Source organism: Brachyspira alvinipulli ATCC 51933, assembly GCF_000518245.1.
In the GTDB taxonomy this organism is placed as follows: domain Bacteria; phylum Spirochaetota; class Brachyspiria; order Brachyspirales; family Brachyspiraceae; genus Brachyspira; species Brachyspira alvinipulli.
Genome location: NZ_KI912402.1, coordinates 54,544 through 515,916, shown reverse-complemented (window position 1 = coordinate 515,916; position 461,373 = coordinate 54,544). Strand labels below are relative to the sequence as shown.

Genomic DNA, 461,373 nt, shown 5'->3' with positions numbered 1-461,373 from the left:
ATTCATAATATTCTCATAACCTTCAGGTATAACTAAATCTGTAGCTTCTGTTTTTATTCTCCAAGTTTGAGGCAATTTAACAAAATCAACTCTGTCATAAATACCTAATTGTTTTAATATAGGATACTTTCCATCTCTGCTTTTTTTAGCCATATCCATCTCATGTAATCCAACTTCAAATTTAACATTTTTTCTTTTATATACTGTAGCACATCCGCCAACTATATTATGGCTTTCTAAAACCAATACTTTTTTTCCCTTTTTTGCCAAGTAAGCTCCTGAAGTTAATCCCCCTAATCCTGAACCTATTATTACTATATCATATTTATTATTATTAGTCATATTTATATCCCCTTTAATAAATCGCTTATATTTCATAAGCGTTTTTATTTGTTTTTGCTTATATATAATATAACAAATACGAGAATAAATACAAGCGTTTTTTATAAAAAATGCGTATATATAGTTCCTTTTTTTAAAAAAATTTACAATTTCATATATATTTGTATTAAATGTATTGTAAAATTATATAAATATTTAATTTTCTATAAGTATTTTTACATTATAATTACATTGAACAATAATATATATGTTAAAAATTCTAATATTTGATATGATTTGTTTAAAATAATTAATATAAAACATTAATTATTTTAAATAAAAGAATTTAATTATTTATGTCAGATTAATATTCATATATAAAAATAATTATTGAAAATATTTCATTAAAAAATTTAATTAGATTTAAATAAAAATATTATTTATTTTGAAGTTCTTTATTTTTGTTTTTTATATCTAAAACTATTTCTTCAACAGAAGTTTTATTAGTAAAATCTATTTTCTTACCATAATTTTCTAATAATGCTTTTTCATCTTCTGTTTTAACTGTTTTAGCAGATATTATTCTTTTAAGCATAAGCATCATCAAAGCATGATGAAGTTTCAATTTATCAAAATCTATGCATCCTCTTAAAAAATAGAATTTCATATTTTCTTTTTCATCTGAATTGAAATTTTTATTAACATAATTATTATATAATTCTTTATCTGCAGTATCTCCAAGACCTACTATAACACAATATAAATTTTTTCTGCCCTTTAATTTTTTATAGAATTTCTTTATGCCTTTAGCTGATGAAAGCTTACCAGCATATAAGGCGCCAGCAAAAACTATAAAATCATAAGTATCTAAATTTTGAAAAGTTACATTATCAATTCCATAAAGATCACCATGAAGTTTATCGGCTATCCATTTAGCATAAGTTCTTGTAGTTCCATATTTGCTTTTATAAAGTACTGCAATTTTGTTTGACATAAAAATAATCCTATAAAAATTTAATAGTATAATTTAAAATTATAATAAAAATAAATAATTTTGTCAAAAAGTATTTTTACAAATTAAATATTAACAGCATAAGATAATACGCCATTAACTATTTCTTCCCTAACCTTTCCGTTTTCAACTAATTTTTTTAATAATTCAGAAACTCTACTTTCATCTTCATTAAAACTTATAGCTATCATATGAACTGTATCAGGCTGTCTTATCAAGAAATTTACTATATCTTCTTCAGTAATTTTTTTAGTATTTCCTTTCGCCTTATCAGATACACTAGGAACATCTATTTCAATATCACAATGAGCATTAAAATATTTTTTAGCATTTTCCATTTCTTCATCGCTCAATGCTTTAGCATTTTCATTAGCTGTTCTTCTAGTAGCTGTAACAAGCTGTACCTTATCAGGCTTTATTTTATTTACCATTTTTATTATATCATCAAGTTCTTCTTCGCTGTCATTGATGCCCTTAAGTAAAAATACTTCAAGCCAATACTCACCTTTAAAAACTCTCCTAAACTCTATAAGGCCATTAACCATTTTATCAAAATCTATTTCTTTATTAGGCTGATCTATTAGTTTAAAAGTATCAATATTTCCAGCATCAAGTGAAGGTATAACCAAATCTGCCATAAGCAAATCGGAACGCATTTCTTGTTTATATAAAAGAGAACCATTTGTAATAATACATACTGGAATATCTGTTATTTGTTTAATTTCATAAATTAACTTTTTTAAATCTTTATATAATGTAGGCTCGCCGGAACCAGCAAAAGTTATATAATCAATATTTTTATTATTAAGCAAAGCTTCTTTTAATTCATATATTATTTCATCAACTGAATAATAACTTGCAAGATTAGTCTTCGTATTTTCTTCAGAACCCAATTGACAATATATACAATTATAACTGCAAGTCTTATGAGGTATAACATCTATACCCAAAGAATTGCCAAGTCTTTTAGATACTACTGGCCCGAATACTCTTTTAGTCTTTAATTTTGATTTATTTTTATTTTGATTAAGTAAAAGAGGTTCTCTAGTTTCTTTTTTAGTATTATCATATCTTTCTTCATTTGCTTTATAAAATGCATTTATTACATCATCTAATAATTCACCGTCTAAACTGAATACTGATAAAGCAAATATTTCAGGTTCTTCATAATGTGTTTCTTTATTGTTTTTATATTCTTTTTTTACCGCCTTTTCTATAGCTTTTACTTTTTCTTTTATCTCATCTTTTTCAAGCATGTCAGTTTTATTTAATACTATTATAGATTTTTTCTTTATCAATTCTTTACTATATTGCTTTAATTCATTTCTAAGTTTTTTATAAGTATCTACAACATCTTTATCGGTTAAATCTATAACAAAGCATAATGCTCCAGTTCTTTCAATATGTCTTAAAAAAGTAAGACCAAGTCCTGCACCTTCGCTTGCACCTTCTATAATTCCCGGTATATCGGCAATAACAAAACTTCTTTCATAATCTAAATAACAAACACCCAAATTTGGAGTTAATGTAGTGAATGGATATGATGCAATTTTTGGATTAGCTCTTGTAAGTCTTGCAAGCAAACTTGATTTACCAGCATTAGGCATACCTACAAGCCCAATATCTGCTATAAGTTTAACTTCAAGTCTTATATTTAATTTCTCGCCTTCTAAGCCATGCTGTGCATAGTCTGGTGCCTGATTTGTAGCTGTAGCATAGAATTTATTGCCTTTTCCGCCTTTTCCTCCTCTAGCAACAGTATAGCTTTGTCCGTCCTCAAGCAAATCTGCTAGTATATTTTCTGTATCTTCATTATAAATTACTGTGCCAATAGGAACTCTTATAACAACATCATCTCCTCTCTTTCCATCACTTAATCTAGCTCTTCCAGGTTCTCCGTCTCTTGCTCTGAATCTTTTTCTGCTTTTTATCTTACCGAAACTATTTATTCTAGCATCTACTCTTACAATAACATCTCCACCATCGCCCCCATTTCCGCCGTCAGGGCCTCCCATAGGTACATGTGCTTCTCTTCTGAAACTTACGCTGCCAGCTCCTCCATGTCCTGCTTCTATCTCAAAACTTACTACATCTATAAATTGATCCATTTTATTATTACCTTGAATTTATTTTATTATTTTGTATTGCATAAGAATTATTTATTATATTATAAAACTATATTTTATCAATAATTTTTTAATTTTGAAATAAATGAAATAGGTGAATTTATCATGATGTAAATCATAAATTATCTTAACTTAATTATAATATCTACTCTTCTATTTTTTCTTCTTCCGTCTGGAGTATCATTAGAAGCTATAGGCTCATCATCAGCAAGACCTTTATAAGATAATTTATCATGATCAAGATTAGGCAAGATGTAATCTGCTACAGTTTTTGCTCTCTTCTCTGATAATTCCTGATTATATTCTTTTCTGCCTGTATTATCAGTATGACCTTCTACTATAATTTCTCTGTCAGGATAAGTTTCCTTAATTGCCTTGATAATATTGTCTATTGTATTTTTAGCATCTGGTTTTAGATTATAAGAATCTGTATCAAAAAGTATCTCTCCAAGTCTTAATACTAATCCTTCAGGTACAGTATCTATTGTAACATCATCATCATTATTAAGATTATCTTCTAATTTTTTTCTGTTATAATCTTCTTCTTCTTTTGTAATTGTATCATAAATTTTATATGTACTTATAATATTCATTTTGTACTGTAAACTAGCATAAGACAATTCCCTTCCATAACCGAATAATATTTGATATCTTTCCTGCTGAGATACTGGAATATTTTTTTCCATGTCCCAAAGAAAAGTACCATAATTAAATCCGTATATTCTTTCAGGATAGCCTTTTCTTGAAAGTCCTGCTTGATATAAATCTTTATCTGTCATAATATGATATTGTATAACAGCATTCTTACTGCCGTCATCATTAGTTTCTATATTAGTAAATAAATAATCAGCTGATAATGCCATTGTCAAATTAGGAGCATTGTTTACTTTTATAATTTCAATAGATTCTCTATTCCAAGATTCTGTAAGTTTAACTTCATTATCAGGAAATGTAGGTACATGTCTTACATTAGGCATAAAATAATGAGAAGGAACTTCAAATTTTCCATTAGTATGTATTATAAAATCGCTTGTGTATTCTTCATCAAAATGAAAAACTTTATCACCTTCCATCATCCTAAATATCTTGAATACTCCGCTCATCCTATATCCGCCGTTAGGAGCAATTGCAATAACAGTTAAATCTATAATATTTCTTTCTTTATATGTCCTCTTTAGTATACCATTCTCATAATATTCAACATCAGCAGTTTTTACTGATTCTATTCTCTTACCCTTCTCTAAATTCCAAAAAAATTTATGACTAATATTAGAATATGAAATACTAAAAAGCAATACCTCAAATATAAAAATAAAAATATAAACTCTTCTCATAATAAAAACTAATTTTTATAAATATTATTTTCTTTCTTTGATAGATTCTTTTTTCAATTCTTTTAATCTTCTCTTCTCTTCTTTAAGTCTCAATTTTTCTGCCTTACGTTCTAATCTTAATTTAACCTTATCTACTACAGCATTTTTAGCTTTCTCTTTTGCAAGTTCTTCCTCTGTTTTCTCTGTCTTAAAGGATATTACTAATTTATATAACTGTAAGAAGATATATTGTAATTCCTTAATCCTCTTATCCATCGTCTCCATATTATTGCTGCTGGTATTAGAAAGATTAGACACATTCTCTATAGAACTAACTAATTCTTTCATGTCTGCCTCTGTAGAATTTACTACATTAACTACATCTTCTGCTAATTTATCTACACTAGATATATTCTGACTAACTGCTGAACTCATCTGCATTTGTTTCAAAGAAAGCTCTTGTACATCCTCTGTAATATTATTCAAATTACTAATATTCATCAATATTTCTCTTCTACCTATATCAAGCTCATCATTAGCTCCAGATATTGTAGAAATAAGTTCTGCAAGTGTATTAGAACCTTCTAGTATCTTCTCCATAGACTCTGAACTCTTAAACGCTAAAGATACTGTATGATCTATTGCCTGTGTTGTTTCTTCTATGATTTCATTAATTATTTTAGAGTTCTCTCCTGTATCTTCTGCTAACTTTCTAATCTTATCTGCTACTACTGTAAATCCTCTACCATGTTCCCCAGCATGTGCTGCCTCTATAGCGGCATTCATCGCTAATAGATTTGTCTGCTCAGCTATATTATGTATTACCTGAGTGATATTTGTTATCTGTTTAGAATACTCTTTAATACTTTGTATAGAATCTACTACTGATTCACCTATATTACTTCCATCTTGAGCTTCTGTATAAAGAATCTTAGCATAATCATTCGCTTTATTTGCTCCATGGCTTACTGTTACTATATTTGCCATCATTTGCTGTACAGAAGAACTAGTTCTAGTTACAGCTTCTGATTGAAGCTTCATTTTATTATTAATATCATTAATATTCTCTAAAAGAAGCTGAACTGTCTCATTTACTGCTGTAAATCTAGTACGCTGCATAAAACTTACTCTAGCAGCATTTGCGGAAGATTCTGCTATTTTTGTAGAGTTTAGCAATTCTGTTTCAAACTCTTTATATATGGTATTAAAATCACTCATGCTTATACTTATAGAAGCACGCATGTTTTGGATATTACCTGTAAGTGTGTAAGCATTGTTTTTTACACTTACTATAATATTTTTTACCTTATCTAAAAACTTATTAAAAGAATGTACTAATTCTCCTGATTCATTATTACTAATAACAGGAAGTCTTATTGTTAAATCTCCTTCACCTTCACTTAAAGATTCTGAAACATTTTTAGCAAATACTAAAGTCTTTCTTAACGACAATATCAAAAGTAATATTACTAATAAAAATGCCAATAAACCTAAATAAATACTGATAGAAGATTTTACAACTGTATTTCTAAAGATTGTGTCTTCTTTATAAGCCTCACCATAACGCCAAACATTCATTATATATATACTGTCAAATAATAAATATTTAATAGCATAAGTATTAGACTCTCTAAGATAAATAACTTTAACAGTCCTTATAGAATTTATAAAACTGTCATTCTTAGAATCTTTCAAATAACTGGCTGAAACTTTATTATCTAACTCCCTTTGCATATCTGGTATAGCTGTAGGATTATTAGAAAGTTTAATAGAATATAATGAATCTGCTATAAAAATATTAATATTATTTTTCACTCCAAACTTATCTAATATCTCCATATAAACTGAACTTCTAACCTCTAAAGTTGTATAGCCCACATTGTTGCCATTAAATACAATAGGTGTATGTATATAAAATGTTTCATTATTTTGATTTATATCTACAATAGAATTTGTATTTGCCAATAATTTACTAGTATTATTAGCAGATACATTAGGTCTGAAATTAGTAATTATTGTTATTAAATTATCAATGTTATACTGCCAATTTAAAAAGACATTTTCCATATTTTCACCAGCAATATTAACATTAATATTTTCTTTATCATTTAAAAATACAGAAAAAGATACTATATTATGATCATTAGCATATCTTGTACTTAAATATCTGGACACTATATTTACATAATCATCTAATCCGTATCTATTTCCAGATATTAAATTCATATATGAAACTATATCCTCTGATACATTAACATATTTGTCAACACTATTATAAAAACTATTAACAAAATCATTAGCATACTCTTTTTTTAATATAATATCATGAGTTTTATCATAAGCCAATTCAGATCTGTAATGCATACCATTAACTAAAGTAACAACAAATATCATTGTAGCCATAGAAATAGGTAGGAAATTATACATCATAGGAAGATAATATTCTTTCTGACCTGTCTTTTTATATAAAGGACCAACTAATATATTAAAAATTATAGAAGATACTGACATAGCTATAGTTATTAAAAATATAACCATTATAAGACGTATATTAAGTATCTCAAATAAAGTAACATTTCCATTAAGTATATGTGTAGCATATGATACAATAGCAACTATAACTACAGCAATTCCTGACTTCACAACATATACTTTTCCTATAGCAACATATTTACCTTTTTCTGCTTTAACACAATCAAAAAAAAGACTTGCTGAAACTGCTAAAGCTAACATAAAAATAAATATATATATATAACCAATTAAAGAACTAGATATTTGATAAACTGTTTTCAATAAAAGAGAATATGAACCTACTGAAACTGCTGAGGTTATAAGAAAACCTATTGGTATATAAAATTTTAATCTTTTTTTCAATATATTATCATTAACATTAAAAATCATATTCGCAACCTGAAAAAATTATATTCTGTTTCAATCATCGGTATAATATCGTTATTTATTAATATAATAATTTAACTTGCCATAGTCTTAGCTTTAGAAACAGCCTCTTCTATAGAACCTACAAATCTAAATGCCTGATCTGGTAAATCATCATAATCACCATTGAAAATTCCCTTAAAGCTTCTTATAGTGTCTTCTAATTTTACATATCTTCCTTGAAGGCCTGTAAATTGTTCTCCTACAAAAAATGGCTGGCTTAAAAACTGCTCTATTTTTCTTGCGCGTGCTACAACTAATTTATCATCTTCAGAAAGCTCATCTGCTCCAAGTATTGCAATGATATCCTGTAAATCTTTATATCTTTGAAGTATATGTTGAACTTTTCTAGCAACATCATAATGCTCTTGACCTAAAATATTAGGATCCAATATTCTGCTTGTTGAAGCCAAAGGATCTACTGCAGGATATATACCTTTTTCACTAACTTCTCTTGATAATACAGTAGTAGCATCAAGGTGTGTAAATGCTGTAGCCGGAGCTGGGTCTGTAAGGTCGTCAGCAGGTACATAAACCGCTTGTATTGAAGTAATAGAACCATTTTTAGTGGATGTTATCCTCTCCTGCAATCCTCCCATCTCTGTTGCCAAAGTAGGCTGATAACCTACAGCTGAAGGCATACGTCCAAGCAATGCTGATACTTCACTTCCAGCTTGAGTAAATCTAAAAATGTTATCAATAAATAATAATACATCCAAACCAGCTGAATCTCTAAAATATTCTGCCATAGTTAATGCTGATAATGCTACTCTTAGTCTTGCTCCAGGTGGTTCATTCATCTGTCCATAAACTAAGCAAGTTTTATTTATAACACCAGACTCTTTCATCTCGCACCATAAATCATTTCCTTCCCTAGTTCTCTCTCCAACACCAGCAAATACTGAATATCCACCATGTTCGCTTGCTATATTGTGTATAAGCTCCATTATAAGAACTGTCTTTCCTACCCCAGCACCACCGAATAAACCTGTTTTTCCGCCTTTAATATAAGGAGCTAATAAGTCTATTACCTTGATGCCTGTTTCAAAAATTTCCAATTTAGGTTCTAATGTTTCAAACTTTGGAGGAGCAGCATGTATAGATCTATATTCTTTAGCAACTATAGGTTCTCCTTTATCAACTGTTTGACCTAATACATTGAATATTCTACCGATAGTTTCATTTCCAACCGGAACCATTATATGATTTCCGCTATCAAATATATCGTCTCCTCTTGATAAACCATCTGTAGATTCTAAAGCTATAGCTCTTACTCTTCCGCCGCCCAAATGCTGCTGAACTTCACAAACTATATGTCTTTGAATTCCTTCTACTTCTTTATCTATATAAAGTGCATTTAATATAGGAGGAAGATGACCTTCTTCAAATTCAGCATCTAGGGTAGAACCTACAACCTGAATAATTTTTCCTCTTTTTCCCTCTACCATAAAATATTCCTTTAAATTATTAAAATTATTGAGTTAATATATTTTATATTTATTGCAAACTTATTCAAGTACATTTATCATTTCTTTGTGAATTTTTTTATTGCTTGCTATATATTGTTTTTTTGAAAAGATATTATATTCATTCATTTTTATATTACTTACCATTCCACCAGCTTGCTTTAATATTATAGTTCCTGCACATACATCCCAAGGAGATAATCCATACTCAAAAAAACCATCAGCAGCACCCTCTGCCACCATACATATATCTAATGCCGCCGAACCGTCTCTTCTTAAGGCTAAAGTTCTTTTAACCATATTAGCAAAATCTATCATCCTGTCATGCAAAAAATCATCATCAACACTTGCATTATAATAAAAACCAGTTATTACAACAGATTCTATTAATTTATTATTATTACTAACTCTAATTACATTATTATTCTTATATGCTTTTGATTTTATATGTGCTTTATAAACAGAATCGGTTAAAGGGGCATATATAACACCAACTATAGGTATTCCCTTATAAGCTAAGCCTATTGATACACAATAAAAAGGGTATCCATGTATAAAATTACTTGTTCCATCAATAGGGTCTACTATCCAAAGAAAATCTTTATTATCCGGATTATTAGATTCTTCGCCAAAAAATCCAAAATCGGGGTATTTTTTCATCAAATATTCTCTTATTATAGCTTCATTTTTAACATCTATTTCTGTAAATAAATCTGTCTTTCCTTTTTTTGAAACCTTTTTTGGGCATCCAAAGTATTTTAAAGAAAATTTACCAGCTTTAATTGCTATTTTTTCAGCATCTTTTAAACATCTATTTAACTTACTCTTAGAAAATTTTTTTATTTCATCCTGTATCTTTATATACTCTATTTCCTTATCTGACAATTTATTTTTTTTAACTTTATTTCCTGAAACACCTTTCATTATTAAAGTCATAAGATCATCTATCATGTATCCTCCATAAACAAAAACTATTATTTCTTCTCTGTTTCTCTAAAAAGAAGAACAGAAGGATTATCTCTTAATTTCTCGCTAAATATTCTCAAATTAGTAATTATTGCTGAAATATTAGTCTTCATTGCATCATCTTTAAATAAAGCTCCTGCAGTTCCATTTCCTTTTTCAACATCATTGATAACAGATGCTAAATCTTTTGTAATGCTATTAATATGTGATAAACTGTCATTAACATTTGAAATAGACTTTGTAATATTTTCTTCATTAGTACCTATAACATCTGAAATCATATTAATAGTTTGTGCGAGGTTAGTAATTATTGATGAAAACTCTTGAAAATTTAAATCTTTCCCTATATCACCTATAGAACCCAAAGTAGTTTCTATACTAAAAGGCTCAACACCTTTAACTACACTTTCAGGTGCTATACTTTTCATACCTGTAGTATCAATAGCTGGAGGAGACACCATTATATATTTTTCACCCAATCCTAAACCAACTGTTTGTATAGAAAATTTTGTACCTTCTGGTATAATAACAGTTTTATCTGTTATAAACAAAGTTACTCTTATTGTACCATCTGCATTAATGCTTATCTTTTCAATAAAACCTATCTGTATTCCGCCACCTCTGTATGAAACTTTACCATTTTCTTGCAAATCACCGATAAATACATAGTCTACATATATTCTATATCCATCACCTTTCAACTTGAAATTACCTAGCAATACTATTGCACATACAAATATTACAAAAGTAATGATAAAAAATATACCTAATTTTACTTTATTTTTCATATGCTGTCCTTATCCTAAAAATTATATATAAAAATAATATTAATCTTTTGGTCTTATACTTTCTATATCTTCACCTTTTTTAGCTATACTACTCATAAAAAAGAACTTTAAATGAGGATTCTCTATCTCATGCAAATGATCAGGATCCCCTCCTTCTATAATCTGTCCTTTATGCAGCATAACAACTCTATCTGACATTCTAAATACACTAGTCATATCATGTGTAATAACTATACTTGTAACATTAAGAATAGACTGCATTTTTACTATCAAATCGTCTATAACCCTGGACATAACAGGATCTAAACCTGTTGTAGGTTCATCATAAAGCAATATTTCAGGGTCCATAGCTATAGCACGTGCTAATCCCACACGCTTTTTCATACCTCCGGAAAGCTCTGAAGGCATTTTATGTTCTATATTAGGCATACCTACCATCTCCAATACTTCTGCAACTTTTACTTTTATTCTATCCTCAGGCATACCTTTTTTTATTCTTCTTAATCCAAAACTTACATTTTCATAAACGTTTAATGAATCGAATAAAGCTGCACCTTGAAAAACCATGGCAAATTTTTTACGTACTTCTGTTAATTCATTATCTGAAATCTGATTGATATCATGTCCATCTATTATTATTGTACCTGAATCCGGCTGAAGAAGTCCTATTAAATGTTTTATAAGAACACTTTTACCGCATCCTGAATTACCTATTACAGATAATGTTTCACCTTTATTTACTTTAAGATTAACACCATTTAATACTTTTTGCGGTCCAAAAGTTTTATAAACATCTTTTAATTCTATAATATAGCTCATATTATAAAGTTATCCTCAAAAATTTTATACTATTATCAGTATTTATTATATATTCACCTAAACTGGCTGGTATTAAAACAGTTTTTCCAGAATAGAGATTAACAATATTATTATCTATATTAGATTTTATTATTCCATTACCATCTATAACAATAATTATTTCAAAACTTTCATCATTAGTTTTTGAAGAGAAACTATCTTTAACAATATATTCCTCAGCTGTAAAATATTCATTTGAAAACACTGTATTAATTTCCAATGAGGCATCTTTAAATTTATTTTTTTTATCAGATTTCAAACTGTAAGCATTTATATCTTTGATAACATTAAATGAATCTTCTATATGAAGTTCTCTTGATTTTCCATTTTTATCAACTCTGTTCCAATCATAAAGCCTATATGTAACATCGCTTGGCGTTTGTATCTCAGCTATAACAGAATTACCAAGTATGGCATGTATGCATCCGTTAGGAATATAGAAAGCATCTCCTGCTTTAATATCAAAATAATTAAACATATCTTCTATGTTTTTTTTATCATTCAAAGCATTTTTTAAATCTTCTTTAGTAAAATTTTCTTTTAATCCTATAAGAAGTTTTGCATTGCCATCTGTATTCATAACATACCACATTTCATTTTTACCATGTTTATTATGTCTTTTATTGGCATATTCTTCATCTGGATGAACTTGTATTGACAGCTTATCTCTAGCATCTATAAGTTTTATAAGAAGAGGAAAATAATCTTCTTTAAATTTTGTTCCTAAAAGTTTAGTACCATATTCTTTTACTAAAGATGATAAAGTTCTTCCTTTGAGTTCTCCATTAAGCACAACATTATTATCATTAGGCAGATCACAAATTTCCCAACTCTCACCTATAGTTTTATTCTTATCAAAAGACTTTGAATATAATGAAGCAAGTACATTTCCACCCCAAATAACTTCTTTTGATATTTCTTTAAATTCTAATAAATACATAGTTTAATTATATAAGATAAAATAAATAATTCAATATACTATAATTCAAAATTAATTTTTATTTTATTAAAAACAATTTAGAATGCATTGAATTTATATAATATTTAATTAAATTTAGAAATTATAAGATATAATATTAATAATTTTCCTATTTTTCAGTTTATTTTACAAAAACTTATTTTTAATCTAAAAAATACATATAAACTTATATAAAGAATTAACTTGACAATAGTATTATATTAAATTATAATCTATTAAAATAAATATTATTTAGAATTAAAGAGGTTTTATCTATGTCAAAAGAATCGTATAAAGATAGAATGGAAAAGGCTATTTCAAGTTTGCAAAATGATTTAAAAGGTATAAGAACAGGAAGAGCCAATGCTTCAATATTGGACGGAGTTAAAGTAGAAGCTTATGGAAGTAATATGCCACTAAAACAAGTAGGTAATATTTCAACTCCGGATTCAAGAACTATTATGATACAGCCATTTGACAAAGGTTTAGTTAGTGACATAGAAAAAGCTATATTGAAAGCTGATTTAGGTTTTAACCCTTTCAATGATGGTGGAAATATTAGAATAGTTGTACCCGAACTTACAAAAGAAAGAAGAGAAGAATTAAAAAAAGGTGTAAGACATAGAGGAGAAGATGCTAAAATAGCTGTTCGTAATATAAGAAGAGATGAAAATGATAAAATAAAAAAAGAATTAAAAGATAAAACAATTACTGAAGATGAATCAAAGTCTCAAGAGAAAAAAATACAAAATGATACAGATTTATATATTAAAAAGATTGATGAACTAATCTCAGCAAAAGAAAAAGAATTAGATACTATATGATTACTGATGAGTCGAAAATTCCTACACATGTGGCTATAATCATGGATGGCAATGGCAGATGGGCTAATGCTCATAATAAAAGCAGAAGTTATGGTCATAGAGCAGGAAGTGAAAATGTAATCAATATAGTAGAAGCATGCTGTGAGATTAATATAAAATATTTGACCCTATATGCTTTTTCTACAGAAAATTGGAAAAGACCTGAGGAAGAAAAGAAGGCTCTATTTCAATTATTAAAAGAATTTTATAAAAAAGAGATTAAAAGATTAATTTCAAATAATATATTAGTAAAACATATAGGTGATATTACAGCATTTCCAAAAGATACTATAAAAACAATAGAAGAAACAGAAAAAGAAACATTAGAGAAATGTAAAAATCCGATATTAACTGTGATATTAGCTTTGAATTATGGATTTAGAGACGAATTAAAAAATGCTATCAAAAATATATGTTATGATGTAAAAGATAATAAAATAGATATAGAAAACATAGATGAAAATTTTATTAAAAATTACTTATATACAAAAGATACACCAGATCCTGACCTTATAATTAGAACATCTGGAGAATCAAGATTAAGTAATTTTCTTATGTATCAGGCATCATATAGTGAATTATATTTTACTGATATATTATGGCCTGATTTCTCTAAAGACAATTTCAAAAAAGCTATAGATGAATACTCTAATAGAAATAGAAGATATGGAGGTCTTTGATTTATCATGAAAAAAAGGTTAATATCTGTAGCAATTACTCTTCCATTATTTACCATAATAATGTTTTATGATAAAGTTATATATTTATTTCATCTTCTTATATTGTCCATATCTATTCTTAGTGCATTAGAAATATTTTACATGGCAAAAGTTCATAGACAGAAAAATTTAAGAACAGTAATAGCATCAATGATAGCTATGGTTTTAGGATATGTAATAACTATATGCGGACTTAATGTATTCAAAGGCGATTTTTCAAATCTTTATAAAATAATAGAAACAAAAAATCCTTCAATGGATTTATCTTTAGTAATGGTTTTTGCTTTAATAGCAGTATTATTCATAATAAATATTTTTAAAGTAAATGTTTCTACTTTTGAAGAAAAAGGAAGGGCTATATTAACTGCTGTATTTTGCTTCATATATGTTGGTTTGGGAGTATGGCATATATCTCTTATGCGTTTTATGCCTAGTGGAAAATATTATATAGTATTTATTTTATTATGTGCTTGGCTTAGCGATACAGGAGGATATGTTGTTGGAAGAAAAATAGGAAAACATAAACTTTCTAATAGTGCTTCACCAAATAAAAGCTATGAAGGATTAGTTGGAATGTTTTTATTTACAATACCCATTGGAATTTTATACTATTATCTATATTCTAAAGGATATTTAACTATTTTTCTAGGTAAAAATATACCAAATTTTACTCTTCCGCAAATAATATTATTAACCTCAATATTTACAATAACAGGCTTTCTTGGAGATATGGGTGAAAGTCTTATAAAAAGAATGTATGATACCAAAGATTCAAGCAAACTATTTCCAGGTCATGGAGGAGTATTTGACATATTTGACAGTGTAATATTAACTGCTCCTATATCATATTATATTTTACTAATATTACAATAAGTTTCAATCTATTTTCTATCAAAATAAAAAAGGATCTGGGAAAATCCAAATCCTTTATTATATACAAAATTATATCAAATAATTATTAGGCACTATAAACTATATCTCCATCAATTATAGTCTTTAATACTTTAATATCTTTTATCTCTTTAGTATCAACTTCAAATATATCTCTATTCAAAACTATAAAGTCAGCAAGTTTATCTTCTTCAATGCTTCCTTTTACACTGTCTTCAAAAGACATATAAGCACTTCCCATAGTATATAAATAAACAGCTTCTTTCACTGTAAGTTTTTCCTGAGGCATCCATCCGCCATGAGGCCATCCTTCCAAGTCTTCCCTATTAACTGCACAATGTATACCTTCCATAACATTAATACTATCAATAGGTCCAGCTGAACCAAAACCAATATTAACTCCTATATCCATAGCTGTTTTATAAGCATAACTTGTAGCAGCCTTTTCATGTCCTACTCTATCTTCAACAACATGCATATCATAATTTAAAAATACAGGCTGATAATATATTCCAACATTCAATTCTTTCATTCTTTCAAACAACTCTTTGTCTGTAATCTGACAATGCACTAAACCATTTCTTCTATATTTGAAATCTTTAGTATCCTTTATTTTATCTATTGCATTTAAAGCCATCTCAATAGCTCCGTCCCCTGTAGCCTGTATAGCAAGAGAATAATCTAAACTATTTGCATATTCAACTAATTCATCAAGTTCATCCTGCTTATACTGAGTAACACCTCTGAATCCTTTAGAATCTTTATAATCTTCTTTCAAAAGTGCAGTTCTTGAACCTATACCTCCATCTATTATAAATTTAATATGCCCTACTTTAAATCTGTCATCATCTATATATTGATAATAATAATACTGTCTAAAATCATCAATATCTTCTTTATTAACAAACTGAGCCTGTTCACAAACTCTTATTTTTAATTTCTTTTCTCTATGTAATTTTTGATAAGCATCTATAATTTTTCTGTAATCTAAATCCGGCAAACTTCTCAAATCATCTGCCTGAACAGAAGTAATACCCATTTTGAAAAAAACTTCCTGAGTATCTAATATTAAAGATTTTAATGTATCAATTTCAAATGATTTAATCTTAGCCAAAATCAAAGCCATAGCTTTTGAACTTATCAAACCATTCTCAAAATCTATAGTATCGCTTTGCATATCTCTTGTAATTCCGCATATTTCAAGAGCTTTACTATTTGCAGCTATCATCTCCCCGCAGCATCTTCTAAAAGCAACAGGATATTCATTAGAAATATTATCCAAATCATATTTATTAAGCATTCTCTTTTCTTCAAAATAATCCTGATTCCAACCTCTTCCTATAACCCAATCATTATATCTTTCTGCTTCTTTGGAAATTTCTATTACCTCTCTTATAGATCTGCATTCGCTTAAATCAAGCATAGTATTAAAACGTGCATAAGAAACAAAATTAACATTGCTGTCATTAAATCCCGGTATAACTGTTCTGCCTTCTAAATCTATTATTTCCTCTGCTTCAGGATATTTTTTTAATACCTCTTCATTAGTTCCTGCAAAAGATATCCTTCCATTATCAACTGCAACAGCTTCATAAACATTATCATTTTTATCCATAGAATAAATTTTAGCATTTTTAAAAATTCTCATTTACTTTTCTCCCTTATAATAAAAGTATTTATAATGCAGACTTTATATTATCTATTTCTTCATTAGTTAAAAGCCATTCATTTTCTGTTTCTTCTATTAATTTTTTTACTTCCATAAGTCTCCTGCTTTTTTCATCATCATATCCTAATGAAGTTTCAAAAAATTTTAATATTTCAGCCTCTTCCTTCTTATAATCCTCTATCTGTTTCTCATGTTTTTTAAGCAAAGATTCATATTTAGAAAGTTTATTTCTTATTTTCTTTCTTTCTTCATAACTATTTTTTTCATCGCCATTTGAACTATTATTATCTTTACTTAAAACTTCTTTATTATTCTCCTGATATTTTAATTCCCTTTCTTCCTCTTCCAAAGCATCAAGTCTTACTCTATAAACATAAGCCTCATAATTTGAAGGATAAAGAGAAAGTTTTTTATCCTTTACCTCTATAATAGTATCAGCAAGCAAACTTGCAAAAGTTCTGTCATGCGAAGTAAAAAATATTGTTCCTCCGTAATCTCTTAATGAAGATGCTAATGCCTCAACAGTTTCAAAATCCAAATGATTTGTAGGCTCATCTAATATAAGCACATCAGCACATTGAGTAATAGCTGAAAGAAGAGAAAGTCTTGCCATCTCGCCCCCGCTTAAAACTTTAACATCTTTATTAACATCATCCCCAGAAAATAAGAAACTACCTAAAAGAGTTAATAACTCCTGACTAAGAAGTCCTTGTTTGGCATTCTTTTTCAAATATGACAAAACTGTATCATTTGCTGTAACATTTTTATACGTATCCTCTCCAAAATATGCTATCTTTATACCATAAGAATAATTATAGCTTCCAGAAATAGGATTAAGCCTTCCTGCTATAGTTCTTAAAAACGTAGTTTTACCTTCTCCATTCTGTCCAAGAACAGCAACCCTGCTTCCTCTAGGGATCTCAATACGTCCGCTCTCAGCAACTATGTTATCTCCATACCCTATTACAAGATCATCAGAAATCAATGCAAAACCTTTTTTTTCAGGAACTTCAGGCAATTTGATTTTTACATTTTTAGCAGGATGAGTTATCTCTATAGTCTTTAATTTTTCTATCTGCTTTATGCGTGATTGAACAGCCTTAGCCTTTGTAGCTTTGTATCTAAACCTTTCTACAAATCTTTCTAAATGTGCTTTTCTCTCTTCGATATTTTTATTATACTTTTTTATTGTATATTCTTTTTCTTCTTTATATTCAAAATAATCTTCTATATCTCCTGGAAAATATGTAATTTTTCCATTTTCCATTTCTATGGTTTTTTCACAAGTAGTTTTTAAAAATTCCCTATCATGCGAAACTATTAAAAATCCACCATTATAATCCATTAAAAAATTTTCTAAATCTATTAATGTATTCAAATCCAAAAAGTTTGAAGGTTCGTCAAGTATTAAAAAATTAGGTTCATAAAGCATCATCTCAGAAAGTTTAACTCTCATTCTATAGCCGCTCGATAAATTGCCTAAATTATAATTAACTTTTATATGATCTATACCAAATCTGCTTGCTATTTTAGAACATTTCCAAGATTCTTTTCCTGTAATTCTTACAAGATAATCTATAACCTTTTCATTTTCATCAAAATCCCCCTGCTGACGTAAATAACCTATTCTTACATCATCAGAAAGTATTATTTCTCCGTCATCAGGCTCTTCAATTCCCATAAGAATTTTCAAAAGAGTAGTTTTACCCGCTCCGTTTCTTCCAATCATGCCTATTTTAGATTTCTCTTCTATAAGCAAATTAACATTATCAAGCAAAACCTTATGAACAAATCTTTTAGATATATTTACTATGTTTATAATACTTCTAGCCATATTCTATTTTCAAATTAAATATTTTTTATTTTTATTAGTCAATAATTCTATAACAATTTTAAAAAATATTCAAATACAAAAAATATAATAATTGTTATATTATTCTTCCGAAATATTACCAAGTTTATATACTAAATTTTTAAAACATTTACCTCTCTCCTCATAGCTTTTAAACATATCAAAGCTAGCACATCCCGGAGAAAGAAGTACTGTATCTCCATCTATAGATATGGCAGAAGCATAATTAAATGCATCTGTAAAATCTTTTATTATAATCTTGTTTTCAAAATGAAGCATAGAGTTAAGTGCTTCAGCAGCTTCTCCTATAAGTATAAGTTTCTTAAGCCTATTTTCCAAAAGACTATTTAAAGGAGTGAAATCTATATTTTTATTACGTCCGCCCATTATTAATATGATATTTCTATCAAAAGATTTCAAAGCACTTGTTACAGCATTCATAGATGTAGCTTTTGAATCATTAATATATCGAACCCCATTGATTATAGCAACTACTTCTAATCTATGTTCTATACCTTTGAAATTATTAACAACATTCTCTATATGATCAACAGGTATATTATCTTTCAAACATACTAATACTGCTGCCAATATATTTGCTACATTATGTCTTCCTAATATTTTTCTGTCTTTTATAGAAAAGAGTTTTTCATTATTATAATATATACATTCATCTTCTTCATTATAATAAATATCAGCAAATTTACTTTTTAAAGAAAATGTTAAAAGTTTCATCTTACAATTATTAAGAAGTTCGTTATAATATATATTACTGTATATATTATCATAATTTAGTATAAGAAAATCATTTTTGTTTTGATTAATACTTATATTTTTTTTGGCATTGAAATAATCTTCTATATTGCTGTATCTATCAAGATGATCTTCTGCTATATTTAATATAACACCTATATGTGCATGAAATTTTTCAACGGTTTCTAATTGAAAACTTGAAAGCTCTAATACAACATCTTCATCTTCTTCTATATTTTCAATCTCTTTAGAAAATGTATTTCCTACGTTACCCAAAAGTTTAGCCTTTTTATAAGAGCTGATTATTTTGTGAATAAGAGTAACTGTTGTCGTTTTTCCATCAGTACCTGTTACAGCAATATAATTTCTATTAGGTAAAAGATTATATGCAAATTCTACTTCACCTATAACTTTAATTCCGCGTCTCTCAGCCTCAGCAACTATAGGAATAGTACGAGGCACTCCAGGAGAAATTATTATAAGAGTAATATTATCTAAAATAGATAATTCCTGATTTCCAAAAAAAATTTTTGCTTCTTTATCTTTTAAAGCATTGATACTCTCCTGAAGTTCATTTTCACTTTTACTATCGCTTAATGCATATTTGATATTAAGATTCATAGAAGTATTAATATCATATAAAATATTAGCAATACTAACTCCGCTTCTTGGAGTAGCTCCAAGTATTAAAATATTTTGTTTTTTTAAGACTTTTATATATGTTTTGTTTAAATCTAAAATCATTTCACAACACCAAATAAATAATTATTCTTAATATCACTTAATTACCTCTGTATGCGTCCGGAAGCATCTCCATTATAAACAGTCATAACCTCATCAACCGTTACAACATTAAAATCACCTTCTATGGAATGCTTTAAACAGCTGGATGCTGTAGCAAACTCTAATGCTTCTCTGTCATCTTTACCATTCAAGAATGAATATATAAGTCCTGCAGCAAAACTATCTCCTCCACCTACTCTATCAACGATCTTTATTAAATACTCTTTTGAAAAGAAATATTCACTGCCATTATAAAGCATACAAGACCATAAATTCTCACTTGCTGAAATAGAGCCTCTTAAAGTAATACCAACCTTTTTTACATTAAATCTATCTACTATTTCCTTTGCAACATCTTTATATCCTTCATGTGATAACTTACCTTCTATAACATTTGAATCCTTTGCTTTTATGCCAAAAACTTTTTCAGCATCTTCTTCATTAGCAACACATATATCGACATAAGGCATTAATTTACTCATAGTCTCATTAGCTTCTTTAGATGTCCATAATTTCTTTCTAAAATTAAAATCTAAACTTATAGTTAAGCCTTTCTCTTTGGCCTTCTTACAAGCTTCAATACATATTTCAGCAACATTTTTTCCAAGTGCTGGAGTTATACCAGTTAAATGAAACCATTTAGCATTATTAAAAATCTTATCCCAATTAAAATCTTCTTTACAGGATTTTGATATAGAAGAATTAGCTCTGTCGTATATAACTTTTGATCCTCTCTGACTTGCACCTTTCTCAAAAAAATATATACCTATTCTATCTCCTCCCAAAACTATATTTGAAACTTCAACTCCATATCTTCTTAATTCATTGATGCAAGCCTGACCTATATCATTATTCGGCAGTTTTGTTACAAATGAAGTATCAACTCCAAAATTTGATAATGCAAAAGATACATTAGCTTCTCCCCCTCCGAATCTTGCATCATAAGAATCCGTTTGAACGAATCTTAAATTTGACGGAGGAGATAATCTTAGCATTATTTCACCAAATGTTATAACTGAAGCCATATAAAAATCCTTTATTTAATTTAAAGTACATTATTAACATAACTTTATTAACATAATAATATATTATGTTAATAATTATTTCAATTGCATAAACTATATTTATTATAAAATTAATACATAAAGAACAAAAAAAGAGAAGCAAATACTGCTTCCCTCTCTTTAATTAAAACATTTTTAATTATAAAGTTACTTTTTTATTTTCTTCAACTGATTCTAAAACAATGCAGTTAGCTCCAATAATAGCATTCTCCCCTATAACTGTATTTCCTCCAAATATTGAAGCGTTAGCATATATAGTAACATAATCGCAAACCGTAGGATGTCTTTTCTTACCTTCCAGACTTCTGCCATTAGTCAAAGATAAAGCACCTAATGTAACACCTTGATAGATTTTAACATGGTGTCCTATTATTGTAGTTTCACCTATAACAATACCTGTTCCGTGATCTATGAAAAAATAGTCTCCTATAGATGCGCCAGGATGAATATCTATACCTGTTTTGGAATGTGCAAATTCAGATATAGTTCTTGCTATTAAATATTCTTTTTGATTATAAAATATATGTGCTATTCTATAATGAAATATAGCCCTAAAACCTGGATATGTTAATACTATTTCATCATAAGATTTTGACGCAGGATCTGATTGAAAAAAGAACTCTAAATCTCTTTCTAAACTTAATGTAATATCATCTAATTGTTCTATGAAATCAAGTAATGCTGAATCATCTGTAACTATTTTCATATAAAGTTTTGCTATGCTTTTTTTTACCATATCTCTATTTTCTGATTCTCTAAAAAAATTTGGAAAAGCATAATCTCTTACAAGTTTAATCATTTCTTTAATATATTTTTGATTTGGTAATTCGCTAAAAGTTTTTAATTTCATAATCGTATCCAATAATAAATTAATTCCAAGAGTATCTTTCCCCTGTATCAGGTAAAATACAAAGGAACTTAATAGGTTTTTCTTCCCTTTTTAATTTTTTAGAAAAGTCAATTGCAGCATATACACATGCCCCTGATGATACTCCAACAAACAAACCTTCATTAAAACATATATCTTTTGCTGTATTAATGGCATTATCATCTGACACATCTACTATTTCATTTACAACATTCAAATCTAAAATTTTAGGTACAAAATTAGGACCTATACCTTGTATTTTATGAGAACCTGTTTTTCCTTTTGTAAGTATAGGTGATGATTCAGGCTGAACTCCTATAACTTGTGTTTTTTTATTATTATCTCTTACATATTGCCCTATTCCTGTAATAGTACCGCCTGTACCTATACCTGCAAAAATATAGTCCACATTTGAAATATCTTTAAATATCTCTACAGCTGTTGTAATATAATGCGCCATAACATTAGATTCATTTACAAATTGTCCAGGAATAATAGAATTTGGAATTTTTCTATTTAATTGCTCAGCTCTTTCTACAGCAGCATCCATTCCTCCATCAACTAATTCTAATTTGGCGCCATAATCTCTTATTAATTTTCTTCTCTCTTCAGACATAGAAGAAGGCATAACTATTATAACATTTAATTTTAAATATCTTCCTATAGCTGCCATAGCTATGCCTGTATTGCCTGATGTAGGCTCTATTATAGTATCTCCAGATTTTAATTTACCATCTTTGAGTAAATCCGTTATTATTTGCTTAACTGCTCTATCTTTTATAGAACCAGCAGGATTGCCTTTTTCTACTTTTCCATAAAGTTCTATTTTACTTCCTAAATTAAATTTTGATTCTATATTTTTTAATCTTACAATAGGAGTGTTACCTATTAAATCAAGAATACTGTTATATACCATATAAAAATCTCCAAAAAATATGTCCCTACAAATATATATTAATATTATAATAAAAACAACATATAAAAAATAAAAATATGAATATTACTTGTAAAGCTAATAATTAATATTATATTTATACATATATTTTTAAAAAAGTGCTCAAATTTAATTGAATTATTAATTTAGTTTTCAATAAGCAATTAATAGTAACAAAACTATATTATTCATATTGATTATCTCTTGATTTTTTCACAGTATACAAATACATAAATACTGCAAATAAAATATACATTATAAATGATAACGAACTTCCAAAATCAAATATTTTTTCTCCAAAATTAATCTTTATATTAAATGCAGTTATTAAAGCAATTATTACGCCTGTTATAGAATCACCAGCAACTAAACCAGATGATAATAATATTCCTTTCTTTATAGCCTTTTCATTTGAATTATTATCATTTCTAAATTTATATTCTACCAATTTTCTAATTAAAGCACCTATAAATATAGAAGCAGTTAAACTTATATTCAAATATAATCCCAAAGCAATTGCAAGAACTGGTAAATCTGTCATAGAACAAAATACAGCTATAAAAGCACCTATTACAACTAAAGTCCAAGGAAGCTGTGATGACATTATACCTTCAACTATAAGTTTCATTAATACGCCCTGAGGTGCTGGTACTGAGTCAGTTCCAAGCCCATAAACATTCTGCATAAGAATAAGAGTTGCTCCGGAAGCAAATGATGCCGCAATCAAAGATATAACTACACCTAATTGAATATTCTTTGGAGTACCGCCTATTATAAATGCAGATTTTAATGATTGGGTTGTACCTCCTGATGCTGAAGTTGAAATTGATACAACACCGCAAACTAAAAGTGCTGCTTTAATTCCAGATTCTCCTATATATCCTGTAAGTTTAAATATTGAAGCAACTATTAGAAGTGCAGCTATAGTCATTCCTGAAACGGGATTATTGCTTGCCCCAACAATGCCTACTATGCTGGCAGATACAACTGCAAAAAAGAAAGAAAATAATACGGCTGACAACCCTCCCAATACACCGCCTTTTATAGTTGGAAGAAAACAAGTTCCTACAAAACCAATTACAGCTGCTAATAAAATCATTCTAATAGGGGCATCTCTATTTATTCTGTCAATATTGTATGAATTATTATTAATATTTTTTATGGACTTAGCTAATGAACTTATTATGGTTGGAACAGATTTACCTAAAGATATGAAGCCTCCCATAGCTAAAGCACCAGCACCTATATAAACAATATAGCTGCTCCAAATTTCTTGTGCAGTCATATTAGATATTAAAGATTTTGATGGAAATATAACTACATCAAGATTAGAACCAAAATATTTTATTAGCGGTATAAATACAAGCCATGACATGACACCTCCTGCAAACATTATGGCAGAACTTCTTATACCAATAATAAAGCCAAGACCAAGCAATGAAACTAATGTATCAACTCCTATCATAGTATTTTGATACGAATGTATTACATAAGATGCTTTTTCTTTCCAAAAACCAAAGCCTCCTGAAAGCAGCTTATATACAAAACCAGAAAATAATCCTGTTAAAACATATTTTAATCCTTTACCGCCCTCTGTTCCTATAACCAAAACCTCAGATTGAGCCATAGCTTCCGGATATATTAATTTTCCATGCTCTTCTACAATTAAATATCTTCTTATAGGTGTAATAAAATAGCATCCCATCAAAGCTGCCAATGCTGTAATAGTAACTATGGTCAATACGGAAAGATCCATTCCGAATAAAATTACTGCTGGAAGTATAAATATAACACCTGCTGCTATTGACTGTCCTGATGCAGAAAGTGCTGATGTTAAATTTGATTCTAATATATTATTTCTTTTAAATAAATTTTTGAATATAGCTATAGAAAGTATGGCACCAGGAATACCTGAAGATATTGTAAGACCTACTTTAAGACCTAAATATGTATTAGCAGAAGCAAATATAATTGCAAAAACGACACCCAAAATAATAGAATATACTGTCATCTCAGGCATATTAATATTTGATGGTACAAACGGCATATAATCCTCGCCTTTTATACCACCATAAGCATATTTTGATAATTTCTTTTCTTTTCCTGCCAAAGAAGTTTCATCTCTATTATTTAATTTGCTTTTTTCACTCATAATAATTCTCTCCCTATTGTATAATTATACACAAAAAAGAAACTAATTAAATATGACTTTTTAATTAATATTATAATTTCTTATTTTTTTGAATAAAAATAAAGTTATGAACATAAGTATAGGAAAAAATATTGAAAAGAAAAGACCTACCTTAATTGATAACTGAATATTATTATTATTTAGTATAATATTACTAAATTTTTCAATTATAAGATTGTTATTTGAAACAATACCTACTATACCAGGACCAATAGAGCATCCTATATCTCCTGCCAAAGCAAGCATAGCAAACATAGCTGTACCGCCTTTATTATAAGTCTTTGCTGCAAGGCTAAATACAGAAGGCCACATTATAGCAACTGATAAACCTGATATCCCGCATCCTATTAAAGATAAAAAAGGATATGTACTAAATACTGTTAGAATATAACCAAAAACACAAAATAAAGATGATATTATCAATGCTTTTTCTATATTGATACTTTCAGATTTCATCCCATAAATAAGTCTTACTATACCCATACAGAATGCAAACATACAAGCACCAAATATATCACCAACTGTTTTATTAACATTAAGACCAACTTCTGCAAATAATGATACCCATTGAGCAATAGATTGTTCGCTAGCACCGGCACATATCATAAGTACAACAAATACTAAAACTATTTTCACAGATAATAATTTTCTAATAGAAACTGTATTATCACTTTTCATATTATCTTCATGAGTTTTCAAAAGATTAAGCGGTACATTAGCAAAAAGAAATATATTAGCAAATGGTATAATAGCCCAAATCATTGACATATATTTCCAATTTTCAATACCGAATATATTAAAATATAATGTTGAAGCTATAACCACAAGCATTGAACCCCAACAATAAAATGAATGAAGTATATTCATAGCTTTAGTTTTTTGTTTATCTGGAAGTGCTTCTACTATAGGACTTACCAAAACTTCTATTAATCCTCCGCTTACAGCATTAATAAAGAAGCATATAAGTATACCCAAATAAGGCTCTATATAAAAAGGTAATATCCCAAGTAAAAATAATCCTAAAGCAGAAAATATATGTGCTGCAACTATAGGAATTCTGTATCCTATTTTATCTATAAATTTTATTGCTAATAAATCTACAATTATCTGTACAGCAAAGTTAAAAGATGCAAGCAATCCTATTTGGGTTAATGATATATTAAAATCTTTTTGAAACATTATAAAAATAAGAGGTGGAAATATATTGATTATTGACTGATTAATATATCCTATATAGCTTGCACATAAAGTATGAGTATAATTTAATTTCATATAGCAGTTTAATAATATTATTTAGAAATGACTTTTCCGTCTATTAATGAAAAATGAACATTACCAAAATCTCTGCTATCATAACCATAATCTCTGTTATCAGATAAAACAAAATATTCATTATAACCTATAATATAAGGACCGAAATTATCTCTTGATGAAACTTCTTTATCTAATATTCTATTATCACTTCCTATATTGGCCCAAGGTTCATTTAATATCTCTCCATTAATATATACAGCTTTATCTCTAATTTCTATAGTTTCATTTGGAAGCCCTATAACCCGTTTTATTAAATATCTGGTTTTTGATATATTTACATTTCCAAAAGTTACAAAATATACAAAATATGAAGCAAATCTCTTCAAAAAAAATTCTCTTTCAGTTCTAGGGTCTACCATAAATACAATATCACCTCTTTTAGGCCTTGAAAATATAAATGTTTTACCCGTAAGCTGTGATACAAAAGGTCTTAATGCAACTGCATACTTAAATTTTGAAGTAATCAATATCTCATTAGGTTCAATAGTATTCATCATCGTTGAACTTTTCATTCTATCAAACCTTACGAATAAAGTAACAATACCAAAAATAATAAAAGCTAATATAAAACCTAATATAAATCTGGCAACAGCTCTGTACAGAAGACTATTGCTCCTATAATATATAAAGATAAAAGGTTTTAAAATAGCCTTGATGGTATTCCTTTTTTCTTTTTTTATTTCTTCTTTATCATAAGAATAATTCATCTATTAATTGATGACCTCTGTATTTTTTATATAATTTAAGATTTTTTAGCCTGATGTTCGCTGTTTTCTAAAGCTGCTGGTACGGCTGGAACTACTATATAACCATATTCACCGCTGCGGCATAGATCCATTATTACCTCATTATTTAATGTCTCTCCTGCAACATCTTCTCTCAAATATTCAGGTAAGTCAATAACATGATATAAAGGGGCAATATTATCAACATTAACTTCAAATAATTCTTCTATGAACTTTAAATCTTTATTTAATCTGTCTAAAACTTCATCTTTTTGATTTTCATCTATTCTTAATCTAGTTTGATATAAAAGTGCTTCTAATTCTTCTCTGTCTGTTGTCATTTTATTATATCCTTAAATATTATAGTATAAATATAATATACTAATATCAATAATTTTTCAATAGTATTCTTTATTTATAATAATTTAAAAAACTTATTATGAAATTATTTTATATTAATAATAAGCTCTTTTAAAAACTTCCACATTCTATCAACAGAAGATATGCTTAAATGTTCTTTAGGAGTATGTACATCATAAATATTAGGTCCCATACTTATCATATCAACATTTGGAAGAGGTTTCTTTAATATGCCGCATTCCAAACCTGCATGTATAGCTTTCATTTCAGCATCTTTACCTGTAACTTTTTTGTATACTTCAGCAGCTACATCTTTTATCTTTGAATTAGGATCATACTGCCAAGCAGGATATCCACTTGACGCCTTAAAATGGGCATTTGTTCTCAATGCTATATCCTCCACTCTCGCTACAATTTCCATAGATGAACTTTCAACACAGCTTCTTATTGATATAACTAAATTTAACTTTCCATTTTCCTCTTTTAATACACCATTATTGGCACTTGTTTGTACTAAACCTTCAATATCCCTGCTCATATAAAGAACTCCATCCGGTGTAAGCATAAGAAAATCTATAACATTATTTGTTAACTCTTTAGTAAAGCATTCTTTAATATTATCACATTTAGAAATTGATATTTTCATATCAGGATCTTCTATTTTATATTCATTTTTTATATTTTTAGAAATCTCTTCTATGCTGGATTTCACTTTATCTATATTGTTGGAAGTTATTATAGCCTCAGAATTCTTTGCTATAGCATTACGTTTAGAACCGCCGGATATAGAGTGAATATTAATATCATTTTTTACAGAATACAAAATCCTAGATAAAATCTTAATAGCATTAGCTCTTTGATTATGAATTTCCATACCGGAATGTCCGCCTTTAAGTCCGGAAATTTCTATTTTTAAAGCATCATTACTATTCGATTCTCTAACAATATCAAAATCGATTATTGTATTAATACCGCCTGCACAGCTGACAAAGAATACTCCCTCTTCCTCAGCATCTATATTTATAAGAGTCTTTCCTTGTAAATGCTCAGAAGTAACATAAAATGCCCCATGCATACTAGTTTCTTCTGCCGTTGTTATTAAAACTTCCAATGCCGGATGAGGTATATCGTTAGAATCAAGCAAAGCAAGAGCAAAAGCAACCGCAATACCATCATCAGCACCTAAAGTCGTATTATTAGCTCTTAAAATATCTCCCTCAAGTATTAATTCTATAGGATCTTTTCTAAAATCATGATTTGATTCTTTTGTTTTTTCACAAACCATATCCATATGTCCCTGTATTATAACAGGTTCTAAATTTTCATATCCTGAAAAAGCTTTTTTCTTTATAATTACATTATTTTCTTTATCCTGATAAACTTCTAAATTTCTATCTTTTGCAAAGTTTACTAAAAAATCGCTAATTTCTTTTTCATGGGCTGATTCTCTTGGAATCTTACTTATCTCAGCAAACCATCTAAAAACCTCTTTTGAATCAAGACTTTTTAAACTATCTAAACTCATACAAAACCCCTTTAAATATTCAGCATTTAATAAATACATAATTTTTTAATCCATATATTTTATCACGGTATTAAGCTATGTCAATAATAACTTCAACAATATTAAAAAATAAGTACAAAATGTTTTATAACAAAAATATTGATTATATTTACAATAAATAAAATTCCTTGACAAATATAAAAAATAAAATTAGAATAACTAATTAAATTCTAAAATACATAAAAATACATAGGAGATATAAATGAAAGTAATTGATATAGATAAAAAACCAGAAAATGAAAGAATATTTTTTGGAGATTTCGGTCACTATATAAGAATAGACTCTGTAAGTCATGAAATAGCTAGAAAATTAAAAGAAGCAAGTGAAGGAAATACATGGTTTTCTAAAGAAGTTGATTACAAATCTGATAAAACTAGATTTTCTTCACTTCCGGAAGATGCTCAAAGGGCTTTTAAATTAAACATAGCATATCAAACATTAATGGACAGCGGGGTTACAAGCGGATTTTCATCAATATTAAATAGAATTGTAACTAGTTCTATATGGTCTATTCTTTATGCCAGAATAGCAATAGAGGAAAATATACATGCTGAAAGCTACTCTTACGGACTTTCTGAGGTATTCGGACATGAAGCAACTGATACATTAGATTTGGTTTATAATGATGAGTTCGTAAAACATAGAATGGAGAAAGAAGTTGAACTGTTTGGAAATGTTGATGAATTATGCAATCTTGAAGGGTCAAATGCTTCATTAGATGAGAAAAAACAAGCTATCTTAAAATTATTAGTTGGAATATATTTGCTTGAAGGTATAAAATTTCCATTTTCATTTCTTGTAACTTTTACAATAAATAACAGTTATGATAATGCTATAGCCGGATTTACAAAAACTATTAAATTGATAGCACATGATGAATTAAATGTTCATGTACCTACTGGTAAAAATGTAATGACTATTCTTAGAAAAGAGGATAATCAAGGTTTTTCTCACCTATTTAAAAATGGTTGGTTTAATGATATGGCTAAAGCAATGACAGAATTTACTGTAAATGAAGAGATAAAATGGGCTAAATATCTATTTGATGATAAAGAAGTATTAGGTATCAACTCCTCTGTAAGCGAACATTTTATAAAATATTGGGCTGGAGTGAGATTAAAAGAGATAGGAGTTGAAACTGAATATTTATCTGAAAAGAAATCTGATATAATAGATTGGTTTAACAGCTATAGAGATATAAACAAACAAAATGCAGCCTTACAGGAAACTACTAATACATCTTATCAAAAAGGTGCATTAAAGAACGATTTATAATAACTGGGGTAAATTATGATAGAATTTGGAAAAGGTAAAAAGCATATTATAATAAAAAGAGATGGAAGAGAAGAGCCGTACAATGAGGAAAAACTGAGAAAGGTTATAAATTGGGCTACAGAAGGTAAAGAAGCATTCACCAATCAAATTCTGGAAGGATTAAATATAAAAATTAATGATAAAATGAAAATAGAAGTATTATATGATGAGCTCATAAATACCGCTGTTAATATGATAAGTCCTTTATACCCTATTTATGATACTATAGCAGAAAAACTTTATTTAATGAAGATATATAAAGAAACATGCGGACTTAAAAAAATAGGTTCATATCCGCATATAAAAAATTTCTTGAAAAAAGGAATAAAATATAAAATATACGACAAGGATATAATAAAATTATTTACAGATAAAGAACTAGATAAAATAAATTCTATGATAGAACCTGACAGAGATTTGCTTTTTACATATAAGGGACTTGCAATATTCTATAAAAAATACTGTAAAAACATAGGAAATAAAAAACTAGAGCTTCCTCAAATAACATATATGGTAGCTGCTATGTTCTCATTTTATGATGATTATTATAAAGGAAATAATAAAGACAAATTAGAAATAAGCAAAAATGAGAGATTAAAATATATAAAAAGAACTTATGATATGCTATCAAAACATGAAGTTACTTTTGCAACACCTAGAATAGCTAACAGTATGACAGTAAAGGCTCAGCTTGCAAGCTGTATATTAAATACCCCTGATGATGATACTTGGAGCTTGAATCAAACAGACAGCAATATGGCATTATATTCTAAATTTTCTGGAGGAATAGCTTATGATGCTTCATATATACGTGCTTCTGGCTCTACAATACAAACTAACAGAGGACGTTCTGACGGACCTATACCATTCATAAAAAGAGTAGAACAAACTATATCATCATTCAATCAAGGAGGAGTTAGAAAAGGTGCATGTGTTATTACTTTTCCTTGGTGGCATTTGGATGTACTTGATTTGATTATGCTAAAAGATGCAGGAGGAACTGAAGATACCAGAGCTAGAAAATTAGTTTACTCTATTAGAATAAGCAATATATTTAGAGAACGTGTAAATAAAGATGGATACATAACTTTATTTGATCCTAAGGAAACACCTCTCCTTAATGAAGAATATGGTGAAAAATTTAATGTTGCTTATATGTATTATGAAAGTAAATCTTCTATAAGAAAAAAGAAAATAAGGGCTAAAGATTTATTATTTCAAATATTAAAAGTAAGGCAGGAAACAGGAAATTTATATTTAACATTTGTTGATAATATAAATGAACAGAATATGGTTAATAAATTTGTAGGAGCTTCAAATCTTTGTCAGGAAATAGTTATACCTTCCTATCCTTCAAAACTTATAAAAGAAAAATATGTTATAAATGAAGACGGCGAATATGAAATTATACAAAGAAAAAAAAGCGGTGAAATTGGAATATGTAATTTAGTATCAGTTAATCTAATGTCATGGGTAGGTTTCACACCAGAAAAGAAAAAATCATTCTGTTATACGCTTTTAAGAGGATGCGATAATATAATAGATACACAATTTTATCCCGTAAAAGAAGGTGAAATTGCTAATAAAAAGAATAGGCCCATAGGAATAGGAGTTATTAATTATGCAAATCTTCTTGCTTTTAATAAATTGAAATATACAGATAAAGAGGCTTTAGAATTTACAAATCAAATTTTTGATGATTTATATTATCATATATATGAAGCTTCTAATATACTTTCAAAAGAGAGAGGGCCTTATAAAACATTTAATGAGTCAAAATGGAAAGAAGGATTAACTCCTTTTCATATATCATTATTAAATAAAAATAAGAATAATAAACTTGATGTAAAACTTGATAAAGAAAAATGGGATAAACTAGCAGAAGAAATAAAAACAAGCGGAGTTCGTTTTTCATTCCATGGTGCTATAGCTCCTACAGCTACATCAGGAAAAAGTGTATCTGCTACAGAAAGCATAGAACCTATTGTGGATTTATTTTTCGTAGAAGAAGGAATACAAACGCTTCCTAGTTTAGTACCTAATATAAAGAAAAACAGACAATATTATGAAAGATGCTGGGCTATACCTGCAAAAACAATAATAGAACTTGCTGCTGTAAGACAAAGATATATAGATCAGTCTCAGTCATTAAATTTATATTATGTTAAGCCGGATTCTGCTAAAGAGCTTTGGGAAGATATTCAATATGCCATGGATTTAGGACTTAAAACATTATACTATATGAAAACCCCTAAATCTAATTTTGAACTAGAAGAAGTTTGCGAATCTTGTACATGATAAAAAACAATTAGTATTTAATAAAAAATAAAAAGGCTTGAGTTAATTGTAAACTTAAGCCTTTTATTTTAAAACTACAAAAATATAATTAATAAAACAATTTTAAGTTGACTTTAAGTTCAAATTATAATATGATGTTTTTATATAAAAAAATAACAACGGAGTAAAATATGCATCGCATCGCATCGCATCGCATCGCATCGCATCGCATCGCATCGCATCGCATCGCATCGCATCGCAAATATTACCGTAAAATAATTTTTTTATTATGTAAACAATTTTTATCAACCTTGATAAATGTTAAATTGTATATTCTATGGGGGAATATATGATATTTTTTAATTTTAAAAAAGTCAAATTCCCTGATATGCCTATATCTGGAGAAAAATATACAAATTTTAAACATCTTGATGATTCAAAACTATATACAGACAATGAATATGCTATAGAATACCTAAAAAATAATTTAGAAAATAATAAAAAAGAAAATATTAACACAAATATATCATACCATTCATATTGGTATGGAAAAATAAATGAAAAACATGTACTTTCAATAAAGTCATTACTATGTACACAAAAAAATCCTAAAATATATTTATGGATTGATAGTAAAACAACAAAAGAAAATTTAAATAATAAATATATTAATGAATTGGAAAATCTTATTGAAATAAAAACATATAACCCTAAATTAGAAATAAAAAATACATGTTTTGAACAATTTGATTATATATTTAATCAAAAGAAAAAATTACCAGCAAGAGCAGATGCTTTTAGATTATTAATACCATATAAGTATTTAGTAGAAAATAAATATAATGGTATAGTATACTTTGATTTAGATGTAATGTTTTTAAGGGATTTTTCGGATATATTGGATAATAGTTTTTGTTACCAATGGGAAAAACAATCTTATGCTAATACTGCTATATTATATATCAATGATAAAAATATGATAGAAGAAACTGTTCAAATAATAGAAAAAGAGCAAACTGTTTTACCATGGATAATATTCAATTTTTCTAATGTGCAGCTAAAAAATTTAATGGTGTTCCCATGTGCTTTTTTTGATCCTCTTTGGAATATAACAGATAAAAATAGATATGATTATCCTGTAACATCACCTAATGATTTCTTTACAAATTATAATGGAAATATTACATCTTATAAAGAGTTTTTTACAGGATGCTATGCGTATCATTGGCATAATCAATGGAATACAGAAGCAAATGAAAATTCTTTATTTAATATGTTCTATAGAGAATTTAGCAATATATTAAAAAATAAGATATAATATCAATCAAATAAATTATCTATTTTCTCTTCAGCCTGTTCGCTTGCTTTTTCCATTTTTTCTTCAGCTCTTTCCATTGATTTTTCTATTTTGTCAGTTGCTTTGTCGATTCTATCTTCAACATTATCATCATCACATGATATGAAAATAAAAGAAGAAATAATACAAAAAATAAATATAAACTTTTTCATTAATTCCAGTCCTCAAATATATTACTCTGCTAATGAGCAATATATTATAGCCCAATATGTATTTTTAGCATTTTTATATATTCCAACTCCAATATGGGTATAATCTATATCCAATATAGAAGAAGAATCATCAGGATCTTTAAGCATAGCATTCAACATAGCACTTGCTGTTTCATAACCGGTTCTTATAGATTCTCCATAATACGCAACTTTTATACCATTTTCTGCATAAACCGTATAAATTTCACTTCCATCTGGTCTAACCGAATCAAAAACTTTAGAAATTTCCTCTGCCCTTGTGGCAGCTGCTTTCTCAATATTTTCATCTGTCTTGTATTCATATAGACCTGCTTTTTGCCTCTCCATATTTATTAATTCATAAAGTCTTTTGGACTCTTCTGCATCTTGAGCATAAACTGATAATGCAGATAATAGAAAAAATAATAAAAATAATGACTGTACTCTCATATAAAATTCCTTATAAATATTTTACCCTATATAATATATAATCCATTTTTTGTAATATAAGTAAAATATTTTTTGTAATTATTGATAATAAATTAATATAATATAAAATAAAATTATGAATAATAAATATAAATTTCTTAAATACAAAGTTATACTATTTTTTACAGCTTTTATGTTTTTAATTATGTCTGTTTTAATAATGTATTTAAACATAAAAAAAACTATAGACTATAAAAAAGGTAATATTATTAAAATAACAGCAAATATTGATGATATCACATATTATCAGTATGGAATAAAGAAAAGAGATATAAGCTATGTAATTTACAGCTTTGAAATAGATAATAATAAATACAGTACCACCAATATATATAACGGAATAATAAGCATGACCAATAAAAATACAAGAAAAGAAATATATTATGATAAAATAAATAATGAAATAACAGAATTACAAAATAAATCTAAAATATTTCTTTCCATATTCTTTTTTGTATTAGGTTCAATAATATTAATATGGGCTGTAAAATTAAAACAAAATAATATACATACATGGAATAAATTATAAAGTATGTATATTATTTTTTATCTTTATTTACATTAAATATCCGCCACTTTTTTCTAAAACTTCAGCGTATTTTTTTACTCCAGTATTAACATTCATAAAATCTTTATTATAACCAGCATTTTTTAATTTTTTCAAATTAGCCTGTGTAAATTTTTGATATTTTCCTTTTAAAGCATCCGGAAACTCTATATACTCTATCTCAGCAGAAGCATAAACCTCTTTCAAAGCCTTAGCTATCTCAACAAAACTTTCAGCTTTTCCAGTACCGCAGTTAAATATACCAGATTTATTTTCATTCTCAAAAAAGAAATTATTAACAGATACAACATCATCAATATGTATGAAATCTCTAAGGAAATTTTCACTTCCTTCAAATATTTTCATTTTTTCACCAGCCTTTATCTGATTAAATAAATGGAAAGCAACAGATGCCATTCTTCCTTTATGATTCTCCTGCGGCCCATATACATTAAAATATCTAAGTCCTACAACCTGACTGTTAATCTTATTTTCTTTGAATAATTTATTAACATATCTGTCAAATTGATATTTAGAAAAAGCATACACATTAAGAGGATACTCATTTTTTTCATTTTCCTCAAAACCATTTTCTCCGTTTCCATATACAGATGCACTTGAAGCGTATAAAAATCTTATTTTTTTATCCAAACAAACATGAAGAATATTTTTTGTATATTCATAATTATTTCTCATCATATATTTACCGTCTGTTTCCATAGTATCAGAACAAGCACCTTGATGAAATATTGCCTCAACTTTATTATTATTTACAAATGAAGTTAAATAATCTAAATTAAAATCTTCTTTATCTATATAATCTTTAAAATTAATTCTATTTAAATTTTTATGTTTAGAAGCGTTTTTTAAATTATCAACTATTAATATATCATCTATACCTAAATTATTTAATCCTCTAACTATATTAGAACCTATAAATCCAGCTCCTCCAGTTACAATAATCATATAAAACTCCTAAATTTTAATTATTTATCTTTTTTATTATATTAGTAGTAGAATACCCATTGACAAAATCAATTAATACTGTTTCTTTAGAGTACTCTCTTCCAACCACATCTTCTATCTTATAATCACCGCCCTTAACTAAAATATCGGGCTTAACTATCTTTATTAATTCAAGAGGAGTGTCTTCATCAAATATAGATATATAAGTAATGCATTCCAAAGCCGCCAGTACAATAGCCCTGTCATTTTCATTATTTATAGGTCTGCTCTCCCCTTTTAATCTTTTTACAGAAGAATCACTATTTAATCCTAGTACAAGCAAATCTCCAAGTTCTCTTGCTTTTTGCAAATACTCTACATGACCGCGATGAAGTATATCAAAACATCCGTTTGTAAATACTATTTTCTTATTATTTTTTCTGTAATCTTCTAATATAATATTTAATTCATTTCTATCTTTTAACTTTTTATTCATAAAAAACCCTGTTAAATTATATCATAACAATTTAATTTTAACAGCATCATTATATAATTTTTTTAATCTAACTAGAAAACATAGAAAATTTCAATGTTGCTGAGGCAATAGATTTTTATGATTTAATATATTATTATTTTGATAAAATATCAATGATTGTAAGGAGAATTAATGAAAAGAAGAATAATAAAAATAGATGAAGATAAATGTACAGGATGCGGCGTATGTATACCAGATTGTCCAGAAGGGGCATTGCAGATAATAGATGGTAAAGCAAGACTTATAAGTGATTTATTTTGCGACGGACTTGGTGCTTGTATAAAGGCTTGTCCTGAAAATGCTATGAAAATAGAAGAAAGAGAAGCTGAAGAATATAATGAAAGCAAAGTTATGGAAAATATTGTCAAAGGCGGAAAAAATGTTATAAAAGCTCATTTAAAACATTTAAAAGATCATGGAGAAGATAAACTCTTTAATGAAGCTGTGAAGTATTTAAAAGATAATAATATGGAGGTTCCAAATATGGAAGAACATAAACATTGCGGATGTCCAGGAAGCATGCATAAAGATATGAGAAATCAATTTAGAGGAGAAAATAATAACATACAAATAAATTCAGAATTAAGAAACTGGCCTATACAGCTAAAATTAATAAACCCTAACGCCAATTATTTTGATAATGCCGATTTATTAATAGCTGCTGACTGTGTTCCTTTTTCTTATCCTAATTTTCATTCAAGATTTTTAAAAGATAAAATACTTATAATGTTTTGTCCTAAACTAGATATGGATATAAATGGATACATAGAAAAATTAGCCAATATATTTATAAATAAAAATATTCACTCTATATCTATAGTAAGAATGGAAGTTCCTTGCTGCGGAGGAGTTGAAATGATAGTACAGAAGGCACTTGAAATTGCAAATAAGAATATAATAATAAAAGAATATATTATTTCTATAGACGGTAATATAATGTAATTATTCATAACCTATTATTATATAATTTTTCAATAATAAATTATGTAAATTTAATAAAAAACAAAAATTAAAAACTTATTTTTTATTTTTTGTTTTTTATTTTGGTTTTATATTTATATAATCTAACAATTGTTAAGATATTATAACAAATAAATTAAAGGAGTAAAAATATGTGTGAATTTATAAAAAATATAGAACCTAAAAAAGTTTTTAAACTTCAGGACTTAGTAGATTATAAAGAAAATGGAATAGATGCATTTTCTATAGTACAAAGAAAAAGTCTAATAATGAAAATTATGGTTATAGACTGCAATGTAACTGTGCCTAAACATCCAATAGGAGGAGATTCATTGTCTTATTTATTAGAAGGTAAGGCAGAAATTACACTTAATGATGATAATAAATATATACTATCAGTTGGGGATGCTCTTCTAATACCATCTAAAAGCGAACCTTTACTAAAAGGTATAGAAAAAACTAAAATTTTGATTATACAAGTAAGAGATGAATTAAAATAAATTTTATTTATAAAAATCATATTTTGTTGCTATAGCAACGGATTTTTATTTAATTATATTAGATAATACTAACAAAATAATGATATTGAGGAAATTGATGGAAAATTTTATCAATAATATTAATTATAAAAAAGTTGTATCATTAAATAATTTATTGGAAATCAAAAATAATTCTATATCAGCATTGACATTAGTTGATAGAAAAAGTCTTGGAATAAAAATAATATCTGTTGATAAAGGATCTGAAATATCTCCTCACACAAGTACAGGAGATGTTTTGGTTACTGTTATAGAAGGGAAAGCAGAAATAACAATTGACAATGATAAATTTGAAGTTTCAAGAGAAGAATCCATATTGATACCGGCTAATGCTGTGCATTCTTTAAAATCTATAGAAGCATTTAAAGTATTAGTATTACAAGTGAAATCCGAATAACCCTAAATAAATTCATAATTTGGCATGGGATACTCTCAGTCCCATGCCCTCTTTTTATTAAACAGAAGTAGTTTTTAATAAATATATAACATAGGCTACATAAATTACCAAAAAGAAACTTCCTTTTAATTTTCCTAAACTCTTGCCTTTCAAAGTAAATAGTAACAATAATATCCCAGCAAATACCATCATAAGAAAATCTATTAAATAATTCTGCTCAGGATTAAGAAGTATGCCTCCAAATTTGAATGAAGCTATTGATGATACTCCGAGCACACCGCCCACATTAAATATGTTGCTTCCCACTATATTACCTATAGATATATCAGATTCTTTTTTAATAGCTGCTATAACACTAGTAACAAGTTCAGGTATGCTTGTACCTACAGCAACTACTATAAATCCTATTATATGTTCGCTTAGGAAATTTCTAAATATTCCAGTAACACCTTTAATAAAAATATCAGAACCAAAAGCTAATGCTAATATTGCAACTATTATTTTAAATATGGCTCTAGCTATAGAATGAGTTTTTGTAGATGATGCTACTTCCTTCTCAAAAGAAGCCATTTCATCTTTATCTTTTGATATTACATTATATAAATAATAAACATATATACATAACAATATTAAAAGTATAGCACCCTCTATTACTGAAATTTTATCTCCGCTTAATGTTTTAGTATTCATATTGAAAAGCATTATACATAAAGCAATATACATAATAAACATTGAAAGCATTGATACATAATAAGATTTTTTACCGGCACACATATTCATAAATAAAGCAGAAATTCCAAGTACAAATACTATATTAAAAATATTACTGCCTATAACATTACCAACTGCAATAGCACTTTCTCCCCTAAGAGCACCAAATAAACTTACAAAAAGCTCAGGCATAGATGTACCCATAGCAACAACTGTTAATCCTATAACTATTGGAGGTATTTTAAGCTTATTGGCAACCATTACACTTCCATCTACAATATAAGTTCCGCCAAGATACAGCAATAATATTCCAGCTGCTGTAAAAACTATATTCAACAATATATTATCCATTTTGATTCCTCTGCTATTATTATATATTTAAATTAATTATTATCTTCTGTCTTTGTTTCTGTTTCATCAGTACTAGTTTTTTCTACATTATCAGAAGTATTTTCTATATTACTACTTTCTGCACTATTACCTGCCTCAGCATCAATACTTTTTTGTTTATTTTTCTTTGATATAGCAGAAATAATAGACACTATTATACATATAATAAGTATAGATATAGTTAATGCTGTTGAAAGCCATAATGGGGATAATACCCAAACCCAGCTCCATGTTACAGCTTTAAACAATTTCAATATTATAAATATAATACCTAAAAATATAAAGAAAACTGCTGCTATATTTAATACTGGTAATTTTTTTGGTTTTTCTACTACATTTGTATTTTCATTACTAGACTGACTTGAAGTATTATCTTTTTTGAAAAATAGAGAATAAAATACTATTGTAATTATTATAAGTATCACTTCTAATACTAATACAGCAATAATTAATCTCCAATCTAACTCAAATACTTTAGCTAATTTTAATAAAGTTATTGCTATTATAAAAACAGGCAATACCTTTGAAGAAAAATCTAGTAAAACTTTAATAAGATGCAAAGTTGCCATTGTAAAAATGCTTTTAACTTTTCCCATAATTAATATCCTATAATTATATTTGTTAATATATTATATTATTTTCATCAAATTTAAATAGCATACTCATATTTTTTATTAAATAAAAAAGGATTAAAGATATAGATTAATTTCCGAAAAACTAATTAACATAATATTTTAAATTATAAAAAGGAAATGACATGAGTTCAGATATCAAAATGTTTACAGTAAGTTATTTACCAAGCAATTATAATTATGAACCATTGGAATTAGTTAAAGGAAATGTATCTTTAGCTAAACATGTTGGAAAAGATTTACTTGCAGGGTTAAAAAACATAGTAGGCGGTGAGGTTGAAAGCTATACAGAAATGCTTAATGAAGCTAGAGAAATAGCGACTAAAAGAATGATTGAAGAAGCTAAAAAATTAGGTGCTAATGCTATTATAGGTATAAATTATTCATCATCCTCTGTATTACCTGGTACAGTAGAAGTTGTTGCTTATGGCACAGCTGTTATATTAAAATAACTGGAGATTTAAATGGATATAAAACTATACACAACAGATTATTTACCAAGCAGTTATAATTATGAATTATTAGGATTAGTTAAAGGAAATATTGCTCAGGCTAAACATATAGGAAAAGACTTGCTTGCAGGATTAAAAAACATAGTAGGCGGAGAAGTTGAAGGCTATACAGAAATGATAAATGAAGCCAGAGAAACAGCAACCAAAAGAATGATTGAAGAAGCCAAAAAATTAGGTGCTAATGCTATTATAGGAATACATTATTCATCATCATCTGTAATGGAAGGAACTACTGAAGTTATTGCTTATGGTACTGCTGTAATTATAAAATAATATAAAAGGATATAGTTAATGAGAAGAGAAACTTATGAATTGCAAAATTCTGATATGCCGAATGAATCCTGGCGTATATTTAGAATAATGGGCGAATTTGTAGAAGGATTTGAAACTATGTCTCACTACAAAAATGCTGTTACTATGTTTGGTAGTGCAAGAACTTCACCAGATCATCCTCATTATAAATTAGCTTATGAAACTGCAAAATTATTAGGTGAGAATAAATATGATATAATAACAGGAGGCGGCCCTGGTATTATGGAAGCTGGAAATAAAGGTGCTTTTGATGCTGATGCAGGTTCGATTGGATTATGTATAGAATTACCTTTTGAACAAAAAACAAATCCTTATGTCAAAGAAGAAATAAAATTTAGGTACTTCTTTGCTAGAAAGGTTATGTTCCTAAAATACGCCAAAGCTATTATAATATTTCCAGGCGGTTTTGGAACAATGGATGAAATGTTTGAAACTCTTACCCTAATACAAACTAAGGTTTTACAAAATATTCCAATGCTTGTAATGAATTATGATTATTATAATGATCTTATAAGCTGGATGAAAAAAGATATGATTAAAGAACAATATATAGATAAAGAGGATTTAGATTTAATACAATATGTTAAAACTCCTCAGGAAGCATTAGATATCATAAATAATTTTTATAAAAAATAATGAAATATATTTTAATAATTTTATTAATAAGTTTTAACACAATATTTGCTCAACTACCTGAGCTTTTTGATTTAGACGGATATAAAAATTTAAAGTTCGGGATGAGTATTGAAGAAGCAGATAATAAAATTACTAATTATAATTTAGATTTATATGCTGATTTTTCCGCATCATTTCAAGTAAAAAATAATACTATACTTAATATATATAAAAATGATAAAGAAAAATTAGCATATTATTTATATTTTTACAACAATGAACTTTATAGAATAGAAATTTGCAATCATATAGGTGATATTTACAAAAATCCTTCATTTTATGATCCTGCCACACTTGCTGTAATAGATGATATAAAAGAAAAATTAACTTTTAAATACGGCAGTATCACTAAAACAGATATTAAATATTTTACTTACTATAAAAAAACATTTGAAGAATATACTATTTGGTGGTCTTCAGATTTGGTAAGTGTATCATTATATGTTAAGCCTGATTTAGATAGCTTGGATAAGGTAATTAAACTTTACTCCTACAGAATATCTTTCTATGATGAAATAAGGCTAAAAAAAATATATTCTTCAGATTCTAAATAATTATATTCAAAATAAAATCATATATAAAATAATTTTTTTATTTTTGTAATTGTAAGTTTTAATAATTTACAATATATAGTATAATTCAAAAGTTGTTTATAACTATTCGGAGTATATAATAATGAAAGAGAGAGAAAAATTAGGAAGCAGATTTGGATTTATATTGGTATCAGCAGGCTGTGCTGTTGGAATGGGAAATGTTTGGAGATTTCCTTATATAACCGGACAATATGGAGGCGGTGCTTTTGTTGTATTATATATTATATCAATAATTATTTTAGGTGTCGCTCCAATGGTAATGGAATTTGCTGTAGGAAGAGCAGGAAGACATGATATAGCAACATCTTTTAAAAAATTAGAAAAAGAAGGACATCATTGGCATAAAATAGGATATGTTCAAATACTTGGAAATGTAATACTTATGCTTTTTTATACTACTATATGCGGATGGTGTTTATCATATTTTTATTTCATGATAACAGGTAAATTTTCAGGACTCAATGCCGCTGAAGTAGGTAATTTTTTTAATGGAGTATTAGGAAACGGAGCTACATTAACTTTATGGATGGGTATAAGCCTTCTTCTAGGCATACTGATTTGCTCTGCAGGATTGGAACAAGGTGTAGAAAGAGCAAGCAAATTTATGATGCTTTCATTATTTGGTTTGTTAATTCTTTTAATAATAAGAGCTTTAACATTGAAAGGTGCTATAGAAGGATTAAAATTCTATTTAGTACCTGATTTAAATAAATTATTCGGCAATGGTATTACAGGGTTCATAGCAATATTTTATGCGGCAATAGGTCAGGCTTTTTTCTCTTTAAGTGTAGGACAAGGAGGAATGGCTATATTTGGCAGTTATATAGATAAAAAACAATCTCTCACAGGTGAAGCATTAATAATAATAGCATTAGATACATTGGTTGCTTTATTTGCAGGACTTGTAGTATTTCCGGCATGTTTTGCTTTTAATGTTAATCCTGGTGAAGGAGCAGGACTTGCATTTGTAACTTTGCCTAATATATTTAATTCTATGCCTTTAGGAAGATTATGGGGGGCTTTATTCTTCTTATTTTTGGCAATGGCGGCACTTACTACTGTAATAGGTGTTTTAGAAAATATATATTCTTTTATTATGGACAGATTCAAAATTACAAGAAAAAAAACTTCCATAATACTATTTATATTATTATTCATATTCAGCCTACCTACAACATTAGGTTTTAATGTTTTGTCTTTTATAGCACCATTAGGAGAAGGTACAGTTATCATGGATTTACTTGATTTTATAGTAAGTAATAACATACTTCCATTAGGTGCTTTGGTAACATTATTCTTCTGTACAAGAGATTTCGGATGGGGATTTGATAATTTTATAAAAGAGGCTAATACAGGTGACGGGATAAAGTTTCCTGTACAATTAAGGTTTTATATAAGCTATATACTACCTTTTATAGTTTTAGCAATATTTCTTTATGAATATATAGCTAGATTTTTCTTAAAATAAGATATATTATATATACCAATCATTACAAATAAAAAAGGACATAAAAATGGAAGTAAAAGATTTTATAAGCAAATATGCTGTATCAAGAAAAAATACTAATTCTGTAAAATGGGATATTGAATCAGATCCAAGATTTGCCGAGGCTAATTTAACCCCTATGTGGGTAGCGGATATGGAGTTTAGAGTGCCAGATGAAGTTATAGAGGCACTACATAAAAGAGTTGATCATGGAGTATTCGGATACACTCATATATGGGATAGCTACTTTGATGCTTTTTCTGCTTGGCAAAAAAAGAGATACAATATAGATTTGGAAAGAGAATGGATGTCTTTTTCTCCAGGTGTTGTAACTGGTTTCTATTGGGCTGTTCAAGTTTTTACAGAAGTTAATGACAATATACTAATATTAAATCCTGTATATTATCCTTTTCATAGTGCAGTAAAAGATAATAACAGAAATCTTGTAACTTGCGAATTAAAAAATGATAATGGTATTTTTACAATAGACTATGACAAATTAGAAAATACTATAAAAGAAAATAATGTCAAATTAATAATATTCTGCAATCCTCATAATCCAGTAGGAAGAGTTTGGACTAATGATGAAATAGAAAATGTATTTGAAATTTGCAAAAGACATAATGTTTACATAATTTCAGATGAAATACATCAGGACATCAATTTAGGGATAAGACCTTTTATTTCAGCACTTTCTATAAAAAACAAAGATAAATATATTGACAGACTGATAGTTTTTACAGCTCCTTCTAAAACTTTTAATATGGCTTCGCTTTTAAATTCCCATGTTTTTATACCAAATGAAGAACTTAGAAAAAAATATAAAAAATTTGCCTCAGCAGCTCATAGAGCAGATTTTAATTTATTAGGACTGATAGCAGCAGAAGCAGCTTACAGACATGGAGAATATTGGCTTGAAGGATTGCTCAATGTTATTAAATATAATTTTGAATATATTAAAACACAATTAAATCAAAATGTTCCGGATATAATAATATCTCCTTTGGAAGGAACCTACTTACCATTTTTTGATTTGAGAAAAGTTGTTGATGTAAACCGTGTTAAAGAGTTTATACAAACAGATTGCCGTATAGCTGTTGATTTTGGAGAATGGTTCGGAGAGAATTCTAAAGGATTTATACGTCTTAACATAGCAACTGATACTAAATATGTTGAGTTTTTTACACAACAAGTTATTAATAATCTAAAAAATAAAAAATATAAATGATATAAAACATAACTATTTTAATATATTAAATTATTAAGGTTCTTTACTAGATAAAGAACCTTAATAAAAATATATGAATTATGAATTTATACTAATAAAGTTATATTTATTTTAGGGTTTATATCATAATGCTGTTCTATTTTTTTTCTTGTATCTTCTATAAGATTTATAACATCAATGGCTCTGCATAACTCATTATTATCTTCATTGCTGTTAATACAATTGTTGATAATATAATTTGGGAACCTTTTATGCCATATCATAGCACCGTATTTCATATCAAGTCCTCCTACACGCTCCACCATCTCATAAGCCTTTACATCTCCAAAATCTTCAAATACAGGACCTATATTTGCCTCCATAGGTGCAACAGAACCTCTTATATATCTGTACCAATCTATTCTATTGTCAATACTCTCAGGATTATCATTTTCCAATTTAAATATAATAGATAATATGACAATATTATTTTTATCCTCTTCATTCATAGATACATATTCATCGGCACTGATTTCTTTTACCTTTGCAGTCTTTTTATCTATAATTGTAACATTCTTTACTATATTCATTAATGACATACCGAATGATTCCAATTTTTCATAAATGGCAGACCCTACCCTACTATTAACTAATGCTAGAAATTCTAATCCGGATAAATTTCTTATTCTAGCTTCATGTGATAATCTTTCTAAAATAGCAGAAGCATTGGCTTTTAGAATTCCATTGTCTAAAAACTCGAAATTTTCAAATTCACCCTCTAGAGATATCATAATGCCGCGATACCCCTCATCTGATACCAAAACTCTGTTAGCATCTCTCATAACAAAATAGTCTATATTATTATTATATAAAAAAGAAACCAATTCTAAAAAAGATTTTATTTCTTTTACTATTATAAACAAATCAACATTTCCGCCTACACTGAAACTGCTGAATTTATTAAAAGGGTGATTAACATAATATTCTATATTATTATCATTGAGAAATTTCTCAACTGCTTGATAATTGTTTTGCATACTCATTACTAATCCTTACTATATTGCCAGCCCCCAAAGTTAATATTATATCTCCATCTTTTTTCATATCATTTAATACAGACAATACATCTTCTATATTTTTTACATATTTTACATTTTTATTCTGTCTTCTTACTATATCACATATAGTCTCACCGCTTATTCCCTGTATAGGAGCCTCGCCTGCAGCATATATATCCGTAATAATAACATTATCAACATCATTAAAAGCATATTCAAAATCATTCAGCAATAATTCTGTTCTAGTGTATCTATGCGGCTGAAATACTGCTATAATACGCCTATTAGGATAAGCCCCCCTTACTGATGATAATGTAGCCTTAATTTCTGTTGGATGATGAGCATAATCATCAAACAACATAATCTCCTTATCATAAAGTTTATTTAATCTCCTTCCTACACCTTCAAATGTTTTTAACCCTTCTTTTATGCTTTCAATATCTATACCTAAATGAAAAGCAACCCCAATAGAAGCTAATGAATTCAATACATTATGCATACCTATCAATGGAATATTAAACTCTCCAAGAATATCTCCATTATGATAAGCATTAAAATATGTTATAGGAGCTTCTACTCTAATAGAATTCTTATCAACATAAAAATCATGCTCATGTGAAAATCCGTAAGAATAATATTTTTTATTTGTACTTTTAGATAAATCCTTTACAACATCGTCTTCAAAACATAAAAAAGAACATCCGTAAAAAGGAACTTTATTAATAAATTCTAAAAAAGCAACTCTCAAAGCTTCAACATTTCCGTAATAATCCAAATGATCATTATCAATATTAGTAACAACATTAATTACAGGAGAAAGCCTTAAAAAACTTCCATCGCTTTCATCTGCTTCGCATACCATATATTCGCTTTTTAAATCATTACATGCTGCATTGCTTTTTAAATTAAAATGATTTCCCCCAATAATACATACCGGATTAAGTCCTGCATACATCATAATTTGAGTAATTAAGGAAGTTGTTGTAGTTTTTCCATGAGAACCAGATATTGCTATACCATACCTCAAACGCATAAGTTCGGCAAGCATTTCACCTCTAGATATCACAGTTATCTTTTTAGCTTTAGCTGTAAGTATCTCTTCATTAGTGGGGCTTATAGCAGAAGATGTTACAACAGCTGTTATATCATCCTCAATGTTATCTGCTTTATGTCCATAATAAACTTTTATTCCAGAAGCTTCCAAAGATTCAGTTTTAGCTGTTTTAGCTAAATCACTACCAGTTATAGTAAAACCTATAGCATTTAATACGCTTGCTATAGCACTCATACCTATTCCGCCGATTCCTATAAAATGTATCTTCTCTTTTCTTCTTGTAAACATTCACTTTCCTAATTTTTTATTTAAATATCAACCAAATTATTATTTATTTAAAGTGCTCATTATATCATCAACTATCATAGAAACAGCTCTGGAAGACCAACTATTTTTTATATTTTCTCTCATAGCCATTAATCTTTCATTATTATTCAAATTGTTAATTATAACATTCTCTAATTTTTCTACAGTCAAATCAGATTCCTCTATTAAATAGGCCATATCTTTATTTAATAAATCCAAAGCATTAAAATATTGATGATTATCAGTTGCATAAGGAAATGGTACCAAAAGTGATGGTACATTAACAGCTAATATCTCACTAATAGAACTGCTTCCAGCTCTTGATATAACAAAATCAGCCGCATGAAGTAATGTAGACATATCTTTATAATAACTATGAACTGTTACATTATCAAATTTTGCCTTGTTAACTCTTTCTATCATCTCAGTTCCCCATTTAGGACCTGCAAGCCATATTATATGTAAATTTTGAACCTTATCTTTTATATTTTTAATACATTCAAAAAATAATTCATTCAATTTTAAAGCACCTTGAGAACCGCCCATAACAACTAATAATTTATCATCATTACCTAATTTCATAACGGTTCTTGCACCTTCTCTATTTACAATGAAAAACTCTTCTCTTACAGGATTTCCAAATACTTTTCCATTAGGCATAAACTCTAATGTTTTAGAGAAAGTTAAATATGTATTTCTAGCATGCTTATAAAATATTTTATTAACTTTTCCAGGTATGGAATTTTGTTCGCATAAAAATATTGGTATATTTTTCCATTTCGCCATTTGCAGCATTGGTAATGATACAAATCCTCCCATTCCTATTACACAATCTGGTTTATGTTTATCAAGTATTCTACCAGCTTTAAGCAGAGATGGTATAAATTTCAATAAAAACAATATATTCTTTAACATATTTCCAGGAGGGTTAATATTAATAGTATTAAAATCATAATTATGAGGAATAAGATTATAATCTTTAGCTGCAACTACTAATCTAGGGTTATGACCTTGTTTTTTTACATAATCATATATTGAAACTGCAGGGGTAATATGTCCAGCTGTTCCTCCTCCGCATAAAATTATATTCATTGTTCTCTCCTTTGAGTTATTTTTAATAATATAGCAATCATAATCATGTTAATAACTAAAGCATTTCTTCCATAACTAATTATTGGAAGAGGCATACCTGTAGTTGGAATCATAAGTGTAGCAACCATTATATTCAGATATGCCTGCACACTAATAAACATTGTAATTGCAAATGAAAGATTCTTCAAAAATAAATCATTTGTCCGCGATGATATTATAAAACCTCTGATAGTAAAAGAAAGAAATAATAACAATATTATAATATTACCTATTAAACCATACCTTTGAGATACAGATGCATATATAAAATCAGTTAAAGCGGCTGGTAAATGAGTACTTACATCTCTTATTTCTTCATCAGGAATACCAGTTATTCCTCCATAATTAAATGCTAACTTAGCCCTTCTTATTTGATAAATATCCTCTTCTGATTGACTATGAGGATCAAGATAAGAATGAACTCTGCTTCTCATATATGGAACATTAAAAATAAATAAAGCAAAAACCACCATTAAAAACAATGCTGAAAGAAGCAATGATCTAAAAGGTATACCACCATAAAAAAATATGGAAAAACCAACCATAGCAAATAAAAGTGCCGTTCCTGAGTCCGGTTCTATTAATATTAATCCTGAAATTGCACATAAAACAGCAAACGGAGGTGCCAACCCTTTTTTTATATCAAATAATTTCTCACCTTTTTTACTTAATACACTAGCTAAATATATTGAAAATGTTATTTTTGCTATTTCTGAGGGCTGTATAGTAATTCCAGGAGCTATAAGAAGCCATCTTTTTGCAAGACTTCCTGCAACTGTAATACCAAAAAAATAAACCCATGCCAATAAAATAAGTGTTACTAACAACAATAAAGGAACCATCTTATCTATAATTTCAAAAAAGTCCGGTACTATAAGTAATATAATAGTGCCTGCTATCATAATAGATAATAATTTTACATGATTATTAAAATAACTCCCATTAGGTTCATGTATAGTTTGTGCTCCATATATAGCAACTAATCCTGCTATTAATAAAGCTACATATATGATTAACAAATATCTATCTGGAATTAATTTTCTTCTTACCATATATAAAAACTCTTTTAATTATTTCTATAATATTTTATAGGCTAAAGATAATTTAAGCTCTATAAAAGTTGTATTATTATAATTAGGAAGTCCTACATGCAATCCTGCAGTAGCCCCTATATTAAGCAGCAAAGTGTCTTTTAAAAAATTAAAATTAATAATACCAGCTATACCAAATTTATGCGAAAGATGTTTTGAATTAACAAGATATGTTAAACCATAATATCCGCCTATATAAAACGGATTTATATTACCCAGCAAATAAAAATCATTAATTAATTCAAATTCGCTTTTTTTATGCAATATTGCGGTTCTAGGATCATAATAATAGTTTTTATCCCCAACATTAATATAAGTCATGGTAAAATTATCTATTAATACAAAATGATTAAATTTAAAAACAAAATAAGGCGAAACATTAATCAAAAATCCAAATGCATTGCCTTTTTGCATTGCAAATAAAGTATTAAAAGAGTAATCAATATTATTATTATTATCAAAACCAGCATAGCCAAAATTCATGGCATTAAACATAAAATCTAAATAAGCACTTACTCTAATCCCTAAAAATGACAAAGGTTTAATATCAGCAAATATGCCTACCATATCAGAAGACAGAGAAAAATTATTTTCTATACCAAAATCTGCTTTTGTATTTTTAAATAAATTATTATCTGTCATTTTATACATATAAAGTCTATAGTATAATTTGGTTTCTAAATTAAATTTTATATAGTTGAATCCTCCCAAAACAGTTTGTTCTATAAAAAGTTCATTACTATAAACACCTGTATTTGTATTAACTGGTATATTTCTATCATATATATCTATATTAAAAAGTGTATTTACGTCTGCAAAAATAGTATTATAATATAAAAAAAATGATAAAACTATGATAAAAACATTTAATTTTTTCATTAAAATCTCAAACAATATAATAATGACTGTAATATGATACTTTATAAAATAAAAAAATCAAGATTATTGAACTACTATTTTTATAATTTTAATTTACAGTATATAAATTCACATTAGGAAATTCAATTAATAGCATTAACAACAATTAAAATAATATTGAAAAAAAAGAATATATATGTTAAACTCGTAATACAGCGGACTAATATGGTTAGGGTTTATAAATGTACAAAAGCATTATCAAATCAATAATGGAAAATCGTATAAATATAGTGAAAAAAAATTCAACTATATCAGAGTTAATTCCCATTATATGCAAAAAATCCAGCAAAATATTGGCAGTAACAAATGATTCTGATAAAATAATTGGTGTAGTTAATTATGATGAATTGTTAATTAATATCCTAAGCAAAATGTCTAGTAAAAAAAATCAGGATGTATTGAACAAAGAAATTTCAAATTTTATGAATAAAAACCCAATACTTGTTCATCCTGAAGATGATGCTCTTATTACTTTTGAAATAATGAAAGAAAATAAAATATATTATATTGTTGTAATTAATGCTGATAATTATCCAATAGGTATTTTAAGCATATATGATTTATTTGAAAATGTTATTAAAACAAAAGTACGAAACATGGATTATTCTGTTAATGAGATAGAAAAAAAATCCTCTATTCAAAAAGATAAAGTAATAAAAAAGTTAATGAAAAAGATAGATACTTTACATGCTCAATCTACAATAGATCCATTAACAGGATTATTTAATGTAAGATATTTTAATAAAATAATAGAAGAAGAGGTAGAAAGAGCTAGAAGATATAAATATAGTATATCAATTATATTTATGGATTTGGATCATTTCAAAGATATCAATGACATATATGGGCATGACTGCGGAAATATTGTACTTCATGAAATTGGAAAATTATTGAGCAATAACTCCAATAATATTAACATGCTTAGAAAAAGTGATGTGGCAATACGTTATGGAGGAGAAGAATTTATAGTTATATGCCCAAATACCAAAAAAGAACAAGCGTTAATACTTGGTGAAAGAATAAGAAAAACTATTGAAAAGAAAATATTTAATTATGAATCTACTATCATTAATATAACAGTAAGCGTAGGCATTGCCGAACACAAAGGCTCATCAAAGCAGCCTATAGCCGTAACTATAAAAAATGCTGATTCTGCAATGTATGAAGCAAAACATTTAGGAAGAAATAGAGTTATAGTACATTAAAGTTTATTATCAATATTATTTTATAAATTATGATACATAAACTTTTTCTTCATAAACTTCTTTAGCTTTAGAATACAATTCTGCTGCTTTTTCATAATTTTCATTAATAAATTCAATATTTCCAAGATGGAAGTAATCACTTGATTCTGGATTTTCTTTTATTTTTTTAGTATATTTAGCTTTACATTCTTCTAAATTTAGATAATTATCTCTTAAACTTTTACTTCTAAGATTTTTAAGAGCCAAAATTTCAGGAGTATCTGCTGGATACATAGCTAAGGCTTGTAAATACATATTTTCTGCTCTCTTATAATCCTTAATTTCATGCAAACAAACCCCATAATAATGATAATCATTATGGTCAGCCAAATTATTATCTACTAAAATTTTATAAAAATTCATAGCCTCTTTATAAAGTTCATTTCTAAAGAAGTAATTAGCCATATAAACTAAAGCAACCCTATCTTTATTATTAATTTTAAGAACATTTTTAGCTGCTTCTAACCCTTTATCTTCTTCCTTAAGTAAAGTACATAAGGATAAAAATTCATAATAAGGATTCAAATTAGAAGATGTATATAAAGTAATACCTTTTCTATAAAGCTCAAATGCTTCCTCTAATCTATATTCTTTTTTAGCAATAGCACCCAAAAGAAAATATGCCTCTGCAGCCATCCAATACTCTAAAAAAGTATTTAAAAATATTTTTGCATGTTCATAATTACCACTTTCAAATAAAGAAACGGCAACCTGTAAGTATGATTTCATATCATCACCGGAACTAAGTCTCATACTTCTTTTTAAAGCTTCAACGGCTTCCTCATTTACTCCTTTTTTCAATAATTCTTCCGCAAGATTGCTTAATTTCATTGCTTTAGTATTAGTAGTAGACACGTTAAATACTCCTTTTTATTTTAATGAACTGGTCTAGCATAAACTTCTTCAGAAAAACCACTTTCTATATTTCCGCCTTCACCGCCTATAGCTGTAACTCTGAAATAATAAACTTCTTCAGGATTTAATCCTTCTAATAAATATTCTGTTTGATTTCCAACTACTATAGGAGTATGTTCAGCATTGTTATAAACTCCTGATTTAGTTCCATAGTATATCTTATACCCTGAAACATTTTCATGTGAACCCTCCCATCTTAATATAATGGAATTATTATTTGCTGGTGCAGCAGTTAAATTTATCGGAACTAGAGGTAATCTGCCATTATGATAAACTATATCAATATTATTTAATATTGGTGTAATATTTCTATCAATATTACTTTTTAATACAGCTCTTATTTGTATATATCTAGCTCTATTAACAGTAGCAAATACATTATTATCATCTAATAATTGCCAAGTTATATTATTATCATCTGGAGCAAAATAGTAATCAGAAGTTCTATAATAAATATCTATATATGAACCATTAGTAAAACTACCGATATAATTTATAGAATCAATAAATGTATTTACATTTCCAAAATCTATAACTTTACTTATTATCTCCCCATTTGGTAAATATTTATATAAATTAAAACTCTGTTTATAATTAGGAGTGAAATGAAATGAATCTATACCTCCTATAAAACCCTGACCCAAATAAAGAGGATCTAAAGACATGTGAGAAAAATCCACATAATAAGGAGAACCTGTTCTATCACCTGTACTTGTCAAATATATAACCTGCTCTTCAAGGCCATCTATATATTTTACTAATTTTCCAGTAGATGCATCAAAACTTATACTATGATGTCTCCATTCATTTTCTTTCAAATATTCTCCATCTGATAAAGTAATATTTGTATATTCTCCATTATATATAAATAAATTATTAAATTGCCAAACTAATCTGCCATTTATAATATTAGCTCTTATACCTGAATATTTTGTTACTCCATTATCATTATATATAGCCATTTTAGATAAAACCTGAGAGTTCATTCTTATTTTATAAGGATTCAAATAAAACTCTATAGTAAAACTACTCATAACATCATTTAATTGTTTTTCATAATGTTCCATCTTTATAAATGATTCTATATTTGGAAGAAGTACTGCAGTACCTCCATTAGCTCCATCTATGTATTTTATGTCGCTGCTTTTAGTAACACCATGATGATACGATGCATCTAATAATACAGATCTTTCAAACAATGAAGATATATCAGATATAGACTCTTTAGTATCAGAAGCATTATCCAATATAAAACTATTTGTGACACTATTTAAAGTACTATAATAAATATTATTTGTGTTTGAAAATACATTGTAAACATCAGCATTTAAGCTAGCTGTAAAATATAAAATAAACGCTATAAAAAAACCTATATAACGCACAATAAATTCCTAATAACCATTAATTCTTTAGATAATTATTCGGATGTTTTTTTAATTCCATTATTAAAAATATAATAAAAACACTAATTTAAAACTGTATATTAATACATTGAGTAAAATTAAAATTATATTCATGTATGTAAAAAAATAAAAATATGTTATTATTAACTTCTATAGTTATATCAAATTAAGGCTTAATTATGAAAACATTATATAAATTTATAATTTTAACTTTAATAATATCAAATACATTACTATCTGCTGATATCAAAGGAGCTTTTTTTTCAGCTGTACATAGTGGTAATATTAATTTAGTAGAAGAGTATATAAAAATGGGAATAAATGTAAATATACAAGATGATATGAAAAGAACAGCCTTAATGATAGCAATGTATAAAAATGATATGAAAATAGCTAAACTACTAATTGATAATAATGCAAATATTAATATACAGGATAACAAATTCAATTCCCCATTTCTATATGCATGTGAAAAAGGCTACATAAATATATTAAAAACTATGCATATAAATACTGATGTTAAAAATACATTTAATATATATGGAGCTAATGCTTTGATGCTTGCATGTGAAAAAGGACATTGGGAAACTACAAAATTTTTACTTGAGAATACGGATATAGAAGTAAATCATATAGATAATTTATCAAGAACAGCTTTATTAGAAGTTGCAATATTTGGAAAGGATACTATTAATTATGTAGAAATAGTAAAATTATTACTGCGATATGGTGCAGACAAAAGTATAAAAGATAATAAAGGATATGATGCTTTATATTATGCTAAAGAAAGAAAATTAAACAATATAGAAAAATTATTAATTGATGAAAATACTAATGATATTGAATATAAAACAAAAGACAAGATTTAATATACTCTTGTCTTTTGCTTAATAATATTTTATTATTCTTTTTTTAATTCTGAACCAGTAGAAGCATATCTTTGTAATTGAACAGCAGCAGCTTTAGGATTTTTCACAACACAAGGACCTCCTACGCATCCGCCATTACAAGCCATAACCTCAATAAGATTAGGAGTGTCATCAGTAACAGGAGTTTCTCCAGATTGAACTTTTCCATAACCTTTTAACTGCTTCATACCTTCTTTATCAAGACCATTAATAATAGCAGCCTTTAATTTTTCAGGATGTTTTAATCTTATTTTAACAGCTTCAGATACTCCTCCGCTCATGGCATATTTTCTTCCGGAAGCAGTTGGTATAGCTCCTAAATCTAAATCAGGCTCTTTAGAAACTTCTGTACCAGTAGCAATAAATAATGCATCAAGTTCTTCCATAGATAAGCAATAATCTACCAAATCATCATCTATACTCTCTCTTCTCTTAGCAAGACAAGGTCCTATAAATACATTAATAGCATCAGGATCTTCAGCATGCATCATTTCAGCTGTATAATGCATAGGTGTTCTAGTCTCTGATACACAAGGAATTAATTCAGGAACATGTTTTCTAACAGCTTTAACATAAGCAGGACAGCATGATGTAGTCATTAATTTATCCCCTCTTTCCATTCTCTCTTCAAATTCTTCTGCCTCTTTATCAGAAGTAACATCAGCTCCTAAAGCTACTTCCCATACTTTATTAAATCCTATCTTTAACAAAGCACTTTTTAATTGACCCGGTTTAGCATTAAATTGAGAAGCTATTGCAGGTGCATACATAACATTAACTTTTTTATCATTTTTTAAATGCTTAAGTACATCTATAAGCTGTCCTTTATCCATCATAGCACTAAAAGGACATTCTCTCATACAGTTTCCGCAGAATATACATTTATGATAATCTATAACTTCTTTACCCTGTTCATTTTTATTAATAGCTCCTACCGGACATGACTCTTCACATGGAACTGGTATATAAATAATCGCATGATAAGGACAATTTTTCAAACATAATCCGCAGTTAATACATTTACTGCTGTCTATATATGCTCTTTTTTCATCCAAAATAGTTATTGCATTTTTAGGACAGTTCATCATACACGGTCTTGCCAAGCAAGCCTGACAAGCATTCGTAACCATAAAGTTAGCTTTTACACAAGCATTACATGCTTCATCAAGTACTGTGAGCATAGGCCAAGTTGGTTTTTCTCTCTCCAATGCCAATTTAGCATATTGAGATAAAGGAATACCGCTATCCTCTTTACCTTCAACACTTATGCCAAGCCTTGCCATAATTCTATTCTTTATTATTTCTCTGTCATGATAAATACAGCATCTTATTGATTTACTGTCTCTTGGTATAATATCTATAGGCAACTTGTCTATATCTTCTATTAATCTATCCTCAATAAACATTAAAGTAATTTGAACCAAAATTTCTTTTTTTAACTGTGAGGCATTATTATTAATATTCACTTTTATACTCCTAAAAATTAAGTGATGTAATTTAAACAATAAATACTTTTATGGTATTTATACGATAAAACATTATAAAATAAAAAATATTTTTTTCAAGTATAATATTCGTATATTATACAAAATTTTATTGTATATAGTATTCATATTAAATGTTTGATTAATAATTAAAAAAAATATTAAAAACAAAAAAATAGAAATAAAAATAAATATTATTTCTTGACAAATGCAAATAAAACAACTATATTGAATGCATATATAGTTTTATGTTCTAAATAATATACATCTATATATAGTAATTTTTATTTTAAGGAGTTTTTTTTATGCTTATAGGATGTCCAAAAGAAATCAAAAACCAAGAATACCGTGTAGGTTTAACACCAGCAAATGCTGCTGATTATATTGCAAAAGGTCATAAAGTAATCATGGAAAAAGGTGCTGGAGAAGGTTCTGGTTTCAGTGATGATGAATACAAAAAAGTTGGTGCAGAAATAGCTGATAAAAAAAGAGTATTTGAAGCTGATATGATTATTAAAGTAAAAGAACCTATTGAAGAAGAATATGAATGTTTCAGAGAAGGTCAAATCCTATATACTTATTTACACTTAGCTGCTGATAAGCCTTTAACAGATATGTTATTGAAGAAAAAGATAAAATCTATAGCTTATGAAACTATGAAAGATGAAATGAATCAATTACCATGTCTTGCTCCTATGAGCGGTATAGCTGGAAGATTATCTATTCAGCAAGCTGCTAAATATACAGAGAAAAAATTCGGCGGTCAAGGTATATTATTAGGTGGTGTACCTGGTGTACAAAAAGCTAATGTTGTTATACTTGGTGCTGGTGTTGTAGGATTTAATGCTGCACAAATGGCTATGGGTATGGGTGCTAATGTATCAATTACTGATGTTAATCTAAAAAGATTAGAGTATATTGACCATGTATTTAATATGAGAATCAACACATACTTCAGTGCTCCTGCTAAATTAGAGGAACTATACAGGACTGCAGATGTTGTTATCGGAAGTGTTTTAATACCTGGAGCAAAAACTCCTAAACTTCTAAGAAGAGAACATTTAAAAATTATGAAAAAAGGTGCTGTTATCGTCGATGTTGCTATTGACCAAGGCGGATGTTTTGAAACTTCTCATGCTACAACCCATGATGATCCTATCTATATTGAAGAAGGTATAGTACATTACTGTGTTGCTAATATGCCTGGTGCAGTTGCTAGAACTTCTACTATTGCTCTTACTAATGCTACTACTCATTATGGTGTAATGCTAGCTGATAAAGGTTTAGAAGAAATTTGTAAAACTAATAATACTATGCTTACTGGTCTTAACACTTATAATGGTAAATGTACATTCAAAGGTGTTGCTGATGCATTTGGTATTGAATACACTGATCCAAAAGTTGCTTTAGGATGCTAATTTAATTTTAGTATAAATTATATAATCTAAAATTATAATACCGCTATAAAATACATATTTTATAGCGGTATTTCATTAAATAAGAAAATTATATTTTAACATTTTAAACATATAGAATAATTCTTTATTCTCTATTATTAATAAATTCCTTAGGAGATAATTATGCTCGAAATAGAAAAGATAAATAATATAGTAAATAGTTTTGTATGGGGACCATATATGTTAGTACTTCTTGTAGGTACTGGAATATATATGAGCATACGAACTAGATTGTTTCAAATAACAAAAATTAATCTTTGGATGAAATCTACATATGGAAGTCTTCATGCTAAAGATAAAAATATAGACCATAATGTAACCCCATTTCAAGCTGTTAGTACATCTTTAGCAAGTACTATAGGAATAGGAAGCATAGCCGGTATAGCCACAGCTATTGTTGCGGGCGGACCAGGATCTTTATTTTGGATGTTAGTCTCGGCATTTTTCGGTATGATTACTAAATTTTCAGAAGTTGTATTAGCTGTATATTTCAGAGAAAAAGATAATAAAGGTGTACATTACGGCGGCCCTATGTACTATATAGAAAAGGGAATTAAACAAAAATGGCTAGCTATAATATTTTCTATTTTTGCCTCAATTGCTACATTTGGTGCAGGAAATATGACCCAATCAAATTCCATAGCAAATCTATTAAATGAGACTTTTAAAATACCTAATATTGTTTCCGGAATTATAGTTGCTGTAATAGTTGCTATAGTTATTATAGGAGGAATAAAAAGGGTATCAAGCATATCAGAAAAAATTGTTCCTTTTATGGCATTATTTTATTTTATTACATCAATAATTGTATTAATAATAAATGCTAAAAACATACCAAATGCTATAAATTTAATAATATCAAATGCATTTTCATTAAAGTCTGCAGGTGCTGGAATATCTGGATATGTTATAGTACTTGCTATGAGATATGGTATAGCAAGAGGAGTATTCTCAAATGAAGCCGGTATTGGTACTGCTCCTATAGTACATGCTGCAAGCAATAGTAATAACCCTGTAGAACAAGGTATGTGGGGAATATTTGAAGTGTTTAATACTTTAATAATATGTATATTAACTGGACTTATAATACTATCATCTAATATATATGGTAATACAAATGCTGATGGTGCTGTACTTACTTCTTTAGCTTTTAAAAGTGCATTAGGTTATAAAGGAGAGGTTATACTTACTTTAGCCAGCGTTTTATTTGCATTCTCTACTATAATAGGATGGTCATACTATGGAGAAAGCTGTTTAGGATACATAACAAAAAGAAGTAAGATAGTTATAATGTCATACAAATTAATATTTATAATAGCCATTGTAATCGGTTCTAGCATAGATTTAAAAATTGTATGGTCTATAGCAGATACTTTTAACGGACTTATGGCAATACCAAATTTAATAGCAATATTATTACTTTCACCTATAGTCATAACTTTAACAAAAAAATATATAATAGATCCTAAATCTATTGAAATAGAATAATTTAAATTATTAATAATACCTATTTTGTAATTTACATATTATGAAATGGGTATTATTTTTTTATCATTTTAGTATATCTTTAATCTTTTTCAATTCTTTTTGATACTCTTCTGATATTTTATTTTTTAATTTTTTATCTCTTACAATATCGCAGCATAATAATACTTTTTCATATAATTTCAAATAAAAAGAAGAATGTTTATATATAAAAGGCTCACTTATAAAATACCATATTTCTTTTTCTAATTTTTCATTATTAATATTAAGCATTATATCAGCTGCTCTTTCTATTATATATCTGCCTAAATTAATATTATAAAATTTATCATCTTGAATATTTTTTATATTGTACATATATTTTGATATTAATTGCCAAGCATAATCATATTTATTATTATCAATTAAAGATTTAAGATAACTATTTAAAGCAGAAACTATATCCCAATTACTTGCATTTTCTTTAACAGCCATTTCAAAAAGTTTATTATTAGTTTCCAGTAAAGATTCTTTATCTTCTATAAATGACGCATAATATTTTAATTTATCTAAATTCTTTTTATCCCATTCTTTTACTGTACCCTTCCATATATCAACAAGTTTTGAAAATAATTTTAATTCATAAATATCTATAGAGTATGATATTACAGCATCTATACTTAGTTCATCTAATCTTTCATTATAATAATTATAATCATCAATACCATAACCGCAATTACAATCAAAGTTTGCATTTTTTGCTTTATCAAATAAATCTTTATATCTAGAAAGCAATTTTTCTATATCATCATTATAAAGTTTAACAAATAAAAAACTCATAATTTCTAAAGAAGTACCTATACCCTGATAAGAATTAGTTTGTCTGTCTTTTATTTCTTCTTCAAACAGAAAAACAAGTAAATCTTCAAATTCTTTTTTATTCATTAATTCGTTTCTATTTTTATGATAAAGTATAGATAAAATTAATTTTAATCTTTCATTATAATTTTTATCTTTTGTATATTCTGACTCATTATCTTCTTTATATATAAATGGTTCAATATTTATTTGAAATTTTTCTTTATCATTATTTTCTAAACAATTTAATAATTCTTCAAGAGTCTTATAATATTCTTTTAAATAATCATTAAATAATTCTTGATAAAGTTCCATAATATATAAAAATCACTTATTAATCATTATGATCGTATATAGAAGTTACTCCCAATACCTTAGCAACCATATATGATATTATAGCCACAATAACAAGTGCCGAGAAATTGGAAATAGAGTTGGATATCTCAAGTATCAATATACATACCATTATAGGAGTTCTAGTAATTCCAGACATAAGAGAAGTTATACCCAAAAGTATAAATAAATCTCCATATACTGCATAATCTGGAAAATATGTTATAAGGAATATGTCATATAAAGAACCTATTGAAGCACCTAATATAAATGTAGGGAAAAATACTCCTCCTACGGCTCCTGATGTTGCACATACTGAAGTATAAAATAATTTAACAAATATAAGAATAAAAAGCATAGAAACAGAAAATTTATCTTTAACTATACTTCCTATAAGCAAATCACCGCTTCCAAGTACATAAGGGAAAAACATTATCATAAAACCAGCCATTAGGAAAGCAGGTACAGGTCTAAGTACATCATTTTCTATATTCTGATACATTTTAGAAAATAGATTCATAAGATAATTTAGAAGAGAAGCCAGCATTCCGCATATTATACCAAAAGGAAGAAGTGAAATATAATGTCTAACCTCTAATATTTTTGGTAAATTAAAATTAAGTATGAAAGCCTGCCCTACAAGATGCTCTACTACAAGTATTGAAGCTATAGAAGAAAAAACTATACATACAAAAACTATATGATTTTTATTTTCTCCAAGTTCCTCGAAAGAAAAAGCAATGCCAGTAAATGGAGCACTGAAAGTAGCTGTCATTCCGGCACAAGCACCAGAAACAAGTAAATATCTTCTATATTTTGCTAACTTTGAAAAATATTTATGGAAAAAAAGTCCTACAAGTGTACCAACATGCATAGAAGGACCTGCCCTTCCTAAAGAAATACCGCTTGCAAATGATATCATACTGCCAAATAATTTAAATAATATTTCTAATATGATATCTTTAGGTTCATGAAGAGATATATAATATTTTATTTGAGGTACTCCGGCTCCTCTTATCTGCGGATAGTACCTTAATATATATCCTATAGTGCATCCTGCAATTATAAGAAAAATAAAAAGAAGTACAGGATAATACCATCTGTCAAATATGAAATTAGATATATAAAATACATTAACGCTTAATTTATAAAGCATTATTCTATACAGAGAAATTATAAAGCCTACTGAAGCTCCTATACAAGCTGATAGCATGAAAAGCTTTACATATTTAATTTCAAAATTAATCTTCATAATTTAGTTTTCTAATCAGTGTTTTTTATTTTTTATCAATCATAATATATAGTATGTTAATTACACATTAAATCTAAATGTTACAACATCGCCTTCCTGCATAAGATATTGCTTACCCTCAAGTCTTATAGCCCCAGCCTCTTTAGCCTTAACAAAACTTCCAAGCTCTAAAAGTTTATCACAGTTTATAACTTCAGCACTGATAAAACCTCTTTCAAAATCACTGTGTATAACACCAGCAGCCTCCGGAGCATAAGCACCTTCTCTTACAGTCCAAGCTCTAGTTTCATCTTCACCAGAAGTTAAAAATGTTAATAATTTTAATAATCTGTGTCCTGCTTTTGTAAGTCTTGCAACTCCAGACTCTTTAACTCCCAAATCTTCTAAATAACTTAATCTCTCTTCTTCATCTAAATCCTGCAAATCTGCTTCTATTTTAGCACTGAAAGGTATTAATTCAATATTTCTTTCCTTTGCATAATTTTGCAATGTTACATAATTAGAATTTTTTTCAGGATTAGCGAGCTCATTTTCTGATAAATTAGCACCTATCATCATACTTTTGGCAGTTAATAAAAATAATGGTTTTAATATTTCTTTCTCTGTATCTGTTAAATCAAGACTAAATACAGGTTTAAAATTATTTAATTCAGGAAGTATTTTTTCAAGCAATGCTACCTCTTCTTCAGCAGCCTTTCCTTTTCCGCCTTTAGCAACCTTTTTTTGTCTTTCCATTCTAGCATTAATAGTATCAATATCTGCAAGCATAAGCTCTGTTAATATAATATCTAAATCTCTTAAAGGATCAACTTCTCCAATATGAGTAATATTTCCATCTTCAAATACTCTTACCACATGTAAAACTGCATTAACTTCTCTAATATGAGAAAGGAATTTATTACCTAAACCCTCCCCTTTTGAAGCCCCTTTAACAAGTCCAGCAATATCTACAAATGTTGTTGTATTATAAACTTTCTTTTTTGATTTAAAAAGTGCGGCTAATTTATCAACTCTTTCATCTTTTATTATAGCAGTAGCTTCATTTTTATCTATAGTACAAAATGGATAATTAGCTGCCTCAGCATGAGCATTGGTTAGTGCATTAAAAAGTGTTGATTTTCCTACATTCGGAAGTCCTACTATTCCTATAGATAAAGCCATATTTCTATTTCCTTAACTTAAATTATTTTATTTAGAAACATTATATATTAAAAAATATTAATAACAAGCATATTAAAAATTGATAATAAAAAAAATATTATAATTTTAAAATTATATATTTGTCTTTTTTAGTATTTAATTTTTATAAAAAAAATCATCTTATAAAATGTTTATTTATAAAAATAAAAAGATATAATTAATAGTATATAAAAACTTGAGGGTAAATCTATGATATATAATATGTGGTATGCCGTATTAGATTCAAAAGAAGTAAAACAAAACAAGCCTCTTTTTGCTAAAAGATTGAATAAGAATTTAGTATTTTGGAGAGATTCAAATAATAATATATGCTGTATAGATGATAAATGCTGTCATAGAGGAGCTTCATTATCTCATGGAAAAATATGCGGAAACAATGTAGCATGCCCATTTCATGGATTTCAATTTGATAAAAACGGAAAAACTGTAATGATACCAGCTAATGGAAAAAATACTGCAGTTGATGAAAGATTTTTTGTTGAAGGATATGAAGTAAAAGATTTGTATGGATTTATTTGGTTTTGGTATGGTGATAAAGATAAAATAAATGATAAAATAATGTTTCCTGATGATTTAAAAGATAAAAAATTTTCCTACTCTACTATAAGAGACGAATGGAATAATCATTATACAAGATGCATAGAAAATCAGCTTGATGTTGTGCATGTGTCTTTTGTACATTATAACACTATAGGAAGAGGAAACAAAACTATTGTTAATGGTCCTTTAGTAGAATTAGAAGATGATATTATAAAATTTTATGTTAATAATGTTATTGATAACGGACAAAAAGCATTAAGTTCATCCGAAATGAAAAAAGAAGATTTTAAATATTTTTTATATTTTTATTTCCCAAACACTTGGCAAAATTACATATTTGAAAAAATGAGAATATTTGGGGTATTCGCTCCTGTTGATGATGAAAATACAGTTGTATATATGAGATTCTATCAAAAAATAGTAAATATTCCTTTTATAAAATCTATAGTAAATCTTATTGGAAAAAAATATTCTGATATTGTATTAAAACAAGATAAGAATGTAGTAAAAACTCAATCAAGCAAAGAATCATATTTAGGCATTCCGGAAGAAAAATTAATAGCAGGAGATATGTCTATAATTGTATACAGAAGTACAAGAGATAAATTTAAAAAATCTAACAATAAAAACTAATTTATTTATTAAATTTATTGACTAAAAACGAAAAATTTGTTAAAGTACTAAATATGGCAAGTAAATCATTTGAAATTAGTTATTTTCTAAAAGATAATTCTGTTATTGTATTATCATTACAAAATAATATATATGATGAAAATTTACCTGAATTAAAAGAGTTATTTTCTGAATTTACCATAAAAAATATAAACAATATCATATTAGACTTATCAAAATGCATGTTTATAGAAAAAGAAATATGGGAATACTTTATTCAATTAAAGAAAGAGTTATCCCAAAATAAAGGCAACATAGTATTATCTAATATGTATGGTGTTGTAAAAAGCGACTATAATCTTATGGAACTATCCAGTTTTATAGATTCTTTTCAAGATATTAACGATGCATTATACAATTTTGGTATATTAACCGATATTAAATCAGCTTAATTTTATTTTTATACTTGAATTTTTATTCTTATAGATATAATATATAAACATGAAAATTGTAAAAAACTTAATAACATTAGCAATATTTTTTATAGTATTTTTTGTATTATATTTCTTTATATACTTCCTTAAAGTATTAGACACTAATAATATATACAGTAATTTAACTTTTGATTCTATTAAAAGTTTAATGGAACATTACTTTTTTGCTATTGTAATAGTTTCTGCTGTATCTACTATGATATTTACAGGAGCATTGAATAAATTTGTTGGTAATTTTTCAATTATATTAACAATAATAGTATTAGCTGCTTTTGTAACATTATATCCTGCATATATGATTGTTTTTAATAAAAATATTGATTATTTAAGAAATGAATTAACGGATAAAAGTTCATCATTTATAGATGATAATGGAAAATATTTTTCAAAAATTGATAATCACATAATAAGAGTAGGATATAAATTATTAGATAATACGTATAAAAATGCTTTATTTATAGATCCTGCTGCTAATGGTAAAGTCTATTTTGCAGATTATATATACTTTACTGATAAAGAAATAGCTTTGCATGAAGTAACAGAATTATATGGTACTCTAACTAGTAAGAAATCGTCTGTTGTTTTTGAAAGAAAATCTATATCAAAATATTTATTTAGTTTCACAACAGATGTAATATTTGGTTTTGAAGTATTTCCAATAATATCAACTTTATTAAAAGTACTAACTACAACAGATATACCTATATACAGTGTACCTATATTGTTTATTAATTTTATATTTTTATTATTTAGTTTCTATATGCTTGGATTATCTTTATTTTCAAAACAATATAAATATCATAATATATTAAATGCTTTTGTATTATATGGTGTAATAAAACTAGTGCTTGCTATATTAATAGAGCATTATAATTTATTAGAAATAATAATTCGTAAAATTACTTTCTGGAATATGTCATTGTCTTTATTTATATCATCAATAATCATTATAATAATATCATTGATTTTGAAAAAAATATTTAATAATGACAAAAGAATTAAAAAAGAAATATAATAAATAACAATTAAGGATATGAAATAAAATACTAAAATGAATCAGATTATCAATGATTTTTGCAAAATAGATTTAAAAAAAGATAGTATTATAACAATAGGTAAATTTGATAGTGTTCATAGGGGACATCAAAAACTTATAAAATATACCGTAGATTACGCAAAAAAAAATAATTTAATTTCTATAGCAATAGTAATAAAGAAAAAAAATATATCAATATATAATACAGAAGAAAATAATTCTTTTATAAAATCATTAGGTATTAACTATATAATTGTTATTGACTTTTTACCAGAATTTTATACAATGGAAGCTAAAGAGTTCTTTAATAAATTAATAGAATATTATCGTATGAAGCATATTGCAGTTGGTGTTGATTTTGCTTTTGGTAAAGATAGAATCGGAGATAGAGATTTTATAAAAAGATATTCCAAAGAGTGTGGTATAGGAGTAAGCTTTATAAAATTTCTTAATTATAAAGGAGATAAAGTATCAAGCTCTAATATAAGAGAATGTCTTTCAAATGGAAATATGTCAGATGTAAATAGAATGCTTGGAAGAGAATATTCTATGAGCGGATTGGTGGTTCATGGAAATGCTTTAGGAAGAAAAATAGGATATCCTACAGCTAATTTAGAGCTTCCTAAAAATATATTTATTCCTAAAATGGGAGTTTATAGCTCAACTGTTAGAATAGGTAATGGGGATAAAAATTATGAAGCTCTTACTTTTATTGGAATAAGTAATATTAATAAAGAGCTTAGAGTAGAAAGTCATATATTAGATTTTTCGAAAATGATATATGGTAAAAAAATAACTGTTATATTATTAAAATACATAAGAGATAATATAAAAGTTAATTCTATAGATGAAGTAAAAAAATTATTAGAAAATGATGAAAAAAAGATAAGAAAATATTTCAAAAGGAGAACAAAAAAATGTCTATCACAGCAGACGAAAAAGCAAAAATAATCAAAGAGTTTGGTAAAAATGAGAAGGATACAGGTTCTACAGAAGTACAAGTAGCACTTTTAACTAATCGCATAACTTATTTGAAAGGTCATTTTCAAACTCATACTAAGGATAATCATTCTAGAATGGGACTTTTAAAAATGGTCGCTAAAAGAAGAAAACTTCTTAACTATTTAAGAAAAACTGATATAGAAGCTTATAAAAATCTTATACAGAAATTAAAATTAAGAAAATAATAGTAAAAGTGACAAGCTATAAAATTTAATACCTTTCTTGGTATATTTTTTTCGGCTATAAAGGAGTATAATATGGTCACAGTTAAGAGTGTCTTTTGCGGAGAGGAATTAATATTAGAGACTGGACTTCTAGCTAAGCAAGCACATGGCTCTGTTACTTTAAGACTTGGAAACACTACAATACTTGCTACTGTAGTTGCTGCCAAAGAGCCTAATTTAGAATCAGATTTTTTTCCTCTAACAGTTAATTATAATGAAAAATATTATGCTGGAGGAAAAATTCCAGGAGGTTTCTTTAAAAGAGAAGCTAAACCTAGGGATAAAGAAATTCTTATATCACGTATAATAGACAGACCTCTAAGGCCTTTATTTCCAGAAGGTTTCAGAAATGAGGTTCAAATAATACCAACTGTTCTTTCAGTTGATGCCGACATGCCTACAGATGCTTTAGCTTTAATAGCTTCAAGTGCTGCACTTACTATATCTTGGATACCTTTCAGCGGTCCAGTTGCAGCTGTTAGAATTGGATATAAAAATGGAGAATATATAATAAATCCTAGAAACAGCGAGCTTATGTCCAGCGATTTAGATATTATTGTGGCAGGAAGTAAAGATGCTATTTTAATGATAGAAGGTGAAGCTAGAGAGGTTTCAGAAGAAGTATTTATAGGTGCTATAGAACTTGCCCATAAAGAAATGCAGAAATATATAGATATGCAAAATGAAATGGCTTCTCTTTGCGGTACTCAAAAAATAGAACAAGAATTATTTGAATATGATAAAGAATTAGTTGATATGGTTACAGAGTATGGTAAAGAAAAAATATCAAATGCCAACTATAACCCTGATAAAACTAAAAGAAATGAAAGTATGGACAATGCTTTCAATGAGATAGAAGAATATATAAAAACTAAAGTAGAAGATGAAAAACTAATAGCACAAGTTAAAGGTATATGTCATTCTATAGAGGAAGAAATAGTTAGAGAAGCTATAGTAGAAAAAGAAATGCGTCCAGACGGAAGAGCTTTAGATGAAATAAGGCCTATAAGTACAATGATTAATTTAATACCTAGAGTACACGGTTCAGGTCTTTTCACAAGAGGTCAAACTCAATGTTTATCTATAGTTACTTTAGGAAGCGAAAAAGATGCTCAATTAATGGATGATATATACGGCAAAGAAAATAAAACATTCATGCTTCATTATAATTTCCCTCCTTTTTCCGTAGGTGAAGTAGGACGCTATGGTGCCCCTGGAAGAAGAGAAATAGGACATGGTAATTTGGCAGAACGTTCTTTCAATGCTGTACTTCCTTCTAAAGAAAAATTCCCTTATACTATAAGAGTTGTAGCTGAAATATTAGAAAGTAATGGTTCATCATCAATGGCAACAATTTGTGCTTCTACTATGTCTTTACTTTCTGCAGGTGTTCCTCTTAATGCAAGTGTTGCTGGTATTGCTATGGGACTTGCCACATATAAAGATGGATATAAAATACTTACAGATATACAAGGGGTTGAAGATCATTTGGGAGATATGGATTTTAAAGTTGCAGGAACTCGTAAAGGTATTACCGCTTTCCAGCTTGATATTAAACTTACTGGTATATCTACTCAAATATTAAAAGAAGCATTAGAACAGGCTAAAAAAGCAAGATATTTTATACTTGATATAATAGATTCTACAATATCAAATGCTGGTGAAGTTTCAGAATTTGCTCCTAAATATAAAACTATGGATGTAAATCCAGAAAAAATTAGAATACTAATTGGTCCTGGAGGAAAAAATATTAAGGCTATTATAGAAGAAACAGGAAGTGATGTTGAAATACAAGATAGCGGTATTGTAAATATATTTGCTCCTGATACTCCTACATTAGATAAAACTATAAAACTTATAAACTCTTATGTTAAAGACCCTGAGGTTGGAGAGATTTATGACGGAGTAGTTAAAGATATTAAAGATTTCGGAGCCTTCATTGAGTTTTTACCTGGAATAGAAGGACTTTGCCATATATCAGAACTTGCTTATAAACATGTTATGAATGTGGAAGAAGTTTTGAAAATAGGAGATGAAGTTAAAGTAAAAATCATAGATGTTAAAGGCGGAAAATATTCACTAAGTAGAAAAGCATTACTCGAAAAACCTGCTGATTATGTTGAAGAAGAATATAATAAAAAAGAAAAAAGACATGACAGAAAGAAAAGATATTAAATAATAATTAATATTTTATAAAATAAAAACGAGTCTTTTATAAGACTCGTTTTTATTTGCTTTTTTTATATTAATTATTCTACTTCTTTTACATATACTTTATTCATTGTAGAATTTTCCATAGGATTATCATTATGGTCTCTTTTCAAGGATACTATTTTATCAGCAACATCCATTCCATTAACTACATTACCCCAAACAGTATATTCACCATCTAAATGAGGGGCATCTGCCACACAGATAAAAAACTGAGAACCAGCACTATCCGGATGCTGACTTCTAGCCATAGAACATATACCTCTTTTATGAGGAACATCATTAAATTCAGCAGGAATATTGAAGTCAGGACCGCCTGTTCCATGTAAATGCCTTTTAGTAGCATCTTTACTAATAGGGTCCCCACCCTGAATCATGAATCTAGGTATTACTCTATGAAATCTAACACCATCATAAAAGCCTTCATTAGCAAGTTTTTTTATAGCTTCAACATGCTTTGGTGCTTTATCAGGATAGAATTCTATTTCAATAGTACCATAATCTGTTTCAATAAATAAATGTTCTTTCATTATATCCAATCCTTATAAAATTAATTAACTGTTTTTACATAAACTCTGTTCATTTTAGCAGGTTCTAAAGGATTATCATTAGCATCTCTTTTTAATGCTACTATTTTATCAGCAACATCCATTCCATTAACAACCTCTCCCCAAACTGTATACTGACCATCTAAAAAAGTGGAGTCAGCTACACAAATAAAAAACTGTGAACCGGCACTGTTTATGCTTGCACCTCTAGCCATAGAACATATACCTCTTTTATGAGAAACATCATTAAACTCAGCAGGAATAACAAAACCAGGACCGCCTGTTCCATGTAAAGCTCTGTTAGGTTTTTTACTCTCAGGATCTCCTCCCTGAATCATGAATCCAGGTATAACTCTATGAAAACGAGTTCCGTTATAGAAACCTTGATTAGCTAACTTTTTAATTGCTTCAACATGTTTTGGTGCTTTTTCTGGAAAGAAAGCTATTTCTATAGTACCATAATCTGTTTCAATAAACAAATGCTCTTTAGAAGCCTTAGGTTTTTGTGCTATCAATACTGTAGCGAATACAACTATTGTTACAGCAGCTATTAAAATTATTTTTCCCTTTTTTAACATTTAATAATATACCACCTCTTAATTATTTTTTATAATATAACCATATAAATTATATATTCGTAATTGTTTTTATTAAATTTATTTATAATTTTTTTTAATAATAATTATTTAGCTTTATCAGATGCTGTATTTTCATCTTTTGCATTATCTTTTTTTACATCATCTTTTGCTGTTATATTGTTGATATTATCATATTTTTTGTTAGGATCATAAGTTCCTTCTCTAGTTTCGCCTTTAAGACTAGGTATAAGTAATATCTGTCCATCTGTTATAATATTAGGATCTTTTATTTGATCTTTATTAGCTTGATATATTTTTGTCCAAAAATTTCCATCACCATATATGAAATCATAAGAAGCTATAAGCCATAATGAGTCTGTATGCGTATCTCTTAATTGAACAACATAATATTGAGGGAAATTGCCATCATAAACATAATTAGTATCATCTGTGTTATTAGCATTATCTGTATTATTTTCAGCATTTTCAGTATTATTATCTGTGTTATTATTATCTGTATTTCCATTATTATTGTTCATAGCTAATGAATTATTTTCCATAAAATTAACTAAATCAAGAACATTTTTTGAGTGCATTAAAGAATCAGAATAATTATTTTCAGATAAACTTTTAGAAGCAGAAGCTAATGATGTAGAAATTTGATTATAAAGATTAGGGTCTTTTTCATTAACACCATCTTTTTTAGCCTGATCAACAGCTTTTTGAGCTTTTGCATAAGCTAAAGGAGCTTCTAACTTATCAAGAATACTAACAGCATCTCTAGAACTTGTTAAAGAATTAGTATAATCTCCATTAGAAAGTAATTTTTTAGCATCATCTCTTAAAGATGTAACCTTCAAATCATTATTATCTCCATTAGTCAATACAGATTCTTTAATTAAATATTCTCTTCTAGAATCTATTGATAAAATATTGTATCCCAATTCAGATTTATCTGCGGATTTATTGTATTCAAGCATTGTATTTGTATAATCATTTCCATTTGTAGCTGTACTAAACATAGTTTTAGCAGAATTAATATCATTTACTGATAAAGTGTACAAATTTGATGTCAATTCATTAGTATCTCCGCCTATTCCTTTAAATAAACTTAATCTTCTCTCAGCATTTTTTTGACTATTTAATACATATTGATAAACACCATATCCGGATATAATTTTATCAGAATACTCTTTACTCAATTTAGAATATTCTATACTTTTATCATAATCTCCAGCATCATGGGCTTCTATAGCCATTTCTCTATATTTTTGCGCTAATTTATAATCATCAGTCTCAGAAATATTATTAGTTTCCTGTCCATATAAAAAACATGATAAAGACAAAGTAATAAATAAAAATAAACCCTTTTTCATTTTATAAGCTCCAAATTTTCATAGAATCAATTTATTTAGAAGATGATTTTTTTAATTCTTCCAATTCTTTTATTTTAGCATCAGCTTCTTTTAAAGCGTTAGCGCTTTCATCATATCTTTTTTTAGTTGTAAAATATGCTTTATGATGATATTTTTTCACATTTAAGAAACAATTAACTGCCTCTTCATAATTATTTGTACCTAAAGCAGACAATGCATTTAAATAATTTAATTCAGCAAATTCATAATTATCTTTGTCTACCATATAAGCTTTTATTTCTTTTGAATACTCTCTTTCTAATGATGTTTCTTCTTTTAAAAGTTCAGCATATTGAGGAAGTCCTTCATTTAATACTGTTTGATAAGCATTTGATGCTGTTGTAAGCAATTCTTTTACTTTTTCAGGCTCTTTATTCTCATCCATAAGTATTGCAGCTTCAGAATAATTTGCTTCTGCTATATCAAATTGTTCCTTAGAATAGTTTTGTAGTTCATATTTGATTGTTTTATCTCTCAATGCGGTTGCATCTTTATATTCTTTGAAAGGCATTGATGAACCGGAACAGGATATTATAAAAATTAAACCTAATAATAATGTTGAAATATACTTAATTAACTGCATAATTACTCCAAATTATTTTATAAACATAATATGATAATAATATACCATAATATTATACTACTGAACATAAAAGTCAATAGTTGTAAAAAAAATTATACTCAAATAAAAAAACAAGATAATAGAAACATCTATTATCTTGTCTTAATGTACAACAATTTAATTAATATTAATTGTTAGTAGCAGCTGTTTCATTAGTAGCAGGAGCTTCAACTACACCTTTATAAGCAAATATTAAATTTGTACCTGAAGTTGTAGTTATAGTTAATACATCTCCCTCTAAAGAAATAGTATCAGCACCACCTAATATTTGTAAATATTCTGTTTCAACTGCCATATCTTCTTCTGGACCAGCCATTTTAGTAGAAGCTAATGCATTAAATGTTATTTTATCTCCATTTAATGAAAATTCGCTGAAATAGTTATTAACAGCTGATTTTCCGCCTACCATATTAGTTTCTGGAAAAGCTATAGTAACTTCTTTTCCTTCATACATATTAGTAAGTGCATATTCTTTACCTACTAAATCTGTAACCATAATAGTACCAGCTGCTGGTGCTATAGATACATTAGTGTCTGCAGCATTTGTATCAGTAGTAGCTGTTGATTGGCCACTATTGCTGCATGATACTGCAAATACTGTTCCCATAAGAACAATAACCAAAGACAATATTTTTTTCATAATTATTTTCCCCAAATAAAAATTTTGAAAAAATTATATTATAATTATGTTTTATTATCAATGTTATAAATAGTAAAATTATAAAAAAATTAATATTTTTTTATAATTTTTTTTATTTTTTTTGTAAAAATTATTTAGCACCTGCTTTTTTAAGTATTTCAATAATATCTTTATGACCTCTTTGAACAGCATAAGTCAAAGCTGTTTTACCATATTTATCTTTTATATTGACATCAGCACCTGCTTTTACTAATATGCGTACTATTTCTGTATGTCCTTTATGAGATGCTCTGCTCAAAGCTGTTCTGTTTCTAACATTGCCTGTATTTAAATTTACTTTTTTATCTACTAAAAGCTGAACAACTTCTGTAAGTCCTTCTTCAGATGCCTCTATTAATGGTGTTTCTCCCATCCTATCTTTAGTATTTATATCAACACCAGAATTAATAAGCTCTATTGCTCTTTTTATATCTCTTTTTTCTAAAGCATCCATTAAAGCTGTTCTTTTTTGCTGTGATAATAAACTTATACTAAAAATCATTAATAAAATTAAAATCTTTTTCATAAAATATATTTCCTTAAAAAATTATCTTTTATTTTGCTCCTGCATCTTTTAAAATCTTAACTATATTTTTATGACCTCTTTCACTAGCATAAATTAATGCCGTTTTACCATATTTATCCTTTATATTAATATTAGCCCCAGCATCAACTAATAATTTTACTATATCAGCATATCCTCTAGTTGCGGCCCTTATCAAAGCTGTCCTCTTATTATTATTTACATCATTCAAATTAACTTTTTTGCTTATTAATAATTTTACAACTTCAGGCAAACCTTCCTCTGCTGCTTCTATCAATGGTGTTTCTCCCCTTCTATCTCTTGTATTAAGATCTACTCCGGAATTTATTAATTCTATAGCTCTTTTAGTATCTTTATTTTCTAAAGCTTCCATTAAAGGAGTCATTTTTTGCTGAGGGAATAAAGATAAACTTAAAATCATCATAAAAATTAAGACTATAATTTTTTTCATAAAATGTATCTCCTGTATATTTAAATAAATTTTATTTTGCTCCAGCAGTTTTTAAAATCTGCACTATAGATTTATGTCCTCTTTGATTAGCATAAGTTAATGCTGTTCTTCCTCTATTGTCTTTTATATTTAAATCGGCTCCTGCATTTACAAGAACTTTTACTATATTAGCATAGCCTTTTGAAGAAGCTCTCATCAAAGCAGTTCTTCCCCATTTGCTTTTAAGATTTAAATTTACTTTATTTTCTATAAGTAATTTTACAATCTCTATATGTCCGCCTTCTGCAGCTTCTATTAATGCATTCTCCCCTATCCTATCCTGCTGATTAATATTAGCTCCTTCTTTTATAAGTGTTCTTACTTTATTTATATCACCCCTTCCAGCAGCATCAATAATAGCTATATCGCTTTTCGCAAACAAATTTATTGAAAATATTAATGCCAATATCAATATCTTATATTTCATAAAAACTCCTAATAAAGTATTCATTTTAATAAGAAGTATAATAAATATAATTGATATTGTCAATTTTTTGTAAATAAAATTTGTATAGAATTTACATTTTTTAAGAATATGTAAACTAATTTTATACTAATATATTTATAAATGTTATATATGTTTAATAATTATAAAAATACAAAATAAATATTCATATAATCAAATTAAATTATACAGATAATAAATATTAAAAAAATCAATTAAATAAAGCATAAAGTACAGGTATTATAAAACATACTATAAAAGCCCAAGCTCCATAAATATATATATAAAATACTGATTTAGTATCTCCTATAGTTATATCTTTTATATTTGGAATATTATCAGATTTTTTGAATATTATTAGTATAGACTTTATATTAAAAAATGTTATAAAAATTAAATTACCTAGCATAACTAAATTTGTACCTATCAATGTTATTTTATTTGGGCTTATACCATATTCTATTAATCTGTACAAAGAAGAAGTTAATACTAATATATCAAAAATAATGGCTATTATAGGAAGAACTAAATATACTGCTTTAGTGAATATACTTGATTTATAATCTATTCTTATAAAGAACATGTTTAATACAATTATAGCAAGCATAATGTTATAAAGTATAAAAGTAGCTCTGTTATCATAAGGTCTTATATCAGGCATTAATAAAAGAATCAAAAGTATAAATATAAATAATAAACTAAAAGGCATTAATATTCTTGATAAATATATAGAAATATTAGTTTTCATATTTTTATAAACTATATATACCAAAAAAGGAAATATTGAACTTAAGAATGATATTGATAATAATATTAATTTAAATATAATTTTTTCATCTAAGCTACTGATAATATCTTTTATTAAAAATATAACTATCGCTGCAAATATTCCAAATACTGTTGATACTATGCCTGCTATCAAGCCTGCAAATATTAATATATCTGCAGAAAATGTAAAAAACTCTGAAATAGTTTTAGAATTTAATACTTGAAATCCATTATATGATAAAGCTAATATTATAAAAAATATGATTACAGAAAATACATATTTAATATTATAAAACTGTGAATATAGCTCAATATTATCAATAGAAGCAATTGCAGTAAAAAAACTACTACTTAAATTTATAATCATCACAAATAAAAAAGATAAAAATATTATAATGATATTTCTTAAATTAAACTTTGAATTAATATTTAATATCAAACTAAAACAGAAAAAATAAAATATGTAAAAATAAAATATGTCTATAAAAAAATTATTAAAATTACTAGAAGAATAAATACCATCAATTAATTTAACAATACCTAAATAAGAATATATAGTCATTGCTAATGATGCAATAAAACCTATAGCAATAATAATCAAATTTGCTATTAAATTATTTTCTAATATTTTGCCTATTTTATTGTTTATATCATTTATTGTGTTTGTTTTTTCATTTGTATTGTTTGTATTATTATTTTTAATACTGTTTTCTTCCATAAACCAATATACCCTATCATAGTAAATAAGATTGAAATGATTATAAATGAATAAATATAAAAGTCAAGATATAAAACTAGCAATTATCAAAATATTAATTAATTACTAAAATAGTTAAATGGAAAAAAAAGTTTCTTTAAAATTTAATTTTTAGTATAATATATAATTAAAGAAAAAAAGTTATTTTTATTGAAAATTTATTATTTTTACTATATTATTAATACGTACTTTTTGTAACTAAAAAAGAATTTAAGGAGTAAAATATGGTTAAATTCTCAGATTTAGGACTTGTAAATAGTAGAGATTTATTTAAAAAAGCTATTACAGGCGGTTATGCAATACCTGCATTTAACTTTAATAATATGGAACAACTTCAAGCTATAATACAGGCATGTGTAGAAACTAAAAGCCCTGTTATAATTCAGGTATCTTCAGGTGCTAGAAAATATGCTAATCAAACTTTATTAAGATATATGGCACAAGGAGCTGTTGAATATGCTAAAGAATTAGGAGTTAATGTTCCTATAGTTTTACACTTAGACCATGGCGACAGCTTAGAACTTTGCAAAAGCTGTATTGAATATGGTTTTTCTTCTGTTATGATAGACGGAAGCCATTATGATTATGATAAAAACGTAGAAATTACTAAAAGCGTTGTTGAATATGCTCATAAATATGATGTTACAGTTGAGGGAGAATTAGGAGTACTTGCTGGTGTAGAAGATGATGTTGTTGCTGAAAGTCATACTTATACTAGACCTGAAGAAGTAGAGGATTTTGTTAAAAAAACAGGTGTTGATTCACTTGCTATTTCTATAGGTACTAGTCATGGTGCTTATAAATTTAAACCAGGTCAAAACCCTAAAATCAGATTGGATATACTTAAAGAAATTGAGAAAAAAATTCCAGGATTCCCTATTGTACTTCATGGTTCTTCAAGTGTACCTCAAGAGTATGTAAAAATGATCAATGAAAACGGCGGAAAATTAGATGATGCTATAGGTATTCCTGAAGAGCAATTAAGAGAAGCTTCTAAGAGTGCAGTTTGTAAAATCAACATTGACAGTGATTCAAGACTTGCTATGACTGCTGCCATTAGAAAAGTATTCCATGATGACCCTAAAGAATTCGATCCTAGAAAATATTTAGGACCTGCTCGTGATGAGATGAAAAAATTATACATGCATAAAATCAATAATGTATTAGGTTCTAATAATAAAATATAATAAAAACATAAAGGAGATAATGTGGGAAAACAGCACAGAAAAGTAGTTAAACGCAAAAGAGCTTTAAGAAGAATTAAAAGACAAAAAGAAGCTCTAAATGCTAAAACTAAATAATTAACTAAAAACTCAATACTTAAGGGCATAAGTTCATTCTTATGCCCTTAATTTTTTACAACCATACCAGCTTAAACTAAGGATATACCAATGAAAAAAATATTGTTAATCATATTGTTATTTTATACAATACTAATATCTTGCGATACTAGAACAGAGAAAGCAGCATTAGCAATACAAACAGATTTCGGAAGAAAAGATAATGCTGTTGCTAGTATGTACGGAGTGGCTTTAAGTGTAGATAAAGATTTAAAAATTTATGATCTTACCCATGAAATACCTGCATACAATATTTGGGAAGCTGCTTTGAGACTCGATCAAACAGCTAGATATTGGCCTGAAGGTACTGTATTTGTCAATGTTGTAGATCCTGGAGTTGGTACGGATAGGAAATCTGTTGTAATGAAAACCACTAATAATTATTATTTTGTAACTCCTGATAATGGGGCATTAACTTTTGTTGCTGAAAGTTTAGGTATAGAAGAGGTAAGAGAAATTGATGAGGCTGTAAACAGATTAAAAAATTCTGATGAATCATATACTTTTCATGGCAGAGATGTTTATGTTTATACCGCTGCTAAATTAGCATCTCAGCAAATTAGTTTTAAACAAGTTGGACAATCTTTAGGTACTAATATAACAAAAATAGATTATGAAAAAGCAAGATTTGAAAACGGTAAATTCTATGCTAATATTCCTATACTGGATATTCAATATGGAAATGTATGGACATTGCTTCCTCGTAAATTAATGCTTGATAATGGAGTTCAAATCGGAGATATTTTAAATGCATCAATATATAATGATGGTAATTTAGTATGGAATGGAGATATTAAACTTGTAAATACTTTCGGAGATGTTCCTGAAGGAGATAATATGGGTTATTTTAATTCTGAGCTTAATTTTTCTATTGCTGTTAATATGGGAAATTTTTCTGAAAAATATAAAGTTTACAGCGGTCCAAAATGGAGTATAGAAATCACTAAAAAGTAATTTTTATAAATTTTAAAGGCATATATAATATGTGTATGCCTTTAAAATTTAGGTCCAAGTCTATATCCTATTTGAACGCCTACATCAATATTACCGTAACTTTCACCTTTTACAACATTAATATCAGGCAAAGTATCAGACCAAGAAAATCCCCAGTCGTATCCTATGTAAAACCCAACATTAAAAGCCATATTATCCTTAAAAAATATTGAATAATTAAAAATACCTCTTATATATGTTCTAGGATTATCCATATAAGTTATTTCTTTTGAATAATTATCTCTTTTGTAATGTAATTTTGAAGGAAGTGTAAACTTAGCTCCTATATTAATACCTATAGAAAATCCTTTTATATTAAATTTTGGATAGAATCCTAAATATAAATCATTAACATACGCTTTGTAAATCTCGGATTCATTATTTTTTGAATAATTAAAACCACTGTAGCGATAGCCTAACGAACCTAATAAACTAACTCCCATATCATTTCTTATTTGAAACATATATCCAATATCAGCCTCTAATCCTATTTGAAAATTACCTCCTCCTTTAGGATTGCCGGAAACCGCAGGATTTTTTTCAACTAATGTAATACCTGCACCTATTGGAGAATTTATTATTAGTTCAAAACCTCCAAGCTCAGAATAAGCAGTACATTGTACCAATATCAGCAAAACGCATGATGCTATAATTTTTAATAACTTAAACATATTATATCTCCAAAACCTATTGCCTATATTTTATACCTGAATATAATAAACTCAACTACTTATAATTCTTTTTAAAACAGCATAAATACAATATTTTTCATAATTTCTTATATTATCATTTATCATTTTTATAATATTTATATCTATTCTCTTTATAACGTATTGATACATCTTTATTAAATATCGTAAATCTAATATAATTATATTTATATTTAATCTTACTATAATATTCTTTTATTGTATTAGATTCTATAAGAACAATAAACTCTTTTGAAAAGTATTTATTATAATCTTCTTTATTAATATTCTTTACAGCTTTATTCAAAGTATTTTTTATAATATCAACAATTTTTCTCTCATCATCAACAGTAAAATTTTTTGTTCTAAATGCTAAAAATGCTTCTCCTTCAATATATTTAGCAAATGATAAGGACTTGCTTTCCCAAAAATTATATTTACTGTAAAACTCTTCCAATAATTCAAACCATTTAGGTATAGCTGTTAATAATATTTTAGGCTCTTTAACAGCTCTTTGAGAATCCTGCCCTACTCTTTTTACATAATGATAATTTGTATTATATTCAAAACTGACATTATCAGTATACATTAAAAGTTCATGCGAAAATATACCATCTTCTCCAGGCTGAACATTTAAAGGATATCTTAAATATTTATGACTATCTAATATAGATTTTTTTATGAACATTGAACATGTAGGAAGTGCAGAATGATAATCTTTATTTACTCTTTTATCCAAATTCCAAAAAGTACTTAATACTACTAAATCACTATTATTTTTTTGGGCATTGTTATAAAAAACTTCAATAAAATCATTATCTATATAATCATCGCTGTCAATACAAAATAAATACTCTCCTGATGCTCTATCTATTCCGTCATTTCTTGCAGCAGATACTCCGGCATTTTTTTTATCTATTATTATTATTCTATTGTCTTTATTAGCATACTCTTTTAATATCTCAAGAGAATCATCAGTAGAGCCATCATTAATGCATATTATCTCTAAATCTTTATACGTTTGATTAATTACACTATCCAAACAAGCTCTCAAATATTTTGAAACATTATAAACAGGTATTATTATACTAACCATAATTTTTCATATCCATATAAACTACAATTTCATATTAACTTATTATATTATAACAAATTATTTTTTAAAGTATATCACATAAAAAAAGAGAGGCTAATAAAACCTCTCTTAAAAATTTATTTAACAGTAATTAATTATTTTCATTTATATATGATAATAAACTCTCATATTGAACTTTCATATTATCCGGTACTTTAGGATCATCAATCAATTTTTCTAAATATTTTTTAGGCTCATCTTTTTCACCTGACAATGTCATAATAACTGCTTTATAATAATGAGCCACATAAACTTCTTCAGAATTAGGGTAGTCTTTTATTATATCATCAAAATATTTATTAGCATTATCATAATCTCTTTTCTGTGCTTTTATCAAACCAAATCCAAGTAGATATTTAGCCATAGAGTCTTCAGGTATAGCTTTTTTAGCGATTAAAGCATCATATATTTTTTTAGATTCTGTTTCATTACCTGATTCTAAATATAAATCTAATTTTTCCAAAGTAGGTTCTTTATTTGCTAATACAGAATTAACTTTATCTAATTTTTCTATGGCATTTTTCATATAAGGAACAAATTGTTCACCTTCAACATATCCTCCTACATTTTCTAATACAAAACCATCAGCACTTATAAAAAGTATTGTAGGAAACCCTTGAACACCATATCTCTGTGCTATTTCTGCTCCCTCTTCAGAAGTTTCAGGATTCAATTTTACAGATACCATTTTTTTAGCAATATCTATAACTTCTTTATGAGAATAAGTATTTTTATCTAACTCTTTACACCAAGTACACCAATCAGTATAAACATCTATCATTATTGGTAAATTTTTCTCTTTGGCTTTTTTCTTTGCTGCAGCTAAATCTTTTTCCCATTTTATTTCAGCATCAACTTTATTACATGATATTATAGATAATACAATTATTAAAATTGTTAATATATTTTTATTCATATATCTATCTCCTTAATTTATTATTTTTTATTATAAAATATTTCTAACAAAAGACAATACAGCTAAAATTTAATTAGTACTGCCGAAATAATCAATGAAACTTGTATAAGCCTCTTTCAGCTCGTCAGGAACTGTATTAGTAAAACTTTCTATATATTTTAACCCTTCATTTGTCTGACCATTATTTACTATCATATCAAGTCCTTTATAATAATATGCTATATACACTTCATTATAATTAGTATATTTATCAATCATTTCATTAAAGTAGTTCATAGCTTTATCATTATCTTCAATATCCAAAAGCATAAGAGCTATTTTAGACATATATTTTGCTCTGCTGTCTTCTGGTATTTTATTTTCCAATACTAATGTATCATACGTTTCGGAAGCTTCTTTAGCATATCCTGAGTCTAAATATATATCTAATTTTTCTATACTAATAGAATCGTCTTTAAATACCCTTTTGATATTCTCTTCTTTTTCTTTAATACCGTTCATTTCATTTATCAATTCATCACTCTCAATATAACCAACTATTCTTCTTATAATAAATCCATCACTATTCATAAAAAGCATTGTAGGAAAACCTAATATACTGTATTTATTCAAAAAATCATTTCCATTACTCACCTTTTCAGGATTATATTTTAGCATTATAAAATTTGAAGAATTATTAATTACATCTTTATTTACAAATGTTGTTTTCTCCATTTCCTTACATGCACCGCACCAATCAGTATATACATCTATCATTATTGGTTTATTTTCTGATTTTGACATTTCTAATGCTTTATCAAAATCAGTTTCCCAATTCATTTTTTGATTTGAGCATGATACCAACAAAATAAAACTAAATAATATTATATATAATCTATTCATTATTTGTTCCTCAAAATATATTTCTATAATAAAACAATTTATGTGTAATAATGTAAATATTTAGAATTAATAAACTATTCCGCCGCATAATGTTATATCATCATTATAGCAAACGCATGATTGTCCTTTAGCAATTATTCCGGTAGGTTCAAGAAATTTTATATTTATAGTATTTTCATCTATAGGAATTACTCTAGCCATAGTACCTTTATGTGCACTTCTTGTTTTTACCAAAGCCTCAAATTCTTTCTGTATAGGATTTACTATCCAATTAATATCATGTATAACTGTTTCATTAATGAAAGTATAATCCTTTCCGCCCACATATACTGTATTAGTTGCACTATCCAATGATATTATAAATAAAGGTTCTTTATACGCTATACCCAAACCTTTTCTCTGCCCTATAGTATAATGCCATATACCTTTATGATGACCTAATACTTCATTTGTATCTATATGTATTATTTCACCTTCTTTATCTTCATCAAATAATCTGTGATACTCTCCAGCAAAAAAGTCCTGACTCTCGCTTTTTTCAGCAACTTCCAAATTATATTCTCTTGCAATTTTTCTAGTATCTTCTTTTGTATTCTCATGCATAGGAAACATTATTTTTGAAAGCTGATTTTGATTAAGTCTGTATAAAAAATATGATTGATCCTTTATACGGTTTTTGCCTCTTAATAATATATATCTTTTAGAATCTTCATCATATTTAACACCAGCATAATGACCAGTAGCAAACTTGTCAAATTCTAATCCTTGTTTTTCTATAGTTTCAAATAATGCCATAAATTTAATTTGACTATTGCACATAATACAAGGATTAGGGGTAAACCCACGCTTATACGACTCTGTAACATAATCTATGACTTTTTTTTGAAACATTTCGCTTACATCAAAAGCATAATAATCAATTCCTATTGCCTCAGCATATTTTTTACAATCTTCTACAACTTTATTTTGATAAGGACCATAACAAGAACCGCTTAAAGGTGCTCTATTATCTCCATTCCATAAAAGCATTGTAACACCAAATACTTCATTTCCTTGTTCTTTTAAAAGTTTTGCTGTAGTAGTAGAATCAACACCAGCACTCATTCCAACTGCTATTTTTAACATAAATCCGCTCCATATCTTATATCTTTTCTGCTGAACTCTTACTTATCCAACCCTTAAAATTTCCTTTTACATAATACCAATTAGTATATTCTTCTAATACCCTTAATTTTTCTCCCTCACGTATTATAGAAACTATATCAGATTTAGTACTGCTTCCATTATAAATATTTGCCTCTTCTATAGTTACAACATAATCATCTTTTATTAGTTTATTAGTTATAATAGTGGGTATTAAAAATATAATAAACAATATCAATAAAAATTTATTAGGCTTTCTTGATTTTATAAACAATACAATAAATACTGTAAAACTTATTAAAAATAATATTAGTAATATATACATAGTCACAATAATTTGTGAATCATAATTATCATTTCCTGTAATAGAGTTTATTGTATTTTTTATTTCTTTATCAAAAGGAGCAATATTCAAAGCTTTTTCGTAATAAAGAACAGCATATCCGTTACTTCCTATAGCAGCATAAGAAGACGCCAAATTATAATATAAATCTTTTGAAATTATATTTGATGAAACAATATCTCTATACAAATAATTAGCTTCTAAATATTTTCCTTCGTTATAAAATTTATTGGCATTTTCAAATAAATTATTTACTTTATCTAAATCAGCACAATATAAAAAACAAGACTGAAATATTAAAAACATCATTATCATTTTTTTTATATTCATTTATACAATTTCCATCTTTAATTATTTATTTTTAATTTTTAAGTTTTCTATATATTTCATTATTTCAATAGCTTTTGTATGATAATCTTCATTACTATATGATGTGCCAGAATATAATTCAAGATTGCATTTATCTATTATATACTTTATATCATTAACTTTTTCAATATCCATATAATCATTCAATTTATTAAATAAAATATTATCATTATGTATATTAAATTTATCTTTTATTTTTTTGATTAAAGCAGTTTCTATAGATTTGCAATACTCTTTTCTATTATTTTCATCATAATATTTTTTTATATTTTCAATATTAAAATCATTATTTTTATTAGCATTATTAAATAATAATTTTATATTTCCAATCTTTTTAGAATAAAATATTATTATAGATACAGCTACCAATATAATAATGTAAAAATAAATTATATTAATATTAAATACTTTAAACTCTTTATCTTCTTTTATAATTGTATTTTTTATAGGTATAACATTAATATTTTCATTATCATTATTAACAAAAGAATTAAAATTCTGCTTAATACCTGATACTGTTAAATTAAAAGCACTTGAATAAATATTAGTATAGCTTTTATTAGTAGGTGAAAAATAACAAAAAGCAATATTTGATATCATAGAATCCCCTTCATCTCTAGCAACTAATACATACTCTTTTATTTTTTTTCCTATCATTTTATTTCCATCAAACCAATTGGTTTCATAAGTTTTAGGTTTGTATACAGAGAAATAATTTGTTATATCATCATTAATATTAGGCATATTTATAATGGATGTATTTCCTTCTCCAACAACTTCCATAGTTATTAAAAGTTCTTCTCCTACAGCAAGATTAGTTTTGTTTAGTTTCACATCAAAATTAAAATCACCTACAGCTCCTGAAAAATTTTCAAATCCTTTTTTATCAGGAAGCGGCAATACATTTATAGTAAAATCTTCTTCTCCATATTCAACCCTATCATAAAACATACCTTCTTTCTCAAACACAAAAGGAGTAGTTAATATATCTTTTTGTCCAGGTTTTACAGGATACAATGCCTCTTTCTTTAAAGGCACAACACTTACCCTTTTGCCGTCTATTATTTCTGTAAATGAATTATATTCGGATGAATCAGCGTATGATATAAAATCTGTTCTAACTGGTATCTTTGAAAATCCCAAAACATTTATTGGTATATGAGAATATGCTTTCTGCTCTATATATATAGGTTCATATAAATATACTTCTTTTTTATTTATATTATTATCAACATAAATATCCTCTCCGTAATCCATAAACTCTTCAAATTTATTTCCATCCGGAGTACTATTATTTTCTCTGCTCCTTACGGGTGAATTCAAAACCTCTATTTCAACAGGATTAGCAACATAGGTATTATTATTTACTTTCACTTTAATATCATCTATTTTATATACGCCTTCTTTATTTGCTATATATGTAAAATTGTATGTTTGAATTGACTTGAATGTACCTGAAGAATACATCATATTTCTGCTTTGAGATGTACCCCTAAGCACAAAGCCGTCTACATCTGGAACTGTTACCCTGCCTGAACTGTTATTTATAGTTACAGATAAAGTAAATAATTCTCCAATGCCTATTCTTTTATCAGAAAACTCTGCTGTTATGCTTGTTTGTGCAAATAATGAACTATAAGCCATAAATAATACAAATAATACAGAGTTTTTTAAAATATTACCAATCCTTATCAATTCTTCCTCCGCCGTAATATTGATCTCCATTATCTTTATCTTTTCTAAACTGCCTCAAAGATTCTAATAATCTGTCAATATCTGATTTGCTGTCTTCATTATCATTATTGTTTTGGTCATTATTATTTTGATTATTGTTATTTTGATTATCCTGATTATCATTATTGCCATTGTTATTCTGATTATCTTGGTTATCCTGATTTTGGTTATCTTGATTATTTTGATTTTGATTATCCTGATTCTGATTGTCCTGATTTTGATTATTACTATCATTATTATTCTGATTATTCTCACCAGAATTTCCATTATTATCGCTTTGACCGTCTTGATTATCTTCGCTTTGCTGATTATTAAATCCGCTGTTATTTTGCTGATTCTTTTTCTGTTCTTCTAATTTTTTCTGTGCATATTCTAAAGCTCTTTTTGCATTTTCATCATCTGGGGTATTAACTAAAGACTCTACTAATTCATCTATAGCACCCTGATAATCCTGACCTTCTATTTTTGTTATACCTGCATTATAATGAATAGCACTTCTAGTCTTTTTGCTTGTATTTTCTGTAACACTTTTTTTTGCCATATCAAATAATTGTACTGCACTTTCAATATCTCCTATAGATGACATTGTTGTACCCATATTATAAAATATCTCAGGAGAATTAGGAACTTTACTTAAAGCCTTTTCATATAAAGTTATGGCACCATCATAATTACCTTTTTTCATTAATCTATTTGCTCTGTCTACATCAAGTTTTGCTGTAAATTCATTAAATGAAAATGCATATATGTTAAAAGATGTAATTATAAAAAATAATATTATTAATTTATATTTTTTCATTTTTGATTCCTATTAATACGATTTCGCTTTTTTATTAATTATTTTTTCTCTAGAAGTCTTTACTCTTATTTGAGTTAATATATTAAATATACATGCAATCATTATGAGTATAACGGAAGCTGCAAGAAATATTTGAAATCTCTCTTTATAGCTTCTATTATTTCTTACAGAAGATACGCTGTCCATATTTTTTTTCATATCATCAAATATGCTTTCCAATGAAACATTTTCAGCAATATAACTTTTTCCATGTGTAGAATCTGCTATCATTTTTAATGTATTATCATCTCTTTTCGAAACAACAGTTTTTTCTCTCACTCCTAAATCAGTGCTTATGCTTGCTCCTTCTAAAGTCCCTACACCTATTGTATATACACTCACATTCATATTATTTAATTCTTTTAAAACATCATCAAAATATCCGCCATGATCCTCACCGTCAGTTATCAGCACTATTGACTTTTTACTTACAGCATTAACATTAAAAGTGTTCTTGGCAGTTACAAGTGCATCAGCTATTCTTGTACCTTGCAATGTAACAGATTTTGTAGTCAAATTATTTAGTATATAATTAAAAGTTTCCATATCCTGAGTGAAAGGACTTGCTATAAAACTAGTTCCTGCAAAACCTACTAAAGCAACAGATAAATTGTCAGTGTTTTCAACAAATTTTTTTATTTCTAATTTTGCTCTTTCCAATCTTGAAGGCCATACATCATCTGCATCCATAGATCTGGACAAATCCAAGGCAATAGTTACCATATAATTATCTGTTTTAATTTTTTGTTCTATTATGCCCCATTTAGGCTGCATGAGTGCAAATATTAAACAAGCACTTGCCAATATCATAAATATAATAGAAAATACTCTCAAATTTGATATTCTTTTGTAATTCTTATCATTTTTGAAATTAGAATTTTTTGTAAATATTGACAATATCTTATGAACTTTTTTTCTAGACATAACAAATAAGGCAATAAGTACAGGAATTAATATATATAAAACTATAAATTTAAAATCACCAAAAAACATTATATTCCCAATCATTTTATAAAATATATCTAATTTATTATACTAATATTTAAATTTTAATCAATATGCATAATATTTATATAAATAACCATAATTTTTTAATAAAGTAAACATAATAGAAAAATATTTATTTAATATGATAATAAAAGAATTTAAATTTTAATATAAAAAACGGCAAGAAAAAATCGCTATGATTAAAGCCCTAACTGAATTAATCATAGCGATTACAAGTTTGATAACTGCTTTAGTAGCATTACTTAAACAGTAATTAAAAGAAAAAACGGGGTGGGACGGCAATCCTGCCCCTGTAAAAAATTATAACATATATAAAATGGAGGTCAATATATGAATAACAAAATAATTGAAAATATAAGATTTGCTAGTTTTATTATATTATCTTTATCTGTAATAATTTTATCTATATCTTTTATAATTAAAGGATAATATTGTGGCAAGAGAAGGAGCAAGGGAAGGGGCAGGACGTAAAAAAATAGCCCCTGAAAATAAAGCCAAACCAATATCAAAAGTAGTTTATGTAAGATTAGAAAATGAGTTATATGATAAATTAGAAAATATTGCTGAAAATAAAAATCAAACTATCAGTCAATATTTAAAGCAAATAATAATAAATAAGATAAACAGCACAAAATAAAAATATACAAGCCGATGTCATTAAAATGATGTCGGCTTATTCAAAATTAATTAAACTATTGTATAAATCTTTTTTACTTCTTTGATTTTATAATAAAACAAATGGCTAATAATAAGACTAGGGACAAATATCATATACCTTTTATGATTGAAAAGTTCAAAGAGTATGTAAATAAAAAGCATTCTAAATACCCTACTTTTGAACAGCTTTATTTAGAAAATAATTGGGTAAGACAAAGCGTACATCGAATATTAAAAAGTGAGGCAGGAAAAGAAATAACTGAAGAAACTCTCACTTTCTGGTATTCAAAATTAAAAGAAAAACAAAAAAAAATGCTTTTTGAAAAAATATATCTAAATAAATCAGTTCAAGGTCTTATTTTTTTAGCTAAATATTGCCACGGCATAGGAATTGACAAAGACAATGAAGAATCCGGCGGAGCTACTGAACTTGATTATAAATTAGAATTGTTGAGGCATGATATAGAATTATTCTTCCAATTAGCCAGAAAAGAAAATATTGATCCTACTAAAAAGTTTGTACATCTCGAAGGCGGGAGAGCGGGCGGAAAAAGTGAACAAGTAGCAAGATACGTGATATTAAAAGCACTTGAGAGAAAAACAAACGGTTCACTTCTTTGCGGTCGTGAGGTTCAAAAATCTATTGAAACATCAGTTAAACCGCTTCTTGAAAGAATTATAAAACTTTATCATTTAGAGAATTATTTTAATATCACAAAGCAGGAAATACTTTCAAAGCATAATAATGTACGCATAATTTTTATGGGATTAAAAGAGGCTTCTTCGGATGCTTCAGACACATTAAAATCTACAGACCTTTTATTTTTAGCTTGGATTGAAGAGGCACAAAGCATTTCAGAACTTTCACTTGAAAAATTAATACCAACTGCGGCAAGGGTTGAAGATTATCAAATAATATTTACTTATAACCGCCATAGACAAAACACTGTAATTTATGATTATTTTTTTAATGAAAATGTGACCCGAGAACGTCTCATTTTGACTCAGCATATAAATATAAATTATTATGACAATAAGTTTAATTCCCCAGAGCTTATTTCATTAGCCGAACTTGACAAAGCAACAAACTTAAAAAAATGGAAATATATCTGGAATGGTGAACCTCAGACAGAGTTTGACGGAGCTTTATGGACTTATGAAGAGATAAAAGACTTAAATCTTAATTTATCATATGACAAAGACAATTATGTACGCAGGATATTAGCAACCGACCCTGCCACAAGCAGTAAAGACTTCAATAACGAATACGGAATTACAGTACTCGGCATAACGCATGAGGGATATGTTCATTTAATAGCTGATGTTAGCGGACATTATACTGCTTCAGAATATGCGAAAGTGCTTGTAAAAACGTATTTTAATTATGAATGTGAGGCAGTAGTTTATGAAGAAAATCAAGGCGGCGACCATGTGGCAAATACAATATTAAGCGAAAGTAAAAGCGTTCGTTTAATACCTGTACGAGCAACGCAAAGTAAATATTTAAGGGCTTTACCTGTGGCAAACTTATGTTCACAAGGTAAAGTATATTTCTTAAAAAGTTTTCCAAAATTAGAAAATCAAATGCTTTTACTTACAATACAAGGCTATCAAGGAGAGCAAGGAGAAAGCCCTGACCGACTCGACAGTTTTGTTTGGGGCGTTTATGAGTTATTAGGCTTGAAAGATGTTAATTCAATTGATGTTTACTTTAAACGTGCTTGGTTTAAATGTATCGATGATATTGCCGCAGACTACAATATTACAAATAAAATTGCTTATTACAGCTTTAAAGGCAGTAAGAGCGTATTTATATTATTTGATTATTTCTACACTAGGGACGGATTAAAACAATTCCAGCACTTTTTAATTAAAGAAATAAAATCAGCTGATACAAACGAGATAGCAGAAAAGACAAAAGATTATTTAAACGATGTTAATTCAATAATAGCTTTTGACAATGAAAATATAGACTTCAGCTGTTTGAATATAAAAAATATAGAACGAATAGAGATAGAAAAACTAAAATTAATAGATTATGCAGCATACTCAATGCCTTATATACAAAACAAGCTTATTTATTTAGAAAAGAATCAGGAACTTGAAAGAACTATTATAGATAATGTGTGTCAATATATTCCTGAAGAAGTGAAAGAAAATATTATTTTAGAAACATTACTTGAACTTATTTATTATGAGTTTGAAGGAGAAAAAATACAATGAGTTTCTTTAAAGATGGTAAAAATCTAATATTAACTTACGATGAGTGTAAAAACATTTATAGAACTGCCACACTCGGTAAAAGAATTGTTGAAGGACTTGTAAACTTCGCTATGAGTGCTGAGCGTGAAATAGATATACATAAAGCACCACCCGAGGCAATAGAAAAGTTCAAAGAAACAGCCGACGAGATGAAACAAGATGAGGCAATAAAAAAAACTATATATAATTCACGTATTTACGGAACTGGGGTATTATATGTTGCTATGTACGATGAAGAAAAAGAAGAAGATGATTTTACTACAAAACCAACATTTGAAGATGCTCATAAATATAAAATGAAGTTTACAGTTATGGACCCACTAAATATAAGCGGTTCGAGGGTAGATTTAGATCCTCTTTCTTTTACTTTTTTACAAGTAATTGATATTCAAGTAAACTCAAAACAAATACCTAAAAAAAGAATAGCTATTTCTCATGCTTTAGAGCCTTTGTATTTAGACTCAAGAACTTCACTTATTCCGTTTTCTCCTCCTTCTGTTTTTTACAATATGGCAGCATTATTAAATCAATATGATGATGCCATAAAATCGATAGGAGATTTACTTTATAAAGCAGGGGCAATTATTTATAAATATCCTGCCAAAGCAAAATTAAACGGCGTTACAATATATGCTATAACTGCCTCAAAACAGATTTTAGAGCAAAAAAGAAGCGGAGAAGTTATTTCTATTTCAGCCGACAGCACAATCGAAGATTTTCCTATTTCTAATTTAAACGGACTTATTGACAGCATTAATAAACTTGAAGATGATATAACAAAAGCATTAAATGACACTCCTGCCTCAATACTATTCGATAAAAGCCTTTCAAATGGATTCAGCGAGGGAGATAAAGACAAAGAAACTGAAATATCAATAATAGAAAGTTTTAGAGAAAATAAACTCACTCCTTTATATAACCTTACTGACTATTATGTTATGCTCAAGGCTTGGGACAGTGCTTTTATTGATGATATGCGTTATAAATACAGCGAATATCAGGACAAAACAGACAGCGAAATATTTAGAAGCTGGGCTGAAAATTTCAAGTTTCAATACGGCAACTTATTTCCTGAACCTGAAAGCGTTACTCAAGACAATAATGCTAAAAAACTTGATAATTTACTCAAAGCCCAACAGTTGGGAGCTAATCCTGCGGACTTACAGGAAGAACTAAACGAAAGCGAAATATTTAAAAATGAAATGGAATTGGATTCACAGCCTCAAGGAATGGACGGTATGGGCGGAACAGATGCGGCAGATGATGAAGAAGTATTTGATTACACACAAAATGACAGCACTATAAAAGCAGATGCTAGTGATATACCTCCGGGCACAGAATGGAAAACTTTAGAAAATGGGGAACATATACTAGTTAATGAAAATGGCACTATTATTTCAGGAGCAGGCGGAAATTTAAAAGGTAAATATTTCAAAAATAAAAATACAGGAAAGTTTGAAAAATACACTTTTAATCAGCAAACCTTAGCAGCAGAGGCAGAGCGTGAGTACAACGAAAATAAACAAAAAGAACTTGAAGCACAAAATAATACATTTAGTGAAGTTAAAAATATATCAAAAACTGAATATACAAAAAACAGAAAAGATTTAGTTGATTTAAAAGATTTATTAGGTTTTTATCAAAGAGAATTAGAGCAAATACATGTAAATGATAAAAAGAATAGAGCAAAAAAAGAAGAACAAATAAACAGTGTACAGCAAAGTATTGAAAAAAAAGAGGCGGAAAATAAAAAATATGAAGAAACAAAGAAAAAAGTAAATAAAGGTGATAAGGAAAGTAAAGGACAAACATCAAAGGAAAAGAAAATCGGAAAAACTTATTCAATAGCTTACGACAATGATACTATAGAAAAATTAAAAAGTTTAGGTAAAACTTGGCAGGACAAAAGAATATATTTTAAAGATTTAAATAACTCTTATTACGATTTAGTTAGTGAAAAATGGGTAACAGACAGCCCAGAAACTACTAAAAAGGCTATGGAAATGGCTAGTGAAAGTCTTGATGACAGAGAAAATAGGCTTGCTAATGCTAAAAAAGAAGCAGAAGAAAAGAAAAAACGTGAATACGAAGAAAAAGAAGCAAGAGAAAAACCACTTAGAAATAATGTAGCTAATAAAATAAAAAACAAAGAAGAGTTTTCTAAACAAGTAATCGAAAAAATAAAAGAACATGGATACAATTCTATAGATAAAGGAAGTGTAAATAAAATAGCTAGCGAATTATTTACTGAAGATGAATTAAACGCTTGGAAAAATGCTAACCCTTACAGCAGTGAAATAAAAGATGTATTGAGGCAGGGAGATTATCAATATAATACTCATGACGAAATAGATATTACTCCAAAAAGTTTAATATATGACATAATGAAAAATCATTTCTATGCTAAAAAGCAAAATGATAAACCTCTTTCATTTTTTGATTTTATGGAAGTAACTAATGATACAGCATTCGATAACATGAGCAGAGATGAAGTATGGGAAATGTACGGAGATTTATATAAACAATATAAGAAAGAACATTATCAAAGAATTAAAGATGGTTCAAAAGATAATGAAATCTCTGAGCGGGGATTTTTAAACAGTGTTCATAGAACTCAAACAGATTCAAATTTTAATAAACCGCTAGGTATTGGCGGTATAAAAATAGATACTGATTTTAGAGAAGAAGATCATCCTAGAAAAGCAAATGGAGAGTTTAAAGAAAAAGGAGAAGAAAAAGAGATAAAAGAAAAAATTGAACAGCTTGAAAAAATCGACTGGACAAAAGATAATACTCTGCCTAACTTTCCTAAATCTTTTTTGAAAAAACAAGGTTTAGAAGATAAGCCTATTTTATTAAAAAAGAATATAATTGAAAAAAATAAGGCAAGCCACCCTGATATTACCGAAGAAGAAGCTAAAAGAATAATAGGAAATGCTTTATATAAACCAGAAGTTATATTAAAGGCAAATATTGATAAACCAGCATATCATAATTTTATATCAAGAACTGATGATAAACATAACGATCTAGTATTATTAGAATTATCTGATAAAAAAGAAAACTATGAAATAATAAATTATCATGTAATAAAAAATAGACAACGGGAACAAAAAGAAAAGCTGGATAAAACTATAAAAGAAAATAGCTAAGATGGGAGGACAGCCTGTCCATAACTAGTATGGGATTCCCTCCATCGTATCAATTTAGTAAATACTAAATATCACGGCAGGCGAGGCTGATTTTCTGCAGTTCATCCTAGCTATGATTATAGTTTAACAAAGTTTTTATGATAAGTCAATAGAAAAAGATAAAAAATCAGACATTATTTAAATAAAGTTTTATTTTATATTGAAGTTTTTTATATGCTATATTATACTATAAATAGGAGCAATTTTATGTATAATACAGAAGATAAACTTAAACAGTTAGAAGAAGATAATAAACTTTATAAAAATAGAATAAGTGAGCTAAATGAAATAATAGGGCATATTAATAAAGAAAATGAAAAATTAAAAATGGATTTAAATACTAAACAGCAAACTTTAGAAAAATATAAGAAATTTTATACTTGTAAATATACTCCATATATGGTAAGTGATGTTATATACGAGAATTTTTTTATAAAAATAAGCAGCAGAACTATAGTAAAAACAGCAGCAGAAAATAAATTATTTAATGATGAAGTTAAAGCTATTAGAGTTCCTAGAAAAAAAGGTTCAAATGAAAAATATGCTTCTACTGTATTATTTTCTATAACAGGAATAGCTCCGAGATTATCTTTTATTGCCTCAAGTGCCAAGTTGCCTGCTTTTGAATTTTTTTCAATATCTTTCGCGGCATCAGAAACTTTTTTAATTTCTTTTGCCGCGTCTTTTGCTTCATTAGAAATATCATCTAAAGCATTAGCTTCTTTATTCGTAGAAACAATACTGTCATCAAATGCTTTTGCTAAATTATTAATTGCTTTTGTTAAATCAGTATTTACTTTTGCTGTTTCTTTCATAAACTTTGAAACATCTTCTAAGCCTGCGGATAAATCATCATTATTTTTTGAAAGTTTTTCTACTGCCTTGCTTGAATTATTTATATTTGTTTCAAAACTGCTTGTATCAGCATTTAATGTAAAATCTATTTGATTTGTAGAAGTTGGCATATAATACCCTCATATAAAAATATAAGGATATTATAGTATAATTATAAAAATAAATCTTATACAAAAGTATAATATTTATAAAGTTTTTAAAAAAATACCAATTATTTTAAATATTTATTATATAGACTATATTTATTAAGTTTTTCATCAAAGAATTTTGCCATAGATATTAAATTAAAGATAGTATATCCCTCATTATTATTTAAAGTAGGTATCATTATAAAACCATTATTTTTTATTTTATTAAAATGTTCTTTTGGTAAAAGAAAAGCATACCCCTCTTTTTCATCTAAAACAGTACCTATCTTATATTTTTCTTTAGATAAAAAATAACTATTAGGTTTTGAATAAAAATAATTTTTATTACAAAAAATATAAATTCCATCATTTTTTAATAAAATAAGTATATTAGTATCATTAGTATTCATATCTTTCGCTAATATCTTGAATTACAATACTGCCCCAATATTTATGTATTATAGAAAATTTATTATCATATTCTTCTATTTTTATTCCTGTTTCTTCATCAAAATAACTATCAATCAATTTCTGCCCGTAAACTAAAAAACTAAAACTAAAAAGTAAAGTGAAAATTATTAAAATCTTTTTCATAAAAGACCCCCATACTTATTTTTTGTTAAAAATTCTAACATATAATACGTTTTTTAAAAGTGTTTAAATGTACAGTCTATACTTTTTTTTCGATTTTTAACCTCTTTATATGAGGCATTTGTTACTTTTTTTGCGTGAAGTTATGAATTATAGAAGGGTTATTTATTTTCTCTTTTCCCTATTGACTTTTTTATTTAAATTTTTGATTTTGTATTGCTTTTTCATAATATATGTTTTATATTATAGTTGCGGGAAAAGTTTATTATAATACATATACAAAATTATAAAGGTGGGTAGAAATTCGGTTATTAAGATTTAAGGCGGCGATAACCGATTTTTTATATTAAAACTAAAAAATAAAAAAGGAGTGAAAAAATGTTTTATCTTATAGAGGGCTTTTTAGTCTGATTCTTTTTTTAAATCAAATAATTTATAAAAAAATAAAAACTTTAGAGATTATAAAATAGTGCTTATTAGCAAAAGTTAATAATGTAAAGGGAGTATTTATGGTTATCAATAAAACAGAAATAGAAAATGAAATATATATGAAGTTTTATTTAGCAGACGATGAAAAAGTTATTGATAGATTACTAGAGGAATGCGGTAAAAAAACTTATAAAGAAAAATATATGTTCTTATACTCTTTAATGGGCATAAGTGAAGTATGTAATTATAATGATTCAGAAAATAAGATAGATGAGGAAAAAGCTGAATACGAGGATTGCCTAGCTATATTTTTGGAGGGTACATGGAGAACGATATAAATCAGCCCTCAGTAAATTGGGATATATATTGTCAAGATTTTCTTAATGAAGTAAAAAAGATTACTAATATTGATAAAACTATTATAAAAAAATTATCAGAAGAATATAAAACAATAATACAACCCGAAATGGACGAACATTATCTTTCTCATTTAATTTCATCTATAGAAAGTTTAATAAATGCTAATGAAAGAGAAAAATTTTTATGCCATATAAAAAAAGAAGTAGAAAATAAAAATTTAGATGAAGAAAAATACAATGAATTAATTAACTTAATAAAAAATGAAAAGATTAGGTATTATCCTATTTTATTAAGGAGACCAAAAAAACTACAAAGAAAAGCTAAAGTTACTTTTATGTATAATGGCGGGGCTATTATATATTATGACTCTGATGTTACAGAAACGAAACAAATTAGGAGATATATAGCTCATGAATTAGGACACATTTATTATAATAATATTACTAAAATTAATAAAACTTCTATTACAAAAGAAGAATTTTCAACTTTATTTGCTATTTTTTCTATAGCAGATAAGGATCATTTTTATAGCAAAATATGTCAAACTTTTTCAGATGAAAATATACTTTCCTCTATCAAAGAAACTTATAGTTTATTAACAAAATAAAAAAACATAAACTATTTAATGTAAAACTAAAAGCCGAAACCGTAAAAACGATGTCGGCTTTTTTAATGCCTCTAATTATAAATAAAAATACTATTTTTTTATATAAAATATAATTATTTAGCGATTTTTTTATTATTTTTCTTGAAAAACTATTGACATAAAATCAAGATATGCTATAATAATATCATAATCAATGAGGAGGTAAGCAAATGTTCAGAAAACGGCAAAAAAAAGCGACTGATTTGTATAAGTTAGTAGAGACAATAGCTAAACTTATCATTTCAATCGCAAGCCTTATAGGTGTATAGCAACCTTAATAAAAGCACTTAAATAAGGCGAAAACAACCCGAAGGGGAGCGGGTAATCTCCCCCACTAATTTTTTTTATAGTATAACATAATAACATATAGAGGTCAATTTTTTATGAAAGAAAAAACATTAAAAAAAATTAATAATTTATCTAAAATAATTTTTTCTATATCTTTATTTATATTTTCAATATCTATTTTAATATGGGTAATAAAATGGGTAATGAAGTAAAAAATACTCACGGCGGTGCTAGAGCTGGGGCAGGCAGGAAGAAAAAAGAAAATAAAAAAAATACTCATGTTATATTTTTTAGAATAAGCGATGAAGAAAATGAGCTTTTAAAAAAATATGCTGAGGAAAATGATATGAGTGTTGGATTATATTCAAAAAAAATAATATTTGATAAAATAATAGATATGGAAGAAAATAAATAACAGCAAATAAAAAATACAAGCCGATGCTATTAAAAATAATGTAGGCTTATTCAAAATTAATTAAACTATTGTATAAATCTTTTTTATACTATAGTTTAATGAGCAAAAATTTTTTTAAATTTTAACTTATTAAAAAATATAATTATCTATTTCTTAGTTCAATTTTTATATCATTTAAAATATTTCTTATATTCCTTAATTCATTTGCTATACTATTTAAAGCACTCGAATCTCTGCTGCTTAACTCTGAATAAAGTTTCGGCATAATATTATAACTAAAAATAGTTAATGCAATTCCAACAAATAAACCAACAAAAAATTTTTTCATAAATAAAAATCCTTTTTTATTTTAATTATTCAATATATGCATTTCTAAAATCATATATTGAAAAAATATCATATTTCACACCATGAAGTTTTTTACTCTGCATAATAGTAGCCTTGTCATAATATATAGGTATTATTGCCATATCTTCTTGTATGAGTATACGCTCTGCATCATAAGCTGCTTTTATTCTTATATCTTCATTTGCATTTGTTATGGCAATATCAACTAAATAATCATAAAGCGCATTTGTATATCCGCCGTCATTACCTAAGCCATCAAGCTGAAAAAGTCTTAAATATCCTGTAGCCTGATTATAAGCAACGCTAGTTCCAGCCTTGATCATTTGAAAACTTCCATCTTTTATAGACTGTAAATATGTTGTAGGTTCTTCATATCTAAGTTTTAAATCTATACCTAAATTATTTTTATACATACTTTGAATAGCTTCTGCAACAAATAATGACGAAGGATTTGTAGTTGTAATTAATTCTATTATAGGAAATTTTTTTATATCTGGGTAACCTGCTTCAGCAAGAAGTTTTTTAGCCTCTTCAATATTTTTCTGATAATTGCTCCCTTCCAAAGAAATATATTCCGGAGCATTATCCCTAAAATTATTAGTACCATTTTTTACATTTATAGGAACAAATCCGTCAGATGCTACCCTTCCCCCGCCTAAAACATTATTTACTATATAATTTCTGTCTATACCAAGTGCTAATGCTTTTCTTACCAAAGGGTTATTAAAAGGTTTTCTTTTTAAATTAACCATATAATAAGCAATAGATGTTATGTCAACTTCTCTTCCTATACCTTGCTCTATCAAAGATGCTCTCTCATTTTCTGGGGCTTCAGGATAAAATAATATACTGTCTCCATAAATTGCTGCAACTGCAGTATTAACATCTTCCAAAAATTCAAAAGTTATTTTTTCAGCTTTTACATTATCTTTATCCCAATAATAAGGATTTTTCTCCATTACTATTTTTACAGCCTCATCATATTCAGTCATTATATAAGGTCCATTTCCAATGTAATGATCTTTGCTCAATGCCCAATCCTCGCCATAAGTATTAATAATATCTTCTCTTACAGGCGAAGCAATATCGCTAGCCATAGCCTCTTCAAAATATGGAAGCGGTATATCAAGCTCAATTTTTAATGTATAATCATCTAAAGCATAAACTCCAAGTTCTTCTAATTTTTTATCACCTTTCATAATACTATGAGCATTCTTTATTATATCAAACCCCAAAGAAAAAGGAGATGCAACTTCAGGATCAATTAACCTTCTTAGAGTGTATACAAAATCATTAGCTGTTAAATCTTTCCCGTCTGACCATTTAGCGTTTTTTCTCAAATGAAATATATAAACTGTATTATTACTCATAGCCTCCCAGCTTTCAGCAAGTGCTGGAATTATAGTACCATCTTCATCTCTTTGAGTGAGTGTTTCAAATGCATGTGTTATGTAAACTGCTGTATTAATGCCTTTAGCAAATGCCGGATCCAAACTGCTTGGCATTCCTCCAACTGATACAACTATGCCTTCATTAGATGATTTATTATTTGAACAAGATAACAAAAATATATTAGCAATCAAAATTATTATAAAAATTAGTTTCTTCATAATAGATATTCTCTTTATAACATAATTATATATTTAAATATGATAACCAAATCTATAATTATGTCAACTATATTATGTTAATATAATTTACGCACGGTGAATAGATTAAAAAATATAAATACATTAACTTTATATTTAAATACAAAAATCAATAAAAATAAATCGTGCGTATAATAAAATTTTAAACTTAATAAAAACTTGGGCGGGTGCTGAAAATTCTAATAAAGCTTTAAAAATAATTTAAATTTTATTATCTAAATAAAGCTAGAAAATATAAAGGGCGGGGTATTTATTTAAAATTAAAAAATATTATGTTAATTCATTTATTAATATCAAAAATATATTTAGGATCAACATAATCGCATAGCCAAACTTTATTTTCGGATAAGTAAAATTTAATACCGTCTTCATGCATTTTCTTAGAATTAATTTTTATTATTGCAGGTTTACCATGACGCTCACCTACTTTTTTAGCTGTTTCTTCTGTTAATGATAAATGTACATGAAGTCTTCCCATTTTCTTTATACCTTCCTCTTTTATACTATCTATATTATTAATTGATGTTCCATGAAATAATATTTCCTGAGGTTCTTTCTCTTCAAATTGTAAATCTACGTCTATACTATGACCTTGATTTGCTCTTATTAAAGTATGATCTTCATTGAAGCTAAATCTCTTTTTATCATTATATAATACAACTCTTTCAAGTATATCTTTATTTATATTTCTTCCTGTAGCTTTTATTTTTTCTATTAATTCATAAACATTTGCCCAGCCGTCTTTTGATAATGTGATTCCTATATTTTCAGGTTTATGTCTTAATACTAAACTAACAAATTTACTTATTTTAACTTCATCTTTAGTTAATTTATCATCTTTCATCTTATTTCTCCTCAAAATACATAGTTAATAAAATAATATCATTTATTAATTATGTCAACTATATTATGTTAATACTATTATTTAATAGAATTTTATTTACCCCACCCACCCGCCCCTAATCTATTGTAAAAAAGTTATTTTACTTGTAAAATATATGCAAATTTTTATTTAAATAAAAAGGATATATTTATGTCTGTTATAGGTTTATCAGGAAATCTTTTATATGAAAATACTTCCATACCAAAAGCATTTGTTAATCGTTCTTATATTGATTCTGTGATAAGGTCAAAAGGAACACCTTTTATAATACCTATTATAGAGGATGAGGAAATAATAAAAAAAATGCTTGAAAATGTTGATGGAATTATTATGACAGGTGGAGTTGATGTTCATCCTTTTAGATTTAATGAAGAACCTATAGAAAAAATCGGCACTATATCTATAGAAAGAGATGATTTCGATTTTAAATTAATGAAATACGCAGTAGAAATGAATAAACCAATATTTGGAATATGCAGAGGAATACAGGTTATAAATGTATATTTCGGAGGCACTTTAATACAGGATATACCAACACAAAGAAGTACAAATATACTTCATAGTCAAACAGCAGAGTATCATGCTGCAACTCATAAAATACAAATAGTAAAAGACAGTATTATTTATGATATGTTGGGAGAAAGCTCTGAGGTTAATAGTTTTCACCATCAAGCCATAGATAAATTAGCTAAAGATTTCAAAGTTACAGCAGCTGCAAAAGATGGTATAGTAGAAGCTATAGAATATAAGAAAAAAGATTCTTTTATATTAGGTGTACAATGGCATCCTGAATTAATGAGTTCTAAAATAATAAAGATGCAGAATATTTTTGATATGTTTGTTGAAGTTTGCAAATCAAGAAAATAATCATTTAAAAATAATTTCTATACAAAAATATCTTTATTTTTTATTTTAGTATCTATAAGAATTAATTCTTTTAAGTTTTTTAATTCAGGAAGTTTTTTTATAGAACTTGAAAGAATATGTAATTCTTCTAAATTTTTTAATTTGCAAATAGAATCAGAAATTTCTTTTAAATTATTAGAACCTATTAAAAGTATTTGCAAATTTGTTAAATTAAATAATTCCTCAGGTAAAGTTTTATATTTATTATAGCTTATATTTAAATATTTAAGTTTTTTTAAATAAGCAATTTCTTTAGGTATAATTTCTATATTGTTGCTCGATAAATCAAGAGCTTCTATATTTTTTAAATTTGAAATTTTTAAATCAATATTAGTAATTTTATTTGCACTTAAATCTAAATTTTTTATATTCTCTAAATAAAAAATTTCTTCCTGAATATCATTTAAATTATTTCCGCTTATATTAAAAACTTCTAATTTTTTCAGATTGATAATTTCCCTTGATATACTGCTTATTTTATTCTCATAAATATTAAAGATTTTCAAGTTTTTCAAATTTGATATTCTGTCATCAATAAAACTAATATTATTTCCAGATAAATTTATTTCTTCAAGATTTTCCAAACTATAAATAAAATTCGGTATTTCATCAAAATCATTATACATAAACCAAATTCTTTTTAATGATTTTAATTTAGAAATTTCATCTAAAAATAAATTACAAGGCAAATCATATAAATCAAGCTCTTCAATATTCTCTAATTCTTCTTTACTTCTTGGAAAATTTTGTATTTCTAAATCCGAAGCCCAAGAAATAATTTTATTAAAATCTTTATCTGACAGCATAAAATAAACTATACTAAAAATTTTTAAGTTTGTCAACTGCGAGCTGCGGCACCTTCCCGCACGGTATTGCCTATTCTTATCAAAAGTCCTCTATACGTGAGGCTGATTACTTATTATTGTACAAATATAAGTTTTGATATTACATTTAAAAATATATTTTGCTACTATGTGCTAATATTTTATATTATTTATAAATTTTAATTACGTTTAAAAATAATCAAAAATTGACAAACTATAGTTGTTTAGGTATATACTAAAATAATTTTAAATTGTCAAAATAATATATATTTCTTAATTTAATTAATAAGATTCTTCACTTCGTCCCAGCTCAATTTATTGATGTCGCCCATAGAATCGCCAACTACAGTATCAATCAATAAACGCTTTTTGTTTTGAAGTTCCAATATCTTCTCTTCTATAGTACCTCTTGTTATTAGCTTATAATTAGTTACAACACGTTTCTGCCCTATTCTATAAGCTCTGTCAGTAGCCTGATCTTCAACAGCCGGATTCCACCATAAATCATAATGCATTACAGTGTCCGCCTGAGTTAAAGTAAGTCCTGTACCTGCTGCTTTAAGGCTAAGTAAGAATATAGGTGCTTCTCCAGCATTGAATCTATGAACTAAATCCATTCTGTCCTTTGTTGCTCCGTCCAAATAAAAATAATCTATTCCCAATTTCTTGAAAGCCGAACGCATAAGATTAAGCATTCTAGTAAATGAACTAAATACCAATACGCTATGACCGCCTGAAATGGCTTCTTTAATCATCTCTATAAACATATTAAACTTACCGCTTGTATGACTCTCGCCGCGTAAATCTTCATGCATTAATCTTGGGTGGCAGCATACCTGTCTTAATCTTGTTAATGCTGAAAATATTTCTATATGTGATTGAGCAAAACCTTTACGTTTAACTGTTTCAAATATTTCTATTCTAGCCGCTTCAAGTATTGACATATAAAGTTCTTTTTGATCTTTTGTTAAATCGCAGTAGCTTACAACAGTATGCTTTGGAGGTAAATCTTTTAAAACATCTGTTTTTAATCTTCTTAATATAAAAGGTGCTATTCTAGTTTTTAAATTATCCAATGCTTCGCTTGAACTATCTAAACCTGCAAGTATAGGAGCTTCATAATCTTCAACAAAGTCCTTATGCTTACCCAAAAATCCCGGCATAAGAAAATCAAACATTGACCACATCTCGCTTATGCTATTTTCTATAGGCGTACCGCTTAATGCTAATCTTTTTAATGATTTTAAACTCTTTACCATTTTAGCATTCTGAGTATTGGCATTCTTTATATGCTGTGCCTCATCAAGTATAAGATAGTTAAACTCATTTTCGCTTAATGCTTTTACATCGCGTCTTAATGTAGAATATGATATAACTGCAACATCATAATTACTTACTGCTTTAATCTTTTTCATTCTTGCTTTTAAATTACCTGATAAAACTATAACTTCAAGAGAAGGAGCAAATTTTTTAATCTCACATTCCCAGTTGGCAACGCATGAAGTAGGAGCAACAACTAATGAAGTGAGTTTATTACCATTTTCTTTTTCTTTTAATATTGTAGCTATAGTCTGAAAACTTTTACCAAGTCCCATATCATCGGCAAGTATACCATTCAATGACATATCAGCCAGTTTTCTAAGCCATTTATAACCTACTAATTGATAGCTTCTGAACTCGCCTACTATATCTTTAGGAGGTGTTTCATCATATTCAACACGCTTTATATTAGCTATAGTATCAACGGCATTATCATCTAAATCTAATTCTATACCGCTGTGTTTCTCAAGCATATCAGCGAAATAAGGAGCACTGAACATAGGAAGCAAATATCTGTTATCTTCTTTCTGTTCTATAGGATTTTCTTTAAACATTTTAGCTATATAATCAATTACTTCTAAATCTATAGGTACGAATGAACCGTTCTGAAGTCTTATATATTCTTTATTTTCAACCTTTACTGCTCTTACTATTTCTGATAAATCATGAAGTTCTTTAACCCCTTCAAAAGAAAAATTAATCTCAAAGAAATTAATATCTTTAGTTAAAGAAACTCTCATTTTAAGAGGCTTAACATTCAATTTCAATGATTTAAAAGATTCACTATAATAACAAGTCCAACCCCTATCCTGAAGTGCTGGAAGTATTTTATAGCATAAATAGAATATCTTCTCATCATCTGAAGTAGCAAAAGTATAATCTCCTACCTTCTCCAAATATTTTGATAAAGTTCTGCAGAAATATTCTTCTTTTTCAGTATCTCTGTAAATCTCTGTAACTTCATTATCAAACATATTGCTGCTTGTAAACTTTCCAGAATAAGGATCAACAGTGAAAGAACCATATTTAAACTTTACAGTAGAAAATACATTAGTTCCGTCATAATCCAAAAATACTAATGCCTGAGCAGGAAAAGCTAATATATCATTCTCTTTTATGTCTTCAGGAAGTCCTATATTATCAAAATCTTTCTTAAGATTAGGAAGAACCCTTGAACAGAAATCTTTTATATAGTCTTTCTTTACTATTATGCTGTCTTTAAAAATATTCTTTTTTATTCTAGGGTATGAAGGATTAGTTTCATAAAAAATATCTTTATAAAGCACAAAATCGCAGTTCTCTCCGAATGTATAAACTCTGTTTAAATCAACATCTTTAATGCTGAGATTAAGCACTAAATCCTTATTTTCATTATAATAACTTTCTAATTGTAAATTTAAAATTTCATCACTAAATGTAATTACTCTGCTTTCAAGTCTTATATTAGGTACATCTTTTAATAATAGCAAACATTGATATGCATTATAATCTTTAAACCATAATTTACCGTTTTCCTGTATCTGCTTAGCTTCTGCATATAAATTATTCAAGAATCTTATCAATTTTGCTTCAGCCTTACTAAAATCCTCAAGTTCTATTACTCTTTCATCATCTTCTATATTCTGCTTATCTCCAATAACACATGAAAATAAAAAGCTTTCAAGCTCTCCTACTCTGAATTCCTTTTTATTTTCTAAATCTATTAATTTTAAGGAAAGTCCTAAAGTTCTTTCATTATTGTTATCTCCTCTTAAAGATAATAATACAGATAAACTATAATACTCCCTATAAAGATTATCTCTGTAATTATCCATTAAAGGAGATCTAGTATAATAAAGCCAATCTCTGCGGGAAGGATCCATTATTTCAGATGATTCTTCTTTTTTATTTCTATCTATTCTTTTATTATCACTTTCTGTAATAACAACGCTGTTTGCTATAGTTTTAATTGATGCTTTTGCCAATTCATCATCATCTCTAGCATGAGCATTAAGATTTAAAAAAGGATTATCATTCTCTTTAATTTTCTTTTTAGACTTACCCCTAGTGTTCATTCTAATAACCTTACTATATTTTTACACATTATTTTAATGGCTTTTATAATAATAGAATTATAAATAAAAGTCAATATTATATATTGTATAAAAAAACATGATTTTTGTTAATATGTAAAAAGGAATAGTTTTTTATATATTATGATAACTAGATTATGTTAATATGGACTAAATTTGATACTATCTCTATAAAAATATGTTATACTATATAGTTATAAAAAGGAATGAACCATGAAAAAAATAATCATTTTTTTAACAATTTTTATTGTATGTATATTTTCATACAATATATACGGATATTCATATGATGAAAAAATACAAATGGCTAAAAATTTGATTGAAGAACAATTCTCTCAAAATAAAGATATTTCTGGATATGAAGTAAAACTTGCATATAAAGATTCAAAAATTTTTACTTTTAAAATAGAACTTTCAGGCTGGAACAGTGAAACCTCAAATATTGATATATATAAAAACTATATGACTTTTTCAGCAGATGACGGCAGGTATATTGCTATTAATGATATAGTGAACATAAATAATCAGAGTTTTATCAATTTATTCAGAGCAAAAGAAAAACAAGAACAGAAAAAATTAGAACAGAAAGAAAATGATGAAGGTATTTATTATATTATTGAAGATGTTAATATATCTGACTTTTCTTTCTATATAAAACCAAATGGCGGTATTGTATTCTCATATTATTTCAGCAGTACAATTTCTTTCACCAAAGAAAATATAGAAGGAAGTGAAATAATGAATGAATATTATGTTGATATTCCTTTCACATTAAATGAAATAAAACCATATATAAAAAAAGGCTCTATAATAGAATATTTATTTAAATAAAATATTTCATATATTGCAACAATACATTTAAAATACTATAACTAAAATATATTTAAATCTTTTAAATAAGTTTTTGCATCATTATATCCCTGCTGTATTCTTTTTGACGCACCTTCTGGAGAGAAGTCCAAAACACCTTGAAAAAAATTACCTAAATCTTTGGAAGGATAAATTTCATAAATATTAACATTATTCTTTATTTTAACAGGTTTCTTATAATCCAAATGAACAACTATTATATCTGTACAATATTCATAAAGATAAAGAGGCTCTATAGGACAATCATCTGTATAACATCCGTCAAGATAGAATTTATCATCAATTTTTTCTGTTGGAAATACAGCTATAAGTGCAGAAGTAGCTAAAAGTATTTTCTTTATTCTATCATTAGAATTACCATTTAATTTAAAATATTTAGGCTTTATAAAAAACGGTGCATTATACTCTGTACATGATGCGTATATATTAAAATGATAATTTGATAAAAGATTAAGATCAATATATTTATCTATAATTTCAATCAAACCTTCCCTTGAAAATATACCGAATATAGAAGATTTATTAATTTTCAAATAATCTTTAATTTTTTTTGGACTTAGAATTTTTGTTTCTATTTCTTGAGTCCAAACTTTTTGAGCATTATTATAATCATTCATAATCATAAGACAAGAATTCAAAGCCCCTACAGAATTACCGGAAATAGCAGAAACTTTATCATAAATACCAGACTCTTTTAAATATTTCCATACGCCTATATGATAAGCTCCTCTTCCTCCTCCGCCTCCTAATACAAGACCCAATTTTTTCATTTTATCTCCAGATATAATTAAATAAAAATTTCATTATTGTAAGTTATATCATATTTTATTATATCTAATATTTCAGAATTGAAAGGATAAATTTTTAAAAGTACATTATTAATTATCTTACTTTTAGCAAATAAACGTCTCTCATTTATTTTATCTTTTATCTTATTTGTACTATTATTTGTTTTAGAATAACTCTTAGAATTAATATTATTTTTATATACTAAATAAAACTTTATATTTTCTATATCATTAGAATAAGCAAGAAAAATAGCTCTTATTCTCAAATATGCACCTAAAAACTGTTGATGAATCCATTTCAAATCATCATCATGAATATCATTTTTTAATTCTATTATATGTAAATCAAATTTATTATTTTCATTTTTATTTATAATCACAGCATCAGCACATTTATTCATTCTTAAATGATTAAATTTTTTATCTCCTTCTATATCTGAACTGCAAATAGATTTAGAGCTTAATTTTACATGGCATTCCATTTCTGAGTTTTTATCTTTTATAGTAAAAATATCTTCTATCACATCAATTTTACACATTGTATTATCAAATAGATACTTTTTTTCACCTTTTTTATTAAGTATAAAAGCAGAATTATAAAGTTTATCAAAATCGTCCATAATCATTAATCTTCATTTATTGCATCATATTCTATAGAGGCATTATTTATGTATTTATGAAATGTTTCTATATAAAATCCTGTTTCTCTATCGCCTTTCAATTCTTTTATGGTTGTAATATCATTGTCATCAGTATCAAATTGATATATTCTAATTTTATCTATGTCTATGGTGTCATTTTCAGTATATGAATACTCTTTTAATATTTGATTCTTTTTATCCTCATCTTTCATGCTATGAAGAACAGCCATATTATTTATATGTTCTAATATAGTGTCGCTGTGAGTGGATATTATTATATTTCTTTTTTTATTAACTAGATTTATTAACACACGAGCTAATTGCTTCTGCAATTTTAAATGCAATGATAATTCAGGCTCCTCTATAAATAAATCACCAAACATACTATATTTCAAAAATAAATATAATGGAGCAACTTCTGTGATTACAGCAGAACATAAATGCATAGGTACTTTCAAATCTCTATTATTTGGCTGATAATACATAGCATTTGTTTCCCTATTAAGATTTATTTTACCTTTAAATATATTGTTTTCAAGTATTTCTATTATATCTTTATAATTATCATTTTCTTCATAATTATAAGATAAACCTATTAAACTATTAATAAAATCTATAATAGGTTTTTGAAATAAAGTTTTTTCTTTTTTCTCTCCAATACTAAATTGCTGCATATTAGATATTTTTGATAATTCTTTATATGTTAATAAAAAACCAGTTCTTGATGTAGGTAAAAATTTTAATTCTAAAGAATGAAAATTATTTTCTAACATACGAGAAAATATATTTCTCATTATAAAAATATAATCAATCTTGTCATCATTTCCTATGTCTGATATAGAAAAAGAATGTAATTTATGAATAAATAGAGATTCTTTAGTAATAAAAATATTAAATAAATAATTTGAATTATCAAAATATATACTTTCTAAATTTATTACATTATCATTATCATTAAAAATAAATTTCAAAATTTCTATTTTGTATTTATTTAATAATTTATTTAATAATTCATTAAATAAATTAATTTCATCATTCTTTAAAAGAGATAATTTTTTATCAGCATCTTTATTTATTAAAAAACTATCTATGACTACACTACCACTTTCTATATTCTCATTTATTTTTATGTATTTATCAACTATATTTTGAATTCTTTTATATTCTTCCAAACTGTAAATAAAATCCTTATTTTGAAACATAATATCTGCAATAGATCTACTATATTTCATCAAGCCATATATCAATGTCATCAAATAGCTTTTTCCGCTGTTATTATCACCTATAAACAATATAAGATTAGAAAGTTCTATTTCTGCCTCTTTAATCTTACCGAAATTTTTAATTATTAGCTTGGAATATGACATTTTAAAAATACCTTTTTTAATTTGTATTATTTTATAATAGAATTTTATCTTTAACAAGTATTTTACTTAAATCAGTATTTAAACAATTTAACATAATATATACAGCAGAAAATAGGCAATATTACAAATTTCAAAATGAGAATATAAAATATAGAAACGATACAATAATAGAAAATTTATTACACATATAAAAACTAAAGCTCATACAAAATAATTAATGTTATTTTATATGAGCTTTACTTATATAATTATGAATATTAATTAATTTGATTTATATATTCTGTCAATTTCTAAAAAGCATTGAATTCTTATTTTCTGTAATTCTGATGCTGATTTAGTTTTATCATCTATTGCCTTATCTATAATATTAATATCAGGTGTTTCTTTTGACATCTCAAATTTTATAGTTTGTATTTGATTATAAATATCTTTTCGCAAACTTTCTATTTGGCTGTAATATTTATTTTCTATGGATTGTATTTGCAATATTTGATCAGATGTAAGCTGTATATCTGGTAATTTTCTTCCGTAAACTCCATCTTTTCTGCTAAAATTGAAATCATCTGAATTATAACTTCTTGCAAATACGGACATAGATAACACAAATATTACTAATGCTGTAAATATAATTTTTTTATTGAATAATAACATTTTAAACATAATCATCCTCCTTAAAATAATTTATGTTTTATTATTTATATATGTTGTTAGACGTATAAAACTTTAAAAAGTTCCCGTTTTTTATTTTTTTAATTCTATAACTTAACATAATATTTTTTATATAAATTCTATAAAGCAATTTTTGTAATTACCGAAAATATAATATAATAAATTTATAAGATAATGGAGTGTATTATATGGTACGTTCTTTATGGACAGCTGCAAGCGGTATGAACGGTATGCAGTTCAAAACTGATACTATAGCAAATAACCTTGCAAATGTTAATACTATAGGATATAAAAAAGTTAGAGCTGATTTTGAAGATTTAATATATCAAAACTTAAAAATACAAGGAACTCCTGCTACAGAAGACACTGTAACACCTGTAGGACTTCAAACAGGACTAGGTGTAAAAAGTGCTGCTACTCAAAAAATGTTTGATCAAGGTTCTTTACAGGCAACTGGTAATAAACTTGATTTAGCATTAGAGGGAGAAGGATTTTTCCAAGTATTAATGCCTGACGGAAGCGTTTCATATACTAGAGACGGTTCTTTCAAAATTGATGCTAACGGACAAATGGTTACTTCTAATGGATACAGACTAGTTCCTGAAATAGTATTCCCTGAAAATTTCTTGGTAGAGCAGATAAGCATATCAAGAGAAGGTGTAGTTTCTGTAAAAATAGGTGATGAAAATGATCCTGTAGAAATAGGACAAATTACACTTCATAGATTTATCAATCAGCCTGGACTTTTATCTATAGGCGATAACTTATATAAAGAAACTATAGCAAGCGGACCAGCTTTTGAAGGCGAACCTGGTGCTAATGGTTTCCCTAGAATACATCAAGGCTTTGTAGAAATGTCAAACGTTAAAGTTGTTGATGAAATGGTTGATATGATAGTAGCACAAAGAGCTTATGAAATGAACTCTAAAGCAGTACAAACTAGTGATAACTTGCTTGCTACTGTTGTAAACTTAAAAAGATAATTAAAAGAATAATAAATAACTAGTAATAGATAAAGAGGCTTAAAATGCCTCTTTTTTTATTATAAAAAGAAAAATACTTTTAAAATACCTCTTTCCTATATATAGAGCCGTAAGAAGAATCTGATTTAACATAAAGTCTAACCATAGTATCATATTCATATCGTATACTGTCTGCATAGGATTCACCATATTCATTATAATTATTACCAGCATTATAATATCTTAGCGATTTTATAACATCACCCTCAAATCTAGTTAAAAGTTTATTAATAAATCTTACACCTAAAACAATATTATCTCTTGTATTATATCTGCTTAGAGTAGGATCAACATCTTGATTTGCAATAGGAGTTATTTGACAGTATCCATAAGCATTCTTTCTTGATAATGCTGTTGGTATAAAACTGCTTTCTACTTTAATTAAAGCAACCATTAAAAGAGGATCTACATCATAATTACCGCAAATATCAAAAACATCTTTAATAAACCAAAAATCCTGTTTATAATGATTAGAAACGTCTTTGATTAAAGTAACCCAGTCATTAGATGGAAAGGAATAATTATTAATATTAAAATTATGGGTTTCTAGTGTTATACTGCCCAAAAATAAAAACATTATTATAATAGTTCTTTTCATAAAACCTCTCTATTACTATAGATAGAATAACTAAATTAACTATATATATTTAAAAATAACAATTTATTTAAAAAAGTCATGTAAAATTTACAATTTAATTACACCTTCAAAAGAATATCTAGCCTCACCTTTCATAAAAATTTGATTATTTTCATATCTTAAAATCAAATCTCCTCCCAAAAGATGATTTAATATAGTATTATTTGTACGTCCACTTATAACACCGGCAGCACATACAGCCGAAGCACCAGTTCCGCATGCCAAAGTTTCACCGCTGCCTCTTTCCCAAGTTCTTTGCCTAACTTCTCCTCTGCTAATAATTTTAACAAATTCTACATTGGTTCTATTTGGAAATATATTATTATTTTCTATATAACTTCCAATATAGTTTATATCGATATTATCTATATCATCTAAAAATATAACAGCGTGAGGATTTCCCATAGAAACTGCAGTGAAATTATATATTTTTCCGTCTATATTTATGGGTTCATCTATTATATGGTTTTTATTTATAGTTGTTGGAATTTTAAGCCCCTCAAATATAGGACTGTCCATATTTATTTCAACACTATCAACTTCAGAATCTTTAATAAATAATTTTGCTTCTAGAATACCCCTTAAAGTTTCTATTTTCATAGGATTATTTTTAGATATACCTTTATCATAAGCATATTTTGCAACACATCTTACACCATTTCCGCACATTTCACTTTCACTTCCGTCAGCATTAAACATTCTCATTCTTACATCTGCCTTATCACTTGGCATTATTAAAATAATACCATCAGCACCTATTGAATAATGTCTATGACTAAGTATAGGAGAATATTTTTTGGCATCATCTTCTGTAAACTTTTCTTTAAAGCAATCTATATAAATATAATCATTGCCTATACCATGCATTTTGGTAAAAGATATTAACATAATATAAAACCTTAAATAATTTTGAAACAATATTTTATAATAAAATGATAATTATGTAAACACAAAAAAGGTGATATGATTTAACATATCACCTTAAATTCAAATGATATTAATTTCCTGTCTGATTTTGGAAAGAAGATTCAAGTCTCTTTCTCTCTCTCTCTGCCTGCTGCAATTCTGACTGCATTTTATAATATGAAGCAAGTCTCTGTTGTCTATATTCTTCTATTCTATCTTTTTCAGCATCCATACGCTTTTTATTATCTTCTAAACGGCTTCTTGTCATTGCTATACTATTTTCAACTATACCTCTAGTTTGAGAATAAGGAGTGATAAAGTCGCTCATAGTATAAGCAACTCCAGTATCAGGAAGATCATCTCCTGTTGTATCATTAGAGAATAATTCTTCTATACCATCCATTTGTGTGTCAAGCTTACTCATAAATTTCTCTTCATCAACTTGTAAGAAAGCTTTTTTTACTTTAGACCAATCCTCTCCAGCATTTCCTCTATTAATACCTATTTGGTCAAGCAAAGCTAATTCCTCTCCATACTCTGTTTCATAAGAATCTGCTACTATCATTTTTATTCTTTGAGATATTGTACTAACAAGGGCATTTCCGCTAAATACTCCTACATAATATAATTTCTTCTTCAATCCTGCATCAGATATTTCAGGATCAAACTCAACATTTAAAGTAGTAGCTAAATCTATTAAATCTGTTCTATTCATATTTTCTATGCCGTCTCTTATATCTTTGCTTAAAGGTCTTTGAGTAGTATCATTAAGCAAATCTGTAACTTCATTATAAGCCCTTATGAAATCAACTATAGCATTAACTACACCCTCTTTATCAACTTCAACTGTAGTAGCAAATGCCTCAGGTGTTACTTTTTTAGCTGTTATATTAAGTCCATTTACAACATCATTAAATTCATTACTTTCACTTAATACATCAACACCATCAATAGAAGCTCTAGCATCAGTTGCTTCAGATACTAAATAGTTAGGGGCATCCTCTTCCCTTCCCATATCTTCAACAAGCAAATCTTTATAAAATATGTTATAGCCTTCATTATTGTTTATAAGTACAACTTCAGTAATAACATCGCCTTCTTCAAATTGACTTCCTATAGGAATATTAAGTCTTTGCCATGAAGAACTTAAAGTAGGCAATGCAAAAAATTTTTCTACCTCATCTCCGGCCTTATTTATATATTTAACTCCTATAATTTCAAAATTAAATCCATCAGCATTTATTGCCTCAGGAGCTTCGGCCTCTAAACCTTCCTTTGCCTTTCTCTCTGCTTCTAAAGCCTCTTTATACTTTTTTATATCCTCAAATGTTCTAGAGCTATCAGCAGGAGATAATCCCTCACCATACAATTCTACATCTTTAAATATAACACTGTCTATCTTATTAAATGTCACCCCTGTATCAGGTATTGATAAATCAACTGTAGGAGGCATCATAGGTGCTTCTTCATCATCCAAAGTATCAGATGCTCTAGCCGTAACAGATATGGTTATATTTTCATTTGCTTCAGCTTCTCTATGAAGAGGCATTGATAATTTATTAATGCCTTTTAATACCATAAAGTCTTTTTTAACAAAATAATTAGTAGACAAATTTTCAGACTCATCTTCCCATTTATTTATAAGTTCTTGATTAAATATATGCCCAAGATATCTATAAGGTCTTCTTGTAAACATATTCAATTCTGTTAATATACCAGCATCATCGCTTACAACTTCTACTATATTTTTGGAACCGGTTTTTACCAAATCTATTGTAAGAACCTGTAAATTTCTAGATTTTTGAGTTATTGTAGTTTTTATTTCTTTACCGAATGCTTTATCAATGGCTTTCTGCAAACTAACCAAACTTCCGCCTGCAAATTCTATAGTCTTTTCCTCTTCTCCAACCTTTAATACTATAGTTCCTGCTGGTAATTGATCCGACATATTATATGCTTTAGAAGAAAATTTCTGACTTGAAGCTATATCTTTTATTGCTATATCATAAGTACCTGTACTCGCAAGCCTATTAGCTGTAACTGAAAAATAATCAGGTATTCCATCACCTGTTCCAACATAGTTTTTAAAAGGAGAACGAAATCCATATAATTGTTTTGAAGCCTCTGATAATGTATTCAATCTGGCTTTTAAATCTTCATAAGCAGAAATTTCTCTTTGATATTCTCTGGCATTATCCACTAAATTGGACAATGTAGTACTTCTTTTGTTTACCTCTGCTTCTACAGCATTTTGATAAACTTCGTCAAGAAAAGCTCCTGTTGTTGCCATAATAGACCTCTCCTAAAATTTGAACTATATTAATAAAAACTTCGATTTATATAGTTTTGTAAAAAAATATTATAAACCTATTTTTATATTGTCGGAATAGTTAAAAATCTATTAACAAATATATTTTTTATTAACATAATATTTTATTTATCTATTATATCTTCCAAATCATTAATAATAATATCTATATTAGAAAGCTGCAAAACAGAATAATTTTTAAGTTTATTTGCTATACATAACAGTTTTTTTGTCTTTTCTACATGATCATAACTAAAAAGTAATGCAATAGGAACCCCTAAACTCACAGCTATTTTGTTAAGATTTGTAATAGATATGTTTCTTTTACCTACCTCTACACTTTGCAGATATTTTGATGATATTCCGGATATTTCTGCTATTTCAGATATAGTTTTCATTTGAGATTTTCTTATAGCACGTATATTTTTACCAACAGATAATATAACCTCATTATCATCTCTTTTTGGAGGCAAGTCTTCTTGATTATTTTCTCCCTTACTGTCACTAAGAATATTATTATAATATGGTTTTTTCAAATTAGTAGTTAGCATAATTTATACCCTCCATATTATTTTTATACTTTTCAAACATGCCATTTTCTCTAAAGCTGTATACATTATTACCTGCAACTATAATATGGTCTATCATCCTTATTTCAACCATTAAAAAAGCCTTATATAAAACCTTTGTTATCTCTATATCCTCTTTAGAAGGCTTTGCTATTCCAGAAGGATGATTATGCGATATAATAACATAACTCGCACCAAGAGACAAAGATTTTTCCACCAAATCTCTAGGATATATTGTAGCCGAATCTATAGTACCCCTAAATATATTCTCCATAGATATAAATCTTTTATTTACATCCAAACAAACCATAGAAAATGCTTCAAACTTTAATTTACCCATTTTTACTATAAGATAATTTATTAAATCTTTTTTCTTAAAATGATTGCTGGAAAGTTTAATACTGCTTAATAGATAGCATTCCAAAAGAGAAGGTATATTTTTTAATAGTTCTATTTTTTTAATATTTAAGCCTTTAACTTTCAATAATTCTTCATTGGAAGCATTGACTATATTATATAAGTTATAAAACCTGTAATAAAGTTTTTCTACTATAGAGTTTGCCTTATCAAAGGATATGCCGTTTGACAAAATGGAGGCTAATATTTGTTTTTCATTAATAAAACTAGCGTCTAAGTTATCATTATTAAAATCATTAAACATATAATCTCCTTTTAATAAATAATACAGACTATAGTTAAACAAATGTTTTTAAAAAATAAGCCATTTATTAAAGAAAATAAACAATATATATATAACTTTTTCAAATTTTTTTAAAAAATAGAAATTTTTAAATATTTATAAGTTGGATTAAAATACAAATAACTAATATATAAAAAACCCTATTTCATAGGCAAATAAGGCGAACGTCCTGCAAAACCATAATCAGCAATTTTTCTAGTCAAATCAGAAACGCTTCCATTGAGTCTAGGGGCATATCTGTTATTATTTCCTATAGAATCCAAACACCATTGATATATCTCTATATCTCCGTTAGGCTTAACTATACCTACAGGATCATATTCATAAAAATATTTTAGTCCATCAACAGCGAATTTCACATGACTATTTAAATTATCAGTATCAGCATTAGCCTCCCATCCAAGCTCAACTGCTCCCCATTCTTCAGGAGCTGGTATTCCAAGAATAGCTTTCCATTTAGTAGGAACAGCAAAAGCAAATACAAGTTTAGAATAACTATCTATAGCGATTAAATAATTATCCGTATTTACACCTGCATTTCCTGTAAAACGGTAAAACCAAAACCTTTTTAGTCTAGAACTTTTATTATAGCTATTAGTTGCATTGAAAGTAGGATTCATGTTTTTATACATAAAATATTTTACTCTTCTAACAGGAAAACCAGCAGCTTTTGTATTAGTACCGTTATAATAATATTCATTTCTTAAAGAATCATTTAATTTCCAAGTATCATCTTTTATAAGCATATATCTAGGTTCATTTTTAAGTCCGAAAGAAGCGGCTATAACATAATCATTATCAAGATTAAGAGTAAAGCCTCTATAATTAGGATCATTCCATTCACCGGTTTTAAAAGGGTCATCTTCAGGATTCAAATTTCCCTCTCCCCCAATATCTGGTTCTTCAGTACCTGTGCCATTTTCTTTATTTTGCATTTGCTGATAATAATATCTAGGATCGAATTTGCTTGAACATGCTCTTGATATAACAAGAACCATAATAATAGTTAATATAGATAGAATAATAGTTTTCTTCTGAACTTTTTTTATTATATTTTTCATAAATAATTTCTCTTTATTAAATTAATAATAAAAGTATATATCAAAAGAAATATAAGTAAACAATATATAGTTTAAAATAAGAGATATAAAAAATATTATTTTAATATAGTAAGCTTTTCATTAAAAATAACATTTTGACCTTTATCATTTCTAACAGTTAAAAATAAATTTTGAACGTTATTACCTAAATTCAAAATATAAATATATCCATTATATTTTTCAGAATTAACTTTCAAGTACTGACTTGAAGAAGAAGAATTAATTGTTATAGTTTCATTTATAGTTTCGGAAGATACTGCATCTATAATTAAATTGTCTTTAGATTTGTCGGTAATTGTAACTGTAATACTTTTATCTTTATTTTGATAACTTCCAGCCCTATTGGAAAACTTTATTCCTGCTCCAGCAAAGGGAGAATTACATGAAATTATAAAAATAGAAATCAGTATTATAGAAAGTTTTTTTATCATAGTTTTAATCCATATTATTTTATATAAAATATTATATATCAAAATAAAATATTGTAAAGTGTTATTAATAAAATCAGATTTTTAATATCATCTGCTTTATTATTATAAATTAATAATTAGGTAAATGAACTATATCACAAAGATAAAGTTCATTTCCTATTATATTGAATATATTAGTATTTTAATCTATATATTAATTTCATTGTTCCTGTTTTTTTCTCTTCACCTATTTCAGTTGATTTAAATGTTATAGTAAAATCTTTACTGCTTCCTTTAGTAAGTTCAAATCCTGTTGTATATTCTATAATTCTATCAGCATTATCACCATATATACTGTCAAACACAAAGGCATCTTTTGATTTATCATACTTCAGTTTTACTATAGGTTTTTGAGTATCTATCATAGCACTAGGCCATTCAGAAGTCCAGACATTTCCGCTTGAGTAAACTGTAACATTAGCATCAAGCAATAAATAAATATCTTCTTTTTCAGTATATTCTATTTTCAATTCTTTAGGCGTTGAAGTTATAGTTTTAGTTTCCCCAACTTTGACACTGAATAAACTAGAAAACAAAGTAGTTTTATCAAATTTATTTATAGTTTCAAAATTATCCATAACTCCGGAAGAAGTATTGTATCCAAATCTTATATCATAAGATATGCCGGCTAAACCTTTTTTATAATCTATACCTCCAAAGAAATAATTAGCGCTTACAACATCAACATTCTGTATCTGAATTTGTTCTGCTGTTACAGTCATACTTAATTTTTCATCTACTTTAATAGGCATATAAGGAGAGCGTCCTTCTGTTTCTGTTGCTGAAGCTATTGGTCTTTTCAAATCTATAACATTATTTTTAACTCTTGGTGCATATCTGTTTTTAGCTATAGAATCTAAACACCAATCAAATATTTTAATAGTTTTATCAGAAAGAACTACACCTACAGGGTCATATTCATAAAAATATTTTACACCATATGTATTATTAAAGTATATAGGATTATTTGAACTAGAATCAGCCTCCCAACCCAATTCAACAGATCCCCAAGCTATAGGCATATCTTTTATAATAACACTTTTCCATTTTATAGGAACACCGAATGCAAATACAAGTTTAGAATAGCTGTCTATACATATTAAATAATTATCAACAACATTTCCAGCTGAAGATCCTATTAGATGATAAAAATAAAATCTTTTTAATCTATCACTTTTATTGTATGAACTATTAGGATCGAATGCAGGATTTTTTCCTTTATATAAATAATAAGTAACATCATTAATAGAAAAACTTCCTGCCTTACATGATAATTTTCCGCCATTTTTATAACTATTTTTGGCAGGATCATTTACCGCCCATGATCCTTCTTCAAATCTATAACTAGGCCTATTATTACCGTCAAAATCTGCTCTTATAACCAAATTATCAAGATTTAAATTAAATCCGCCGTAATTAGGATCATTCCAGTCCTTACCGCCGGAAGGGTCAAAAGGATCGTCTTCAGGTGATAAATTTTCACCGCCGCCGCCTATATCAGGATTATCAGGAATATCCCCAGCAACTGATGAACCTCTATTATTATAATAGTATCTTGGGTTAAAATAATTTCCGCATGAAATAATAAATGTAATTAATACAAAAAATATGATTAATAAAAAAATTATCTTTTTCATAAATTTACAAACCATTTTAATTTTTATTATATATAAGATATAGGCATCAGGATATTATCCAATGCCTATATTTATTTATCTTTACTCTACAGATTCAAATTTCAAAGTATAAGTAACCTCAACCTCTTCTCCGTTTGAAGCATCATTACCTTTCATCCATTTGTATCTTATAGTAAGATCTTTAGTCTCACCTCTCTTAAGAGTAAAATCAGGTGTATAATAACTTATAGTTGTAGAAAGTCCGTCATTATTCATAACAGAGTTTGCAATATCCACAACAAACTGCTCATTATCAGCATCATACTTTAACTTTAATTTAGGCATATCTTTAGAAGCAACCTCTCCGCTTCCTCCTTTTCCAAAGTTATCAGTATCTATGCAAGTTATACCAATAGCTTTAAGTGTATTATATTTAAATATACGCGAAGCTAAATCTATACATACATTTTCATTTATATTTTTAATCTCAAAAGATTTACTTGAATTAAAATTAATATAGTTATTTTTATCTATTTTCTTAACTTCATTTACATATATCATACCTGTAAGACTGCTATCTCTAGGATCTAAATGTTCTATATCAGTTAAAGTACCATCAGAAATTTCACTATTATAAGCAGAAGCAGATATAGTATATGTAAAGTATCCGTAATCTCTAATATCATCATATTGAGGTTCAAACCAGTCCAAATATCCTTCTGCACTTCTAGCACTTATATTTTTAAAGCTTTTAGCCATTATTGTTACATTATCTTTTACAGTTGCTTCAACTTTAATAGGCATATAAGGAGATCTTCCAGCAACACCTTTTGAAGCTATAGGTCTGTCTAAATCTATTTTATTTCCTTCTACTCTTGGTCCGTATAATTTATTATTTCCTATGGAGTCAGAACACCATTTATAAATTTCTATAGTACCGTCTTCATGAACAATACCTACAGGATCATATTCATAGAAATATTGTATGCCGTCTGTTTTATTGAAATATACTTCGCCTCCGGTTTCATAAATTTCATAACCTAATTCAACAGCTCCCCATGCTATAGGCATGTATTTTATCACAACACTTTCCCATGCCATAGGTACAGCAAAAGCAAATACCAATTTTGAATATTTATCTATACATATTAAATAATTATTTACATCTTTTCCAGCAGAACTTCCTTTTAATCTATAGAAATAAAATCTCTCTAATCTGCTGCTTTGATTATATTTACTATCAATACTATAATTTGGATTCTTTCCCTTATATAAATAATAAGTAACACTTCCTATACTAAAATTTCCTGCTTCACATGATAAATTTCCACCGTTTTTATAAGCATTACTAGCAGGATAAGGATCCCAAGTACCAGGTTCTAATCTATATGTAGGTCTGTTATTACCATCAAAATCTGCTCTTATTACAAGATTATCCAGATCCAAAGTAAATCCACCGTAATCAGGCTCATTCCATGGTTTATCACCTTTATCATTATTAAAAGGATCGTCTTCAGGTGCTAATCCTTCTCCTCCGCCTCCTAAATCTGGATTATCAGGAACATTACCGGCACCTGATGATCCCCTATTATTATAATAATATCTTGGATTAAAATAATTTCCACAGGAAATAATAAATACCAATGACACCAATAATAAAATTATCTTTCTCATAAAAATCTCCAAATTTTAATTTGGTTTTATATAAATAAAAAATATAGGCATTAGAGTATTTATCCAATGCCTATATTTATTTATCTTTACTGTACAGATTCAAATTTCAAACTATAGGTAATTTCGAATTCTTCACCGCTTGAAGTATCATTACCTTTCATCCATTTGTATCTTATAGTAATATCCTTAGTTTCACCTCGCTTAAGAGTAAAATCTGCAGGATAAGAACTTATAGTTGTAGAAAGATCATTATTACTCATAACAGAGTTTTCAGTATCCACAATAAACTGCTCATTATCAACATCATACTTTAATTTCAAAATAGGTGCTGAAACAGCTGCCATATTTCCGCTACCATGTTGTCCAAATTTGGCTGTATCAGCAAATCCTGTTTCTTTATTATATTTATCTACACGTGAAGCTAATTCTATAGTAGCACCTTTTTCTATACTCCTTACCTCAGCTACTATTTTTGAAGAGAAGTCAGCTTTACCTCCAACAGATATATCTTTTGTTTCACTTAAATATATCATGCCTGTAGTAGATTCAGATCTAGGATCCAAGTTCTCTATATTTTGAAGAACTCCGCTTCCCATTTCATTATTATAAGCTGTTCCTGCTATTGTGTAAGTAAACCATGCATTGTTTTTAGGAGAACCCATAATTCCAAATATAGCTTCTCTACTTTTTACGCTCACATTTTTCAAACTTTTAGCCATTATTGTTACATTGTCTTTAGTACCAGCTTCTACTTTAATAGGCATATAAGGAGATCTTCCCTCTGTTTCTGTTTCTGAAGCTATTGGTCTGTTTAAATCTATAATATCTCCTTTTACTCTTGGACCATATCTATTTCCAGCTATTGAGTTTTTACACCAATCAAATATCTTAATTGTATTATCAGGAAGAACTACACCTACAGGGTCATATTCATAAAAATATTGTATACCATCTGTTTTATTAAAATATACAGGATCATTAGAATAAGCATCAGCTTCCCAACCTAACTCAACTGCACCCCAAGCTATAGGCATCTGTTTTATTACAACCTTTGTCCACTTTGTAGGTACACCAAATGCAAATACTAATTTTGAATATTTATCTATACATATTAAATAATTATCAACCGTATTTCCTGCTGAGCTTCCTATTAAATGATAGAAATAAAATCTTTCCATTCTGCTGCTCTGATTATATGAACTATTAGGGTCATAATTTGGATTTTTTCCTTTATATAAATAATAAGTAACATTATCAATGCTAAAACTTCCAGCAGCAGATGATAAATTACCGCCATTTTTATAGCTGTTTTTGGCAGGATTATGTGAAGCCCAAGTACCTTTTTCTAATCTGTAAGTAGGTCTGTTATCACCATCAAAATCTGCTCTTATTACAAGATCATCAAGGTCTAAAGTAAATCCGCCGTAATTAGGATCATTCCATGGTTTATCGCCATTATCATTATTAAAAGGATCGTCTTCAGGAGATAAGCCCTCTCCTCCTCCGCCTATATCAGGGTTATCAGGAAGATTGCCTGCAATTGATGATCCTCTGCTATTATAATAATATCTTGGATTGAAATAATTTCCGCAAGACATTAAAAATATTGATATAATAGAAATAAATAGCAAATAATATATTTTCTTCATAATTTACCCCTCATTTATCCTTTAAATGCTAACCCCAAAGTTAATCCGAAATCTAATGAATTGATGAAATATGATGGTAAAGGGGTATCAGTAGTAAAATTAGGTCTTACCTGATGCATCAAATCAAGCAAGCTCTGAGGCATAGTTATGTAACCTGGGGCATATACATTAAATCTAGTATAAGCTCCCAATATTACCTCAACTCTGTCATTTACAGGCTGATTATATTCAAGCATAAATTTTATACTGAACATTACTGGATTCATATTCTTTATCATAAAATCAGTTACTATTATTTCACCTATTTCAGGAGCCAAAGCACTATTATCATCAGCATAAGCCAAATATTCAGGTGATAAATCAGCTATTAATTTTCCTCCCAAATGCAAGCCAACAGCAAGTCTGCTGTCAAAAAAATATGCTTTTGTACCTACTCCAAAACTTATTACAGGAGCATAGCTTACATTAATAAACATATTAACTGTAACGCCTTCAATAGTATTACCAGCGACCTGTCCAGCAAATCCGTTTCCAACACCTAAAGAAGCAAAAACACTCATTCCGCTAAATTTGGAAGTATCCATTCCAAACCATTTTTCTGAACCGAATAAATAACCAAGCTCAGCCTCTCCGTCCATGGTATATCCTACAGCTCCTTTCATATATGCAGCACCCAATTTATCCAAATCTGAGGCACTTATAGAAGGCAATGTAGCAGAACCATTAAAGTTTGCCTTTAATGCCCAAATAAAACCTTCGTCAAAACCGTAAGCCAGCGAAAAGCTTGCCGCCATAAAAATGTAAATTAATATCTTTTTCATTAAAATTTTTCTCCCACTAATAAAAATCGACATAATATATAATATGTTTATATATAAATTGTAACCTCTTTTAATTTTAAGTAAATAGATTTTTTTGTGAATTTACAACAAATTTATAATTATGTTTATTACAATATATTTATACTTTACATTTTATACATTATAGATAGACACTTTTTTAATTTTGTATTATTTTTAATAGACATTTTTGAGATAATGTTTATTTTATTATTGTTAATTCATACTATTTTTTATGGATTTATTTCTTTATAGTATCTTTATATTCTTTTATAGTTTTATAAGGAGTTTTTAATTGAAAATTAATTATGTTACTGTACCAGCTGAAATAATCAAAGCCTCTTACTTCTGACATTATAGAATGTTTTTCTTCTTCGTTTATATCATACTTTGGAAACATCATACCCATAGTTTGAACTATATAATATGAAAATATTTTTTTTATTGTTTCATTATCCATATTAGAATTCAAAAAGTTATATATACTTATTACAGCTACAGATTTGCACGGCTTTATATGATTATTTTCTATAACTATTCTATCAACAAAACCTCCGTCAGCAATGGATTTGGCAGACATACCTCTGTAATTTGCTGCTATAGGAATATTTACAAGAACAATAGCAGAATCTTCAAATTCCTCAGCAACTATTTTCCAATACAAAGCAGTATAAAGCATAAATCTATTTCCAACGAGTAATTCATTTCTATTCTTTACCGGACTATTCCATACGCTTAATATACTTTCTACGTATGATGGTGCTATATTTTTTGATATAACTTCTAAAGGTGTTCCGTAATCGTAACCAAATAATTTTTTTATATTAATACTGGTTTCATTAGACAATGAATTTATTATATCATTTTCTAATACATCATAATCTATATTTCTTATATCTATAAAATCTCTTTTAAATACATCAGCATTATCAAGTATTATTTTTCTATTAGCTCTATAAAAATAATTATCATCAGTTCCATTTTTAAGATTATATTTTATCTTATATCCAAGCAGCTCATAAGTTAATTTACTCAAATCATCATCAAAAATATCAATAAAATCTTTAGGCTCAAAAGAATTAATACCATCATCTTCTATATAAGTAATATTAACATTATAATTTTTTTCTTTATTAAGAGGTTCTGTACTTTTTGTACATGAAAACGCAATTACAGACAAAGCAATTAAATATATTACATTATTCAGGTATTTCACCGCTTACACCTGTGGCTTCAATTTTTTCAGTTTCTATATAATATTTTATTTCTCTAGCCCTTACAATACTTTCTTTTTGCTTTAAATAAGGACTTTCACCCCAAAGTCTTAAATATTTTTCTTCATCAAAATAAGTAGCCCAAGCACTTTGAGAATTCATATCTCTACCTTCTACATGTACATTTCCATTAGCTCTAAGTTTTTCTTCATCATTGAACATTTGCATAGTTACAGATGTAATCTTAATACTTCTATCTTCTACATAAGCCTTTGGGTTTCCGCTTACAGTAGCAACTTTTGTATCAGGGTCTAAATGAAGCAAATCTCCTTCCAATGATATGCTTTCATCATAATCAATCATTACAACATCATTATGGAATATTATATCTTTAAACTTATCATCTTTTTTATATTCTATCCATTCTCCAAAAGCTATAATTCCTCTGTCAGGTATTCTAACAGAAGGATCCTGATACATATAAACATGCTCATTATCTATTTCATATTCTATATATCCGCCCTTAAGTATCATATTCTCTTCATAAAAGAAAGCGGTAACATTTCCATAAGCATATAAAGTACGAGTATTATTATCTTTTCCGCCATATTCATTCAAAAATAATCTATCAGCAACTATAATATTATAATTACTAACATTACTGTTTTTTTTATTTGTTTCAGAACTATTTATCAAATTATTAGTTTGAAGAACATAAACTTTTCCTCTTCCCATAACATTTGCTGTAGCATTTTTCGCATTATACTCCAATATTTCACCTTCAAGCCTATCAGCACCTTGATATATTCTAGGATTTCCTGTTAATACAGATATTTGAGTATCCATATCATAAACTAAATTGTCTGCATATCCATCTGTTTGTCTTTTACTTTCTCTATCAACATGTGTGAGATGAACATTACTAATAGCTCTAGCAATAGGAGTATTAAAATCTCTCTCCATAAAAGAACTTCTTATAGTCATATTATTAGTAGGAGATCTTAATACCGGTTTATTTTTTACATAAGCGTATCTTGTTTTTCCATTATAGCTAGCATATCCGCCTGATATAGTAGAACCATTTGTTTTACTTAATAATCTTACACCTCCGCTGAAAGTTGCCAATTCTGTCTCTTGATAGAATGTCATAACATGGCTAGTAATAACGGCTGAAGAATCTTCCATTTTAGCATTGCCTGTATATTGAAATACTTTTGTTTTATTGTTATAAGTAAATTTATCCGCACTTCTTCTTGACTGCTGAGCTACTGAGCATAAAGCGAATATGAACAATATAGCAAATACAAAAAATAATCTATTATTCTGCAACTGGAACTCCTATAGCATCTCCCTGATCGGTTTCATTATAAACTGTTATATGCTCTAATCCCAAATCACCTTCCATACTGCTTCCTGTAAGCCAGCTTCCATCCTCATTCTCTATACGCATTGGTACTGGGCTTCTAACATACTGTTTTTCATTATCCCATTGTAAATGTTCTGTATAAAGAATTGTATTATTTGAAGATTTTGCTACTACATTTGTGTAAATTTGCACATAAAATGTATTTTGATCTATAGTTACAAATTGTCCTGATATGCTTGCTGCTATTGTACTGTTGGAATCATAAGTATATGTTCTGCTGTCAAAAAGCTCCACCATTCTTTTCTTGTTATAAAATTTAGCATTAGTTGCAAAAGAATCAAGCTGCTTAAAATTTGTATCATAACTCTCTCTTCTAAAACCATAAAATTCCATATCAGGTGGAGGAACAAAATTATCATCTACATTTTGATTCCCAAGATTATTAAAATTTGTACATGAAACAAAAAAAGATAATAATACAATAATACTAAAAATTTTTAATAACTTCATTATAGATACCCTTAGCATGCAATATCATATCAATAGCCACCCTAACAGCACCATGTCCACCTTTTCTATTAATCACTATAACAGCAGATTTTTTAGCTTCATCTACAGCATCTTTAGGAGCAAATGATACGCCTACATATTTCATAGGAGATAAATCTATCAAATCATCCCCAATATATGCCACTTCTTCTTTTTTTAAACCGTATTTATCCATTAATGTTAAAATAGAAGGCATTTTATTTTCTTCGCCTAGAATCAAATCCTCAAATCCATGTTTTTTAAATTTATCAAATCTTACTTTTATTGCATTAGAATTACTGCCTGATATTACAGCTACCTTAATATTGGATTTTAATGCCATAACAACCCCCATACCATCCTGAGTATGAAAAAACTTACTTTCTGCTCCATTATCATCAAATATAAGCCTTCCGTCTGTCATAACACCATCTATATCAGAAACTAATAATTTGATTTTTTTTAATTTGTTTATATTGAAAAGGTATGAAAAATAATCTTTTAGGTTCATTTATAAAGTCTTTTGATACATTTTTGGGGCTTACAGGACTCGAACCTGCCCACCCGGTTTAGGAAACCAGTGCTCTATCCAGATGAGCTAAAGCCCCATGCAATAAAAAATCGGAGAGTGTGGGACTCGAACCCACATGGGTGTTAGCCCGGCGGTTTTCAAGACCGCTGCTCTACCAATTGAACGAACTCTCCAAAACTAAATATGCTATAGATTATAACATATAAAAAATTAATTTCAAGTTTTTTTTTATACTTTAATCATCTTTAAAAAAGGCTCGTCTGAAATAAAGACCATGAGACGGTGCTGTTACAAAAGCATCTGCTCTATTTTCACTTCTTAAAATATCTTCTATAAAATTAATAGGCATTTTCTTTTTTTGTCCTTCAACCAAAGTACCTACTATTATTCTAACCATATTATGCAAAAAAGCATTGCCTCTAATTATAAAATATATAGTATCCCCTTTTCTTACAGCTTTAACTCTTTCTAAATATCTAAATTTAGAATCATTCTCATCTTCTGTAGAACAAAATGACGTAAAATTATGCTCGCCTATCAAATATTTAGCATATTCATTAATTAATTTCTCATCAATAATATTTTTCCTATAGAACCAAGCATATCGCTCATAAAAAGGAAAAGAAGTATCACCATTATAAACAATATATAAATACTCTCTAAATGTAGCAGAGGCTCTAGCATTAAATGAATCATGCATCTCTTCGGCTTTTATTATTCTTACATCTCTGTCCAAACATGAGTTTAAAGCTATATGCACTTTATGAATAGGAACAAGCATTTTAGGAACTCTAAAATTAGCAACCTGACCTAATGCATGAACTCCCGCATCTGTTCTTCCGCATCCATATATGGTTATTTTTTCACCATAAATTTTTTCAACTGCTTTATATATTTCGCCTTGAACGGTTCTCAAATTAGGCTGTATCTGCCATCCGTAAAAATCCGTTCCATCATATTGTATAGTTATTTTTATATTGTTCATTATAATATTTCACACTAATAATTAATTATTAGTTATATCCTCTGGTATAATTATTCCTAGCTTTTCAGCAGCATTTGTATTTATGCTTAATGTAGGAGTTTGTAAATATTCTATAGGCATATTTGCAGGTACAGCCTCACCTTTAAGTATTCTAACTGCTTGTTTAGAAGTTAATTTTCCAAGTTCATAATGACTTATACCGTAGGTAGCAAGTCCTCCTGATTTAAGCATATCAACTTCACCGCATATAACTGGTATTTTTGCAGGTTCTGTAACAGATATAACATTAGCCATACCAGATGCAAGCATATTATCTGTAGGTATATATACTGCCTCAGCTTTGCCTATTATACTTTGAACCACTTGCTGTATATCATTAGGATTAGTTATTGTTGCCTCTATATAAGATATTCCCATTTCATCTAATTTTCTTTTTGTCATATCTATTTGAAATTTTGAATTCTGCTCGCTTGAATTATACATAAGAGCAACTGTTTTAACATTAGGAACTAATTTTTTTAATAATTCCATCTGTTCATCTACAGGGGTTAGATTTGAAGTTCCTGATACATTCCCATTAGGTGCATCATTTTTTTCAACTAATTTTGCTGTTTCCGGATCTGTAACTGCTGTAACTAATATTGGTATATCCTTTATTAAATTTGCAACTGCCTGTGCTGCTGGTGTAGCTATTGCAAGTATCAAATTATTTTTATCATTTAAAAATTTTTGAGCTATTGTAATACAGTTTGCCTGTTCTCCCTGAGCATTCTGATAATCAAACACAACATTTTTACCTTCTTCATATCCAGCCTCTTTTAAACCGTCAATAAAACCTTGATGAGCTTGATCTAAAGCAGGATGCTCAACTAATTGTATTATACCTATCTTTATTAATTCATTAGAAGAAGATTTATTTTCTTTATTCTCTGAACAAGAAAAAATTATAAATAAAATAAAAAATATAAAAACATTTTTTTTCATGGCAATAACCTTAATAATATATTTTTTAATAAAAAAAGCCCATATAATTGTATATAGGCTTTTGTATAATCAAATTAAATAATTATCATAAATCAGCAGGTATTGTAACACCTAATTTTTGAGCTGCATTAGTATTAACTTCTAATACTGGATTTTGAATATATTCAATAGGCATATCTGCAGGCTTAGCTTCGCCTTTTAATATTTTTACAGCCTGATTAGCAGTTAATTTTCCTAATTCATAATAATCTATACCATAAGTAGCAAGCCCGCCTGCATTAAGCATAGCAGCTTCTCCGCATATTACAGGTATTTTTGCAGGTTCTGTAATAGCTATAACATTAGCCATGCCAGCAGAAACCATATTATCAGTAGGAACATATACAGCATCAACTTTTCCTACTAAACTTTGTACAACCTGCTGTATATCGTTAGGATTTGTAATAGTCGCATCTATATACGATAATCCTATTTCATCTGATTTAGCTTTAGCCATATCAACTTGGAATTTAGAGTTTTGTTCGCTTGAATTATATAAAAAAGCTATTTTCTGTGCTGTAGGAACTAATTTCTTTAATAAATCTATTTGTTCTTTTACTGGTGTTAAATCTGACGTACCTGTAACATTACCGCCTGGTACTGTATTATCAGCTACCAATTTAGCATCAGCAGGATCTGTTACAGCTGTAACTAATATTGGAATATCTTTAGTTGTATTTGCTACCGCCTGTGCTGCTGGTGTTGCTATAGCTAATATTAAATCAACTCTATCATTAACAAACTTTTGTGATATTGTTATACAATTAGCCTGCTCACCCTGTGCATTTTGATAATCTATAGTTATATTTTTTCCGTCTTCATAGCCTGCTTCTTTCAAACCGTCTACAAAACCTTTATTAGCCTGATCCAAAGCATTATGTTCTACTAACTGAATTATTCCTATTTTCTTTAATGCTCCGTCATCCTGTGAAGATGTGCTGGATGAATTATTTGAACAAGAAAGCATTAATATACCAGCCAAGAATATGATAAATAACTTTTTCATTTATATCTCCTTCAAATTTTATACATAATTACTATTATTAGTATTATATAATACCATAATAATAAAGTCAAATAAAATTATAAATTAAATAGTTATTTATTCTTTCTATTTTCCAAAAACTCAATTATATATTTTTTATGATATTCTGATGATCTTTTTTCAAATTTATTAATGTATCTATCAATGCTTCCAAACATAGCAATAGAATTTAATACTAAAAATGCAATTAAAACAGAAAATATTTTTTTATTATGAAGAATAAGATTTTCTTTTTGAACTAAAAATAATATTATAGGTATATAAGATATTGAAAAAAGCCCATACAAATAATGAAAATACCCTTCTCCAAATTTAAATATAAAAAAGCATAAAATAGTAGAAAATGCTGATAAAATAAAAAATTTAGATAACTTTATACACACAGTTTCATTAATTGTTTTTGCTTTATAATTAAACTTAAACAAAAAATAAAGCATATTTATTAAACAGTAAGCAGAAAATATAAGACTCAAAATTAAAAATATTAAACCATATATATAAGCCGGTTCTGAAGTCCAAAATCCTATAATATTATTAAAACCGCTTAAATAATGAGATGACATTTCATTTGTAGGGAATAAAAATAAAGCTTGTATTTTAGCAATTATGATTTTTCCTGTTTCTGAACTTTTTGAAAGCATTAATTCTGTATTATAAAAACCATTATTAATCTCTGCAATTAAATATGGTAAATATTCCAAAAATGATATAAAAACTCCTAAAATCCAATATTTTAAATATTTAATTGTATTTTTATAAGTTATAATTAAATAAAATATCATAGCAGCAATAACAGAAAAAAATGAAGCAAAATGTCCTTGTGCTACAATAGCTAATACTGGAAAAATAAAAACAGATGATATTACAGGATTTTTATTAGTATTTTCAGTTATAGCATATACATATTCAAATAATAATATAAAGAATATAAAACTAAATATTAATGCTATATTTGGATTCCAGAAATTAGTTACAGCTTTTACAAAATATCCATTAAGCAAAATAAGAGGAGATATTAAAGAACATACAAAAAGCCCTAATCTTTTATAAATCCAAAATATAAACATATATATTAATAAAATACAAAAAAAATAATTTATAATTTTAGCTGCATATAAATTTTCATTTGATAATTTATAACATAATATATAATATATATAATAAGCGCCTCCTGGCACTCTTGCAGTTTTAAATTCATCTTCATAAGTATCTGACAATTCAAACCTACTTCCAGTTAAAGGGAATTCTTTTTTCTCATACCATCTATACATATCATAAAAATGCTGAAAATCATCATAAGTAGATCTTATATTTAAAATACTAAAAGATAATACAATATTTAGTATGAATGAAAAAACAATTAAAGATAAAAGTATAATTTTTATATAATTTTTTTCAACAAAATAATTCATTCTTTTATTTTTCCATATAATTCAAGATATATTATTATACTAGTAATATTATAAAATACAATAAAAAATCATTTTTTATAATATACAATAAATATTGAAAATAATATATTTTATGATATCATCATTAACAATATTTAATTTATAATCATGGGGAATAAAATTGATTAGACATTCCAGACCTACTATAAGAAAAAAAGATTTAGAATCTGCTCTAAGAGTTATGATAAGCGATAATTTAGCCACAGGCGATGTCATATATGAGTTTGAAAGAAGTTTTGCAAATTATTTCGGCAAAGGTTTTACTGCAATATTTGTTAATAGCGGAACTACTGCATTAGAACTTATATTGAGACATTTAAATATAGGTGAGGGAGATGAAGTTATAATGTCATCTTTTTTAAATGCTTCCCCTCTTCAAGTGGTTACTAATTTAAAAGCAACCCCAGTTTTAATAGATATAGACGAAGACAGCTTTCAAATTTCTATGGACAATGTTATAGAAGCTATAAACGAAAAAACAAAAGCTATTATAATATCTCATATGTTTGGAAACTGTGCCTTAATAGATGAGCTTGCCGACATAAAAGTTCCTGTTATAGAAGATGCTTCACATAGTTTAGGTGGAAAATACAGAGATACTTTACTTGGAAGTTTCGGAGATTTTGCATATTTTTCACTTTCTGCAACTAGAATGATAACTTCAGGTGGTGCTGGCGGTATGATTCTTACAAAGAAAAAAGGAATGGATGCTATAAGAGATATAATTCACTATGACAAAAAAGAAAATTTTATTAAAAGATTCAATTATTGTGCTACAGATTTACAGGCTTCAATAGGTTTGGAAGAATTAAAGCATCTTGAAAGAATGGTTGAAGTTAGAGCTGATATTGCATCATTCTATGACAATGCTATATTAGAAAGTAATTTAATGAAATTATCTACACATGATAGTGAAAGTCCTTCATATTACAGATATGTATGCATGCTTAATGGTTCTATGAATATTTATGATGCTATAAAAATGTTTGAACGTCATAATGTAGAAGCGGCAAGACCGATATTTAAACCTCTTCATCAGTATTTGAATTTACCTAATGAAAATTTCCCTAATACTGAGAATGCATATTTAAAAAGTATATCATTGCCTATATATCCTACTTTACAAAAAAGCGAAGCTGAACTTATTTGCAAACTTATAAAACAGATTAGATAATATTATTTAATTAAATAATTAATATAGAAAAAATTACAGACTCATATTCGATAATATCAGTCTGTAATTTTTATATAAAATGATAAAATATTATTTAACAAATGAAGAAGCCCAATTCATTATTTGTGTTCCATCTGATGATTTAGGATTATTATTTAATGTAAATATCCAAGAAAAATGATCATTATATTTAACTGCTGTATATACACCATCTTGATCATAGTCTTCAGAAACTTCTAATTTTCCTGCAAATCTTTCAGCACCTAAAGAATCTTTTATTAATTCTTTATCAACTGTATCATATAAAGATAGCTTATATTTATTATCAGGAGTTTCATAAGTTGTATAATCAGCATTTATTTCCTGCTCTATTCTAGTAGTTGTTATATTTTGACCTTTTGATAAGGTATAAAACATACGCTTTGAACATTCTTCAGTATTTACAGTACCATCTGTTTCACTTTGAACAAGCCAAATAGATGTTCTACTATTTGTTATAGCATCTAATTCTTCGGCAGTAGGAGTTCTTCCGCCTCTTGCTGTAGCAACATCTAATGCAGGACAAATTATCATCGCAGACGCAAATAAATCAGGATATTTTATTATCATTCTAGTAGTCATATACCCTCCTGCAGAACATCCTGATACAACTATTTTATTTTTATCTATACCATATTTATCAACTATTGAATTTATTTCATTATAAACTAATTCTAAAATATTGTCTTTCTCAGCATAATACCAAGTATCTGGAACTTGAAAAGCCGCTACATGAGCCTTACCAAATATTTCCTGTGCTTCATCTGATACCCAAGCAACACCTCCTCTATTTGCTTTAATTTGTGCCACATTATTACCAGATTTATTAAAGTCACCTTCTCCGTTACCATGAAACCAAATTATAAGTTTATCTGATTCTCCTGCATTATAAAACTGATAATTTATCTTACCATCTTGAATTACGGATTCAAATTTAGCAAGTTCTTCATTAACTACTTTATTATCCCATACATATTTACCATTCTCTATAACGCTTTTTTTAGAACTTGAATTTTCAAGAGTAACAGGTTTATTTTGAGTAATGGTATATTCTAACTTAGCAGGAAAATTTCTTCCCTCATCCAGCCAAGTTAATGTACTTCCTTCTGACTCGTCAAAATATAAAATTACCTGATTATTTGTAATTTCTATTTTTACTATATTTCTGTTAGTATCATAATATAATTGATCTTTTTTGGCACCAGCCTGAATATATGATTTTGCATTTACAGTGTATGTATCTTTATCAACATCAACAGGCTTCATGTTATTCGGATAATTTATTATAGCCTTACTTACTACCTCTCCTGCATCTGTTACTTCACTAAAAAGCAAATAATCATAACTTTTATTAGAACTCTTAAAAAAATAAACTGCCGCTACTACTATTATTACAATTAAAACGGCAGATAATTTTATTAAATTATTCTTATTCATATAAATAACTCCTAAAATATAAATTTGATGCTAAATAATATAAATCAAAAAATATCATAATGCAATAATTTTAGTAATTATTTAACCGTAATAAAATATAGAATTCCAAAACTTATTATTTTTAAAAAGTATATACATAAATAATAAAATTTTAGATAATTCTATAGGTTATCATAGCGTTCATATCAAAATATAATGTTGCTTTGAATTGAGGATGAGTCATATACTGTCCTATTTTTAAATTTACTTCAGTATATATTCTGTTTAAAAATTCATATTGGAAATGTGCATAAGCTCCTATTGACTGCCAAAGCTGTTTAGTGTTATTCATATAAGCCAGCATATAATTAATACCTACAGATAACGGCATTAAATCAAAAAGAAGCATCGTGTCTAGTTTATATGATATATCATCTTGATCCCTTATTAAAAGTAAATCATAATCTAAATGGTATTTTCCATACTGATTATGTGCATATTTAAAAGTTACTCCCGCCTGCAATGTTAATCCCCTTCCTTCAAATAGAGATTTTAAAAAACTTACCCTAAATGTTGGAGTAATTTCTGCCTCAAGTGAAATGTTTGATGTTTTATGGGCATTTAATATTCCATTTGTTCCAAAATCAGAATCTGGACTATCAAAATTAACAAACCCTCTTTTAGCATACGAAAGATAATAATTGAGAAGAGATACTTTAGCATCTATAGTGAAATATGATGTTATAGAAATATTTAGGAAAACTGTAAACCTATTCATTTCAGCACTTATATGATCGCTTATTCCTATATCTGTTTTTATACCTTCCCAAATATATCCTGGAAAAACATCTGATATAAATCTGTAAAATAAAAAAATTCTTCCGCCGCCATCTAAATAAGGACTAAAACGACCATTTAAATCAGCACCAATATATAAACCTGACTGCATATTAGTTTGTGCTATCAACGGCTTAAATATTAGAAATATGTATATAGTCAAAATAAATACAAATTTTATCAACTTCATTTAAAATATTATATCATTTTATAAAAATATGTATATATTTTATTTTTAATAAACTAAAAGGGACTTTATAATGATAAAGTCCCATAATTCCCAAAATATTAATTTTTTACAGGAGTTATAATACTGTCGTCTTCAAACTCATTATCATTATAGGTTTCATCATCATCATCACTAGAATAAGCCTCTTCTGCACTCATTAGAAGATCAGAATCATCCGTATCTACTTTTTTAGAAGATTTTTTCTTTGTAACTGGAGTCTCTTCTTCATTACTAATAGATTTTTCTTTTGGTACTCCTCCATTCTTCTGTTCTTCCAAGTACTCAGCAAGTTTTTCTTTAACTTTATCAACACCGCCCATATTAAGTGTCTCTCTGATTTGTATTTCAAGCTCCATACGCATTTTAGGATCAGATGCTAATAAGTCTCTAACCTTTTCCTTACCTTGTGCGATTTGCTCTCCATTATAATAGAACCATGCCCCGCTTCTTGTAATGATTTTTGCCTCCATAGCTAAATCTATTAAAAGTCCCTCTGATGATATACCTTGTCCGAATATTATTTCCAAATTTACAACTTTAAATGGAGATGATAATTTATTTTTTACAACTTTTATTTTTACTTTATGACCTATAGTATCATCGCCTTTTTTAATCCATTCTGTTCTTCTAATATCAAGCCTTACAGAAGAATAAAATTTCAAAGCCTTACCGCCTGTAGTAGTTTCTGTAGGTCCAGCACCATAGCCAGTAGTGGCGATATTTTGTCTTAATTGGTTAATAAATATAACAGCAGTATTAGTATTGCTTATTATAGCAGTAAGTTTTCTCAAAGCATGACTCATAAGCCTTGCCTGCAAAGCTATATGAGCATCCCCTATATCTCCAGCAAGCTCTGCCTTAGAAACCAATGCGGCAACAGAGTCAACAACAACTATATCAAAAGCAGTAGAAGAAACAACTTTTTCTAATATTTCAAGTGCTTCTTCACCACTGTTAGGCTGAGAAATATATAAATTATCTATATCTACACCCAAAGCACTCGCATACACTGGGTCTAAAGCATGTTCAGCATCTATAAAAGCAGCATATCCTCCAGCCTTTTGAGCTTCTGCTATGATATGTAAAGTCAATGTAGTTTTACCGGAAGCCTCATGTCCGTAAATTTCTATGATTCTTCCGCGAGGAATTCCTCCTACTCCTAAGGCATGGTCAAGAGTTAAAGCACCTGTAGAAATAACATCAACATTAACAGTTTTATTGCTTCCAAGTCTCATAAAAGAACCCGGACCGTATTTTTTATTTATCTGATCGGTAATAGCTTCAATAGCTTCGCTTTTACCATCTTTTTTCACTTCAGCAGTTTCTTTCTTTTTAGTAGCCATTTATATTTTCTCCTAAAAATTAATATTTATATAATAATACATTGTATAAAAATACATTATTTTTGTCAAGTTATTTATGAATAAAAAAAGATAAAAAATTATGAAAATATAATTATAAAGAGGTTTGAAAAAAGGCCCCTTATAACAGGAGAACTAGCACCCAGTTGGGTTGACTTACCGTTGCTTCCTTCCGAACCTGGCGGATTCATCATCAACTGCCGTAGAACCCCGCTATAAGAGATGTACAAAACTAGCTTACGGAGAGAGTGGGATTCGAACCCACGGTACTGTTACGTACACACGACTTCCAATCGTGCTCCTTCAACCAGCTCGGACATCTCTCCAATTTGTGCCTGAGAAGATTTGAACTTCCAACCTTCAGAACCGCAATCTGATGCTCTATCCAATTGAGCTACAGGCACTTAAATACTTTTGAGTGTAAGAATTATATCATAGTTAATATTTTTTTGCAAATATTAATTATAATTTTTAATCAAATATACCTTGTCCGAATTTCACACCTAATTGTACGCCTAAATCGAATGAAGCTAAATCTCTGCTTTCTACCATAACTACCTCAGCACCGCGTAAATCTAATCCGAAATCTGTACCTAAATAAGCTCCTAATAAAAGTGCTATATCATCAGCAACATAGAAAGAATAATCAAATGTAAGCTTAACATAAGTAATTACAGAATTTTTTATAACATCATCTATCTTTGAAGCATTATAATATCCGTAAGTTTTTGTACTTGTGTTATCTATTTTTGACTCAGTAGAGTGAGTTAAATATAAAGGTATTTTTACTCCTAATCCTAAACCAATTCCAAAATTTTTATAATGAAATTTAGGAAGTATTCCTACAGATAAGTTTTCAAATGTATAATATTCTTTAACATCTACTTTTTTTCCTGCAGTATTTTGATAAGAACTTGTCAAACCAAATGAATCATGAGAGTACCCTAAATCTGCCAATAAGCTGATACCTATATCTCCGTCTGATACTAAATATCCGCCTTGTAAATTTACTCCTATATCAAAGCCTATTGTACCTGTGCTTTTTTTATAATTGTTCATATAGTCAGATGTAGCTTGAGAACTAAAATTAACATTATAAAAGCTAAAACTTGCTCCTATTGGAATCATTACTCCGAACTGCCATCCGCTCTCTGCAAAAGAGAATTTAGAAAATAATAAGGCACATATTAGTACCGCAAATATTCTTATCTTTTTCATATCAATTTCCTTAACAAATTTTATTTACATTCATATTGTAATACTTTACAAAAAAATTATCAATAATTTAATTCTATTTTTTTAGCTTCATGCCATAACTTATCCAAATCATAATACTCTCTGCCCTCTTCAGTAAATATATGTATTACCAAAAAACCATAATCAGTTAAATACCAAAGAGCCTCAGGATCATTATCATTTTCAGCATAAGGCAAAATGCCATCTTCTTTTAACTCTTTATATACAGCATCAGAACCAGCTTTCATCTGAGGAGATGAAGAAGCAGTAGCTAATATAAAATAATCAGATAATGTTGTAACTCCTTCTAAATCTAATACAACAATATTTTCTAATTTTTTATCATCTAAGGCTTTTGCAGCTCTTAATGTTAATTCTTTAGCTGTTTCTTTATCTATAAATTTCTTTTTAGGTTTTGAATTTTCTTCATTATTGTGTAATTTCATAATAGTCTTTCCCCAAAATTAATACTGCATTATTTAATACTCTTCTGTCCGTGCTAGCATATACTCTTGTAACCCTGCCCTCATTAGCAACCATAAATGCTTTTTCTATTTGTCCGTCTCTAACGAGAACAACACTTTCATTTAAATTAGTGGTAAAGTTTCCATATTCTCCAGCAGCAAAACCTCTGTAACGCATCCTAATATTTATTCTATCAGCAAGTCCTGCAACATCCGTAGCATTTAATACACTTAAATTTACATCCTCATTATTTAATTCGCTCTTTTGTGTTTTAAGTTCAACATAAGCTGTTAAATCTTCCATCTGTTTCACAAAAGCACTTCCTTCAAATATAGGGGTTAAAATGCCATTATCATCGAATCTTGCATCTATATTGTTTATAATTAATGTTCTTTCATTGCTGTTAGCTAATATATTACAAAATGCTTTCACATCAGGAGGTCTTAAATTACTTTTCATATGAGATGCTATTGCGTCTCTCATATCTTTAGAGTGTATTATAGTTCTAAGTTCAGGATTTTGAATTAATCCTATCATAGAATTAACTATAATATCTTCTAATCTATATAAAGTTTCTATATCCTCATATCCTTTCATACGAAGGTAATGTAAATATGCTATAACTTTATTACCAGTAAATAGCCACTCACCTATTCCAAATGAAAGATTATATCCTTTCTCCTCATCTTTAAATTCTATAGGCTCTTCAATATACATTTTGACTCCGCCTATTAAATCTATAATATCAGAAATTGCATTATTATCAATAGTGATCCTATAAGTTATGCGTTTATCAACGGAATTTTCTATAGCTCTAAAAACAGAACTTTCACCTCCGTTTTTATACAAATTTATTAAAGGAACACTTCTAGGCGAATTCTTATTTTCCCATAAAGAAATATTTCTAGGAAGTCCTATTAATCCTATTCTATTATGAAGGCTTGATACGATACCTACATAAGCACCATAAGGCTCATTTTTTTCATCTAAAAATAATAAAGAAAAGTAAACAGGCTCATCTTTCTTTTTAGCTATATCAAGACTGCTTACGAAAAAATAATAAAGTATAAAAACTAATAAACAGCTAACAGATATTATAGATACAGTAATCAATATAGTAGCTCTTTTATTAGCATGACTTATGGTTTTTAATGCTTTATCATCATTATTATTCTTTTTATTAATCCTATTCATATACTATATAATATATTATGTTAAGTGAGTTGTCAAATAACTTAATGCTAATTTTTCCATTAACCTATTGAAATTGTTATACTTTAGTACTATAATAAAAATAGTGTAATTTTTATGGATGTATTTATGAAAATTTTTAGAAAAATGATTTTTATTTTAGGAATTATTATGGCATTCATATCTATGCATGCAATAATTTCCTACAAAGAACCTAATAAGAAAAAAGATATAAGCAAAGATTATTAAAATATGTTTTTAAATCTGAATAAAAAATTATTATTTTTATTAATACTCTCGATTGGTATTAATGCATATTCTATAACATTTACTATTTTACCTTTTTCAAGTGCAAATGAAGAATGGATAACTGAGTATAAAGTAGATGATGGAATGCCTAGAGTATTAGAAGAATCAATAATCAATACTAAAATGTTTGATGTCACAGATTATGACCTCTTAATATCATATTTCACATCATATGATATTGTAATGTCATATAAAAGCCTAATAACTAATTTGCAAATAGCATCAAATTTTATAAAAGAAACATTTAATTCAGATTATATTATCACTGGAGAAGTATTAAATTTTGATTTAAAAAAAGGCGGTAAATATACAGCTAATGTAGAGTTTAAAGTCAATTTAATGGATATTAACTCTTTAAAAATAGTAAAGTCATTTATTGAAAAAGGAAGCTACACCTTGCCGAGCAACAGTCAAATATATTCATCCGAAGATGCCTTATTCAATGAAACTGCATTAGGACAGGCATCTACAACAGCATTCAATAAAATAGCTAATAGTATTGCTGATTATTTTAACAATCCTCCTCTATCAGGAGTTATAACAAGAGTAGAAGATAAAAAATTATATATAAATCTTGGTAAAAAAAATAATATTAAAAATGGAGATGAATTTAATATATACAAAATAGATAAAGTATTAGAAATGCCTACAAATGAAGTATCTCCTTCAACAAATATAAGTAATATACCTAAAGCATATTTTGAAACTAATAATACAAAAGCATATGTTGGAATTAGAAGCAATGAAAAAGGAGATGTTTGGTATACAAGTGAGATGCTATATAAATACAGATATTATAAAAATATTGAAAGTTTTGTAGGATCTGCAAAAGTAATAGAATTATATGAGAATTATGCAGTACTGGAAAATAATAGCGGACAAAATATCGAAGTAATGATGAAAGTGAAAATCAAGGAGTAATAATTTATATGATAGCAAAACAAAATGTAATATACAATGAAATAGAAAAAGATGATTACTTTATTTATATAGATCAAAAAACTAATAAAGGAATATTTACACCTTATTATAAAGGAAGCAGAAACAGTTTTTTATACGATTTTAAATTAGATATATGCAGAACATTCCATAAAAATCCTAGAACTTATTCTATTATAGATTTATCATTAGACGGAACAAAAATAATGACTATATCTGTTACGTCAAACGATTCAAAAAATAATGTATTTAAAATAATAGAAATTGGAACTAATAAAGTATTATTAGAAATCTCTACTATGTATGTATATGAAGCGTACTTCACTTCAAATCCTAGATATATATTTATTAGAGCAAGTGAATTTAATAAAATCAGTGTTTTTGTATATGATATAGAAACAAAAAAAATTGTTTATTTATTAAAAGAAAACATTTTTATAAAAAATGGATGTTTCAATGAAAATAGAAGTATATTTACATATGCTTATACTTCAGAAAACAAAACAATTAGTCATTTAAACTTTGGCTCTCTAACAGATACAAAAGAAGAAATAGGATACTCTGATATTAAAATATCCCAAATTTTCAAAGCAGCTGATAAAGATTTGCTTTTATTAGATAACAATGAGTCCGTATCTTTATACGGCAGCAAAAAAATTATATGGAAAATACAGTTTCTTTCATTTTTAAACCATTATAAGGGTGGTTTTTTCTATATGAAGGATGATAATAAAATATATTTAGATACTCCTGCAATAATACAGGAAAAATTATCTGATATAAAAAATGATGATATGGTATTATACAGTATAGATGCATATTCTGGAAATATTAATACTATACCGCTTCCTGCAAAAATAAAATATAAAAAATTTACTAAAATGTTTGATTATAGAATAATAGATGCTTCTGGAAATATATTTGATGTAAAAACAAGAACAGCATATTCATTTCCGCTTCAATCATATAAATAATTAACATAATTATTGATTTAAAAAATAATTGTTATATAATATTATTATTATGAAAAATTATATTATATTATTAATTGTGATAAGCTTCATGGTTCTAATATCTTGCGATGAATCAGAAGTGAAAAGTGAAAAGAGGAGTGTTGCTTATACAAATAATAATGATAACGCAGCATATCAAACTAGAGAGCTTACAGAAAGGGAATATCATGTACTTATAAATAAAGGTACTGAAATACCATTTACTGGAGACCTTTTAAATGTGAAAGAAGATGGTATATACACATGTAAAATATGTGATACGCCTTTATTCCATTCTGAAGCTAAATTTAACTCTGGTACGGGATGGCCTAGTTTTGATGAAGCTATAATAGAAAACATCAAACTAGTAAAGGATGGAAGTAGAGTTGAAGTGATATGTGCCAATTGTGGGGGACATATGGGGCATGTATTCTATAATGAAGGATTTACTGAAAAACAGACAAGATATTGTATAAACTCTGTTTCTCTAAACTTTGTTAATAAATTTACAAACGAAAACTCTACAAACCAAAAATAAATGTATTTATAAAAGGAGTCATATGGTAAAAAAAATAACAATAATTACTCTGTCTTTACTATCAATTATATCTTGTTCTAAAAAATTAAATAGTCAAAATATTAACACAAAGGATAATGATGTGAAAGATGAAATATCAGAAATACCAGAAAATGCAAAATATGCTTATTTTTCTTCCGGATGTTTTTGGGGAACTGAATATTGGTTTGAAAAATCTAAAGGTGTATTTTCTGTTGTAAGCGGATATGCAGGAGGACATAAAGCTAATCCTACATATCAAGAAGTTTGCACTGGACTTACAGGACATTTAGAAACTGTTAAAGTTGGTTATGATCCTGAAAAAACTACTTATGAAGAATTAGTAAAACTATTCTTTGAAACCCATGACTTCACTCAAAAGAATGGGCAGGGTCCTGATATAGGTTCACAGTATTTATCAGCAATTTTTTATCAAAATGATGAAGAAAAAGAAATAGCTGAAAAATATGTTGCAATGCTTAGAGAAAGAAATTATGATGTGGCTACTACAATAAGAGAATATAAAAACTTTTATGAGGCAGAAGATTATCATCAAAATTACTATGCTAAAAAAGGTGCTATGCCATATTGTCATTTCTATACAAAACTATTTTAAAATTTAATTAAAGGATGAAAAGGAAGAGGCTCAATAAAATGAGTCTCTTTTTTATTTCTAATTTTTTCTTTTTAAAGTTATTATCACAACTTCAGGATATGCAAACAATCTAAGAGGAAATAAAACAGCACCTATACCTGATGTAACATAAACTTTCATTGCACCGTAATTCATAATACCATAAATAGCAGGGAAATGAGGATATTCTCTATTCTTATTAAGACCTTCCCAAACCCACATAGGAAGAAAACTTATTTGAAGTCCATGAGTATGACCTGCCAAAAAGAAGTCTATAAACTCGCTGTATCCTCCTTCTCTAGCACGTTTTAATGGAATATTAGGTTCATGCGATAAAAGTATATGAAAATCATTAGAAGAAACATTGCTCGTTGCTATATCAAATCTTACATCATCAGTTAAATAATCACCAACTCCTCCTATTGATATATACTCTCCGCTTTCATTTGTAATAAATAAAATACTATTATCCATTACTTTAAATCCATTATTATATAATGAATTCGAAACATCTTCTGTACTTTCCCAATTATCATGATTTCCTAAAACAGCATACTTTCCATATTTAGCTTCCAAATCTTTTATACCATTATTGAATTTCTCACTATTTTCTTTTTTATAAGCATGAAACCAGCGTGGAGAAGTGTATATATAATCGCCTGCAAATAATATCATATCAGGTTTTGATTCCATTATCATATCAGACATCTTTCTTACATAACTTTCTGGTATATAAAGTCCAGCATGCATATCGGCAGCGAAGGCTACTTTTATATTATCAAAACTTTCAGGTAAATCCTCAAATTCCAATGTTATATATCTAAATCTTATAGAATGTGCAGTATTATACATATATATATTAATAAGAACAAGAATTATAATCACTGCTAAAAATATTATTTTATTTCTCTTAGATATCTTTTTAAAAAATTTCATTTTAGATTATCCTTAAATATTATCATTATAATTTGATATTAAAAGCGACAATATAAATGATAATAATATTATAGAAATTGTAAATACTAAAAATTTAAAACTAAATAACATGAAAAAGTATATTATTAACATTGATATTATTATAGAAATTAATAAAGATATTATAAATGAAGTATACAATATACTTTTTCTATGTAATAAATCAATAAATTTTGCTAATCGTCTGTAGAAAATAGATAATATTGATGAAGATAACAAAGAAATCGAAAATGCAAAAATGATTATAAATAAAATAATAATATTTTTTATAGAAATATTATTTTTTATATCCGGTTTCAATATTTCTAAACCATAATCATTTATAACAGAGCTTTCATTCAAACTTGAATAAATATCCTTATTCTCAGAAAAAACTATTATACTTTCATTATAAGGCGATTTATCTCCTTCTTTTAGATATATAAAACTATTCATAGCTTCTGAATCGCCTATAATATCATAATTTTTATCTTTCAAATCATAAATTCCTGCAACATAAAAATATGCTGTTTCAAGCCATCCTCTTGATGCTTTTGCTATTAACGATAAAGCATCTCCTACTTTTAAATTTAAATAATTAGCTAAATCTTTTCCTACAATAATTTCCTTCTTTGGGCTTTCAAATATTTCACCTTCTATAATAATATTTGATACACTCATACCATTTTCCAATATATTATTATCATAGGTATAAACTCTTGAGCCAATACTTCCTGTTCTTATAACTACTCCAACTGGAAAACTCAATACTCTTTCTATCTCAGCATATTTATCATAAGAGTTAATCTCTTTAATTAAAATATTTGTTATATTATCATTGCTATTTATAGAATATATTGAACCATTAAATAAAAAAGTATTTTTAGATGTATTTGCTTTTACTATTCTTATAATAGTTTCTTTATTTTCTTCTGATGCAGTATTATTTCCATCGTTAATGAATCCTAAAAATGATAAATATAATACTACTAATGCTATTATATAAGTAAATACCATCCCCAATATAATCAATATATTTTTCTTTTTATTATATTCCTCATCTTTTTTTACAAACATTTTCTCCAATAGGAAATATTTAAGATTAGCAGATAAAACAGAAACTATATTAATAATAAGCATAAATATATACATATAATCAAATATAAATTCTTTTTTATAATATAGTTTGAGAATTATTATATATATGACGAATGACACTGCAAAACCAATAAAAGAAAATAATATTTTACTTTTTAATAATTTATCATAATCATAAAATGTATGCGAATTAATAAACATAAATACAGAAAATAAAACAAATAAATAAGCTATAAGTATATAAATATATAATCTTTTAATATTTGAATTTGTATTATAATCATCTCCAAGAATATCTTTCTTTGAATAAATGCCTATATCATCTCCAAATATTAATTTTATATCATCATTATCATTTTCTAATTTTAAGCCGCTTACATATACTTCGGTTGCTGTATTTTCCAAACCAATAAATGCATTCAAATTATTAATATCTACTAAAGCATAATTATAATCTAAGTTTTCAGAAACTTCTATGATAGTGTATTCTTCAGCATTGTAATGACCTGTTTTTGTAATAAGTTTTAATATAACAGTATCATTAGTATTTAAATCCAAAACTGATGCTATTGATTTACTTATAACAATAGAATTATTTGTATTAAAATTTTTAACTGTACTATCTCCTACAACATTAAAAACTTCTTTATCATTATTCAAATCTATTCCGTTTATGATAATTTCTTCTTCACCCAAATATGATATTAAACTAGCTCTGTATTTTAATCTCGCTGTTATTGAATTTGATTTAAATGTTTCTTTTAACTTTTCTATTTTTTCTTTATATCCATCTATATAATAAGCATCTAATGCATAATCCCTAACTTCTTTATAATTAGTATCCATTATATTAATATCGCTTAATGATGTATTAGAATCATTATAACTTATATAATTAATACTGAACAATGTGATTAATGTTACTGCTAATGATATTATAAAAATTAATATATTATTTTTTCTCATAATTTATTTGTACCTAAAATAAAAAGTTAAATATTGTTTATGATTATATCTTAATAAGTTTTTTTGTAAATAGTAAATATATATATGTTTAAGAAATAGAAAATAATGCTCTATATTTAAATGATTATTAGTTTTAAATGTAGCACAAATAAAATTAATATTTAAAATATTCAAATGAATATAATTATAATAATGATGTAATTCTGTTGGTATCAAAACCTATAATTTTTGTAACTATAAGAAATGTATCTATTTTATCTTTTTCAATACCAGGTCTATCTTCCAAATAACCTTCAACTTGAAGATAAATTTTTGTAGGCTCTTCAAAATTAAAACTTATAAATTCTCTTTCAAGATTAAAATACTCTCTTTCCATAGCAATTTGAAAATTACTTGAAGTTGCATAATCTGTGAATACTGCTGAATCTACTAAATATATAAAATCACCTTCAAATACTTTTAATATAGGGTCAGGTATATTTTGAGTTTCATGATTCTTTTCTACACTGCATGAAATACAAATTATAAATATAATTAATAATGAATATAGCCTTTTCATTATTTTTATCCTTTAAAAACAATAAAAAAGCTGAGGATAAATTATTTCTTTTATCCTCAGCTCATAACTTTTAAAAATTAAAATAATGGTGCTGTTTTATTAGTATCAAAACCTATTATTTTTGTAACTATTAAAAACATATTTGTAGTGCCTTCTTCCATACCAGGTCTTTCTTCTAAATAGCCTTCAACTTTTAGATTAACTTTAGTAGGTTCAGCAAAATTAAAACCTGTATATTCTCTTTCTAAGTTAATATACTCTCCTTCCATAGCTACAGGATAAGTTTTCATTTCTGTGTAATTGCTAAAATTAGCAGAATCAGCATAGTAAACAAAATCTCCTTCAAACACTTGAGTATTTGCATTTAATTGAGTATCTGCTGCTGCATTAGTTTCAGGTGCTGCATTAGTATCTGAAGCAGTATTTTGAGTGCTTTCTGTCTTATTAGAACATGAAATTGCAAGCACAAAAATGATTAATAATAAATAGATTTTTTTCATTTTTACCCTCTTTTGTATATTCTTTGTTTTATGTAAAACAGAATAATATAAAATTAGTAATAATTTTTTTGTATTTTTTTTATACATTTAAACAATTAATCTAATTTTCTCATTTGAGGGAAAAGAATAGTATCTCTAATGCTCGCAACATTCAAGAATAATATAGCCATTCTGTCAATACCTATTCCGAGTCCGCCTGTAGGAGGAAGTCCGTATTCCAAGGCATTGATATAGTCCAAGTCCATATCCATAGTTTCATCTTCACCGCGTGCTTTAGCCTTTAATTGTTCCTCGAAACGTTCTTTTTGGTCTATAGGGTCATTAAGCTCGCTAAATCCGTTAGACATCTCCATTCCGCCAATAAATAACTCGTATCTTTCTGTAATATCCGGATTATCAGGATAAGATTTTGAAAGAGGAGAAACTGATTTAGGATAATTAATAACAAATGTAGGCTGTATCAATTTTTCTTCAACTTTTTCCTCAAATACAGCAACCATTACTTCCCACTTAGTAGGTTTAGTTTTAGAAGTATCTATTTCCACACCTACTGACTTAGCTTTTTCTAATGCTTCATCATCTGATTGTATAGCATTAAAATCAAGGCCTGAATGCTCTTTAACCAAATCAACCATAGGTACTCTTGCAAACGGAGGTTTAAAATTAATTTCATAATCTTTATATTGAGAAGTATATTTTCCATTTAATTTGAAACATACTTTTGAAAATACTTCTTCTACCAATTCCATAACTTTGTGGAAATTAGCATAAGCCATATATGCTTCCATCATTGTAAACTCTGGATTATGTCTTGTAGATATACCTTCATTACGGAAATTTCTATTAAGTTCAAATACTCTATCAAAACCGCCTACAACTAACCTTTTCAAATAAAGCTCAGGTGCTATTCTTAAATATAAAGTCATATCCAAAGTATTATGATGTGTAACAAAAGGCTTAGCCTTAGCTCCTCCAATTAAAGGATGCATCATAGGTGTTTCTACTTCCAAAAAGTTATTTTCTATCATAACTTCTCTTATAGCAGAAACCATTTTTGAACGTTTAATAAATGCTTCTTTTACATCATCATTCATTATTAAATCAACATATCTTTGTCTGTAGCGAAGCTCTGTATCTGTTAATCCATGAAATTTTTCAGGCAATGGATTAAGTGATTTAGTAAGAAGTTTTAATTCATTTGCATATATAGTTATTTCACCTGTTTTAGTTTTAAAAACAGTACCTTTTACACCTACAATATCGCCTATATCTATTAATTTTTTAAATACTGTATTATAAAATTCATCTCCTACCTTATCCTTTTGTATATAGGCCTGAATTGTTCCCGATGCATCTTTTATAGTTAAAAATGAAGATTTACCCATTACTCTGTAAAGCATAATTCTTCCAGCAATGGCAACTTCTGTTTCATTCTTTTCCAACTCTTCAAATTTTTCTGCTATATCCTTTGATTTATAAGTTACATCATAACTGTTTGGAAATGGATTAATTCCCATACCTCTTAATGTGTTTAACTTTTCTTTTCTGTTTTCTTTCTCTGCATTTTTTTCTACACTAGTATTTTTTTCATTTTGTGTATTTTCAGAATTATTTTGATTTTCTGACATTAAATTATCCTTCTTAAATTATTTGTTATATGAAAAACATTATATAAATATATATTAAAAATAAAAAAAATTCTATTATCTACCTAAATTTATTTTTTGTTTTATAAAAGATACAAATTCAAACTTTCTATCAATAAATTGTCCTATTACCCATATAGTCTTACCCATAGTAAAAGCAGCAAGCACAGTTCCTATACCAAGTCCTTTAATATGGCCTAAAAAAACAAATGTAAGTATTGCTGTTGTAAAAAGACATACCACATCAAATATTATTTTTATTTTAGAATATTTAACATTAATAATAGATGATAATTCTCTAGGAAACAAATCAGTAGGAATTATAGGCAGTTGGCATCTATTTGATAATGCTATTCCAAATGCAAGTATAAAATAACTTACAGCAAAATATATAACTCTGCTTACGATAGTTAAAGGAAGATGATTAATCCATAGTCCATGTATATCAACAAATTTTCCAAAACAAAAACCAACAACAAAACTAAATAAATATTCTCCTACAAATTTTCTTCTTAATATCATAAGTATTAATACAAGTAAAGTTTGAAAAATATACGTAAAAGTCCCTAATGATATATTTGGTATTACCTCAGAAAAAGCATAAGGTACACTTGAAATTGCTGATATTCCAGAACCAGAATAAAGCATTAAAACAACTCCAAAACTATTCATAACAACTACCCAAATTAATGCTAATTCACCGCTTATTATAAAATGCTTATTTTGATTATGAAATGAAAAATCATTTTCTGCAATCATAGATTTATCCTTTTTAATTTTAACAGATATATTATATAGCTAATTATATATTAATCAATAATATTTATAAAATAAAAGATATCATACTTATTTTATATAAATAAAATAATACCTACACTATTTGTGTAGGTATTATTAGTCGATTTCATTCTTCTAAATAATTAGATATAGCTTGATATTCACTAATTAGTAAATAATATTCTTCATCATCCAAGAAAGTATAAATAATATGTAACAACGCTGATAATTTTTCCATGCTTTTCCTCCATTTTATAACCTACCCCGCATATATATATCTTTGTTTCTATATTATAAAGGTAATAAATTAATTAATAAAAACAATAACTTTTTAAAAAATTAAAAATATACCGCAGTACACTTAATAAATTTCAAAATAATAAAAATTAACATTTATTTATAATTTCATTGCGAATATGATGAAGATACTATATATTTAAATGAAATTTTGGTAGGATTATAATTGCAGTATTAATTTTGCAGAATTATAAAATAAAATTTTAAAAATATAAAGCTTGCAGATACAAACAGATTTGAATAATAAATTACATTCCCCGCCATTTATTTTTTATAGTTTTATTTTGAAATTATAATATTATTATATTTATAGCTTTATTATAAATTTTAGCACCCGCCCAAGATTTTTTTAAATTTAAGACTTTACTATACGCACGGTAAGTGAAATTTCAAATATAGTAAAAATTAGAATTCATAATTAATATATATTTATAATTTCATTCTGCGTGCGGTGTGTAGATTATAAAGTAAAATAAAATTTCGGGTGGGTTTTATAATTGCAGTATTATTTTTCAAGAAGTATAAAATAAACATAATATATAGAAGTTTTAAATATATAGGGCGGGCAAATGTAAATAGATTAAAAATAACAAATTATACTAAGCTTTTTAATTTTAATATTTGCAGGGCTTTGTCTTAGTATTATTTAATACAATATTTAACTTACGCTTTCAAAAGCATAATAGAATATAAGATTCTTTTATAAACTCAAATACAGTGCCATAAAGTTAGAAAAAGCGATAAAAAATATATTAAATTAATTATAACAACTATTTAATTTTATTTACTACATCAAATATAGTAAGCATTCTATTTGCTGTTTCTTCTGCATCATTTTGAGCAACAGGTCCCCATATATAATGCTCATCATTTCCATCAAGGAAAGACAATTCATTATCTAAATATATACTTTATTAATTTATTTATTAGTTTTATATTTTCAGAGTAAATACAAAGATATATATATTCTTCTCCTTGACCAATACTTATATAAATAGTAAAGTCATTTACATAACAATATATTATAGCTCCTTCTATATCTTTATAAATCTCATCTAATAAAGTATTTTCTTCTTTAAAATTAAAATGTTCATTTTTAGATTTTATTAATTCATAAACGTCCTTAGAAAAATCAATATGATTCTGTACATCTTTTTTTACTAATTCACGTCTTTTTTTAATAAGAACTTCTTTTGTATTTTCTAATATATCAATAAAATTATCTATATCTTCTATACAGGAATATTTTTACTATAATACCATATACTATGATACTCTTCATCTCTATTATATCTTATTCTATCTATTTTTTTATTCAAAATTTCATGTAATTCAAAATCCTTTATACCATATTCACTATTCAATATATTAAGTACATCTTTTACATAATTTATATATATTTTTATTTTATTATTTTTTTTATTATTTAATACAGTTATTGTACTTTCAATCAAATCAATATATTCCTGTGCTTCTTCAGGTGTACTAATATTATTATATGCATCATTGCTTTGTAATAATTCTTTTAATTTATCTTGCATAAAAGTATCCTCTTCGCTGCTTGAACTTAAATATTCCTCTTCTTCTATAATTTGAACTATTGCAGATTTCAAATTATCATATTCTTTCATATGTATAAAATTACAATTTTCATCTTCATAAATAATATATTTAAGCCACTCAGCAATATTTCTATGTGATATATTAATAAATCTATTTTTTAATTTTATTCTTTCTTTTGTTGGTAAACTATTTTCTGAAGGTAAATAACCGCCTCTAGTTAAATATATAACATAAATATTATTATGACTTATTTCATCTTTTACATACTTGATATAATTTAATAGCTGATTATCTCCATTATCTCCGCTGTTAATTTTATTTTCAATAATAACAGAAAAATTTCTATTATGAATATACAAATCTATAGATTTTTGAGTTCCTTTTGGACTATACTCTTTTTCTATTTCAAATGATTCATTAGTACTATTTATAATATCTTCTTTAAAAATATATTGTAAAAAAGAGTTTATAAAATTGAATCGTATATTTGCATTATTAATATTTATTTTCAGTAATTCATATAATATTGTAGAATTTTTACGTTCTAATTCTTCTATATCAATTAGTTTAAATATATTAATTCTTGGCGGTTTACTTAATTTATATTCTTTTAAAGAATTAATAAGACTTTCATAATTTTCTAATAAAAGATTTAAAATGGTTTCTTTATTATTAATTAATTCTCTATTTTTATCGAATAACAAATTTATTATGTCTAAATGCATTTTTTTCATAATTTTTATATAAGTATTATAAATACAAATAAATTTTATATCAAATAAAAAAGGCGATACCTCAAAAAAATACCGCCTTTAATTATTTTAAATTTATTGTTTAACTTTATTTAGCCTCTATAACAACTTTATGCTGTCCATCATAACCGAATACTTCAGGATTATACATCTCTTCAGCTTTAGTAGCAGGAAGCAAATATTCGCCAGGAGTAACTGCACGAACTACATATCTATATTCATGTGTACCGTCACTAAGCATATCAGCAAACAATAACACTTTATCATTGTAGTTTTCAGTGTGATTAAATCCGCCCCACCACCAAGTAGGTTTTCCGGCATTTCCTGTTAAGTTTTTAACCTCGCTGCTTTCTGTAGCAAAGCTGGCATTTAATATTCTCATACCTGCCGCAATAGGAGTATCCACTACAACGAAATGTCTTTCAAAAGGAGCTGTAACTTTTACTACTACAATATATTCTTCTCCCTGCTTGAATTTATCTTTAGTTAAGTCTAATACTTTTCCGTCTTTAGTTTGATACTGTCTTTCAACTTTTATTCCAGCATCTCTATTAACAGCCAAATCACGAGGAGCATAAGTAAGTCTTACACCATAATAAAGTCTTCCCTCTCCATTTCTTTTTATATTAGCAACAGAACTTCTAGTATTTGAATTGCTTAATTTCTCATCCATAAACTCATCTAATGCATAATTTTCTGTTACACTAGGCTGAGTTCTTGAATTAAATGTTTCTGAAAGTAAAGTTTTTCCTTCGTATACAAATTCTGCTTTGAAATTAGGATAAACATTTTCATACTTTCTGAAATACATATTCATAGCAGCAAATACTGATACATTGTCCTGAGTATTTAAATATCTGCCGTTTTTTCTTGATTGAACAAGCCAGCGAACCACTTTTTCATTTATAGCATTATCATATTCTGTTTCTATTAATGCATATAAAGCAACCGCAGTATCTCTTACTGATGAAGAGTGTATCCAATATAAATTAGCATATCTAGTTTCTAATTCATAATGTGCTGTTGTAGGGTCTTCTTTAATAGTATTTAGTATATACTGTCTAACTTCAGTCAATGCTTTATTATCATATTTATTGTAATACATAGCTCTCATTAATTGAACCTGTCCGTAGAAAGGTATATTATTAACTTGAGGGTATATTCTGTCTATTATAGCTTTTACATCATTAGCATTATATCCGCCTTCAGCAAGAACAGCCGCAATATAAGCTATAGAAGAAAGATTAATATATTCATCAAACCAGAAGCTAGGTTTTTCAGCATTTCCGCTCTTAGCATAATTATTAATATATTCCAATGCTAATGATAAAGAATTCTCATCAACAGTGTATCCTTCTTTCTTAGCTTTAACCATAGCATCAGCCGCATAAGCAGTAAGCCATGGAGATGTCCAAGTTTTGCTAGGCCAGTAAGCGAATCCTCCGTCAGGACTCTGATATGTAGGCATAGTCTTTAAGAAAGTTTGTACTGTGTTGTCTAAACTCTCTTCTGTTATATCTGTAAGCTTCATATCAACCAATATTCTCTTACTAGTTATTATAGGATAAACTCTTGATAACTGCTGTTCCAAACATAGATAAGGATAATTTATAAGATAATTTATACCTCCTGTAAGCTCGCTGAATGCACTAGGAGACATATAAACTTCCAAACTTCCTGCACCTTTATATGCTTCTGTTACACTAGGTATTCTTAACATCAAATCAGTATTATTATTTGTCATACTTGAGAACATAGCAACAGACTCTGTAGTCATAGGTACATTAACTTCAAATGTTTTTTCTACAGCATCAGTATATTCTCCGCCTTTAGCAAATATAGTAACTTTGGCCTCTCCTCTGTTTGTAGCTATAATATCGAATCTTACATCAGCATTTCCGCCTTTAGGAACTTTTACTGTTTGAACATCATTTTGTATCATAGCATTAGAAGCAGCAGCTTGAATCTCTATCTCTAAATCTTGATCAGAATAATTATATATTATAGTTCCTGCTTTCAATTTATCTTCAATATAAGCAAATTCCGGAAGCGTAGGCATAAGCATAAGATTTTTCTTAACTACTACAACATCATCAGAAGCACCGAAATATCCATCTTTATTTATAGCAGAAGCCATTATTCTAAATGATGTAATATTATCAGGTAAATTGAATGTAACTGTAGCTTTACCGCTTGCATCAGTTTTAACTCTTCCTTGATAGAATGCAGTTGTCAAGAAATTCTTTCTTATACTAAATACATCCATACCCATAGCTTCAGCTTTAGCCAGCATATCATTAGCAGCTCTCATACCATCGCCGCCAGGTGTATCTCCTTTCTCTCCATAGTTTCTCTGTCCTATTAAGTGTATTCTTGTGTCAGCACTTGCTACACTCAAAGGTCTTTGTCCATAGAAAGTATTAAACCAGTTAGGAGTTTTATAACCTATTAAATTTAATACACCAACATCAACCACGCTTAACATGATTTCTGTTTCCATAGGCTGGCTTTCTTTAGTTTCTACATATAAATCTACTGTCATTTCATCGCGAGGCTCTAAACTATCAGCAGATTTTGTTATTTTTACATTAAGTTCTTTTTCACGAGGAGATACTGAAAGTCCTGCATAACCTATTTTGAATGACGGCTTACCTTCATCAGTTGCATAATTAGTATAAGCTTCATTTTCAACCCTTCCTTTAACAAGTGAAACACCTACATATACATTAGGTAAATATTCAGGTTTTATAGGTACTTCTATTAAAGCAGTAGAACCTTCAATATTTGTTACATAAGAATCTATTACATATTCCCTTTCAACTGTTACTAAAGCAGTAGCAGATTCATAAGGAGATTTTATCATTATTCTAGCAGTTTCATAAGGTTTATATTCTTCTTTTTCTGTGATAAGCTCTAACAAATCATCATCAAACATAGCCCAAGGAGCATAATCCTTACCTATGACATACATATATTCATCAGCAGCAACTTCTCTATTTGCAGAATCTTTAGCTCTTGCCAATATTATATAAAGTCCTGAATTTGTAGGAGTAAAGCTGTATGCTACAGGGTCATTAGCTGTTGTAACAGTAGTAGTTTCTATAACATCATCAATCTGTTTTGATTCCCATTCAAATCTTCCGCCTGTTATAGCTTTTTTTACAGATTCCCAATGTCTTCTTATAACTTGAACTTCTATTTGTTTGCCTTCAAGTCTGTTTCCTTCAGGATCAACAGCAATGAATTCTAATTGTGTAGGCTTATCTGTTTCTAAGAAATATCCTTGTCTTTTTATACCTATATAATAATCACTTCCATGAACTAGTACATTTTTAGTAGTGCTTACTCTTTGAGAATCCTCACCTGATACAGTTGCTTCTATAGTAACATAAGCAGCATGTATAGAACGGCTTGCATCTATTTTAGGCGAATAAGCATATTCTCCTTTTTCATCTAAAGCTCCTGTACCATTTGCTATCATAGAATAATAATTATTATAATACTCATCTTCAAACCAGCTTAATTTTGTAAATCTAAATCCTGCATTATTAGGAGGAGTGAAGAAAGTTTCATTCATAGAAATATTATAATCAACTTGATTAGATATCATAGGCTCGCCGAATAAATACCAGCCTGACATTTTAATAGGCATTGTATCGCCTAAATAATAATTTTTATCTTCAACCCAAAGTCTGCTTTCATATTCTAAAGGTTTAAATTCTTCTACCCTAAAACTTTGTGATAAACTGTATAATTCTTCTTCATCTGTTTTATTTATATCATCTTTAAAAGCTACTCTTACACTATAATAACCTGTAGGAGCATCTGGCGGAAGAGTGAAGTCTATTAAATAAGAACCATATTCATTTAAAGTAACAGTTCCTTTATGTATTTCCTCTCCTCTTGAGTTATTTATTGTAAATAAAGCATCTTTCAAACCATTAGGTATTTGCCAATTTCCTATTTTATTTTCTCTAACAACACCTTTTATATGTACTTCTTCTCCGGGTTTATATATACCTCTTTCTGTAAACATAGAGCCATTATAATCTTTGTCAGAAGGAGAATAATTATAATTTATATCCATTCTCCAAGGCGAAACACCTGTACCCCAATCGCTGTTTATGAAGGATACATCATCGCCTTTTGTAACTATAGCCCATTGTCTTGGAGCATCCCATCTGCTAGCCCTTTTTATTCCTAATTCTCTGAATCCTTTGGTAGTTGCAATTCCGTTTTCATCTGTAGTCGCTCTATCTAAAACCTTATTAAAGTCATCTCTTATTTCTACTTCTGCACCTTCAACCGGCATTCCTGTTTTTAAGTCAGTTACAAATATAGTATTTGAATCTCCTGAGAATTTACCTGTTACTCCCATAGAAGTTATTTGTATTTGTGAAGATGATGAATAATCATATTGATTTTGATATCCGGTTTTACTTTTAAACTCTATAGATAAAAATCCATAACTATTATTATTCATATAGTTAGTTAAATAAAGAGCTGTTGTAATATATCTGTTTCTTTCAATATTAGGAGTGTATTTGGTAGTATTATCATATCCGAATAAATTTCCATATTGATTGGTATAACTTCTAAACTCTGCACCTTCATCATATCTGTATACTTGTTTATTTACAAATAGGAAAGGTATAATATTTTCTTTATCAACATATCTGCTTCTTATATTAATAGTATTAGGGTTCATTAACTGCACTGGAAGTTTCATTCCTTCATAGGCTTCTACAACTCCCATTCCTGAAGGTATTGAAACACTAGGGTTATAGTCGGTAACATTTAATTTAATATTTTGTTCTTCACCTAAAGTCTGTCCGTAAGAATCTTTTAAATTTCCATTAATTTTTATATTATATGTAATATTAGGATTAAATCTTAATGAATAAAGTGAAAAACTTTTAGATGACCAAGAACTCTGTTGAATTTCTTCTTCTGTAGGAAGCTGTACTTCAGGAGTAATCTCAATATTTCTAATTAAGTCTGCCCATTCAACTCTGGTACTAAACTCTAATTTAGGAGCTTCCGGAGAGTATGATGCTGTTACTGTCTGTTCTTTATTTCCGCTGAAATAGAAATCATCATGTATAGAAAAACTAAAGCTTTTTGCATCTGCTGTACCTAAATCACCATTAACAGCAGCAAGTCCTTCATCTATATGCACTGTTATTCCATCATTTTTTGCTAAGGCAGTTTTAGGCTTTATAACCAACACTTGATTTAATTCATATTCATTAGTTTCCCACTCTCTTAAATCTTCTATTCTTGCATATCTTACATCAAAATCTATAGCAGTATTATTATTGCTTGAAATTAACTGTATTTTTTCTTTTGCACTTTGAAGATATATAGGCATATTATAATATACAACTATATTAACATCTGTAGGAAGTTCTGATTGTCTGTCATAAGGAGAACTTTTCTGCATTATAGGTCTTAAAGTATTAAAACTCCAAGTATAATCATTTTCTAATACTTCCCCAGTTAATTCGCTTTTTATTCCTTTTTTTAAAGTTACTTCAATTGCTGTATTATCAGGCAATGGCTTTGAAGGATAAAATGCTAAAGTATTAATGGAAAGCCATCTGTATTTACCTTCAACATCTACGTTAAAAGTAAAATATTCATTAGTAATATCAGTTATAGCCTGCAAAGCTACCATTTGCTGATTAAAAGTTACTGTTATTGCTTCATAATTGTTTCTTGAAGTATTTTCTCCAATAGGTGTAGCTCTGTCAATAGTCACAGCTGCAAACATAGTTGCCCCCATTAACATTGTTAACATTAATGACATAATAGAAACATAATAAATATTTCTCAATTTTTTCATAAAGCCCTCTTTTTCATGTATTTTAACTTATAAAGTTATATCATAAATAATTTAAAAGTAAATAATATCAGTAAAAATATTTTATTTACATAGTAATACTTTTACTAAAAAATTACACTTTATATATAAAACTTACAAAATATAAAAAGGTTATATGTATTTTTTACTATTTGTTATTATAATGAATATTGAAATTTTTAATATTATTTTATAGTTATATTCTTATATATAATTTTAGTATATAAACATCCTTGTGTTTTTATATATTATAAAAATATAAGTAATAATAAAAAGAGCCCTCATAAAAATTATAAAGACTCTTTTTTATCATTACTTATATATTATTCTTTACTATATTATAAACAGAATTAACAAACCTTTGATTTAATTTTAAAGGATTAGTTTTTACAGGCTGAAGCTCATCGCTTTCATCATAGAAAATAATATTATTTAAATTAACATCTTCATTTGGATCAATTCCAAAATACATATATTCAAATGTAATATGTGCTGAAATTTGCAAATAGGTATCTTTTAAAATATATTCGCTGTAGCTTCCTCCATCTTCTGCTTCTCCTCTTTCCAAATCATATTTATTGGCAAATGACATTAAAGTTCCAGCTTTAACAGTAACTCCTTCAAATGCAGTTAGCTCATCATTTTGAATATCTTTTTCTTTTATAGTTTCTAATACAAAATTAAGCTGTTCTATAGGCTGATTAATTTCATAATCTGTTAATTGCTGTTTCCATTTATTTAAAGTATTTTCATCTAATTCCATAGGGTGAACTAAACTAATATTTTTTTTGTTTGTATCTTCAAGTTTATATTCTTCTTCATCGGCAGTATTGAAAGTTCCGTCTTCCATATATCTAAAACTTTCAATTAATTTATTATCATCATCATAAACACCCCAAATTAATTTTAAAGCAAATATATTCATAATGCTATTATTAACAAATACATTCTTAAAACTCTCATAACTCCATTTTCTGCCGTTCATTAAAACTCTTTGAAGTCTTATTTTTTGAGATTGTATTAAAGTTTTTATTTCTTTTTTTAGAGTACTAAATTCTTTTTTAATTAAATCTGCTGCTGCCTTATCATCTTTGCTGTTTGGTACTGGAAGTGATTTTATAATTTTATTTTTTTCATCATCATTAATTGTTAATTCTAAATTATTATCGATATTTAAAGTGAATGTTCTGTTTGCCTCTCCTCCATAGCTTAAAACTTTATTTCCTTTTCTGTCAAAACCAAAATCAGGAATAATTATGTCAGAAAGTTCATCAGTAGAAATCTCTAAAATATCTGCAGCATTTTTCATAGTTTCATTTGCTGTTTCTTTAATTTTGGCAGTAGGTGCTTTTCTTGTTAAATTATCAACCAATATTAAAGCATAATTTTTTCCGTTTAATGCAATACATTTTACAATAAATGCTCCCAATATAGTTCTTGAGCCTTTAGCAAATTCTTTTATTAATGTATATACTGCATCGATTTTTGAATTATCAGAGTATATACAATAAGGCATCAAGATATTTTTTTCTTTACTGTCATAATTAGTATCTTTCCAATAATTGAATATATCATTTAATACTTTTTCAAAAGAGTTAGTTTCTAATAAATCAGCGAGCATATCACAATCTTTAAGTCTTGCGGGCTCTGTTAGATTCATATACTCCATTAAAATATATTTAATAATTCTTTCATCTGCCTCATTTCCATTTTTATATAATACTTTATCTAATTTTAGATTATCTAAAAACTTAATACTGTTTTCATAACTTGTATTATAGTATGTATTAATAAATTCAATTGCTTCATCAACACTATTAAATTTATCGCCGTATTTTTTTAAGTTCCAATTTTTGAGTATTGTTTTTAAAGCTCCTTTTAAATCTGAAGCTCTTACTTTATCAATAGCTTTTTCAACATATTCTCTTGTTATATTTTCATTATTAGATATGAGTTTTAAACAAACTCTTTTAACTTCTACTTTTTTAGTGCTTTCAAGAACTGTATAAACTAAATCAAAATTATTATAATTGAAATTAGGATTATATGCCCATTTTAATATATCTAAAATAGCCAATTTTTCATTGCTTAATTCTTTTTTAATGAAGCTTTTATCATCTAATATATTTTTTAATTCTTCACTGTAATTTTCTATTAATAAATCTTTTAAAGTTTTTACATTATCTTTTTCATCTGTTAAACTATTATATAATGATGGAGGCGGCATATAGTAATTACCATAATCATAATAGTATGAAAGAAGAACTTCTTTTAATGTTATATTTAATTCTTCATTATTTATAAGCGAATCAACAATTTCTCTAAATGTTTTTGAAGTTAGGCCATATTGAGTTTCTATGTATTTTCTAATTCCAAGCTGTATAGTTAAATATTTTAATACATCTACACAGAATTTTTTAGCTGATTTTGTTTCTTCACATAAATTTTCAAAATTAAATAATGCAAATAGATACATCATATCTGTATTTAAATTAATTTCAGGATAAGTTGCTCTAAATCTGTAAAGTCTGTTTGAAGAACTTTTTCCTGTAAAACCATCTATTAAATTATCGAATGCCTTATTTTTATTTTTATCAAATACATCTTCTAAATTTTGAATATTATTAGATATTTTATTGACATCTCCGCTATCTTGCTTTTTTAAACATTTTAAAATTATATTAGGTATTATTTGATAGCATAATTTAAATGTTTCTAAATCAAAATTATTATCATTATGCTCTAGTAAAATCGCACTAAATAAAATAAATATGATTTTTATATCTTGTCTTATGATATATCTTTCTGATTTTAAAAGATTATATAATTTATAAAAAGATTCTTTATCATTTAAATAAAGTTTTTTGAAATTATGAACTTTATCTATATAAAAATAATCATTAAAATGTTTAGCAATAACTGAAAAATAATTTGGAAAATCAAGTTCTTTATATCTTTTATCAATCATTTTATATCTATCTGAAAAAGAATCTCTATTTACATAAGTTCCAAAGTCTATATTAATTTCTATAATTAAAGATTCATCATTATTTATTATTTCTACAAATTTATCTCTCAATAATTCATGTTTATTTATAATAGGAGCAATAACATTTAAAGCATCAAGTTTATTCGGCATATAGTCTAATGCTTTGATAATAATATCTACATATTTATCTTCAGTGTTTGCCATAGCACATAATGCAAATAATGGTATAACTGCATCTCTATCCATATCTTTAAATATTTTTTCTGCATCCTTATAATTTATTATATCAATATATTTATTAACATATTCAGTAAACTCTTTATTGAAATACTCATTTAATAATTCAAATATTTTATGTATAGGTCTTTGAAAAGCCATTAGTCTGCATACAGGTGATTTATATGTGCTGTAATTTATATTTTGTAATGCTTTTTCTAAATTTCCAAATAATATTAAAGATGGAAGCACAAGACTTTCTCTGTGCTCTTTTTTCTTATGTTCATTATAATAATATATTTTTAATAAATGTTTATATCTGTCTTTTAATTTTTGATTGTCTTCTTCTATTTCGCAGTAGCATTTAATTATATCATTCATTCGATAAGATAATGAATATCCCAAAATAGGTATTGATGTGAAATTTGTATTTGCTTCAGCCAGCTTCATAGGCATTCTTACATCAATATAAAATTCTTCCAATTTCTTTTCTAAATCCATAAAAATCCTTCTTACTAATATTGATAATATTGAAATAAATGAAGTTATATCACATATAATTTTTTAAGTAAATGATAAAACTAAAAATATTTTTTATACTCACTTTTTATTATACCATTATTTACTTTAAAATTCTCTACTTATTATAAAACTTAGGGAATATAAAAAGGTTATATGTATTTTTAAACTATTTCTCTATTATAGTAAATATTTTCTATTTTGTTGTTTGATAATGAAAGTATAGTTTTGGCAAATGATATATTGTCATTTAAACATGGGCATAATATAAAATCTTTAATATTATATTTATTAATAGCTTCTTCTCTATATTCAATATCTATTTCATAAATCGTTTCTGAATTATCTATTGTGAATGCTAAAGGGTATATTATTAATTTTTCACCGTTGTATTTCTTTATTATATCTATTGTTGATGGTTCAAGCCATTCTAATTTGCCTATTTTTGATTGATAAGAAAGTAATACATCTTTAAAATATAAACCTGATTCTTTTAATTTTTCTTTTAATATATTCACGTTCATATTACATTCATATTCATAAGTATCACCATTATCTACATACATTTTGGGTATAGAATGAGCAGAAAAAATTAATATATATTCTTCACTATTTTTATTTCCTAAACTGTTTTTTATTAAATTTACAACTGAATCATTATAATATTCATTGTCATAGTACCTGTCTATTATATTAATTTTAGGATTATATTTTAATTTCTTCATAGCTTTATAAACATTTTCTAAAGATGATTTTACTGTAACTTCTGAGTACTGAGGATACATACTAAATAAAGTAATTTCTTTTACATCATTGTTTTTTAATTCTTTTAATACATCATAAGAATAAGGAGACGTATAATTCATTATGTATTTATAATCTTTTGTATTGTCCATACTATTTAATTTATTTATCAATTTCTCTGTATATTCATTTATTGGAGATTTTCCTCCTATTGCATCATAATGCTTAATGACATTAGGCTTTATTTTATTAACTATTTTTTTAGCTACCATACCTCTTATAATGCTGTTTTTTATATTTAATATATAGTAATCATTAAACATATTCACTAAAAATGTATTTATTTCATCAAAATTTCTAGGGCCTCCCATATTTAGAAGTACAACAGTTTCTTTTCCATTACTCATAATACATAATCCTTATTAATAATATTTACTATTAAATAATAAATCTTTTATAATTATTAGTCAATATATATTATCAATTTTTCATAGAATATTTTCATAAAAATTAAATAATTAGACTGAAATAAATAAAATTCTTTTTAAGAACAAAGGTATATTAATATAATTTCTTCAAATAGACAAAATTTTATAAAAATTTCATTATGATAATTTAACAGAAATTGATGATTTATATAAATTTATTATAAAAATTTATATAAATAGCCTTGTATATTTAAAAAATTATCAAAAATGATCTTGAAAAAATATTATTAACAAATATAATATACTTATTGATAATAAATATTAATAAGGAGTTTTTATATATGTCAGATAAAAAATTAACAACTGAATTTGGTGCTCCAGTTGACAACAATCAAAATTCTATTACTGCAGGTGCAAGAGGACCTATGCTTTTACAAGATGTATGGTTCATGGAAAAAATGGCACATTTCGACAGAGAAGTTATACCTGAAAGAAGAATGCATGCTAAAGGTTCTGGTGCTTATGGTACATTCACAGTTACACATGATATTACACAATATACTAAAGCAAAAATATTCTCAGAAGTTGGAAAGAAAACTGATTTATTCGTAAGATTCTCTACAGTAGCAGGAGAAAGAGGCGCAGCAGATGCTGAAAGAGATATAAGAGGATTTGCTATTAAATTTTATACAGAAGAAGGAAACTGGGATTTAGTTGGAAATAACACTCCAGTATTCTATTTTAGAGATCCTTTAAAATTCCCAGATTTAAATCACGCTGTAAAAAGAGATCCAAAAACTAATATGAGAAGTGCTCAAAATAAATGGGACTTCCTCACATCTTTGCCTGAAGCTATTCACCAAATAACTATAGATATGAGCGACAGAGGTATACCTTACAGCTACAGACATATGCATGGTTTCAGCAGTCATGCTTATAGTTTCATAAATAAAGATAATAAAAGATTCTGGGTAAAATTCCATTTCAAAACTCAGCAAGGAATTAAAAATTTAACAGATGAAGAAGCTGCAGCAATCATAGCAAAAGACAGAGAAAGTTCTCAAAGAGATTTATTTGACGCTATTGAAAGAGGCGACTATCCAAGATGGAACATGAAAATACAAATAATGACTGAAGAACAAGCAAATGCAAGCAAAAGAAATCCATTTGACTTAACAAAAACTTGGTCACAAAAAGAATATCCTTTAATCGATGTTGGAGTTTTAGAATTAAATAAAAACCCTGAAAACTATTTCGCTGAAGTAGAACAGTCAGCATTCAGTCCTTCTACAATAGTTCCTGGTATAGGATTCTCTCCTGACAGAATGCTTCAAGGAAGATTATTCTCATACACTGATACTCAAAGATACAGATTAGGTGTTAATTATTCAAGCATACCTGTAAATGCTCCAAGATGTCCATTCCACTCATTCCATAAAGATGGTTCTATGAGAGTTGATTCTAATAACGGTTCTGCTGTACAATATGAACCTAATTCTCAAGGAGAATGGAAAGAACAAAAAGAATATTCTGAACCGCCTTTGAAACTTTTCGGAGATGCTTACAGATATGATCATAGAGAAGATGATGACGATTACTACACAGATGCAAGGGCATTATTCAATCTTATGACGGATGCACAAAAACAAGTATTATTTGAAAATACTGCAAGAGATATGAACGGTGTTACTAAAGAAGTACAATTAAGACATATAAAAAACTGCATGAATGTTGATAAAGCTTACGGACTTGGGGTTGCTAAAGCATTAGGCATTGATGAGAAAGATATATAATAAAAAATAACAATATAAAAATATAGCTAATATCTTTTTATGAAATATTAGCTATATTTTTATTAAGACCAATAAATTTCTTTATTTTATGTATATTAAAATTTAATATTTAAAACTATTAATCACCTATATCAACCACTTGTCCGTAAGGAGTTACTTCTACTTCTAAACCATTATTAAGTTTTACTTTATATAATCCATCATCCATCTCAACCATCCAAATTTGAGCCTGAGGAAAGTATTGTTTTACAGCATTAATAACAGGTCTTGGAACTTGATTAATAGGAACCATCCAGTCTGCAAATAAACTAGCACTTCCTAATACAGATAAAGCAAATATAAAACAAATTAATTTTTTCATAAATATCTCCTTTTTGTATATTCAATTAACTTATACCTATATTATAACATATAAAAATAAATTGTCAATTTATTTTACATTATTTTAAAGAAAATTTACAAAAAAATAATAATCCATTAGTCTTTATATTCACTAAATTTATAATAAATTTTAGTATTTTAATAGCTTATATTTCTATAATATATACAATTGATTTTTTTGCTGTTTGAATAGATAATCTATAAAAAATAAACAGTAAGAAAAATAATTATGAATAATTTAATAAAAAAATTACAAATATCATCACAAAAAAGAATCATAATATTGGCATTGATTTCTGTTATGCCTTTTACTATATATTTTTTATTTTTTACTGGAAATATTAATGTTAATTATAAAATTACTAAAATAACATCTTATTTCTTTGCTTTTAAAATTTTTTATTTATTTTGTTTTTCGCTTATATTTAATTTAAATAATAAAAAAAATATACTTATAACTTCTTTTATATTTTTATTTATAGGTATTATGGCAGTACTTATTCCATCTGCTAATTTTACTATCAATGATATAATGTCAAGAGATGCTGATTTTATTTTCTTTATTCATACAATTTTAAATAAAAACTTATTTTTGGATATTATATTTTTCATAATGTTTGCTTTATCATTTAATGAATATAAAAATTATAGAAATATTAATCATATATTTACTTTTAGTGCGAATATTATGATATTATCTTTTTTGATTAGTATTGCTATTTCTGTAATCTTTATAATATGTTTTAATTTATTTATCAATTTATTTAAAGGAATCATTACAAATATATTTCCTGATACCGTTATTATTTTTAATATTTTTATATTATCTATATTTTATATATTTGCTTTCACACCTTTTATAATTTACATAATATATAAAAAAAATATAAAAAATATATCAATATACTTTTCAAGAATAATAATGTATATAAGTTTATATAATATAGTTAAATATTTATTTTCTATATCAATGCCTTATAATAATCCTTACGATATTAGAATGAATTTCATACTTTATAATGTTGCTATCACTATAGCAGCAGTAAATTTATTCTTTGTACGTATAGATTATAAATCATCTATATTTACAAAATTAGTTTATCTTATATTACCTGCAGTAGCTGTTATATTTAATATAATAATTTTGAATTCAACAATATATAGAATAATAGAATATGGTATTAGCCCAAATAAAATAACACTATTAGGTACAAATTTGATAATATTCTTCCATTTCATTCTAATAATACTTGAAAATATAATATCATTAATAAAATTGAGAGATATGAAATATATAAAGAATATTGTATTAAATAATAAAAATTCCTATGTATATGTTTATGGAATAGCAGCTTTCATAGTTTGTTTTATAATACCTTTATTCTATTAATCTATTAATTTTTCATATAAAAAAACAAGAGTTCTTAAAAAGAACCCTTGTTTTACAGTAACATATAAAAAATTAATTATATATTTTTAACAGAATTTACTCTCTCATTAGTTATGGCTTTAGTAGGGCATTTTGCTATACTTTCATTTGTTATTGAATAATCTTCATAATTAACTATAGCAAGATAATTATCTATCTTCATACCGCCCTCTTTAGTATTTTTTACACATATACTGCATCCGATACAAGCTCTGTCGCATGCCTTTTTAGCAACAGGACCTTTATCCTTAGACTTACAGTAAACATGAAACTCTTGAGAAACAGGATGTATTTCTATAAGTTTTTGAGGACAAGCCTTAACACAAGCAGAACATGAAACACATTTATCCTCAACAATAATAGGAACTCCAGTATCGCTTTTAATAATAGCACCGAAATCGCATGCTTTCATACAATCATAAAGTCCTACACATCCGTAAGAACAATCTTTATTTCCACCTGCCATAACAGCAGAAACACAAGTCTGAGCTCCATTATAAATTTTATTTGATTTTGCTATATCTTTATGCCCATGACAGAATATGTATGCTCTAGTTCTTTCTTTTTGCTCAGGTGCTACCTTACCTAAGAAATCAGCAACTTTAGCAGCAGTATCTGCACCTCCTACAGAACATCCATCTACAGGTGCTTTATCATCAACTAAAGCCTTAGCAAATTGTGCACATCCTGGAAAACCACATCCGCCGCAATTAGCACCAGGAAGCATTTCAGTTAATTGAGTAACTCTCTCATCAACTTCAACTCTAAAAATCTTTGAAGAAAATATTAATAAAACAGCCAATATCAAAGCAATTAAACCAGAAGATATTGAAGCCACTAAAACTGATGTCATCATTTTAACTATCCTTTACTTATAACACTATTATTTTTAAGTATTATAAAATCATATTTTTATTATACCAGAGAAACCATAGAAAATAAGAGCAAGTATGCCAGCTGTAATGAAAGGCATAGCAGGTCCCTTAAAAGCTTCCGGTATATCTGCTGTAGCTAAACGCTCTCTTATACTAGCCATTATAACTAATGCTAATGTAAAACCAACGCCAGCACCTAAAGCAAATACTATATTTTCTATAAAACTGTACTTATATAAAACTCCAAATAAAGCTAAACCTAATACACAACAGTTAGTAGTTATTAATGGAAGGAAAATACCTAAAGCTAAATATAAACTTTCGCTAGTTTTTCTAACAACCATTTCAACAAACTGTACTAAAGCAGCTATAACTATAATAAAAAGAATAGTTTGTAAAAATTCGATTTTGAAAGGCACTAATATATAATACTGAATCATCCAGCTAACTGCCGCAGTTAAAACAAGAACAAATGTAACAGCAATACCCATACTTACAGCAGAATCTATTTTATTAGATACTCCCAAAAAAGGACATATACCTAAAAATTTAGTTAATACAAAATTATTAACCAATACAGTTGCTATAAAAAGTAAAATTAAATTAACCATTAGCCTTTCCTCCTCTAGCATCTATAGCTCTTTTAATAGCAATTAAAGTTCCTAAAGTAAAGAAAGCACCAGGAGCCATAATCATAACAACCCAAGGAGTAGTAATTTCATTATATGCATTCAAAGCAAAAGGCATAGCTGATTCAACAAATCCTCTTATAGATCCTACTATATCAAAACCTAACCAACTACCGTTTCCTAATATCTCCCTAATAGAAGCAAGTAATGTTAAAGCAATGAAGAAACCTACACCATTTCCTAAAGCATCAAAAATACTAGGGATAATGCCATTTTTATTAGCAAAAGCCTCAGCTCTTCCTAATATTATACAGTTTACAACTATAAGCGGTATATAAGGACCTAAAGCTAAAGATAAAGTATAAAATTTAGCTTTCATTACTATATCAGTTAAAGTAACAAAAGCAGCTATAACTACAATGTATCCCATAATTCTAACTTCATTAGCATATACTTTTTTAATAAGTGAAATTAATGCAGATGAACAAACAAGTACAAATATAGTGGCAACTGACATACCGATAGCATTCATTACACTGCTTGTAACTGCTAAACTAGGACACATACCAAGAACTTGAACGAAAGTTGGGTTATTTTTCCACACCCCTTCCATAAATACTTGAGAATTTTTCATAATAATTAACCTTGATTTAATTAAGATTATACTCGACTATTTTAACATATATAATAATTTTTTCAAGTAAAAATGAATAATACATATAATATTACACTACATATGATACATATATAACATTATGAAATAATACCATATATATAGCTAGAAGTTTTTTATTTATACACCCCACCCTATAAACTTTAAAATATATTTAGAATCGTATAATGCATAATATTTCTGTATTAACTTAGAAAAAGCACACCCACCCAAATTTTACTTAAATTTATAGTATCCAAACCACACGTAGAATAAAGCTATAAATATATACTAATTATGAATTCTAATTTTTATTATATTTGAAATTTTGCTCACCGTGCGTAGAATAAATTTTAAAATTTAAAAAAACTAGGGCGGGCAGCTATAATTTCTAAATAAAGCATTAAGAAAATTGTAAATAAAAATATCAAAATAGATAAAAAATCTAAAGGGCGGGGTATGAAAAAAAATTAAAAAACTTATTTTCTATATTTTTTTAACATATTTTTCATTTCATCCTCAAACTCTATATAGAATTCTAAATCTTCACTATTTATAGATGGGTCTGCTCCGTTTTTTAATAAAAGCTCAAATATATCATCTTTGTGATTTTGAGCAGCTACAATTAATGCAGTATTTCCTTCTGGATCAAACATATTAAGATCAGCATTATTTTCTATAAAGAATTCTACAAGATTTATATTATCTCTCCTTACTGCCATCATTAATGGAGTATATCCGTCCCTTCCTTTTTTATTGATATCTGCATTATTATCTAATAATATCTTTGCAATCTCTATCTTTTCTACAACAGTTAAAGCTGTAAAACCATTATCATCTTGAAAGTTAATATCTCCGCCTTCATATATATATTTATTTATTTCATCAATTTTTCCCCTTTCAACATCAAGAAGGAATTGAAAACTTTTTTTATATTCATCATCATGATACTTCCTAAAAATTTCATACATCTCAGCATTTCCATTTTTATCAGCATAATATAAACATCTTCTGCCATAACCATCTCTTGCAAATACGTCAGCTTTATTTTCTATTAAAATTTTCACTATATCAAGATTATCATTAAGAGCAGCAAGAATTAATGCTGTATCACCTGATTTAGTTTGAATATTAACATCAGTATTAGTTTTTATTAGTAATTTTAATATTTTTTTAGCATTACGAGAAGCGGCATACATTAAAGGTGTAGCATTTTCATTATCTACAGCATTTACATCCGCTCCCCTCTTTATAAACTCTAAAGCTATATCAAAATTATTATCATTATTAGCAACATATTCTAAAGCTGTTTTGTTCAAATAATTTTTAAAATTAACATCAGCATTATGCTCTAATAATATTTTTATTATTTCTTTATGATGAAACTGCGAAGCTAAAAGCAAAGCATTAGAACCTATTGAGTCATCTGATTCATCTATAGTATTATTAATATCAATTCCTCCAGCAATATATTTTAAAACCTTATCAGCATCATTTTCAGCAGCGGCATATAAAAATTGTATTTCTCTTGATGATGATTCTTTTATTAAATCTGTTATTTCTTTTACATAATTATTTCTATTGTATGCAATATCTAATGCAGTTTTTCCAGATTCATTTTTTAAGGTTAAGTCAGGTTTATATTTTAAAAGAAGCTCAACAATTTCTGTATTTCTTTCCTTTACTGCATGCATTAGAGGGGTTTCTTTTCTGTGATCTGACAAATTAATATCAGCATTATGCTCTAGCAATATTTTTACTATATCATAAGAATCACTATCACAAAGCAATTCGCAAGCTAATATTAAAGGAGTTTTTTTAAATTTATCCTGTACATTTACATTGGCATTATATTCAAGAAGAACTTTAACTGCTTCAATATTTCTTTGTTCGCATGCATTAAGTAAGGCTGTATTATTATTAAAATTATTTTTTATTTCAATATCGGCACCATTTTCTAATAAAGCTCTTATAAAATATTCTTTTCCTATAATATAAGAGGCGGACATCAATGCTGTAGTTCCTCCATCATTCTTTGCATTTATATCTGCTCCGTATTCTAATAAGATTTTTATTATTTCAGCACTAGGTTTACCTACATGGGCACAATATAATAACGCTGTTTCACCTTTTTTATTTTTATGATTAGGATCATAGCCGTTTTCAAGTAATATTCTAACTATTTCAGTATGATTTTTTTTACAAGCCATCATTAAAGAAGTTGAATAATTATATTCTTTTGAAGCCTCTATATACATATCAGCTTTATGCTCGAGAAGGATTTTAACTGAATCTGCTTTACCTCCATCACATGCATATATTAAAGCCGTATAATTATCATCGCTAGTCATATCTATAGAAGCATTATATTTTAATAAAAGTTTTATAATATCAACCTCTCCATAATAAAGAAGAAACCATTAAAGGTGTTATATAATATTCTTTATATTTATCAGGATCAGCCCCATATTCTAATAATATTTTTATCATTTCTACATTTTTGTTGTGCACAGCTATCATTAATGGAGTTTGTCCTTCTTTATCCTGGGAGTCAATTTCAGCATCTTTTTTTACAAGAACACTCTCATTATTTGCAGATTTATATTCTAGCAATATTTTTACTATTTCTAAATTATTTGCTGATGAGGCTATAAACAAAGCTGTTTGACGATTCTTATTCACCATATTAATATCCATACCATAATCCAATAAGAATTTAACAATCTCCGCATGATTACGATATGAAGCTAGAAGCAAGGCATTATTATAATCTTTTTCATTTCTTATAAAATTGATATTTGTTATATTTATATAATTGCTATTATTTAATATATATTTTATTTTCTCAATATCTCCTGTTTTAGCAGCATTTAAAAATTCTATTTCTTCTCTTTCATTTTCAAACATAATAACCCCTCTAATGGATATTACCTCAGTATAGTATAGTAAAATTAAAAAATTTAGTCAATAAAAAATCTAATAAACATAATATTTATAATAAAAATTTCAAAATAAATAATTTATTTACACAGCCCGCCCTTTTATATTTTCTGCGCTATTTTTTATATAGATCTTATTTATTTTAAGTAGATTAGAAAAAGCATGCCGCCCAAGTTTTTATTATAGATAAATACTTTATTAACCGCACGTTCAATGTATTTATATAAGTAATAAATTAAAAAATAAAATGAATTTAATTATATAGTTATATTCTACGTGCGTAGAATAATTTATGATCAATCGAAATATATTAACATAATTATATTAACATAATATTATGATATTTTTTTTAATAAAACTAAAGAAAAAAAATTTTTATTTTTATAAAAAAAAATTAATAATTAATAAGCACTAACCGATAATATTTATGTGTTCAAGGAAGGACGCATATAATTAATTCATGGAGGAACCATATGGTTATCAACAATAATATTAGTGCTATAAACGCACAACGCACTCTTAAATTCCGCCAAGTAGATTTAAGAAAAGACGCTGCTCAAATTTCTAGCGGCTTAAGAATCAATCAAGCTGGTGATGATGCTTCTGGATTAGCAGTATCTGAAAAAATGCGTACACAAATTCGTGGCTTACGTATGGCTGAAAGAAATACTCAAGACGGTATATCTTTCATTCAAACTACTGAAGGATACTTAGAAGAAACTACTAACATTCTTCAAAGAATCCGTGAATTAGCTATACAAGCAGCTAACGGTATCTATACTGATGAAGACAGACTTTATGTACAAATCGAAGTTTCTCAGTTAATAGACGAAATCGACAGAGTTGCTTCACATGCTCAATTCAACAAGCTTAACATGTTAACTGGTAGATTCGCTAGATCTACAGGAGAAAACACTCCTACAGCTTCTATGTGGTTACATATCGGTGCTAACATGGACGAAAGAAAACGTGTTTATATAGGTACTATGAACAGCCAAGCTCTTGGACTTAAAAACCCAGTTGGACCAGCTACTACAGCTACATTCATCAGTGTTTCTAGCCCAGCTAAAGCTAACTCTGTTATAGGTATGGTAGACGAAGCTCTTCTTAAAGTATTAAAACAAAGATCTGACTTAGGTGCATATCAGAACAGATTAGAAATGACTGCTCAAGGCTTAATGATTGGATTCGAAAACATGCAGGCTTCTGAAAGCAGAATTCGTGATACAGATATGGCTGAAGCATCAGTTAAACTTGCTAAAGATCAAATTCTTAACCAAGCTAACTTGTCTATGCTTGCTCAAGCTAATCAGTTACCACAAGGTGCTCTTAGATTATTACAATAATTAATATTTACTTGATGTTGTAATATTAACCATATTTAGGGAGGCATTCTTAAATGAGTGTCTCCCTTTATTTTTGTCTAAATTAGACTTCTATAACTATTTTGAATTGACTGCATATCTCTTTTTTTATAGTTTTAATACTTTGAGATATGGCAGACTGACTTACATTAAATATTTTTGCCAATTCTGACTGAGTTTTTCCTTCTGAAAATAATTTTAATAATTCCTTTTGTTTAGGAGTTAATATAGCTATAACTAGATTAGATAATCTGCTGTACTCATTATTTGTTAATGAATTTGCATATATTATATTATCTAAATCATCATTAGTTAATACTACTTCTCTGCTGTCAATACTATCAATATTCTGTTTTCCTTTTTTAGCAATACTCTTATTAATTTCATTTAATACCTTATCACATAATTTATTACAAGTTTCATATTTAGGACATAAATCACACATATTTATTTATCCTCCAAAAATTCTAATACTTTACATAAAACTTCATGGCTGTAATCTGATATGTTTTCACAATCAGTTTTCTTTACAGCTTCTTTAATGTCTACACGCATTATAACCCACTCCTCCCAATTATATCTTTTGTTGTAAAAATAATCATCCTCCTCTATATTATCTAAGATATTTTTGATTAGTTTTTTATGATAAAGTTTGTTTTGAAAGGGTTTCATATATAATATGTTACAACTACCAATAATGTATTTTTATACATTATTGGCTATATTATTAAAAATTTATACAACATTATAATACATTTAATACTAAACGGTTTGTGTTTTTAGACTTTTTATATTTGTGTATGAATTTTGGTATTAAAAATTAAAGGGCTTTAAAAAAGCCCTTTAAATATAAAATATTAAGAAATAGTATTCAATACGTTAATTACAGCATTTGCGAAATCTTTAGATGAAGAAGGACCATTAGATGTTATAATATTTCCAGAAACCACAACACTGTCAGGCATAATATTAGCATTACCATGTCTTACATGGGATTCATCAGCAGCTAGGCATGTAACATTAATACCTTCTAATATTTTAGCATTAGCCATAATAACAACTCCGCTGCCTATTCCTGCAACTACTTTTTGATTATCCAAAAATAATTTAGCAAGTCCTTGAGTACGCCAATCATCCCATAAAGTTATACATCCTATTCCTCCAATAAATACAACAGCATCAAATTCAACAGCATCAACTTCACTAAAAAGTAAATCTATATTAGTTATACCTCCTAGTTTTCCTTGGGCAGTACCTATAAATGTAGATGATACTTCTGTTTTATATCCGGCAGATTCAAATATTTTTTTGCTTTCAAAGTATTCTTCATCCTGAAAATTCTGACCAGACATTACATACAAAATATTATTAGTTTTTTCCATCACTAAATTCTCCGATTTTTATTTTTTATTTCTATTTTATTCTTTAAATATTATAATCCGCAATTTCTATCATAATTGTTTTTATTTAAAATAGCAAGTTCATAAGCCTTAACATATTCTCTAGCACTTTTTTCCCAAGAATTATCTATTTTCATACCTCTTTTCTGCATAGCAGTAAATCTGTCTCTATGATCATAATAAACACTTACAGCCCATCCAATAGTATTATATAATGCTGAAGCTGTAGAATCATAGAATTTAAAACCTGTACCTTCTCCAGTCTGTTCATTATAATTTTCAACAGTATCTTCAAGTCCTCCTGTAGCATGCACTATAGGTAAAGTTCCATATTTTAAAGAATACATTTGATTAAGTCCGCAAGGTTCAAACAATGAAGGCATAACAAATAAATCACATCCAGCCTCTATTAAATGTGCAAGCTCATTACTGTATCCTATATAAGAACCAACTCTTGTAGGATATCTCTTAGGTAAATCTCCGAAGAAATTTTCTAATCCTTTGTCACCTGTACCAAGTATACAAAACTGAATTTTCATATTATTAACCAAAGAATCTATTATAGAAGCTATAAAATGATACCCTTTTTGATCTACAAAACGTCCAACAACACCTATTAAAACAACATCATCATCCTCAGATAATAAAAATCTTTTTTGAAGTTCTTTCTTGCATATTTTTTTGCCTTCCATCTTATCTGCAGAAAAATTTGCAGGTATATATTTATCTTTTTCAGGAGACCATTCATTTTCATCTATACCATTAAGTATTCCAAAGAAACTTGTAGTTTTATTCTGCAAATAAGGTGCCATACCATGTCCGCCGTAAGGAGAAGATATTTCCCTTGCATAAGTAGGACTCACTGTAGTAACAACATCAGAGAAGAATATTCCCCCTTTCAAAAAGTTAATATTTCCATGATCCTCAAATGTATCCGGACTAAAATTATTCCAACCCAAACCTAAATAATCATAAGTAGTAGTGGCATTATATATACCTTGATAATTAGCATTATGTATAGTTAGCAAACTAGCAGCACGCCCTATTCTATCATTCCAATGCCAAGTCTTTATATAAGCAGGAATAGCAGCTGTCTGCCAATCATTAACATGAACAACATCAACATCTAACTGCAAATCCTTACATAACTGCAAAGCCGCACGTGAAAAAAATCCGAATCTCCAAGCATTATCTTGATAATCATTAAATGATGCATCATGATAAAGCCCTTCTCTACTGAAAAAATTATGATGTTCTATAAAATAAAAATCTATTCCATCTTTCACTGTTTTAAATACTGAACACCATTCCTCTCCATTACCCATCCATACTCCCATAGTAGGAAGTACATTTTCTAAATAGCAGTCATGAAAATTTATATCCCTATATTTAGGAAGAACAACAAAAGCCTCAACATCTAATTTTTTTAAATATGCTGGCAATGAGCCAACTACATCAGCCAGACCGCCTGTTTTTATAAACGGTGCTGCTTCTGATGATGCTATCATAACTTTCATTTTAGACATAAAAAACCCCTAGAAATTGGAATATATTTTTAAATATATAACTTTATTTAAAAACTTCAAGCAAAATAATAATATATTTTTATAATATATAAAAAAATATTATTATTTTTCAACTGTCATATTTGATATAATATTTACTTAATTTTTAAAATAGTATATAATCGGACTAATTATAAAATAAGAGGTGTTTTTATGATTAGATTAATTGAAATGAAAAATGACTTGCAAAATAAGAATTTCTACGAAGAATTATATAATGATGCATTTCCTCCCGAAGAAAGATGGTCTTTTGTTATGACTTTGGAAAATAAAGATAATCATAATTATAAATTTTACGGCATACTTGATGATGAAACACCAATAGGATTAACTATGCTTTGGTATTTAGAAGATTTTAATTACGGAGAGTATTTAGCTATAGATAAAAAATTAAGAGGTAAAAATTACGGTTCAGAAGTTCTAGTAAAAATACTTGATATGCTTAAAGATAAATTAATTGTAATAGAAGTAGAACCTTATGATTTAAATGAAATAGCACAAAAACGTATAGAGTGGTACAAAAGATACGGGTTTATATTGGCAGAATATGATTATGATATGCCATGCATTGATAAAAATAATCAAATATCTACAATGAAAATGAAAATAATGACAAGCGAAAATATAAAAAGCAAAGAAGAGCATGACAGTATTACAAAAATATTATATAATAAAGTATACAAACCTAGATTAGATGAAATTGATAAATGGAGATAAAATTAATAGAAAGTACAAATACTTCAAATCTAAATGAAGATATTATAAGAGACTCTTTTAATATTAGAGAAAATTGGAGTTTGAAAGAGTCTTTTAATCAAAAATCATCAATTAAAAAAAATCTTTATGATATTAAGAAAGATAATATTCATATAGGTGTATGCTTATGCTGGCAGCTTGAGGATTTTCCATATATAGAATATTTCGCTATAGAAAGAAAATACAGATGTTTAGGATACGGAAGTGCTGCATTAAAAGAACTTATAAAAATACATAATAATATCATAGTTGAAGTTGTGCCGGAAAATATTAACAGTTTGGCATACAGACGTATAAACTGGTACAAATCTTTAGGATTTCATTTGCATGATAATATTTATCCATACCCATATTTTTTAGATGATGGAAAAGTTACATTTATAGAATTTAGGATAATGTCATCAGATAAATTAAATGATTATGAATACAAAAAGGCTGTTAATCTTATTCATAAAAATATATACAATCTTGACGATTTCTATAAGATTAAATAATATCTACTTAATACCAAATCTATTTTTTATAATTTCCTGATGTTCTAAAGATGTATAACTTAAAAGCTCAAAAAATAATTTACTTGGAAAAACTGAATATTGAATATATTTATGATAAGGACGAACCAATTTATAATATTTTTTATCTAATAATTTTGAACGTCCTAATGTTAATAAAAATACTCCTACATATTCTCCAACTAATTTTTCTTTATAATCATAATCATCTTTGAAATCATTTACTTTTATTAATGTTTCATCTAAATAATTAAATATTTCATCTTTATAGTTTTCTATACTTTTAGTTAGGCAATTCGCTATCGAAGATAAAAGAATACTATTATTTTCATTTAATATCTTTTTATCATCTAAACTACTGTATATATTCAAAGTATTTATTATTACTTCCCTATTAATAATATTTTTTATAGGAGCATATATTTCAAATAATAATTTCATTGCATCCATATTATTATTAATAATTATATCTGTAATAGTTTCTTCATCTTTTTTAATCAATGATTCTTCTATAATATACCATAAAGGTTTTGAATCAATTATCTTGCATAGAATCTTATTTTTTATATAATCATCATCTATAAGCCTTTTGGCAGATTCAATATTTAAAGGCATATTAATAGCTTCTAGTTCATAACTTCCAATCAAATTAGGAGCATTATTAATTAGTTTTCTTAATACTCTTTTTTGTATGTCATTCAACTCTGGATTTATTAATTCTTCTTTTTTCTTTTTATATGGAAAAACTCTTGTAACTGCTTCTATCAATATATCATCATAACTTTTTTCATTATTAGTGACACCTGCAATAAATACATCGCTTTTTGTTTTAATGCCATCAGTATTTAATAATGTTTCAATATCAGCTGAATAAGCCCAAGTATATTTTGCCATATTAGAAAAATTATCATTCCATACCCAATCAACACCTGTACAATTATTTTCAGCTATATATAAAAGTAAATCTGAAATATCTTTATTAAAAATACCTGTATAAGCTAAACAAATTACTGCAGAGCCTCTTACCAAAAGTGATTCGCTGCTGTTCATAATATTATAAACTTCTTCAATATGCTTATTAACTTTTAATTTTGTTATGTTATTAATAATATTTGGATATTCTTTATAATAGTCTTTATTAGAAATTTTATAATTATGCTGTGCAGCTGTAAAACCTTGTACTAATAAAGTGGAGGCCTGACGAATATAAGCATTATTTTTATTTCCATTTTCTAATTTTAAGCATTCATTATAAGAGAAATTTAATATTTCATTTAAAGAGTTTGGAATAAAACATAATAATCTCATAGCTTCAAGTGAATTGCTTTTATTATAATAATCAAGTATTTCATTTTTATATTTTTTAACAGTGCCATAATATTTAGTTTTATAAAAGAATGGCGTATTAATAAAATGCTTTTCTCCCAATGCTATTCTTGCTAGAAATGTACATGCCAATTCTGAAGCATTATTATTGAACTTAAGTAAATCTGCCAAATAAGGAACAGCCATTTTTGAAGATTTATAAACACTTCCTTGATGAGTGGTTGCCGAGTAGAGTCCATACACTCCGAAATTAACATCATTATCATCATCGCTAGTTAAAGCTTCTATATAATAAGGAGTTAAATCTGCTTTGCCATAAGCATCATAAACATCTCCCCATTTCTCATCATAAAGCCCATTAGGAACATATCTATTTTTTCCTGTTAATGGAGGACGCTCTGTTTCATCTGATTGAAATTCTTTATCAGTTTCTATATAATAATTATCCCATTTTGGAAGCGATTCTATATTCATAATAATTTATGCTCATTACAAAATTTAATTGCTGCTTCAAAATTTTTATTCGCTAATTCTAATACATAATCTTTAAATTCATCTAAATTATCTTCATCTTCTAAAGCTAACTCATAAGATTTATTTATATCTTCAAATGCTTCATCATTTAACTTTTTAAAATCATCAATATTTTTTTGAGCAACTTCAAGTTTAATCTCTGCCCTATTAAAATATAAAAGCCAATACTCACTATCTAACTCAATAGCTTTATCGCAATCTTTAATAGCTTCCTCGTTTTTATTTAAGTTATATAAAACAATAGCCCTATTTCCATAAGCCTCTATATAATACTCATCTATCTCTAATACTTTATTATAAAGATTTAAAGCCTTCTCATAATTTTCATTAGTATTATAATATAATGCCTTATTATAATAAGCATCTATATTATTATCAATTTCTATAGCTTTATCATAATCCGCTATAATATCTTCTTCATTATAATTTAGTTCATTTTTTGCATTTCCTCTGCTATTATAAGCATTGCTGTATTTAGGATTTATTTCAATAGCTTTATCAAAATCCATTAATGCATTTTCATAATCTTCTAAATTAGATTTTGAAAGTCCTCTATTATAATAAAGCTCTGCATCATTTTTATTTAATTTTATAGCACAAGTAAAATCTTCAATAGCCTTTTCAAATTCTCCTAATGCTCCATAACATAAACCTCTATTATTATAAACATCGCCAATGGTATTATCAAGTTTTATACTTTTAGTGTAATCTTTAATGGCTTTCTCATAATCACCCATCTCATATTCAGCCAAACCCTTATTATAATATATATCTGCATTATTATTATCCAATTTTAAAGCAGTATTAAAATCTTTTAACGCCTCTTTATATTTACCTAAATTGTTTTTTGCAAGTCCTCTGCAATTATAAAGTTCTGCATTATCTCCATTATAAAATATTAGTTTATCATAATATTCTATTGCCTTTTCATAATTTCCTGCATCGAATGCTTCATCTGCTAATTTGTAAAAATCATCAATCATACTTTAATCCTTTAAAAAATTATTATAACTCTTTTACTAAACCGCATATAGAAGATACAAATCTTTTATTCAATTCCAAAGGATTGCTTGGACAATTAAAATCAAAATTATTATCTTCATCTAATTTATAAAATACTGCTCTTTCAATGTCAACATCTTCTTCCTGTACATAACCAACCATCAAATAATTAAAATGAATAACAAACATTATTTTTGCTATTTCATCTTTTAAATTATATTCAAAAAAAGTTCCTGCATCTAATATTTCGCCTCTTTTCATATCAAGAGAAGCTGCAAATTTCATTAATGCATAAGGATTAACTTTTTTATCATGATATACTATTTCAAGATTTTTATTTATATCTTTTTCTTCCGGAAGTTCATAAATCATATTAAGCTGTTCTATAGGCTGTGCAATATCATAATCTGCTAATTGATTTTTCCATTTCAATAAAATTTCATTATCAAGTTCTATAGGGTGAATTAATGTTATATTTTTTTTATTTTGTAATTCATCTTTAAATATATATTCTTCATCATATACCGTATTAAAAGAACCGTCTTCTGTGTATCTGAATGACTCTATTAATTTATTATTATCATCATAAATGCCCCATATAAGTTTTTGAGCGAATATATTCATCAAAGGATTATCCACAAATACTTCTTTAAATCCTTTATAGCTCCATTTTCTTCCATTAAGCAGAACTTTTTTTAATCTTATAATTTGATTTTCTAGAGTATTTTTTATAGATTTTTTTAATTCTGTTAATTCTTTTTTTGCTTTTGAGGCAGTATCTTTATCATCTTTAGTATTTGGAGCAGGAAGAGATTTTATTATTTTATCATTTTGATTGTCTTTAATAGATAAACTAAAATCATTATTTATGCTTATAGTAAAAGTTCTTTGAGCCTCTCCTCCATAAGATAAAGTCTTTTGTCCTTTACTGTCAAAATCAAAATTAGGTATTATTTTATCAATAAGTTCATCTCTGCTGATTCCAAGTATAGAAGAAACATTTTCTAATGCAGTTTTAGCAGCATTTTTTACTTGATTATTTTTATACTTTAAAGAAATAGAATCAAGCATAACAAGAATTAATTTATTACCATTCAATGCCATACATTGTACTATATGTGCTGCTAATGCTCCTCTGGCATTATTAGTTAAATAATCTACTTCATTTTTTAATTTTAATACTGTTTCATTATCCATATATAAACAGTAAAGAATATATATGTTTTTTAATTCTATAGGATATTTCAAATTAATAAATTCATTATAAATATTTGATAAAGCATTTCTGAAAGATTCCATATAAAAATGATTAATGATTTTTTCTATATCTATTAATTTGTTTATTTCTTTTAATGCTATATATTCAGTAAAAATATACTTCATTACTTTTAACGGCACTAATGTTTTTTTATCTTTAAATAATACATTTGATATTTCTTTTTCTATAAAATTATATTTATTTATTTTTTCTTCATATCCTTCATTATAATATTTATCTACATGAGAGTTTATTTCTTCTATATTTTTAAACTCAAAACTTTCATTAAATCTGCTCATATCCCAAATTCTTATTATGCTTTTTAATGAAGTTTCAAATTCTCCTTTAGCTTTATCAAGTTTTTGAAGTACATCATCTTTTACTTTACTTTCTGATTTTTCTAATATTTTAATGCATGTCTTTTTTATCTCTTTTGATTTTGATGTTTCAAGAAGTTTTAATACTAATTTATAATTTTCTATTTTACTTTCTTTGTTATATAGAGTATTCAAAAAATGTATGGTAAAATTAATATCTTTAGAAATATTTTTTATAAACTTATCATCATCTATAAACTTATAAATATCTTCTAAATAATCATTGCCTATTTCTGTAATATTATATATATTCAAAAATGTTTTTTTCTTGCCATCTGCCGAATATATGGCACTTGTATAAATATAGTAAGTTAAATAAATATTTATTATATTAACTTTATCATTTAAACTAAATATTTCTTTTACAATATTAAAAACTGTTTCATCATATAAATAATTTCTAGCCAGAATAAAACTATTTATTGTAATATAAGAATATAAAGTAGAGTTTATAAAGTTTTTAGCCTTATCATTATAATCATACAATAATGCAAGCATATATGTATGATATTCAAATATATTATGTATCAAATATTTATAATCATTATAATCATCATAACATTCAGGAAGAGGATCTAAAAAATTAAATAGAAAATCTACTGCCCTATCAACTATATTATGATCTATAATTTCATTTTCTTTTTTATTAAATAAAAATGCAGACATAAGCAAATAAATATCAATACAATTATCTACAAAATGCATGTTATTATATTTTAATTGAGGATTAGAATTATTATAATCAAGCAAAACAGATTCCTGATATAATTTATACATATTATAGAAATTATCCTTATCTTCATTGTATAATGATTCTATTAATTCCAATTTTATACTTTGAGAATTAGATTTAAATAAATAAAATATTTTTTGTAAGATTTGAGGAAGTTCATTGATAAAAGGATATGTTAAAGTTACATTATTATATTTATTATCAGATGAAGTATAATTAACATCTATTATATATCTTATAAAATATTCGCTTTTATAAAAAACATTAATATCCTTCATAAATAAAGCTGACGAACCTTTATTATTTAATAAAATTTCTACAAATTTATTTTTTATTTCATCTGATACATCAATTATTAAAAACAAAGAACATAAAATATTTCTAATTATTATATTTTCTTTGTTTTCTATTTTTGAAATAAGAGATAATAATTTATTAGCCAAGTTTTTATCTTTGGTATGTATTATTAATTGCGATAAAATATATAATGGGCAGTATATTTGATAATCTTTATATTCATTAATTATTTCATCATCAGTTTTATTTTTTATTTCTTCTATAAATCTATTGAAAGAATTCTTTATTTTGTTATCTATTTTTACTAGATCTTTGAAAATTAAATTATAACATTTTAAAAACTCTATAAAAAAATGAATACCTATAATATTTTCTTTGTTTTCAAAAATATAATAAAGAAATGCATTTTTTACAGACTCATCTAAATAATAAAATCTTATAATATTATAAGTATTATTTTCTCTATATTCATAATTATTATGTATATAAAGAATAAGCAGTCTTTTATATGATTCTCTCTCATCTTGTCGGCATTTACTTAAATCATTAATAAAGGCATCAAAATCATTTCTATTCATTATAGAATGAACTCTTTCAGGTACTTCATCAGTTTTTAAATACACATAATCTTCGATAGTATGTCTAATATCATCTGAAATATCTTTATTATTTGTAACTTTTTTTATATGACTTTCTATGTTACCCATAATATCATCCTTATATCGTTTGAATAATACAAAAATATATAATAAAACTATTTTTTAATCAATTTTCATTAAATAAAATATTTTTAATAAAAAAATTATTCAGAAAAAACAGTTGTGCCAGACCACACTTCTTTTATTTGTATAAAAGAAGCAAAAGAACTGCATTTGTAGACAAAATACAATTATTATCTTATATTTAATACATATTCCCAAAATATAAAGTTCTAGTACTTACGTTTTTCATGAAACATATCCGAAGAATAAAAACTTTTTTGTGCGACAAACAAGTTGATAATATTTATATAATGTGCAGAAGGTGGCAAAATGAGATCATTTCAGTATATACACCTCCTTATTTCTTAATTTATAACAGATTTAATTATAATTTTCAAATAAATAAAATAGCTATTTAATATTTTTTAATTGATTTTAATGTTTTTAAATTTATAATTATAAAACATTTTAATAAAGGATGTAAATTATGATTAATAAAATTAAAATATTCATCACCGTATCATTAATTATTATTACTATATTAAGCTGTAATAATAAATCCTCAGAAACAATAGGGATAATAAAAACAATAGAAACCAAAACAGACTATTCAGATAAAAATAATTGGATGTCCATACCAGAAAATCCAAATGACAGAGAAGTAGATGTATTTTATTTATACCCTACAACTTGGGAAAGAGAAAATACAAATGAAAGTATAATATGTCCTATAGATTATGCCCCAATGAGAAGCGGAGCTACAAATATGATGATGCAGCATATAGGAATATTTGATGAAACAGCAAGTGTATACGCCCCATTCTACAGACAAGCTGATGCTTTATATTTAGTAGATAAAAAAAATAATATAAGCAGAGAAGAACAAGATAAATACTTTTTCGCAGAACCAAAAGAAGATGCTATTGCTGCATTTGATTATTATATAAAAAATTATAATAATATCAGACCTTTCATATTAGTAGGACATTCTCAAGGTGCTATAATGATAAAAGAAATATTAAAGGATTATTTCAAGACAAATGAAAATTTAAAAAATAGAATGGTTGCAGCTTATGTGCTTGGATATTCTGTTACTCAAAAAGAGTTAGATGAAAATCCTCATTTAAGATTTGCAAACAGCGAATATGACACTGGAGTAATAATTTCATACAACACTGAAAGCCCAGATTTTAACGGATATAACCCTACCGTTCTTGAAGGCTCTATTTCAATTAATCCTATAACTTGGACATTAGATGAAACTATAGCAACAAAAGAACAAAGCATAGGAGCTAATATTGCATCAAATTATGGAAAACCAACAAAAATAGCAGATGCAAAAGTTGATAAAGCAAGAGGCGTTATAAAATGCAGCACCATAAATCCTGATGATTTTTACTTAGGAGAAAAAAGTGTATTTGAAAAAGGCGTTTATCATGCTTATGATATAGCTCTTTATTATTATGATTTGAAAGAAAATGTTAGAAAAAGAGTTGGGGCTTTTTGGAAATAAATAAAATATAAAAGCGGGCAAAATAATAAGTGATATTATTACTTTGCCCTCAACATGGTTTATAAAATATAAATATACGAAAATTATCTAAATTAATTAGCTACAAATTCTTTTCCTCTTTTATCGAGTACATTCAAACTTATAGCATTAAGTCTAACGGTTTCATAATTGTCTATATCTAATATCTCCACAACACCAACGACTTCAATCCAATCCTGGGGATTAGGTATTTCACCGTTATAATTAAACTCAAAACCTGCAACGCCATCATATCCGCAGCATCCTGGTCCATATCTGAATACAAAATTAAGTTTCTCTCCAGTTTCTTCATCTGTAAATCCATCATATATACCTTGAAGTTTTATTATTTTCCCTCTGTAATCATCCGGATTCAAATAAACATCATTGCATTGATTTATAAACATTCTTTCTTTTATTTCTATAACATTATTCATATCAATAGATGATGAAGAACTTGCAGCATTATTAGCATCATTTGAAGACTTATCTCTAGGATTTCCATAATCATATTTTTTCTTCGGTATATCAACATAATTTTTTTCTATATCAAACCATCCGTCATTATATTCTTTTTTTGAACAAGAAGAAAATGACAGCAATATAATAAATAAAAATAATATTTTTTTCATATCCATATTTCTCCTTTTTATTTTGCTCCTAATTTTACAAATTTTCCTATAACAGAAAATATTAAAAGCATAGCCAAATTAACCATAACAATACATGCTCCTGTAGGATATTCCAATTGAAATGATGCAACTATACCTATAAAAAAGCAAAATACTGATAATACAGCCGATGAAATTACCACACTCTTAAAAGTATTAAATACTCTCATAGAAGTTAATGCCGGAAATATTATCAAACTTGATATAAGCATAGCCCCCATCATTCTCATACCCAATACTATTATCAAAGATGTAAGTATAGATATAAGCATATTATAAAGCTCAGCATTAATACCTACAGCACGGGCAAAATTTTCATCAAAAGTCACTAAAAATATTTTATTATAAAATAATACATAAAGTACTATAACTATAACACTAACAATTATACTTATGTAAACTTCACTTTTACTCATAGCAAGTATACTTCCAAACATATAATTACATACATCCGTATTTATTCCTGTTTTTACAGTAATGGCAATAATACCTACAGCTAAAGATACACTTGATATCAAAGCAATAGCTGCATCTCCTTTTATTTTGCTATTTTCACTTAATCTCAAAAGAAGTATTGAAGCAATAGCAACTATAGGTATAGAAAGCTTCAAAGTAGAAAAACCAAACATCATAGAAAGAGATAATGCTCCGAATCCTACATTTGAAAGTCCAATACCTATCATAGAATATCTTTTTAAAACTAAGTTAACGCCTAAAAGAGCAGCACATAATGAAACCAATATACCAACTATAACAGCCCTTACAATGAAGGTATATGAAAAAAGTTCCTGAAGCAAAGCAATCATTTCATATCCTCCCCTGATATTCTTTGGTATATATCCGTTTTTATATAATCCTCTGTGCTTCCAAAAAAAAGCATATCTTTATTCAAATGAAGTATTTTATTAGAGTATTTTATTGCACTTGCTATATCATGCGAAACCATAATAATAGTAACTTCACTATTAAGTTTTTTTATCAAATTATAAAGATCAACTGTAGCTATAGGATCTAATCCTGTGGAAGGCTCATCAAGTATTAATAACTCTTTTGTAGAACATAATGCCCTAGCCAATGCTACCCTCTGCTGCTGTCCTTCTGATAAATCTTTATATGATTTATTTTTTAAATTCTCTATATTAAGTTTTTTTAAATTATCTAAAGTTATTTTTTTATCTTTTGAAGTATAAAAAGGCAGAAACTTTTTCTTATTTAATCTTCCTGATATAACCACTTCAAATACGCTTGCCGGAAAAGATTTTTGTACTATTCCTTGCTGAGGTAAATACCCTATTTCATTTTTCCTTACACTGTTAAAAACTATGTTTCCTTTTTTAGGTTTTATTAGTCCAAGTATAGTTTTTATTAATGTAGTTTTACCAGAACCATTCTCACCTATTATAGAAAGATAATCTCCTTTATTCAAAGAGAAATTGATATTAGATAATACCTCATTACTATCATAAAATACCGATAAATCTTTTATATTCAACATCAATTTAAACCCTTTTTCAAACTCTCTAAATTATCCTTCATAATAGATAAATATGTAACACCTGAATCAAATTCTTCTTTGCTTACATTTTGTCCGGAATGAAGTTTTAATTTAGTCACTCCTGTTTGCTCTGCTAAAGTATTAGCTATTTTCTCATTACTCATCTCTATATAATATAAATAAGGTATATTATTGTCTTTAATATATTCTATTAAATAAGTAATAGTTTTAGGGCTTGCATCAACTTGACTGCTGCATCCTGTAAAAGGTGCTCTATATTCTAAACCGTACTCATCTGCAAAATATCTGAATGGAAATCTATCTCCGAATACTATATTTTTTCTTTTAGATAAGTTTACTGTATTTCTTATTTCATCATCTAATGCTGTTAATTCCTGATTATATTTTTCTGCATTAGATTTATATGTATCAGCATTATCAGCATCAATCTCTGATAAAGCATCGCATATTGCATTAACCATTAATTGGGCATTTTTTGGAGAAGTCCATATATGCTCATCATAAATTCCTTCATGAGTATGAGCTTCTTCAATATGTTCCTCATGCTCTTCATGATTGGCTTCTTCTCCATGATCATGTTCTGCATCATGCTCCATACCTTCAACTATCTCTTCATCCAATGCTTTTACATAATCTATTAACTTCACTATCTTCTTACCGTTTGTATCCATTGAAGCTACAACTTTTTCTGCCCACTCTTCGCTTTCTCCTCCTATATAAATAAATACATCCGCATTTTGTATATCTATTATATCAGCAGGAGTTGCATTAAAAGAATGAATTTCTATTCCAGGTTTTATAATCATCTTTAAATTAGCATTATCGCCTATTATATTTTTAGTGAAATCATATATAGGAAATATAGTAGCTGCTATTTTTATTTTACCATCTTTATCTATATTATTATCTGTTTTATTATTACATGACGTTAATAATACTAAAAAAATTAAAATTAATATTTTTTTATTCATTACATAATCCTTGAAATATTTTTAATTAAATATAATTATAAATACAAGGATGTAAATCAATTAATAAGCTTGACCTTAAGTTTTATGGGGGTAATATTATTATTATAAAATATTATATTATATTTTATAAATACTATTGGTATTATAGAAAAATATATTATAAAACTACATGCTACTACTATTCTTGATATCTTATTAATTATTCTAATTATTGACGATAAATTTAAACATGTTTCGCAATCTGCATCCAAACAATGATGACCCGAATGCGATATAACATAATATGCAGGTATAGCATATACAGATGTAATAAAAATAATAACTAATAATATAAATATTAACTTCATAACATTATTTATTATAATTTATAATAAATAATTGTCAATTATGAATATATTTTTTTATTGTTCACAATCATTATCATTACATATTATCAAAAATTAATTTAACAAGCAAATCCTCTGTTACATCATCGTATAAAACTTTTCTTCCCAAACTGCTTATATCAGTATCAAATTGAGTCCTATTTACAACAGCACTGCATCTATGAAGATATATATTTTTTGTATTAGTATCTAATTTAAATGTAATATAAAACATAAGTTTATCTGCATCGTTGTTGCAGTATTCATGTTCTATAGTAAAATAATTGGATTTATTTGCTATTTTAGAAAAACCTCTATTATTGCATGAATTATTTTCATCATTCAAAGCAATAGTACCTATATATTTATAATAATTTCCAACTTTTTGTAAAAGCGAATAATAATACCAGTTTTTACCTTTCAATACCATCATCTCATAATTAGACCTATCATCAAAAGTTATCTTACTAATTGCATGTACTTTCAAATCTTTGTTATATATTAAATTACCATCTCTGCTAAAAAAACTGCTATTAACATTAAGAGGAGATGTCTGCGAATACAAATTAGAAAATATAAATAAAAATATCAATACAAATAATCTATACATAATTCACCTCATTATAATTCAATATATAAAATAGGATTAGAAATATCAGCAAAAATAGGAAGTTCTATTAAAAATGAATCCTTTAAATCATAAACATTAATATTTCTTAATTCATCATAAGAAGAAATATAACATGCACTTATAGTAGGTATATAGCTTTTTGAAACTATTAATTTCATTTTCATAGAACTAAGCATAGAAGAATATTCATTATATTCACTAGTATTTTCTGAATTGTCAAAAGGAGTGAACATAAATTTATTTCCTGTTCTTACTGGAAGCAAGTAACTGTCACTATCTTTCAAATCACTCTTTTTAACTGTACCATTTATATAAAGTCCTATTTCATTATCATTATTTATACGTTTGAATTTAAAATTTCTAGGATAACTGCTTTTAGCTTCCTTTTCCATATCACTCAAAATTTCATCATAATATCTGACAGGAACAGTATCTTCGTAACCCTCAGATAAAGCGGCCAATTCTATCATAGATTTTGATATTGTAGCTATTGCAATAACGCTTATATTATCATTCTCATCAATCGTAACATACTGAGTATAATCTAAACAAGATATAAAAAATAAAGAAAATAGTATAGAAATAAAAAGCTTTTTCATAAAAATAACCTCTTAAATATTTGTTAACATATTTTACAATAAAAAAAAATAAATAACAATATAAATTATAAAAAATATTATACTATATGACGGTATTGATAATTATACATCATTATAGTATAATAAAAATAACAATACAATAAAGAGGTTTAAAATGAAAAATAAAATTCTAATTATCTTGTTTATATCTGCATTAATGCTTTATTCAAAGCCGTTTAAAATAATAAGCAATAAAGAACTGAAATATTTTAATACAAACAATTTTAATGAAATACAAAATGATATAGATATAATAAAACCAAGTGATGAATTATTAACTTTATTAGAAAAAAATAAAAGAAAAACAGGCGTTGCTGAAATGATTGAATTGATAAATGAGGGCGGTATAAATGCTGCTTCAAAAAGCGAGCTTATTATAGACGATGTTACACACTATACTAATTCTACTCCTTTAATGATAGCTTCATCATACGGGCATTATGATATAGCAAAAGCTTTGATTGATAATGGGGCTTTGGTTAATTTAAGAGCAGACGATGGATTTAATGCTTTAATGGAAGCTGTAAGAACTGATAATATAGAGATAGCAAAATTACTAATAAACAATAATTCTGATATAAATATAAAAAATAAAGACGGCAAAAATATGATTATACTTGCATGCGAAAATGGCAATGAAGAAATGTTTAATCTATTAATAGAAAATAATGCAGATATAAATGCAAAATCATCTTGGGGGGCATCTGCACTTATTTATGCTTCTGAAAAAGGTAATATTAATATAATGCAATATTTAATAGATAATGGAATAGATGTTAATGGAAAAGCCGATGAAAATGGGGACACTCCATTACTTTGGGCTGTTACAGGAGAGAATCCTTATGAAGCTTCAAAACTTTTAATAGAAAATGGTGCGGATGTAAATGCTACAAATAACAGCGGAGTTGCTCCTGCTACTATACTTGCGGCATCTACTCCTAAAGTGGTAAAACTCTTAAAAGATAATGGTGCCGATTTAGATACAAAATTTTTAGATTATTATCCTCCTATAGCAATTGCTGCAGGTGCGGGTAATTTAGAAATAGTTAAGGCATTGGTTGAAAATGGGGCTGATATGAACTATTATCCTAATGATATAAACTATACTGCGATATTTCATGCTATAGACCAACATAATTATAAAGTTGCTGAATATTTATTAAAAAATGGTGTTGATTTAAATATAAAAATGAAACCTGATAATGACTACGGCAGAAGTATAAAAGAAAGCTACAATGTTTTAGAATATGCTGAGGCTATTCAGGATAAAAAAATGATTAATATAGTAAAAAAATATTATAAGAAAAAATAAAAGTTTTATTATACATTTCTAGTCTATATGTTAATGATTTTCTTATTGTTATTTTTTAGAAAGGAAAGTATAGAATTATTATACACAAACTAGATTTAAAATCTACATAACGCACGGTTAACAAAATTTATAATATAATAAAATTTGAATTCCAAATAAACATATATTTTTTAATTTCGCTCTGCGTGCGGTAAACGTACAAAAAATTAAAAAAAATCTTGGGCGGGCAGCTAAAATAACTAAAAAAATAAAAAAGAAAAATAATACAAAAACATCAGAAACGATTAAAAATCTAAAGGGCGGGCGTATGTAATTAAATTTTAAAGCCTAATTAATTACAAAAATAAAAGCCAATAGCTTAATATTAAGTTAAACTATTGGCTATATTCTTAAGAAAAATTACTAACTAAAATTATTTGCTTAATCTAGCTCTTAATTCTTCTAATTGTTTTTTAAGTCTTTCAGGAAGTCTGCTTCCGAACTTATTGAAATGATCTTCTATTTGTTTAGACTGCTCTTTCCAAGCGTCAACATCTACTCTCATAAGTTCTTTGAAATCATCTTCAGGTATATCTAAACCAGAAAGATCGAAATCTCCTTCTTTAGGCATTTTACCTATAGGAGTATCAACAGCATCGATTTTACCTTCAACTCTTTCACACATCCATTTTAATACTCTTGAGTTATCACCGAATCCAGGCCATAACCATTTACCATTAGCATCTTTTCTGAACCAGTTTACATAGAAGATTTTAGGAGCTTTATTTCCTAATTTATCTCCCATTTCAAGCCAGTGTTTCATATAATCGCCCATATTGTATCCAGCGAAAGGAAGCATAGCAAATGGGTCAAATCTTAAAGCACCAACTGAACCGATATTAGCAGCAGTAGTTTCACTAGCCTGACTAGCACCCATAAATACACCATGATCCCAGTTATAAGATTCATGTACTAAAGGCATAACAGAAGCTCTTCTTCCTCCGAAGATGAATATATCTATAGGCACACCTTTAGGATCTTCCCAGTCTTTACAAATAACAGGACATTGTCTAGCAGGAGCAGTAAATCTAGCATTAGGGTGAGCACCTTTTTCACCGCTTTCAGGAGTCCAGTCATTACCTTTCCAGTCTATACCATGCTTAGGAGCTTCTCCCATACCTTCCCACCATACATCGCCGTCATCTGTTTCTACACAGTTAGTAAATATAGTGTTTTCTTTTATTGAATCCATAGCCATAGGGTTAGAATCATAAGAAGTTCCTGGAGCTACTCCGAAGAAACCAGCTTCTGGGTTAATAGCATAAAGTCTGCCGTCTTCAGGATTTATTTTCATCCAAGCAATATCGTCACCTACAGTTTCACATTTCCAACCAGGAATAGTTGGCTGCAACATAGCAAGGTTAGTTTTACCGCAAGCACTTGGGAATGCAGCTGCTATATGGAATTGTTTGCCTTCTGGGTTAGTAAGACGTAAGATAAGCATATGTTCTGCCATCCAGCCTTCTCTTCTAGCCATAGCAGAAGCAATACGTAAAGCGAAACATTTTTTACCAAGTAAAGCGTTTCCGCCGTAACCTGAACCATAAGACCAAATTAAGTTTTCATCTGGGAAATGAGAAATATATTTTTGCTCTATTGGAGCACATGGCCATTTAGTATCTTTTGCACCGTCAGCAAGAGGAGCACCTACAGAGTGTAAGCAAGGTATGAACTCACCGTTAGCACCTAATACATCTAATACTTTAGTACCAACTCTAGTCATTATATGCATGTTACATACAACGTAAGGGCTGTCAGTGATTTCTACACCTATTTTAGCTATAGGAGAACCAACAGGACCCATAGAGAAAGGAATTACATACATAGTTCTGTTTTTCATACAGCCTTTATATAATTCTTTCATAGTACTTTTTAATTCATCCGGAGCCATCCAGTGATTAGTAGGACCTGCATCCTCTTTATCCGGATAACTGATAAAAGTTCTATCTTCAACACGTGCTACGTCAGAAGGATCGCTTCTAAAAGAATGGCTATGAGGTCTTTTTTTAAGAGGTTTTGCTAAACCTATTTCTACTAAACCATTCATGCAGTTGTCATATTCTTCTTTAGTTCCATCACATACATATATATCTTTTGGCTGACACATATCTGCTATTTCTTTAATCCAAGCTTTAAGCTTCTCATGTTTTAATTCTTCAACCTTCATGAATATTACTCCTTATAAAAATTTGTTGCGGAAATTATACAATAAAATAAATTTTTAGTAAATAATTTTTATTAATTTATTTACTTGAAAAAGAAGATATACTGCAATTAAATTTCTTTCTTTAATATTGTTTTAATATAATACTTTTCATTATAAAAATTTTATTAAAATTAAAAAATTATAAATCATAAATATTGACATAAAAATAAAAAAAGCATATTATTCGCTTATGAGAAATACAAAAATATCACTAAACACACTAATCGCTGAAACTCAGCACTCAGCACTCTAACCATTCTTTAATCAATAAAAAATCTCAAAACAACAACCCTAACTTTATACTAACTATACTATACCTGCAGTCTCTTTTTGCGTTGCAGAAATTAATTAATTTATCAATAAAAGTTTATCATAAAGCATTAAATAATATTTCAAAATACAAACTTAACATAATTAAGGAATGCCCTAATTCCTACAACTCAGAAATAAGCATTAGTAATAATGTTTATAATAAAAATTTATTAAAAGGAGTTCAGACTATGAACAAAAAGATTTTATCTATTTTTGTAATGGTAATGGCTTTATCATTACTAGGCGTAAGCTGTAACAAAAAAACTACTGACCCAACCAATGACGGAGGTTCAACAACACAAAAAACAAAAGTAACATTAAAATCAGTTCAAGATGCTGTAATTGCTTTAGCTGTTATAGATGAAGATGGAGGTAATGATACTTCTACTAAAGATAATGTTGATTTTACAGGAAAATCAATTACAAGTGGAACAATAGCATTAACTGCTGAAGACCCAGCAGGTAATAGTGATACAAAAAATAAACTTTTAACTGCAGTAGAAACAAAAATTACTGCTATTAAAAGTGTTAGCAGTGTAACTTTTAAAGCTGTTGCTCCTGAACCACTTCCAACAGATACAAATCCTGCTGATATAACTATAACTCTTACACCTGCTAGCACACATGAATTTGATTCAGCTAGTTTCAAAACTGCTGGTGTTACTATTGATGGTAAGGGAGTAGCTACTATGAAAGTAACAATAACTCCTCTACTACTTGGGCTAATTAATTTGTATTCTATATAGTTTTTACGTTTGTTATAAAGAGTATATAGGGGTGGGTGTTACTCCGCCTCTATATACCCGCTTACCAAAATACATTATACAGCACAACTTATAATGCTTACTTACTAAAAATTCTACAGGTATTCCGCGATATTTATTCAAGCCTTCATAATATCCTAATGGGTTTGATTAAATAATATAATACTGCCCCTTGCTTAAGTTTCAAGTAAGGGGTTTTTATTTATATATTACATATAAAAATATTATCTGTATAAAGCCTTACAGAATAGCTTGATATTAAGTATTTTTTATCATAACTCTTTTATTTCTTTATTTACATATAAAAAAACTTGCTCACTATAAGTATCTGCTAAATAAATTTAGCATATATTCACAAGTTTTTTATTTCTTCTATACTTAATCCTGTTAATTTACTTATCAAATTAATATCCATATTCTCTTTTTTCATTTCTCTTGCTATATTAATTTGTTCAGCTTTTTTACCTTCTTCTATACCTTTTATACGCTCTTCATTAAGCATCAGAACATTAAAATAATCTCTTTCATAATTACTGTAGCCGTTATATAAATCATTACTCTTTATAAATTTATTATACTCATCATAAACATCTTTCATTATAGGGTTTTTCTTCACTAATATTTCCATAGTATCCTCCAATTTATCTTTAGAATTTAAAAATTCAAACCAATCTGATAAATCTTTATATAATTTATTATTACTATTAAATTTTTTCAATTCAAGAAAATGAAGCTCCAAATGATTAGTTAATATATAATTGGTTTCTAATTCTTTAATAAAATAGCAGCTATGCGGTTTATCTATACCTTTTATCAAATTAAAATCCAAAATATTAATACTTATTACTGGTGTTAAATCTGAATATATATCTTTAGATTTTAAATTCGTGAAATAGTTTTTAGCCCAATAGTATAAACTTCTATATATAAATGAATGATTACCTATTCTCTGTATTTCTATTATTATAGTTTCGCCTGATTTTGTTTTCGCTTTAACATCTGCAATACTTTCTTTATCAAAAACATTTTCTTTCAAATTAAAAGCATTTAAAACTTCTATATATTCAAAAGGTTCCTGATTAGAATCTATTCTCACAGAATTAATAAGATTTTTTAATATATGTTCGTGTCCTTCTTTAGCAAATATATAACGCATAAAATAATCATTCAAAGGATTAAAATTTTTTATTTTTTCATCATCTAATTTTTTACTCATATATAACTATTATAATAAAAATAGTATATTTTGTCAAAGTAAGCCTTTACATTAATTCATGTTAAATAGTTTTTTAATAAAATATATTAAAGTTAATATCTCTATATGCCCGTTACCCAAACAATATTAGAACATAAAAGCCAACTTATAATGCTTACTTACTAAAAATTCTACAGGTATTCCGCGATATTTATTCAAGTCTTTATAATATCCTAATGGGTTTGATTAAATAATATAATACTGCCCCTTGCTTAAGTTTCAAGTAAGGGGGTTTTTTATTGATAATCATTTCCTATTATACCTATGTTATATAATAAATTTAAATCATTAATTCTCCATAATCAAAAAATCATTAAGCATACGGTAATCATCACAATAAATTTAAAAAAACTTGGGCGGGTGTTAAAATATCATAAAAAAATAAAAAATAAAAACTATACAAAAATAACAAAAATGATTTTAAACCTAGAGGGCGGGAATTTAATTAAATTTTAAACTTAATCAAAATTTATCAGATAAAAATACAAACTATAAAATTAATCTCTAATACTAAACTCGCATCCGCAGTAATGCTGTCTGTAAAGTCCAGCATCATTTGCTATTATATTAGTCTTTTTGAATCCGTCTTTTTTCTTAAAATCAAAATGCAGATATTCTACTGATTCATGCTCTTTGGCTAAAGAATTACCTATCATTTCAATAACCTTACTGTTTTTATGTGGACTTACTGTCATAACGGTTGCTACATATTTAGCATTGATACTTTCAGCATATTCAAATGCTTTTTTCATTCTATGCTTAAAACAAATACTACATCTGGCACCTTTCTCAGGTTCATTTTCAAAACCCTTAATATCATTATACCAATTTTGAACATCATTTTCACCTTCTACTATATGGGTTTTTATACCAATACTTTCAGCATAATTTATAAACTCGTCTCTTCTTCTTTCATATTCAGCAATCGGGTATATATTAGGATTATAAAAATAAAACACAGTATCATAATCTTCCAGTATGGTTCTAGGATAACACATACAAACTGCACAGCAAGTATGAAGTACTAGCTTTTCTTTCATATTATATTAATATTACCTTTTATATTAATATTACCTTTTACTAGCTTTCAAAGTAATAGTTTTATCATCAAATTTACTTATAATAACTTGATAACCCATATTTTTTGCTTTGGCATTAATATCAACAGCTAAATCTCTGCTGCTGCCTACATATCTAACAACATATGTAGATGAAGTACCAGAGACTCCTCTATTATAAACGCTCTTTAATCCGCCGATATTCTTTTTTAATGCCTCTTCAAAATTTATAGAATCATTGAAATCTAATCCACTAACATATATAGTATATTCTGTACCATTTTGAACTTCGCTCTGCCATTTTGTTACTATCTGATTTACAAAATCATCTGATATAGAATCTGCAGATTTTACTAAAGCAATTGAATGTGCATCTTTATCGCTTCCTCCTACTCCTCCAGCCTGATGAGTAGAACGTGCTATAGTACTGTAATCTGATATATTAACAGCTGTAATTGCTACATCGCTTCTATAACTTTTCATAGCAGTACCTTTTATAGTAGTAAAGAAAGCAGCCTCAGCCTTACCCAATATTGCAATCTGTGCTCCTGTTGCAGATGCTATTCTTTTTACATAATCTGAAGCACGTGAACCTCTTGTATCTTCATAACTTATATTTTCTCTTCTCATAACGCTGCTTAGAGAACTAGCACTTACAAATTTGAATCCTTTTTCACTCATATTCTTTTCTAATTGAACATTAAATGATTCGCTTAATTCTCCTGTTTCATCGGTAACAAGCATAACTATAAGAGGCATATTCTTTCTGTCCATAAGTATTCCCATAGCCTGCAAATTATCCTGAATCATATCTACACCAACAACAGCTTCTATTTTTGAATACCATACGGAACCGCTTTTTGAAATGTTTAATACTTTATATGAAGATATATAACCTGTTGTATTATCATATATTTTTGAACTTATAAGTCTGTTATTTTCTACTAAAGTTGAACCTTGAACAATAGAACCAACTGCCTGTTCTACCGCTTTACGCTTAGCACTCTCTATAGATCTTTCTATAGCATCAGCTTCACCTCTTCCGTCAGCAGAAGCAAAACCTTCAGCAACTATTTTTGTAGTTTTTCCGCCTTTAAAATCAGGGTTCTTCCAATTATTAACTATACCTATTTCACCTGTTTCTTCACCTACATATACACCGCCGCTTGATGTACTTTTTGATGTTGTAGCACATGATATAAAAAATAGCGATAGAAGTGTAAATACAAATATATAGATTTTATTTTTCAATAATTTCATAAATCCATAAACCTCGAATAAAAAATATTATAAAATATAATGTTATAAACATTTATTTTATAATTAAAGTAATATTTTTTCAATAAGCTTCACTTATTTTAAAAATTATTTAATTCTCTTTGCAAATCTTCAAAGAAAATACCTACATGATAACCATCGCATACACTATGATGTACTTGCAATGCTAAAGGTATTATTAAATTATTTTTATCATTATAATAGTACTTTCCTATTGTAAATATAGGCGGCAAATAATCAAAACCATTTTTTAAATTCAAATTAAAACTAGTAAATGCAGATAATGGAATTGATGAAATATTAAATATATTTTTCAAATCACAAGGCTTTGCTAAAAATGATTTATTATCTCCATAAGTTTCTATATCCAAAATATAATTTTTATAAAACAAATTAAAATCTTCATTATATTCAGTATAAATACATGAAAAAGTATTAGAATCTTTATGAAATATAGTATAACTAGGATGCACTATGTCATAGTATCCAAGTTCTTTATTATCGTTCAATGACATTCTAAATTCTTTATATTTGTTTACAGATTTTGATATAAAGTAAATAATAGAAGCATAAAATTTAACATCTTTATTTTTAACTGATTTATAAAAATTAGTTATGTCCAAATTAACCGTTATACTATAAGTACAAGGAACATCCGACATATACATTTTGTAATGTTCTTTCCTATTATAAAGATTAAAATCTATTACATTAAACATAAAATTATGAAATATTATTTTCTAGCATTAAGTCCGTAATTGCCGAATTTTTTGAGTATTATATCCATTTCCTCATCGGATAAAATATTATACTTTCCAATTTTACTAACTTCAACAAATTCTCTGGCAAGATTTTCTACTTCAACTAAAACACCGTAAGCCTTTTCCATACTGGAATCAGAAACCACAAGACCATGATTTTTTATAATACATGCCTTATATCCTTTCATAGCTTTTGATATATTATTGCAAAGCTCTTCTGTACCATAAGTTGCATATTCAGCACAAGGTATAATTTTACCACCTGCAATAGCTACCATATAATGTATAGCAGGTATATAATCAACTCCCATTATTGAAACTATTGAAGAATATATTGAATGGCTATGTATAACAACATTAAAATCAGGATTATCCTTCAATATAGATAAATGAAATCTCCATTCGCTTGAAGGTCTTTTATTAGGCTCAGCATTTCCATTCTCATCAACAAAAACAATATCTTCAGCTTTCATAGTATCATAAGGCATACTAGAAGGAGTTATAAGCATTCCATTTTCAAAACGAAAACTTACATTACCTGAAGTTCCCTGATTAATTCCATCCTTTTGCATTCTTATACAGGTTCTTATAATATCTTGAGATAAATATCTTCTATATTCGTTAATTTCATTACCCATATATAAAATCCTAATTTTAATTATTTTGTGCTTTTTATTATAATACAAGATAAAAAACTGTCAAATAAAAAACAGCTGCTATAAATAATTATAACAGCTGCTAATATTCTTTAATATAATAAAAAATTAATATCTAGTTTCATAAGGTAAAAGTGCTATATTTCTAGCTCTTTTAATAGCTTTAGTAACTAATCTTTGATGCTTAGAACAAGTACCATTTAAACGTTTAGGTATAATTTTACCGCTGTCTTTAACGTATCTTTTTAATAATTTAATGTCTTTGTAATCTAATACATCTATATTGTTTTTACAGAAATAACATACTTTCTTTTTAAAGAATTTTTTTCTGCCGTCTTTTTCATTTACTTCTTTATTGAAATGAGCTTTTTTATCACCTTTAGCTTTCATTTCTTCTTCAGCACTATTTTCAAAATTTTCTGTATTTTCTAAATCCATGATTTTTATCTCCTAAAAAATTATTAATCATCAAAATGGAACTTCATCATCATCCTCAAAACTTCCCAAATCAACACTTGAAGGAGAAGCTGAAGGAGAATATGTAGTATCCATGCTTGCAGAACCAGAACCGCCTGCAGCACCTAACATCTGCATAGTCTGCATAATGATTCTTACTTTAGATCTTGTAGCATTAGTATCTTTATCCTGCCATCTTTCCTGTCTTAAAGTACCGCTTATAGCAACCTGTTTTCCTTTAGTAAGATACTTCCCAACAGTCTCAGCCATTTTACCAAAAGCAACCACATCAAAATAATTAACTTCTGTAGTATTTTTTGTACTAACATAATAATTATTTGCTATAGAAAACTCTACAACTGCACTTCCGCTAGGTAAATATTTAGTTACAGGATCCGCAGTAAGTCTTCCTATTATTGTTACATTATTAAAATCTGTTGCCATAAAATAAGCCTCTAAAAATTAAGCCTCTTTTGAAGCTTCTTCATTATTACTATTATTTTCTTTTTTATCTTTTTGAATTATCTCATCTAAGCGAACTATTATAAATCTCAATATACTGAGTTCATAGCGTAATTCTCTTTCAATATTAGATAAGTTGTTGCCGTCACATCTAAAATGGTAGAAATAAAATTTACCCTGATTAACTTTACGTATTGGGTAGCTTAAATTATGAATTCCATAATCTGCTTCATGGAATATTTCAGAATGATAATTCTGCAAAATAGTTTTTACATGATCTTTAGCATTTTGATGCACAGCGTCATTGATTTCTGTTACGAATAATATTTCGTATTCTCTCATTTCTTTAACTCCTTGGACAAAGCTTCTTTATAAATAAGGAAGCGAAGTATATAAATTTATTTGAAACATAATATACGATTTTCCATAAAAAGTCAATCAAAATAAATTTATTAATAATGTAAAAAATTAAAAAAATTACAGTAAGTAAACATAATTGATTTGCTTTAATTTTTTAATATAGTATAATATAAACAATTAAAATCTTGGAGAACAAAATGAAAAAATTACTAGTTATGTTTTTGTTGGTAGCTATATCAATATCAGTTCATGCATACCAAACAGTTCCTTACAAGTTTAATGATTTGGTTCCTTATGGTATAAGTCCTGATGAAGTTAATGAGATCTTAATGGCTTCTAATTTCTCATCAGCAGCTGCTGAGCCTGTAAGCGGTACATTCTATGTTAGTAAATATCCAGATCCAGATTTAGTATGGTATAACCCTCAAACTATGGATTGGATAAATGTTAAATTTACTACTAATGATGTTTCAGAATTATTCACAAGAGATGAAAACATTTTATATTTCAACTTTATAGTTACAAACGAATTTAAATGTATGACAGTTAGAGCTGATGCTATTAATGAAGATGCTACACTAGCTGGAAAAGAAACTAAATGGGCTTATAAATTCTTCTTCCATGAAGATAAATTATTTGCTGTAAGTGCTGTTTATGAAGGAGATTACACTTTAGAACAGTATAAATCAAGAAATGAAGGCAATGAATATGCTCATCCTGGTTATGTAATGTCTAGAGGTTTATTCAGCAGAACTTTAGGTGGCTTCCATACTAAATACGGCGGTTTCCATAACAGCAGAAGCAGAACATTTGATGATTTTACTTCTATGAAATATGGTAACTATATGAACAAAGCTGCTAATACTTCTTTAGCTGTTTTCTATGCTACTTATGGTCAAAAAAATATTAACTTTGTAGCTTCTTATGTAGATAATTTTAGAATGCAGCCTATAGCTTTAAGATTCCAAAATTTATATTATGAAAATTATTTCGATTTCGCTGATGTTCCTGTAGGAATACCACCAGAAATTAAACCTCCAAAAGATGAAAATAAAGAGGGAAATAATAATACTCAAGCTGTTGAAAACAATCAGTAATTGATTAGATAGATAGAAGGACTATATAATAATATTATATAGTCCTTCTATTTTTTTATATTTAAATTAATTTCCAACCACAATATTCCTTTTTAAAATATTATTTATTTTGCAAAAAAGTTATATATATGATATAATCGTTTAAATTAATAACTTTTATTATATTTTTGTTTAAGAGGTTTTTTACTATGGAGTTAAATGAATTAACTATAATTCAAATAAGAGAAAAATTAAAAAATAAGGAAATAGATGCTCCTACATTAGTTGATTCTATTATAAAAAAGATAGAAGCTGATGATAAAAGAGAAGATAAAATATTCGCTTATCTTGAAGTTTTTAAAGATGAAGCATTAGAACAAGCTAAAAAAGCGCAGGATAGAATAAACAACGGAGAAGATTTACCATTATTAGGTGTTCCTATAGCTATTAAAGATAATCTATGTTATAAAGATCATTTAATGACTGCTTCTTCAAAAATGCTTGAAGGTTATAAAGCACCTTATACAGCTCCTACAGTTCAAAGATTAATAGATAATGGAGCTATTATAATAGGCAGAACTAATATGGATGAATTTGCTATGGGAGGAACTACAGAAACTTCCAATTATGGCATAACTAGAAACCCTATAAACAGAAATCATGTACCAGGAGGATCTTCTGGTGGTTCTGCTGCTGCTGTTGCCGCTAACTTTGCTTTTGGAGCTTTGGGAAGCGATACAGGAGGTTCTATAAGACAGCCTGCATCATTCTGCGGAATAGTTGGTGTTAAACCTACTTATGGAAGAGTACCTAGGCTTGGATGTATAGCTATGGCAAGCAGTTTGGATCAAGTAGGACCATTAACTAAAGATGTTAAAGATGCTGCTTTAATGACTAAAGTTATAGCTGGTTTTGATCCTAAAGAGTCTACTACATTAAATATTCCTGTTCCTGATTATGTTTCTGCTTTAGACGGTAATATTAAAGGTATGAAAATAGGACTTGCTAAAGAGTATTATGATACAGATTTAATAGCACATGATGTAAAAGAAAATATAATGGATGCTATTGGAAAATTAAAAGATCAAGGTGCTGAAATAGTTGATATTAGTCTTCCTAATGCTAAATATGGTTCAAGAGTTTATACTGCTGTTATGGCCGTTGAAGTAGCATCAAATATGGGAAGATATGATGGAATAAGATACGGTTATCACCCTAAAGGCGATTTCAATTTAGACGAATATTATTATACTTCAAGAAGCGTAGGACTTGCTTTTGAAACTAGAGCTAGAATACTATTTGGAACTTTAATGACTGGTAAAAGATTCTTCTACAGTCATTATCAACATGCATTAAAAGTAAGAAAATTAATGCAGATGGATTTTGATAATGCATTCAAGAATGTTGATGTTATCATATCCCCTTCATCTCCTGTAACTGCTGGACTTTTAGGTACAAGAGATCAAACTGACAGTGCTTTAAGTTTCTTAGCTGACAGTTATACTTCTAATATAAACTTGGTTGGACTTCCTGCAATGAGTGTACCTTGCGGTGTAGATAAAAACAATATGCCTATAGGTATACAGTTTATAACTAAACAGTTTGACGAAGTATCAATGTTCAAAATGGCTTATGCTCATGAATTATTAAATAAATAATATAAAATTTAAATAAATAAAATAAAGCATTGATTTTAATAATCTTTGCTTTATTTTTTTATTATATATTTATAAATGAATAAGTATTTCTTTTATCAGAATCATTTGTAATAACAGCAATTAAATCATTATTTTCATTATTCAAAACTAAGTATTTATTTTTTATCTCTAAAGTTTCAATCATTTTAGTATTGCCGCATAATATTTGCTTTACTGTTTCTTTATCTTCTATAACAATATTATCAAAATCTTTAAACATCTCAGAAAAAGAAAGTATATTATCACTGCTTATATTTTCTATATTACAAGCCATATCTATATTATATTTACCTATAGAACATCTTGTAAGACTTTTAGTATAGGCAAGATTATTTGTAATAATGCCTATATCTCTAATGATAGACCTTATATAAGTACCTTTGCTTACAGATGTTTTTATTTTGAAATATGGATAATTGTATTCAAGAAGCTCAATATTATTAATGCATACATTTACACTTTTTAATTCAAATTTTTCATTAGCTCTAGCCATATCATAAGCTCTTTTACCATTTATTTTTTTAGCACTATATATAGGCGGTTTTTGTATAATATTTCCAGAAAAATTTGTTTTTATAATTTTATCTAATTCTTCAAAACTTAATATATTTTTAGAATCTGATATGGCTAAAACATTTCCCTCTACATCATCTGTATCCCTGCTTTCACCAAAAACACCTTCTGCAATATATTCTTTAGACATATCATCAAATAAGAAAAAAAGTTTAGTGTATCTTCCAAAAGCAAGTATTAAAACTCCATCTGCGAAAGGATCCAATGTTCCTACATGCCCTATTCTCTTTTCTATTATATTATATTCTTCTCTAAAATGTTTTTTAATTTTTTTTATGGCATCAAATGAGGTTATTCCAATAGGTTTATTAACTATACAAAATCCTTTAAGCAAATTAAACCTACCCTCTTATTATCTGCAGTGAATTAAAATAAATATTTAAAATATTATCTGATATATTATAAATAGTATCATACCTTTTTGAAAATAAATTCTCTCCTATAGACTTAACTAAATCATCTATAGTTTCTATATTATGTCTTAAAGTTCCAAGCTGTTCTTGAGATAAATGAAGTAAATGAATATTACTTTTATCAAATTCTGATATTGTTGTTTTTGTGGCATTATCAAGCAAATAATAAACAACCAATAACTTCTCTTCCTCTTCCTGAGTAAGTATAGTATTAGAAGAACTATATATTTTTGATAATTCATACATTCTAAATGCTGTTTTATATATAGAATTTAAATTATCAAAAAACCAATTTACATTATTTCTTTTCCTCAAATCTGATAAAACATATTTTATATCATGCAGTATAGAGTATCCTGCACTCTCATCCTCTCCGCTGGATATATAGTAATGCGAACGTATTAATATGTCCTGCAAACTGTCAAAATCTGCTTTCCATTGAGGATCTTCTGTATTAACACTATAATATTTATTTTTAAAATCATCCCATACTATTATAAATTTCTCTATAACTTCTTTTCCATTAGAATTATTTGAATCTCTAATATTTAAAAGAGCATCAATATAGGATTTGTCTAAAGATGCCATATCTTCAAGAAAATTATCCTCTTGCTTGGCACATGAAGTAAAAATTGCAATAAACAATGCTGATAAAATAATTAATTTTATTTTCAATATATAATCTCCATTTTTTACAATTATTAATATTATCAAGTTAAAATAATTAATATATTAAAGGATAACCTATTATAAACTATGAAAAAAAACAATACAAATTTTTTATTGATATTTTTTATATTTCTATCAATTATAACAGTATCATGTTCAAAAAGCAATGTAAAAAAGGGAATATTATATTCAAAATCATACAGCGATGTAAATTATGATGCCAGCAAATCAAAAGCAATAGACGGTATATATTACTCTATAGCCGAACAGACAGCTCAATCAATAAACAGAAATGATTTTAATGTAGTTGCTGTACATTTAAAAGATAAAAATTTAATAGATTTTGATAATAAAGACATAGCGAATATAAAACAATATGAAAAAGATAATAATTTCTACACTGAAATAAAAGTGAAAGATGATACAATATACGAAAAAACTTTGGAAGCATTAAAACTTATAAAAAAAGAAGGCTCTGTAGAAGAAAAATTTTTTAGAGCAAATGCCTCTATAGAAATAACAGATAATTTAAGTGCTTATACAAGACAAATACTTACTCAAAATGCCTTAAAAAGAGCTTACAAATCTTTATACAACATATTAATAGATTCTGGAATAGAAGTTGATAATGCTGTTAAATTAACAAATAATGCCTATATACTAGAAGAAAGCTATACTTCAAATGAATACAATGTTGTAATAGAAACAGAATTAGAATAATATTCATGCATCATGAAAATGATTATATATATTATTAGCCACTTTATAGCTTATACCGGGTATATTACGTATACTTTCTAATGAAGCCTTTTTTATATTATCAATATTGATAAAATGGGCATATAATTTCTCTATAGTTTTTTTACCAAGTCCTTCAATATTTTCAAGTTCGCTTTTAACCATTTCTCTGCTTCTTTTCTTTCCATGACTTGTATTAACAAATCTATGAGTTTCATCCCTAACTTTCTGCAAAAAAAGTCTTGCAGGTTCATTATCATTTAACTGCACAGGTTTATCTCTATTAGGTAAATATATCTCTTCAAATTTTTTAGCAAGTGCCATTATAGGCTGTCCCTTTATATCAAGTTCTTTCAAAGCCTCTATAGCAGAATTAAGCTGTCCGCGTCCTCCATCTATTAATATTAAATCTGGAAATGTTAGATTCTCTTCTTTAAGCCTTTTATACCTTCTATAAACAGCCTCTTTTATAGAAGCAAAATCATCTATTCCTGTAACTGTTTTCATATTAAATATTCTGTAATTCTTATTGTCTGATACCCCATTTACAAACCTAACCATTCCTGCCATAGTATAACTTCCCTGAATATGTGCTATATCAAATGATTCTATTATTGTAGGAGCACGCTTCAATTTAAATATTTCCTGAAGCCTTGTTATTCCTAAAGGTATTTCTCTTACAAGTGCCTTTTCTTTAAATAAATGCTTAGCATTCTCATTTGCTATATTCATAAGGCCTTTTTTAGTATTATCTAATTTAATATCAACATCTCTTCCAGATATTTTTTTTAAATAATCTTTTATAACATCAGCATCTATAATTGGAAAATCAGTTGATATTGATGCAGGTATCAAATTAGCATGAGTATAATATTGTGTAAAGAATGCAGATATAACCTCAGAATATTTTGATACTTTTTTATCATCATAATAATCATCTTCAATATTTTCTGCAGCCTGCATATTAAAAGTTTTTCTATCTATAAGTTTGCCACCTTTAACAGATAAAATAACTATTATATAATTTCCATTCTCCCCATAAGCACCTATTATATCTATGTCATCACTTTCTGGTATATAAATGCTCTGTTCTACAGTTATATATTTAAGCAAATCTATTTTATCTCTTAAATCCTTTGCAGCTTCAAATTCTAATTTTTCTGTATGCTGAAACATATCTTGCTTAAGTTTAGCAACAAGTTCATCAACATTCCCTTCAAGCACCATAATAGCTTCTTCTATTGTTTTATCATAATCTTCTTCATTAATTAAATTAGCACAAGGAGCTGTACATTTTCCTATATGATGATAGAGGCAAGGTCTTATAGGTCTTTTTAAAGGAAAATCATACTTACATCTTCTTAATTTAAAATTATCAACTATAAATTTAACTATATTATCTGCTTTCTCAGCAGCAACATAAGGTCCGTAATATCTTTTATATTTGCTTGCATTTTCTTTATCTATAACATTTCTAGCCTTAATAACCCTAGGAAAATGCTCATTTGTAACAGCTATAAATGGAAATGATTTCTGGTCTTTAAGCAATATATTATAATGAGGCTTATGCTTTCTTATCATTTCAGCTTCTAATATCAAAGCCTCAACTTCATTCTCTGTCAATATATAATCAATATATCTTATATGATCAACAAGTGCTGTAGTTTTAGCATCTTTATTAGAATTATTAAAATATGATGATACTCTTTTTTTTAGAGATTTTGCCTTACCTATATAAATTATAGCAGAATTGATGTCTTTCATAAAGTATACACCAGATTTATCTGGTATACGCTTTAATTTATCATATATATAGCTTTTAACTTCTTGATTCATAATTGCATTATATAAAATAACAGCAAAAATTTCAAAATTTTAATAATTATTTATTTATAACACTATTTACTAAATCCAATTTATTTGTACTATTATAGAAGCATCTTCCCATAATAACTTTCTCAGCTCCATTATCTATACATTTGAAAGCTCTATCTATATCTAATGCTCCATCAACAGATATAATTATATTACTACTATTCAAAATATATGAAGCTTTCTTTATAGTTTCAAAACTATCCTCTATAAATGCACTATTTTTAACACCAGGTTTTGCAGTCATAATAAGAATTTCATCAATAAAATCTAAATACCTTTCTATTTCCAAAATATCATTTTCTGGAGAAATCACTATTGATGATTTTATCCCTGCACTTCTTATATACTTCAAAATATCTATAGTATTATTATATGATTCTACTCCAATATGTATTGCTATAGAATTCAAATCAAATTTTGAAAATTCTCTTACAGTTTATTTCAAATTATAAGTCATCAAATGAACATCTATAGGTATGCTCGTATAATCAACTACATATTCTAAATCATGTATACTTAATCCAGTCATAGGTACAAATTTTCCATCCATAACATCAAAATGCAAATATGTTACATTATATTCTTTAGCTTCATTTAACGAATCAAGCATATTATCATGATTTGAAGAAAATATTGATAAAGAAAAAGCAGACATTATATCTTCTCTTCAGAATATAAAATTTTTCCTGTAAGTTTTCTTCCTACAGCACCGCCTGGATGTATTAGACTAAAATCTTCTTTAGAGAAACCTTTTTCTTTCATAATTGTAATTATTACAGCATCAAATATAGCTATTAATACAATAATACTTGAAGTTGCTAAAAGATTAAAATTATCAGCTTCTTTTGAAATTTTCAATTTAAAGAATATATCACTCTCTTTTGCAAGAGAAGAATTTTCATTTTCTGTTATTCCTATTAAAAGTGATTTTTTTTGTTTTATAGCTGGAATCATAGATGTTAATTCCATTGTTTCTCCGCCCTTAGACAATAATATTACTATATCTTCTTTTTGAACTAATCCCAATCCTCCATGAACCGCATCAGAAGGACTTAAAAATACTGAAGGACATTCTGTACATGAAAGTGTATGAGCTATTTTTTTAGCAGCTTCCCCTGAAGTTCCGCATCCGGAAATAATAATTTTACCTTTACAATTCATTATAGCATCTACTATTGAATCTAAAACTTTTTCATCATAATTATTCAATACCTCTAATATGCTGTCACTTTCTGCTTTTAATACATAGTCTATACTATCTCTTCTATCTTTATTCATAAATATCTCCTTTTATTTATTTTGTTAAAATACCGATTCTCTTAAATTAGTAACTGTAATATCACTGCCTTTTAAAACTATATCTCTGCATTGTCCATCTTTAAATATTATAACTCTATCAGCAGTTTCTACTAATTCTTCTTCTTCACTTGAAACTATAATTATTGATTTACCTAATTTACCTAATGATTTTATTATATTATAAATATCAGCCTTAGCTCCTAAATCAACACCTTTTGTAGGTTCATCCAACAATAATAAATTTGAATTTTCTTCTATTATTCTAGCCAATAATGCCTTTTGCTGATTTCCTCCAGATAAAGATTTAATACTATTATAAACATTTCCTCTTATTTGAATTTTTTCTAATGTATTTAATATTTGCTTATCTAATTTTTTATAATTCAAATTAAATCCATTACTAAATCTTTGCAAAGAAGTTATAGATGAATTTATAATAGCTGACATTAAAGGTATAATACCAAAATGTTTTCTATCTTCTGTTAAATATGATATTCCATTCTTTATAGAATGCAAAGGATCTTTAGGTTCATATTTATTGCCGTCTATTAATATATCTCCAGAATCTGCTTTATAAAGACCATACATAGTATGACAAAAACTAGTTCTTCCTGATCCTACTAATCCATAAATCCCTAAAATTTCTCCTTTGTAAGATTTTAAATTGATATTCTTTAATTTTAAAGTTGATAAATTTTTTACTTCCAAAAAAGGTTTAGTATAATCAATATTAAATTCATTATCCGTTTTACTATATATCAATTCTTTTTCATTTTCCTTTTTTCCTATTATAGAATCAACAATATCTTTTTTAGAAAAATTACCGCTTTTAGCATTAAACAGCATTCTTCCGCCAGACATGACAGATACTTCATCGCAATATGGCAAAACTTCATCTATTTTATGAGATACTATTGCAACTCCAATATTGTTCTCTCTTACTATCTTTTGAACATCTTTCAATAAAATATCTGCCTGTTTACTTTCAAGTGCTGTTGTAGGTTCATCCAATATAATAAATTTAGCTTTTCTATCCAAATTGATTATAACTTCTATTATTTGTTTTATTGGATGTGTTAGATTCTTTACATACTCTTTTGGATTAACATTTATATTATGTTTCTCCAGCAATTGTTTAGAATACTCAAGCATATACTTTTCATTGATAATACCAAATTTATTTGCAAATTCTCTTCCCAAAAATATATTTTCCATAACTGTTAAATCAGGTATAAGTCTAAGTTCTTGATAAACACAAGCTATTCCAGAAGACAAAGCAACTTGAGGAGAAGACAAAGTAATAGTTTCTCCATTCAATTGTAATGTACCATCTTCAGGTTTTTCAACTCCAGCCATAACTTTTAATAAAGTAGATTTTCCTGCCCCATTATGTCCAAATAAACCATGAATAGTACCAGATTGTATTCTAAAATTTATACCATGTAAAATTCTTACACCAGAATATTCTTTTCTTATATTGCAAGCATCATAAGAATCTAACATAATTCCTCCTAAAAATAATTAATACGCAAATGGTAAAACTTCAGCCGCATTATCTTTGTTTACTAATAAAGGAGGGCTATTTAATATATATTCGATATTATTAGTATCACCACTTAAATATTTTTTAACACTATCTGTAGCTAATCTAGCTAATTTATCAGGCTCCTGTATAGCACCAGCAATTATATCCCCTTTTTGTATTAATTGAACACCTGCTTTATCTACAAAAGCATATAATTTTACTTTATCTTTTAATCCTAATTGTGATATAGCAGCAGCAGCACCTAAAGCAGCAGGCTCTGTATCAGCAAATACTACATTCATATCTGGATTACCCTGAAGCAGCTTTTTCAAAACCTGTATCTCTAGCCATAGCAGAAATAGAAGTTGGTTCTCCTACAATACCAACTATAATTGAAGCTGTAGTTCCCATATCTTTTATTAATTGTTCACCAATATAATATCCGCCAGCTTCTTGATCTGTTTGTATACCCTGTATCATAACAGCGTTTTGCTCTTTCATACCATCTGAATCTGGTAATATATTAATTGTAAATACAGGAATATTAGCCTTATTTAACTCTAATATTTGAGATACACCAGGACCAGAACTAACATGATTCAATACAACAGCATCTACCTTTTGTTCTATAAAACTTTGAACATGTGAAAGCTGTTTAGCATCATCATTATCTGCTATTAACACTCTAATTGTAAATCCATTTGAAGCTCCATATTCTTCAAAAGTTTTTTTCATAGTTATGTAATATGGATTTGTAATATTAGGAAGGCTTATTCCTACAACTTTTTGAGCAGAAGTATCAGAAGCCCCCCCTCTGTTACAAGATATTAGCATAACACCTATTAGAAAAAATAATGCTGCCTTTTTTAACATATAAATCTCCTTAAAATAATTATTTTTTAATAAAAGTTAATAATTAACTATTATTTTTTTTGAATATCTTTTTAAATATTGTTTTATCAAATGATTTTGTAGTGTCTATAATTACACCTATCAAAATAATTACCCCTATAACTAAAGGCTGCCAATAAGCACTTACATTCATAACATTCATTAAATTTGATATGGAAGCTATCATAACAGCACCTATCATAGCACCTAGTATTGTACCTATCCCACCAAATAAACTAACACCTCCTACAACAGCACCTGCTATAGAGAAAAATAATTCCTCCCCTCTTCCGGCTGTAGGATATCCAACCATTAATCTTGAACCATATATTAAACCTCCGCATGCTGCACATAATCCGCTAATAGCATAAACAAGCATAATTGTTTTAGATATGTTAATACCTGCTAATCTTGATGAGTCAGCATTTCCTCCAACAGCATATATATGTACACCTTTTACAGTTCTTTTTAGAAAATATGAAGATATTATAGCAGCAATTATTAAGGCTATAACAGGAAAAGGTATTGAAAAAATTCTTCCTTGACCTATAAAACTATAGGCAGTGTCTGTAACTCTTATAGAATTTGCTTTTGTAATAATTTGAGGAATTGAAGCAGCAACTCCTTGCATGCAAAAGTAACTATAAATGGAGGAACCTTAGTTTTTGATATAATAAAACCATTAACAAATCCAGTAAATGCTCCAATTGCTAATACTAAAATAACAGCAATATACCATGCCAATTGAAGATATTCCATAAATACAGCAGCCAAAACACATGTCATTGCAACTATAGAACCTGTTGATAAATCTATACCTCCTGTAAGCAATACAAATGTCTGCCCCAAACATAAGAAACATATTACTGATCCATTAAGCAATAATATCAAAATATTAGAAACAGTTAAAAAATTGGGTGTTGCAATAAATCCAACCAATAATACCAAAAGCATTACTATGGCTATTCCTGTTTCATTTGGTAATTTTATTTTCTTATTTTCCATAAATATACTCCTCATATTTTTTAGCATAGAAATGATATGATTCTCTTATAGATTTAAAATCAACATCTCTTGGGGAAGATACCTTATCTATATTTAAAGCCCATTCATTCATTAATTTCTGTATATCAATATTTTTATAAGAACTTACAGCATACAAAGCAGCACCGGCAGCTACTGTCTCTACATATTGACAAGTATAAATATCTTTTGATGATAGATCTGATAAAAATTGTCTGTATGCAGTACTTTTTGATCCGCCACCGGTAACTATTATTTTTCCACTATCTTCAACCCCTACACTTTTTAATATATCCAATCCATCTAGTAAATTACATACAACACCTTTTATCGCTGTACTTGCTATATTTTCTCTTGAAATATCGCTTCTCATACCGGTAAAAAATCCTGAGGCTAAAGGAAGATTAGGTGAACGCTCTCCATCTAAATAAGGAACCAAATTTAATCCATTATCCAATTTATCGCTTAATGCTAAATTATCAAATTCTTCAAAAGATACATTTAAAATTCTTCTAAAAGCATCTGTAACTTTTGAGGAATTTAATGTTGTAAACATTGGAATAAATCTATCTGTAGCATCAGCATATAAATTTAACATACCATTACATGAATTTTTTATAGATTTTTTTGTTACAGAATATACAGTTCCGCTAGTACCTATAGATATTACTGTATCTCCTTCTTTACAATTTAATCCTATTGCTGCTGCCATGTTATCTCCAGTACCCATTCCTACAACAGCACCTTGAAGCTCTTTAAGCTCATCTATAAATTTTACTTCTCCAGCTATAGAATTAGAAGGATAAATTTTTGGAAGTTTATCGCTTATATCGGTTTTAAGACATTTTTTTAATATCTCATAATCATATTCATTAGTATAAGGATTTAAATACCCCGTACCTGATCCTCCGCCTCTTTCTGTAACAAAATTACCAGTAAGTTTAAAAATTAAATAATCTGCAGGAAGCATTATATATTTTGCTTTTTCCAAAATATTACTATAATGCTCTTCTGTCCATACGAGTTTTGATATTGTCAATGCAGGTCCTGGTATAGATCCTGTATGACTTTCCCAATAACTATCTTCTATTATTTTTCTTATATCATCAGCATTTTTTGAAGATTCTGTATCATTCCATAATTTAGCTTTTCTTAATGAATTAGAATTTTCATCTAAAATAACAAGACCATGACCTTGCCCTCCTACAGCTATACAAGCTATTCTAGGCAAATATTCTTTCAAAGTATTAAAACACTCTATTAATGCATTCCACCAATCCTCAGGAAGCTGTTCACTGCATGGAGGATATGTTGGCATGTGCTTTGCTCTAGATTCAGCTATTATTTTACCATCTGATAAATTTCTTAGAACAACAGTGCATGACTGTGTAGAAGAATCTATACCCGCTGCTATATCTCTAATCATAAAAAACCTCTATAATTTATATTTTATTTATATTGATTACTTTCTCTGTCTTTTTAATAAAATGATCACAATTCCTATTAGACTTAGTTACTACCCCCAAATATAATGCTTCTATAATAGCCTGATCTGCTACCCTTCTTGAAACTATATCTCTGCCGACTGTAAAATCCGATGCTGATATATATATTGGTATATCAACATATTTTAAAATAGATGATTTATTCATATGAGTTAAACATATAGTAGTAGCCCCACATTCCTTAGCTATTTTTATAGATTTCACTATATTACTAGAAGCACCCGAATAAGATATTGCCACAGCTACATCTCTATCAGTCATTAAACTAGATGTAATAAGCTGCAAATCAACATCTGTATAAGCGGAACATTTATAACCTATTCTTGAAAATTTTCTAAAAGCAAACTCTGCTACAATATGTGCATCACCAACACCAAAAAAATGTACATTCTCAGCATTAATAATAGCATCCAATGCTTTTTGATAATTATCAGATGATAATGCCAAAGTATCATTTAATGTTTTTATATTATCATTAATAACCTTTTTCAAAATATCTATAATTGAATCTTCAGAGGATATTTCTTGAGTAATATTTTGACTGCTATCTATAACAGCTTCAAGAAATGATTGTTTAAAACTTGAAAATCCATCATATCCCAATCTTTTACAAAATCTTATTATAGATGTGTCACTGCTTCCTATTTCCTGTGCCAATGTAAGCAAATTCATATTTCTTATATTTTCATAATTATCAAGTAAATATTTCGCTATCAACTTCTCAGCTTTAGGTAAAGTTGGCAATATAAAATTAATCTTTACAAAAATATCATTATTATTCATATTTTATTCTTAAAAACAAATATTTTATTTAATATAATTACAGTATAATCAAAAATAATTTCATTTTCAACTAATTTTATATTTTATTTTTATTTTTTTAAATCAGATATTATATTAAACAATAGCAAAAATTAACATCTAAATTATAAAAATGACAAATATTTGTTATATATGTAGCATATAACCTTATATTTTTAGCTTTAATATATTTAATACATATTAAATACAATATAATATTTTATTATAAATAATTTAAATCTTTTAATTTATTCAAAAATATAAAATAATTAAAAATATTTTCTTTGTTTTTTAATATAAAAAACGTGGAAAACTACAGTATAATATAATAAAAAAGTAATTATACTTGTGAAAATCATAGAATTTTAATATACAAAATAAAAATAGAACAATACTAATTCTTATATGTTTTATTTAAAAAATTAACCTGTAGCTTTATTTAACAATAAATGACAATTAGATTTGAAAAATTAGAATTTCAACTAAATATTTTAATTTATATTATTATTTACTGGAAGATTTAGTTTCCCAAGGAAATAAAAGCCAATTATCATGATTGATATTTTTATAACTGTATTTCGGCTTTATTTTACTCGTATGTTCTCTTACAAAAAGAGTTGCTATATCAAATTTCTGATCATCAAAATATCTTAGAGTTTCCCCTGTATCTGAAATATCATCCACTATAAGAGAATTTTTATTTTTTACTTTTAATCTCCAAACTTCTTCCATATTAAGAACCATAGGAATTTTAAGTCTATGAGAAAGCATAACAGCAGGTACAAGACCGCCCCTCGCAAGGCCGTATATTACCTCATAATGAATATTAGATTCTTCTATCTGTTTGGCTAAAACTTCAACAGCATCATCTATATCTGCCCAAGAAACTACATCATATTCCATAATACAATCCAATAATTATTTTTTAAGAACGCAAAGTTATATCAAATCTATTTTTCAACATTTCAAGCAATGATGCTTCTGTAGAATTAATATCATCCTCTCTTAAAGTTCTATTAGGATCATAATAAGTAATAGATATAGCTATTGACTGCTTTCCTTCTTCAACTTGCTCACCTATATATCTATCTACAACGCTAACATTTTGAACTATATTGTCAAATTTACTTATAGATTTAATAACTTTACTGAATTCTATATCTTTACTGCAAACTAAAGCTAAATCTCTAAATACTGCAGGATATTTTCCTATATCTTTTAATTTAGGTTTCTTAACTCTCTCTTTAACAAGCTTTAATGTTTTTCTAATATCAATATCCAAGAAATATACATCAGAATCAATATCAAATATCTTTAATAATTTAGGATGAAGTTTTCCAATAATTCCTATTTTTTCTCCAAAAATAACTATATCAGCAGACATAGTAGGTATAAACCAATTATGTTCTTTAGGAATCAAATTATAATCAGAACATTTTAAATCTTTAATCAAAAGTTCCTCTACAACACCGCTCATATCAAAGAAATCATAAGCTCTAGGCTCTTTATTCCATAATTTTTCCTGATAAAGTCCGAACATAACAGCAGAAAGATGCTTCTCTTCTACAAAAGATTCACCTTCTTTATAGAATATATTTCCTACTTCAAATAAAGCACCATTTTTATGCCTATGATTCTGATTATAAACAACGCTATTAAGAAGAGAGGCTAAAGTAGTAGGTCTTAAAACATCCATTTCACTAGTAAGAGGATTAACAACTTTTATTAATTTTGATTCATCAATACCCATAGCCTTAAATATATTGCTATCACCCATAGAATACTGCTTAGTTTCATAAAGACCATAAGAAGCCATTCTATATTTTACAAAACTTAACTCTTCATAATCTGTATTTATAGGATTACATTTTATATGAGGAACATTAGATTCTATATTATTATAACCATAAACTCTTGCAATCTCTTCTATTAAGTCCTCAGCTATAGATAAATCATGTCTGTAAAAAGGTATATCAACCTTCAAATTATTCCCACCAAGTGCTGCTGCCTTAAAACCATACCTTTTAAATATAGAAGAAATTTCCATTCTATTCATATTAAGACCTAAATATCTTTTTACAAGTCCGCAGTCAAACACTATTCTATTAGCTTCAAACTGTTTAACATTAACCTCTTTAGCTCTTGAAGCTATTTTACATCCATTATCAAAAGTCACTATTAAATCAACAACTCTATTTAAAGCAGCAAGAGTTAAAGTATGATCTATTTCTCTTTCAAATCTGTATGAAGCATCAGTTTTTGTATTTATAGCAATAGTAGATTTTTTTACTGCTATATGATCAAAATATGCACTTTCTATTAAGATGTTTTTAGTTTCAGGTTCAATTTTTGTACTATCACCGCCCATAACACCGGCAACACCTACAGGCTTTTCACTGTCAGCTATTACTAAAACTTCATCTGTAAGATTAACTTCTCTTCCATCCAATAGCTTTACTTTTTCTCCGTTTTTAGCATTTCTAACTATAATTTTACCATATTTTATTTTATCAAAATCATAAGCATGGAGAGGCTGACCATATTCAAGCATAACATAATTTGTAACATCAACTATATTATTTATTGGATTAATTCCGCACATTTTTAATCTTTTCTGCATCCAATCAGGAGAAGGTCCTACAGTTATATCTTTAATAAGTCTTCCAATATATTTAGAACAGCTCTCTTGATTTTCTATAGTAATATCTATATTTCCGCCAGCAGCATCATAAGTATTAACAGAAGGTATACTCACTCTTCTTTCCAATACTAAAGAACATTCACGGGCAAAACCTATTATACTAACTAAATCGCCTCTGTTTGCTGTAATTTCAACATTAAATATATGATCTGTACTTCCTACTATAGTAGATAGCGAATTTCCTAAAATATTTTCCTTATCAGCATGTACATTATCTATATCTTCATCTAATATCCAAATTCCATATATGCCTTCTATTTCATCATATCCAAGCTCAGTTCTTGAACAAATCATACCATTACTTTCAAAACCTCTTATAGAAGCCTTTTTTATGGTAAGACCATTAGGCAATTTAGCACCTATCATAGCTACAGGAACATATATGCCTTCTCTTACATTAGGAGCTCCGCAAACAATTGACAACACATCATCGCCGACATCAACCTTACACACACTTAATTTATCAGCATCAGGATGTTTATGAACCGATGTTATTTTACCAATAATAACCCCTGGTATATCTCCGCCTGTGGTTTCTATTGATGAAATTTCACTTCCTGCAAGTGTTATTTTTTGTGCAATTTCTTCTACACTAAAACCATCTAAATTAACAAATTCTTTAAGCCAACTTAATGGAACTCTCATTATTATATCCTCAACTTAATATAAAAAACTTATTTAAATATGATTACCACTGTTTCAAGAAATCTATATCATTCTCATAGAACATTCTAATATCAGTTATACCGTATTTTATCATAGCAACACGTTCTATACCCATACCAAAAGCAAAACCGGTATATTTATTAATATCATAACCTACATGTTTAAATACATTAGGATGAATCATGCCAGCTCCCATAAGTTCAAGCCATCCCTCACCACCGCAAGTTTTACATCCGCTTCCTCCGCATATTACACATGTAGCACTTAAATCAGCACCTGGCTCTACAAATGGAAAATAATCAGGTCTTAATCTTATTTGAGTTTTATCTCCAAACATCTTTTTACAGAATAATTCTAATATTCCTTTTAAATCATTAAAACTTATTCCGCTATCAACCATAAGTCCTTCAACTTGATGGAATACTGGAGAATGTTTTGAATCTATAGCATCTCTTCTAGCACATTTACCTGGAGAAACTACAGCTATAGGAGGCGGAGTTTCAAGCATAGTTCTTATCTGCATACCTGATGTATGAGTTCTAAGCACATGCTCCTTAGAAATAAAGAAAGAATCATGACTGTCTCTTGAAGGATGGTAATAAGGAATATTTAAAGCTTCAAAATTATGAAAATCATCCTCTATTTCATTACCCTCTACAACTCTAAAACCTATTTCTGTTAAAATAGATACTATTTCTTCTTCTACAATTGTTAATAAATTAACGCTTGCTGCCTTTGGTCTCCTTCCAGGCATAGTAATATCTATCTTATTTTTTTCCAGAGAAACTAGAAATTCTCTCTCTAATATTATATTTTTCTTTTCAGCTAAAGAATTTTCACAATAGTTTTTTATTTCGTTAATTTTTTTACCAAATTCTTTTTTCTGCTCTACATCCTCTATAGATGACAGATTTTTCAAAAGTTCTGTAATTTTCCCTTTACGCCCTAAATAATTAACTCTTATATCATCTATATCTGATTGAGTATTAGCATTTTCTATGCTATTCTTTAATGTATTATGAAGTTCCTCTAGATTCTCCATTGATTATTCCTATTGTTAAAATTAACTTTTATATTATAATACATCATAAAATTATTTTCAAGATAATTATTAATCAATATTATATAGCTTATAATTTACAAATTTTTGAGATATTTGCAATAAGAATTTTTGCTTTTTCTAAAATATTTTTACTATCTTTAGTATAATCATTAAATAGTATACTTTTTATATTTTCTTCAAAATTATCGGGTATTTTATCACATAATTTTAATACATATTGTACAAGTTTTTTCTCTCCAGGATGGAATTCTTTATTTAAAGCAAATAAAATATCAAAATATGATGATAATATAGCAGTAATTCTATGATTAATGCTTACAATATCATTACGCATAACAGCTTTTTCTAACTGTTCATAAAAAGATGATATTTTTTTAGCATACATAACATTATAATTTTTGTTTATTATATTCTCTTTTAATTTATCAGGGTATTCATTATTTAATTCTTCCTGAAAAGATTGAAAACATCCATTCTTATCATAAAGTATTTTAGAATGCTTAATATTGTATAAAAAAGCAGTTGTATATCCTATTTTAGAATTAAAATTTCTCCATACATAATCAATCTCTCCATCTATCCAAGATAAATCCCTATACATAAAATCCAAACATATACCATTTTCTTTTAATATCAATTCATCTCCATGCTCAAAATAATCATTTCCTATATCATAACAAGATGAATACTTTTCAGCAATTTTATTTCTGGCATTTATATCAACTCTATTTTTAGAATAAACATATATATCATAATCAGACATATTATCATTAATCAAACTTGTTTTAGAACCGGATAAAACTACAGCATCAATATCATTATTTTTTAATGCCTCTTTTATATACTCATCAATAATATAATTTATATTCATAAACAATACCCTTTTTATTACAATTTAATTATACTATAAATACAATTAAAATTATATATTTTATTATTATTTCTATTATACAGCATATATACATAAAACTAATATAACCTTATTTATTTTGTTAATTTATAAGTTAATTAATAGAATAAACTAAAGCGAATAATATTGAAAAAGAATAAAAAATAATATATAAACGAAGAAAATAAGTTTTTAAATGATTTTTTCAATAAAAGCCATATTTTTTTATAATAAAAAAGCAAATAACAATAATAAATTTATGTATATTATATTGAATAGAAGGTACTATGGAAGACAATAAAAAAACTATAGAGGAAATAATGAAATATTTTAGCAATATTTTCAAACAAAAACATATAGACAAGAATAATTTAACTATGTTCGATAAAATCATAATAGATTCTTCTAACAATGATAAATCCAATGATCTTATTCCAGATAATAAATTTTCCATTATAAAAGATATAACTTATAATTATCTAAAAAAACATCTAAAAATAAACGATATAATATGTTTTTCCATACCTACTGATAATTTTGTATTACATGAAAGAGTTGGAGAAGATGAACATTTTGAAGAAAATAGTAAAGTTGTAGGTTTCAGTAAAAATTTCTCTATTAAATTAAATTACATAGATTCTGATCTGCCTGTATATTTAACTTTTAATAATCCAAATTTATATGTTACGGGCAATATAGAATGTATGGAAGATATTACTGTAGATTTATTTATAATTAATTTAACAAACAAAGAAAAATTAAAATTATGCACATTTAATGGTATTTTTTGTGCAAATTTTAAGTTTGAAGATTTTTTTTATGAAAAAGATAGAATTTTTCTGCTAAAAAAATCTGATTTTTAAAAAGGAATTATGTGTTTATAAGGGTTGTTTTATGAATCATCCTATCACTATATATGTTTCAGATTTATATAAAAATATAAAAAAACAAGAAAAATATTTACAATATTTTTCTTTCATTATAAATCGTTTAATAAGAATGTACACTAAAAGATTAATAAAGCTATATTCTACATTACGTATGGATTTAGAAATATGTATAGCAAAATTTACTTGTATATCAAAAATATTACAAGGATTTTATAGTTCTAATAAATCAAAAGAAACTTTAAATTTCATAAAGACTCATATAAAACTTCATAATACATTCAATGAATTATCTAATGATAAATATCAAATGATAATAAATAATTTAAACAATAAATATAGAAAATTTATAATTAGATACTATATATTAGAAAATGACAATTCTAAAAATATAAACATATCAGGAAGCTTTAAAATGACAGATATACTTCTTATTAAAAAGAAAAAATTAAACTCATTTATAAAATATAAGATAGGTAAAAGTTATTAAATTATGTGGAAAATATTAGATTTAATTGATTCTATAGATAGAAATCACCAATCATACATATATAAAGTATATTCTAAAGTAGGAAATTTTGAAGACGCCAATGATATAATGCAGGATATATATATGGAGCTATTAAATAAAATAGAAAATGGCTTTGATAAAAATGGATATGATCAATTAGATGGATATATATTTATAATGATAAATTCAAGAGTCACTGATTTTTTTAGAAAGAAAAATAATAAAGTAAATACAAAATATGAATCAAAAGAATTTATAGATGAATTATTTGATATAGCAATCACTGATAATGATATAAATGATTTGTATAAAGAATATAAAGAAGGGCTATTCTTATTTATTGATGCAATTGTAAAGCAAAGTATGAATACTGTATGTGAAAAATGCAATATGTGTAATCAAAGACTATCGAATATCATTAAAGTAAAAAATAAAAACGGAGAAGATATAGATGATAGTTTCTCAATATATAAAGAATATGTTTTTTCTTTTTTAAATAAAGAAATAAAAATAAAAGACATAAAAACAAAACATAATATATCAGATCATACTTTAGAAAAAATAAGATCCGTTTATAACAATAAAATAAAAGACTGCATAACCAAATTAAGTAATAAAATCATATAGTTTCCTATTATACTTATATAATATTTTTTTGGTATCAATGGCAGATAAAGAATTATACATAATTATGATTATTTATAAGCTATAAACATTTAGATAAAAATAATAAATTGTATAAATAGTTTTTGGAATCTTTTGCAACTTAGATAGTACTTGAAAAAGTTAGTAAAAAAACTTCCATAAAAAATAGAAAGAGTCTTTATATATGCAGAAAACTGCCTACAATCTACAACTTAGAAAATTACTCAATACATTCTAAATATTTAGTATTAAAACAACAGATAAATAGCTGAAAATATTTTAACAAACTGACCACAAATAGGTATTGCAAGCACAAATCGTTATGATTAAATACAACTAAATTGCTATTTATATTCAAATACATAAACTTTATAGTTTTAATTTTCATGATGATAATATATTATATAAAATAAATCATAATATAATATTAATCTATATTTTTAATAAGAAAGGTATAATAAAAAATGGAAAAGTCAGATTTTTTTTTCTTTGATTAAGCAAATAGATTTAGCCCTTTTGCTTACTTCTTCAAAACAAGAGGAAGAATGTTTTAATAAAATAATAGAGACTGCTGTTTCTATCACAGATTCAAAGGCAGGACATTTATTGCTGCTTGATAAAAGCAGAGAATATTTAGAACTAAAAGCATATAAAACTTTTAATAATGAAAAAGTAAATAGCTTTAAAGTGCCTATAGGAAAAGGTATAACAGGAAACGTATTTATATCAGGGCAGGCTTTAAATATTGCCAATGTATCTAAAAATAAAGAAATGTACAAATCTGTAAGTGCTGCTTTGCATGACACAGAAAATACTGTTAATATACAAATAGACGATATAGCAATAGTTCCAATAAAAATAAAAGATGATGTTATCGGCGTTTTGGAAGTTATAAATAAAAAAGATGATACTCATTTTTCACAGCTTGATATGCATCATTTATATTCTTTTGCAAAAATAGCCTCTATTGTAATTGAAGATAATTATACAGATAGAAATATTAGAGAAATTTTTGTTTCTGCAATAAAAAATATATCGGATGAACAAAAAGAAGAAATAAAACAAGATCTATCATCATATACAAATAATCCATTATTAAAAGAAAATTTAAAAATATCTGAAATATTAAATAAGATAGGTGATATAGATGAGAGAGAATTAAATTTCTGCAAACTATTTTTAAGCAATTATCTATCTCATTTAGAAAAAAACTATCAAGGAAATAATTTATGAGTTCTAATATTTTTAATATGGATAAAGAATATATGCTGAAAAATTTGACAGGCAAGGGAGTAAAGGTTGGAGTAATAGATAGCGGTATAGAAGCATCGCATGACATATTTAAAGGAAGTGATGCTGTAAAAGGAGGAGTTGTTATAGAATATAAAAACGATGAAGTTGTATTAAAAGATTATAAAGGTTTTGATCAATACGGACATGGTACAGCTTGTGCAGGCATAATACATTCTATTGCCAAAGATGCAGAACTTTATAGTATACAGGTTTTGGGAAATAAATTATCAGGAAAAGTTGATGTATTTTTAAAAGGATTGGAATGGGCTATAGAAAATAAAATGGATATAATAAATTTGAGTTTAGGAACTACAAATCAAACATATAGATGTAATTTCTATGCTTTATTAGACAGAGCATACTACGAAAACAGAACATTAGTAGCTGCTGCCAATAATGATCCTATACCAAGCATACCTTCTATATTATCTCCTGTAATATCAGTAGAAGCAATAGCAAGCGATGATCAATATGAATTTTATTATAGATACAACAACTGTATAGAATTTTTGGCTAGAGGAATATATATAAAAGTACCTTGGATTGATAATTCATATATGATGATGATAGGAAATAGCTTTGCTGCTCCTCATATATCAGGAATAGTTGCTTTACTAAAAGAAAAAAATAAAAATCTAACACCTTTTGAAATAAAAAGTATATTGAAAAATATAAGCAATCAAAAAGAAGAAAATAATAATCAATAACTTTATGAATAATCAATATGGAATAATCAAACTGCTTCCATTTTTTTTAACCATAAATAGTAATGCATATTATAGTATTTATTTTTGATGCAGTTATAAAATTATTAAATATACTGTCTATTATATAAGCAGGAAACAAAGATTTGATATTTTATTTTGCAGATTTAATGGCAATATTTATAATATCAGGAATTCTGCTATATCAAATAAATACAATATTCTATACAACTTAAGCCAATTGTTTTAAATATAAGACTTGCAATTTTTAATCATATAATAAAGTTATCTCAAAATTTTTTTACACTTATGAAAAAAGTTACTTATTATCAAGAATAATGAATTTTATAACTAATTCTCTTCTATTCCACTATTCTATGGTTCTAATAAATTAGCCACTATAATAACTCTTATGCCAATAATTCCAATATATATAGTAATTTACGTACGTTTTAATAAGTATGTAATAAAAAATAAATTAGTTTTAAGCAATTATGATAATGTTATAAATTTTATAATAAAACACATATTAACATTTATAATTTTTTAGAATAATAGTATAAAATGTATTTTATATTAATATAAAAGATATATTTTATACCATAAAAGCACTTTATAAACGATATATATATTGATAAACAACCAATATATGTTATACTATAAGAGGTAATGTGTAAAATAAGAATTCCTAATTACAATTTTTTTAAAAAATAAATTGACTATTGTATGGAAACTATATAATAAAAAATACTAATAAAGTACTTATTTTTATTATGATGCTTTCATTGTTATCTTTTTATACTAAATTAGGATTCAATTATGAATAAAATAAGAAAAGAAATCTGCAAATTCAAATGCCAAACCACAGGTGAAGAAATAATTTTTACAGTAGCTTATGTTGAAGGAAAACTTGATAGTAATTCAAGAAAATTAAAATACCACACACTAGCTATAATAGGCGGCATGCATGGGTCTGAGTTTTGTTCAATAGAAGCTATAATAAAATTATTAAACGATTTAGAATCTAATAAGTTATTGATAAATGGAAAACTAATAATAACAAATATTTTCAATTTAACAGCATTCAAAAAAAACATAAATTTTACTATAGATAGTGAAAATAATGAAAATAATAGTGAAAATATGAACCATTATTTTTGGAATGAAATATTAAAGGATGTAGATTTTTGTATAGAACTTCATAGCGGAGATGCACCAATATCTATAGCAAACTGTATTTATGTACCTGTAGTTGGAGAACAAATTACTGATACAATTATCAAGAAATATGGCTGAAGTTTATAATGTAAAATACATAATAGATAAAGAAGTTGGAAAAGATTATAAACACAAGTCAGCATATAGTAATCTTGCTTTCAAGGCTATACCTTCAATACTTACGGGAGCATGCGGTAATGGAGTCAATACAGAAATTCATTATGAAGGCATAAAAAATATTATGATATATATAGGTATGCTTAATGATAAACAGTTGAAATATACAGAAGAAAAAATAATATTAAATTATAAAGGCTCCATAAAAAGCGATGTAGATGGAATGTGGCATCCATCGGTAAAAATGGGAGATATAGTTAAAAAAGGAGATAAAGTCGGAGAAATAAAAGATTATTTTGGTAAAAAAATAAAAGATATTATATCTCTTAATGATGGGGTTGTATGCCTTCTCAAAAAAAATCCACATATAAAGTTAGATGATTCTCTAATAGAAATAAATGAAATTAAAATATAATATTATTTAAAAAAATTGTGTTTTAAATAATGTTTTTATTTCATAATCATATTTTTATTTATTATTATAATAAGATAATAATGCACAAAATTTTTACGTTATAATTACAACTTGACTTAATAGTTTTTTATAGTTAAAATATAAAGAACATAATGTAATTTTTGTTTTAGAATAATAAAGTAGTATTTAATGGATAATAGTAATAAAGATAAAATAAGAATCATACCTCTTGGCGGAGTTCAAGAAATTGGTATGAATATGACTGTAATAGAATATGGAAATGAAGTATTAATAGTTGATTGCGGTTTTATGTTTCCAAGATATCATATGCTTGGAATAGATTATGTGATACCGGATGCTTCATATTTAGAAGATAAAAATGTTATAGGATTAATTCTCACTCATGGGCATGAGGATCATATCGGAGCTATACCTCACTTTTCAAGAAAATTTCCAGATATTCCAATATATGGCACAAGATTAACTATAGCATTTTTAAAAGCTAAATTTAATGATTATAAAAATGAATATAAAGATATAAAAATATTTGAAATTGAACCTAGAAATAAAATACAATTAGGTATGAATTTTGATATAGAGTTTATAAGAGTTAATCACAGTATCCCTGATGGTGTCGGCATAGCAATCACAACGCCTCTTGGTGTAATAATACATACCGGAGATTTTAAAATAGATTTAAACCCTACCACAGACAGATTTATAGATTTATATAAATTTGCTGAATATGGAGAAAATGGCGTGCTTTTAATGCTCGCTGATTCAACAAACTGTCAAAGAGATGGTTTTTCCATGAGCGAAAGTGTTGTTCAAAATACTATGACGCCGTTATTTGCTTATGAAGACGGAATGATTATTGTTGCAGTATTTGCAAGCAGTATAGAAAGAATACAAGATTTAGTAACAGCGGCAAAAGTAAATAATAAATATGTTGCATTTTCAGGAAGAAGTTTAATCAAATATACAAAAATAGCTGAAGAAATGGGATATTTAAACCTTTACGATATAGTAATACCAATAGATAAAATAAATAGATATCCTAGAGAAAAAGTAGTATGCATTACAACAGGAACGCAGGGAGAACCTTATTCTTCATTATCATTAATAGCAGCAGAAGCTCATAAGCATATAAAAGTAGAAGATGGAGATATGGTTATATTCTCATCTAGTGTTATACCAGGTAATGAAATGGCTGTTACAAGAATGATTAATAATCTATTTGACCTTGGTGCCAAAATGGTTGGAGAAGATAAAAAACTTCTTCATGTATCCGGGCATGCTTCCAGCGAAGATTTAAAATTAATGTACAGATTGGTAAAACCTAAATATTTCATACCTATTCATGGAGAAAAGAGACATTTAATAACCCATATAAAACTTGTTGAAAACTTAAACGGACTTAATACCAAAGGCTTTTTATTATATAATGGAGATGTATTAGAAATAGATGAAACCCTTGAAGCAAAATTAGCTGAGCCTATAGAAATAAGAAATATATATGTTGATGGCAAGGGTGTAGGAGATTTAGAGGAAAGTATATTCCATGACAGAGAACAATTATCTTTAAATGGTGTTGTTGTGGCTAATGTTGTGGCAAAGAAAAATAAAACTGGTCATTATGATATAAAAATAGATTTAGAAAGCAAAGGCTTCACATATAATGGAGGGGAAAAAGAAGGGTTAATAAATAAAAATGAGCAGCTTATAGAAGAAGGCACAAAATCTGCAACAGAAGCTGTAAGGAAACTTCTTGATAGAAATAAAAGAACTCCGTCTACAATTAAATATGAAGTAAGGGAAGCTTTAAGAAAAAAGTTTATTCAAATTATAGGAAGAGAACCTGTAATATTTGTATGTTTATATATAGATAATGTTTATGTAGAAACAATAGAAAGTGATAATCAAGAAAATAAAAAAATAGAAGTACTAGATAATATAAATAATTTAACTATAATGGAGGATCAAAATCAATGTCATACGAAGAAGAAAAAGAAAACTATAAAGAAGAAAGTAGTGAAGAAAATATCATCAGCAAAGAGAGTAAAACAAAAAAAGAAAAAAGTAAAAGAGAGTTAATATTTTTTACCCTTATAATTATCTCAATAATCACTGGAATGATCAGTATATTTTTAAAGCCTGAAAATAAATCAGTAATAATATCTTCTAGTACATTACCAAATAAAACATCATTAAAAGATGGTATAGCTATAATTGATTTAACAGGCGTAATAACACATGTAAAAAGAAAAACAAATCTTGGTATAGAATTTCCATCTGTAACAGAAGAATTAATGGATGATTTTGATTATTATATGAAAGATGATAAAGTAAAGGCTATAGTTCTTCAAGTAGATAGTCCTGGAGGTTCATTAACTTCATGTGAAGAAGCATTGAAATATTTGCAAAATCTAAAAGAAAAATATCCTAAGCCAATAGTTGCATCATTTAGAAGCATGGCGGCAAGCGGAGGATATTATATATCAATGATAGCTGATAAAATATATGCTAATGAATCCACTTTAACAGGAAGCATAGGAGTAATATCTCAATTCTTCAATGTTTCCGGATTAATGGATAAATATGGCGTTAAAATGTATACTATAAAAAGCGGAAGAAATAAAGATTCTCTTTCCCCTTTCAGAGAGCCTAGAGAAGATGAATTGGAATATTGGCAGGGCATGACAGAAGAATTTGTTGCTCAATTTACTAATGTTGTAGAACAATCAAGAGGAGATAAAATAAAAGAAGATAGAGATAATATATTTGATGGAAGAGTATTCAGCGGTAAAAGAGCATTAGAAATAGGGCTTATAGATGCAATAGGTACATTACAGGATGCTATAAAAGATGCTGCCGAAATGGGCGGTATAGAAGATGAAGAACCTTACATAATAAAAAAGCCTGAAACAAAAAACAATGTATTAAATTTACTTCTTGCTAATGTTTCTGATATTATAAAACCCAAATCTTCATTGCCTATACCTTATGAAGAAATAATGAACACTAAATATATTGGTGTACCTATGTATATTTATATTCCAAACTATATTGGAGAAAATTAATGAAAATATATGAAGCTATATATTATTATTTATTAAAACCTAAAGAAGCTATAAAAAAATCTATTAATTTTGAATATTCAATATTAATATATTTATTGGCTTCTCTAAGCATATCAATATCTGCAATATATTCAATTAATAATAGATCCAATATATTAAACCTATTTATATTTACTTTTGGTATAGCAGCATATATAGCAATATCAAATATCGTAAAAATATCTATTATTAACCTCACAGTATCAGTATTTTTTAAAAATGCTGACAGCAATAATACTAAAACATTCATAAATAACTGTTTTGGTTTATATGGTATATTTATATTTATATTGCCTATAACTTTATTATTTGGAAGATTTTCTGCTCTTTACTTTATACAGTTTATAATGTTTTTTATATTAGGATTATATTATATTGTACTGATGTTTAATAATATTAAATATTCATTTAATATAGATAGTTCATTTAAAGCATTATTAGTTTTAATTACTCCTATAGTATGTGATTATTTAATTTATATATCATTGGCAATATTGTTATTTGGAACTATTATTAGCTATATATAAATATGAAAAAAATTAATAAATATATAATTAAAGAAACTATAGGTCCCTTCTTTGCTGGGATATTATTTTTTACATTTATATTCGTAATACAATTATTGCCTGAATTGATAAGGCTTATTATGAATAATGGAGCTCCTTTATTGATGTCATTGGAAGTATTTGTATATATGCTTCCATTTAATATAGCTATAACTATACCTATGTCAATACTAATGGCAAGCATTATAAGTTATGGAAGACTATCCTCAGATAACGAAATAATAGTAATGCGTGCCTTAGGTTTCCCTCACATGAGAATATATGTACCTATTATAATACTTGGAGCTATAACTTTTGTTTTCTCATTATTTTTTAACAATGTTGTTATGAGTGAATCCAATTACAGATATAGAGCATTAATTTCGTATATGGTTAATATAAGTCCGTCTATTGCTGTAGGTAAATTAGAATTCTCAGAAATAAGAGACATGAGTTTATCAATAGGTGCTAAATATGCTGATGATAAAAGTATATCAAATGTAGTTATATATGATGGCTCAAGTGCTAATAAAAGGGTTATCACTGCTAAATATGGATTATGGAAAAATAATGAAGCTAATTCAAGAGTTGTTACTTTAACATTATATGATGGTGTAGTACAGGAAATGCCTAATTATGGTTTTGTAACAAATGATTATACAGTATTTGATTCTATGGATATTAATATAGTAAGAGATGTAAGTAAATTAACCTCACATGAAAGAGGATTAAGAGAAATGCCTTCATGGGAAATACGTTCTAAAATGAAACAGGCTAAAATAGAAGCCAATAAATCTGTAGATCAGCAAATAAGCGGAATTATTAATAATGCTTATCAGAATGTTGATACGAATAATGTATCTTTAGTATCGTTCTCTAATGCTTATATATCTACCAATGAAACAGAGATAAAGTCTATACGTGAAAAAGCTATAGAAGAGGCTGTTCCATACTTTTATTATGTAGAGTTTCATAAATTTTTATCAATACCTGCCGCATGCCTTTTTATGGTTATGATAGGAGCACCTTTAGGAATTGTAGGTAAAAGAAGCGGAAAAGGATTTGGATTCGGATTATCAGTTATAGTAGTAGTTATATATTATTTGCTTATAACAGCAGCAGAAATAATAGCTGGAGGAAAAAGAATACCTCCTATTATAGCAATGTGGTTCCCGAATATAGTACTGGCTATTATGGGAGCATTTCTTATGATTAGATCATTCTTCAGCAGAGGAAAATAAATTAAGATTTAGCTAAATCCTCACCTACTTTTTTAAGTTCATTTAATATATCATCTGTTGGTTTTTCTTTAGCTATAATCGGTTCTTTAAATAATGTAATACCATTGTTTACGGCATCTTCTTCCCAATCTCTCATCCATTTTCCGTCACCCCATCCATAAGAACCAAATATAAATACTTTTTTATCCTTCAAATATGGTTTAATATTTTCATACATAGGCAAAAATTCCGTATCTTCCAAAATTTCTGCTCCCATAGCAGGACATCCTAAAGCTATACATTCATAACTTTTCACAGTATCAATATCAAAATTATAAGCCTTAAAAGTTTCAACCTCTACCCCATTAGCTTCAGCACCTTCTTTTATAGCTTTACCCATTAATCTAGTATTACCGGTCTTACTCCATACAACTAAAGCAATTTTCTTTGACATAAAATTACAAATCCAAAAATATTATTTTTTACAATAAATGAAAAAACTATTGGCTATTACAATTAATAAAATGTAATATGCCAATAATTTTATATTAGAAACTTACTATTAATTTACAGCATTTGATATTTCTTCTTTAGCCTTATCAACACCTTCCTCTATAGCCTTTGAAGCATCCTGCATTCCGTCTTCAACTGCTTTAGAAGCATCCTGCATTCCATCTTCTACTGCTTTAGAAGCATTATCTAAAACCTCTTCTGTAGTATCTCCTGCTTTTTCTACAGCATCCTGTGCCGCTTTAGAAGCATCATCTATTGTTTCATTAACTTTATCAGTTAATTTATCAATAGCTTTTTTATCCTTTTCACATGAAATAGCAAATATTGATAAAATCAAACATAAAACAAAAATAATTTTTTTCATATAAATATCCTATATATTTTTTGCAAAATTATAATTGTTAATAAGTATTTGTCAAGATATAGGAGAATTTGAAATATAAACATTTATCTTATATTTGTTTTTAATATTTTTTGAATTGTATATACTTGTAGCTTTGGCAAGCCTGTCATTAAATTTTTCAACTAAGAAATCAGCATCTTTTACTTTAGGAGCAAGTATTACTTCTTTTAATGCCTTATTATCAAATATATAAAGATAATTTTTATATGAACGCTTCATTTCATTATCAATATGAAGAGGATTGCTTCCGTATTCAACTAACTGTATAATACGCATTTCTTGTTCCTCTATGAAAGATGAATCCTTTATTAAATATTGTATATTCATAAGCAATTGATAAGATAATGATATTTCTTCTGCATTAAAAGTTTTGATAGTATTAAATATTGAACAAAATACATATCCTATATTATTTTTTAATTTATCATAAAATTTATCCCCATAATTCCAAACGCTATAATTTTTATTTAAATCAATAATTAGATTATCATAATCAGATTCGCATGGATTAAAAACTATTTCATTTCTTTTAAAATTATAATATAAAACAAAATATAAAGGTAACGTTTGCTCTTCATAAAATTCTATATTGGAGTAATTATTTTTATCATAAGAAAATGAAAAAAGTATTCCAGATCCTCTATTATTAAAAGAAGTGTCAAAAAAAGATTTATCAAAAACTAAACAGCATCCTGTTCCTTCTTTATTATCATATTTACCATATAGTCTGTACATAGTAAGAGAGTCTTTACATCTGCTGAATGATGTTTGTAATGCTATAAAACTATTAATATTTGCATATTTAGAATTTACATTATTATTTCTAAGTAATTGCATTAATATTTTACCCTCTTTAGGATCATTGGCATTCTTAACACTAGTCATTCTTAATTTATTTTTTTTAAGACTTATATTATTTTCATCTTGGTAAAGCTCTTTTATATTATCATATCTTCTATCAAATGCCATCTCATTAAATACTTCTATACTTGTATAATGAGATATTTCATTAATTTTATCATAATCTTTTACAGATACTAAATATAAAAATACATACTGCATTATCCACAATTTCTTCAATCTTGTCCTATCTTTATTTTCAATATCTTTTACTATAAAATTAAAATATTCCTCTTTCTCTTCAACCCAAAAGCTATCTTCTCCAAGTATTATGTTAATAAGTTTTTCTATGGGTATATATTCTATAAACCTTGATATAATATAAAATATATTAACAGAACTTGATTCTTTAATGTTTAAAAGTAGAGTCAAAGCATAATCATATTGAGATAAATTTATTAATGCATCAGATTTTAAAAAATATATTCTATCGTATATAGTATCATCTTCTATTATAGCCATTTCCATATATTCTATATGCTCTTTATTTTTAATGATGGTATCACCTTTAGAATTTTTATCCTCTAATATAGATAATGCTTTATCAAGATATTTTATAGCCTCCTGATATTTTCCAATATTTACAAGCAATCCTGCCTTATTTAAATAAATTACCTCTAATGATTTATTGATACTAATTGCTTTATCATAAATATTGAATGCCTCATCTATTCTCCCAAGTCTCTCTAAAATAATAGCAACATTCAAATATGCATAATCATATCCTAATTCTGCCGCTTTATTAAAAGAAGATAATGCATCTTCATATCTCTCAAGTTTAGAATATATTATACCTATATTAAAATAAGATATCTCAGATCTTTCATTAATTTCTATAGCAGCATTAAAGGCTTCTAATGCCTCATCAAATACCATTAATTTTGCTAATATAATGCCTTTATTAATAAAAGCTTTTTCATATATTGGATTAATATTTATAGCTTTATTGTAATATTCTACAGACTCTTCATACCTATTTAGATAATATAAGGTTAAAGCTTTTTTATAACATACACGGGCAAAATATCTATCTCTATAGCTGCTATCTAATACTTTATCATAATTTTCAAAATAATTAATTATTTTAGAGTATATCCTCAAAGCAGATGAATATTTCTCTAAATTAAAATAAAACCTAGCTTGAACAAACATACTGTCTATTCTATCTTTTATCATTAATTATCACTCCAATATATGTTGATTTTATTATAAACTATTTTTTGATAATGAAAATAAAAAACTTAAAAATATTGTTGACAAATTATAATTATATGTTAATATTACTATATAAAGTAATATTACTAACAAAAATAACTTTAATAAGGATTCGTAAAATGAAAAACAGTGATAAAGGTTTTTTTGGTAAATTTGGAGGAAGATTTGTACCAGAAGAATTAGAAAAATTATTAATTGAATTAGAAAACGCATTTTTACACTATATCAATGATAAAGAGTTTTTAGAAGAACTTGAAGAACTAAGAGCTGATTTTATAGGCAGACCTACACCTTTAATGTATGCAAAAAATTTATCTGAAAAAATAGGCGGGGCAAAAATCTATGTAAAACTAGAAGGGCTTGCTCATACAGGTGCTCATAAAATCAATAATTCTATAGGACAGGCATTACTCGCTAAAAAAATGGGTAAGAAAAAGATTATAGCAGAAACAGGAGCAGGACAGCATGGACTTGCCACTGCTGCAGCTTGTGCTAAATTAGGACTTGAATGTTCAATTTATATGGGAGAAATTGACGTAAAAAGACAGCAGCCTAATGTAGCATCCATGGAATTATACGGTGCAAATGTAATATCGGTTACAAGAGGAGGAAGAGGTCTTAAAGATGCTGTTGATGTTGCTTTAGAAGATTGGGTTAAAGATTTAAAAGATACACATTATCTTCTTGGAAGTGCTGTAGGACCTAGTCCGTATCCGGATATTGTAAGAACTTTCCAGTCTGTAATAGGAAGAGAATTAGATAAACAAATACAAGAAAAAAAATTAAATGTTAAAGCTTTAATAGCATGCGTAGGAGGCGGTTCTAATGCTATAGGATTTTTTGAGCCTTTTATAGAAAGAGAAAATCCTAAATTAATAGCAGTAGAAGCCGGCGGAATAAGTATGAATTTGGGAGAAAATGCTATTAGAATGAAAAACCCTTATGCTAAAGATGTTGCTGCTCAAGGATATATGAGTAAATTCATTTTGAAAGAAAATGGAGAAATATCTGAAACTATGTCTATATCTGCAGGACTAGATTATCCGGGAGTTGGACCTCAGCTTGCATATTTAGGAGAATCTGGAAGGATAGAGTTTACTTATGCTACTGATAAAGAAGCAATTAATGCTGTAAAAGAATTTGCAAGGAATGAAGGAGTTATATTTGCTTTAGAAAGTGCTCATGCTGGTGCTAAAGCTATTGAATATGCTAAAAATTACAGTAAGGATGATGTTATAATAGTTAATATGTCCGGAAGAGGTGACAAAGATATATTCATAACCTCCCCTATTTTCAGACCTGATAAATGGAAAGAGTTTTTAAGAGATGAATTGGAGAGATTAGAGAAAAACATAGACGTACATAAATTTTAGCCTCCAATATATAATATAAGATTAAGACTCTCGATTATTTAATTGAAAGTCTTTTTCTTTTTTATTTAATTAATATCAAAAAGAAAATAATTTTAATTTTTTATATTGATATATATCAAAAATAATATAAATTAAATATTAAGGAGTTTAATTATGAATAAAATTACCGTAGTATTATTTTATATTATTATATTTATTATTTCATGTTCAAATAATACAGAAAACAATTCTGCATCAAATACAAACAAAAAAGAAGCCGTAACAATAAATGTTGAAGGTACATCTGCTCCTGAAAGTATTAGATTAAGAAATGGCAAATTATATATTTCAAATATTGGAGAAGCCGATAAAACTAGAGACGGATTTTTCTTTTGTGTTAATGAAGATGGCTCTAATCCTATAAAACTTTTTGAAGGAGAATTGGATGCTCCTAGAGGATTTTATTTTATAACAGATGATATTATTGCAATTGCCGATCAAGATGGAGATAATGGATTATTAGGAAATGTAGTTCTTGCAAATGTTAAAGATAATACAATAATAACAAGATTAACTATAGAAGATGCTAAATTATTAAATGATATAGCAGCAATAGATAATGAAACTATAGCAGTTACGGATACAGGAAGCAGCAAAGTATATATAATAAAAATAGAAAATAATTCATCACTTTCTATTATAAATACTATAGATAATGTTTATGGGGCTAACGGCATAGCATTTGATAATGGTATTCTATACGTTGTATCGAATGGATTTATGGGAGCAGAAAATACCGGCTATATATATACTTTTAATACGGATGGCAGTAACTTAGATAAATGGATTGATTTTATAATAGGTACTGGAGGATTGGACGGTGTAGCTGTATATAATAATAAACTATATGTTACAGATTGGGGAGAAGGCGGAACTAATGCCTCAATATATTCATTTGATTTAAATACAAAAGAACAATTAGAAAAGATAGAAGGTTCATTAAGAGGTGCTGCCGATATAGATATAACTAATGATACTATATATATACCAGAACTTCCTACAGGATTAATAAAAAAGATTACTATTAATTAACATATTTTATTATTAATCTAAATTGTAAAAAATATTTATATTACATCTTGTAATTTTTAAATATTTGTATTATATTATAACTATATACACAAATATTAATAGGATTTAAATAAATATCTTATGCAGCGGTTTAATTATTTAAAACTCCTAGTTACTATTAGGAGATAATACTTTCAATACTTATCATTTTTATATAAAGATACATCTAAAAAAATATACATCTCTATTTTATTATATAAGAAAACATAAAATACAATCATTAATAAGAAGCATTTTAAATAAAATTTTTATATATAAGGATAAAATATAATGGATATAATAATAATAATAGTGTTAATACTTTTAAATGGCATATTTGCCATGTCTGAAATAGCAGTAATTTCTGCAAGAAAAACATCATTAATGAAAGACAGTAAAGAAGGAAATAAGGGAGCAGATGCAGCATTATCTCTTGCAAATGATCCTGATAAATTTCTATCCACAATACAGATAGGTATAACTCTCATAGGTATATTAACAGGTATATATTCAGGTGATACTGTAGCAAAAGAACTTTCAAATATACTCACAAAAATTCATATACCACAAACGTATGCACCTATAATAGCACAAGTAATAGTAGTAGCATTAGTAACATATTTAACTTTAATATTCGGCGAACTTGTACCTAAAAGAATAGGAATGGTTATGCCGGAAAAAATAGCAAAAGTTGTTGCAAGTCCAATGACTATACTTTCAAAGATAGGCGGTCCGTTTGTTTGGATATTATCAAAAAGTGCATCTATAGTTTCAAGAGTTTTAGGAATAAAAGATGATAAAAGCCCTGTAACAGAAGAAGAAATAAAATCAATGATAGAAGAAGGAAGACAAGGCGGAGAAGTAAAAGATATAGAGCAGGATATTATAGAAAGGGCATTCTTTTTGGGAGACAGAAAAATTGAATCAATAATGACTCATAGAAGCGATATAGTATTCTTAGATATTAATATGAGCAATGATGAAATAAAAAAAATTGTATCCAAGCATTCATTCTCAGCTTATCCAGTTGTAGATAATAATTTGGATAATATTATAGGAGTTGTTAGGGTAACAGATATATTTGACAAATTAAATACAGCAAAAGCAAAAATAGAAAAATTTGTTAAAAAAGCCAATTATTTCCATAACAATATGGAAGTATATTTAGTACTTGAAGAGATGAAAAAGAATAAAACCAAAATAGGTCTTATATCGGATGAGTTTGGAAATATAGACGGTATGGTAACTCAAAGCGATATATTCTCAGCATTAGTTGGTTCTGTATCAGAAGGTAAAGAAAGCAAAGATATAAAGAAAAGAAAAAACGGAGGATGGTTTGTAGACGGACAATGTCCTATATATGATTTCTTAGAATATTTTGAAATAGAAGATGAAAATGCATCTAATACATATAATACAATAAGCGGATTAATACTTGAACTTATGCAGCATGTTCCATCTGAGGGTGAATCTATTGAATGGAAAAATTTAAATTTAGAAATTGTTGATATGGACGGTGCTAGAATAGATAAAGTAATAGTAAATAAAATAGAAACAAATGAAAATAATCTATAATTTCAATCATATAAAATATGATTGACAAATATAACTTTTATATATATACTAAATTGAATATCATAAAGAGGTAATTCATATGTTATATAAATCGCATCGCATCGCATCGCATCGCATCGCATCGCATCGCATCGCATCGCATCGCATCGCATCGCATCGCATCGCATCGCATCGCATCGCATCGCATCGCATCGCATCGCATCACAAATTTAAATAACATTATCTCTAAATACAATTATTATATTAACCTTAATCCTATAAGGCTAAATATTTTTTGCTTTTCTTATTTTAAATAATGGAGTACATAAATGTTTGATATAAATGAAGATAATTTTAAAAAATTTCTTTACAGATGGTTAGATGGTATAGGAAGTGAAGTAGGATTCTGGGAATGGGCTATGTCAAATGATTACTGGAATTATTATGTTGGTAACAAAATAGAACAAAGTAAGATAGAACATTCTAGTAATGCAAAAAAAATTTTAGATGTTGGAAGTGGCCCTATAACTGTATTAAACCCTAATAAAGATGTTATTATTTATGCATGCGATCCATTAGCAGAATATTATAGATTTTTATTAAATAAATACAATAAAACCCCTATAGTAGAAACAGAATTTTGTTTATCTGAAAGACTATATGAAAAATATAAAGCAAATTTTTTTGATGAAGTTCATATGCAAAATGCTTTAGATCATTCTTTTTTACCTATGAATTCCATTTTCAACTTTTTACATGTAGTTAAAATAAATGGAAAAATTACTTTAAAACATCATAGAAATGAAGCACAATTTGAAAAATATCTTGGTTTACATCAATTTAATGTAGATGTAGAAAATAATAATGCCATTTTATGGAATAAAGACATTAAAATAAATATTAATGATATTATTGGAGATATAGGTGAAATTACTTGTGAAATTTCTCAGATTCAAAGAGAAGGTAAAGAGCAAGATTTTATAACTATAGAAATAATTAAGAAAAAAGACTTCAATATATTAGAGTACGTTTCTAATAACTATTATTTTGATAAATATTTATTTTTAGTTTCTACTGCATTAACTTCAGATATTTATTTAGATAAATATGATGATATTTTATACGGCAGATTAAAAAGAGCTATAAAATTTACAAATAAAAGAAATAAATTTGTAAAAAAATTTGGTTGGTATATTCCTATCAGGAAATTAAGAGACAAATTTAGAGAAAAATATTATATATAATTAAAAATAAATTTAAGAAAATTATTAAAATCGAAAAATTTGCTCGAGACTGGACTTGAACCAGCACGGTGTTACCCGACAGCACCTCAAGCTGTTGTGTCTACCTATTCCACCACCCGAGCTTTTAACGAAATATATTATATAATATAATTTTATTTTGTCAAATATAATAATTGGATATTAATATTTTATTATCTCTGCCTTGCTGAAATTATGTATTCCAAATACATCATAGATAACATTAGTAAGTTTAGGGCTTTGCATAACTGTTCCTGCATAATAAAATATTGGTATTATTGCCATGTCATTCATAGCTATATCTTCGGCCTTATGCAAATACATACTTCTGTCTTCATCGCTTTCAGCAATATAAGCATCCATTAAAGTTTTATCAAAATCAGGATTACTGTATTTTCCTTCATTAAGAACGTATCCAGTCTTTACCAATGATAAAAATGCAGCAGGATTATTATATCCTCCTACCCAACCCTGTCTTGCCATATCAAAATTACCTTCTCTTCTAGTTTGTAAAAGTACAGCCCACTCTTCCTGAACTATAACCATATTAATATTTAAAACATCTTTAAGCATAGCCTGTATACTCTCTGCAACTGTTACATGAAAACCAGGATTAGTTAAGAATTCAAATACAGGAAAACCCTCTCCATTAGGATAACCAGCCTCAGCTAATAATTGCCTTGCCGCCTCTATATTTTTTTGATAATCATTAGTCTTTGTAGAGAAATATTCTTCTTTTTCATCCCTAAAATCATTGCTTCCATAAACATCTTTAACATTATAAGGTACAATAGCAGCAGCAGGTCTTTCTCCAGCTTTCATTATATTTTCTACTATATATTGTCTGTCTATTGCAAGTGAAATGGCTTTTCTTACCCTTGCATCATTAAAAGGAGCTTTTGTATGATCAACCTCATAAAAATAAAGAGATATATTAGGTATTACCCTTGCTATGCCTTCATTAATTAATCTCTCTCTGTCATTTGGAGGAGTAATATGGTAAAAATATATATCTTCATTAAGAACAGCAGCCATAGCGGTATTAGCATCTTCTATAAACTCAAAATTAATTATATCTGGCTTAATCTCTTTATAATTCCAATAATCTGTATTTTTACGTACAACCAATCTTGAATTATGATCCCAGCGTACAATTTGAAAAGCTCCGTTTCCAATCATAGTTTCAGGTTTCAAAGTCCATCCGTCTTCATTTTTACTTACTATATCTTCACGTAAAGGAGTATATGCAGTATGTGCAACCATTTCTAAAAAATACGGAACTGGATATTCCAATTCTACATATAAAGTTTTATCATCTAATGCCTTTACTCCTAATGTGTTTTTATCCTTATCTCCAGACATAATATCATCAGCATTCTTCACAACATCCAAAAATATAGCATAAGATGATCCGGATTTAGGATCTACTATTCTCCTCCAAGCATAAACAAAATCATTAGCAGTTACAGGAACACCATCGCACCATTTTGCATTGCTTCTTATATTAAATATATAAACTGTATTATTATTTGAGGATATCCAACTCTCTGCTGCACCTGGAATTATATTACCGTTTTCATCTTTTATTGTTAAATTTTCAAATAAATGTGTTGTATATATCATACCATCTATAGCTGAATTTATTGTAGGATCAATAGTTTGTGGTTCAGGTCCTACAGAAATTGTAATTTCATTTAATATATCTTTAGGCTTATGGCTGCATGATATTAAAAAAACTAATAATAAAATAATTAATATATTCTTATTCATAAACTTCTCTAAAACATTATAGTATTGTATTAAGTATCGAAAAAAAATATAATTGCATAATCAAAATTATTAATTAGATTTATATATTATTTTTTTATTTGAATCTATTATATTTTTGAATTCTTCACTTATAGAATTGTAATCTATTATATCAGCTATATAAATTAAATCGCTTTAATCAAAATCATCTTTAATTGCTGAAATTTCACTTAATGATAATTTCCTATTAATATTAACAGCCAAATCTATATCAGAAAATTTTTTATTATTTCCCCTTACTCTTGAACCAAATATATAAACCTCGCCTTCATATATATGATTTTTCAAAATATCTTTTATTATATTTATTTCATTGTCAGATAAGTTGATCATTCATTATTATCCTCTAAACGCTTTAACAAATTCTCTGCATAAGGTAAAAACTTTAAATCCTCATTAAACACTTCTTGAGATAAATCATTAGAATAAATATGAGAAGTAGAATTTCCAGCATCTTTAAATTTAATCCATTTTTCAACATCATCTATCAGTAAATTCTTAGCAGCAAGTCTGAACAATTCTTTTTTAGTGATACCGCTAGTTATATCAGGACTTATATTTTCATTAAGCCAACGTTGAATAAATTTCCAACTTTGTTCAAATGCTATTTCAAAATTTTGTATTACTCCAGCCCTAACAGTAAGAATCAAATCATTATCATCATTTTGAATTTTATTATAAACTTTAATAGATCTATCTAAAGCATTAATTGAATCTTTCAAACTATCTAAATTTAATACCATTAATAAGAACCTTTAGTTATAAAAATAGGGCATCTTAAATATAAAGATACCCTATTTATAAATGTTATATTAAATTATTTTAAAGCAATATTATAAGTATCCATTGCTATAGCTTTTTCTTCATCAGTAGCTATAACATAAAGTTTAATAGCAGCACCGTCTTTTTCAAAGTTAGCACATCCTCTAGCTTTAGAGTTTTTATCAGCATCACATTTAATACCAAGTTCATCTAAACCTTCAAGAATTTTACCTCTTATAAATGCACTATTTTCACCTATACCGCCTGTGAATACTATACCGTCAAGATGACCTAGTACAGCCATATAAGAACCTATGTATTTTTTTACTCTATAGCAGAACATATCTATAGCTAAAGCTGCTTTATGATTAGTTTTAGAAGCCTCTTCCAAGTTTCTCATATCATTGCTTACACCAGAAACACCTAAAAGACCACTTTTTTTGTTTAAAATATTGTCCATTTCTTTAGCAGACTTGCTTTCTTTACCCATTATAAAAGTAACAACAGCAGGATCCATATCTCCAGATCTAGTACCCATTACTAAACCTTCTAATGGAGTTAAACCCATACTAGTATCAACAGATTTACCTTCTTTTACTGCTGTTACGCTGGCACCGTTACCTAAGTGACAAACTATAACATTAGCATTAGGTTTGTTATTAACTTTGCAGAATTCTCCATAAACATATTTATGTGAAGTACCATGGAAACCATAACGGCGTACTTTATATTTATCATACCATTCATGAGGAACTGCATACATATAAGCATGCTCAGGTATTGTTTGATGGAAGCTGGTATCAAAAACTGCAACCATTTTTACATCTTTTAATATTTCCTGACAAGCTCTTATACCTTGTAAACCTGCTGGGTTATGAAGAGGTGCTATATCACAGCAATCTTCAATAGCTTTTATAGCTTCATCTGTAATTAATGTACTGTTGCTGAAAGATTCTCCGCCATGTACAACTCTATGTCCTACACCAGATATTTCTTTCATATCAGATATAACTCCAACTTCTTTATCTGTTAAAAGTGAGAAAATTAAAGACATACCTGCTTTATGATCTGGAACTTTTTGCTCTAATTTCTTTTCTTTTCCTTTTTCTACTGCTGTATGCTTTAAAGCACTTATCTCTTCTCCTATTTTCTCTAATAAACCTTTGGCTAAAACTTTAGCTTCAGGCATAGCAAATAATTGGTATTTAATACTTGAACTGCCTGAATTGATTACTAAAACGTTCATAAAATAACTCCATAATTTATAATTAAATTAAGTCGATTATACCATACTAAACAGATTTATCAATTAATTTTTTATTTACAATAATTAACTTTAAAAATAAAGTTTTACTATTTTATTTTTTTACAATATGTTATAAAATAGGCTTTTATATATAGCAATAATAAAATATTTTGGAGATTTCAATGAAAAAGTTGAATTTTGTAATCATATTAGTATTTTTATCAACCCTAATATTGAGTGCCAATACTATTGAAGATGAAGTATTGAGACTAATCAATTTAGAAAGAAGTAAGGTATCACTTCCTCCTTTGCCAAATAATCAAAGACTGCATTCTTTAGCATTATATCATGCTGACAATATGGCAAAAAACAAGTTTTTCAGCAATACAGATTTAGATGGATTAGATTCTAAGGCAAGACAAGTTAAATTATATCCGGAAATGGTAGGAAACATAAGTGAAAGTTTAGGAAAATTAGATGTTATACCTTTTACAGATAAAAAAGCAGCTGAAACTATAGTAAAAAATTTAATGAGTACTCCTGACAGTAAAAAAAATATCTTAAATAAAAGTTTTAACTCTATAGGAGTTGGTGCAGTAAAAAGAGGTGTAGGTGTATATGTTACTGTAACATTTGCTGATATAGTAGCAGAATCTGTAGACTTCTCAGATACTGCAAAATATGGTGACGATATAACCGTAAAATATAGAATATTAAATAAGGCTGCTTTCACTGATTTTAAAATTGCTGTTGAAATGGCTGATAAAGAAGCACGCATAGCAGGTGATGACGGAAAAACATATATAGGAAATATTATATATGATGTAAAAGATATGGGAAATAGTATATTAGGAAGAACATTTAAAGCAGAATATGGAAAAGGAGAATATAAAATTTCTATTTTATATAAAGGTCAGCATTTCCTAAGTAATGTAAGAACTATAAATGTTCAATAATTTTATATAAAAACAATAGCGGAATATAAATGAAATTCAGAAGAAGATTTGAAATAAAGAGCGGAATAGATTTAACCCCCATGATAGATATAGTATTTAACTTACTAATTTTCTTCATGGTGGGTTCCACTATTGTTGAAACTCCTCAAATAGAAATAAGCCTTCCAAAGTCAAGTTCTGCTGTAGGTTCTGAAAAAAATGAAAATATAGTCATAACAATATCCAAAGATGGACAAAAATATATTAATGGATATTTAGTTGAAGATTTGGATGTTAATCTAGCAGATTTAGCAAAAACAGAGGGAGAACTAGAAAAACCTGTAGAGATAAGATCTGATGAAGATGTAAAAACTCAGATATTAATATCTGTTATAGACAGTGTCAAAAATGCCGGATTTACAAGATTAAGTATAGCCACAGATTCTAAAGAAAATGAATAAAAATATATAATTTCTGTTAATCTCAAAAACTATTTATTATGTTTATTTTATGCATTATTATATTTATAATAATAACAGTATTATTTGTTATAATACCAAATCATTTTGTAAATAAAATATTCATAAAAACTAATAAAAAACTTTTTGAAAGAAAAGAAAAAGATAAAAAAGAAACGGAAGAACAAAAACAAATCAAAGAAAACAGAAGAAAATGGTTTGAAAGCAGTCAAAAAGATATATATACAATTTCAATCGATAACATGAAACTGCATGCTCATATTATAGAAAATGATAAAAGTAATGTATATGTAATAATAGCTCATCCTTATGAAGGCAGAGGAGCTTATATGAAATATTTTGCTGAAAAATATTATAATATGGGATTTAATATAATATTAATTGATTTGAGAACTCATGGAGAAAGTGAAGGAAAAATATACTCGCTTGGATATTTGGAGAGATTAGATATACTTTCTTGGATTGAATATATAAAAAATAATTATGAAAATTCTCAAATAATTTTATACGGTATTTCAATGGGAGCTAATGCTGTTATGATGTGCAGTTGTGAAAATATAGAAAATAATGTCAAAGCCATCATAGAAGATGCAGGTTTTACCAGTGCTAAAGAACAGCTTAAAGAAAGGCTTGATATATCCTATAAACTGCCGTTTTTTCCTATAATACCGCTTACTTCATTTATGACAAAAATTAGACTTGGTTTTTCATTTGATGATATTAATGTAATAAATGCTGTATCAAAATCCAAAGTGCCTATACTTTTTATACATGGGGATAAAGATTCATTAGTTAATCCTAATATGGTTAATAAATTATATGATGCATGCTGTTCAGATAAAGAAAAATTAATAATCAAAAACGGAGAACATATAAAAGCAGTATTATCCGATGAAAATCTATATTGGGATACTATTAATAACTTTATAAAAAAATATACTATTTAATCAAAACTAATTACTCAATTAAACAATTTCCTATTACTTATTATTAACTCAGTCAATAAATATTTATTTATTCATATAAATTATATAATTTTATTAAAAAATTTGTGTAAATCCTAAAAATTTTGTGTAAATTCATTGACAATGATAAAAATAAAAACTATATTTATTATATAAAACAAAATTAAGGAGTAATATTATGACAAACAAAAAAATAGAATTAAAGACAGATAATGCTCCGCAGCCAGCAGGTCCCTATTCTCAATGCATACTAGCTGGAGATTTTATCTTTGTTGCAGGACAAAGACCTGAAAATCCAAAAAACAAAGAAATTCCAAATGATATAAAACTTCAGACAAAACAATGCATAGAAAATATTAAATCTATACTTGAAGAAGCCGGCAGTTCATTGGAGAATATTGTAAAAAGCAATGTATATTTATCTAGTATAAAATATTTTGATGAAATGAATGAAATTTATAGAGAACTTATGCCAAAACCTTTTCCAACAAGAACAACAATAGGAGTAGAACTAAGAAATATATTAGTAGAAATAGAAGTTATGGCATTAAGGGATAAAAGATAATTATGGATACAATAAAAGATATACTGCCGTTATTGGAAGATATAATAAGAGGATTGGGAAAACAATTCGGAAACAGATGCGAATTTGTAATACATGATTATTCTAAACCATTTGATTCAACAATTGTTGCAATTGTTAATGGAGAAGTAACTAATAGAAAAGTAGGAATGGGAGGAACAAATATAGGATTAAAAGTATTGCAAGCAAAGGAAGAATCTGACGGCAAATTTAATTATATAAATCAGACATTAGACGGATATTTTTTGAGAAGCAGTACAATATATTTAAAAAATAGCAAAGGCAAAATAATGGGAAGTTTATGTGTAAATTTAGATATAACAGAACTATTAAATGCCAATAAAATATTAGAAAAAATTTGCATGTCCAAAGAATCCAATGATGATAAAGTGGATACTGTGATAACTAACACAGAAGATTTATTAATAAATTTAATACAAAAATCCATACAGTATATCGGAGTACCAGTCGCAAATATGACAAGAGAAGATAAAATTAAAGGAGTACAGTATTTAAATGAAAAAGGAGCTATGAGAATTAAAAATGCCAGCAATATAATAGCAAAATATTATGATATTAGCAAATACAGCGTATACAATTATATTAATAAAAAAATTTAGTGAGGAACATCTATGCTGAATAACCGTATTACTCAAATAAGTATAACTTTTTATAAAACGTAATATTCCAAATATTTTTAGCACTAAAATTTGATGGAATATTACGTACAAAACTTTTACAATACTTATTCTACCAAATATTAATAAATTGTCAATAATATAGTATAAAAAAATTAGTTAATACAACAATCTATACAATATTAAAATATATACTTTTGATAAAAAATACAAAACTGATATTTATTAGTCAAATATAATATCATCTAACAGTAATAGGAGGATTAATATGTTAAACAAAAAACTTATTGAGGAAGAATTTAGTTTTTTGAATGGAGTAATATTTCTTAATGTTGCTTCTGTTGTTATGCCGCCAAAAAGAGTACAAGAGTCATACAAAAGTTATATGGAAGAGTATGTACAAAATTTCGGCATAAACCTTGTATCAAAGTCTTGGAATATAGTCAACGAGACAAGAGAAAAAATTTCAAAACTAATTAATTCAAAATATTCACATGAAATAGCTTTTGTGAAAAATACATGTGAGGGAATGTCTATATTAGCCAGCAGATACCCTCTAAAGAAAGGGGATAATGTTATTATAGCCGATCAAGAACATCAATCAGCTTTATTTCCTTGGATTAATATGCATGAACAGAAAGGTATTGTATTAAAGGTTATTAAAAATAAAAACGGAGAAGTAGACTATAAAGAAATGGCAAATGCTATAGACAATAATACAAAAATACTAATAGTATCATCTATACAGTTCTCAACAGGTTTTCTATCTGATTTATATTTTTTAGGAGAAGAATGCAAAAAGAAAGGAGTAATTTTTGCCGTAGATGGGATACAATCAGTAGGAAGAATGAATATAGATGTACAAAAAATGAATATAGACTATTTAACATGCGGAACTAATAAAGGATTATTAGGAACATTAGGAGCTGGGTTTGTATACTGTAGTGATAATATAGTCGAAAAAATAATACCATATTGTGCTGGATATCAAAGTACAATAAATCATATATCTCCTCCATCTATAACTGATAATTTTGAATATATAGAATGGTATCCTCATGCCAGAAGATTTGAAGCTGGAAATTTAAATTATAATTGTATATTAGCAATATCAAAAGGTATAGATCTTATATTAGAATTAGGTATAGATGAAATAGAATATCATATAAGAAAATTAGAAAGAAGATTAAGAGAATCATTAAAGAATATTCCTTTAACTGTTGTACAGGCTAAAAATGAAAAAAATTGGGGCGGAATAGTATGTATTTATTACCCTAATAATCAAGAGGAAAAAGTGCAGGAAATATTATCTAAGTATAAAATCTACTGTACAATGCGTGCGGGCTATATAAGATTGAGTATTAATTTCTATAATACAGAAGAACAAATGGATATAGCTGCTAAAGCAATTGATGAAATTTCTAAAATATAAAAAAACAGGAGAAAAAAATGAAAATATTCTCTTACTATAAAAAACTATCACTTTTAACCAAATTACTCATAGCTATGATAATTGGAATAATATTAGGTTCAATATTTGGAGAAAAAATTTTGGTAATAAAACCATTAGGTACTATATTTCTAAATATTTTGAAAATGGCAGCATTGCCTTTAGTTATAGTAAATCTAATATCTGGAATATCATCATTAGATGATCCCAAAATTTTTGGAAGAGTCGGAATCAAAATAATGTTATACTATTTTTTCACAACATGTATAGCAATTATTATAGGACTATTATCAGGATATATTTTTAAACCAGGAGTTGGATTTGAATTAAAAGGAAGCTATGAAACTGCAATTCAAACTATCCCTTCTTTTGGAGAAACTATAATAGGTTTATTGCCTCCTAATATTTTTGAAGCTTTAACTAATGGAAGATTCGATCAAATAGTTGTATTTAGTGCAATAGTTGGAGTTGCTATATTATTTTTAGAAAAAGATGATAGATTAGTACTTACAAACTTATTTAATTCATTAGCAAAACTTTTCAATAAAATAATAGGAGGAATAATGCTTTATGCTCCTATAGGTATTTGTGCTTTAATGGCATGCACTGTAGGAACATACGGAAGCGATCTAATAGGATTTTTAGCTAAATATTTAGGAGCTTCATACATATCTATAATATTACATTTGGCTGTATATTTAATATTATTAATATTATTCTCAGGAATGAACCCTATAGAGTTCCTAAAAAAAGCATCCGTTTTAATAATAACTGCTTTAGGAACCAGCTCTAGTTTAGCTTGTATTCCAATAAGCATTTCATGTGCTGATGAATTAAAATGCAAAAGATCAATATCAAGTTTTACAATACCATTGGGTTCTCAAGTAAATAAAGACGGTAATGGTATGATGTTGGCTATAACTTTTCTTTTTGCCGCACAAGCAATTAATGCACCAATATCCATAGAAATATTAATAAAAGTTATAATAATATCTTTAATATTAACAACAGGAGCAGGAGGAGTACCTGGAGGCGGAATAGTAACTATCGCTATAGTTATGGATGCATTTAGTTTGCCGTTGGAAGTTGTAGGTATAATATCTGGAATATTTGCTCTTATAGATATGGGTTATACTATGATGAATTGTTTAGGAGATTTAGTAGGTACTGTAATTGTATCACGTTCTGAAGAAAAACGAGAAAACAAGCAATTAGCATAGCACATATAAAAATCAGCGGGAGGCAGATGTCATAGCTTCCCGCTATTAAAACATTCCGCCGTCTACACTAATAACCTGTTTAGTAATATAATTTGCCTCTTCTGATAATAAAAAGTTTACAGCATTAGCAATATCTTCTGGTTTACCGATTCTTTTTAAAGCTATCATGTTTTTAGCATGTTCTATTATATCATCATTTATCATTTCACTTTCTATAACACCCGGTGCTATGCAGTTTACTGTAATGTTTCTTTTACCTAATTCTATAGCCAAAGATTTTACAGCTCCAATAAGCCCTGCTTTTGATGCAGAATAATTAACCTGTCCCCTATTTCCTATAATTCCAGATATAGAACTTATAGCTATAATGCGTCCGCCATTTTTATTTCTTATCATAGGCATTATTGCAGGATTTACTATATTGTAAAAACTTTTAAGATTTATATCAATAACTCTATCCCATTCTTCTCCTGTCATAGCTGGAAAAGCATTATCCATTGTTATACCGGACGAAAGAACTATACCGTAATAGGCAGAATTTTCTTCAATATCATTTAATAAAATATTTTTAGACTCTTCTCTGTTTGAAACATCTATTTTCATAAATCTTATGTTAACATCATAATCTTTAGCGTAATTTTTAATATCATCTATAAAAGAATCATTTTTATTATAGCACATTATAGCATCATAACCATTGGCTATAATCTTTTTTGATATTGCAAGTCCTATACTTCCGGAAGCACCTGTTATTAAAATAGATTTGTTTTTATTTCCCATCAATTTATCCATTCATTAAATTATCTGCTGAACTTTCCATAACCATAATAGAACAGTTCATAACTTTTTCTGCTTTATTACTTACAGTTTTATATTCTTCTAAATTATTAATGTCATCATTATAAATAATTACTTCTCCGTCATAATAAGCTATATTATTATCTTTCAAAGTTTCTTTTACGAATATATAAACTCTATTATTAGATTTTACTTTATCAATATAACAATCAGCTTTTTTATATTTAAAATAAACCCTACTCTTTTATCATTCGTATTATTAGATAAAGCACCATTATAAGCAGCCGAAGTTTGTGCAGCATACTCAGTAAATATATATGAATCTATACCTTCAATCTCTGAATTATCATAAAAAATATTATCTTTTTTTATATCAGAGAAAGTAAGTATTTCATTATCATCAAAATTAATATCAATAATGCCGTCTATTAAAAGCATTTTGCCTTTATGAGGTATATTTAAGTTATATTTATTTTTCATACAAAATTATTTACCAACTATTAAACAAGTATTGCTTCCGCCGAAACCAAATGACACACTCATACAGTTTTCAAGTCTGTCAGCTTGTACTTTTCCATTAACCAAATTTATTTTATCTAAACCATCGTCATACTCCCCGTCATATATATGAGGAGGAAGTATTTTTTCTTTATTCATGCTTGAAAGTGTAATAAAACATACTCCAAGCTCCATTGCACCGGCAGCACCTATAGTATGTCCGAATGATGTTTTACTCGAACTGCAGTATATATTAGAAGCATTAACTTTATTAAGAGTGGTACTTTCCATTTTATCATTTATCAAAGTTCCAGTACCATGAAGGTTAATATAATCTATAGCATTTATATTCATATCAGCCTTTTTTAAAGCATCATTAATACATTTGCTTGTTGTATTTCCTTCTATATCAGGACTAGTCATATGATGAGAATCTGAATTACTGTTATAACCTTTAAGATATAGAGCATCTTTAGAATCAATAAAATTTTCTCTTGCAAGTACTGTAAAAGCAGCTCCCTCACCTAAATTAATTCCGCTTCTATTTTTTGAAAAAGAATTTGTCTTATTATAATCAACTACTTCAAGAGAATCGAATCCATAAACAACAGTATCAGTTACAACATCGGCTCCGCCAACTATTGCTGCATCTATTACATTGCTTCTTATAAGTTCATCAGCAGTAATAATAGCATTAGCACTTGATGTACAAGCCGTTGATATTGTAAATGATATGCCGCTTACATCAAAATACTTTTGTAAAAAATCACAGCATATATTCAAACTTTGCATAACAAGTATTCTTTTTTCATTTGAAACAGTGCCTTTTAATATATAATCTTTTGTTTCATCGCTTCCATTTTCACATGTTCCCACTATAACAGATATTCTATTTTTTCCATATCTTTTTTTAGCTTCATCTATAATAGGCTTCAATTGATTGCAAGCATGCAAAGCCATTTTATTTATTTTATTATTATAAGGGTTATCAAGTTCAAAATTAAAGAAATCATTATCTATTTTACCAAGAAAAAATTTTTTAGTATAATCATTATTCTCTTTTAAACCATATTCTCCGTTTAAAAAATATCTGCTGTAGAGTTCATCTTTGTTCCTAGCTAAACAATTAATAATTCCAAAATCCAATAAAAAATTACTCATAAATGCACCTCAGAATTCAGTATATAATTCTATAATAAAAATGTCAAATAGTTCTTGATAGGAGGAATACACTATATATTAAACATTCCTAACCAATTTATTAAATTTAAACAATATAGGAGAAATTATAAATGATGATAAAACTCCTATAAATAAAAATAAACCAAAGGATTTTACTGGTATAAATCCGCTGAATGCTAATGTACCAAATGATAAAACAGTTGTCATCATAGACAAAAATACAGCCAAAAATGTTATCTCTTTATCAGCAGCACTGTTAGAGAAAAATATGGCATAATCTATAGATATTCCTATTGAAAGTATCAAAGCAAATATTGAAAATATATTTATATTTATTGAAAATATAGAATGCAAAGACAAATTTATAAGTATTGACATCATTTGAACCAAAATTATAGCTAAAGCCTGTTTTTTATTAAAATAAATCATCATGGCTATAAATATTAAAATATAAGCAATTATTGCCATTTTTAAAGCAGTTTTTGCCGTACTATCCAAAGCATCATTTATTTCTTCATTAATATTAAATATCTTAACATCTTTATTCGCAGACTTTACTATATTATTTGTATTATAATCACTTGTTGCTATAAGAAAATATTTATTATTATTTGTAACAATAATTTTTTTAAGATCGCTAAAGCTAGGCTCATCTATTATTGTATTTATATCCAAAATTTCATTTTTTACATTACTAAACTCTGTCATTATCTTATTGTAAGAACTTTCATTTAAATCTAGTGAATTTATTTGAGTCCTTAAAAGAGGCATTAATTTTTCTTCTACAAGTTTTATATTATCTCTTTGCCTTTCCTCTGAATACAGTACCCTAGATATTGCCATATAATTATTTGTAAAAGAGTTTTCTATACTCTCTTCTGCCTTTAATGCTTTAGATAAAGTATCACCTCTTGATATAATAATATTTTTTGCAAGAGATGTATTTAATCTTTTATAAACTTCTGTTTCACTTTCAAGTAAAAAATCAGGTGTACTATAAAGCTGATTAGCAGAAAAATTAACCTTAATTCTAGGTATAGTTAATATAGAAACTAAAATAACTATTATAAAAAATATTGCTATTATTTTAATATTAATTAATTTAACATATCTGCTTAATATATTTTTACTCAAACTAAGTACAGAATCTTTTATTACCCTTTTATCATTTTTAAATATAATAGGATACATTATGTTTACTGTTAAAAATGAACTTATAAGTCCGAATATTGAAAATAATGCTATTTGTTTTAATAATGTAAGAGAAGTTAAAGATAATGATAAATAACTTATTATTGTAGTTATAAACCCTAAAAGCATGCTTGGAAATATTTTTTTTAATACTTCTTTTTTATCTTTTTCATTGTACCATTCAGTTATAAAATGTATTGAATGATCTATTGATATACCTATCAAACTAGTTCCGAATACAAATGTAAATATATGAATAGAGCTGAAAAATACTGATGACAATAAAAATGCTGAAGCTCCTGCCAAAAATATTGTACACATAGAAATAATATACGGCTTTACAGATTTAAATACAAATATAAACATAAGACAAATAACTATTAAAGACACAATAGATATAATAGTAATTTCTCTTTGGGCACTCTTTTGACTATAATATGTATGAATAGGAACACCTGATATATATGTTTTTATATTTTCATTAGTTTCCAAAGTGTTTAAAAAAGATGTAAGATTATTAAAAAAATTATCGCTGTCTATCTTTTTAGGCATATCTATATTAAGCAAAACATTATATTTATTATCATAATTAATAAACTGTATGCCGTCTCTTGATTCCATATTATTTTCTGATACTAAAATTTCATTTATTTTGGAATTCACTACAAAGAAAGGATCATCTTCTACATTATCAACTATAGGTATGAAAAACGGAGAATAAAAATTGGCAAGCGAATTTTCTGATACAATATAAGCTTCATCATTAAGTAAATAATTTCTTATTTCATTTGGAAGAAGCTGATATTTATATTTTACAATCATGTTTAAAACATCATCATAATTTTTAGAATACAAATTAACTTGAATATTAGTATCCAATTCATTTATATATTTTTCTAATTTCAAAGCATTATCTTTAGCAATATCAAAATCTTCACTTTCTACAAATATTTTTACAGTGCTTGAATTTTTTAAAAAGAAATCCTCTAAAGGTTTTTGAAAATCTTTATCTTCAAGAAATTTTGGAGTTATAGATAAAAAATTAGTATCTATTTTGGCAATATTCTCATGTCTTATTACAAATACAACAACAGCAAATATATGAAAAAACAGCCACAAAAATATAAGAGGCTTTCTATTACTCAAAATATTTTATCTCCTCAGAAGTCAAAGTATCTGATTTGGATAAAACTTTCATTATATATTCTGTTGTACTTGAATTTTTAGAATATATCTTTATTTTTTCTATATATCCTTCTTTAGCAAAAGATACTTCTATTTTAGACATAATTTTTTTTAGCTCATCAGTTTTCGGAGTATAAACAATTATATTATTTTCAATACTTTGGCTGAAAGATTCTTTTATAGTTTTTTCATCATAAGTAAATATAGATTTTATTATATTTGCTATTTGAGAAAACATAGCATTGCTTGAATCTGCCATAATTTTCTTTGTACCGTTTGGAAGTATTTGAGTAACATTTTTATCTCCCATAACAGTAATTGATTCTTTAGGCTCTTTAGTAAACCAGCATATACCATAGCCGTTTGCAATTAAAAATTCTCCGGAAGATTCAAAACTTTTTCCTCTTTGCGTAACTATCTGAGTATATGTACCTTTTAATAATTTAGCATTTTTGTATTCTTCTTTTATTTGACCGAACAATGAAGAAGATACCATCAATATTATTAATAAATATATTTTTCTCATCTTTATATTATTTCCTAATTATTATTTGTATAGTATATTATATAAATACAAAAAACAACTAATTTGTAAAAAAAATTTATATTTAATTATTAATTCTTTCTATTCTTTCTATAAAATCTTTAGGACTATTTAAAAAACCTTTTCTAGTTTCTGAATCTATAGGCATTTGCAATGTAGAAGATTTAGATATTATTTTGTTATTTTCATCATAAAAAGTATATTCTACTTTCATTCCATTTAAATATTCTGTAATAGCTGTATGTATTCTTACCTTTTGATTTAATTTAATGGAGTTAATATATTTTATTTCAAGTTTTACTATAGGCCACATAACTCCCTTAGCTGTCATAATATCATAATCATAATCTATAATAGAAAGCATAGCCTCCCTAGCCTGCTCCATAAATTTTATGTAATTACCATGCCAAACAACCCCCATAGGATCTAAATCATAAAAAGAAGGTTTTATATAATAATCATTTTCTAAATAAACTTTTTTTTTATAAGTATTTTTATTCATAAACTAATTTCCCTTATACCAAAAATCATGAAAATTATACCATTGATAAGGATACTCTATAGCTTTTTTTTCAATAATAGAAGCAAATTCTCTCGTTAATTCTAATATAATTTCATTTTTTCTCTTTCTGTTTTTAAGTTCCTCAGTGTCTAATTTTATTTTAGATGAATGTATGTAAAAATTATACTTCTTTGAAAGTATTTTATCTTTTTCTCTTAAAGCAAAAAAATAGTAAACAGGATATTTAAGTAAAATAGGTATTAAAAAAGCACCGCAAGGAAAAGGAGCCTCCTCTCCTAAAAAATTTACATAATTGACTTTATCAGTTTTATTAGAAGTCCTGTCTCCTGCTATTGCAACAATTTCACCATTATTTAATTTATCTTCTATACTGATAATAGTTTGAGGTCCCATATTTGAAGCATCTATGAAATCTATAAAGGAATTATTTTTTCCTTCTCCCATAAATATATTAACATTTTTATTTACTCTGGAATCCATTATTATATTTATTTTATAATTTTTAATAGGATTGCCTTCATTTATAACAGCTAATGCCTTTAAAAGTTCAATATTTCCAATATGTGAAAATAAGATTATCATTCCATTTTTATTATCAAGCAAATTGATAACTTTTTCATAATCATCTTTAGTTTTCACTATCAAGTCTTTTATAGGTATATCACCGTCCCAAGCTGCTATTTTTTCTGCAATAGAAACCACAAATGAAAGCAGATGTTTATATGAACATATTATATTAGATTTTATCTTCTTATTGTATTTAGACATTCTTTTGAGATATTCTCTTGAAGCCTTCATTCTATTTTTTGAATAAAAGAAATAAACAATACTAATAGGAATAAGATATATAATTATAAATGTTCTTCCTAATACTCTATAAACAAAAGCAGAAAATAATGCTTTCCACCTATTGCCTATTTCTTTTTCTTCACTCCAATGACTCATAAGATAAAACCTCTAAGCAAAATAAATTTTACCATCTGAATATTTTTTATCTTCATCGTATATTTTGAAAGAAAGAATATTATTTGTGTATATACCTTCAACAATAATATTAGAATTTGGAAAAATCATATTAGTAAATTTAAGCTTCAATAATTTAGTAACTATAATATCCTTAGAAAAAATATTTTTTGATATATCAATTATAATCTTTATTTGTGCCACAGCAGGCAAAAGTTTAAAATTATCAAAATGTCCATCAAAATACGGCAAATTTTCATCTATAAAAACTTTTACTTTAAACATATCGCTGCTTTGCTCTTCTATAGTATAATTATTCAACTTAATTTCCTTGCATTATAGCATCAAGTGCATTTCTATCTATTTTACCAATTTCGCTTCTTGGAATTCTATCCACAAAATATATTTTTTTAGGTAAAACTACCGTTTCAAAATATCCTTTTAAATATTCTATAATATATCTTTTCATATGATCTGCATTTCTATCATTATTATTAAGCACTATAAAAGAAGCTATATATTCCCTCTTATCAGATTTACAATATATAGTATAGCTGTCTTTAAAATGCTTATCCATCAATATCTGTCTGTCTATCTGCTGAACACTGATTCTTTTCCCTTCTATTTTCACTATAGAATCTTCTCTTCCTATAAGTTCAAATTCATTTTCATTTTTCATATCAACAACATCACCTACATGAATCCAAACATCATCACCAGTATAACCAGAACAACATTCTATACTTCCATGTTCATCTACTTTCAATTGAACAACACTAAGTCTAGTCCATAGTTCATTTTCACTTCTTCTTCTATATGCCATAGCACCGGCTTCTGTACTTCCGTAAATTTCTGTAGCATCAGTATTAAATACTTCCTTACAAAGGTCATTAACTTTTTTATCCAATACTCCAGTAGAAGAAAATAAATGCCATTCAGCATTGATTTTTAATGAAGTTCTATCTATTCTTTTCAAAAATGCAGGAGTTGTAACTATAGTAATTCTTTTATACTCAGAAAAATTATTAATAGTCTCTAAATAATTAATTCTATTATCTAAAGATTTTAATTCCAACATATATGGCACCAAAACAGCAAAAACAAATCCATAACTATGATAATGAGGAACTGTATATAAAAACACAGAATCTGTTATATCATTTGTAAATTGATTAACAATTTTTGAAGCTTCTGCCTCAAATTGCTTTAATGTTTTTTCTATAAGTTTAGGATATCCTGTTGATCCCGAAGTATAAAAATTAATATTAACATTTTCATCTATGCAGGTTTCTTTAAGTAAATCAAACCATTTATCATTACAGCTGCTTTTAAATATTTCATCCAAATCTACAGCTGATTTACTGCTGTCAGATATGTAAATCATTGAATCATCCAATATACTCTCAACATATTTCGGACTATTATTATTGAGAACATTCACTCTTTTTTTAAGAATAAATCCGGCTGTAACAACTGCAATAAATCTGTATGCATCCTCAATAAATATTGTAATAGTATCTTCTTTACATTTAGATATATATTCCAAAATACGTACTATATCACTAACAAATTTTTTATACGTAATGGAACTTTTATTTTCTTTATTAATAAGAAAAATATCCTCTGAATCTTTTAATAAATAAAAATTTGTATTAGTTAACTTTCTCATATATTATTTATGCTCTGAATTTTCTCTTATATATTTAGCTAATGTAGCTACAGAATAAAAATGTTTTTTATTGTTTTCTTCTATATCTGAAAAACTTATATTAAATTTCTTTCTTATAGCAACGCCTATTTCTAAAGCATCTATAGAATCAAGACCTAATTCATCTCCAAATAATGGAGCATCAGTATCTATATCATCTATTGTAACGCCTTCTAAATTTGCTGCCTCTATTACTATTTGTTTTATTTGCTCTTCAATAGTCATTTTATAATTCTCCTTTAAAAAATATTTTACATAAATCTATAAAAGATAAGGTTATTTTTTTGTTAATTCGATTTTTCCCAATTTCAAATTAGGAGTATCTGTTGAGATAAATTTAATGAAATCTATGATAGAATTTTCATCTTTTTTAATGTCGCTGTCTATAACGTTTATGTCAATATCAGCATCATCTATAGATACAAGAAAAGAACATGCAAATGAATAATTATTGTCATTTGATATAATTTCATAGCTTTCAGGTAATTTTTCATCAGCTATAATTATGAGTGCTTTATTATGTTCTGAAGTTTTCAAAAATGAAGTTGCTTGTAAAAGTGCCGTATCAATAAAATTATCATAACATGTAACAGCAATAGCTCTTTCATGGCTTTGATAAAATATTGTAAGCTGTGCAACCGCTGTATTGAAAACGGAAAAGCTAAAAAGTGCCGGAGATACCTCATGTTCTGTAACTATTTTTTTAGATATATTATACTGCTGTTTTATTTCTCCATATTTAGATACAAAAAATATAGGTATTTGATCATTTTCTTTTAGAATATTTTTCACAGACTCAAATGATAATTTTGTTATCTGACTGAGTCTTCTTTTTTGTGCTCTCGGTATAAAATCCAAGTCCGGATTGGTTTCACCGTAAGAAATATTTATATTCTCATTTAAATTATCTAATATAAATTTTTTATCTATATTAGGGGCAAAAAAATCCCAATCAAGCACTCTAAAACTTAAATCTGACATAACCTTCCTAATATAAAAATCATAATTTCACTATTATAAATTATACTAAATTATACTATAAAGTCAACTATTAATTAATATATCAAATATTAGATAAAATATAAGAATTTTTAATACTTTTTTGTTATAAATAATTATAATACATAAGTATTTGATATAATAAGATAATATACTAAAATATAATTATCATATTTGAATATTTTTATATTGACATTAGAGTGCACTCCAATGATATAATTACAAAAAAATGGAGGTCAATATTATGACAATAGCAGAAGTAAGCAAAAAAACAGAATTATCCACTGATACACTAAGATATTATGAAAGAATAGGAATAATACCTGAAGTTCAAAGAAGTGAAAGTGGTATAAGAAACTATACAGATTATGATTTAGGGTGGATAGAATTTTCAAAATGTATGAGAAATTCAGGTATGTCTATAGAGTCCATAATAGAATATATAAAGTTATACAATAAAGGTGATGCTACATTGGAAGCAAGAAAGCAATTGCTTGTAAGTCATAGGGATGCAATGCAGGAAAAATTAGATGAACTTCAGGCAACTGTAAATAAATTAAATAAAAAAATAGAAAATTATGAAAGTCAAATGGCTATTCGTGAAAAAAACATGTTAAAAAAGAAAGAAAATAAAGAAGATTAAGGTTAAACATCAATGAAAATAAAAAAATATTTTTTTAGTTTATTATTTTTTTCAATGATAGCATGCAATTCTGTTTATGGAGATAATACAACCACTATGAATACTTTAAATACTTCAGTTAATTTAAAAATAAATAATAAGGAATATAAATTAATACTTTATGATAATCAAACAGCAAAAGAATTTTTATCTATGATGCCTTTAACTATAAATATGAACGATTTAAATGCCAATGAAAAATATCATAATTTAAATAAAAGTCTTACTACACAATCTTCAAGAGGCGGCAGCATAAGAACAGGAGACTTTATGCTTTATGGTAATAATTGTTTGGTTCTTTTTTATGAAAACTTTTCAACATCTTATAGTTATACAAAAATAGGATATATAGAAAATACATCAGGACTTAAAGATACACTTGGAAGAGGAAGTGTTGAAATAACTTTTAGCATTAATTAAAAAATAAAATTTTATGATAAATGGCTATTGACATTAGAGTGCACTCTAATGCTATAATTAAAAAATCATTGCTGAATAAACTTGATGAATTGTAATAAGTGAGTTTATTGATAGCAACAACAGAAATAAACGAGCAGCTAATAACTTTAGTTATTAGCTAAGAAAAAGCGAGTTTATTGATAGTAATAATAGGAATTGACACATGAAAAAAGTGAAATTAAATAACGGACTTGAAATGCCTATATTAGGTTTCGGGGTTTTTCAAATACCTGATTATGAAGAATGTAAAAAATCTGTATTAAATGCCATCGAAGCAGGATACAGATTAATAGATACTGCTTCTGCTTATAATAATGAAAAAGCTGTAGGAGATGCCATAAAAGAAAGCGGAATTGACAGAAAAGAATTGTTTATCACTACTAAATTATGGATAAGCGATGCTGGATATGACAATGCTAAAAAAGCTTTTGAAGTTTCTATGAACAAATTAGGATTAGATTATTTGGATTTATATTTGATACATCAGCCTTTCGGAGATTATTATGGTTCTTGGAGAGCTATGGAAGACTTATATAATCAAGGAAAAATTAAAGCTATAGGAGTATGCAATTTTTATCCTGATAGATTATTAGATTTTGTTATGCATAATAAAATATCTCCTATGGTAAATCAGATTGAAACTCATCCATTCTTTCAAAGAGAAGAAGATAATAAACTTATGAAAGAATATAATATTCAAATAGAATCTTGGGGACCATTTGCTGAAGGCAGAAATAATATGTTTACTAATGAAGTACTAATGTCCATAGCAAAGAAACATAATAAAACTACAGCACAAGTTATATTAAATTGGCTTATAAAAAGAAATGTTGTTGTTATACCAAAAAGCGTACACAAAGAAAGAATAATAGAAAATTTCAATGTATTTGATTTTGAATTAGATGATAATGATATGAAAGAAATTTCTAAACTTGACACTAAACAAAGTTTATTTTTATCTCACACAGATATTGAAACAGTAAAATATTTATGCAATTATAAGATTTAATATTTTTAAATCATTATATGTGTTTCATTTTTGAAAATATATAAATAATTTTTATGCATGATAGGTGTACATTTTATGAAAGAAAAAATAATTAAAAATACTTTTATAAGTTTCTTGTTAATTTTTATTATACTATTGAATATAAAAGCAGAGGCTAATAATATGAAAGGCAATTTTAATTTCAATACAAAAACTGTTAAACTAAATAATGGTTATGAAATACCTTTAAATGGAATAGGAACATATAGTTTATTAAATGATGTTTGCTATAATTCTGTTCTTTATGCTCTACAAAATGGAGTAAGATTGATAGACACAGCATACATATACCGCAATGAAGAGGCTGTTGGAAAGGCTGTAAAAGATTCCAAAGTTGACAGGAAAGATATTTTTATCATTACAAAGTTATATCCTAATCAATATAATAATGCAGAGAAAGCTATAAATGATGCATTAAAGAAATTGAATGTAGAATATATAGATATGATGCTGCTTCATCATCCAGGAAGTAACGATGTTGAAGCGTATAAGGCCATAGAAAAAGCTATAAAAGAAGGAAAGATTCGTTCTGCAGGTCTTTCTAATTGGTACATAAAAGAATTAAAAGAATTTCTTCCAAAGATAAATATAATGCCTGCTTTAGTACAAAATGAAATACATCCATACTATCAAGATACTGATGTTGTAGAATATATACAAAGTTTGGGTACAGCTGTTCAAGGCTGGTATCCATTGGGAGGAAGAGGATATCAAAAAGAACTTTTGAATGATAAAGTATTAAAAGATATAGCAAAAAAATATAATAAATCAGTTGCTCAAATTATATTAAGATGGAATTTACAAAGAGGAGTAATTGTAATACCAGGTTCAAGCAATAGAGAACATATAATAGAAAATACAGAAATATATGATTTTCAATTAAGCGATGATGATATGAAAAGAATATCAGAATTAAACCGTAATGAAAAACATGATTGGTATTAAAGATTATTTTAATTATTATTTAATTTAAATAAATCTATTGATAATAGGAAGTAAAAAATAAAAGTTTAGGAGGTATAAATATGAAAAAAAGAATGCTTGGAAATTTAGAAGTTTCAGCTATTGGTTTAGGATGTATGGGAATGAGTCATGGATATGGTCCTGCTTCCAATAAAAAAGATATGATTTATTTAATTCATCAAGCTTTGGATATGGGTATAACTTTCTTTGATACGGCTGAATGTTATGGACCTTTTGAAAATGAAAATCTTGTAGGAGAGGCATTGGAACAATATAGAGATAAAGTTGTAATAGCTACAAAATTTGGAATACAAATAGAAAATGGAAAACAAATATTGAATGCTAAACCTGATACAACAAAAAAATCTATAGAGGGCTCTCTTAAAAGATTAAAAACCGATTACATCGATTTATATTATCTTCATAGAGTTGATCCTAATACACCTATTGAAGAAGTAGCTTTAACAATAAAAGATTTAATAAAAGAGGGTAAAGTTAAACATTGGGGACTATCTGAGGCCGGAACAAATACTATAAAAAAAGCTGATGAAATATGCAAATTAACTGCATTACAAAGTGAATATTCTATGATGTGGAGAGACCCTGAAAAAGAAATTATACCATTATTAGAAAAATTAAATATAGGTTTTGTGCCTTTTTCTCCTTTAGGTAAAGGTTTCTTAACTGCTACTATAGATAAAAATGCTTCTTTTGGTAATGATGACTTTAGAAGCATAGTTCCTAGATTTAAAAAAGAAAATTTAGAAGCCAATCAAAAATTAATAGAACTTATAAAAATGATTGCTAATAATAAAAATATCACTCCTTCTCAAGTAGCATTATCTTGGGTATTGGCACAAAAAAGTTTCATAGTCCCTATACCTGGTACTAGGAGTTTAGAAAGATTAAAAGAAAATACTTCAGCAGCAGATATAGTATTAACAGAAAATGAATTAAATGATATAAACGAAGCACTTTCAAAAATAGTAATTCATGGAGACAGATATCCTAAAGAATATGCTGACAGAGTAGGGAAATAAATTTTGATAATAAAAAATTTAAGAAGGTATAACATGAAAAAAAGAAAGCTCGGAGATTTAGAAGTTTCTGCAATAGGTTTAGGCTGTATGGGATACGGTGTAGTATACGATGAAAATTATGATAAAAAAGAATTAATATCTCTCATACATGAAGCTGTAGAATTAGGTGTTAATTTCTTTGATACTGCAGAAGCTTATGGACCATATAAAAATGAGGAAATTGTCGGTGAGGCATTAGAGAAATACAGAGATAAAGTTGTAATAGCTACAAAATGTGGCATAAAAACAGTAAATGGAAAACCTGTATTAGATTCCAAAAAAGAAACTATAAAAACATCGGTGGAAGGTTCATTAAAAAGATTAAGAACTGATTATATTGATTTATACTATCTTCATAGAGTTGATGCTAATACACCTATCGAAGAAGTAGCAGAAACAATGAAAAAATTAATCAAAGAAGGAAAAATTAAATATTGGGGAATTTCAGAACCCGGAGCAAACACTATAAAAAAAGCAGATAAAGTATGTAAATTAACTGCTATACAAAGCGAATACTCTATGATTTGGAGAGAACCGGAAAATGAAATCATACCATTATTAGAAGAATTAAATATAGGCTTTGTTCCTTTCTCTCCATTAGGTAAAGGATTTTTAACAGGAAGATTCAATACTGATTCAGAGTTTTCAAAAAATGATTTTAGAAGTTCTGTACCAAGATTCCAAAAAGAAAATTTAAAACAAAATCAAGTATTGATTGATATTTTAGAAGATATTGCCAAAACAAAAAATGTTTCAAAATCACAAATAGCATTAGCTTGGGTATTGCATCAAAAAACATTTATAGTACCAATACCTGGAACAAGAAAAATAGAAAGATTAAAAGAAAATATATACTCTGTTAATGTAGCGTTTACTAATGAAGAATTAAATAAAATTAATGAAGCAATATCAAAAATAACTATACAAGGAGAAAGATACCCGAAGGAACATTTAGAAATAGTAGGAAGATAATATTTTTTATTAATAACAATAGGAGTAAAAAATGAAAGCATTAATAGCATATTATTCACATTCATCAAACACTAAAAAACTTGTTGAGTTTATAGCAAAAGTTGTAAAATCAGAATTTCCAAATGCTGAAATAGACTTTTTTTATGCTGAACCAGAAAAGCCATATTCACCAAGTTATAACACAGTTTTAAATGAAGCTAAAAGAGATATAAACAATAATCATAAACCAAAATTAAAAAATAATATAAAAAGCATAGATGCTTACGATGTTATATTTGTAGGAAGTCCAAATTGGTGGAATACTATGGCTCCTCCGATAAATACATTTTTAAATAGTTTTGATTTCTCTAATAAAATAATAATGCCTTTCTGTACTCATGGCGGCGGAGGTTCTGGAAGCATTAAAAGAGATATAGAAAAAGAATCAAAATCTAAACAAGTAGCTAAAATATTAAGTGTTTACGGAAGTTCTGCCTCAAGTGCTGAAAATGAAATAAAGAAATGGATTAAAGATGTATTTGTAAAAATAAAATAATTCAATAGTATAAAATAAAAGGAGAAATAAAATGTCAGATAAAAATTTTGAATATAATAAAGCACCGGAAAAAACTATATTTATAAAAAATGGAGAAGGTAAAAAATTTAAAGGAGCAAAAGAATATTTTACAGGAGATGTTGAAGTAGAAATTCTTACAGAGCCTAATGAAGATTCTCATTTCTCTGTAGCTTATGTAACATTTGAAGCAGGTGCCAAAACTGCATGGCATACTCATCCTTGCGGACAGCATTTAGTTGTAGTTGAAGGCATAGGACTTACTCAGGAAGAAGGCGGAGAAGTTTTGGAGTTTCATGCGGGAGAAGCTCTTTACTGTCCAAAAGATAAAAAACATTGGCACGGTGCTTCGCCTGACTGCAGAATGAAACATATAGCTATCACTGGAGACAAAGACGGCAACAATGTTACTTGGTTAGAACATGTAACCGATGAAGAGTATAATGCTTATAAAAAGAATAAATAAATATTGAATAATATTTATTTAAAATACTAAAAGTATCAATATAAACTATGGTCATAATTTTTCTTAATCAATAAGGGTGGAATTTATGAAAAATAAAAAAATAATATCAACATTCACTGCTTTAAGTATTATTTTAATAGCTGGTGCAATATTTTATATATTAAAAAAAACAAATAACAATATAATCCCTGAACAGAAAATTTTTGCTCAAGAGATTAATAGAAACAATTCAGGAGATAGAACAATGGTAAATGATAATTTAATATTATTAAAAGGCGGAAATTTCATGATGGGAAGTCCTGAAAATGAAGCTCAGCGTGATAAAGATGAAGTTCTACATGAAGTGATAATAAACCCATTTTATATATCCCCTTATGAAGTTACACAAAAAGATTATCAAACAATAATGGGTAAAAATCCAAGCTATTTTAAAGGAGAAGATTTACCTGTAGAAAATATTACTTGGTATGATGCTATAGAATACTGCAATAGATTAAGTGAAAAAAGCGGCCTAAAACCCGTATATACAATAAATGGTAATACAGTAACTTGGGATAGAAGTGCTAACGGTTACAGACTTTTAACAGAAGCAGAATGGGAATATGCGGCAAGAGCAGGAACAAGAACAGTATTTAATTCTGTTAATCATATTACAAGCGATAATGCTAATTTTGAAGGAAGTTATCCTTACCTTATAGAAGAAAATTATGTTAACCCTCATAATCCTGATGTAAAAACAAGTCGCTACAGAGGAAAAACTATAAAAGTTGATAGTCTAAGTCCAAATCAATTCGGACTTTATAATATGCATGGAAATGTTTCTGAATGGTGCTTTGATTATTACGGAGAATATGATACAGCAAATAAAAATAATCCTGCAGGAGCAAGTAATGGATATTTAAGAGTTAGCAGAGGCGGAAGTTATATTGATTTTGCCAAACATTTAAGAGCGGCATATCGTTCTGCATGTAATCCTTTAAGCACTGATAGAAATACTGGATTTAGAATTGCAAGAAACTCAAATGCAATTAATGATACTATAACAACAACCCGTTCATTAAATATAGAAGTACCTAAAAATCCAAAAATATTAATAGCTTATTTTTCTTATTCCGGAAATACTAGAAATGCTGCTGATATTATAAAAGAAAAAACAGGTGCTGATATAATAGAAATTGAAATGAAAACACCATACAGAGGCAGAGGAAATATATATGAAGTGTCTCAAATAGATTTAAATAAAAATGTTTATCAGGAATTAACTCAGCATGTAAATAATATGTCAGAGTATGATGTAATATTACTTGGCTACCCTACTTGGTGGGCAACTATGCCTATGCCTGTATTTTCATTTATAAGAGAATACGATTTTTCAGGAAAAACAGTTATTACATTCAGCAGTCATGGGGGCACTATGTTTGGCGAGAGTGTATCAGATTTAGCTAAACTTATACCTAATACTTATGTAGGATTGGCTTTAGAATTCAATTATTCTGGTGGTAGAGAATTAGAAAATAGAATTTCTGAATGGTTAAAATTAAATAGAATTCAGCAAAGATAATATTATTTTATTTTCCTTTTTTAATATAATTTCAAATTCATAATTTATGAATTTGTATAAGCCTCTAGTTTTTATAAGTTAAATTAACTAGAGGCTCTAATAAAATATAAAAGATTGTCAATATGAAAAAAGTTATTAAAATCACTATAGACATTTTAATGTTTATTATATTCGTTTATCTTATGAGCTACAGAGCAGGCAGAGGATTGCTTATGCATGGAGTTCTTGGTTTTACTTTATTTGCTTTGTTTATACTTCATCATATTTTAAATATAAAATGGTATGGAACTATAACAAAAGGCAGATACGGATTTGCCAAAAATCTATTTATCATAATTAATCTAATATTATTTTTTGATATGATTGTCATGGCAATAAGCTCAATTATGATGTCCGGAGATATATTTGCATTTTCGCCTTTTATAGCTAATCAATTCGCACGCAATATACATGTAGTATCAACAGCATGGGGATTTGTAATTATGACTTTGCATCTTGGACTTCATACTAATAGCATATTACAAAAAATGTATAACAAAATAAAAATAATATATTTCATAATGCTATTTATTGGTATATATTGTTTTATAAAAAGCGGAATTATTAACTCAATGTTTCTTATCCCTAAAGAAAATAATTCTTTTTATGATTTGATTTTTTATTTTGAATATGCAATGATAACTATCAGTTCATGTCAGATTATCCATTTAATTTTCAAAATAAATTCTAATAGAAGATAACATAATATATTCTATACATTTGATTTTTTTTGCAATAGGTATATTATAGTAAAAAATAATAATTGGTTATATAGTTAGAAATTATAAAAGCAAGCCCAGTCATACAAATAAATTCATTTATTTGCTAATTATAGGCGAAGGCGAGCATAATAAATAAAAGCGAGCCAAAGCCAGCAAATAAATTCATTTATTTGCTAATTATAGGCGGAGGCGAGCATAATAAATAAAAGCGAGCCAAAGCCAGCAAATAAATTCATTTATTTGCTAATTATAGGTGGAGGCGAGCATAATAATAAGAAAATTTCTATTAAAGGTTTGTATGAATATATTAGTTATAAATGGTCCTAATACAAATATGTTCGGTGTAGCTCAAACTAAAATTTTTGGAAATATTACACTTGGAGATATTGAAAATAAAAGAAGCAGCAAGCGGAAATGCTAAAGTATCATTTTTTCAATCTAATCATGAAGGAGCAATAGTAGATAGAATACATAGGGCTTATGATGAAAACATAGATTACATAATAATAAATGCTGGAGCTTATGCACATACTTCTATAGCTATAAGAGATGCTTTTTTATCTACAAATATACCATTTATAGAAGTTCATATGAGTAATATTCATGCAATAGAAGATTTTAGAAATAAAAGCTATTTATCCGATATAGCATTGGGTGTAATTACAGGTTTTGGAGACAATAGTTATATATTAGCTTTGGCTCATTTACTATCTATACAAAAAAAGAAATAACGGAGTTTGAAAATGTGTAAATTAACTTTAACTGAAAGCGGTGAAAATAAAAAATTTGATTATGATGCCAGACTTGAAAGATTATTAAAATTAACAAATGAGAATCTGCTTATAACTAAAAATGAAAATATATTTTATCTAACAGGCTTTAAAGGCAGTGCCGGATGGCTTCTTATAAAAGACGGCAAAAAATATTTATTCGTTGATTCAAGATACTGTGAACATGCTACTAAAGTTACACATAAAACTACTGTTATACTTGTAGCTGCCACATATTCGGATGCTTTAGGAGAATTTTGTAAAGAAAATAATATAAATGATATATCTGTAGCTAAAAGCGGTCTTTATCTTTCTGATTATGAAAATATAGTTGCTTCAATGGTTAATAATTCTATAAAAATAGGTATAAGTAAAGCTGATATAAACAACATACGCAACATAAAAGAAAAAGAAGAAATAAAAATAATTAAAGATAATCTAAACAGAGCAGAAAAAGCAATGACAAAAATGCTTGCTTTCGTAAAAGAAGGAGTAACAGAACAAGAATTAGCTGCAGAATTAGAGTATCAAATGCGTAAAGAAGGAGGAGATAAAACAGCATTTGATACAATTTTGCTTTTTGGTGACAGAACCTCCTTACCTCATGGAGTGCCTTCTGATAGAAAATTAAAACTTGGTGATAATATTTTAATGGATTTCGGATTATCAAGAGATGGTTATAAAAGCGATATAACTAGAACATTCTTCTTTGGTAAAGGAGAACATTTTAATGAAATGAGCAAAATATATAACATAGTTAGAGAAGCTCATAAAAAAGGAATAGAAACTATACATTCAGGTATTTCCGGGAAAGAAGTTGATAATGCCGCCAGAGAAATCATAAAAAATAATGGCTACGGACAATATTTTGGACATGGTTTAGGACATAGTGTAGGACTTGAAATACATGAATCTCCTAGACTTTCTCCTTTAGTTGATCATAAACTTGACGGCGGATGCGTTGTTACAGTTGAACCTGGCATATATGTACCAAATTTAGGCGGTGTAAGAATAGAAAATATGGTAATAGTAACTAAAAACGGCGGAGTTTCTATAAATGATACTCCTACAGATCTAATTGTATTATAATTATTGACATATTATAATTTATATAGTATCATAATCTATATAATAAATTTTAATTAAATTTGAATAAAAATAATTATAAAAAACATTATGGCTAGAAGAAGAAAGAAAAAATCATCACCTTTATTATTAATAATAATCATACTTGTAATTGCAGCAGGATACTATTATTATAATAATATACATACTAAAAAAGAAATATCAAAAGTAGATAGAACTGAAAAAAGAGAAAATGTTACAAGATATAATAGAGATGACTGGGGAAATTGGGAAGATGAAGATAATGATGGACTTAATACAAGACATGAAGTTTTAGCTAGAGAATCTTTAATTAAGCCTGTAATTTCAAATAATAGAGTTGTATCTGGAAAATGGTACGATAAATTTACAGGTAAGTATTTCACCGATCCAAAAGATTTGGATATAGATCATTTAGTACCATTAAAAAATGCCCATGCAAGCGGTGCTAGTAATTGGAGTAAAGAAAAGAAAAACAAATACTATAACTATTTAAAAAATGAACATCATTTAGTAGCTGTGTCAAGAGGAGCAAACCGTTCTAAAGGCGATAAATCTCCTGTTGAATGGCTGCCTCCAAATGAGGAATATCAATGCGAATATGTACGCGAATGGTTTAAAATTAAAACAGACTGGGGACTTACCATAGAAGAAGGGTTTGATGAGGTTTCAAACAGAGTATGCAAAGGCAAATGAACTTTATATACTAAAATTAATTAACTATTTCTTCAAAATGTACCTATTAATATTTTCTACATGCTCTTTATAAGTAACAGAAAATGCATGCTTTCCTGTACCATCAGCAACAAAGAAAATATAATCTGTGTTAGCCGGATTTAATGCTGCCTCTATTGCTCTGCCGCCTGCAGAACATATAGGTCCTGGAGGAAGTCCTGTATTCTTATATGTATTATAAGGATGAACCATACGTAAATCATCATATTTTAAATTAGGTTTTTCTATATAATCACCTTTAACTAAAGTCATAGCATATATTGTTGTAGGATCTGCCTCAAGTCTTTTATCAATATTCAATCTATTATAATAAACAGAAGATATAAGTTTCGGATCATCTGAAGGTCCCATTTCTTTTTCTACTATAGAAGCCATAGTTAATACTTCATGTACAGTTCTTCCTATTTTTTTTGCTCTATCCTCTAAATCTGGAAACTGCTTGAATAATGAATCTATCATGTATGTAACCAATACTTTTGTAGGATTGCCTTTAACAATGTAGTATGTAGAAGGGAATATATAACCTTCAACACTATCTGAAGGTATATTATATTTTTTTAATATTTCTTTATCATGACAAACTTCTAAAAATTCTTTCTTGGTAGTAAATCCCTCAGATTCTAAATAATTAGCTATTTCATATATATTTTTACCTTCAGCAATGGTAAATTTAGCCATAGCCTGCTTACCGCTGTTAATATGCTTCATAATATCTATCATGCTCATATCTCTGCTGATTTCATAATATCCGCTTAAAAGTTTTCTGTCATATTTCAGATATTTTGCAACAGCAAGAAATATTTTAGAGTTTCTAATCAATCCTTGTAATTCTAATTTATTTGCTATAGCGGAAGCACCTTCTCCCTGCTTTATTTCAAAATAAACTTTCTCTTTATCTCCGCCTATAGGACTAATCATATATTGAATGAATGCCACAGAGGAAGCTGACACTACAGCTGCAAGTATAATTAATATAATAAATATTTTTTTCATAAAATTCTCTTATACAAATATTTTATTAGATAAAACAATTAATTAATCTATATGTAATATGTTAGAATGTATATTATTTATGGATACTTCTTTCTCTTCTCCGCTATCCATATTTTTTAATTTACACATTCCTCTTTTTAATTCATCTTCGCCAAGCACAACAGCATATTTGGCATTTCTTTTATTAGCTGATTTAAATTGATTTTTTACAGATTTTCCGGTAAAGTCATAATCACAGCTTATATTGTTAGCTCTTAATGTTTGCATTATTTTTAATACTTCATTTTCCGTTTCTTTGAATGCTACAACAAATGCATCAAGTCTATCTGTTATAATGCTATTTTGACCTTCCAATACAAGTAAAAGTCTTTCAATTCCCATAGCACTTCCTACAGCTGGAACATCTTTTCCATTATTAAAAAGACCGATTAAATTATCATATCTTCCGCCTCCAAGTATAGCACTTTGAGAACCTAAAGCATCTGTTTGAACCTCAAAAGCAGTTTTTGTATAATAATCCAAACCTCTAACCAACATAGGCTCTACAATAAAATTCTGTCCTATTCTTGTAAGCTCTTCACATAATTTATTAAAATGCTCTTTACACTCATCACATACATAATCATAAAATTTAGGTATATCTTTAATGGTTTCTTTGCATTTTTCATTTTTACAGTCTAATATTCTTAATATATTACCTTCATATCTTTTCTGACAAGTTTCACAAAGCTCTTCTTTTTTACTGCCTATAGCTTCTTTTAAGGCATTATTATAAGAAGGTTTACATTTAGAACAGCCTACAGTATTTATTAAAAGATTAACATTATTAATACCAAACTCTTTTAAAACATTAATATTAAGAAGTATAATTTCAGCATCTATTAAAGGAGAAGAACCTCCGATGCATTCTATTCCGAATTGATTGAACTCTCTGTATCTTCCTTTCTGCGGACGCTCTGCTCTATACATAGTACCTAAATAAAATAATTTATTTATAGCAAACTCATTTTGCATAGAATTTTCAACATAAGCACGAGCCACAGAAGCAGTACCTTCAGGTCTTAAAGTAAGAGAACGTCCTCCTCTATCTTCAAAAGTGAACATTTCTTTACCTACAATATCCGTTCCCTCTCCTATTCCTCTAGTAAAAAGATCAGTATATTCAAATAAAGGAGTTCTTATTCTCCCATAGCCATAAAGCTTAACTATATTTTTTATTTTATTTTCTATAAACTCTAATTTCTTAGATGAATCGTAGAAAAAATCATTTGTGCCTCTAGGTTTTTTTATTTCCAACATATAATTTAATCCTATTATTATTTTAATACTTCTTCAGTTTTTGTACTTCCGCTTTTTGCAGTATTTTTTGGAGGGGCATACAAAGGTTTAACATTATTAACTGCATTAATATCTGTTATATTTCCTCTATAAGAAGGCATAGATGATAAATCCTTAAATCTAGTAGAAGAATAATCCAATATTTGAGTATTTGCTGGTTTTGAAGATAGTGTATTGATAAAATTATTTCTATCAGTTTCGCTTGCAACACCTATTCTGCTTCTCCAATAAATAACAGTTGGATAATATCTATCATCATCTGTAAGAGATGAACTAACTTCAGCAAACATTTTATCAGCTTCATACAAATTATTATAAGCAAATAAGTTAACAGCTCCTAAATAAAGTCTTGTTCTCATTAAAAGATTAGAATTATCTTTTTTATTATAAGCAAAAGTCAAATCTGATTTAGCCTGAGCAGCAAATTCAGCAGATTTTCTTCCTTCATTCAAAAATCTTGAATAATAAGAAACACCTCTATAATAGGCATATTCCTCAACAGAAATACCCATATATTCATTATAAGGATTTGTATTAAACCACTCTGTAGCAACTTTGGAAGGTCTTGATAAAACTTCTCTTATTATATTTCTAGTATTTTCAGCATTTCCATCATATTTATTAGCAGGTACATTTTCTTTTCCAACTGTTAAAGAAACATCTTCTTGTTTTGGTTCCTCCAATAAACTTTCATTAATATCCTCTTTAGCAGTATTTTCTATATTTTCAGTAACTTCCTCTTTTTTAGGTTCATCTTTTATTATTATAGAAAATAAATTATATTTGTCTTTCTCTACTTTTACATTATTAGTATATAATTTGTCAGCAAAAGATATATAAGCCTCATATTTTCCTTCAGCAACTTCGATAATAAAATTAGTAGAAATATCTGTTTTAAATGAATAATCTTCTATATCTATACCTATAGTTCCATTATTAGGATTCTTATCTATTAAGATAGTTAATGGATAAAGAAACATTTTTTCATTTAGATTTTCTTCACTATTATTTAAATTATTAGCATTAGTAGCAACACTGCTATTATTTGTTTCTTTTAATATATTAGTTTCATATTCTACAGTTTCAGGATCCTCTATAAGTATTTCATCAACTGTTTCTTCATCTATTATTGATGGGATTTTTCTATTTGATGCTCTTTCTGGCGTTTTTTCTTTTTTGGCTATATCTTGAAGTTCTCCTAATTTTTCCTCATTTTCTTTTTCTAAAAGAATTTCTTTTTCCTCATTATTTTCATTTTCTAAAGGAATTTCATTTACTTTATTTTCTTTTTCTATATCTTTTTCTATATCATCTATTTCTTTTGATGAAGAATATCTTTCAAAAACTGCAAATTTCTGACCAGTATAAACAGGAAGCCCCTCTTCTTCAGGAAGTACAGGAATAGAATTTTTTATAAGTGTATATACATCCATATCTGATGTAGTCCATTCATAAATTTTCTGCTCCATATTCTCAGGAGTTTTTAAATTTCTTATCATTTCATTAATAGTTTTATTTTCCCCAGAAAAATAATCATGTATAAAATTATCTGCATTTCTTGAAAGTATCATTAATGTTTGATAATATGTCTCATAAACTTTTGGAGTAATATAACTCAAATACATACTCCAATATATAGAAGTAGCATAATTAGGATTGGATGTCTGACAATTATCAGCATAATATTTAAATATTCTAGCAGGAAGTTCTTTATCTCCAGGCAAAACAGTAAGTATACCTCCTATATAAAGGAATGCCCTGTCTTTATATGAATAAATAGGATCATTAGGCAATTCCAATGCTTGTCTAAAATCACTAGCTGCTCTATTAACCTCTGTTCTTGCACCTTTAAATTTAATAAATGATGAATATCTGCTTACACCTCTATAAAAATCAAATACATATTCATTAACTCCATATTCAGAACTATATGTATTTTCTCTAAACCATTCTATTGCTTTTTTAGGAGATTTTTCCTGCAAATCTTCTATATATTCAGGGAATGTTAATCTATTTTGTGAAAATAAATTATAATACAATATCATCATAAATAGAATAGAAAAAAGTTTTTTCATTTTTTTACCCTTTGTTTTATACGATTTATATCATATAAAATATCGAAATATATTAATATTTTACTATAAAAAAATATAATATCAAGTACAAAATGAATACCAAAAAATTAAATAACTATTCTATCATTGCCTTGACGTTTAAGAAGTTTTTCCCTTTCTAAAGCATTTAATAAAGGAATAACATATTTTCTTGAAAGTCCAGTTTTTTCTTTAACAAATGCTATTGTTATAATATCTTTTGGTTTAGAGTTTTTCATAATTAAATTTTTTACTCTATTATAAACTTCAATATGATAATATATTCCCTCTTCAAGATACATTGCCTGTTTTAGAGCTGATAAAACTTTTATATCTTTTATTCCATTTGTAAATGTTTTTATAACTTTTTCATCTAAGCCATTTAAATCTTCTTTTTTCAATCTTTCAAGAAGCTGCTTTTGTGAATTTGTTAATTCAACACTTTGAGTATATTTTTTATATATATTGTTAAAAGGCATTATAATCTTATTTTGAATAAGATGATCTATGAAAGGCTTAGTAAATGCATTATCTATATTAAGATGATTTCTTATATCTTCAAAAGAAAAACCATCCTTTTTATTTTCTATTAATTTTTTAGCCTCAGTTAAAAGATTATTTAAATAATCTTTTTTAACGAAGAAGTTAGACATTTTAATGGCATATTCAGGCAATTCTCCACTAGCAATAGAATATCCATTTACAGACATAACTAAATCTGTATATTTATCTCTTTTTATCTTGCCTAAAAAATCATGAGCATTATCCATTATACTTTTTCTAATCTGCGGTGTAGTTTTGCTCCCCCAAAATACGTCGCCAGTTCCTATTATGGCACTTCCTCCATGACTTATTAATATTCCTCTTTCTTTCCAAAATACGGATATAGGCTCATCAAATTTAAGTCTTATAAATCTATCATCTATTTCTCTAATATCAACTTCAGTTTTTACTTTCTTTTCAGATTCATTATAAGACGCTCTTTTATACATAGGAATAATTTGGGCAACCAAACATTCAGTACCAATTGCAAACTCAGCATTTTTTATCTTTTTTAAATATTCTACATCACTATTATGAACCAACTCTAATATAATTTCATCTGTCAAAAATACTGTTTCATCTTTATCGCATAAAAGATGACCTCTTCTTATTTCTTCTTTTTTTATATTCTTTAAATTTATAGCGATACGTGAAGTAGCATATACAATTTCTCTATCCTCATGGTAAGATTGTATATTTCTTATAGAAACTTCTCTCTTAGTAGGATAATGTATTAATGTGTCATCTTTTTTTATACTGCCGCCTTTTATACTGCCTGTAATTGTAAGTCCTGCACCTTTTATAGAAAAAACCCTATCAACATAAATATGTGTCTTTATATCATCTGATGATTTATCATTAAGCAATATATCAGTTATTCTCTCTTTTAAAAAGTCTATATTAGTACCATTTATAGCAGAAACTTTTACTATTTCTATATCTTTATTAAATATTCTATATAAATTCTTTTTAATATTTTCTTCACTTTCTTTTAATCTATTTTCATCAACAAGGTCTATTTTATTCATTACACATATAATATTTCTTATGCCAAGAGATAAAGCAACTTTGGCATGCTCTTCGGTCATATTCATCCAACCTTCATTAGCACATACTACAAGCATAACTAAATCCAAACTCCACATGCCTGCTACCATATTTCTAATAAACCTTTCATGACCAGGAACGTCTATTACTCCAATAGTAATATCTTCATTAGGCTTGAAAAATCCAAAACCTAAATCTATAGTCATCTCCCTCTTTTTTTCTTCAGGGAGTCTCATCATAGCAATACCAGTTAAGGCTTTTATTAATTCTGATTTACCATGGTCAACATGACCAGCTGTTCCTATAATTCTATTCACTTATATTTCCTTTATTTTTAGCAATAAACTCTATGCAACTTATTCACATAATTTCTATGTAAAAATACTAAATTTTGTACGAATTTTTAATAGAAAATAATAATTTCCATTAAAAAATAAAACAATTTTTATAACAAATTACTATCTATAATTTTTTTCAATACCTCCCTAACATATTCTATATCATCATCATTTATGGTAATAACATAAATAAGAACAAAATCTTTTTTTACCTTTGGTATAATAGGTATATCTAAGTTATGCATAAATTTAATAGTTGCTTTTATATCTTTAGGTTTAAAACTAATAGCATAAGATGGATAGAAAGTATCCGCCATAGCTCCGCCGCCTGTTTCTATAGTTTCTTCTATAACATCGAAACCGCTGATATTTTCTATAATTTTTAATGCTTTTTGTTTTATAATTTCCGGCTTAATAGAAAGTAAAGTTTCGCAATAACCCTTAAATTGACCTGTGGAATTTAATCTTTTTATAACACTTTTTTCCAAAATAGATAAAACTGTTTTACCGCATCTAAAAGCTCTCATCAAAGGATGCTTATATATTCTGGATATATACTCTCTTTTTCCAACTATAATACCAGCCTGCACACTTGAAAACATTTTATCCCCGGAAAAACATACCAAATCTACACCGCTTTTTAAAGCAGATTTCACATGTTCTTCTTCAGACATATTCTCATCAAATATTCCTGCACCTTCATCATAAACTAATGGTATATTATTTGGTACAGCGTCTCTTATCTTTTTAAATGACGGATGCTTAACAAATCCTCTAATTTTAAAGTTAGAAGCATGCACTTTAAGTATCATAGCAGTATTTTCTGTTACAGCTTCCTCATAATCCTTTACAGTTACTATATTAGTTGTACCTATTTCTACAAATTTAGCTCCTGCCTCTCTAAGTATATCAGGTATTCTAAATCCTCCGCCTATTTGTACCTGCTCTCCTCTAGAAACTATAACCTCTTTGCCTTGTGCTAAAGTTTTCAATATTAAAAATACAGCAGCGGCATTATTATTAACGACCAATGCATCCTCAGCACCTGTTAATTTAGCCAAAAGAGAATACAAAAACTCTCCCCTTAAGCCTCTGCCCTCACTGTTAATATTATATTCAAGGTTATTACTTGCTGTATTTAATGCTTTTACCTCATCCCATACATCACTATCTATAGGAGAACGTCCTAAATTAGTATGCATAATGGTACCTGTAGCGTTTATAACTTTTTTTATTGGAAGATTGGATCTTTGTTTTACCTTTTTTTCACATAACTTAATAATATCTTCTTTTGAATAGCTAGCATTTTTATTTTTTATCTCTATTCTAAGTTTTTCTAAGGTATCGCGTATTATATCTGCTACTATAGGACGTGAAAGAATTTTAAAATATGGTTTTATGGAATCGTGTTCTAATACAGTATTGGTTTGTATTAAGTTAAATTTGTTGTTCACTGTTAGCCTCTCTCTAATTAAATTAAATATAAAATATACTTTAAGATAAGAGACTATTAATTATGAGTAATTTAATCATACTATAACTTTTATAATCGCTTATTTATCGGAAGAGGCAGGAGTTGAACCTGCCGATGTCGCTATGACATCCAACGCTTTTGAAGAGCGCGGAGCCCACCGGGACTCATCTACCTCCAAGCATTATCATATATAATATATTACTTTTAATTTTATGTCAATTTTTTTATTGTTTTATTTCTAAATAAAATTATGATATTGCAAATTATGATTAAAATATTAAAATATAATAAACTTCTTAAATTACGGATTTTATAAATGAAAATAGCTATGCTGGGCGGGACATTTGATCCTCCTCATCTTGGACATTTGATACTAGCTGATACAGTAATTACAAACTGCAATTATGATAAAGTGTTGTTTATACCAGCTAAAATACCGCCTCATAAAAATATAAGCGGAAAAGTTTCAGATACAGACAGATTAAATATGCTTAAGCTATCTGTTGAAGATGATGAAAGATTTATTGTAGATGAATATGAACTCAATAATGATGGAATTTCATACACTATAAAAACATTGAATTACATATACAAAAATTATGATGTTCAGGAAAAAATAGGACTTATAATAGGTGCCGATTTAATAAAAGATTTTCATAAATGGAAAGAACCTGAAAAAATTTCAGAAATAGCAAATATAGTTGTAGTAAACAGAGAAGATGATAACAATTTATACAAAGAAAATATAGAAAAATACAATATAAAAATTATAATGGCTCCAAGAATAGATATATCCTCAAGCCTAATAAGAAATAGAATAAAAGAAAAAAAAGGATTTAGATATTTTGTAAGCAAAAAAGTTTATGATTATATAATATCAAACAATTTATACTAAAAAATTAGGAAAATTAAATGAGAAATAAAATATTAATACTAATATTCATTTTAATAAATACACTTCATTCGTACCAAATGTATCTGCTAAACGGTCCTACTGGTATAGGCGGATTAAAAATGATGAAAGATTATAAAGCAATAGATATAAAAATGATTAATGCCCCTAATAATATGCTTTCAATGATTATAAAAGGAGAAGCTGATATTGCTGCTATTCCGGCTAATATGGCCGCTATAATATTTAATAGACAATTGCAATATAAAGCAGTTGCTGTAATATCAGAAACCAAATTTTTTATAGTGTCTGCAAATAAAAATATACAAACCATAAATGATTTAAGAAACAAAACAATTTACTGCGGTACCAAATTAGCTGCTCCGGATCTAATGCTTCAATATTTGATATCAAAAGAAAAAATAGAAAAAGCCAATATTAATTATTCTTTCAGCAATCCTGATTTAGCAAAAATGATAGCTTCAGAAAATGCAGATATAGCTATATTGCCTGAACCGTTTGTATCATCAGCAATGCTTGAAAATAAAAATGTACATATAGTAGTTGAAATATCAAAATATGTTGAAAATTATCCTGTAGCAATACTTATAGCAAAAGATACTTTTATAAATCATAATAAAGCATTATTAGATGAAGTATTAAATGAATATAAAAAATCCACAGAATATATTTTGAATAATAAAAATGAAATAGAAAATCTAATAAAAAATTCTCCAATGATAATTAATCCTAAAGCAGCAGTTTACGGATTAAACAGAATGGGATTAACTTTTTATGACGGAGCAAAAATGAAATTTGCTTTAAATAGCTATTACAATTTTTTATACAACTTTGACAAACAACTAATAGGAAATAAAATACCTTTAGATAACTTTTATTATATTGAAAAATAATAACTAATATATTAAAAAAAATTATTTCTTTTCCCTAAAAGCATACTTATGAAAATAAATGCATGTAGGAATCATTCCAATAATCCAAGCAATAGGATTTGTAGACCATATACCAATATAACCAAAATGTATAGATAAAAATATAGAACCAAATACTTTAATGAAAAGTTCAACAGCACCAGATATAAGAGGAATTAAAGCATTTCCTATAGCCCTAACAGAATTATTATACAAAAATATGGTTGCTAAAAATGGATAAAACAATGATGATATTCTTAAATAGCTCATACATATATCAGCTATAACATTTATATATTCATCATTATTCGATATGAAAAGTCTAACAATATTATCGCCAAATATAAATATAATAATACTAGATATTACGCTAAGAATCAAAGATAATAATATTATGCTTTTAAAACCTTCCTTAATCCTATCAAATTTACAAGCCCCATAATTCTGAGCAACATAAACTGCAAAAGCTTCTGATATAACAAAAAACGCCATAGAAGCAAATTGATTTATTCTATTTCCTGTTGTATATGATGCTACAACATTAGTTCCAAATGTATTAACTACACCGCTTATAATCATCTCTCCTATTGATAAGAATACGGATTGTATACTCATAGATGCACCAATTTTTACTATCATCAATAAATTTGAAGAATCAAATTCCATATCTTCTTTATTTAGATTTAATATTGGAAACTTTTTTATAATATATAAAACACTTAAAAAAGCAGAAATCATTTGAGATATTACTGTAGCTATAGCAACACCTGCAACATTCATTTTTAATAAAGCAACAAATACTAAATCTAGTATAATATTTAAAATTGTAGTAAGTATCAAAAAATATAATGGAGTTTTACTATCTCCTAAAGCCCTTAATATACTAGCTGCCCCATTATAAATAAGCTGACCGGCAGATAAACCAACACATATTTTTAAATACAATACAGAATTATCTATAATATCAGAAGGAGTTTTTAATAATAGCATTAAAGGTCTTGAAAAAAATAAACCAAATATTAAAAGTATTACCGAACTAAACAATGTCACATATATGGAGTTTAAAAAAGTTCTTTTAAGCATAGTTTCATTTTTAGCTCCAAAGAACTGCCCCATTACTATAGAAAAAGCATTGGTAAATCCTATAGCAAATGATAAAAAGAAAAACATTGTAGAAGTTGTAGCTCCTATAGATGCCAAAGCTCTAGAACCCACAAATTTGCCAATTATAATAGTATCGGCTACACCATAAAACTGTTGGAATATTCCGCCTATAAGCATAGGTATAGAAAAATAAATTATTGTTTTAAATGGACTTCCAACAGTCATATCTTTTGTCATACTGCAACTCTAAAACTATATAATAATAAAAAATAAATAAAATAATGCAGCAAAATATAATTAATACTTTATCTTCTTCTCTTAACAAAAAACTTCATAACATCAGTAACATAATCACTTGAGGTATCTAATATTATTTTATCTATAGAATTTCTCTTTAGAAAATCTAATTTATCTTCCATTAGTTTATTTTGCTCATTAAAATATTGCTCTCTTACAGATTTATTAGACATATCAAAGTAAACATAATCTTCTTTTTCTAAATCGGACAATACTAAAGTACCGCCTAAACTAGGAAGATTATATTCCAAATTATCATTAACCAAACATACTATCAAATCATGACGTTTTCTAGTTATATCTATTTCTTTTTTAGGAAGTTCGCTGCATGAATCAGTGATGAGAAATGTTATACTATCTCTTTTTTGTATTCTGTTAAAATATTCTAATGCATTTGCCACATTTGTTTCTATACTTTTAGGTTCAAATTCTATTAATTCTCTTATTATCCTAAGTACATGGTTTCTTCCCTTTTTCAAAGGTATAAACTTTTCAACTGTATCTGTAAATATTAAAAGTCCAACTTTATCATTATTTTTTAAAGCAGAAAAACTAAGCAAAGCACTAAGTTCAACAATTAAATTATGCTTCGTTTTTGTAAATCCAAAATCAGTAGAAGCTGAAAAATCGGCTAATATTATTACGCTGAGTTCTCTTTCTTCTCTGAATCTTTTTATAAAAGGCTCATTATATCTAGCACTAACTTTCCAATCCATAGCCCTAACATCATCGCCTACTATATACTTTCTAACCTCATCAAATTCTATACCATGTCCTCTGAAAGCAGAATGATACTGACCGGCAAAATATGAATTAACTATTTTAGAAGTTTTTATCTCTATTTGTCTAACCGACTTTAATAACTCTTGTGAACTTATACTATTATCTTTAAACATCATCAACCTATACTTTTATTATGATAAATATTATATACTAATAAAAAAAAATCGCCAGCCTTATAAAAGACTAGCGAGTGAAATATAAATATCTTAACTGATTCTTAAAATTAACTGTTGTCTTTTTTTAATCTCTTAACCAAATTTATACACATGAAAATCATAAGGAAAGAGAAAGGAACACCTGCTATAATAGCGGCAATCTGAACAGTAGTCAAAGCATACGCTCCTCCTACTGTAAATAAAACCAATGCTATTGATGTAACTAATACAAGCAATACTATCTTAAATTTATTTGAAGGATGTTTTTTTGAAGAAACATAGTCTGATAATACTATTATACCAGAGTCCAATGATGATATATAGTATGTAGCAACTAATACAGTAGCCATTATAGTAGCAAAGTTAGCTAATATACCTATATTCATATTTTTGAACATAGCAAAAATTCCGCTTGAATTGTCTACAGCAACAGCGGCTGCTATAGCTCCAGAACTTTTTATATCATAATAAATTGCACTTCCTCCCATTATACAAGACCATATTATAACGAACAAAGAAGGAACTAAAATAACACCTATCATAAAATCTCTTATAGTTCTTCCTTTTGATATTCTTGCTACAAATCCTCCTGTAAATGAAGCAAATGCAAATGTCCAACACCAAATGAATACAGTCCACCAACCGCTCCAACTATCCTGCCATTTTGTAAAACCTTCAATCATAGAAGTTGAATCTGTATAAAATCCCATAGGGAATAAATTAAATAAATAACTTCCTAATGACTCTACAAATAGAGAAAGTATAAATATTGTAGGTCCAAGTAAAAATACAAAGGCTAATAATACTAAACTAAGTATTGTATTGGTTTCACTAACTATTTTTATTCCTCTATGTATACCAGTTGACATTTCTAAACCAACTATAACAGCTAATGATACTATAATTATTATATGATGCAATAGTGTTATTTTTATATTAAATAAATTTTCCAAACCAGATGCAAATTGTACTATAGCAAAACCAAAAGATGTAGACAAACCAAGAACTGTAGTCAAAATAGCAACTGTTTCTACAACTATAGCCAAAACATTTCTAGTTTTTTCTGGGAATAATTCCAAAACAGTATCTCTGTATGTTAAAGGTTTTTTTGAGTTATGGAATGAGTATGCCATACAAATAGAAGCTATACAATATATAACCCAAGCATGTATTCCCCAGTGGAAATATGTCCAATTCATGGCATGTCCTATATTCTCAAGAGATCTTGCGGTAGCAAATTTACCAGAATCAAAAAACATTATTGGTTCTGCAACGCCCCAGAATATCATACCAACACCCTGTCCGCAAGCATAAAGCATAGAATACCAAGCAAATCTGTTAAACTCCGGCTTGGCATCTTTACCACCTAACACTACCTTACTATAACGACCTAAAGTAAGCCATATTGAAAATATCAATAAAACAGAAGCTAATAATACAAAATACCAATTCAAATATTTTGTAACTAATGTTCTTATGTAATTGATTACATCTGAAGTTGCTTCTTTAAAAAACAAAGCTAGCAAAACTATTAATACAACTATAATGCTACTTGCCAATTTAATAATAAAATCTATTTTATACCTATTATCTTCAAAATTATTATTTTCCATAATTTCACCCCTTACTAATCATATAGAATATTCTTTTTTTAATGCCTCTGAAATTTTTTCAATGCAAACATTGTATAATATTTCACCTTTCTCTTTGCTGGCATTTTTAGGAGATGACAAACATCCTGATTTAGGAGTTCTTTCTGGAATTATTGGATATATATCATACAAAGGAAGGTCAGCTGGAGCTAAATCTTGTACTCTATTCATATCAACTAAATCTGGATATAAATAAAGCATTAATGAAGTTTCCATTACACCAGCATGCTCTAAAGCCCATCCTGTAAAACCATCCGGATATAATTTATCAATAGTTTCTTCAGGAACAAAATCCCAATATGATAATAAAGCTATTTTTACATCTTTATATTTTTCATCAAGAGCTAAATCTATAGCTTCCATTAAGAATGAATTATTTTCAAAATGTCCATTTATTAAAATTATGTTTCTAAACCCATGCCTGACATATTCTTTTATAATATCTTTCACATATGATATTAATGTATTTCCAGCTATACTAGTTGTTCCAACTAAATGGTATCCGCCTCCAGATCTTTGCTGAGATTTAGCCGCATAAGAAACAGGATAAGCCACAACAGCATTTATTTTTTCTGCAATTCCTTTAGACATTGAAACTGATAAATTAACATCAACATTCATTGCCATATGAGGTCCATGCTGCTCTATAGCTCCAACAGGAATTATTATTGTTTTATTTCCATTTTTTATTTTATCTATATATGTAAAAGCATCCATTTCATGCATTAATACTGTTTTTGTCATAATTATATTCTCCTTAAAATAATATATATTTCATGAATTCAAATATGACTAAATGGGGTATATATATATTCTGCATATAAAGTTATAATTAATATCATGAGATATAATTGAATATTTTATTTGTGAATTTATACTCATATAAACCCCCATTAGATAATTTCTACTAAAATAGGGAATAATATTCTTTAATGAAGTGAATAGAGTATTTAAATTTAAATAAATTATTGGAATATAATTGCAGACAAAAATATCTTGCAATAAAAAAAGCCTCTTATGCTTTTTTAAGGCATAAAAAAAATTTATTAAGAGTAAATTATTGGCGAGATTCGAGATTCGAGATTCGAGATTCGAGATTCGAGATTCGAGATTCGAGATTATATCATAAATATATAATGCTAACCTATCCATACTAATATTATAGTACGTTTATAGCAAATTGTCAATTAAAAATAAATATTTTATCACAAATTAAACATATATAAAATAAAATTCTACATATATATGATTAATTATATAGCTCCATTAGTCTTTAATAAATCAACCATTTCTTGATTTTCCTTTTCTTTAGCAAGAGTTAAGGCTGTCTTTCCATTATGCGCCTTAGTATTTACATTAGCCCCAGCATCAATTAAAACCTGTGCCATCTCAAGATTACCTCTTATAGCAGCTCCCATTAAAGCTGTATATCCTTCTTTAGTAGAAGCATTAATATCAGCATCAGAATTAAGCAAATTCTCAACTATAACAATATGATCTTCTATAGCAGCAACTATTAAAGGAGTATATCCTTTATTATCTGTTTTATTTATATCAGCCCCTGAATTTATTAAAATCCTTACTATATCAGAATAACCATCTATACAAGCAGCTAATATAGGACTAGTGCCATCATCAGCCGCAGCATTTACATCAGCTTTATTTTTTATAAGCTCTTCAACTATATCCGTTCTTCCAAACCTACATGCAAAAATAATAGCACAAACTCCATTTTCATCTTTATCATTTATATTTGCTCCAGCCTTAATTAATTCCTGAACACTTTCTAAATCACCATTTACAGAAGCTACCATTAATGCAGTAGAGCCTAAATTATTTTTTTTGTTTACATCCGCACCAAGCTTAATAAGCTCTTTTATTATATCTATATAACCGCTGTCTGTTGCTATCATAAGAGGAGTATTTCCACTTTCATCCTCTACATCAATTTTAACTCTAGCATTGATAAGCATATTAAAAATTCCAAAATCACCATTAACTACAGCCCACATTATTACAGTCCATCCATCCTTATTTTTAGCATTTAAATCCGCACCATTAGATATAAGCTCTCTTATTATAGAACTATGCCCTTCTAATATAGCCCCCATTATAGATGTATTTCCAAAATTATTACATGCATTTATATCAGCACCATTAGATATAAGTTCTTTTACTATATTTTGATACCCTAACAATGATGCCCATATTAAAGGAGTATTACCTTCATTGTCCTTTACATTTACATCGCTTCCATCTTTTATCAAACTTTTTAACTCATTAAGATCATTATCAGCAACAGCTTTTATTAAAGGTATATCTACTGGCAATTGCTGTTCTTCTTGTGAATATAAAAAACTTATTAATAATAATGATACAATAAATATTTTTCTTAACATAACAAATCCCAAATATATTATTGCTAATAAAAATTTTCTAAATATAAACTACTTATAATTTTATATTAAACATCTTAATATTTAAACATTATTATTAATTATAACATATTAATTAATCATTTGTATGTTATTTCATAATTTTTTTAAATTTTATATATTTACTATTGACAATAGTACGTATACGTATTAATATATACGTATACGTACTAATTAAGGAGGCTATAAATTGATTAAATTATTAAAAAATATATTTGTTATATGTTTAATATATGCATATACTTTATCTGCTGCCGAAAAAACACCTATGGATTATTTGAACGACAATACTCCATTAAAACCTACAAAAGTGTTTGACAATGTATACTGCATAGGAAGTGTAAGCGTTGTGGCTTGGGTTATCAATACTTCAGATGGTTTAATATTGATAGACTCTATGTGGGATGACAGAGATGCTAAATTAATAGAAGAAGGTATTAAAGGGTTTGGATTAGATCCAAAAAATTTAAAATATATCATATTGAGTCATGGACATGGAGATCATTATGGCGGAGCTAAATATTTAAGAGAAAAATATGGTGCTAAAGTAGTTCTTACAAAAACAGATACAGATTTAATGTACAATTTAAATACAGGAGCCAACTCTCCACGTTCCCCAAAAACTAAAGTTGATATTTATTCAAAAGATAAAGATATAGTAAAACTTGGAGATTTTAGTATTACAATATTAGAAACTCCTGGACATACAGCAGGATGCACATCTTTTATATTCCCTGTAAAATACAAAGGAAAAGAATATACTGCTGTACTTTGGGGAGGGACAGGACTTCCAAGAGATAAAGATTTAATACAAAAATATAAAGAATCAGCTGAATATTTTAAAAAAGAAGCTACAGCAAGAAATGCAGAAGTTTCATTAACAGCTCATCTATTTGCAGATAATGGATATGCAAATTTAGAAAAAGTAAGAAATCTAAAAGATGGAGAACAAAATCCATTCATTATGTCAAAAGAAAATATGGAAAAATATTTGAATGGATTAATCGAAAAAGCTAAAAGATAACATGGTTTAATAAAATATAAATATGTCTTAACAAAAAATGAAATATATGCTATCATAAATTATTATATCTATGATAGCATATATTTTTTATTTGGAGGTTTATTTATCAATAATATAGGATATGAAATTTGTTATACTGCTAGAAAAATATACCAGTATATAGGAAAGCAAATAAACGATTTCGATATTACTCCGGAACAATTTATAGTTCTTAAAGAGCTTCTAAAAGAAGAAGGTATATCCCAAAAAAAACTTTCATTGAAATTAGACAAAGATCAAAATACAGTTAAAGCTATCATAGATAAGCTAGAAAAAAAATCACTTGTTAAAAGAAAAGAAAATGAATATGACAAAAGAGCATTCTCTCTATTTTTAACAGATAAGGCTAAAAATGAATTGCCAAAGATGGAAGAACATGATGAAAAAGTTTCAGAAAAAATAATTAATGGTCTCGATATAGAAGACACAGATAATCTTATTAAAATATTAGAAAAAATAAGAAATAATATATCAAATTAAATTACTTAATTAGGAAATAAAACAGCCTTAAAATTTTTAGCTATATTTTCAGCAACTTCATAATATCTATTAACAGCCTTACTTTCAAAAACTTCATCTAAACTTTCTTTAAATAGATTAAGCCAAGAATCAAAAAGTTGAATATCAAAAGGCATCAAATTAATATGAGGCTGAACAGGATTACCCATATATAAATTTTTATTCAAAAGCATAGTTTTCCAAAATTTAGCTATTTTTTCTTTATGTCGCTCCCAAGAAGCATCGTCTGTACCAACTGTTCCATTAAATATAGGACCTAATTCTTTATGAACTCTTATTTTAGCATAAAAAATATCCATTAATTTTTCTATGCCTTCTTCATTGATTTCTGTATATTTCATAATTATTATCCTTAAACACTATTTTTAATATATTATAATAATAAATAAAATTAATTACAACTTAAATAATTACTTAGGTTTAATGATAAATTTATCATTACTTTCATTAACTTCATAAAAATTACTATTATTAAAATCGTTTATAATACCATAAGCATTATTTTTTGGTAATATAAAAATCTTATTTTGATTTTTTATAAAATTATAAGCTCCAAAAGCGAATCTGCTTAATGAAGCTATTATATGATTGCATTTACTCATTAGATAAAAGTCTATATAACCCTTATCATTATCATTACCATCTACAAATTCATAATCAAAATTCGAAAAATCTTTTATATTATTTTTTACATAGTCCATATCATTAGAAAAAATAAAAAATTTAGGTTGTAATTGCCCTACTTCAGAAACAATAGTATTCATAGCATTCATAAAATAATTATTATCAATAGATTTAAACTCATTTGATAAATCTCCAAGCCTTATATGTATTGCAACAGGACATGAACAAGAAGTTATTTTTTTATATATATCAATATTTTTAGCATCCAATTTTGGAAACAAATATTTATCAAAATCAAATATACTATCAAACAATTCTTTATATTTTAAATAAACAGAAATTTCCATATATCTTGAAGTCAAATAAATATATCTTTTTTTGTACAAAAGACTGTTAAGCTCATTAATATTAAGAGGAAATAAAGTAAAATTAAACAAAGAAGAAAAAATATTTATTTCTTCTTCTGTAGCAATTTCAAAATGTATATTAGGAAAAACATTAGTTAATTCAAAATTTCTACTATTTTTACCAATATTATCCATACCATAATCTTTATACCATGAATTATCATATTTAACTTTTATATCATATTCTGTATTTATATATTTTCCAATAACATATGTGAGTAATTGATCTGTAAATCCTCCTGCCATCTTAATAATAACACATTCTGCCTTTTTGTTATCTATTGTATTATAATGATCTATAAAGTAGGATAATTTATTTTCTATATTATCATTCTTATTTACAATGTATGCAAGTATTTCTTCTACACTATTTCTAATTTTTTTAATTGGAATAAACCACACAAGATTTTTTATAGCATTTTCTATATTTTTATCCATTTATACAATTCCAAATAAAAGATTTCAAACAGAAATTTAATAACTTATAAAATTATATACCACCCAATATTTTTGTCAATAAAAAAGCATATAGACAAAAAATATCTATATGCTTTATTTATATAAAACTAATTATTACTTTTTAGTATAATCATAGAAACCTTTACCTGTTTTTTGACCAAGCATTCCTCCTCTAACCATTTTTCTAAGCAAAGCACTAGGTCTGTATTTAGGATCTCCTGTTTCTTTTTGTAGAACTTCCATAATAGCAAGAACTATATCAAGTCCTATTAAGTCTCCTAAAGCTAAAGGTCCCATAGGATGATTAGCACCTAATTTCATAGCATTATCAATACCTTCAGCAGAAGCAACACCCATAGCATATAAGTCAATAGCTTCATTAATCATAGGTACAAGTATACGGTTTACAACAAAACCAGCAGTTTCATTAACTTCTACAGGAGTTTTACCTATCTCTTCAGATATTTTTATAATTTTTTCAACAACATCTCTAGGAGTATTAAGTCCTGAAATAACCTCAACCAATTTCATAACAGGAGCAGGATTAAAGAAGTGCATACCTACAACAGGTCTTCCTATTCCAGCACCTATTTCTGTAATAGAGAGAGAAGAAGTATTAGATGAGAAAATACAATCTGGTTTACAAATAGTATGAAGTTCTTTGAAAGTTGTTTTCTTAACTTCCAAATTTTCAAAAGCAGCCTCAACTATTAAATCACAATCTTTACAAATATCTTTTAAACCAGTAGTAATTTTAGCTAAAATTTTATCCGCATCAGCTTGTTCCATTTTACCTTTAGCTACTCTTCCGGCAAAATTTTTAGCAATTCTATCCTTACCGCCTGCTGCAAATTCATCTTTTATATCACATAAGCAAACTTCATAACCTTCTGTTTGAGCAAAAGCCTGTGCTATACCAGAACCCATAGCACCAGCACCTATTACACCTACTTTCATTTTTAACTCCTTTTTTATTATGTAAAGCCATAAACTAGCTTACAATCAACTTCATAATCATAAGCTATAGTATATAGACTTATAAAATATTTATTTATTAACAAATTTTTCAATTTTTCTTTTTTCTAAGAAAGCTTTCATACCTTCTCTTTGATCTTCTGTTTCAAAACAATCCGCAAATAATTTTTCTTCTATAACAATAGCCTTATCCATATCAACTTGTACACCTTCATTAATAGCTTTTTTACTATTACGTACAGCAATAGGAGCAGCAGCAGCTATTGATGAAGCTAACTTTTCAGCAGCTGCCATAAGTTCACTTTGAGAATAAACAGCATTAACAAGTCCTATTCTCAATGCCTCATCAGCTTTAATATTTTTACCGGCATAAATCATTTGTTTAGCCATACTTATACCAACTATCCTAGGAAGTCTCTGAGTACCGCCAAAACCAGGGGTAATTCCTAAACCAACTTCCGGCTGACCAAATACTGCATTATCAGAACAAATACGTATATCACAGCTCATAGCTATTTCACATCCACCGCCTAAAGCAAAACCATTAATAGCAGCTATTACTGGTATAGGGAAAGTTTCTATTTTTCTAAATATATCATTTCCTTTCTTACCAAAAGCTTCTCCTTCTGCTTTAGTAGCTGTGCTCATCTCTGATATATCAGCACCAGCAACAAAAGATTTCTCTCCTGCTCCTGTTAATATCAAGCATCTTATATTGTTAATATCAATAGAATCAAAAGTTTTACTTATCTCATCTAAAACTTGCGAGTTTAAAGCATTTAGTGCTTTTTCTCTGTTGATAGTAATAATACCAATCATACCTTTTTCTTCATATTTTATGAATTCCATCTATATCTCCTTAAATTCAAGTTATTATCATTTAAATATAATTTTATATTAACCTTTGTATTAAAATCATAAATACAAAGGCAATATAAAATTAATAACCTTAAATTAAATAAGGTATTTACATTATTAAACAAACTCAAAACAATATTATATTAAAATATAAACTCAGAAAAAACTAAGCCTATTACACTATTCTCTCTCTACAATAGTAGCACAACCCATACCGCCGCCAATACAAAGAGTAGCAAGACCTCTTTTAGAATTTTTAGCTTCCATTTCATGAAGCAAAGTAACTAGGATTCTGCATCCAGAAGCACCTACTGGGTGTCCTAAAGCTATAGCTCCTCCATTAGGATTAAGCTGCTTTTCTACATCTATACCTAGTTCTTTACCAACTGCAACTGACTGAGCAGCAAAAGCCTCATTAGATTCAATGATATCAAAATCTTTAATAGTTAATCCTGTTTTAGCCATCAATTTTTTAGTAGCTGCAACCGGTCCTATACCCATAATTCTAGGCTCAACCCCTCCTAAACCGCCTGCAATCCAAGTAGCCATAGGTTTAATACCTAATTCTTTAGCTTTTTCTTCACTCATAACAACAACCGCTGCAGCTCCGTCATTAATACTAGAAGAATTACCTGCAGTTACTTTTCCGCCATCCGGTTTGAATGCTGGTTTTAATTTAGCTAAAGTTTCTACTGTAGTACCTGCTCTAGGACCTTCATCCTTATCAAAAACTATGTCACCTTTTTTAGTTTTTATTGTAACCGGTACTATTTCTTTATTGAAAGCCCCAGATTCCTGAGCTTTAATAGCTTTCTGCTGAGAATTAGCAGCAAATGCATCCAATTCTTCGCGTGTAAGTTTCCAATCATCACAAATATTTTCTGCTGTTATACCCATATGATAATTATTAAATGCATCCCAAAGAGCATCATTAACCATAGTATCTATTACTGTGTTATTACCCATTCTATATCCATAACGTGCATTTTTAAGAGCATAAGGAGCTAACGACATATTTTCTGTACCGCCTGCAACAACTATGTCAGCATTACCTGATGCTATCATATTAGCAGCCATATTAACAGCATCGAGTCCGGAACCGCATACAACATTAATTGTCATAGCTGGTACCTCCACAGGAAGTCCTGCTTTTATTGAACATTGACGTGCAACATTTTGTCCTAATGATGCTTGTATTACACAACCCATATATACCATATCTACTTGATTTGGTACAACTTTTGCTCTATTTAAAGCTTCTTTTATCACTATTGAACCCAATTCAGCAGCAGGAACTGTACTTAAAGATCCACCCATGCTTCCTATTGCTGTACGGCATGCACTTGCTATAACTATTTTTCTAAACATATTCTAATCTCCAAAAAATTATAAATTGTACCGCATTTCTATTTATAATATTAATACGTTGTTTTTAGTATAGTACATTTTTTTTTCAATTTCAATTAAATATTATATTTTTTTATTATACCTAACTACAGTATAGGATATAACAAATAATTTACTTATGTATATAATAACATGATATTCATTTTTATTAATTTATATGGTAATATATATCAAAAAAATTAGTATAGTTTAACGATTATGAATAAAAATATAATGAAATTACCTCAATCTGTAGCTAACCGTATAGCTGCTGGAGAAGTTATAGAAAGACCTGCATCAATGCTTAAAGAACTGCTTGAAAATGCTGTGGATTCTGGAGCTGATAATATTGAAGTATCTGTAGAAGAAGCAGGTATTAAATCTATGATTGTAGAAGACAATGGAAACGGAATACGTTTTGATGAGCTTCCTCTTGCTGTTACTCATCATGCAACAAGCAAAATACACTCAATAGAAGATTTAGATTCAATATATACACTTGGATTTAGAGGCGAGGCTTTAGCATCTATATCGGATGTTACGAATTTAGAAATTGTCTCCAAAAACATAGATGAAGATAATGGAGGAAAAATAATAATTGAAGGCGGTAAAATAATAGAACATAAACCTGCCGCTGCTTCGCAGGGTACAAAAATCATAGCTAAAAATCTATTCTTTAATATTCCTGCAAGATATAAATTCTTAAAACATATTTCAAGAGAGTTTTTCTTAGTTAAAGAAGTTTTTGATATGGAAGCATTAGTTCAGCCTAAAATATCTATGAAATTAAAAAATAATGGTAAGGTTGTAAGTTCATATATAAAAGTTGATACTCTAAAAGAAAGAATAGAAAATTATCTATCTGACAGCAATGTATTTAGAAATTTAATAGAAATTGAAATAGAAAAAGATGATGTATTAATATACGGTTTATTTTCAAATTCTAAAATAAGCCAATCTATGAGAAAGAATAATTTTATATTCTTAAATAACAGACCTATAGAAAATAGAGTTCTTGCTTATGCTATAAAAAATGCATATTCAAATGCCATACCTAAAGAGAGATATCCTTTCTTTTTCCTATACATAAATATTGACAGCAGTAAAATAGATGTAAATGTTCACCCTAGTAAAAAGGAAGTAAGAATAAAAAATGAAAGAGAGATTTCAGGAATACTATATAACACTATAGTAAACAATATAAATTCTGGCAACAACTTTGATTCTGTTAATATAGAAATTGATCTTGATAAAGATATCACCCCTACATTTCCTATGCAGCAGAATAATAATTACAATACATATAATACCTCAAACTATAATACCGAATCAGCAAGTGAAATAAAATATGATAATACAAGCTATTCAAATAATAGTTATAATAAAAATGATTTAAATGTAGAAAACAATGATAATATAAATGACAATATAATAGAAGAAAACAATATTAATAAAGAAATAAATTTAAATAACAATAATTTTACCTACAATAATATAGAATTTGGAGAGTATACAAGGGCCATAGGACAGGTATTTTCATCATATATAGTAGCTGAGCGCGGAGGAGAAATGTATATAATAGATCAGCATGCCGCTTATGAAAGGCTCAATTATGAAAGAATATACAAAACTCTTATGTCAAAAAAAATAGAATATGAAAAACTCCTTATACCTTGTGAAATTGAGTACAGAGATTATGAAATTGATATTTTAAATGCCTCAAAAGAATCTATAGAATCATTAGGAATAAAATTTGAAGCCAATTCAAAACATAGCATTATAATAGAAGATATACCAATATACATTCCTAGAAATCAAAAAATAGAAAAAATCATAAAAGACATTTTGGATATATACATTTCAAAGGGCGACAATAACAATTTAGAAAAAGTTATAAAACATACCTGCTCTACTATATCATGCAAATATTCTCCAAAGGCTGGAGATAAACTTTCAAACAGCGATATGCAGACATTGCTTGATTTGCTTGAAGAAGAAAATATACTTACAAACTGCCCTCATGGAAGGCCTTTTGTATTAAGGCTCTCAAAAGAATATTTAGATAAAAAATTCTTTAGATAATACTATTTTTTATTATTCTTCTTTTATTGCTATTAATAAAAACTATACAGGAATAAAGTCATTCTAATTGACAAAGTATAATCATTAATATATAATCCTGTATATACTTAGGGGGTATATATGAAAAATATTATTTACATTATTTCTATTTTTGTTTTAATAGCCTGCGGCGGCGGTAACAGCGGCAATACTAAACAAACAGAAAATACTCAAACTAATCAAACTCAAACAAATGAACAAGTATATATTAATCCAACAACTACAAATACTAATGAATATGTTCAAGTTACAAAAATGTATCCTATGTATTCTCAGACTTTCTTTTTAGCTGTACAATATAATAACATAGAAGGAGTTAAATCATATTTAGATAAAGGAGCAAATCCAAATGCTCAAGATGAATACGGTTTTACAGCATTAATGTACGCTGCTTTAATGGGATATGATGATATAGCAAAATTACTTATAGAAGAAGGTACTGATGTCAATATTAAAGATAATGCAGGTGCTACAGCATTAATGTATGCTGCTAGAGATACAAATTATGAAATGGTTGAATTTTTATTAAAAAATGGTGCTGATGTAAATATTAGAGATACATCAGGAGAAACTGCATTATATTATAGTATTCAGCATGATAGTTTCGGACAAGAAAATGCTATAAAAATACTTAATTTATTAATAAAATACGGTGCTGATGTAAATACTAAAGACAATGATGGAACATCCCTCCTTGATGTATCCTATAGAATTTCAGAATCTTTTGATAAAAATAAAGAAATGTTTAAAATATTAGTAGAAAATGGTTTTGATTTAGAGTCAAGAATAAAGACGGGTAGATCTGATTATGATTATACTCCTTTAATGATAGCAGCTTTAAGAAATGATTATGATATGGTTAAATATTTGCTTGATAAAGGTGCCAATCCTAATACAGCAAATAATGAAAACAAAACAGCTTTAACGATTGCTAATGATTATGGAAAATTTGATATTTCAAAATTACTTATACAACAAGGTGCAAATATAAACACACAAGATGAACACGGTCTTACAGCATTAATGAACGCTGCTATGATAGGAGACTATGAAATGGTTAAATTTTTATTAGAACAAGGTGCCAATATAAATACTAAAGACAATGATGGAAACACTGTATTATATTATAATATTCGCTATGATCATTACGAAAAAGAAGAAAAACTAGAAAATGCTAAAAAAATATTTAATTTATTAATAAAATATGGTGCTGATGTAAATACTAAAGACAATGATGGAGCATCACTTCTTGATACAGCTTATACAACAGCATTGGCACTAAATATAGAAATGTTTAAAGTATTAGTAGAAAATGGTTTTGACTTAGAATCAAGAATAAAGTGTGTGGAGAATTCTGATTATGATTATACTCCTTTAATGATAGCAGCTTTAAGAAATGACTATGATATGGTTAAATTTTTGGTTGAAAAAGGTGCTGATGTAAATGCCAAAACACATTCTGAACATAGCTCAGTAGAAACTCCCCTATTACTCTCATTAGATAATGAACATCCTGACTATAGATATTATTATTATAAAAATGAAAATTCATCTGTTGCAGAATTTTTAATAAATAATGGTGCAGATATAAATGTAACAAATGAGGATGGAGAAACACCTTTAATGTATGCTTCCAAACTTCATAATATAAAAATGGTAGAACTTCTAATACAAAAAGGGGCAAATATAAATGCTTTCGATGATTATGGAAATACAGCCTTAATGTATGGTGTAAATAATTTAGAAACAGTAAAATTATTAGTTGAAAACGGTGCTGATGTAAACTCTCAGAAAGGAGGAAGTACTGCTTTAATATTAGCATGTAAGCCTCGTAGGGGAAGAAATATAGATGTAATAAAATATTTAGTTTCAAAAGATGCTGATATAAATGCACAAGATCATCAAGGAGACACAGCTTTAAATAAAACTTTTTATCATTTAAATGAAGGCAGTATTGATATACTAGACTTTGAAATAGCTAATTTTTTAATAGAGCAAGGTGCTGATGTAAACATAAAGAATGAAAACCAATATACTCCTTTGATATATCTTGGTATGCTTGAAGGTAATTTTAATAATATAAGTTTTCAGGAAAATCGTATAAAATTAGCTAAAGTTTTATTAGAAAAAGGTGCAGATATTAATGCTCAAGATTATAATGGATACACTTCTTTAATTTGGGCTTGTTCAAGAAAAGTTGATGAACCATATGTTAAATTTCTAGTAGAAAAAGGAGCCGATGTAAATATAGAAAATGACTATGGAGATACTGCTTTAGATATGGCAGAGAATCTTAAACTTAGAGAAATTGCAGATATTCTAAAAAAAGCTCAAAGAAACAGAAAATAAATTTTTATGCTAAAAATGTTACATTTACCTTATGCATTATATATTGTAAAAGATAAGCATATTAAAAAATTTAATCAATTATAATTTTTAAAGAAGCTAATACTTATAGTCAATCTATAGGCTATAAATAAATAAAAAATTTTTAATAAATTCCATTTTATTATATAATATAAACAATGTTTTAAATATGATATTTAGGATTTATTAATATGAACAAAATAGAAAGCTATTTTTTACAGCAAAATAAAATAAAATTCTCAAATGTTGTTTGTAATTCTCATAGCAAGAAAATAATATTAAGAAATCCATCAAAAATAATAAAAAAGCAAAGCGGTAAGGATATTAATATAATGAAAGAAATAAAAGATGAAGAATTAAAAAAAATATACAGCGAAGTTGAAAAATGTATGAAATGCGAGGCTTTATGCAATAGCAGATTGAATGTTGTATTCGGACGCGGAAATGAAAAGCCTGATATAGTATTTGTAGGAGAAGCTCCAGGAGCTGATGAGGATAAGCAAGGACTTCCTTTTGTAGGCAGAGGCGGAAAATTATTAGATAAATGGATTGAGCAGCTTAATATCGATAAAGAGCCATATTACATTATGAATGCTTTAAAATGCAGACCTCCTGAAAATAGAGATCCTTTACCTGAAGAAAAGAAAAACTGCAGAGATTTTTTTGTAAAACAGCTGCAAATACTTAATCCAAAAATAATATGTGCTTTGGGAAGGCATGGATTTGGTAATTTAATAGATTTTGATTTAAAAACACCTTTTGGAAAAGCTAGAAATAAAGTTCATTATTATAATAACAATGGAAAAGATGTAGCAGTTATAGCAACATATCATCCTGCATATATTTTAAGAAATCAGAAAGAGGAACAAAAAGTAATAGATGATTTGAATTTTATGCTTGAAGAATTAAAAAAGATAAGAAATAGCTGAATTATAATTTCTAATATTTTTTATTAATTAATATAACTAAAACTTGGGGGGATATGAAAACAAAGTATTTAATTCTAATATTTGTAATGTACAGTTATTTACTTCCTGACCTATTTAGTGAAAATATATATTATGATAGCGAAAATGAAGAAAATAATGTATTCAACAATTCAAATATTCCAAAAAAACCTAGTGTATTTGATTATATAACAGATGATAATAAACTAATATATATTATAGAAAAAATTGACAGATATTTAGAAAATGACGGCGATATTAATATAACAAATGAAAATGGAAACACTTTATTAATGGAAGCCGTTTCAATAGGTTATTATGACTTAGCTGACTACCTTATAGAAAAAAAGGCTGATATATCAATAACAAACGCTAAAGGTGAGAATGCATTAATATTATCTGCTAATTATCCATATATACTAAATCTTCTTATAAATAATAATGGAGATGTTAACGCTTCTGACAACAGTGGAAAAACAGCTCTTCATTATGCTTGTTCAGCAGGTGATTTATATTCTGTAAAATTGCTTATAAAAAGTGGTGCTGATATACATAAAAGGGATATATTAGGTAAAACTATACTTATGTACGCTGTCGAAAATGAAAATATTGAGCTTATAAAGTATTTAGTTGAAAATGTAAAGGTAGATATTAATGAAAAAGATGATTGGGGACAGAATGCCATATTCTTTGCCACAAAAATAGAAATAGCTAGATATTTAATTTATAATGATATAAACTATACAGAAACAAACTCCATAGGTTTAAAAGCTTATGAAGTTATGAAATATAATGGATATATTAATGTATCTACATATTTAAAAAAATTAGAAAAAAGATAATAACTATTATAAAAATATCTTTAAGGATTTTTTTTATAAACCGAGAATATTTACAGCATATTGGAGTTTATATGAATATTAAGGTTATTTTACTCTTTGTTACTATAAATATATTGCTTTTCGCTCAATATACATCTACAACTAATAATAATATATTAGTTAATACTGGGGAAGGAAGGGTTGATTATACAACATATACAATATATGCTGATGCAACTGCTGATTTTGTAACAGATAGCCGTTTGCATCCTGAAGCATTATTAATATTACAGCAGCAGGCTGAAGAAGAAACTGTAAAAACATTGTATGATACATTAGGCAATATACCTATAGACAGTGATGATACAATATACAATATCATAGAAAACAATATGGTTTTAAAAGAAAAAGTTGTAAGTTCTATAAATAATGCTAGACTTGTAGGAATATCATATCCCACTAGAACAAGCGTAAAAGTTCTTATGGCTTTGGATATGACAACAAATAATTTGATGGCAGATCTTGTAAATAATATAAATGTATATAAGACAGATCCAATTATAACATATTTTGATACTGGTACCGATTATGATAGTCTTGTAATAGATGCTAGGAATATAGGTTTTACACCATCGTTATTCCCTACAGTATATGATGAAGACGGAAACGAAATATACAGCATAGCTTATATAAATAAGGCTATAGCAGCTACAAACGGTTATATTACATATTCTACAAATTCATTCCTAACTAATGGAAATATCACTAATATAGTAGGTCAAAAACCATATAATGTAGTTGCTTGGAGATCTAGAGGCAGACTTGCAAGTGACCTAGTAATAGGAAATGAGGATGCAAGTATTATAATGAGCAGTGCTAAATTAAAGAATGCTATAAAAAATTGCAAAGTTATATTTATAATTGATTAATTTTCTATTCATTTTTTTTGAAAATATGATATATTATCAATAATTAATATATTAAGGCATTTTTCAATGTGTGTTAGGGAAAATTATATAGATGATATTTTTAAAAATCATGCTTATAAAGAAAGTATAAAAAAATACGTATTTAATGAAATTGACAGCATAGATTTTAATCCTAATGAAGTAATATATAGTATGTCAAATGATCATAATATATATTCAAAACTATTAGATATATATTCAGAAAATAAAAATGATGAATCTATATTAAGATTGTTTAAAGTAATATCTTTGCATTATGTAGAAAATATATATATCTTTGAAATACTAATAATAAATATGATATCAGGTATTGGTATAAAAGAAGCTCTATTAAAATGCATATCATTAGAAAAAATTAATAATTGGAATAGAGAATATAAAAAACATTCATATAGTATAAATCCTATATCTAATGAAATTATGAATGCTAAAATGCACATATCTATTTATTATTACTATGCACAAAAATATTTTCCTAAAGAAACTGATGAATATATAGAAAGTATATGCAATTCTAACATTGATGAAATAATAGAAGAGTATAAAGACAATATATTAATTGCTTTAATGGCAATATCTATAAAAATATATTATGGTGATTATGAAAAGATAGAAAAGATATTAGAATATTTAGATAAAGTTAATTATTTAGATTATATGTTATCTTTATTGTTAATAATAGATTTAGATGATAATATAAAAAATAAATTTATAGAATTACTTGAAAATAATATTCTCAATAAAAATAATGATTTGCTTGTAAATTTAGCTTACTTGATAAGAATATTCTTCCTAATAAGAAAAAACTTTAGCAAAAAATTAGAAAACAAAAGTTTTAATGAATTTATTAATTATTTAGAACAGCTTAATATGCCTAAATACTTTGTATTCCTAATTGAATACCTAGATTATAATATATTAGTAAATTCTAACAAAATTTTTGACGGAGTTAAAATTCTTTATGAAAATGACAAAACTTCATTCTATGAATTATATGAAATATTAAAGCATGTTAATATTCCATATATAATAGAATTAAAAGTTATACTAACATGTATTCTATTAATAATGAATGATGAAAATGCTGATATGACCATATTAGATAATAATATAGATTATTTTATAGACAATATAAAAAAGGACTTAGAAAAAGTTTATAAAATAAAATCTGATAATATATTTGAATTATTATCAAATGAGAAAATTGACAAATATGATTTATCCATTGAATTAAGCAACGATATAATATTTTCAACAAAAATAATAGTTATAATGTATGATTATAATGAAAATGCAAGAAAAGTTGTAAGAGCTTTATTGAAATCATTGCCGTATAATTTGGCAATTCCAATAATGATAAAAGAAAGAAAGCAATTTCTTAATATAAAACTTAAAGAAATATTAGAATATTTACAAGGATATGAATTAGATTTAAAAGATTTGATAATTACATATTTATTTACTTATCCTATGTATATATTCAAACCTAAATACATATTAAATATAGTTAATAAAAATACGGATCACATAGTAAGTATGTTTAATGATAAAGTATTTTTAAAAGCTGTTTCATATAAAAGTTATGCATTGATAGACTTTTTAGAACTTTTATATAATAAAGATAAAGCAGGATTAACTAATTATTCTATTTTATGCTACATACTTCATTTAAAGAATAAAGATATTATAAAATGTGCATTAAATTTGATAGAAAAAGATGAATATAACTCAAGAAGCTATGTAGAAAACAGTATACATGCATATAGAGAAGATGTACAATTTGAATTAAAACGTATAATAAAAAAATGGAATTATAATAGAAAAGGATTTAAATTCAATTCCATAGATGAAATAAATCAATATATTGATGATTACTATGAAGAAAAATATGAGCATTTGATTGATTTTATAGATGAATCTTTAATAAGCAATGTGTTGATGAAAAAAGATAATAATATAAAAGTTCCATCAAAAGTATTAAAATATATATTATTAGAGTATATGTTTCTTGAAGAACCATACAGAATAAAAGATGCTGACAGTATGATAGCTATATTTGATATAAATTCTGTTAGAAATACTTTTGAAAATATATATAGATATTGGATTGATAATGGCTCAAAAGAAGAACATAAAAATATAATTATACCATATTGTATTTATGGTAATTATAATCAAATAGTAAGTATATATGACAGAATAGAATATTGGCATGATAATTTCAAATCATCTTTAGCTTCATACATAGTACCTGCAATAGCAATGAACGGTGATAAATTTGCTTTGATGATTATAAACAATATAATATATATGTCTAAAAACAAAAAATTAAAAAATGCTGCAAAAGAATCATTCAAAAAAGCAGCAGAATGTCTAGGAGTTCCTGTAGACAATTTATTCGATAAAGTTCTTCCAAATTTGGGATTTAATATAGAGAGAAATAAAAAAATATCTTATGGGGATAGAAGCTTCACATTGCAGCTTTTAAGCGATGCATATTTAGAAATTATAGATAATACTAATCATAGAATATTGAAAGAACTTCCTGAAGTAGAAGAAGGCGATGATAAACAAAAGGTTGAAGAAGCTAGAAAAATATTGCTAGAAACTAAAAATGCACTTGAAGCAATTATTGTATATCAGAAACAGAAATTGAAAAAAGTGCTTTTAAATGGCAGAAAATGGGATTATCAAACATTTTTTGAAGTTTTTGTAGAAAATCCTGTTATGCAGTATTTCACTTTGGCATTCGTTTGGGGAGTATATGATGAGGATGGCAATTTAATAGATTCATTTAGATATATGGAAGACGGTTCATTATCTTCTATAGATGAAGACTTATATGAACTTCCTAAAGAAACACATTCTAAAAATTACATAACTTTATTCCATCCAGTAGATGCTGACGAAGAATATACAAAAAAATGGGCTAAACAAATAGACTTATATGAAATAAATCAGCCTATAGAGCAGATACAATTAGAAAGATATATTTTAGAAGAAAAACATGTTGAAAATAATGCTATGATGGCATTTCATGGTAAAAAAATATCAGAAAAATACATAAAAGAATTATCTAAAGATTTAGAAATAAAAATAAACTATTATAATGAAAATGTATCTTATTACATACTAGATGATATATTGAAAATAGTATGCGAAATTAACTGTATAGCTTATGATGAAGATATAATAATAGACAACATAAAATTTTATAAACTTGAGGAACATAATTTATTTAAAACATTAATAGATCCTTTTGCTATTCCTCCTAGATTTATAAGTACTATTTTACATTATTTAGAGCTTGGGTTTTATGATTAAAAATTATGGCATTATCAACTAATACATCAACAAGAACAGCTATAAAAAATGATTTAAGATTAAATTATCAAACTAAGCTTTGGCTTGATGTAATATCAATGCCTGCAATAGAACTCAAAGAGAAAATAGAAAAGACAATGGAAGAAAATCCATTTTTAGAATATGATGTAAAAGAGTTTAAAAATTCAAAATCATCTTCTTTAGATATTGATTCTATAATAGAAAATACAGCCCAAAATGATAAAGAAAGCCTATTTTCACATTTAAAAAGCCAATTAGAAATAATACTTAATGATAAAAAAGATATAGAACTTGCAGAGCATATATGCAGTTTCATAAATCAAGACGGATACTTAACTAATAGCTATGATGAAATATCAAATACATTAAATGCAGATATACAAAAAGTTGAAAAAATAGTATCTATATTAAAAACATTAGATCCTATAGGAGTAGCTGCCAAAAATATAAATGAATGCTTATCAATACAGCTTAAATTCAAAAAGCAGGAAAGTAAAGAAGGAGATAAAAAGATATTCGACATAGCCATACAAATAGTAGAAAATTATTTGGATGAACTATCTAAAAAAAATTACAAATATATAGCATCTAATATAGGAGCAGAAGAAGACGATATATTAAAAGCTCTTAAATTAATACAAACTTTAGAACCATACCCAGCAAGAGAATATGATACTTCTATGATAAAATATATAGTGCCCGAATTATTTATTTTTAAAGAAAATGATGTATGGATTGTAAAAACAGATGAAACATTTATCGCCCCCTTGAAAATTAGTAAAAAATATATTAAACTATTAAATATAGAAAAAAATAAAGATAGTGTAAACTTTTTGAAAGAAAAGAAAAGAGAGGCTGAAAGTTTAATCAATGCATCAAATGAAAGAAAAAAAACATTGTTAAAAATAGGAGAAAATCTGCTTAAGCTTCAAATTGATTTTTTTGAGTATGGAAAAGAGTTTATAAAGCCATTAACTTTAAAAGATATGTCTTTAGAAGTTAATTTAAGCGAATCTACTATAAGTAGAATAGCTAACGGCAAATATCTTAATACGGTTTGGGGTACTTTTTCTATAAAATATTTTTTCTCTAGAGCTATAAATGGCGGGCTTGGTTCTAGATCTGTGAAAGAAATTATTAAAAGAATTATAGAAAATTCTCCAGCAAAATTGAGTGATGAAAAGATTAGATTGATACTTAAAAGTGAGGGAATAGAAATTTCCAGAAGAACTGTTGCAAAATACAGAAAAAGTATGAATATTCTATCATCAAGGTTTAGATAAAGTACAAGGAGATTTTATGCATCAAAATATTATTGGAAAGAATGTAAGAATCACTAAAAATGTTAAAGAGCATATAGCAAATAAGATGCAAAATATCAAAATTCATGCTGACAGAATAATAGATGCTAATATTATATGTGAGCATATGCATGGAGAATATACAGTACAAGGTACTATAGCTTTCGGAAAAAAAGTTTTCCATGATAAAGAAAAAGAAAAAGATTTATATGTAGCAATAGATGCTATGTTCCAAAAAATAGAAAGAGAAATAAGAAAATCTAAAGAAAGAAATATAGATAGAAGTCAAAGAGCAGTAGTTGATAAAAGTATTCAAACTGACGATGATGATGAAAATACTTATTCTATTAATTCTGTAGGAATATATGAAAAGCCTTTAGATGAATTGGATGCTGTACTTCATTTTAATGCTGATAAAAAACCTTATATGGCATACTTACCTATTAAACAAGGAGAAGACTTATACAGCATTAAAATCGGAAAATACCCTGTTTTCTTATTCAAAGGTGATGATAACAAAGTATTGGAAATATATCATAATGATGAATATTGGAACATAGATGAGGTAAGCGTAACTTCTGACAACAATATAGATGCAAGTAAAAGTGAAACTTACCTAATTAAAGAATATAATGTTAGTGAAGCTGTTAATTATTTAACAGATAACCCTGATAAAAAATTTGTTGTTTACATAAGCAGCATAACAGAACAAGCAGAAGCTGTATATAAAGAATCAAATAATTCGTTTGTATTGATAAGAATTTTTGATATTTAATAAAAACATAATTACAAACCATTTTGGAGGGAATATAATATGAGTTTAATAGACTACATAAATAAAGAATCTATAATGATAGATGTACAAGAGACGGATAAAGAACATCTTCTCTCTAAAATGGTTGAAAGGTTAAACAGCTGCGGGCTTTTGTTAAATAAAGATGATGCTGAACATGCTATTATGGCTAGAGAACAACTAATGAGTACCGGAGTTGGAAACGGTATTGCTATACCGCATGCTAAAACAGATGCTGTAAAATCTATTATTCTAAGTGTAGCAACAATAAAAAATGGAATCAATTATAAATCAGTTGATAAGAAAAAAGTATTTGCTGTATTTATGCTTCTTGCCCCTAGAGATTCAGCAAGTGAAAATTTAAAAGTTCTTACTGCAATAGCTAAAATATTAAGAGATAATCCGCATTTCTTGGAAAAACTTATAAATGCAGAAAAATCTGATGAAGTAATAGAACTTATTGCCAAAGAGGAAATGAAAATATAATGCCTAAAATATCTGTAAAAAAATTTCTTGACCTTAGTGAAGCAAAAAATAACTTCTTAAAAGTAAGACGTTTAACCGGTTTGGTTGGAATGAAAAATGAAATAGTTAGTTATGAAATTAACAGACCAGGCATGGCATTGTTCAAATATTTTAAAGACTTTGCATATCAAAGAATACAAATATTTGGTAAAGGCGAAGGAAACTATGTTGTAACACTTGATGAAGAAAATAAAACTGATGTATTTGAAGAAATGCTTATCTACCCTATTCCTATATGTATATTCACTTATAATCTTGATCCTCCAGAATCATTTTTAGAGATAGCTAAAAAAAATAATATATGTGTTGTAATAAGCGAATTAACAACTTCTGAAATGATTAGATCTATAGAAGCATTAATTGAAGATGAATTTGTAGAATCATTTACTATTCATGGAGGGCTTGTAGAAGTATTCGGTGTTGGTGTTTTAATATTAGGAAAGAGCGGTGTTGGAAAAAGTGAAGCTACATTAGAGCTTATATCAAAAGGTCATAGATTAATTTCAGATGATACAGTTGAGTTTAGAAAACTTAAAGATGGCAGAATAATAGGAAAGAAAAACGAGTTTATAAAGCATAATATGGAAGTAAGAGGTATAGGAGTAGTAGATATAAGCAGACTTTCCGGAATGAGTGCTATAAGAGATAAAAAGAGATTAGATTTAGTAATAGAACTTGAACATTGGAAAGATGATGAACAGTATGATAGAATGGGTTTATTTGATAAAACATATAATATTCTCAATACAGAAGTACCTTATCTTAAAATACCTGTACGTTCTGGAAGAAATATATGTATTCTAATAGAAACTGCTGCTAAAAATCTTCGTTTAAAAGAAATGGGTTATAATAGCGCTAAAGAATTGGATAAATCATTAATAGCTCAAATAGAAAAGAAAAAAGTAGATAATGATTCAAACCAATAAGCATGCCGCACTATGATTTTCATTTACATTTTCTAATTTAGGTACTGTATTTTTACATTCTTCTTTAGCATATATACATCTTGTATGGAATCTGCATCCTGATGGTATATCTGAAGCATTAGGAATCTCTCCTGTAATAGGCAATTCTTTTATTATGTTTACTCTGCCTGAAGAAGCATCAGGTACAGCTGCAATCAAAGCCTTTGTATATGGATGTTTAGGATTATCTATTATTTCATCAGCATCACCTATTTCAACAATACTTCCTAAATACATAACAGCTATTCTATCTGCAAAATATCTTGCTGTTGATAAATCATGTGTAATATATATATAACTTAAATTCTTTTCTATTTGAAGTTCTTTCATCATATAAAGAATTTCTGCTCTAGTAGATAAATCTATCATAGATACCGGCTCATCGGCAACAACTAATTTTGGATTAAGTATCAAAGCTCTGGCTGTAGCTACTCTCTGACGCTGTCCCCCAGAAAGCATATGCGGATAACGATCCATAAACTCCTCAGGCGGATTAATCTTTACATCTTTTAATGCTTTTATTACCATCTCATCGTATTCTTTTTCATCACCATTAATATTATGAATATATAGAGGCTCTTTTAATACATCTTTTATTTTAAATCTAGGGTTCATAGAAGCATAAGGATCTTGAAATATCATCTGAACATTTCTTCTATATACCGCTGTTTCTTCTTTATTAAAATCATTTATATTTTCATTTTCAAATATAATATTTCCAGAAGTAGGATTTATTAACTTCATAACAAGTTTGCCTATTGTAGTTTTTCCGCTTCCGGATTCCCCTATTATAGCAAGTATCTCTCCTCTTTTTACTTCAATGGTTATATTATCAACAGCTTTAATTTCTTTAGTTTTTTTCATTAGACTTTCTAGAAAATTAGCATGGGGATAAAAATATTTTTTGACATTCTCAAGTTTTAATATTACATCATTATTCATTAAAATCTCTTAAATAATTATTTTATATTAACATAATATTAATATATTATAATACAGAAATCAAGTATTTATTTTTTATAAAATAATAAAAGTTGACTATTTATATGTATTATAGTATAATTAAATAAATTAAATTGTAAGTGTACCTATGAAACAAATAGAATTCAAGTTTTACATACTTAAACAGCTTCATCTTTGTTACCAAAAATATTTTATGGTCGGTATATGAAATATAAATATTTAATTTATATACTGATCATCATTCTTTCAATTATTATGGGGATATTTACAAGAATACAATTATATGATAAGTATAATTTAACTAGCGGAGATAGTTTAGAACATTATTATAATATGAGAAAATATTATGATAATAAAGAATTTCCTGTAATGGGAGCACATGTAGTATCACCTCAATTAATTATAGGTTCTAAAGATGTATATGATATTAATACACCAAGAATACCAGGCGGAACATTTTATATACAATACACATTATTATACCTATTATCCAAAGAAAATTTCGATATAACAAAATTGTTAAATTATATACTTATTACTATATCTCCAATAATATTTATACTTTTTGTGTTAAAAAAATTTGGAATTAAAATAGCGTCTATAATAATATCGTTATTGTTTATGAATATTACTTTTTTGAATCTTCAAAATGAAATATATAATCCTGATACTGTTTTTATTTTATCATTTTTATCAATAACATTAATATTAATTTATATATCATCAGATAATAAGATATCATATATAGCAAGTATTTTTATATTTCCAATTTTAGCTATGGAATCTATGTGCCATATAGCTACTTTTTTTAGTATTGTTCCAACATTTATTATATATTTAATATTAAGATGGAAAAAAACTAAAAATTATATTATACCATTATCAATTGGAATATTAATATCATTTTTATTATATGTTCCATATTTTGTATATGAAATAAAAAATAATTTTCCCAATTTTATGAATGTTGTCAATTTAAAAAATTCTACAAAACCAATAGTACAGCCTCCTCAAATATGGTCTATACTATTTTTTCCTACAAATGAACCAAACTATAATTATGGTAATCAAGTAATAACCATATTTACAAGATGGTTTAAGGGAGATATAAAATTAATATTTAGTTTTATATTTTATATAATATCAATACTTATTGGATTATCATCTTTTATAATTTTAATAAAAGATTTATTTCAAAAAAAACTTAAAGATAAATTAATATTTAAAGAATCTGCCGCAATATATTGTATATACATTGTAGCTACTATAATTATATTTATGGTATTAAATTTAGGTGCTGCAAGACCTAGATATTTTTATAATATATATCCTTTAACATATATACCAATTATATATTTAATAACAAAAATAGAACATAAAAAATATTTTTATTTGATAGTTATATTCTCAGTAATAAATTTGTTTGCTGTTTATATACAAGTATATGATAATTATAAAGATAGAAAAAATTTAGGATGGGAATTTATGATAAATCATATAGATAAAATATTAGAAGATTCAAATGTAAATTCTTTTGATTTATATGACTCTGATAATTATTCATATCCGTTAATTAAAATAAAAAATCCTAATTTTCAACTAAACACTAATTCAAATATAAAATACAACATAATTTCTAGTTCTGATAAAAATTTCAATAATTCAAATATGAAAATAATTTATAGTAACGAACAATATATCACATATAAAGAATTTAAAACAAATATTAATTAATCAAATGACAAGCACATAAATGCCCATTCCCAATATCTTTTATAATAGGCTCTTCATTTTTGCATCTATCTATGCGTTCCTTACATCTATCATAAAACATACATCCGCTTGGAGGATTTATCAAATCCGGAGGAGTACCTTCTATAAACTCTAATTTACTTACAGCTTTATTTAATCTAGGAGTAGCTGCTAATAATCTTTTAGTATATGGATGTTTTGCATTTTTATATATCTGTTCATTGTCGGCAAGCTCTGCTATTTTTCCCGCATACATTACACAAACCCTATCTGAAATCTCTGCCTCCAATGCCAAATCATGCGTGATAAAAATAAATGACAAATTAAAATCTTTCTTTAGTTTTTTCAAAAGATTAATTATCTGTGCCTGAACTATAACATCCAATGCCGTTGTAGGCTCATCTAATATTATAAGTTTAGGTTTTAAAAATAAAGCTGCCGCTATAACAACTCTCTGCTTCATTCCTCCTGAAAGCTCATGAGGATATCTATCTGCCACATTAGGATGAAGTCCTACATATCCTAAATATTCCTCTATAAGTTTATTAGCCTCTGATTTTGACATATCAGCATGCCTGTTAAGAGTTTCTATCATCTGGCTTCCTATTGTGTATACAGGAGTAAGAGAATTCATAGCCCCTTGAAAAACCATAGATATTTTTGCCCATCTTATATTCTTTCTAATATATTCTTCTTTAAGCGGTATAATATCTTCATTATCAAGTATAATTTTTCCTCCATCATATTTACCAGGAACTGAAGGCATTCTTAATAAAGAAGTTCCAAGACTTGTTTTTCCGCATCCTGACTCCCCTACTATACCTAAAGTTTCACCTTTTTTTATTTCAAAGCTTATATCATTAATAGCTTTAACTATACCTTTTGAAGTATGATAGTACATTTTTAAATTTTCAACTTTTAATATGCTCTCCATATTATTCCTGCTTAAAATAATATATTATGTTAATTATAATATAATATTAATATTTTTACAATAAATGAAAATTTATAAATAAAAAAATAATAAAACAAATTAAACAAATTGAAATAATTTTCTTTTAGTGTACAATAAATATCTAGTCTTAATTGTGGAAATAATGTTTTTGGGAGGTGGAAATATGAAAATAAAAACTAAATTTATTATATTCGGAATCTACACAATTATATCTATCGCAATATTAATCATATTACAAACAAATATAAGAAATAGTATAAAAGAGTTTAGAAATATATATCAATATGTCATTAAATCATCGTCAATAGCAAGAAAATACCAGCAAAATTCAGCATTTTTAACTCAATTTGTAAGAAGTTATGTTGCAACAGCAGATGCAAAATATGAGAAAGCATATAATGAATGCATAGCAATATCAGGAGGAACTCAAGCTACACCATTAAAATATGACAGAGGATTATATTGGGCATTATATTTGGCAAACGGAAATAAACCATATGAGGATGGGGAAACAAAATCTTATGAAGAAGTTATGAAAGAATTAAATTTTTCTAAAGAGATGTTTGATTATTTAAACTTATCAAAATCCAGATCAGAAGAATTAGTAGAATTAGAAACTAAAGCGATGGAAATAATAAAATCAATACCAAAGGGAACAAATAATATTATTGCTCCGGAATATCAGGCAAGACAATTAGAAGCAATAGAGTTAGTTAATGGTAAAGAATATGAAAATAGTGTGTATGAAATAATGCAGCCTATAGATAAATTTTTTGATAAATTAGAAAGTGACAATATAATTAAATTAGAAGAAGCAAATAATAAAGTTGTAAGATCAAATATCATATTTTATATAGTATTAATGTTTGTGGGTATATCTATATTTTTATTTTTGGTTTCTATTGCAAAAAGCATAATGAAAAATTTAAATTTATGTGTTAATCTTTCTTCAAATATATCTAAAGGTAATTTAAAAATAGAAATAGATGAAAGATTATTAAATCAAAAAACAGAATTTGCAGAATTGCTAAAAAGTTTTCAAAATATGTCTGATAATCTTAGAGACATAATATCCAAAGTACTTAAAAGTTCAGATAGAATATCAACAGCAGCAACAGAAATATCAAATGGAAATAATGATTTATCTAATAGAACAGAAATGCAGGCCTCAAGTTTGGAAGAAACAGCTTCAAGTATGGAAGAAATAGCATCAACAATAAAATCTTCTGCTGATAATTCAGTTTATGGAAATGAAATGATGAAAGACTCAGAAGTATCTGTAAGAGAGGCTGGAAATATAATAGAAGAAACAACAAGCAATATAGAATTAGTATATGAAGCAAGTAATAAAATAACAGATATAACAAAGATAATAGAAGGAATAGCATCGCAAACTAATATATTAGCACTTAATGCCTCAGTAGAAGCAGCACGTGCCGGAGAACAGGGAAAAGGATTTGCCATAGTAGCCTCAGAAGTAAGGAATTTGGCTCAGACATCTCAAAGTTCTGTAAAAAGTATTACACTATTGATAGAAGATTCAAATAAAAAAATAAAAACAGCAAGAAAATCACTAGAAATATTTAGATTAATAGAAGAAAAGATAGCAAACACTTCTAAAATAATGCAGGATATAAGCTCTATGGCAGTAGAACAGCAGCAAGGTGTATATCAAGTAAATACAGCAATAACTCAAATGGATTCTGTAACTCAGCAGAATGCTTCATTAGTTCAAGAGTCATCAGAAGCATCTCAGGCACTTATGCATCAAGCTAAAGAGTTAGTAAGCCTTATGGAATTTTTTAAAGTTTAATAAAAAATATTTAAAGTAAAAGTAATGAATATAAAACATTGCTTTTACTTTAATAAATCATATAATGAAAATGAACCCCATTTTCAATTTGAATATCATTAAATAATTGTACGAAACCCAACTTTTTATAAAATTCCAAAGCATAATTACTAGATTTTACAGTATATTTATCAGATTTTAATATATTTTTAGCCTCTTCAAATAACTGGGTTGCTATTCCTAATTTAAAATGCTTATCATCTACAAAAAAAAGAGATATATGATCATAATTAGTTATTTCAAGCATTCCTACTATAATATCATTATCATCTTTTGCGGTAAGTATCAAGGAACCTTCCATAAAAAACCTTACTTTCATATTCTCAAATGAAATAAACATAAGCACATTCTCAATTCCTTCTTTAGTGTCCAAATTGGAATTATATTTCAAATATATATTTTTGGCGAGAATAGAAACATCTTCAAGATTTTCTAAACTCGCCCTCTCAATTTTAAACATATTATTACTTTTAAATTTACTCAAAGGCTTTTATTAATCTTTGAAAAGGCAAATGATTAGTATCTTTAACAAGAGAACCATTTTTATAATATCTTAAATATGGTATTAATTCATTATTCCATACAGTTTCTTTAAAATTCATAAAAGGTTCATATAATGGACTTTGATTATACATGCAAATAAAAATTGTAATATCTATAGGAGATTTCTCTTCATTAGATTTTAACTCTCTTTCTAATCCTTTCCAATCTCCACACCAATCTTGAGTAAATATAGCAAGAACATTTTCAGATGCTTTTTTTATATTATCGCTTACTTCATTGTTATCAATTATATATTGCATTTCTTTTTCATCAATATCTTTAAAAGTTATCATTAATAACTCCCTCCGTTAAAATATATGTTAGAATATACTTACATAATACTATAAAAAACACTTTTTATCAAGAAAATATTTACGATAATAGATTAAAAGGAAGGTTTATGAAAAAAATAATATTATTCATTATAATTATTTTAAATATGATAAATTCAATGCTATTTGCAGGCAATTTTCTTGAAGATCAAAAAAGATACAGCAGAGTAAGAACAGCAATAAAAGAAAAAGATAAATTAGTAAAAGATACATTAAAAAATAATAATATAAAATTAAATGAATTAAATATTCTAATAACAGCATACAAGCAAGAGGACATATTAGAAATATACGCCAAAAATAAAACAGATAAAACATATAAATTAATAAAAACATACAATATAGTATCAAAATCCGGAATATTAGGTCCTAAAAGAAAAGAAGGCGATTTGCAAGTACCGGAAGGTTTTTATTATATAGACAGATTTAACCCTGCAAGCAGTTATTATCTTTCACTTGGAATCAATTATCCAAATGAATCTGATAAAAAGAAAAGCGATGCTGCAAGATTGGGAGGAGATATATTTATTCATGGTTCTACAGTTACAATAGGATGCATGCCTATGACTGATGACAAAATAAAAGAAATTTATATATATGCCGTATATGCTAAAGACAGCGGACAAAATAAAATACCTGTTTATATATTCCCTTTTAAAATGAATGATGCTAATTTTAATTATTATAAAAAAGAATACGGCAAATCATTAACAGATTTTTGGAGCAATATAAAAACAGGATATGATATATTCCAAAATTCTAAAAAAGAATTAAATATCAAAGTAGATTCAAATGGAAACTATGTATTTTAAATCCTTGCAATTTTTTTATAATGATATTAATATGTAGAATACATAATAATCGGATAGTAGGTTAATGATTCAATTAAATAAAAATATATCTTTTGTCAGTACATACAACTTTTGGTCTTATGTATTGATTATTATTGTATTATTTAATTATTTGCTTTTTAGAGCTATTATTATTGATAACAATTCTTTTCTATATTTAATTACTTCTATTTTGGATTATGCAGTATTGCTCATTTTCTTTTTACTGGTATTTTATAAATTTTATAATTGCTTATTCAACTCTAATATTATGCTTGCTGTAATTGGAATACTTTTTTTAATACTTGGTACTCTAAGATTATATATAATGGAAATCACTATACATAATATTATAGAATTATCATTTTTTATAATTACATTAATTCTTACTATAAAAATCATGCTTCCTATAATTTTATCAAAAGATATAAATGAATTAGAAAGAGGAATATATATATTTGTTCTATTATCTTTATTATCATCTAATATAAATTATCTTATAATATCTTCAAATAAAATTATAGATACTGATATTTTTCATTATATATCAACTTTTATTTCTAACTATATGATAAAATTATCATCATTTTCCTTTACTATATTGATGATAGCATATATTTTAGTGTTTATAAAACATGTAGTTATGCATAATATTAATAAATCATTCATATTTGTAACTTTATCTATAGTATTTGCTTCTGTGGCTATATTTGTATTTGGAAGTCATTTTTTCTTAATGGTAATATCATTTTTTAGTGCATTAGGTATTGTAATGTATTTACCATTCATAGTTTATATGGTAATAATAATAATGTTTTTTATGACTTTATTTACATCATTTATGACATCAATTTTGGTAAAAATTTATTATCCTAAATTAATAATATTTACACTCTTTATGCTTGCAGGAATTGATATGAGCAATTTTTCATTAAGATTAATATCTATGTTTGCAATTATGGAAATGCTTAATATACAAAATATTCAAAAAGATGACAATCTATATTTGACAAATAATTCCCTATAATATATTATTTTTCTATTATTTTATTTTTTGAAAAACTATGAAGAAAGAAATCCTAAAAGAAGAAAAAAATATAAAGATTGAAAACATAGAGGATATTGCCAAATATCTAAAAAGCATATTAAAAGATGGCGACATCATAATAATGGAAGGCAATTTAGGATTTGGAAAAACCACATTTGTAAGAATATTATCAAGATTATTAGAAAGCGAAGATATTGTAAGCAGTCCGTCTTTTACATTGATAAATGAATATAATATTATTCTAAATGGAGATGAAAGCATCTTAAGACATGCAGACTTATACAGACTTGAAAGTAAGGAAGAACTTGATGATATAGGTTTTAAAGATAAAATTAGAGAAAATGGTATTACAATGATTGAATGGGGAGATAAATTTAAAGATTATTTTGAACCGCCTTATTATATATTTGAAATATGCAGAGAAGAAGAAGACAGCAGATTATATAGGATAAGTTTAGTTTCATGAAAAAAGTGTTTTTATTTTTTTTAATACTATTTATATTATTGAATTCATGTTCAAAGAAAATAGAAAAAAATACTGTAATGTATGCAAAAACAAGCGTATCATCAGTAAATACAATAATTGGAAATACAATAGAATATGAGGTTCATATAATATCTAAAAAAGATATAGAATATAAATATGAAGATGTTTCATTTGATGACAGAGATAATAAATGCAGAATCATCTCAGTAGAAAATAAAAATAGTGATATAGGCGAATATAAAGAAAGAATAATTAAATACCAAATTGGTTTTTATGATGTAGGACAATTTGTTATATTTCCTTTTAAGATATCATACAATTATAATAATAAATATGAAGAACTATATGGGGAAGATGTAACGGTATTAGTATATCCTTTCTCAGATGGTGAAATACTACCTCCTATGAAAAATACTATTGGCTTAAAAATGCCTAAATATGTATGGGGAATCATTGTATTAATTGCTTTTGCAATTGTAGGAATAATAATATTAATATTTTCTATAGTAAAATATATAGAAAAGAAATTTAATGAAAAAATTAATATAAAAGAAGATACCGAAGCATTAAACTCATTAAAAAACATGGACAGCAATGTTTATTATAATGAACATAGATATGCCGAATACTATTTTGAATTAACTTTTATATTCAAAAGATATCTTACTAAGAGATTTAAATTTAATATAGAAGATATGACAACAAGTGAAATAAATCAATTATTCAAAGAAAATAATTTTGAAGAAAGTGAATATATAATAAATATGTTTGAGCAGGCAGATTATGTAAAATTTGCCAAACAAATTCCGGAACTTAATATAATGCAGAAAGACTATAATTTCTGTGTTGACTATATAATAAAAAATGGTAATTTACAAACTGCTTTAAAATTACAGGAAAAAGAAAATAAAAAAATAATGAAAGAAGAAAGAAGAGAACAAAAGAAATTAAAAAAGAAAACAAAAAAATTAAAAGAAAAATCATTATAAAGAAATATGAATGAATATAACTTATACGATATAAAAGATACTATTGTGGCATTATCAAGCCCGTATTCAAAAAGCGCATTAGCTATAATAAGAATGTCTGGAAATAAAGCATTAGAAATAGCATCAAAAATATGTTATTATGCTGGTAATGAAAGTAAAAACATAAATAATTTTGAACATAGAAAAAGTTATTATGCTTTGGTAAAAGATGAAAATAATACGCCTATAGATGAGCTTATTGTTCTTTCTACCCTATCTCCAAATACATTTACTTCTGAAGATACTATAGAGTTTATATCTCATGGAAGTATTGTAGTAATAGATTCTTTAATAAATCTTATAATAAGACAAGGAGCAAGAGCTGCTAACAGAGGCGAGTTTACATACAGAGCATACATTAACGGACGTATAGGAATAAGCGAGGCTGAAGCTATACATGATTTAATAGATTCCAATAATAAACTTATGGCTGAGGCAAGCATATATAAAATGCGTGGAAGACTCACTAGAGAGATAGATAAACTCAGAGAAAATATCAAAAACTCTCTTATGCTTGTATGCGGAGAATTAGATTTTCCAGAAGATGATACTGAAAATTTTTCGTATGATAAATTAATAGAAAATTTTTATGAATTAAAAAAAGATATAGAAAATATTTTATCCAATTCAAAAAGAGTTGAAACACTTATAAACGGTATAAAAGTTGCTATACTAGGAAGAGTTAATGCTGGAAAAAGCAGTATATTTAATATGATACTTGATAGAGAAAGAGCTATTGTTTCTAATATAGCGGGTACTACTAGGGACTTTTTAAGTGAAAATATTTATATTGATAATATACCTTTTTATTTAATGGATACAGCAGGATTTCATAAAGAGGCTGATAATGATATAGAACTTGAAGGTATTGAAAGAGCGAAAAAATGTGCTGATGAAGCTAATATTATAATTGCAGTTTTTGATATAAGCGATAAAGCCAATGAAGATGATATAAACTTAATAGAATTCTTAAAAACATTAAATAACAAAAATATAATTTATATTCTAAATAAAACAGACTCAGAAAATAAATTTGATTATAATATTAACTCTGAAAACATAATAAAAATAAGCACCAAAACAAAAGAAGGCAAAGAAAAATTAATACAGTCATTAAAAAATTATGTTTCTGATTCTGATATGGAAATCTTTAATAAAGAAAGTTACGTTAACAGCAGAGAAAAAGGATATTTGGAAAAGAGTCTAAAACAGCTTGATATATGTATAGAAAAATCAAAACAATCTTTTTCTTTAGATGAAGTTGCAGAAGAGATGAATATATTAAATAACATACTTGGAAATATAAGCGGAAAAATTGATGCAGAAGAAGTAATAAATGAAATATTTGCTAACTTCTGTATAGGAAAATAAATAATAAATTAATTTTGCAATAACTTTAATTCTTTGATATTATTATTTTCTTATGCGTTTCATATTCTTTTATAAAATTATTAATATTTAATACATGTATATAATCATCATGTATGCTTAAGGAATTTATTTTTTTTAATTCATTTTTTACTACAGAAATATTACTATAACCTATTATTGCAGCTATATCATTTACTTTATATAAAAGATCAACAGAATTTATTTCTTTACTAAATAGTATTTCTGTTTTTAAAATATAATAAATGGTTATAAATAATTTCATTGATATATCATCTGCATTAAGTGCCATAACTTTTAATATATTATTTCTTATTTTTGCAGATACTATTTTCAAATAATACAATCTTAATGAGTTAACATTAAATATCATTGACATCACATCTTCTTTTTTTAATAATTTTATTTTAGCATCCTCCAATATGACAGCAGCAGTTGATAATGCTTGATAATTAAGATCAGGGGCATATCCATCTATAACATTATTGCTGGAATATATATATCTTGTAACTAATTTGGAGTTTACTATATTATATATTCCAATCTTACCAGAATTAATAAGATAAATATAATTGCTTGCCCTAAGTTCACTATATAAACAATATCCTTTCTTATAATAAAAAATATTATCTTCCATTTCAGTAGCCTCTTCTACATTGTATTCCTGCATTGAAGAGATAAAATTTTTAACCATACCGATATTACTACTATTAGGAAATAACTCTAAATATTGATTATAAATTTTATATGAAACTGTAGGCAAATCATTATCAATATATATTTTTGCCATATCTAAAATATATTCTTCTGTCAAATCATCTTTAGTAATAGACTGATTATGAGATAACTTTCTATAATATTTACTAAGCCATAGTTCAAAAGAATTATATAAATAACCATAAATCTTTTTTATTATATCTTTATTATATATATTTATAATATCATTTATATATATTTCTAATGCTTCAACATCTTCTTCTGCTTTTACATTAAAAAAGTATGGTTCATTCAAAACACAATTAACTAAACCTAATATATGACCTTTAGAATATTCAATATTATCATCAAAATAATTACCGTATGATACTGCTTTACCTTTAGTTATTATATAGAAAGAATGTTTTGGATACTGATCCTCTATAAATATTAAAGAGGATTTTTTAAAAGATACAATATTATCATAGTTAATCATTATAAAAATCCTAAAATATTATATAATAATGTTAACTTTATTAATGGCATAAGTCAATATGATAATTAATTTTTTAACGGTAATTTCACAAATAAAATAAATTTATTTTAATAATGTATAAAATTGACAAAATTATATCAGTATAATAAAATAACATAAAATATAATACCGGTAGTAATAAAATGATAGAATTTAGCAATAAAGAATTAGAAATAATAAAATATATAAGAGAATATTTACCATTTAGAGAAAAACATATACTTTCAACTAGAGAACTTTCTGTATCAATAGCTGAAAAATACAATATAGACTTATATAAAACTTCAATAGCAGCATTATGCCATGATTTAGGAAAAAGATACAAAGATGATGAAATGCGTAAAATTATACTTGAAAATGATAATAAAGAGTATCCAAGCTATATAACCGGAGCTTTACTTCATGCTAGAGTAAGTGCTATAATATCCGAAAAAGAATTTTATATAACAGACAAAGAAATTCTAAATGCCATAGAAAGCCATACAGTAGGACATGGTAATATGACTATGCTTGAAAAAATAATATATGCTGCTGACTATCTTGAACCTACACGCAAACTAGAAACAGCAGATAAGATAAGAGAAAAAATTTTTACAGATTTTGATAATGCTTTTTTGGAAGTGGTTATGGAATCTATAAGTTTTGTAATTAGTAAAAAACAATATTTATCAGATAGAACAATAGAACTTTACAACTCATTAGTTATTAGGTAATATACATTTATGGAAAATAAAAACAATAATACAAAAAAAAGAGCATATATAATATTTGTAGCTGACAGCAAACAATATAGAAATAGTAAAATAAATATAGATAATATACTTAATGAACTTTCAATGTTATGTGATACTGCTGGTTATGAAGTAATAGAAAGATATTCGTTCATTCAGCAAAAAATATCAGCAGGTACATATATAGGCACTGGAAAATTAGAAAGTTTGAAAGAGACTGCCTTAATTGATAATGTTGAATATTTTGTATTTGACAATGAATTAAGCGGTTCGCAGGTGAATGCTATAGAAGAAGGTTCTAATATAACAGCCCTAACGAGAACAGAAATCATATTAGAAATATTTGCAATGCGTGCTAAAACAATGACTGCAAAAATGCAGGTGGAATTGGCTTTTTTAGAATTTGAATATCCAAGGCTAAAAGGAAAAAGGACAAATTTAAGTCAGATAAAAGGAGGTATCGGATTAAGAGGCGGTGCTGGGGAAAAACAACTGGAATATGACAGAAGACGTGCAAGAGAGAGAATACATAAGCTAAAATCACAATTAAGTAAAGTAGAAAAATCTGCAAGCACTGGAAGAAAAGGAAGAGGAAGTACATTTAGAATAGCTATAGTAGGATATACAAATGCTGGAAAAAGCACATTATTTAATTTATTATGCAAAGAAACTGTTTATGTAGAGGATAAATTATTTGCAACTTTAGATACGCATACTAGAAAACTTTATATCAGTGATGATACACCTGTTGAAGTTATTATTAGTGATACCGTAGGTTTCATAGATAGACTTCCTCATACTTTGGTAGCTTCATTTAAATCTACTCTCTCTGAGGTTGTAGAGGCTGATTTATTACTGCATTTATCAGATGCAAGCGATGAAAATATAGATGAAAAACTAATACATGTTGAAGGCATAATAAAAGAAATAGATGCTTCGCATATAAAAAGAATAGTTGTATTTAATAAATCTGACAGTATTGATGAAATTCAAAAAAATAGAATATCCACTACATATAATGATGCAGTATTTATAAGTGCCAAAAATAATATAAATATAGAAGTTCTAAAAAATAAAATACTTGATACTATCTTGGAACTAAGCAAAGAATGATTTAATTCTGTCTTCTTAATTGAACAAATATAACGACCCAAAAATCTTCACCATTGACTGCATAATGTGATATTCCTACATGGGTAAATTTTTCACTTAGTATATTAATTTTATATTGATCCGAATTCATCCAATAACTTACAACAGTTTCTGCATTTTTGAATCTATAGGCAATATTTTCATCTGAAGAAAATACTCTTATTCTATTTTGATAAAGCAATTCATCATATTTTGTATTATTTGGTCTAACATGAGAGAAATTAATAGAAAGTTCTCTTGCCCTAATATCTGCTATATTATTAAGGTTATCAGCGTTCTCTAATAAAAATAAATTTTCCTTCTCTCTTATCTCATTTATAACTTTTAATGTTTCTGCAACATCATTTGTAATTATACCATTATTAATTTGCGAATATAATAATGATGTAAAAGTTAAAATAAATATAATTACTATTCTAAACATACATAAAATATAATAAATTTTTTTTATTTTTCAAGCCTTATTAATAATTTATTTTTCTTAAAATCTGGAATATTAGAATGCGTAATATTGTAAATTATCCTATTTCTTATCTTATTAATAACGCAAATATCATTATACTCATAATATGATATAATATCTAAAATATCATTAGTAATATCAATTATATACTCATTAGATTTTTTAGAACATAGCCTGCTGTAAACTTTTAATATATGCTCTCCAAAATATTTTATAAGTTTTGTATTATTTGATATAACTGCACTTTTAAAATGAGATGAGTATATTTTTAATGCTTCTATATTATCTTCTTTTATGTACTTATCTAAAAACAAAGAAAATGCATTTATATATTCTAAACTCTTATTTTGAAGTTTATTACATATTTCATCTTTATTTACTGCATGAGTGGAATATTCTAATTGAAATATTATGTTGCCTTCTTTATTTAGGAAAATAATATTATCATTTGTACAATCAAATGGATTCTCAAGTTTTAATCTAATATTTTCTATATATTTCAAATTTTTATTTATTTTATTTCCAGTAATTTTTTGTTTTTCTGTATTGACTACAAATAAATATTCAACGTTTTTTGTTTTATTAACTATAGATCTTTTAGCACCTCTGTATTTTGTATATTCTGAAGTTACTATATTTAATTCACCTTTGCTCTCAAGTATAGATATTAAATCATCATATTCTATTATACCATCTGTAGAATAACTCATAACTATATGTTTAGAATCTATATTATCAAGTAAATTTATTAAAGTCTCTTTGGCTGTTTTTTTATAGCAGTATAAAGATTTTGTTTTTATCCAATCTTTTCTAATACCGCTCTTATCAGTTTTTTTACCATTAATGTATATATCTTTATTAATAGACGGCTTATCCCATAAAGCTATAGTATTCAATAAATGATAATTACTTCCATATTGATGCTGATTATAAGGCGGATCTAAATATACTAAATCAAAATGTTTATTTTTATTTTTTAATACAAACTCATTTGCATCAAGCATACTTGCATAACATTTTTTTCCTGAATATAAAGGTATTTCATTCAATGATATTTCTGCGAGTATCCTATTTAAAGCATCTTTATTTCTTCCGCCAAACCCAGCATGAAATCCTTTGAAAACACCTGATGTATTTGTATGTGTTGCTGCTTCATATATTATTGATGCTAAAAGATAATAATATTCTTTTTGATTTATTGCATTATTTTTATAAAGCTGTTCTATATTATGCCTTATTATATCTATTCTTGTAGCATTATATTGTGTGTAGAAAAGTCTTTCATTCAATAAATCTGGATTATTATCATCCAATGGTGCATAATATTTCGATATATACCTATCTGAATCATTAATATTAGTAATATTGTTAATCATACGTATTGTATTTTCCAATCCTCCAGTATGAATAAACATATTATCTAAGTCCTCAATATTAATTTCTAAATGAGCATAATTTAATACATAAGAATAATATTCCCAATCATTTGAATATACTTCCAAATTTAAAGTTTTCAAAAGTCTTGATACGCTGCCGCTTCCTGCAAATAAATCTAAAGCTGTTTTTATACTATTATCTTCATCTAAAATGCTAAGTATTGTATTTTCTATAAAAGGTAAAAGTCTCCTCTTATTTCCAATATACGCTATTAAATTTTCTTTCAGATATTTTTCTTTAATATTAGTTATCATAATCTTATTATCATAATATAGTTTACATAATAATATTAACATAATACAATTAAAATATCAAGAATTATTTTTTTACAATATATAAAGCTTAAATATAGAATATTTTTAAGGATTTAAATTTTTGAATATATCTCTTAAACTAGTCTTTTGTAATTCCTTCTCCATAGCATTTTGCACATTATCTAATTTAGGCTGCAAAATATCATTAATTCTGCTTCCGATAGGACACTTTTTATTAGGATTTTCATGGAAGCTAAAAAGCTTATTATCATCTAAACTTTCCACAGCATTGAATATATCTAATAATGTAATATTTTCCGGTTTTCTATTTAAAGATATTCCTCCTGTACCTCTCTTAACAGTAATAATATCTCCTTTTTGCAATTGAAGTAATATATTTCTTATTATAACAGGATTAACATTAACACTTCCTGATATGAAATTTGATGTAATTTTATCATCTTTAAACTCTAATATGCAAAGTAATGTATGAACTGCTATTGTAAACCTTGAACTAATTTTCATTAAATTATCCTTAAAATTATTGAAATATTATAATACATTTATGCTCTTATTACAACAAAAATATTTTTTATTGTAATACTTGACATTACAATAAAATCAGCATATTATTGTAATAAGCACAATTACATTAGGAATCAGATATGGATAAATTACTATTTTTAATAAACTATCTTATAGAAGAAGGAAAATATAATATAGATATAGAAGCAAAAAATAACAATGAAGAAGAATTATATAATTATTTTAGATATTTAATGAATATACGATACCCAAAAACTATAAGTGAAGAATATCTAAAAATTGAAGATGAATATTTACAAGAAAGATTAAAAAATAAAATAATAACTAATATAGATGATATAAAACCAATTAATAATAATTTATGTTTATGGAAAGGAGATATAACAACTTTAAAAATAGATGCAATAGTCAATGCTGCAAACTCTGCTATGCTTGGATGTTTTGTTCCTCTTCATAAATGTATAGACAATGCTATCCATAGTGCTGCTGGAACTAGATTAAGATTATACTGCAATGATATGATGAAAGGAACATCAGAAGAGACAGGAAAATGCAGAATAACTCCAGCTTTCAATTTGCCTAGTAAATATATTTTGCATACAGTAGGTCCAATAATACAAAATGAAGTATCAAAAAATGATGAGGAGCTTTTATATAAATGCTATAAATCATGCTTAGAAACAGCTAAAAACAATGGTATAAAAAGTATCGCATTCTGCTGTATATCTACTGGAGAGTTTAGATTTCCAAATAAATTAGCTTCAGATATAGCAGTCAAAGCAGCAAAATCTTTTTTAAATGAAAACGATTATGATATAAAAATATTATTTAATGTATTTAAAGATTTAGATTATGAGCTTTATTATAATAATTTGGGAGTTACAATATGAATGAAAAATTAAAAGATACAAAATCTGCAGAACAATTAAAATCAGCTATAGAAAAATCGGATTACATACTAATAGGAGCAGGTGCAGGACTTTCAGCTTCAGCGGGTTTCTTATATAGCGGAAAAAGATTTGATGACAATTTTCACGAATATAAAGAAAAATACGGTTTAACAGATATGTACATTGCAGGATTTTATAAATATCCAACAATAGAAGATTTTTGGGGATATTTTTCTCTTTTTGTTTACCTTAACAGATACGATATACCAGCAGATGAAACACATTTAAATCTTTTAGATATAGTGAAAAATAAAAATTATTTTGTTATTACAACAAATGTAGATGGCAGATTTGAAGAAGCAAATTTTGATAGCAAAAAACTATTTAAAGTTCAGGGAGACTATTCACTTTTTCAATGTTCAATACCATGTAAGCAGGAAACTTTTTATAATGAGAAATATATTAGAGAAATGGTAAAATATAGAAAAGACATGAAAATACCAAGCGAATTAGTTCCAAAATGCCCGTATTGCGGTGCCAATATGTCAATGAATTTAAGATCAGATAATACTTTTGTTCAAGATGAAAATTGGTATAAATCAAAAAATAAATATAAAAATTTTTTAGATGAGTCAAAAAATGGCAGAATACTATTTTTAGAATTAGGTGTAGGATATAATACTCCAGGCATAATAAAATATCCTTTTTTAGAAATGGCTTTAAAAAATAAGAATTCAATTTATGCTTCTATTAATATAAATAATTCCATTCCTGTTTCAAGATTGGAAGATCGTTCTATATGCATAGATGATGATATTTCTAAAGTGTTAAAATATATAAAAAATTAATTTTTTTGGTTGTAATACTTGACATTATAACCAAAACATGTTATTATAGTTGTAATAATAGCTATTACAACTATTCTTTAATTAAAGATAATATTTTTACATAAAAAGGAGAATTAAAATGAAAATTGCAATAATAGCAGCAAATGGAAAAGCTGGAAAATTAATTATGAATGAAGCATTAGCAAGAGGATTAGATGTTACAGCAATAGTAAGGGATAAAACAAAAATAAATAATCCAAAAGTAAAAGTTATAGAAAAAGATTTATTTAATTTGACAAAAGATGATTTGAAAGAATTTGATACCGTTGTAAGTGCATTCGGAGTATGGGAAGAAAAAGAACTTGATAAGCATTCATTAGTCATGGAGCATTTATGTAAAATACTCGCTAATACCAATATTAGATTAATGGTAATAGGAGGTGCTTCAAGTTTATATGTAAATAAAGAGCATACTATGATATTAAAAGATACTCCTGATTTTCCAGATATTTTCATGGGTGTAGCTGTAAGTTCTATTAAAGCATTTGATATATTAAAAAGCAAAAAAGATGTTTTATGGACTTATGTATCCCCTTCTGCAGATTTTCAAGCTGAAGGAAAGAGAACAGGAGAATACAATATAGGGCATAATGAATTACTTTTCAATTCTAAAGGTGAAAGTTCTATCAGTTATGCTGATTATGCAATTGCTTTTGTTGATGAAATACAAAATAAAAAATATTTAAATCAACAAATAACATTCTGTTCAAAATAATAATTATAAAAATATAGAAGAAGCTGATAATATTTTATTAGCTTCTTTTTATTTTTGCATTATCTATAATTTTTTTATAAGGCATTAAAATATATTCATTCATTTTATTTTTCATTTTATTCTGAACTGATGGAATAGAAATTAAAGCTCCTACTAATTTTATCTGAAGCATTTTCATTCTCTGCTTTTGAGGGAAATCATATATATTGTGTTTCTTATAATATTTATGATCCTCTTTCATAAGCCCCTGCATTACATATATTAAATCCCTAAATATTTTCATTCCGCCTACACCATAGAAATTTTTAGGACGAGTGCATTTATTATCTATAGAATATTTCATAATAGAAGATAATTTTTCAAGTTCATTATATATATCTCTATTACAATCATTAGCTATATGAGTTAAAAAATTTCCTCCTACTTCAGCACGTGATTCTATAAAAGTCTGCAAATTATATTCGCTGTCATAATCACCGCTTATAATATATCCTATAGGCATACCTTCTGTAACTGTTCTATGTCCATTGCAAAATTGCCTGTCTTCATAAAGTTTGAAACTTGAATGTGTATAATGGTTTTCTATAGTAAATGCATATATAATAGCATCGGCTTTTTGTATCTCATTACGAAGAAAATCATCGAATCCGTCTTTATAAACACATTTGCCTGTTATAGCACATCCGAAACATCCTAAACATCCGCCATGAAAATTATACTCTCTTATATTTATCTCTCTTGTTTTATATGGAAAAATATTTTTAAAATCTTCTATAATATTTATTAAATTCTCATCATCTTTTGAAGTATTACTTAATATTAGAACATCTTTGCTGCTGTCTTTGTTTCCAATATTATTATTAAATCTTCTTTTGTATATAATTTTATCTTTCGATTTCGAATTAATATTTTGAATATATAAATTATTTTCTATAGAGAATATTAAATAATTAAAAAAGTTTATAGCATCATCCTGTCCTTTTTTATTAGTTAAATCCTCCATATCAGCAGAAAGCCCCCTTATATATTTAAATCCTAAATCTAAACAATTTTCTTCCAAAAACTTATGAGCAGTTACATCATAAAAATGTTTAGATGTAGAAAACTGCGTTGCAAATTTATTTTTAACATTTATATTATTTTCTTTTAGTAATTCTATAAATCTATGCAATTGATAAGGTATTAAAAAGGTGTATACAGGATAAGAAAAAATTATTATATCCGATTTTTCAAATGCTTCTTTTATTTCATTGAAATTCTTTTCATAATATTTTATTTTTTGTCCTACATTTAAAAATTCAAATTTATGCTCTATAAATAATTTCTCTAAAAATAATATAGTTTGCAAAGTTATGCTGTTGTTTCCTTTAGGACTTCCATTTATTACTAAAATATTCATTATATATCCTTATAAATAATTTAGTAATATTATATTTTATAATAATAAAATGACAATATAAATTTTTTACTCATCTTTTTTATTATTTTCTACTTTCTCTTTCATTATATCATTTAAATGATCCAACATATCACCTATAAAATCCAATTTATTATCCTCAAATTTTTTAAGTTTTTCAGATATTGCAAATATTTTATCATCACTATTTTTAAGCTCATAAGTTCTCATATTTAAAAGAATTTCTGGAGATGTATCTAATGCTTTGGATATTCTATTTAAATTTTTTATAGATATGTTTCTGCTTCCTACTTCAACACCTTGAAGATATTTTCCAGAAAGAAATGATTTTTCAGCAAGCTGATCTATTGTCATTTTCTTACTTTTTCTCAAAGATCTGATATTTTTTCCTAAATTTTTTAGCATATCATCTGTTCCAATCATTATCATAATCTCCAATATCTATATATTTTACTCTCAAATAACATGATATATGATAATTTTATAAAAAAAACAATTTATAATATGACTATTTTAGAAAAAAGTATCTTTTATATAACTATAGTTCTTATATAAAAGACTACCCACATATGGGGTAGCCTTATAATTTTTTGGAAATTAATTAATTATGCATAAACATTTAAGTTTTGACCAACACCAGGTCTAACAGGTGCTGATACTGCCTGAGGCTGAACACTAGACATAATTTTGTCAACTGCTTGAGCCTGCATATCAGATGTTTCTCTTATCATGCTTAAAGATATATCTTGTTTAAGCATATTTGCTGAATAACTGCTATAAGCTGAAATATCCATATATTTACTCCTTCATTTAGATATATATAATATAAAACATTTATATTATATAATTGTAAACTATATAAATAATTAAACAATATAATTTTAAAAAAATAACCAATTTGGAATATGTTATGATAACAATTTATTATATCATACCATCCCAAGAGCCTTTTATCTCAGTATCTCCTTCTTCCGGCCAATGAGTAGTTACAGTTTTTTGCTCTGTAAAGAATCTCACTCCGTCTGTACTCATAGCATGCAAATCTCCGAAGAATGAATTTTTATGTCCTGTAAATCCGAATACGCTTATAGGAACTGGTATTCCAACATTTACTCCAACCATTCCTCCATGAGTTCTTTTAGCGAATTCTCTAGCATAATATCCGCTTTGAGTATATATTACAGATCCGTTAGCAAATTCATTATCATTCATTATTCTTAAGCCTTCTTCAAAGTTCTTAACTCTTTTAATGAATAATACAGGTCCGAAAACCTCTTTATTTCCAACGCTCATATTAGGAGTTACTTTATCAAATACAGTTGGTCCCAAATAGAAGCCTTTTTCATATCCTTCTACTTTTACATTTCTTCCGTCCAATACAAGTTCAGCTCCCTCTTTAATAGCTGTCTCTATCCAATCCATAACGAATTTTTTATGACCTTCATTTACAACAGGTCCTAATTTTGTTGTTTTATCATAAGCAGGTCCAACTTTTATTTTTTTACAAGCTTCAACTATTTTTTCAACAAATTTATCAGCAATAGCTTCCTCTACGCAAACAGCAGGCAATGCCATACATCTTTCGCCAGCACATCCGAAAGCTGAGTTAATAATACCATTAACTGTTCTCTCTAAAGCACAATCTTTAAGTACAAGAGCATGGTTTTTAGCTTCAGTTAATGCCTGTACTCTCTTTCCATTTGCAGCAGCTGTAGAATATATATATTTACCAACAGAAGTAGAACCTACAAAACTTATTCCTTTTATTAAAGGGTGTTTCAAGAATATTTCAGATTCATTTCTTGAACAAGTTATTAAATTCAAAACACCATTAGGAAGACCTGCCTCAACCCACAAATCCATAATTCTCATAGAAGTCTGAGGAGTAAAGCTTGCTAATTTTATTACCATAGTATTACCAGTAGCTATACATAAAGGAGCCATCCAACCCATAGGAATCATTCCAGGGAAATTCCAAGGAGGTATTCCGGCAAATACTCCTAAAGGCTCTAAATATTGAACTGTATCATATCTTCTTGATGCATTCATTATAGAGCTTCCTTTCATTAAATGAGTTATTCCGCATGCAAATTCTACAACCTCTCTAACTTTAAGAATATCTCCCTTAGATTCATCCCAGTTTTTTCCATGTTCTCTAGCACAAATCTCTGTAAGCTCATCCATATGTTTATCTAATAATGCCTTCATTCTAAATAAAATCTGTACTCTTTCATTAGAAGGAACATCAGACCATTTTTTGAAAGCTTCATTTGCAGAATTAATGCACATTTCAACTTCTTCAATTGTACATTGAGGTGCTTTTGCAGTAATTTCTCCTGTAGATGGATTATAACAATCCATATATTTATCTGTTTTAGATTCTAACCATTGACCATCGCAGAAAAATTTTAATTTTTTTACTTCCATTTTTTCCTCCAAATTATAGTATTCATATACCTGTTTTTTCTGATATAAATTTTCTTGCCTTTAAAGCATATTCTAAAGGATTTGCTATATTAGGATCCTGCTCTGCCTCAACAACAAACCAACCCTCATAATTTATTGACTTCAAGAAATCAAATATAGGATCAAAATATATTTCTCCGTCTCCCGGTACTGTAAATACTCCTTTTCTTACACCATCCAAGAAACTCAAATCTTTGTTAATAACTTCTTCTTTTACTTTTCCTCTAACATCTTTCAAATGAACATGCTTTATTCTATCAGCATTTTGGTATAACAATTTTAAAGTATTTTCCATGCTTCCGTCACTCAAATATATATGTCCTGTATCATACAACAAGTTAACATATTTAGGATCTGTCAAGCTCATCAATTTATTAGTCTCTTCTAAAGTCTGAACTCCTGTACCCATGTGATGATGGTATACCAATTCAATATTATATTCTTCCAAAGCTATCTTTCCCAACTTACTAAGACCATTTGCTAAATCATTAAATTCCTTATCAGAAAAAACATATTTTCCTTTGAATATTGGTACATTCTGACCTTGTATTGATGTTCCAACCTCACATGCCCCTATTCTTTTGGCACCCATTTGCATAAGAAATTGACATTGTTTTCTAAAAGCTTCTTCTGTAGCCTTTTCATTAGCATCTTTTCCAGTGAAAAAAGCACTGAACCATTGATTGCATATAGATAAATTTCTAAGACTAAGCTCTTTAGTAAGCAATTTTATATCATCTACCGGATACTTAGAACCAACTTCGCATCCGCTGAAACCAGCAAGTGCCATTTCACTAATACATTGTCTAAAAGAAATTTCTCCGCCTAAAGAAGGATCATCATCATTAGTCCAACCTATAGGTGCTATAGCTAAATTAATTTTATTAAATTCTTTTTTTTGTTTCATGATAATTCCTCTATTATAATTTAATAATCAATATTGTATTAAATGTTTCTTCATATCATTTTGTGCCTTAGCAGCATTTAAAACACTTTCTTTACTTGAAGCTTGAGCTACGCCAACTCTCCAGAAACTTTCATATCCATCAGTCATTGTCTTAGGCATAACTTTTATATCTATAAGTGTTGATTTAGTTTCTTTTTTTGATTTTTCTATAGCCTCTTCAAGTTCCTTTAATGTCTTAACTTTATATGAAACCATACCGTAACCTTCAGCTATTTTGGCAAAATCAACTATTTGGAAATTACCATTATCATATTTGAATTCAGTACCATAAGATATTATTCCATTATTTCTCTGTAAATTATTAATACATCCAAAACCAGCATTATCGAACAGTATAACATTAATTTTCACACCAATAGCCAAAGCAGAAGCTATCTCAGAATGCCCCATAATAAAAGAACCATCTCCAGTCATAGCATAAACTTCTCTATCAGGATAGGCTAATTTTGCACCATAAGCTCCATTAACTTCATAGCCCATACATGAGAATGCATACTCAACATGATAAGTATCTTTATCATATACTTTCCACATTCTTTGCAAATCACCAGGTAAAGATCCGGAAGAACCAACTATTATGGCATTTTTATCAATTAATTTATTTATTAAAGCCAAAGCAGTTGTTTGAGGTAAAGCACCATTTGACTCTTCAAAAAATTTTTTAGGTGCATTATCATCATGATTTTTTATTTCAGGCGTAAATGGCTTATCTTTATCAAAAGTTATACTAGCAAGTCTATCATATTCTTTATTCCATTTATCCTTTACTTCTTTTAGATAATCTTCAGTATACTCAGCCTTATAACCTGACAATTCTTTTTCTAAAGCCTCCAATGATAATTTAGCATCGGCTTTTATTTGAACAGCATCCAATTTAGCAGCATCCAATGGATTAACATTGATATTTATAAATTTTTTAGCATTTACAAATTGACTTTTTGAAGATGTTGTAAAATCAGAATATCTAGTTCCTACACCTATTATTAAATCAGCTTCTTTAGCTATTATATTAGCAGCCAAAGCTCCTGTAGCACCTATTCCTCCAAGATTATATAATTCGCCTTCCATTAATACGCCTTTTCCAGCTTGAGTTTCTCCTACAGGTATATTAAATTTTTTAGCAAATTTTAATAATGTCTCATCAGCCAAAGAATATCTTGCATCGCCTCCGCATATTATTAAAGGCTTCTTATATTTTTTAATATTTTCAGATGCAATTTTTATTATATTTTCACTAGGTGACTGTCTTTCTATATAATGTACCCTTTTATCTAAAAAAGATTTTGGGAAATCATAAACTTCGCCTTGTACATCCTGAGGCAATGCCACACATACAGCACCTGTTTTAGCAGGGTCTGTTAATACTCTCATGGCATTAATCATAGCAGTCATAAGCTGTTCAGGTCTGCTAACTCTGTCAAAATATTTGCATACTGCTCTAAATGAATCATTAGCTGTAATTAAAGCAGATTCTTCCTGCTCTATTTGTTGTAATACTGGATCCGGCTGTCTGCATGCATAAGTGTCTCCAGGCAATAATAGCAAAGGAATTCTATTTGCTGTAGCTGTAGCAGCAGCTGTAACCATATTCATAGCTCCAGGGCCTATTGATGAAGTACATGCATATATTTTTAATCTTCTATTTTGTCTTGCAAAAGCAGTAGCCGAATGAGCCATACCCTGTTCATTTCTGCCTATTATAAATTTTAAATTATGATTAGTATGTGCTAAAGCCTCTCCGAAACCAACTACATTACCATGTCCGAATATAGCAAATACTCCCTCTACAAACTTATACTCCTTTCCATCGAAACTAATATATTGATTATCTAAAAATTTTGTTAAAGCTTGTCCAACTGTCATGTTTATAGTTTCCATAATAATGCCTCTTATTTTTTATTTTTTAAAACCTTTCCATAATGAAACATCTTTATCTTCCAACCATGCATGTCTAGGATCAACATTTCTAGTTTTTTTCCATGGATTTCCATCTATATGTCTTATTATCCATGAAAAATATAAAGCATATCCAGGAGCAGCACATTGAGGATGAGTATTACCTCCTGGTATTAGTAAAAAGCTTTTATCATTTATGGTTTTAGCTTCTTCGTTTATAAACCTGGTATTAGTAAAAAGCTTTTATCATTTATGGTTTTAGCTTCTTCGTTTATAAATGCTGCACCGAATCCCTGAGGCTTATCAAATCTATAATAATAAATTTCAGGCTGAGGATGTGAATGCGGTATATAGCTTGACCATCTTCCAGGCAATGAGAATACTTCTCCAACTACTAAATTAGAATAAGGAGCATTATCATAATCAAAAAATGTTAATACTTCTCTAATTCCTGTATTATCCCAAACATCTACACCAAATCTTTGAACCAATACATCTTCAGGAGTATAAAACTTTATATCAAAAGTATTTTTATTAGTTGTAGATATTATTAGTATTTCAGCATTAGATTTAGTGCTAAGTTCAACTTCAATATTGCTAGGTATATGCAAAACAAAACCAGGTTTCTCGAACACTCCGCCTCTTTTAGCAGTATATGTTTTGCCATTTACTTTGAAATCTAATTCTCCTTCTACTAATTGTATTGCAGTTTCTTTATTTTCTTTTTTATCTACCTTGTAAGTATCATTATTTAATCTTATTAATGATACATCCATCATAGTAAAAGCATGTCTGCCTGTTTCTTCTGTTATAATTTCTTTATTCAAATTATTAGTTTTTATTACCATATTTCCCTCTATAAATTTATAGCAATTCTTTTATATAAACCTTTCTATTTTCTTCTAAAGATTTTTTAGCTGCTTTAGCTAATAAAAGAGATTGATATGCTTCTTCTATTGTTACAGGAGTTTCTTTATTATTTATAACAGCATCCATAAACATTTCTATTTCTGTTCTGTAAGCATCCATATATCTCTCTAAGAAAAAATGCAAAGGTTTATCATGTGTTATTCCATCAGATGTAGATATAACTAAAGTATTAGAAGTATCATTTGTGCATGATAAAGCACCTTTTTCACCATGTACTTCAGCTCTTTGATCATATCCATAGCTTGCTCTTCTGCTGTTAGTTATTACAGCCAAAGCACCATTTTCTAATTCTATACTCACTATAGCTGTATCTATATCGCTGCCTTCAGTTTTAATTTTAGAATCAACCAAAGCATCTCCTATTGCTGTTACACTTTTAGGATTTGAGCTGGATAAATATCTAACCATATCAAAATCATGAATCATCATATCGCAGAATAATCCGCCTGATACTTTAACATAGCTTATTGGAGGAGGCTCAGGATCTCTTGATGTTATTTGTATTAGTTCTAATTTTCCTATAACACCTTTATTTATATTGTCTCTAATAGCTTTAAAATTATGGTCAAATCTTCTATTAAATCCAACCATATATTTTTTAGAAGTTTTTGCAACCAATTCTTTTACATCCTTAACTCTATCTAATTCCAAATCTACAGGCTTTTCACAAAATACATGCTTGCCGGCATTTAAAGCCTCTATAGAAATACTATAATGCGTATCAGTAGGAGTACATATAAATACAGCATCAACTTCTTTATCATTCAATATATCCTTATAGTCTTTAGAAGTTTTTTCGATGCCCATTGTTTTGGCAGTCTCTTCTAAATCTCCTGCTATAGGATCTGCTATCCATTTAACCATAGCTCCATTAACATTTAAAGCTGCTTTTGCATGGACTTTACCAATACGTCCTGCACCGATAATTCCTATTTTTATCATAATAAAAACTCCCATATATTAATTTTTTTAAGAAATAGATCTTTTTCTTCTATATATATCCACACATACTGCTGCTACTATTATTGCACCTCTTACAAACTGCTGCCAATAAGGAGATATATTCATTAAATCCATAGTATTAGTTAATGTTCCCATTATAAGAACACCTATAAGAGTACCTCCTATAGTACCTATTCCTCCTGAATGAGATACACCTCCAACTGTTGCAGCTGCTATTGCATCAAGTTCATACCCTACTCCAAGACCGGGCTGTCCTGAGTTAATTCTTGATGATAATATTATGGCAGCTACAGATGACAATAAACCAGCATAGGCATATATAGCTATTTTTACTTTTGCTATAGGTATACCGCTTACAACAGCAGCATTTTCATTTCCTCCTATAGCATAAATAAATTTTCCAAATTTTGTATAATTAAGCATTATGTACGTTATAACTGTAAAAAATAAAAATATAATAACAGGTATAGGTACTCCTAATATGTCGCCTTGTCCTATAACAGTATATGAAGGAACTAAAGTACTTATAGGATTACCATTACTATATACAAATGCTAATCCTCTAGCGGATGTGTACATACCAAGAGTTGATATAAAGGCGGGAATACCAGCATAAGCAATGAAACCTCCATTAATAGCACCGCAAACAACACCTATCAATAAACCTACTAATATTGGAATAATAACAGGAAGTTCTGGTAAATTAGGGAACATTTTCAAACTCCATGAAGCCTGCTGAGCCAATGAAGCCACCACAACTGTAACAAGAGCCAATACAGAACCTGATGATAAATCAATACCTTTGGATATTATAACTAATGTAACTCCAAGAGATATTAAGCCCATCATACTAACCTGCCTCAATATATTTAATAGATTTCTTGTTTTAAGAAATAAACCCTGCGTTAGTATAGTTGCCAATATTATAAGAGCTATTAATATTAATATCTGACCATAATTATTTAAAAATTTTTTAATTGAAAATTTAGATTTCATAATGTCGACTCCATATTATAGTTTTTTATTTTTACATTTCCATGCCTGCAGCTAATGTCATTATTTTTTCTTGCGTAAGCCCTTCCTTATCCAAAACACCCATCAAATTCCCAGAATTCATTACAACAACTCTATCACAATTAGCTATTATTTCAGGCATTTCAGAAGAAATAAACATTACAGCACATCCTTTATTAGCTAAATCCTTTATTAATTGATAAATTTCCGTTTTAGCACCAATGTCTATTCCTCTTGTAGGCTCATCAAATATAAACAAATTTACATCTTCAATCATCCATCTAGCAAGCAATACTTTTTGCTGATTTCCGCCGCTTAATGAAGATATTGGAATATTGATATTTGACATTTTAATAGAAAGTTTATTTCTTAAATTTTCACACTCATTATTCAATACTTTATAATTAAGTAATTGAAATTTACTCAAAAACTTATTTAAAGAAACTATAGTCATATTATTAGCAACTGACAGTATAGGATATATACCTGTAACTTTTCTATCCTCTGTTATAAATGCTATCTTATTTTTTATTGCATCAATTGGTTTTTTTATGTTTATTTCATTTCCATTAAAAAATATCTTTCCAGAAGAAAGTTTTCTAATGCCGAATATAGCTTCTGCTATTTCAGTTCTGCCTGAACCAACTAATCCTGCAAAACCTAATATTTCTCCCTTTCTTATAGAGAAGGAAACATCTTTAAATTTATTTTCAGAAGACAAATTTTCTACTCTTATTATTTCCTCTCCTATATCTTTTTTACTATTATCTATCTTGTAAAAATCATCTAAACTTCTTCCAACCATATAATTTATCAGCTTAGTATTATCTATCTCATCTTTACTTCCAGTAGCAATCCATTTACCGTCTCTTAATATTGTAATGTCATCTACAATTTTATAAGTCTCTTCCATTTTATGAGTAGTATATATAATGCTAATACCTCTGCTTTTTAAATCTCTAATAACATTGAATAATATATCTATTTCTTTTTCAGTTATGGCAGATGATGGTTCATCCATTATTACCAATTTGGCATTATATGAAACGGCTTTTGCTATTTCCACCATTTGCTGTTGTGAAACAGTTAATTCTGCCATAAGTTTTTTAGGATCGCCTATAATAGTATCAAAATTCAGACTCTTTAATAAATTTAAAGCATCATTATACATTTTTTTATGATTAATAAGCCCGAACTTATTTAAAGGTTCTCTATTCAAATACAAATTTTCACAAATACTTCTGTAAGGTATATATGACAGTTCCTGATGTATCATCACAATACCCATTTCTAATGCTTGTCTTGGCGATGTAAAATGACAATGCTTGCCGTCAAATATTAATGTTCCGCTATCAGGCTGTATAATTCCCATTATAACTTTCATTAATGTAGACTTTCCTGCACCGTTTTCTCCCATGAGTCCATGCACACTTGCAGGTTTTATATGTATTTGAACACCATCAAGAGCTTTTGTACCGCCAAAAGTTTTATTAATTCCAGCAGCTTCTAATAAATATTGTTGTTTATTTTCCATATAAAATCCAAATATTATTTTTACACAATTTCACTAATTTTTACGGCTCTATTCTCTTTCAAAGATAAATTAGCCGCTAATGCCATTTTCAAAGCAGGTAAAGATTTTTCAGCAGTAACAGGAGAATCTCTATTATCCGATACATATTCCACAAATTGAGACATTTCATCAGCATAAGCATTTATATATCTAGGTAAAAAAGTATAAAAAGGCTTATCTTTAATAATACCATTTTGATTTTGCAGTATAACGTTAGTAGGACTGTCATTTTCAGATATTAAACTTCCGTTTGTACCTAAAACTTCTGCTCTTTGATCATATCCGTAATTAGCAAATCTTGAAGCGGTTATAACAGCCATTGCACCGCTTTTCATCTTAACTGTTATAACTGCAGTATCAACATCTCCAAATTCTCTAAGTTCAGGCATCAAAAATGAACTTCCAGATGCAAATAATTCATCAGGTTCATCTTTAATACTTTCTGTAAAAAATGATATCAAATCTAAATCATGTATACACAAATCTAAAAATATACCGCCTGAAGTTTTTAAGAACTCTATATTAGGAAAAGGACTATCATAATTTGTAAGCTTTATTAGTTGAATATTGCCTATTTCTCCTAAATCTATTCTGTCTTTAATTGCTTTATAATTATGATCAAATCTTCTGTTAAAACCAACCATAAGTTTTTTATCAGATTTTTTAGATGCTTCTATTACTTTTAAATGGTCTGCGATATTTGTTGCTATTGGTTTTTCACAAAATATATGTTTTCCCGCATTTAATGTTTTTATTATACTTTCTGTGTGTGTATTTGTAGGCGTACACAATATTACAGCATCTATAGTACTGTCAGATAAACATTCATCCAAACTTCTTGAATATTTAGCATTATATTGTTTAGCCTTATCTTCCAAATCTTTACTGTAGCTATCAACAAATAAAGATAAATTTACCTTACCTGATAATTTTTTATTAATAGTTTCAGCATGCACCAAACCTATTCTGCCAATCCCTACTAAAGCTATATTAATCATAAAAACTCCTTAAACTAGTTTATACCTCCCTAGTTTATTAAATAAATTAATAAACTAGGGCACAAGTATAATGGCAGTTTATTTTGCATTGTCTTTAGTTAATATAAGAGGTTCTATTAAATCCATTTTAAGAACTTCTTTGCCTTCTATTAAACTAATAATATTATCAACAGATTTTTGAGCTTGTATTACGCTATCCTGCAATACACTCATTGAAAAGCTTCCCTCTTTTATTCCATTCTGTCCGTCTGGAGTAGCATCAATTCCGCAAACTATAACTTCTCCTTCATTAGTACCTATTTTTTTTCCAGCCTGCTGTAAAGCCTGTGCAGCTCCTAATGCCATTTCATCATTATTAGCAAAAACTATATCTATAGGAACATTAGCAGTAAGCCATGTTTCAACTATTCTTAATCCTTGTTCTCTTTGCCAATTTCCAGTTTGTTCTCTGATGATTTTTATTCCTGAATTGTTAGCTTCTAAATATTCTTTTACTCCTGCAGTTCTTTTTATTACCCCGTCATTACCTAATATTCCCATAAGTACAACTGCATTTCCTGTTTTTCTAAATTGAGATACATATTCTGCCTGCAAACTTCCACATTTTGTTTCATTTATTCCAACAAAATAAAATGAATCTTCAGGCAAATTTAATGGCAATCTGTTAAAATATAAATGAGGTATATTATCTTTAACGAATATATCTTCTATAGGACCTGCTGATTCTGGATTTACAAGATTAATTAAAACCCCATCAACTTCTTGTATAGCTACATTTTCAAGAGCACTTTGCAATGTAGCATGGTCGCCTCTTCCGTCTACAAAAGATATTTCGTAATTTGGATAATTACTATTAACATATTCTTCCATAGCTTGTCTTACATAAGTCAAAAAAGTATCATTGAAGTCATTGAAAGCCCCAACAATTTTCTTCTTTTTTTGCTCAGTACCTCCAGAGCATGAAATTATTAACATCATAGATGCCAATAAAAATACTATAATTTTTCTCATATTTGTCCTCCGTTTTTATATTATTTATATTTATTATGACCTCTGGTGATATTAATACTGTTCTATTTTTTCCATTATTTTTAATCATATCAACTATGGAATCTATTATCATTTTTGCTTCTTCCTTAGTATCCTGCTTTATAGTTGCATACATTTTTCCTTCTTTGATAGATTGAATTCCGTTAGGAGTTGCATCTACACCCAACACCATTATTTCACCTTCATTTGTACCGAATTTCTTACCTGCTTTCTCTAAAGCTCTAATAGCTCCGACAGCCATATCATCATTATTGGAAAACACTATATTTATATCTAAGCCCAAATTTATCCATTTATCGACTATACTTTCAGCATTATTTTCATACCAATTTCCTGATTCCTGAGCTAATATTTTTATTTGAGTATTTTTAATATTATCAAAAATTCCCTCCGTTCTCAATTTTACAGCTTCATTATTATAATTGCCTGATAATATAACAGCATTTCCATTACTTCTTACTTTAAGCACTTCTTCAATTTGAAGAAAGGCTACACTCCTTTCATCCATACCAACATAACTATAGCTTCCTTCTTTTAAGGTGTTAGGTCTTACATTGAAATACAATAAAGGAGTGTTATTTTCCTTAGCATAACTATCTATTGATGATGCTATGCCGGAATTAGCCACTTGCAGTATTATTGCGTCTACTTCCTGAGTTATTAAACTTTCTATTTGAGACTGCTGCATAACACTGTCTTCAGATGTGCTCTTTTCTATAATGGTTAGATTTTTGTAATTTTCTTTAGCATATTTCTCTATATCATTAATCAATGCTTCAACAAATGTTGTGTTCACTCCATTTATAAGTGCTATTTTAAGATTATCATCATTATTTTGAGTATTTCCTGAACAGGCAATAATATTAACAGTTAGGAATAAGATTATTATTTTTTCATTTTATCTCCAATATTTAGATATATTTTAATAATATTTTGAATATATATTGGTTTATATTTTAATAGTATAGATATTTTTTGACGCTTTTCAATATATTTTTGATATTTTTTTAATTTTTAATTATTTTATTTAGACAATAGAATGTTTGAATTGTTGTTTAAGATATAATCAGAAATTTCTTTATCAGGCATCTTATCTGTTATTAAAATGTCTATATCTTTTAAATCGCAGTAAGTCATTAATGATACAGCATTAAATTTTGTACTGTCTGCTAATAGTATTATCTTATTGCTTTTTGATATGACCGTTCTTTTTATATCCGACTCTAAAGGAGAAGAATTTGTAACGCCGTTAGATATTGAGAATCCTGTTGTTGCCATAAAAGCTTTACTTATATTAAAATTTTTAATTGTTGATATACTTGTAGAGCCTACAAAAGAAAGAGTTTCTCTATTTAAACTTCCTGATAAAGAGATTATATTAATATTATTATAGTCCACAGCTCTATATATAACCTCTAAATTGTTCGTTAATACTGTTAAATTCTTTATTTTATCCAAATAATCAATCATATGAAACGTTGTTGTACCTGAATCTATAAAAATTATATCGTTTTCTTTTACTATACTTGCTGCTTTTTCTGATATTTTTATTTTTTCTTCTATATTTTCTATATTTCTTTCAGAAAATGATGTTAAATATTTTGTATTATGATTATTTACATTATTTAATGTCAATCCTCCGTAAGTCTTCATTATATTCGTATCTTTTAATATCTCATTCAAATCTCTTCTTATAGTGCTTTTAGATATACTAAAATTATTACATATTTGGTCTAGAGTTACACTTTTATTTTGATAAATATATTTTATTATATCATCTATTCTTTTGTATCTCATCATTTTCTCCATTTTTTTAGATTATATAATCATTTTTAGTAAAACACAAATATTATTTTTTATATTTTTATATAAATAATTAAAAATAATTAATATATTCTTGTTTTTTATTTATTATTATACTATAATATAATTAAGATATATTTAAAACTTAATAAGGAGTTACTCAATATGTCTTTAGTTATGATGAAAAAATTGGTTAATGAAGCATCTAAAAATAAAACTGCTGTAGGTGCTTTCAATATAGCAAATATGGAAATTCTCACTGGTGTTATAAAAGCAGCAGAAGAAACAAATACTCCTGTAATAATACAAACAGCTGAAAAGAGATTAAAATATTCGCCGCTGCATATTGTTTTTCCTATGATGATAAATGCAGCTAAAAAGTCTAAAGTAGATATAGCAGTACAGCTTGACCACGGCTACAGTATGGATATTATAAAAGAAGCAGCTGATTATGGAGCTACATCAATAATGTATGACGGTTCTCATCTTCCATTAGAAGAAAATATAAAAAATACTAATGAGTTATATAATTTTTTAAAAAATAAAAATATTAATTTAGAAGCAGAAATAGGAGTGCTTTCCGGAGATGAAGGTAATGGGAATATGAAAGAAATATGTACAGATGTTAATGAAGCAAAATATTTTTATGAGAATGCACATTTTGATGCTTTGGCAGTGTCTATAGGAAATGCTCATGGCCACTATAAAGGCACTCCTAAATTAAATTTTGAAGTATTAAAGACTTTAAACGAAATTATAGACACACCTCTTGTATTGCATGGAGGAACAGGAATCAGTGAAAATGATTTTAAAAAATCAATATCTTTTGGAATATCAAAAATTAATGTAGCCACTGCTAACTTTGATGCCTTTGTAAGAGCATCTTCAAATTACTTTAAAAACAATACATCTTTCGATTATTTTTCTCTTAATGAATATATAATTGAAGAGGTATTTAAAACAACAGCTAATTATATTAATATATTTAACAATAAATAATTAGGAGGATACAGTATGGAATATATTGAATTTGATAATAAAAGAGAATATGATCTTATTCTTATCGGCAGGGTTACAATTGATTTTAACCCACAGGATTATTATAAAAGCTTGGCAGAAAGTTCAACATTTATAAAATATTTGGGTGGATCTCCTGCTAATATAGCTATAGGATTATCAAGACTTGGAAAAAAATGCGGTTTTTTTTCAAGAGTATCAGACGATGCTTTTGGAGATTTTTGTATAGAAACTTTTAAAAAAGAAAATGTGGATGTATCTCATATAAAAAAGGCTGAAAATGGTGAAAAATTAGGTTTAACTTTCACAGAAATTTTAAGCAAAGAAGAAAGCAGCATTTTAATGTATAGAAATAGTGCAGCTGATTTAACATTACACGTAGATGATATATCTGAAGATTATATAAGAAAAAGTAAAGCCATACTAATATCTGGTACATCTTTAGCACAATCTCCATCAAGAGAAGCAGCACTTAAAGCTGTTATGTTGGCAAATAAAACCAAAACTCCAATAATATTTGATATAGATTATAGAGAATATAATTGGGCTAATAAAGATGAAATATCTATATATTATTCTATAGTTGCTAATGAATCCAGTATTATTTTAGGTTCAAAGGAAGAATATGAACTTACTGCTTCATTATTTGGAAACAGTTTTACAGATAAAGAAATAGCTGATTATTATTTCAGCAGAAAGGCAAAAATAGTTTTAATAAAACATGGAAAAGAAGGTTCAACTGCCTATATCAAAAATGTGGGTAATTATACTATTAAGCCATTCCCTATACAAAAACTAAAATCTTTCGGTGGCGGAGACGGATATGCATCTGCATTCTTGTATGGAATATTTGAAGGAATAGATATATATGAAGCATTAGAATTAGGAAGTGCATCTGCTTCACTATTGGTAGCAAGTCATGGATGTTCATCTTTTATGCCTAAACTAGAAGATATACAAAAATATATCAGTGATTGTAAAAAAGAATATGGTGATATGGTTGCCAGAGAATAAGTGATTTAATAAAAAACCCAGCTTTTTTTATTAAAAGCTGGGCAAAAAATAATCATTAAGCATATACATCCAACATCTTTCCCATGTTAATATTTATAGGTGCAGATGATCCCTGAGAAGTTACTATGCTTGCAACTTTCTCAGCAGATTGAGCAGAACCATAAGCTGAAGAATTGTAAACATTTAATCCAGCAGAAGTCATATGTCTAGTCAATGGAAACATTTCAGATGAATAAATAGAATAAACTCCCATTTATAACCTCCAAAGACTTATTTATACATTTAATATCGGAATGTATATAATATTTATTAAATTTTATACAATTATTACAAATAAAATGTTTTACTTTTTATATTTTTTATTATTAAAATATATTGACTTCTTTATGTATTATACATATACTAGGTATATTAAAGAAATATATATTTATGGAGTGAAAAAATGAAAAAAATATTAATAGTAGGCGGTGTTGCAGGAGGAGCTTCAGCTGCTGCAAGACTTAGAAGATTAAACGAACAAGATAAAATAATAATGTTTGAAAAAGGGCCTCATGTATCATTTTCTAATTGTTCGCTTCCTTATCATATAGGCGGATTAATTCCTAATGAAGAAACTTTACTTCTTATGTCGCCTGAGAAATTTTTAAAGCAATTTAATGTTGATGCCAGAGTTAATAGTGAAGTTATAGCTATAGATAGAGAAAAAAAAGAAGTTACTGTTGTATGCGAGGGTAGAGAATATAAAGAAAGTTATGATAAACTTATACTTTCTATGGGTGCTAAACCTATAGTTCCTCCTATTAAAGGAATAGAAAAAGTTAATGTATTTACTGTAAGAAATGTTGTTGATATAAGTAAAATACATCATTTTCTTAACGGCAAGCCTAAGGCTAAAGTAGCTGTTATAGGCGGAGGATTTATAGGTATTGAAATGGCTGAAAATTTGAAACATGCTGGATATAATGTAACAATAGTAGAAGCATTGCCTCAAATAATGAAGCCCTTCGATTATGATATGGTTCAAATTTTACATAGGGAATTAATTGATAATGGTGTTGAATTAATTGTTAATGATAAAGTTGATAGTTTTGATACTAATACAGTAGTTTTAGCTTCAGGAAAGAAAGTAGAGGCTGATGCTGTTATACTTGCTATAGGAGTAGCACCAGAAACTGATATAGCAGTTAAAGCAGGCATAGAGTTAGGAAAAACTAAAGCTATTAAAGTTGATTCTAACTATAGAACTAATGATAAAGATATTTATGCTGTTGGTGATGCTATAGAAGTTTATGGAGCATTATTCAATGATTATTTCAAATTGGCATTAGCTGGACCTGCTCAAAAACAAGCTAGAGCAGTTGCAGATCATATTAACGGAAGAACAGTAGATAACAGAGGATTCATAGGTTCATCAGTTATAAAAGTATTCGGATATAATGGAGCTTCTACAGGACTTTCTGAGGGCTTTATTAAGGCTATGAATTTGAACATAGACTATGATACAGTTGATATAATTCCTTTTGACGGTGTATCAATTATGCCTACTACAAAATTAGTGCATTTCAAGCTTATATATGAAGTTCCAACAGGAAAAATTTTAGGTGCTCAGGCAATAGGCAGAGGAAATGTTGATAAGAGAATAGATGTTATAGCTACAGTTATAAAATTCGGCGGAACTATAGATGATTTGAAAGATTTGGAATTATGTTATGCTCCTTCATTCGGAACTGCTAAAGATGTAGTTAATTTTGCTGGTTATGTGGCATCTAATTTAAGAAATGGAGACTTTAAGCAGGTACATTATAGTCAGGTTAGAGAGTTAGTTGAAAAAGATTCTTATTTCTTAGATGTAAGAATGCCGGAAGATTTTGCTTTAGGACATTTAGAAAAGGCTGTTAATATACCTTTAGGAGCCTTAAGAAGCAGATATAATGAAATACCTAGAGATAGAACAGTATATATTACTTGTAAAACAGGATTAACCAGCTATACTGCTTGTAAAATACTTCAAAATATGGGATTTGATAATGTTGTTAATGTTTCAGGAGGATTTATAGGTTTATCACAATATGAATATTATAATGATAAAACTACAGGAAGAAAACCAATATTGACATCATATTTCAAATAATTTTGATTATAAGTTAAATTTATATATAAGGCTATTTTTGTTTATTATAAAAATAGCCTTTTTTATGTAATGCAAACTATTTTTGTATTTTATTTTGAAAAAATATTTTGTAAAAATCTATTTTTTTTATATAATAGTAAATATATAGATTTTTTTAAGGATTTAAATTATGGTTATAGAAAATGGATTAAATATAGTGTCTCCTTCGGAGGCGGGTGAAATTATTAAAAATATCGAAAATATAGTTATACTTGATGTAAGAACAGAGATGGAGCATAACTATGAAGGTATGATTGAAGATTCCATTTCTATGGATTTCCTTAAGCCAAGGGTGTTTAAAAGAGAAATATCCAAGCTAGATAAAGAAACTCCTTACTTGTTGTATTGTTCTGTTGGTAAATTGAGTATGAAAGCAGCCGAATATATGAAAGATGAGGGATTTAATACTCTTTATGTATTAGATGGCGGATTAAAAGCTTGGAATAAACATTTTGGTGATAGCAACAAGGTGTCTAAATTTGATAGAGAGGAGGCTTTGGAAAGACGTAAGAGACTTATTATCAGATTAAACAGAATTGAAGGTCAAATTAAAGGTATGAAGAAAATGTTAGCTAAGGGTGAGTATTGCGGAGATATACTCAATCAGTCTCTCGCTGTTAAGGCAGCTATGGGCAGTGTTAATCAAGAAATTATGGAAGTCTTTTTGAATACTTGTATGATTTCTCCTAAAGAAAAAGATGATTTCTTTAGATATATGAGAAAACTTATAAAGTAATTTATTGTTTGAAATTTTATGTTTTGTTATTATGTTGAAAATGGCTTTTAATATTCTTATATTAAAGGCCGTTTTTTATTTATATTCAATTTTTAGTATATATCTAAACAATTATATTTTGTCAAAATAATTTTTTTAATTTAAAATATTTTCAGGGCTTTGCCCAGAACCCCAGTTCTTTTACGACCGAAGGAAGTACTGCGACTGAAAGGAGTACCTTTAGGTATAGTATTGATATAAGGCACAGCCCGCCTTCGGCGAGACCTATATCCTCGACAAGCTTAGATACGCTTCGCGAACAACTGCATTTTTAACCTAAAATTAGGGTATTACACCATATTTAATAGATATTCTTAAAATATAAAGTTCTAGTAATTGCGTTTTTGCGAAGCGTGCCTGTGGCAGCTACTTTGGCGAAGCCCGCCTGTGGCGTGTGCGGCAAAAAAGTAGATAAAATTTATATAAAGTGCATCAGTTGACAAACTTAAAAATTTTCAGTATATACAAAAAAAATGGGGACTGCTTAAAACAATCCCAATTAAAAAAATATTGAATTATTATTTATTAATTATTTTCCCCATTCGTCAGGGTTTTTATTCCATTCTAATGCTTTTTTTAATTCTTCTTCCGTTATATAATTTTCATCTTTAGCTATTTCCATAAGAGATGAGAAATTTGACAATGATGAGAATTTTATTCCTGCTTCTTCAAAGTTTTTATAAGCTTTTTCAAATTCATAAGAGAATATAGCTATAATTTCAAGACCTATAGCTCCTTCACTTTTAGCAGCTTCAAATGCTTTTATAGAGCTTCCTCCAGTAGATATTAAATCTTCTATTAATATCAATTTTTTACCTTCACATTCAGCACCTTCTATTTGTTTACCTCTGCCATGTTCTTTCTTTTCAGCTCTTATATAACAAAGAGGCTTATTAAGTTCATAAGCTATGAAAGATGCCCAAGGTATTCCTGCAGTAGCAGTACCAGCTATTACATCAAAATCTTTATCTTTAAGAATACTTACGAAAGCATCTACTATAACTTGTCTTGCTTCAGGAAAACCTATAACATATCTATTATCGCAATAAATAGGGCTTTTTATGCCGGATACAAAAGTAAATGGTTCTTTAACATTTAATTTTACAGCTTTAGTATCTAATAAAGCACCGGCTATTAATTTTGCTTTTAATTTTTTATTGTTAGCTATTCCTTCCGCAATTTCTTCAACAACCATTTTACATGCTTTTACTCTGTCTTCGTTTCTTGTAATAGGTCTTCCAACGACCAAGTAATCGCAGCCGTTTTCTATGGCTTCTTTAGGAGTCATTATTCTTTCCTGATCATCAACGCTAGCCCATTTAGGTCTTACTCCAGGACAAACAGTTCTGAAATTCTCTCCGCACTCTTTTTTTATTATTGCAGCTTCTCTAGGAGAACATACAACACCATCAAGTCCAGACTCTTTTCCTAATTTTGCCCAGTTAACAGCTAAATCTGTAAGTGCTAAATTAGAGCTGAACATATTTTTTACATCATTTTCTGATAAACTTGTAAGTATTGTTACACCAATTATAAGATTGTCTTTATTGAGTTTTTTGATCTCTTCAACTGTTTTTTCCATCATCTTTTTACCGCCGCTTGTATGCACATTAAACATAAATATATTTTGTTTAGCAGCAAAAAGTGAAGCCATAGCAGTAGTATTAGGTATATCATGAAATTTTAAATCAAGAAATACTTTTTTATTTTTACTAGCCAAATACTCTATTATTTCACCTTTAGTATATAGGAAAAGTTCAAGTCCTACTTTATAGAATACAGCTTCATCGCCAAGTTCATCTATTAGCTTTGTAGCTTCTCCCATAGAATTAAAGTCCAATGCTATAATTAATCTTTCTTTTGGATTATCAGTTAATTTTATCATAAGATTTATCCTTAATTATTATTTGTTATATAAAATTAATTAAATTACTAAATATATTATAAATGAGCTGCACCTATTAAATCTTTTATGTTTTGTATATTATTTTCTTTAAGGTAATTATTAATACCATCTATAACTTCAATAGGAAGGGTAGGGTTGGAAAATATTCCAGCACCTATAGAAACCAAAGTAGCACCAGCCATTATAAACTCTAAAGCATCATTATAATTGCTTATCCCACCCATACCAACTATTGGAATTTTTACAGCTTTATACACTTGATAAACCATTCTAACAGCAATAGGTCTTATACAAGCACCTGATAAACCTCCAAATGTATTTCCTAAAAGCGGTTTTCTAGTTTTTGTATCTATTTTCATAGCCAAAAATGTATTAACTAATGATACACTGTCAGCTCCTGCATTTTCAACAGCCTTTGCTATGCTTGATATATCTGTAACATTAGGAGAAAGCTTCACTATTAATGGTTTTTTAGTTAATACTTTTTTTATAGCTTTTGTGGTAGATTCAGCACTTTCGCAGCTTGCACCAAAAGCCATACCTCCATTTTTTACATTAGGACATGATATATTAAGCTCTATAAAATCAACTCTTTCTATCTCATTTGCAATTTCAGCTACCTTTACATATTCATCTATTGTAGCCCCGTTTATATTCAAAATTATAGGTGTTGTGTATTTTATATTTTTTACTATATTTTCTTTGAAATACTCTATACCGGGGTTTTCAAGTCCTATACAGTTTATCATTCCAGAAGGTGTTTCTGCTGTACGTGTTCCTTTATTTCCTTCTTTTTTATTTAAAGTAATTCCTTTTAAATTTACAGCACCGAGTTTATTAATATCAAAATAATTACTGTATTCTTCACCGAAACCAAAACAGCCTGAAGAAGTTATTACATTATTTTTTAATTGTTTATTTAAAAAGTTTATATTTAATTTATCCATAATAAATTATCCGTAAAAAATTATATATTTAATAGTTTAGAATCAAATACAGGGCCGTCATGACATACTTTTTTTAATATATAGCCATTTTCTGAGTTTTCATCTTTTATTTCTATATTGCATCCTAAACAAGCATTAACTCCGCAAGCCATTCTTTCTTCTAATGAGGCATAGCATTGTATATTATTTTCTCTAGCAACTTTTATTAAACCTTTCATCATTATTGTAGGGCCGCAAGTATATATAATATCAAAACTTTTTTCTTTTAATATTTCTTTTGTTTTATCTACAGTATTACATTTATCTCCAACAGATCCGTCATCTGTAGTTATATATAGTTCCATATTATCAGTATTGAATCTTTGCATTATTTTTATAGCACTTTCATTTGATCCGCCCATTATTAATGTTATTGAATTATTAGTATTTAATTTTTCTATAAGAAGTTTAATAGGAGCTATTCCCATTCCGCCAGCTACAATTAATACTTTTTTATTTTGAATAGATGTATCAAAACCATTTCCTAAAGGACCCTGAATATTAATAGTATCATCTTTTTTTAAAGTTGATAAATATTTAGTTCCTTCACCTTTTACTTGATAATAGAATTCTAATACATCATTATCTATATAATGCAGACTTATAGGACGTCTTAAAAAAGTACTGCTTTTAAGCATAAAAAATTGTCCTGCTTTAGAGTGTTTATAGCTTTCTTTTGATTTTACTCTTAATATATATTTATCACTGCATATTTGTATATTATCTGATATGATACAATCTTCTAAAAACATTTTATAAACCTTTCATTCAATCAAAATTAAATATTTGCATATAAAAAAAGAATGCCCAATCTCAGTAAAGAGAGAGCATTCTTGAATATTCTTATAGGTAGTTATAAATAAAAAATATGTTCCTCATAAAGTCCTAATATATCATATTTTGTCAAAAATTCAAGTATTTAAAAAATTTATTACGATTTTAAAACTTTCTTTTTAATACTATAGCTTTATGCGGACATAACTCCTGACAGCAGTAGCATGATATACAATTTTTATAATAATATTCAGGAGGATAATCCTTACCTTTTTTATCAAAATTTAGTGCTAATGGGGTTACAGGACAAACTTTAACACAAACCCCACATTTTATACATTTATTTTTATCTATAACAGGTTTAGGTATAATAACAGCAAATAATCTTTTTATTATAGGGAATTTGCTTAATTTCATCAAACTTCTTCCTATACCTACACCTTTATGAGGCTTCTTAAAATCATTTACTTTTACACTTTCTATACCATCTCCCAATACTTCAATATCATCTTTATTACAAAAATTATGCTTAAATCCCATTTTTAAAGTTGGTATTGTGTTATAATCAAATGATATTATTTGAGAAGCTACATAATCTAAAGCTACAGCATTATCTGATACTATTATAGCATTAATTTTTCTAGGACTTCCGTTTCTTGGACCGTTTCCTTCCATAGCAAGTATACCGTCCATTATATAAAGTTTAGGATTAACTAGCTTATTCAAATCAAGAAGCATAGTTGAAAAATCTTCAAAATCTGGAAGTTTCAAATGATACTCCGCTTTCCTAAAACCTGGAATACATCCGAATTGATTTTTTACAGCTCCGGTCATTGTTGTCAAAGCATGTGATTTTAATTTAGGCAAACTTATTATAACATCTGCTTCCTGAATAGGTTTAGCTATTGTAAAACTTTTCTCCTGCACTCCATTTTCATAAGAAACTCCTACAGGCTCTTCAAAATCAGCATATTTAACATTTAATTTGTTTGCAGCCTCATCTATACCAGCCTTCAAAGCTACGGTATTTCCTTTGCCTATGCCTGGTGAATCTCCATAAGAAATATCATTAATATTTTTTTCTCTAAGTATAGAAACTACTGCCTCAAATACTATAGGATGAGTTGTTACAGATCTGTCTGCGGATTCTGCTGCTAATAAATTAGGCTTTAATAATACCTTATCATTTTCTTTTACAAATAAGTCTATTCCGCCAATCAAATCTATAGCTCTATTAATAGACTTTTTTACTTCTTCTAAATCATAATTCTCACATTTTATTATAGCAACTTTACTCATAATATTAACCTTATTTAAAATCAATAATTTTTATATTTTATTTTTCCAACTCTAAAATATCATTATATCCTTTTTCTCTTGCTATATTAAAAATTGTCTTTCTATCTTTATTAAAAACTGAAGTATCAGCACCATTTTCTATAAGCAATTTTACTAATGCTGTATTACCATTTTCAATAGCGGTAAATATCAAATTTACAGCTTCTTCGCTTGAACTATTAATAGTATCTTTAGAATTAACATCAGCACCTTTTTCTATCAAATATTCAGCTATTTCTGTGTTTTGATTATTAACTGTAGCAACCAATAAAGAAAATGGTATATTTCTATAATCTGTATATTTCATAGTTGGATCAATACCTTTATCAATCAAATATTTTACTATATCAAAACGCTCAAGCTTAATAGCATGAACAATTAAAGGCTCTCCTTTTTCATTGACTCTTCCTATATCAGCACCATTTTCTATGAGTTTTTTGACAAGTTTAATATACCCCATAAGTGAAGCCCTCATTAAAGGTGTAAGACCGTTAAAATCAACTTTATTGACACTAGCACCATATCCTATTAATTCAATAGCCTTTTCTTCTGTAGGATAATACATAGCAGCAAATACTATTGGAGATATATATGCATATTTTGATTGCCATTTCTCTAAAGATGATGCATCTCTTACAAGATTAAGCTCCTCAAGCGCCTTCAAATTCTCATCTCCTGCCATTTGAAGTATATCATCAATATCTTCATTAGTAGCATATCCTTCATAAATTTCATATGTATTAAAAACATTGGTTTCTAATGTTTCCGGCATATTATTAATATTAGAACTTATTTCTGTATCAGAAATTGTTTCATTATTTTCATTTTTATTTGAATTGCAGCTTATTAAGTTAATTAGTACAACAACTATGATAACAAATTTCTTCATACTACCTCCAATTACATAATTTTTAATTATAATCAATTTTTTTGCTTTGTCAAATATGTCAATATTAATGTAAAAATAACAATATTGACAAAACAAAATCATTTTAGTATATTATAAAAAATAAACTTATAAAAAGGGAAAATTGAATGAGCGATAAAAAGGCAAAAGCTATATTACTACTATCTGGCGGATTGGACAGTATGCTTGTAGGAGCGATACTAAAAAGAGAAAATATTGATGTTCTTGCTATAAGATTTGTAACTGGTTTGGAATATGCTGTTATAAAAGAAGAGCTTTTAGAAATATATAATGATGATCCTGCTAAAAAGGCTGCGGATTTTCTTAATATACCAATAAGATTTGTTTCATTAAAAGATGTTTATTTGGATATGTTTTTGCATCCTAAATACGGATATGGAAGTGCAATTAATCCATGTTTGGATTGTCATATATTAATGCTTAAAACTGCCAAGAAAATAATGGAAGAAGAAGGATTTGATTTTGTAGCTACAGGAGAGGTTAAAGGACAAAGACCAATGAGTCAGAAATCTCAAGACTTAATAAATGCTATAAAAGAAAGCGGACTTGAAGGCAGACTATTAAGACCATTATCAGCAAAACTTTTACCTGTAACTATACCTGAAAAAGAAGGTTTAATAAAAAGAGAAAATCTTTATGATATATATGGAAGGTCCAGACATGTACAAATGAAATTAGCAGAAGAATTCGGTATAAGTGATTATCCTATTCCGGCAGGTGCAGGATGTGCCATAGTTGATAAGGGATATGCAAGAAGATATGCTGATTTAACTTCTAATAATGGATTTGATATACTTAATATAGAATTAATGCAGTATCTAGCTATAGGCAGGCATATTAGAATGGATAAAAATGTGAAGCTTTTACTTGGAAGAAATGAAAAAGAAAATGATGCTTTAGAAAAAAGAATAAGAAAAAATTGTATAACATTAAAACCTAATTATAACAGAGGACCTTTCGGATATTTAGAACTTTTTATAAATATAAAAGAAATAGAAAATATAGATAATATAATTAATAATTCTGCCATGATAATAGGATATTTTTCAAAAGAGGATAAAGATATATTAACCATAACAGCATCATATTATGATGATAACATTAATAATGAATACAAAAATAGAAATATAGATATAGACAATAAGGAATCTAAAAATGCCAAATTTGAACAAATAGTTTAAATATAATAATACCCTTTCAAATTATTCATTTAAAAGGGTATCACTATAACTTTTAGGATATTTTTATTTAACTTACTTTCTTATCGGAATAAATGTAACTATCTTTATAGGCTGGTATCTTTTTTATTTCAGCTAAAGCCTTTTGAGCATCCTCTCTGCTGTCATATCTGCCTACTTTTAATTTATACATCATTTTACCATCATCTGTTTTTTCTTCTTTTATAAAAGTTTTAGGGAATCTAGCTTTTAAAGTGTCTCTTGCAGAATATGTGCTTTCCTTATCATAACCAACAGCAACCTGTATAAAGTATATAGAATCGCTTGATGATGATCTTGTATAAGGAACTCTTGTATTTGCTGTACTGTTATTCGCTGCTGATGAAGATGGTACTGCACTAGGAGTAATAACAGCCATTTGCTGAGGAGGAGTATATGTAGAATTTGGAGACATTCCTCTTGTTTCTTGTTCTTTTATATCTTCATTAATAGCGTCTAATTCTGAAGCCAAATTCTGAGTATATTCATTATATCTGTCAGCGGAGGTATTTCCTTCCCTTATTATACTTGAAGAAGAAGTATTATCATATTCATTTAATGCCATTATATCATTATTAGGGACATCTGCACTGCTGATTTCACTATCCATATTATCTGATGTTTCAGCACCACGCATTAATGCCTCCATAGAATCATCAGAACTATTGCTTGCATGTACTGGTTTTGAACCGCCTAAATGAAAACCTAATACAAAAATGAATAGTATTAATACAACTGCACTTATAGAAAATACTAATAATCTTATAGGTGTAAAATTAACTATATAAAGTGTTTTTCTTTTGCCAAATTGATTATTATTAATAGAAGAGCCTTTTTCTTCTGTATTTTGATTTAAATCCATAATGCCTTCCTAATTTTTTTGAAATTATAATCAAATGATTATAATCTTTCATATTGTTTATTAAAATATCGGCATTGAACCTGTTATTTTTAACATCTCTTTGCATTTTTAATCTTTTTCTTGCTTCATGTTCTGATATATTTCTGCTTTTTCTCATTCTATTTATTATATCAGAAGTTTTGGCATTAACATATATAAGACTATTACACATTAATCTTATATTGCTTCTCATTATAAGAGCAGCTTCTATAACAACATCTTTATCTGTTGAATCTATTAATTCTTTTACCTTTTTTTCTATATAAGGATAATTAAGCTCTTCAAGCCTTTTTAATTTTTTTGAATTATTAAAAACTATTTTACCAAGTTTTTTTCTATCTATATTATTATTCTCATCTAAAATATCAGAAGAAAATTCTTTAACTATATTTTCTTTATTGTCTATTAAAGCGCTATGCCCTATTAAATCTGCGTCAATGTATAAAGCATTCATTTCACTTGCAAGCATTTTAGAAAATGAACTCTTGCCTGAGCATATAAGCCCATATACACCTACAATATTTCTACTCATAAATTACTGCTGTATATTATTATTTGTATTAGTAGTTTGACTTGCAGTATTTGTTATATAAGGCATTACTATTTGATTTAAATTTATTCTATTTAATACTCTTCCGTCTATAAGTTTACCTAAAGATACATTTTCATCAGCAGTTATAATTTTTATCATACCTATGGCACTATTATAACCTCTTGTAGATAAATCTGTTCTAGGTGTTATAGTATTATATACAATTAAATTCATATTGTTAGTAATACCTTGCATTCTTCCAGAATTTATATATATATTATCATTATGAATCTTTATTATTTTAGAATAGAATGGAATGGAATTATTTATAACCCTTCCAGTCATAACAGCAGCACCAACTATTTTTTCTCTTCCTCTAGTCATAATAGTGAAGTTTGTAACAACTTTTTCACTTTTTACATCAACTAAATCAAGCATAACAGTAAAAGTGTCATTATTTTGGAAAGCAGAACCTTTTAAATAATAATCAACATTTCTATTATTTAATTCTCTATACAAATCTCTAGTGTTATAATAGTTTGTATACATATCTAACACTCTAAATCTTCCAAACTGAGGTAAAACATAAGATAATGTTTGATATAAAGCGGTATTTAAATACATAGGGCTATTTTTTTGAGCAACTATAGTATCTGCTATTGCAATAGTAAATCCTGAATTTTCTACAGCATACTGATTTATTCCCCAAGACTTTGATACAATATTCTTATCTAATTTTCTTTTATAACTATCATATTTATATGATATAGATTTATCTTCCGGATTAACATTTCTAGCTATTTCAAGTTCTTCAAGAGATTTTTCCTCTAATCCCATTCTTCTGTAAACATCAGAAAGCATCAATCTTGCATAAGTATTAGCAGGATTTAATCTTAACATATGTTTTAAATATGCCTGGGCTCTTACATTATCTGCAAGTCTAGTATAATAAGATGCTAAATTACCATAATATAAGGCTGCTCTGTCCCTTTCATAATCAGGTGTAGGGTTAGTATTAATAAGCACTCTCTCATAAGCAAGTCTTCCAAGCTCATTTTCAGGATTTGCTTTGAGGTAATTTACATAAGCATTCTTAGCTCTAAGATAATTATTGGCTCCCTCATAAACACTTCCTATATAATAATATTTGGAATTATTATTAAAATCTGTATCAGGCATATATTCTAATATACCAATAGCATCATCAAATCTATTTAATGCTATATATATATTAGCCTGAAGTACTTTAGCATCGCTGTAATTTGTATAATAATGTAATGCATTATTTACTTCATTTAAAGCAGAATTATAATTTTTATTTAGATAATAATAATTAGCTAAATTATAATAAGACTCAGCCATTCTAGGGTTATTAGCTATATTTTCATTGAATAAATTTAAAGCTCTTTGATTATCCCCATTTGCTAAATATAAATATGCCAAAGCAACAGTAGCTTCCGGTCTTATTTTATCTATAACTCTAGCTCTTTCATAAAGACTTATAGCTGTTTTATAATAACCAGCTCTTTCACTAAGAACGCCCTCAGCATAATTAGCTAAGTAGTTTTTACTATCTAAATTCTTTATTGTATTAACTGTTGTTCTAGCTTCTGAATTCCTATTATTAGTGATCTCTATTAACAGTTTTCTTTCAAAAAGTTTATAAGACCTAGAATGATAACGCTCAGCATCAGCAATTAAAGTCTCAGCCATTGTATAATTATTAAGTTTTATATAATTGTCTATCAATAACAAATAAGAATCTAAATCACTTGGTCTTACATTAAGATTCTCCAATATAGCTATGGAACCTTCATAATTTCTTTCATTATAAAGTTTAGTAGCATTTTCTATGGTATTTTGGGCAAATGCTGATAAACTAAATATATAAAGAATAAAAAGAGTTAATATTAATCTTTTTTGAAAGATATTTTTCTTCATAATAAAAACAACACCTTATCTCATAGTATTTCTTGCCTGTATTTGACGTCTTAAAAAAGCAGGTTTCTCTAAATCTGTTTCAGTCACAGATGATTCCCCAAATATTCCTATTTTGGAACCTAATTTATTATGTTTGTCCATATAATCATCGGAAACTATATCAAAAGGTCTTCTATAATCTGAATGAGGATGATTAGTTTTTTCTTCGTCCTCAAAACGCATTTCTTCTGATATTTTTTCTACTGCTCTATTATGTATAGTAGAATTTCTTGTTTTGTATCTTAAACTATCTTCTGCAGAATTTTGACTATTATTAACTATAGTTCTATTAAATCTCTCTACAGCATTATCATTATATACATTAGAGTTATCATTAGCTGATAATTCTTCTGCAGAATAATGTTCATTATTATTAAATCTAGTTGATTTAGTTATAAGAGGCTTTCTAAGATTTTTAATTTTATTTTCAAAACTATAATCTTCTTCCTCTGCTCTTTCTTCATATACTACTTTTTCTTCTACTGCAGCTCTTGTTTCTACAGTTTTATTATCTATAGGTCTATTTTCTACAACTCTATTTTCTGTCTTAATTTCAGCAGTTTTAACTTCTGATACAACAGGTTTTACTTCAGCTTTTTCTTCTCTTATCTCTTTTATTTCTTCAGTTTTATGTACTTCAGCAGCAGCTTTTGGTTCTTCTGCAACTTGAACTTTTTCAACAGCTTTTACTTCCTCTGTCTTAACACTTGCAGCTCCAAGTTCCACTTCTTTTTCTTCTTCAGGTTCTTTTACTATTGTATTAATATCATCTATTTCACTTATATTTTCTGCTTTATTATTAGATGGCACTACAGTTTCAGTAACTTTTTTATCATTAAAAGGATTTAATGCTGCTTTAGGAGTTTCAACTTTCTGTACTTCTTCTACTTTTTTAGTTTCAACCATATCAACTACAATATTTTCTGATTTATTAGTTGTTTCATTTGAAGTACTGCTATTATTTATTTTAGAAGTATTATTAGATGAACTATTTAAACTTCTATTTATATTAAATCTGTCATTAGCATTCTCATCAACATCTTTATTATCAGAATCGTTTTTAGCATTAGCATCAAAACCTGTAGCTACTATAGTAACTATAATTTCATCTTTTATATCTTCTTTAGGGCAAACACCAATTTTTATATTAGCATTTTCATTAGCATAATTATTGATGATTTTGCTAGCCTCTCTATATTCTCTCATAGCAAAGTCTTTAGGACAAACTATATTAGCAAGTATACCTCTAGCATTTTTGATACTAGAAACATCTAAAAGAGGATTTTCAAATGCATTAGTAATAGCTTTTTGAAGTCTTTCATCACCCTTACCTACACCTATACCTAAATGAGCTCTTCCATTAGAAAGAGATATCATAGTTTTTACATCGGCAAAATCTACATTGATAAATCCAGTTTGAGTGATTATATCAGAAATACCTTGTACGCCTTGACGAAGTATATCATCTACAACAGATAAAGCCTGTTCATAGCTGTAATTATCCATATCAACCATATCATATAGATTTTCATTAGGTATTATAATAAGAGAATCCACTACTGTAAGCATTTTATCTATACCTGATTCAGCACGGCTCATTTTTAATTTACCTTCATAATCAAAAGGTTTAGTAACTACACCAATAGTTAAAGCACCTGCTTTTTTAGCAGCTTCAGCAACTACTGGGCTTGCACCTGTTCCTGTACCGCCTCCGAAACTGCTCGCAATAAATACTAAATTAGCACCGCTTACAAGTTCTTCTATTCTAGCAATATCTTCTCTAGCAGCCTCAGCACCTCTTTCTGGGTCTGTACCTGCACCTAAACCTTGAGTTACTCTGTCTCCTAAAACAACTCTAGTAGGAGCATTAGAACGGGAAAGAGCTTGTGCATCTGTATTCATTGCTATAAATTCAACATTTTCTAAGCCTTCTTCTATCATTCTATTTACTGCATTACATCCGCCATTACCTACACCTATTACTTTGATTACTGTGTTATCTAATGAAGATGCATTATTAAATGTCATTTTTTCTCTCCCTTTATTATTATCAGCCAACTCTATTCGATAGTTAGGATTCATTCTATACACTCCCTTGCTATATATAATAGAAATTAAATTCTTTTATTATTTAAATATTAATAATATATGTTAATACTATACTCGCATTTTAATAAACATAATTATATTAACATAATTATAAAATACCGCAAGTAGGAAAAATAAAAAAATATCTTATTATGTTAATCGGAATTTATAGAACTTTAATAACAAATTTATTATGTTAATTAATCATTTTTTAAAATATGTTTGAGTTATTATCACTTTTAATATATACTAATAAAGAATTAATACTATTTATTTAAGAGAATAATATGAACATACATATACATACTTTTGGATGCAGACTAAATCAATATGAAAGTGAAAAAATATCTTATGAATTAAAAAATATGGGTGCCAATATCACCGAATTAGATAATGCTGATGCTATAGCTGTAAATACATGTACTGTTACTAATGACAGTGATAAAAAACTTATGGCTTATTTGGAAAAACTTGGCGACTTATCTCAAAAAAAGATATTCTTAATAGGATGTTATGTATCAAAAAAAGATAGAGATTCTTCTATTATTAAGGATAATATTGTTCTCATACCAAATGATAAAAAAGAGGAAGCATCTGAAATAATATTTAATACTATGCATAATAACAACTCTACTGAGTTTAAAAATCCTATATTTTTTCCTCAAGAGCAAAGCAGAGCATATTTAAAAATACAGGACGGATGCGAAGTATTTTGTACTTATTGTATAGTATCAAGAGTACGAGGAAGCCATAAAAGTGTTGAGCCTTCAAAAATTTACGATGCTATAAAAATGGCTAATGATTACAATTATAAAGAAATCGTTCTTACTGGCTTAAATCTTGGTTCATACAATTATAATAATGAAATAAAATTCACAAAAATACTTCAAAACATATTAGAACATTCATCAAAATATGGAATAAGAATAAGACTTTCATCTGTAGAGCCTCTTTATTTTAATGATGAGCTTATAAGTTTATTTCAAAATGATGATGTATTATGTCCTCATACTCATATACCTTTACAATCAGGAAGCAACAAAATACTAAAACTTATGAACAGAAGATATACAAGAGAAGATTATTTAAATATAACTGAAAAATTATACAAAATTAATTCAAATATGGCTATAAGCAGTGATGTAATGGTAGGATTTCCGCATGAAGATAATGATGACTTTAATGATACTTGTGATTTGTGCGAAAAATCAAAATTCATAAAGATTCATATATTTAGATACTCAAACAGAGAAAATACTCCTTCATCAAAAATGGACGGTCAAGTAGGATATAGAACTAAATTAAAAAGAGCTAAAATATTAAATGATTTAAATAACAAACTTAAAGATTCATATTATAAAAATGCTGAAGGAAGAAATTTAAAAATAGTAATAGAAAAAGATTTGGGCGAAAGTAATTATATAGGAACAAGTGCTGAATATTTAAAATGCAAACTTCATAGAGAAAATGCTTTAAGCAAAAAGGATCTTGTATCATCAAAGGCATTGAAATATGAAGGCGGTATTATGATTTGCGAGTAAATAAATATATTAACAGAAAAATAAATCACCTTTCCAATTATTTATTATACCTATATCATTTATTACTGGTTTATTCTTTAATATTCTATTATTTGATATATTATTAATCATATCATATAAATTTTGAATAATTGGTAATGTAAATTCTGTATAAATACTAGAAACCTTAACAATGTATTCCAATGTTACTATAAAATTAAATAAATAAGAATTTGAAATTGAATTCCAATTATAATTACTATTCAGTACAATATTTTTAGGTATAATTGGAGGATTTAATAATTGCCTACATAAAATTCTTGAATGATGTACAGATCTATTTCTTATTTCGGTTATAGCAAATAACCAACTTTTTAAATATTTTAAATGATACAAATTCATATTATTAGTTATTAAAATTTGTAATTTTTTTTCAGAAGAAGAATAAAATTTTGATAATGTACCTAAACTCATTATTTCTACACTTATCCAAATTGGAATTTTAGGATAATCTAAATATTCTCTTTTATAGTGATTAATAAATATTTCTTTTGATCGTAAAACTTCTTTATTTATTTCACTATTTACGTTATTATAATTTAATAAATTATAATTAGCAAATGGATCATTATTATATACATCTAAAAAATTTCTAGCTATAATATTTCTCATATATATTTCTATATAAGAAATACAAGAAAATAAAAGTTGTCTTAATTGTACATCATATTTAAAAACTTCAAAGACTTCTTCAAAAGTGGTTTTATTTAAAAAATTATGAGTTCTTGTAGTTGATTTATTTTCAAATATATAAATATATCCGCTAAAATTATAATAATTTAATTTTTCTAAAACTTTCGTAGCATAATTTATATCTTTTATTATTAAGCCTCTAGATTGAAGTAATTTTATTTGATCATTAATTGATAAAGCTGGTTTATTATAATTCTTCATAAATAAAAAAGCCCGCAGAGTGAGCTACCAAAGGTAAGCCCTGCGGTACAGTTGACTTTATTATAACAAAATATATGATAAAGTCAAACAGATTAATTTTATAATTTGACTTTATGTATTCAAAATGTATAATTAATGAATGATCAATACAAATAAAGAACTCAACAATGAACGTAAACAAAATATTTTAAATCTCCTAAATAAATGCAAAGAAACAGATAAAAACTTCAAACAATTTGCATCAGAAAGTCATAAATACAAATTAAATCCTCCTATAAATAAAAATAAAGTTATAGAATTAGAAAATAAATATCAATTCAAACTTCCTGAAGATTATTTTTGGTTTATAACGGAAGTCGGAAACGGAGGTGCTTGTCATGGCTATAGTATGGATAAATTTGAAGATATGTATTTTGATTATTTGAAATACGATAACAGAATGGATTTGATGATAGAATATTCAAAAAAGGTAAATGAAGGAAATGCTAATGATATAGAAAATACAGATTTCGAATATTATGGAATATTAAGGTTTGGAACTTTAGGTTGTTCTTCTTCTATAGGTTTAATAGTAACAGGAAAAAATAGAGGAAAAGTTGTTTATTATGATGATGAGTTCTATGAAGAGCCTTTTATCACTTGTTATAATAATTTTGTTGACTATTATGAGAATTGGGCTTTGGAAACATCTCTTGATTATAATATGGGTTCTTTTGGAATAAGATTAAAATTTGAAATTGATGATTTAATTAAATACTATTATGATATATTAAATAATAATAAAAAAGAAGATAATATTATAAATAAACAAAGTATCATAACAACAATGCATAAATACAAATCATTGGAAGAAAAATATTTAAATGAACTATATAATTTATACAATTTAGAAAAAGATGAAAATTATAAATTAAAACTTGTTTATTTATTAGATAATCACAATTATAAAAAGATAGAAAAACATATAAAAGATGCATTTCAAAACAAAGATATTATAGATTCTTATGTTAAAGTGTTATATTTAAAAGTTCATGCTGACACCAATTTGTATGTAGGTAATTTTAAAAAAGAAATTTTTGATTGGACAGATGAAATAAAATCAGCGTTGGAATATTATAAAAAATTAACTAATGAAGAAAATAAAACAAATAATTACAGACTTCTTATTGATATGGCTTTATATCTCTATAAAAATGATTTAATAGATTTTAAAGAATTTGATATATTTATTAACAATAGAAACTCTACCATATTATATATTTTATCTTTAAATACTTTAGAAAATGATAATATATTCAATATTTATATAAATGAATTTGTAGAAAGCTGTTCAAATAAAGATACTCATCAAATAAGAAATACAATTGCATATTTAGAAAATATTTTAAAAAATAATAAAAACTATAAAAAAGAAATTATTAACACAATAAAAAGAGAATATCAAAAATTATTAGAATATTATAAAATCAATGAACCAGAAGATAAATCTATAATTCACTTTATAAATAACACTTCAAAAAGAATATTTAATTATTAATATTATGATTTTTTAAAAACTCTATTGCAGGCTCTATATTTTCAGCTGCTAATTCTTTCATATTATCTATAATTGCATTTATTTCGTATTCATCATTATTTTTTAAAGCCATTTTGTATGATTTATTAAAATATTCTAATGCTTCAGTATTTAATTTATTATAAACTTCTATATTGTTTTTCTCTTTTAAAGCCAATCTTGATTTCACTTCTCCTATATTATTAGGAGGAAGGGCAAGTTCAGAATTTATTTCTAATGCTTTATAAAAATTTTCTAATGCCTTATCGTATTCTTTTAATTTTACATAACAGCTTCCCAAATTATTAAAAGCATAATCATGTTTATTATTTAATTTGATAGTCATTTCATAATCTTTAGAAGCTTCTTCATAATTGTTCAATACACCGTTAGCAACCCCCCTATTATAATATGCTTCATCATAATTAGGATTTAATTCTATAGACTTATCAAAATCTTTTACAGCCTCTTCATACAAAAATAAATCGAGTTCAGCAATCCCTTTATCATAATATATTTTATAATTATCCGCTTCTAATTCTATAGCCTTTTCATAATCATCAATAGATTCTTTTATTAACCCTGCATTATATTTGGAAATAGCTCTTTCATAATAACATTCATATCCAAATTTTATCGCCTTAGTATAATTTTTTATAGCTTCATCATAGTTTTGTGATCTTTCATTTAAAGTGCCTTTCAAATTATATAAATAAGCCTTATCAGAATCTGACTTTGCATTATATAGAGCTTTATCAAAATCTTTCATTGCCTCATCATATAAATTCAAATTAATCTTTGCTATAGCTATTTCATAATAAGCCTCTATATAATCATTATCTAATTCTAAAGTTTTATTATAATCTTCAATAGCTTCTTCATAAAGTTCTAAATCAGATTTAGCATTTCCTCTATAATAATATGCATCAGTATAATAAGGATTAAGTTTTATAAATATATCAAAATAATTAATAGCTTCTTCATATCTTTCCAATTCTAAATAACAAACACCTAAATTATAATAAACAAATTCATTATCTGAATCAATAATGGAATTAAAATCTTCTATAGCTTCCCCAAACAAATCTAAATTCTGTTTGCATAAAGCTCTATTATAAACAGCTTCTTTATCATCAGGATTTAATTCTATAACTTTATCATAATCTTTTATAGCTTTATTATATTCTTCTATTTTGCAATATGATAAAGCTCTGTTATAATAAGCGTCAATATCATTTTTATTAAGCTCTATAACTTTACTATAATCATCAATAGCATTTTCAAACATATTCAAGCTAGAATAAGTTAAAGCCCTATCATAATATATATAACTCTCATTAGATAAATTGTCTGCAGCAATAGTAAAATCTTTTATAGCTTCTTCAAATAAATTTAAATGAAATTTAGATAAAGCTCTATAATAATAATATATATAATCAATTTCATCATATTCTATTAATAATGTATTAAAATCATCAATAGCTTCTTTATGTTTATTTATTTTAGCATAAGATAAAGCTCTAATATAATAGGCGTTTTTAAAATTAGGATTTAATTCTAAAACTTTGCTAAAATCTTTTATTGCTTCTTCATATAATTCTAATCTATATTTAGAAATACCTCTGCTATAGTATGCATCAGAATATTCATCATTAAGTTCTAAAGTTTTATCAAAATATTTTATAGACTCTTCATACTCTTTTAAATTGCATTTAGAAGCACCTATATTATAATAAGCACTTATCAAAATATTATGCATATTATCAATATCTTCAGCATTTGTATCATCATCATTATCATTATCATCACTATAAATAATAAATTCATCATCAGAATAAAAAACTAAATCTTTATTATAAATATCAATTATCTTTTCTAAGTTAAAAATAGCTTCTTCATATCTTTTTTCTTGAAAAGCTCTTTTTCCTAATTCAAATAATTGAAGTATTTCTTCTTTTATCATTTATTTACCTGAATAAAAATTTACAATTCTCATATTAAAATATTTTTATAATTTTTCAAGTAAAAAAATAATAAAAAAATATTATTGATATATAAATTCTTTCTGTTATACTAATTTACAGGAATTAACATAATAATTTGGAGACTAAAAATGAGTAATGAAGATTTAAATAATAATGAAGAAATAAATACTTCCAGTTTTGATGCTATAACAGAAACTTTTGAGAAAATATATCCTGAACAAAAAGAACCTCTACATTACAGACCTATAATAAGTTATGTACTTGGAGGAAAAGCCCCTCTTGACGGAATAAGTGTTTACAGAGGAAACGGATACTATCATTTTGTTACTTACGGATTCAGCGAACTTTATGAAAAAGAATCAGAGAATAAAGAGTATATCGGATTTGGTTTTGAGCTTACTTTTAAATTAAAAATGAATGAAAAACAAACTAATAATACTAAAGATGATGATGCAGCAGATAATGAAATAAAAACAGCGGTAGGATTTTTACAGCAATTAGCAAGATATGTATTTGAAAGCGGTGCAGTTTTTAATCCTTATGAATATATATGGACTAAACAAAAAGAAGGAATAGATGCTGAACAGAAATCTAAAATAACAGGATTTATCACTATACCAGATAAAGCAGGGGGAAATAAATACTCCAAATGGAAAAGTTATTTTTGTTGAGCTTTTAGGGGCAACAGATGCAGAACTTAATGCCATATATGATAAAAAAATCACAGTAAAAGAATTGGCTCAAAAAATAGGAACAGATATAACAGATTATAGCAGAGATTCATTATTATAATGTTAAATTAATTAACTTGGAAATTTTTCATACAGCTTATTAAAAAATATCTTTGAAGCCTCTGAAAATACTTGATTTTTTTTCCAAACCACCCTCAATTCTATTTCTAATTTTGGATTTAATTGTATAAAGCGTAAATCGTTTATATTTGTTGTATTAATTAATTTATCTATAGTTAAAGCATATCCTATACCTTTTTCAACCATTAAAGCAGCATTATAAATTAAATTGTAAGTTAATATAATATTTAATTTATCAAAATCATTTTCTATCCATTCATTAAATTTGGAAGTTTGAATTTTATTATTAAAAAATATTTTAGGGCATATTATAGGTATATCAAACAAATCATTTTTTTCTATAAATTTATTTTTAGACAAATGCGAATCTTTTCTCATTAATAAACCATAAACTTCTTTATAAGGAATATCTATATAATCATATTTAGATGAATCAATATTCCCTATTAAAATTCCAAAATCCACAAGCCCTTTATCAAGTTTTTCTGTTATTTCTGAATATGCTCCGCTATGAATATGATATATTATTTTAGGATAAAACTCTCTAAGCTCTTTTATTATATCAGCAATTAATTTAATATAATAAGTTTCTGCACTCCCTATATAAATATCTCCAGCTATAATATCTTCTGATGATTGAAATTCTTTTCTTGTTTTTTCTACCATATCAATAATTTCTTCTGCTCTTTTTTTAAGCAAAATACCGTCTGAAGTTAGCTTTATACTATAATTGCTTCTTATGAATAATTTTTTACCGATTTCTTTTTCTAAATTATTTATTTGTCTTGAAAGATTAGGCTGTGTAAGGTTTAGAGAATTTGCTGCTTTTGTAATGCTTCCTTCTCTTGCAGAAGTTAAAAAATATTTTAGAGATTTTATATCCATTGAAATACCTATTTTATTTTTTTGTATAGTATCATAAATATCAATATTTAGCAATACTTATATATTATAACTAATTATAATATATAAGTATTTGATATATTTTAATAATAACTTAAAATTACCTCATAAAACAAGAAATAATATAAGGGAGGACATTATGACTATAGCAGAAGTAAGCGAATTAACAGGTTTATCAAAAGACACTTTAAGATATTATGAAAAAATAGGTGTAATACCTGAAATAGGCAGAAGCAAAAGCGGAATAAGAAACTACAATGAATATAATTTAAAATGCATAGAATTCTCAAAGTCAATGCGTGATTTAGGCATATCAATAGACTCCATAATAAAGTATATTAAACTTTCAAAAAAAGGAAAAAATACCATAAACGAAAGAAAATCAATACTAATAAATGAAAGAGATTTAATGCATAAGCATTTTAATGAGATAAAAATAAAATTAGAAAAATTAAATAAAAAATTAGAGGAAAAAGATTTTTTCAATTAAAACAATCAAAATATAATATTTATATTTTTAACAAAAAATAAATTGGTATGTTCTTAAAATTATTAAGGCATACCAATTTTATTTTTTTATTTTATACTGAAAATTTTTAAGTTTTCAAATATATAATAAGTTTTTTACTCAACTTTTTCCCGCTGCAAAAAGTTGCAAAAAGTGCAAGAGCTACAACCTTATATTATTACAATAAGTATTAAATGTGTGGTAATACCTAAAATTTAGGTTAAAAATGCAGTCTTTTTGGTTCTTTTGGTCATACCTAAAGGTACTTCCTTCGGTCGCAAAAGAACTAGGGGTGTGGGGGCAAAGCCACCACAAACAATAAAATTAAAAATCTAAATTTTGACAAAATTAAAAATTTTTAGTATATAGTGAAACAAATATACTTTGCTAATATCTGTATATATATGTTATCAACTTTTTTGTCACACACGCTCTGCAGACTTCGTCAAAGTTGCTGCCGCCACCGCAGGTGGACTTCGTCGGCAGCTTCGCAAAAACGCAGGTATTTTAACTCTATATGTTTAGAAGTTTGGTTACCTACACCCAATGTGTACTTCGTACTCAACATATCTTGAGCAAATACCACTATAAACTATATTGAAATTATTTAAATATCATAAAAATAGTTTTGAAACAAGTCTATTGTTTTAGCTTTAATTAATAATAGAAAAATTGGTATGTTATTAAAAATTTTACTAAGTCATACCAATTTTATTTTTTTATCATTTATTAACTATTATTAACTATATTGAAACTTTATCCATTTACCGCTTAAATATCTAAATGTAAATATTATAGCCTTTACTATCCAATCAACAAACATAGCTATCCAAGTACCAACCATACCCATTTGAAAATATAAGGCAAATACATAAGCCAATACTATCCTGCATAATACCATTGATGCCGATGCTACTACCATAGGAAATTTTGCATCTCCTGAAGCTCTGAATACCACAGGAAGAGAATATCCCAAAGGCCATATAATCATCATAATAGCATGATACCAAGACAGTTTATAAGTGTATGATGTTGCTTCCGCTGATAAATTATAAATGTTAAGTATTATAGGCAAAACAGACAATATTATAATACTTGTTATAGTTTGAGATACATAAATAATAGTTATAATTTTTTTTGTATAATATTTAGTTTGATTATAATCACTAGCACCTACACATTGAGATATAATTGTAGTAAGTCCCAAACCTATAGCCATACCAGGTAAAACTTCAAAACTAGCTATAATAGTAGAAACAGAATTTGCCGCTATTGATGCAGTTCCAAATGTGGATACTAAACTAAGTATCAATAATCTTCCCAAATAAAACATTCCATTTTCTATACCATAAGGAATACCTACTGATAATATTCTTTTTATTGTGTTTAAATCCATCTTATACATTATTTTATTTTTGATATATATAAGATTTTTTTTATTAAGTCCCAAAATTATAATTATTAAAGCCGAACCTATTCTGCTTACTAATGTAGATATTGCTGCTCCTGCTATACCCATTTTAAATATATAAATTAAAATAGCGTTTCCTACAACATTTAATATATTCATAGATATCATAATCTTCATTGATATTTTTGAATTTCCTATAGTTCTAAACATTGAAGCTCCGCCATTATAAACAGCTAAAAACGGTATTGAAGCTGCAACTATAAGCATATAAATATTTGCTTCATTTCTAACTTCATCTGTAATGCTTCCAAATAATGCTCCAAATATAGCATCTTTAAATAAATATATAATTAATGTTATCACTAAAGAAAACAATAATAAAAATCTTATAAGCTGATTAATAGAGTCATCTGCTTTTTCTATATTTTTAGCACCTATATGCTGACCGCTTGCAACAGCACCTCCTGTAGCAATAGCAGCAAATATACTTATAAGAAATGCTATTACAAAATCTACTAAAAATACAGCAGATACTGCAGACTCCCCTACACTAGCAACCATTATAGAATCTATAAGCCCAACTAAATATTCTAAAAACACCTCTATAATAAGCGGAATAAATAACTTCATAAGATATTTATTAGAAAACATGTAATTAGTTTTTATTTTATTAACATCCGAATAACTTATATCGCTCACTTTCCTATCCTCAAAAATTTAATTTGATTATTTTTTTATCAAATAATCAAATATTCAATCCCATATTGTATGCTTCCTTCATAAATTCTTTATCATTAATTTCTCCTTTATTCCAAACGCTATGCGCTAATATAAAACCTTTCTCTCTCACATCTTCCAAACAATCTAAAAATCCTCTGAATCCGTCAATAGTTCTAAGCATTTCATCTTTATTTTCTGTAGCAGCAGTTGCAATAAAATAAAAATCTTTATTCTTAATTTCTAAATATTTAGTAACGCATCTGTCTATAAACGTTTTCATCTGAGCATTCATTGTATAGAAGTATACAGGCGTAGCCATTACTATTACATCAGCTTCAAGCATTTTATCCAATATATCTTTCATATCATCTTTCTGTACACAAGGTTTATTATCTTTATAGCAAGTTCCGCAGTCTTCGCAATAACCTATTTTCTTATCTTTTAAAAATATTTTTTCAGCATTATGTCCTGCTTCCTTTGCACCTTTTAAAAATTCATCACATAATGTATCAGAATTCCCCCCTCTTCTTGGGCTAGATGATATTATCAATACTTTTTTACTCATTTTTTATAACACCTCATTTATTTTTATTAATTTTGAGAGTGTATTATAGCATTAGAGTACACTCCAATGTCAAATGATTTTATAAAGTTTTTTCTAAAAATGTTAAAAAATTATATAAAATCAATATTATAAAATACTAATAAAAAATAAAAGTTAATAAGGTATATCATCAGAAAATATTTTTTAATACAACTTATAACAACTAGCAATTTAAATTAAAGTTAACTAAAATGTAACTATATGTAAAATGATTAAGAATTATTTTTTCATCACACTGGACAATCCATAACATACTAAATTTACAGCTAAATCTGTTACTTCATCTAAAGACAATTTTTTACCATCTGCAACCCATTGTCTATATATAACTGTTGAATTTGCACCATAATAAGCAAATATAATATTTTCATAAGCATCATTATTAGAAAAAGCACCTTTATTAGTTTTTTTTCTATGTGTCATAATCTTTTTATTTATTTGATCGCTTATATTTCTATAACTTCCGCTGCATAATATTTTCTCATAAACAGGTATATTCTTACTCGCACTTTCAAAAAACAATCTAATCAAATACTTCATATCTTCCAATTTTGTATATGATACTTGCTTCTCAATAAAATTATCTGCTATACTGTTTTGCAGCTCTAAAAGCAGATCATCCAAACTTTTATAATGTAAATAAAAAGTTTTCCTGTTAATTTTAGCCCTATTTGTAAGCTCTTTTATAGTAATTTCTTCATAATCCATTTCAGAAATCATATCTTTAAATGTATTTTTTATGATTTCTTTTGTTTTAACAACTCTTAAATCTTCTTTTTTTTCTCCATTCATAATAAAAAAATCTCCTTTTTTTCAGTATTTATACCACACAAAAATGCAATATGTGTAATAAACAACTTTAACATATTTTAAAACCGTTGATTTAATCAACTAAAAAGTATAATATATACAAAAAAGAATAAAAAACACGAGAGTAATAAAATACATTAATATAATAATCTACTATAGTAGAAAAAACAAGTATAAAAAGTAAAAAAAGGAGAAATAAAATGAAAAAAATTAAATATCTAATTTTTATAATAATACTATGTGCCTCATGCAATGCTCAGGAAAGTTATATTCAAAACAAAGGTAAAATATTGATAGCTTACTTTTCAATTCCGGAAGGAGATGGAATAGATACTGTTACAGGGGCAAGCAGAATAAATGATAACAGCAGAATAATAGGAAACACTGAATTTTTTGCAGGAACTATAAAAAATTTTACAAAAGGAGAGTTATTTAAAATAGAAACAGAAAATAAATATCCAAATACCCATCAGGAATTATTGGAAATTGTACAAAATGAAATCGCCAATAAAAAATTACCTAAACTATCCCAAAAAATAAATAATTTTAATGGGTATGATATTGTCTTTGTAGGCTATCCTATATGGTATTATGATCTTCCTATGGCTATGTACAGTTTTTTTGAGGAGTATGATTTTTCCAATAAAATAATTATACCTTTTTCAACTCATGGAGGAAGCAGATTTTCAGGAACTATAGAAAAAATAAAGCAATTAGAACCAAATGCCAAAATCATAGAAGATGGTCTGACAATATCAAGAAATGATATTCTTGATTCAAGAAAAATTATAGAAAATTGGTTAAAAAATTTAAAATTATAATAATTAACTATTGACATTGGAGTCAACTCCAATGATACAATCAAAAAACAATTTGTTAGTATAAACGAAAAAAGGAGAAAAAATGAAAAATATTTTATTAATTTTATTTGTTTTGATTGCAGCAATATCATGCAATTCAAATAACACAAATAATACTGCTAATACATATGCATATACTGCAGCACCAACAAATACAATTTTAATGAAAAATGGAGAAGGACAAAAATCAAAAGGCTCATCAGATTATTTTACAGGTGATGTTGAAGTAGAATATATCACTTCTCCAAATGAAACTTCAAAATTTTCTGTAGCTTATGTTACATTTCAGCCAGGAGCAAGAAGTGCTTGGCATACCCACCCAGCAGGACAGCATTTAATAGTTATTGAAGGAATAGGACTTACTCAAGAAGAAGGAAAGACTGTACAAGAATTCAGAGCTGGTGATACTTTATATTGTCCAGCTAATATAAAGCATTGGCATGGAGCTTCTCCTAATTCACCTATGAAGCATATTGCTATAACAGGAGATTCAAATGGAAACAGTGTTACTTGGATGGAACATGTTACTGATGAAGAATACTACAGCTATACAAATCAATAATAAAGGATTTAAAGTTTATGAAAAAGATTATTATAACTTTCATACTATTTACAGGATTATTTACGATGAATGCTTTTGCTCAAAACACAAGAATAAAATTGACTTTTTGCAGCAATGAAATCTATGCCGTAATAACAGATTCAAAAGCAGGAAATGATTTTTTATCATTACTTCCTTTAAGTGTTAAAGCAGAAGATTTCAATAACACAGAAAAAATATTTTATTTAGACAAAAAACTAAATATATAAAATGAACCAGATGGAATAAATCCTAAAGCAGGAGATATAACTTATTATGCTCCTTGGGGAAACATTGCTATATTTTATAAAAATTTCAGATATTCAAATAATTTAATTTATTTAGGAAAATTTGAAAATGCATCAGATATATCAAAACTTTCAAATATGAAAGGAGATTTTGATATACATATTGAAAAAGTCAATTGATATTTTATTTAATGATTCGGAGAGATTATGAATACTATAAAATTAAATAATAATGTTGAAATGCCTATTCTAGGATTTGGAGTATACAGAGTAGAAGATTATGAGGAATGCAAAAAAGCATGTCTTTATGCCATTGAAGCAGGATACAGACATATAGACACAGCATCAATATATATAAATGAAAAAGCTGTCGGAGATGCCATAAAAGAAAGCGGAATAAATAGAAAAGAAATGTTTATTACCACTAAATTATGGATACAGGATGCTGACTATGATAAGGCAAAGAAAGCATTTCAAATATCTATGGAAAAATTAGGATTAGATTATTTAGATTTATACTTGATTCATATGCCTTTTGGTAATTATTATGCTGCTTGGAAGGCAATGGAAGAATTATATGAAGCTGGATATATAAGAGCCATAGGCTGCTGCAACTTCTATAAAGATAGATTAATAGATTTTGCAGAACATAGTAAAATAACACCTGCAATTAATCAAATAGAAACTCATCCATTTTTTCAAAGATGGGAAGAGCAAGATTTAATGAAAGAATATAATATAACATTAGAATCTTGGGGACCTTTAGCAGAAGGTACTAATAATATTTTTAATAATGAAATATTAAAAAGTATAGGCAAAAAATATAATAAAACTGTAGCTCAAGTTATTTTAAGGTGGCTTACTCAAAGAAATATACCTATTATTCCAAAGAGTGTAAACAAAGAAAGAATAATAGAAAACTCTAAAATATTCGATTTCACATTAGATGATAATGACATGAATATCATAAAAACTTTGGATAATAATAAAAACATAATATTTCTTAATGATGACGCTGACTTTATAAAGCAATTATTAAAATTGAAATATTAAAAATTAAGGAGATTATTAAATGAAAAAATATATAAAAAATTTTATTTTAATCATTTCTTTTGTATTAATATTGTCTTGCAATAATCAAAGTAATAATACACAAGAAAGTAATACTTCAAACACAAACATTCAAAATAATAAAGTATATGTTACAAATAATTATGAAGGCAGAATACCATCAAAAGGTTTTGCTGCATTTTCAGCAAATGGAGTGTTTGAACCTTATGAGTTTACAAGGCATGCAGTAGGAAGCAACGATATATTAATAGATATATTATACTCTGGAATATGCCATAGCGATATACATTCAGCAAAAAGTGATTGGGGAACTCCAAATTATCCTATAGTACCAGGACATGAAATAGTAGGCATTGTAACTCAAGTAGGAGAAAATGTTACTAAATTCAAAGTAGGAGATTATGCAGGCGTTGGCTGTATGGTTAATTCCTGCGGAGAATGTGAAAATTGTCTGAACAATCAGGAGCAATATTGTTTAACCTCTTTTGTAGGAACTTATGATAACCCAGATAGATTCCATGATAATGAAATAACAAGAGGAGGATATTCTGATAATATAGTAGTATATGATAAATTTGCTGTAAAAATACCAGATAATGCAGATATTAAAAAAGTTGCTCCATTATTATGTGCCGGAGTAACAACATATTCTCCTATAAAAGTTATGAATGTATCTAAAGGCGATAAAATTGGAATAGCAGGTTTCGGAGGATTAGGACATTTAGCTGTAAAATATGCTGTTAATTTAGGAGCAGAAGTTACTGTATTTGATATCACAGAAGAAAAAAGAGAAGACGCTTTGAAAATGGGAGCTGTTAAATATGTAAATGTTAATAATGCTAATGAACTTACAAATTTAAATAATACATTAGATTATATAATAAGTACAATACCGGCAAACTATGATATTTCAATGTATATGAATATGCTAAAAAGAGGCGGAGAAATGGCTATTTTAGGAATACCTGCAATAGAAAATATGCCTAGTGTAAATGTAGGGACTTTAGTACTAGGAAATGGAAGCAGAAAATTATTTGGTTCTTTAATAGGAGGAATGAAGGAAACTCAAGAAGCTTTAGATTATTCTATAGCCAATAACATATATCCAGATGTTGAAATAATCAATGCTGATGCTCAGGCTATTACAGAAGCATACAATAAAGTAATTAACGGTGAAGTAAAATTCAGATATGTAATAGATATGAAAACTATAGATAATCAATAAAAAACTAAAAAAGCGAGGTTATTAAGAAATGAAAAAAACTTTAAAAACTATTTTATCTTTATCTATCTTAGTTATAGTATTTTCATGCATAGCAAATTCACAAAGTAAAGGAGGAAATTTAACTATGACAGAAAAAGCAAAAAACAAATATAACGAATTACTCAAAAGAGATGCAAGCCTAACTAAACCTAATGATCCAGATTTAGAAAGCATATTTAATAATTTCTTATATGGAGAAGTTTATAATCATGGAACATTGGAACCTAAATTAAGAGAACTTGTAGTATTAGTTTCTTTAACTGCATCACAAGGTACTGACATGATAAAACCTCATGTAGAAACAGCTTTAAATATTGGAGTTAGTCCTATAGAGATAAAAGAAGCATTATATCAATGTTCACCTTATGTAGGATTTCCTAGAGTATTTGCTGCATTAGAAAAAGCAAATGAAGTGTTTAAAGAAAAAAATATTTCACTTCCTATAGAATCTCAATCAACAGTTACAGAAGAAACTAGATTCGATAAAGGACTTGAAATACAAACTAATACATTTGGTACAAGAATATTAGATGCTCATAATAATGCTCCAGCAAATCAAAAACATATTCAAAATTTCTTATCAGCTAATTGTTTTGGAGATTTTTATACAAGAAAGGGACTTAATATGAAAGAGAGAGAGTTATTAACTTTCATAATGATAGTATCTTTAGGAGGAGCTGAGCCTCAGGCAACTTCTCATGCAAGTGCTAATATATCTATAGGAAACAGTAAAGATATGTTAATAGAAGCTGTAACTCAATGCATACCTTACATAGGTTATCCAAGAACATTGAATGCTATAGCTATAATTAACAATCTAAAATAATTAAGATTAAAAATTTACATTAATTATACTCTATCATAATAAAAATATAATGAAAATTAAAAATGCAAGATTTTTCAAAATAAAACTTTAAGAATAATAAAATAGGAGGATCAAAAATGAAAAAAATCATAAAAACAATATTAATGTCATTACTTATTTCAAGCACATTATTAATCGGAGGTTTAAATGCTCAAACTTCTAAAACATTAATAGTATATTTCTCTTGGGGAGGAAATACTAGAACAGCTGCAAATATGATAAAAAATCTTACTAAAGCAGATATATTTGAAGTAAAAACTGTTGAAGCATATCCAAGTTCTTATAATGACACTGTAAATCAGGCAAGAAAAGAACAAAATGATAATTTTTTACCAAAATTGAGTGCTAATATAAATAATTTAGCTAACTATGACACTATAATATTATGTTACCCTAATTGGTGGGGTACTATTCCACAAGCAGTAAAACAATTATTATTAACTCATGATTTCAGCGGTAAAAAAATAGCTCCTTTATGTACTCATGGCGGAAGCAGAATGGGAAGAAGCGTTACTGATATAACTTCATTATGTCCTAATTCAACTATACTAGAAGGTTTGAGTATATCTGGAGGAAGCGTTAATAGTTCAGAAAATAGTATAAAAAACTGGCTTCAAAATATAAACATATTATAAAATTTTATTATTATCTGCCATTAATTATTTTAATTAATGGCAGATAAATAAAAAGGAGAAGTGTATATGAATAAAATTAAACTATTATGTATATTAGCTATTATTGGCCTATTAAATTCATGCAATGTAAATCAAACAGAAAAGGAGAATAAAATGAATGCAGAAGAAAAATATATAGTAAATCCAAGTGAAGAAGCAAAAAGAAATGCAGAAAAAAATCCGTTTGGTCTAGTTTATGATGGAGCTATAGAAAAAAATGAACAAGGTAAAGTAAATATACAAACCGTTTCATATAATATAGGAGGAAATAAAGCTGTTGCCAATGTATATACACCTGCAAATTTTGATTCTAATAAAAAATATCCTACTATAGTAGTAGCTCACCCTAACGGAGGAGTTAAAGAACAAGTATCTGGTCTTTATGCTCAAAGACTAGCAGAACTTGGATATATTACAATAGCTTTTGATGCTTTATATCAAGGAGGAAGCGAAGGTTTTCCAAGAAATATTGATACTCCAAATAACCGTGTAAATGATATAAGAGCTGCAGTTGATTTTATATCAACTTTTAAAGGTGCTGATATAAATCGCTTAGGAGTATTAGGAATATGCGGAGGCGGCGGATATACTATAAAAGCTGTACAAACAGATAAAAGATTTAAAGCTGTGGCAACTCTAAGTATGTTTGACAGCGGACTTGTAAGAAGGAATGGATTTTTAGATTCTCAAATTGATTCTATAGAAGAACGTTTAGAAGAAGCCAGTCTAGCTAGACAAAAAGAAGCATTAACTGGAGAAGTAACATATACAAGTTCAGCACCTGTAAAATTGAGTGATGAAGAATTGGCAAAAATACCTACAGATTTATACAGAGAAGGTGCAATATATTATGGTGATACTCACGCCCATCCTCATTCAAGCTTTGCCTATACAACAAGTTCATTATTAGATCTTATGAGTTTTGATGTAATAAATAATATAGAACTTCTAAATCAGCCGCTTTTAATGTTAGTCGGAGATAAGGCAGATACAGCATATATGAGCAGAAGAATTTTTGAGAATGCTTCTGGAACAAAAAATAAAGAACTTTATGAACTTAAAGATGCCACACATATACAAACATATTTTAAACAGGATACTGTAAATGAAGCTGTTAGTAAATTAGATGAATTTTACAAGAATAATTTACAATAATATGGTTTATAAAATATAAAACTTTTATTCTCCTATTTTCCTGATGCTTATTATAATTAATAGGCAACAGGAAATAAAAAATATTTTAAGGATTGTATAATGAAAAAATTATTATTAGTGTTTATAACAATATTATTAAGCATATCATGCAATAACAATACATCTAATAATACACAAAACAAAATTATTATAGATAAACAAGGAAGTTTCACATTTGGCGGTAAAGTATCATCTGCAAATGGGAAATTTGAAAAAGATACTTTATTTCCAAGTTCAAACGGACAAACATATCATAGCGACCATGGATATACATTTTATCAAATACCTGTTAATGCTAAAAAATACCCTATAGTATTTTTGCATGGCGGCGGACAATCTGCTAAAAGCTTTGAAACTACTCCAGATGGAAGAGAAGGTTTTCAAAATATTTTCTTAAAAAAAGGATATAGTGTATATTTGGTAGATCAGCCAAGGAGAGGAAGAGCTGGAAGAAGTTCTGTACCTATAACTATTAACCCTACTCCTGACGAGCAGTCTTTATTTAATTGGTTTAGAATAGGTTCTTGGCCTGATTTTTTTGAAAATGTACAATTCAAAAATGATGAAGAAACTTTAACTCAATACTTTCAGCAAGTTACTCCTAATACTGGCAGTTTTGACGAGGAAGTAGTATCTGATAGTTTATCTGCATTATTTGATAGAATAGGAGAAGGAATTTTACTAGCACATTCACAAGGAGCTGGTCCTGCATTTTTTACAGCAATAAAAAATCAAAATGTTAAGGCATTAGTTTTATATGAGCCTGGAGGATGCAGTTTGCCTTTTCCTGAAAATAGTTCACCTACTAATATTACTATGCCTGCATATTTTCCTATAAAAGAAATTCCTGAAAATGATTTCAAAAAATTAGCAAGCATACCCATAGTAATTTATTATGGAGATAATATACCAAAAGAAAAATCTGATAATCCTTATTTGGAAGAGTGGAGATTAAGAGTAGAATTAATAAAAAAATGGGAAGAAACTTTAAAATCTTATAATGCCGATGTAAATGTTGTAATTCTTCCAGAAATTGGAATATATGGAAATACTCATTTTCCTTTTTCAGATTTAAACAACTTAGAAATAGCAGACTTGCTTGAAAAATATTTAAAAGAAAAAAATTTAGAGTAAAAGGAGCTATAAATGAAATACGTAAAATTAAACAATGGTTTGGAAATGCCTATTTTAGGTTTTGGAGTTTATCAAATTCAGGATTATAATGAATGTAAAAAAGCAGTGCTAAATGCTATTGAAACAGGATACAGACTAATAGACACAGCAGCTTCATATAAAAATGAAAAAGCTGTTGGGGATGCCATAAAAGAAAGCGGTATAAATAGAAAAGAATTATTTATAACAACAAAATTATGGATACAAAAAAACGGTTATGAAGATACTAAAAAAGCATTTAATAATTCTCTTGAAAAACTTCAATTAGATTATTTGGATTTGTATTTAATACATCAGCCTTTCGGTGATTATTACGGAGAATGGCGTTGTATGGAAGAATTATGCAAGAATGGAAAAATTAAAGCTATTGGGGTATGCAATTTCTTCGCTGACAGATTAGTTGATTTAATAATGCATAATAAAATAGTACCTGCTGTAAATCAAGTAGAAGTAAATCCATTTTATCAAAAAAATGATTATCAAACTATTATGCAGGAATATAATGTACAAATGCAGTCTTGGGCTCCTTTTGCTGAAGGAAGAAACAATATGTTTAATAATGAAATATTATTAAGTATAGCTAAAAAATATAATAAATCAGCGGCTCAAATAATTTTAAATTGGCTTGTAAAAAGAAACATAGTAGTAATACCTAAAACTGTTAGAAAAGAAAGAATGGAAGAAAATTTCAATATTTTTGATTTTGAATTAGATGACAGCGACATAAAATTAATTTCATCTCTTGACAAGAATGAAAGCTCTTTCTTCTCTCATCAGGATCATAAAATGGTAAAACTCTTATCAGAAAGGGTTCTTGAATAAACTAAGTAAAATAATGATTGGAGTTATAAGTTTATGAGAAATAAAATTAAATTAACATTAATAAGTTTTTTTATTAGTATACTGTTTTTCTGCAATTTAAATGCCAATACATTAATAGTATATTTCTCTTGGGGAGGAAATACAAAAACAGCTGCTAATATTATAAAGAACATAACAGATGCTGATATATTTGAAATAAAAACAAAAATACCATACCCAAAAAATTATAATGAATTGCTTAACTATGCCCAAAAAGAAATAATTGATAATAGGCTTCCTCAATTAGAAAGAAATATTAATAATATTTCAAATTATGATACTGTAATATTATGTTATCCTAACTGGGGAGGAACTATACCTCAGGCCGTAAAGCAATTATTATTAACTCATGATTTCAGCGGTAAAAAAATAGCTCCTTTATGCACTCATGGAGGCGGCGGTATGGGAAGAAGTTTAAATGATATAAAAAATTTATGCCCTAATTCCACCATACTAAAGCATTTAGATATATATGGAAGTAGTGTCAAAAGCTCAGAAAATAATATAAAAAGTTGGATTCAAGATATAGTATAAAATTTTTTATTACACTATAAATTTATAAGGAGTTTATTCATATGTATAAAATAAAATTTATAATAATTACATTCTTATTTATATTTAGTTTATGTAATGCTCAAAACAATAATAATACAAAAATAAAAATTACTATAAATAATCAAGTATTGGAAGGCGTTATATACGGCACAGAATTATCAAAAGAGATAATGAATATATTTCCGCTTACAGTTTCTATGATAGGTTATGCAAACAGAGAATATTATGGTTCAATAGACTATAGACCAAAAAACATAACAAAAGGACAATTCAATTTTCAAAATGGAGATATAACATACTGTGCTAGAAATAATTCATTAGCAATATTTTATTCTCAGTCAGATAATCCTAATCTTACTATGGAAGTTATACCTATTGGTAAGATTACATCAGATTTAAAAGTTTTTCATGATTTATATAACAATGGACAGAGAAGAGTTAATATAACTTTCAGTTTAGAAAATTAATTTAATAAAGGAGTATATATGAAAAAATATATAATTATAATTCTTTGTTTAGCTTTTTCTTATATTTTAAATGCTCAAAACTCTAAAATATTGGTTGTTTATTTTTCAAGAGTAGGAAATACACAATTTGATAATAATGTAGACGCTTCAACAGCAGCAAGTATTGTGGCAAATAATAACAAAATGGGAACTACAGAATATGTTGCCAATGTAATAAAAAATCAATTAAATGCTGATATAAGATTAATAGAAACAGTTAATCAATACTCTAAGGATTTTGATGATTTGGTTGATAAAAATCATGATGAAATGCGTAAAAATGATTTTCCAAAAATAAAGCCGTTAAATATTGATATAAGTAAATATAACACCATTTTTATAGGCTATCCTGTATGGGCTAATGATGTACCAATGGCAGTGCGTACTTTTATTAGAGATTATAATCTATCATCAAAAACTATAATTCCATTTTGTACTCATGACGGATACGGAGCTGGAAGATCATATTCCACTATTAGAAATATGGCAAAAAATGCTAATGTATTAGATGGGCTCGCATTAGATTCATCAAATATAGAGTCTAAAAATAATCAAATAATAAATTGGATTTCAAAATTAAATTTAAAAAAATAATCTAATAAGGAGATTTTATGAAAAATTTAATCTTTATACTTTTATCAATAATTATATTATCATCATGCAGTAATAAAAATAATTCTGATAAAACAAGAAAAACAGATTACATAGTTTCTAATATTGAAAATTCAGAAATTAAAAAAAATGATGAAAAACAGACAGTAAATATAAATTATACTCAAAGCGGTTCAAAAATATTAATAGCATATTTTACTTGGTCAGATAACACAGTAGTATCAAATCCTTCATCAATTAATCCAGATGCTGAAACTTCTGCAAGCGTACTTTCTCCGGGAAATGCTGAATTAATAGCTACTTGGATACAGGAAGAAATAGGAGGAGATTTATTCAGTATAAAAACACAAAATAAATATTCAAGCGATTATGATGAATGTTTAAATCAAGCTAGAAAAGAAAGGGATAATAATGAAAGACCAGCACTAACTGACAAAATTAATAATATAAATGATTATGATGTCATATTTTTAGGCTTTCCAAATTGGTGGTATACATGTCCTATGGCAGTATTTACATTCGTTGAAAGCTATGATTTATCAGGAAAAACTATAATACCATTTTGTACACATGGAACAGGAGGACTTTCAAGAACGATAAGAGATTTAAAAAAATTACTGCCGGCTAACTGCAAAGTATTAGATCCTATTGGAGTATACAGACCAGAAGTAAAAAATTCAAAAAGTAAAGTTGTAGATTGGGTAAGAAAATTAGATTATTAAAAAATAAAAATGATGAGTATAAAATTATAAAAGGAGAAACTTATTTATGAAGAAAATAATTAAAATAATAGTAGATATAATAATGACTTTGCTTTTTTTCATTTTAATGGCATATCATTTTACAGGCGATGCTGTACATGAATATTTAGGCTTCCTACTTTTTATATTTTTTATACTTCATCATATACTAAATTTTAATTGGTATAAAAACTTGCCAAAAGGAAAATACAATTTTAACAGAGCATTAAATACATTTATTAATACTATGCTTTTTATATGTATGGCTGGATTAATGATAAGCGGTATACTATTTTCTCAGAGAGTATTAGGTTTTCTTAATATTCATAATAGCGGAATGTTTACAAGACGCTTACATATGATCTCAAACTCTTGGGGATTTATATTTATGTCTGCACATCTAGGAATGCATTGGGGTATGTTTATAAATATGAGTAAAAAATTCATAAATATAAAAAAGCATATATCTATAGTAATATCTTCATTAATAGCCTTATACGGAGTTATTTCATTTATTAAAAGAGGTTTATATAATAAAATGTTTCTTCTTGTAGAGTTCGCTTTTTTTAATTATGAAGAACCTGTAATATTTTTCTTTATGGATTATGTATCTATAATGGGATTATTTATATTTATAAGTTATTACTTACAGACATTAAGCAATAAAAAAAATAAAAAATTAAATAAAATATAAACAATATATAAAAAATAAAAAAAGCTGCTGAATTTATATAATTAAGCAGCTTTTTTGTATTTAAATTTTATTTAAAATATTATATTATTTTATTAAATAGAAATTAACATAATATTATCAATTAGTTAATAATATAGGAAAAAATACCGTTATTTATATTATTGATAAAAATTTTTTATTAGTATAATATTATTATATTAATAATAATTCTTAAAAGGTAAAAGGTTTATATATGAATTTTTTGGAAATAGAATTAAACAAAGACAAAAAAATTGTAAGTGAAGACTTTAAATATAGAAAAAGATTAATAATAGTTTTTATAATTTCTGTATTAGTATCTGTACTTTTATTGATAAGATTATTCTATTTGCAAATAATACAAAATGAACATTATGACAGTTTAGCAAGAAATAACAAGGAACAAATAATACCTATAGATGCATACAGAGGTGAAATTTACGATAGAAATGGTATTATAGTTGCCGAAAACATAAAAACTTACACAATGTATATGATCCCTGTTTATCTTCCTAAGAACTATTTTGAAAGAGAGGAATTATTATACAGAGTATCAAAAGTATTTAACATAGATTTAGGACATATAAAATCAAGTTTAGAAAAAGTATCTAAAAACAGTTATGAATCCGTTGAAATATCAGAAAGTATTACAATGTCTCAAATGAGTTATTTGGCAGAGAGATCAGAAGAATATCCTGGCGTATATTATGGAAGTAAATCTATAAGACATTACCCGCTTGGCGAAACAATGACACATATATTAGGATATATAGGTAATATTTCACAGGAAGAATTTGAAAGAAAGCAGGCCGAAGGTTATAGAAGAAACAGTATGATAGGTAAAGAAGGCGTTGAACAGTTCTATGATAAGGAGTTAAGAGGTATAGACGGATATGTACAATGGATTGTAGATTCAAGAAACAGAGTAAAAGAAACTATAAGTCCTGCAATAGGAAAGCCAATACCCGGAAAAAAACTTATATTAAGTATAGATTCAAAAATACAAAAGGACGCTGAAGATTTAATACAAGGTCATGTAGGAACTGTAATTATATCAAAACCTACAACAGGTGAGATATTAGCTATGGTTAGTTCGCCTTGGTATGATCCTAATATATTTATAGGAAAAATAGATAGAACTAAATATGCCGAACTAATAAATAACCCTGCTAACCCATTCTGGAATAAAGCTATTAGAGGAAGATACCCTCCTGGATCTACATTTAAATTGGTAACTGCTGTAGGAGCATTAGCTGAAAAAAGAATAGGTGTTAATACAACAAGATACTGCGGGGGCGGTATGTTGCTTGAAAATAGATTCTACAGATGTACTGGACAGCATGGATATGTAAATATGTACAGAGCAATTCAATTCTCATGCAACACATATTTCTATAACTTAGCTTATGAATTAGGTCCTAATTTCATAAAAAGATATGCTGAAATGTTAGGTTTTGGAGACATTACTGGAATAGATTTACCTGGAGAAAAAGTAGGAGTTGTTCCTAGTGCTGATTGGAAAAGGAGAAAAATCGGAGAATATTGGTGGGATGGCGATACTATTCAATACGTTATGGGTCAAGGATATATGTCTGCTACTCCTCTAGCTGTACATATGGCTACTTCAGCTATAATAAATGACGGAGTAATGTACAGACCTCATGTTGTAAAAGAAATAAGAAGTTCTCAGACTGATGAAGTTATATATAATAATGATAGGGTAATAATTAAAAAGTTAGATATAGATAAGAATATATTTACAGTAGTAAAAGAAGGTATGAGAATGACTGTAACAGGCGGTACAGCTAGAAATGGTGCTTGGTCTCCTAACATAAAATTAGCTGCCAAAACAGGTACAGCTCAAAACGCTCAAGGTAAAGACCATACTTGGGTTACAATATTTGGACCTTATGATCCTAGACCGAATGAAGATATGATTGCTGTTACAGTTATGTTAGAACATAGTGGTGGCGGTGGCGGTACTACTGCAGGGCCCATTGCTACAGCAATGCTGCGTTCTATACTTGGCGGTGAAAATGCTATGGATGCTAGAAATTCTATATACAATAGAATGCAGTATATTTATCAGCAAATAAGGTTGGCAAGAGAACAGGCCGCTTTAGAAAATGGCGAAGCAAATATTGATGCTAATGAAGCACAAAAAGAAGAGAAAAAATCAGGTGAAGATGAAAGGATAAAATATGAATGAAAAAAAAGAATTAAAAAAATTGTTTGTATTTGATTGGAAAATATTGGCTGCAATAATCTTTTTAATGATCGCAGGTGCTATAGCCGTTTATTCATCCACATATTCTCCTGAATCTGGAAAAACAAGCTGGATGTTTCTAAAATTTTTATTCTTCTGTACAACAGGTTTGATATTAGTATTTATAAGTATGTTTATAAACTATACAAAATTGGCAGAACATAGAATGGCTCTTTATATACCAATGCTTGCTGTTCTTGTATTAGTTTTAATACCAGGTGTTGGTACAACTGTTAACGGAAGCAGCAGCTGGTTATTTGGTATGCAGCCTTCTGAATTTGGAAAAATAGTAGTTATAATATTCCTTGCTGGTTATTTGGATCAAATAGGAGATAAAATAAAAGAAATAAAATATTTTGCTTTAGCTGGTTTTTTTATTTCTATACCTATAGGTTTAGTACTATTACAGCCTGATTTAGGTACTGTATTAGTGTATTGTTTTATAGTATTTATAATGCTTTTCGTAGGAGGAGTACCTACTAGATACATAATAGCTTTAGTTAGTATTGGTATTGTAGGCTTATCTATACCAATGTTTTTGGAATACAAAAGAATGTCAGATGATATAGATAATATTCTTTTTAACTTTTTATCTCAAAGGATATATATAGGCTATTTGGCTGGAATATTTTTATTTATATCAGCACTTCTTCTTACATTAAATTTCTATATGAATAGTAAATATGTAAGTTTATTATCATTTTCATTTTTTGTATTATTCTTATGTATGGGGGCTGCATTAATATTTGATATAGGATTAAAGGAATATCAAAAACAGAGATTGCTTGTATTTATGAACCCGCAATTAACTAGATTGAGTTCTGGATATAACATTATACAATCACTTATAGCTGTGGGAAGCGGAGGATTATTAGGTGAAGGATTCTTAAATGGAAGCCAATCACAGTTAAACTTTATCCCCCAGCAGGTTAATGACTTTATTTTCTCTAATATATGCGAAGAATGGGGATTTATAGGCAGTGCTTTAGTTGTTTTGGCCTATACAACTATATTTATTAGAGGAACAATGGTAGCTTATTTTGCCAAAGACAGACTTGGGGCTTTAATAGTATCAGGTGTTATTGCAATGTTTTTATGTCACGTTATAATTAATATTGGTATGGTTATTGGAATGATGCCTATTACAGGTTTAACATTGCCTTTTATAAGCAGCGGAGGATCATCTATATGGACTTTTGCTATATCAATAGGTCTTATATTCAATGTTGAGGCTAGAAGGTATGTTCATTAAATATAGAAGTTGTTGATATGAAAAATAATATTTTAACAGAAAAAGTCTTAATAGTAGATTCTAATATAGATTATGCAAAATTTATACAAAATAATTTAAAAGGCTCAGGATATTTATCATATATAGCCACTTCATATGATGAAGCTGTAAATATGTCTTATGATAAAATACCAGACTGCATACTTGTAGATTATATGCTTCCTAATTCAGGAGCTTGCAGGCTTTCTCAGCATATAAAAAATGATAATATGCTTAAAAATATAGCTATATTATTTTTAACTGCTACTGAAAATAAAACTGAATGTTTAAAAGCATATGAATGCGGAGCGGATGGTTTCTTTTTAAAATCTATGGATACTGATATATTAATATCAAAAATGAAATCATATATAAGATTAAAGAAAGCTATAGAATCTAATATAATGTATATGAATATATTAAAACAAGATATTGAATATGCTTCAAGGCTTCAAAAAACTATACTTTCTTTTGGAAATACTTCTATACCTAAAAATGATATATCCATTTTCCATTATGCCCCAAATGATGTTTCTGGAGATTATAGCGGTATAAAATCGATTGCTGACGGATGGTATGCAATACTTTTAGCTGATGTTTCAGGACATGGAGTTGCTGCAAGTATGCTTACTATACTTATAAAATCTTTTTTTGATACTCATGTTCTGATTAATAATAAAAATACATCGCCTGCAAAATTTATAAAAGAATTAAATACTTTCTTTATAGAAGAAAATTTTGATAAAAACTTGTTTGCTTCTATATTCTTTGCTATTTATAATAATGAAACAGGAGAATTTATATGTTCTTCAGCTGGTTCTCCAAAACCTATATATAAATCAAAAGATGAAGTAAAAGAAATAGATATTGACGGACCTTTAGTAGGAATGATGGAAGAAAGTGAATATTTAGAAACAAAAATCACATTAAATCATAATGATTTATTATTTATATTTACAGATGGTGCTTATGAAATTTTTAATAAAGAAGGCAAAATGTTCGGAGATGAACTGCTTAAAAATACATTCATAAAACATTCTCATAAAGACGTTAATGTTATAAAAGACAATATTATAAAAGAATTAAAATCATTTTCTGATAATGTATTGTCCGATGATATAAGTATGATATTATTAAGAAGAACAGAATAATAAACTAGAAAAATCCTATTAATAGTAATATTACTTATAATTAATAAAATCATAATTATATATTCTATATAAATACTGTTTTTTATACAAAATAAATAAAAAAATATGATAACTAAATATTTGATTATTACGATAATAATTATGATAACAAAATTTAGTTGACATATTACAGTTTTTTCTATATTATGTTATAATAATATTATAAGGTGATAAAAAGTTATGAGATTAAAAATAGCAATTTTAACTATAGTAAATTTAATAGCATTTATAGCATTGCTCTATATGTTTGATATATTTGGAGTTGTCAATTATTATACATTAATGCGTACTAAAATAGCTCCGAATGTTCCTGGATTTCTTAATAGATTTACCCAAAAGCCTAGAGTTGAAGATATGTCTCTTTTAGCTAGAGATGATTTAAATAAAATGAGAGAATCTTTTAATTTAAGAGAAAAAGATATACAGGCTCAGGAATCATTAATAGCAAGCAAAGCTATAGAATTAAATACTCAATCTGAATTAATAGAACAAGACAGACAAAACCTATTAAATGCATGGTCTAATTATCAGGCAACTATGGATGAGTCATCACAGTATCAATTAGTACTTGCAGATTTGGCTAATAAAGTTAATAGTATGCCTCCTCAAAATTCTGTTGCATTGCTTAATCAATTAGCCGCTAATGGTTCCGATGATTTAGTTATAGATGTATTATTAGAAATGGATTCTATAGCTGCTGCTGAAGGAAGAAACAGTACAACTTCATATCTTTTGAGCTTAATGGATCCTACTGTAGCTGCTAGAATATTAGAAAAATATGAAGCTAGATCAAATCCTGGTAATAATACAGTACCTTCTTCTCCTAATGACTTCCCTGATTATTTACCTGATAATAACAATGATGCTATGTTAAATGATGCTATAATGGATATGGGAGCATAAATATATTTTATAAATACAATGGCCTTTCTTAAATATTTAAGAGAGGCTTTTTTATTTTAACTAAAATATCAATATTGACAAATAAAGGCTTATAGGGTATAACTTCATTATTCAATAGGAGGTTTTTTATTTATGCTGAGAATAGCAGTAATATTTATAATTTTATTTTCTTTTAATCTTTACTCACAAAATGTTAATGATAAACCTATGAAAATAAATAAAAATTACTTCACTGATGACGGTAATTTGAAAAATAAAAAAGACTTATCCGTTTATGCTATTAGAAAAATTAGATTCACAGATAAATCATCTTATGAAATGATAATATTAAAAAATAATTATTGGTATTATTATAGTCTGTTTCAAATAGAACAAAATAGTAAATACAATTATATTGGAACCATAGCTTTAAAAAGTTTTGAGAAAAATACTGAAGGGCTTATACATAATATAGTTTATAAAGATAATTATTTTACTATAGAACATAGCCTTTTATTATCTATAAAAACATATATAACATTTAAATATAATGATAATAAAAAAATATATTTGGATAAAGTTAGTATGATATCAGAATTTATTGATAATGATGAAAATTCTGGAGAAGAAAAAACAACTACTAAACAGATTGACGGAAATGTAGAAGCTAATAAAACTTTATATAAAGATGTTACAATGGATAAAATATCAAAATTATTAAATCTTGATAAAAAAATAAAAATTATGACAGAAGTAGAATTAATGAACCAAAATATATAATTTATGGAGATTATAACTTATGAAAAAAATTGTATTGATACTTTTAGCTTTATTTTCTTTTAATCTTTACCCACAAAATATTAATGATAAGCCTATGAAAATAAATAAAAATTACTTCACTGATGATGGTAATTTAAAAAATAAAAAAGACTTATCCGTTTATGCCATTAGAAAAATTAGATTTACAGATAAATCATCTTATGAGATGATAATACTAAAAAATAATAATTGGTATTATTATACTTTATTTCAAATAGAACAAAACAATAAATACAATTATATGGGAACTATAGCTTTAAAAAGTTTTAATGATAATATAGAAGGGCTTATTGGAAATATAGTTTATAAAGATAATTATTTCACTATAGAACATAGTGTTATGTCAACTTTAAAAATGTACATAACATTTAAATATAATGATGATAAGAAAATATATTTAGATAAAGCAAATATGATTATAGAAATTATTGACGGTAGTTCTGCAGTAAATATTAATGAGGCAAAAACAACTTCTAAACAAGTTAATGGTAATGTTGTTCCAAACAAAATCTTATACAAAGATGTTACAATGGATATGATATCAAAATTATTGAGCCTTGATATATAATTATATTTTGTAAATAATTAATTATGAAAAAAATTATATTAATATTTATTATATTGTTTTCTTTTAATCTTTATTCTCAAGATATTGATGATAAGCCTATAAAAATAAATGAAAGTTATTTCACTGATGACGGCAATTTAAAAGAAAATTGAGATTTAAAAATTAATGCCATAAGAAAAATGAGATTCAAAGATAATAGTGCCTATGAAATGATAATATTAAAAAATAAATATTGGTATTATTATACTCTATTTCAAATAGAAAAAAATAATCAATATAAATATATCGGCAGCATCCCATTAAATACTGCAATATTTAATATAAACGGACTTACAGCAAATGTCGTTTATAAAAATAATTATTTTACTCTTGAACATCATATAATGAATAACCGCAAACTATATATAACATTTAAATACAATGATGATAAAAAATATATTTAGATAAAGTCAGCATGCTAGAAGTAAACGATACAAGTACAAATCAATATAATGGCAATATAACACCAAATAAAATTTTATACAAAGATGTTAATAAAGATATAATATCAAAATCATTAAACATAGAGCTGTAATAATATGAGAGCATTTTTAGCATTAAACTTAAACGAAGAAATTAAAAACAAGTATTCTAACATGCTTAGAGTAAATGAAAAAATAGCAGAATTAAAAAAAGTATCAAAAGATAAAATGCATATAACATTAGTATTTTTTGATAATATAAAAGAAGAACAAATAGAGCTTATAAAAAGAGAAGTGATAAACTCCTCCCCTACACCATTTAATATAAACTTTGAAAATATTTCCTACTTCACAAATAAATTCAAAGATATAAATGTTATATTCGTAAAAGCCGTAAGTGAAGAATTAGAAAAATATGTTAAAACTTTAAGAAGCAATTTAGATAATATAGAAAATCTTAAATACGACAAAAAAGATTTTAAATCGCATCTAACATTAGCAAGGGTAAAAAAAGTTTATGATAATAACAAATTAAAAGAAAATATCGAAAAAATAGATTTTACTCCATTATCTTTTACAGCTGGTTCTATTACTTTATATTCAAGCGATTTTTATAATTATACAGAAATTTTCACTATTAAATTAACATAATATTTGTTAATAAACAGCAATACCTGAATCAGTTCTTCCATCACAGCCTGCAAAGTAAACATTATTATCATTCTTTAGTATAACTTGTCCGCGTCCGAAATATCCGAAATTAGTTATATGATTTTTCTTGGTTATATTATGACCTAAAGATGAAAGCTCTGAAAATAATGCATCATCAAAATTGTATTCCAATTCTATGTTCTTCTCCCCTATCCATTGCCATCTAGGTTTATCCAATGCGGCCTGCGGATTTAAATTATGATCTATTAAATTACTCATAACCTGTAAATGTCCCTGAGGCTGCATAAAAGCCCCCATAACACCTAAAGCTGCATAAGGTTTTGAGTCTTTACATATAAATGCTGGTATTATTGTATGATAAGGCTTTTTATGTGGGGCTATAAAATTATCTGAATTAGGATCCAATGAAAAATTAGCTCCTCTATTTTGCAATGCTATACCTGTTTCTGGAATTACTATACCAGAACCGAATGCACAGTAATTACTTTGTATATAAGAAACCATATTTCCATAACTATCTGCTGTTGCTAAATATACAGTGTCTCCTGATGAAAATATATGATTTATAGGTTCTAATGCTTTATTTTTGTTTATAAGAGAAGCTCTTTCTCTAGCATATTCTTTTGAAAGCATTTCTTCAATGGAAGTTTTCATGTGATAAATATCAGCAACATATTTTTTTGTATCTATGAATGCCAATTTTAATGCTTCTATTTTATAATGAGTACTTTCTAATGGAGTTAAACTTTTCAAATCAAAATTAGATAAAATATTTAAAGCCATTAACACTGTAATGCCATGTCCGTTAGGCGGAATTTCATAAATATCATAACCTCTGTAATTAGTTGTTATAGGCGTAACAAATTCAGGACAATATTCATTTAAATCTTCTTTAGATAAATATCCTCCATATTTTTTCATAAATGCATCTATCTTTTCAGCATACTCTCCCCTATAAATACATTCTGAATTTGTGTTTCCTATATCCTCCAAAGTTTTAGCATGATATGGAAGTGTAACTATTTCACCAAGTTCCGGAGTTCTGCCGTTAAAAGTAAAAGTATTAAACCAATATTTAAACTCTTCTCTTTTTAAATTATCAGATTCATTCAAATAAACATTATAAGATTCTTTCCAATCGAGTGCTACTTGAGGCTGAACGGCATAACCTTCTTTGGCATATCTAATAGCAGGTTCAAGCACATCTATAAGTTTTAATTTTCCGAACTTTTTTACAAGTGCTGCCCAAGCAGCTGGTATTCCTCCAACTGTTACAGGCAAAAGTCCGTAAGTAGGTATTTTATCAAGATTAAGCGATAATATTTTATCAACATACAAATTCTTTGGAGAAAATCCGCTTCCATTGATAGCGTATAAATTATTTTCAAAATTTATTATAGCAAAAGCATCGCCTCCCAAACCGTTTGAAGTAGGCTCAACAACAGTAAGTGCAGCTGCAGTTGCAATTGCCGCATCAATAGCATTTCCGCCTTTCTTTAATATTTCAAGTCCAGCCTGAGAGGCTAGTATATTACTTGTAGAAACTATATTTTTTCCAAAAACTACATTTCTTTTAGAGAGATAACTATTATCATAAAAATCCATAATAAAATCCAATACTTTATTTTATTTACTTAGTTAAGTATAATTAAAGGATTAGATTTTGTCAAAATATTTTTTAATAATGTTTGATTAAAACTTAAAAAATTATTTTAGTATGAACTATCTTATAAATATTAATAAGAATTTAATTATTAACTTTTTGTATATACTAAAAATTCTTAAGTTTGTCGTTTTTTATTCAACTTTTTCCCGCCGCAAAAAGTTGCAAAAAGTGCAATTATAGAATTAGTACTAAACCATACTAAAATTATCTTGCATGTAAGATAATTTATGAAATTTAAGCCAAAATGTAGCCTTTCGCGAAGCGTATCAGAGTTTGTCTAGGATATAGGTTATCGCCTGCCGATACCAGAGGCGGACTTCGTCGTCAATAATTATCAAAAATTTTATATATTCAATTTTTCTAAATACTCTTTAGCTTCATCATCATAAATATTAATTTCCAAAACTTTTTTGTAACATTCTTTGGCATTTTCTTTATCATCAATTTTTAAATATAATTCAGCAATACGTTTTATAATATCACATCTGTATGAATGCGTTTCAAGATATTTTTTATGAATATCAATAGCCTTTTTATAATATTTTTTTGCTAACTCTTTTTCATTAAAATCATTATAAACTTCTGCAATTGATATATAATACTCTTCGCGATTAGGTTCTAATGAAACAGCATGTTTATAGCACTTTAATGCCTTATTTTTATTATCTATTTTCATATATAAATCGCCTATTTCCTTTGAATAATAACCTTTAAATTCCTTTCTCTCCCATCTGTTTTCTCTTCTGAACATACAACTAGCACTTTTTATTTCAACTTTTATAGCTTTTTTATATGTTTCAATAGCTTTGTTTTTATTGCCTATAGAATTATATAAATCTCCTATACTCTCTAAATCCCAAGAATTTTTATCTTTTTCATTTTCATAAATCTCTATTGCTTTTTTATAATATTCTTCTGCATTTTCCTTTTCTCCCAAACTTTCATAAATCTCTGCAATAGCTGTAAAATCATACCCATATTTTTTATTATCATCTAAATTTATGTATTTTTGATAATATTCAATAGCCTTATATTTTTCGCCTATATGCAAATATAAATTATATAATCCTTTATAATCATTCTTATTAATATAATAATTAACAGCTTTATCAATAAGCAAATATTTTTTATCATGTTTTAAAAGTTTATCATACAAATCTAATAATTTTATTATATTACTATAAATATTTGCATTGCCTTTATCTTTGTTTTCAAACATATAATTCACATATTTTTCGTACATCTCCAAAGCCTTATCATAATTTTTAATTTCTTGATAAATATGTCCTAAAAGAGAATAATAATAACTATCAAAATCATTAATATCCATAAATTTATTACACATTTCAATAGCTTTATCATATTTATAAATACTATTATATAAAGAAGCTAGAGTTCTATAAATACTATCATTAATTTTATCAGTATTATTCAGTAAATATTTTTCAAGTACATTAGCTGCTTTATCACATATATGCAAATCAAAAGAATATATAGTTTCTAATCCATCATAATATTTAAAATTATTAGGCTCTTCCTCTATAAGCTGATTAAATGCTTCTATCAAATATTTATAGTCTTCAATATCTTTATTATATAGATCTCTTATCGAACGCCACTCATATTTTTTAATATATTCTTTGTATGCATCAATACCTTTCTGATATTCTCCTAAAGCCATATAAGATTTAGCTAATGCATTTATTGCACTAGTATTTTCGATATAATCACAAGAAGGATCAATTTCTAATACCTTCTCATAATTTTCTATTGCCTTATCATATTCTTTTTTCGCAAAATATGATAATCCTAAATACATAAAATCGCTTTGATCATGACGAGGAAGTTTTATTATTTCTTTAAACACTTCTATTGCTTCATCATATTTACCCAATTTAAAATATGATTCTCCTATCACAGTAAGATAATATTCTAAATAATTATCATAATCAAAAACATAACTTTTATTTAACTTAACTGCTTTTTCAGCATACTCTATTGCCGCATAATAATTTTCATTTTTATAATTAATATATCCAAAAATATACCAATATGCTGAATCATTTTCATTTAATTCTACAGCTTTTTTAATAAGTTTTAATGCTTCATTATAGTTTTCATTTCTTCTAAAATCATATATATAATTGGCTGCCTTATAGTATAATGCTTTATCATCATTAGGATTTATTAACAAAACTTTTCTAAACTGCTTTTCTGCTTTTTTATTATTTCTATTAGAATAATATGCCCTTCCTAATAGAGTTAAAGCTTTTGTATTATTTTTATCTTTTTTAATATACTCTTTTAATACTTCTATAACTTGATCAATTATATTTTCATTATTATTATCATTATTGTTTTGATAATCTTCATCATTTCCATTATTATCTAACTTGTTATCTGCTTCAGTTGAATCAGTTTCATCAAGTTCATAAGAAAACTCTTTGTTTATTATATTTTCAATTTCTTCTAAAGTGTATGATTTTTTCATAGTGTAGCTCCTATATTTTTATTATTTTTTAATTATATAGAGGTACAAAAAACGGCTTCACGGGAGGTTTTTTAATAATAAATCAGTATAAATAATTACAGCTTATATAAAAATCTCTTATCACCTTTGAAATATCTTTCTATAAGTTTATCCCTGTCTAAATGTCTTGTATAATTCATAATGTATCTTAAAGCTAAATCAATATACTCTTTGGAATTATCTTTGTAATTTTCTTTTATATATTCTTTTAATACATAAAGGGCTTTATTAGGAGCAAATCTATGATTAGGACTATAACCCAAAATATAATCATATAATAGTTTGTCGCATTTCTCTTTTATATCATCATTTATAGAATTATTAACTTCTTCCCTGTCTTTCATAAGCTTTTTATAAAAATGCTCAAATAATTCATTGTATCCTGTTATAAAAAATGGAAATGAAAATAAATCTCTATTTTCAAAATAATAATCAATATCTTCTTTGTCGTATATAATATAACTTTTCATATGGTCATCATCATCTGTGATATTGTATTTATCTAATTTTCTTTGGTATTCTTCTTCCCAATGTTTGTCATATCTTTCTTCAAAATAATTCATTGCTTCATTCTCATTTTCACTTTCCCATTCCATAAACCAAGTTCTTGAATCAACTTCCCCGCTTTCAAAAAACTCATCAACTAATTCTTTAGTTTCAAAATATATTGATCCATTCTTTCTATACTTTTCAGAAATCATTTCTTTTTTATCTTTTTTATTTTCTTTATAATCTTCTTCATCTTCTTTTTCTATAAAATCTCTGCACTCGCCGTCATCATATTCATAATGCCAAGAAGGAATTAATAGTTCATACATTCCATCATCTTCTACATACACATGCAATTCTGAAAACTCATCATCTAGTATAGGAAATTTATCATTATGATACTCTTCATAAATCTCTGGAAATTTATCCTTTTCTAATAAACATTTATAATCCCAGCCCAATAAGTCTTTTTGTATTTCCGGGTCTGGATGCACAAACTGTTCAAAGTTAATTCTTATTAAATATTTTTCTAATACTCTTATAAAAGTATATACTGAACAATTATGATGATCATTTATTATGAGTTTATCTGCTTCTTCTATTTCTATATTATTTTTCTTTATAAGTTTATCAAGTTCTTCTAAAAAATAATTTAATGAATGTTTGCTATAATAGTAATCGTTTTTATCTTGTATAATATATTTTTTATTTTGTCTGTTTAATTCTTCCATAAGATTATATCCTTTTTAAATTTTTAATTTAATTATAATTTATGGACATGACAAATTTTGACACTTTTTTGTATATAAATAAAAAAATAGAATTTTTTTTAATTTTTTATAACTTTTTTATTTTAATAAAATTATGCGACAATTTTTGTCATAGTAATATGCTATGTTAATAATCATAAAATAAATATTAAATACAGGAGGCTTTATATGGCTCAAAATTTTTACTGTGAATACTGCGGAACAAAAGCAAATTCAATATCAGCTTTAACAAACAATAATTGTATCAGACACCCAAATGGTCCTAATAAAGGGAGACACAAACTTTATGAAGGAGATGAAAAATCAGAATATTTTTGTAAATATTGCGGAACAAAAGCTAATTCAATATCAGCTTTAACAAACAATAATTGTATCAGACATCCAAATGGTCCTAACAAAGGAAGACATTTACCTGCTTTATAAAGCAAACAGTTTTTATTTTGTGCATAGTAATTGATTTTATTATGCACATGCTTTATTTATCGATTAAATAAAAAACTCCTGAAAATATGACAGCAAAAATAATAGATATAATTAATGCCACATCTGATGAATTTAATAAATAACATTAATTGAAATTAAAGTGCTTGGTTAAAGATTTTAATCAGGCACTTTTTATATTTATTAAAACAATCTTATAAATAATTTTTTAATATCGTTATCACCTATAAATAAAACAATAGACATATAATTTTAATATCAAAAAACTTCTATTTTTAATATTTTTAATATATAATACTTTTCACTATATTTTAAAGGCTGATAAATGATACTCAAAGAACTTACATTGCGTTCTTTCAGAAATTATAATGAAAATATATTTGAATTTTCTGATAAAATAAATGTTCTCTATGGACATAACGGATGCGGTAAAACTAATATACTAGAAGCAATATATATGCTTGGAAACGGTATATCATTCAGAACTAGACTTGATAGAGAACTTGTAAAAAATGGAAATGATAATTATTTTTTGAGAGGTGTTTTCAGAGAAGATGAACTTAATTATGATACTAATATAGAAATAGCCTATCAAAAAAAAGTCAAAAAAGTATTCATTGATAAAAAAGAAGTATCTTCAAGAAAAGATTTAATAGGAAGAATACTTTATGTTATATTTCTTCCAAATGATACGGAGTTGGTAACTGATGAGCCTAAATTAAGACGCGATTATTTTAATATGCTGATATCAACAATATCATCAGAATATTTAATTGCCTTGATAAAATATAATAAACTTCTTAAAATGAGAAATATTTGCCTTAATACAAAACCTAATGAAGCTTATATTTATAATAGCGACATAGCAAAACTTTCTCTTTATATAGCTAATGAAAATAAAAAATATTCTCAGCTTTTAGAAGAAAAGATGAATGAAATTTATAAAAATATTTTTAACAATGAAAACCCTTATGCAATAAAATATCAATCTAGTATAGAAGATATTTTAAATGAAAATGAATATATTAAAAAACTTGAAACTACATTGCAAGAACAAATCAGAATGCGTACAACATATTTCGGAATACATAGAGCAGAGTATCAATTCTTTTATAAAGATTCATTATCAAAAAAATTCTCATCTCAAGGCGAAAAGAGAATGTTTACTCTTATAATGAAATTGGCAAGCGAAAAAATATTATCAGAATACAGAAAAAAATCCCCTATTCTATTGATTGATGATGCTATGCTTGAACTTGATAATATAAGACGCGATAATATACTTGAATATATAAAAACATTAGGACAGGTATTTATAACTGTTACAGAAAAAGAAAAAGTAAAAAACTTTGAAAACGGAAAAGTATTTGATATACCAAATATAAAGATATAAAAATTATAGAGGAGCTAAAAATGAAATATAAACCTCAAACTAAAGATGAATTAAAAGAATTATTGAAAGATGAAAATATATATTTAAGCGACATTGATACAAGTTTAATCACTGATATGAGCAATATTTTTCATGAAAGTTTGAGGAAAGATTTTAAAGGTATTGAGAAATGGAATACTTCAAATGTTAAAGATATGCATAATATGTTTAGCGATGCTGTATATTTTAATCATAATATAGAAAAGTGGAATGTATCTAAAGTTGAAAATATGGGAGGTATGTTTTTAAGATGCCTTGATTTTAATCAGCCTATTAATGATTGGAATGTTTCCAATGTAAAGGATATGGGTGCTATGTTTGCTGGAGCTGAAAGTTTTAATATGCCTCTTAATAAATGGAATACTTGTAATGTTTTTGATATGAGAGCAATGTTTAATATGGCTTTAAATTTCAATCAGGATTTAAATAATTGGGACACTTCTAATGTTGAAAATATGAATGGTATGTTTTCGCAAGCAAGGAATTTTAATCAGCCTCTTGATAAATGGAATACTTCAAATGTAAAAACTATGCAGTTAATGTTTAATGGATGCATAAATTTTAATCAAGATTTAAATAGTTGGAATACTTCTAATGTTGAGAATATGCATGGTATGTTTTATGATGCCAAAAATTTTAATCAGCCTTTGAATAATTGGAAAGTTAATAAAGTTGTAGATATGAGTGAAATGTTTTCAAAAAGCGGTTTTCAGTATTATGATTCTTTAGAGGATTGGAATATTGAATCTCTTGAGTATTTAGATGATTGGTCTGATGTTATTTCTAAAAATATAGATAAATTAAGTTTGAAATGGATTTTATATTTATATGCTTTTTATAATGATAATAAAATTATAATTAAAAAAATAGAAGAAAATATAAAAGATATTCATAAAATATCTTCAGAAATAAAAAATAAAAAAGTTCAATTCGCTAAAAGAAAATTAGAAAATATTTATTATGATGATTTGAAAGAAGTTGTTGATTATGAAATATTTGACAGTATTGAAAAATATGAAGAAACTATTAAATTAAGTAAAAAAGATGAGAAGAAAGTTTCCTATATAGAAAATTGTAATGTGTTAATAAAAGATAAATCAAGAATAGTTGATATAAAAGTTATAAAATATATATACTTAAAATATTTAGAGTTAAAAAGAGATATTTATTATTTGCTTGAGATTAATTCTATAATAGATTTACTTGACAAAGAAAGTTTTTTAAGTTTTGCTAAAAATATTTATATAGAAACTCATAAAGAAACTTCTGCCATTGTTTATAGTTTGTATGGAGGCGATGAAGCTTTAAGAGAAATATATAAAAAAGAGAAAGACTCTAATTTTCTCTTAATAATTTTATCATCAGTAAAAACAACACAATACAGTATTAAATTATTATATGATATATATTCAAAAACTAAAAAATCAGAATTGAAAGAAGAGGCTTTTTATTTAATAAATAATAAAATATCAAAAGAAATAGGTCTTGATATTGATGATTTAGAATTGAAGTTTAGTTCAAATTTTGGATTTGATTCAAGAGGTGAAAAAATTATTAACGATGATTATAAATTGATTTTGAATAGTGATTATTCTGTAAAAGTATTTGATATAAAAAATAATAAAGAATTAAAAACTACTCCTAAGAATTTAGAAGAAAGTATAAAAGCAGAAATTAAATATATAAAGAAGGAAATACCTGATATTATAAAGAAATTATCTTTAAAGTTAACAAAATTATTAATATATGAAAAGAAATATAATTATAGTTTTTTCAAAGAAGTATTTATTAACAACCCTATAATGAATAAATTTTCTTCTTCACTTATATGGGATTTGTATGATAAAGACAGTAATTTTATAACTACATTCAGATATGCAGGTGATGGAAGTTATTCAAACTGTGAAGATGAAGAAGTTACAATTAATGAAAATAGTTTTATAAGTTTAGCAAGCCCTGCCGAAATGGACGATGAAACTATAAATAAATGGAAGCGTCAATTAGAAGATTATGAACTTAGTCAGCCAATCAATCAATTAACTATAATAAGATTAAATAAAAATAATTTAGAAAGTGAGATAAATAAATTACAAAACGTTGAAATATCTTATGGCAGTTTTAAGGCTTTCGGTATTAGGTATTCAATGAGTCCTAATTATTTAGATTTTGGCGTAGTTGAAAGTTATAATTTAAAAAAAGGAGGTTGTTTCGAAATAAAAATAAATGCTAATAGTAAAATTGATTACAAAGATAAAGTAAAAATAAACATTAACTTTTATAACGAAAATAATAAAAAAGTGTCAGAAAGATTTATTTATACATTACTTATTTTGATGATTTGTGATTTTAGGCTTACTGATATATTTGCTTAAATAAAAAAATTATTTTAAAGCCCCGCCCTTTATACTTTATAGCTTGTTTTGAAATTTTAGTTAAAATTACTTTTATTGCCTGTTTAGAAATGTTAACGCCCGCCCAAGATTTTTTTAAATTTAAAACTTTACTCTACGCACGGCAAAAAAGAAAACCTATGTAAAAACATCAGATGACATAAAAAGCCCTGAGGGTGGGGAAATGTAATTAAATTTTATAATAAAAAATAAGTACGTGGTTACAAAATAGACACAATAATAAAATTCTTAATTTTATTTCAAGCCATATTTATCTTGAATATCTTTTATATTTTCTCTAACAGTATCATAGTTAGGGTCTAATTCCAAAGCCTTTTTATAATCTTTTAAAGCTTCATTGTACTCTCCTAAATTTTCTTTAGATACTCCTCTGTTATTATAAAAAGCTCTATTATTAGGGTTTAACTCTATAGCCTTGTCATAGTCTTTAATAGCTTCTTCATATTCACCTAAAACATCTTTAACACTTCCTCTATTATAATAAGCATCACTATCATTAGGGTTTAATTCTATTACTTTATTAAAATCTTTAATAGCTTCTTCATATTGATCTAAATAATATTTAGCAAGTCCTCTGTTATTATAAGCATCACTGTAATCAGAGTCTAACTCTATAGCTTTATCATAGTCTTTAATAGCTTCTTCATATTCACCTAAATAATCTTTAGCAAGCCCTCTGTTATTATAAGCATAAGTATAATTATGGTCTAACTCTATAGCCATATCATAATCTTTAATAGCTTCTTCATATTCACCTAAATAATCTTTAACATGTCCTCTGTTATAATAAGCAGCACTATTATTAGGGTCTAACTCTATAGCCTTATTATAATATGCTATGGCTTCTTCATATTTTCCTTCAAGAGAAAAAATATTTGCCTTATCAAAATAATATTTTGAATCCCTACCAGAATCATTATCAACTGACATAAAAATTTCCTAAATATAAATTTATTGAAATCATTATAATATAGAAAAAAATTTAATACTATAATAATTAGCGTAAAATATTACGCACGTTGAAAAATGTTTTTGTTTATAAATAAAATTATAATGATTATTTAACTTAGTTTATAAATATTTCTAACCGTGCGTTGGGTTAGCAAAGAACCAAAAGAACTGCATTTTTTAGCTGAAAACAAAGCAATTTAAAAAACGCTTGGACGGGGCAAAGCCCTGCAAATACCTTAATATAAATAAATTATTTTTTATATTAGAATATGTTAAAAAATTTTATTGTTCTTTTTCCCGCAGCTCGCACCCACAGGCAATTGGTCGCAAAAGAAGTGGGGGCTGGAGTAAAGCCACAGATATAACAGCAGAAATATAAATTTGTTTTTGACAAAATGTAATTGTTTAGGTATATACCACTTGAAAAGTTGATATAAAAAATTGTTTGAATAAAATACTATAATTCTGAAATTGAAAATATATATAAATAATATAGAATAATAAAAAACTGTAAGGAAACATAGTCATGAAATACAAGCCTCAAACTAAAGAAGAATTAAAAAAATTGGTAGAAGATGAAAGTATTTATTTGGGAGATATTGATACAAGTTTAATCACTGATATGAGCGAATTATTTAAAGAATCTAAAAGAAAAAAATTTAATGGTATTGAAAATTGGAATACTTCTAATGTTATAGATATGCATGATATGTTTTTTAATTGCAGAAAATTTAATAGCGATATATCAAAATGGAATGTATCTAATATTGAAAATATGGCTTTTTTGTTTTTTGGTGCTGAAGAATTTAATCAATATATAGGTGATTGGAATGTTTATAAAGTAAAAGATATGAACAGTATATTTTTTGACTGCAAAAAGTTTAATCAAAATTTAAATAGCTGGAATGTATCTAATGTTGAAAATATGAGCTTTATGTTTTATGGGGCATTATCTTTCAATCAGCCTTTGAATAATTGGAATGTAAGTAATGTTAAAAATATGTACGGAATGTTTAGTGGATGTAAAAAATTTAATCAGGATTTAAATAGTTGGAACACATCTAATGCTGAGAATATGAGCTGCATGTTTTTTGAGGCAGAAAATTTTGATCAATCTATTAGTAATTGGAATGTAATTAATGTTACTAAAATGTGTAGTATGTTTGAGAGATGTAAGAATTTTAATCAGAGTTTGAATGATTGGAATGTTTCTAATGTTACGGATATGAACAGCATGTTTAAATGTGCTGAAAATTTTAATCAGCCTTTAAATAATTGGAACACTTCTAATGTTGAAAATATGCGTTCTATGTTTGAAGAAGCGGAAAGATTTAATTCTGATATAAATGACTGGGATGTACATAATGTCAAAGATATGAGTAATATGTTTTGTAAATGTAAAAGTTTCAATAAGCCATTAGATAAATGGGATACTTCTAAAGTTGAAAATATGAGATGTATGTTCTTTGAAGCAGAAAATTTTAATCAGTATATTAATAATTGGAATGTAAGTAAAATAGAAAATATGCTTGGTATGTTTGAGAATGCTTATAACTTTGATCAGCCTTTAGATAATTGGAAAACTTCTAGTGTTTTGTATATGAACCGCATGTTTTATAATGCAAAGAATTTCAATCAGGATGTTAGTCATTGGAATGTATCTAATGTTAAAAATATGAATAGCATTTTTTCAGGATGTGAAAATTTTAATCAATCAATAGAAAATTGGAAAATTAATAAAACTTGTGTTATTGATAATATTTTTGAAAATACTCTTTCTTTTAAAAATGTTAAATCAATACTTAATATTTATTTTATTGCCAGAGGAAATCATAAGAAAAAACTTTTATCTATGCTTGAAAATTGTGATATAAAAGAAGTTTATATAGAATCTCTTAAATATTCCAAATTAAAAGATTTTATCAATAAATTAGAAAATGTTTATTATACAGAATTAAAAGAACTAATTAATAATAAAGAAGAAATTATAAAAAAATACAAACAAAAACCTAAAAATAAAAAGATATAGTTTAATATTAAATTGCTTTAATTTGATGAGGATAAAATATGACGCTGAAAAATACAGAAAATAAGAAATATACAGTAAAATACAAATATGCTTTACTTGACATTCTAGAAGATGAAAGTATAAATCTTTACGATATAGATACAAGCAATATGATTGACATGTCTTATCTATTTCAAAATAGTAAAAGGGAAAATTTTGATGGTATTGAAACTTGGGATGTATCAAATGTTACTGACATGAAATATATGTTTAATAATGCTGAATATTTTAATAAAGATTTAACTTCTTGGAATATAAAAAAATTAATTGAATTTGAAGAAATATTTGAAAATGCAAATTCATTCAATCATATAAAAACTATTTTAATGTTTTACAATGCATGCAAAAATAAAAAATACAAAAAGAAACTTCAAACTATGCTTGAATGCCTCGACATAAAAGAAGTTTATAAAGAATTAAATTCTGATAAGATTAATTACAAAAAAAATAAAGAATTCATAAAAAAACTTGAAAATACCTATTATGATGAATTGAAGGAATTAATTAAATAAATTAGTACAATACGAAAATATTTATTTAAGTAATATTGATTACAGATTGAAATACATATTAAAAATAGTAAAAAATTTTTATTATAAATATATTTGGGATGTCAATTTCAATTCAAATATAAAGTTTACCTTAAAAACATTTTTTAATACAAAACCTAAAAATATGAAAAAAATTCTTTCTTGATATGATAATAAATAATAATTTCATATTTATAATATCAAAAATTTATATATTCTTTTAGTACAATAAAAACATATATTAATATAATTTACATTTTTATAAATTAAATATAATATAACAAACAATCAAATAAAGTACTAATATTATAGAATTAAAAAACATGGAGAATTTATGAAAAGATATTTAACAATTAAAAACTTTAGAAATATTAATCCTATAGCAATTGATGAAAATATAGTTAATAAAAAAGAAAATGAGCTTAAATACGGCAGATTATATCTTAATAGCAATATGCAAGAGGGAGCATTAATAAGTATTATAGGAGCTAATGGAATAGGTAAAAGTAATGTACTATCTGCAATTGAAAAAACATTTATTGGAAATATTGATAATAAAAAGGATAATCCTAAAATAGATGGTTTTATAAATTGCAAACCAGAATTAAATGTATTTATCGAATCAGAAAATGGAATTATATATAAAGGAGGGTCAGAAGATAATAATATTGTATGGGATATTTCAGAAACCAATAATATAATAAATATACTTATAAATAAAGGTTATATATACAAAATATTAGATAATATTTTTAATTTTAGAAACAGCAATGATAATTATTATAATCAGCTATTTTATATTTATGAAAATAATTATAAAATTGATAATGATATAGAATATGATTCATGTAATAATGAAATTAAAGAAAATAATAATGAAAAAGAAAATACATACTATAATAATATACTAAACTACGCTGTATCTAAAATCACAAATATAATTAATGAAAAAACAGAACGCAAAGATATATATAAATTAAAATTATTAACAAGTATTATAGATTCAAAATCTTATAAAATAGATAAAGACTCTAAATATTATGATTTAAATTTAAATGAAAATGAAATTAATGATAACAGTTTAAAATATTTATCCAGTATATTAGCTAAAATAGATTGTTTAACAGATACTAAAATATATGTTCATAGAGAAAATATAAAATCTGATGAGCTTATAATACCATGCTATTCTAAAAAGGGAATTTCTTCACCAAACAATCGTAAAGATAATAATAATTTTAACTTTATTCGAGAATCCAATTTTTTATATTCATTATTCAAATCAACTGATAATATGGAATTTTATGAATATTTGATAAACATATATAAAAATGTATCATTAGATGTAGCTTTTATAAAACAAATAGAAAAAGAAATAAACAAACTTTTTGAAAATACCATATCAAAAAAATTTAATAAATTATACAAATCAAATAATGAGTATATTTTTAAGATATCATTAGAAGAAAGCTTTATAAAAATATATTTTGAAACTAAAAACGGGCTTACAAATTTGGAAAATGAATCTGACGGATTTAATTGGTTTTTTAGTTTATTTTTTAATACAATAACCTCTAATGAATTGAAAAAAGGAGATATAATTATAATTGATGAACCGGAACAGCATTTATCAGTACCTTTAATAAGAGAACTTAGAGAGTTTTTGAAACAGTTTGCAAAAGATAATGGAATTACTATAATAACATCTATTCAAATTCCATATTTTGCTGATATAAATTATCTAGATGAATTAAAAATAGTAGAAGTAAAACAAGATGGTATAGGAATAAAAATAGAAAATGATTTCTCAGCAACCTATGGTAAAGCTGATACATTGGAAAAAATTGTCAATGCATTCGGAGTAAAACATATAGACATTACAAAAAACATGAGAATAATATATGTAGAAGGAATCACAGATTATAATTATCTAACAGCTTTTAAAATATTAATGGAACATATAGAAAATAAAGAAACAAACATTGCTTTTATGCCTATTAATGGCGTTGGAAGAGAAAATGATGAAGGCAAAAAAAATATAATAATAGAATCTTTATGCAAATTATCTGCAAATCCTATTTTACTAATTGACGGAGATAAATCAGCTAATCAATTTAATGAATTGGCTGAAGGTACAAATTTGAAAATAACTCAGCTTACAGATATAAATCCAAATTTTATTACTATAGAAGATTTATTTTGTGAAAATGATAAAGAAACTTATAAAATAGACAGTAAAAATAAAGATGCCCTATATTCAAGTTTATTTAAAAATAATATAATGGAATATTATGAAAAAGATTTAATATCTGAGGCAACTATTGATAACTTCTTTACAGTTATACGAGAAATAAAATAATATTATAAAAAGAAAAGGGACTATAAAAATAGTCCCTTTTTTATTATGTAAAAAATTATTTTTATTTTTCTACTTCTTTTTTGTATTTAATTAAACCTTGTTTTAAAATTTCCATAGCTCTCTTCAAATCTTTAGCATCTAATGCATAACACATTCTGATTTCATCTTTACCAAGACCTTCAGTTGCATAGAAACCTTCACCTGGAGCAAACATAACTGTTTCATTGTCAATATTAAAATCTTTAAGAAGCCAAATAGCAAAATCCTCAGCATTTTTTACTGGAAGTTTAGCAAGCACATAAAAAGCACCTTCAGGCTCTTTCATTACTACTCCATCCATTTTTGTAAGCTCTTCAAATAATATTTTTCTTCTATTGTCGTATTCTTTTCTAGCAGCTTCAAAATAGTTATCAGGTAAATCATATAAAGCAGCAGCACCAACCATTTCCAATGTAGGAGCTGATAATCTAGCCTGACATTCTCTAAATACAGCACTCATAAATGGTTTGTTTTTACTTATTATACATCCTATTCTAGCACCGCATGCAGAGAATCTTTTTGATATAGAGTCTATTATAACAACGTTTTCCTGCAAATCTTTGTAAGTACCGAAACTGATTGCCTTTCTATCTCCGTATACAAATTCTCTGTAAACTTCATCGCTTATGATAAACATATCATGCTTTTTAGCAAGATAAGCAATATCATCAAGTTCTTGTTTAGTAGAAACAACACCAGTAGGGTTTGAAGGATTAGAAAACATATATGCCTTTGTTTTTGGAGTAATATGTTTTTCTATCTCATCACGGCTAGGAAGATGGAAACCATTTTCAGCATAAGTTCTAACAGCATTGCGTCTAATATCTAATACATCATAAAAACTGTTATAATTAGCATAATAAGGTTCTGCTACTAATATTTCATCACCCTCATCAAAAATAGCAAGCAAAGTAAATAATAAAGCTTCACTACCTCCATTAGTTATAGTGATTTCTTCTTCTTCATAATGAATACCCAACTTATCATAATATCCTTGAATTTTATTGATAAGCGGTTTAATACCTCTTGAGTGTTCATATTGAAGAGTTTTACCTTTATACTTAGAAATAGCCTCTAAAAATACACTTGGTGTCTCAATATCAGGCTGCCCTATATTAAGATGATAGATTTTTATACCTCTTTTTACTGCATCTTCAGCATAAGGGTTCAACTTTCTTACAGGCGAAGTTTTTAACCTCTGAATTCTTTTGGATATTTCCATAATGCTTCTCCAATACAATTAATAATGATTCAAAAAAATAGAATATACCAAACTTCAAAATTGTCAATATTAAAGAAGAAAAAATTATATTTTAAATCAGATATATCATAATATTATTTTTCTACCTCCTTGTATTTAATCAAAGCCTCTCTAAGTATATTCATAGCTTTTTTTAGATCATTTGTATCTAAAGCATATGAAATTCTAATCTCGTCCTTACCTAATCCAGGAGTTGCATAAAATCCCTCAGCAGGAGCAAACATAACAGTTTCACCATTGACATTAAAATCTTTTAAAAGCCATATAATAAAATCTTCAGCATTTTTTACAGGAAGTTTTGCAAGTACATAAAAAGCTCCCTCAGGTTCTCTGGCTACAACACCTTCCATTTTATTAAGTTCTTCAAATATTATTTTTCTTCTGTAATCATACTCTTTCAAGGCATCATCAAAATAGTTATCCGGAAGTTCATACAATGCAACAGCTCCAAGCATATCTAATGTAGGAAGAGACAATCTTGCCTGACATTCTCTAAATACAGCTGTCATTAACTTTTTATTCTTACTTATAAGACATCCAACTCTGGCACCGCATGCAGAAAATCTTTTTGATATAGAATCTATTATAATAACATGCTCTTCTAAATCTTTATAAGTACCGAAACTTATTGCCTTTCTATCTCCATAAACAAATTCTCTATAAACTTCATCGCTTATGATAAATAAGTCATATTTTTTAGCTAAATATGCTATATCATCTAACTCTCTTTTAGTGTATACAACACCAGTAGGGTTTGAAGGATTTGCCAGCATAAATGCCTTTGTTTTAGGGGTTATATGCTTCTCTATTTCTTCACAGTTAGGCAAATGAAATCCATCCTCAGCATAAGTTCTAACAGCATTGTATTTTATATCATATACATCATAAAAACTTTTATAATTAGCATATAGCGGTTCAGAAACTAATATTTCATCGCCTTCATCAAATATAGCTAACATTGCAAATGATATTGCTTCACTTCCTCCGCTAGTTATAACTATATCCTCTGTTTCATAATGCACACCTAGCTTATCATAATATTTTTGTATTTTATCAATAAGTAAAGCCAAACCTCTTGAATGTTCATATCTAAGGGTAGTACCATTATATTTAGAAATTGCTTCAAAAAAAATTTTAGGAGTGGCTATATCAGGCTGTCCAATATTAAGATGATAAATCTTCACTCCTCTCTTTAACGCATCTTCAGCATAAGGGTTCAATTTTCTAACAGGCGAAACTTTCAATCTCTGAATTCTTTTAGATATATCCATAAAACTTCTCCGTTAATTATTATATATAGTAATCTAACAAAGTAAGATACATTAAACTATAAAAATTGTCAATATATTTATTATTAATAACCCTAAAATAAACAAAAAAATTCAATAAGATTACTAATTTAAAACATTATTATATTAAAAATATTATATATAATAGTAATATATATAGATATAAAGTGAATTATTTAATAAATCTATATTTTTTACATAAATACATCTATCAGTTTTAAATATATAATCAATAAAAGAATAATATAATTTACATATATTGATAAAAGATGTTTTTTGATATAAAATTAATAAATAAAAATATTATTTATGTATATAAAACAAATTACTAAATTATTATTAGTATTATTTACTATTTTGTTATATTCACCTCTTTATCCTTTTGGAGGAAAGCCTATTAGAATAGAAGAAGTAAGACCTTATTATACAAGCTCTGAAACTGCTAAAATAGATATTTACATATATACCAATATAGGCAATAATACTAACTATAATTATTTATCTTTTGCTGTAGCTGATGCTATAGCTAATCAAATAGAGTACAATAAAACATTAAAATTACAATCAGAAACAAACTATGTAATTACCCCAAGAGATTTTGAAAGAGCATATGACTATAAAGTATTTCAATTTACTAATATAACATATAAAAGTCATCAGAATGGTACTAATATTACTATAGTAACAAATTATGAAAAAACATATTATACAAATTGGGGTGATGTAAGAAGCAATGTAAGATTGATAACCCCTGAAACAAAAGGATTTATCTTAAAAGAAGATGAAATATTATTTGATTATAATGGAAGTAATGTAATATTAAAGAGTACAAATAACTTTATACAAAAAGTCGATATAGGTAAAACTTATTATGAATATTTTGGAGATGATATAAAAAAGTATGTATTTACAAGGAATGCTGATATAGCAATATTCGGTACAGTAGAATATCAAAGACCAAATATAAGCGTAACAACATATATAGCTTATATAAGAGAAAGAAAAATTAATTCTTATTCTATTACTATACCTGAAGCTAAAATAGATGAACAAATACCAAATTATGCATTAGAAATAGCTAATAGAATAAGTTATTTGGATAAAACAGGAATTATAGCCATAGATGTTACTCCAAAGGATGCATTCGTTTACGTTGATGATGTTTTTATAGGAAAAAGCGGACAAACTTTATATGTACCCGCATTAACAACAAACAGCCATAGATTTACAATACAAAAAGAAACATATGAAACAATAGATACGATGCTGGCATTTGAAAGACCTAATGAAAATATATTATTAAGCTTTAAATTAAAAGAACTTACAAATAGGGCAAGAGTTCAAATAAATATACCTGGAGAAGATGCAAGTTCTGTAGTTATAAATGGAGTAAAAGAAAAGCCTACAAATACAATAGACAGATATTTCGGATTCGGCACATATTCTATAAAAATAACGAATACAAATTATATTGATTATTATGGAACATTCACTGTAGACAGCACTAATACTCTATTATTAACACCAACTATGAAAAAATTTAAAGAACCTACTCTAGCAGACAAAATATTTAAAAATTATGAAAGAAATACCAAAATATTCTTAGGTTTAACGATAGCAAGTGCTATATTTTCAGCTGGAACATACATATATGCTGGAGAAATACTAGATTCAACTATGGTAAAGTACTATGATCAATATAAAAACTCACCTACAAGACCTCCTATAGATTTGACGCATTATAATACAGCAATGAATGTATATATAGCCGGTATGGTTCTTACAGGAGCATTTGCTTTAACTACAGGAATATACTATATGCTTTGGGTAAATGAATCAAACTTCGCTGTAGAAAAATTATCCTTCAATGCCGGATATGGAGGAGCCAATTTAACATACTCATGGCGATGGTAATTATACATATCATACATTTATAGCCATAATACAAAAAAATCCTATATATAAAACTTTTTTACAATAATATTTGACAAAACATTATTATTTACTATACTGCATATAATAATATATTATTGGAGTTATAATATGCTTAATATAATTTTCATAGGAGCTCCTGGTGTAGGAAAAGGAACTCAATCTGCTTTAATAGAAAAAGATTATTCAATAGCACATATTGCTACAGGCGATATGTTAAGAGAAAACATCTCTAATGGCACAGAATTAGGAAAAACTGCTAAATCTTATATGGATAAGGGAGAATTAGTGCCTGACAGTTTAGTTATTGATATGCTTACTGATAGAATAAAGAAAGATGACTGTAAAAATGGTTTTATGTTAGATGGATTCCCTAGAACTATGGAACAAGCAAAAGAATTATCAAAAATATTAGATAGTTTAAATTATAAAATTAATGCAGTTATAGATTTATATGCCTCAGAAAAAATAATAATAGAGAGATTATTAAATAGAGGACGTGCTGATGATAATGAAGAAACTATAAGAAATAGATTAAAAGTATTTGAAAGCCAAAGCAAACCTGTATTAGACTATTATAATGATAAAGTTAAAATAATAAAAATAGAAAGTGTAGGCACACCTGAAGAAGTTTATTCTAGAATAAAAAAAGAATTAGATACTGTAAAATAAATAAGTAAAAATCTAATAATATTTTGTAGGCTATGGGTATAATCTCATAGCCTTCTTAATATGATAAAGTTATATAAAAATATTATATAAAATTATTTTTATATATAATATTCCGATAATACCAGTAGTAAAATAGTTTTGGATTATAAATATGCCTGAAGAAAAAGATATTAATAATATTGAAAATAATGAGTCTTCACCTAAAAAGGCTATTAAAAAGAAAGTTTTAGTAAAAACTAAAAATAATGAAAATATAAAAGATTTAGACTTATCATCATATGGTGCAAGAAGACAGGCTAGAATATATGCTGTAATGTCATTATATTCTTATGAAATCAATGAAAGAAAAGTTGATATAAATGATATTTTAAATTTTGATTATGATAAAAAAATACCTGAAAATATATTTGTGTTTGCTAAAAATCTAGTAGAAGGTACTATAAAAAATTTAGAAAGAATAGATAATTTAATAGAAAAATATTCCAATAATTGGGATATAAAAAGAATACAATATGTAGACAAATCAATTATAAGAATGTCTATATATTCTTTAATATTTTTAAAAGACATACCAAAATCTGTAGTTATAGATGAGGCAGTGGAAATCGCTAAAATATTTAGTGATAAAGATTCTTATAAATTTGTTAATGGGATTTTAGATGGCATACAAGAAAATGACATACAATAAAAGAAAAGCAAAATATAAAAATATACAAACAATAGTTTTTATATTATGTATAGGTGCATTAGGATTTATAGCTATAATATCATTAAATGTAGCAATAATTCAGGGTAAAGTAAGAATGAACTCCCAAATAGTGGATGAATACACTCTTGCAAAAGAATATTATAAAAATAAAGATTACAATAAAGCTAAATCAATTTTGCAAAAAGAAATAAAAGATACAATAGATCCTAAAAAACAATATGAAGCAAATATACTATTGGGAAAAATATATAATGAAACAGAAGATTATGATTCTGCAATAAAAGTATTTAATAAAATGACAAATTCATTATATTTAGATGAGCAATTAAAACATAATTTAGGAATCTCATATTTAGAAAAGGAAATGTATGATGAAGCATTAACATCATTAGAAACATCATTATCAATAAACAGCAACTATATACCTAGCCTTCTTACTTTAGGACGTTTTTATATAGAAAGAGATTTGCCACGTTTAGCTAAAGGATATTATGAGAGGGTATTATCATTAGAAGAGAATGATGAAGCATTATTTTATGTAGGTTTAATAGCACTTAATGAAGGTTTCCAAAGTGTAGCTTATGACACTTTAAGCAAATTAGTTAGAAGAAGTAAAAGCGAATATGTAGATAAAGCAGCAACTATACTTGGAGATATATATGTAATATCAGGAGATACAGACAGTGCTATAGAAATGTATTTAAAAAGTTTAGTTAATTCTGAAACAAAACCGGATTCTGTAAGAAGACTTGTAAAAATATATGAACAAGTTGAAGATTATGATGGAATCAAAAAAGTATATGAACAAATATTGGATCAAAATCCAAATGATGTGGAAACTATACTTGCATTGGGCGAATTATACGAAAAAGAAAATGCCTATGACAGAGCCGTAAAATATTATTTAAGATTAACTAAAATGAAAGATTATACAAATACTTATGAAGCTACAGGACTTCTTGCTAATGCTTATTATAAAGGAAGTATGCTTAAAGAAGCTGAAGCAAATTATAAAAAAATAATAATGGCTGATAATAAAGATGATTTATATAAAACAGCATTAGAAAGACTTGGAGATATAACATACAGGCAGAAAAATTTTATTCCATCTCTAAAATATTATCAGGAAATATATAAAATAGAAACTAATAATGCAATATTTATGCCTAGACTTGGAGAGTTAGAATTGTATTATGGAAATTCTGACAGAGGAATAAAATTATTAAAACAATCTATTGAAGAGGATGTTGGTAATGCATTCCCTAGCAGAACACTTGCTATTTATTATGAAAGCATAGGAAACAATAATGAAGCTATAAACTATTATAATTATACTTTATCAAAATATCCTAAAGATAGAGAAAGTATATACAGAGGCGGAATGCTTTATTATAAAACAAAAGATTATGAAAAGGCAAAAGAATCTCTGTTAATAGCTGCTAATGATGAAAACAATACAACTTTAGTTAGAGAAAATGCTTGGATTACTCTTGCTACTATGATGGAAGAGATACGCTCATATAATGATGCTACAACATATTATAGACAGCTTGTAGAAATGTCTCCTAGTGTAGAAAACTATATGCTTTACGGAGCATTCTCATATAGAAGACTGCAGTATAATGATGCCATATATGCTTATAATGAGGCTTTGAATGTGGCAACATCTAAAAGAGATCTATTTGATATAAATTTAGCTTTAGGAAAATGCTATTACAGAATGAATGAACTTGATAATGCTGAAGAAAGCTACAGAAATGCTTTAAGTTATAATGGAAGCGATTCTCAAGCTAAAGACGGTTTAAGACAGGTCTTAGCTAAAAAGGAACTTATGTACAATAATTAAGTTTCTTAGCCTAAATTTTAAGGGGCTTAATGCCCCTTATTTTTTATAAGGAACTTTATGCAAATGATAGAAATAGATAAAAAAGCTAAAAAAATATTATTCAATTATTTCTGGAAAAACGGATGGATAGATGATAAAAAAATGTCAATAGATAATGACGATTTTTTGTATGCCAAAGAAAAAGGTTTAATGTTTGACTTCTTTGATGAAATAATTAATCATGATGAGCTTATAAAAAATATCAAAAATTTAATAGATGAAATCGATTTTAAAAATACAACAAAAGCATTTTTATGCAGTTTATCAACTAGAGCATTGCATTTAAGAAGTTTTATATCAAGTTACTACTTAGCTAAAAAAATCCACCTTCATAGTTATTTAAATAATAACGATTATTGTAAAGAATGTTATAAATATTACATCTTAGGAGATAATTTTAATTTAAAAGATAGAAATGTATATAACTTTGAAAAATTTAAATGGGGAGGTGTAAGGCTTGAGCATTTGTCATATATTTATTTTGACTTATGTGAGTTTAAAAAATTGAATTTCAATGAATTAAATCCTACAAAAGAAGATATACAAATTTTTAATAAAATACTAAAACAAATAGATTCTTATAATATTAAAAATCATTCTGTAAATAAAATGGAAAAAACACTAAAAGATATATTTCCATCATCAAAAAATGAAAGAATCATACTGCTTGAAATATTATCATATTTAGATATTTTAGAAGCCAAAGAAGAAAGAGAATATAGAGATACAGAATTATCAGAGAAACTTATGAATTGGAGAGGCGGAGATTCTTATAATAAGATAAATGCCATAAATATTTTTCAAGAATATATCACTATATAAATAAAGACATAAAAAAACCACTCTAAAACAGAGTGGCTATTCAATGAACCGGTGACGGGTTTCGAACCCGCGAATGCAGGAATGAAAATCCTGTGTGTTAAACCTCTTCACCACACCGGCATGATATAATAGAAAACTAATTTCTATGTGAGCCAAGAAGGGTTCGAACCTTCGACAACCGCCTTAAAAGGGCGATGCTCTACCGACTGAGCTATTGGCCCGTATTTTTTATATCAATCAAATGTTTGTATATTATACACTATTAATTTATTTTGTCAAGTGCAATAATAAAAAAAATAACATTAAATTAATTATTAAAAATATTCCAAGGATTATAATTTGGCAAATCAGCCTCTACATAAATCATTTCATCTTTAGTTGGATGCGGAAATCTTAAACTTTTGGCAAATAAAGCTAGAGGAATATCATCTCTGTCATATTTTATATAATTTCCGTATTTCCTATCACCATATATAGCATGCCCGAAATTTGCAAGCTGTACTCTTATTTGATGAAATCTTCCTGTTTCTAATTCTACTTTAAGCAAACTTAAATTTTTTATTATATCCTCGCCTACTACATTATATTTAAGTTTAGCTATTTTAGCATTTTTAGTATTTTCAAAAACTACTTGTGCTATATTTCCTAATTTATTGGTCTTTTTTATAAGATAATTTTCAAGTCTGCCCTCTTTATCTAAAAGTATACCTTTAACAACAGCATAATAAGTTTTTTCAAATTTTCTATCTCTTATAGCTTCGCTTAATCTTGAAGCAGCTTTAGAAGTCTTAGCAAATACCATAATACCGGAAACAGGTCTATCCAATCTATGAACTAGACCCAAAAATACATTACCTTGCTTATTATACTTTATCTTTATATAATCTTTAATATTATCAAAAAAAGACACATCTCCTGTAATATCGCCTTGAGTAGGTATATTGGGAGGTTTTACAGCTACTATCAAATGATTATCCTCATAAATAGGATTAATATAATCAATTATATCTTTTTCTATATCCATATTATTAACCATTAATAATTTAATTCAATAAGAAGATTTTATATAGTGCTTTACTGATTAGTATTAAGAAATTATAAAGGAATGTGCCGAGTCAGGGAATCGAACCCTAGACACAAGGATTTTCAGTCCTTTGCTCTACCTACTGAGCTAACTCGGCAAGTGAAAATTATTATAGCATAGCAATAAAAAATGTCAAGTACTATTTGTTAATTTTATTACAAAAAGCATATTTAAAGGTTTTATTGAAATATATTTTATGCTAATCAAACTTTGACAAATAGGATTATTAAATATATAATAAACAATCAATTTTGATAATTTTTATCAATAATCATAATAGTAGGTAAAATATGAGAAATAAGAAAGACAGAATAATCACTTTTATACTAGTAGTTATAATAATATTTTTAATAAATGCAATAATAAATCAATTTACTCCTGCAATAGATTTAACTAGAGATAAAGTATATTCTCTAAGCAAAGAAAGCAAAACATTAGTAAAAAATTTAAAAGAACCTATGACTGTAAAATTCTTTGTAACACCTAATCTGCCTCCTCCATTTTCTACTTATGAAAAATATATCAAAGATCTATTTGAAGGGTATAAATCAGCAGGCGGAAAGAATTTGAGCTTTGAAGTAGTAGATGCCTCAAAGGATTCTGCCCAAGCAAGTCAATATGGAGTTAGTCCTACACAAATAAGCGTTTTAGAAAAAGACCAAACTCAAACAAAAGTTGCTTATATGGGGTTAGCATTCATATACGGCGATTCTATAGAGACAATACCATTTGTACAATCAACAGAAGGTTTGGAATACAATATAGATACTACTATAAGAAAAATGATGGATAAAAATGATAAACTTACAAGATTGGAAAATAATTTAAATGTTTATTTTGTATCATCTTCTGAAATATATAATCTTCTTCCTATAGGTGCTGTAGAACTTATACCAGATTCTATAATGAAAGCTGTAGCTAGTGCAAACAAAAATTTAATGAATAAAGTACAATTCATAAATGTTGATATGACAAATCCTTCAAAAGAAAATGAAGATTTATTAAAGAAGCTGAATGTAAAAAAAATAGAATGGAATGATATAAAAGACAATCAAGGAAATATTGTAGCAAATAAAGGAAGTGCATATTTCTCATTAGTTTTAGAAAATGGGGATAATGTTATGGAGCTTTCAACATCCTATATATTATACGGTGCATTTGATGAAATAGAAAATGAAATATTAAAAAGTATAGACAGCATGCTTGGATTAAAAGCTACTGTAGGATATATACAAGGACATGAAGAGGCTAATTATATAACTGTACCTCCTCAATTTGGAGGAAATCCTAATGATGCTTATGACAGCGTAAGCGAATATATATCAGAAATAGAAGCTAATTATAATTTTGAAGCAGTTGATATTTCATTAAATGATATACCTTCAAATATAGATGCTTTAATAATAGCCGGAAGTAAAACTGAATTCAGCGACTATGAATTATATAAATTGGATCAGTTTATTATGAGCGGAAAGCCAGTATTATTTATGCTTAATGGGGTACAAATTAATCAAAATGATCCTAATGCTCAAATGTACGGTCCTACTCTTATACCTGTTACAAACAGATTAAATGAAATACTTCCAAATTATGGTTTTTCAATAGCTACCAACATGGTATTTGATGATAATGCATATAAGGCACAATTACAGCAAGGTATGCCGGAACAGAAGATGTATTATATACCGCTTATATCTCCGGAAAATATTAATGCTAAAAGTGATATAACTAAAAGTATTAATCTTATGCTTACTCCTATATCATCAGAAATATTAATAAATACAAATAATTCAGAAATAAAAGTAACTCCGCTTATTCATACAAGCGAAAAAAGCTGGACAGAAAGTGAACAGTTTGCAGCTTCAATGACAGGAATGCCAAGCAATGAAAGTAAATTATCTAAAAGACTGCTTGCTGCTGTATTTGAAGGTAATATGAATAGTGCATTTGAAGGAAAAGAAATACCTGCAGCAACAAACATGCAGAATAATATCAATAGCGGTATCAACAGAATAAACTCTACAACAAGCGGAAAAGTTTTAGTTGTAGGATCTTATGAAATGGCAAAAAACAGCGCATATACGGCTAACAAGATATTTTTAATGAATTTAGTTGATTATATGGCTGGTGATACTGGACTTATGAGTATAAGAAGAAAAGGAGCAATATTTAATCCTCCTTACAATGTACCTGAAAGCATCAAATTATTTGTAAGAGTTATAAATATAGTTATGCTTCCTATAGCTGTTATAGTATTCGGACTTATGCTATGGAGTTCAGATAAAAAAAGAAGACAGAAAATTTTTGAGAAGTTTAATAATAAACTAGAAGAAAAAAATAATATTTAAAAAATTGTATGCATTCGCTAGGTTTATACAATTTTTATTAGAAATAAAAATAAATAATTTAAACTTAAAAATATGGCAAAGAAAAATAACACTATATTCGTATGTGATAATTGCGGAGAAAGCACAATTAATTGGATGGGCAAATGTCCGTCATGCGGTTCTTGGAATACTTTAAAGCCTTTCACAGAACCATCTGAAGATACTAATAAATCTATAAGAGATAAAACAAATATATCATCAGATAAAGCACAATTAACATCTATAAAAAAAATTAAAACTAATGAAAGCACAAGAATATCTACAAACATAGATGAACTTAACAGAGTACTAGGCGGAGGAATTGTACAAGGCAGCGTAATACTTATTGGAGGAGAACCAGGAATTGGTAAGTCTACCCTGCTATTACAAACAGCATCTAATATAGCCAAAAATGAAAAAGTTTATTATTTTACAGGAGAAGAATCTCTTGAACAAATAAAATTAAGAGCCGACAGACTCACACTAGAAGATTCAGATTTTCTTATATCATCAGAATCAAACTGTGATAATATAATAAATACTTTGTTGGACAACCCTCCTACACTTGCAATAATAGACTCTATACAAACAATATATAGTCCGTCTACTAACAGTATAGCAGGTTCACCAGCACAAATAAAAAACTGTGCATGGGCATTAATGCAGACAGCTAAATTAAAAAATATAACAATATTTTTAGTTGGACATATAACAAAAGAAGGAACTATAGCAGGACCTAAAATATTAGAACATATTGTTGACTGCGTATTATATTTTGAGGGTGATGATAAAGGAATATACAGAATATTAAGAGCTGTAAAGAACCGTTATGGAGCAGCTGACGAGGTAGGTATTTTTGAAATGGCAGAAAAAGGACTTATGGAAGTAAAAGATCCTTCAAAAGTATTTACAAGAGGATTAAATGAAGCTGTATTTGCTGGAAGTGTAATAACTCCTGTCATAGAAGGAAGCAGAGTATTTTGCGTTGAACAAGAGGCTTTGGTTGGAAGCAGTGCATTTGGATATCCTAGGAGACTCACTATTGGTTATGATCAGTACAGATTACTTATAATAATAGCCATACTTGAAAAAAGGGCACATTTAAACCTTTCAAATCAAGATGTATATATAAATATAGCAAACGGACTTAATGTTAAAGAAACAGCAAGCGATTTTTCTATAGCAATGGCAATAGCTTCAAGTATGTCTGGAATATCAATACAGAGAACAACAGCATATATTGGAGAACTTGGACTTTCCGGCGAGGTAAGACCTGTAAGATTTATAGAAAGAAGAATAAAAGAAATGAAAAAATTCTCTCTTAAAGAAGTATATATTTCTAAAAGAGCAGTAAAAGAAATAAAAAATGTAGAAAATGTAAAAATTATAGCTATAGATCATATTTCTGAAGCAATAAAAAAACTTGGCATATAGTATAACTATCATTAGTATTTGAAAAATATTAATTTATAGTTTATAATATGCTGTATATTGATAATTTTAAGAGGAAAATATTGAATAATAAAATAAAAGAATTTCATGATATATTCGAGTTTTGTATTTCATCTGATTTAGAGACTTCAAAAGAAGAAGAAAAAGTACTTGAAAATATAATAAACATGTCAAATAAAGAAGTCACTTCATATATAAGACAATATGTAGCAAAATTAACTCATTACAATAAGAATTTTTTAGACTATAAAACAGCTAACGAAATATTAAAAATATTATTAGAAATAGGTTTTATATTAAGAATACAATATATAAATTACTTATACAAAAAAGAAAATAATACTTTAAACAATAGTGATGAAGAAGTAACTAGTTTATCAAGAATGATTCAGCTTCTTATAGCAGAAATATCAAATATAATATACTCTAAAGAATATGAAAGTGATAATATGTTTGATAATATGAAAGAATTAAAAACAAATACAACTATAGGTCATGTTAATAGAGTATTTATAATGTCAATAGAAACTATAGCATTTTTTAATGAAAAATTGCGACAAGGTGCTGCTAATAAAATGAGAATAGACTTTAAAAAAAGCTATTATAAATATGCTGAAAGAATATATCAAAGATACAATCTACTTGAATATTCAAATACATTAGATTCAAATGTGAAACTAGGTGTAAGAAAAATAGAAAATGATACTATTATAGATACTGTTACTGGTGTACTAATGCATGATATATCATTAAAAAAAAGTAGAGATTATATACCAATAGCAAATGATGTAAAAGACAATCACTCATTACAGGATTATGCTTTTGCAAAATACTTTATGAGAGGAAGTGAAGGTGTAGCATTAACTGTTTCACTGCATCATGAATATTATAGTTATGGATATGGACTATTTACAGAATTATATAAAGCAACATTAAAAAGAAATCCAAAACATATAATAGAATATATTGTGTCCTATGATTATAAAGATGTATTAACATTGCAAAGTTTAACATATCTTCCTGCTAAAATTTTAGAAGTTATAGATGTATATGATACATTAACAAACTGTTTGAATAAATCTCCTAAAGAAGCAGTACAATTTATGACTGAAAATTTTTTGGAAAAAGACATAATGATTGATCCTATAATATCAGATATATTTATTCAATATCTTAAAGATAAGAAAAAAATAAAACTGTAAAAAAACAAAGATTATAAATTAAAATAATTACTGATAATTTCTTTCAATCCGTCTTTGTCTAATTTATATATTTTTAAAAGCTCATTTCTAGATGCAACCTCAAAGAATTTATCTGGTAAAGCATGAATTTTAACTGGCTTATATACATCATTATCAGACATCAATTCCAATATAGCACTTCCTATACCGCCTTTTTTGACATTCTCCTCAATAATTAAAATTTTATCAGATTTTTTTATCATATTCAAAATAGTATCTTCATCTAAAGGTTTTAAAGTAGAAAGATTTATTATTGAAGTATCTAAATTAATCTCAGTTACAGCATCTTCTATATCAATTAATGTTTGTCCATAACTTATGATAAGCCTTTTACTGTTTTTAGCTTCTCTTACAATATGAGCTTTTCCTATTTTAAAATTGCTAGATATAATATTTTCCTTTACTTCTCTAATACCGGACTTATTATATCTTATAACAGTAGGACCTTTATATTCTATAGATTTTGTTACCATATCTATAAAATCCTTTTCTCCAACTGGAGCCATAATTGTAATATTAGGTATAATCCTCAAAAAAGACACATCAAAAACACCTTGATGAGTATCTCCATCTTCTGGAACTAGTCCTGCTCTGTCTATCATAAGTTTAACATTAGCATTCATTATACCAATATCATGTATTACTTGATCATATCCTCTTTGTAAAAATGTAGAATATAAACAAACAAAAGGTATTATACCATTTTCAGCAAGTCCAACTGCAAATGTAACCGCATGCTGCTCTGCTATACCTACATCAAAAAATCTATCTGGAAATTTTTTAGCGTACTCAGTCAAACCTGTACCAGATTCCATAGCAGCAGTTATAGCAACTATATTTTTGTTTTCTTTAGCAACATTAACAATACATTCTCCAGCTAAATTAGAAAAAGTTTTAGCACTAGATTTTGATTTCAATTCTCCAGTGTCAATATTAAAAGGAGCTATACCATGAAATTTAGAAGGATTTTCTTCAGCTATTCTATAACCTTTACCTTTGACTGTATTAACTTGAACTAATCTAGGGCCTCTTATAGATTTTACCTTTTGAAAAGTAGTTATAAGCTCATCATAATTATGACCATCAACAGGACCAAAATATTTAAATCCCATCTCTCTAAAAGCTATACCAGGAGCAACAAAAGTTCTAATAGCCCCCTTACCTCTGTCTATAAATTCATTCGCAATATCACCAAAAGGCAAAGTAGAAACCAATCCTCTAACCTTTTCTGAAGCCTCCTGAATTAAATTATCATTCAATGTGGTATTAAGAAATTTTGATATGGCACCTATATTTTTACCTATGGACATTTCATTATTATTTAATACTATTATTATATCTGTATCAGTATTTGCAATATTATTCATAGCCTCCAATGCCATGCCGCCTGTCATAGCACCGTCTCCTATTATAGCTATAACATCACCTTTATACCCTAATATATTTTTTGAACATGCAAGTCCATAAGCAAACGACAGAGATGTAGAAGCATGTCCTGTTTCTTCTATATCATGCTCTGATTCATTTCTTTTTGGAAACCCGGATATTCCTCCATAAGTTCTTAATGTATTAAATTTATCTTTTCTTCCGGTTATAATTTTATGAGTGTATGCCTGATGACCAACATCAAATATAAAAGCATCCCTAGGAGAATCAAATAAATAATGCAGAACTAAAGTTAAATCAACTACTCCTAAATTACTACCTAAATGACCTCCGGTATTTGAAACGTTATTTATTATAAACTCTCTTATTTCTGAAGATAGAGATTTTAATTCTTCTATATTTAATTTTTTTAAATCAGACGGGCTTTTAATTTCTTCTAAATACATTATATAACCTTCATTAAATTATAAAGCAATTATAACCATAAAAGATTTTATTTCAATAAGTAAAAATATAAATTATTAATTTTCTCCTTGACTTTTATTATATTTATGATATAATGCTTTCAATTTATGAATGATAGGTAAAAATATGAATAATATTTTTTTAAAGTATAAAATAATTTTTTACTTGCTACCCTATTTAATTTTTAAATTAACGAATTTGGAATTTTTTAAAAGGAATAAAATTACTATTTAGTGATTTTATTCCTTTTTTTTATGCCAAAATTACAATAACAAAACTATTTCAAAAAAGGGAGAACCAATGAAAAACTTTATATCTATCAAAGAGTTATCAAAAGAAGAAATTATTGAGGTATTGGATGTTGCTAAAGAATTAGATAACACTGATAGTGAGAAGAGAAGAAAAATGATGGAAGGAAAAATAATGACTAGCATATTCTTTGAACCTTCCACAAGAACAAGATTATCATTTACATCAGCAGCATATAAAATGGGATGTCAGGTATTGGGATTCGATAATCCGGATATAAGCTCTATAAAAAAGGGAGAATCATTAAGAGACACTATAATAATGGTTTCTGCTTACTCTGATGTTATAGTTATGCGTCATAATATTGATGGAGCTGCTAAATTTGCTGAAGAAGTTACTGACTGCCCTATTATTAACGGAGGCGATGGAGCTAATGAGCATCCTAGCCAAACTTTACTAGATTTATATACATTAAGAGATGAACTTGGAGATATGGAAAATAAAAAAGTGGCATTTGTTGGAGATACTAAATATGGAAGAACTGTTCATTCTCTATCAAAAGCATTAATGATGTTTAATGGAGAATTTTATTTCATATCTCCAGATGTTATACAAATACCAGATTATATATTAAAAGAATTGGATCAAGCAGGAATAAAATACAAAAAACTAAGTAGATATGAAGATATATTAAAAGATATAGACTGCCTATATATGACTAGAATACAAAGAGAAAGATTTGATGATCCTAATGAATATGAGAAAGTAAAACATGCTTTCAATATATCAAAAGAAACTATACTTGGAAAATGTAAAGATAATATGATAATAATGCATCCACTTCCTAGAGTAGATGAAATAAGTATAGATTTAGATGATACAAAACATGCTAAATACTTTATACAGGCTAAAAATGGTGTTCCTACAAGAATGGCTATGATATCTCTTGCTACAGGCATTATAGAATCTAAAGCTAAAAAGAAAGATATTGATTATGAATTAATAGAAAATAAAAATGTAGTTTGTACAAATCCAAAATGTGTTACTCATTTTGAAGAAACAAAAAATAAAGTAGCTAGAAGAAGCTATGGAGATTTCTGTTACTACTGTAATAAAGAAATACAAAAATAATAAGAAACAAATTATATGGATTATATTTTTATCATATAATCCATATAAAAAATAATATAAAAATTATGATAATAAAAAATGCTAAAATTATAAATAATGAAAAAATAGTTTCTATTGTAATAGAAAATGGAATAATAAAAAAAATTGATACAGATAATAATTTTTCAAAACATAAAGATGATAAGATAATAGATGCCAATTATAATTACGTACTTTGCGGTATAATAGACCCTCATACTCACATGAGAGATCCTGGGCTTACTCATAAAGAAGATTTTAATTCTGGAAGCAAAGCAGCTGCCAGAGGAGGAGTTACAACATTCTTTGATATGCCTAATACTATACCAAATACTATATCAAAAGAAAATTTAATATCAAAGAAAGCTATGATGATTGGAAAATCTTATGTGGATTATGGTTTTCATTTCGGAGGAAGTAAGGCAGATAACAGCAATGATATAAAAAATGTTATTAATGAATCTGCTTCAACAAAAATTTTCTTTAATGCTTCTATTGGGAACATGTTAGTAGAAAATTATAAGGTATTAGAAAAATTATTTGAAAACTCTAAAATTGTAACAGTTCATGCTGAAGATAAAATGGTTGATAAAGCAATCAATATAGCTAAAAAAACAAAAACTCCATTATATTTATGTCATTTATCTTTAGAAAGTGAAATTGAATCTTTAAAAAAAGCTAAAGATGATGGAATGATAATATATGGAGAAGCTACGCCTCATCATTTATTTTTAAATACTGAAGATGTAAATAAAAATGAAAAAAATAAAATGCTTCTTAGAATGAAACCTGAATTAAGAGAAAAATCAGATAATAAAGCTTTATGGAATGCAATATTAGACGGTACTATAGATACAATAGGTACAGATCATGCTCCTCATTTAATAAGCGAAAAATTAGAAAAACTTACATTCGGAGTACCTTCTATAGAACATTCATTGGAATTAATGCTTACAAAAATAAATGATGGAACTATAGATTTAAAATTATTGAAAAAAATTATGAGTGAAAATGCTGCCAAAATATTCGGTATAAAAAATAAGGGATTGCTAAAAGAAAATTACGATGCTGATTTAGTTATAATAGACTTGAATGATAACTCAGAAATAGAAGAAAAGGATATAATTACAAAAGCAGGATGGTCTCCTTATATAGGATTCAAAAGAGGCGGCAAAATACTAACTACTATAGTACGTGGAAATATAGTTTATAATAATGAATTATTCACAGACAAATATATAGGAAAAGAAATAGAATATATATAAAATAAGTGATAGATATTAATTTCATAATATCTATCACCATAAAAATATATAATTAATTTTAAGGAAATACTTACAATCTAAATATAGCAGTTGCCACTCTAAAAGCTGTAGGCAAATCTAAAAGATAAATAGTATTATTGTCTATATCCTGATTTTTAAGCCATTCATTCATATTATTCTTTGAACCAAAGAAATTCATAATATTTCAGCATATTTCAGCAGGTGCTAGCCCAATTCTTATTTTTATTTAAATCAACATGAACAACATGAATATCATCTGGAAAATGCTCAACTATTTGTCTGTCTCTAATTTTAACAAATATTTTATCTCCTGTCTGACTGCATATAGAATTAATCTCTGTATCCTGATGAAATAAACTATAAGAACCTAAAGCATCAATTGCACACATGGAACAGAATTCTCTTCCATCAGAAAGTTTAACCCTATGATTCGTTTCCATAGCAGATACAGGATATAAAAAAGCAACATCATCACCGCTCATTGTAATAATTTCTTTTTCTATCAAGATATCATACAATTTCTCATCTCCGCATATATTTACTGCCTCTTTTTTAGAAATAGTACAGCCTGTATCTATAACTCTATTTATTAATCTTAATCTAGCATCTTGTATATCTTTAGGTAGGTTATGATACTTATCAGATACACCATATTTCTCCATAAAATTTGTATCAAACATAAATACTCCTTATAAAGTTATTACCTGCTCTACACCGCTTCCTTCCAAAGCTTTATATAAGTCTTGGGAAACAACCTATACAAGCACCATCAATTAGTTTGTTGTCAATCCCTCTTTCAATAGCACAGATATTACATGCCATAAGAAGTATTTTTTTCTTTTCCAATACTTTTGAAAGCCTATCGCCAACACTGCTTCCTTTAGTAAGCATAAAAGTATTGTCTGCAAAAAACATCATACCTACAACTTCCGCACCATGATTGTCATTTAATAATTGCGGAACTATCATTTTATCCAAAATCATATGCGAATTTTGGCTGCTGAAAATATAAGCTACTTTCATATTAATTACTCCTGCAAAAATATTTGTAATTATTAAAATTTATAAATTAAAGAAAATACTATTATGCTTCAATAGGTTTATTTATAAAAGCCTTTTTAACATTATTAGTAAGTTCTCTAACACATTCTATATAAGCAGAACTATCTCTTTCTCTTGGATGCTTAATATTTACTGTTATATCAGCAACTATCTCACCTTTATTCAAACTCATAACTATAACTCTATCACTCATATAAACAGCTTCAGACACATCATGAGTTACCATTAAAACTGTGCTGTTACTATTTTTAACAAGCTGTAATAATTCATTTTGCATATGCTCTCTCATCTGCAAATCTATTGCACCAAGAGGTTCATCTAAAAGCAATATTTTAGGGTTAGGTGCTAATGCTCTTACAACTGCAACCCTTTGCTGCATACCTCCAGAAAGTGATATAGGATACTTCTTTTCATGCCCTTTAAGATGAGACATCTCCAAAAGTTCTTCTAATCTATTTCTTTTTTCTTCTTTTGTCATTTTTAAAAATTTTAAAGAATAAAGTATATTTTTTTCAACATTCATCCATGGAAATAAAGCATAATTTTGGAAAACATATCCTCTCTCAGAAGAAGGTTTTTCTATTTTATTTCCCTCAAGAAGCACCTCGCCGGAAGTAGGATTTTGAAAACCTCCTATCATAGTTAAAAGTGTAGTTTTACCGCATCCTGACGGACCAAGCAAAGTTACAAATTCTCCTTTCTCTATATTAAAACTAATATTCTTTAATACTTCAACTTCCGGAGATTTTTTTGAAGTTTTAAAAGATTTACATACATTATTCACTTCAAGAATTGCCATTTTTAAATCTCCAAGAAGTAAGCAGTTTTTCTAATATAATCAATACTCTATCCATACTAAATCCAATTATAGCTGATACTATCATAAGAGCATAAAGTTTAGGAGTTTCAAGTCTTTGTTGTGCTTCTACTAATATAAATCCAAAACCCTTGCTTGTAGCTATAAATTCAGCACAAATAACACTCATCCATCCCAAACCTAAAGCGAGCCTGCATCCTGTTAAAAATGCAGGTAAAGCTCCAGGCAATATTATATCAATCATTATATCTATATTTTTAGCCCCCATACTTCTGGCGGCATTAATATAATTAGGATCTATTCCTCGAACTCCATCTATAGTATTAATTATGAGCGGAAATATAGCACTCATAGTTATTAAAAATATAGTAGGCCCGTCTCCAAGTCCGAACCATACTATAGCTAAAGGTATCCAAGCCATTATTGGAACTTGTCTTATTGAATTTATTATTGGCGAAACAGCTAAGAGTATAGGTTTAGAATATCCCATAAATAATCCTAAAGGTAAACCTATTAAACAAGCTATAATAAATCCCCTAAATACTCTTTCTAATGTTATAAGTAAATTTTGAACCGTATAAGGATCTATCCAAGATTTAAAAAACTCCTTACAAGTTATAATAAAATCAGGAAGCAGCAAATTATTATCTATCTTTTTAGCAAGAAAATACCAAATGACCATAATTGCAATAAGTACAGAACAGCTATAAAATTTCATAAAAATACTGTTTCCTGCATTTCCTAAATTTATAGATCTGCTTTTATTTTGTGGAATTTGACTCCCATTGTTTTCCATATATTCATTTCTCCTTCAGAATTTGAAATGTCCAAATAACTAATAAGCACATTAGATAATATTGTATCATTTTCTATATCATCAACAGATTCATTATAAATTTTAATAAAATCATTAAGTACAGCACTGTCCTTCAATTTTTTTGATACAACTAAATAATAATCCGGCTTTTCAGTATTTATTTTTTTAAACCTAGTATTTTTTGTTTTTAAAGCTAACATAATATCAATAAAAATAGCATCAACTGTTTTTCTTTCCAAAGCATAAGGCAAAGCAGTTGCAAGCATTGGATAATAATTCGAGTTTGAATATGTTGATTTTAATAATTCTTCCTGCAATAAACGCTTGTTCATATATCCAATATTTTTAGGTTCAATATTATGATCATAAATTTCATCATAATATACTAAAACATTAGAACCATTGACTATAGAATCGACTATATAATAATTGGTATCTATTGATAATAATTGAAATGCTGCATCAGGACATAATACTGCCATATCTACCTTTCCAGATATAAAAGCAAATTCCGCTTGAGAACCGCAGCAGTCCAAAAATTGTATATAATCAAAATTTGAAAACTCTAAATTTGAATTTTTACTATTTATTATATAGTCAAATAACATCCCGGAAGCATCATTACCACATGCTATGGTAATTTTATTCTTTTTGCTATTAATATTTTCTTTATAATTTTGAAATAAGATGAAGCACAATATAAAAATGACGCTAAATATAATAATATATTTATTTCTTTTTATTATATGCTTCATCTTTTACCTTTATTATTTATAAAAAACAATATCAAACTTTAGGTTCTTCTTTAATATTATCAACTTCTACAGCTTTAGCTCTCCATTCTTCATAACTCATACCAAGAGGGAATATAGGATCTACTTCTTCTTTGATGAATGTGTCAAAATCTTTAGCACCGCAATTATCAAAGTATGATAAATCTATATACTCATCTATATCAAGAGAATTAATATCATCTCTAACACCTAATCTTTTCATAGTTTTCATTTGATTATGAACATAATCTCTATTTAATTTCCAAGTGATAGTTCTGCCCTCTTCATTAAGTTTTTTCCATAAAGTCATAAGTCCAACTTCCAAAGGTACATTATAATTTTCAGCAAATATTTGAGCTGCTTTATACGGATGAAGATACATATATTCTATAGACATAGCATGAGCAAGAAGTATACGTTCTGCCAATTTTGGATGAGCTTTAGCAAAATTATAGTTCATACAAACTTTACAGCAAGTACCATGTCCGTCTGCTTCTCTATCAGTATTTTGTCTTTTTAATACTTTTCCTGTATCTTCATATTCAGCCATAGAACCCCAAGGATCACATGCACCGTAACCATCTAATTGTCCCAATTTAAATGCAAAATAAGCATCAGAATCACTCATAGAAAAGTTTTCATAATTAGTAATATCTCTAGGTATATTTAACTGTTCAGACCATTCTGCCCAATTCAAATTTTCTGTTTCCGGATTAGCTCCCATAGATATTTTTTTATTAAGTAAATCTTCCGGTTTTTCAATATCTTTAGAAACAACAAAATACTCAGCACCGCCTGTATGATTTTCTGCTGCTATAAATAGAGGAACTTTATTTTTTACAGCATTCAATGTAGTAGTAAAGCCAGCATAAGCCATATCCATTTGTCCTGCACTCATAGCTTCTGGAACATTACCGTTACCGGTAACTGTAACATTTAAACCCAATGCTTTATATATTCCTGTATCTTCTCCTACACAAGCTGCTGTCATGTGATCACAATTATAATAACCTAAATTAATTTTATATTTTTTATCCTCAGCACTTAATTCCTCTAAATTATAATCTGCAACAATAGCTTGTACATCTTCTGATATAACATCCGATTTGTTTTTAGATGAATCCCCACCGCTGCAAGAAACAGCAAATAATATCATTAAAAATATAATAATATTTTTTTTCATTATTGTTCTCCTTAAAATTAATTAATATATTTTATTTTAACAACATTTCTCCATTCCATTTTCAAATAAACTTATTAATTGACCATTCTCAAGCCTATAAACAGCAAATCCTATATTAGCACCCTTTTGTCCTGATACCAAAATTTCATTCGGTACCTTCTCATCTATGTTATAAAATCTTATTGTGTAATTTTCTATAGGTGCAGGTATTGGAGCAGTAATTAATATACGTCCATTTGAATCTTTGTATATGCCTACCAATTTATTTGAATAAGCTGATTCTCTATAAATTATTATTAAATCATCTATATTATCGCCACTGAAATCTCCCTCCAAAAATATTAGTAATTCTTTATCCGAATATTTTTCAATATAGGCTTCATAAAGTTCATTATTTTTTATTCCATCTACATTTGAAATATCCTCTTTATTGTTACTGCAAGATATTAGTATAAAAACGCACACAGCATATAATACTTTCAACATTGAAATTGTTTTTCCCTATTTACTAATATCTTTATTTTTTTATTAAAATCATAAACCATGAATATAAGCCCATAAATAATACTATAATTGCACATAAATTTTTAAACCAACTGGGGAAAGTAATATTAATGTTATTGGCTATTTCTATTTGCCTTTGGGAATTTGATAAATCAAAGATGGGCGTAAAATGATCCGTTAATAAAATATTTGTAATATAACCTATCAAGATACCAAAAAAAAGCATAGAAACAAGATATATGATTAAAGTTCTCTTACCTATGAGCTTATACATGCTAATTAATTCAGATATATTTGTTGCAACACCTGTTATTAAAAATGTAATTGCTACACCAGGTGAAGCTCCGGCAGATATCAATGCCGCAATAAATGGAATATGACCTAAAGCACATACATACATTATACAGCCTACTGCAGTTATACCTATTATTGATACTAATTTAGGATTGCTTAAATACTGCATTACAAATGCCTGAGGTATAACTGTTATCAAAACAGCTCCGAATAAAGTACCTATTAAAATAAATCTGCTTATTTCTATTCCAAGATTATTAAACCCCCATAAAATACCATTATAGAATTTTTTGTACCAAGGTGTTTTATCTACATAAGTATTTTCTGGAATTTTAATATTCATACTTTGCAATTTCAAAACTTCTGGAGATATTAATTCATTTCCTCCAAAAATATTTCCTAATATTCCTATAATTATAGGAAGTAATATTCCACATAATATATATATAAAAGTTATTTCTTTACCTAACATAGCAAATGATACTATTATTGCTGCAGGATTTATTATAGGAGTAGCTACCAAAAATGAAAGAGTAGGACCTAAATAAGCACCAGTTCTATATAAACTTAATGCTAAAGGCAAAACTCCGCAGCTGCATATAGGAAGAATTGCTCCTGATATTGTTGTTTTTATCAAAGAAGATATTTTTTTATTTCCTATAGACTTTTGCAGCACTTGAGGACGAACAAATGCATGTATTATACCGGATAATAGCAAACTAATAATAATCCATTCAGAACTTATAAGGAGAAAGTCCCAAAATACATATAAAAAACGCATTAACATATATAATTTTCCCTCCTATTATTCCTATTAACAATTTTGAGCTTCTATAGCTTTCTTTATTTCCTGTTCTATTAATTTTTTACTTAAAACATCATATCTATCTTTTCCATTAATAATTAATGTACCTCTGTCTATCATTCCATATTTCTCTAAATAATCAAAATCTTTTCCCGCATAATACAATTTTACTTCTATTTTATCATCATATTCTTTTTGCAATTCATTTAAATATGAAGAATATCCATCACAAGTTGGACATGTATTTATAAATTCCACTAATACTTTAGACATATAAAAATCCTTTAAAAATTGATACAAGTTAATTCAATTAAAATAGAATTAATATATAACTTAAAAACTATTAATTAGTTCAATTTTAATAAGTTATGATTATTATTTATTTAGAAGTAAAATCGAATATACACACGGTATATTATAAAGAATAAATCTCGGGAAAGGCATCCTGATTTAAGAAAATGATTAATTTAAAATTATTAATTAAAAACATATCATCACCCTATATACTATATTATATATTAAGAAAAAATAAAGTAAAGTACATTAATTACTTTTTTATAATTATTTTTTATATATTGTAAGCTATCTATTAATTATATAATAAAATTAATCCTAAAATATATAAATTAAACATTTAATACAGTATTTTTATAAAATGCTTAATAATATTATTAATTGAAATATATTTTTTTATTTATTTAATAATATTGACATAGAAAAATTTGCAATATAATATTTTTATTATGAAAAATATATTAGAACTTTCAAATTATAATAGCAAAATAGCCTTTGAAATCATAAAAGAACTTAATATAGAAAATATATTTAAAGAAATAAACTACAGAATCAATCTTGTAGGCTCTCTTAAAATGGGGCTTCTTATGAAAAATAAAGATATTGATTTTCATGTATATTCTTCTAAATTAGATATACTAGAAAGTTTTAATGCAATATCAAAAATATCAAATAACAAAAAAATACAAAATGTTATATACAAAAATCTAATGGACACGAATGAACATTGCATAGAATGGCATTTATATTACAAATATAATGATAATAATATTTGGCAAATAGATATTATTAATATACTTGAAGGTTCTCATTATGATGGATATTTTGAAAAAGTTGCTGATAATATAATAAATATGCTTACAGAAGAAAAAAGAAATATTATTTTAAAATTAAAATACGAAACACCAGATGATATAAAAATAATGGGCATAGAATATTATAAGGCTGTATTAAAAGACAATGTTAAAACATTTGATGAATTTATTAAATGGAAAAATAAACAATCGTTTAATGATATAATAGAGTTTTAATTTTATTTATATTTTATAAATAATAATTGCAATCATATTTAAAAAAGTATATAAGAAAATATAATTAATATATTTAGGTTTTGTATATTTTATATTTTCTATAAAATATATAAAAGGCACAAATCCTAATGTAAATGAAGAATAAAAATAATGAGGTCTTCCGCCTCCGGCTATTCCTCCAAGCATATAAAATACTATTGTAGAAAGAATATATACAATATAGAAAAATAATAGATCTCTTAATGCATCTGTTTCTTTAGTATCTTCTGTTATCATTTTCTTAGTAAAAAAATGTTTATAGGTATAAATTAATACCAATAAAGCAAATACAAATGATAATATATAAAATATAAAACTAAAAGCGTATAAAGGATTGCTTCCAAAATAAGAATTAATTATATCTTTTAATCCATTAACATATTTACCGCCTGATTCATTTGTAGTGAAAAGAAGTATGGAATATATTTGAGGAGGCTGTATTATATTAACAGCGTCTATTTCTGATTTTCTACCCAATATTTTTGAAAGCCCTTCAAAGTTATTTTGAAATTGATATATCAAATAAGGCAAATAAGTCAAAAATGATATAAATACTCCAATAGATAAAGGTATTATATTTTTCTTAGTATCCTTTTTCCATCTAATTATAAAAAATACTATTAAAGAAGGAATTATTGAAAAGAAGTTAGAAAAATGGCATTGAGCAGATAATGCTAATATAGGAAATAGTAAAACCCCATAAAGAAATTTCTTTTCATTATATAAATATTCATAAAGAACAGGTAGGAATATAAAAGAAAGTATAAAAGGATTATGAGGATTATATACATCATTTCCTACACTTAAAAAATATACATTTACTGACATTATTAAAAGCATAATACTTAATGTTATAAGCCCAAATCTTTTATAAATCCAAACAAAAAATATAATACTTACCAATAACGAAATTATTAGATTTACAAGCCTTGCACCTTCATAGGTTTTTCCTCCTATAAAATATTTAAACATATACGACAAATAAAAATATCCTCCAGGAATTCTTGCATTATCTTCACTATCATAAGTATTAGGAGTATTCAAAAATGCCCCTTCTATTGGAAATTTCTTTTCATTAAAATGCTTCTCTGTCTGATAAAATTGATATTGTTCATCCAATCTAGGCGGATTTCCAACTATAGTTTTATTATATATATAAAATCTTATAAAAATTCCTATTATAATTGCCAATATTGAAATTATTATTAATAGTTGTTTATTACTATTTATCATTCTTACCCTTATATACATTTTCTTTTTTTGAAATATTAAATTTAGAAAGTATGTAAACAACACCAATTAAAAATCTTAAAAAATACATTGAAACTGAGTAAATAGGATGCATAAACAATTTCTTCCATTTACCTTTTTCTATATAAACTCCAATATATCTATAAAACATACCAAATTGTTTTTTAGTTGTTTCATCATGTCCCCATTTTTTAAAATAGTTGTCAAAGTTTGAGGCATAATAACTTTTTTTTATTATATATTGTTTAAGTGTATGGTTTTCATGATGATAAAGAGGTGATTTTATTATGTCAACTTCTCCTATTTGTTTTATGCGTCTGTCTATATCCCAATCTTCTGTACCATTTAAATTTAGATCAAAGCCTCCTATTTTGATAAAAGCATCTCTTCTAAAAAATCTTACAGCATCTATTACAGTTGCATCATAAAATGACCTTTCAAAACTCCTTACCCTATTAAAAAAACTATTTCCATAAATTTTTTCAGGTATATAAATAGCCTGCACATTTTTATTCTTATCAAAAATTTCCAAACATTCAGTTATAACATTTTCTGATAAAGTCATATCAACATCTAAAAAACCTATTATATCGCCGCTTGACATTTCAGAACCATAATTTCTTTGGGCAGAACGTTCAGGACCTTTAGTAAAAGTTTTTGCCCCTAATTCTTTTGCTATTTCTAAAGTTCTATCCTCCGAATTATTATCAACCAATATTATTTCTATATCTTTATAATTAGAATTTTTTGCAGCATTAATACAATTTGCTATAAAATCTTCAGAATTTTTCGTTGTGATTATTATGCTTACCATTTATTCTACCAAATTTTTTATTTAATCTATAAATAATATATTTATTACAAAAAATAACAAGGGACTTTTATTCCCTTGTTATTTTTTATAGTTTTATTATTACTAAATAATAAATTAATTATTTTTTGCTCTCCAAGTTTCTTTTTCAAACTCGCCTTGTATAGGTACTAAAGATTCATCTAAATCTATTTTTAATACTGCATTGAAATTGTTAGTAGCCATCATCTGGGCAGCAAAACCAACTATAGTAACTATTTCAGAATCATTGAAATGTTTTTTAAGATTATTCATAAGTTCATCAGTTACACCGTTAGGGTCTTTAACCATTTGCATACCTAATTGTGATAATAATTGTTCTTTTTCATCAAGTTTAAGATTTTTAGGATCATCTCCTATGGCTTTTAAATCTCTGATGAAGAATAAAGAACAAAGCATACATCCGTTAGTAGTAGAAACAGAATGTGCTAATATCATAGCAGCTCTTTTACCAACGACTTCTACCAATCTATTAAATGAAACATACCAACCCATAAATGCTTCATAAGTAGCATAGTCATTTAATAATGCTTTTTTCATGTTTGTAACACTGCCGCTTTTTTTAATTTGATAATCGAAAGCCTCTTTTACTTTTCCTTGAGCTTCTTCATATTCCATAAATTTTACTCTAGCCATAATAATTACTCCATATTTTGTTATTTAAATTAAAAACCAATATTTATTTATAATGTATAAATAATATCATATTTAGTATAACATGAATTAATTATAATATAAATACTATAATCAATAAAAAATATTGATTTTTTTATTGAATTAATATAGTATTTTTAAATTTATAGTGCTCTATGAATAATAAATTAAAAATTATGTTTCAGAAAATATTTATGATACTTCATATATATAAAATTAGATATAAAACAATGTTTTTATAATAGAATCAAAAACATTATAAAATTATAAATACAACTTTCCTTTATAAATAGTTCAAGAAACACAATAATATCTTAAAAAAATTAAAGAAAAATAAAACAGGAAAATATTATGATGGTGTTATTTTATTTGCTTACAATAGTATTTACAGTTTCATTTGTATATATTATTAAATCCAATAAAGAAACTTTTATTATAATTTTAGACAAGAAAAAAGAAAAATTGATTTTGATTATATTTTGCTTTATTACATCTATATCGCAAATATTACTTTTAAATAGTAATTATCCATATATAGGGCATGACTATGGTTTAATAGAACCAAAGATTGTAAGTATGTTTTTATACTATCAAAATAACGGACTTGATATTGAATGGGCTTCACCATTATCCGGAGGAGGACTTCTTAGTTATGCAAATCCTCAATATATTCAATATTCTCCTTTATATTTCCTTACTTTAATCATTCCATTTTGGTATAGCTATAATTTATTAACTTTTATATTTTCTATAATTGGATTTACATGCATATATATTTTTCTTATAAAAGACTTTAATTTTAATTTTATAAGTTCTTTAACAGGTGCTGTATTTTTTTCATGTACAGGATATTATATATACCATCTTAGAGCAGGACACTGGGCATTTATATATCATCCGCTTACAGCATTAATAGTTTTTATATTTTTTTTCTAACACAATATCTAAATTAAAATTTAGTTTTCTTATAAGAATATTATTTGGTTCTTTAATTTTTTCTTCTATGATATTTGGCGGAGCTATTCAAACAATCTTTTTCTATACATGTTTTGTACTTCTTGGAATTGCTGCTATTTGTTTTAAATTAGATTTAGATTTTTTGAAAAAATGTATTTCTGTAATATTATCTGTATCAATATCTTTTATTCTAAGTTTATCTAAATTAATACCAACGTTTATATTAGCTTCTAAAATAGATAGAGGAAAATCAATGGTTGATAATGAACCTTTTTATAAAATATTTGAAGTAATTTACCATGATTTCATTTTATCAATAGTCGCATTTTTTGAGAAATTATTTTCTTTAAATGTATTTTTTAATATTAGATATAGCGGTATACATGAAAATGATTTATCATTTCCTTTCATGATGATTCCTATAATTATAATAATATGTATAGTTAATAAAAAATATATTAAGGAATATCTTCATAACTTAAAAAAAATTGATAAGTTTAAAATAATACTTTTTGCAATATGGCTATATTTATCTTTATTTCCAATACTAAAAAATGTAAATTTAAATTTAAGAATGGGGTCTGTGTTAATAATACCTTTTATAATCTTTTTTTCTTATTTACTTAATAAATATAAGCTATTTGGTAATAAAAAATCTGCCATATTATTACTATTATTATTGAATATATATAATATTATTTTCTTTTTATATAAACATGCTGATACATTTGCTAATGAATCAGGATTCAATGATATAAATGTAGAAATAGGTGTAGAGACTTGGAATAAAATAAATAATTTAGGGAGCAATAACAGTTATAAAGTAAACACTATATTATCATTTAATGAACAAGATAATAATTCAAGGCAAAAACTATTAGAACAATTTATAAATAAAGATTCTTTCAATTTATATTCTTCCCGATTTCCATACGAACCTATATATGGTTACGTACTTGACACTTTTAAAGAAAAAGACGAAGGATCTATATACAAAATATCAAACAATTATTATAATTTTACTCATCCAAATAGTTTGATATTTTTTGATAATAATTATAAACAATTTACAGGATTTTCTATAGAACAAAAAGAAGATTTAGATAAGTTTGCATCATTTAAAAAAGTAGATTGGAAACTTCCAAAAATGTTATACATAGCTAATGATATTTCTCTTTATTCACATATAGCAGTAATAAGTTTATTGTTTCTAATTATTATTTTTAATATAGTATACTTTATTATAATGAATAAAAAAGCTAATATGAAATAAAGTTTTTATAAATTGTTAGTGCTTATATCAAAAAAGTACTAACAATTTATCTTTATTAATTATTCAAAATCTTTTAAATGCCCTTTTGATACTTTTTTAAAAGCCCTCAAATAATATTTTATGTCGTCTAAATCTCTTATTGATAATACTTTATGCATTAGAAACTGAGGAGTAAAGCTAAGATTATAAAGTTTTTGTATCCAACATTTTATTTTTTCTTCGCCTACATCAGTTTTCATTATAGCTTTACGCATATCATAATCTTCCCAATTTTCTGTAGTAAGCCAATTTTCTCTTTTACATTGATTAAATAATTCTGTACCAGGATAAGGAATTATTATTGTAGCCTGCATAGTTTTAGCATAACCTTTTAGAAGAAGTTTTTTAGTAAGCTCATAAGTTTTTTCAATATCTTCTTCAGTTTCCCAAGGATAACCAAGCATTACTGTGATATGAGGAGATAACCCAGCATCAGAAGCGGCTTTACAAGAAGGAAGTATCTCTTCAACTTTATTTCCTTTTATGAGTCTGTCCAATGTATTTTGACTTGCAGACTCTAAACCGAATAATAAAAATCTGAATCCTGCTTTTTTCATAAGTCTGTATTCATCTTCATTACAAGCACCGAAACGCATATTACAGTCTATATTAACTTTTTTATTAAGCTTCTTATCTATCATATAATTACAGAAATCATTAAGCCATTTCTTTACTGGAAAACATCCGGTATCGTCCATTATCTCTCTTATATTGTATTTATTATAAAGAAAGTCTACCTCATCAACAACATTTTCAGCAGTTCTAGCACGGAAGTTTGTATATATGCCAGTCCAAGAACAGAAAGTACATCTATGATGCCAGCAGTCTCTTCCTGCCATTATATAAGTTCCTGGTATGCGTTTGAAATTACCATTATCATAAGCGTATCTTTGCCATTGAGTTAAATCTCTGTCTATAAACGGAAGGCTTTTTAAATCATGTCTTAATTCAAAGAATCCTGTATTTTTTATAGTATTTGATTCTCTATAGTATATACCTTTTTCTAATTGTGCTTTGCCATTTAAATATTCTATTAAATTAAAAAGAAGAAAATCATAATCACCGCCTGTAAGTAAATAATCAACTTTACAATTATTCATAGTCTCTTCAGACATAGCAGTAACATGATCTCCAGCAATAACAACAATCATATTTGGATATTTTTCTTTTAAATCATCAACTATTTTCCAAGCCTTATATATAACAGGAGTTTTTACTTCAAAGAATAATAAATCTGGAGTTTTCTCATTTAAATATTCATACCATTTTTGCGTAGTCATATTTCTAGCAATAGCATCAACAAAATCAACATCATACCCAGCATTTTTTATCATAGTGGCAGCAGTTGCAGGAACAACTGGATAAATATATGTAGGACTCTTGAACCATTGAAATTGTCTGTTTTGAGATAATAGAGCAACTCCTCTGTCACTTTCAAACGGAGGATATCCTATATATATTTTATTTATCTTATTCATATATTAATTTACCTTTATGTCCAATATTAAAAATTATTATGTTTATTTGATAAATTATACTTTAATTAGTAAAAATGTAAATAAGCTAATTTTTTAAAACAAAATATAAACATTTACTTTGACAAATTAACTTATTTTTGGTACAATTTTTTTATATTAAAGGAGGATAATTGAATGAAAAAGAAAATAGATATTTTAGAATATATAAACCATATTTTAAAAGAATTAAATAAAGGTATTCTTATAACAGCAAAATGTGATAACAAGATCAATCCTATGTCAATTTCATGGGGAACATTTGGTGTAGAATGGAATAGAAATGTATTTGTAATTTTTGTAAGAGAAAATAGATACACTAGAAGTATGTTGGATAAAAATCCTGAATTTACAGTAAATATTCCAATTAATAAAATAGACAGAAATATAATAAAAGTATGCGGAATGAAATCCGGTCATAATATTGATAAAATAAAAGAACTTAATTTGACATTAGAAGAACCTAATATGATTTCAGTTCCTGGAATTAAAGAGCTTCCTTTAACTCTTGAATGCAAAATTCTTTATAAAAAGGTACAGGACTACAATGAACTTCCTGAAAATATAAAGAACACTTTTTATCCTCAAAATGTAGAAAGCACTTTTTATGGAGCAAACAAAGATTGCCATATAGCTTATTATGCTGAAATAGTGGACAGTTATATAATAGAATAGTTTTATATAATTATTATATAAAAAACAGAGACAGCATTTTAATATATTATGCTGTCTCTTTTATCATTTTATTAAATGAAAGTCAATTTTTAAGCTTCTTTTTTTAATTTTGTTTGATAGAACCAATCAACAAATACAGCTATAGCATTGTCGCCTGATACATTAGCAGCTGTACCGAATGAGTCCTGAGTTAAATATAATGCTATCATCAAACCTTGTAATTCTTCTCCTGTTATTCCAATCATATAGAAGAAAGGCAAAGCACTCATTACAGCACCGCCAGGAGCACCAGGAGCAGCAACCATAGCAATACCTAACATAAGTATGAAAGGAAGTATTGAACTATAAGTAGGATTTTGTCCTAAAATCAATATAACAGCTGTAGAACAGCAAGTTAATGTTATCATAGAACCAGCCAAGTGTATAGTAGCACAAAGAGGTATTACAAATTTTCTTATTTGTTCAGATACTCCATTTTTCTCAGCAGCTATCAAACTTACAGGTATAGTTGCCGCACTACTCTGAGTACCTACAGCAGTAAAGTATGGAGGAATCTGATTTCTAATAAGCATTAAAGGAGATTTCTTTGCTATAGCACCTGATATTATAAATAATGCAGTAATATAAAGTATATGAAGAGTGATAACAACAGCAAATACTTTACCAAATATTATAAGTATATGCTGTATGCTTCCAGCATAAGCTAAATTTGCAAATGTTCCTAAAATATGTAAAGGAAGTATTGGAATTATTATATTCTTTAATATTGCTTGTATAACTTCTTCTGCATCTCTTACTATAGAAAACAATTCTTCACCTTGTTTTTTTGGTCTTAACATTGTTATACCAATACCTAAAATAAATGCAAATACAACAGCAGATGTAACATCAAACAATGGTTTTAGAGGTATGGTAAAATAACTTTCTAAACCTGATTCTATTTTTACGCTGCTTAAAGCAGAAGCACCTAAAAGAGTTGGGAAAAGATTAGATGCTACTAAAAACGCTATACTTCCTGCTAATAATGTTGAACCATAAGATATTGCTACAGTAAGTCCTATTAATTTAGTAGCACCTTCTGTCAAATTGGCAATACCATAACCTATAAAAGCAACTATCATAAGAGGAATTATAAAATTTAAGAATAAGCTAAAGATACTGCTTATAGTTACAAAAATCCTCACTATAGGACCAGGAAGAAACATACCTACTAATATACCTAAAATTATACCTATTATAATTCTAGGTAAAAGACCAATTTTTTTCATTTGTCTTCTCCATTTTTTTATATTTTCTATGTATAGTATTATATAAATTTTTACATGGTATTCAATATATAAATTATAATTTGTATAATTTTAATGTATAAGATATAAATACAAACTATTAAATCATACATATTATACATACTATAAATAAACATATAAAATAGTTTGACAAATTAATCTATTTTTGTATAATTTAAGCATAAAATAAAAATAGGAAACCAACGAATGAGAATAGGTTATGGTTACGATTCACATGTATTTGCAGAAAATCGTAAACTAATATTAGCAGGCATTGAAATTCCTCATAAATTTGGATTGAAAGGACATTCTGATGCTGATGCTGTTGTTCATGCTTTAATAGATTCTATACTTGGGGCTTTGGCCTTAGGCGATATAGGAAGTCATTTCCCAGACAATGATGATAAATATAAAGATATTTCTTCAATAGTCCTTTTAGAAAAAACTATTTCTATAATGAAAGACAAAAATTATATAATTGGAAATACAGATATTACAATAATATTAGAAAAACCTAAATTAAGAAATTATATAGATTTAATGCGTGAAAACCTATCAAAAGTACTATCAACAAATATAGAAAATATATCAATAAAGGCTAAAACAAATGAAAAAATGGACGCTGTAGGAAGAGAAGAAGGAATAGCTGTTCATTGTGTGTCTTTATTAATAAAAAAATAAAAGTGTTTAGGAAATAATAATATGGCTGCAACAAAAATTAATACAAAATATCTATTAGATCTTGTTTCAAGAAGTTTTGCTTTGACTATACCATTACTTGATAAAAATAAAAAAAATAAAGTTGAAGTTCAATACTTGCTTGCTAGGATAATTGATACTATAGAAGATTCTAGTCATAATATAGGAGATAAAGAAACTTTAATAACTGGTTTTATAAACATATTAAAAACAGAAAATACTGATAATCTTGAAAATTTTAAAAGAATAGTTATAGAACATACTATAAATGAGGATGATAAAGTATTAATAGATAATATAGAGGTTGTATTAAAGGCATTTTTTGCATTTAAACAGGATATAAAAAACATATCAATATCATACTTAAGAGAAATGGGATATGGAATGATATATTATCAAGATCATAATATATCAACATTCGAAGATTTAGATGATTATTGTTATTACGTTGCCGGAACTGTCGGAGTTTATTTAACTGAACTTACAAAAATATCTGATAATTTGGATTTGGATAAGGAAAAAGCAAAAAGTTTAGGAAGATTTTTGCAAAAAGTAAATATAATAAAAGATGCCAAACTAGATTATAAAGAAAAAAGAATATTTTGGCCTTTGACATTATTTGATAATGAAAATCCTGCTCCATATTTTGAAGACGGGGCATATATAGATAAATCTATGGAAGCACTTGGTCAGATGATTGAATCTGCAATGAATGAATTCAGAACATCAATTGAATATATTATGACAATAGAAAAAAAAGCTATTGGATACAGACATTTCTGTTTAGTTGCTGTATTAATGGGATATGAAACTATTAAACTTATGAAAAATAACTATAATATATTTATGGGAGAACCTATAAAAATACCTAGAAAAAATACATTAGAAATAGTTACAAAAGCTAAAGCTGATTTTTATACTAATAAAAAATTAGAAGATTTATTAGAAAAAGCATTTGCAAAAGAAAATAATCAAAAAGAGGCAGAAACTGCAAATAAATAATAATAGTATTTACCTATAATCTATTATTCTAGTTTTATATTGATATAAATGTAAATATATATTAAAATTATGTAAACTAAACTTTGGAGTTATCATAAATGTTTGTTAAAAGATTCGGCATTATATTACTAATATTTGTTTTTAATGCAATTAATATATTCGCTCAAGATGAAGCTTCTCAATACATTAGAAATGAAGAAGAGGCAAAGGCTGCATATAGTCTAGCTTTATATTACAAAGAAAAAGCATTAGCATCAAAAACTATAACAGAAGAAACACTTAAAGATTTAGAAAGTGCAAAAGTTATACTGCAGGAAGTTCTTAAATGTGTTCAAAATAAAGAAATATATATTACATTGGCAGAAACTCATGAAGCTTTGGGAGAATATTATGAAAGTTCAAGAATTTATGATAAATTAGTTTTGGATAATCCTGAAGATATTGAATTATTGATTAAAGCTGCAGAAAGAAATATATTTGTTATTAATGATATAAAAAAAGCCCAATATTATCTTCAAAGTGCTTATGAATTGGAGCCAGACAACAATGATGCTTTAATTTTATTAGGTTTTACTTATTATCAAAATAAAGAACTTGAAAAAGCAGTATACTATTTTTCTAAAGTAAATGAAAATGGAAAAGCAAGCAATAATTATATTCAATACTATAACTTTTATTATGGTATGAGTGAATTTTATCTAAGCCGATTTTCAAATGCAATCAATAGATTTAATAAACTTCAAGATGTTCAATTATCACCTGCTGATAAATACAGTGCCGCTTATGGAATAGTGAAAAGTTATCAAGCTTTAGAAAAATATAATGAAGCATATTCAAATAGTATTATAGTTGATGATTCATTATTTTTAAGTGCATATTTGAGCTTCATGTCAGATAAATATAATAAAGAATTATTTTCTGAAATAGATACACTTGATAATAACACTCCTAAAATATTATCTATAATACTTGAAGCTCAAAACAATGGATACAGCAATGCTTTAAATATGATAGAAACAGATCTAGATAGAAGAGAGATAGACTTAGATATTATACAGACATATTATAAAATGATAAACAAAATAGGAGATGAAGATAATAAAATGAATGCTGAAATGGATATAATATCATTTTATTTAATGCTTAACAATATAGATGCTCTTCCTAGTCATATAGAAAAATTAATAAGCTATGATAATACTGGAAAATTTAATAACTTATATTTACAGGCTGCTTTAGAGTTCAAAAATCAAAATAATTTTAAAGCATCAAAAGAGATGATTGATAAATATTTATCTTTGAAAAATAATAATATAAAAGAAAATGAACTAGTATCATTAGTATTAACAGCTACAGAAATAGGCGAAAGCGATTTAGCTATAAATGCTATAAATCAATTTGAAAAAGAAAAATATTCATATAGTTATTTAAGAGCTTACAGTTACTTATTTGATAACGATGTTAATAATGCTAATAAATATTTGCAGGAAGATTTAGAATATTTTAACAGCAATAAATCCAACACTAATGAATACAGATTAAATATACCTTATATAACTGCATTGGCTGTAAAAAATACAAACTCAGCACTTTTATATGCTAATTATAAATATTCACAGGATAAAACTTCCCCACAAAATATGAACAGCTTAGCTTGGGCATTAGCATCTTTAGGAACAGATCTAGACAGAGCTATAGAACTTTCAAAAAATGCAGTGGAACTTGAACCTAAATCTCCTCATTATATAGATACATTAGGTTTTGCTTATTATAAAAAGGGCGACTATGATAATGCTTTAAAAACTTTATTAAAAGCAGTTTTATATATTGATGAAGATTCTAAAGCTGAAATATACTATCATATAGCAGATGCATATTATGCTAAGAATGATTATAAAAATGCTCTTAAATATTATAGAAAATCAATAAGTTCTATTAATAAAGAATTTGATTATGATGAGGAAGGAGTAAAAGATAAAATAGAAAGTTTAACCGAAGATAAATAGGGTTTTAAATTATAAGATTATTAAAAGAGGTTAGCAAACAATGAAATATATTATATTAACTATATTATTTACTCAATTAATATTTGCTCAAAATGAAAAAGATATTATGAAAGAGGCTTTTAGTAGATTTTCAAAATCTCCATTTACAACTATATACTCATCAGGCGGAGCATTTTACAGCGGAGATGATTTGGATCAAATGCCTATGCTTGTTAATTATTATAAAAATAGTAATAATAAATATATGAATGTTGTAGACGGGCTTTTAGGAAGTTTAATAATGGATGCTAAAGTAAATGATAATCAACTTACTTTGGATTTACCTGAATTGGAAGCCCCATTAAAAAGAAACTTTAATGAATTTTCATTAGAAGCCCCTATAATGCGTTTCCCTAAAGTTTATGCTGATGTATTAGAGTATAAATTTATAGATTTATCAAAAAAAATAGTAAGCAGTAATATTACATTAGGAAAAAATTGGCATACATTAAAAATAGGTTATAATGATAGAGTTGATACTATAGTTTTTTCTGCATCTAGTTATAGAGTAAGAAGTTTCTCCACTGCTTTTATGGATAATGTTGTAAATATTGAGTTAGGTGCTTATACTACAGTTAATAATATACCTTATCCTCAAGAGTTTATAATGAAAAGCAAAACAGATAAGAGAGAATTACGTTACAATATAACAAATGTTTCTGCTGGAGATAGTGCAAAACAAAGTGCAAGAAAATTGGGCTGGTAATGATAGATTATAATTCAATAATAGATTATATTTATAAAATTACAAATATTGAAATAACTGAAAATAATAAAGATAAACTAATAAAATATGCATCGCTTGTTATGGATTACAATAAAAATGTAAATATAACTGGTGCCAAAACGAAAGAAATTTTTTTTGCCGAACATATATCAGACTGTCTTTTAGCTTTAAATTTCTTTTATGATTATGATAATATAATAGATATAGGTTCCGGGGCTGGACTCCCGGCTATACCTCTATCTATTATTTACAGCAATAAAAAATTTACTTTATGCGAATCTAAAAACAAAAAAGCCGATTTCCTAAAAATTGCCAAAAAAGAATTAGATTTAAATAATATAGAAGTAAAATGTATTAATGCCTATGAAATAAAAGATAAATATGATACTGTAACTTCAAGAGCTTTTTCTGATATTGCCGTATTATTAAAAATATTTTCCAAAATAAAAACAAAAAATGGAAAATTAATAGCTTATAAAGGCAAAATGGAAAAAATAGAAGAAGAATTAAAAGAAGCAAATATTTCAAAAAATAAATATAATATAGAAATAAAAAACCTTCCTATTCAAGACAAAGAAAGAAACATAGTGATAATATACTGCTAAAATAGTATATACTATTGACTTATAAATATAGTATGCTATACTATTTGTATTCAAATATTTAGGAAGTTAAAAATGTTTATTGTAAAATATATTATAATATTTTTCAGCTTTATTATTAATTCATATTTTCCCGAGTCAATTCTTATTAAATAAACCGTGAGTTTATATTACCAAATTTAAATTAAATATATTAGCTTCCCAAGCTGAATTTATAATGATACCGATTACAATTTAAATAATACCAAAATTTATTTTAGGAGAATAAAAATGTCAAAATTAAATTTAAGCAATGTAAAATTTAATACGAAAGTTGTACATGCAGCTCAAAATCCCGATCCTTTAACAGGAGCACTTTCAACCCCAATATATCAAACTTCTACTTTTTGTTTTGAAACAGTAGAAGAAGGAGCACAGAAATTTAATAAAACTATACCAGGCTACATGTATACAAGAGGAGGAAACCCAACTACTAGAATACTAGAAGAAAAAATGGCTATAATAGAAGGAGGAGAGGACTGTGTTGCAACTGCATCTGGAATGGGTGCTGTTGGAGCCACAATGGTAGCTTTTTTAAAATCAGGCGATCATGTTATATGCGGAGATACTCTTTACGGAGGAACTTCTGTAGTAATGAGGACTAATTTACCCCAATTTGGAATAGATGTAACATTTGTTGATACATCAGATTTAGATGCTGTAAAAAAAGCATTCACAGAAAAAACAAAATTAATATACTTTGAAACACCTACTAATCCTTTGATGAAGGTTACAGATATAAAAGCGGTATCTGACATAGCTCATGAAAGAGGTGTTAAAGTAATAGTTGACAGCACTTTTGCACCTCCTCCAATACAATTCCCAATAAAATTAGGTGCTGATATAGTAATACATAGTGTTACAAAATATTTGAATGGTCATGGTGATGTTTTGGGAGGAGTTGTAATAGGTAAAAAAGATGATATATCTCTTATAAGAGTTAATGGTGCTACCAAAATATGCGGAACTACTCCTAGCCCTTTAAGTTCATATCTTATACTTAGAGGATTAAAAACTTTAGTTATTAGATTAGAAAGACACTGCTATAATGCCATGAAATTAGCAGAATATTTAAAAACTGTTCCATTCATAAAAGAAATATATTACCTGGGTTTTGAATCTAATCCATTCCATGAATTAGCAAAAAAACAAATGAATGGTATGTATTCTGGTATATTTTCTTTTGAACTTAAAGATAATATAAATGGAATGAGCAGTTTTGAAGCTGGAAAAAAACTTGTAAACGGATTAAAAATAGCAAGTATAGCTGTAAGTTTAGGAGACCCTGATACTTTGATACAGCATCCTGCAAGCATGACTCATTTAAGTGTTCCTAAAGAAATAAGAGAACAATCAGGAATAACAGATGGTCTAATACGTATATCTGTTGGTATAGAAGATGTTGAAGATTTGATAGAAGATTTTAAACAAAGTTTCTATAATTTTTAATAGACATATTTTTTATATGAGGAGAAAATCATGTATAAAAATAATAAAAAGGAAAATTATGGTTTATTATCATTTTTACCATTAATTGTATTTTTATTAATATACTTATGTTCAGGAATAGTTTTTTCTGTAATAAATGTAGCAGATCCTTTTAAGCAAATTCCTAGAGAAACTGCATTATTTGCTGCTTTTATAGTATCTCTTATGATAGGAAAAAGAAAACTAGATGATAAAATAGATATTTTTGCAAAAAATGCAGGGGATTCAAGTGTAATATTAATGTGTCTCATCTTTATTTTATCTGGAGCATTTTCAGGTGTATCAAAAGCTATGGGGGGTGTAGAAACAACAGTTAATTTGGGGTTAAGTATATGTCCATTACAATTTATATTTGCTGGAATATTTGCCGTATCTGCATTAATAGCAACTGCTATGGGCACTTCTATGGGTACTATAGCGGCAATAGGTCCTATTGCTGTTGGAATAGCTGATAAAGCTGAAATATCATCTGCTATAGCAATAGCTGCTGTTATGGGAGGAGCAATGTTTGGAGACAACTTATCAATAATTTCTGATACAACTATAGCGGCTACCAGAGGAGCTGGATGTAAAATGAATGAAAAATTCAAAATGAATTTAATAATAGCTTTACCAGCTGCAATAGTTGCAATTATACTATACAGTATGTCTAATATAGAAGCAACTTTGGAAGGAAATTTTAATTATAATATTATTAAAGTTATTCCATACATCACAGTTTTAGTCACATCCGTAGCAGGAGTAAATGTAATAGTTGTTCTTTTACTTGGCACTATAATATCTGGAATTATAGGATTGTTTTTAGGTACATTAAATATAATAACATTTGCTCAAGCTATTACCAACGGTATGACAGGAATGTTTAGTATAGCTATAGTGTCTATAATGATAAGAGGACTTACTGGGATAGCAAAAGAGTATGGCGGAATAGATTTACTTATTAACAGATTAAACAGCCGAATAAAAACAAGAAAAGGAGGCGAATATGGAATAGCTGCTATGGTTAGCTTAATAGATGCATCATTGGCTAACAACACAATAGCTATTATTATTTCAGCACCTTTTGCAAAAACTATAGCTAAAATACATAATATAGCACCTAAAAGAGTTGCAAGTTTATTAGATATATTTAGCTGCGTAACTCAAGGCATATTGCCTCATAGCGGACAAATGCTATTATGCTGCGGCATATCTGGATTATCACCATTCGATATATTGGGAGCTAACTATTATCAATACACATTAGGAATAGTTGCTTTACTAACAATACAATTTGGATTATTAAGGACAAAAGAAGAAAAATCTGGAATACCTTTATATCAGGCAGAATAGATAAAATATCATATATAGTTTTTTGGGCGAATGTATTTATTATACGTTTTCCTATTATTTTATTCAGATTTAGTAGCTGTTTTTAAATCTACACCTAGTATAAATAAGAATATAAATCCAATTATTACTATAGGAAGTATACCCATCATATGATATACAAGAGCATAAGGGAATGCTATACTTTTTTCTATGCCTATAAGAGAAAGCCCAAATACAATAGCCCATTCAAAAGGTCCTATTCCAGAAGGTGCAGAAGGTACGGCAAATCCAAAACCGCCTACAGCAAACATAAATAATGCTATCATAACAGATGCTTTAATATTAAAAGCTGCCATTAAAAAACTTATGGTTAGTATTTGACCTATAAGATATAAAATAGTGTATAAAAATATTAAAAATATATGCTTAGGATCATTTTTAAATCCTATTCCGTCTATAAAATTGCAGGAAAATTCAATTAATTTATCCCCGATATTTTTAGGCAGTATTCCAAAAATTTTATGAAAAACTTTATGAGCAAATTCTCTTTTCCATACCAAAAATATTAAAACTAAAATACCAACTATAGAAAAAATAAATAAAGCAAATGCTGCATAAGTAACTTGTTTAGGCAAATTAGGTATAAATATAACAGAAAGTGTTAATATAACTCCTCCTGTTATAACATCGAAAAGTCTTTCGGTAACAACAGAAGCTATTAATGCTGACTTACTTACGCCTTCTTTTACACCCAAAATATAAGCACGAGCAACCTCTCCAAGTTTAGCAGGCAAAATATTATTGCCCATATAACCTATATATGTTGCCATAACTATAGTTCTTTTTTTTATTGGTTTTTTAAGAGGAATAAAACATTCCCATCTTAGTCCTCTTAAAGCTATTATCAAAATACTTAATACTAGGGAAATTAAAAAATATACAACATTAATATTTTTTACTATTTCTATTGACTCTTTTATATTTATGCCTCTAAAAGCAAAATATAAACAAACAATACTTATTATAACACCTACAATTACTTGTAAAGCTGTTTTATGATTTTTCTTCATTACACAATTTACCTTATAAAATTTTTCATGAGAGCAATAAAATTATCAAAATTATCTAGCATATCCCTAGCTATATTTAAATTAAATTTTTGTAAATTCTGAACTTTGTTAGCATTGCTTATTTCAGTTTTACTTCCGCTAGCACAATCTTCAACAACATTTTTTACTATTGTTGTAAGGTCTATAACAGAATTATATACGCTAAGAACAATTTTATTTCCTTCAGCATCTATTTTATTAACCATAGATTCTATTAGATCTCTATTAGCATTAGCCTTATTCTTTGATATAATCCATCCTTTAAGACGTTTAAAATTCTCAGATTCAGGACTTAACATAGTATCAAATTTCTGTATGCCTTCTATAACATCGCTTAAAGTATAAAAAGCATCTAATCCCATTGAATTTCTATCTTTATGCACAAACTCAGCACCTAAAAACATATCATTTAATGGAGCTTTATAATTCATATCAAACATTTCTATAATAAAAGTTTTGATGTATTGCAAAGGTTCAACGCAAGTAAATATAGGACAATCAAATTTTTCTAACTGTTCATTTTTTTCTTCATTAACATTTTGAAGCTTTAGTATTTCTACACCATTAAACATTTTATTACGCATACCAGCAATTTTACTACTTTTTATTTCAGCAACAATACTATCCATATCTTTTTTAAGATTATTAGTAAAATCTGTTATATAATTCACAAATATATTAACATTAGAAGGATTGATGGTACACTTATATGTAAAATCTTTAAGTAGATATATTATAATATCACTTAATACCCCTGGTGTTTGTAAATATTTTATTCTAGCTAAAAAAGCCTTAATATTTTTTTCCGGTATTGGAGGCATACCTATATACTGCTGAAAAATATTTAATGCAGATAATAATTCTTTTCTTATAGTAATAGAATTAACAGCATAATCTAACTTAACAATATCATCAACTATCTGCATATTAGAACTTGCCTTAAATTGAGGGTTAGAACTATAAGCACCATCAACAAATGAAGGACAGAAAGCTCTAAGAAAAAGGAAAAAATCAAAATTTGACAGCTGAGCAAAATCTTTAAGCAAATTAAAAGTTAAATTTATTTCCTTCCCATTTTCACCGCTTATATATTTTTTAAATTTTACAAAATTATTTTTAACTTCATTAAATACAGTATTAGGATTTTTGCCTGCTTGTATTTGAGCCATCATATAATCTCTATTTAAAGTAGCATACAACTCTTTTATTTCATTATTAAAAGAAACTTCTATGAGATAATATGAAAATTGTTTTCCATCTTTTATTATAAATTCTTCTTTTAATGGAGAAACTAATGGACCTATAACTTTATACATTTCAAAAACAAATTTCGCACAAGCAGCTGTTAAAGATTTAGTCTTTAAATCTACAAAACCATATTTTTGTTTTGATATTCTATCCGAATACTCTTCCATACGCATCTTTTCTACTAATTCGGGTGTTCTTATGTTAAACAAATTGTATTTAATATAATCAAAAAAATTCACCGTTAAAATACCCCACATATATTTTTTCAAATATTGAATAATATAATATACTAAATTAAATAATATTTAAAGATTATTTAAATAATTTTTTAATATTATGTAAACAAAAAATAATTATTCTTTAACAGAATCTAAAGCCTTTCTAGCTTCATTATAATTTTCATCTATTTCTAACGCTTTTTCAAAATTTTCAGCTGCTAATTTTTTATTTCCAGTAATAGCATATATAGAACCAATATTATAATATATTAATTTATCCTCACTATCAACTTCCATAGCCTTTTCTAAATATCTTATAGCCATTTTATTACTATTTTTTTTTCTATAACAAGAAGCTATATTGCATAAAACATAAGAATTATTACCTTCATAATTAGCATTAACTTCATGGAAAAGTGAAAGTGCTCTATCATAATCTTCATTATGATGATATAAACATCCCAATAAGTTAATAATATCATTGGTTTGTTTGGCAGTATAAGCTAAATTAGCATATTCCAAAGATAAATTATATTCTTTCCAAATAAATGTTTGAAATGCCATATACGAACATCTTTTATAATCTTTAGCTCTAGTTTTTATCTCTTTTGATTGTTCTAATGCTTTTTCCAAATATTCCCTTCTATTTTCTTTATCAAGAACAGCAGCATACTCATATACAAATGAATTAGCTTTTCCTATGGATATGAGTTTTCTAAAATAATTAAGAGCTTCAGAATACTGCCTCTTTCTCATAGAAAGAAACCCCATCATGTATAATGCTTCAGGATACTCAGAATCATTTTTAAGAACAAAATTATAATAATTCTCAGCATCTTCAAATCTATTATCTTTCATAGCAATTCTTGCTAATATTGATATAGTATATGAATCATTTGGCTTTTCAGATAAAATAGCATTATATTTATCCAAAAGATTAGCATATTTACTATCCATAAAAACTCACCTAATTATTTATTATCTATATATTATATAATAATTTACAGAAATATGTAAAATATAATATTAATTTTCATAAAATTTTTTCATCATATCCTTTCTATAATCGGAATATACATCTTTTTCAATAGAATTTCTTAAATCTCTCATAAATCTTTGCATAAATCTTAAATTATGTATAGTCATAAGTGTTGAAAATAATATTTCATGCACTTTATCTAAATGATTAAGATATCCTCTAGAAAAATTTTTACAAGTATAACAATCACAACCTTCTTCTAATACAGTATCATCAGTTCTATATTTTGAATTTCTTATTCTAATAATACCATTCATCGTGAAAGCCTCTCCATTTCTAGCATTTCTTGTAGGCATAACACAGTCAAACATATCTATACCTTCCATAACAGCATTAAGTATATCTCTAGGTTCGCTTACACCCATTAAATAGCGTGGTTTTTCTTTATTAGTATAAATCATAACTTTTGACAATACTTCATGCATCTTTTCAGGAGTTTCGCCTACCGAAAGTCCTCCTATAGAATAAAAAGGAAAATCCATATTTACTAAAGTTTCAGCACTTTCCTTTCTTAAATCATCAAACATTCCGCCTTGAATAATTCCTCCAAGATACTGATATTCACTGTTTGGAGTACTGTCGTGGTAATCTTTACACTCTTTAGCCCATTTATGAGTTCTAAGCATGGCCTCTTTAGCATAATCATAAGTTGCATCATGTTTTGAACACTCATCTAAACACATAATAAAATCGGCTCCTATTATATGTTCAGCTTCCATTACACTTTTAGGAGTAAATAAATATTTATTGCCATCTATATGAGAACTAAATTCTACACCATCATCATTAATTTTTCTTAGTTTAGCAAGCGAAAATACTTGAAATCCTCCGGAATCAGTAAGCATGGCTCCATTCCAACCCATAAATTTTTTTACTCCACCAAATTTTTTTAATATTTCCAAACCTGGTCTTAAAACTAAATGATAAGTATTAGCAAGTATTATTTTACTCTCTGTCTCTTCTACCATAGCTGGTGTTAATGCTTTAACGCTAGCTTTAGTACCTACAGGCATAAAAACAGGTGTGTATATCTCTACCCCATTTATCTCTATTTTCCCAAGTCTTGCTGAGGTTTGAGAACTTGTTTTCAATACATTAAAATTAAATGACATATAATACCTTTTATAAAATTATAATCTATTTTATATAAAAATAAATAAATATCAAATTTTTACAAAAAATAAAAAAGGGCTATTAAAAGCCCTTAATTTATATATACAAAAAATCAATTATTATTTAGTACCATCAGGAAGTTTAAATACATGTATAGCTGACATAAGTTCTTCAGATTGGGCAAATAATAATTCTGCTGAAGCTGTAGCCTCTTCTACTAAAGCAGCATTTTTTTGTGTAGTAGAATCCATCTCAGCAATAGCAATTTTAATTTCATTTATACCAGATTGCTGTTCTGTAGCCCCATTACTAATATTTATCATAATATTTGAAGCCTCATCTATTTTATTTTGTATTTCAACGAATATCTCTTGAGACTCTCTAGCAGTTCCAGTAGCTACATTAATTTTTTCATAAACATTTTCTATCAAATCAGTAATACTTTTTACAGAAGTTTGAGTAGTTTGAGCCAAATTTCTTACTTCACTTGCTACTACAGCGAAACCTTTACCCTGTTCTCCAGCACGTGCTGCCTCTACTGAAGCATTGAGAGCAAGTATATTTGTCTGGAATGCTATATCTTCAATTATTTTAGTTATATCTTTAATTTTTGAACTAGCATCATGTACGGCTTCTATATTACCTGTAGTTTCTGCTATTATACTTCCTGCTTTTTCAACTGATGATTTAGAATCCAATATAATTTTACTTCCATTTATAGAATTATCTGCTGATTCTTTTATTGTAGAAGAAATCTCAGTCATAGAGGCGGAAGTTTGCTCTATACTTGCAGCCTGACTTTCTGTTCTATGTGCCAAATCTGTATTTTGTTCTGATAATTCTTTAGCAGCCATAGTAATATTATTAGCTGACTCTTCTACAACCATTATAGTTTCTACAAGTTTCTTTCTCATAGATACAAATGCATTTGATAACTCTCCAAGCTCATCTTTACGATGTATTTTTTGTTTAGTAGTTCTTAAATCTCCTTCAGCTATTTCTTTAGCAACTCCAACCAATAAATGAAGAGGTTTTGTTATAGAACGTATAAATAGTGAAATAAATATAGATATAACAACTATTGCAATTACAGAAATTACAATCATCATTATCATAAGCGCCCTATTAGCTTCATAAATTTCAGACTCTGAAACAGAAATACCTAATACCCAAGGCTGAGATTTTAAAGTCATAACAGATGATACTCTTTTTTCATTATTAAATACATAACTTAATATTCCTTGACCTATATTAAATGCCTCCTTAAATTGTTCAGGAGCCGTTACATTTATATTTTCAGTTCTGCTATGTATCTTTATTACTAAATTTTTATCCACAGCATACATACTTCCTGTTTTTCCTATTACAAGGGGTTCTATATGATTTTTGTTTAGAGTAGACCAATCCAATATTACATATAAATAACCTATAATAGAATTATTACCATCAACAACTTTTTCTAATAATATTAATGACCATCCGCCTGTAGTTAAAGAATGAGTAATATTATCACCAAATACTCCCTTACTGCTTCCATTTATTTTAGTTTTTAAATCCGGATGTATATCAAAAATATTTTGATTTACTAAATCAACATTATCAGAGTCTATTAATACAACTCCTGATGAATCAGATAACCCTATATTTATAGCATATTCATTTAATGATTTAAATTTTTTAAGATTATTTAATGCAACGATTCTCATATCCTCAGTTCTTACTTGCAAATATCTCACTAATTCTTCAGATGTTCCATATATACCTGCTATAGCCAATTGATCAACAAACCATGTATCGATAAGTGAAGCATATCCCATAACTGTATTATTATATCCTGTATATGTGGCGTTTTTTATACTATCTGATGCTTTAACTTCTGTTATAACTATTAAAATAACAATAAAGAATGTTACCATAGAAATAATAATTAAGGGCATCTTGATTCTTAAACTTTGAAATCTTTTCATAATATACAATTCTCCAACGTCATTACATTATAATTATAATCTATTTTTTTAAAAAGTGTTGTATTTTTTTATACTTAATGTAAATTTGCACAATAAAATAAATGAAAAAAATAATATTTTTAATATCAAAGAGATATATAATATAACACTATATCTTCATATATATTGTTTATATTAAGATATCCTTCTTTTACAATCCCTATTTTATTAAAACCTAATTTTTCATAAAGTTTATGAGCTGTATTATTAGATATTACAACAGCATTAAATTGCAATATTCTATACCCAAGTTTAGCACCTTGTTTCATAGAATCTTTAACTAGCATTTCACCAATACCTTTACCTCTTGCTCTTTTTGAAACGGCATAGGAAGCATTACATATATGACCACATCTGCCTATATTGTTTGGATGCAAAATATAAACACCATAGACTTCATTATCTTCTACAGCTATACCAGTAAAATCTTGTGACTTGAAATAAGAATCAGCATTTTCTTTTGTAAGTTTTTCTATTTGTGGAAAATATATTCCTTCTTCTATTACATTATTCCACAATTCTAATATTTGATCTAAATATTTAATATTATAAGCCAATATTTCCATTGATTTGTATATACCTAATTTTTTGAAATCATTATATATTATTTGTACAATAAATCAAATAATTTTTTAATAATTTGAATATAATTTAAGTAAATATTCGTATGGAAGCATATTGTTTTTATCAGTATAAAAAAACTTTCCTATAGAAGCAACTTCTGAAGAATATATAGTTATTTCATCTAATATACTATTATCATTTAAACTATAAATTTTGATATTATACCCTGGAGTTGAATTTTTAAATATAGATCTATTTAGTGATATGCTGTTTAAACTTTTTATAATAAGAGATATATCATTTGTATTTGTTACTAAAATGTTCCTATTATTATAATTAATTTCTATTTTTGAAACATCCTCTGGATAACGCTTTATACCATTTATTGGTGCCTTATACCATAAAACCAATACAACAACAACAAATAATGCAATGAAACTAATAATCTTTTTTTTATTCATGAAACATATTATATAATAAAATAACCATTTATCAAATACATATTAAGAATAAATATTTGATAATATAATTCAAAATAAAATTAACCCAATCATTTAAGGAAGCATTAATTTTTTTAATATTTATTAAAATATATTTGCTTTTAATATTATTTAGTTTATAATATACGGCAATATTCTATAATAAAAAAATGGGTATTTGTTATGCGTATCTTTTATAATTACAAATTATTTTCATCTTCAATAATACTCTATAAAAACTATAAAATTCCCGAGCAAAAATAATCTTAAGTAGGCAGGTTGCCTATATAAAATCAAATATACCAATTCTTAATATGGTTTCATAAATATTATATTAATTTTTTATAATCAAAAATTAATATTCTTAATTTGTATCAACATAGATTTTTATTAAGGAGAATATAAAATATATGAAAAAAATAATATTAATTATTATATTTATTATTTTTTTAATATCATGTTCAAATAAAAAAACATATTATGAGATGTTAATAAATATACATACAAAAACACATATATTTGAAAGTTTAATATCAACAAATAAACAAAACACAAAAACAATTGAGAATATAACGTATATTTTCCATACAATAAAAAACATTAAAGCTCATTATAAGGTATCGGTAACTGCATACTACTTAGATTTTGTTAAAATTATAATATCTAACCATCTTAGAAAAAATATTATAAATAAAGATAGAACTTTATGGACATTAAAAAAATATATTACAAAAAATATTCATTATATTAGTAAACATATTAATAATAATGAATTAGTAATGATAAAACATAAACTACTGGAATAATAAAAATATCATAGTTAAAAAATAAAAGCATTCTGAAAATAATAAAAATGGAGAAGTAAATGAAAAACATAAAAATAGTATTTTTGATTTTTACAATAATTTTCATAAGCTGCAATAAATCAAATAATGAAACTGAAGTAAAAAACACAAATCCAATAAAAGTTGGAACGCCTGCTAAACATAAACTTTTCAGCCAAATTGGAAGTAATGGGGAAATAGAAGGATATGATATAGATATATGGGAAGAAATTGGAAGACGTTTAAATAGACCCATAGAATGGACACAGATAGATCTTACAGGCGGTTTTGGAGAATTAGAGTTAGGAAAACTTGATACATTAACTCAGCAAATAAGTATAACACCTGTAAGAATGGAAAAATATTATTTTGCAGAGCCATATTTTTTAAGTCCTTATAAAATATATGTAGCTGAAACAAATGAATCAATAAATAAATTTGAAGATCTATTTGGTAAAGTTCTTGCTGTAACTATTGCAGAAGCAGCTGTAGAACATATAGAAGCAAGAGATCCTGATAAAAAAATAAAAATGGAAACATTCGTAGCAGAAGCTAGACCAGGCATCCCACTTTTAGTACAAAATGGAAAAATAGATGCTTCAACAGAGGCTGTAATAATATTTGATGAAGTAAAAAAATCTACTGGTGCTAAAATAAAAATGGTTGGAGAACCTATATTTACAGAAGTCAATTCATTCCCATTTAAAAAAGATGAAAACGGAAAAAAACTATGTGATGAAGTAAGCAGAGTTATAGCTGAAATGAGAGAAGATGGAACATTAGAAAAATTTGCAATAAAATGGTTTGGATATAATCCTATGGATGGTTTAGATGCCAAAGCTGAATTAGAAAAATTAACAAATACTCTAAATTAACATTAATTAAAGGAATTAAAAGATATGAATAAAAAACTAATTATTTTATTTAGCTTCATTTATTTAACAATTATTTCATGCTCAGGTAATACTAAAGAAACTACTGAAAATATAACAGATGAAAACATTATAAGGGTTGCATCACCTGGAATGCATATAATGTTTAGTAAAGCAAATTCTGAAGGTAAATTAGAAGGATATGATATAGATGTTTGGGAAGAAATAGGAAAACGTTTAGGCAAAAAAATAGAATGGACTCAAATTTCTATGGAAGGCGCTTTTGGTTCTTTAGAATCTGGAAAAGTTGATACAGTTACTCAGCAAATCAGCATTACACCTTCAAGATTTGAAAAATATATATTTTCTGAACCTTATTTTTTGAGTCCATATAAATTTTTTGTAGCTTCAACCAATAATAGTATTAATAAAATAGAAGACTTATATGGTAAGAAATTAGGATTTCATACAGGCAGTTCTGCTCATGAATATATGAAAGCATTAGATCCTGAAGGTAAAATAGAAATAGTTTCATTTAGCCCTGATTCAGTTGCTACAGTACCTATTAACGTAGCTAATGGAAAAATAGATGCAGCATTAGAAGCTGTAATAATATTCCCAAATTTAAAAGAAAGTACAGGTTTGGATATAAAAATGGTTGGAGATGTAGTTTTTACAGAAGTTAATGCCTTTCCTTTTAGAAAAGATGAAAGAGGAAAAAGATTATGTGATGAAGTGAGTAAAACTATAATAGAAATGAGAGAAGATGGAACATTAGAACAATTAGCCGTTAAATGGTTCGGATACAATCCTATGGAAGGCTTAGATGTAAATTATGAATTGGATAAATTATTAAAAACTTTTTAAATAAAAACATACAAATAATTCAAGGAGAATAAATGAGAATAATACTAAAAAATTTATTAATTCTATGTATGATTGTTATGGTTATATCATGCACGGAAAATAATTCCCAAAAAGAAACTTCTGCAAATACTCAGGATATAATAAGAGTAGCAACTCCAGGCACTCACCCGCTTTTTACAAGAGTTAATGCTAATGGAGAATTTGAAGGATATGATATAGACGTTTGGGAAGAAATAGGAAAACGTTTAAACAAAAAAATAGAATGGCATCAATTTGCATTAGAAGGATGTTTTGGTGCTTTGGATGCTGGAAAAGTAGATACAGCAACTCAGCAGATTAGCATTACACCAGCTAGATTAGAAAAATACATTTTTTCTGAACCTTATTTTTTAAGCCCTTTTAAATTATATGTTGTAGGTACTAATAATACAATAACAAAACTAGAAGATTTATATGGTAAAAGATTAGCTCTTGTAACAGGTTCTGCTACACATGAATATATAAAAGAATTAGATCCTGAAAACAAAATAGAAATTATATCATTAAGAGCAGACAGTACAGCTACTATACCTAGCAATGTAGTTAATGGAAAAGCTGAAGCAGCCGTTACAGCTGTCACTGTATTTCCTGACTTAAAAGAAAGTTCAGGATTAGACATAAAAATGGTTGGGGATGTATTATTTACCCAAGTTAATGGATTTCCTTTTAGAAAAGATGAATCCGGTCAAAAATTATGTGATGAAATAAGCAAGGTTATAATAGAAATGAGAGAAGACGGCACATTAGAAAAGCTTGCTATTAAATGGTTTGGATATAATCCCATGGAAGGTTTAGATGCCAAATCTGAATTAGATAAAATAATGGCTAAAATAAACACAAATAAATAATAACTTTTTAATTTTGGAGTGAAAAATGAAACATTTATTAAAAATATTAATCATAATGATATTAACATTGATATCATGTACAAACAGTAAAAACAATACAGATAATACAAATACTGCAGCAGAAAATACTTCTGGAGTAATTAAAGTAGCAACTCCAGGCGTTCATCCATTGTTTAGTCAAATTAATGAGGCAGGACAGCTTGAAGGATATGATATAGACGTTTGGGAAGAAATAGGAAAACGTTTGAATAAAAAAATAGAATGGACTCAATTAGCTTTAGATGGATGTTTTGGTGCTTTAGACGCTGGAAAGGTTGATACATTAACGCAGCAAATAAGCATAACAAAAACCAGAATGGAAAAATATTACTTCTCAGAACCATACTTTTTAAGCCCATATAAATTTTGTGTTGTATCAAGTAATAATTCTATAAATAAATTTGAAGATATGTTTGGCAAAAAATTAGGATTAGCGTTAGGAAGTGCTGCTCATGAAAATATAAAAAGATTAGATCCGGAAGGTAAAATAGAAATAGTTTCATTCAGTCCGGATACAATTATTACTCTTCCAAATAATGTTGTTAATGGAAAAATAGATGCATATATAGAAGCTGAAATAATATTTGAAGACAGAAAAGCTAAAACTGGATTAGATTTAAAATTAACAGGAGATACAGTATATTTGGAAGTAAATGCCTTCCCATTTAGAAAAGATGAAGAAAGCAAAAAGTTATGTGATGAAGTAAGCAAAGCTATAGTAGAAATGAGAGAAGACGGCACATTAGAAAAACTAGCTGTTAAATGGTTTGGATACAATCCTATGGAAGGTTTAGATGCAAATGCTGAAC

General features: G+C 26.9%; 419 protein-coding genes, 9 tRNA genes, 1 other RNA gene and 8 pseudogenes (1 of these 437 only partly in view). 180 read left to right on the top strand and 257 right to left on the bottom strand.

Annotated features, from left to right (window positions below; genetic code table 11):
* From T324_RS0107245 to T324_RS0107200, 10 genes are all read right to left on the bottom strand, one after another.
* Positions 1-342, bottom strand: the 5' end (the start) of a protein-coding gene (locus T324_RS0107245; RefSeq protein WP_028329629.1) for a phytoene desaturase family protein. Its footprint begins 1,290 nt before the window's first position; 342 of the gene's 1,632 nt are visible here — the first part of the coding sequence; its start codon is at positions 340-342; its stop codon lies off the left edge, out of view.
* 415 nt (positions 343-757) lie between these two features.
* Positions 758-1,315 (bottom strand): flavodoxin domain-containing protein, encoded by a 558-nt coding sequence (locus T324_RS0107240; protein ID WP_028329628.1) that lies wholly within the window; start codon positions 1,313-1,315, stop codon positions 758-760.
* Positions 1,316-1,398: 83 nt separating this feature from the next.
* A complete protein-coding gene (obgE, locus tag T324_RS16960; RefSeq protein ID WP_038375076.1) occupies positions 1,399-3,441 on the bottom strand; it encodes a GTPase ObgE in 2,043 nt (680 codons plus the stop codon).
* 140 nt (positions 3,442-3,581) lie between these two features.
* Positions 3,582-4,793 (bottom strand): OmpA family protein, encoded by a 1,212-nt coding sequence (locus tag T324_RS0107230; RefSeq protein ID WP_028329627.1) that lies wholly within the window; start codon positions 4,791-4,793, stop codon positions 3,582-3,584.
* A gap of 24 nt (positions 4,794-4,817) precedes the next feature.
* Positions 4,818-7,673: a methyl-accepting chemotaxis protein gene (locus T324_RS0107225; RefSeq protein WP_028329626.1), complete on the bottom strand. Its 2,856-nt coding sequence runs from the start codon at positions 7,671-7,673 to the stop codon at positions 4,818-4,820.
* 71 nt (positions 7,674-7,744) lie between these two features.
* On the bottom strand, positions 7,745-9,157 hold the full coding sequence (atpD, locus tag T324_RS0107220; protein ID WP_028329625.1) for a F0F1 ATP synthase subunit beta: 1,413 nt from the start codon (positions 9,155-9,157) through the stop codon (positions 7,745-7,747).
* A 60-nt stretch (positions 9,158-9,217) separates the two neighbouring features.
* On the bottom strand, positions 9,218-10,126 hold the full coding sequence (locus T324_RS0107215) for an inositol monophosphatase family protein (RefSeq protein ID WP_028329624.1): 909 nt from the start codon (positions 10,124-10,126) through the stop codon (positions 9,218-9,220).
* 23 nt (positions 10,127-10,149) lie between these two features.
* Positions 10,150-10,929: an MlaD family protein gene (locus T324_RS0107210; protein WP_028329623.1), complete on the bottom strand. Its 780-nt coding sequence runs from the start codon at positions 10,927-10,929 to the stop codon at positions 10,150-10,152.
* A 39-nt stretch (positions 10,930-10,968) separates the two neighbouring features.
* Entirely contained in the window at positions 10,969-11,748 is a 780-nt protein-coding gene (locus T324_RS0107205) for an ABC transporter ATP-binding protein (RefSeq protein ID WP_028329622.1), read from the bottom strand.
* A gap of 1 nt (position 11,749) precedes the next feature.
* Entirely contained in the window at positions 11,750-12,727 is a 978-nt protein-coding gene (locus T324_RS0107200; RefSeq protein WP_028329621.1) for a type I phosphomannose isomerase catalytic subunit, read from the bottom strand.
* 293 nt (positions 12,728-13,020) lie between these two features.
* Between T324_RS0107200 and frr the strand changes: the two genes are divergently transcribed.
* From frr to T324_RS0107185, 3 genes are read left to right on the top strand one after another with little or no spacing between them, the layout of a single operon-like run.
* Positions 13,021-13,569, top strand: coding sequence for a ribosome recycling factor (gene frr, locus T324_RS0107195; protein ID WP_028329620.1), 549 nt, complete (start codon positions 13,021-13,023; stop codon positions 13,567-13,569).
* Positions 13,566-14,288: an undecaprenyl pyrophosphate synthase gene (locus T324_RS0107190; RefSeq protein WP_028329619.1), complete on the top strand. Its 723-nt coding sequence runs from the start codon at positions 13,566-13,568 to the stop codon at positions 14,286-14,288. Before frr ends, T324_RS0107190 begins: the two co-directional genes overlap by 4 nt.
* Positions 14,289-14,294: 6 nt before the next feature.
* The gene (locus T324_RS0107185) at positions 14,295-15,200 is read left to right on the top strand and encodes a phosphatidate cytidylyltransferase (protein WP_028329618.1); all 906 of its coding nucleotides are present in this window, start codon (positions 14,295-14,297) and stop codon (positions 15,198-15,200) included.
* Positions 15,201-15,285: 85 nt separating this feature from the next.
* On the opposite strand, the gene T324_RS0107180 is transcribed toward T324_RS0107185, so the two are convergent.
* The 11 genes from T324_RS0107180 to T324_RS0107130 all read right to left on the bottom strand — a co-directional run bounded on the left by T324_RS0107180 (position 15,286) and on the right by T324_RS0107130 (position 29,256).
* Entirely contained in the window at positions 15,286-16,866 is a 1,581-nt protein-coding gene (locus T324_RS0107180) for an amidohydrolase (protein ID WP_028329617.1), read from the bottom strand.
* A 28-nt stretch (positions 16,867-16,894) separates the two neighbouring features.
* On the bottom strand, positions 16,895-18,721 hold the full coding sequence (locus T324_RS0107175) for an ATP-binding cassette domain-containing protein (protein ID WP_028329616.1): 1,827 nt from the start codon (positions 18,719-18,721) through the stop codon (positions 16,895-16,897).
* Positions 18,722-18,820: 99 nt separating this feature from the next.
* Complete coding sequence (gene murD / locus T324_RS0107170) at positions 18,821-20,236, bottom strand: UDP-N-acetylmuramoyl-L-alanine--D-glutamate ligase (protein WP_028329615.1); 1,416 nt, start codon at positions 20,234-20,236, stop codon at positions 18,821-18,823.
* 41 nt (positions 20,237-20,277) lie between these two features.
* Positions 20,278-21,300, bottom strand: a complete 1,023-nt coding sequence (locus T324_RS0107165) for a sugar kinase (RefSeq protein WP_028329614.1) — start codon at positions 21,298-21,300, stop codon at positions 20,278-20,280.
* Between the two features lie 178 nt (positions 21,301-21,478).
* On the bottom strand, positions 21,479-22,189 hold the full coding sequence (gene epsC / locus T324_RS0107160) for a serine O-acetyltransferase EpsC (protein WP_028329613.1): 711 nt from the start codon (positions 22,187-22,189) through the stop codon (positions 21,479-21,481).
* Positions 22,190-22,208: 19 nt separating this feature from the next.
* Entirely contained in the window at positions 22,209-23,123 is a 915-nt protein-coding gene (locus T324_RS0107155) for a PLP-dependent cysteine synthase family protein (protein ID WP_028329612.1), read from the bottom strand.
* A 202-nt stretch (positions 23,124-23,325) separates the two neighbouring features.
* Complete coding sequence (locus T324_RS0107150; protein ID WP_051436811.1) at positions 23,326-25,293, bottom strand: OPT family oligopeptide transporter; 1,968 nt, start codon at positions 25,291-25,293, stop codon at positions 23,326-23,328.
* A 60-nt stretch (positions 25,294-25,353) separates the two neighbouring features.
* Positions 25,354-26,604, bottom strand: a complete 1,251-nt coding sequence (locus tag T324_RS0107145; RefSeq protein WP_028329610.1) for an MFS transporter — start codon at positions 26,602-26,604, stop codon at positions 25,354-25,356.
* 17 nt (positions 26,605-26,621) lie between these two features.
* Positions 26,622-27,353 (bottom strand): signal peptidase I, encoded by a 732-nt coding sequence (lepB, locus tag T324_RS0107140; RefSeq protein WP_028329609.1) that lies wholly within the window; start codon positions 27,351-27,353, stop codon positions 26,622-26,624.
* A gap of 35 nt (positions 27,354-27,388) precedes the next feature.
* Positions 27,389-27,712: an Asp-tRNA(Asn)/Glu-tRNA(Gln) amidotransferase subunit GatC gene (gene gatC / locus T324_RS0107135; RefSeq protein WP_028329608.1), complete on the bottom strand. Its 324-nt coding sequence runs from the start codon at positions 27,710-27,712 to the stop codon at positions 27,389-27,391.
* A gap of 104 nt (positions 27,713-27,816) precedes the next feature.
* Positions 27,817-29,256 (bottom strand): aminoacyl-histidine dipeptidase, encoded by a 1,440-nt coding sequence (locus T324_RS0107130; RefSeq protein WP_028329607.1) that lies wholly within the window; start codon positions 29,254-29,256, stop codon positions 27,817-27,819.
* Positions 29,257-29,497: 241 nt separating this feature from the next.
* Here T324_RS0107130 and T324_RS0107125 point away from each other — a divergent pair, with 241 nt between their 5' ends.
* From T324_RS0107125 to T324_RS16955, 3 genes are all read left to right on the top strand, one after another.
* On the top strand, positions 29,498-30,571 hold the full coding sequence (locus tag T324_RS0107125; RefSeq protein ID WP_028329606.1) for a ribonucleotide-diphosphate reductase subunit beta: 1,074 nt from the start codon (positions 29,498-29,500) through the stop codon (positions 30,569-30,571).
* Positions 30,572-30,586: 15 nt separating this feature from the next.
* Positions 30,587-32,908, top strand: coding sequence for a ribonucleoside-diphosphate reductase subunit alpha (locus tag T324_RS0107120; RefSeq protein WP_028329605.1), 2,322 nt, complete (start codon positions 30,587-30,589; stop codon positions 32,906-32,908).
* Positions 32,909-33,236: 328 nt separating this feature from the next.
* Positions 33,237-34,205, top strand: a complete 969-nt coding sequence (locus T324_RS16955) for a glycosyltransferase family 32 protein (RefSeq protein ID WP_051436810.1) — start codon at positions 33,237-33,239, stop codon at positions 34,203-34,205.
* Positions 34,206-34,207: 2 nt separating this feature from the next.
* Here T324_RS16955 and T324_RS0107110 read toward each other — a convergent pair whose 3' ends face one another.
* Positions 34,208-34,396, bottom strand: a complete 189-nt coding sequence (locus T324_RS0107110; protein WP_028329604.1) for a hypothetical protein — start codon at positions 34,394-34,396, stop codon at positions 34,208-34,210.
* Between the two features lie 21 nt (positions 34,397-34,417).
* The gene (locus T324_RS0107105) at positions 34,418-34,864 is read right to left on the bottom strand and encodes a CAP domain-containing protein (protein WP_028329603.1); all 447 of its coding nucleotides are present in this window, start codon (positions 34,862-34,864) and stop codon (positions 34,418-34,420) included.
* 184 nt (positions 34,865-35,048) lie between these two features.
* Here T324_RS0107105 and T324_RS0107100 point away from each other — a divergent pair, with 184 nt between their 5' ends.
* Entirely contained in the window at positions 35,049-35,432 is a 384-nt protein-coding gene (locus T324_RS0107100) for a hypothetical protein (RefSeq protein WP_156920150.1), read from the top strand.
* A 27-nt stretch (positions 35,433-35,459) separates the two neighbouring features.
* Here the strand turns inward: T324_RS0107100 and rfaD are convergent, their stop codons facing one another.
* Both rfaD and rfaE2 read right to left on the bottom strand, forming a co-directional pair.
* Positions 35,460-36,416, bottom strand: coding sequence for an ADP-glyceromanno-heptose 6-epimerase (gene rfaD / locus T324_RS0107095; RefSeq protein WP_028329601.1), 957 nt, complete (start codon positions 36,414-36,416; stop codon positions 35,460-35,462).
* 16 nt (positions 36,417-36,432) lie between these two features.
* Positions 36,433-36,891, bottom strand: coding sequence for a D-glycero-beta-D-manno-heptose 1-phosphate adenylyltransferase (gene rfaE2 / locus T324_RS0107090; RefSeq protein WP_051436809.1), 459 nt, complete (start codon positions 36,889-36,891; stop codon positions 36,433-36,435).
* Between the two features lie 171 nt (positions 36,892-37,062).
* On the opposite strand from rfaE2, the gene T324_RS0107085 reads away from it, so the two are divergent.
* The 3 genes from T324_RS0107085 to T324_RS0107075 all read left to right on the top strand — a co-directional run bounded on the left by T324_RS0107085 (position 37,063) and on the right by T324_RS0107075 (position 38,826).
* The gene (locus tag T324_RS0107085) at positions 37,063-37,872 is read left to right on the top strand and encodes an ATP-binding protein (RefSeq protein WP_028329599.1); all 810 of its coding nucleotides are present in this window, start codon (positions 37,063-37,065) and stop codon (positions 37,870-37,872) included.
* Between the two features lie 170 nt (positions 37,873-38,042).
* A complete protein-coding gene (locus T324_RS0107080; RefSeq protein ID WP_028329598.1) occupies positions 38,043-38,390 on the top strand; it encodes a cupin domain-containing protein in 348 nt (115 codons plus the stop codon).
* 97 nt (positions 38,391-38,487) lie between these two features.
* On the top strand, positions 38,488-38,826 hold the full coding sequence (locus T324_RS0107075) for a cupin domain-containing protein (protein ID WP_028329597.1): 339 nt from the start codon (positions 38,488-38,490) through the stop codon (positions 38,824-38,826).
* Positions 38,827-38,883: 57 nt separating this feature from the next.
* Here T324_RS0107075 and T324_RS0107070 read toward each other — a convergent pair whose 3' ends face one another.
* Both T324_RS0107070 and T324_RS0107065 read right to left on the bottom strand, forming a co-directional pair.
* On the bottom strand, positions 38,884-39,888 hold the full coding sequence (locus tag T324_RS0107070; protein ID WP_028329596.1) for a calcium/sodium antiporter: 1,005 nt from the start codon (positions 39,886-39,888) through the stop codon (positions 38,884-38,886).
* Positions 39,889-39,920: 32 nt separating this feature from the next.
* The gene (locus T324_RS0107065; protein ID WP_028329595.1) at positions 39,921-40,523 is read right to left on the bottom strand and encodes a hypothetical protein; all 603 of its coding nucleotides are present in this window, start codon (positions 40,521-40,523) and stop codon (positions 39,921-39,923) included.
* 161 nt (positions 40,524-40,684) lie between these two features.
* On the opposite strand from T324_RS0107065, the gene T324_RS0107060 reads away from it, so the two are divergent.
* From T324_RS0107060 to T324_RS0107035, 6 genes are all read left to right on the top strand, one after another.
* The gene (locus T324_RS0107060; protein ID WP_028329594.1) at positions 40,685-41,011 is read left to right on the top strand and encodes a YbjQ family protein; all 327 of its coding nucleotides are present in this window, start codon (positions 40,685-40,687) and stop codon (positions 41,009-41,011) included.
* 12 nt (positions 41,012-41,023) lie between these two features.
* Positions 41,024-41,344, top strand: coding sequence for a YbjQ family protein (locus T324_RS0107055; RefSeq protein WP_084548621.1), 321 nt, complete (start codon positions 41,024-41,026; stop codon positions 41,342-41,344).
* 18 nt (positions 41,345-41,362) lie between these two features.
* Positions 41,363-42,019 carry an LOG family protein gene (locus T324_RS0107050; RefSeq protein WP_028329592.1) on the top strand — a complete coding sequence of 219 codons (657 nt, stop codon included), beginning with the start codon at positions 41,363-41,365 and terminating at the stop codon, positions 42,017-42,019.
* A complete protein-coding gene (locus tag T324_RS0107045) occupies positions 42,019-42,612 on the top strand; it encodes a hypothetical protein (protein ID WP_028329591.1) in 594 nt (197 codons plus the stop codon). Before T324_RS0107050 ends, T324_RS0107045 begins: the two co-directional genes overlap by 1 nt.
* A 121-nt stretch (positions 42,613-42,733) precedes the next feature.
* On the top strand, positions 42,734-44,119 hold the full coding sequence (locus T324_RS0107040; RefSeq protein ID WP_028329590.1) for a sodium-dependent transporter: 1,386 nt from the start codon (positions 42,734-42,736) through the stop codon (positions 44,117-44,119).
* A 46-nt stretch (positions 44,120-44,165) separates the two neighbouring features.
* Positions 44,166-45,365 (top strand): MalY/PatB family protein, encoded by a 1,200-nt coding sequence (locus T324_RS0107035; RefSeq protein ID WP_028329589.1) that lies wholly within the window; start codon positions 44,166-44,168, stop codon positions 45,363-45,365.
* Between the two features lie 86 nt (positions 45,366-45,451).
* On the opposite strand, the gene T324_RS0107030 is transcribed toward T324_RS0107035, so the two are convergent.
* From T324_RS0107030 to T324_RS0107010, 5 genes are read right to left on the bottom strand one after another with little or no spacing between them, the layout of a single operon-like run.
* Positions 45,452-46,387, bottom strand: a complete 936-nt coding sequence (locus T324_RS0107030; protein ID WP_028329588.1) for a UDP-N-acetylmuramate dehydrogenase — start codon at positions 46,385-46,387, stop codon at positions 45,452-45,454.
* A complete protein-coding gene (gene murC, locus T324_RS0107025; RefSeq protein ID WP_028329587.1) occupies positions 46,356-47,744 on the bottom strand; it encodes a UDP-N-acetylmuramate--L-alanine ligase in 1,389 nt (462 codons plus the stop codon). The genes T324_RS0107030 and murC overlap by 32 nt, the downstream gene beginning before the upstream one ends.
* A 39-nt stretch (positions 47,745-47,783) precedes the next feature.
* Positions 47,784-48,854 (bottom strand): UDP-N-acetylglucosamine--N-acetylmuramyl-(pentapeptide) pyrophosphoryl-undecaprenol N-acetylglucosamine transferase, encoded by a 1,071-nt coding sequence (locus T324_RS0107020; RefSeq protein WP_028329586.1) that lies wholly within the window; start codon positions 48,852-48,854, stop codon positions 47,784-47,786.
* Complete coding sequence (locus T324_RS0107015; RefSeq protein ID WP_028329585.1) at positions 48,851-49,945, bottom strand: FtsW/RodA/SpoVE family cell cycle protein; 1,095 nt, start codon at positions 49,943-49,945, stop codon at positions 48,851-48,853. Before T324_RS0107015 ends, T324_RS0107020 begins: the two co-directional genes overlap by 4 nt.
* A 24-nt stretch (positions 49,946-49,969) precedes the next feature.
* Positions 49,970-50,863 (bottom strand): hypothetical protein, encoded by an 894-nt coding sequence (locus T324_RS0107010; protein ID WP_028329584.1) that lies wholly within the window; start codon positions 50,861-50,863, stop codon positions 49,970-49,972.
* 221 nt (positions 50,864-51,084) lie between these two features.
* On the opposite strand from T324_RS0107010, the gene T324_RS0107005 reads away from it, so the two are divergent.
* Entirely contained in the window at positions 51,085-52,107 is a 1,023-nt protein-coding gene (locus T324_RS0107005) for a GGDEF domain-containing protein (RefSeq protein WP_028329583.1), read from the top strand.
* 27 nt (positions 52,108-52,134) lie between these two features.
* Here the strand turns inward: T324_RS0107005 and T324_RS0107000 are convergent, their stop codons facing one another.
* Both T324_RS0107000 and T324_RS0106995 read right to left on the bottom strand, forming a co-directional pair.
* Positions 52,135-52,977, bottom strand: coding sequence for a tetratricopeptide repeat protein (locus tag T324_RS0107000; RefSeq protein WP_038375114.1), 843 nt, complete (start codon positions 52,975-52,977; stop codon positions 52,135-52,137).
* Between the two features lie 44 nt (positions 52,978-53,021).
* Positions 53,022-54,443: a fibronectin type III domain-containing protein gene (locus T324_RS0106995; RefSeq protein ID WP_028329581.1), complete on the bottom strand. Its 1,422-nt coding sequence runs from the start codon at positions 54,441-54,443 to the stop codon at positions 53,022-53,024.
* A gap of 200 nt (positions 54,444-54,643) precedes the next feature.
* Between T324_RS0106995 and T324_RS16950 the strand changes: the two genes are divergently transcribed.
* On the top strand, positions 54,644-55,333 hold the full coding sequence (locus T324_RS16950; protein ID WP_051436808.1) for an ankyrin repeat domain-containing protein: 690 nt from the start codon (positions 54,644-54,646) through the stop codon (positions 55,331-55,333).
* A 32-nt stretch (positions 55,334-55,365) separates the two neighbouring features.
* Here T324_RS16950 and T324_RS0106985 read toward each other — a convergent pair whose 3' ends face one another.
* On the bottom strand, positions 55,366-56,838 hold the full coding sequence (locus T324_RS0106985) for a 4Fe-4S dicluster domain-containing protein (RefSeq protein ID WP_028329580.1): 1,473 nt from the start codon (positions 56,836-56,838) through the stop codon (positions 55,366-55,368).
* A gap of 323 nt (positions 56,839-57,161) precedes the next feature.
* Here T324_RS0106985 and ald point away from each other — a divergent pair, with 323 nt between their 5' ends.
* Together ald and T324_RS0106975 are read left to right on the top strand one after the other, a co-directional pair.
* Positions 57,162-58,274, top strand: coding sequence for an alanine dehydrogenase (gene ald, locus T324_RS0106980; RefSeq protein WP_028329579.1), 1,113 nt, complete (start codon positions 57,162-57,164; stop codon positions 58,272-58,274).
* Between the two features lie 162 nt (positions 58,275-58,436).
* Positions 58,437-59,801 carry an alanine/glycine:cation symporter family protein gene (locus T324_RS0106975; protein WP_028329578.1) on the top strand — a complete coding sequence of 455 codons (1,365 nt, stop codon included), beginning with the start codon at positions 58,437-58,439 and terminating at the stop codon, positions 59,799-59,801.
* Positions 59,802-59,864: 63 nt separating this feature from the next.
* Here the strand turns inward: T324_RS0106975 and T324_RS0106970 are convergent, their stop codons facing one another.
* The 3 genes from T324_RS0106970 to ychF are packed head-to-tail and all read right to left on the bottom strand — an operon-like array spanning position 59,865 to position 63,381.
* Positions 59,865-60,950, bottom strand: a complete 1,086-nt coding sequence (locus T324_RS0106970; RefSeq protein ID WP_028329577.1) for a hypothetical protein — start codon at positions 60,948-60,950, stop codon at positions 59,865-59,867.
* Positions 60,951-60,969: 19 nt separating this feature from the next.
* Positions 60,970-62,220, bottom strand: coding sequence for a chloride channel protein (locus T324_RS0106965; protein ID WP_028329576.1), 1,251 nt, complete (start codon positions 62,218-62,220; stop codon positions 60,970-60,972).
* A 60-nt stretch (positions 62,221-62,280) separates the two neighbouring features.
* The gene (gene ychF / locus T324_RS0106960; RefSeq protein ID WP_028329575.1) at positions 62,281-63,381 is read right to left on the bottom strand and encodes a redox-regulated ATPase YchF; all 1,101 of its coding nucleotides are present in this window, start codon (positions 63,379-63,381) and stop codon (positions 62,281-62,283) included.
* Between the two features lie 228 nt (positions 63,382-63,609).
* Between ychF and T324_RS0106955 the strand changes: the two genes are divergently transcribed.
* From T324_RS0106955 to pnp, 6 genes are all read left to right on the top strand, one after another.
* Entirely contained in the window at positions 63,610-64,593 is a 984-nt protein-coding gene (locus T324_RS0106955) for an aromatic ring-hydroxylating oxygenase subunit alpha (RefSeq protein WP_028329574.1), read from the top strand.
* Positions 64,594-64,646: 53 nt separating this feature from the next.
* On the top strand, positions 64,647-65,024 hold the full coding sequence (locus T324_RS0106950) for an STAS domain-containing protein (protein WP_028329573.1): 378 nt from the start codon (positions 64,647-64,649) through the stop codon (positions 65,022-65,024).
* 49 nt (positions 65,025-65,073) lie between these two features.
* Complete coding sequence (locus tag T324_RS0106945; protein ID WP_028329572.1) at positions 65,074-66,081, top strand: hypothetical protein; 1,008 nt, start codon at positions 65,074-65,076, stop codon at positions 66,079-66,081.
* 36 nt (positions 66,082-66,117) lie between these two features.
* Positions 66,118-67,053, top strand: a complete 936-nt coding sequence (locus T324_RS0106940; protein ID WP_028329571.1) for a bifunctional riboflavin kinase/FAD synthetase — start codon at positions 66,118-66,120, stop codon at positions 67,051-67,053.
* Positions 67,020-67,289: a 30S ribosomal protein S15 gene (gene rpsO, locus T324_RS0106935; RefSeq protein ID WP_028329570.1), complete on the top strand. Its 270-nt coding sequence runs from the start codon at positions 67,020-67,022 to the stop codon at positions 67,287-67,289. The genes T324_RS0106940 and rpsO overlap by 34 nt, the downstream gene beginning before the upstream one ends.
* Positions 67,290-67,361: 72 nt before the next feature.
* On the top strand, positions 67,362-69,503 hold the full coding sequence (pnp, locus tag T324_RS0106930) for a polyribonucleotide nucleotidyltransferase (RefSeq protein ID WP_028329569.1): 2,142 nt from the start codon (positions 67,362-67,364) through the stop codon (positions 69,501-69,503).
* 74 nt (positions 69,504-69,577) lie between these two features.
* On the opposite strand, the gene T324_RS0106925 is transcribed toward pnp, so the two are convergent.
* From T324_RS0106925 to T324_RS0106885, 9 genes are all read right to left on the bottom strand, one after another.
* Positions 69,578-70,069 carry a peptidylprolyl isomerase gene (locus T324_RS0106925; RefSeq protein ID WP_028329568.1) on the bottom strand — a complete coding sequence of 164 codons (492 nt, stop codon included), beginning with the start codon at positions 70,067-70,069 and terminating at the stop codon, positions 69,578-69,580.
* Positions 70,070-70,089: 20 nt separating this feature from the next.
* Positions 70,090-70,665 (bottom strand): peptidylprolyl isomerase, encoded by a 576-nt coding sequence (locus T324_RS0106920; RefSeq protein ID WP_028329567.1) that lies wholly within the window; start codon positions 70,663-70,665, stop codon positions 70,090-70,092.
* Between the two features lie 104 nt (positions 70,666-70,769).
* Positions 70,770-72,041, bottom strand: a complete 1,272-nt coding sequence (locus T324_RS16945; RefSeq protein ID WP_245580656.1) for a LysM peptidoglycan-binding domain-containing protein — start codon at positions 72,039-72,041, stop codon at positions 70,770-70,772.
* Between the two features lie 31 nt (positions 72,042-72,072).
* Positions 72,073-72,663: a hypothetical protein gene (locus tag T324_RS0106910; RefSeq protein ID WP_028329566.1), complete on the bottom strand. Its 591-nt coding sequence runs from the start codon at positions 72,661-72,663 to the stop codon at positions 72,073-72,075.
* Between the two features lie 166 nt (positions 72,664-72,829).
* The gene (locus T324_RS0106905; protein WP_028329565.1) at positions 72,830-73,342 is read right to left on the bottom strand and encodes an META domain-containing protein; all 513 of its coding nucleotides are present in this window, start codon (positions 73,340-73,342) and stop codon (positions 72,830-72,832) included.
* Between the two features lie 130 nt (positions 73,343-73,472).
* Positions 73,473-73,907, bottom strand: a complete 435-nt coding sequence (locus T324_RS0106900) for an ankyrin repeat domain-containing protein (RefSeq protein ID WP_028329564.1) — start codon at positions 73,905-73,907, stop codon at positions 73,473-73,475.
* A 28-nt stretch (positions 73,908-73,935) separates the two neighbouring features.
* Positions 73,936-74,376: an ankyrin repeat domain-containing protein gene (locus T324_RS0106895; RefSeq protein WP_028329563.1), complete on the bottom strand. Its 441-nt coding sequence runs from the start codon at positions 74,374-74,376 to the stop codon at positions 73,936-73,938.
* 31 nt (positions 74,377-74,407) lie between these two features.
* Complete coding sequence (locus T324_RS0106890) at positions 74,408-74,842, bottom strand: ankyrin repeat domain-containing protein (RefSeq protein WP_028329562.1); 435 nt, start codon at positions 74,840-74,842, stop codon at positions 74,408-74,410.
* 229 nt (positions 74,843-75,071) lie between these two features.
* Positions 75,072-76,346: a hypothetical protein gene (locus tag T324_RS0106885; protein WP_028329561.1), complete on the bottom strand. Its 1,275-nt coding sequence runs from the start codon at positions 76,344-76,346 to the stop codon at positions 75,072-75,074.
* A 263-nt stretch (positions 76,347-76,609) separates the two neighbouring features.
* On the opposite strand from T324_RS0106885, the gene T324_RS0106880 reads away from it, so the two are divergent.
* On the top strand, positions 76,610-77,572 hold the full coding sequence (locus tag T324_RS0106880) for a class II fructose-bisphosphate aldolase (RefSeq protein WP_028329560.1): 963 nt from the start codon (positions 76,610-76,612) through the stop codon (positions 77,570-77,572).
* Between the two features lie 204 nt (positions 77,573-77,776).
* Positions 77,777-78,679, top strand: coding sequence for an SAM hydrolase/SAM-dependent halogenase family protein (locus T324_RS0106870; RefSeq protein ID WP_028329559.1), 903 nt, complete (start codon positions 77,777-77,779; stop codon positions 78,677-78,679).
* Between the two features lie 41 nt (positions 78,680-78,720).
* Here the strand turns inward: T324_RS0106870 and T324_RS0106865 are convergent, their stop codons facing one another.
* The 9 genes from T324_RS0106865 to T324_RS0106825 form a co-directional block, all read right to left on the bottom strand.
* Positions 78,721-79,389, bottom strand: coding sequence for a hypothetical protein (locus T324_RS0106865; protein WP_028329558.1), 669 nt, complete (start codon positions 79,387-79,389; stop codon positions 78,721-78,723).
* Between the two features lie 115 nt (positions 79,390-79,504).
* A complete protein-coding gene (locus tag T324_RS0106860; RefSeq protein WP_028329557.1) occupies positions 79,505-80,503 on the bottom strand; it encodes a glycosyltransferase family 2 protein in 999 nt (332 codons plus the stop codon).
* Positions 80,504-80,633: 130 nt separating this feature from the next.
* Positions 80,634-81,458: a thioredoxin family protein gene (locus T324_RS0106855; protein ID WP_028329556.1), complete on the bottom strand. Its 825-nt coding sequence runs from the start codon at positions 81,456-81,458 to the stop codon at positions 80,634-80,636.
* A 69-nt stretch (positions 81,459-81,527) separates the two neighbouring features.
* Complete coding sequence (locus tag T324_RS0106850; RefSeq protein ID WP_028329555.1) at positions 81,528-82,340, bottom strand: thioredoxin fold domain-containing protein; 813 nt, start codon at positions 82,338-82,340, stop codon at positions 81,528-81,530.
* 66 nt (positions 82,341-82,406) lie between these two features.
* Positions 82,407-83,465, bottom strand: a complete 1,059-nt coding sequence (gene mnmA / locus T324_RS0106845; RefSeq protein WP_028329554.1) for a tRNA 2-thiouridine(34) synthase MnmA — start codon at positions 83,463-83,465, stop codon at positions 82,407-82,409.
* Between the two features lie 16 nt (positions 83,466-83,481).
* On the bottom strand, positions 83,482-84,156 hold the full coding sequence (locus tag T324_RS0106840) for a tetratricopeptide repeat protein (RefSeq protein ID WP_245580655.1): 675 nt from the start codon (positions 84,154-84,156) through the stop codon (positions 83,482-83,484).
* Between the two features lie 21 nt (positions 84,157-84,177).
* Entirely contained in the window at positions 84,178-85,890 is a 1,713-nt protein-coding gene (locus T324_RS0106835; RefSeq protein ID WP_028329552.1) for a BatD family protein, read from the bottom strand.
* Positions 85,874-86,728 carry a tetratricopeptide repeat protein gene (locus T324_RS0106830; protein ID WP_028329551.1) on the bottom strand — a complete coding sequence of 285 codons (855 nt, stop codon included), beginning with the start codon at positions 86,726-86,728 and terminating at the stop codon, positions 85,874-85,876. Before T324_RS0106830 ends, T324_RS0106835 begins: the two co-directional genes overlap by 17 nt.
* A gap of 12 nt (positions 86,729-86,740) precedes the next feature.
* A complete protein-coding gene (locus T324_RS0106825) occupies positions 86,741-87,760 on the bottom strand; it encodes a vWA domain-containing protein (RefSeq protein ID WP_028329550.1) in 1,020 nt (339 codons plus the stop codon).
* Between the two features lie 448 nt (positions 87,761-88,208).
* Here T324_RS0106825 and T324_RS0106815 point away from each other — a divergent pair, with 448 nt between their 5' ends.
* The 4 genes from T324_RS0106815 to T324_RS17720 all read left to right on the top strand — a co-directional run bounded on the left by T324_RS0106815 (position 88,209) and on the right by T324_RS17720 (position 94,833).
* Entirely contained in the window at positions 88,209-88,412 is a 204-nt protein-coding gene (locus T324_RS0106815; RefSeq protein ID WP_028329549.1) for a hypothetical protein, read from the top strand.
* Between the two features lie 101 nt (positions 88,413-88,513).
* Positions 88,514-90,655, top strand: coding sequence for a phage terminase large subunit (locus tag T324_RS0106810; protein ID WP_084548620.1), 2,142 nt, complete (start codon positions 88,514-88,516; stop codon positions 90,653-90,655).
* On the top strand, positions 90,652-93,846 hold the full coding sequence (locus T324_RS0106805; protein WP_028329547.1) for a hypothetical protein: 3,195 nt from the start codon (positions 90,652-90,654) through the stop codon (positions 93,844-93,846). Before T324_RS0106810 ends, T324_RS0106805 begins: the two co-directional genes overlap by 4 nt.
* 246 nt (positions 93,847-94,092) lie before the next feature.
* Positions 94,093-94,833 carry a hypothetical protein gene (locus T324_RS17720; RefSeq protein ID WP_028329546.1) on the top strand — a complete coding sequence of 247 codons (741 nt, stop codon included), beginning with the start codon at positions 94,093-94,095 and terminating at the stop codon, positions 94,831-94,833.
* Between the two features lie 118 nt (positions 94,834-94,951).
* Here T324_RS17720 and T324_RS0106795 read toward each other — a convergent pair whose 3' ends face one another.
* Together T324_RS0106795 and T324_RS0106790 are read right to left on the bottom strand one after the other, a co-directional pair.
* The gene (locus T324_RS0106795; protein WP_028329545.1) at positions 94,952-95,278 is read right to left on the bottom strand and encodes a hypothetical protein; all 327 of its coding nucleotides are present in this window, start codon (positions 95,276-95,278) and stop codon (positions 94,952-94,954) included.
* A complete protein-coding gene (locus T324_RS0106790) occupies positions 95,268-95,462 on the bottom strand; it encodes a hypothetical protein (RefSeq protein WP_028329544.1) in 195 nt (64 codons plus the stop codon). Before T324_RS0106790 ends, T324_RS0106795 begins: the two co-directional genes overlap by 11 nt.
* A gap of 506 nt (positions 95,463-95,968) precedes the next feature.
* Here T324_RS0106790 and T324_RS0106785 point away from each other — a divergent pair.
* The 3 genes from T324_RS0106785 (at position 95,969) to T324_RS0106765 (ending at position 97,597) form a co-directional block, all read left to right on the top strand.
* Positions 95,969-96,226 (top strand): hypothetical protein, encoded by a 258-nt coding sequence (locus T324_RS0106785; protein WP_028329543.1) that lies wholly within the window; start codon positions 95,969-95,971, stop codon positions 96,224-96,226.
* Entirely contained in the window at positions 96,211-96,855 is a 645-nt protein-coding gene (locus T324_RS0106780) for a hypothetical protein (RefSeq protein ID WP_028329542.1), read from the top strand. Before T324_RS0106785 ends, T324_RS0106780 begins: the two co-directional genes overlap by 16 nt.
* A gap of 523 nt (positions 96,856-97,378) precedes the next feature.
* Positions 97,379-97,597, top strand: coding sequence for a DUF6290 family protein (locus tag T324_RS0106765; RefSeq protein ID WP_028329541.1), 219 nt, complete (start codon positions 97,379-97,381; stop codon positions 97,595-97,597).
* Between the two features lie 142 nt (positions 97,598-97,739).
* Here T324_RS0106765 and T324_RS0106760 read toward each other — a convergent pair whose 3' ends face one another.
* The 3 genes from T324_RS0106760 to T324_RS0106750 form a co-directional block, all read right to left on the bottom strand.
* Complete coding sequence (locus tag T324_RS0106760; protein ID WP_028329540.1) at positions 97,740-97,925, bottom strand: hypothetical protein; 186 nt, start codon at positions 97,923-97,925, stop codon at positions 97,740-97,742.
* A 25-nt stretch (positions 97,926-97,950) separates the two neighbouring features.
* Positions 97,951-99,555, bottom strand: coding sequence for a peptide ABC transporter substrate-binding protein (locus T324_RS0106755; RefSeq protein ID WP_028329539.1), 1,605 nt, complete (start codon positions 99,553-99,555; stop codon positions 97,951-97,953).
* A 319-nt stretch (positions 99,556-99,874) separates the two neighbouring features.
* Positions 99,875-100,438 carry an RNA 2'-phosphotransferase gene (locus tag T324_RS0106750; protein ID WP_028329538.1) on the bottom strand — a complete coding sequence of 188 codons (564 nt, stop codon included), beginning with the start codon at positions 100,436-100,438 and terminating at the stop codon, positions 99,875-99,877.
* 189 nt (positions 100,439-100,627) lie between these two features.
* Here T324_RS0106750 and T324_RS0106745 point away from each other — a divergent pair, with 189 nt between their 5' ends.
* Positions 100,628-101,344, top strand: a complete 717-nt coding sequence (locus T324_RS0106745) for a gamma-glutamyl-gamma-aminobutyrate hydrolase family protein (RefSeq protein ID WP_028329537.1) — start codon at positions 100,628-100,630, stop codon at positions 101,342-101,344.
* A gap of 17 nt (positions 101,345-101,361) precedes the next feature.
* On the opposite strand, the gene T324_RS16935 is transcribed toward T324_RS0106745, so the two are convergent.
* Both T324_RS16935 and T324_RS0106735 read right to left on the bottom strand, forming a co-directional pair.
* Positions 101,362-102,189, bottom strand: a complete 828-nt coding sequence (locus tag T324_RS16935; protein ID WP_038375108.1) for a leucine-rich repeat domain-containing protein — start codon at positions 102,187-102,189, stop codon at positions 101,362-101,364.
* A gap of 296 nt (positions 102,190-102,485) precedes the next feature.
* The gene (locus T324_RS0106735; protein ID WP_028329536.1) at positions 102,486-105,581 is read right to left on the bottom strand and encodes a DEAD/DEAH box helicase; all 3,096 of its coding nucleotides are present in this window, start codon (positions 105,579-105,581) and stop codon (positions 102,486-102,488) included.
* A gap of 231 nt (positions 105,582-105,812) precedes the next feature.
* Here T324_RS0106735 and T324_RS0106730 point away from each other — a divergent pair, with 231 nt between their 5' ends.
* Positions 105,813-106,430: a hypothetical protein gene (locus tag T324_RS0106730; protein ID WP_028329535.1), complete on the top strand. Its 618-nt coding sequence runs from the start codon at positions 105,813-105,815 to the stop codon at positions 106,428-106,430.
* A 41-nt stretch (positions 106,431-106,471) separates the two neighbouring features.
* Here the strand turns inward: T324_RS0106730 and T324_RS0106725 are convergent, their stop codons facing one another.
* The 4 genes from T324_RS0106725 to T324_RS17715 form a co-directional block, all read right to left on the bottom strand.
* Positions 106,472-107,239 (bottom strand): patatin-like phospholipase family protein, encoded by a 768-nt coding sequence (locus T324_RS0106725; protein ID WP_028329534.1) that lies wholly within the window; start codon positions 107,237-107,239, stop codon positions 106,472-106,474.
* 17 nt (positions 107,240-107,256) lie between these two features.
* Positions 107,257-107,877 (bottom strand): hypothetical protein, encoded by a 621-nt coding sequence (locus T324_RS0106720; RefSeq protein ID WP_028329533.1) that lies wholly within the window; start codon positions 107,875-107,877, stop codon positions 107,257-107,259.
* A gap of 5 nt (positions 107,878-107,882) precedes the next feature.
* Positions 107,883-109,265 carry an AAA family ATPase gene (locus T324_RS0106715; protein ID WP_028329532.1) on the bottom strand — a complete coding sequence of 461 codons (1,383 nt, stop codon included), beginning with the start codon at positions 109,263-109,265 and terminating at the stop codon, positions 107,883-107,885.
* Between the two features lie 261 nt (positions 109,266-109,526).
* The gene (locus T324_RS17715) at positions 109,527-109,925 is read right to left on the bottom strand and encodes a Spy/CpxP family protein refolding chaperone (RefSeq protein WP_051436807.1); all 399 of its coding nucleotides are present in this window, start codon (positions 109,923-109,925) and stop codon (positions 109,527-109,529) included.
* Positions 109,926-110,122: 197 nt separating this feature from the next.
* Here T324_RS17715 and flgG point away from each other — a divergent pair, with 197 nt between their 5' ends.
* Positions 110,123-110,917: a flagellar basal-body rod protein FlgG gene (flgG, locus tag T324_RS0106705; protein WP_028329531.1), complete on the top strand. Its 795-nt coding sequence runs from the start codon at positions 110,123-110,125 to the stop codon at positions 110,915-110,917.
* A 79-nt stretch (positions 110,918-110,996) separates the two neighbouring features.
* Here the strand turns inward: flgG and T324_RS0106700 are convergent, their stop codons facing one another.
* The 21 genes from T324_RS0106700 to T324_RS16920 all read right to left on the bottom strand — a co-directional run bounded on the left by T324_RS0106700 (position 110,997) and on the right by T324_RS16920 (position 131,529).
* Positions 110,997-111,554 (bottom strand): lytic transglycosylase domain-containing protein, encoded by a 558-nt coding sequence (locus T324_RS0106700; RefSeq protein ID WP_028329530.1) that lies wholly within the window; start codon positions 111,552-111,554, stop codon positions 110,997-110,999.
* Positions 111,555-111,641: 87 nt separating this feature from the next.
* Positions 111,642-112,481: a diaminopimelate epimerase gene (dapF, locus tag T324_RS0106695; RefSeq protein WP_028329529.1), complete on the bottom strand. Its 840-nt coding sequence runs from the start codon at positions 112,479-112,481 to the stop codon at positions 111,642-111,644.
* A gap of 109 nt (positions 112,482-112,590) precedes the next feature.
* The gene (gene fliD / locus T324_RS0106690; protein WP_028329528.1) at positions 112,591-114,789 is read right to left on the bottom strand and encodes a flagellar filament capping protein FliD; all 2,199 of its coding nucleotides are present in this window, start codon (positions 114,787-114,789) and stop codon (positions 112,591-112,593) included.
* Between the two features lie 143 nt (positions 114,790-114,932).
* Positions 114,933-115,358, bottom strand: a complete 426-nt coding sequence (locus T324_RS0106685; RefSeq protein ID WP_028329527.1) for a helix-turn-helix domain-containing protein — start codon at positions 115,356-115,358, stop codon at positions 114,933-114,935.
* Positions 115,345-116,037, bottom strand: coding sequence for a JAB domain-containing protein (locus T324_RS0106680; RefSeq protein ID WP_028329526.1), 693 nt, complete (start codon positions 116,035-116,037; stop codon positions 115,345-115,347). Before T324_RS0106680 ends, T324_RS0106685 begins: the two co-directional genes overlap by 14 nt.
* 179 nt (positions 116,038-116,216) lie before the next feature.
* Positions 116,217-117,137 (bottom strand): hypothetical protein, encoded by a 921-nt coding sequence (locus T324_RS16925; protein ID WP_012670415.1) that lies wholly within the window; start codon positions 117,135-117,137, stop codon positions 116,217-116,219.
* Positions 117,138-117,232: 95 nt separating this feature from the next.
* Positions 117,233-117,607 (bottom strand): hypothetical protein, encoded by a 375-nt coding sequence (locus tag T324_RS0106670; RefSeq protein ID WP_012670416.1) that lies wholly within the window; start codon positions 117,605-117,607, stop codon positions 117,233-117,235.
* Between the two features lie 173 nt (positions 117,608-117,780).
* Positions 117,781-119,283, bottom strand: coding sequence for a hypothetical protein (locus T324_RS0106665; protein WP_028329525.1), 1,503 nt, complete (start codon positions 119,281-119,283; stop codon positions 117,781-117,783).
* An 81-nt stretch (positions 119,284-119,364) separates the two neighbouring features.
* On the bottom strand, positions 119,365-120,936 hold the full coding sequence (locus T324_RS0106660) for a hypothetical protein (protein ID WP_028329524.1): 1,572 nt from the start codon (positions 120,934-120,936) through the stop codon (positions 119,365-119,367).
* An 86-nt stretch (positions 120,937-121,022) separates the two neighbouring features.
* On the bottom strand, positions 121,023-122,585 hold the full coding sequence (locus T324_RS0106655) for a hypothetical protein (RefSeq protein WP_028329523.1): 1,563 nt from the start codon (positions 122,583-122,585) through the stop codon (positions 121,023-121,025).
* A 14-nt stretch (positions 122,586-122,599) separates the two neighbouring features.
* Entirely contained in the window at positions 122,600-123,406 is an 807-nt protein-coding gene (locus T324_RS0106650; RefSeq protein WP_028329522.1) for a hypothetical protein, read from the bottom strand.
* Positions 123,407-123,665: 259 nt separating this feature from the next.
* Entirely contained in the window at positions 123,666-124,640 is a 975-nt protein-coding gene (locus T324_RS0106645) for a hypothetical protein (protein ID WP_028329521.1), read from the bottom strand.
* Positions 124,624-125,931, bottom strand: coding sequence for an LptA/OstA family protein (locus T324_RS0106640; RefSeq protein WP_425387423.1), 1,308 nt, complete (start codon positions 125,929-125,931; stop codon positions 124,624-124,626). Before T324_RS0106640 ends, T324_RS0106645 begins: the two co-directional genes overlap by 17 nt.
* A gap of 25 nt (positions 125,932-125,956) precedes the next feature.
* The gene (gene lptC / locus T324_RS0106635; RefSeq protein WP_028329519.1) at positions 125,957-126,514 is read right to left on the bottom strand and encodes an LPS export ABC transporter periplasmic protein LptC; all 558 of its coding nucleotides are present in this window, start codon (positions 126,512-126,514) and stop codon (positions 125,957-125,959) included.
* Positions 126,492-127,043, bottom strand: coding sequence for a KdsC family phosphatase (locus tag T324_RS0106630; RefSeq protein ID WP_028329518.1), 552 nt, complete (start codon positions 127,041-127,043; stop codon positions 126,492-126,494). Before T324_RS0106630 ends, lptC begins: the two co-directional genes overlap by 23 nt.
* Positions 127,044-127,067: 24 nt before the next feature.
* A tRNA-Arg gene (locus T324_RS0106625) sits at positions 127,068-127,140 on the bottom strand.
* Positions 127,141-127,154: 14 nt separating this feature from the next.
* A tRNA-Ser gene (locus tag T324_RS0106620) sits at positions 127,155-127,237 on the bottom strand.
* A gap of 62 nt (positions 127,238-127,299) precedes the next feature.
* Positions 127,300-128,049, bottom strand: a complete 750-nt coding sequence (gene truA, locus T324_RS0106615; RefSeq protein ID WP_028329517.1) for a tRNA pseudouridine(38-40) synthase TruA — start codon at positions 128,047-128,049, stop codon at positions 127,300-127,302.
* A gap of 21 nt (positions 128,050-128,070) precedes the next feature.
* Complete coding sequence (locus T324_RS0106610; RefSeq protein WP_028329516.1) at positions 128,071-129,033, bottom strand: ABC transporter substrate-binding protein; 963 nt, start codon at positions 129,031-129,033, stop codon at positions 128,071-128,073.
* Positions 129,034-129,118: 85 nt separating this feature from the next.
* Positions 129,119-130,078 carry an ABC transporter substrate-binding protein gene (locus tag T324_RS0106605; protein ID WP_028329515.1) on the bottom strand — a complete coding sequence of 320 codons (960 nt, stop codon included), beginning with the start codon at positions 130,076-130,078 and terminating at the stop codon, positions 129,119-129,121.
* 92 nt (positions 130,079-130,170) lie between these two features.
* Entirely contained in the window at positions 130,171-131,529 is a 1,359-nt protein-coding gene (locus T324_RS16920) for a hypothetical protein (RefSeq protein ID WP_038375071.1), read from the bottom strand.
* A 160-nt stretch (positions 131,530-131,689) separates the two neighbouring features.
* On the opposite strand from T324_RS16920, the gene T324_RS0106595 reads away from it, so the two are divergent.
* Positions 131,690-132,742 (top strand): DegT/DnrJ/EryC1/StrS family aminotransferase, encoded by a 1,053-nt coding sequence (locus tag T324_RS0106595; RefSeq protein ID WP_028329514.1) that lies wholly within the window; start codon positions 131,690-131,692, stop codon positions 132,740-132,742.
* Positions 132,743-132,832: 90 nt separating this feature from the next.
* Here T324_RS0106595 and T324_RS16915 read toward each other — a convergent pair whose 3' ends face one another.
* The 9 genes from T324_RS16915 to T324_RS0106555 form a co-directional block, all read right to left on the bottom strand.
* Positions 132,833-134,218, bottom strand: a complete 1,386-nt coding sequence (locus T324_RS16915; protein WP_038375069.1) for a prolyl oligopeptidase family serine peptidase — start codon at positions 134,216-134,218, stop codon at positions 132,833-132,835.
* A 151-nt stretch (positions 134,219-134,369) separates the two neighbouring features.
* Complete coding sequence (locus T324_RS0106585; protein WP_028329513.1) at positions 134,370-135,224, bottom strand: hypothetical protein; 855 nt, start codon at positions 135,222-135,224, stop codon at positions 134,370-134,372.
* 98 nt (positions 135,225-135,322) lie between these two features.
* The gene (gene recA / locus T324_RS0106580) at positions 135,323-136,606 is read right to left on the bottom strand and encodes a recombinase RecA (protein ID WP_028329512.1); all 1,284 of its coding nucleotides are present in this window, start codon (positions 136,604-136,606) and stop codon (positions 135,323-135,325) included.
* Positions 136,607-136,745: 139 nt separating this feature from the next.
* An RNA gene (gene ffs / locus T324_RS17885) (signal recognition particle sRNA small type) lies at positions 136,746-136,840 on the bottom strand.
* A 24-nt stretch (positions 136,841-136,864) separates the two neighbouring features.
* Positions 136,865-136,950, bottom strand: a tRNA-Ser gene (locus T324_RS0106575).
* Between the two features lie 4 nt (positions 136,951-136,954).
* Positions 136,955-137,028: transfer RNA gene (locus tag T324_RS0106570), tRNA-Arg, on the bottom strand.
* Positions 137,029-137,095: 67 nt separating this feature from the next.
* Positions 137,096-137,842 (bottom strand): hypothetical protein, encoded by a 747-nt coding sequence (locus tag T324_RS0106565; RefSeq protein ID WP_028329511.1) that lies wholly within the window; start codon positions 137,840-137,842, stop codon positions 137,096-137,098.
* Positions 137,843-137,901: 59 nt separating this feature from the next.
* On the bottom strand, positions 137,902-138,306 hold the full coding sequence (rsfS, locus tag T324_RS0106560; RefSeq protein WP_028329510.1) for a ribosome silencing factor: 405 nt from the start codon (positions 138,304-138,306) through the stop codon (positions 137,902-137,904).
* Positions 138,290-139,519, bottom strand: a complete 1,230-nt coding sequence (locus T324_RS0106555; protein WP_028329509.1) for an LCP family protein — start codon at positions 139,517-139,519, stop codon at positions 138,290-138,292. Before T324_RS0106555 ends, rsfS begins: the two co-directional genes overlap by 17 nt.
* A 249-nt stretch (positions 139,520-139,768) precedes the next feature.
* Between T324_RS0106555 and T324_RS0106545 the strand changes: the two genes are divergently transcribed.
* The 4 genes from T324_RS0106545 to msrA all read left to right on the top strand — a co-directional run bounded on the left by T324_RS0106545 (position 139,769) and on the right by msrA (position 142,928).
* Entirely contained in the window at positions 139,769-140,746 is a 978-nt protein-coding gene (locus tag T324_RS0106545; protein ID WP_028329508.1) for a hypothetical protein, read from the top strand.
* Between the two features lie 8 nt (positions 140,747-140,754).
* On the top strand, positions 140,755-141,738 hold the full coding sequence (locus tag T324_RS0106540; protein ID WP_028329507.1) for a hypothetical protein: 984 nt from the start codon (positions 140,755-140,757) through the stop codon (positions 141,736-141,738).
* A gap of 88 nt (positions 141,739-141,826) precedes the next feature.
* Entirely contained in the window at positions 141,827-142,294 is a 468-nt protein-coding gene (msrB, locus tag T324_RS0106535; protein WP_425387419.1) for a peptide-methionine (R)-S-oxide reductase MsrB, read from the top strand.
* 22 nt (positions 142,295-142,316) lie between these two features.
* Positions 142,317-142,928 carry a peptide-methionine (S)-S-oxide reductase MsrA gene (gene msrA, locus T324_RS0106530; protein ID WP_028329505.1) on the top strand — a complete coding sequence of 204 codons (612 nt, stop codon included), beginning with the start codon at positions 142,317-142,319 and terminating at the stop codon, positions 142,926-142,928.
* 57 nt (positions 142,929-142,985) lie between these two features.
* On the opposite strand, the gene T324_RS0106525 is transcribed toward msrA, so the two are convergent.
* The 10 genes from T324_RS0106525 to hemH all read right to left on the bottom strand — a co-directional run bounded on the left by T324_RS0106525 (position 142,986) and on the right by hemH (position 162,796).
* Positions 142,986-143,882, bottom strand: a complete 897-nt coding sequence (locus tag T324_RS0106525; RefSeq protein WP_028329504.1) for a metallophosphoesterase — start codon at positions 143,880-143,882, stop codon at positions 142,986-142,988.
* A gap of 12 nt (positions 143,883-143,894) precedes the next feature.
* Positions 143,895-145,964, bottom strand: coding sequence for an ABC transporter permease family protein (locus T324_RS0106520; RefSeq protein WP_028329503.1), 2,070 nt, complete (start codon positions 145,962-145,964; stop codon positions 143,895-143,897).
* A 184-nt stretch (positions 145,965-146,148) separates the two neighbouring features.
* On the bottom strand, positions 146,149-146,523 hold the full coding sequence (locus T324_RS0106515; RefSeq protein ID WP_028329502.1) for a copper homeostasis protein: 375 nt from the start codon (positions 146,521-146,523) through the stop codon (positions 146,149-146,151).
* Positions 146,524-146,600: 77 nt separating this feature from the next.
* Positions 146,601-147,023, bottom strand: a complete 423-nt coding sequence (locus tag T324_RS0106510) for a copper homeostasis protein (protein ID WP_028329501.1) — start codon at positions 147,021-147,023, stop codon at positions 146,601-146,603.
* Positions 147,024-147,118: 95 nt separating this feature from the next.
* The gene (lysS, locus tag T324_RS0106505; protein WP_028329500.1) at positions 147,119-148,651 is read right to left on the bottom strand and encodes a lysine--tRNA ligase; all 1,533 of its coding nucleotides are present in this window, start codon (positions 148,649-148,651) and stop codon (positions 147,119-147,121) included.
* 75 nt (positions 148,652-148,726) lie between these two features.
* Complete coding sequence (locus T324_RS0106500; RefSeq protein WP_028329499.1) at positions 148,727-149,428, bottom strand: DUF6198 family protein; 702 nt, start codon at positions 149,426-149,428, stop codon at positions 148,727-148,729.
* 1,547 nt (positions 149,429-150,975) lie between these two features.
* Entirely contained in the window at positions 150,976-152,040 is a 1,065-nt protein-coding gene (locus tag T324_RS0106485) for a PDDEXK-like family protein (RefSeq protein ID WP_084548619.1), read from the bottom strand.
* Between the two features lie 106 nt (positions 152,041-152,146).
* The gene (locus T324_RS0106480) at positions 152,147-157,903 is read right to left on the bottom strand and encodes an Ig-like domain-containing alpha-2-macroglobulin family protein (protein ID WP_028329497.1); all 5,757 of its coding nucleotides are present in this window, start codon (positions 157,901-157,903) and stop codon (positions 152,147-152,149) included.
* Between the two features lie 334 nt (positions 157,904-158,237).
* Complete coding sequence (locus T324_RS0106475) at positions 158,238-161,627, bottom strand: DUF4132 domain-containing protein (RefSeq protein ID WP_028329496.1); 3,390 nt, start codon at positions 161,625-161,627, stop codon at positions 158,238-158,240.
* 182 nt (positions 161,628-161,809) lie between these two features.
* Entirely contained in the window at positions 161,810-162,796 is a 987-nt protein-coding gene (gene hemH, locus T324_RS0106470; protein ID WP_028329495.1) for a ferrochelatase, read from the bottom strand.
* A gap of 362 nt (positions 162,797-163,158) precedes the next feature.
* On the opposite strand from hemH, the gene T324_RS0106465 reads away from it, so the two are divergent.
* Complete coding sequence (locus tag T324_RS0106465; protein WP_028329494.1) at positions 163,159-164,610, top strand: catalase; 1,452 nt, start codon at positions 163,159-163,161, stop codon at positions 164,608-164,610.
* A gap of 118 nt (positions 164,611-164,728) precedes the next feature.
* Here the strand turns inward: T324_RS0106465 and T324_RS0106460 are convergent, their stop codons facing one another.
* Positions 164,729-164,971 carry a PepSY-like domain-containing protein gene (locus tag T324_RS0106460; protein ID WP_028329493.1) on the bottom strand — a complete coding sequence of 81 codons (243 nt, stop codon included), beginning with the start codon at positions 164,969-164,971 and terminating at the stop codon, positions 164,729-164,731.
* A gap of 249 nt (positions 164,972-165,220) precedes the next feature.
* Between T324_RS0106460 and T324_RS0106455 the strand changes: the two genes are divergently transcribed.
* The gene (locus T324_RS0106455) at positions 165,221-166,381 is read left to right on the top strand and encodes a hypothetical protein (RefSeq protein ID WP_028329492.1); all 1,161 of its coding nucleotides are present in this window, start codon (positions 165,221-165,223) and stop codon (positions 166,379-166,381) included.
* A 76-nt stretch (positions 166,382-166,457) separates the two neighbouring features.
* Here the strand turns inward: T324_RS0106455 and T324_RS0106450 are convergent, their stop codons facing one another.
* The 5 genes and pseudogenes from T324_RS0106450 to T324_RS18965 form a co-directional block, all read right to left on the bottom strand.
* Complete coding sequence (locus tag T324_RS0106450) at positions 166,458-167,276, bottom strand: RnfABCDGE type electron transport complex subunit B (RefSeq protein WP_028329491.1); 819 nt, start codon at positions 167,274-167,276, stop codon at positions 166,458-166,460.
* A 48-nt stretch (positions 167,277-167,324) separates the two neighbouring features.
* Complete coding sequence (gene rsxA, locus T324_RS0106445; protein ID WP_028329490.1) at positions 167,325-167,906, bottom strand: electron transport complex subunit RsxA; 582 nt, start codon at positions 167,904-167,906, stop codon at positions 167,325-167,327.
* On the bottom strand, positions 167,899-168,558 hold the full coding sequence (gene rsxE, locus T324_RS0106440; RefSeq protein ID WP_028329489.1) for an electron transport complex subunit RsxE: 660 nt from the start codon (positions 168,556-168,558) through the stop codon (positions 167,899-167,901). The genes rsxA and rsxE overlap by 8 nt, the downstream gene beginning before the upstream one ends.
* Positions 168,559-169,055: 497 nt before the next feature.
* Positions 169,056-171,213, bottom strand: a pseudogene (locus tag T324_RS16910) (ankyrin repeat domain-containing protein); the annotation flags it as partial.
* Positions 171,214-171,231: 18 nt separating this feature from the next.
* Positions 171,232-171,483, bottom strand: a pseudogene (locus T324_RS18965) (ankyrin repeat domain-containing protein); the annotation flags it as partial.
* 506 nt (positions 171,484-171,989) lie between these two features.
* On the opposite strand from T324_RS18965, the gene T324_RS0106430 reads away from it, so the two are divergent.
* Positions 171,990-172,862 carry a flagellin N-terminal helical domain-containing protein gene (locus T324_RS0106430; protein ID WP_028329488.1) on the top strand — a complete coding sequence of 291 codons (873 nt, stop codon included), beginning with the start codon at positions 171,990-171,992 and terminating at the stop codon, positions 172,860-172,862.
* An 82-nt stretch (positions 172,863-172,944) separates the two neighbouring features.
* On the opposite strand, the gene T324_RS0106425 is transcribed toward T324_RS0106430, so the two are convergent.
* The 3 genes from T324_RS0106425 to glgA all read right to left on the bottom strand — a co-directional run bounded on the left by T324_RS0106425 (position 172,945) and on the right by glgA (position 175,806).
* Entirely contained in the window at positions 172,945-173,325 is a 381-nt protein-coding gene (locus T324_RS0106425) for a sigma factor-like helix-turn-helix DNA-binding protein (protein WP_028329487.1), read from the bottom strand.
* 412 nt (positions 173,326-173,737) lie between these two features.
* Positions 173,738-174,262, bottom strand: coding sequence for a DJ-1/PfpI family protein (locus tag T324_RS0106415; protein ID WP_028329485.1), 525 nt, complete (start codon positions 174,260-174,262; stop codon positions 173,738-173,740).
* Between the two features lie 50 nt (positions 174,263-174,312).
* Positions 174,313-175,806, bottom strand: a complete 1,494-nt coding sequence (gene glgA, locus T324_RS0106410; RefSeq protein ID WP_028329484.1) for a glycogen synthase GlgA — start codon at positions 175,804-175,806, stop codon at positions 174,313-174,315.
* A 192-nt stretch (positions 175,807-175,998) separates the two neighbouring features.
* Between glgA and T324_RS0106405 the strand changes: the two genes are divergently transcribed.
* Entirely contained in the window at positions 175,999-176,562 is a 564-nt protein-coding gene (locus T324_RS0106405) for a GNAT family N-acetyltransferase (RefSeq protein WP_028329483.1), read from the top strand.
* The gene (locus T324_RS0106400) at positions 176,553-177,095 is read left to right on the top strand and encodes a GNAT family N-acetyltransferase (RefSeq protein WP_028329482.1); all 543 of its coding nucleotides are present in this window, start codon (positions 176,553-176,555) and stop codon (positions 177,093-177,095) included. Before T324_RS0106405 ends, T324_RS0106400 begins: the two co-directional genes overlap by 10 nt.
* A gap of 3 nt (positions 177,096-177,098) precedes the next feature.
* Here T324_RS0106400 and T324_RS0106395 read toward each other — a convergent pair whose 3' ends face one another.
* Genes T324_RS0106395 through T324_RS17710 form a run of 3 tightly spaced genes read right to left on the bottom strand, consistent with a single transcriptional unit; the run spans position 177,099 to position 183,347 of the window.
* Positions 177,099-178,913: a hypothetical protein gene (locus T324_RS0106395; protein WP_028329481.1), complete on the bottom strand. Its 1,815-nt coding sequence runs from the start codon at positions 178,911-178,913 to the stop codon at positions 177,099-177,101.
* Positions 178,910-179,956: a tetratricopeptide repeat protein gene (locus tag T324_RS0106390; RefSeq protein WP_028329480.1), complete on the bottom strand. Its 1,047-nt coding sequence runs from the start codon at positions 179,954-179,956 to the stop codon at positions 178,910-178,912. The genes T324_RS0106395 and T324_RS0106390 overlap by 4 nt, the downstream gene beginning before the upstream one ends.
* Before the next feature lie 22 nt (positions 179,957-179,978).
* Positions 179,979-183,347: a DUF4132 domain-containing protein gene (locus tag T324_RS17710; RefSeq protein ID WP_051436805.1), complete on the bottom strand. Its 3,369-nt coding sequence runs from the start codon at positions 183,345-183,347 to the stop codon at positions 179,979-179,981.
* A 481-nt stretch (positions 183,348-183,828) separates the two neighbouring features.
* On the opposite strand from T324_RS17710, the gene T324_RS0106380 reads away from it, so the two are divergent.
* A complete protein-coding gene (locus T324_RS0106380) occupies positions 183,829-184,854 on the top strand; it encodes a DUF3089 domain-containing protein (RefSeq protein ID WP_084548618.1) in 1,026 nt (341 codons plus the stop codon).
* Positions 184,855-184,946: 92 nt separating this feature from the next.
* Here T324_RS0106380 and T324_RS0106375 read toward each other — a convergent pair whose 3' ends face one another.
* The 6 genes from T324_RS0106375 to T324_RS0106350 form a co-directional block, all read right to left on the bottom strand.
* Positions 184,947-185,504: a TIGR03943 family putative permease subunit gene (locus tag T324_RS0106375; protein WP_028329478.1), complete on the bottom strand. Its 558-nt coding sequence runs from the start codon at positions 185,502-185,504 to the stop codon at positions 184,947-184,949.
* Positions 185,505-185,521: 17 nt separating this feature from the next.
* Complete coding sequence (locus T324_RS0106370) at positions 185,522-186,349, bottom strand: metal ABC transporter permease (RefSeq protein WP_028329477.1); 828 nt, start codon at positions 186,347-186,349, stop codon at positions 185,522-185,524.
* Complete coding sequence (locus tag T324_RS0106365) at positions 186,346-187,038, bottom strand: metal ABC transporter ATP-binding protein (RefSeq protein ID WP_028329476.1); 693 nt, start codon at positions 187,036-187,038, stop codon at positions 186,346-186,348. The genes T324_RS0106370 and T324_RS0106365 overlap by 4 nt, the downstream gene beginning before the upstream one ends.
* The gene (locus T324_RS0106360) at positions 187,038-188,030 is read right to left on the bottom strand and encodes a metal ABC transporter substrate-binding protein (RefSeq protein ID WP_028329475.1); all 993 of its coding nucleotides are present in this window, start codon (positions 188,028-188,030) and stop codon (positions 187,038-187,040) included. Before T324_RS0106360 ends, T324_RS0106365 begins: the two co-directional genes overlap by 1 nt.
* A gap of 423 nt (positions 188,031-188,453) precedes the next feature.
* Complete coding sequence (locus T324_RS0106355) at positions 188,454-189,005, bottom strand: hypothetical protein (protein ID WP_028329474.1); 552 nt, start codon at positions 189,003-189,005, stop codon at positions 188,454-188,456.
* 11 nt (positions 189,006-189,016) lie between these two features.
* Positions 189,017-189,625, bottom strand: a complete 609-nt coding sequence (locus tag T324_RS0106350) for a hypothetical protein (RefSeq protein WP_028329473.1) — start codon at positions 189,623-189,625, stop codon at positions 189,017-189,019.
* A gap of 154 nt (positions 189,626-189,779) precedes the next feature.
* Here T324_RS0106350 and T324_RS0106345 point away from each other — a divergent pair, with 154 nt between their 5' ends.
* Positions 189,780-190,976, top strand: a complete 1,197-nt coding sequence (locus T324_RS0106345; RefSeq protein WP_028329472.1) for an ankyrin repeat domain-containing protein — start codon at positions 189,780-189,782, stop codon at positions 190,974-190,976.
* Positions 190,977-191,388: 412 nt separating this feature from the next.
* Here T324_RS0106345 and T324_RS0106340 read toward each other — a convergent pair whose 3' ends face one another.
* Positions 191,389-193,182 carry a phosphoenolpyruvate carboxykinase (GTP) gene (locus T324_RS0106340; protein WP_028329471.1) on the bottom strand — a complete coding sequence of 598 codons (1,794 nt, stop codon included), beginning with the start codon at positions 193,180-193,182 and terminating at the stop codon, positions 191,389-191,391.
* 539 nt (positions 193,183-193,721) lie between these two features.
* Between T324_RS0106340 and T324_RS0106335 the strand changes: the two genes are divergently transcribed.
* Positions 193,722-194,279 carry a hypothetical protein gene (locus T324_RS0106335; RefSeq protein ID WP_028329470.1) on the top strand — a complete coding sequence of 186 codons (558 nt, stop codon included), beginning with the start codon at positions 193,722-193,724 and terminating at the stop codon, positions 194,277-194,279.
* Positions 194,280-194,649: 370 nt separating this feature from the next.
* Here the strand turns inward: T324_RS0106335 and T324_RS0106330 are convergent, their stop codons facing one another.
* The 8 genes from T324_RS0106330 to rpsF form a co-directional block, all read right to left on the bottom strand.
* Entirely contained in the window at positions 194,650-195,513 is an 864-nt protein-coding gene (locus T324_RS0106330) for an Rpn family recombination-promoting nuclease/putative transposase (protein ID WP_028329469.1), read from the bottom strand.
* Positions 195,514-196,049: 536 nt separating this feature from the next.
* Positions 196,050-196,592: an epoxyqueuosine reductase QueH gene (locus tag T324_RS0106320; protein ID WP_028329467.1), complete on the bottom strand. Its 543-nt coding sequence runs from the start codon at positions 196,590-196,592 to the stop codon at positions 196,050-196,052.
* A gap of 30 nt (positions 196,593-196,622) precedes the next feature.
* A complete protein-coding gene (locus T324_RS0106315) occupies positions 196,623-197,870 on the bottom strand; it encodes a DUF6175 family protein (protein WP_028329466.1) in 1,248 nt (415 codons plus the stop codon).
* A 98-nt stretch (positions 197,871-197,968) separates the two neighbouring features.
* On the bottom strand, positions 197,969-198,607 hold the full coding sequence (locus T324_RS0106310) for a CatA-like O-acetyltransferase (RefSeq protein WP_028329465.1): 639 nt from the start codon (positions 198,605-198,607) through the stop codon (positions 197,969-197,971).
* 14 nt (positions 198,608-198,621) lie between these two features.
* Positions 198,622-199,287 carry a class II aldolase/adducin family protein gene (locus tag T324_RS0106305; protein ID WP_038375067.1) on the bottom strand — a complete coding sequence of 222 codons (666 nt, stop codon included), beginning with the start codon at positions 199,285-199,287 and terminating at the stop codon, positions 198,622-198,624.
* Positions 199,288-199,413: 126 nt separating this feature from the next.
* Positions 199,414-199,743: a 30S ribosomal protein S18 gene (gene rpsR, locus T324_RS0106300; protein ID WP_028329463.1), complete on the bottom strand. Its 330-nt coding sequence runs from the start codon at positions 199,741-199,743 to the stop codon at positions 199,414-199,416.
* Between the two features lie 30 nt (positions 199,744-199,773).
* Positions 199,774-200,205 (bottom strand): single-stranded DNA-binding protein, encoded by a 432-nt coding sequence (gene ssb / locus T324_RS0106295; RefSeq protein ID WP_028329462.1) that lies wholly within the window; start codon positions 200,203-200,205, stop codon positions 199,774-199,776.
* A gap of 18 nt (positions 200,206-200,223) precedes the next feature.
* Positions 200,224-200,565 (bottom strand): 30S ribosomal protein S6, encoded by a 342-nt coding sequence (gene rpsF, locus T324_RS0106290; RefSeq protein WP_028329461.1) that lies wholly within the window; start codon positions 200,563-200,565, stop codon positions 200,224-200,226.
* Positions 200,566-200,780: 215 nt separating this feature from the next.
* Between rpsF and T324_RS0106285 the strand changes: the two genes are divergently transcribed.
* Together T324_RS0106285 and gatA are read left to right on the top strand one after the other, a co-directional pair.
* Positions 200,781-201,680 carry a hypothetical protein gene (locus tag T324_RS0106285; RefSeq protein ID WP_028329460.1) on the top strand — a complete coding sequence of 300 codons (900 nt, stop codon included), beginning with the start codon at positions 200,781-200,783 and terminating at the stop codon, positions 201,678-201,680.
* Positions 201,681-201,868: 188 nt separating this feature from the next.
* On the top strand, positions 201,869-203,317 hold the full coding sequence (gatA, locus tag T324_RS0106280) for an Asp-tRNA(Asn)/Glu-tRNA(Gln) amidotransferase subunit GatA (RefSeq protein ID WP_028329459.1): 1,449 nt from the start codon (positions 201,869-201,871) through the stop codon (positions 203,315-203,317).
* Positions 203,318-203,378: 61 nt separating this feature from the next.
* Here the strand turns inward: gatA and truB are convergent, their stop codons facing one another.
* Both truB and T324_RS0106270 read right to left on the bottom strand, forming a co-directional pair.
* Complete coding sequence (gene truB, locus T324_RS0106275; protein ID WP_038375066.1) at positions 203,379-204,263, bottom strand: tRNA pseudouridine(55) synthase TruB; 885 nt, start codon at positions 204,261-204,263, stop codon at positions 203,379-203,381.
* 7 nt (positions 204,264-204,270) lie between these two features.
* Complete coding sequence (locus tag T324_RS0106270; protein WP_028329457.1) at positions 204,271-205,017, bottom strand: hypothetical protein; 747 nt, start codon at positions 205,015-205,017, stop codon at positions 204,271-204,273.
* Positions 205,018-205,098: 81 nt separating this feature from the next.
* Between T324_RS0106270 and T324_RS0106265 the strand changes: the two genes are divergently transcribed.
* The gene (locus tag T324_RS0106265) at positions 205,099-205,731 is read left to right on the top strand and encodes a hypothetical protein (RefSeq protein WP_028329456.1); all 633 of its coding nucleotides are present in this window, start codon (positions 205,099-205,101) and stop codon (positions 205,729-205,731) included.
* Between the two features lie 3 nt (positions 205,732-205,734).
* Here the strand turns inward: T324_RS0106265 and uvrC are convergent, their stop codons facing one another.
* From uvrC to T324_RS0106200, 14 genes and pseudogenes are all read right to left on the bottom strand, one after another.
* Positions 205,735-207,585 (bottom strand): excinuclease ABC subunit UvrC, encoded by a 1,851-nt coding sequence (gene uvrC, locus T324_RS0106260; protein WP_028329455.1) that lies wholly within the window; start codon positions 207,583-207,585, stop codon positions 205,735-205,737.
* 46 nt (positions 207,586-207,631) lie between these two features.
* Positions 207,632-208,279 (bottom strand): annotated as a pseudogene (locus T324_RS0106255) (ribulose-phosphate 3-epimerase).
* Positions 208,279-208,902 carry a KpsF/GutQ family sugar-phosphate isomerase gene (locus T324_RS0106245; RefSeq protein ID WP_028329452.1) on the bottom strand — a complete coding sequence of 208 codons (624 nt, stop codon included), beginning with the start codon at positions 208,900-208,902 and terminating at the stop codon, positions 208,279-208,281. The pseudogene T324_RS0106255 and the gene T324_RS0106245 overlap by 1 nt, the downstream one beginning before the upstream one ends.
* A 24-nt stretch (positions 208,903-208,926) precedes the next feature.
* Positions 208,927-210,426 carry a sugar ABC transporter ATP-binding protein gene (locus T324_RS0106240; protein WP_038375064.1) on the bottom strand — a complete coding sequence of 500 codons (1,500 nt, stop codon included), beginning with the start codon at positions 210,424-210,426 and terminating at the stop codon, positions 208,927-208,929.
* 18 nt (positions 210,427-210,444) lie between these two features.
* Positions 210,445-210,750 (bottom strand): type 1 periplasmic-binding domain-containing protein, encoded by a 306-nt coding sequence (locus T324_RS18760; RefSeq protein WP_211232582.1) that lies wholly within the window; start codon positions 210,748-210,750, stop codon positions 210,445-210,447.
* Positions 210,751-210,757: 7 nt separating this feature from the next.
* Positions 210,758-211,321 carry a substrate-binding domain-containing protein gene (locus T324_RS18755; protein ID WP_211232581.1) on the bottom strand — a complete coding sequence of 188 codons (564 nt, stop codon included), beginning with the start codon at positions 211,319-211,321 and terminating at the stop codon, positions 210,758-210,760.
* A 43-nt stretch (positions 211,322-211,364) separates the two neighbouring features.
* Complete coding sequence (locus T324_RS18255; protein ID WP_211232580.1) at positions 211,365-211,970, bottom strand: ABC transporter permease; 606 nt, start codon at positions 211,968-211,970, stop codon at positions 211,365-211,367.
* Positions 211,916-212,344 (bottom strand): ABC transporter permease, encoded by a 429-nt coding sequence (locus tag T324_RS18250; RefSeq protein WP_211232579.1) that lies wholly within the window; start codon positions 212,342-212,344, stop codon positions 211,916-211,918. The genes T324_RS18255 and T324_RS18250 overlap by 55 nt, the downstream gene beginning before the upstream one ends.
* Entirely contained in the window at positions 212,334-213,788 is a 1,455-nt protein-coding gene (locus tag T324_RS0106225) for a xylulokinase (RefSeq protein WP_028329450.1), read from the bottom strand. The genes T324_RS18250 and T324_RS0106225 overlap by 11 nt, the downstream gene beginning before the upstream one ends.
* A gap of 16 nt (positions 213,789-213,804) precedes the next feature.
* A complete protein-coding gene (locus T324_RS0106220; RefSeq protein ID WP_028329449.1) occupies positions 213,805-214,650 on the bottom strand; it encodes a MurR/RpiR family transcriptional regulator in 846 nt (281 codons plus the stop codon).
* Between the two features lie 522 nt (positions 214,651-215,172).
* Positions 215,173-215,571 (bottom strand): phosphoribosyltransferase, encoded by a 399-nt coding sequence (locus tag T324_RS0106215; protein WP_028329448.1) that lies wholly within the window; start codon positions 215,569-215,571, stop codon positions 215,173-215,175.
* Between the two features lie 22 nt (positions 215,572-215,593).
* Positions 215,594-218,014: a phenylalanine--tRNA ligase subunit beta gene (gene pheT / locus T324_RS0106210; protein WP_028329447.1), complete on the bottom strand. Its 2,421-nt coding sequence runs from the start codon at positions 218,012-218,014 to the stop codon at positions 215,594-215,596.
* Between the two features lie 43 nt (positions 218,015-218,057).
* Positions 218,058-219,077, bottom strand: coding sequence for a phenylalanine--tRNA ligase subunit alpha (gene pheS / locus T324_RS0106205; protein ID WP_028329446.1), 1,020 nt, complete (start codon positions 219,075-219,077; stop codon positions 218,058-218,060).
* 88 nt (positions 219,078-219,165) lie between these two features.
* On the bottom strand, positions 219,166-219,969 hold the full coding sequence (locus tag T324_RS0106200; RefSeq protein WP_028329445.1) for a DUF4037 domain-containing protein: 804 nt from the start codon (positions 219,967-219,969) through the stop codon (positions 219,166-219,168).
* 305 nt (positions 219,970-220,274) lie between these two features.
* Here T324_RS0106200 and T324_RS0106195 point away from each other — a divergent pair, with 305 nt between their 5' ends.
* The 11 genes from T324_RS0106195 (at position 220,275) to T324_RS0106145 (ending at position 230,682) form a co-directional block, all read left to right on the top strand.
* Entirely contained in the window at positions 220,275-220,850 is a 576-nt protein-coding gene (locus T324_RS0106195) for a hypothetical protein (RefSeq protein WP_028329444.1), read from the top strand.
* A gap of 31 nt (positions 220,851-220,881) precedes the next feature.
* Positions 220,882-221,364, top strand: a complete 483-nt coding sequence (locus T324_RS0106190) for a hypothetical protein (RefSeq protein WP_028329443.1) — start codon at positions 220,882-220,884, stop codon at positions 221,362-221,364.
* Positions 221,365-221,367: 3 nt separating this feature from the next.
* Positions 221,368-222,012 (top strand): RNA polymerase sigma factor, encoded by a 645-nt coding sequence (locus tag T324_RS0106185; RefSeq protein WP_028329442.1) that lies wholly within the window; start codon positions 221,368-221,370, stop codon positions 222,010-222,012.
* 507 nt (positions 222,013-222,519) lie between these two features.
* Positions 222,520-223,263 carry a GAF domain-containing protein gene (locus tag T324_RS0106180; RefSeq protein ID WP_028329441.1) on the top strand — a complete coding sequence of 248 codons (744 nt, stop codon included), beginning with the start codon at positions 222,520-222,522 and terminating at the stop codon, positions 223,261-223,263.
* Positions 223,260-224,030: a S8 family peptidase gene (locus tag T324_RS16890; protein ID WP_051436804.1), complete on the top strand. Its 771-nt coding sequence runs from the start codon at positions 223,260-223,262 to the stop codon at positions 224,028-224,030. Before T324_RS0106180 ends, T324_RS16890 begins: the two co-directional genes overlap by 4 nt.
* 816 nt (positions 224,031-224,846) lie before the next feature.
* On the top strand, positions 224,847-225,323 hold the full coding sequence (locus T324_RS0106170) for a M14 family metallopeptidase (protein WP_028329440.1): 477 nt from the start codon (positions 224,847-224,849) through the stop codon (positions 225,321-225,323).
* Positions 225,316-225,777, top strand: coding sequence for a succinylglutamate desuccinylase/aspartoacylase family protein (locus T324_RS0106165; protein WP_028329439.1), 462 nt, complete (start codon positions 225,316-225,318; stop codon positions 225,775-225,777). Before T324_RS0106170 ends, T324_RS0106165 begins: the two co-directional genes overlap by 8 nt.
* 189 nt (positions 225,778-225,966) lie before the next feature.
* Complete coding sequence (locus T324_RS0106160) at positions 225,967-227,871, top strand: ribonuclease J (protein ID WP_028329438.1); 1,905 nt, start codon at positions 225,967-225,969, stop codon at positions 227,869-227,871.
* Positions 227,766-228,857 carry a signal peptide peptidase SppA gene (gene sppA, locus T324_RS0106155; protein WP_211232578.1) on the top strand — a complete coding sequence of 364 codons (1,092 nt, stop codon included), beginning with the start codon at positions 227,766-227,768 and terminating at the stop codon, positions 228,855-228,857. The genes T324_RS0106160 and sppA overlap by 106 nt, the downstream gene beginning before the upstream one ends.
* On the top strand, positions 228,857-229,423 hold the full coding sequence (locus T324_RS0106150) for a hypothetical protein (RefSeq protein WP_028329436.1): 567 nt from the start codon (positions 228,857-228,859) through the stop codon (positions 229,421-229,423). Before sppA ends, T324_RS0106150 begins: the two co-directional genes overlap by 1 nt.
* Before the next feature lie 2 nt (positions 229,424-229,425).
* Positions 229,426-230,682, top strand: coding sequence for an LptF/LptG family permease (locus T324_RS0106145; RefSeq protein ID WP_028329435.1), 1,257 nt, complete (start codon positions 229,426-229,428; stop codon positions 230,680-230,682).
* A 1-nt stretch (position 230,683) separates the two neighbouring features.
* Here the strand turns inward: T324_RS0106145 and T324_RS0106140 are convergent, their stop codons facing one another.
* The 3 genes from T324_RS0106140 to T324_RS0106130 form a co-directional block, all read right to left on the bottom strand.
* A complete protein-coding gene (locus T324_RS0106140; protein ID WP_028329434.1) occupies positions 230,684-231,115 on the bottom strand; it encodes a flavodoxin domain-containing protein in 432 nt (143 codons plus the stop codon).
* A 108-nt stretch (positions 231,116-231,223) separates the two neighbouring features.
* Positions 231,224-231,538: a hypothetical protein gene (locus T324_RS0106135; RefSeq protein ID WP_028329433.1), complete on the bottom strand. Its 315-nt coding sequence runs from the start codon at positions 231,536-231,538 to the stop codon at positions 231,224-231,226.
* Positions 231,539-231,589: 51 nt separating this feature from the next.
* The gene (locus T324_RS0106130; protein WP_028329432.1) at positions 231,590-233,653 is read right to left on the bottom strand and encodes a tetratricopeptide repeat protein; all 2,064 of its coding nucleotides are present in this window, start codon (positions 233,651-233,653) and stop codon (positions 231,590-231,592) included.
* A gap of 158 nt (positions 233,654-233,811) precedes the next feature.
* Between T324_RS0106130 and trpB the strand changes: the two genes are divergently transcribed.
* The 4 genes from trpB (at position 233,812) to T324_RS0106110 (ending at position 238,952) form a co-directional block, all read left to right on the top strand.
* A complete protein-coding gene (trpB, locus tag T324_RS0106125; RefSeq protein WP_028329431.1) occupies positions 233,812-235,065 on the top strand; it encodes a tryptophan synthase subunit beta in 1,254 nt (417 codons plus the stop codon).
* 153 nt (positions 235,066-235,218) lie between these two features.
* Positions 235,219-236,136 (top strand): SMP-30/gluconolactonase/LRE family protein, encoded by a 918-nt coding sequence (locus tag T324_RS0106120; RefSeq protein WP_028329430.1) that lies wholly within the window; start codon positions 235,219-235,221, stop codon positions 236,134-236,136.
* Positions 236,137-236,445: 309 nt separating this feature from the next.
* Positions 236,446-237,729, top strand: a complete 1,284-nt coding sequence (locus T324_RS0106115; RefSeq protein ID WP_028329429.1) for a hemolysin family protein — start codon at positions 236,446-236,448, stop codon at positions 237,727-237,729.
* 308 nt (positions 237,730-238,037) lie between these two features.
* Positions 238,038-238,952 (top strand): hypothetical protein, encoded by a 915-nt coding sequence (locus T324_RS0106110; protein ID WP_028329428.1) that lies wholly within the window; start codon positions 238,038-238,040, stop codon positions 238,950-238,952.
* Between the two features lie 40 nt (positions 238,953-238,992).
* Here T324_RS0106110 and T324_RS0106105 read toward each other — a convergent pair.
* The 5 genes from T324_RS0106105 to T324_RS0106085 all read right to left on the bottom strand — a co-directional run bounded on the left by T324_RS0106105 (position 238,993) and on the right by T324_RS0106085 (position 242,787).
* Positions 238,993-239,074: transfer RNA gene (locus tag T324_RS0106105), tRNA-Leu, on the bottom strand.
* A 58-nt stretch (positions 239,075-239,132) separates the two neighbouring features.
* Positions 239,133-240,740: a peptide ABC transporter substrate-binding protein gene (locus tag T324_RS0106100; RefSeq protein WP_028329427.1), complete on the bottom strand. Its 1,608-nt coding sequence runs from the start codon at positions 240,738-240,740 to the stop codon at positions 239,133-239,135.
* A 174-nt stretch (positions 240,741-240,914) separates the two neighbouring features.
* Positions 240,915-241,112 (bottom strand): nucleotidyltransferase domain-containing protein, encoded by a 198-nt coding sequence (locus tag T324_RS16885; protein ID WP_245580653.1) that lies wholly within the window; start codon positions 241,110-241,112, stop codon positions 240,915-240,917.
* Entirely contained in the window at positions 241,109-241,522 is a 414-nt protein-coding gene (locus T324_RS0106090; RefSeq protein WP_028329426.1) for an HI0074 family nucleotidyltransferase substrate-binding subunit, read from the bottom strand. The genes T324_RS16885 and T324_RS0106090 overlap by 4 nt, the downstream gene beginning before the upstream one ends.
* A gap of 74 nt (positions 241,523-241,596) precedes the next feature.
* Complete coding sequence (locus T324_RS0106085; protein WP_028329425.1) at positions 241,597-242,787, bottom strand: acetate/propionate family kinase; 1,191 nt, start codon at positions 242,785-242,787, stop codon at positions 241,597-241,599.
* Positions 242,788-242,969: 182 nt separating this feature from the next.
* Between T324_RS0106085 and T324_RS0106080 the strand changes: the two genes are divergently transcribed.
* The 7 genes from T324_RS0106080 to T324_RS0106050 all read left to right on the top strand — a co-directional run bounded on the left by T324_RS0106080 (position 242,970) and on the right by T324_RS0106050 (position 249,057).
* Positions 242,970-243,743, top strand: a complete 774-nt coding sequence (locus T324_RS0106080; RefSeq protein ID WP_028329424.1) for a CAP domain-containing protein — start codon at positions 242,970-242,972, stop codon at positions 243,741-243,743.
* A gap of 29 nt (positions 243,744-243,772) precedes the next feature.
* Positions 243,773-244,183, top strand: a complete 411-nt coding sequence (locus T324_RS0106075) for an ExbD/TolR family protein (RefSeq protein WP_028329423.1) — start codon at positions 243,773-243,775, stop codon at positions 244,181-244,183.
* Positions 244,184-244,221: 38 nt separating this feature from the next.
* Complete coding sequence (locus T324_RS0106070) at positions 244,222-245,148, top strand: alpha/beta hydrolase (protein WP_038375062.1); 927 nt, start codon at positions 244,222-244,224, stop codon at positions 245,146-245,148.
* Between the two features lie 196 nt (positions 245,149-245,344).
* Complete coding sequence (locus T324_RS0106065) at positions 245,345-245,731, top strand: RidA family protein (protein WP_028329421.1); 387 nt, start codon at positions 245,345-245,347, stop codon at positions 245,729-245,731.
* A 2-nt stretch (positions 245,732-245,733) separates the two neighbouring features.
* Positions 245,734-246,369, top strand: a complete 636-nt coding sequence (locus T324_RS0106060; RefSeq protein ID WP_028329420.1) for a helix-turn-helix transcriptional regulator — start codon at positions 245,734-245,736, stop codon at positions 246,367-246,369.
* Between the two features lie 286 nt (positions 246,370-246,655).
* Positions 246,656-247,819, top strand: coding sequence for an aminotransferase class V-fold PLP-dependent enzyme (locus tag T324_RS0106055; RefSeq protein ID WP_028329419.1), 1,164 nt, complete (start codon positions 246,656-246,658; stop codon positions 247,817-247,819).
* A 17-nt stretch (positions 247,820-247,836) separates the two neighbouring features.
* Positions 247,837-249,057 (top strand): dicarboxylate/amino acid:cation symporter, encoded by a 1,221-nt coding sequence (locus T324_RS0106050; protein WP_028329418.1) that lies wholly within the window; start codon positions 247,837-247,839, stop codon positions 249,055-249,057.
* Positions 249,058-249,102: 45 nt separating this feature from the next.
* Here the strand turns inward: T324_RS0106050 and fabG are convergent, their stop codons facing one another.
* The 12 genes from fabG to T324_RS0105995 all read right to left on the bottom strand — a co-directional run bounded on the left by fabG (position 249,103) and on the right by T324_RS0105995 (position 258,630).
* Positions 249,103-249,849, bottom strand: a complete 747-nt coding sequence (gene fabG / locus T324_RS0106045) for a 3-oxoacyl-ACP reductase FabG (RefSeq protein WP_245580652.1) — start codon at positions 249,847-249,849, stop codon at positions 249,103-249,105.
* A complete protein-coding gene (locus tag T324_RS18455) occupies positions 249,842-250,006 on the bottom strand; it encodes a hypothetical protein (RefSeq protein ID WP_245580651.1) in 165 nt (54 codons plus the stop codon). The genes fabG and T324_RS18455 overlap by 8 nt, the downstream gene beginning before the upstream one ends.
* Before the next feature lie 38 nt (positions 250,007-250,044).
* Entirely contained in the window at positions 250,045-250,335 is a 291-nt protein-coding gene (locus T324_RS18450) for an ApeP family dehydratase (protein ID WP_245580650.1), read from the bottom strand.
* A 6-nt stretch (positions 250,336-250,341) separates the two neighbouring features.
* A complete protein-coding gene (locus T324_RS0106035) occupies positions 250,342-251,514 on the bottom strand; it encodes a beta-ketoacyl synthase N-terminal-like domain-containing protein (protein WP_028329416.1) in 1,173 nt (390 codons plus the stop codon).
* Positions 251,515-251,592: 78 nt separating this feature from the next.
* Complete coding sequence (locus tag T324_RS0106030; protein ID WP_038375061.1) at positions 251,593-253,872, bottom strand: MMPL family transporter; 2,280 nt, start codon at positions 253,870-253,872, stop codon at positions 251,593-251,595.
* Positions 253,865-254,437, bottom strand: coding sequence for a LolA family protein (locus T324_RS0106025; protein WP_028329414.1), 573 nt, complete (start codon positions 254,435-254,437; stop codon positions 253,865-253,867). Before T324_RS0106025 ends, T324_RS0106030 begins: the two co-directional genes overlap by 8 nt.
* Before the next feature lie 82 nt (positions 254,438-254,519).
* Positions 254,520-254,957 carry an acyl-CoA thioesterase gene (locus T324_RS0106020; RefSeq protein WP_028329413.1) on the bottom strand — a complete coding sequence of 146 codons (438 nt, stop codon included), beginning with the start codon at positions 254,955-254,957 and terminating at the stop codon, positions 254,520-254,522.
* Positions 254,958-254,960: 3 nt separating this feature from the next.
* Positions 254,961-255,923, bottom strand: a complete 963-nt coding sequence (locus T324_RS0106015) for a lysophospholipid acyltransferase family protein (RefSeq protein WP_028329412.1) — start codon at positions 255,921-255,923, stop codon at positions 254,961-254,963.
* Between the two features lie 12 nt (positions 255,924-255,935).
* A complete protein-coding gene (locus T324_RS0106010; protein WP_245580649.1) occupies positions 255,936-256,262 on the bottom strand; it encodes an ApeI family dehydratase in 327 nt (108 codons plus the stop codon).
* 1 nt (position 256,263) lies between these two features.
* Entirely contained in the window at positions 256,264-257,610 is a 1,347-nt protein-coding gene (locus T324_RS0106005) for an AMP-binding protein (RefSeq protein ID WP_028329410.1), read from the bottom strand.
* A gap of 3 nt (positions 257,611-257,613) precedes the next feature.
* A complete protein-coding gene (locus tag T324_RS0106000) occupies positions 257,614-257,874 on the bottom strand; it encodes a phosphopantetheine-binding protein (RefSeq protein WP_028329409.1) in 261 nt (86 codons plus the stop codon).
* A gap of 51 nt (positions 257,875-257,925) precedes the next feature.
* Positions 257,926-258,630: a beta-ketoacyl synthase chain length factor gene (locus tag T324_RS0105995; RefSeq protein WP_028329408.1), complete on the bottom strand. Its 705-nt coding sequence runs from the start codon at positions 258,628-258,630 to the stop codon at positions 257,926-257,928.
* Between the two features lie 262 nt (positions 258,631-258,892).
* Between T324_RS0105995 and T324_RS0105990 the strand changes: the two genes are divergently transcribed.
* The 13 genes and pseudogenes from T324_RS0105990 (at position 258,893) to T324_RS0105930 (ending at position 269,762) form a co-directional block, all read left to right on the top strand.
* The gene (locus T324_RS0105990; RefSeq protein WP_028329407.1) at positions 258,893-259,291 is read left to right on the top strand and encodes a MerR family transcriptional regulator; all 399 of its coding nucleotides are present in this window, start codon (positions 258,893-258,895) and stop codon (positions 259,289-259,291) included.
* 12 nt (positions 259,292-259,303) lie between these two features.
* Positions 259,304-259,750: a cyclophilin-like fold protein gene (locus T324_RS0105985; protein ID WP_028329406.1), complete on the top strand. Its 447-nt coding sequence runs from the start codon at positions 259,304-259,306 to the stop codon at positions 259,748-259,750.
* A gap of 202 nt (positions 259,751-259,952) precedes the next feature.
* Complete coding sequence (locus tag T324_RS0105980; protein WP_028329405.1) at positions 259,953-260,798, top strand: aldo/keto reductase; 846 nt, start codon at positions 259,953-259,955, stop codon at positions 260,796-260,798.
* A 90-nt stretch (positions 260,799-260,888) separates the two neighbouring features.
* Positions 260,889-261,782 carry an aldo/keto reductase gene (locus T324_RS0105975; protein ID WP_028329404.1) on the top strand — a complete coding sequence of 298 codons (894 nt, stop codon included), beginning with the start codon at positions 260,889-260,891 and terminating at the stop codon, positions 261,780-261,782.
* A gap of 80 nt (positions 261,783-261,862) precedes the next feature.
* Positions 261,863-262,840, top strand: coding sequence for an aldo/keto reductase (locus T324_RS0105970; RefSeq protein WP_028329403.1), 978 nt, complete (start codon positions 261,863-261,865; stop codon positions 262,838-262,840).
* Positions 262,841-262,873: 33 nt separating this feature from the next.
* Entirely contained in the window at positions 262,874-263,851 is a 978-nt protein-coding gene (locus T324_RS0105965; RefSeq protein ID WP_028329402.1) for an aldo/keto reductase, read from the top strand.
* A gap of 31 nt (positions 263,852-263,882) precedes the next feature.
* Entirely contained in the window at positions 263,883-264,386 is a 504-nt protein-coding gene (locus T324_RS0105960; protein ID WP_028329401.1) for a flavodoxin, read from the top strand.
* Between the two features lie 31 nt (positions 264,387-264,417).
* Positions 264,418-264,870, top strand: coding sequence for a (R)-mandelonitrile lyase (locus T324_RS0105955; protein ID WP_028329400.1), 453 nt, complete (start codon positions 264,418-264,420; stop codon positions 264,868-264,870).
* An 85-nt stretch (positions 264,871-264,955) separates the two neighbouring features.
* Entirely contained in the window at positions 264,956-266,431 is a 1,476-nt protein-coding gene (locus T324_RS0105950; protein ID WP_028329399.1) for a flavodoxin, read from the top strand.
* Between the two features lie 122 nt (positions 266,432-266,553).
* Positions 266,554-267,171, top strand: coding sequence for a DUF4405 domain-containing protein (locus T324_RS0105945; RefSeq protein ID WP_028329398.1), 618 nt, complete (start codon positions 266,554-266,556; stop codon positions 267,169-267,171).
* 319 nt (positions 267,172-267,490) lie between these two features.
* Positions 267,491-267,923, top strand: a pseudogene (locus tag T324_RS16875) (type II 3-dehydroquinate dehydratase).
* 12 nt (positions 267,924-267,935) lie between these two features.
* Positions 267,936-269,051 (top strand): M24 family metallopeptidase, encoded by a 1,116-nt coding sequence (locus T324_RS0105935; protein WP_028329397.1) that lies wholly within the window; start codon positions 267,936-267,938, stop codon positions 269,049-269,051.
* Between the two features lie 87 nt (positions 269,052-269,138).
* On the top strand, positions 269,139-269,762 hold the full coding sequence (locus T324_RS0105930) for an HNH endonuclease family protein (RefSeq protein WP_028329396.1): 624 nt from the start codon (positions 269,139-269,141) through the stop codon (positions 269,760-269,762).
* A 24-nt stretch (positions 269,763-269,786) separates the two neighbouring features.
* Here the strand turns inward: T324_RS0105930 and mltG are convergent, their stop codons facing one another.
* From mltG to T324_RS18035, 6 genes are all read right to left on the bottom strand, one after another.
* Positions 269,787-270,794, bottom strand: a complete 1,008-nt coding sequence (mltG, locus tag T324_RS0105925) for an endolytic transglycosylase MltG (RefSeq protein ID WP_028329395.1) — start codon at positions 270,792-270,794, stop codon at positions 269,787-269,789.
* Between the two features lie 42 nt (positions 270,795-270,836).
* Positions 270,837-272,093, bottom strand: coding sequence for a histidine--tRNA ligase (gene hisS / locus T324_RS0105920; RefSeq protein ID WP_028329394.1), 1,257 nt, complete (start codon positions 272,091-272,093; stop codon positions 270,837-270,839).
* 17 nt (positions 272,094-272,110) lie between these two features.
* The gene (locus T324_RS0105915) at positions 272,111-274,207 is read right to left on the bottom strand and encodes a hypothetical protein (protein ID WP_028329393.1); all 2,097 of its coding nucleotides are present in this window, start codon (positions 274,205-274,207) and stop codon (positions 272,111-272,113) included.
* A 107-nt stretch (positions 274,208-274,314) separates the two neighbouring features.
* The gene (selB, locus tag T324_RS0105910) at positions 274,315-276,132 is read right to left on the bottom strand and encodes a selenocysteine-specific translation elongation factor (RefSeq protein WP_028329392.1); all 1,818 of its coding nucleotides are present in this window, start codon (positions 276,130-276,132) and stop codon (positions 274,315-274,317) included.
* 128 nt (positions 276,133-276,260) lie between these two features.
* Positions 276,261-277,607: an L-seryl-tRNA(Sec) selenium transferase gene (selA, locus tag T324_RS0105905; RefSeq protein WP_028329391.1), complete on the bottom strand. Its 1,347-nt coding sequence runs from the start codon at positions 277,605-277,607 to the stop codon at positions 276,261-276,263.
* A gap of 106 nt (positions 277,608-277,713) precedes the next feature.
* Positions 277,714-277,803 (bottom strand) — tRNA-Sec (locus T324_RS18035).
* Positions 277,804-277,943: 140 nt separating this feature from the next.
* On the opposite strand from T324_RS18035, the gene nadD reads away from it, so the two are divergent.
* Both nadD and T324_RS0105895 read left to right on the top strand, forming a co-directional pair.
* Positions 277,944-278,522 carry a nicotinate (nicotinamide) nucleotide adenylyltransferase gene (gene nadD / locus T324_RS0105900; RefSeq protein WP_028329390.1) on the top strand — a complete coding sequence of 193 codons (579 nt, stop codon included), beginning with the start codon at positions 277,944-277,946 and terminating at the stop codon, positions 278,520-278,522.
* A 17-nt stretch (positions 278,523-278,539) separates the two neighbouring features.
* Positions 278,540-279,433, top strand: a complete 894-nt coding sequence (locus T324_RS0105895; protein WP_028329389.1) for an ABC transporter substrate-binding protein — start codon at positions 278,540-278,542, stop codon at positions 279,431-279,433.
* 21 nt (positions 279,434-279,454) lie between these two features.
* On the opposite strand, the gene T324_RS0105890 is transcribed toward T324_RS0105895, so the two are convergent.
* The 5 genes from T324_RS0105890 to T324_RS0105870 form a co-directional block, all read right to left on the bottom strand.
* Positions 279,455-280,792: an MATE family efflux transporter gene (locus T324_RS0105890; protein WP_028329388.1), complete on the bottom strand. Its 1,338-nt coding sequence runs from the start codon at positions 280,790-280,792 to the stop codon at positions 279,455-279,457.
* 68 nt (positions 280,793-280,860) lie between these two features.
* A complete protein-coding gene (locus T324_RS0105885; RefSeq protein ID WP_028329387.1) occupies positions 280,861-281,748 on the bottom strand; it encodes a DUF58 domain-containing protein in 888 nt (295 codons plus the stop codon).
* A gap of 110 nt (positions 281,749-281,858) precedes the next feature.
* A complete protein-coding gene (locus tag T324_RS16870; protein ID WP_038375060.1) occupies positions 281,859-283,403 on the bottom strand; it encodes a BCCT family transporter in 1,545 nt (514 codons plus the stop codon).
* Positions 283,404-283,421: 18 nt separating this feature from the next.
* A complete protein-coding gene (locus tag T324_RS0105875; protein ID WP_028329386.1) occupies positions 283,422-284,186 on the bottom strand; it encodes a creatininase in 765 nt (254 codons plus the stop codon).
* A gap of 509 nt (positions 284,187-284,695) precedes the next feature.
* A complete protein-coding gene (locus tag T324_RS0105870; RefSeq protein WP_028329385.1) occupies positions 284,696-285,841 on the bottom strand; it encodes an ankyrin repeat domain-containing protein in 1,146 nt (381 codons plus the stop codon).
* Between the two features lie 226 nt (positions 285,842-286,067).
* Between T324_RS0105870 and T324_RS0105865 the strand changes: the two genes are divergently transcribed.
* Positions 286,068-286,901 (top strand): MBL fold metallo-hydrolase, encoded by an 834-nt coding sequence (locus T324_RS0105865; RefSeq protein WP_028329384.1) that lies wholly within the window; start codon positions 286,068-286,070, stop codon positions 286,899-286,901.
* A 9-nt stretch (positions 286,902-286,910) separates the two neighbouring features.
* Positions 286,911-287,420: a MarR family winged helix-turn-helix transcriptional regulator gene (locus tag T324_RS16865; RefSeq protein ID WP_342664445.1), complete on the top strand. Its 510-nt coding sequence runs from the start codon at positions 286,911-286,913 to the stop codon at positions 287,418-287,420.
* Between the two features lie 5 nt (positions 287,421-287,425).
* Here T324_RS16865 and T324_RS0105855 read toward each other — a convergent pair whose 3' ends face one another.
* From T324_RS0105855 to T324_RS0105835, 5 genes are all read right to left on the bottom strand, one after another.
* Entirely contained in the window at positions 287,426-287,800 is a 375-nt protein-coding gene (locus tag T324_RS0105855) for a group III truncated hemoglobin (RefSeq protein ID WP_028329382.1), read from the bottom strand.
* Positions 287,801-287,869: 69 nt separating this feature from the next.
* Positions 287,870-288,928 carry an alpha-1,2-fucosyltransferase gene (locus T324_RS0105850; protein ID WP_028329381.1) on the bottom strand — a complete coding sequence of 353 codons (1,059 nt, stop codon included), beginning with the start codon at positions 288,926-288,928 and terminating at the stop codon, positions 287,870-287,872.
* A 135-nt stretch (positions 288,929-289,063) separates the two neighbouring features.
* Entirely contained in the window at positions 289,064-289,906 is an 843-nt protein-coding gene (locus T324_RS0105845) for a 3-hydroxyacyl-CoA dehydrogenase family protein (protein ID WP_028329380.1), read from the bottom strand.
* A gap of 90 nt (positions 289,907-289,996) precedes the next feature.
* Positions 289,997-290,773 carry an enoyl-CoA hydratase-related protein gene (locus T324_RS0105840; protein ID WP_028329379.1) on the bottom strand — a complete coding sequence of 259 codons (777 nt, stop codon included), beginning with the start codon at positions 290,771-290,773 and terminating at the stop codon, positions 289,997-289,999.
* 189 nt (positions 290,774-290,962) lie between these two features.
* The gene (locus tag T324_RS0105835) at positions 290,963-292,150 is read right to left on the bottom strand and encodes an acetyl-CoA C-acetyltransferase (RefSeq protein ID WP_028329378.1); all 1,188 of its coding nucleotides are present in this window, start codon (positions 292,148-292,150) and stop codon (positions 290,963-290,965) included.
* Between the two features lie 237 nt (positions 292,151-292,387).
* Between T324_RS0105835 and mutL the strand changes: the two genes are divergently transcribed.
* From mutL to hprK, 10 genes are all read left to right on the top strand, one after another.
* Positions 292,388-294,250, top strand: coding sequence for a DNA mismatch repair endonuclease MutL (gene mutL / locus T324_RS0105830; protein WP_028329377.1), 1,863 nt, complete (start codon positions 292,388-292,390; stop codon positions 294,248-294,250).
* 120 nt (positions 294,251-294,370) lie between these two features.
* Positions 294,371-296,638: an ankyrin repeat domain-containing protein gene (locus T324_RS0105825; RefSeq protein ID WP_028329376.1), complete on the top strand. Its 2,268-nt coding sequence runs from the start codon at positions 294,371-294,373 to the stop codon at positions 296,636-296,638.
* Positions 296,639-296,847: 209 nt separating this feature from the next.
* Positions 296,848-297,585: a uracil-DNA glycosylase gene (locus T324_RS0105820; protein WP_028329375.1), complete on the top strand. Its 738-nt coding sequence runs from the start codon at positions 296,848-296,850 to the stop codon at positions 297,583-297,585.
* 86 nt (positions 297,586-297,671) lie between these two features.
* Complete coding sequence (locus tag T324_RS0105815) at positions 297,672-298,445, top strand: ankyrin repeat domain-containing protein (protein WP_038375098.1); 774 nt, start codon at positions 297,672-297,674, stop codon at positions 298,443-298,445.
* Between the two features lie 71 nt (positions 298,446-298,516).
* Positions 298,517-299,353, top strand: a complete 837-nt coding sequence (locus T324_RS0105810; protein ID WP_028329373.1) for a hypothetical protein — start codon at positions 298,517-298,519, stop codon at positions 299,351-299,353.
* Positions 299,354-299,419: 66 nt separating this feature from the next.
* Positions 299,420-302,716 (top strand): DUF4132 domain-containing protein, encoded by a 3,297-nt coding sequence (locus T324_RS0105805; protein ID WP_028329372.1) that lies wholly within the window; start codon positions 299,420-299,422, stop codon positions 302,714-302,716.
* A gap of 5 nt (positions 302,717-302,721) precedes the next feature.
* On the top strand, positions 302,722-304,020 hold the full coding sequence (gene rpoN / locus T324_RS0105800) for an RNA polymerase factor sigma-54 (protein WP_028329371.1): 1,299 nt from the start codon (positions 302,722-302,724) through the stop codon (positions 304,018-304,020).
* A gap of 16 nt (positions 304,021-304,036) precedes the next feature.
* Positions 304,037-304,813 carry a ribosome hibernation-promoting factor, HPF/YfiA family gene (hpf, locus tag T324_RS0105795; protein ID WP_028329370.1) on the top strand — a complete coding sequence of 259 codons (777 nt, stop codon included), beginning with the start codon at positions 304,037-304,039 and terminating at the stop codon, positions 304,811-304,813.
* A 39-nt stretch (positions 304,814-304,852) separates the two neighbouring features.
* Positions 304,853-305,317, top strand: coding sequence for a PTS sugar transporter subunit IIA (locus T324_RS0105790; protein ID WP_028329369.1), 465 nt, complete (start codon positions 304,853-304,855; stop codon positions 305,315-305,317).
* Positions 305,317-306,282, top strand: a complete 966-nt coding sequence (gene hprK / locus T324_RS0105785) for an HPr(Ser) kinase/phosphatase (RefSeq protein ID WP_028329368.1) — start codon at positions 305,317-305,319, stop codon at positions 306,280-306,282. The genes T324_RS0105790 and hprK overlap by 1 nt, the downstream gene beginning before the upstream one ends.
* Here hprK and T324_RS0105780 read toward each other — a convergent pair.
* Positions 306,271-307,263 (bottom strand): ABC transporter ATP-binding protein, encoded by a 993-nt coding sequence (locus tag T324_RS0105780; protein ID WP_028329367.1) that lies wholly within the window; start codon positions 307,261-307,263, stop codon positions 306,271-306,273. The two genes, hprK and T324_RS0105780, sit on opposite strands and share 12 nt — an antisense overlap.
* A 225-nt stretch (positions 307,264-307,488) precedes the next feature.
* Here T324_RS0105780 and T324_RS0105775 point away from each other — a divergent pair, with 225 nt between their 5' ends.
* Positions 307,489-309,018 (top strand): hypothetical protein, encoded by a 1,530-nt coding sequence (locus T324_RS0105775; RefSeq protein ID WP_028329366.1) that lies wholly within the window; start codon positions 307,489-307,491, stop codon positions 309,016-309,018.
* Here the strand turns inward: T324_RS0105775 and T324_RS0105770 are convergent.
* Positions 309,011-309,970 carry an ABC transporter ATP-binding protein gene (locus T324_RS0105770; protein WP_028329365.1) on the bottom strand — a complete coding sequence of 320 codons (960 nt, stop codon included), beginning with the start codon at positions 309,968-309,970 and terminating at the stop codon, positions 309,011-309,013. The genes T324_RS0105775 and T324_RS0105770 overlap by 8 nt on opposite strands.
* 184 nt (positions 309,971-310,154) lie before the next feature.
* On the opposite strand from T324_RS0105770, the gene T324_RS0105765 reads away from it, so the two are divergent.
* Positions 310,155-311,804, top strand: coding sequence for a methyl-accepting chemotaxis protein (locus T324_RS0105765; RefSeq protein ID WP_028329364.1), 1,650 nt, complete (start codon positions 310,155-310,157; stop codon positions 311,802-311,804).
* Positions 311,805-311,853: 49 nt separating this feature from the next.
* Here the strand turns inward: T324_RS0105765 and T324_RS0105760 are convergent, their stop codons facing one another.
* The gene (locus T324_RS0105760; protein WP_028329363.1) at positions 311,854-312,303 is read right to left on the bottom strand and encodes a GNAT family N-acetyltransferase; all 450 of its coding nucleotides are present in this window, start codon (positions 312,301-312,303) and stop codon (positions 311,854-311,856) included.
* 16 nt (positions 312,304-312,319) lie between these two features.
* On the bottom strand, positions 312,320-312,679 hold the full coding sequence (locus T324_RS0105755) for a hypothetical protein (RefSeq protein WP_028329362.1): 360 nt from the start codon (positions 312,677-312,679) through the stop codon (positions 312,320-312,322).
* A gap of 107 nt (positions 312,680-312,786) precedes the next feature.
* Here T324_RS0105755 and T324_RS0105750 point away from each other — a divergent pair, with 107 nt between their 5' ends.
* The 5 genes from T324_RS0105750 (at position 312,787) to mnmE (ending at position 317,482) form a co-directional block, all read left to right on the top strand.
* A complete protein-coding gene (locus T324_RS0105750) occupies positions 312,787-313,530 on the top strand; it encodes a L,D-transpeptidase family protein (protein ID WP_028329361.1) in 744 nt (247 codons plus the stop codon).
* Between the two features lie 64 nt (positions 313,531-313,594).
* Positions 313,595-314,575 (top strand): WESB_1763 family membrane protein, encoded by a 981-nt coding sequence (locus tag T324_RS0105745; protein ID WP_028329360.1) that lies wholly within the window; start codon positions 313,595-313,597, stop codon positions 314,573-314,575.
* A 37-nt stretch (positions 314,576-314,612) separates the two neighbouring features.
* A complete protein-coding gene (gene tsaE, locus T324_RS0105740; RefSeq protein ID WP_028329359.1) occupies positions 314,613-315,062 on the top strand; it encodes a tRNA (adenosine(37)-N6)-threonylcarbamoyltransferase complex ATPase subunit type 1 TsaE in 450 nt (149 codons plus the stop codon).
* The gene (locus tag T324_RS0105735) at positions 315,059-316,072 is read left to right on the top strand and encodes a hypothetical protein (RefSeq protein WP_028329358.1); all 1,014 of its coding nucleotides are present in this window, start codon (positions 315,059-315,061) and stop codon (positions 316,070-316,072) included. The genes tsaE and T324_RS0105735 overlap by 4 nt, the downstream gene beginning before the upstream one ends.
* 6 nt (positions 316,073-316,078) lie before the next feature.
* Positions 316,079-317,482, top strand: coding sequence for a tRNA uridine-5-carboxymethylaminomethyl(34) synthesis GTPase MnmE (mnmE, locus tag T324_RS0105730; protein ID WP_028329357.1), 1,404 nt, complete (start codon positions 316,079-316,081; stop codon positions 317,480-317,482).
* Positions 317,483-317,507: 25 nt separating this feature from the next.
* On the opposite strand, the gene T324_RS0105725 is transcribed toward mnmE, so the two are convergent.
* A complete protein-coding gene (locus tag T324_RS0105725; RefSeq protein WP_028329356.1) occupies positions 317,508-318,692 on the bottom strand; it encodes a cyclic nucleotide-binding domain-containing protein in 1,185 nt (394 codons plus the stop codon).
* Positions 318,693-318,874: 182 nt separating this feature from the next.
* Here T324_RS0105725 and yqeK point away from each other — a divergent pair, with 182 nt between their 5' ends.
* Together yqeK and hflX are read left to right on the top strand one after the other, a co-directional pair.
* Entirely contained in the window at positions 318,875-319,444 is a 570-nt protein-coding gene (gene yqeK, locus T324_RS0105720; protein WP_028329355.1) for a bis(5'-nucleosyl)-tetraphosphatase (symmetrical) YqeK, read from the top strand.
* Between the two features lie 9 nt (positions 319,445-319,453).
* Positions 319,454-320,575, top strand: a complete 1,122-nt coding sequence (gene hflX, locus T324_RS0105715) for a GTPase HflX (RefSeq protein ID WP_028329354.1) — start codon at positions 319,454-319,456, stop codon at positions 320,573-320,575.
* 1 nt (position 320,576) lies between these two features.
* Here hflX and T324_RS0105710 read toward each other — a convergent pair whose 3' ends face one another.
* The 3 genes from T324_RS0105710 to T324_RS0105700 all read right to left on the bottom strand — a co-directional run bounded on the left by T324_RS0105710 (position 320,577) and on the right by T324_RS0105700 (position 323,293).
* Complete coding sequence (locus T324_RS0105710) at positions 320,577-321,038, bottom strand: CAP domain-containing protein (RefSeq protein WP_028329353.1); 462 nt, start codon at positions 321,036-321,038, stop codon at positions 320,577-320,579.
* 23 nt (positions 321,039-321,061) lie between these two features.
* Positions 321,062-322,768 carry a DNA adenine methylase gene (locus T324_RS0105705; protein WP_028329352.1) on the bottom strand — a complete coding sequence of 569 codons (1,707 nt, stop codon included), beginning with the start codon at positions 322,766-322,768 and terminating at the stop codon, positions 321,062-321,064.
* Between the two features lie 105 nt (positions 322,769-322,873).
* Positions 322,874-323,293, bottom strand: coding sequence for an Rrf2 family transcriptional regulator (locus T324_RS0105700; protein WP_028329351.1), 420 nt, complete (start codon positions 323,291-323,293; stop codon positions 322,874-322,876).
* Positions 323,294-323,433: 140 nt separating this feature from the next.
* On the opposite strand from T324_RS0105700, the gene T324_RS0105695 reads away from it, so the two are divergent.
* The 3 genes from T324_RS0105695 to T324_RS0105685 all read left to right on the top strand — a co-directional run bounded on the left by T324_RS0105695 (position 323,434) and on the right by T324_RS0105685 (position 325,806).
* Positions 323,434-324,204: a protein-ADP-ribose hydrolase gene (locus T324_RS0105695; RefSeq protein WP_028329350.1), complete on the top strand. Its 771-nt coding sequence runs from the start codon at positions 323,434-323,436 to the stop codon at positions 324,202-324,204.
* Positions 324,201-325,052, top strand: coding sequence for an SIR2 family NAD-dependent protein deacylase (locus T324_RS0105690; RefSeq protein WP_028329349.1), 852 nt, complete (start codon positions 324,201-324,203; stop codon positions 325,050-325,052). Before T324_RS0105695 ends, T324_RS0105690 begins: the two co-directional genes overlap by 4 nt.
* A 118-nt stretch (positions 325,053-325,170) precedes the next feature.
* The gene (locus tag T324_RS0105685) at positions 325,171-325,806 is read left to right on the top strand and encodes an NAD(P)-dependent oxidoreductase (RefSeq protein ID WP_028329348.1); all 636 of its coding nucleotides are present in this window, start codon (positions 325,171-325,173) and stop codon (positions 325,804-325,806) included.
* A gap of 37 nt (positions 325,807-325,843) precedes the next feature.
* On the opposite strand, the gene T324_RS0105680 is transcribed toward T324_RS0105685, so the two are convergent.
* The 15 genes from T324_RS0105680 to T324_RS0105615 form a co-directional block, all read right to left on the bottom strand.
* Entirely contained in the window at positions 325,844-327,205 is a 1,362-nt protein-coding gene (locus T324_RS0105680) for an NAD(P)H-dependent oxidoreductase (RefSeq protein WP_028329347.1), read from the bottom strand.
* A 66-nt stretch (positions 327,206-327,271) separates the two neighbouring features.
* Complete coding sequence (locus tag T324_RS0105675) at positions 327,272-327,646, bottom strand: helix-turn-helix domain-containing protein (RefSeq protein ID WP_028329346.1); 375 nt, start codon at positions 327,644-327,646, stop codon at positions 327,272-327,274.
* 182 nt (positions 327,647-327,828) lie between these two features.
* Positions 327,829-328,017 (bottom strand): putative motility protein, encoded by a 189-nt coding sequence (locus tag T324_RS0105670; RefSeq protein ID WP_028329345.1) that lies wholly within the window; start codon positions 328,015-328,017, stop codon positions 327,829-327,831.
* 130 nt (positions 328,018-328,147) lie between these two features.
* Entirely contained in the window at positions 328,148-329,650 is a 1,503-nt protein-coding gene (locus T324_RS0105665; RefSeq protein ID WP_028329344.1) for a CoA-acylating methylmalonate-semialdehyde dehydrogenase, read from the bottom strand.
* Between the two features lie 22 nt (positions 329,651-329,672).
* The gene (gene iolE, locus T324_RS0105660; RefSeq protein WP_028329343.1) at positions 329,673-330,596 is read right to left on the bottom strand and encodes a myo-inosose-2 dehydratase; all 924 of its coding nucleotides are present in this window, start codon (positions 330,594-330,596) and stop codon (positions 329,673-329,675) included.
* A 27-nt stretch (positions 330,597-330,623) separates the two neighbouring features.
* Complete coding sequence (iolD, locus tag T324_RS0105655; RefSeq protein WP_028329342.1) at positions 330,624-332,534, bottom strand: 3D-(3,5/4)-trihydroxycyclohexane-1,2-dione acylhydrolase (decyclizing); 1,911 nt, start codon at positions 332,532-332,534, stop codon at positions 330,624-330,626.
* Positions 332,535-332,552: 18 nt separating this feature from the next.
* Positions 332,553-332,771, bottom strand: a complete 219-nt coding sequence (locus tag T324_RS18960; protein ID WP_084548629.1) for a 5-deoxy-glucuronate isomerase — start codon at positions 332,769-332,771, stop codon at positions 332,553-332,555.
* Positions 332,768-333,400, bottom strand: coding sequence for a 5-deoxy-glucuronate isomerase (locus tag T324_RS16860; protein WP_051436802.1), 633 nt, complete (start codon positions 333,398-333,400; stop codon positions 332,768-332,770). The genes T324_RS18960 and T324_RS16860 overlap by 4 nt, the downstream gene beginning before the upstream one ends.
* A gap of 16 nt (positions 333,401-333,416) precedes the next feature.
* Complete coding sequence (iolG, locus tag T324_RS0105645) at positions 333,417-334,424, bottom strand: inositol 2-dehydrogenase (protein WP_028329341.1); 1,008 nt, start codon at positions 334,422-334,424, stop codon at positions 333,417-333,419.
* 27 nt (positions 334,425-334,451) lie between these two features.
* Complete coding sequence (locus tag T324_RS0105640) at positions 334,452-335,441, bottom strand: ABC transporter permease (protein ID WP_051436801.1); 990 nt, start codon at positions 335,439-335,441, stop codon at positions 334,452-334,454.
* A 31-nt stretch (positions 335,442-335,472) separates the two neighbouring features.
* Positions 335,473-336,993, bottom strand: a complete 1,521-nt coding sequence (locus T324_RS0105635) for a sugar ABC transporter ATP-binding protein (RefSeq protein WP_028329339.1) — start codon at positions 336,991-336,993, stop codon at positions 335,473-335,475.
* A gap of 20 nt (positions 336,994-337,013) precedes the next feature.
* Positions 337,014-338,030, bottom strand: a complete 1,017-nt coding sequence (gene iolG, locus T324_RS0105630; protein ID WP_028329338.1) for an inositol 2-dehydrogenase — start codon at positions 338,028-338,030, stop codon at positions 337,014-337,016.
* 78 nt (positions 338,031-338,108) lie between these two features.
* Positions 338,109-339,041, bottom strand: a complete 933-nt coding sequence (locus T324_RS16855; RefSeq protein ID WP_051436800.1) for a substrate-binding domain-containing protein — start codon at positions 339,039-339,041, stop codon at positions 338,109-338,111.
* Positions 338,974-339,876, bottom strand: coding sequence for a sugar ABC transporter substrate-binding protein (locus T324_RS0105620; RefSeq protein ID WP_169730105.1), 903 nt, complete (start codon positions 339,874-339,876; stop codon positions 338,974-338,976). The genes T324_RS16855 and T324_RS0105620 overlap by 68 nt, the downstream gene beginning before the upstream one ends.
* Before the next feature lie 227 nt (positions 339,877-340,103).
* The gene (locus T324_RS0105615) at positions 340,104-340,877 is read right to left on the bottom strand and encodes a DeoR/GlpR family DNA-binding transcription regulator (RefSeq protein ID WP_028329336.1); all 774 of its coding nucleotides are present in this window, start codon (positions 340,875-340,877) and stop codon (positions 340,104-340,106) included.
* 171 nt (positions 340,878-341,048) lie between these two features.
* Here T324_RS0105615 and T324_RS0105610 point away from each other — a divergent pair, with 171 nt between their 5' ends.
* Both T324_RS0105610 and iolC read left to right on the top strand, forming a co-directional pair.
* Positions 341,049-341,882, top strand: coding sequence for a ketose-bisphosphate aldolase (locus T324_RS0105610; RefSeq protein ID WP_028329335.1), 834 nt, complete (start codon positions 341,049-341,051; stop codon positions 341,880-341,882).
* 15 nt (positions 341,883-341,897) lie between these two features.
* Complete coding sequence (iolC, locus tag T324_RS0105605; RefSeq protein ID WP_028329334.1) at positions 341,898-342,914, top strand: 5-dehydro-2-deoxygluconokinase; 1,017 nt, start codon at positions 341,898-341,900, stop codon at positions 342,912-342,914.
* Between the two features lie 55 nt (positions 342,915-342,969).
* On the opposite strand, the gene T324_RS0105600 is transcribed toward iolC, so the two are convergent.
* Positions 342,970-343,167, bottom strand: coding sequence for a hypothetical protein (locus T324_RS0105600; RefSeq protein WP_028329333.1), 198 nt, complete (start codon positions 343,165-343,167; stop codon positions 342,970-342,972).
* Between the two features lie 189 nt (positions 343,168-343,356).
* Between T324_RS0105600 and T324_RS0105595 the strand changes: the two genes are divergently transcribed.
* Both T324_RS0105595 and T324_RS0105590 read left to right on the top strand, forming a co-directional pair.
* Positions 343,357-345,045 (top strand): FAD-dependent oxidoreductase, encoded by a 1,689-nt coding sequence (locus T324_RS0105595; protein WP_028329332.1) that lies wholly within the window; start codon positions 343,357-343,359, stop codon positions 345,043-345,045.
* 169 nt (positions 345,046-345,214) lie between these two features.
* The gene (locus T324_RS0105590; protein WP_028329331.1) at positions 345,215-345,820 is read left to right on the top strand and encodes a metal-sensing transcriptional repressor; all 606 of its coding nucleotides are present in this window, start codon (positions 345,215-345,217) and stop codon (positions 345,818-345,820) included.
* A 568-nt stretch (positions 345,821-346,388) separates the two neighbouring features.
* Here the strand turns inward: T324_RS0105590 and pyrF are convergent.
* The 5 genes from pyrF to T324_RS0105565 all read right to left on the bottom strand — a co-directional run bounded on the left by pyrF (position 346,389) and on the right by T324_RS0105565 (position 351,752).
* Positions 346,389-347,744, bottom strand: coding sequence for an orotidine-5'-phosphate decarboxylase (gene pyrF / locus T324_RS0105585; RefSeq protein WP_028329330.1), 1,356 nt, complete (start codon positions 347,742-347,744; stop codon positions 346,389-346,391).
* 56 nt (positions 347,745-347,800) lie between these two features.
* Complete coding sequence (locus T324_RS0105580; RefSeq protein WP_028329329.1) at positions 347,801-348,712, bottom strand: dihydroorotate dehydrogenase; 912 nt, start codon at positions 348,710-348,712, stop codon at positions 347,801-347,803.
* Between the two features lie 20 nt (positions 348,713-348,732).
* A complete protein-coding gene (locus tag T324_RS0105575) occupies positions 348,733-349,503 on the bottom strand; it encodes a dihydroorotate dehydrogenase electron transfer subunit (protein WP_028329328.1) in 771 nt (256 codons plus the stop codon).
* Between the two features lie 187 nt (positions 349,504-349,690).
* On the bottom strand, positions 349,691-350,824 hold the full coding sequence (locus T324_RS0105570) for a DUF362 domain-containing protein (protein WP_028329327.1): 1,134 nt from the start codon (positions 350,822-350,824) through the stop codon (positions 349,691-349,693).
* A gap of 37 nt (positions 350,825-350,861) precedes the next feature.
* Positions 350,862-351,752 carry an ankyrin repeat domain-containing protein gene (locus tag T324_RS0105565; protein ID WP_028329326.1) on the bottom strand — a complete coding sequence of 297 codons (891 nt, stop codon included), beginning with the start codon at positions 351,750-351,752 and terminating at the stop codon, positions 350,862-350,864.
* A 146-nt stretch (positions 351,753-351,898) separates the two neighbouring features.
* Here T324_RS0105565 and T324_RS0105560 point away from each other — a divergent pair, with 146 nt between their 5' ends.
* Positions 351,899-352,972, top strand: a complete 1,074-nt coding sequence (locus T324_RS0105560; RefSeq protein WP_028329325.1) for a thiamine biosynthesis protein — start codon at positions 351,899-351,901, stop codon at positions 352,970-352,972.
* A 67-nt stretch (positions 352,973-353,039) separates the two neighbouring features.
* Here T324_RS0105560 and T324_RS0105555 read toward each other — a convergent pair whose 3' ends face one another.
* From T324_RS0105555 to ftsZ, 4 genes are read right to left on the bottom strand one after another with little or no spacing between them, the layout of a single operon-like run.
* Positions 353,040-353,870, bottom strand: coding sequence for an SPOR domain-containing protein (locus T324_RS0105555; protein ID WP_028329324.1), 831 nt, complete (start codon positions 353,868-353,870; stop codon positions 353,040-353,042).
* Positions 353,827-354,441 carry a dephospho-CoA kinase gene (gene coaE, locus T324_RS0105550; protein WP_028329323.1) on the bottom strand — a complete coding sequence of 205 codons (615 nt, stop codon included), beginning with the start codon at positions 354,439-354,441 and terminating at the stop codon, positions 353,827-353,829. Before coaE ends, T324_RS0105555 begins: the two co-directional genes overlap by 44 nt.
* A gap of 3 nt (positions 354,442-354,444) precedes the next feature.
* Complete coding sequence (locus T324_RS0105545) at positions 354,445-356,382, bottom strand: tetratricopeptide repeat protein (protein WP_028329322.1); 1,938 nt, start codon at positions 356,380-356,382, stop codon at positions 354,445-354,447.
* Between the two features lie 15 nt (positions 356,383-356,397).
* Positions 356,398-358,503: a cell division protein FtsZ gene (gene ftsZ, locus T324_RS0105540; protein ID WP_028329321.1), complete on the bottom strand. Its 2,106-nt coding sequence runs from the start codon at positions 358,501-358,503 to the stop codon at positions 356,398-356,400.
* Positions 358,504-358,796: 293 nt separating this feature from the next.
* Between ftsZ and T324_RS0105535 the strand changes: the two genes are divergently transcribed.
* Complete coding sequence (locus tag T324_RS0105535) at positions 358,797-360,050, top strand: MiaB/RimO family radical SAM methylthiotransferase (protein WP_028329320.1); 1,254 nt, start codon at positions 358,797-358,799, stop codon at positions 360,048-360,050.
* A 9-nt stretch (positions 360,051-360,059) separates the two neighbouring features.
* On the opposite strand, the gene T324_RS0105530 is transcribed toward T324_RS0105535, so the two are convergent.
* On the bottom strand, positions 360,060-360,983 hold the full coding sequence (locus T324_RS0105530; RefSeq protein WP_028329319.1) for an Abi family protein: 924 nt from the start codon (positions 360,981-360,983) through the stop codon (positions 360,060-360,062).
* 139 nt (positions 360,984-361,122) lie between these two features.
* Here T324_RS0105530 and T324_RS0105525 point away from each other — a divergent pair, with 139 nt between their 5' ends.
* The gene (locus tag T324_RS0105525; protein ID WP_028329318.1) at positions 361,123-362,520 is read left to right on the top strand and encodes an SMI1/KNR4 family protein; all 1,398 of its coding nucleotides are present in this window, start codon (positions 361,123-361,125) and stop codon (positions 362,518-362,520) included.
* Here the strand turns inward: T324_RS0105525 and T324_RS0105520 are convergent.
* Positions 362,510-364,501, bottom strand: coding sequence for a tetratricopeptide repeat protein (locus T324_RS0105520; protein WP_028329317.1), 1,992 nt, complete (start codon positions 364,499-364,501; stop codon positions 362,510-362,512). The two genes, T324_RS0105525 and T324_RS0105520, sit on opposite strands and share 11 nt — an antisense overlap.
* Before the next feature lie 150 nt (positions 364,502-364,651).
* On the opposite strand from T324_RS0105520, the pseudogene T324_RS16850 reads away from it, so the two are divergent.
* A pseudogene (locus tag T324_RS16850) lies at positions 364,652-365,315 on the top strand (suppressor of fused domain protein).
* 11 nt (positions 365,316-365,326) lie between these two features.
* On the opposite strand, the gene T324_RS0105510 reads toward T324_RS16850, so the two are convergent.
* Positions 365,327-366,220 (bottom strand): LysR family transcriptional regulator, encoded by an 894-nt coding sequence (locus tag T324_RS0105510; RefSeq protein WP_028329316.1) that lies wholly within the window; start codon positions 366,218-366,220, stop codon positions 365,327-365,329.
* 157 nt (positions 366,221-366,377) lie between these two features.
* Here T324_RS0105510 and T324_RS0105505 point away from each other — a divergent pair, with 157 nt between their 5' ends.
* Positions 366,378-366,728 carry a MerR family transcriptional regulator gene (locus T324_RS0105505; protein ID WP_028329315.1) on the top strand — a complete coding sequence of 117 codons (351 nt, stop codon included), beginning with the start codon at positions 366,378-366,380 and terminating at the stop codon, positions 366,726-366,728.
* 757 nt (positions 366,729-367,485) lie between these two features.
* Here the strand turns inward: T324_RS0105505 and T324_RS0105500 are convergent.
* From T324_RS0105500 to T324_RS0105490, 3 genes are all read right to left on the bottom strand, one after another.
* Positions 367,486-368,856: an MATE family efflux transporter gene (locus T324_RS0105500; RefSeq protein ID WP_028329314.1), complete on the bottom strand. Its 1,371-nt coding sequence runs from the start codon at positions 368,854-368,856 to the stop codon at positions 367,486-367,488.
* A gap of 46 nt (positions 368,857-368,902) precedes the next feature.
* Positions 368,903-369,442 (bottom strand): flavodoxin family protein, encoded by a 540-nt coding sequence (locus T324_RS0105495; protein ID WP_028329313.1) that lies wholly within the window; start codon positions 369,440-369,442, stop codon positions 368,903-368,905.
* Positions 369,443-369,700: 258 nt separating this feature from the next.
* Positions 369,701-370,273 (bottom strand): TetR/AcrR family transcriptional regulator, encoded by a 573-nt coding sequence (locus tag T324_RS0105490; protein WP_028329312.1) that lies wholly within the window; start codon positions 370,271-370,273, stop codon positions 369,701-369,703.
* A 218-nt stretch (positions 370,274-370,491) separates the two neighbouring features.
* Between T324_RS0105490 and T324_RS0105485 the strand changes: the two genes are divergently transcribed.
* From T324_RS0105485 to thpR, 24 genes and pseudogenes are all read left to right on the top strand, one after another.
* The gene (locus T324_RS0105485) at positions 370,492-371,112 is read left to right on the top strand and encodes a flavodoxin (RefSeq protein WP_028329311.1); all 621 of its coding nucleotides are present in this window, start codon (positions 370,492-370,494) and stop codon (positions 371,110-371,112) included.
* 82 nt (positions 371,113-371,194) lie between these two features.
* Positions 371,195-371,713, top strand: coding sequence for a (R)-mandelonitrile lyase (locus T324_RS0105480; RefSeq protein WP_028329310.1), 519 nt, complete (start codon positions 371,195-371,197; stop codon positions 371,711-371,713).
* Positions 371,714-371,730: 17 nt separating this feature from the next.
* Positions 371,731-372,159: pseudogene (locus T324_RS16845) on the top strand (cyclophilin-like fold protein).
* Between the two features lie 27 nt (positions 372,160-372,186).
* Positions 372,187-373,032 (top strand): aldo/keto reductase, encoded by an 846-nt coding sequence (locus tag T324_RS0105470; protein ID WP_028329309.1) that lies wholly within the window; start codon positions 372,187-372,189, stop codon positions 373,030-373,032.
* A gap of 19 nt (positions 373,033-373,051) precedes the next feature.
* On the top strand, positions 373,052-374,275 hold the full coding sequence (locus T324_RS0105465) for an NAD(P)-dependent alcohol dehydrogenase (RefSeq protein WP_028329308.1): 1,224 nt from the start codon (positions 373,052-373,054) through the stop codon (positions 374,273-374,275).
* 28 nt (positions 374,276-374,303) lie between these two features.
* On the top strand, positions 374,304-375,140 hold the full coding sequence (locus tag T324_RS0105460; protein ID WP_028329307.1) for a carboxymuconolactone decarboxylase family protein: 837 nt from the start codon (positions 374,304-374,306) through the stop codon (positions 375,138-375,140).
* Between the two features lie 116 nt (positions 375,141-375,256).
* Positions 375,257-375,814 carry a flavodoxin gene (locus T324_RS0105455; RefSeq protein WP_028329306.1) on the top strand — a complete coding sequence of 186 codons (558 nt, stop codon included), beginning with the start codon at positions 375,257-375,259 and terminating at the stop codon, positions 375,812-375,814.
* A 66-nt stretch (positions 375,815-375,880) separates the two neighbouring features.
* Complete coding sequence (locus T324_RS0105450) at positions 375,881-377,008, top strand: alpha/beta hydrolase (RefSeq protein ID WP_169730104.1); 1,128 nt, start codon at positions 375,881-375,883, stop codon at positions 377,006-377,008.
* Between the two features lie 99 nt (positions 377,009-377,107).
* Positions 377,108-378,181: an alpha/beta hydrolase gene (locus T324_RS0105445; protein ID WP_028329304.1), complete on the top strand. Its 1,074-nt coding sequence runs from the start codon at positions 377,108-377,110 to the stop codon at positions 378,179-378,181.
* 12 nt (positions 378,182-378,193) lie between these two features.
* Entirely contained in the window at positions 378,194-379,042 is an 849-nt protein-coding gene (locus T324_RS0105440) for an aldo/keto reductase (protein ID WP_028329303.1), read from the top strand.
* 33 nt (positions 379,043-379,075) lie between these two features.
* Positions 379,076-379,615: a flavodoxin gene (locus T324_RS0105435; RefSeq protein WP_028329302.1), complete on the top strand. Its 540-nt coding sequence runs from the start codon at positions 379,076-379,078 to the stop codon at positions 379,613-379,615.
* A 41-nt stretch (positions 379,616-379,656) separates the two neighbouring features.
* A complete protein-coding gene (locus tag T324_RS0105430; protein WP_028329301.1) occupies positions 379,657-380,103 on the top strand; it encodes a cyclophilin-like fold protein in 447 nt (148 codons plus the stop codon).
* A gap of 18 nt (positions 380,104-380,121) precedes the next feature.
* The gene (locus T324_RS0105425) at positions 380,122-380,736 is read left to right on the top strand and encodes a flavodoxin (RefSeq protein WP_028329300.1); all 615 of its coding nucleotides are present in this window, start codon (positions 380,122-380,124) and stop codon (positions 380,734-380,736) included.
* A 17-nt stretch (positions 380,737-380,753) separates the two neighbouring features.
* Positions 380,754-381,476: a flavodoxin gene (locus tag T324_RS0105420; protein ID WP_028329299.1), complete on the top strand. Its 723-nt coding sequence runs from the start codon at positions 380,754-380,756 to the stop codon at positions 381,474-381,476.
* A 46-nt stretch (positions 381,477-381,522) separates the two neighbouring features.
* Positions 381,523-382,188 carry a DUF4405 domain-containing protein gene (locus T324_RS0105415; protein WP_028329298.1) on the top strand — a complete coding sequence of 222 codons (666 nt, stop codon included), beginning with the start codon at positions 381,523-381,525 and terminating at the stop codon, positions 382,186-382,188.
* A gap of 232 nt (positions 382,189-382,420) precedes the next feature.
* Positions 382,421-384,415: a penicillin-binding protein 2 gene (gene mrdA / locus T324_RS0105410; protein ID WP_028329297.1), complete on the top strand. Its 1,995-nt coding sequence runs from the start codon at positions 382,421-382,423 to the stop codon at positions 384,413-384,415.
* Positions 384,408-385,724 carry an FtsW/RodA/SpoVE family cell cycle protein gene (locus tag T324_RS0105405; RefSeq protein ID WP_028329296.1) on the top strand — a complete coding sequence of 439 codons (1,317 nt, stop codon included), beginning with the start codon at positions 384,408-384,410 and terminating at the stop codon, positions 385,722-385,724. The genes mrdA and T324_RS0105405 overlap by 8 nt, the downstream gene beginning before the upstream one ends.
* 17 nt (positions 385,725-385,741) lie before the next feature.
* Positions 385,742-386,893 carry a fused response regulator/phosphatase gene (locus T324_RS0105400; protein ID WP_028329295.1) on the top strand — a complete coding sequence of 384 codons (1,152 nt, stop codon included), beginning with the start codon at positions 385,742-385,744 and terminating at the stop codon, positions 386,891-386,893.
* A gap of 219 nt (positions 386,894-387,112) precedes the next feature.
* Positions 387,113-387,835 carry a periplasmic-type flagellar collar protein FlbB gene (locus tag T324_RS0105395; protein WP_028329294.1) on the top strand — a complete coding sequence of 241 codons (723 nt, stop codon included), beginning with the start codon at positions 387,113-387,115 and terminating at the stop codon, positions 387,833-387,835.
* A 132-nt stretch (positions 387,836-387,967) separates the two neighbouring features.
* Positions 387,968-388,594: a hypothetical protein gene (locus T324_RS16840; RefSeq protein ID WP_051436799.1), complete on the top strand. Its 627-nt coding sequence runs from the start codon at positions 387,968-387,970 to the stop codon at positions 388,592-388,594.
* Positions 388,595-388,613: 19 nt separating this feature from the next.
* The gene (locus T324_RS0105385) at positions 388,614-389,201 is read left to right on the top strand and encodes a hypothetical protein (RefSeq protein WP_028329293.1); all 588 of its coding nucleotides are present in this window, start codon (positions 388,614-388,616) and stop codon (positions 389,199-389,201) included.
* A gap of 23 nt (positions 389,202-389,224) precedes the next feature.
* Complete coding sequence (locus tag T324_RS18750) at positions 389,225-389,353, top strand: hypothetical protein (RefSeq protein WP_281171798.1); 129 nt, start codon at positions 389,225-389,227, stop codon at positions 389,351-389,353.
* A 27-nt stretch (positions 389,354-389,380) separates the two neighbouring features.
* A complete protein-coding gene (locus T324_RS18440) occupies positions 389,381-389,644 on the top strand; it encodes a hypothetical protein (RefSeq protein ID WP_245580643.1) in 264 nt (87 codons plus the stop codon).
* A gap of 135 nt (positions 389,645-389,779) precedes the next feature.
* Complete coding sequence (gene thpR / locus T324_RS0105375) at positions 389,780-390,313, top strand: RNA 2',3'-cyclic phosphodiesterase (RefSeq protein ID WP_028329292.1); 534 nt, start codon at positions 389,780-389,782, stop codon at positions 390,311-390,313.
* A gap of 6 nt (positions 390,314-390,319) precedes the next feature.
* On the opposite strand, the gene T324_RS0105370 is transcribed toward thpR, so the two are convergent.
* The 3 genes from T324_RS0105370 to T324_RS0105360 form a co-directional block, all read right to left on the bottom strand.
* Positions 390,320-391,939 carry a gamma-glutamyltransferase family protein gene (locus T324_RS0105370; protein WP_028329291.1) on the bottom strand — a complete coding sequence of 540 codons (1,620 nt, stop codon included), beginning with the start codon at positions 391,937-391,939 and terminating at the stop codon, positions 390,320-390,322.
* Positions 391,940-392,343: 404 nt separating this feature from the next.
* Positions 392,344-394,491 carry a tetratricopeptide repeat protein gene (locus T324_RS0105365; protein WP_028329290.1) on the bottom strand — a complete coding sequence of 716 codons (2,148 nt, stop codon included), beginning with the start codon at positions 394,489-394,491 and terminating at the stop codon, positions 392,344-392,346.
* Between the two features lie 95 nt (positions 394,492-394,586).
* Positions 394,587-395,750, bottom strand: a complete 1,164-nt coding sequence (locus tag T324_RS0105360) for a hypothetical protein (protein WP_028329289.1) — start codon at positions 395,748-395,750, stop codon at positions 394,587-394,589.
* A 207-nt stretch (positions 395,751-395,957) separates the two neighbouring features.
* Between T324_RS0105360 and T324_RS0105355 the strand changes: the two genes are divergently transcribed.
* The 3 genes from T324_RS0105355 (at position 395,958) to T324_RS0105345 (ending at position 400,034) form a co-directional block, all read left to right on the top strand.
* On the top strand, positions 395,958-396,212 hold the full coding sequence (locus tag T324_RS0105355; protein ID WP_028329288.1) for a hypothetical protein: 255 nt from the start codon (positions 395,958-395,960) through the stop codon (positions 396,210-396,212).
* 343 nt (positions 396,213-396,555) lie between these two features.
* The gene (gene recF / locus T324_RS0105350; RefSeq protein WP_028329287.1) at positions 396,556-397,623 is read left to right on the top strand and encodes a DNA replication/repair protein RecF; all 1,068 of its coding nucleotides are present in this window, start codon (positions 396,556-396,558) and stop codon (positions 397,621-397,623) included.
* Positions 397,624-397,643: 20 nt separating this feature from the next.
* Positions 397,644-400,034, top strand: coding sequence for a BspA family leucine-rich repeat surface protein (locus T324_RS0105345; protein WP_028329286.1), 2,391 nt, complete (start codon positions 397,644-397,646; stop codon positions 400,032-400,034).
* A 273-nt stretch (positions 400,035-400,307) separates the two neighbouring features.
* Here T324_RS0105345 and T324_RS0105340 read toward each other — a convergent pair whose 3' ends face one another.
* Positions 400,308-401,003: a tetratricopeptide repeat protein gene (locus T324_RS0105340; protein ID WP_028329285.1), complete on the bottom strand. Its 696-nt coding sequence runs from the start codon at positions 401,001-401,003 to the stop codon at positions 400,308-400,310.
* Positions 401,004-401,550: 547 nt separating this feature from the next.
* Between T324_RS0105340 and T324_RS16830 the strand changes: the two genes are divergently transcribed.
* The 3 genes from T324_RS16830 (at position 401,551) to T324_RS0105325 (ending at position 405,981) form a co-directional block, all read left to right on the top strand.
* The gene (locus T324_RS16830) at positions 401,551-403,053 is read left to right on the top strand and encodes a BspA family leucine-rich repeat surface protein (RefSeq protein ID WP_051436798.1); all 1,503 of its coding nucleotides are present in this window, start codon (positions 401,551-401,553) and stop codon (positions 403,051-403,053) included.
* A gap of 38 nt (positions 403,054-403,091) precedes the next feature.
* A complete protein-coding gene (locus T324_RS0105330; protein ID WP_028329284.1) occupies positions 403,092-403,604 on the top strand; it encodes a BspA family leucine-rich repeat surface protein in 513 nt (170 codons plus the stop codon).
* A gap of 352 nt (positions 403,605-403,956) precedes the next feature.
* Positions 403,957-405,981 carry an AAA family ATPase gene (locus tag T324_RS0105325; protein WP_028329283.1) on the top strand — a complete coding sequence of 675 codons (2,025 nt, stop codon included), beginning with the start codon at positions 403,957-403,959 and terminating at the stop codon, positions 405,979-405,981.
* Positions 405,982-406,042: 61 nt separating this feature from the next.
* On the opposite strand, the gene T324_RS0105320 is transcribed toward T324_RS0105325, so the two are convergent.
* Together T324_RS0105320 and T324_RS0105315 are read right to left on the bottom strand one after the other, a co-directional pair.
* Positions 406,043-407,242, bottom strand: a complete 1,200-nt coding sequence (locus T324_RS0105320; RefSeq protein ID WP_028329282.1) for a pyridoxal phosphate-dependent aminotransferase — start codon at positions 407,240-407,242, stop codon at positions 406,043-406,045.
* A gap of 113 nt (positions 407,243-407,355) precedes the next feature.
* Positions 407,356-408,552 carry a pyridoxal phosphate-dependent aminotransferase gene (locus tag T324_RS0105315; RefSeq protein ID WP_028329281.1) on the bottom strand — a complete coding sequence of 399 codons (1,197 nt, stop codon included), beginning with the start codon at positions 408,550-408,552 and terminating at the stop codon, positions 407,356-407,358.
* 327 nt (positions 408,553-408,879) lie between these two features.
* On the opposite strand from T324_RS0105315, the gene T324_RS0105310 reads away from it, so the two are divergent.
* The 5 genes from T324_RS0105310 to T324_RS0105290 all read left to right on the top strand — a co-directional run bounded on the left by T324_RS0105310 (position 408,880) and on the right by T324_RS0105290 (position 414,590).
* Complete coding sequence (locus tag T324_RS0105310) at positions 408,880-410,484, top strand: PEGA domain-containing protein (RefSeq protein ID WP_028329280.1); 1,605 nt, start codon at positions 408,880-408,882, stop codon at positions 410,482-410,484.
* Positions 410,485-410,613: 129 nt separating this feature from the next.
* Complete coding sequence (locus T324_RS0105305; protein ID WP_028329279.1) at positions 410,614-411,174, top strand: adenylate kinase; 561 nt, start codon at positions 410,614-410,616, stop codon at positions 411,172-411,174.
* Between the two features lie 151 nt (positions 411,175-411,325).
* A complete protein-coding gene (nusB, locus tag T324_RS0105300; RefSeq protein WP_051436797.1) occupies positions 411,326-411,862 on the top strand; it encodes a transcription antitermination factor NusB in 537 nt (178 codons plus the stop codon).
* Complete coding sequence (locus T324_RS0105295) at positions 411,834-413,729, top strand: tetratricopeptide repeat protein (protein ID WP_028329277.1); 1,896 nt, start codon at positions 411,834-411,836, stop codon at positions 413,727-413,729. The genes nusB and T324_RS0105295 overlap by 29 nt, the downstream gene beginning before the upstream one ends.
* 63 nt (positions 413,730-413,792) lie before the next feature.
* Positions 413,793-414,590 carry a hypothetical protein gene (locus tag T324_RS0105290; protein ID WP_245580642.1) on the top strand — a complete coding sequence of 266 codons (798 nt, stop codon included), beginning with the start codon at positions 413,793-413,795 and terminating at the stop codon, positions 414,588-414,590.
* Positions 414,591-414,636: 46 nt separating this feature from the next.
* Here T324_RS0105290 and T324_RS0105285 read toward each other — a convergent pair.
* The 4 genes from T324_RS0105285 to T324_RS0105270 form a co-directional block, all read right to left on the bottom strand.
* Positions 414,637-414,710 (bottom strand) — tRNA-Glu (locus T324_RS0105285).
* Between the two features lie 28 nt (positions 414,711-414,738).
* Positions 414,739-414,811: transfer RNA gene (locus T324_RS0105280), tRNA-Lys, on the bottom strand.
* A gap of 86 nt (positions 414,812-414,897) precedes the next feature.
* Positions 414,898-415,614 (bottom strand): RluA family pseudouridine synthase, encoded by a 717-nt coding sequence (locus tag T324_RS0105275; RefSeq protein ID WP_028329275.1) that lies wholly within the window; start codon positions 415,612-415,614, stop codon positions 414,898-414,900.
* A gap of 84 nt (positions 415,615-415,698) precedes the next feature.
* Positions 415,699-415,771 (bottom strand) — tRNA-Phe (locus T324_RS0105270).
* A 193-nt stretch (positions 415,772-415,964) separates the two neighbouring features.
* On the opposite strand from T324_RS0105270, the gene T324_RS0105265 reads away from it, so the two are divergent.
* From T324_RS0105265 to T324_RS0105255, 3 genes are all read left to right on the top strand, one after another.
* Positions 415,965-418,022 carry a GldG family protein gene (locus T324_RS0105265; protein ID WP_028329274.1) on the top strand — a complete coding sequence of 686 codons (2,058 nt, stop codon included), beginning with the start codon at positions 415,965-415,967 and terminating at the stop codon, positions 418,020-418,022.
* Positions 418,023-418,094: 72 nt separating this feature from the next.
* The gene (gene radA / locus T324_RS0105260) at positions 418,095-419,474 is read left to right on the top strand and encodes a DNA repair protein RadA (RefSeq protein ID WP_028329273.1); all 1,380 of its coding nucleotides are present in this window, start codon (positions 418,095-418,097) and stop codon (positions 419,472-419,474) included.
* 80 nt (positions 419,475-419,554) lie between these two features.
* Positions 419,555-420,694 carry a hypothetical protein gene (locus T324_RS0105255; RefSeq protein ID WP_028329272.1) on the top strand — a complete coding sequence of 380 codons (1,140 nt, stop codon included), beginning with the start codon at positions 419,555-419,557 and terminating at the stop codon, positions 420,692-420,694.
* An 11-nt stretch (positions 420,695-420,705) separates the two neighbouring features.
* On the opposite strand, the gene dxs is transcribed toward T324_RS0105255, so the two are convergent.
* Positions 420,706-422,565, bottom strand: a complete 1,860-nt coding sequence (gene dxs / locus T324_RS0105250) for a 1-deoxy-D-xylulose-5-phosphate synthase (protein ID WP_028329271.1) — start codon at positions 422,563-422,565, stop codon at positions 420,706-420,708.
* Positions 422,566-422,884: 319 nt separating this feature from the next.
* Between dxs and pyrB the strand changes: the two genes are divergently transcribed.
* Both pyrB and T324_RS0105240 read left to right on the top strand, forming a co-directional pair.
* Positions 422,885-423,964, top strand: coding sequence for an aspartate carbamoyltransferase (gene pyrB, locus T324_RS0105245; protein ID WP_028329270.1), 1,080 nt, complete (start codon positions 422,885-422,887; stop codon positions 423,962-423,964).
* A gap of 65 nt (positions 423,965-424,029) precedes the next feature.
* Positions 424,030-425,247 carry a dihydroorotase gene (locus tag T324_RS0105240; protein WP_028329269.1) on the top strand — a complete coding sequence of 406 codons (1,218 nt, stop codon included), beginning with the start codon at positions 424,030-424,032 and terminating at the stop codon, positions 425,245-425,247.
* 70 nt (positions 425,248-425,317) lie between these two features.
* Here the strand turns inward: T324_RS0105240 and saoL are convergent.
* The 9 genes and pseudogenes from saoL to saoT all read right to left on the bottom strand — a co-directional run bounded on the left by saoL (position 425,318) and on the right by saoT (position 431,796).
* Positions 425,318-425,948 (bottom strand): annotated as a pseudogene (gene saoL / locus T324_RS0105230) (MerB-like organometallic lyase SaoL).
* 9 nt (positions 425,949-425,957) lie between these two features.
* A pseudogene (gene saoD / locus T324_RS16825) lies at positions 425,958-426,291 on the bottom strand (DsrE-related protein SaoD).
* 61 nt (positions 426,292-426,352) lie between these two features.
* Positions 426,353-427,129 (bottom strand): ABC transporter ATP-binding protein SaoA, encoded by a 777-nt coding sequence (gene saoA, locus T324_RS0105220; RefSeq protein WP_028329267.1) that lies wholly within the window; start codon positions 427,127-427,129, stop codon positions 426,353-426,355.
* Entirely contained in the window at positions 427,116-427,943 is an 828-nt protein-coding gene (saoP, locus tag T324_RS0105215; RefSeq protein ID WP_028329266.1) for an ABC transporter permease subunit SaoP, read from the bottom strand. Before saoP ends, saoA begins: the two co-directional genes overlap by 14 nt.
* Positions 427,895-428,719: an ABC transporter substrate-binding (seleno)protein SaoB gene (gene saoB, locus T324_RS0105210; protein ID WP_028329265.1), complete on the bottom strand. Its 825-nt coding sequence runs from the start codon at positions 428,717-428,719 to the stop codon at positions 427,895-427,897. The genes saoP and saoB overlap by 49 nt, the downstream gene beginning before the upstream one ends.
* A gap of 31 nt (positions 428,720-428,750) precedes the next feature.
* Positions 428,751-429,920, bottom strand: a complete 1,170-nt coding sequence (gene saoX / locus T324_RS0105205; protein WP_028329264.1) for an ABC transporter substrate-binding subunit SaoX — start codon at positions 429,918-429,920, stop codon at positions 428,751-428,753.
* 36 nt (positions 429,921-429,956) lie between these two features.
* On the bottom strand, positions 429,957-430,406 hold the full coding sequence (gene saoC, locus T324_RS0105200) for a Cys-Cys-COOH (seleno)protein SaoC (protein WP_028329263.1): 450 nt from the start codon (positions 430,404-430,406) through the stop codon (positions 429,957-429,959).
* 31 nt (positions 430,407-430,437) lie between these two features.
* Positions 430,438-431,505, bottom strand: coding sequence for an efflux transporter SaoE (saoE, locus tag T324_RS0105195; RefSeq protein ID WP_028329262.1), 1,068 nt, complete (start codon positions 431,503-431,505; stop codon positions 430,438-430,440).
* A gap of 27 nt (positions 431,506-431,532) precedes the next feature.
* Complete coding sequence (gene saoT, locus T324_RS0105190) at positions 431,533-431,796, bottom strand: thioredoxin-like (seleno)protein SaoT (protein ID WP_028329261.1); 264 nt, start codon at positions 431,794-431,796, stop codon at positions 431,533-431,535.
* Positions 431,797-432,266: 470 nt separating this feature from the next.
* Here saoT and T324_RS0105185 point away from each other — a divergent pair, with 470 nt between their 5' ends.
* Positions 432,267-432,848: a nucleotidyltransferase domain-containing protein gene (locus tag T324_RS0105185; protein WP_028329260.1), complete on the top strand. Its 582-nt coding sequence runs from the start codon at positions 432,267-432,269 to the stop codon at positions 432,846-432,848.
* A gap of 6 nt (positions 432,849-432,854) precedes the next feature.
* Here the strand turns inward: T324_RS0105185 and T324_RS0105180 are convergent, their stop codons facing one another.
* From T324_RS0105180 to T324_RS0105170, 3 genes are all read right to left on the bottom strand, one after another.
* Positions 432,855-434,120 (bottom strand): hypothetical protein, encoded by a 1,266-nt coding sequence (locus tag T324_RS0105180; RefSeq protein WP_028329259.1) that lies wholly within the window; start codon positions 434,118-434,120, stop codon positions 432,855-432,857.
* A complete protein-coding gene (locus T324_RS0105175; protein ID WP_028329258.1) occupies positions 434,110-434,952 on the bottom strand; it encodes a glycosyltransferase family 2 protein in 843 nt (280 codons plus the stop codon). The genes T324_RS0105180 and T324_RS0105175 overlap by 11 nt, the downstream gene beginning before the upstream one ends.
* Positions 434,953-435,066: 114 nt before the next feature.
* Positions 435,067-435,624, bottom strand: coding sequence for a carboxymuconolactone decarboxylase family protein (locus tag T324_RS0105170; protein WP_028329257.1), 558 nt, complete (start codon positions 435,622-435,624; stop codon positions 435,067-435,069).
* A 369-nt stretch (positions 435,625-435,993) separates the two neighbouring features.
* Between T324_RS0105170 and T324_RS17705 the strand changes: the two genes are divergently transcribed.
* Both T324_RS17705 and T324_RS16820 read left to right on the top strand, forming a co-directional pair.
* Entirely contained in the window at positions 435,994-436,578 is a 585-nt protein-coding gene (locus T324_RS17705) for a hypothetical protein (protein WP_051436796.1), read from the top strand.
* Between the two features lie 67 nt (positions 436,579-436,645).
* Positions 436,646-437,872, top strand: a complete 1,227-nt coding sequence (locus T324_RS16820; RefSeq protein WP_051436795.1) for a hypothetical protein — start codon at positions 436,646-436,648, stop codon at positions 437,870-437,872.
* Between the two features lie 59 nt (positions 437,873-437,931).
* On the opposite strand, the gene T324_RS0105160 is transcribed toward T324_RS16820, so the two are convergent.
* Positions 437,932-439,389 carry a B12-binding domain-containing radical SAM protein gene (locus tag T324_RS0105160; RefSeq protein ID WP_028329256.1) on the bottom strand — a complete coding sequence of 486 codons (1,458 nt, stop codon included), beginning with the start codon at positions 439,387-439,389 and terminating at the stop codon, positions 437,932-437,934.
* 174 nt (positions 439,390-439,563) lie between these two features.
* Between T324_RS0105160 and T324_RS0105155 the strand changes: the two genes are divergently transcribed.
* Positions 439,564-440,100, top strand: coding sequence for a flavin reductase (locus tag T324_RS0105155; protein ID WP_028329255.1), 537 nt, complete (start codon positions 439,564-439,566; stop codon positions 440,098-440,100).
* Between the two features lie 89 nt (positions 440,101-440,189).
* On the opposite strand, the gene T324_RS0105150 is transcribed toward T324_RS0105155, so the two are convergent.
* Positions 440,190-441,368, bottom strand: coding sequence for a cation:dicarboxylate symporter family transporter (locus tag T324_RS0105150; protein ID WP_028329254.1), 1,179 nt, complete (start codon positions 441,366-441,368; stop codon positions 440,190-440,192).
* A 225-nt stretch (positions 441,369-441,593) separates the two neighbouring features.
* Here T324_RS0105150 and ispF point away from each other — a divergent pair, with 225 nt between their 5' ends.
* From ispF to T324_RS0105115, 7 genes are all read left to right on the top strand, one after another.
* A complete protein-coding gene (gene ispF, locus T324_RS0105145) occupies positions 441,594-442,067 on the top strand; it encodes a 2-C-methyl-D-erythritol 2,4-cyclodiphosphate synthase (RefSeq protein ID WP_028329253.1) in 474 nt (157 codons plus the stop codon).
* 21 nt (positions 442,068-442,088) lie between these two features.
* A complete protein-coding gene (locus T324_RS0105140; RefSeq protein WP_028329252.1) occupies positions 442,089-443,087 on the top strand; it encodes a squalene/phytoene synthase family protein in 999 nt (332 codons plus the stop codon).
* 98 nt (positions 443,088-443,185) lie between these two features.
* Positions 443,186-445,093, top strand: a complete 1,908-nt coding sequence (locus tag T324_RS0105135) for a tetratricopeptide repeat protein (protein WP_028329251.1) — start codon at positions 443,186-443,188, stop codon at positions 445,091-445,093.
* Between the two features lie 40 nt (positions 445,094-445,133).
* The gene (locus T324_RS0105130; protein WP_038375052.1) at positions 445,134-445,838 is read left to right on the top strand and encodes a hypothetical protein; all 705 of its coding nucleotides are present in this window, start codon (positions 445,134-445,136) and stop codon (positions 445,836-445,838) included.
* Positions 445,839-445,840: 2 nt separating this feature from the next.
* On the top strand, positions 445,841-446,464 hold the full coding sequence (gene rsmG, locus T324_RS0105125) for a 16S rRNA (guanine(527)-N(7))-methyltransferase RsmG (RefSeq protein WP_028329249.1): 624 nt from the start codon (positions 445,841-445,843) through the stop codon (positions 446,462-446,464).
* Between the two features lie 267 nt (positions 446,465-446,731).
* Positions 446,732-447,949 carry a trans-sulfuration enzyme family protein gene (locus tag T324_RS0105120; RefSeq protein WP_028329248.1) on the top strand — a complete coding sequence of 406 codons (1,218 nt, stop codon included), beginning with the start codon at positions 446,732-446,734 and terminating at the stop codon, positions 447,947-447,949.
* A gap of 30 nt (positions 447,950-447,979) precedes the next feature.
* Complete coding sequence (locus T324_RS0105115) at positions 447,980-449,320, top strand: Na+/H+ antiporter NhaC family protein (protein ID WP_028329247.1); 1,341 nt, start codon at positions 447,980-447,982, stop codon at positions 449,318-449,320.
* A gap of 59 nt (positions 449,321-449,379) precedes the next feature.
* Here T324_RS0105115 and T324_RS0105110 read toward each other — a convergent pair whose 3' ends face one another.
* The 7 genes from T324_RS0105110 to T324_RS0105080 form a co-directional block, all read right to left on the bottom strand.
* Positions 449,380-450,369 (bottom strand): lysylphosphatidylglycerol synthase transmembrane domain-containing protein, encoded by a 990-nt coding sequence (locus T324_RS0105110; protein WP_028329246.1) that lies wholly within the window; start codon positions 450,367-450,369, stop codon positions 449,380-449,382.
* An 8-nt stretch (positions 450,370-450,377) separates the two neighbouring features.
* Complete coding sequence (locus T324_RS0105105) at positions 450,378-451,895, bottom strand: DUF5312 family protein (protein WP_028329245.1); 1,518 nt, start codon at positions 451,893-451,895, stop codon at positions 450,378-450,380.
* 114 nt (positions 451,896-452,009) lie between these two features.
* Entirely contained in the window at positions 452,010-452,831 is an 822-nt protein-coding gene (locus T324_RS0105100; RefSeq protein ID WP_028329244.1) for a tetratricopeptide repeat protein, read from the bottom strand.
* 69 nt (positions 452,832-452,900) lie between these two features.
* On the bottom strand, positions 452,901-454,025 hold the full coding sequence (gene tgt, locus T324_RS0105095) for a tRNA guanosine(34) transglycosylase Tgt (RefSeq protein ID WP_028329243.1): 1,125 nt from the start codon (positions 454,023-454,025) through the stop codon (positions 452,901-452,903).
* Positions 454,026-454,145: 120 nt separating this feature from the next.
* Positions 454,146-455,993, bottom strand: a complete 1,848-nt coding sequence (locus tag T324_RS0105090) for a methyl-accepting chemotaxis protein (protein ID WP_028329242.1) — start codon at positions 455,991-455,993, stop codon at positions 454,146-454,148.
* A 125-nt stretch (positions 455,994-456,118) separates the two neighbouring features.
* A complete protein-coding gene (locus T324_RS0105085) occupies positions 456,119-456,598 on the bottom strand; it encodes a GNAT family N-acetyltransferase (protein ID WP_028329241.1) in 480 nt (159 codons plus the stop codon).
* A 66-nt stretch (positions 456,599-456,664) separates the two neighbouring features.
* Positions 456,665-457,057, bottom strand: coding sequence for a hypothetical protein (locus T324_RS0105080; RefSeq protein ID WP_028329240.1), 393 nt, complete (start codon positions 457,055-457,057; stop codon positions 456,665-456,667).
* Positions 457,058-457,485: 428 nt separating this feature from the next.
* Here T324_RS0105080 and T324_RS0105075 point away from each other — a divergent pair, with 428 nt between their 5' ends.
* The 5 genes from T324_RS0105075 to T324_RS16810 all read left to right on the top strand — a co-directional run.
* Positions 457,486-457,881: a hypothetical protein gene (locus T324_RS0105075; protein WP_028329239.1), complete on the top strand. Its 396-nt coding sequence runs from the start codon at positions 457,486-457,488 to the stop codon at positions 457,879-457,881.
* A 59-nt stretch (positions 457,882-457,940) separates the two neighbouring features.
* Positions 457,941-458,774 (top strand): transporter substrate-binding domain-containing protein, encoded by an 834-nt coding sequence (locus T324_RS0105070; RefSeq protein ID WP_028329238.1) that lies wholly within the window; start codon positions 457,941-457,943, stop codon positions 458,772-458,774.
* A 24-nt stretch (positions 458,775-458,798) separates the two neighbouring features.
* A complete protein-coding gene (locus T324_RS16815; protein WP_051436794.1) occupies positions 458,799-459,638 on the top strand; it encodes a transporter substrate-binding domain-containing protein in 840 nt (279 codons plus the stop codon).
* A gap of 32 nt (positions 459,639-459,670) precedes the next feature.
* Positions 459,671-460,525, top strand: a complete 855-nt coding sequence (locus tag T324_RS0105060; RefSeq protein ID WP_028329237.1) for a transporter substrate-binding domain-containing protein — start codon at positions 459,671-459,673, stop codon at positions 460,523-460,525.
* Positions 460,526-460,550: 25 nt separating this feature from the next.
* On the top strand, positions 460,551-461,373 hold an 823-nt coding region (locus T324_RS16810; RefSeq protein WP_051436793.1), incomplete at its 3' end, for a transporter substrate-binding domain-containing protein.

Bases quoted from the DNA above. Each gene is read 5' to 3' on its own strand.
- fabG (WP_245580652.1), bottom strand. From the start codon at position 249,849: ATGGATAAATTGATGGGAAATAAAAACAAATCTATTTTAATAACAGGT.
- T324_RS0106055 (WP_028329419.1), top strand. From the start codon at position 246,656: ATGTTAAACAAAAAACTTATTGAGGAAGAATTTAGTTTTTTGAATGGA.
- T324_RS0106425 (WP_028329487.1), bottom strand. From the start codon at position 173,325: ATGTGTGATTTATGTCCTAAATATGAAACTTGTAATAAATTATGTGAT.
- T324_RS0107045 (WP_028329591.1), top strand. From the start codon at position 42,019: ATGAAATATATTTTAATAATTTTATTAATAAGTTTTAACACAATATTT.
- T324_RS16890 (WP_051436804.1), top strand. From the start codon at position 223,260: ATGAGTTCTAATATTTTTAATATGGATAAAGAATATATGCTGAAAAAT.
- T324_RS0105895 (WP_028329389.1), top strand. From the start codon at position 278,540: ATGAGAAATAAAATATTAATACTAATATTCATTTTAATAAATACACTT.
- T324_RS0105765 (WP_028329364.1), top strand. From the start codon at position 310,155: ATGAAAATAAAAACTAAATTTATTATATTCGGAATCTACACAATTATA.
- T324_RS0105545 (WP_028329322.1), bottom strand. From the start codon at position 356,382: ATGAAGAAAAATATCTTTCAAAAAAGATTAATATTAACTCTTTTTATT.
- T324_RS0105085 (WP_028329241.1), bottom strand. From the start codon at position 456,598: ATGGAAATATTGGCTTATAATATTAAATATTTAGATCAAATATTAGAA.
- iolD (WP_028329342.1), bottom strand. From the start codon at position 332,534: ATGGAAACTATAAACATGACAGTTGGACAAGCTTTAACAAAATTTTTA.
- T324_RS0107165 (WP_028329614.1), bottom strand. From the start codon at position 21,300: ATGGCTTCAGTTATAACATTTGGTGAAATAATGCTAAGATTATCTCCT.
- T324_RS0106880 (WP_028329560.1), top strand. From the start codon at position 76,610: ATGGTTAAATTCTCAGATTTAGGACTTGTAAATAGTAGAGATTTATTT.
- T324_RS0105990 (WP_028329407.1), top strand. From the start codon at position 258,893: ATGACAATAGCAGAAGTAAGCAAAAAAACAGAATTATCCACTGATACA.
- rsfS (WP_028329510.1), bottom strand. From the start codon at position 138,306: ATGAAATTACACAATAATGAAGAAAATTCAAAACCTAAAAAGAAATTT.
- T324_RS0107065 (WP_028329595.1), bottom strand. From the start codon at position 40,523: ATGGGAAAAGTTAAAAGCATTTTTACAATGGCAACTTTGCATCTTATT.
- thpR (WP_028329292.1), top strand. From the start codon at position 389,780: ATGAGAGCATTTTTAGCATTAAACTTAAACGAAGAAATTAAAAACAAG.
- T324_RS0106450 (WP_028329491.1), bottom strand. From the start codon at position 167,276: ATGATGACATCAGTTTTAGTGGCTTCAATATCTTCTGGTTTAATTGCT.
- T324_RS0106540 (WP_028329507.1), top strand. From the start codon at position 140,755: ATGATAGCAAAACAAAATGTAATATACAATGAAATAGAAAAAGATGAT.
- T324_RS0106840 (WP_245580655.1), bottom strand. From the start codon at position 84,156: ATGAATATAAAAAAAATGATAATGATGTTTTTAATATTTCAGTCTTGT.
- T324_RS16945 (WP_245580656.1), bottom strand. From the start codon at position 72,041: ATGAAAAAGGGTTTATTTTTATTTATTACTTTGTCTTTATCATGTTTT.
- T324_RS0106715 (WP_028329532.1), bottom strand. From the start codon at position 109,265: ATGTCATATTCCAAGCTAATAATTAAAAATTTCGGTAAGATTAAAGAG.
- T324_RS0105090 (WP_028329242.1), bottom strand. From the start codon at position 455,993: ATGAAAAGATTTCAAAGTTTAAGAATCAAGATGCCCTTAATTATTATT.
- T324_RS0106395 (WP_028329481.1), bottom strand. From the start codon at position 178,913: ATGAATATAGAATCGCTTCCAAAATGGGATAATTATTATATAGAAACT.
- coaE (WP_028329323.1), bottom strand. From the start codon at position 354,441: ATGAGTAGAAATATTGTAGGTGTATATGGGCTTATATGCTCAGGCAAG.
- T324_RS0105575 (WP_028329328.1), bottom strand. From the start codon at position 349,503: ATGTTTTTAGAAGATTGTATCATATCAGATAATATACAAATATGCAGT.
- T324_RS0106215 (WP_028329448.1), bottom strand. From the start codon at position 215,571: ATGGAATATGATGTAGTTTCTTGGGCAGATATAGATGATGCTGTTGAA.
- ispF (WP_028329253.1), top strand. From the start codon at position 441,594: ATGAGAATAGGTTATGGTTACGATTCACATGTATTTGCAGAAAATCGT.
- T324_RS0105735 (WP_028329358.1), top strand. From the start codon at position 315,059: ATGAAAAAAGTGTTTTTATTTTTTTTAATACTATTTATATTATTGAAT.
- dxs (WP_028329271.1), bottom strand. From the start codon at position 422,565: ATGTATTTAGAAGAAATTAAAAGCCCGTCTGATTTAAAAAAATTAAAT.
- T324_RS0106240 (WP_038375064.1), bottom strand. From the start codon at position 210,426: ATGTTAGATTCTTATGATGCTTGCAATATAAGAAAAGAATATTCTGGT.
- T324_RS0105890 (WP_028329388.1), bottom strand. From the start codon at position 280,792: ATGACAAAAGATATGACTGTTGGAAGTCCATTTAAAACAATAATTTAT.
- T324_RS0105780 (WP_028329367.1), bottom strand. From the start codon at position 307,263: ATGAATAATGATGTAATATTAAAACTTGAGAATGTCAAAAAATATTTT.
- T324_RS0106245 (WP_028329452.1), bottom strand. From the start codon at position 208,902: ATGAATAAAGATAGAAGAGATAGTATAGACTATGTATTAAAAGCAGAA.
- T324_RS0105365 (WP_028329290.1), bottom strand. From the start codon at position 394,491: ATGAAAAAATCATACACTTTAGAAGAAATTGAAAATATAATAAACAAA.
- T324_RS0106480 (WP_028329497.1), bottom strand. From the start codon at position 157,903: ATGAAAAAATTGAGAAATATTTATTATGTTTCTATTATGTCATTAATG.
- T324_RS0106085 (WP_028329425.1), bottom strand. From the start codon at position 242,787: ATGAACGTTTTAGTAATCAATTCAGGCAGTTCAAGTATTAAATACCAA.
- T324_RS16870 (WP_038375060.1), bottom strand. From the start codon at position 283,403: ATGGAAAATAATAATTTTGAAGATAATAGGTATAAAATAGATTTTATT.
- T324_RS18755 (WP_211232581.1), bottom strand. From the start codon at position 211,321: ATGTTAAAAAAGGCAGCATTATTTTTTCTAATAGGTGTTATGCTAATA.
- T324_RS0106900 (WP_028329564.1), bottom strand. From the start codon at position 73,907: ATGAAAAAGATTTTAATTTTATTAATGATTTTTAGTATAAGTTTATTA.
- T324_RS17720 (WP_028329546.1), top strand. From the start codon at position 94,093: ATGTATAATACAGAAGATAAACTTAAACAGTTAGAAGAAGATAATAAA.
- T324_RS0106700 (WP_028329530.1), bottom strand. From the start codon at position 111,554: ATGAAAAGAACTATTATAATAATGTTTTTATTTTTGGGCAGTATAACA.
- recA (WP_028329512.1), bottom strand. From the start codon at position 136,606: ATGGCTACTAAAAAGAAAGAAACTGCTGAAGTGAAAAAAGATGGTAAA.
- T324_RS0106365 (WP_028329476.1), bottom strand. From the start codon at position 187,038: ATGTTGAATATAAAAGATTTATCGGTATTTTATGATAGTAATGAGGTA.
- T324_RS0106765 (WP_028329541.1), top strand. From the start codon at position 97,379: ATGGGTAATGAAGTAAAAAATACTCACGGCGGTGCTAGAGCTGGGGCA.
- T324_RS16885 (WP_245580653.1), bottom strand. From the start codon at position 241,112: ATGATCAACTTATCTGACAATGAAATAAATATAATAAAAGATATTTTG.
- T324_RS0106200 (WP_028329445.1), bottom strand. From the start codon at position 219,969: ATGAATATAAATTATATTATTGATGAGTATATAAAAGAGGCATTAAAA.
- T324_RS0107215 (WP_028329624.1), bottom strand. From the start codon at position 10,126: ATGATAGATGATCTTATGACTTTAATAATGAAAGGTGTTTCAGGAAAT.
- T324_RS0105415 (WP_028329298.1), top strand. From the start codon at position 381,523: ATGAAGAAAATAATTAAAATAATAGTAGATATAATAATGACTTTGCTT.
- T324_RS0105930 (WP_028329396.1), top strand. From the start codon at position 269,139: ATGGCTAGAAGAAGAAAGAAAAAATCATCACCTTTATTATTAATAATA.
- T324_RS0107000 (WP_038375114.1), bottom strand. From the start codon at position 52,977: ATGAAATTAAGCAATCTTGCGGAAGAATTATTGAAAAAAGGAGTAAAT.
- T324_RS0106515 (WP_028329502.1), bottom strand. From the start codon at position 146,523: ATGAAAAGGCTATATTCATTATTAATTATATTTATAATTTGTATTTCA.
- T324_RS0107175 (WP_028329616.1), bottom strand. From the start codon at position 18,721: ATGGCTAGAAGTATTATAAACATAGTAAATATATCTAAAAGATTTGTT.
- T324_RS0105965 (WP_028329402.1), top strand. From the start codon at position 262,874: ATGAAAAAAAGAAAGCTCGGAGATTTAGAAGTTTCTGCAATAGGTTTA.
- T324_RS0107035 (WP_028329589.1), top strand. From the start codon at position 44,166: ATGGAAGTAAAAGATTTTATAAGCAAATATGCTGTATCAAGAAAAAAT.
- T324_RS0106830 (WP_028329551.1), bottom strand. From the start codon at position 86,728: ATGAAAAAATATAAATTAATAATATTATTTTTTATAATTACATCTTTT.
- T324_RS18440 (WP_245580643.1), top strand. From the start codon at position 389,381: ATGAGATTCAAAGATAATAGTGCCTATGAAATGATAATATTAAAAAAT.
- T324_RS0105680 (WP_028329347.1), bottom strand. From the start codon at position 327,205: ATGAATATTTTAGTAATAAATGGAAGTCCTAAAGGAAACAACAGCATA.
- T324_RS0106120 (WP_028329430.1), top strand. From the start codon at position 235,219: ATGAATAAAATTACCGTAGTATTATTTTATATTATTATATTTATTATT.
- T324_RS0105440 (WP_028329303.1), top strand. From the start codon at position 378,194: ATGAAATACGTAAAATTAAACAATGGTTTGGAAATGCCTATTTTAGGT.
- T324_RS0105110 (WP_028329246.1), bottom strand. From the start codon at position 450,369: ATGAAGAAAAATCATAAAACAGCTTTACAAGTAATTGTAGGTGTTATA.
- truA (WP_028329517.1), bottom strand. From the start codon at position 128,049: ATGAACAATATAAAAATAACTATACAATATGATGGAACGGATTTTTAC.
- T324_RS0105835 (WP_028329378.1), bottom strand. From the start codon at position 292,150: ATGTTTAGAAAAATAGTTATAGCAAGTGCATGCCGTACAGCAATAGGA.
- T324_RS0105725 (WP_028329356.1), bottom strand. From the start codon at position 318,692: ATGATTAACTATGATAATATTGTATCTTTTAAAAAATCCTCTTTAATA.
- T324_RS16855 (WP_051436800.1), bottom strand. From the start codon at position 339,041: ATGAGAAAAATTATAGTATTTTTATTGGCATCTATGATGTTAATAATT.
- T324_RS0105530 (WP_028329319.1), bottom strand. From the start codon at position 360,983: ATGAAGAATTATAATAAACCAGCTTTATCAATTAATGATCAAATAAAA.
- T324_RS0105885 (WP_028329387.1), bottom strand. From the start codon at position 281,748: ATGTTTAAAGATAATAGTATAAGTTCACAAGAGTTATTAAAGTCGGTT.
- T324_RS0105170 (WP_028329257.1), bottom strand. From the start codon at position 435,624: ATGGCTAGAGTAAAATTTATGGAATATGAAGAAGCTCAAGGAAAAGTA.
- T324_RS0105070 (WP_028329238.1), top strand. From the start codon at position 457,941: ATGAAAAACATAAAAATAGTATTTTTGATTTTTACAATAATTTTCATA.
- T324_RS0105315 (WP_028329281.1), bottom strand. From the start codon at position 408,552: ATGGATATATCTAAAAGAATTCAGAGATTGAAAGTTTCGCCTGTTAGA.
- T324_RS0106145 (WP_028329435.1), top strand. From the start codon at position 229,426: ATGAAAAAAATTAATAAATATATAATTAAAGAAACTATAGGTCCCTTC.
- T324_RS0106950 (WP_028329573.1), top strand. From the start codon at position 64,647: ATGGCAAGTAAATCATTTGAAATTAGTTATTTTCTAAAAGATAATTCT.
- iolG (WP_028329338.1), bottom strand. From the start codon at position 338,030: ATGATTAATATAGCTTTAGTAGGGATTGGCAGAATAGGTTTGGTGCAT.
- T324_RS0105755 (WP_028329362.1), bottom strand. From the start codon at position 312,679: ATGATAACTTTTAAAGATATTGATGAAAAAGAAATGCAATATATAATT.
- T324_RS0105150 (WP_028329254.1), bottom strand. From the start codon at position 441,368: ATGAAAAAAATTGGTCTTTTACCTAGAATTATAATAGGTATAATTTTA.
- T324_RS0106790 (WP_028329544.1), bottom strand. From the start codon at position 95,462: ATGAAAAAGATTTTAATAATTTTCACTTTACTTTTTAGTTTTAGTTTT.
- T324_RS0105175 (WP_028329258.1), bottom strand. From the start codon at position 434,952: ATGGTAAGCATAATAATCACAACGAAAAATTCTGAAGATTTTATAGCA.
- T324_RS0106075 (WP_028329423.1), top strand. From the start codon at position 243,773: ATGAAATTCAGAAGAAGATTTGAAATAAAGAGCGGAATAGATTTAACC.
- pnp (WP_028329569.1), top strand. From the start codon at position 67,362: ATGGTCACAGTTAAGAGTGTCTTTTGCGGAGAGGAATTAATATTAGAG.
- nadD (WP_028329390.1), top strand. From the start codon at position 277,944: ATGAAAATAGCTATGCTGGGCGGGACATTTGATCCTCCTCATCTTGGA.
- T324_RS0105570 (WP_028329327.1), bottom strand. From the start codon at position 350,824: ATGAGTAAAGTTGCTATAATAAAATGTGAGAATTATGATTTAGAAGAA.
- T324_RS17705 (WP_051436796.1), top strand. From the start codon at position 435,994: ATGATGGTGTTATTTTATTTGCTTACAATAGTATTTACAGTTTCATTT.
- obgE (WP_038375076.1), bottom strand. From the start codon at position 3,441: ATGGATCAATTTATAGATGTAGTAAGTTTTGAGATAGAAGCAGGACAT.
- T324_RS0105290 (WP_245580642.1), top strand. From the start codon at position 413,793: ATGATAGAAATAGATAAAAAAGCTAAAAAAATATTATTCAATTATTTC.
- T324_RS0105915 (WP_028329393.1), bottom strand. From the start codon at position 274,207: ATGAAAAAACTTTTTTCTATTCTATTTATGATGATATTGTATTATAAT.
- T324_RS0106390 (WP_028329480.1), bottom strand. From the start codon at position 179,956: ATGATTGATGATTTTTACAAATTAGCAGATGAAGCATTCGATGCAGGA.
- T324_RS0107030 (WP_028329588.1), bottom strand. From the start codon at position 46,387: ATGAGTATGCAAAACAATTATCAAGCAGTTGAGAAATTTCTCAATGAT.
- T324_RS0106925 (WP_028329568.1), bottom strand. From the start codon at position 70,069: ATGAAAGAACATTTATTTATTGAAACAGATTATGGTACTATTGAAATA.
- T324_RS0105520 (WP_028329317.1), bottom strand. From the start codon at position 364,501: ATGATAAAAGAAGAAATACTTCAATTATTTGAATTAGGAAAAAGAGCT.
- T324_RS0105100 (WP_028329244.1), bottom strand. From the start codon at position 452,831: ATGGATAGTAAATATGCTAATCTTTTGGATAAATATAATGCTATTTTA.
- T324_RS0107060 (WP_028329594.1), top strand. From the start codon at position 40,685: ATGAGTTCAGATATCAAAATGTTTACAGTAAGTTATTTACCAAGCAAT.
- T324_RS0106780 (WP_028329542.1), top strand. From the start codon at position 96,211: ATGGAGAACGATATAAATCAGCCCTCAGTAAATTGGGATATATATTGT.
- T324_RS16860 (WP_051436802.1), bottom strand. From the start codon at position 333,400: ATGGTAATAAAAACTAATAATTTGAATAAAGAAATTATAACAGAAGAA.
- T324_RS0105950 (WP_028329399.1), top strand. From the start codon at position 264,956: ATGAAAAATAAAAAAATAATATCAACATTCACTGCTTTAAGTATTATT.
- T324_RS0106555 (WP_028329509.1), bottom strand. From the start codon at position 139,519: ATGAATAGGATTAATAAAAAGAATAATAATGATGATAAAGCATTAAAA.
- T324_RS0106115 (WP_028329429.1), top strand. From the start codon at position 236,446: ATGGATATAATAATAATAATAGTGTTAATACTTTTAAATGGCATATTT.
- T324_RS0106370 (WP_028329477.1), bottom strand. From the start codon at position 186,349: ATGATTGCTTTGCTTCAGGAACTTTTTTCATATACCTTCATTGTAAGG.
- T324_RS0105395 (WP_028329294.1), top strand. From the start codon at position 387,113: ATGAGATTAAAAATAGCAATTTTAACTATAGTAAATTTAATAGCATTT.
- T324_RS0105970 (WP_028329403.1), top strand. From the start codon at position 261,863: ATGAAAAAAAGAATGCTTGGAAATTTAGAAGTTTCAGCTATTGGTTTA.
- T324_RS0107085 (WP_028329599.1), top strand. From the start codon at position 37,063: ATGAAAAGAAGAATAATAAAAATAGATGAAGATAAATGTACAGGATGC.
- T324_RS0105115 (WP_028329247.1), top strand. From the start codon at position 447,980: ATGTATAAAAATAATAAAAAGGAAAATTATGGTTTATTATCATTTTTA.
- T324_RS0106135 (WP_028329433.1), bottom strand. From the start codon at position 231,538: ATGAAAAAAATTATTTTTGTTTTATGTTTGATTTTATCAATATTTGCT.
- recF (WP_028329287.1), top strand. From the start codon at position 396,556: ATGATACTCAAAGAACTTACATTGCGTTCTTTCAGAAATTATAATGAA.
- frr (WP_028329620.1), top strand. From the start codon at position 13,021: ATGTCAAAAGAATCGTATAAAGATAGAATGGAAAAGGCTATTTCAAGT.
- mrdA (WP_028329297.1), top strand. From the start codon at position 382,421: ATGAATTTTTTGGAAATAGAATTAAACAAAGACAAAAAAATTGTAAGT.
- iolE (WP_028329343.1), bottom strand. From the start codon at position 330,596: ATGAAACAAAAAAAAGAATTTAATAAAATTAATTTAGCTATAGCACCT.
- T324_RS0107100 (WP_156920150.1), top strand. From the start codon at position 35,049: ATGTCTGTTTTAATAATGTATTTAAACATAAAAAAAACTATAGACTAT.
- T324_RS0105505 (WP_028329315.1), top strand. From the start codon at position 366,378: ATGACTATAGCAGAAGTAAGCGAATTAACAGGTTTATCAAAAGACACT.
- T324_RS0105615 (WP_028329336.1), bottom strand. From the start codon at position 340,877: ATGAGATACAAAAGAATAGATGATATAATAAAATATATTTATCAAAAT.
- uvrC (WP_028329455.1), bottom strand. From the start codon at position 207,585: ATGAATCAAGAAGTTAAAAGCTATATATATGATAAATTAAAGCGTATA.
- msrA (WP_028329505.1), top strand. From the start codon at position 142,317: ATGGTAAAAAAAATAACAATAATTACTCTGTCTTTACTATCAATTATA.
- T324_RS0106345 (WP_028329472.1), top strand. From the start codon at position 189,780: ATGAAAAATAAAATTCTAATTATCTTGTTTATATCTGCATTAATGCTT.
- glgA (WP_028329484.1), bottom strand. From the start codon at position 175,806: ATGTCTAAAATGAAAGTTATGATAGCATCATCAGAAGCAGCACCGTTT.
- T324_RS0106910 (WP_028329566.1), bottom strand. From the start codon at position 72,663: ATGCAGTTAATTAAGTATATTTCAACATTATTATTAGGTTTAATTTTT.
- T324_RS0105060 (WP_028329237.1), top strand. From the start codon at position 459,671: ATGAGAATAATACTAAAAAATTTATTAATTCTATGTATGATTGTTATG.
- hflX (WP_028329354.1), top strand. From the start codon at position 319,454: ATGGAAAATAAAAACAATAATACAAAAAAAAGAGCATATATAATATTT.
- T324_RS0105445 (WP_028329304.1), top strand. From the start codon at position 377,108: ATGAAAAAATTATTATTAGTGTTTATAACAATATTATTAAGCATATCA.
- T324_RS0107155 (WP_028329612.1), bottom strand. From the start codon at position 23,123: ATGGTATATAACAGTATTCTTGATTTAATAGGTAACACTCCTATTGTA.
- T324_RS0106650 (WP_028329522.1), bottom strand. From the start codon at position 123,406: ATGAAAAAGATATTAATTTACATTTTTATGGCGGCAAGCTTTTCGCTG.
- T324_RS0107145 (WP_028329610.1), bottom strand. From the start codon at position 26,604: ATGAAATTAAATTATACTCATACTTTATGTGCAAGCTATATAGGATAT.
- T324_RS0105745 (WP_028329360.1), top strand. From the start codon at position 313,595: ATGATTCAATTAAATAAAAATATATCTTTTGTCAGTACATACAACTTT.
- T324_RS0106955 (WP_028329574.1), top strand. From the start codon at position 63,610: ATGATATATAATATGTGGTATGCCGTATTAGATTCAAAAGAAGTAAAA.
- T324_RS0105870 (WP_028329385.1), bottom strand. From the start codon at position 285,841: ATGTTAAGAAAAATATTTATTGTATCATTATTATTAATAAGTTTTTTA.
- T324_RS0105985 (WP_028329406.1), top strand. From the start codon at position 259,304: ATGAAAATAAAAAAATATTTTTTTAGTTTATTATTTTTTTCAATGATA.
- T324_RS0106500 (WP_028329499.1), bottom strand. From the start codon at position 149,428: ATGATTGCAGAAAATGATTTTTCATTTCATAATCAAAATAAGCATTTT.
- T324_RS0106905 (WP_028329565.1), bottom strand. From the start codon at position 73,342: ATGAAAAAAATATTGTCTTTGGTTATTGTTCTTATGGGAACAGTATTT.
- T324_RS0107210 (WP_028329623.1), bottom strand. From the start codon at position 10,929: ATGAAAAATAAAGTAAAATTAGGTATATTTTTTATCATTACTTTTGTA.
- T324_RS0105670 (WP_028329345.1), bottom strand. From the start codon at position 328,017: ATGGATATTTCAGCTTATAGCAGTTATTCAGCAAATATGCTTAAACAA.
- tsaE (WP_028329359.1), top strand. From the start codon at position 314,613: ATGAAGAAAGAAATCCTAAAAGAAGAAAAAAATATAAAGATTGAAAAC.
- T324_RS0105075 (WP_028329239.1), top strand. From the start codon at position 457,486: ATGAAAAAAATAATATTAATTATTATATTTATTATTTTTTTAATATCA.
- T324_RS0106310 (WP_028329465.1), bottom strand. From the start codon at position 198,607: ATGTTTAATGTAATAGATTTTAATCTTTATAATAGGAAAGAACATTAC.
- T324_RS0106870 (WP_028329559.1), top strand. From the start codon at position 77,777: ATGAAAAAAATATTGTTAATCATATTGTTATTTTATACAATACTAATA.
- T324_RS0105470 (WP_028329309.1), top strand. From the start codon at position 372,187: ATGAATACTATAAAATTAAATAATAATGTTGAAATGCCTATTCTAGGA.
- T324_RS0106005 (WP_028329410.1), bottom strand. From the start codon at position 257,610: ATGAGAAAGTTAACTAATACAAATTTTTATTTATTAAAAGATTCAGAG.
- T324_RS0105185 (WP_028329260.1), top strand. From the start codon at position 432,267: ATGAAAAATATATTAGAACTTTCAAATTATAATAGCAAAATAGCCTTT.
- T324_RS0105770 (WP_028329365.1), bottom strand. From the start codon at position 309,970: ATGGAGAGCATATTAAAAGTTGAAAATTTAAAAATGTACTATCATACT.
- T324_RS0107070 (WP_028329596.1), bottom strand. From the start codon at position 39,888: ATGGATAATATATTGTTGAATATAGTTTTTACAGCAGCTGGAATATTA.
- T324_RS0105995 (WP_028329408.1), bottom strand. From the start codon at position 258,630: ATGTCAGATTTAAGTTTTAGAGTGCTTGATTGGGATTTTTTTGCCCCT.
- murD (WP_028329615.1), bottom strand. From the start codon at position 20,236: ATGATTTTAGATTTAAACAAAACATATATAAAAGTCTTAAAAAAACAA.
- gatA (WP_028329459.1), top strand. From the start codon at position 201,869: ATGGAGTTAAATGAATTAACTATAATTCAAATAAGAGAAAAATTAAAA.
- T324_RS0105805 (WP_028329372.1), top strand. From the start codon at position 299,420: ATGTGTGTTAGGGAAAATTATATAGATGATATTTTTAAAAATCATGCT.
- T324_RS0106400 (WP_028329482.1), top strand. From the start codon at position 176,553: ATGGAGATAAAATTAATAGAAAGTACAAATACTTCAAATCTAAATGAA.
- mltG (WP_028329395.1), bottom strand. From the start codon at position 270,794: ATGAAAAAAATATTTATTATATTAATTATACTTGCAGCTGTAGTGTCA.
- T324_RS0105510 (WP_028329316.1), bottom strand. From the start codon at position 366,220: ATGGATATAAAATCTCTAAAATATTTTTTAACTTCTGCAAGAGAAGGA.
- T324_RS16925 (WP_012670415.1), bottom strand. From the start codon at position 117,137: ATGAAAAATATAATAAAAAAAGTTCAGAAGAAAACTATTATTCTATCT.
- T324_RS0107120 (WP_028329605.1), top strand. From the start codon at position 30,587: ATGATAGAATTTGGAAAAGGTAAAAAGCATATTATAATAAAAAGAGAT.
- T324_RS0106865 (WP_028329558.1), bottom strand. From the start codon at position 79,389: ATGTTTAAGTTATTAAAAATTATAGCATCATGCGTTTTGCTGATATTG.
- T324_RS0105640 (WP_051436801.1), bottom strand. From the start codon at position 335,441: ATGAAATCTAAATTTTCAATTAAAAAATTTTTAAATAATTATGGTCAG.
- T324_RS0106750 (WP_028329538.1), bottom strand. From the start codon at position 100,438: ATGAAAGATGATAAATTAACTAAAGATGAAGTTAAAATAAGTAAATTT.
- T324_RS16820 (WP_051436795.1), top strand. From the start codon at position 436,646: ATGATATTTGGCGGAGCTATTCAAACAATCTTTTTCTATACATGTTTT.
- T324_RS0105435 (WP_028329302.1), top strand. From the start codon at position 379,076: ATGAGAAATAAAATTAAATTAACATTAATAAGTTTTTTTATTAGTATA.
- T324_RS0107110 (WP_028329604.1), bottom strand. From the start codon at position 34,396: ATGAAAAAGTTTATATTTATTTTTTGTATTATTTCTTCTTTTATTTTC.
- T324_RS0106195 (WP_028329444.1), top strand. From the start codon at position 220,275: ATGGAAGACAATAAAAAAACTATAGAGGAAATAATGAAATATTTTAGC.
- T324_RS0105665 (WP_028329344.1), bottom strand. From the start codon at position 329,650: ATGGAAGTAAAAAAATTAAAATTTTTCTGCGATGGTCAATGGTTAGAA.
- T324_RS16840 (WP_051436799.1), top strand. From the start codon at position 387,968: ATGCTGAGAATAGCAGTAATATTTATAATTTTATTTTCTTTTAATCTT.
- T324_RS0106630 (WP_028329518.1), bottom strand. From the start codon at position 127,043: ATGAACCTAAAAGATTATTTTTCATACCTTTTCAATATAAACAAATTA.
- T324_RS0106320 (WP_028329467.1), bottom strand. From the start codon at position 196,592: ATGAAAGAAAAGCTAGTACTTCATACTTGCTGTGCAGTTTGTATGTGT.
- T324_RS0105675 (WP_028329346.1), bottom strand. From the start codon at position 327,646: ATGATTGGAACAGATGATATGCTAAAAAATTTAGGAAAAAATATCAGA.
- T324_RS0105695 (WP_028329350.1), top strand. From the start codon at position 323,434: ATGGATAAATTACTATTTTTAATAAACTATCTTATAGAAGAAGGAAAA.
- T324_RS0106140 (WP_028329434.1), bottom strand. From the start codon at position 231,115: ATGTCAAAGAAAATTGCTTTAGTTGTATGGAGTAAGACCGGTAATACT.
- T324_RS0105555 (WP_028329324.1), bottom strand. From the start codon at position 353,870: ATGGATTTAAATCAAAATACAGAAGAAAAAGGCTCTTCTATTAATAAT.
- fliD (WP_028329528.1), bottom strand. From the start codon at position 114,789: ATGGCAACAACAGGAGCTTTTCTTGACGAAGTTTATCAAAATGCTGTA.
- rsxE (WP_028329489.1), bottom strand. From the start codon at position 168,558: ATGAAAAATTCTCAAGTATTTATGGAAGGGGTGTGGAAAAATAACCCA.
- T324_RS0107080 (WP_028329598.1), top strand. From the start codon at position 38,043: ATGTGTGAATTTATAAAAAATATAGAACCTAAAAAAGTTTTTAAACTT.
- T324_RS0106585 (WP_028329513.1), bottom strand. From the start codon at position 135,224: ATGAAGTTGATAAAATTTGTATTTATTTTGACTATATACATATTTCTA.
- T324_RS0106080 (WP_028329424.1), top strand. From the start codon at position 242,970: ATGAAAAAGTTGAATTTTGTAATCATATTAGTATTTTTATCAACCCTA.
- T324_RS0105690 (WP_028329349.1), top strand. From the start codon at position 324,201: ATGAATGAAAAATTAAAAGATACAAAATCTGCAGAACAATTAAAATCA.
- T324_RS0106335 (WP_028329470.1), top strand. From the start codon at position 193,722: ATGAACAAAAAGATTTTATCTATTTTTGTAATGGTAATGGCTTTATCA.
- lysS (WP_028329500.1), bottom strand. From the start codon at position 148,651: ATGTCAGAAAATCAAAATAATTCTGAAAATACACAAAATGAAAAAAAT.
- T324_RS0106380 (WP_084548618.1), top strand. From the start codon at position 183,829: ATGATTAATAAAATTAAAATATTCATCACCGTATCATTAATTATTATT.
- T324_RS0106265 (WP_028329456.1), top strand. From the start codon at position 205,099: ATGAAAAAAAACAATACAAATTTTTTATTGATATTTTTTATATTTCTA.
- T324_RS0105160 (WP_028329256.1), bottom strand. From the start codon at position 439,389: ATGAATAAGATAAATAAAATATATATAGGATATCCTCCGTTTGAAAGT.
- T324_RS0105430 (WP_028329301.1), top strand. From the start codon at position 379,657: ATGTATAAAATAAAATTTATAATAATTACATTCTTATTTATATTTAGT.
- T324_RS0105820 (WP_028329375.1), top strand. From the start codon at position 296,848: ATGAACAAAATAGAAAGCTATTTTTTACAGCAAAATAAAATAAAATTC.
- T324_RS0105935 (WP_028329397.1), top strand. From the start codon at position 267,936: ATGTGTAAATTAACTTTAACTGAAAGCGGTGAAAATAAAAAATTTGAT.
- flgG (WP_028329531.1), top strand. From the start codon at position 110,123: ATGGTACGTTCTTTATGGACAGCTGCAAGCGGTATGAACGGTATGCAG.
- T324_RS0107150 (WP_051436811.1), bottom strand. From the start codon at position 25,293: ATGAGTGAAAAAAGCAAATTAAATAATAGAGATGAAACTTCTTTGGCA.
- T324_RS0106465 (WP_028329494.1), top strand. From the start codon at position 163,159: ATGTCAGATAAAAAATTAACAACTGAATTTGGTGCTCCAGTTGACAAC.
- rfaD (WP_028329601.1), bottom strand. From the start codon at position 36,416: ATGATTATTGTAACTGGAGGAGCTGGATTTATAGGTTCTAATATAGTT.
- T324_RS0106735 (WP_028329536.1), bottom strand. From the start codon at position 105,581: ATGAACACTAGGGGTAAGTCTAAAAAGAAAATTAAAGAGAATGATAAT.
- T324_RS0106890 (WP_028329562.1), bottom strand. From the start codon at position 74,842: ATGAAATATAAGATATTGATATTGGCATTAATATTTTCAATAAATTTG.
- iolG (WP_028329341.1), bottom strand. From the start codon at position 334,424: ATGATAAAAATAGGAATTATCGGTGCAGGACGTATTGGTAAAGTCCAT.
- T324_RS0105345 (WP_028329286.1), top strand. From the start codon at position 397,644: ATGAAATATAAACCTCAAACTAAAGATGAATTAAAAGAATTATTGAAA.
- rsxA (WP_028329490.1), bottom strand. From the start codon at position 167,906: ATGGTTAATTTAATTTTACTTTTTATAGCAACTGTATTGGTTAATAAT.
- T324_RS0106015 (WP_028329412.1), bottom strand. From the start codon at position 255,923: ATGAGTCATTGGAGTGAAGAAAAAGAAATAGGCAATAGGTGGAAAGCA.
- T324_RS0105135 (WP_028329251.1), top strand. From the start codon at position 443,186: ATGTTTGTTAAAAGATTCGGCATTATATTACTAATATTTGTTTTTAAT.
- T324_RS0107225 (WP_028329626.1), bottom strand. From the start codon at position 7,673: ATGATTTTTAATGTTAATGATAATATATTGAAAAAAAGATTAAAATTT.
- ssb (WP_028329462.1), bottom strand. From the start codon at position 200,205: ATGGCAACAGATTTTAATAATGTAACAATAATAGGAAGACTTACTGCG.
- T324_RS18255 (WP_211232580.1), bottom strand. From the start codon at position 211,970: ATGCAAGGAGTTGCTGCTTCAATTCCTCAAATTATTACAAAAGCAAAT.
- T324_RS0107105 (WP_028329603.1), bottom strand. From the start codon at position 34,864: ATGAGAGTACAGTCATTATTTTTATTATTTTTTCTATTATCTGCATTA.
- T324_RS0106945 (WP_028329572.1), top strand. From the start codon at position 65,074: ATGAAAATTGTAAAAAACTTAATAACATTAGCAATATTTTTTATAGTA.
- T324_RS16815 (WP_051436794.1), top strand. From the start codon at position 458,799: ATGAATAAAAAACTAATTATTTTATTTAGCTTCATTTATTTAACAATT.
- T324_RS0105140 (WP_028329252.1), top strand. From the start codon at position 442,089: ATGGCTGCAACAAAAATTAATACAAAATATCTATTAGATCTTGTTTCA.
- rpsO (WP_028329570.1), top strand. From the start codon at position 67,020: ATGTCTATCACAGCAGACGAAAAAGCAAAAATAATCAAAGAGTTTGGT.
- T324_RS0105465 (WP_028329308.1), top strand. From the start codon at position 373,052: ATGAAAAAATATATAAAAAATTTTATTTTAATCATTTCTTTTGTATTA.
- T324_RS0105120 (WP_028329248.1), top strand. From the start codon at position 446,732: ATGTCAAAATTAAATTTAAGCAATGTAAAATTTAATACGAAAGTTGTA.
- hisS (WP_028329394.1), bottom strand. From the start codon at position 272,093: ATGTTGGAAATAAAAAAACCTAGAGGCACAAATGATTTTTTCTACGAT.
- T324_RS0105815 (WP_038375098.1), top strand. From the start codon at position 297,672: ATGTACAGTTATTTACTTCCTGACCTATTTAGTGAAAATATATATTAT.
- T324_RS0106190 (WP_028329443.1), top strand. From the start codon at position 220,882: ATGAATCATCCTATCACTATATATGTTTCAGATTTATATAAAAATATA.
- T324_RS0106060 (WP_028329420.1), top strand. From the start codon at position 245,734: ATGGATACAATAAAAGATATACTGCCGTTATTGGAAGATATAATAAGA.
- hprK (WP_028329368.1), top strand. From the start codon at position 305,317: ATGCCTAAAATATCTGTAAAAAAATTTCTTGACCTTAGTGAAGCAAAA.
- T324_RS0106730 (WP_028329535.1), top strand. From the start codon at position 105,813: ATGAAAAAAATAATCATTTTTTTAACAATTTTTATTGTATGTATATTT.
- T324_RS0107200 (WP_028329621.1), bottom strand. From the start codon at position 12,727: ATGTATTTATTAGAATTTAAAGAAATATCAAAAGAAGTTATTTGGGGT.
- T324_RS0105180 (WP_028329259.1), bottom strand. From the start codon at position 434,120: ATGATAAATAGTAATAAACAACTATTAATAATAATTTCAATATTGGCA.
- T324_RS0105460 (WP_028329307.1), top strand. From the start codon at position 374,304: ATGAAAAAAACTTTAAAAACTATTTTATCTTTATCTATCTTAGTTATA.
- T324_RS0106185 (WP_028329442.1), top strand. From the start codon at position 221,368: ATGTGGAAAATATTAGATTTAATTGATTCTATAGATAGAAATCACCAA.
- T324_RS0105850 (WP_028329381.1), bottom strand. From the start codon at position 288,928: ATGGATAAAAATATAGAAAATGCTATAAAAAATCTTGTGTGGTTTATT.
- T324_RS0105635 (WP_028329339.1), bottom strand. From the start codon at position 336,993: ATGGAAAATAAACAACAATATTTATTAGAAGCTGCTGGAATTAATAAA.
- radA (WP_028329273.1), top strand. From the start codon at position 418,095: ATGGCAAAGAAAAATAACACTATATTCGTATGTGATAATTGCGGAGAA.
- T324_RS0106455 (WP_028329492.1), top strand. From the start codon at position 165,221: ATGAATAATTTAATAAAAAAATTACAAATATCATCACAAAAAAGAATC.
- T324_RS0106165 (WP_028329439.1), top strand. From the start codon at position 225,316: ATGGCTGAAGTTTATAATGTAAAATACATAATAGATAAAGAAGTTGGA.
- T324_RS0106430 (WP_028329488.1), top strand. From the start codon at position 171,990: ATGGTTATCAACAATAATATTAGTGCTATAAACGCACAACGCACTCTT.
- T324_RS0106885 (WP_028329561.1), bottom strand. From the start codon at position 76,346: ATGGAAGAAAACAGTATTAAAAATAATAATACAAACAATACAAATGAA.
- tgt (WP_028329243.1), bottom strand. From the start codon at position 454,025: ATGTCATTTAATTTTAATGTATTGAAAACAAGTTCTCAAACCTCAGCA.
- T324_RS0106685 (WP_028329527.1), bottom strand. From the start codon at position 115,358: ATGCTAACTACTAATTTGAAAAAACCATATTATAATAATATTCTTAGT.
- T324_RS0106035 (WP_028329416.1), bottom strand. From the start codon at position 251,514: ATGAGTAATTTTTTATTGGATTTTGGAATTATTAATTGTTTAGCTAGG.
- mutL (WP_028329377.1), top strand. From the start codon at position 292,388: ATGAATAAAAATATAATGAAATTACCTCAATCTGTAGCTAACCGTATA.
- T324_RS0105385 (WP_028329293.1), top strand. From the start codon at position 388,614: ATGAAAAAAATTGTATTGATACTTTTAGCTTTATTTTCTTTTAATCTT.
- T324_RS0106375 (WP_028329478.1), bottom strand. From the start codon at position 185,504: ATGAAAAAAATATTATTTTTATTTATTATATTGCTGTCATTTTCTTCT.
- T324_RS0107010 (WP_028329584.1), bottom strand. From the start codon at position 50,863: ATGAAAAAATTAAATGTTTTTATCATAGTTTTATCATTTTTTTTATAT.
- T324_RS0106220 (WP_028329449.1), bottom strand. From the start codon at position 214,650: ATGAATAATAATGATATTTTTGTAAAGATTAATTTTATATTGCCAACT.
- murC (WP_028329587.1), bottom strand. From the start codon at position 47,744: ATGTTTACAAGAAGAAAAGAGAAGATACATTTTATAGGAATCGGCGGA.
- T324_RS0107020 (WP_028329586.1), bottom strand. From the start codon at position 48,854: ATGAATATAATTTTATGCGGAGGAGGAACAGCTGGACATATTACCCCT.
- T324_RS0105490 (WP_028329312.1), bottom strand. From the start codon at position 370,273: ATGAATGGAGAAAAAAAAGAAGATTTAAGAGTTGTTAAAACAAAAGAA.
- pyrB (WP_028329270.1), top strand. From the start codon at position 422,885: ATGAAAAACTTTATATCTATCAAAGAGTTATCAAAAGAAGAAATTATT.
- lptC (WP_028329519.1), bottom strand. From the start codon at position 126,514: ATGAAGTTATTAAAAATTTTTAGTATTATTGTATTATTATCTTTTTTT.
- T324_RS0105305 (WP_028329279.1), top strand. From the start codon at position 410,614: ATGCTTAATATAATTTTCATAGGAGCTCCTGGTGTAGGAAAAGGAACT.
- T324_RS0105750 (WP_028329361.1), top strand. From the start codon at position 312,787: ATGAAAAAAATAATATTATTCATTATAATTATTTTAAATATGATAAAT.
- T324_RS0106565 (WP_028329511.1), bottom strand. From the start codon at position 137,842: ATGAAAAAGATAAGAATATTTGCGGTACTAATATGTGCCTTATTATTT.
- T324_RS0106475 (WP_028329496.1), bottom strand. From the start codon at position 161,627: ATGGATTTAGAAAAGAAATTGGAAGAATTTTATATTGATGTAAGAATG.
- T324_RS0105700 (WP_028329351.1), bottom strand. From the start codon at position 323,293: ATGAAAATTAGTTCAAGGTTTACAATAGCAGTTCATACATTACTTTGC.
- T324_RS0106340 (WP_028329471.1), bottom strand. From the start codon at position 193,182: ATGAAGGTTGAAGAATTAAAACATGAGAAGCTTAAAGCTTGGATTAAA.
- gatC (WP_028329608.1), bottom strand. From the start codon at position 27,712: ATGACAACAGACAGAGAAGAATTAGAAGCACTTTTATATCAAACTAGA.
- T324_RS0106160 (WP_028329438.1), top strand. From the start codon at position 225,967: ATGGATAATAGTAATAAAGATAAAATAAGAATCATACCTCTTGGCGGA.
- T324_RS0105495 (WP_028329313.1), bottom strand. From the start codon at position 369,442: ATGAGTAAAAAAGTATTGATAATATCATCTAGCCCAAGAAGAGGGGGG.
- yqeK (WP_028329355.1), top strand. From the start codon at position 318,875: ATGATAGAATTTAGCAATAAAGAATTAGAAATAATAAAATATATAAGA.
- T324_RS0105320 (WP_028329282.1), bottom strand. From the start codon at position 407,242: ATGGAAATATCCAAAAGAATTCAGAGGTTAAAAACTTCGCCTGTAAGA.
- T324_RS0105425 (WP_028329300.1), top strand. From the start codon at position 380,122: ATGAAAAAATATATAATTATAATTCTTTGTTTAGCTTTTTCTTATATT.
- T324_RS0106805 (WP_028329547.1), top strand. From the start codon at position 90,652: ATGAGTTTCTTTAAAGATGGTAAAAATCTAATATTAACTTACGATGAG.
- saoP (WP_028329266.1), bottom strand. From the start codon at position 427,943: ATGGAAAACAATGGGAGTCAAATTCCACAAAATAAAAGCAGATCTATA.
- T324_RS0106760 (WP_028329540.1), bottom strand. From the start codon at position 97,925: ATGAAAAAATTTTTTGTTGGTTTATTTGTTGGAATTGCATTAACTATT.
- T324_RS0106170 (WP_028329440.1), top strand. From the start codon at position 224,847: ATGAATAAAATAAGAAAAGAAATCTGCAAATTCAAATGCCAAACCACA.
- T324_RS0106025 (WP_028329414.1), bottom strand. From the start codon at position 254,437: ATGAGAAAAATATATTTATTAATAATATTGATGGTATCTTCTTCATTG.
- T324_RS0106350 (WP_028329473.1), bottom strand. From the start codon at position 189,625: ATGAAAAAGCTTTTTATTTCTATACTATTTTCTTTATTTTTTATATCT.
- T324_RS0106485 (WP_084548619.1), bottom strand. From the start codon at position 152,040: ATGAAAAAAATGCATTTAGACATAATAAATTTGTTATTCGATAAAAAT.
- T324_RS0105295 (WP_028329277.1), top strand. From the start codon at position 411,834: ATGGCATACAAGAAAATGACATACAATAAAAGAAAAGCAAAATATAAA.
- T324_RS0105600 (WP_028329333.1), bottom strand. From the start codon at position 343,167: ATGGGAGTTTATTCTATTTATTCATCTGAAATGTTTCCATTGACTAGA.
- T324_RS0106415 (WP_028329485.1), bottom strand. From the start codon at position 174,262: ATGGAAAAAACTAATAATATTTTGTATGTAATGTCTGGTCAGAATTTT.
- mnmE (WP_028329357.1), top strand. From the start codon at position 316,079: ATGAATGAATATAACTTATACGATATAAAAGATACTATTGTGGCATTA.
- T324_RS0107055 (WP_084548621.1), top strand. From the start codon at position 41,024: ATGGATATAAAACTATACACAACAGATTATTTACCAAGCAGTTATAAT.
- T324_RS0105330 (WP_028329284.1), top strand. From the start codon at position 403,092: ATGACGCTGAAAAATACAGAAAATAAGAAATATACAGTAAAATACAAA.
- mnmA (WP_028329554.1), bottom strand. From the start codon at position 83,465: ATGTTAAAAATAGCAGTTGGAATGAGTGCTGGTGTTGATTCTACTACT.
- T324_RS0106720 (WP_028329533.1), bottom strand. From the start codon at position 107,877: ATGGACGATTTTGATAAACTTTATAATTCTGCTTTTATACTTAATAAA.
- T324_RS0106855 (WP_028329556.1), bottom strand. From the start codon at position 81,458: ATGAATAAAAATATATTAACAATTTTAATAATTGTATTATCTATAATA.
- T324_RS0105155 (WP_028329255.1), top strand. From the start codon at position 439,564: ATGAAAAAGAAAATAGATATTTTAGAATATATAAACCATATTTTAAAA.
- T324_RS0105685 (WP_028329348.1), top strand. From the start codon at position 325,171: ATGAAAATTGCAATAATAGCAGCAAATGGAAAAGCTGGAAAATTAATT.
- T324_RS0107075 (WP_028329597.1), top strand. From the start codon at position 38,488: ATGGAAAATTTTATCAATAATATTAATTATAAAAAAGTTGTATCATTA.
- T324_RS0105855 (WP_028329382.1), bottom strand. From the start codon at position 287,800: ATGAAATATACAGAAATCAATGAAGAAGGCATAGAAAAATTAATGGAT.
- T324_RS0107130 (WP_028329607.1), bottom strand. From the start codon at position 29,256: ATGAGTTTAGATAGTTTAAAAAGTCTTGATTCAAAAGAGGTTTTTAGA.
- T324_RS0105310 (WP_028329280.1), top strand. From the start codon at position 408,880: ATGTATATAAAACAAATTACTAAATTATTATTAGTATTATTTACTATT.
- T324_RS0105790 (WP_028329369.1), top strand. From the start codon at position 304,853: ATGAGTTTAATAGACTACATAAATAAAGAATCTATAATGATAGATGTA.
- T324_RS0107240 (WP_028329628.1), bottom strand. From the start codon at position 1,315: ATGTCAAACAAAATTGCAGTACTTTATAAAAGCAAATATGGAACTACA.
- T324_RS0106285 (WP_028329460.1), top strand. From the start codon at position 200,781: ATGAAAAAATTACTAGTTATGTTTTTGTTGGTAGCTATATCAATATCA.
- T324_RS0106940 (WP_028329571.1), top strand. From the start codon at position 66,118: ATGAATCAGATTATCAATGATTTTTGCAAAATAGATTTAAAAAAAGAT.
- T324_RS0106360 (WP_028329475.1), bottom strand. From the start codon at position 188,030: ATGAATAAAAAAATATTAATTTTAATTTTTTTAGTATTATTAACGTCA.
- T324_RS0105450 (WP_169730104.1), top strand. From the start codon at position 375,881: ATGAATAAAATTAAACTATTATGTATATTAGCTATTATTGGCCTATTA.
- T324_RS0105810 (WP_028329373.1), top strand. From the start codon at position 298,517: ATGAATATTAAGGTTATTTTACTCTTTGTTACTATAAATATATTGCTT.
- T324_RS0106090 (WP_028329426.1), bottom strand. From the start codon at position 241,522: ATGGTATTAAATTTAGATAGTTTGAAAGATTCAATTAATGCTTTAGAT.
- T324_RS0106545 (WP_028329508.1), top strand. From the start codon at position 139,769: ATGTTTTTAAATCTGAATAAAAAATTATTATTTTTATTAATACTCTCG.
- saoX (WP_028329264.1), bottom strand. From the start codon at position 429,920: ATGAAAAAAAATATTATTATATTTTTAATGATATTATTTGCTGTTTCT.
- T324_RS0106130 (WP_028329432.1), bottom strand. From the start codon at position 233,653: ATGATAAAAGATAGAATAGACAGTATGTTTGTTCAAGCTAGGTTTTAT.
- T324_RS0105705 (WP_028329352.1), bottom strand. From the start codon at position 322,768: ATGATAACTAATATTAAAGAAAAATATCTGAAAGAAAATTTAATAGCG.
- T324_RS16955 (WP_051436810.1), top strand. From the start codon at position 33,237: ATGATATTTTTTAATTTTAAAAAAGTCAAATTCCCTGATATGCCTATA.
- T324_RS0105420 (WP_028329299.1), top strand. From the start codon at position 380,754: ATGAAAAATTTAATCTTTATACTTTTATCAATAATTATATTATCATCA.
- T324_RS0106020 (WP_028329413.1), bottom strand. From the start codon at position 254,957: ATGAATAAAAATACTTATAAAAAAAAAGTTTATTTAGAAAATGATTAT.
- T324_RS16830 (WP_051436798.1), top strand. From the start codon at position 401,551: ATGAAATACAAGCCTCAAACTAAAGAAGAATTAAAAAAATTGGTAGAA.
- rpsR (WP_028329463.1), bottom strand. From the start codon at position 199,743: ATGGATTTAGAAAATACAGAAAATTTTGAAAATAGTGCTGAAGAAGAA.
- T324_RS0105485 (WP_028329311.1), top strand. From the start codon at position 370,492: ATGAAAAAAATTAAATATCTAATTTTTATAATAATACTATGTGCCTCA.
- T324_RS0107185 (WP_028329618.1), top strand. From the start codon at position 14,295: ATGAAAAAAAGGTTAATATCTGTAGCAATTACTCTTCCATTATTTACC.
- T324_RS0105455 (WP_028329306.1), top strand. From the start codon at position 375,257: ATGAAAAAAATCATAAAAACAATATTAATGTCATTACTTATTTCAAGC.
- T324_RS0106405 (WP_028329483.1), top strand. From the start codon at position 175,999: ATGATTAGATTAATTGAAATGAAAAATGACTTGCAAAATAAGAATTTC.
- T324_RS16950 (WP_051436808.1), top strand. From the start codon at position 54,644: ATGAAAACATTATATAAATTTATAATTTTAACTTTAATAATATCAAAT.
- T324_RS0105945 (WP_028329398.1), top strand. From the start codon at position 266,554: ATGAAAAAAGTTATTAAAATCACTATAGACATTTTAATGTTTATTATA.
- ald (WP_028329579.1), top strand. From the start codon at position 57,162: ATGCTTATAGGATGTCCAAAAGAAATCAAAAACCAAGAATACCGTGTA.
- iolC (WP_028329334.1), top strand. From the start codon at position 341,898: ATGGAATATATTGAATTTGATAATAAAAGAGAATATGATCTTATTCTT.
- T324_RS0106850 (WP_028329555.1), bottom strand. From the start codon at position 82,340: ATGAATAGATTATATATAATATTATTTAGTTTTATTTTGTTGGTATCA.
- T324_RS0106000 (WP_028329409.1), bottom strand. From the start codon at position 257,874: ATGACTATTGAAGAGCAAATAAAACAAATAGTAATAGAGGCAGCAAAT.
- T324_RS0106785 (WP_028329543.1), top strand. From the start codon at position 95,969: ATGGTTATCAATAAAACAGAAATAGAAAATGAAATATATATGAAGTTT.
- T324_RS0105355 (WP_028329288.1), top strand. From the start codon at position 395,958: ATGGCTCAAAATTTTTACTGTGAATACTGCGGAACAAAAGCAAATTCA.
- T324_RS0106110 (WP_028329428.1), top strand. From the start codon at position 238,038: ATGTTTGATATAAATGAAGATAATTTTAAAAAATTTCTTTACAGATGG.
- T324_RS0105875 (WP_028329386.1), bottom strand. From the start codon at position 284,186: ATGACAAAAACAGTATTAATGCATGAAATGGATGCTTTTACATATATA.
- msrB (WP_425387419.1), top strand. From the start codon at position 141,827: ATGGTTCTAATATCTTGCGATGAATCAGAAGTGAAAAGTGAAAAGAGG.
- T324_RS17710 (WP_051436805.1), bottom strand. From the start codon at position 183,347: ATGGGTAACATAGAAAGTCATATAAAAAAAGTTACAAATAATAAAGAT.
- rpsF (WP_028329461.1), bottom strand. From the start codon at position 200,565: ATGAGAGAATACGAAATATTATTCGTAACAGAAATCAATGACGCTGTG.
- pyrF (WP_028329330.1), bottom strand. From the start codon at position 347,744: ATGATAAAATTAACTGATAATCCAAAAGAAAGATTAATTATAGCATTG.
- T324_RS0105595 (WP_028329332.1), top strand. From the start codon at position 343,357: ATGAAAAAAATATTAATAGTAGGCGGTGTTGCAGGAGGAGCTTCAGCT.
- T324_RS17715 (WP_051436807.1), bottom strand. From the start codon at position 109,925: ATGTTTAAAATGTTATTATTCAATAAAAAAATTATATTTACAGCATTA.
- T324_RS0106655 (WP_028329523.1), bottom strand. From the start codon at position 122,585: ATGAAGAAAATATATTATTTGCTATTTATTTCTATTATATCAATATTT.
- T324_RS0106330 (WP_028329469.1), bottom strand. From the start codon at position 195,513: ATGAGTAAAAAATTAGATGATGAAAAAATAAAAAATTTTAATCCTTTG.
- T324_RS0105580 (WP_028329329.1), bottom strand. From the start codon at position 348,712: ATGGATAAATTAAATATAAACTTTTTAAATAAACAATTAAAAAATAAT.
- T324_RS0107015 (WP_028329585.1), bottom strand. From the start codon at position 49,945: ATGGTAAGAAGAAAATTAATTCCAGATAGATATTTGTTAATCATATAT.
- T324_RS0107050 (WP_028329592.1), top strand. From the start codon at position 41,363: ATGAGAAGAGAAACTTATGAATTGCAAAATTCTGATATGCCGAATGAA.
- T324_RS0106525 (WP_028329504.1), bottom strand. From the start codon at position 143,882: ATGAAATTTTTTAAAAAGATATCTAAGAGAAATAAAATAATATTTTTA.
- T324_RS0106810 (WP_084548620.1), top strand. From the start codon at position 88,514: ATGGCTAATAATAAGACTAGGGACAAATATCATATACCTTTTATGATT.
- T324_RS0105360 (WP_028329289.1), bottom strand. From the start codon at position 395,750: ATGGAAGAATTAAACAGACAAAATAAAAAATATATTATACAAGATAAA.
- T324_RS0106315 (WP_028329466.1), bottom strand. From the start codon at position 197,870: ATGAAATTATTGAAAAATAAAATCTATATATTTGTATTTACACTTCTA.
- T324_RS0106755 (WP_028329539.1), bottom strand. From the start codon at position 99,555: ATGAAGAAACTAATTTTTATAATAATTTTGATTGCTAATATATTTTTG.
- T324_RS0105275 (WP_028329275.1), bottom strand. From the start codon at position 415,614: ATGGATATAGAAAAAGATATAATTGATTATATTAATCCTATTTATGAG.
- T324_RS0107005 (WP_028329583.1), top strand. From the start codon at position 51,085: ATGTACAAAAGCATTATCAAATCAATAATGGAAAATCGTATAAATATA.
- saoA (WP_028329267.1), bottom strand. From the start codon at position 427,129: ATGGCAATTCTTGAAGTGAATAATGTATGTAAATCTTTTAAAACTTCA.
- T324_RS0106920 (WP_028329567.1), bottom strand. From the start codon at position 70,665: ATGTTAAAAAAGGGAAAAATAATTTTAATAGCTGCTGTAACAATAGTT.
- T324_RS0105080 (WP_028329240.1), bottom strand. From the start codon at position 457,057: ATGAATAAAAAAAAGATTATTAGTTTCATTGCATTATTTGTTGTTGTT.
- nusB (WP_051436797.1), top strand. From the start codon at position 411,326: ATGCCTGAAGAAAAAGATATTAATAATATTGAAAATAATGAGTCTTCA.
- T324_RS0105340 (WP_028329285.1), bottom strand. From the start codon at position 401,003: ATGTCAGTTGATAATGATTCTGGTAGGGATTCAAAATATTATTTTGAT.
- T324_RS0106460 (WP_028329493.1), bottom strand. From the start codon at position 164,971: ATGAAAAAATTAATTTGTTTTATATTTGCTTTATCTGTATTAGGAAGT.
- T324_RS0105560 (WP_028329325.1), top strand. From the start codon at position 351,899: ATGAGCGATAAAAAGGCAAAAGCTATATTACTACTATCTGGCGGATTG.
- T324_RS0106065 (WP_028329421.1), top strand. From the start codon at position 245,345: ATGACAAACAAAAAAATAGAATTAAAGACAGATAATGCTCCGCAGCCA.
- T324_RS0105760 (WP_028329363.1), bottom strand. From the start codon at position 312,303: ATGTTTAAAATTGAGAGGGCGAGTTTAGAAAATCTTGAAGATGTTTCT.
- T324_RS16915 (WP_038375069.1), bottom strand. From the start codon at position 134,218: ATGAATAAGAATAATTTAATAAAATTATCTGCCGTTTTAATTGTAATA.
- pheT (WP_028329447.1), bottom strand. From the start codon at position 218,014: ATGAGAGTTCCATTAAGTTGGCTTAAAGAATTTGTTAATTTAGATGGT.
- T324_RS0106975 (WP_028329578.1), top strand. From the start codon at position 58,437: ATGCTCGAAATAGAAAAGATAAATAATATAGTAAATAGTTTTGTATGG.
- T324_RS0106510 (WP_028329501.1), bottom strand. From the start codon at position 147,023: ATGAAAAAAATCTATTTATTATTAATCATTTTTGTGCTTGCAATTTCA.
- T324_RS0105960 (WP_028329401.1), top strand. From the start codon at position 263,883: ATGAAAGCATTAATAGCATATTATTCACATTCATCAAACACTAAAAAA.
- T324_RS0107230 (WP_028329627.1), bottom strand. From the start codon at position 4,793: ATGAGAAGAGTTTATATTTTTATTTTTATATTTGAGGTATTGCTTTTT.
- T324_RS18760 (WP_211232582.1), bottom strand. From the start codon at position 210,750: ATGAATGTAGTATTTGCTGATACAGAGCCTGCTGCTTTAGGTGCTGCT.
- dapF (WP_028329529.1), bottom strand. From the start codon at position 112,481: ATGTTAATATCTTTTACCAAAATGCATGGTATAGGCAATGATTATATT.
- T324_RS0105565 (WP_028329326.1), bottom strand. From the start codon at position 351,752: ATGAAGAAATTTGTTATCATAGTTGTTGTACTAATTAACTTAATAAGC.
- pheS (WP_028329446.1), bottom strand. From the start codon at position 219,077: ATGGAGAATCTAGAGGAACTTCATAATACATTAAAGAATAGCATAGAA.
- T324_RS0106520 (WP_028329503.1), bottom strand. From the start codon at position 145,964: ATGAGAAAAAATAATATATTAATTTTTATAATATCATTAGCAGTAACA.
- T324_RS0106305 (WP_038375067.1), bottom strand. From the start codon at position 199,287: ATGGGTAATGAAATTAACGAATATAGAAGATATTTATCTCAAGATATT.
- T324_RS0106970 (WP_028329577.1), bottom strand. From the start codon at position 60,950: ATGGAACTTTATCAAGAATTATTTAATGATTATTTAAAAGAATATTAT.
- T324_RS0106070 (WP_038375062.1), top strand. From the start codon at position 244,222: ATGTTTATTTTATGCATTATTATATTTATAATAATAACAGTATTATTT.
- trpB (WP_028329431.1), top strand. From the start codon at position 233,812: ATGAAAAACAGTGATAAAGGTTTTTTTGGTAAATTTGGAGGAAGATTT.
- T324_RS0105710 (WP_028329353.1), bottom strand. From the start codon at position 321,038: ATGTTTAGAATAGTAATTATATTTATTTTAACTTTTACATCATTATTA.
- T324_RS0106670 (WP_012670416.1), bottom strand. From the start codon at position 117,607: ATGATAAAAAAACTTTCTATAATACTGATTTCTATTTTTATAATTTCA.
- hpf (WP_028329370.1), top strand. From the start codon at position 304,037: ATGCATCAAAATATTATTGGAAAGAATGTAAGAATCACTAAAAATGTT.
- T324_RS0106795 (WP_028329545.1), bottom strand. From the start codon at position 95,278: ATGAATACTAATGATACTAATATACTTATTTTATTAAAAAATGATGGA.
- T324_RS0105590 (WP_028329331.1), top strand. From the start codon at position 345,215: ATGGTTATAGAAAATGGATTAAATATAGTGTCTCCTTCGGAGGCGGGT.
- T324_RS0107205 (WP_028329622.1), bottom strand. From the start codon at position 11,748: ATGAGCTATATTATAGAATTAAAAGATGTTTATAAAACTTTTGGACCG.
- saoE (WP_028329262.1), bottom strand. From the start codon at position 431,505: ATGTTAATGCGTTTTTTATATGTATTTTGGGACTTTCTCCTTATAAGT.
- T324_RS18750 (WP_281171798.1), top strand. From the start codon at position 389,225: ATGAAAAAAATTATATTAATATTTATTATATTGTTTTCTTTTAATCTT.
- T324_RS18450 (WP_245580650.1), bottom strand. From the start codon at position 250,335: ATGAAAAATAAATATAACTTAAATATACCTCATAAAGGCAAAATGCTT.
- T324_RS0105825 (WP_028329376.1), top strand. From the start codon at position 294,371: ATGAAAAATATTATTTACATTATTTCTATTTTTGTTTTAATAGCCTGC.
- T324_RS0105240 (WP_028329269.1), top strand. From the start codon at position 424,030: ATGATAATAAAAAATGCTAAAATTATAAATAATGAAAAAATAGTTTCT.
- T324_RS0106680 (WP_028329526.1), bottom strand. From the start codon at position 116,037: ATGTTTAATGATTTTAATAATGATAACTTAGACGCTAGTTTTATTAAT.
- T324_RS0107190 (WP_028329619.1), top strand. From the start codon at position 13,566: ATGATTACTGATGAGTCGAAAATTCCTACACATGTGGCTATAATCATG.
- sppA (WP_211232578.1), top strand. From the start codon at position 227,766: ATGTCATACGAAGAAGAAAAAGAAAACTATAAAGAAGAAAGTAGTGAA.
- T324_RS0106860 (WP_028329557.1), bottom strand. From the start codon at position 80,503: ATGGTTAGTATAATAATACCTGTTTATAATGTTTCAAAATATTTGAGA.
- T324_RS0106050 (WP_028329418.1), top strand. From the start codon at position 247,837: ATGAAAATATTCTCTTACTATAAAAAACTATCACTTTTAACCAAATTA.
- saoB (WP_028329265.1), bottom strand. From the start codon at position 428,719: ATGAAGCATATAATAAAAAGAAATAAATATATTATTATATTTAGCGTC.
- T324_RS18250 (WP_211232579.1), bottom strand. From the start codon at position 212,344: ATGGAAAATAAGAAAATAAAATTACCAAATGAAACAGGAATAGCCATA.
- T324_RS0106965 (WP_028329576.1), bottom strand. From the start codon at position 62,220: ATGAAGATTAATTTTGAAATTAAATATGTAAAGCTTTTCATGCTATCA.
- T324_RS0106725 (WP_028329534.1), bottom strand. From the start codon at position 107,239: ATGAAAAAATTGGGTCTTGTATTAGGAGGCGGAGGAGGAAGAGGAGCT.
- T324_RS0106745 (WP_028329537.1), top strand. From the start codon at position 100,628: ATGTCTGTTATAGGTTTATCAGGAAATCTTTTATATGAAAATACTTCC.
- T324_RS0105405 (WP_028329296.1), top strand. From the start codon at position 384,408: ATGAATGAAAAAAAAGAATTAAAAAAATTGTTTGTATTTGATTGGAAA.
- T324_RS0105840 (WP_028329379.1), bottom strand. From the start codon at position 290,773: ATGGAATTCATAAAATATGAAGAAAAAGGTATGATTGGTATTATTACT.
- lepB (WP_028329609.1), bottom strand. From the start codon at position 27,353: ATGAATTATTCTTATGATAAAGAAGAAATAAAAAAAGAAAAAAGGAAT.
- T324_RS0106355 (WP_028329474.1), bottom strand. From the start codon at position 189,005: ATGTATAGATTATTTGTATTGATATTTTTATTTATATTTTCTAATTTG.
- ychF (WP_028329575.1), bottom strand. From the start codon at position 63,381: ATGGCTTTATCTATAGGAATAGTAGGACTTCCGAATGTAGGAAAATCA.
- ftsZ (WP_028329321.1), bottom strand. From the start codon at position 358,503: ATGAATCCTAACTATCGAATAGAGTTGGCTGATAATAATAAAGGGAGA.
- T324_RS0105370 (WP_028329291.1), bottom strand. From the start codon at position 391,939: ATGGATTTTTATGATAATAGTTATCTCTCTAAAAGAAATGTAGTTTTT.
- T324_RS0106660 (WP_028329524.1), bottom strand. From the start codon at position 120,936: ATGAGAAAGATAATTTTATTATTGGTGTCATTGGTATTTATTATTTCC.
- T324_RS0106665 (WP_028329525.1), bottom strand. From the start codon at position 119,283: ATGAAAAAGATAATTTTTTTATTAATCATATTTTTTGTATTAATTACA.
- T324_RS0107040 (WP_028329590.1), top strand. From the start codon at position 42,734: ATGAAAGAGAGAGAAAAATTAGGAAGCAGATTTGGATTTATATTGGTA.
- T324_RS0105265 (WP_028329274.1), top strand. From the start codon at position 415,965: ATGAGAAATAAGAAAGACAGAATAATCACTTTTATACTAGTAGTTATA.
- T324_RS0105610 (WP_028329335.1), top strand. From the start codon at position 341,049: ATGTCTTTAGTTATGATGAAAAAATTGGTTAATGAAGCATCTAAAAAT.
- rpoN (WP_028329371.1), top strand. From the start codon at position 302,722: ATGGCATTATCAACTAATACATCAACAAGAACAGCTATAAAAAATGAT.
- T324_RS0106610 (WP_028329516.1), bottom strand. From the start codon at position 129,033: ATGAAAAAAAATGTTTTTATATTTTTTATTTTATTTATAATTTTTTCT.
- T324_RS0105130 (WP_038375052.1), top strand. From the start codon at position 445,134: ATGAAATATATTATATTAACTATATTATTTACTCAATTAATATTTGCT.
- atpD (WP_028329625.1), bottom strand. From the start codon at position 9,157: ATGGTAGAGGGAAAAAGAGGAAAAATTATTCAGGTTGTAGGTTCTACC.
- T324_RS16920 (WP_038375071.1), bottom strand. From the start codon at position 131,529: ATGAATTATTTTGTTGAAAAAAATTATATAAAAATTATACTTTTATCT.
- T324_RS0107180 (WP_028329617.1), bottom strand. From the start codon at position 16,866: ATGAGAATTTTTAAAAATGCTAAAATTTATTCTATGGATAAAAATGAT.
- saoT (WP_028329261.1), bottom strand. From the start codon at position 431,796: ATGTCTAAAGTATTAGTGGAATTTATAAATACATGTCCAACTTGTGAT.
- T324_RS0105535 (WP_028329320.1), top strand. From the start codon at position 358,797: ATGAACATACATATACATACTTTTGGATGCAGACTAAATCAATATGAA.
- epsC (WP_028329613.1), bottom strand. From the start codon at position 22,189: ATGAAATTAAAAACTTTTAGCGAATTACCAAATCAAAAATATATTAAA.
- T324_RS0105955 (WP_028329400.1), top strand. From the start codon at position 264,418: ATGTCAGATAAAAATTTTGAATATAATAAAGCACCGGAAAAAACTATA.
- T324_RS0106100 (WP_028329427.1), bottom strand. From the start codon at position 240,740: ATGAATAAGAATATATTAATTATTTTATTATTAGTTTTTTTAATATCA.
- hemH (WP_028329495.1), bottom strand. From the start codon at position 162,796: ATGAGTAATGGAAAAGAAACTGTTGTACTTCTAAATATGGGAGGCCCT.
- T324_RS16935 (WP_038375108.1), bottom strand. From the start codon at position 102,189: ATGCTGTCAGATAAAGATTTTAATAAAATTATTTCTTGGGCTTCGGAT.
- rfaE2 (WP_051436809.1), bottom strand. From the start codon at position 36,891: ATGAATAAAAAGTTAAAAGATAGAAATGAATTAAATATTATATTAGAA.
- T324_RS0105980 (WP_028329405.1), top strand. From the start codon at position 259,953: ATGAAAAAAGTGAAATTAAATAACGGACTTGAAATGCCTATATTAGGT.
- T324_RS0106225 (WP_028329450.1), bottom strand. From the start codon at position 213,788: ATGATTAGAGATATAGCAGCGGGTATAGATTCTTCTACACAGTCATGC.
- T324_RS0105525 (WP_028329318.1), top strand. From the start codon at position 361,123: ATGATCAATACAAATAAAGAACTCAACAATGAACGTAAACAAAATATT.
- T324_RS0105325 (WP_028329283.1), top strand. From the start codon at position 403,957: ATGAAAAGATATTTAACAATTAAAAACTTTAGAAATATTAATCCTATA.
- T324_RS0105845 (WP_028329380.1), bottom strand. From the start codon at position 289,906: ATGAAAGTAGGTGTAATAGGTGCTGGTGCTATGGGTTCTGGTATAGCA.
- T324_RS0106895 (WP_028329563.1), bottom strand. From the start codon at position 74,376: ATGAAAAAAATTATAGTCTTAATTTTTATGATGATTTTAAGTTTATCT.
- T324_RS0107125 (WP_028329606.1), top strand. From the start codon at position 29,498: ATGAAAGTAATTGATATAGATAAAAAACCAGAAAATGAAAGAATATTT.
- T324_RS0105480 (WP_028329310.1), top strand. From the start codon at position 371,195: ATGAAAAATATTTTATTAATTTTATTTGTTTTGATTGCAGCAATATCA.
- saoC (WP_028329263.1), bottom strand. From the start codon at position 430,406: ATGTTGAAAGTATTATATGCTGTGTGCGTTTTTATACTAATATCTTGC.
- T324_RS0106605 (WP_028329515.1), bottom strand. From the start codon at position 130,078: ATGAAAAAGTTATTTATCATATTCTTGGCTGGTATATTAATGCTTTCT.
- T324_RS0106150 (WP_028329436.1), top strand. From the start codon at position 228,857: ATGAAAATATATGAAGCTATATATTATTATTTATTAAAACCTAAAGAA.
- T324_RS0105775 (WP_028329366.1), top strand. From the start codon at position 307,489: ATGAAATATAAATATTTAATTTATATACTGATCATCATTCTTTCAATT.
- T324_RS0105400 (WP_028329295.1), top strand. From the start codon at position 385,742: ATGAAAAATAATATTTTAACAGAAAAAGTCTTAATAGTAGATTCTAAT.
- T324_RS0106825 (WP_028329550.1), bottom strand. From the start codon at position 87,760: ATGTTTTTTGGTGATTTTAAATTTATAGTTTTATATATATTAATTCCT.